The organism is Dryocola boscaweniae (assembly GCF_025215095.1).
GTDB lineage: Bacteria > Pseudomonadota > Gammaproteobacteria > Enterobacterales > Enterobacteriaceae > Dryocola > Dryocola boscaweniae.
In genome coordinates, this window is record NZ_JALHAP010000080.1 from 1 (window position 1) to 348,519 (window position 348,519).

The 348,519-nt window shown below is 53.5% G+C and carries 325 protein-coding genes, 7 tRNA genes, 1 other RNA gene, 1 pseudogene and 1 riboswitch; of the genes and pseudogenes, 192 read left to right on the forward strand and 142 right to left on the reverse strand.

Annotated features, from left to right (window positions below; genetic code table 11):
- The coding region (locus tag MUA00_RS14010; protein WP_271123946.1) for an IS3 family transposase at positions 1–91 on the forward strand (91 nt) is incomplete at its 5' end.
- A gap of 53 nt (positions 92–144) precedes the next feature.
- Here MUA00_RS14010 and panS read toward each other — a convergent pair.
- Complete coding sequence (gene panS / locus MUA00_RS14015; RefSeq protein ID WP_271123653.1) at positions 145–1,092, reverse strand: ketopantoate/pantoate/pantothenate transporter PanS; 948 nt, start codon at positions 1,090–1,092, stop codon at positions 145–147.
- A gap of 95 nt (positions 1,093–1,187) precedes the next feature.
- A complete protein-coding gene (gene lysC, locus MUA00_RS14020; protein WP_271123654.1) occupies positions 1,188–2,537 on the reverse strand; it encodes a lysine-sensitive aspartokinase 3 in 1,350 nt (449 codons plus the stop codon).
- Positions 2,538–2,842: 305 nt separating this feature from the next.
- Between lysC and pgi the strand changes: the two genes are divergently transcribed.
- From pgi to psiE, 6 genes are all read left to right on the forward strand, one after another.
- Positions 2,843–4,492 carry a glucose-6-phosphate isomerase gene (pgi, locus tag MUA00_RS14025; protein ID WP_271123655.1) on the forward strand — a complete coding sequence of 550 codons (1,650 nt, stop codon included), beginning with the start codon at positions 2,843–2,845 and terminating at the stop codon, positions 4,490–4,492.
- Positions 4,493–4,863: 371 nt separating this feature from the next.
- Positions 4,864–5,109 carry an exopolysaccharide production protein YjbE gene (gene yjbE, locus MUA00_RS14030; RefSeq protein WP_121266729.1) on the forward strand — a complete coding sequence of 82 codons (246 nt, stop codon included), beginning with the start codon at positions 4,864–4,866 and terminating at the stop codon, positions 5,107–5,109.
- A 63-nt stretch (positions 5,110–5,172) separates the two neighbouring features.
- Positions 5,173–5,811 (forward strand): YjbF family lipoprotein, encoded by a 639-nt coding sequence (locus MUA00_RS14035; RefSeq protein WP_271123656.1) that lies wholly within the window; start codon positions 5,173–5,175, stop codon positions 5,809–5,811.
- Positions 5,812–5,897: 86 nt separating this feature from the next.
- A complete protein-coding gene (locus MUA00_RS14040; RefSeq protein ID WP_408639714.1) occupies positions 5,898–6,665 on the forward strand; it encodes a capsule biosynthesis GfcC D2 domain-containing protein in 768 nt (255 codons plus the stop codon).
- Positions 6,665–8,761 carry a YjbH domain-containing protein gene (locus tag MUA00_RS14045; protein WP_271123657.1) on the forward strand — a complete coding sequence of 699 codons (2,097 nt, stop codon included), beginning with the start codon at positions 6,665–6,667 and terminating at the stop codon, positions 8,759–8,761. The genes MUA00_RS14040 and MUA00_RS14045 overlap by 1 nt, the downstream gene beginning before the upstream one ends.
- A gap of 132 nt (positions 8,762–8,893) precedes the next feature.
- Complete coding sequence (gene psiE / locus MUA00_RS14050) at positions 8,894–9,301, forward strand: phosphate-starvation-inducible protein PsiE (protein ID WP_271123658.1); 408 nt, start codon at positions 8,894–8,896, stop codon at positions 9,299–9,301.
- Between the two features lie 105 nt (positions 9,302–9,406).
- On the opposite strand, the gene malG is transcribed toward psiE, so the two are convergent.
- The 3 genes from malG to malE form a co-directional block, all read right to left on the reverse strand.
- Positions 9,407–10,297 (reverse strand): maltose ABC transporter permease MalG, encoded by an 891-nt coding sequence (gene malG, locus MUA00_RS14055; RefSeq protein ID WP_271123659.1) that lies wholly within the window; start codon positions 10,295–10,297, stop codon positions 9,407–9,409.
- Positions 10,298–10,309: 12 nt separating this feature from the next.
- Positions 10,310–11,854, reverse strand: coding sequence for a maltose ABC transporter permease MalF (malF, locus tag MUA00_RS14060; RefSeq protein WP_271123660.1), 1,545 nt, complete (start codon positions 11,852–11,854; stop codon positions 10,310–10,312).
- A 110-nt stretch (positions 11,855–11,964) separates the two neighbouring features.
- Entirely contained in the window at positions 11,965–13,155 is a 1,191-nt protein-coding gene (malE, locus tag MUA00_RS14065; RefSeq protein ID WP_271123661.1) for a maltose/maltodextrin ABC transporter substrate-binding protein MalE, read from the reverse strand.
- A gap of 380 nt (positions 13,156–13,535) precedes the next feature.
- Here malE and malK point away from each other — a divergent pair, with 380 nt between their 5' ends.
- The 5 genes from malK to ubiA all read left to right on the forward strand — a co-directional run bounded on the left by malK (position 13,536) and on the right by ubiA (position 18,666).
- A complete protein-coding gene (malK, locus tag MUA00_RS14070; protein WP_167614363.1) occupies positions 13,536–14,645 on the forward strand; it encodes a maltose/maltodextrin ABC transporter ATP-binding protein MalK in 1,110 nt (369 codons plus the stop codon).
- A gap of 24 nt (positions 14,646–14,669) precedes the next feature.
- Positions 14,670–16,007 carry a maltoporin gene (locus MUA00_RS14075; RefSeq protein WP_271123662.1) on the forward strand — a complete coding sequence of 446 codons (1,338 nt, stop codon included), beginning with the start codon at positions 14,670–14,672 and terminating at the stop codon, positions 16,005–16,007.
- Between the two features lie 146 nt (positions 16,008–16,153).
- Positions 16,154–17,122 (forward strand): maltose operon protein MalM, encoded by a 969-nt coding sequence (gene malM, locus MUA00_RS14080; protein WP_271123663.1) that lies wholly within the window; start codon positions 16,154–16,156, stop codon positions 17,120–17,122.
- Positions 17,123–17,284: 162 nt separating this feature from the next.
- The gene (gene ubiC, locus MUA00_RS14085; protein ID WP_271123664.1) at positions 17,285–17,794 is read left to right on the forward strand and encodes a chorismate lyase; all 510 of its coding nucleotides are present in this window, start codon (positions 17,285–17,287) and stop codon (positions 17,792–17,794) included.
- Positions 17,794–18,666, forward strand: coding sequence for a 4-hydroxybenzoate octaprenyltransferase (gene ubiA / locus MUA00_RS14090; RefSeq protein ID WP_271123665.1), 873 nt, complete (start codon positions 17,794–17,796; stop codon positions 18,664–18,666). The genes ubiC and ubiA overlap by 1 nt, the downstream gene beginning before the upstream one ends.
- 83 nt (positions 18,667–18,749) lie before the next feature.
- Here the strand turns inward: ubiA and plsB are convergent, their stop codons facing one another.
- The gene (gene plsB / locus MUA00_RS14095) at positions 18,750–21,182 is read right to left on the reverse strand and encodes a glycerol-3-phosphate 1-O-acyltransferase PlsB (protein ID WP_271123666.1); all 2,433 of its coding nucleotides are present in this window, start codon (positions 21,180–21,182) and stop codon (positions 18,750–18,752) included.
- Positions 21,183–21,366: 184 nt separating this feature from the next.
- Between plsB and MUA00_RS14100 the strand changes: the two genes are divergently transcribed.
- From MUA00_RS14100 to MUA00_RS14115, 4 genes are all read left to right on the forward strand, one after another.
- On the forward strand, positions 21,367–21,735 hold the full coding sequence (locus MUA00_RS14100; protein ID WP_271123667.1) for a diacylglycerol kinase: 369 nt from the start codon (positions 21,367–21,369) through the stop codon (positions 21,733–21,735).
- Between the two features lie 119 nt (positions 21,736–21,854).
- A complete protein-coding gene (lexA, locus tag MUA00_RS14105) occupies positions 21,855–22,463 on the forward strand; it encodes a transcriptional repressor LexA (RefSeq protein ID WP_271123668.1) in 609 nt (202 codons plus the stop codon).
- Between the two features lie 88 nt (positions 22,464–22,551).
- Complete coding sequence (dinF, locus tag MUA00_RS14110) at positions 22,552–23,886, forward strand: MATE family efflux transporter DinF (protein ID WP_271123669.1); 1,335 nt, start codon at positions 22,552–22,554, stop codon at positions 23,884–23,886.
- A 237-nt stretch (positions 23,887–24,123) separates the two neighbouring features.
- Positions 24,124–24,333, forward strand: coding sequence for a CsbD family protein (locus MUA00_RS14115; protein ID WP_271123670.1), 210 nt, complete (start codon positions 24,124–24,126; stop codon positions 24,331–24,333).
- 70 nt (positions 24,334–24,403) lie between these two features.
- Here the strand turns inward: MUA00_RS14115 and zur are convergent, their stop codons facing one another.
- A complete protein-coding gene (gene zur, locus MUA00_RS14120; protein WP_271123671.1) occupies positions 24,404–24,922 on the reverse strand; it encodes a zinc uptake transcriptional repressor Zur in 519 nt (172 codons plus the stop codon).
- Positions 24,923–25,033: 111 nt separating this feature from the next.
- Between zur and MUA00_RS14125 the strand changes: the two genes are divergently transcribed.
- From MUA00_RS14125 to dusA, 3 genes are all read left to right on the forward strand, one after another.
- Positions 25,034–25,537: a cupin domain-containing protein gene (locus MUA00_RS14125; protein ID WP_271123672.1), complete on the forward strand. Its 504-nt coding sequence runs from the start codon at positions 25,034–25,036 to the stop codon at positions 25,535–25,537.
- Positions 25,538–25,709: 172 nt separating this feature from the next.
- Positions 25,710–27,017, forward strand: coding sequence for a conjugal transfer protein TraF (traF, locus tag MUA00_RS14130; protein WP_271123673.1), 1,308 nt, complete (start codon positions 25,710–25,712; stop codon positions 27,015–27,017).
- A 95-nt stretch (positions 27,018–27,112) separates the two neighbouring features.
- Positions 27,113–28,111, forward strand: coding sequence for a tRNA dihydrouridine(20/20a) synthase DusA (dusA, locus tag MUA00_RS14135; RefSeq protein WP_271123674.1), 999 nt, complete (start codon positions 27,113–27,115; stop codon positions 28,109–28,111).
- A gap of 215 nt (positions 28,112–28,326) precedes the next feature.
- Here dusA and MUA00_RS14140 read toward each other — a convergent pair whose 3' ends face one another.
- A complete protein-coding gene (locus MUA00_RS14140) occupies positions 28,327–29,310 on the reverse strand; it encodes a quinone oxidoreductase (protein WP_271123675.1) in 984 nt (327 codons plus the stop codon).
- 83 nt (positions 29,311–29,393) lie between these two features.
- Between MUA00_RS14140 and dnaB the strand changes: the two genes are divergently transcribed.
- The 6 genes from dnaB to MUA00_RS14170 all read left to right on the forward strand — a co-directional run bounded on the left by dnaB (position 29,394) and on the right by MUA00_RS14170 (position 35,206).
- Positions 29,394–30,800, forward strand: a complete 1,407-nt coding sequence (gene dnaB / locus MUA00_RS14145; RefSeq protein WP_271123676.1) for a replicative DNA helicase — start codon at positions 29,394–29,396, stop codon at positions 30,798–30,800.
- A gap of 164 nt (positions 30,801–30,964) precedes the next feature.
- Positions 30,965–32,044: an alanine racemase gene (alr, locus tag MUA00_RS14150; RefSeq protein WP_271123677.1), complete on the forward strand. Its 1,080-nt coding sequence runs from the start codon at positions 30,965–30,967 to the stop codon at positions 32,042–32,044.
- A gap of 177 nt (positions 32,045–32,221) precedes the next feature.
- Entirely contained in the window at positions 32,222–33,415 is a 1,194-nt protein-coding gene (tyrB, locus tag MUA00_RS14155; protein ID WP_271123678.1) for an aromatic amino acid transaminase, read from the forward strand.
- Between the two features lie 169 nt (positions 33,416–33,584).
- On the forward strand, positions 33,585–34,298 hold the full coding sequence (gene aphA / locus MUA00_RS14160; protein ID WP_271123679.1) for an acid phosphatase AphA: 714 nt from the start codon (positions 33,585–33,587) through the stop codon (positions 34,296–34,298).
- A gap of 135 nt (positions 34,299–34,433) precedes the next feature.
- A complete protein-coding gene (locus tag MUA00_RS14165; RefSeq protein WP_271123680.1) occupies positions 34,434–34,850 on the forward strand; it encodes a secondary thiamine-phosphate synthase enzyme YjbQ in 417 nt (138 codons plus the stop codon).
- A gap of 2 nt (positions 34,851–34,852) precedes the next feature.
- Complete coding sequence (locus MUA00_RS14170) at positions 34,853–35,206, forward strand: MmcQ/YjbR family DNA-binding protein (protein ID WP_271123681.1); 354 nt, start codon at positions 34,853–34,855, stop codon at positions 35,204–35,206.
- Here the strand turns inward: MUA00_RS14170 and uvrA are convergent, their stop codons facing one another.
- Positions 35,207–38,032, reverse strand: a complete 2,826-nt coding sequence (gene uvrA / locus MUA00_RS14175; protein ID WP_271123682.1) for an excinuclease ABC subunit UvrA — start codon at positions 38,030–38,032, stop codon at positions 35,207–35,209.
- Positions 38,033–38,257: 225 nt separating this feature from the next.
- Between uvrA and ssb1 the strand changes: the two genes are divergently transcribed.
- Complete coding sequence (ssb1, locus tag MUA00_RS14180) at positions 38,258–38,800, forward strand: single-stranded DNA-binding protein SSB1 (RefSeq protein ID WP_271123683.1); 543 nt, start codon at positions 38,258–38,260, stop codon at positions 38,798–38,800.
- Positions 38,801–38,977: 177 nt separating this feature from the next.
- Here the strand turns inward: ssb1 and MUA00_RS14185 are convergent, their stop codons facing one another.
- Entirely contained in the window at positions 38,978–39,259 is a 282-nt protein-coding gene (locus MUA00_RS14185; RefSeq protein WP_271123684.1) for a YjcB family protein, read from the reverse strand.
- Positions 39,260–39,805: 546 nt separating this feature from the next.
- Between MUA00_RS14185 and MUA00_RS14190 the strand changes: the two genes are divergently transcribed.
- A complete protein-coding gene (locus tag MUA00_RS14190; RefSeq protein WP_271123685.1) occupies positions 39,806–41,395 on the forward strand; it encodes an EAL domain-containing protein in 1,590 nt (529 codons plus the stop codon).
- A gap of 1 nt (position 41,396) precedes the next feature.
- Here the strand turns inward: MUA00_RS14190 and soxS are convergent, their stop codons facing one another.
- Entirely contained in the window at positions 41,397–41,720 is a 324-nt protein-coding gene (gene soxS, locus MUA00_RS14195) for a superoxide response transcriptional regulator SoxS (RefSeq protein ID WP_167614406.1), read from the reverse strand.
- A gap of 86 nt (positions 41,721–41,806) precedes the next feature.
- Between soxS and soxR the strand changes: the two genes are divergently transcribed.
- A complete protein-coding gene (gene soxR, locus MUA00_RS14200; RefSeq protein ID WP_271123686.1) occupies positions 41,807–42,262 on the forward strand; it encodes a redox-sensitive transcriptional activator SoxR in 456 nt (151 codons plus the stop codon).
- Positions 42,263–42,531: 269 nt separating this feature from the next.
- Complete coding sequence (locus MUA00_RS14205; protein ID WP_271123687.1) at positions 42,532–43,200, forward strand: glutathione S-transferase family protein; 669 nt, start codon at positions 42,532–42,534, stop codon at positions 43,198–43,200.
- 110 nt (positions 43,201–43,310) lie between these two features.
- Here the strand turns inward: MUA00_RS14205 and MUA00_RS14210 are convergent, their stop codons facing one another.
- Entirely contained in the window at positions 43,311–43,526 is a 216-nt protein-coding gene (locus tag MUA00_RS14210) for a hypothetical protein (protein ID WP_271123688.1), read from the reverse strand.
- Between the two features lie 24 nt (positions 43,527–43,550).
- Between MUA00_RS14210 and ghxP the strand changes: the two genes are divergently transcribed.
- A complete protein-coding gene (gene ghxP, locus MUA00_RS14215) occupies positions 43,551–44,900 on the forward strand; it encodes a guanine/hypoxanthine transporter GhxP (RefSeq protein ID WP_271123689.1) in 1,350 nt (449 codons plus the stop codon).
- 147 nt (positions 44,901–45,047) lie between these two features.
- On the forward strand, positions 45,048–46,694 hold the full coding sequence (locus tag MUA00_RS14220) for a Na+/H+ antiporter (RefSeq protein ID WP_271123690.1): 1,647 nt from the start codon (positions 45,048–45,050) through the stop codon (positions 46,692–46,694).
- Positions 46,695–46,706: 12 nt separating this feature from the next.
- Here MUA00_RS14220 and MUA00_RS14225 read toward each other — a convergent pair whose 3' ends face one another.
- Complete coding sequence (locus MUA00_RS14225) at positions 46,707–47,600, reverse strand: LysR family transcriptional regulator (RefSeq protein ID WP_271123691.1); 894 nt, start codon at positions 47,598–47,600, stop codon at positions 46,707–46,709.
- Positions 47,601–47,905: 305 nt separating this feature from the next.
- Between MUA00_RS14225 and MUA00_RS14230 the strand changes: the two genes are divergently transcribed.
- Genes MUA00_RS14230 through MUA00_RS14240 form a run of 3 tightly spaced genes read left to right on the forward strand, consistent with a single transcriptional unit; the run spans position 47,906 to position 51,641 of the window.
- The gene (locus tag MUA00_RS14230; RefSeq protein ID WP_271123692.1) at positions 47,906–49,048 is read left to right on the forward strand and encodes a polysaccharide export protein; all 1,143 of its coding nucleotides are present in this window, start codon (positions 47,906–47,908) and stop codon (positions 49,046–49,048) included.
- On the forward strand, positions 49,049–49,483 hold the full coding sequence (locus MUA00_RS14235) for an arsenate reductase/protein-tyrosine-phosphatase family protein (protein WP_271123693.1): 435 nt from the start codon (positions 49,049–49,051) through the stop codon (positions 49,481–49,483).
- A 49-nt stretch (positions 49,484–49,532) separates the two neighbouring features.
- Positions 49,533–51,641 carry a polysaccharide biosynthesis tyrosine autokinase gene (locus MUA00_RS14240; protein ID WP_271123948.1) on the forward strand — a complete coding sequence of 703 codons (2,109 nt, stop codon included), beginning with the start codon at positions 49,533–49,535 and terminating at the stop codon, positions 51,639–51,641.
- A 47-nt stretch (positions 51,642–51,688) separates the two neighbouring features.
- On the opposite strand, the gene actP is transcribed toward MUA00_RS14240, so the two are convergent.
- The 3 genes from actP to acs form a co-directional block, all read right to left on the reverse strand.
- Entirely contained in the window at positions 51,689–53,353 is a 1,665-nt protein-coding gene (gene actP / locus MUA00_RS14245; protein ID WP_271123949.1) for a cation/acetate symporter ActP, read from the reverse strand.
- Positions 53,347–53,661: a DUF485 domain-containing protein gene (locus tag MUA00_RS14250; RefSeq protein WP_271123694.1), complete on the reverse strand. Its 315-nt coding sequence runs from the start codon at positions 53,659–53,661 to the stop codon at positions 53,347–53,349. Before MUA00_RS14250 ends, actP begins: the two co-directional genes overlap by 7 nt.
- 79 nt (positions 53,662–53,740) lie before the next feature.
- Entirely contained in the window at positions 53,741–55,699 is a 1,959-nt protein-coding gene (gene acs / locus MUA00_RS14255; protein WP_271123695.1) for an acetate--CoA ligase, read from the reverse strand.
- A 425-nt stretch (positions 55,700–56,124) separates the two neighbouring features.
- On the opposite strand from acs, the gene gltP reads away from it, so the two are divergent.
- Entirely contained in the window at positions 56,125–57,438 is a 1,314-nt protein-coding gene (gene gltP, locus MUA00_RS14260) for a glutamate/aspartate:proton symporter GltP (protein ID WP_271123696.1), read from the forward strand.
- Between the two features lie 60 nt (positions 57,439–57,498).
- On the opposite strand, the gene MUA00_RS14265 is transcribed toward gltP, so the two are convergent.
- Positions 57,499–58,347 carry a DUF2950 domain-containing protein gene (locus MUA00_RS14265; protein WP_271123950.1) on the reverse strand — a complete coding sequence of 283 codons (849 nt, stop codon included), beginning with the start codon at positions 58,345–58,347 and terminating at the stop codon, positions 57,499–57,501.
- Between the two features lie 14 nt (positions 58,348–58,361).
- Positions 58,362–59,942, reverse strand: a complete 1,581-nt coding sequence (locus MUA00_RS14270; protein ID WP_271123697.1) for a DUF3300 domain-containing protein — start codon at positions 59,940–59,942, stop codon at positions 58,362–58,364.
- 273 nt (positions 59,943–60,215) lie between these two features.
- On the opposite strand from MUA00_RS14270, the gene MUA00_RS14275 reads away from it, so the two are divergent.
- On the forward strand, positions 60,216–60,950 hold the full coding sequence (locus tag MUA00_RS14275; protein ID WP_271123698.1) for a response regulator transcription factor: 735 nt from the start codon (positions 60,216–60,218) through the stop codon (positions 60,948–60,950).
- Between the two features lie 81 nt (positions 60,951–61,031).
- Here the strand turns inward: MUA00_RS14275 and MUA00_RS14280 are convergent, their stop codons facing one another.
- The 7 genes from MUA00_RS14280 to MUA00_RS14310 all read right to left on the reverse strand — a co-directional run bounded on the left by MUA00_RS14280 (position 61,032) and on the right by MUA00_RS14310 (position 67,700).
- On the reverse strand, positions 61,032–61,187 hold the full coding sequence (locus tag MUA00_RS14280) for a Hok/Gef family protein (RefSeq protein WP_271123699.1): 156 nt from the start codon (positions 61,185–61,187) through the stop codon (positions 61,032–61,034).
- A gap of 262 nt (positions 61,188–61,449) precedes the next feature.
- Positions 61,450–62,478: a carbohydrate kinase family protein gene (locus MUA00_RS14285; RefSeq protein ID WP_271123700.1), complete on the reverse strand. Its 1,029-nt coding sequence runs from the start codon at positions 62,476–62,478 to the stop codon at positions 61,450–61,452.
- A gap of 9 nt (positions 62,479–62,487) precedes the next feature.
- Positions 62,488–63,348, reverse strand: a complete 861-nt coding sequence (locus MUA00_RS14290; RefSeq protein WP_271123701.1) for a ketose 1,6-bisphosphate aldolase — start codon at positions 63,346–63,348, stop codon at positions 62,488–62,490.
- Between the two features lie 41 nt (positions 63,349–63,389).
- Complete coding sequence (locus MUA00_RS14295) at positions 63,390–64,073, reverse strand: D-lyxose/D-mannose isomerase (protein WP_271123702.1); 684 nt, start codon at positions 64,071–64,073, stop codon at positions 63,390–63,392.
- Between the two features lie 111 nt (positions 64,074–64,184).
- Entirely contained in the window at positions 64,185–65,129 is a 945-nt protein-coding gene (locus tag MUA00_RS14300) for an ABC transporter substrate-binding protein (RefSeq protein ID WP_271123703.1), read from the reverse strand.
- 29 nt (positions 65,130–65,158) lie between these two features.
- Positions 65,159–66,184 (reverse strand): ABC transporter permease subunit, encoded by a 1,026-nt coding sequence (locus MUA00_RS14305; protein ID WP_271123704.1) that lies wholly within the window; start codon positions 66,182–66,184, stop codon positions 65,159–65,161.
- Entirely contained in the window at positions 66,177–67,700 is a 1,524-nt protein-coding gene (locus tag MUA00_RS14310) for a sugar ABC transporter ATP-binding protein (protein WP_271123705.1), read from the reverse strand. The genes MUA00_RS14305 and MUA00_RS14310 overlap by 8 nt, the downstream gene beginning before the upstream one ends.
- 260 nt (positions 67,701–67,960) lie before the next feature.
- On the opposite strand from MUA00_RS14310, the gene MUA00_RS14315 reads away from it, so the two are divergent.
- The 3 genes from MUA00_RS14315 to MUA00_RS14325 all read left to right on the forward strand — a co-directional run bounded on the left by MUA00_RS14315 (position 67,961) and on the right by MUA00_RS14325 (position 71,846).
- On the forward strand, positions 67,961–70,537 hold the full coding sequence (locus MUA00_RS14315; RefSeq protein ID WP_271123706.1) for an ATP-binding protein: 2,577 nt from the start codon (positions 67,961–67,963) through the stop codon (positions 70,535–70,537).
- 296 nt (positions 70,538–70,833) lie between these two features.
- Positions 70,834–71,178, forward strand: a complete 345-nt coding sequence (gene yjdP / locus MUA00_RS14320; protein ID WP_271123707.1) for a DDRRRQL repeat protein YjdP — start codon at positions 70,834–70,836, stop codon at positions 71,176–71,178.
- Positions 71,179–71,348: 170 nt separating this feature from the next.
- Entirely contained in the window at positions 71,349–71,846 is a 498-nt protein-coding gene (locus MUA00_RS14325) for an REP-associated tyrosine transposase (protein ID WP_271123708.1), read from the forward strand.
- 86 nt (positions 71,847–71,932) lie between these two features.
- Here MUA00_RS14325 and phnP read toward each other — a convergent pair whose 3' ends face one another.
- From phnP to phnC, 14 genes are all read right to left on the reverse strand, one after another.
- Positions 71,933–72,691, reverse strand: a complete 759-nt coding sequence (gene phnP / locus MUA00_RS14330) for a phosphonate metabolism protein PhnP (RefSeq protein WP_271123709.1) — start codon at positions 72,689–72,691, stop codon at positions 71,933–71,935.
- On the reverse strand, positions 72,669–73,136 hold the full coding sequence (gene phnO / locus MUA00_RS14335) for an aminoalkylphosphonate N-acetyltransferase (protein ID WP_271123710.1): 468 nt from the start codon (positions 73,134–73,136) through the stop codon (positions 72,669–72,671). Before phnO ends, phnP begins: the two co-directional genes overlap by 23 nt.
- Positions 73,129–73,716, reverse strand: a complete 588-nt coding sequence (gene phnN / locus MUA00_RS14340; protein ID WP_408639715.1) for a ribose 1,5-bisphosphokinase — start codon at positions 73,714–73,716, stop codon at positions 73,129–73,131. The genes phnO and phnN overlap by 8 nt, the downstream gene beginning before the upstream one ends.
- Entirely contained in the window at positions 73,716–74,852 is a 1,137-nt protein-coding gene (gene phnM, locus MUA00_RS14345) for an alpha-D-ribose 1-methylphosphonate 5-triphosphate diphosphatase (RefSeq protein ID WP_271123711.1), read from the reverse strand. The genes phnN and phnM overlap by 1 nt, the downstream gene beginning before the upstream one ends.
- Positions 74,839–75,543, reverse strand: a complete 705-nt coding sequence (phnL, locus tag MUA00_RS14350) for a phosphonate C-P lyase system protein PhnL (RefSeq protein WP_271123712.1) — start codon at positions 75,541–75,543, stop codon at positions 74,839–74,841. Before phnL ends, phnM begins: the two co-directional genes overlap by 14 nt.
- 127 nt (positions 75,544–75,670) lie before the next feature.
- Positions 75,671–76,429 (reverse strand): phosphonate C-P lyase system protein PhnK, encoded by a 759-nt coding sequence (phnK, locus tag MUA00_RS14355; protein WP_271123713.1) that lies wholly within the window; start codon positions 76,427–76,429, stop codon positions 75,671–75,673.
- Positions 76,426–77,271 carry an alpha-D-ribose 1-methylphosphonate 5-phosphate C-P-lyase PhnJ gene (gene phnJ / locus MUA00_RS14360; RefSeq protein ID WP_271123714.1) on the reverse strand — a complete coding sequence of 282 codons (846 nt, stop codon included), beginning with the start codon at positions 77,269–77,271 and terminating at the stop codon, positions 76,426–76,428. Before phnJ ends, phnK begins: the two co-directional genes overlap by 4 nt.
- Entirely contained in the window at positions 77,264–78,328 is a 1,065-nt protein-coding gene (locus MUA00_RS14365) for a carbon-phosphorus lyase complex subunit PhnI (RefSeq protein ID WP_271123952.1), read from the reverse strand. The genes phnJ and MUA00_RS14365 overlap by 8 nt, the downstream gene beginning before the upstream one ends.
- Positions 78,328–78,912 carry a phosphonate C-P lyase system protein PhnH gene (gene phnH / locus MUA00_RS14370; protein ID WP_271123715.1) on the reverse strand — a complete coding sequence of 195 codons (585 nt, stop codon included), beginning with the start codon at positions 78,910–78,912 and terminating at the stop codon, positions 78,328–78,330. Before phnH ends, MUA00_RS14365 begins: the two co-directional genes overlap by 1 nt.
- Positions 78,909–79,370, reverse strand: a complete 462-nt coding sequence (gene phnG, locus MUA00_RS14375) for a phosphonate C-P lyase system protein PhnG (RefSeq protein ID WP_271123716.1) — start codon at positions 79,368–79,370, stop codon at positions 78,909–78,911. Before phnG ends, phnH begins: the two co-directional genes overlap by 4 nt.
- Positions 79,371–80,096 (reverse strand): phosphonate metabolism transcriptional regulator PhnF, encoded by a 726-nt coding sequence (gene phnF, locus MUA00_RS14380; protein WP_271123717.1) that lies wholly within the window; start codon positions 80,094–80,096, stop codon positions 79,371–79,373.
- An 81-nt stretch (positions 80,097–80,177) separates the two neighbouring features.
- Positions 80,178–80,960 (reverse strand): phosphonate ABC transporter, permease protein PhnE, encoded by a 783-nt coding sequence (gene phnE, locus MUA00_RS14385; RefSeq protein WP_271123718.1) that lies wholly within the window; start codon positions 80,958–80,960, stop codon positions 80,178–80,180.
- A gap of 101 nt (positions 80,961–81,061) precedes the next feature.
- Entirely contained in the window at positions 81,062–82,078 is a 1,017-nt protein-coding gene (gene phnD, locus MUA00_RS14390; protein ID WP_271123719.1) for a phosphonate ABC transporter substrate-binding protein, read from the reverse strand.
- Positions 82,079–82,119: 41 nt separating this feature from the next.
- Positions 82,120–82,902 (reverse strand): phosphonate ABC transporter ATP-binding protein, encoded by a 783-nt coding sequence (gene phnC / locus MUA00_RS14395; protein WP_271123720.1) that lies wholly within the window; start codon positions 82,900–82,902, stop codon positions 82,120–82,122.
- A 198-nt stretch (positions 82,903–83,100) separates the two neighbouring features.
- Here phnC and MUA00_RS14400 point away from each other — a divergent pair, with 198 nt between their 5' ends.
- Positions 83,101–84,315: a phospholipase effector Tle1 domain-containing protein gene (locus tag MUA00_RS14400; protein ID WP_271123721.1), complete on the forward strand. Its 1,215-nt coding sequence runs from the start codon at positions 83,101–83,103 to the stop codon at positions 84,313–84,315.
- Positions 84,316–84,334: 19 nt separating this feature from the next.
- Here MUA00_RS14400 and MUA00_RS14405 read toward each other — a convergent pair.
- The 3 genes and pseudogenes from MUA00_RS14405 to MUA00_RS14415 form a co-directional block, all read right to left on the reverse strand.
- Positions 84,335–84,520: pseudogene (locus tag MUA00_RS14405) on the reverse strand (PAS domain-containing protein); the annotation flags it as partial.
- A gap of 267 nt (positions 84,521–84,787) precedes the next feature.
- The gene (gene yjdN / locus MUA00_RS14410; protein ID WP_271123722.1) at positions 84,788–85,222 is read right to left on the reverse strand and encodes a VOC family metalloprotein YjdN; all 435 of its coding nucleotides are present in this window, start codon (positions 85,220–85,222) and stop codon (positions 84,788–84,790) included.
- A gap of 119 nt (positions 85,223–85,341) precedes the next feature.
- Entirely contained in the window at positions 85,342–85,677 is a 336-nt protein-coding gene (locus MUA00_RS14415) for a zinc ribbon domain-containing protein YjdM (protein WP_271123723.1), read from the reverse strand.
- Positions 85,678–86,059: 382 nt separating this feature from the next.
- On the opposite strand from MUA00_RS14415, the gene MUA00_RS14420 reads away from it, so the two are divergent.
- From MUA00_RS14420 to MUA00_RS14430, 3 genes are all read left to right on the forward strand, one after another.
- Positions 86,060–86,977, forward strand: coding sequence for a helix-turn-helix transcriptional regulator (locus MUA00_RS14420; RefSeq protein WP_271123724.1), 918 nt, complete (start codon positions 86,060–86,062; stop codon positions 86,975–86,977).
- 100 nt (positions 86,978–87,077) lie between these two features.
- Positions 87,078–89,447: a clamp-binding protein CrfC gene (gene crfC, locus MUA00_RS14425; protein ID WP_271123725.1), complete on the forward strand. Its 2,370-nt coding sequence runs from the start codon at positions 87,078–87,080 to the stop codon at positions 89,445–89,447.
- Positions 89,444–90,337, forward strand: a complete 894-nt coding sequence (locus MUA00_RS14430) for a diguanylate cyclase regulator RdcB family protein (protein ID WP_271123726.1) — start codon at positions 89,444–89,446, stop codon at positions 90,335–90,337. Before crfC ends, MUA00_RS14430 begins: the two co-directional genes overlap by 4 nt.
- Positions 90,338–90,574: 237 nt before the next feature.
- Here the strand turns inward: MUA00_RS14430 and MUA00_RS14435 are convergent, their stop codons facing one another.
- Positions 90,575–90,922: a winged helix-turn-helix transcriptional regulator gene (locus tag MUA00_RS14435; RefSeq protein WP_271123727.1), complete on the reverse strand. Its 348-nt coding sequence runs from the start codon at positions 90,920–90,922 to the stop codon at positions 90,575–90,577.
- A gap of 123 nt (positions 90,923–91,045) precedes the next feature.
- Between MUA00_RS14435 and MUA00_RS14440 the strand changes: the two genes are divergently transcribed.
- From MUA00_RS14440 to MUA00_RS14455, 4 genes are all read left to right on the forward strand, one after another.
- Complete coding sequence (locus MUA00_RS14440) at positions 91,046–91,789, forward strand: SDR family oxidoreductase (RefSeq protein ID WP_271123728.1); 744 nt, start codon at positions 91,046–91,048, stop codon at positions 91,787–91,789.
- Positions 91,790–92,013: 224 nt separating this feature from the next.
- Positions 92,014–92,328, forward strand: a complete 315-nt coding sequence (locus MUA00_RS14445; protein ID WP_271123729.1) for a PTS sugar transporter subunit IIB — start codon at positions 92,014–92,016, stop codon at positions 92,326–92,328.
- 9 nt (positions 92,329–92,337) lie between these two features.
- Positions 92,338–93,741: a glycoside hydrolase family 1 protein gene (locus tag MUA00_RS14450; protein WP_271123730.1), complete on the forward strand. Its 1,404-nt coding sequence runs from the start codon at positions 92,338–92,340 to the stop codon at positions 93,739–93,741.
- Positions 93,728–95,050: a PTS sugar transporter subunit IIC gene (locus MUA00_RS14455; RefSeq protein WP_271123731.1), complete on the forward strand. Its 1,323-nt coding sequence runs from the start codon at positions 93,728–93,730 to the stop codon at positions 95,048–95,050. Before MUA00_RS14450 ends, MUA00_RS14455 begins: the two co-directional genes overlap by 14 nt.
- 97 nt (positions 95,051–95,147) lie before the next feature.
- Here MUA00_RS14455 and MUA00_RS14460 read toward each other — a convergent pair whose 3' ends face one another.
- Entirely contained in the window at positions 95,148–96,368 is a 1,221-nt protein-coding gene (locus MUA00_RS14460) for an amino acid deaminase (protein ID WP_271123732.1), read from the reverse strand.
- 202 nt (positions 96,369–96,570) lie between these two features.
- On the opposite strand from MUA00_RS14460, the gene MUA00_RS14465 reads away from it, so the two are divergent.
- The 5 genes from MUA00_RS14465 (at position 96,571) to MUA00_RS14485 (ending at position 101,536) form a co-directional block, all read left to right on the forward strand.
- On the forward strand, positions 96,571–98,001 hold the full coding sequence (locus MUA00_RS14465) for an N-acyl-D-amino-acid deacylase family protein (protein ID WP_271123733.1): 1,431 nt from the start codon (positions 96,571–96,573) through the stop codon (positions 97,999–98,001).
- Positions 98,002–98,067: 66 nt separating this feature from the next.
- Entirely contained in the window at positions 98,068–98,460 is a 393-nt protein-coding gene (locus MUA00_RS14470; RefSeq protein ID WP_271123734.1) for a RidA family protein, read from the forward strand.
- A gap of 145 nt (positions 98,461–98,605) precedes the next feature.
- Positions 98,606–100,096, forward strand: coding sequence for a sodium:solute symporter family protein (locus tag MUA00_RS14475; RefSeq protein ID WP_271123735.1), 1,491 nt, complete (start codon positions 98,606–98,608; stop codon positions 100,094–100,096).
- Positions 100,093–100,947, forward strand: coding sequence for a 2-dehydro-3-deoxygalactonokinase (locus MUA00_RS14480; protein ID WP_271123736.1), 855 nt, complete (start codon positions 100,093–100,095; stop codon positions 100,945–100,947). Before MUA00_RS14475 ends, MUA00_RS14480 begins: the two co-directional genes overlap by 4 nt.
- Positions 100,934–101,536 (forward strand): 2-dehydro-3-deoxy-6-phosphogalactonate aldolase, encoded by a 603-nt coding sequence (locus MUA00_RS14485; protein ID WP_271123737.1) that lies wholly within the window; start codon positions 100,934–100,936, stop codon positions 101,534–101,536. Before MUA00_RS14480 ends, MUA00_RS14485 begins: the two co-directional genes overlap by 14 nt.
- Before the next feature lie 113 nt (positions 101,537–101,649).
- Here MUA00_RS14485 and MUA00_RS14490 read toward each other — a convergent pair whose 3' ends face one another.
- Positions 101,650–102,513: a MurR/RpiR family transcriptional regulator gene (locus MUA00_RS14490; protein WP_271123738.1), complete on the reverse strand. Its 864-nt coding sequence runs from the start codon at positions 102,511–102,513 to the stop codon at positions 101,650–101,652.
- Positions 102,514–102,757: 244 nt separating this feature from the next.
- Between MUA00_RS14490 and MUA00_RS14495 the strand changes: the two genes are divergently transcribed.
- Both MUA00_RS14495 and yghX read left to right on the forward strand, forming a co-directional pair.
- On the forward strand, positions 102,758–103,636 hold the full coding sequence (locus tag MUA00_RS14495) for a DMT family transporter (protein ID WP_408639718.1): 879 nt from the start codon (positions 102,758–102,760) through the stop codon (positions 103,634–103,636).
- A gap of 63 nt (positions 103,637–103,699) precedes the next feature.
- A complete protein-coding gene (yghX, locus tag MUA00_RS14500; RefSeq protein ID WP_271123740.1) occupies positions 103,700–104,587 on the forward strand; it encodes a YghX family hydrolase in 888 nt (295 codons plus the stop codon).
- 131 nt (positions 104,588–104,718) lie between these two features.
- Here the strand turns inward: yghX and MUA00_RS14505 are convergent, their stop codons facing one another.
- The 7 genes from MUA00_RS14505 to yghU form a co-directional block, all read right to left on the reverse strand.
- The gene (locus MUA00_RS14505) at positions 104,719–105,684 is read right to left on the reverse strand and encodes a sensor domain-containing diguanylate cyclase (protein WP_271123741.1); all 966 of its coding nucleotides are present in this window, start codon (positions 105,682–105,684) and stop codon (positions 104,719–104,721) included.
- A 74-nt stretch (positions 105,685–105,758) separates the two neighbouring features.
- Positions 105,759–106,607, reverse strand: a complete 849-nt coding sequence (locus MUA00_RS14510) for a metal ABC transporter permease (RefSeq protein WP_271123742.1) — start codon at positions 106,605–106,607, stop codon at positions 105,759–105,761.
- Positions 106,604–107,461 carry an iron/manganese ABC transporter permease subunit SitC gene (gene sitC / locus MUA00_RS14515; RefSeq protein ID WP_271123743.1) on the reverse strand — a complete coding sequence of 286 codons (858 nt, stop codon included), beginning with the start codon at positions 107,459–107,461 and terminating at the stop codon, positions 106,604–106,606. Before sitC ends, MUA00_RS14510 begins: the two co-directional genes overlap by 4 nt.
- Positions 107,462–107,464: 3 nt before the next feature.
- Positions 107,465–108,283: a manganese/iron ABC transporter ATP-binding protein gene (locus MUA00_RS14520; protein ID WP_271123744.1), complete on the reverse strand. Its 819-nt coding sequence runs from the start codon at positions 108,281–108,283 to the stop codon at positions 107,465–107,467.
- Positions 108,280–109,200 (reverse strand): metal ABC transporter substrate-binding protein, encoded by a 921-nt coding sequence (locus MUA00_RS14525; protein ID WP_271123745.1) that lies wholly within the window; start codon positions 109,198–109,200, stop codon positions 108,280–108,282. Before MUA00_RS14525 ends, MUA00_RS14520 begins: the two co-directional genes overlap by 4 nt.
- Before the next feature lie 113 nt (positions 109,201–109,313).
- Positions 109,314–109,706: a hypothetical protein gene (locus tag MUA00_RS14530; protein ID WP_271123746.1), complete on the reverse strand. Its 393-nt coding sequence runs from the start codon at positions 109,704–109,706 to the stop codon at positions 109,314–109,316.
- Between the two features lie 148 nt (positions 109,707–109,854).
- Positions 109,855–110,721, reverse strand: a complete 867-nt coding sequence (gene yghU, locus MUA00_RS14535) for a glutathione-dependent disulfide-bond oxidoreductase (protein ID WP_271123747.1) — start codon at positions 110,719–110,721, stop codon at positions 109,855–109,857.
- 312 nt (positions 110,722–111,033) lie between these two features.
- On the opposite strand from yghU, the gene MUA00_RS14540 reads away from it, so the two are divergent.
- Positions 111,034–112,002, forward strand: a complete 969-nt coding sequence (locus MUA00_RS14540; RefSeq protein WP_271123748.1) for a glycosyltransferase family 8 protein — start codon at positions 111,034–111,036, stop codon at positions 112,000–112,002.
- Entirely contained in the window at positions 111,999–113,252 is a 1,254-nt protein-coding gene (locus MUA00_RS14545; protein ID WP_271123749.1) for an O-antigen ligase family protein, read from the forward strand. Before MUA00_RS14540 ends, MUA00_RS14545 begins: the two co-directional genes overlap by 4 nt.
- A gap of 156 nt (positions 113,253–113,408) precedes the next feature.
- Here the strand turns inward: MUA00_RS14545 and MUA00_RS14550 are convergent.
- Positions 113,409–113,484, reverse strand: a tRNA-Phe gene (locus MUA00_RS14550).
- A gap of 184 nt (positions 113,485–113,668) precedes the next feature.
- On the opposite strand from MUA00_RS14550, the gene MUA00_RS14555 reads away from it, so the two are divergent.
- Both MUA00_RS14555 and MUA00_RS14560 read left to right on the forward strand, forming a co-directional pair.
- Complete coding sequence (locus MUA00_RS14555; RefSeq protein WP_271123750.1) at positions 113,669–114,508, forward strand: AraC family transcriptional regulator; 840 nt, start codon at positions 113,669–113,671, stop codon at positions 114,506–114,508.
- Positions 114,509–114,556: 48 nt separating this feature from the next.
- Entirely contained in the window at positions 114,557–115,159 is a 603-nt protein-coding gene (locus tag MUA00_RS14560; RefSeq protein ID WP_271123751.1) for a LysE family translocator, read from the forward strand.
- Positions 115,160–115,161: 2 nt separating this feature from the next.
- Here the strand turns inward: MUA00_RS14560 and MUA00_RS14565 are convergent, their stop codons facing one another.
- From MUA00_RS14565 to aspA, 5 genes are all read right to left on the reverse strand, one after another.
- Positions 115,162–115,737, reverse strand: a complete 576-nt coding sequence (locus MUA00_RS14565; RefSeq protein WP_271123752.1) for a transcriptional regulator — start codon at positions 115,735–115,737, stop codon at positions 115,162–115,164.
- Positions 115,738–115,783: 46 nt separating this feature from the next.
- The gene (locus tag MUA00_RS14570) at positions 115,784–117,484 is read right to left on the reverse strand and encodes a protein-disulfide reductase DsbD (protein ID WP_271123753.1); all 1,701 of its coding nucleotides are present in this window, start codon (positions 117,482–117,484) and stop codon (positions 115,784–115,786) included.
- The gene (cutA, locus tag MUA00_RS14575; RefSeq protein ID WP_271123754.1) at positions 117,460–117,783 is read right to left on the reverse strand and encodes a divalent cation tolerance protein CutA; all 324 of its coding nucleotides are present in this window, start codon (positions 117,781–117,783) and stop codon (positions 117,460–117,462) included. The genes MUA00_RS14570 and cutA overlap by 25 nt, the downstream gene beginning before the upstream one ends.
- Positions 117,784–118,028: 245 nt before the next feature.
- Positions 118,029–119,330 (reverse strand): anaerobic C4-dicarboxylate transporter, encoded by a 1,302-nt coding sequence (locus MUA00_RS14580; RefSeq protein ID WP_271123755.1) that lies wholly within the window; start codon positions 119,328–119,330, stop codon positions 118,029–118,031.
- A gap of 119 nt (positions 119,331–119,449) precedes the next feature.
- Positions 119,450–120,886 carry an aspartate ammonia-lyase gene (gene aspA, locus MUA00_RS14585; protein WP_271123756.1) on the reverse strand — a complete coding sequence of 479 codons (1,437 nt, stop codon included), beginning with the start codon at positions 120,884–120,886 and terminating at the stop codon, positions 119,450–119,452.
- Between the two features lie 343 nt (positions 120,887–121,229).
- Between aspA and MUA00_RS14590 the strand changes: the two genes are divergently transcribed.
- The 4 genes from MUA00_RS14590 to MUA00_RS14605 all read left to right on the forward strand — a co-directional run bounded on the left by MUA00_RS14590 (position 121,230) and on the right by MUA00_RS14605 (position 124,328).
- Positions 121,230–121,715, forward strand: coding sequence for an FxsA family protein (locus MUA00_RS14590; protein WP_271123757.1), 486 nt, complete (start codon positions 121,230–121,232; stop codon positions 121,713–121,715).
- Positions 121,716–121,853: 138 nt separating this feature from the next.
- Complete coding sequence (locus MUA00_RS14595) at positions 121,854–122,147, forward strand: co-chaperone GroES (protein WP_043081801.1); 294 nt, start codon at positions 121,854–121,856, stop codon at positions 122,145–122,147.
- Positions 122,148–122,187: 40 nt separating this feature from the next.
- The gene (groL, locus tag MUA00_RS14600; protein ID WP_271123758.1) at positions 122,188–123,834 is read left to right on the forward strand and encodes a chaperonin GroEL; all 1,647 of its coding nucleotides are present in this window, start codon (positions 122,188–122,190) and stop codon (positions 123,832–123,834) included.
- Between the two features lie 140 nt (positions 123,835–123,974).
- Positions 123,975–124,328, forward strand: a complete 354-nt coding sequence (locus MUA00_RS14605; protein ID WP_333780879.1) for a DUF4156 domain-containing protein — start codon at positions 123,975–123,977, stop codon at positions 124,326–124,328.
- Positions 124,329–124,460: 132 nt separating this feature from the next.
- On the opposite strand, the gene epmB is transcribed toward MUA00_RS14605, so the two are convergent.
- Positions 124,461–125,489 (reverse strand): EF-P beta-lysylation protein EpmB, encoded by a 1,029-nt coding sequence (gene epmB, locus MUA00_RS14610; RefSeq protein WP_271123760.1) that lies wholly within the window; start codon positions 125,487–125,489, stop codon positions 124,461–124,463.
- Positions 125,490–125,529: 40 nt separating this feature from the next.
- Here epmB and efp point away from each other — a divergent pair, with 40 nt between their 5' ends.
- The 3 genes from efp (at position 125,530) to ecnB (ending at position 126,541) form a co-directional block, all read left to right on the forward strand.
- A complete protein-coding gene (efp, locus tag MUA00_RS14615) occupies positions 125,530–126,096 on the forward strand; it encodes an elongation factor P (RefSeq protein ID WP_271123761.1) in 567 nt (188 codons plus the stop codon).
- 60 nt (positions 126,097–126,156) lie between these two features.
- Positions 126,157–126,291, forward strand: a complete 135-nt coding sequence (locus MUA00_RS14620) for an entericidin A/B family lipoprotein (protein ID WP_271123762.1) — start codon at positions 126,157–126,159, stop codon at positions 126,289–126,291.
- A 103-nt stretch (positions 126,292–126,394) separates the two neighbouring features.
- A complete protein-coding gene (gene ecnB, locus MUA00_RS14625) occupies positions 126,395–126,541 on the forward strand; it encodes a lipoprotein toxin entericidin B (RefSeq protein ID WP_271123763.1) in 147 nt (48 codons plus the stop codon).
- Positions 126,542–126,581: 40 nt separating this feature from the next.
- On the opposite strand, the gene MUA00_RS14630 is transcribed toward ecnB, so the two are convergent.
- Complete coding sequence (locus MUA00_RS14630) at positions 126,582–127,049, reverse strand: helix-turn-helix domain-containing protein (protein ID WP_271123764.1); 468 nt, start codon at positions 127,047–127,049, stop codon at positions 126,582–126,584.
- A gap of 426 nt (positions 127,050–127,475) precedes the next feature.
- On the opposite strand from MUA00_RS14630, the gene sugE reads away from it, so the two are divergent.
- Positions 127,476–127,793 carry a quaternary ammonium compound efflux SMR transporter SugE gene (gene sugE / locus MUA00_RS14635; protein ID WP_271123765.1) on the forward strand — a complete coding sequence of 106 codons (318 nt, stop codon included), beginning with the start codon at positions 127,476–127,478 and terminating at the stop codon, positions 127,791–127,793.
- On the opposite strand, the gene MUA00_RS14640 is transcribed toward sugE, so the two are convergent.
- The 5 genes from MUA00_RS14640 to frdA all read right to left on the reverse strand — a co-directional run bounded on the left by MUA00_RS14640 (position 127,790) and on the right by frdA (position 131,708).
- Entirely contained in the window at positions 127,790–128,320 is a 531-nt protein-coding gene (locus MUA00_RS14640; RefSeq protein ID WP_271123766.1) for a lipocalin family protein, read from the reverse strand. The genes sugE and MUA00_RS14640 overlap by 4 nt on opposite strands.
- A gap of 91 nt (positions 128,321–128,411) precedes the next feature.
- On the reverse strand, positions 128,412–128,771 hold the full coding sequence (frdD, locus tag MUA00_RS14645; RefSeq protein WP_271123767.1) for a fumarate reductase subunit FrdD: 360 nt from the start codon (positions 128,769–128,771) through the stop codon (positions 128,412–128,414).
- Positions 128,772–128,781: 10 nt separating this feature from the next.
- Complete coding sequence (gene frdC / locus MUA00_RS14650; protein WP_271123768.1) at positions 128,782–129,177, reverse strand: fumarate reductase subunit FrdC; 396 nt, start codon at positions 129,175–129,177, stop codon at positions 128,782–128,784.
- Positions 129,178–129,187: 10 nt separating this feature from the next.
- Positions 129,188–129,925, reverse strand: a complete 738-nt coding sequence (locus tag MUA00_RS14655) for a succinate dehydrogenase/fumarate reductase iron-sulfur subunit (protein ID WP_271123769.1) — start codon at positions 129,923–129,925, stop codon at positions 129,188–129,190.
- Positions 129,918–131,708 carry a fumarate reductase (quinol) flavoprotein subunit gene (frdA, locus tag MUA00_RS14660; RefSeq protein WP_271123770.1) on the reverse strand — a complete coding sequence of 597 codons (1,791 nt, stop codon included), beginning with the start codon at positions 131,706–131,708 and terminating at the stop codon, positions 129,918–129,920. Before frdA ends, MUA00_RS14655 begins: the two co-directional genes overlap by 8 nt.
- A gap of 327 nt (positions 131,709–132,035) precedes the next feature.
- Between frdA and epmA the strand changes: the two genes are divergently transcribed.
- Positions 132,036–133,013: an elongation factor P--(R)-beta-lysine ligase gene (epmA, locus tag MUA00_RS14665; RefSeq protein WP_271123771.1), complete on the forward strand. Its 978-nt coding sequence runs from the start codon at positions 132,036–132,038 to the stop codon at positions 133,011–133,013.
- Positions 133,014–133,105: 92 nt separating this feature from the next.
- Here epmA and mscM read toward each other — a convergent pair whose 3' ends face one another.
- The 3 genes from mscM to rsgA all read right to left on the reverse strand — a co-directional run bounded on the left by mscM (position 133,106) and on the right by rsgA (position 138,606).
- Entirely contained in the window at positions 133,106–136,441 is a 3,336-nt protein-coding gene (mscM, locus tag MUA00_RS14670; RefSeq protein WP_271123953.1) for a miniconductance mechanosensitive channel MscM, read from the reverse strand.
- A 59-nt stretch (positions 136,442–136,500) separates the two neighbouring features.
- Positions 136,501–137,466: an archaetidylserine decarboxylase gene (gene asd, locus MUA00_RS14675; protein ID WP_271123772.1), complete on the reverse strand. Its 966-nt coding sequence runs from the start codon at positions 137,464–137,466 to the stop codon at positions 136,501–136,503.
- 84 nt (positions 137,467–137,550) lie between these two features.
- Positions 137,551–138,606, reverse strand: a complete 1,056-nt coding sequence (gene rsgA, locus MUA00_RS14680; protein ID WP_271123773.1) for a small ribosomal subunit biogenesis GTPase RsgA — start codon at positions 138,604–138,606, stop codon at positions 137,551–137,553.
- Positions 138,607–138,718: 112 nt separating this feature from the next.
- Between rsgA and orn the strand changes: the two genes are divergently transcribed.
- The 4 genes from orn to MUA00_RS14700 all read left to right on the forward strand — a co-directional run bounded on the left by orn (position 138,719) and on the right by MUA00_RS14700 (position 139,739).
- Entirely contained in the window at positions 138,719–139,264 is a 546-nt protein-coding gene (gene orn / locus MUA00_RS14685; protein ID WP_271123774.1) for an oligoribonuclease, read from the forward strand.
- A gap of 174 nt (positions 139,265–139,438) precedes the next feature.
- Positions 139,439–139,514 (forward strand) — tRNA-Gly (locus MUA00_RS14690).
- Between the two features lie 37 nt (positions 139,515–139,551).
- Positions 139,552–139,627, forward strand: a tRNA-Gly gene (locus MUA00_RS14695).
- Between the two features lie 36 nt (positions 139,628–139,663).
- Positions 139,664–139,739: transfer RNA gene (locus tag MUA00_RS14700), tRNA-Gly, on the forward strand.
- Positions 139,740–140,010: 271 nt separating this feature from the next.
- On the opposite strand, the gene queG is transcribed toward MUA00_RS14700, so the two are convergent.
- Positions 140,011–141,150: a tRNA epoxyqueuosine(34) reductase QueG gene (gene queG / locus MUA00_RS14705; RefSeq protein ID WP_271123775.1), complete on the reverse strand. Its 1,140-nt coding sequence runs from the start codon at positions 141,148–141,150 to the stop codon at positions 140,011–140,013.
- On the opposite strand from queG, the gene nnr reads away from it, so the two are divergent.
- The 15 genes from nnr to MUA00_RS14780 all read left to right on the forward strand — a co-directional run bounded on the left by nnr (position 141,149) and on the right by MUA00_RS14780 (position 158,951).
- Positions 141,149–142,675, forward strand: a complete 1,527-nt coding sequence (nnr, locus tag MUA00_RS14710) for a bifunctional ADP-dependent NAD(P)H-hydrate dehydratase/NAD(P)H-hydrate epimerase (protein ID WP_271123776.1) — start codon at positions 141,149–141,151, stop codon at positions 142,673–142,675. The two genes, queG and nnr, sit on opposite strands and share 2 nt — an antisense overlap.
- Complete coding sequence (gene tsaE, locus MUA00_RS14715) at positions 142,668–143,129, forward strand: tRNA (adenosine(37)-N6)-threonylcarbamoyltransferase complex ATPase subunit type 1 TsaE (protein WP_271123777.1); 462 nt, start codon at positions 142,668–142,670, stop codon at positions 143,127–143,129. The genes nnr and tsaE overlap by 8 nt, the downstream gene beginning before the upstream one ends.
- Before the next feature lie 13 nt (positions 143,130–143,142).
- On the forward strand, positions 143,143–144,471 hold the full coding sequence (gene amiB, locus MUA00_RS14720; protein WP_271123778.1) for an N-acetylmuramoyl-L-alanine amidase AmiB: 1,329 nt from the start codon (positions 143,143–143,145) through the stop codon (positions 144,469–144,471).
- A gap of 8 nt (positions 144,472–144,479) precedes the next feature.
- Positions 144,480–146,339, forward strand: a complete 1,860-nt coding sequence (mutL, locus tag MUA00_RS14725; RefSeq protein ID WP_271123779.1) for a DNA mismatch repair endonuclease MutL — start codon at positions 144,480–144,482, stop codon at positions 146,337–146,339.
- Positions 146,332–147,279 carry a tRNA (adenosine(37)-N6)-dimethylallyltransferase MiaA gene (miaA, locus tag MUA00_RS14730; RefSeq protein WP_271123780.1) on the forward strand — a complete coding sequence of 316 codons (948 nt, stop codon included), beginning with the start codon at positions 146,332–146,334 and terminating at the stop codon, positions 147,277–147,279. Before mutL ends, miaA begins: the two co-directional genes overlap by 8 nt.
- A 102-nt stretch (positions 147,280–147,381) precedes the next feature.
- A complete protein-coding gene (gene hfq, locus MUA00_RS14735) occupies positions 147,382–147,690 on the forward strand; it encodes an RNA chaperone Hfq (protein WP_271123781.1) in 309 nt (102 codons plus the stop codon).
- A 74-nt stretch (positions 147,691–147,764) separates the two neighbouring features.
- The gene (hflX, locus tag MUA00_RS14740) at positions 147,765–149,045 is read left to right on the forward strand and encodes a ribosome rescue GTPase HflX (protein ID WP_271123782.1); all 1,281 of its coding nucleotides are present in this window, start codon (positions 147,765–147,767) and stop codon (positions 149,043–149,045) included.
- 73 nt (positions 149,046–149,118) lie between these two features.
- On the forward strand, positions 149,119–150,372 hold the full coding sequence (gene hflK, locus MUA00_RS14745; protein ID WP_271123783.1) for an FtsH protease activity modulator HflK: 1,254 nt from the start codon (positions 149,119–149,121) through the stop codon (positions 150,370–150,372).
- Positions 150,373–150,374: 2 nt separating this feature from the next.
- The gene (hflC, locus tag MUA00_RS14750) at positions 150,375–151,379 is read left to right on the forward strand and encodes a protease modulator HflC (protein ID WP_271123784.1); all 1,005 of its coding nucleotides are present in this window, start codon (positions 150,375–150,377) and stop codon (positions 151,377–151,379) included.
- 66 nt (positions 151,380–151,445) lie between these two features.
- Positions 151,446–151,643, forward strand: a complete 198-nt coding sequence (locus MUA00_RS14755) for a DUF2065 domain-containing protein (protein ID WP_271123785.1) — start codon at positions 151,446–151,448, stop codon at positions 151,641–151,643.
- A gap of 102 nt (positions 151,644–151,745) precedes the next feature.
- A complete protein-coding gene (locus MUA00_RS14760) occupies positions 151,746–153,044 on the forward strand; it encodes an adenylosuccinate synthase (protein WP_271123786.1) in 1,299 nt (432 codons plus the stop codon).
- Positions 153,045–153,319: 275 nt separating this feature from the next.
- A complete protein-coding gene (gene nsrR / locus MUA00_RS14765) occupies positions 153,320–153,745 on the forward strand; it encodes a nitric oxide-sensing transcriptional repressor NsrR (protein WP_271123787.1) in 426 nt (141 codons plus the stop codon).
- Between the two features lie 38 nt (positions 153,746–153,783).
- A complete protein-coding gene (gene rnr, locus MUA00_RS14770; protein ID WP_271123788.1) occupies positions 153,784–156,240 on the forward strand; it encodes a ribonuclease R in 2,457 nt (818 codons plus the stop codon).
- A gap of 86 nt (positions 156,241–156,326) precedes the next feature.
- A complete protein-coding gene (gene rlmB / locus MUA00_RS14775) occupies positions 156,327–157,058 on the forward strand; it encodes a 23S rRNA (guanosine(2251)-2'-O)-methyltransferase RlmB (protein WP_271123789.1) in 732 nt (243 codons plus the stop codon).
- Between the two features lie 258 nt (positions 157,059–157,316).
- Positions 157,317–158,951 (forward strand): isovaleryl-CoA dehydrogenase, encoded by a 1,635-nt coding sequence (locus MUA00_RS14780; protein WP_271123790.1) that lies wholly within the window; start codon positions 157,317–157,319, stop codon positions 158,949–158,951.
- Between the two features lie 7 nt (positions 158,952–158,958).
- Here the strand turns inward: MUA00_RS14780 and MUA00_RS14785 are convergent, their stop codons facing one another.
- From MUA00_RS14785 to bsmA, 3 genes are all read right to left on the reverse strand, one after another.
- Positions 158,959–160,890 carry a methyl-accepting chemotaxis protein gene (locus tag MUA00_RS14785; RefSeq protein WP_271123791.1) on the reverse strand — a complete coding sequence of 644 codons (1,932 nt, stop codon included), beginning with the start codon at positions 160,888–160,890 and terminating at the stop codon, positions 158,959–158,961.
- 181 nt (positions 160,891–161,071) lie between these two features.
- Positions 161,072–161,347: a YdgH/BhsA/McbA family protein gene (locus MUA00_RS14790; protein WP_121266844.1), complete on the reverse strand. Its 276-nt coding sequence runs from the start codon at positions 161,345–161,347 to the stop codon at positions 161,072–161,074.
- 157 nt (positions 161,348–161,504) lie between these two features.
- Entirely contained in the window at positions 161,505–161,834 is a 330-nt protein-coding gene (gene bsmA, locus MUA00_RS14795; protein WP_271123792.1) for a biofilm peroxide resistance protein BsmA, read from the reverse strand.
- Between the two features lie 193 nt (positions 161,835–162,027).
- Between bsmA and yjfP the strand changes: the two genes are divergently transcribed.
- The gene (gene yjfP, locus MUA00_RS14800) at positions 162,028–162,756 is read left to right on the forward strand and encodes an esterase (RefSeq protein ID WP_271123793.1); all 729 of its coding nucleotides are present in this window, start codon (positions 162,028–162,030) and stop codon (positions 162,754–162,756) included.
- A 109-nt stretch (positions 162,757–162,865) separates the two neighbouring features.
- On the opposite strand, the gene yjfY is transcribed toward yjfP, so the two are convergent.
- Positions 162,866–163,141 (reverse strand): DUF1471 family protein YjfY, encoded by a 276-nt coding sequence (gene yjfY, locus MUA00_RS14805; protein ID WP_271123954.1) that lies wholly within the window; start codon positions 163,139–163,141, stop codon positions 162,866–162,868.
- A 353-nt stretch (positions 163,142–163,494) separates the two neighbouring features.
- On the opposite strand from yjfY, the gene rpsF reads away from it, so the two are divergent.
- The 4 genes from rpsF to rplI are packed head-to-tail and all read left to right on the forward strand — an operon-like array spanning position 163,495 to position 164,940.
- Positions 163,495–163,890 carry a 30S ribosomal protein S6 gene (gene rpsF, locus MUA00_RS14810; protein WP_271123794.1) on the forward strand — a complete coding sequence of 132 codons (396 nt, stop codon included), beginning with the start codon at positions 163,495–163,497 and terminating at the stop codon, positions 163,888–163,890.
- 6 nt (positions 163,891–163,896) lie between these two features.
- On the forward strand, positions 163,897–164,214 hold the full coding sequence (gene priB / locus MUA00_RS14815; protein WP_167609871.1) for a primosomal replication protein N: 318 nt from the start codon (positions 163,897–163,899) through the stop codon (positions 164,212–164,214).
- Positions 164,215–164,218: 4 nt separating this feature from the next.
- Entirely contained in the window at positions 164,219–164,446 is a 228-nt protein-coding gene (gene rpsR, locus MUA00_RS14820) for a 30S ribosomal protein S18 (RefSeq protein ID WP_000135199.1), read from the forward strand.
- A gap of 41 nt (positions 164,447–164,487) precedes the next feature.
- Positions 164,488–164,940, forward strand: a complete 453-nt coding sequence (gene rplI, locus MUA00_RS14825) for a 50S ribosomal protein L9 (protein ID WP_271123795.1) — start codon at positions 164,488–164,490, stop codon at positions 164,938–164,940.
- A 69-nt stretch (positions 164,941–165,009) separates the two neighbouring features.
- Here the strand turns inward: rplI and MUA00_RS14830 are convergent, their stop codons facing one another.
- Positions 165,010–165,609: an OapA family protein gene (locus tag MUA00_RS14830; protein WP_271123796.1), complete on the reverse strand. Its 600-nt coding sequence runs from the start codon at positions 165,607–165,609 to the stop codon at positions 165,010–165,012.
- A 237-nt stretch (positions 165,610–165,846) separates the two neighbouring features.
- Here MUA00_RS14830 and fklB point away from each other — a divergent pair, with 237 nt between their 5' ends.
- Together fklB and cycA are read left to right on the forward strand one after the other, a co-directional pair.
- The gene (fklB, locus tag MUA00_RS14835; protein WP_271123797.1) at positions 165,847–166,467 is read left to right on the forward strand and encodes an FKBP-type peptidyl-prolyl cis-trans isomerase; all 621 of its coding nucleotides are present in this window, start codon (positions 165,847–165,849) and stop codon (positions 166,465–166,467) included.
- 291 nt (positions 166,468–166,758) lie between these two features.
- Positions 166,759–168,171 carry a D-serine/D-alanine/glycine transporter gene (gene cycA, locus MUA00_RS14840; protein ID WP_271123798.1) on the forward strand — a complete coding sequence of 471 codons (1,413 nt, stop codon included), beginning with the start codon at positions 166,759–166,761 and terminating at the stop codon, positions 168,169–168,171.
- A 72-nt stretch (positions 168,172–168,243) separates the two neighbouring features.
- Here cycA and ytfE read toward each other — a convergent pair whose 3' ends face one another.
- From ytfE to MUA00_RS14860, 4 genes are all read right to left on the reverse strand, one after another.
- Positions 168,244–168,906: an iron-sulfur cluster repair protein YtfE gene (gene ytfE / locus MUA00_RS14845; protein WP_271123799.1), complete on the reverse strand. Its 663-nt coding sequence runs from the start codon at positions 168,904–168,906 to the stop codon at positions 168,244–168,246.
- Positions 168,907–168,990: 84 nt separating this feature from the next.
- The gene (locus tag MUA00_RS14850; protein WP_271123800.1) at positions 168,991–169,965 is read right to left on the reverse strand and encodes a DMT family transporter; all 975 of its coding nucleotides are present in this window, start codon (positions 169,963–169,965) and stop codon (positions 168,991–168,993) included.
- A 77-nt stretch (positions 169,966–170,042) separates the two neighbouring features.
- The gene (locus tag MUA00_RS14855; RefSeq protein ID WP_271123801.1) at positions 170,043–170,867 is read right to left on the reverse strand and encodes an AraC family transcriptional regulator; all 825 of its coding nucleotides are present in this window, start codon (positions 170,865–170,867) and stop codon (positions 170,043–170,045) included.
- 65 nt (positions 170,868–170,932) lie between these two features.
- The gene (locus MUA00_RS14860; protein WP_271123802.1) at positions 170,933–171,790 is read right to left on the reverse strand and encodes an SDR family oxidoreductase; all 858 of its coding nucleotides are present in this window, start codon (positions 171,788–171,790) and stop codon (positions 170,933–170,935) included.
- A gap of 89 nt (positions 171,791–171,879) precedes the next feature.
- Between MUA00_RS14860 and MUA00_RS14865 the strand changes: the two genes are divergently transcribed.
- Positions 171,880–172,272, forward strand: a complete 393-nt coding sequence (locus MUA00_RS14865; RefSeq protein ID WP_271123803.1) for a winged helix-turn-helix transcriptional regulator — start codon at positions 171,880–171,882, stop codon at positions 172,270–172,272.
- Positions 172,273–172,371: 99 nt separating this feature from the next.
- Here the strand turns inward: MUA00_RS14865 and MUA00_RS14870 are convergent, their stop codons facing one another.
- Complete coding sequence (locus MUA00_RS14870; RefSeq protein WP_271123804.1) at positions 172,372–174,303, reverse strand: bifunctional 2',3'-cyclic-nucleotide 2'-phosphodiesterase/3'-nucleotidase; 1,932 nt, start codon at positions 174,301–174,303, stop codon at positions 172,372–172,374.
- 203 nt (positions 174,304–174,506) lie between these two features.
- Here MUA00_RS14870 and cysQ point away from each other — a divergent pair, with 203 nt between their 5' ends.
- Positions 174,507–175,253 (forward strand): 3'(2'),5'-bisphosphate nucleotidase CysQ, encoded by a 747-nt coding sequence (gene cysQ / locus MUA00_RS14875; RefSeq protein ID WP_271123805.1) that lies wholly within the window; start codon positions 174,507–174,509, stop codon positions 175,251–175,253.
- On the opposite strand, the gene MUA00_RS14880 is transcribed toward cysQ, so the two are convergent.
- On the reverse strand, positions 175,243–175,800 hold the full coding sequence (locus tag MUA00_RS14880) for a YtfJ family protein (RefSeq protein WP_271123806.1): 558 nt from the start codon (positions 175,798–175,800) through the stop codon (positions 175,243–175,245). The genes cysQ and MUA00_RS14880 overlap by 11 nt on opposite strands.
- A 338-nt stretch (positions 175,801–176,138) precedes the next feature.
- Here MUA00_RS14880 and MUA00_RS14885 point away from each other — a divergent pair, with 338 nt between their 5' ends.
- A complete protein-coding gene (locus MUA00_RS14885) occupies positions 176,139–176,345 on the forward strand; it encodes a DUF1107 domain-containing protein (RefSeq protein WP_121266826.1) in 207 nt (68 codons plus the stop codon).
- 72 nt (positions 176,346–176,417) lie between these two features.
- Here the strand turns inward: MUA00_RS14885 and MUA00_RS14890 are convergent, their stop codons facing one another.
- Positions 176,418–177,755, reverse strand: a complete 1,338-nt coding sequence (locus MUA00_RS14890; RefSeq protein ID WP_271123807.1) for a hemolysin family protein — start codon at positions 177,753–177,755, stop codon at positions 176,418–176,420.
- A 271-nt stretch (positions 177,756–178,026) separates the two neighbouring features.
- Complete coding sequence (gene msrA, locus MUA00_RS14895; RefSeq protein ID WP_271123808.1) at positions 178,027–178,665, reverse strand: peptide-methionine (S)-S-oxide reductase MsrA; 639 nt, start codon at positions 178,663–178,665, stop codon at positions 178,027–178,029.
- Between the two features lie 226 nt (positions 178,666–178,891).
- On the opposite strand from msrA, the gene tamA reads away from it, so the two are divergent.
- From tamA to MUA00_RS14910, 3 genes are read left to right on the forward strand one after another with little or no spacing between them, the layout of a single operon-like run.
- A complete protein-coding gene (gene tamA, locus MUA00_RS14900; protein WP_271123809.1) occupies positions 178,892–180,625 on the forward strand; it encodes an autotransporter assembly complex protein TamA in 1,734 nt (577 codons plus the stop codon).
- Complete coding sequence (tamB, locus tag MUA00_RS14905) at positions 180,622–184,398, forward strand: autotransporter assembly complex protein TamB (RefSeq protein WP_271123810.1); 3,777 nt, start codon at positions 180,622–180,624, stop codon at positions 184,396–184,398. Before tamA ends, tamB begins: the two co-directional genes overlap by 4 nt.
- Before the next feature lie 3 nt (positions 184,399–184,401).
- Positions 184,402–184,746: a gamma-glutamylcyclotransferase family protein gene (locus MUA00_RS14910; RefSeq protein ID WP_271123811.1), complete on the forward strand. Its 345-nt coding sequence runs from the start codon at positions 184,402–184,404 to the stop codon at positions 184,744–184,746.
- Between the two features lie 87 nt (positions 184,747–184,833).
- On the opposite strand, the gene ppa is transcribed toward MUA00_RS14910, so the two are convergent.
- Positions 184,834–185,364, reverse strand: coding sequence for an inorganic diphosphatase (gene ppa, locus MUA00_RS14915; RefSeq protein WP_271123812.1), 531 nt, complete (start codon positions 185,362–185,364; stop codon positions 184,834–184,836).
- Positions 185,365–185,765: 401 nt separating this feature from the next.
- Between ppa and ytfQ the strand changes: the two genes are divergently transcribed.
- The 5 genes from ytfQ to MUA00_RS14940 all read left to right on the forward strand — a co-directional run bounded on the left by ytfQ (position 185,766) and on the right by MUA00_RS14940 (position 192,054).
- On the forward strand, positions 185,766–186,722 hold the full coding sequence (gene ytfQ, locus MUA00_RS14920) for a galactofuranose ABC transporter, galactofuranose-binding protein YtfQ (RefSeq protein WP_064515782.1): 957 nt from the start codon (positions 185,766–185,768) through the stop codon (positions 186,720–186,722).
- 151 nt (positions 186,723–186,873) lie between these two features.
- Positions 186,874–188,373: a galactofuranose ABC transporter, ATP-binding protein YtfR gene (ytfR, locus tag MUA00_RS14925; protein ID WP_271123813.1), complete on the forward strand. Its 1,500-nt coding sequence runs from the start codon at positions 186,874–186,876 to the stop codon at positions 188,371–188,373.
- A 13-nt stretch (positions 188,374–188,386) separates the two neighbouring features.
- Positions 188,387–189,415 carry a galactofuranose ABC transporter, ATP-binding protein YtfT gene (gene ytfT, locus MUA00_RS14930; RefSeq protein ID WP_271123814.1) on the forward strand — a complete coding sequence of 343 codons (1,029 nt, stop codon included), beginning with the start codon at positions 188,387–188,389 and terminating at the stop codon, positions 189,413–189,415.
- Positions 189,402–190,403 carry a galactofuranose ABC transporter, permease protein YjfF gene (gene yjfF, locus MUA00_RS14935; protein WP_271123815.1) on the forward strand — a complete coding sequence of 334 codons (1,002 nt, stop codon included), beginning with the start codon at positions 189,402–189,404 and terminating at the stop codon, positions 190,401–190,403. Before ytfT ends, yjfF begins: the two co-directional genes overlap by 14 nt.
- Before the next feature lie 97 nt (positions 190,404–190,500).
- Positions 190,501–192,054 carry a methyl-accepting chemotaxis protein gene (locus tag MUA00_RS14940; RefSeq protein WP_271123816.1) on the forward strand — a complete coding sequence of 518 codons (1,554 nt, stop codon included), beginning with the start codon at positions 190,501–190,503 and terminating at the stop codon, positions 192,052–192,054.
- An 87-nt stretch (positions 192,055–192,141) separates the two neighbouring features.
- Here the strand turns inward: MUA00_RS14940 and fbp are convergent, their stop codons facing one another.
- Positions 192,142–193,140 (reverse strand): class 1 fructose-bisphosphatase, encoded by a 999-nt coding sequence (gene fbp, locus MUA00_RS14945; protein WP_271123817.1) that lies wholly within the window; start codon positions 193,138–193,140, stop codon positions 192,142–192,144.
- A 177-nt stretch (positions 193,141–193,317) separates the two neighbouring features.
- Between fbp and mpl the strand changes: the two genes are divergently transcribed.
- Entirely contained in the window at positions 193,318–194,697 is a 1,380-nt protein-coding gene (gene mpl / locus MUA00_RS14950) for a UDP-N-acetylmuramate:L-alanyl-gamma-D-glutamyl-meso-diaminopimelate ligase (RefSeq protein WP_271123818.1), read from the forward strand.
- Positions 194,698–194,771: 74 nt separating this feature from the next.
- Here the strand turns inward: mpl and yjgA are convergent, their stop codons facing one another.
- The gene (gene yjgA, locus MUA00_RS14955; protein WP_271123819.1) at positions 194,772–195,323 is read right to left on the reverse strand and encodes a ribosome biogenesis factor YjgA; all 552 of its coding nucleotides are present in this window, start codon (positions 195,321–195,323) and stop codon (positions 194,772–194,774) included.
- 98 nt (positions 195,324–195,421) lie between these two features.
- Between yjgA and pmbA the strand changes: the two genes are divergently transcribed.
- The 14 genes from pmbA to mdcH all read left to right on the forward strand — a co-directional run bounded on the left by pmbA (position 195,422) and on the right by mdcH (position 211,172).
- The gene (gene pmbA / locus MUA00_RS14960; protein WP_271123820.1) at positions 195,422–196,774 is read left to right on the forward strand and encodes a metalloprotease PmbA; all 1,353 of its coding nucleotides are present in this window, start codon (positions 195,422–195,424) and stop codon (positions 196,772–196,774) included.
- Positions 196,775–196,829: 55 nt separating this feature from the next.
- Positions 196,830–197,216 carry a cytochrome b562 gene (gene cybC, locus MUA00_RS14965; protein WP_271123821.1) on the forward strand — a complete coding sequence of 129 codons (387 nt, stop codon included), beginning with the start codon at positions 196,830–196,832 and terminating at the stop codon, positions 197,214–197,216.
- A gap of 168 nt (positions 197,217–197,384) precedes the next feature.
- The gene (locus MUA00_RS14970; RefSeq protein WP_271123822.1) at positions 197,385–198,002 is read left to right on the forward strand and encodes a response regulator transcription factor; all 618 of its coding nucleotides are present in this window, start codon (positions 197,385–197,387) and stop codon (positions 198,000–198,002) included.
- Complete coding sequence (locus tag MUA00_RS14975; RefSeq protein ID WP_271123823.1) at positions 197,996–201,160, forward strand: ATP-binding protein; 3,165 nt, start codon at positions 197,996–197,998, stop codon at positions 201,158–201,160. The genes MUA00_RS14970 and MUA00_RS14975 overlap by 7 nt, the downstream gene beginning before the upstream one ends.
- A 72-nt stretch (positions 201,161–201,232) precedes the next feature.
- Positions 201,233–201,655 carry a DUF1090 domain-containing protein gene (locus MUA00_RS14980; RefSeq protein ID WP_271123824.1) on the forward strand — a complete coding sequence of 141 codons (423 nt, stop codon included), beginning with the start codon at positions 201,233–201,235 and terminating at the stop codon, positions 201,653–201,655.
- A 61-nt stretch (positions 201,656–201,716) separates the two neighbouring features.
- On the forward strand, positions 201,717–203,807 hold the full coding sequence (locus MUA00_RS14985; RefSeq protein ID WP_271123825.1) for a fimbria/pilus outer membrane usher protein: 2,091 nt from the start codon (positions 201,717–201,719) through the stop codon (positions 203,805–203,807).
- 180 nt (positions 203,808–203,987) lie between these two features.
- On the forward strand, positions 203,988–205,643 hold the full coding sequence (gene mdcA, locus MUA00_RS14990; RefSeq protein WP_271123826.1) for a malonate decarboxylase subunit alpha: 1,656 nt from the start codon (positions 203,988–203,990) through the stop codon (positions 205,641–205,643).
- The gene (locus MUA00_RS14995; RefSeq protein WP_271123827.1) at positions 205,643–206,527 is read left to right on the forward strand and encodes a triphosphoribosyl-dephospho-CoA synthase; all 885 of its coding nucleotides are present in this window, start codon (positions 205,643–205,645) and stop codon (positions 206,525–206,527) included. The genes mdcA and MUA00_RS14995 overlap by 1 nt, the downstream gene beginning before the upstream one ends.
- 8 nt (positions 206,528–206,535) lie before the next feature.
- Complete coding sequence (gene mdcC, locus MUA00_RS15000; RefSeq protein WP_271123828.1) at positions 206,536–206,835, forward strand: malonate decarboxylase acyl carrier protein; 300 nt, start codon at positions 206,536–206,538, stop codon at positions 206,833–206,835.
- Complete coding sequence (locus tag MUA00_RS15005) at positions 206,828–207,661, forward strand: biotin-independent malonate decarboxylase subunit beta (protein ID WP_271123829.1); 834 nt, start codon at positions 206,828–206,830, stop codon at positions 207,659–207,661. The genes mdcC and MUA00_RS15005 overlap by 8 nt, the downstream gene beginning before the upstream one ends.
- Positions 207,658–208,458 carry a biotin-independent malonate decarboxylase subunit gamma gene (mdcE, locus tag MUA00_RS15010; RefSeq protein ID WP_271123830.1) on the forward strand — a complete coding sequence of 267 codons (801 nt, stop codon included), beginning with the start codon at positions 207,658–207,660 and terminating at the stop codon, positions 208,456–208,458. The genes MUA00_RS15005 and mdcE overlap by 4 nt, the downstream gene beginning before the upstream one ends.
- 222 nt (positions 208,459–208,680) lie before the next feature.
- Complete coding sequence (locus tag MUA00_RS15015) at positions 208,681–209,640, forward strand: AEC family transporter (RefSeq protein WP_271123831.1); 960 nt, start codon at positions 208,681–208,683, stop codon at positions 209,638–209,640.
- A gap of 3 nt (positions 209,641–209,643) precedes the next feature.
- On the forward strand, positions 209,644–210,267 hold the full coding sequence (locus tag MUA00_RS15020) for a malonate decarboxylase holo-ACP synthase (protein WP_271123832.1): 624 nt from the start codon (positions 209,644–209,646) through the stop codon (positions 210,265–210,267).
- Positions 210,264–211,172: a malonate decarboxylase subunit epsilon gene (gene mdcH, locus MUA00_RS15025; RefSeq protein WP_271123833.1), complete on the forward strand. Its 909-nt coding sequence runs from the start codon at positions 210,264–210,266 to the stop codon at positions 211,170–211,172. Before MUA00_RS15020 ends, mdcH begins: the two co-directional genes overlap by 4 nt.
- Here mdcH and MUA00_RS15030 read toward each other — a convergent pair.
- Positions 211,156–212,094 carry a LysR family transcriptional regulator gene (locus MUA00_RS15030; protein ID WP_271123834.1) on the reverse strand — a complete coding sequence of 313 codons (939 nt, stop codon included), beginning with the start codon at positions 212,092–212,094 and terminating at the stop codon, positions 211,156–211,158. The two genes, mdcH and MUA00_RS15030, sit on opposite strands and share 17 nt — an antisense overlap.
- 208 nt (positions 212,095–212,302) lie before the next feature.
- Between MUA00_RS15030 and MUA00_RS15035 the strand changes: the two genes are divergently transcribed.
- The 11 genes from MUA00_RS15035 to MUA00_RS15085 all read left to right on the forward strand — a co-directional run bounded on the left by MUA00_RS15035 (position 212,303) and on the right by MUA00_RS15085 (position 221,908).
- Positions 212,303–212,890 carry a hypothetical protein gene (locus MUA00_RS15035; protein ID WP_271123835.1) on the forward strand — a complete coding sequence of 196 codons (588 nt, stop codon included), beginning with the start codon at positions 212,303–212,305 and terminating at the stop codon, positions 212,888–212,890.
- A gap of 362 nt (positions 212,891–213,252) precedes the next feature.
- A complete protein-coding gene (locus tag MUA00_RS15040; RefSeq protein ID WP_271123955.1) occupies positions 213,253–213,540 on the forward strand; it encodes a glycine dehydrogenase in 288 nt (95 codons plus the stop codon).
- Between the two features lie 17 nt (positions 213,541–213,557).
- Positions 213,558–213,920: an SFCGS family glycine-rich protein gene (locus tag MUA00_RS15045; protein ID WP_121267746.1), complete on the forward strand. Its 363-nt coding sequence runs from the start codon at positions 213,558–213,560 to the stop codon at positions 213,918–213,920.
- A gap of 2 nt (positions 213,921–213,922) precedes the next feature.
- Positions 213,923–214,219: a DUF4312 family protein gene (locus tag MUA00_RS15050; protein ID WP_271123836.1), complete on the forward strand. Its 297-nt coding sequence runs from the start codon at positions 213,923–213,925 to the stop codon at positions 214,217–214,219.
- A 23-nt stretch (positions 214,220–214,242) separates the two neighbouring features.
- On the forward strand, positions 214,243–215,019 hold the full coding sequence (locus tag MUA00_RS15055; protein ID WP_271123837.1) for a DUF4311 domain-containing protein: 777 nt from the start codon (positions 214,243–214,245) through the stop codon (positions 215,017–215,019).
- 11 nt (positions 215,020–215,030) lie between these two features.
- Positions 215,031–215,672, forward strand: coding sequence for a DUF4310 family protein (locus MUA00_RS15060; protein ID WP_271123838.1), 642 nt, complete (start codon positions 215,031–215,033; stop codon positions 215,670–215,672).
- A 97-nt stretch (positions 215,673–215,769) separates the two neighbouring features.
- A complete protein-coding gene (locus MUA00_RS15065) occupies positions 215,770–216,903 on the forward strand; it encodes an amidohydrolase/deacetylase family metallohydrolase (RefSeq protein WP_271123839.1) in 1,134 nt (377 codons plus the stop codon).
- Positions 216,887–218,005 carry a DgaE family pyridoxal phosphate-dependent ammonia lyase gene (locus tag MUA00_RS15070; protein WP_271123840.1) on the forward strand — a complete coding sequence of 373 codons (1,119 nt, stop codon included), beginning with the start codon at positions 216,887–216,889 and terminating at the stop codon, positions 218,003–218,005. The genes MUA00_RS15065 and MUA00_RS15070 overlap by 17 nt, the downstream gene beginning before the upstream one ends.
- Positions 218,002–218,742, forward strand: a complete 741-nt coding sequence (gene dagF, locus MUA00_RS15075) for a 2-dehydro-3-deoxy-phosphogluconate aldolase (RefSeq protein WP_271123841.1) — start codon at positions 218,002–218,004, stop codon at positions 218,740–218,742. The genes MUA00_RS15070 and dagF overlap by 4 nt, the downstream gene beginning before the upstream one ends.
- A gap of 63 nt (positions 218,743–218,805) precedes the next feature.
- Positions 218,806–219,951, forward strand: a complete 1,146-nt coding sequence (locus MUA00_RS15080; RefSeq protein ID WP_271123842.1) for a lactonase family protein — start codon at positions 218,806–218,808, stop codon at positions 219,949–219,951.
- Positions 219,952–219,997: 46 nt separating this feature from the next.
- Positions 219,998–221,908: a BglG family transcription antiterminator gene (locus MUA00_RS15085; protein ID WP_271123843.1), complete on the forward strand. Its 1,911-nt coding sequence runs from the start codon at positions 219,998–220,000 to the stop codon at positions 221,906–221,908.
- Between the two features lie 47 nt (positions 221,909–221,955).
- On the opposite strand, the gene dolP is transcribed toward MUA00_RS15085, so the two are convergent.
- From dolP to MUA00_RS15105, 4 genes are read right to left on the reverse strand one after another with little or no spacing between them, the layout of a single operon-like run.
- Positions 221,956–222,531, reverse strand: a complete 576-nt coding sequence (gene dolP / locus MUA00_RS15090) for a division/outer membrane stress-associated lipid-binding lipoprotein (RefSeq protein ID WP_271123844.1) — start codon at positions 222,529–222,531, stop codon at positions 221,956–221,958.
- Between the two features lie 9 nt (positions 222,532–222,540).
- Positions 222,541–223,131 carry a DnaA initiator-associating protein DiaA gene (diaA, locus tag MUA00_RS15095; RefSeq protein ID WP_034492968.1) on the reverse strand — a complete coding sequence of 197 codons (591 nt, stop codon included), beginning with the start codon at positions 223,129–223,131 and terminating at the stop codon, positions 222,541–222,543.
- 19 nt (positions 223,132–223,150) lie between these two features.
- Positions 223,151–223,546, reverse strand: a complete 396-nt coding sequence (locus tag MUA00_RS15100) for a YraN family protein (RefSeq protein ID WP_271123845.1) — start codon at positions 223,544–223,546, stop codon at positions 223,151–223,153.
- Positions 223,504–225,555, reverse strand: coding sequence for a penicillin-binding protein activator (locus MUA00_RS15105; RefSeq protein ID WP_271123846.1), 2,052 nt, complete (start codon positions 225,553–225,555; stop codon positions 223,504–223,506). Before MUA00_RS15105 ends, MUA00_RS15100 begins: the two co-directional genes overlap by 43 nt.
- Before the next feature lie 62 nt (positions 225,556–225,617).
- Between MUA00_RS15105 and rsmI the strand changes: the two genes are divergently transcribed.
- Entirely contained in the window at positions 225,618–226,496 is an 879-nt protein-coding gene (gene rsmI, locus MUA00_RS15110; RefSeq protein ID WP_271123847.1) for a 16S rRNA (cytidine(1402)-2'-O)-methyltransferase, read from the forward strand.
- Between the two features lie 138 nt (positions 226,497–226,634).
- On the opposite strand, the gene iraM is transcribed toward rsmI, so the two are convergent.
- Positions 226,635–226,991, reverse strand: a complete 357-nt coding sequence (iraM, locus tag MUA00_RS15115; RefSeq protein ID WP_271123848.1) for an anti-adapter protein IraM — start codon at positions 226,989–226,991, stop codon at positions 226,635–226,637.
- 430 nt (positions 226,992–227,421) lie between these two features.
- Here iraM and MUA00_RS15120 point away from each other — a divergent pair, with 430 nt between their 5' ends.
- Positions 227,422–227,676, forward strand: coding sequence for a biofilm development regulator YmgB/AriR family protein (locus MUA00_RS15120; RefSeq protein ID WP_271123849.1), 255 nt, complete (start codon positions 227,422–227,424; stop codon positions 227,674–227,676).
- Positions 227,677–227,748: 72 nt separating this feature from the next.
- Here MUA00_RS15120 and garD read toward each other — a convergent pair whose 3' ends face one another.
- A complete protein-coding gene (garD, locus tag MUA00_RS15125) occupies positions 227,749–229,320 on the reverse strand; it encodes a galactarate dehydratase (RefSeq protein WP_271123850.1) in 1,572 nt (523 codons plus the stop codon).
- 528 nt (positions 229,321–229,848) lie between these two features.
- Between garD and garL the strand changes: the two genes are divergently transcribed.
- The 4 genes from garL to rnpB all read left to right on the forward strand — a co-directional run bounded on the left by garL (position 229,849) and on the right by rnpB (position 233,165).
- Complete coding sequence (garL, locus tag MUA00_RS15130) at positions 229,849–230,619, forward strand: 2-dehydro-3-deoxyglucarate aldolase (protein ID WP_271123851.1); 771 nt, start codon at positions 229,849–229,851, stop codon at positions 230,617–230,619.
- Positions 230,620–230,650: 31 nt separating this feature from the next.
- On the forward strand, positions 230,651–231,544 hold the full coding sequence (gene garR, locus MUA00_RS15135) for a 2-hydroxy-3-oxopropionate reductase (protein WP_271123852.1): 894 nt from the start codon (positions 230,651–230,653) through the stop codon (positions 231,542–231,544).
- Positions 231,545–231,598: 54 nt separating this feature from the next.
- On the forward strand, positions 231,599–232,744 hold the full coding sequence (gene garK, locus MUA00_RS15140; protein WP_271123853.1) for a glycerate 2-kinase: 1,146 nt from the start codon (positions 231,599–231,601) through the stop codon (positions 232,742–232,744).
- Between the two features lie 42 nt (positions 232,745–232,786).
- Positions 232,787–233,165: RNase P RNA component class A (gene rnpB / locus MUA00_RS15145), an RNA gene on the forward strand.
- Positions 233,166–233,343: 178 nt separating this feature from the next.
- Here rnpB and sfsB read toward each other — a convergent pair.
- Positions 233,344–233,607 carry a DNA-binding transcriptional regulator SfsB gene (gene sfsB / locus MUA00_RS15150; protein WP_271123854.1) on the reverse strand — a complete coding sequence of 88 codons (264 nt, stop codon included), beginning with the start codon at positions 233,605–233,607 and terminating at the stop codon, positions 233,344–233,346.
- Positions 233,608–233,838: 231 nt separating this feature from the next.
- On the reverse strand, positions 233,839–234,810 hold the full coding sequence (gene ispB / locus MUA00_RS15155) for an octaprenyl diphosphate synthase (protein WP_271123855.1): 972 nt from the start codon (positions 234,808–234,810) through the stop codon (positions 233,839–233,841).
- Positions 234,811–235,071: 261 nt separating this feature from the next.
- Between ispB and rplU the strand changes: the two genes are divergently transcribed.
- The 4 genes from rplU (at position 235,072) to cgtA (ending at position 237,914) form a co-directional block, all read left to right on the forward strand.
- Entirely contained in the window at positions 235,072–235,383 is a 312-nt protein-coding gene (gene rplU, locus MUA00_RS15160) for a 50S ribosomal protein L21 (RefSeq protein WP_121267729.1), read from the forward strand.
- A gap of 18 nt (positions 235,384–235,401) precedes the next feature.
- Positions 235,402–235,659, forward strand: a complete 258-nt coding sequence (gene rpmA, locus MUA00_RS15165) for a 50S ribosomal protein L27 (protein WP_121267728.1) — start codon at positions 235,402–235,404, stop codon at positions 235,657–235,659.
- Between the two features lie 100 nt (positions 235,660–235,759).
- Positions 235,760–236,725, forward strand: a complete 966-nt coding sequence (locus tag MUA00_RS15170; protein WP_271123856.1) for a DMT family transporter — start codon at positions 235,760–235,762, stop codon at positions 236,723–236,725.
- 16 nt (positions 236,726–236,741) lie between these two features.
- On the forward strand, positions 236,742–237,914 hold the full coding sequence (cgtA, locus tag MUA00_RS15175) for an Obg family GTPase CgtA (protein WP_271123857.1): 1,173 nt from the start codon (positions 236,742–236,744) through the stop codon (positions 237,912–237,914).
- A 74-nt stretch (positions 237,915–237,988) separates the two neighbouring features.
- Here cgtA and dacB read toward each other — a convergent pair whose 3' ends face one another.
- Positions 237,989–239,422, reverse strand: coding sequence for a serine-type D-Ala-D-Ala carboxypeptidase (gene dacB / locus MUA00_RS15180; protein ID WP_271123858.1), 1,434 nt, complete (start codon positions 239,420–239,422; stop codon positions 237,989–237,991).
- Between the two features lie 244 nt (positions 239,423–239,666).
- Between dacB and greA the strand changes: the two genes are divergently transcribed.
- The gene (gene greA, locus MUA00_RS15185; RefSeq protein WP_121267722.1) at positions 239,667–240,143 is read left to right on the forward strand and encodes a transcription elongation factor GreA; all 477 of its coding nucleotides are present in this window, start codon (positions 239,667–239,669) and stop codon (positions 240,141–240,143) included.
- 106 nt (positions 240,144–240,249) lie between these two features.
- Here greA and yhbY read toward each other — a convergent pair whose 3' ends face one another.
- Positions 240,250–240,549, reverse strand: a complete 300-nt coding sequence (gene yhbY, locus MUA00_RS15190; protein WP_271123859.1) for a ribosome assembly RNA-binding protein YhbY — start codon at positions 240,547–240,549, stop codon at positions 240,250–240,252.
- 126 nt (positions 240,550–240,675) lie between these two features.
- Between yhbY and rlmE the strand changes: the two genes are divergently transcribed.
- The 18 genes from rlmE (at position 240,676) to mtr (ending at position 260,038) form a co-directional block, all read left to right on the forward strand.
- Entirely contained in the window at positions 240,676–241,305 is a 630-nt protein-coding gene (gene rlmE / locus MUA00_RS15195; protein ID WP_271123860.1) for a 23S rRNA (uridine(2552)-2'-O)-methyltransferase RlmE, read from the forward strand.
- Positions 241,306–241,361: 56 nt separating this feature from the next.
- Positions 241,362–243,299 carry an ATP-dependent zinc metalloprotease FtsH gene (ftsH, locus tag MUA00_RS15200; protein ID WP_271123861.1) on the forward strand — a complete coding sequence of 646 codons (1,938 nt, stop codon included), beginning with the start codon at positions 241,362–241,364 and terminating at the stop codon, positions 243,297–243,299.
- Between the two features lie 100 nt (positions 243,300–243,399).
- On the forward strand, positions 243,400–244,248 hold the full coding sequence (folP, locus tag MUA00_RS15205) for a dihydropteroate synthase (protein WP_271123862.1): 849 nt from the start codon (positions 243,400–243,402) through the stop codon (positions 244,246–244,248).
- On the forward strand, positions 244,241–245,578 hold the full coding sequence (glmM, locus tag MUA00_RS15210; RefSeq protein WP_271123863.1) for a phosphoglucosamine mutase: 1,338 nt from the start codon (positions 244,241–244,243) through the stop codon (positions 245,576–245,578). The genes folP and glmM overlap by 8 nt, the downstream gene beginning before the upstream one ends.
- A gap of 232 nt (positions 245,579–245,810) precedes the next feature.
- Entirely contained in the window at positions 245,811–246,143 is a 333-nt protein-coding gene (secG, locus tag MUA00_RS15215; protein ID WP_271123864.1) for a preprotein translocase subunit SecG, read from the forward strand.
- 47 nt (positions 246,144–246,190) lie between these two features.
- Positions 246,191–246,277: transfer RNA gene (locus MUA00_RS15220), tRNA-Leu, on the forward strand.
- A gap of 59 nt (positions 246,278–246,336) precedes the next feature.
- A tRNA-Met gene (locus MUA00_RS15225) sits at positions 246,337–246,413 on the forward strand.
- 207 nt (positions 246,414–246,620) lie between these two features.
- The gene (rimP, locus tag MUA00_RS15230) at positions 246,621–247,073 is read left to right on the forward strand and encodes a ribosome maturation factor RimP (protein WP_271123865.1); all 453 of its coding nucleotides are present in this window, start codon (positions 246,621–246,623) and stop codon (positions 247,071–247,073) included.
- A 27-nt stretch (positions 247,074–247,100) separates the two neighbouring features.
- Complete coding sequence (gene nusA / locus MUA00_RS15235; RefSeq protein ID WP_271123866.1) at positions 247,101–248,588, forward strand: transcription termination factor NusA; 1,488 nt, start codon at positions 247,101–247,103, stop codon at positions 248,586–248,588.
- Positions 248,589–248,612: 24 nt separating this feature from the next.
- Positions 248,613–251,300 carry a translation initiation factor IF-2 gene (gene infB / locus MUA00_RS15240; protein WP_271123867.1) on the forward strand — a complete coding sequence of 896 codons (2,688 nt, stop codon included), beginning with the start codon at positions 248,613–248,615 and terminating at the stop codon, positions 251,298–251,300.
- A gap of 69 nt (positions 251,301–251,369) precedes the next feature.
- Positions 251,370–251,771 (forward strand): 30S ribosome-binding factor RbfA, encoded by a 402-nt coding sequence (gene rbfA / locus MUA00_RS15245; protein ID WP_271123868.1) that lies wholly within the window; start codon positions 251,370–251,372, stop codon positions 251,769–251,771.
- On the forward strand, positions 251,771–252,715 hold the full coding sequence (gene truB / locus MUA00_RS15250; protein WP_271123869.1) for a tRNA pseudouridine(55) synthase TruB: 945 nt from the start codon (positions 251,771–251,773) through the stop codon (positions 252,713–252,715). Before rbfA ends, truB begins: the two co-directional genes overlap by 1 nt.
- A 154-nt stretch (positions 252,716–252,869) precedes the next feature.
- Positions 252,870–253,139 carry a 30S ribosomal protein S15 gene (rpsO, locus tag MUA00_RS15255; protein WP_002434239.1) on the forward strand — a complete coding sequence of 90 codons (270 nt, stop codon included), beginning with the start codon at positions 252,870–252,872 and terminating at the stop codon, positions 253,137–253,139.
- A gap of 247 nt (positions 253,140–253,386) precedes the next feature.
- Positions 253,387–255,516: a polyribonucleotide nucleotidyltransferase gene (gene pnp / locus MUA00_RS15260; RefSeq protein ID WP_271123870.1), complete on the forward strand. Its 2,130-nt coding sequence runs from the start codon at positions 253,387–253,389 to the stop codon at positions 255,514–255,516.
- A gap of 119 nt (positions 255,517–255,635) precedes the next feature.
- On the forward strand, positions 255,636–256,520 hold the full coding sequence (nlpI, locus tag MUA00_RS15265; protein ID WP_271123871.1) for a lipoprotein NlpI: 885 nt from the start codon (positions 255,636–255,638) through the stop codon (positions 256,518–256,520).
- 111 nt (positions 256,521–256,631) lie between these two features.
- On the forward strand, positions 256,632–256,709 hold the full coding sequence (gene yrbN / locus MUA00_RS15270) for a protein YrbN (RefSeq protein WP_271123956.1): 78 nt from the start codon (positions 256,632–256,634) through the stop codon (positions 256,707–256,709).
- A complete protein-coding gene (locus MUA00_RS15275; RefSeq protein WP_271123957.1) occupies positions 256,702–258,636 on the forward strand; it encodes a DEAD/DEAH family ATP-dependent RNA helicase in 1,935 nt (644 codons plus the stop codon). The genes yrbN and MUA00_RS15275 overlap by 8 nt, the downstream gene beginning before the upstream one ends.
- Positions 258,637–258,793: 157 nt before the next feature.
- A complete protein-coding gene (mtr, locus tag MUA00_RS15280; RefSeq protein WP_271123872.1) occupies positions 258,794–260,038 on the forward strand; it encodes a tryptophan permease in 1,245 nt (414 codons plus the stop codon).
- Between the two features lie 90 nt (positions 260,039–260,128).
- Here the strand turns inward: mtr and MUA00_RS15285 are convergent, their stop codons facing one another.
- The 3 genes from MUA00_RS15285 to ubiU form a co-directional block, all read right to left on the reverse strand.
- The gene (locus MUA00_RS15285; RefSeq protein ID WP_271123873.1) at positions 260,129–261,133 is read right to left on the reverse strand and encodes a luciferase-like monooxygenase; all 1,005 of its coding nucleotides are present in this window, start codon (positions 261,131–261,133) and stop codon (positions 260,129–260,131) included.
- Between the two features lie 103 nt (positions 261,134–261,236).
- Positions 261,237–262,121, reverse strand: a complete 885-nt coding sequence (locus MUA00_RS15290) for a U32 family peptidase (RefSeq protein WP_271123874.1) — start codon at positions 262,119–262,121, stop codon at positions 261,237–261,239.
- An 8-nt stretch (positions 262,122–262,129) separates the two neighbouring features.
- Positions 262,130–263,125, reverse strand: a complete 996-nt coding sequence (gene ubiU, locus MUA00_RS15295) for a ubiquinone anaerobic biosynthesis protein UbiU (protein WP_271123875.1) — start codon at positions 263,123–263,125, stop codon at positions 262,130–262,132.
- A 245-nt stretch (positions 263,126–263,370) separates the two neighbouring features.
- On the opposite strand from ubiU, the gene ubiT reads away from it, so the two are divergent.
- Complete coding sequence (gene ubiT, locus MUA00_RS15300) at positions 263,371–263,895, forward strand: ubiquinone anaerobic biosynthesis accessory factor UbiT (RefSeq protein ID WP_271123876.1); 525 nt, start codon at positions 263,371–263,373, stop codon at positions 263,893–263,895.
- Positions 263,889–264,395 (forward strand): GNAT family N-acetyltransferase, encoded by a 507-nt coding sequence (locus tag MUA00_RS15305; RefSeq protein ID WP_271123877.1) that lies wholly within the window; start codon positions 263,889–263,891, stop codon positions 264,393–264,395. Before ubiT ends, MUA00_RS15305 begins: the two co-directional genes overlap by 7 nt.
- Positions 264,396–264,397: 2 nt before the next feature.
- Here the strand turns inward: MUA00_RS15305 and MUA00_RS15310 are convergent, their stop codons facing one another.
- On the reverse strand, positions 264,398–264,685 hold the full coding sequence (locus MUA00_RS15310; protein ID WP_271123878.1) for a GIY-YIG nuclease family protein: 288 nt from the start codon (positions 264,683–264,685) through the stop codon (positions 264,398–264,400).
- 53 nt (positions 264,686–264,738) lie between these two features.
- Between MUA00_RS15310 and MUA00_RS15315 the strand changes: the two genes are divergently transcribed.
- A complete protein-coding gene (locus MUA00_RS15315; RefSeq protein ID WP_271123879.1) occupies positions 264,739–265,167 on the forward strand; it encodes a YhbP family protein in 429 nt (142 codons plus the stop codon).
- Here MUA00_RS15315 and MUA00_RS15320 read toward each other — a convergent pair.
- Complete coding sequence (locus MUA00_RS15320) at positions 265,164–265,682, reverse strand: type 1 glutamine amidotransferase domain-containing protein (protein WP_271123880.1); 519 nt, start codon at positions 265,680–265,682, stop codon at positions 265,164–265,166. The two genes, MUA00_RS15315 and MUA00_RS15320, sit on opposite strands and share 4 nt — an antisense overlap.
- 102 nt (positions 265,683–265,784) lie before the next feature.
- Here MUA00_RS15320 and MUA00_RS15325 point away from each other — a divergent pair, with 102 nt between their 5' ends.
- Positions 265,785–266,435, forward strand: a complete 651-nt coding sequence (locus MUA00_RS15325; RefSeq protein ID WP_271123881.1) for an NAD(P)H-binding protein — start codon at positions 265,785–265,787, stop codon at positions 266,433–266,435.
- Between the two features lie 88 nt (positions 266,436–266,523).
- The gene (locus MUA00_RS15330; protein WP_271123882.1) at positions 266,524–267,567 is read left to right on the forward strand and encodes a permease; all 1,044 of its coding nucleotides are present in this window, start codon (positions 266,524–266,526) and stop codon (positions 267,565–267,567) included.
- A gap of 19 nt (positions 267,568–267,586) precedes the next feature.
- On the opposite strand, the gene nrdG is transcribed toward MUA00_RS15330, so the two are convergent.
- The 5 genes from nrdG to treR form a co-directional block, all read right to left on the reverse strand.
- Positions 267,587–268,051 (reverse strand): anaerobic ribonucleoside-triphosphate reductase-activating protein, encoded by a 465-nt coding sequence (nrdG, locus tag MUA00_RS15335; RefSeq protein WP_271123883.1) that lies wholly within the window; start codon positions 268,049–268,051, stop codon positions 267,587–267,589.
- A complete protein-coding gene (gene nrdD, locus MUA00_RS15340; RefSeq protein ID WP_271123884.1) occupies positions 268,052–270,187 on the reverse strand; it encodes an anaerobic ribonucleoside-triphosphate reductase in 2,136 nt (711 codons plus the stop codon). It lies immediately after the preceding gene.
- A gap of 338 nt (positions 270,188–270,525) precedes the next feature.
- Complete coding sequence (gene treC / locus MUA00_RS15345; RefSeq protein ID WP_271123885.1) at positions 270,526–272,184, reverse strand: alpha,alpha-phosphotrehalase; 1,659 nt, start codon at positions 272,182–272,184, stop codon at positions 270,526–270,528.
- A 59-nt stretch (positions 272,185–272,243) separates the two neighbouring features.
- Positions 272,244–273,662: a PTS trehalose transporter subunit IIBC gene (treB, locus tag MUA00_RS15350; RefSeq protein WP_271123886.1), complete on the reverse strand. Its 1,419-nt coding sequence runs from the start codon at positions 273,660–273,662 to the stop codon at positions 272,244–272,246.
- A gap of 120 nt (positions 273,663–273,782) precedes the next feature.
- Positions 273,783–274,730 carry a trehalose operon repressor TreR gene (gene treR, locus MUA00_RS15355; protein ID WP_271123887.1) on the reverse strand — a complete coding sequence of 316 codons (948 nt, stop codon included), beginning with the start codon at positions 274,728–274,730 and terminating at the stop codon, positions 273,783–273,785.
- A gap of 391 nt (positions 274,731–275,121) precedes the next feature.
- Here treR and mgtA point away from each other — a divergent pair, with 391 nt between their 5' ends.
- On the forward strand, positions 275,122–277,839 hold the full coding sequence (gene mgtA, locus MUA00_RS15360; protein WP_408639716.1) for a magnesium-translocating P-type ATPase: 2,718 nt from the start codon (positions 275,122–275,124) through the stop codon (positions 277,837–277,839).
- Positions 277,840–277,978: 139 nt separating this feature from the next.
- The gene (locus MUA00_RS15365; RefSeq protein ID WP_271123888.1) at positions 277,979–280,369 is read left to right on the forward strand and encodes a beta-N-acetylhexosaminidase; all 2,391 of its coding nucleotides are present in this window, start codon (positions 277,979–277,981) and stop codon (positions 280,367–280,369) included.
- Positions 280,370–280,419: 50 nt separating this feature from the next.
- Here MUA00_RS15365 and ridA read toward each other — a convergent pair whose 3' ends face one another.
- The 8 genes from ridA to arcA all read right to left on the reverse strand — a co-directional run bounded on the left by ridA (position 280,420) and on the right by arcA (position 288,084).
- A complete protein-coding gene (gene ridA / locus MUA00_RS15370; protein WP_271123889.1) occupies positions 280,420–280,809 on the reverse strand; it encodes a 2-iminobutanoate/2-iminopropanoate deaminase in 390 nt (129 codons plus the stop codon).
- Positions 280,810–280,961: 152 nt separating this feature from the next.
- Positions 280,962–281,423, reverse strand: a complete 462-nt coding sequence (gene pyrI / locus MUA00_RS15375; RefSeq protein WP_271123890.1) for an aspartate carbamoyltransferase regulatory subunit — start codon at positions 281,421–281,423, stop codon at positions 280,962–280,964.
- A gap of 16 nt (positions 281,424–281,439) precedes the next feature.
- Positions 281,440–282,372 (reverse strand): aspartate carbamoyltransferase, encoded by a 933-nt coding sequence (gene pyrB, locus MUA00_RS15380; RefSeq protein ID WP_271123891.1) that lies wholly within the window; start codon positions 282,370–282,372, stop codon positions 281,440–281,442.
- Positions 282,373–282,631: 259 nt separating this feature from the next.
- The gene (locus MUA00_RS15385; RefSeq protein ID WP_271123892.1) at positions 282,632–283,111 is read right to left on the reverse strand and encodes an arginine repressor; all 480 of its coding nucleotides are present in this window, start codon (positions 283,109–283,111) and stop codon (positions 282,632–282,634) included.
- A 157-nt stretch (positions 283,112–283,268) separates the two neighbouring features.
- Positions 283,269–284,738, reverse strand: coding sequence for an arginine-ornithine antiporter (arcD, locus tag MUA00_RS15390; protein ID WP_271123893.1), 1,470 nt, complete (start codon positions 284,736–284,738; stop codon positions 283,269–283,271).
- A 75-nt stretch (positions 284,739–284,813) separates the two neighbouring features.
- Positions 284,814–285,818, reverse strand: a complete 1,005-nt coding sequence (gene argF, locus MUA00_RS15395; RefSeq protein ID WP_271123894.1) for an ornithine carbamoyltransferase — start codon at positions 285,816–285,818, stop codon at positions 284,814–284,816.
- Positions 285,819–285,936: 118 nt separating this feature from the next.
- Positions 285,937–286,848, reverse strand: coding sequence for a carbamate kinase (locus tag MUA00_RS15400; RefSeq protein ID WP_271123895.1), 912 nt, complete (start codon positions 286,846–286,848; stop codon positions 285,937–285,939).
- 15 nt (positions 286,849–286,863) lie between these two features.
- Entirely contained in the window at positions 286,864–288,084 is a 1,221-nt protein-coding gene (gene arcA, locus MUA00_RS15405) for an arginine deiminase (protein WP_271123896.1), read from the reverse strand.
- A gap of 675 nt (positions 288,085–288,759) precedes the next feature.
- Here arcA and MUA00_RS15410 point away from each other — a divergent pair.
- Entirely contained in the window at positions 288,760–289,212 is a 453-nt protein-coding gene (locus MUA00_RS15410) for a YhcH/YjgK/YiaL family protein (RefSeq protein ID WP_271123897.1), read from the forward strand.
- 58 nt (positions 289,213–289,270) lie between these two features.
- Here the strand turns inward: MUA00_RS15410 and argF (MUA00_RS15415) are convergent, their stop codons facing one another.
- Positions 289,271–290,275 carry an ornithine carbamoyltransferase gene (gene argF / locus MUA00_RS15415; protein ID WP_271123898.1) on the reverse strand — a complete coding sequence of 335 codons (1,005 nt, stop codon included), beginning with the start codon at positions 290,273–290,275 and terminating at the stop codon, positions 289,271–289,273.
- Positions 290,272–290,355 (reverse strand): putative translational regulatory protein ArgL, encoded by an 84-nt coding sequence (argL, locus tag MUA00_RS21340; protein WP_408639719.1) that lies wholly within the window; start codon positions 290,353–290,355, stop codon positions 290,272–290,274. The genes argF (MUA00_RS15415) and argL overlap by 4 nt, the downstream gene beginning before the upstream one ends.
- Before the next feature lie 84 nt (positions 290,356–290,439).
- Here argL and rraB point away from each other — a divergent pair, with 84 nt between their 5' ends.
- From rraB to MUA00_RS15430, 3 genes are read left to right on the forward strand one after another with little or no spacing between them, the layout of a single operon-like run.
- Positions 290,440–290,865, forward strand: a complete 426-nt coding sequence (gene rraB, locus MUA00_RS15420; RefSeq protein WP_271123899.1) for a ribonuclease E inhibitor RraB — start codon at positions 290,440–290,442, stop codon at positions 290,863–290,865.
- A 58-nt stretch (positions 290,866–290,923) separates the two neighbouring features.
- Complete coding sequence (miaE, locus tag MUA00_RS15425; RefSeq protein WP_271123900.1) at positions 290,924–291,688, forward strand: tRNA isopentenyl-2-thiomethyl-A-37 hydroxylase MiaE; 765 nt, start codon at positions 290,924–290,926, stop codon at positions 291,686–291,688.
- A gap of 12 nt (positions 291,689–291,700) precedes the next feature.
- Positions 291,701–292,525 carry a topoisomerase II gene (locus tag MUA00_RS15430; RefSeq protein ID WP_271123901.1) on the forward strand — a complete coding sequence of 275 codons (825 nt, stop codon included), beginning with the start codon at positions 291,701–291,703 and terminating at the stop codon, positions 292,523–292,525.
- Between the two features lie 41 nt (positions 292,526–292,566).
- Here MUA00_RS15430 and MUA00_RS15435 read toward each other — a convergent pair whose 3' ends face one another.
- The 4 genes from MUA00_RS15435 to pepA all read right to left on the reverse strand — a co-directional run bounded on the left by MUA00_RS15435 (position 292,567) and on the right by pepA (position 298,157).
- A complete protein-coding gene (locus tag MUA00_RS15435) occupies positions 292,567–293,073 on the reverse strand; it encodes a GNAT family N-acetyltransferase (protein WP_271123902.1) in 507 nt (168 codons plus the stop codon).
- Between the two features lie 130 nt (positions 293,074–293,203).
- Positions 293,204–296,059: a valine--tRNA ligase gene (locus tag MUA00_RS15440; protein WP_271123903.1), complete on the reverse strand. Its 2,856-nt coding sequence runs from the start codon at positions 296,057–296,059 to the stop codon at positions 293,204–293,206.
- 6 nt (positions 296,060–296,065) lie between these two features.
- Entirely contained in the window at positions 296,066–296,524 is a 459-nt protein-coding gene (locus MUA00_RS15445) for a DNA polymerase III subunit chi (RefSeq protein ID WP_271123904.1), read from the reverse strand.
- 121 nt (positions 296,525–296,645) lie between these two features.
- Positions 296,646–298,157: a leucyl aminopeptidase gene (gene pepA, locus MUA00_RS15450; RefSeq protein ID WP_271123905.1), complete on the reverse strand. Its 1,512-nt coding sequence runs from the start codon at positions 298,155–298,157 to the stop codon at positions 296,646–296,648.
- 278 nt (positions 298,158–298,435) lie between these two features.
- Between pepA and lptF the strand changes: the two genes are divergently transcribed.
- On the forward strand, positions 298,436–299,536 hold the full coding sequence (lptF, locus tag MUA00_RS15455; RefSeq protein WP_271123906.1) for an LPS export ABC transporter permease LptF: 1,101 nt from the start codon (positions 298,436–298,438) through the stop codon (positions 299,534–299,536).
- The gene (gene lptG, locus MUA00_RS15460; RefSeq protein ID WP_271123907.1) at positions 299,537–300,616 is read left to right on the forward strand and encodes an LPS export ABC transporter permease LptG; all 1,080 of its coding nucleotides are present in this window, start codon (positions 299,537–299,539) and stop codon (positions 300,614–300,616) included.
- Between the two features lie 98 nt (positions 300,617–300,714).
- On the opposite strand, the gene lsrK is transcribed toward lptG, so the two are convergent.
- Both lsrK and lsrR read right to left on the reverse strand, forming a co-directional pair.
- Positions 300,715–302,286 carry an autoinducer-2 kinase gene (gene lsrK / locus MUA00_RS15465; RefSeq protein ID WP_271123908.1) on the reverse strand — a complete coding sequence of 524 codons (1,572 nt, stop codon included), beginning with the start codon at positions 302,284–302,286 and terminating at the stop codon, positions 300,715–300,717.
- A gap of 29 nt (positions 302,287–302,315) precedes the next feature.
- Positions 302,316–303,284 carry a transcriptional regulator LsrR gene (gene lsrR / locus MUA00_RS15470; protein WP_271123909.1) on the reverse strand — a complete coding sequence of 323 codons (969 nt, stop codon included), beginning with the start codon at positions 303,282–303,284 and terminating at the stop codon, positions 302,316–302,318.
- Positions 303,285–303,497: 213 nt separating this feature from the next.
- Here lsrR and lsrA point away from each other — a divergent pair, with 213 nt between their 5' ends.
- Genes lsrA through lsrG form a run of 6 tightly spaced genes read left to right on the forward strand, consistent with a single transcriptional unit; the run spans position 303,498 to position 309,250 of the window.
- On the forward strand, positions 303,498–304,997 hold the full coding sequence (gene lsrA, locus MUA00_RS15475; protein WP_271123910.1) for an autoinducer 2 ABC transporter ATP-binding protein LsrA: 1,500 nt from the start codon (positions 303,498–303,500) through the stop codon (positions 304,995–304,997).
- The gene (gene lsrC, locus MUA00_RS15480) at positions 304,994–306,025 is read left to right on the forward strand and encodes an autoinducer 2 ABC transporter permease LsrC (RefSeq protein WP_271123911.1); all 1,032 of its coding nucleotides are present in this window, start codon (positions 304,994–304,996) and stop codon (positions 306,023–306,025) included. Before lsrA ends, lsrC begins: the two co-directional genes overlap by 4 nt.
- The gene (gene lsrD / locus MUA00_RS15485; protein ID WP_271123912.1) at positions 306,026–307,036 is read left to right on the forward strand and encodes an autoinducer 2 ABC transporter permease LsrD; all 1,011 of its coding nucleotides are present in this window, start codon (positions 306,026–306,028) and stop codon (positions 307,034–307,036) included.
- A complete protein-coding gene (lsrB, locus tag MUA00_RS15490) occupies positions 307,033–308,052 on the forward strand; it encodes an autoinducer 2 ABC transporter substrate-binding protein LsrB (RefSeq protein ID WP_271123913.1) in 1,020 nt (339 codons plus the stop codon). Before lsrD ends, lsrB begins: the two co-directional genes overlap by 4 nt.
- A gap of 11 nt (positions 308,053–308,063) precedes the next feature.
- On the forward strand, positions 308,064–308,954 hold the full coding sequence (gene lsrF / locus MUA00_RS15495) for a 3-hydroxy-5-phosphonooxypentane-2,4-dione thiolase (RefSeq protein ID WP_271123914.1): 891 nt from the start codon (positions 308,064–308,066) through the stop codon (positions 308,952–308,954).
- A complete protein-coding gene (lsrG, locus tag MUA00_RS15500; RefSeq protein WP_271123915.1) occupies positions 308,951–309,250 on the forward strand; it encodes a (4S)-4-hydroxy-5-phosphonooxypentane-2,3-dione isomerase in 300 nt (99 codons plus the stop codon). The genes lsrF and lsrG overlap by 4 nt, the downstream gene beginning before the upstream one ends.
- Before the next feature lie 52 nt (positions 309,251–309,302).
- Here lsrG and MUA00_RS15505 read toward each other — a convergent pair whose 3' ends face one another.
- The 8 genes from MUA00_RS15505 to proP form a co-directional block, all read right to left on the reverse strand.
- Positions 309,303–310,274, reverse strand: coding sequence for a hypothetical protein (locus MUA00_RS15505; RefSeq protein ID WP_271123916.1), 972 nt, complete (start codon positions 310,272–310,274; stop codon positions 309,303–309,305).
- 96 nt (positions 310,275–310,370) lie between these two features.
- Positions 310,371–311,774 carry a putrescine aminotransferase gene (gene ygjG / locus MUA00_RS15510; protein WP_271123917.1) on the reverse strand — a complete coding sequence of 468 codons (1,404 nt, stop codon included), beginning with the start codon at positions 311,772–311,774 and terminating at the stop codon, positions 310,371–310,373.
- A gap of 241 nt (positions 311,775–312,015) precedes the next feature.
- Entirely contained in the window at positions 312,016–312,738 is a 723-nt protein-coding gene (locus MUA00_RS15515) for an ABC transporter ATP-binding protein (RefSeq protein ID WP_271123918.1), read from the reverse strand.
- Positions 312,725–313,561: an ABC transporter ATP-binding protein gene (locus MUA00_RS15520; protein WP_271123919.1), complete on the reverse strand. Its 837-nt coding sequence runs from the start codon at positions 313,559–313,561 to the stop codon at positions 312,725–312,727. The genes MUA00_RS15515 and MUA00_RS15520 overlap by 14 nt, the downstream gene beginning before the upstream one ends.
- Positions 313,554–314,387, reverse strand: a complete 834-nt coding sequence (locus MUA00_RS15525) for an ABC transporter permease (protein ID WP_271123920.1) — start codon at positions 314,385–314,387, stop codon at positions 313,554–313,556. The genes MUA00_RS15520 and MUA00_RS15525 overlap by 8 nt, the downstream gene beginning before the upstream one ends.
- Entirely contained in the window at positions 314,387–315,436 is a 1,050-nt protein-coding gene (locus tag MUA00_RS15530) for an ABC transporter permease (protein WP_408639717.1), read from the reverse strand. Before MUA00_RS15530 ends, MUA00_RS15525 begins: the two co-directional genes overlap by 1 nt.
- 206 nt (positions 315,437–315,642) lie before the next feature.
- A complete protein-coding gene (locus MUA00_RS15535) occupies positions 315,643–317,211 on the reverse strand; it encodes an ABC transporter substrate-binding protein (RefSeq protein ID WP_271123921.1) in 1,569 nt (522 codons plus the stop codon).
- Between the two features lie 190 nt (positions 317,212–317,401).
- On the reverse strand, positions 317,402–318,907 hold the full coding sequence (proP, locus tag MUA00_RS15540; RefSeq protein ID WP_271123922.1) for a glycine betaine/L-proline transporter ProP: 1,506 nt from the start codon (positions 318,905–318,907) through the stop codon (positions 317,402–317,404).
- Positions 318,908–319,204: 297 nt separating this feature from the next.
- Here proP and MUA00_RS15545 point away from each other — a divergent pair, with 297 nt between their 5' ends.
- Positions 319,205–320,725, forward strand: a complete 1,521-nt coding sequence (locus tag MUA00_RS15545; RefSeq protein WP_271123923.1) for a methyl-accepting chemotaxis protein — start codon at positions 319,205–319,207, stop codon at positions 320,723–320,725.
- Between the two features lie 122 nt (positions 320,726–320,847).
- The gene (locus tag MUA00_RS15550; protein ID WP_271123924.1) at positions 320,848–321,879 is read left to right on the forward strand and encodes an NADP-dependent oxidoreductase; all 1,032 of its coding nucleotides are present in this window, start codon (positions 320,848–320,850) and stop codon (positions 321,877–321,879) included.
- Between the two features lie 21 nt (positions 321,880–321,900).
- Here MUA00_RS15550 and MUA00_RS15555 read toward each other — a convergent pair whose 3' ends face one another.
- Positions 321,901–322,914: a LacI family DNA-binding transcriptional regulator gene (locus MUA00_RS15555; RefSeq protein ID WP_271123925.1), complete on the reverse strand. Its 1,014-nt coding sequence runs from the start codon at positions 322,912–322,914 to the stop codon at positions 321,901–321,903.
- A 192-nt stretch (positions 322,915–323,106) separates the two neighbouring features.
- Here MUA00_RS15555 and ascF point away from each other — a divergent pair, with 192 nt between their 5' ends.
- Together ascF and MUA00_RS15565 are read left to right on the forward strand one after the other, a co-directional pair.
- On the forward strand, positions 323,107–324,555 hold the full coding sequence (ascF, locus tag MUA00_RS15560) for a PTS cellobiose/arbutin/salicin transporter subunit IIBC (protein ID WP_271123926.1): 1,449 nt from the start codon (positions 323,107–323,109) through the stop codon (positions 324,553–324,555).
- A 21-nt stretch (positions 324,556–324,576) separates the two neighbouring features.
- Complete coding sequence (locus MUA00_RS15565; protein ID WP_271123927.1) at positions 324,577–326,007, forward strand: 6-phospho-beta-glucosidase; 1,431 nt, start codon at positions 324,577–324,579, stop codon at positions 326,005–326,007.
- A gap of 87 nt (positions 326,008–326,094) precedes the next feature.
- Here MUA00_RS15565 and MUA00_RS15570 read toward each other — a convergent pair whose 3' ends face one another.
- The gene (locus MUA00_RS15570) at positions 326,095–326,850 is read right to left on the reverse strand and encodes an SDR family NAD(P)-dependent oxidoreductase (RefSeq protein WP_271123928.1); all 756 of its coding nucleotides are present in this window, start codon (positions 326,848–326,850) and stop codon (positions 326,095–326,097) included.
- A gap of 146 nt (positions 326,851–326,996) precedes the next feature.
- Here MUA00_RS15570 and MUA00_RS15575 point away from each other — a divergent pair, with 146 nt between their 5' ends.
- Positions 326,997–327,596, forward strand: coding sequence for a TetR/AcrR family transcriptional regulator (locus MUA00_RS15575; protein ID WP_271123929.1), 600 nt, complete (start codon positions 326,997–326,999; stop codon positions 327,594–327,596).
- A gap of 41 nt (positions 327,597–327,637) precedes the next feature.
- On the opposite strand, the gene MUA00_RS15580 is transcribed toward MUA00_RS15575, so the two are convergent.
- Positions 327,638–328,504: an aldo/keto reductase family oxidoreductase gene (locus tag MUA00_RS15580; protein WP_271123930.1), complete on the reverse strand. Its 867-nt coding sequence runs from the start codon at positions 328,502–328,504 to the stop codon at positions 327,638–327,640.
- 88 nt (positions 328,505–328,592) lie between these two features.
- On the opposite strand from MUA00_RS15580, the gene MUA00_RS15585 reads away from it, so the two are divergent.
- Complete coding sequence (locus MUA00_RS15585; protein WP_271123931.1) at positions 328,593–329,225, forward strand: TetR/AcrR family transcriptional regulator; 633 nt, start codon at positions 328,593–328,595, stop codon at positions 329,223–329,225.
- Between the two features lie 98 nt (positions 329,226–329,323).
- Here MUA00_RS15585 and MUA00_RS15590 read toward each other — a convergent pair whose 3' ends face one another.
- Positions 329,324–330,418: an adenosylhomocysteinase gene (locus MUA00_RS15590; RefSeq protein ID WP_271123960.1), complete on the reverse strand. Its 1,095-nt coding sequence runs from the start codon at positions 330,416–330,418 to the stop codon at positions 329,324–329,326.
- Between the two features lie 196 nt (positions 330,419–330,614).
- Positions 330,615–330,690, reverse strand: a tRNA-Ile gene (locus MUA00_RS15595).
- 126 nt (positions 330,691–330,816) lie between these two features.
- On the opposite strand from MUA00_RS15595, the gene mug reads away from it, so the two are divergent.
- Entirely contained in the window at positions 330,817–331,323 is a 507-nt protein-coding gene (gene mug, locus MUA00_RS15600) for a G/U mismatch-specific DNA glycosylase (RefSeq protein WP_271123932.1), read from the forward strand.
- A gap of 72 nt (positions 331,324–331,395) precedes the next feature.
- Here mug and rpoD read toward each other — a convergent pair whose 3' ends face one another.
- The 3 genes from rpoD to rpsU all read right to left on the reverse strand — a co-directional run bounded on the left by rpoD (position 331,396) and on the right by rpsU (position 335,514).
- Positions 331,396–333,234, reverse strand: coding sequence for an RNA polymerase sigma factor RpoD (gene rpoD, locus MUA00_RS15605; protein ID WP_271123933.1), 1,839 nt, complete (start codon positions 333,232–333,234; stop codon positions 331,396–331,398).
- Between the two features lie 153 nt (positions 333,235–333,387).
- A complete protein-coding gene (dnaG, locus tag MUA00_RS15610; protein WP_271123934.1) occupies positions 333,388–335,133 on the reverse strand; it encodes a DNA primase in 1,746 nt (581 codons plus the stop codon).
- 165 nt (positions 335,134–335,298) lie between these two features.
- Positions 335,299–335,514, reverse strand: coding sequence for a 30S ribosomal protein S21 (gene rpsU, locus MUA00_RS15615; RefSeq protein WP_001144069.1), 216 nt, complete (start codon positions 335,512–335,514; stop codon positions 335,299–335,301).
- A 448-nt stretch (positions 335,515–335,962) separates the two neighbouring features.
- Here rpsU and tsaD point away from each other — a divergent pair, with 448 nt between their 5' ends.
- Positions 335,963–336,976: a tRNA (adenosine(37)-N6)-threonylcarbamoyltransferase complex transferase subunit TsaD gene (tsaD, locus tag MUA00_RS15620; RefSeq protein ID WP_271123935.1), complete on the forward strand. Its 1,014-nt coding sequence runs from the start codon at positions 335,963–335,965 to the stop codon at positions 336,974–336,976.
- 32 nt (positions 336,977–337,008) lie between these two features.
- On the opposite strand, the gene plsY is transcribed toward tsaD, so the two are convergent.
- On the reverse strand, positions 337,009–337,626 hold the full coding sequence (plsY, locus tag MUA00_RS15625) for a glycerol-3-phosphate 1-O-acyltransferase PlsY (protein WP_271123936.1): 618 nt from the start codon (positions 337,624–337,626) through the stop codon (positions 337,009–337,011).
- A gap of 107 nt (positions 337,627–337,733) precedes the next feature.
- Here plsY and folB point away from each other — a divergent pair, with 107 nt between their 5' ends.
- A complete protein-coding gene (folB, locus tag MUA00_RS15630) occupies positions 337,734–338,102 on the forward strand; it encodes a bifunctional dihydroneopterin aldolase/7,8-dihydroneopterin epimerase (protein WP_271123937.1) in 369 nt (122 codons plus the stop codon).
- A 114-nt stretch (positions 338,103–338,216) separates the two neighbouring features.
- On the forward strand, positions 338,217–339,035 hold the full coding sequence (gene bacA, locus MUA00_RS15635) for an undecaprenyl-diphosphate phosphatase (RefSeq protein ID WP_271123938.1): 819 nt from the start codon (positions 338,217–338,219) through the stop codon (positions 339,033–339,035).
- An 11-nt stretch (positions 339,036–339,046) separates the two neighbouring features.
- Here bacA and MUA00_RS15640 read toward each other — a convergent pair whose 3' ends face one another.
- Together MUA00_RS15640 and MUA00_RS15645 are read right to left on the reverse strand one after the other, a co-directional pair.
- A complete protein-coding gene (locus tag MUA00_RS15640; RefSeq protein WP_271123939.1) occupies positions 339,047–340,288 on the reverse strand; it encodes a multifunctional CCA addition/repair protein in 1,242 nt (413 codons plus the stop codon).
- A gap of 66 nt (positions 340,289–340,354) precedes the next feature.
- Entirely contained in the window at positions 340,355–340,975 is a 621-nt protein-coding gene (locus MUA00_RS15645) for a TIGR04211 family SH3 domain-containing protein (RefSeq protein ID WP_271123940.1), read from the reverse strand.
- A gap of 265 nt (positions 340,976–341,240) precedes the next feature.
- Between MUA00_RS15645 and MUA00_RS15650 the strand changes: the two genes are divergently transcribed.
- The 3 genes from MUA00_RS15650 (at position 341,241) to hldE (ending at position 347,033) form a co-directional block, all read left to right on the forward strand.
- The gene (locus MUA00_RS15650) at positions 341,241–342,539 is read left to right on the forward strand and encodes a CYTH domain-containing protein (protein ID WP_271123941.1); all 1,299 of its coding nucleotides are present in this window, start codon (positions 341,241–341,243) and stop codon (positions 342,537–342,539) included.
- A 17-nt stretch (positions 342,540–342,556) separates the two neighbouring features.
- A complete protein-coding gene (gene glnE / locus MUA00_RS15655; protein WP_271123942.1) occupies positions 342,557–345,415 on the forward strand; it encodes a bifunctional [glutamate--ammonia ligase]-adenylyl-L-tyrosine phosphorylase/[glutamate--ammonia-ligase] adenylyltransferase in 2,859 nt (952 codons plus the stop codon).
- Between the two features lie 187 nt (positions 345,416–345,602).
- Positions 345,603–347,033: a bifunctional D-glycero-beta-D-manno-heptose-7-phosphate kinase/D-glycero-beta-D-manno-heptose 1-phosphate adenylyltransferase HldE gene (gene hldE / locus MUA00_RS15660; protein ID WP_271123943.1), complete on the forward strand. Its 1,431-nt coding sequence runs from the start codon at positions 345,603–345,605 to the stop codon at positions 347,031–347,033.
- A gap of 37 nt (positions 347,034–347,070) precedes the next feature.
- Here hldE and ubiK read toward each other — a convergent pair whose 3' ends face one another.
- Positions 347,071–347,361 (reverse strand): ubiquinone biosynthesis accessory factor UbiK, encoded by a 291-nt coding sequence (gene ubiK / locus MUA00_RS15665; RefSeq protein WP_271123944.1) that lies wholly within the window; start codon positions 347,359–347,361, stop codon positions 347,071–347,073.
- 109 nt (positions 347,362–347,470) lie between these two features.
- A riboswitch (FMN riboswitch) is annotated at positions 347,471–347,621 on the forward strand.
- A 94-nt stretch (positions 347,622–347,715) separates the two neighbouring features.
- Here ubiK and ribB point away from each other — a divergent pair.
- On the forward strand, positions 347,716–348,369 hold the full coding sequence (gene ribB / locus MUA00_RS15670) for a 3,4-dihydroxy-2-butanone-4-phosphate synthase (RefSeq protein WP_271123945.1): 654 nt from the start codon (positions 347,716–347,718) through the stop codon (positions 348,367–348,369).
- Positions 348,370–348,519: the final 150 nt, after the last annotated feature.

Consider the following 348,519-nt stretch of genomic DNA (forward strand, 5'->3'; position numbering starts at 1 on the left):
TATCCATTACTATAACAACGAGCGGATCAGCCTGAAATTAAAAGGCCTGAGTCCGGTAGAATACCGAACCCAGACCCCGATAGCCGCTTAACATGAACTGTCCAACTTTATGGGGTCAGTCCATTTCCCGGGTTTTTTTGACATTCAGGCACGACGTTTTTTTAAGCGATTATCTTTTTTCTCATCAATCGGTTTGCCGGACCAGTAGCCCGCCAGCAGCGAGCCGGAAAGGTTATGCCAGACTGAGAATAGCGCACCTGGCAGGGCGGCCAGCGGAGAGAAATAGATCTTACCGAGCGTGGCGGCAAGACCCGAGTTTTGCATTCCCACTTCGATAGCCAGCGTGCGGCAGGTCGATTCATCGAACCCAAACAGACGTCCGCCCCAGTAACCGCTCAGCAAGCCGATGCCGTTATGCAAAATCACCGCGACGATAACCATCAGGCCCACGGAGGCGATATTGCCCGCGCTGCCTGCGACTACGGCGCTGATAATCGCCAGAATGCAAACCATCGAAAATGCGGGCAGATAAGGCTCCACGCGTTTTACAAGGCGTGGGAAAAGGTGATGTACAATCAAACCAAGCCCAATTGGAATCACCACGATTTGCAGGATGCTGACCAGCATGCCCATTACATCCACTTTGATATCTGCATCGACATACAAACGTGTCAGCAGCGGCGTGGCGAACACGCCGACCAACGTTGAAACGGAAGAGATGGTTACCGAAAGGGCGACATCTCCTTTGGCCAGATAGATCATCACGTTTGAAGCCGTTCCGCTTGCCACGCTGCCCACCAGCACCATCCCGGCTGAAAGATCGGGCGGCATATGGAACAGCTTTGCCAGCACCCAGGCCGCCAGCGGCATAATCAAATAGTGAAGAAATGTCCCTGCCGCCACGGGGGCCGGGCGTGAAAGCACACGTTTGAAATCATCGATACGCAGATGCACGCCCATGCCGAACATAATCAGCATGAGAAGCGTGCTGACCCATGGGCCGATAGGGGTGAACGTGCCGGGAGTATAATAAGCGAGTACGGATAACAGCACTGCCCAGAGCGGGAAGAGCCGGGTTAATGTCGCGAGCATAACGAAATCCTTGCAAGTGTTTGTTGTGTTGTTTCTGGTTATAAAAATGCCGGGATCGAGCCCGGCATCTGGTATTCATCGCATGTACTGACGTTTTATTCAAACAGATTGTGATGCAGTTTCTGCACGACCTGTTCAGCGTCGTCGCCAGGCACCAGGAAGCACAGGTTGTAGCTGGATGCGCCGTAGCAAATCATGCGGATATTGAATGGATCCAGCACGCCAAATACTTCTTTACCCACGCCGCAAGCCTGAGAAAGCTCATTACCAATTATCGCGACCAGCGCGAGGTTTTCTTCCACTTCCACGCGGCACAGAGACGACAGTTCTGTCAGCAGAGCCGTGGTCAACAGGCTGTCGCCAGTCGAGGTAGAACCTGTCGTGTCCAGCGTCAACGCGACGCTCACTTCGGAAGTGGTTATCAGATCGACTGAAATATTATGGCGCGCCAGGATGCTGAATACTTCGGCCAGGAAGCCGCGTGAATGCAGCATATTGAGGCTATGCAGCGTCAGCAGCGTTTGTTTACGACGCAGGGCCAGAGCGCGGAACAGCGGCGGGTTATCCGTTTCATTGCAGACCAGTGTGCCGCCCGCTTTTGGGTCTTTACTTGAGCCAACGAACACCGGGATATCGCAGCGTACCGCTGGCAGCAGCGTGGCCGGGTGCAGAACTTTTGCGCCAAATGTCGCCATCTCGGCGGCTTCTTCAAAACCAATTTTATCGATGCGTTTTGCGGCTGGTACAACGCGTGGGTCGGTGGTGTAAATACCCGGCACGTCCGTCCAGATATCCACCCGGCATGCATGCAGCGCTTCGCCCAGAAGTGCTGCGGTATAATCGCTGCCGCCACGGCCAAGCGTAGTTGTACGGCCTTTCTCTTCACTGCCGATAAAGCCCTGGGTAATGACGATTGACTGTACCAGACGCGGCTGAAGCTGAATTTTCGCCAGCTCCGCCAGCGCTGCGACATCCGGTTCAGCGCGGCCAAAGCGATCGTTGGTACGCATAATTTTGCGGATATCGAACCACTGCGCGTCTACGCCGCGCTCACGCAGAATCTCAACAAACAGCAGCGTGGACATCAGTTCGCCGTGGCTAACCAGTTCGTCAGTCAGCGCGGTCGAAGTGGCAAGCGAGGCTGCTTCTGCAAGCGTGGTGATGTTTTCAAGCAGGCGTTCAATTTCTTCGCGAATAACCTGTGGATTAGCCAGGCGCTCGACGATGTCGTATTGAATCTTGCGAATGGCATCGAGTTTCACGAAACGTTCTGTCGCTTCCAGCCCTTCGGCCAGCGCGACCAGCAAATTGGTAACGCCCGCGGAAGCGGAAAGGACGACCAGGCGAACGTTTTCACCGGAGAGCACAACGTCGATGCTGCGGTTCATGGCGTCGAAATCAGCGACGCTGGTGCCGCCAAATTTGGCTACTACTGTCTGGGACATAACTTTCTCGTGTCGGGGAATAAAAAATAGCGACCTTGGCACAATGACAGAATGAATAACCGGGCCAGACGCAACTACTGCCCCCATAAATAAGAGCTGCGCGAGGTGCTGTCAACGCCGGGATTATGCGGATTTTTCATGCACCGCTGGCGGTCAGTAACAGGACTTATAATCGCGTCTATTTTTACCGTTTTTCCAGCAGATTTGCCTCTCTCCACGACGCAGGCATAAAAATCATCACAAATCGCGTTTTGTGGATATACAATTGACCGCAGTCACAGTTCTCAAATCAAAAGGGTAACGCTATGAAAAATATCAACCCAACGCAGACCGCTGCATGGCAGGCTTTACAGGCGCATTTTGACGAAATGAAAGACGTCACTATCGCCGAGCTTTTCGCACAGGATGCCGACCGCTTTACTAAATTCTCCGCCACGTTCGACGATTTAATGCTGGTGGATTACTCCAAAAACCGCATCACCGAAGAGACCCTGGCTAAGCTGCAGGCGCTGGCAAAAGAGACCGATCTGCAGGGCGCCATCAAATCCATGTTCTCCGGTGAGAAAATCAACCGTACCGAAGACCGCGCCGTGCTGCACGTAGCCCTGCGTAACCGTAGCAATACCCCAATCATTGTTGACGGCAAAGATGTGATGCCGGAAGTAAACGCCGTGCTTGAGAAGATGAAAACCTTCTCAGAAAGCATCATCAGCGGCAGTTGGAAAGGTTATACCGGCAAAGCGATAACTGACGTTGTAAACATCGGTATCGGCGGTTCTGACCTTGGTCCGTTCATGGTGACCGAAGCGCTGCGCCCGTATAAAAACCATCTGAATATGCACTTTGTTTCCAACGTTGACGGCACCCACATTGCGGAAGTGCTGAAAAACGTCGATCCGGAAACCACGCTGTTCCTGGTTGCTTCCAAGACCTTCACCACGCAAGAAACCATGACCAACGCCCACAGCGCGCGTGACTGGTTCCTGGAAACCGCTGGCGACAATAAGCACGTAGCAAAACACTTCGCAGCGCTGTCCACCAACGCGAAAGCGGTTGGTGAGTTCGGTATTGACACCGCGAATATGTTCGAATTCTGGGACTGGGTTGGCGGTCGTTACTCTCTGTGGTCAGCGATCGGCCTGTCCATTATTCTTTCCGTGGGTTATGACAATTTCGTCGAGCTGCTCTCCGGCGCGCACGCGATGGACAAACACTTCGCAAACACGCCTGCAGAGCAAAACCTGCCGGTGCTGCTGGCGCTTATCGGTATCTGGTATAACAATTTCTTCGGCGCCGAAACCGAAGCGATTCTGCCATACGACCAGTACATGCACCGCTTTGCCGCTTACTTCCAGCAGGGCAACATGGAATCCAACGGTAAATACGTTGACCGTAACGGCAACGCGGTGGACTACCAGACTGGCCCAATCATCTGGGGCGAGCCGGGCACCAACGGCCAGCACGCGTTTTACCAGTTAATTCACCAGGGCACCAAAATGGTTCCTTGTGATTTCATCGCGCCTGCTACCACGCACAACCCGCTTTCCGACCACCATCCTAAGCTGTTGTCTAACTTCTTCGCGCAGACTGAAGCGCTGGCGTTCGGTAAATCCCGCGATGTGGTTGAGCAGGAATATGCGGACCAGGGTAAAGATCCAAAAACGCTGGAACACGTTGTGCCGTTTAAAGTATTTGAAGGCAACCGCCCAACCAACTCCATCCTGCTGCGTGAAATCACGCCGTTCAGCCTGGGCGCGTTGATTGCGCTGTATGAGCACAAAATCTTCACCCAGGGCGCAATCCTGAATATCTTCACCTTCGATCAGTGGGGCGTTGAGCTTGGCAAACAGCTAGCAAACCGCATCCTGCCGGAACTGGGCGATGATAAAACAATCAGCAGTCACGACAGCTCTACCAACGGGTTAATTAACCGTTATAAATCCTGGCGTGCGTAATAAGCTAAGTACGTAATGAAATAAGCCGGCCATCGCGCCGGCTTATTTATGAGATTAATCCCCTTGTCGCCTTATATTTGCAATTTCTCCCCGCTGAGGTTAATCCTAAAAATATCTATAGGCGGATAGTTTACCCGGGTTATTTTCAGATTTGTTAGATCATACTTTTTATTTATAGTGTAATTAACATATTGTTTTTTAACTATTTCTATTATCACAAATAACGACTAAATTGTTATTTTTACCTCTTGTCTTAAAGTTTCCTCTCTATTTCCCCATCGCCCTGATTGTCATCTCTTGTTGTGTATACTCGATCCCGCCTGAAACTCATTTTGGGCAAATCTCCATTCATTCAATGAAGGGAAATTGTTATGAAGAAAGTTATTTATGGCGCTTTAGCCATATTCACGCTGGCAGCGGCTGGCGCGGCGAGTGCTGACCCGGTTGCAGTGGGTGAAGCGGCTGGCGCGCAAGCCACGAGTGTGTCCGCAGGAAGTTCTACTGCGACCAGCGCCAGCACTGTCGGGTCAGCGGTGGGAGTAGCGCTAGCTGCAACCGGTGGTGGCGACGGTTCTAATACCGGGACTACCACGACCACGACGACCAGCACCCAGTAACTTCACCGGTGCTTTAACCCTAACCACACTTCGGTGTGGTTATTTAGCCTTCGGGGACACGTCGTGCAGCGACTTTCAATTCTTCTTGTTTGCCTGTTACTTCAGGCTTGCTCCGCCACCACCAAAGGTCTTGGCTCTTCGTTGTGGCACAGCATCGTTGGCAGCGACGGCGTGCAGCTCACTGATGACGACATTCAGAACATGCGCTACGCCAGCCAGTACATGAGTATTAACAACGGCCCGCAACTGTTTGTGGTGCTGGCGTATGACGAAAACGGTCAACAAAAATGGGTGACGCAGGACCGGGCGATGATTAACACCCAGAGCGGACGCGTGGTGAAAACGACGGGGCTTGGCGACAACTTACAGCAGGTAACCAACCTTACCGACGACCCGCTGGTCAAAGTTAACCAGATTATTGACGGCGCAAACTGGACGCGGCAAATGGCCTGGACCGAGCACCAGCAGGTGCGGATGGCGACGGCGCGTTCTACTTTCACCTGGGACGGCACCGACACGCTAAAAGTCGGCAGTAATGTAACGCCGGTTCGTGTACTCGACGAAGAAATCACCGCAGCAGGAAAAACCTGGAATAACCGTTACTGGGTAGATGCCGAAGGGCATATCCGTAAATCGAAACAATACCTTGGCCCGGATTACTGGCCGATTACTACGGTTCTGTTGAAGGCGGCAAGAGAATGAAAATAAAAGCCTCAATTACGCCTGGTGGCAACAAGCGGTGGATAGCGCGTTGCTTATCCACCCTGCGAACAGAGAAATATAGTGTTTTGAGTAGGGCGGGTAAGCGCAGCGCCACCCGCCGGGTTTCATGGCTGGGGGGCTGCCTGCTTACGCTCACCAGCTCTCTTGCTCTCGCCGCAGGAAACGTGACTCTTTATCCCGGCAACCACCAGCCGCCGCAGAAGTTAACCGACGTCGAGCGCCTGGCGGATTTAGTCGCTCAACCTTCCTTAAGCCGTGCCTGGTGGCCGGGCGCTGTTATTAGCGAGCGTCAGGCAACTGCCGCGGCCGAGCAGCAGCACCAGACACTGCTGGCGGCGTTAAGCCGCTTTGCAGCGCAAGAAGAAGGCGATGAGGCGGCGGCCATCAACAGCGTTCGCCAGCAACTGCAGGCCATCAAAGTGACGGGGCGACAGTTTGTTGACCTCGATCCGGACTGGGTGCGCGTGCGCCCTCGCTCCAATGTGCCTTTGCAGGGAGAGTACAGCCTTTGGGCCGGCCCCCAGCCATCGACAATCACCCTGATGGGGCTGGTGAGTTCACCGGGCGTGAAGCCGTTCGTTGCGGGACGCAGCGCGGATGAATATCTGGATGGCATAAACAGGTTGAGCGGTGCCGATCGCAGCTATGCCTGGGTGATTTATCCCGATGGGAAAACTGAAAAAGCGCCGATCGCTTACTGGAATAAGCGCCACGTGGAATTACTGCCGGGCAGCATTCTCTTCGTCGGTTTTTCCGGGCGCCTTTTCGATTCAGATTTTAATGAACTGAACCAGCAAATCCTTACTTCCCTGACCCATCGGATACCGGATTGATGAAAAAAAAATATCTCTACAGCCTGCTGGCGCTGGCCGTGTCATCTGCCTGTCAGGCCGAAACTTTTCCGGCGCCCGTTGGCCCGTCGCAATCTGACTTTGGCGGCGTAGGCCTGATGCAAACGCCGACTGCGCGCATGGCGCGTACCGGAGAGTTTAGCGCGAACTATCGCGATAACGATCAGTACCGTTTTTACTCCGCATCTATTCAGCTTTTCCCGTGGCTGGAAACCACCCTGCGCTATACCGACGTACGTACCAAAAAGTACAGCTCCGTAGATGCGTTTTCGGGCGACCAGACCTACAAAGATAAGGCTTTTGACCTGAAAGTGCGTCTCTGGGAAGAAGGGTATTATCTGCCGCAGGTGGCGGTTGGCGCGCGAGATTTAGGCGGGACCGGCTTGTTCGACGGCGAGTACGTCGTGGCGAGCAAAGCCTGGGGCCCGTTCGATTTCTCTCTCGGCATGGGCTGGGGCTACATGGGAACCAGCGGCAACGTGAAAAACCCGTTCTGCGAAGTCAGCAACAGCTTCTGCTATCGTGACAACAGCTACAATCAGGCCGGTTCGTTCGACTTTGGCGGCATGTTCCACGGCCCGGCTTCCTTGTTCGGCGGTATTGAATACCAGACGCCGTGGCAGCCGCTGCGGCTAAAAGTGGAATACGAAGGCAATAACTACGCGCAAGACTTTGCCGGCAAGCTTGAACAGCGCAGCAACTTTAACGTCGGCGCTATCTATCGCGTCACCGATTGGGCCGACGTTAACGTCAGCTATGAGCGCGGCAATACTTTTATGTTTGGCGTGACTTTGCGTACTAACTTCAACGATCTGCGTCCGGGCTATAACGATAATCGTCGTCCGCAATACCAGCCGAATCCTCAGGACGAAATCCTGCAGCATAACGTTGTCGCCAACCAGCTTACGCTTCTTAAGTACAACGCGGGTCTCGCGAACCCGAATATTCAGGTGAAAGGCGATACGATGTACGTGACCGGTGAACAGGTGAAATACCGCGATTCCCGTGAAGGCATCGAACGTGCGAACCGCATCGTGATGAACGACCTGCCGGAAAATATCCGCACCATTCGCATTACCGAGACCCGCCTGAATATGCCGCAGGTGACGACCGAAACGGATGTTTCCAGCCTGCGCCATCATCTGGAAGGCGAACCGCTGGGGCACGAAACGCAGCTAGCGCAAAAACGCATTGAGCCGGTGGTGCCAGAGAAAACCGAGCAGGGTTATTACATCGACAAATCCCGCGTGAACTTCTCGCTTGACCCGGTGCTCAATCAGTCCATTGGCGGGCCGGAAAGCTTCTACATGTATCAGGTTGGCGTGATGGGAACCGCTGACTGGTGGGTGACTGACCACTTGCTGACCACGGGCAGCGTCTTTGCAAACATCGCTAATAACTACGACAAGTTTAACTACACCAATCCGCCAAACGATTCGACGCTGCCGCGCGTGCGTACCCACGTTCGTGATTATGTAGAAAATGACGTCTATGTGAATAACCTGCAGGCCAACTACTTCCAGTATCTCGGCAACAGTTGGTACGGGCAGGTTTACGGCGGCTATCTTGAAACCATGTACGGCGGGGCAGGGGCAGAAGTGCTTTACCGACCGGTGGATAGCAACTGGGCCATTGGCGCTAACGCAAACTATGTTAAGCAGCGTGACTGGCGCAGCGCGCAGGACATGATGAAATTTACCGATTACAGCGCGCCGACCGGCCACCTGACGGGCTACTGGACGCCGCCGTTTGCCGATGACGTGCTGGTGAAACTGAGCGTGGGTCAGTATCTGGCGAAAGATAAGGGCGGCACGCTGGAGATCTCCAAACGCTTCGACAGCGGCGTTGTTGTGGGCACCTACGCCACTATCACCAACGTGTCAAAACAGGAATACGGGGAAGGGGACTTCACCAAAGGGTTCTACGTGAACGTGCCGCTGGATATCTTCACCTCGTCACCAACCCGCAGCCGCGCGCAGATTGGCTGGACGCCGCTCACCCGAGATGGCGGACAGATGCTGGGGCGCAAGTTTGATTTGTACAGTATGACGAGCGATCGAAGCCTGAACTTCCGGTAAAGACGCACTCTCATCCTGGCCCTCTCCCTTTCAGGGGGTGGGTCAGCCCGCTTATATAAGTAAATAATCTGGATCCAGATCACATTTTCAACGTATAACGGCCTTTCGGGACCCCAACCTGAAGGTGCTGTTATGACGACTATCACCCGCGTTGAGCTGATCTCCACCGTCTTGCAAACGGTACTGAATCTTGGCCTGCTGACGCTTGGCCTGATCCTCATTATCTTTCTCGGTAAAGAAACCCTGCACCTTGCCAACGTGCTGTTTACCCCCAGCGAACAGGCCAGCAAGTACCTGTTTATCGAGGGGCTGGTGGTCTACTTTCTCTACTTCGAATTTATTGCCCTGATCGTCAAATACTTCCAGTCCGGCTATCACTTCCCGCTGCGTTATTTTATTTATATCGGCATTACCGCCATCGTTCGGCTGATCATCATTGACCACAAGCAGCCGCTGGACGTGCTTATCTATTCCGGTGCGATTTTGTTGCTGGTCATCACGCTTTGGCTGTGTAACAGCAGCCGGTTAAAGCGGGAATAAAAAAGGGGCGGCCCGAAGGCCGCCAGAAGTGATACGAGGACAAGTTGAGGGTTGCAGTGGCATGTAAAGCAATTTACGGCAATGACTTACAGGAATACGGTAACCTTAGCCCTTGACGCCGCCTGCCGTCAGGCCGCCTACCAGCCAGCGCTGTGCCAGCAGGAATACTAAGGTAATCGGGATAGCAGACAGTACGGCTGCCGCAGCAAAGTCGCCCCACAGGTAGTTTTGCGGGTTGAGATACTGCTGCATACCTACTGCCAGGGTGTAACTGTTCACATCGCGCAATAACAGCGAAGCCACCGGCACTTCGGTAATCGCGGCAATGAACGACAGAATAAAGACAACCGCCAGAATCGGTACGGAGAGCGGCAACAGCACCAGGCGGAAGGCTTGCCACGGCGTTGCGCCATCCAGCGCTGCCGCTTCTTCAAGGGAGCCGTCGATGGTTTCGAAATAGCCTTTAATCGTCCAGACGTGCAGGGCGATGCCGCCAAGGTAGGCGAAGATCACCCCGCCATGCGTATTTAAACCGATAAACGGAATGTACTGGCCGAGACGGTCAAACAACGCGTACAACGCCACCAGGGACAGTACCGCCGGGAACATCTGGAAAATCAGCATCCCTTTGAGCAGCGTGGCTTTGCCCGGGAAGCGCATCCGGGCAAAGGCATAGGCGCAGGTAGTGGAAAGCGCGACGATGCCAATCGCCGTAATTACCGCGATTTTGATTGAGTTCCACAGCCATAACATGACCGGGAAAGGCGGCGGCGTAACGCGCCCGTCGGCGTGCTCGACGCTAAACCCTAACGCCAGCTTCCAGTGCTCCCAGGAAACCTGGTCCGGAATGATGCTGCCGGTCGCAAAGTTGCCCGGACGCAGCGAAATAGCGATAACCATCAGCAGCGGGAACATAATCGCTGCGATAAATAGCAGTAACAGCAGATGCGTGGTGAATAAACGCAGCTTTTGAGATTTGGGTTGAACCATGGCCATGAGTGTCGCTCCTTAATCAAACTTCATGCGGGTGGCTTTCAGGTTAACAATCGCAAGCGCGCCGACCAGCAGGAAGATAAGCGTCGCGATAGCCGCAGCTAAGCCGAAGTCCTGGCCGCCGCCGCCTTCAAAGGCGATGCGGTAGGTGTAGCTCACCAGCAAATCCGTATAACCGGCAGGCGTTGTGGTGCCAAGTCTGTCCGGGCCGCCGTTGGTTAACAGTTGAATCAGCACGAAGTTGTTAAAGTTAAAGGCAAAGCTGGCAATCATCAGCGGCGTTAGCGGCTTAATCAGCAGCGGCAGCGTGATTTTAAAGAAGTTCTGGAACGGGCCTGCGCCATCCATCGCCGAGGCTTCGTAAAGATCGTCCGGAATTGCTTTGAGCAGACCCATGCACAGGATCATCATGTACGGGTAGCCAAGCCAGGTGTTAACGATGATGATCATCGAACGCGCGGTGGTCGGGTCGCTGAACCACGCCGGTTTAATGCCGAACAACGCGCTCAGCATCATGTTGATTTCACCGAAGCTCTGGTTGAACAAGCCTTTGAAAATCAGGATAGAAATGAACGACGGCACCGCGTAAGGAAGAATCAACAGCACGCGATAAACCGCTTTGCCTTTCAGCGAATCCCATTGCACCAGGCACGCCAACACCATGCCCACCGCTACGGTCAGCACAACCGTTAACAGCGAGAAGATAACCGTCCAGACGAAAATCGCGAGGAACGGTTTCTGAATGCCTTCGTCATGGAAGACGCGCAGGAAGTTTTTCCAGCCGATGGTAACGGTATAGCCAGGACTTAACTGCTCGTTGCCCCAGTTTCCGTCGGCGTTAACGGACTGATAAAAACCGATGTCGTTATTCGGGCGGTACTTCACGCCGCTTTGGTTGTTAGTCAGCTCGCCGTTTTCACCTTGCGTATAGAGCGGGCGGGTGCCGGAGAACTGGCGCAGAGAGCTCATGACCAGCGTGCTGGCGTCCGGCATTTCTGCGGTAATTTGCGTCAGCGCCAGGCGGTTTTGCGTAATTACGCGCAGATTGGCTTTAACACCCGCAGGCAGCGCATCGGCTTCTTTGAGTTTCAGATGCTGCTCGCCGCCAAATTTGAAGTTATCAGAAATGAAATTTTTGCCGCTTTCGCCGTCGGTGAGAGCCAGTTGCCACTCGTCGCCAGCCGGATAGAGACCGAAGTTAAAGGTTTTTCCCGCCTGATACTGGCGGTCCATCAGCACCTGTTGCGCGCGCTCCTGAGTGAGCTGGTTAGTACTGCTGTAGTTGGTAAAAGCGATGGCGATGGTACAAACGAGCGGGAACAGAACAAACAGCCCCATCCCGGCAAGCCCCGGGTAGACATAACGCCAGGCATAAGCCTTGCGGTTCGCATAAATGTATAAGCCGATTGAGCTTAAAATCAGCGTCATAATGGCAAACAGGTACTCCCCCTGGGCGTACATTAAAACAACAAGATAGCCGACCAGCAGGCCTAACAACCCGACCACTGACCATTTCAGCGACTCGTTTTGCCACCAGCGGCCCTTTTTAACTGCATCCATGGGGTCTTCCTCTACTTCTTCTACAACGTCTTAAAGCGGTGGATGGCACGGCGTTTACCCGCCCTACGGGAAACGTAGGGCGGGTAAGCATCGCGCCACCCGCCATTTTTTTACTTGGTGATACGGCCCTGAGCATCTTTCATCGCGGCGTCAACGGTCTGGCGACCGCTTACTGCGTTGATGACGGCAGTCCGCACGGCATACCAGAAGGAAGCCATCTGCGGAACGTTTGGCATGATTTCGCCTTTCTGGGCGTTTTCCATGGTGGAGGCAATACGCGGATCTTTTGCTAACTGATCCTGGAAGGATTTCAGCGCAACGGCGCCCAGCGGCTTATCTTTATTGACTTCAGCCAGGCCCTGATCGGTCATCAGGTAGTTTTCCAGGAACTCTTTAGCCAGCTCTTTGTTCGGGCTGGCGGCGTTGATACCGGCGCTCAGCACGCCAACGAACGGTTTAGACGGCTTGCCTTTGAAGGTTGGCAGCAGCGTAACGCCGTAGTTGATTTTACTCTTATCGATGTTGGACCACGCCCACGGACCGTTAATGGTCATCGCGGTTTCGCCTTTGTTAAAGGCGGCTTCGGCGATGGAGTAATCGGTATCGGCATTCATGTGTTTGTTTTTGATGAGGTCAACCAGGAAAGACAGGCCCGCTTTCGCACCCGCGCTGTCCACGCCCACATCTTTCACGTCGTATTTGCCGTTTTCGAGTTTGAACGCGTAGCCGCCGTCAGCAGCGATAAGCGGCCAGGTAAAGTACGGTTCTTGCAGGTTGAACATCAAAGCGCTCTTGCCTTTCGCCTTCAGCTCTTTATCCAGCGCCGGGATTTCTTCCCAGGTTTTCGGCGGCGTAGGCACCAGGTCTTTGTTGTAAATCAGGGAAAGCGCTTCAACCGCTACCGGATAAGCAATGATTTTGCCGTTATAGCGAACCGCATCCCAGGTAAACGGATAAAGTTTGTCCTGGAAAGCTTTGTCTGGCGTGATTTCGGCCAGCAGGCCCGATTGCGCGTAACCACCAAAACGGTCATGAGCCCAGAAAATAATGTCCGGACCATCGCCCGTTGCCGCAACCTGCGGGAATTTTTCTTCCAGCTTGTCCGGATGCTCGATGGTCACTTTGATCCCGGTATCTTTTTCAAATTTCTTACCGACTTCAGCCAGGCCGTTATAGCCCTTGTCGCCGTTAATCCAGATGACCAGTTTACCTTCTTCAATTTTTGCCAGTGCAGAGGCGGAAAACATCATCGTTGTCAGTGCTGACAGGGCGAGAATGCGGGCGCCGGTTTTAATTTTCATGTGTCCCATCCTGTTGAGTGATAGAGGTAGAACGAATTGACACGGTCAGTCTGCGGAGATGGCAAGCGCTTCTCATCCTCCCTCGGTCTACGCCCCACCCCTGTTATCTGTGATCTGCTTTGCATAACTGCCAGTTATGTGTCCTGGCGCACGTAAAAGGTCGCGGAAATTTGAAACCAGGATCACGAAAATCTCTTGCGGGGCCTGTAACCGGTTGCAGAAAGCCTTCTCTCATCCTCCCGCCTCCTCCCCCATAAAAAACCGCAGGGGTGGAGGATTCACACAATGTATGAATCGTTCATAGTCCGACACATCTTGATTCACCTCTTTGTTGGCAGCAGCACCCGGTTGGCAACATGTAGTAATAAAGGGAGAAGGGCATGGCAAGCGTACAGCTACGGAACGTCACAAAAGCCTGGGGCGATGTGGTGGTATCGAAAGATATCAACCTGGATATCCAGGAAGGTGAGTTCGTGGTCTTTGTTGGGCCGTCAGGCTGCGGCAAATCCACATTACTGCGTATGATTGCCGGCCTCGAAACCGTAACCAGTGGTGATTTGTTTATTGGCGAAAAGCGAATGAATGACGTGCCGCCCGCAGAACGCGGCATCGGGATGGTGTTCCAGTCTTATGCGCTTTACCCGCATCTGTCTGTGGCGGAAAACATGTCCTTTGGCCTGAAGCTCGCCGGCGCCAAAAAAGACGAAATTAATCAACGGGTCAATCAGGTTTCTGAAACCTTACAGCTCGCGCACCTGCTCGACCGCCGTCCTAAAGCGCTTTCAGGCGGACAGCGTCAGCGCGTTGCCATTGGCCGTACGCTGGTGGCTGAGCCGCGAGTGTTTTTACTCGATGAACCTCTTTCTAACCTCGATGCTGCGCTGCGTGTGCAGATGCGTATCGAGATCTCCCGTCTGCACAAGCGCCTGGGGCGCACCATGATTTACGTCACCCACGATCAGGTAGAAGCCATGACGCTCGCCGACAAGATTGTGGTGCTGGACGCGGGTCGTGTGGCGCAGGTGGGGAAACCGCTCGAACTTTATCACTATCCAGCAGATCGTTTCGTCGCGGGCTTTATCGGTTCGCCAAAGATGAACTTCCTGCCGGTAAAAGTGACTGCCACAGCAATCGATCAGGTCCAGGTTGAATTACCAAACCGTCAGCAAGTCTGGCTGCCGGTGGAAAGTAGCCAGGTTCAGGTGGGTGCCAATATGTCCCTTGGCATTCGTCCGGAGCATCTGCTGCCAAGCGATATCGCCGACGTCACCCTTGAAGGTGAAGTGCAGGTGGTAGAGCAGCTAGGTCATGAAACTCAGATTCACATCCAAATCCCCGCCATTCGTCAGAACCTGGTGTACCGCCAGAATGACGTGGTGTTGGTAAAAGAGGGTGCCACATTCGCTATTGGCCTGCCGCCAGAGCGTTGCCATCTGTTCCGTGAGGATGGCACCGCATGTCGTCGGTTGCATCAAGAGCCAGGCGTTTAAGCACTCCCATAAAAAAGAAAAGCAATGATCTCAGGAGATAGAACGATGATTACTCTGCGCAAACTCCCACTGGCGGTTGCCGTAGCAGCAGGCGTTATGTCTGTTCAGGCGCTGGCTGTGGACTTCCACGGTTATGCCCGTTCTGGTATCGGCTGGACCGGTAGCGGCGGCCCACAAGAGTGCTTCCAGGCAACTGGTGCTCAATCTAAATACCGTCTTGGTAACGAATGTGAAACCTATGCGGAAATTAAATTAGGTCAGGAAGTATGGAAAGAAGGCGATAAGAGCTTCTATTTCGATTCCAACATTGCCTATAACTCTCCTCAGTTGAACGACTGGGAAGATACCAATACCCCGGCTATTCGTGAATTTAACGTCGTCGGTAAAAACCTGATTGATTCGCTGCCTGGCGCAAACATGTGGGCTGGTAAGCGTTTCTATCAGCGTCATGACGTGCACATGATCGACTTCTACTACTGGGATATCTCCGGTCCTGGTGCAGGTCTGGAAAACATTGACGTTGGCGCCGGTAAGCTTGCTTTTGCTGCTACCCGTTCCTCTGAATCCGGCGGCTCTTCAGCCTTTGGCGATCGCGATCCGGTAACCGGCGAGCGTACTTATAATAACGACGTACCAAACGACGTATTCGACGTCCGCTGGTCTGGTCTGGAAATCAACCCGGGCGGTACCCTGGAACTGGGCGTTGACTACGGTCACACCAATATTCCTGACGACTACTACCTGCAGCCAGGCGCTTCTAAAGACGGCTGGATGGGTACCATTGAACACACCCAGAGCATGCTGAAAGGCTACAACAAATTCGTAGTTCAGTACGCAACCGATTCTATGACCTCTCAGGGTAAAGGTCAGGCGCAAGGCGGGAGTGTTAACAACGACGGTCACATGATCCGCGTTATCGACCACGGCGCTATTACTCTGGCAGACCGCTGGGACCTGATGTATGTCGGTATGTACCAGAACCTGGATATGGATGATAACCAGGGTACTGAATGGTACACCGTGGGCGTGCGTCCAATGTTCAAATGGACGCCAATCATGAGCACCCTGCTGGAAGTCGGCTACGACAACGTGAAATCCCAGGAAACTGGCGATCGTAACGGCCAGTACAAAATTACCCTGGCACAACAGTGGCAGGCAGGTGACAGCATCTGGTCCCGTCCGGCGCTGCGTGTCTTTGCAACCTACGCCAAGTGGGATGAGAAATGGGGCTATGCCAAAGATGGCGACGGCAACGCTACCCGCTTTGCAATTGCTGACTCTACCGGCAACGGTACCATCTCTAACAGCCGCGGCGACAACGATGAGTTCACCTTCGGCGCCCAGATGGAAATCTGGTGGTAATCAAGCTTTAACCTGACGTTATGAAACGATGGAGGAGGTGCCACTGCCTCCTCCATCGCATTACCCTTGTATGCCTAAATCCGTTTCAGGTGGAACGCGCTATTGCCTGGCTACCGTCCACCGTCTCCAGTTCGAGGTTTATAACAATGAAAATGAAAAAAAGTCTCCTCGCACTCTGCTTATCCGCAGGGTTGCTCGCAAACCTGCCGGGCGTAAGCCTGGCCGATGTAAATATCGTGCCGCAGGATCTCAGCGCTGCGCCAGCTATTCCCGCCTCTACGCTCCAGCAACTTCAGTGGACGCCGGTTAGCCAGAATAAAGCGCACACCACAAACCTTGCGACTGGTGGACAGTCGGTGAATGTCGGCGAAATTATTGGCCCGGTGGCTGCTTATAGCGTTCCGGCTAATATTGGCGAACTGACGATTACTCTCACAAGCCAGGTTGAGAAAAATACGGTCTTTGCGCCAAACGTTTTGGTTCTGGACCAAAACCTCAAGCCGGCCGCGTACTTCCCAAGCAGCTTCTTCACCTACCAGGAGCCCGGCGTCATGTCGGATAATCGTCTGGAAGGGACTTTTAAGTTAACGCCAGCGTTGGGGCAGCAAAAACTCTATTTACTGGTATTTACGACCAGTAACGATACAAAACAAACCACAACGATGGTTGATCCTGCCAAAGCTTATGCCAAAGGAAACGGTAATGCGATCCCTGACATTCCCGATCCGATTGCAACCCATGGCACAACGGGTACGCTAAAATTGCGCGCCAAGACTTCTTCTGGTTCCAGCATCCTGGTCGGCCCACTCTTTGGCTCTTCAGGCCCGGACCCGGTTACGGTCGGTAACACCGCCGCGCCAGCATCAACTTATGCCGCGCCAGCTCCAGCCGCCACTTATACAGCTCCGGTTGGCGCGACAGCCGCGGCTGCTGCACCGGCTGAGAAGAGCGAACCTATTTTGAACGACACGGAAAGCTACTATAACCAGGCCATCAAGCAAGCCGTGGATAAAGGGGATGTCGATAAGGCCCTGAAACTGCTGAACGAAGCCGAGCGTCTGGGTTCCACCTCCGCCCGTAAAACTTTTATCAGCAGTGTAAAAGGCAAGGGGTAAGCATTTCCCCACAGTGCTGATGCTTGTAAGATTGGTGCGCCCTGGTGGCGCACCCTTTTTTTATTCATAACCTGTCATGTTGCGCCTTTGTTGCGCTTTGCCTGCCACGTTCTACCCATTCTGCGTTACAATGACCACAAGTTATGTATCGGAGAATTCCCCATGTCTGAGGCGCTATCGCAACTGCGCGCCCTTAACTTCTTTGCTGAAATCCCTGATGGGTTAAGCGCCGCTTTTCTCGACTGGCTTTTGCTCGAAGACTCAATGACAAAGCGCTTTGAACAACATTGTTCGCGCGTCACGGTAGAAATCGTCCGCGAAGGTTTTGTGACTGCGGACGAGCAGCTACCTGAAGCTGAATTGCTTCCTCCCGCAGGACGCTACTGGTTACGTGAAATAGTATTATGTGGCGATGGCGTACCCTGGCTTGTCGGGCGCACTGTCGTGCCTGAATCCACGCTCGGCGGCCCCGAATTGGCTTTACAAAAGCTCGGCACCACGCCGCTTGGACGCTATCTTTTTAGTTCATCTACTCTGACACGCGATTTTATTCAGATTGGCCGCAGCGCGGAGCTGTGGGGGCGTCGTTCCCGCCTTAGACTGTCCGATAAGCCTTTGTTGCTCACCGAACTGTTTCTGCCTGCGTCACCGCTTTATAAAGAGGAAAAATAATGGAGTGGAGTCTTTCACAAGGAAAGTTCCAGGCGTATATGCGCCTGATGCGGCTGGATAAGCCTATCGGATCGCTTTTACTGCTCTGGCCGACGCTATGGGCCTTGTGGCTTGCGACGCCCGGCGTACCTTCGCTGACGATTTTAGCGATATTCATCGCAGGCGTCTGGATGATGCGCGCCGCCGGTTGTGTGGTGAATGATTATGCCGACCGTAAATTCGACGGCCACGTAAAGCGTACGGCCCATCGCCCTTTGCCAAGCGGAGCGGTAAGCGAAAAAGAAGCCCGTATCCTTTTTGTCTTCCTGGTGTTGCTTTCGTTTGCGCTGGTGTTAACGCTTAATACTATGACGATTTTGCTGTCGGTGGCGGCGCTTGCGCTGGCCTGGGTGTATCCGTTTATGAAGCGCTACACGCATTTGCCGCAGGTGGTGCTGGGCGCCGCGTTTGGCTGGTCAATCCCGATGGCCTTCGCCGCCGTGAGCGAAAGCGTGCCGCTAAGCTGCTGGCTGATGTTCCTGGCAAACATCTGCTGGGCGGTCGCCTATGACACGCAATATGCGATGGTTGATCGCGATGACGATTTGAAAATCGGCATTAAATCCACGGCGATTCTGTTTGGCCGCTTTGATAATCTCATTATTGGCGTGCTGCAAATTGCGGTGATGGCGCTGATGGCGGTGATTGGCTGGCTGAACGGGCTGGGCGGGGAGTATTACTGGGCGATTGCCCTTGCCGGGGCGCTGTTTATTCATCAGCAAAGGCTAACGGCAAAGCGCGAAAGAGACGCCTGCTTCCGGGCATTTCTAAACAATAACTACGTTGGGCTGGTACTGTTTATCGGCCTGGCATTGAGTCTGATGCGCTTCTGAAACACGGCGGATGGCGCTTTTGCTTATCCGCCCTACAGGTTGATTCGTAGTTCGGATAAGCGCAGCGTCATCCGCCGGTTTTCTTATTCAGCCACAGCGACCTGCGACGTTGCGCTTTCAATGGTTAAACGCACGTCCGACGTCACCAGGTCTGCCAGCATCTGGTAAACCTTCATTGTTTGCGTCGGCTCAGCATCGCCGGTATCGCTGATATAACCTTCATCGCGCAGCGTCAGCACCAGCGAGGTGAAGACGGCCTTATCAAAAAATTCCGGCGCGTTGATACCGTGCAGCATCGACAAACGCTGCGCCACGGTACGGCTCTCGCGTTCAAGCGTGCCGCGGTTAATCGATGGGTTGGCGCTCAGCAGCCAGAAAGTGATGGCATAACGCTGCAACGTTTCGCGCACGCCTGCGGCCAGAAGCTGCAAAGTACGGGAGCGAGCCGGGTTAATCTGCACCTCTTCACCGTTCAATGTCACCAGATCCTGACGCGCCATTTCGTTAATCAGCGCGTCGATTTCGGTGGCCAGCGCTTCTTTTTCCCAGCGCAGGAACAGCTCGGACTTCAGCATTGGATAGAGTACTTCTACCTGACGCAGCAGCTCAGCACGACCAATATGACGGTGCTGCGTAACTATTGCGGCCAGCAGCGACGGCAGCACCAGCATATGCATGATGTTGTTGCGGTAGTACGTCATCAGTACGGCCTGCTCGCGCGGCAGAATGATGATGTCGCCGATGGTATCTTTCTCGACTTCAAATTTGTTCATCTGAAGCGCGTGTTCGATAAGACGATCCGCGTTTTGCTCCGGCGCCGTGGCGTCTGGCGAATAGGGCACGTTACGCAACAGACTAAGGTAACAATCAAGCTGCTCGGTCAGTTGCTCGCGAGTCAGTGAACGCTGACGTGAAGCCAGGAGCGCGGTACAGCACAGGTTCATGGCGTTTGCCGCCCCTGCGTTGTTGATACGCACCATCAGCTCGGCGGCAATTTCGTTCACCGTCGGCGTCAGCCACGCCGGTCGCACCGCTTCGATTGGGTCGATAGCATCGCGCCAATCCGGTACACGCTGGTTCAGGAAGGTCATCAGCGGCATAGGTTCGCCGAAGTTAACATAGCCCTGGCCCAGGTTACGCAGCTTGCTTAAGCCCCGTAACATCGACATGAAACCTTCTTTCTCTTTGGTGGCGCCGCGCAGTTCTTTGGCGTAAGTGCCCACTTCCATTACGTGCTCGTAGCCGATGTAAATCGGCACTAACGTAATCGGGCGTGTACCGCCGCGTAACATGGCCTGAATAGTCATCGACAGCGTGCCGGTTTTCGGGTCCAGCAAACGGCCGGTGCGTGAGCGGCCGCCTTCCACAAAATATTCAACCGAATAGCCGCGGCTGAACAGTTCGCCAAGGTATTCACGAAATACGGTGGAATAAAGCTTGCTGCCCTTAAAAGTACGACGAATAAAGAACGCGCCCAGGCGGCGGAAAATCGGGCCTGCCGGCCAGAAATTCAGGTTAATGCCCGCCGCGATATGCGGAGGCACCAGCCCCTGGTGATAAAGCACGTAGGACAGCAGCATGTAATCCATGTGGCTGCGGTGGCAGGGCACATAGACGATTTCATGCCCGTCGTGAGCTAGCTGGCGCACGCGTTCGGCGTTATTGACGTTGATGCCCTGATACAGGCGGTTCCATGTCAGCCCCAGCACGCGGTCTGTCAAACGGATAGCTTCATAGGAGAAGTTCGCCGCAATCTCTTCCATCAACGCAACAGCGTTCTGCTGGGCTTTTTCATGAGAGATTTTCTTGCTGCGCGCTTCGTCTTCTACGGCGCGTGCAATGGCTTTGGATGCCAGAAGCTTGTTAAATAAATCCTGACGAACCGGCAAACGCGGGCCTATTGTGGCTAAACGCTGGCGGGCAAAGTGCATACGAGCCACGCGTGCCAGTTTCTGCGCGATACGCTTGTCGGTACCGTGTTCGGTTGCCATTCTGCGCAGTGAAACGGGCGCGGAAAAACGTACGAAGCTGTCGCGCCCAAGCCAGGAGACCGCGAAGAATTTCTGTATGCCGTTGAGCATACGCAGCGGCGGGTTAATTTCGCCTTTTTCCCGGCCCGGAGAGCGGCCAAACATCACCGACACCGGCACCATCTGTACATCCAGATTTGGGTTGCTGCGGTGCAGATCGAGATAATCGTGGAAGAGCTTAATCGACTCTTCTTTCGGCGTGTAATAAGTAAAGACTCGCGGACCGCTATGAATAAAGACATAGCGCGGCAGAACCGCTCCGTCTATCTCCAGCGGTTCTAGCGGATCGGGTAAATCATGTGCGAGGCATTGCGCGCGTAGCGTCAACAAGTCCGCCTTAGAGTTATAAGGCAGAACGTACATAATAGGGCGTGAGGTATCCAGGCCCAGCTCGGCTTGAGGATCTGCCGGTATGGACTTGCTCTTTACCAGAACGCTTAATGGTAAATTAAGTAATTTGTAGTAAATTCTTGGCCAGCCTGACATAAACGATGTAAAGCCTCAGGTTAATAGTGCAAATTCGCCGCAAGAATATCAGAAACTGCATAAGATTTCTGTGGCGTTGCGATTTTACCCATCAATGCTCAGGTTACCGGATCCCAGGCTGAAACCTGAAGAGCGATGGGTGCTGATAAGCATTGACGCTTTTATTTTAAAAAGGTTTCCCTAAATGGCGAATAACACCACTGGATTTACACGAATTATCAAAGCCGCTGGTTATTCCTGGAAAGGCCTGCGCGCCGCCTGGATTAACGAAGCCGCCTTCCGTCAGGAAGGCGTTGCCGCAATTATCGCCATTGCTATCGCCTGCTGGTTGGACGTTGATCCCATTACCCGTATTTTACTTATCGGCTCCGTGGTGCTGGTCATGATCGTCGAAATTCTTAACAGCGCCATCGAAGCTTTAGTCGACCGTGTCGGCACGGATTATCACGCGCTTTCAGGGCGGGCGAAAGATATGGGATCGGCCGCTGTGCTGATCGCCATTCTCCTCGCAGCGGTCGTCTGGGCCACGCTGCTGTGGCACCATTGGCGATAATTTGCGAGAGCCTTTCCAGATTCTGATAAGCCCCTGGTTTTTTGCTTAATTTCTGGTTTCAAATTCACCTTTGACTGTATATACTCACAGCATAACTGTATAAACACCCAGGGGGCGGAATGAAAGCTTTAACTACCAGGCAGCAAGAGGTGTTTGATCTCATTCGGGATCATATCAGCCAGACCGGCATGCCACCGACGCGTGCCGAAATTGCTCAACGTCTGGGGTTCCGTTCTCCAAACGCTGCGGAAGAGCATCTCAAAGCGCTGGCCCGTAAAGGCGTTATCGAAATTGTGTCTGGTGCTTCGCGGGGTATTCGTCTTCTGGTCGAAGAGGAAACCGGTATTCCGCTGGTAGGCCGTGTCGCTGCCGGCGAGCCGCTATTGGCGCAGCAACATATCGAAGGCCATTATCAGGTCGATCCCTCCTTGTTTAAACCGAACGCAGATTTTCTGTTGCGCGTAAGCGGCATGTCCATGAAAGATATTGGTATTCTTGATGGCGATCTGCTGGCGGTGCATAAAACGCAGGATGTGCGTAACGGCCAGGTCGTTGTGGCGCGCATTGACGATGAAGTTACGGTGAAGCGTTTGAAACAGCAGGGCAATACCGTGCAACTGCTGCCCGAAAACAGCGAATTTGAACCTATCGTTGTCGACCTCCGTGAGCAAAACTTCAGCATTGAAGGTCTGGCTGTAGGCGTAATTCGCAACGGCGACTGGCTTTAATAAGGGTTTAGCTGCCTGTATTTTGTGATGCGCGTTTGCCGCGCATCACCCTCATATTCTCTTCTTTTTACTCGTCCTGGATTCCCGCATGCGTTTCTTCTCGACGACGGATAAAGCACTCTGGCGCCTCGCGTTACCCATGATTTTCTCCAATATCACGGTTCCCCTGCTGGGACTTGTTGATACCGCGGTCATCGGGCATCTGGATAGTCCTGTTTATCTTGGCGGCGTGGCGATTGGCGCAACGGCTACCAGCTTCCTCTTTATGCTGCTTCTGTTTTTACGCATGAGCACAACGGGCTTAACGGCTCAGGCTTTTGGCGCGAATAACCCCGCGGCGCTGGCTCGTGCGCTCGTGCAGCCCTTATTGATGGCCCTTGTCGCTGGCGCTGCCATTATCGTGCTGCGTTATCCCTTGATTACGCTTGCGCTCAATATTGTCGGCGGAAACGAACAGGTGCTTGTACAAGCTCAGCGTTTCCTCGAAATCCGCTGGCTTAGCGCTCCCGCCTCTCTGGCAAATCTCGTGCTGCTTGGCTGGCTGCTTGGCGTACAGTATGCCCGAGCGCCCGTTATTTTGCTGATTGTCGGCAACGTGCTGAATATCGTGCTCGACCTTTGGCTGGTCATGGGGTTGCACATGAATGTGCAGGGGGCCGCGTGGGCAACGGTAATCTCAGAATACGTTACGTTTATCATCGGCTTACTGATGGTGAAAAAGGTTTTGGGTATGCGCGGAATCAACTTCGGAATGCTTAAAACCGCCTGGCGAGGAAATATCCGCCGCCTGCTGGCGCTAAACAGAGACATCATGCTGCGCTCTTTGCTGCTGCAACTCTGCTTTGCCTCGGTGACGATTTTCGGCGCTCGTTTGGGCAGTGAAGTGGTGGCGGTCAACGCCGTATTAATGACGCTGCTGACCTTTACCGCCTACGCGCTGGATGGGTTTGCCTATGCAGTAGAAGCGCATTCTGGTCAGGCGTATGGCGCACGTAACGGCAGCCGGTTATTGGATGTCTGGCAGGCAGCCTGCCGCCAGGCTGGCCTGGTCGCGCTAAGCTTTGCGGTGGTGTATGCCTTATTTGGTGAAAACATCGTTGCTATGTTGACCTCGCTGCCGACATTACAGCAGCAGGCGGACCGCTACCTGCACTGGCAAATTGTTCTGCCGATAGTGGGCGTATGGTGTTATTTGCTTGATGGCATGTTTATTGGCGCTACGCGCGGGGCGGAGATGCGTAACAGCATGGCAATAGCCGCGGCGGGCTTTGGCCTGACGTTGCTGAGCGTGCCTTATTTTGGCAATCACGGTCTGTGGCTTGCGGTAGCTGTGTTCCTTGCCCTGCGTGGGTTATCTTTGGGCTGGATCTGGCGTCGCCACTGGCGTCACAACACCTGGTTCCGGTCTGAAAGTCATAGTTAGTTACAACTGCTGACGCGCTTTTAATCCCTCTTCAGCATGCTGATTTGCCGTCAGATTTTGGCGTAAACCGGCATGCTTATCGCGGCCAGAATGGTTCAATATTCTTAATTACCGCTTCGATGCGAGATTCTTGACTACAATTATTATCACGTCCAGCAGATAGTGAGTGATTGCCGATGGCTTCACCCGGACGGATTAATTTTTAGCGAATATTCACCGAACGATAAGGACAATATTATGAATAAAGACGAAATCGGCGGTAACTGGAAACAGTTCAAAGGTAATGTAAAAGAGAAATGGGGCAAGCTGACGGATGACGACATGACGGTCATCGAAGGTAAACGCGATCAGCTCGTTGGTAAAATCCAGGAACGTTATGGATCAAGCAAAGATGATGCAGAAAAGGAAGTTGTTGACTGGGAAACTCGTAACAACTACCGCTGGTAGCCCGCATAACCCTCAGTTGTGCTAACCCTCAAAGGCTACTCTGCCCGGGTACAAGGATGTACCCCCTGCCTTAACGTACCTTCTTTTTAATCAGCACTGAATGGTCGTGGTTGCTGCAGCCATCTTTATGACGGCAGGCCTCCACTTCAGCACATGCTGCACATAAACCATGCGCTTCAATCACGTTATGACGCAATGCAAAGCCCATTTTCGCGGCGAGCTTGTGCATAATGTCCTCCACGCCCTGGGCCACTTCTTCTTTAACCGCCCCGCATCGCTCGCAGATAAACATGGCTGAAGAGTGTGTCGGCTGGTCAATCAAATTGCACAGTACGTAACTGTTTGCAGACTCCACGCGGTGAACAAAACCTTGCTCCAGCAGGAAATCCAGCGCGCGATAAACGGTTGGCGGTTTGGCCTGGGGTTCGCTTACGCGCAGCAAATCCAGAAGGTCATAAGCGCTGATGGCGCCGGTTTGTAATGTCATCAGACGCAACACTTCCAGACGTTGCGGCGTCAGGCGTACATTGCGCTGCGCGCAAAGCTTTTCGGCCTGCGCTAACACGTGTTGTGAAGTCGTCTTATCCATCAGCATTCCTCGATTAAGTAGCCCCTCACTTTACCATAAAAGCAGCAAAAGCGCCGAATACTGGTCCATACTGGCAGTGATTTACCTTAAACATCGTCCACTGGAGCTGTCATGCAAAAACCAGACTGTATCCGCCACTGGCGCGAGCTAGAAGGCGCGGATGATTCCACTTATTCAGACAGCGATGAGCTGTTTTCTATTGGCGCGCCTCTTGCCCGCAGCCTTGGCTTGAACCGGCTGGGTATTCATCACGAGCGCCTGTTGCCCGGGCGTCGGACTTCCTATCCTCACGCCGAGAGCAGCGAGGAAGAGTTTGTCTATGTGCTGGAAGGTCACCCGCAAGTATGGATCAACGGCAATCTTTATCAGTTGGAACCCGGCGATTGCGTAGGGTTTCCGGCAGAAACGGGGATTTGCCATACCTTTATTAATAACACCGAGCATGAAGCGCGCTTGCTGGTGGTTGGCGAAGCCAATAAAGATGAAAACCGTGTCTATTACCCGATGAATTCCAGCTATGCCGCCACGCGTAATGATCGCTGGATAGACCATCCGCCACAATTTTTTGGTCCTCACGATGGACAACCCTCACGAAAATCGCGGAGTAAACTATAAATAAATCTGCAAGGAAATTAAGAAGCAATAACCCGTATGGATAAAACCGGGAATCCTATGGGTGAAACAGCCCGCCTTTAAGTTCGTTATTCGCAGCAATAGTCCGCCTCTGTTGAGTCTTAACTGGCAGGGGCTAGTTATTACATCGGATTTTCAGACGGGTGAGCGGTAAATGAAAAAAATTAAAACTCTGGTGGCGTTTAGCGCCGCCTCTTTGTTTGTGGCAAATTCGGCCTGGGCTGCTGGTACATGGTCGGAAGCACGCAGTGACGCGATGGGTGGAACCGGGGTTGCTTCTGGCAGTTACGGGAGCGGGGTGTTGATTAACCCGGCTCTGCTGGCAAAGGCGCAAGAGGAAGATACGGTAACGGTCATCTTACCTTCCGTCAGCGCACAGATTACCGATAAAGATAACCTTCAGGATCAGATCGATGATATCAGCGATAAGGTTGATGGCTACGAAGATGTGATTGACGATCTTACCTTCGAAGACATTCTGCTTAATCCCGTCGGGACGCTGAACCAGCTTCAGGGCGCAGCCGGCGATCTGGCGGGAGAACTCGAAAACTTACGCGGTAAAACGGCGCATGCCAAAGCGGCGGCGGGCATTGCGGTCAGTATTCCAAACGATGTGCTGTCGATGGCGTTTGTAACAAAAGCCTATGCGCACGGGCGGGTGAGTTCCTCTATCGATCAGCAGGATATTGATTACCTGCGCGGCATTGAAAACTCTGATGCGGTCGCTGGGGCGGCGGCTATTGACGCTGCTGCAAATGGCTCCGATGCGATAACCCGTAATCTCAACTCCACCGCGTCAGGCCGTGCGGCTATCGTTTCCGACTATGGCGTGGCGCTGGCGAAGCAGTTCAACCTGGGCGAGGTGCCGGTTTCCGTTGGCATCACGCCGAAGCTGCAAAAAACCTGGCTGTATAACTACACCACTTCGATTTATACCTACGACAGCAATGACTGGAACAGCAGTCGCTATCGTAACGATGACACCGGCTTTAACATTGATGCGGGCGTGGCGGCAGATTTTGGCGAGAACTGGACGGTTGGCCTGAGCGGTCAGAACCTGGTATCGCGCGATATTGATACCAAAGATATCCGCATCACGAACGGGCGCACGGGTGAAACCGTCAGCTATAAAGACACTTACCAGATTCGTCCATTAGTCACAGCGGGCGCGGCATGGCATAACGATCTTATTACGCTGAGTGCCGACGGTGACCTGACTGAAACCAAAGGCTTTAAAAGCGAAGAGGACTCACAGTACGTTGGCGTGGGTGCGGAAGTTCGTCCGCTCTCCTGGTTTGCGGTGCGTGCCGGTTATCGCGCCGATGTAAAAGGTAACGACAGCAATGTGTTCACGGGCGGCGTCGGCTTTGCGCCGTTTAATCGTGTTCACGTTGATTTGATGGGCCTGTACGGCGAAGACGAGACCTGGGGGGCGGGCGCGCAGCTTAGCGTCACCTTCTGACAAATATGCGCCGGGACGAGCAGGTGCCCCGGCGCAGCTTTATGCTATAGTGGCGGCCCTTTTTTAACCGTAACCTGCGTAAACGTTCAGTGACTATGTCCTCACAAAGCAATCAGATTCCTTTCCAGCCATACCGTTTCTCCATCGCGCCGATGCTCGACTGGACCGACAGACACTGCCGCTATTTCCTGCGTCAGCTTTCGCGCAATACCCTGCTGTACACCGAAATGGTGACTACCGGGGCGATTATTCACGGTAAAGGAGACTATCTGGCTTACAGCGAGGATGAGCATCCTGTTGCGTTACAGTTGGGCGGTAGCGATCCGCAGGCGCTTGCCCAGTGCGCGAAACTGGCTGAAGCCCGCGGTTACGATGAAATTAACCTGAACGTTGGTTGTCCATCTGACCGCGTACAAAACGGCATGTTCGGCGCATGCCTGATGGCCGACGCGCAGCGTGTTGCAGATTGCATCAAGGCGATGCGTGACGAGGTGTCGATTCCGGTAACGGTTAAAACCCGTATCGGTATTGATGACCAGGACAGCTACGAATTTCTCTGCGACTTTATTGGCACGGTAGCGGGTAAGGGCGAGTGCGAAATGTTTATCATCCACGCGCGTAAAGCCTGGCTTTCTGGCCTCAGCCCGAAGGAAAACCGTGAAATCCCGCCTCTGGATTATTCGCGTGTTTACCAGCTTAAGCGTGATTTCCCGCATCTCACCATGGCGATTAACGGCGGCGTGAAAACGCTTGAAGAGGTCAAAGCTCATCTTGAGCACGTGGACGGCGTAATGGTCGGTCGCGAAGCGTACCAGAACCCAGGGCTGTTAACGGCCGTTGACCGTGAGATCTTCGGGTGCGATACGCCGGAAGTTGATACGGTTGCCGCAGTGCGCGCCATGTACCCGTACATTGAGCGTGAGCTGGCAAATGGCACTTATCTCGGCCATATCACCCGACATATGCTTGGCTTGTTCCAGGGCATTCCGGGAGCGCGTCAGTGGCGTCGTTATCTGAGTGAAAATGCGCATAAAGCAGGGGCAGGCATTGCGGTGGTGGAACACGCTTTATCCCTGGTCGCGGACAAGCGCTAATTTTAGAACGCAATAACCGTACTGGTTGCTAAGGTATTGCGGAGTTGATCACAAGCTTGCATCTTTGTGATTAACTTTCCAGATGCTCCCGTATCTATTGTTTTGTAAATCTGACACTATTGCCGCGTTGCAATAAAAGAATTCATCGTAGCTGTACCCTACAAAACAGCGCGAACTAAAAAAGAATGGGCTTCCCTTGGGAAGCCCAAATTCTTTTATGGAATCAATAAACTGGAACCCTGGGTCGAACGGCTTTCCAGCGTTTGATGCGCGAGCGCTGCGTCTATTAAAGCAAATTTCTGATCCTGCGCCACATCCACTTTTATTACGCCGCTGGCAATCAACGAGAACAATTCGTTGCAGGCTTCATTCAGCTCTTCGCGGGTGGTCACGTAACCATTCAGTGACGGACGCGTAACATAAAGCGAACCTTTCTGATTAAGGATACCGAGATTCACACCGGTGACCGGGCCGGACGAGTTGCCAAAGCTCACCATTAATCCCTGACGTTGCAGGCAATCGAGCGAGGATTCCCAGGTATCTTTCCCCACCGAGTCATAAACCACCGCGACTTTCTTGCCGCCGGTAATTTCTTTTACGCGTTCGACAAGATTTTCTTCACGATAGTTAATTACCTGCCAGGCCCCGGCTTTTTTTGCGCGATCCGCTTTTTCAGCCGAACCTACGGTGCCGATAAGTTTTGCGCCCAGCGCCTTTGCCCACTGGCAGGCAATCAGCCCCACGCCGCCCGCTGCGGCATGGAACAAAAAGACATCGTTTGGTTTCACTTCGTAGGTTTTGCGCAGCAGATAGTAAACCGTCAATCCTTTCAGGAAAGAGGCGGCGGCCTGCTCGAAGGAGATGGCATCGGGGAGCTTAGCCGTTTTATCCGCCGACACGTTGTGCACGCTGCTGTAAGCGCCCAGTCCCGACTGCGCATATACCACCCGGTCACCCACTTTAAGGTGCGTTACATCGCCACCGACCTTGCTCACCACGCCTGCCGCTTCCGTACCAAGCCCGCTTGGCAGCATTGGCGGTGGATACAATCCGCTGCGGATATAGGTATCAATGTAGTTGATACCTATGGCTTTATTTTCAACCTGGACTTCGTTGGCGGCTGGATCGTGCGGAGTGAATTCAACTGCTTTGAGCACTTCTGGGCCACCGTGCTGGCTAAACTCTATACGCGTTGCCATGGAAACTCCTTGTGTCGAAGAGTGGCAAGACCAGGGTATACTTCCCGATCTCTGAAGAACATGAATCTGGTAACTCCCTCACTATGGCAGGAAATAAACCCTTCAACAAACCGAACGAAACCCGCGACCGTCAGATGGAAGGGCTGAAAATGCCGCCACATTCTCTGGAAGCGGAGCAGTCGGTATTGGGCGGTTTAATGCTGGACAACGAACGCTGGGACAACGTCTCCGAGCGCGTCGTCGCCAATGATTTTTTCAGCCGTCCGCACCGCATGATCTTCACCGAAATGCAGCGTTTGCTGGAAATGAGCAAGCCTATCGATCTGATCACGCTATCTGAATCTCTTGAACTTCAAGGGAACCTTGATAGCGTCGGCGGCTTCGCCTATCTGGCCGAGTTATCTAAAAATACGCCAAGTGCTGCGAATATCAGCGCTTATGCGGATATCGTTCGTGAACGCGCCGTTGTGCGTGAAATGATCGCCGTAGCAAATGAAATCGCCGATGCAGGTTACGACCCACAGGGGCGTACCAGCGAAGATTTGCTCGACCTCGCCGAATCACGCGTTTTCCAGATCGCCGAAAACCGCGCTAATAAAGACGAAGGTCCGAAAAGCATCGACCAGATCCTCGAAGCGACGGTGTCGCGTATCGAGTCGCTTTACCAGACTCCGCACGATGGCGTGACGGGCGTGGACACCGGCTATCAGGATCTGAACAAGAAAACCGCCGGGTTGCAGAAATCGGATTTAATTATCGTGGCCGCGCGTCCGTCGATGGGGAAAACCACCTTTGCGATGAACCTGTGCGAAAACGCCGCCATGCTGCAGGAAAAACCGGTTCTTATCTTCAGCCTGGAGATGCCCGGCGAGCAGATTATGATGCGTATGCTGGCGTCTCTTTCCCGCGTGGATCAGACCAAAATTCGTACCGGGCAGTTGGATGACGAAGACTGGGCGCGCATTTCGAGCACCATGGGCATCCTGCTTGAAAAGCGCAATATGTACATCGATGACTCCTCTGGCCTGACGCCGACGGAAGTGCGTTCGCGTGCGCGCCGTATCTATCGCGAGGCGGGCGGTCTGAGCATGATTATGATCGACTACCTCCAGCTAATGCGCGTGCCTTCGCTTTCCGACAACCGTACGCTGGAAATCGCCGAAATTTCCCGCTCGCTCAAGGCATTGGCAAAAGAGCTACAGGTGCCGGTGGTGGCGCTCTCGCAGCTTAACCGCTCCCTGGAACAACGTGCGGATAAACGTCCGGTTAACTCCGACCTGCGTGAATCAGGCTCCATTGAGCAGGATGCCGACTTAATCATGTTTATCTATCGTGATGAAGTTTATAACGACAACAGCGACGAGAAAGGCATCGCGCAGATCATCATCGGTAAGCAACGTAACGGCCCAATCGGCACGGTACGTTTAACCTTTAACGGCCAGTGGTCACGCTTCGATAACTATGCAGGCCCGCAGTACGACGAAGACTAAAATCCTCGCCATCCTTCAAGCCACTCCTGCGTTGGCTGCGCTCACTCACCCGAATTACTTACTTTAGTAAGCTCATCGGGATGAGTTCCCTTGCCGCCTTGCTGTGACTCGAATGATTTAGAGGATTCGCATAATTCAATCCAAATATTGAGCAAGGAAGAAACATGCAAGCGGCAACCGTAAAAATTAACCGCCGCGCTCTGCGACATAACCTGCAACGCCTGCGTGAACTGGCACCCGCCAGCCGCATGGTGGCGGTCGTGAAAGCAAACGCCTATGGCCACGGTCTTCTTAAGACCGCCCAAACTCTCTCCGATGCCGACGCGTTCGGCGTTGCCCGTCTTGAAGAAGCCGTGCGGCTGCGCGAAGGCGGCATTACCCAGCCGATCCTGCTGCTTGAAGGCTTCTTTAATGCCAGCGACCTGCCAGCCATTTCCCGGCTGAACCTCCAGACCGCCGTTCACAGCATCGAACAGCTTGAAGCGCTGGAACAGGCCGATTTAAGCCATCCGATAAGCGTGTGGATGAAGCTCGATACTGGCATGCATCGTTTGGGCGTGCTGCCGAACGAGGCAGAGGCTTTTTATGAGCGCCTCACGCGCTGCAAAAATGTCAGCCAGCCGGTGAATATCGTCAGCCATTTTGCGCGTGCCGATGAGCCAGAGTCCCACGCCACGCCGCGCCAGCTCGATATCTTCAGCACCTTTATCGAAGGCAAGCCGGGGCAGAAATCTATCGCCGCATCCGGCGGGATTTTGCTCTGGCCCCAGTCTCATTTTGACTGGGTGCGCCCGGGCATAATTCTTTACGGCGTTTCTCCCCTTGAACAAAAGCCGTGGGGCGTAGATTTTGGCATGCAGCCGGTTATGTCGCTAACTTCAAGCCTTATCGCCGTGCGCAACCATAAAGCCGGGGAGCCGGTGGGCTACGGCGGCACATGGATTGCCGAACGCGATACCCGGCTGGGCGTCGTCGCAATGGGCTACGGCGACGGTTATCCGCGTAGCGCGCCGTCGGGCACGCCCGTGCTGGTGAATGGCCGCGAAGTGCCGATTGTCGGGCGTGTGGCGATGGACATGATTTGCGTCGATCTCGGCCCGGATGCAAAAGAAAAAGTTGGCGATAGCGTGGTGATGTGGGGCGAAGGTTTGCCCGTCGAGCGCGTTGCGGAAGCGACGAAGGTGAGCGCTTACGAACTTATCACGCGCCTGACTTCAAGGGTCGCGATGGAATACCTGGATTAAGTCTTCTTACTTTGTATTTTTGTAGGTCGGGTAAGCGTTAGCGCTACCCGACATAATTTGGTGGATGGCGCTAATGCTTATCCACCCTACAAATTCCCAGGACAAACCCCTCGATCTCTTCATTGCTTCCGGTTTACATTGGTTGTCCGCCACACTGTAAACCAGGAGAACCTCACCGTGTTTCAAAAAGTTGACGCCTATGCTGGCGACCCGATCCTGTCCTTGATGGAGCGTTTCAAAGTTGACCCGCGCGTCGACAAGGTTAACCTCAGCATTGGCCTCTATTACAACGAAGATGGGGTAATCCCACAGTTACAGGCCGTGGCCGAAGCCGAGGCCCGTCTGAACGCGCAGCCGCACGGCGCTTCCCTTTATTTGCCGATGGAAGGGCTGAACACTTACCGTAGCGCAATCGCTCCTTTGCTGTTCGGCGCTGAACATCCGGCGCTGGTAGAAGGACGTATCGCCTCTATCCAGACGCTTGGCGGCTCCGGCGCGTTGAAAGTGGGCGCAGATTTCCTGAAAACCTGGTTCCCGGATTCGCAGGTTTGGGTCAGCGATCCAACCTGGGAAAACCACGTCGCCATCTTTGCTGGCGCAGGCTTCACCGTAAATACCTATCCGTGGTTTGACGATGAAACCAAAGGTGTGCGTTATGAAGCCCTGCTCGAAAAACTCAACACCTTGCCTGCGCAAAGCGTTGTGCTGCTGCATCCTTGCTGCCATAACCCAACCGGTTCAGATCTGACGGACGCCCAGTGGGATGCCGTTATCGATATCCTCAAAGCGCGCGATCTGGTTCCATTCCTCGATATCGCCTACCAGGGCTTTGGCGCGGGAATGGAAGAAGATGCTTACGCTATTCGCGCTATTGCGAACGCAGGCCTGCCGGCACTGGTCAGCAACTCATTCTCGAAGATTTTCTCGCTGTATGGTGAACGCGTGGGCGGGCTGTCAGTAGTTTGTGAAGACGCCGAAGCCGCAGGCCGTGTGCTTGGACAACTGAAAGCTACCGTGCGGCGTAACTATTCCAGCCCGCCGAATTTTGGCGCGCAGGTTGTGGCCACCGTCTTAAATGACGCGCAGCTTAAAGCCAACTGGCTTGCGGAAGTCGAAACGATGCGTCGTCGCATCCTGGATATGCGCCAGGCGCTGGTTTCCGTGCTGAAGAGCGAAGTGCCGGGGCGTAACTTTGACTATCTGTTGCAACAGCGAGGCATGTTTAGCTATACCGGCCTGAGCGCAGAACAGGTTGACCGTCTGCGGGATGAATTTGGCGTTTACCTCATCGCCAGCGGTCGCATGTGCGTCGCCGGGCTCAACAGCAACAATGTGCGCCGCGTTGCGCAGGCTTTTGCTGCCGTTATGTAAGCACTTACTTACTTTCTTCCGGAAGGCGATGTGTGACCATCGCCTTTTTTTATGGAAAATTCCAGGAAAATCCTTTAACTGTCAGCCGCCTGCGGGTATGGTCAGGTAGTTTTTGACCAGTTGCTCTGATTTATAACAATAAAAACTGATGAAAATTAAAGGGAAAACGATGCGTAAAATTACACTGGCCTTAAGCGCCGTCTGTTTGTTGCTGGGGCTAAATCAGACCGTTTTTGCAAAAGAATCCGTCCCGGCTCCCCTCAATCCCGGCGTCACCGTCGCGCAGCTTGCGCAACAGGCGCCGATTCACTGGGTCTCGGTTGCTCAAATTGAAAATAGCCTGCTTGGCAGAGCGCCGATTGCCGTTGGTTTTGATATTGATGACACCGTGCTTTTCTCAAGCCCCGGGTTTTATCGCGGGCAAAAAGAGTTCTCCCCGGGTAAACAGGATTACCTGAAAAATTCGGCCTTCTGGGAAAAGATGAATAACGGCTGGGATGAATTCAGCATGCCGAAAGAAGTGGCAAAGTCGCTCATCTCGATGCACTTAAAGCGCGGCGACAGCATTTACTTTGTCACCGGGCGCAGCCAGACGAAAACCGAAACCGTCACCAGAACGTTGCAGAATGACTTCCTGATCCCACAGGCCTTTGTTAATCCCGTGATTTTTGCCGGGGATAAAGAAGGCCAAAACACCAAAACGCAGTGGCTGAAAGACAAACAAATCAAAATCTTCTACGGCGACTCGGATAACGATATTACTGCCGCCCAGGAGGTTGGCGCTCGCGGAATTCGCGTATTACGTGCTTCAAACTCCAGCTATCAGCCTTTGCCAAAAGCCGGGGCGTTTGGCGAGGAAGTTATTGTTAACTCTGAATATTGATTACAAAATCCTGTGATATACGGCGATGCGCACAGGCCCATCGCCGTTTTTTTCAGCAAAATTCACCCGTCGGGTTTTACCTTTTGGCGAGTTGCTCGCACACTTAGTTGAGCGCAAATTTATCTGGAGCAACGTATGTGGTTTCAACAGACCCTCACCTTAAAAGCCAAATCCCGCGGTTTTCATCTCGTTACTGATGAAGTCCTCGGACAATTATTCCGGCTATCTGAGGTGCAAACCGGACTGCTGCACCTCCTGCTCCAGCATACTTCCGCCTCCCTGACCCTGAATGAAAATTGTGACCCGACCGTGCGCCAGGATATGGAAAGGTACTTTTTGAAAACCGTGCCGGACAACGTCGCCTACGAACATGATTATGAAGGCCCGGACGATATGCCTTCGCATATCAAATCATCGTTGTTGGGCGTGTCGTTACTGCTGCCCATACATCGAGGGCAGGTACAACTTGGCACCTGGCAGGGTATCTGGCTGGGAGAGCATCGTATTCACGGCGGTTCCCGCAAAATTATTGCGACGCTACAAGGGGAATAAAAATGACCAATTCGGAGCTATTGCAGTACTGCATGAACAAACCGGGCGCCGAGCAGAGCGTACACAGCGACTGGAAGGCCACGCAAATTAAAGTAGCGGATGTGCTTTATGCCATGGTGCATGATGTGGAGAAGCGTCCGGCGGTGTCGTTAAAAGCCAGCCCGGAACTTGCGGATTTGCTGCGTGAAAGCCACAAAGACGTTTTCCCCAGCGCGCATTTAAATAAGGCGCACTGGAGCACGGTTTATCTGGACGGAACGCTGCCGGATTCGCAGATTTATTATCTGGTGGATGCTTCGTATCAGCAGGCGCTATCGCTGCTGCCCGAACAGACCAGGCAGCAGCTTTCAGACTGATTACTTCAGCAATGGCTTGAGGAAGCGCGCGGTATGAGACGCTTCGCAGGTGGCGACCGTTTCCGGCGTGCCGGAGATGAGAATTTCGCCGCCGCCGCTGCCGCCTTCCGGGCCAAGATCGACAATCCAGTCCGCGGTTTTAATCACGTCCAGATTATGTTCGATAACCACAATGGTATTACCCTGATCCCTGAGCTGATGCAGTACTTCCAGCAACTGTTGAATATCCGCAAAGTGCAGACCGGTTGTCGGTTCATCCAGAATATACAGCGTCTGGCCTGTGCCGCGTTTAGAAAGCTCGCGCGCCAGTTTTACACGCTGCGCTTCACCGCCGGACAAGGTCGTAGCCGACTGCCCCAGGCGTATGTAAGACAGGCCCACATCGATTAACGTTTGCAGCTTGCGCGCCAGCGCCGGAACGGCATCAAAGAACGCGCGTGCGTCTTCAATCGTCATGTCCAGCACTTCGTGGATGCTCTTGCCTTTGTATTTAATTTCCAGCGTTTCGCGGTTATAGCGCTTGCCTTTGCACTGATCGCACGGCACGTAGATATCCGGCAGGAAGTGCATTTCAACTTTGATCACGCCGTCGCCCTGGCAGGCCTCACAGCGTCCGCCGCGCACGTTAAAGCTGAAGCGGCCCGGCGTATAGCCACGCGCACGGGATTCCGGCACGCCGGCAAACAGCTCGCGCACCGGCGTGAACACGCCGGTATAAGTCGCGGGGTTGGAACGCGGCGTACGGCCAATCGGGCTTTGGTCGATGTCGATAACTTTATCGAAATGCTCAAGCCCGTGTACATCGCGATAGGCTGACGGTTCCGCAATGGTAGCGCCGTTGAGCTGGCGCTGTGCAATCGGGAACAGCGTATCGTTAATCAACGTTGATTTACCTGAGCCGGAAACCCCGGTGATACAGGTAAACAGGCCTACCGGCAGCGTCAGCGTGACGTCTTTCAGGTTGTTGCCTCTGGCGCCAACCAGCTTCAGCACTTTTTCCGGATTGGCAGGCACACGATTTTTCGGCACGGCAATCTCGCGTTTACCGCTCAGGAATTGCCCGGTCAGCGATTCCGGCACATCCATAATGTCCTGCATGGAGCCTTCGGCAACCACCTGGCCGCCGTGTACGCCAGCGCCCGGACCGATATCGATGATGTGGTCCGCCGCGCGAATTGCGTCTTCATCGTGCTCGACCACAATCACGGTATTACCGAGATTGCGCAGGTGGATTAGCGTTTCGAGCAGGCGTTCGTTATCGCGCTGGTGCAGGCCGATGGAGGGCTCATCCAGCACGTACATCACGCCAACCAGACCGGCGCCAATCTGGCTTGCCAGGCGGATACGCTGGGCTTCGCCGCCGGAGAGCGTTTCTGCGGAGCGGGACAGCGACAGATAATTCAGACCAACGTTAACCAGGAACTTCAGGCGGTCGCCAATCTCCTTCAGCACTTTTTCGGCGATTTGCGCACGCTGGCCGCTGAGCTTCATGTTCTGGAAGAACTCCATCGCATGCCCAATGCTCATATCGGAAATAGTCGGCAACGCGGTGTTTTCAACAAACACATGGCGCGCTTCACGACGCAGACGAGTGCCTTCGCAACTGGCGCACGGACGGTTGCTGATAAACTTCGCCAGCTCTTCGCGCACGGCGGAAGATTCCGTCTCTTTGTAGCGGCGCTCCATGTTGTGCAGCACGCCTTCGAACGGATGACGGCGCACGGAGGTATCGCCACGATCGTTCATGTATTTGAATTCGATAGTTTCTTTACCGGAACCGTGCAGCACGACATTTTTCACGCTCGCGCTCAGTTCGTTCCACGGCGTTTCCACATCGAATTTATAGTGCTCCGCAAGAGAGCGCAGCATCGTAAAATAGTAGAAGTTACGGCGATCCCAGCCGCGGATAGCACCGCCAGCCAGCGAAAGTTCGCCGTTTTGCACAACGCGGTCCGGGTCAAAATACTGCTGAACGCCCAGGCCGTCACAGGTTGGACACGCGCCGGCCGGGTTGTTGAACGAGAACAGGCGCGGTTCTAATTCCCGCATGCTGTAGCCGCAAATTGGGCAGGCGAAGTTTGCGGAGAACAGCAGTTCCTCAGCCTTTTCGTCGTCCATATCTGCAACAACCGCAGATCCGCCGGACAGCTCCAGCGCGGTTTCGAAAGATTCCGCAAGGCGTTGGCCAATGTCTTCACGTACCTTGAAACGGTCTACGACCACTTCAATGGTGTGTTTTTTCTGTAGCTCAAGCTTTGGCGGATCGGAAAGATCGCACACTTCGCCGTCGATACGGGCGCGGATATAGCCCTGGCTTGCAAGGTTTTCCAGCGTTTTGCTGTGCTCGCCTTTACGATCCTTGATGATCGGCGCAAGCAGCATCAGGCGGCGGCCTTCCGGCTGGGCCAGCACGTTATCCACCATCTGGCTGACGGTTTGCGCCGCGAGCGGAACATCGTGATCCGGACAGCGCGGTTCACCCACGCGAGCATACAGCAGGCGCAGGTAGTCGTGAATTTCAGTAATGGTACCGACGGTCGAACGTGGGTTATGCGACGTGGATTTCTGTTCGATAGAAATCGCGGGCGACAACCCTTCGATATGGTCGACATCCGGCTTTTCCATCAACGACAGGAACTGACGCGCATAGGCGGAGAGGGACTCAACGTAACGACGTTGCCCCTCGGCGTATAAGGTGTCGAAAGCCAGTGAGGATTTGCCAGAACCCGAAAGCCCGGTCACGACAATGAGTTTGTCGCGAGGGATGACGAGGTTGATATTCTTGAGATTGTGGGTGCGGGCGCCCCGAACTTCGATCTTATCCATTCACCTTTCCCGGATTAAACGCTTTTGTCCGGCCGCATGATGCCACCGGGGATCACAAACGGCTAATTATGACACAATAAAACCTGAATGGATATCCAGTGCTTTAATGCAATAATGTATAGTGCACAGGGATTCTGGAATCCATCCCGCAGCTATAAACATTGGGGGTGGCATGGTAGAATCGAGGGTTTACACTATTCATAAAACGTTTCAGGAGACACGATCATGGCCAGCAGAGGCGTAAACAAGGTGATTCTCGTCGGGAATCTGGGTCAGGACCCGGAAGTACGCTACATGCCAAATGGTGGCGCAGTTGCCAACATTACCCTGGCCACGTCAGAGTCCTGGCGCGATAAGCAAACCGGCGAAACCAAAGAGAAAACTGAGTGGCACCGCGTTGTGCTGTTCGGCAAACTGGCGGAAGTGGCAGGTGAATACCTGCGTAAAGGCTCCCAGGTTTATATCGAAGGCGCATTGCAGACGCGCAAATGGACCGACCAGGCTGGCGTTGAAAAATACACCACTGAAGTTGTGGTCAACGTTGGCGGCACCATGCAAATGCTGGGCGGTCGTGCGGGCGGCGGTGCAGGCGCACCGGCTGGCGGCGGCAACGGCGGTCAGCAACAGGGCGGTTGGGGTCAGCCTCAACAGCCACAGGGCGGCAACCAGTTCAGCGGCGGCGCGCAGTCTCGTCCGCAGCAGCAGAGCGCTCCGGCTCCGTCTAACAACGAACCACCGATGGACTTTGACGACGACATTCCGTTCTGAGTTCGTTCAGAATAAATTGACCGTCGCTTAAGACAACGAAAAACCCCTGCGGAATAGTCAGCAGGGGTTTTTTGTATATATAGCCATTAAAATACTGGCCGACATTTTTATCCTGTATTTCAAAGGATAAATTTTGTGCTGCCCGCCTGTTGGCGCATCGCAGCGGCTGAGCTTAACTCAGGTCATCACCATCGGCCATTCTGGCGGCGTTTGGCTCATGATTTCCACCATCACCTCTTTAAACGAGGCCCACATGACGGGAAAATCCGCAAGCGTGAGGCCTAACAGCCCGGTAGCAAACCATAATGCGGCGGCTATCCCCAGCCCGCTGCTCACCACGGCCAAAAACGCGTAGTCAGACTTACGAAACTGAATATTTAACGTGCTGGCAAGAAACATCAGAACTGCACTTACTAACGGCCAGCGCATCAGTAACACGCCGGTAGTGATTGTAGCCATGAAAACCCGTCCTCTTGCAAACTTATTAGGCATAACGGCTAAGCACAAAAGCAGACGCGGAAGAAGAGTGCGGTAACCATCAGGGGAATAAGTTTTTGTGAATATGTAATCTAAAGTTTGGTTGCATAAAACGTGTGAAGTCTATCACATTTGTTCTTTTAATCGCCAGATGTACGGTGCATTTTCTGCGCGTTTTACACCGGCGCGGCGACGGCACAAGGCGTGGAGGAAACGTGCATCACATCAAAAGATATGTTTTTTTTAGTCCTGTTGATCCCAGTCATTTATAAGTATTGTGATTTCGCTTAACGAATTATTCTCTGCTCTTTAAATTAAAATAATAAACATAACCCTGTTGCCGGGTTAAACATTGCCCCATTAACGCCTATTTTTTTGCCCTTCATTTCTTATTTTCAACCAGGTTTTTTCTCGAAAGAAAAAAAGACTATTGCTAATGCATGATTATTCATGCAACGTAATCGGCGGCTTGCAAGTTTGTTCCAGTTAAACGACAACGGGTGGTAATAGCAGGGACATGTGACGACTATGACAGAACGGATTTATCTGCGTATTTTGCGTACTTCGGGCTTTATGCTGACGGTATGTTTGCCCGTCATGTTGGCAGTATACTTTGCGCATGTTCGCGCCTCCAGTGAGACGCAGCAGCATCTTCGCTCTTTTGCGCAATTAGTCATCGAAAAAACAGAAATTGTCATCCAGCACGTTGAGGCGGCCCAGGATGAAGCGCAGCAGTATACAGGGCCTGTCTGTAGCCCTGAACACATGCTTAAATTATTGGATATTGCGCGCAGTAAACTGTATGTCGAAGATCTCATCTATGCCCATGGGAATAACTTTCTTTGCTCTACCGTATATAAACCTTCCGTGCCGTATCGGGCTCCCGTAGCTAATTACACTCGTAAGCCTAATATTTCAATATTTTATTATCTGGATACGCCATTTTATGCCGGTCATAAAATGACATATATGCAGCGTGGTGATTTTATCGTTGTGGTAAATCCACGTGCCTATGCCGATGTAATGTCAGACGATCATAGTTTAATATATGGCGCTTATGATACTGTCACAAAAGAATTTTTCTCATTAAGCGACCAGGTTGATACTCAACGCCTGCACAATTTTATTTTAAAAGATGATAAATATTTCACCGATGAAGATCGTGTTTATACGGTGGAAAAATCACAGCAAAGACCCATTGCGGTTATCGTTTCTACTTCCGGCGAACGCTTTAATAAAGAGTGGTATCATCAGCTAACGCTCACCGTGCCGTTAGGGATAATCTGCAGCGTCATTATATTGCTGATGTGGTCGCGTAGCCGCCAGCAGTTTAATTCACCACGGCGTATGCTGCTGCGCGCAATTGAAAACAATCAGCTTAAACTGCATTACCAGCCGATTATTGATATGCAAAGCGGCCAGTGCGTCGGGGCTGAAGCGCTTCTTCGCTGGGTGAATTATAGCGGGCAATGGATTAGCCCCGGCAGTTTCATTCCGCTGGCTGAAGCCGAAGGGCTTATTCAGAAGATCTCTGATTACGTGATTAACGCAGTTTTCAATGATTTTGGAGAGTTTCTGGCGGATCACCCGGATCTTTATATTTCCATTAATTTGTCGCCAACCGATTTTCACTGCCCACGATTAGTGGCAATGCTATCAGAAAAAATAAATAAATACGGCGTTAGCGCCGGACAAATAAAAATTGAAGTAACAGAAAGAGGTTTTATTGATGTGCCGAAAAGCCGCCCTGTTATTCAGGCGTTCCGCCAGGCTGGTTTTGAAATAGCCATTGATGACTTCGGCACCGGTTATGCAAATTTACATAATCTGCAATTCCTGAACGTTGATATTCTTAAAATAGATAAATCCTTTATCGATAATCTCACTACCGACAGAGCCTGTTATCTTATTGCCGAACATATCATTGAAATGGCGCGAAGCCTGAACCTTCAGATCATTGCCGAAGGAGTCGAGACGCAGGAGCAGGTCGCCTGGCTTTTGGCGCGCGGCGTGCAATACTGCCAGGGCTGGTACTTTGCCAAAGCGCTGCCGCCGCAGGAATTTATCGCCTGGCTGTATCGCCCCCGCGGCAGCACCGACGTCGCGCTTGCTGAGTAGTTCAGGCGTGGTGCCGGTAGTCGGTCGGCGTACGGTCAAACTCCCGGCGGAAAACACGAGAAAACGTTTGTTGCGATACGTAGCCATAATCCATCGCGATATCAAAAATAGGACGCCGCGTTGAGCGAAGCTCTTTTGCCGCCAACAACAGCCGGCGCTGACGAATGTATTCGCCCAGCGTCTGCCGCATCACTGTACGAAACATTCTTTGCAGATACCACTTTGAATAACCTGATTTTTTCGCTACCACGTCGATGTTCAGCGGCTGATCGATGTGCTCATCAATCCATTCAGTCAGCGTATAAATGATGTCCTGGTGTGCCATAGGCCGTCCTTAATCAAAGTATTCGATTAGCAGGTTTTGTTGCCGGGGAGTATAATTCCTCAAGTTAACTTGAGGTAAAGAGCATTTTGGAAAAGAATTCACCCCGATTTAAATCCTTACTGTCTCCGGGCGAGGTTGCGAAGCGCAGCGGCGTGGCGGTTTCTGCGTTGCATTTTTATGAAAGTAAGGGGTTAATAAAAAGCACCCGTAACAGCGGCAATCAGCGGCGCTATACGCGTGACGTGCTGCGAACAGTGGCGATAATCAAAATAGCTCAGCGTATCGGCATTCCACTGGCGACCATTGGCGATGCGTTTGGCGTGCTGCCGAATGGCCACTCCATCAATAAAAATGACTGGAAAAAACTTTCGTCCCTCTGGCGTGAAGAACTGGACCGCCGCATTCATACGTTGATGGCATTAAGAGATGAGCTGGATGGCTGTATTGGCTGTGGGTGTTTATCCGGTGCGGAATGCCCGTTGCGTAACCCTGGCGATAAGCTGGGTAAAGAAGGAACCGGTGCGCGGCTGCTGGAAGACTAAAAACTAAAGCGCCCGACTTCGGCGCTTTAGTTTGTTCCCGGTCTTTGTCTTTCGCTCTATCCCGCTTTTCGCAAGGAGGGTTTCCCCCGACATCAGCGTCCCTCAATCACACGTTCTCAGGAGGTTCCGGATTGCGCTGACACTTTAATTGTAGATCCACTTCCCGGGGTTTCAAGGTATGTTTGCGTATTTTTTGAGCGATTTTTTTACCCCCATTCCGCGCTACGTTACCTATAGTTAACCCATCTTCGAAAACAAAAGGTTAGCCCATGATTATCGTCCATCACCTGAACAACTCCCGTTCCCAGCGCGTGCTGTGGATGCTCGAAGAGCTTGAGCTACCGTATCAAATCGTGCGTTACCAGCGTGAACCCACTATGCTTGCGCCTGAAGCGCTGAAAAAAGTGCATCCGTTAGGCAAATCGCCCGTGCTGGAAGACAACGGCAATATTATCGCTGAATCCGGCGCAATCATTGAATATCTGCAGGAAACTTACGATACCGAAAGCCGCTTAAAGCCGTCGAGCGCGCAGGATAAGCTACAGTACCGCTTCTGGCTGCACTATGCCGAAGGTTCGCTTATGCCCTTGCTGATGATGAAGCTGGTATTCAGCCGGATGGGCAAAGCGCCGGTGCCCTGGCTGCTGCGCCCGGTGGGTAACATGTTAGGGCAGGGCATACAGAAAGCGTATCTGAATAAACAAATCTTAACGCACGCGCGATTCATTGAAGAGCACCTTGGCAAAACTCCCTGGTTTGCCGGGCAGACGTTTAGCGCGGCGGATATTCAAATGAGTTTTCCGTTGATTGCGTTGCTTGCACGCGGCGGCATCAACGACTTGCCAAACCTTCAGGCGTGGATGAAAAACGCGCAAATGCGTCCGGCCTGGCAAAGGGCAATCCAACAGGGCGGACCGTTTGACATCCCCGGCGACTAATCCATCCAAAAATCGTATGAGTAAGCAAGATACATTACCGGTATCTTGCTGCATTGTTGCGAAATTGCGCATTAACGATAACGTTTGCGCATGGCGTGATGATTATTTCATCAGCCAGCGTTATTTTCCGCAAAAAGCGACAAAGTTCGGTTGAAAATCCACTCAAGAAGACCGGATAATCGTTTGCCTTCATTTTGACGCACAGTTTTTACACGCGGAGTTAAACGTTTGCTTTTTTGCGACGCCCTTTTTTGTCGCAATCGCAGCACAGGGATAAGACGTTTAATCGGCAGCGGGATGTCCACCGGGTGTAATAACGTAATCATAAAAATCTCAGGGGATTTTTCACTATGTCTACTCCTTCACCGCGTGCAACCGGCGGTCTTGACGCCTGGTTCAAAATATCTGCACGTGGCAGTACCGTCCGTCAGGAAGTCGTGGCTGGTCTCACCACTTTCCTCGCGATGGTTTATTCCGTCATCGTTGTGCCCGGCATGCTGGGTAAAGCGGGTTTCCCGCCGGCGGCGGTCTTTGTGGCGACCTGTCTTGTGGCAGGCGTCGGTTCGCTCGTTATGGGCCTGTGGGCGAATCTGCCTCTGGCTATCGGCTGCGCCATCTCGCTGACCGCCTTTACCGCGTTTAGCCTGGTGCTCGGCCAGCACATCAGCGTTCCTGTTGCTTTAGGCGCGGTATTCCTGATGGGCGTGCTGTTTACCATCATTTCCGCAACCGGCATCCGTAGCTGGATTTTACGCAACCTGCCGATGGGCGTTGCGCACGGCACCGGCATTGGCATCGGCCTGTTTCTGTTGCTGATCGCCGCAAACGGTGTGGGACTTGTGATTAAAAACCCGCTCGATGGCCTGCCGGTTGCGCTCGGTCATTTCGCCAGCTTCCCGGTTATCATGTCGCTGATTGGCCTTGCGGTGATTATCGGTCTGGAAAAACTCAAAGTGCCGGGCGGCATTCTGCTGACCATTATCGGTATTTCTGTTGTAGGTCTGATCTTCGACCCGTCCGTGCATTTCTCCGGCATTTTCGCCATGCCATCTCTGAAAGATGAAGCGGGTAACTCGCTGATTGGCAGCCTGGATATTATGGGCGCGCTTAATCCGGTCGTCTTGCCAAGCGTGCTGGCGCTGGTGATGACGGCGGTGTTCGACGCAACCGGTACTATCCGCGCCGTTGCCGGCCAGGCAAACCTGCTGGATAAAGACGGGCAAATCATCGATGGCGGCAAAGCGCTGACCACCGACTCACTGAGCAGCGTGTTCTCAGGCTTTGTGGGCGCGGCTCCTGCGGCGGTTTATATTGAATCCGCAGCCGGTACTGCTGCAGGGGGCAAAACAGGTCTGACGGCAATCACCGTTGGCGTGCTGTTCCTGTTTATCCTGTTCCTGTCTCCGCTTTCATACCTGGTACCTGCGTATGCAACCGCTCCGGCGCTGATGTATGTTGGTTTGCTGATGCTCAGCAACGTGGCAAAAATCGACTTCGCTGATTTTGTCGATGCCATGGCGGGCCTGATCACTGCCGTCTTTATCGTGCTGACCTGTAACATCGTTACCGGCATCATGATCGGTTTTGCCTCTCTGGTGATTGGCCGCATCGTTTCAGGTGAATGGCGTAAGCTGAATATCGGCACCGTTGTTATCGCTGTCGCTCTGGTTGCGTTTTACGCAGGCGGCTGGGCAATCTAAGCTCCACATTCGGCGGGTCACGCTCGTGGCCCGCTTCTTATTTCTTTTCGAGGCATTTCCTGTTTCATTTCGGTGTAGAAAGTTGTTTTATTATTAGAACAACATCCTGCAAAAAGGGTTTCACAACACACCGCGACTAAGGAAAGCATGGAAATCTTCTTCACCATTCTCATTATGACCCTCGTGGTCTCTTTATCTGGGGTAGCAACACGCATGCTGCCGTTCCAGATACCCCTGCCGTTAATGCAAATCGCAATTGGCGCGATGCTTGCGTGGCCGCACTTTGGCCTGCACGTTGAGTTTGATCCCGAATTATTCCTCGTGCTGTTTATCCCGCCGCTGCTGTTTGCGGACGGCTGGAAGACGCCAACCAATGAATTTTTGAACCACGGCAGGGAAATCATCGGCCTTGCGCTGGTTCTGGTGCTGGTTACCATCGTGGGTATCGGCTTCCTGATTTACTACCTGGTGCCGGGTATCCCGTTGATTCCTGCGTTTGCGCTGGCAGCCGTGCTGTCGCCAACCGATGCCGTGGCGCTTTCCGGTATTGTTGGTGAAGGGCGCATCCCGAAGAAAATTATGGGGATTTTGCAGGGCGAAGCCCTGATGAATGACGCATCCGGCCTGGTATCGTTGAAAATGGCGGTTGCGGTGGCGGTCGGGACGATGGTCTTTACCGTCAGCGGGGCGACAGTCGAATTCCTGAAAGTGGCAATCGGCGGTTTGCTTGCGGGCATCGCGGTGAGCTGGCTGTATGGTAAGTCGCTGCGCCTGATGAGCCGCTGGAGCGGCGATGAACCCGCCACGCAAATTCTGCTACTGTTGCTGTTGCCTTTCGCTTCTTATCTGATCGCTGAGCATATTGGCGTTTCGGGCATCCTGGCGGCCGTTGCTGCGGGGATGACCATCACCCGTTCTGGCGTGCTGCGCAGCGCGCCGCTGGCCATGCGCCTGCGCGCTAACAGCGTCTGGGCCATGCTGGAGTTTGTCTTCAACGGCATGGTTTTCCTGCTGTTGGGTCTGCAACTGCCGGGTATTCTGGAAACCTCAATTACGGCTGCGAATGCCGATCCAAACGTAGAGCTGTGGATGCTCTTCCTGGATATTGTCTTGATTTATGTCGCATTAATCGGCGTACGCTTCCTGTGGCTGTGGTCCATGAAACGCATCAGCCTGCGCTTTATGAAAAAACGTCCGCTGGAGTTTGGTTCCTTCACCACGCGCGAGCTGGCGGTAGCTTCATTCGCCGGGGTACGCGGGGCGATTACCCTCGCCGGTGTGCTATCCATTCCACTGTTTTTGGGGGACGGAACGCCGTTCCCGGCGCGCTATGAACTGATATTTCTCTCCGCTGGCGTGATCCTGTTCTCGCTGTTCGCAGGGGTAATTATGCTGCCCGTGCTGCTGAAGAATGTCGAACTGGCGGATAAATCCGTGGCTCGTCAGGAGGAGCGTCTGGCCCGTTCCGCAACGGCGGAAGTGGCCATTGTCGCGATTCAGAAAATGGAAGAACGTCTGGCGGCGGACACCAAAGAGAATATCGACGATCAGCTACTGACCGAGGTGAGTTCGCGCGTTATCGGCAATCTGCGCCGCCGCGCCGATGGGCGAAACGATGTGGAGAGCAGCGCGCTGGAGGAAAATTTGGAACGCCGCTTCCGTCTTGCCGCGTTACGTTCCGAACGCGCTGAACTGTACCATCTGCGCGCTACGCAAAAAATCAGCAACGAGACGCTGCAAAAGCTGCTGCACGATCTCGACCTGCTGGAAGCGCTGTTGATTGAACAGCACTAGCTTTAACAGGCTTTACTGGCCGGCTAACCCCGGCCAGAACTCTTTGCAGCAGGTAATCCACGCCTGCGCGCTTTGTGAAATATAAACGCCTTCCCGCCAGATCATCCCCAGTTGCCAGGTCAAATCGCTCTCCAGCGGCAGCCACATTAAGGTTGTTTTATCCAGCTTGCGACAGATTGGTTCCGGTAAAATCGCAATGCCGATCCCTGCCTGAACCATGGCGGCCAGAAAATCCCATTGCCCGCTTCGCACGGCGATGCGCGGCGTAAAGCCATGGTCATGGAATAGCTGCATTAACTGGCTGCTAAGAGCGAAATCTTCGTTATAAATAAGCAGCGGGTGAGCCGCAAGTTCGGCTGGAACAATGCTTGTGCGCGTCACCCAGGGGCCTGAGCGAGGCACCAGAACGCACAGCGGGTGGCGGAACAAAGGCTGCGTAAAAAAGGTGTTTTCGGCTTCTACAGGAAGCGCCGTCATGGCTAAATCCAGTTCGCCATTCATTACGGCTTGCTGCACCGTCAGGCTGCCAAATTCAGAAATTTTAAGTTCAACGCCGGGATAACGCTGGCGATACAGGCTGATTGGCCCGGTCATCAGCATGCCCACCATCGGGGGAATACCCAGACGGAGTACGCCTTTGCTTAGATGATTTATATCGCCTAACTCCGCTTCAAGCTGGCGGAATTCAGCCAGAATTGCCAGGCCCCGCTGATAAACGACCTGGCCCGTATCGGTGAGCAACAGCTTACGGCCGTTGCGGATAAGCAGAGTGCAACCCAGTTCATCCTCCAGATTGCGCAACATTTTGCTGATAGTGGGTTGCGTAACAAACATCTTCTCCGCTGCGCGGGTAAAACTTTGCTGGCGGACCACTTCAACAAAATAACGCAGCGTTCGGATATCCATAATTATTCTCATTAGCTATGCATAGACTTATTTTAATTCATAGTTTATATGATTTGTAGATTAATCCTGAAATTTAAATGATGCTTTCTCTTTAACGGGAAGTAGAGGTCGCTCGCAAATATCTTTCATGATCGATGACTTTTACAGCGCTATTTATTTCCCTAAAGATAACAATTTAATATATTCCGCGGCTTTGTATTTATATTATATATATTTGATGATTAAGATAATCTCCCTGAAATAGTGGTTGTTTTAGTCACCTGCCGTTTGTAAAATAAATTCCCGCTTCCTCCTCTGCACTCCTTATGGATAAAACAATATCAATGAAGATAATTAGCCTGTTGCTGTTTATTCTGGTAAGCGGCTGCACCGTTGTCCCTGGCACCCATTTGAACACCGCCAATAAAAATGTTGTTCATCCGCAGGACAGCGACGCAGATATAAATACTATGGTAAACATCTACCCGGTCACGCCAAAACTTGTCGCCTCATTATCAACGACAAAAACTACCGCTCAGGCTAATCCAGCGCTTGAAACCCTTCTGAAGGAATACCATTACCGAATTGGCGTGGGCGATATACTCATGGTAACCGTCTGGGATCACCCTGAATTAACGACACCGGCCGGGCAATATCGCAGCGCCAGCGATACGGGAAACTGGGTCCAGGCTGACGGCACCATTTTTTATCCTTACGCGGGAAAAATCCATGTAGAAGGGAAAACGCTGGAAGACGTGCGCAAAATTTTAACTAAAAAACTTTCTCCCTGGATTGAATCACCTCAGGTTGATGTCAGCGTTGCCGCGTTTCGTTCACAAAAGGCCTATATCACGGGAGAAGTAACAAACTCAGGCCAGCAGGCGATTACCAATGTTCCGCTAACCATTATCGACGCGCTTAACCAGGCGGGCGGTCTGACTGAATTCGCAGACTGGAATCATGCGGTGTTAAGCCGTGGAGGAAATAAAGAACTTATTTCTTTAAAAGCGTTATTGAAAGCAGGAGACCTGACGCAAAACAGATTATTACTTGCCGGGGATATTCTTTATATTCCGCGTAATGACGATCTAAAAGTATTTGTGATGGGCGAAGTCAATAAGCAAACCATGCTTAAAATGGACAGCAGCGGCATGACGCTCACTGAAGCCCTTGGCCGGGCAGAAGGCATCAACCAGCTAACGGCGGACGCCACGGGCATTTTCGTTATCCGTGCCCAACAGAGTAATCCATCTGATAATAAGCTTGCTGACGTATATCAACTGAATGCCTCAGACGCTACGGCTCTGGTTATGGGAACCGCTTTTCAGCTTGAAGCCTTTGACATTGTTTATGTAACTAGCGCACCAGTAGCACGTTGGAATCGCGTGATAAGCCAGTTAATACCAACCATCACAGGAATTAAAGATATCACTGAAACAGCGCGCCTTATTCAACACTGGAATAATTAGATGATTACCTCAATTCTGGTCATCTGTATGGGCAATATTTGCCGTTCACCTGTTGCCGAGCGGTATTTATCTCATTTTTTGCCGGATATCACCGTCCATTCCGCCGGGTTAATTGCGAGGCCTGGCTTACCGGCAGACAGTAAAATGGTACAGATGGCGGGGGAAAATGGTTTATTCCTCGCCGATCATTGTTCGCAAAAGTTTTCTTTGGCGTTAGGGAACGATCACGATCTTATTTTGGCGATGGAAGTCAATCATCTGGATATTTTAAAAAAACAATATCCGCAGCTCAGTGGAAAATGCCGCCTGTTAAGTCACTGGAATGGGCGAAAAGATATTCCCGACCCCTATAAGAAAAGTCATGAATACTACGAAGTTGTTTATCAGCGGCTGGCAGATGCTGCACACGCATGGGTAAACGCCTTACAAGTTTAAATAGCCTGGATTAAAGCCGATGAAAATGGATAAAAATATGGCGGTAAATATGGATCACGCGGAGGAAATCGATCTTTTCCGTTTGCTGCTTATGTTTTACGCTAATAAATATAAAATAATTATTACCACTCTTCTTTTTGCTCTGCTCGCTCTGCTTTTTACCTCATTTATAAAACCGACCTATGTAGCTAGCGTATTAATCCAGTTGGAAAAAAATCCGCAAAACAATTTCATAAGTAAGTTAATGAGTCCGCTGGAAGGCGGGGCCGTTTCTCCGGCAACGGAAATGGGCATCCTGAAATCCAGGCGAGTGCTTAGCCAGACGATTGATGAACTTGGTTTACAGCTCGACGTCAGAGAGAAACGCTTCCCCATCGTGGGTGAATTATTCGCAAGATTTGTGAGCGAACCATTTCCCGGCGTATTTGTGACGAAGTTTAGCGTGCCGCTTGAAAACGAAGATATAGCGTGGGAGCTTACTGTGCTCTCGTCCGATAGCTACCAGCTAAATATTGGCGAATCAGGCGTGCTAAAAGGAAAAATTAATCAAACCCTGAACAAAAACGGCTTCGTTATAAACGTAGCGCAGATTAACGCCCCGGCGGGCACATCCTTTACCGTCACCAGTCGCTCAAAATTTGCCGTCATTCAGGATCTGCTTAAGCAGCTTACCGCCACTGAACTAAATAAAGACAGCGGGCTACTCAGCGTTTCTTTTTCAGGTCAGGATAAAAAAGAGATCGTTCGTGTTTTGGATAATATCAGCCAAAATTTCATCGAAGATAACAGGCTGCGCAAGGCTGAAGAAGCCTCAAAAACCCTGGAATTTGTCAATGGCCAGCTTCCGGGGATTCTTGACAGGCTAAACCAGGCCGACAGACAACTGCATCTTTTCAAAGCGGAAAATGGTTCTGTCGACCTGCCTCTTGAAGCCAAAGCCGTGCTGGACGCCTCCGTTGCTATTCAGGCGCAACAAAATGAACTGCAACTGGCGAAAGTTGAAGTCTCGAAACTCTATACCAAAAGCCACCCGGTTTATCGTTCGCTGCTGGAGAAAGAGGCTTTGCTAAAGAAAGAGAAAGCGGCGCTTTTACAGACCATCGCCGCCATGCCTAAAAAACAGCAGGCTTTCCTTAGCATCAAACGCGACGTGAAATCAGGGCATGAAATCTATATGCAATTGCTGTCAAAACAGCATGAGTTAGGTATAGCGAAAGCCGGTACCGTTGCGAGCATTAGAATTGTTGATGAAGCAGTGAGCGACCCTAAGCCTGTTGGCAGTAAAAAGTCTCTTATTGTCATACTGGCCGCCATGCTCGGATTTATGTTCTCCTGCGGCTATTGCTTAATTTTGCAGGTTTTTCGTGTTCCTCTTGAAGACACAGAAACCATTGAAACTCACGGGCTGGAAGTGCTGGCGTCCATCCCCTTAAGTAAATGCATCCAACGAAAACGGCGCCAAAATTTGAAACTAAAATCCGCCGGTAAAAGAGTCTGGCTTGCGCGGCAATATCCTGAAGACCTGGCGATTGAGGCGTTACGAAGTTTAAGAACCGGCATTTTTATTGCGCTAAGGCAGGCAAATAAAAACAGTTTCCTGGTCTCCAGCGCCACACCCGGTGCCGGGAAAACTTTTATTAGCGGAAACCTGGCCTCCGTAATGGCCGATGCGGGTAAGAGCGTGTTATTGATCGATGCCGATTTAAGACTTGGTTATTTGCACGAGCTGCTTGGGTTAAGAGAAGCGGGCGGGCTAAGTGATATTTTACAAGGCCAGTCGACGTTTATTGAGCATATCCAGAACACTACCTGCACCGGCCTGGATTTTATTTCCCGCGGCGCAGCATCTGCTTTGTCCTCGGAAGTATTAATGAGCGAACGATTAGGGCTATTGCTGCAATGGGCGCAGCAGAAATATGACTATGTCATTGTGGATACCCCGCCGATATTGCCGATAACCGATGCGGCAATTGTCGCCCAGCATGTTGGGCTCTCACTGCTTACCCTGCGTTATAAAACGAACAATGTCAGAGAGCTTAAGATGTCGATAAATCGGTTTAAAAAATGCGGTATTGAACTGGATGGCGTGGTGTTTAACGGCGTGAAAAAAGGCAGCCCTTCAGCTTACGAATATGCTTACTATTCCACGCCGCAATAGAAGAAAGAGTGAAAGAACTCCCCGGCCCAATAGCCGGGGAGCGAAGCTTAGTGAGCGCGGCTGCTCTGCTCAATGCCAATCCCGGTCTGGGAACGGATGAACTGAGCCCGGAACTTCCCACGCTCCAGATTGCCTTCCGGACTGTTATCGGTAATCGAGAACACCCAAATACCCACGAACGCCACCAGAATGGAGAACAGCGCCGGGTACTCATACGGGAAGATAGCCGTGGCGTGGCCCAATACCTGTACCCAGACCGTTGGGCCGAGGATCATCAGTATCACCGCCGTCAGCAGGCCAAGCCAGCCGCCGATCATCGCGCCGCGAGTGGTCAGCTTCGACCAGTACATCGATAGCAGAATAATCGGGAAGTTACAGCTTGCCGCGATGGAGAACGCCAGGCCAACCATGAAGGCGATATTCTGCTTTTCAAACAAAATACCCAACCCGATAGCCACCACGCCCAGAATCAACACGGTGATTTTTGATACGCGGATCTCATCGCGCTCGGAAGCGCCTTTACGGAATACGTTGGCATACAAATCGTGAGAAACCGCAGAAGCTCCCGCCAGCGTCAAGCCTGCAACCACCGCCAGAATCGTGGCGAAAGCTACAGCCGAGATAAAGCCAAGGAACAGGTTGCCGCCCACGGCGTTAGCGAGATGGACCGCCGCCATGTTGTTACCGCCAATCAACGCACCGGCCGCATCTTTAAACGCCGGGTTCGCGCCGACCAGCATGATGGCGCCAAAGCCGATGATAAAGGTCAGAATGTAGAAGTAACCCATAAAACCGGTTGCATAGAGCACGCTCTTACGCGCTTCACGGGCATCGCTGACCGTAAAGAAGCGCATCAGAATGTGCGGCAGGCCCGCGGTACCAAACATCAGACCCAGGCCGAGCGACAGGGCCGATATCGGATCTTTCACCAGTCCGCCAGGGCTCATTATGGCCGCGCCTTTCGGGTGAGCCGCCATGGCTTCGTTGAACAGATTGTTGAAGCTAAAGCCGACGTGCTTCATTACCATAAAGGCCATGAAGCTTGCGCCGAACAGCAGCAGCACGGCTTTGATTATCTGCACCCAGGTGGTGGCGAGCATGCCGCCAAACAGCACATACATCACCATCAACACGCCGACCAGCACCACCGCAACGTGGTAGTTCAGGCCAAACAGCAGTTCGATAAGTTTACCCGCGCCCACCATCTGCGCGATGAGATACAGCGCCACCACTACTAATGAACCGCAGGCGGACAGGATACGAATCGGCCCCTGTTTCAAACGGTAAGAGGCGACGTCTGCAAAGGTATAACGTCCAAGGTTGCGCAGGCGTTCGGCAATCAGGAACAGAATAATCGGCCAGCCGACCAGGAAACCGAGTGAGTAAATCAGACCGTCATACCCGGAGGTGTAGACCAGCGCGGAAATACCCAGGAATGACGCCGCTGACATAAAGTCGCCTGAAATCGCCAGCCCGTTCTGGAAGCCGGTGATATTGCCGCCGGCGGTGTAGTAATCGCTGCGCGAGCGGGTACGTTTCGAAGCCCAGTATGTGATGTATAGCGTCAGGGCAACGAAGATAACGAACATAATGATGGCTTGCCAGTTGGTCGGCTGGCGCTGCACATCGCCGGTAATAGCGTCGGCAGCAAGCACCGTGGCGGGTAAGGCAAGCAGCGGGGCAGCAAGCGCTGTCAGAAAACGTTTCATGATGCGTTCACCTCGCGCAGCATGGCGTGGGTCAGCCGATCGAATTCGCCATTGGCCCGCCAGACGTAAACAGCCGTAAGCACAAAAGAGATGATAATTACGCCAATGCCAATCGGTATGCCGCGCGTAACGCTGGTGCCCGCGTGTAAGGGGGTGCCCAGCCAGCCGGGCGCAAAAGCAATAAGCAGAATAAAGCCAACGTAAATCACCAGCATGATAATCGATAAAATAATGGCAAAACGCTGCCGTTTTTCGACTAGCTCCCTGAAATGCGCGCTGTCTTCTATCCGTTGATAAATGAGGTCATTCATCACAGAGTCTCCAGAGGTGAGGTTGTGGTTTTTATATTTCCCTCTCCGGAAGGAGAGGGATAATCAGGGTCGAGAATGGTTATGAAGGCATCGTAATTGCTTGTTTTTCTTCCAGCAGTTTTTCGACTACGCCCGGATCGGCAAGCGTCGAGGTATCGCCAAAGTTGCTGGTATCCCCGGCGGCGATTTTGCGCAGAATGCGACGCATAATCTTGCCGGAGCGGGTTTTCGGCAGCGAGTCGGTCCAGTGCAGAATATCCGGCGTGGCAAGCGGGCCAATTTCTTTACGCACCCAGTTGCGCACTTCGGCATACAGCTCCGGCGTCGGCTCTTCGCCGTGATTCAGCGTGACGTAAGCATAAATCGCCTGGCCTTTAATATTATGAGGAATGCCCACCACCGCGGCTTCGGCCACTTTCGGATGGGAAACAAGCGCAGATTCAATCTCGGCGGTGCCCAGACGGTGACCGGAGACATTCAGCACGTCATCCACACGGCCCGTTATCCAGAAATAGCCGTCTTCATCGCGACGCGCGCCATCACCGCTGAAATACATATTTTTGAAGGTTGAAAAGTAGGTTTGCTCAAAACGTTCATGATCGCCGAACAGGGTGCGTGCCTGTCCCGGCCAGGAATCGGTAATGACCAAATTTCCGTCGGTTGCGCCCTGTTGCGGGTTACCTTCGTTATCTACCAGCGCGGGCTGCACGCCAAAGAACGGCAGTGAAGCGGAGCCCGCTTTCAACTCGGTGGCTCCCGGCAGCGGGGTGATCATGAAGCCACCGGTTTCAGTCTGCCACCAGGTGTCAATCACCGGGCACTTCTCGTTACCGATTTTCTTCCAGTACCACTCCCAGGCTTCCGGGTTAATCGGCTCGCCGACGGAACCCAGAATGCGTAATGAAGAGCGGTCGGTGCCTTCAGTCGCTTTATCGCCTTCGGCCATCAAAGCGCGAATAGCCGTCGGAGCGGTGTAGAGGATATTCACTTTGTGTTTATCCACTACCTGCGCCATGCGGTTCGGGGCAGGCCAGTTTGGCACGCCTTCGAACATCAAAGTGATGGCGCCGCAGGCCAGCGGACCATACAGCAAATAGCTGTGGCCGGTCACCCAACCCACGTCTGCGGTACACCAGTAGACATCGCCCGGATGATAATCAAAGACGTACTTGAAGGTGGTGGCGGCGTAAACCAGATAGCCGCCCGTTGTATGCACCACGCCCTTCGGCTTACCGGTCGAGCCGGAGGTATAAAGGATGAAAAGCGGGTCTTCGGCGTTCACTTCCACAGGCTGATGATGAGCGCTGGCTTTCTCAACCAGTTCGTTCCACCACAGGTCGCGCTCCTGATGCCACTCAATGTTTGCGCCAGTGCGTTTAAGGACAATGACATGCTCAACGGTTTTCACGTTGGGATTTTTCAACGCGTCATCGACGTTTTTCTTCAGCGGGATAGCGCGTCCGGCACGAATGCCTTCATCGGCGGTGATGACCAGGCGAGAGCTGGAATCAACGATGCGTCCGGCAACGGCTTCCGGTGAAAAACCGCCAAAAATAACGGAATGCACCGCGCCAATACGCGCGCAGGCCAGCATCGCTACGGCAGCTTCCGGCACCATCGGCATATAGATAGCCACCACATCGCCTTTTTTAATGCCCAGCTCGACCAGGGTATTGGCGAAACGGCAGACATCGCGATGCAGCTCGCGATAGGTAATGGTTTTGCTTTGGGTCGCGTCATCGCCTTCCCAGACGATCGCCGTTTGGTCGCCGCGTTCGTTCAGGTGTCTGTCCAGACAGTTGGCCGCCAGATTCAGCGTGCCGTCCTCATACCAGCGGATAGAGATGTTTCCTGGCGCGAAGGAGGTGTTTTTCACCTTCTGGTAGGGTTTGATCCAGTCAAGGATTTTCCCCTGTTCGCCCCAGAATGCGTCTGGATCATGTACCGACTGCTGGTACATGGATTGGTATTGCTCCGGATTTATCAGGCAGTGTTCCGCAATATTTGCGGGAATAGCGTGTTTGTGTAGTTGTGTCATAGCTTTTTTTCTCCTTGAGGATGTTAATAATATGTCAAGCAAACGTTAATTGTAGGGGTATTGACAGCTTTGTTTACTTTTTGGGCGACAGATCACGCATTAATTAAATTGACTGAAAACTAATCAAACGGATTGTGAAGGAGAAATAATTGACCAGCGGCTTTATTTGAAAAAGATATGAATAATTATATTTTATAACAATAGGTTATAGCGGGTGATATAGCTAAAGTTCTGTTTAACTATGCATTCATGGTGAATATCCCTGAATACACAGGGTTGCGCAGCATAGCGCACAAATGGTACTCATACAGCCGCTTGAAAAAGCCCCTCGTAATCCCCGACGTTGGTCATACCCCTTTTACGTTTGTGACGTTCTCATAGGGCTTCAGCCCGGGAACGGCGTTTTATTGAGGAATAAAATCGTTATGAAACAACCAAAGATCAGCCTTGCCTGGCAGATACTGCTGGCGCTGGTGCTGGGTATCGCGCTGGGAAGCGTTCTTCATTATCAAAGCGATGAGCGTGAATGGCTTATCACTAATCTGCTCTCACCGGCAGGTGATATCTTTATTCACCTGATCAAAATGATCGTCGTGCCGATTGTGATTTCTACGCTGGTGGTGGGAATTGCAGGCGTGGGCGATGCCAAACAGCTCGGACGAATCGGTGCGAAAACCATTCTCTATTTCGAAGTGATCACGACAGTTGCCATTATTCTGGGGATTACCCTTGCGAATGTGTTCCAGCCGGGACACGGCATTGATATGTCGCAGCTTGCCAGCGTGGATATTTCGAAATACCAGCACACCGCCGAAGACGTTCAGAGTCACGCCCACGGATTAATGGGCACTATCCTTTCCCTTGTGCCAACTAACATTGTGGCTTCGATGGCGAAGGGCGATATGCTGCCGATTATCTTCTTCTCGGTGCTGTTTGGTCTGGGCTTGTCTTCGCTGCCAGCAACGCATCGCGAACCCCTGGTCACGGTATTCCGCTCTATTTCCGAAACCATGTTTAAAGTGACGCACATGGTAATGCGCTACGCGCCGATTGGTGTCTTTGCGCTGATCTCGGTGACGGTTGCGAACTTCGGCTTTGCCTCGCTCTGGCCGCTGCTCAAACTGGTGCTGCTGGTGTATTTTGCCATTTTGTTCTTTGCGCTGGTGGTGCTGGGGGCGGTAGCCCGGCTGTGCGGGTTGCGCGTGTGGACTTTGATTCGCATCCTCAAAGATGAATTGATTCTGGCTTACTCAACGGCAAGCTCTGAAAGCGTTCTGCCGCGCATTATTGAGAAAATGGAAGCGTATGGCGCACCGGCATCCATTACCAGTTTCGTGGTGCCAACGGGCTATTCCTTTAACCTTGACGGTTCCACGCTGTACCAAAGTATTGCGGCTATTTTTATCGCGCAGCTTTACGGTATTGAGCTGTCAATCGGTCAGGAAATCATTCTGGTGCTGACGCTGATGGTCACCTCCAAGGGTATCGCTGGCGTGCCGGGCGTTTCCTTCGTTGTGCTGCTGGCAACGCTTGGCAGCGTGGGTATTCCGCTGGAAGGTCTGGCGTTTATCGCCGGCGTTGACCGAATCCTTGATATGGCGCGTACCGCTCTGAACGTCGTGGGGAATGCGCTGGCGGTGCTGGTAATTGCCAAATGGGAACACAAGTTCGACCGCAAAAAAGCGGCGGCTTACGAACGGGAAATGCTGGGCAGCTTTACGGATAAAGCGAACAGCTAATCGGTTTTGTGCAGTAAAAAACGGCCCATCAGGGCCGTTTTCTTTAGCGGGTAAGAAAGGCTAAGGCGTAACGGCTTGCCAGCCGTCGCCGGGTTCAAACTCAGTCAGGGATTGTGCTTTTTTGGCCGACTCTTCTCCCAAATCAGCCTGGTAAACCCGATCGTGCTCATCTACGATGAACGTCGCTATGCCTGTCTCGCCGTAGGTTACAGGCCAGGCGACCAGGGCAAAACCGTCGGTCATTTTGCCGTTGTTAAGATACTGCTTTTCACCGCCTTCAGCATCAGCGCCCTGGGCTTTCAGAATACGGAAATGGTAGCCGTGGTATCCCATTCCCGGCTGTGCCGGGCTAAACGCCGGCCCGAGCGGGCTGGGAGCCTCACCTGGTCTTGCAGGCCAGTAAAGGCCATCTTTTTTACCCTCGCTGCTAATAAATTTCTGCGCGTAAGCCTGGTTTAGCTGGAAATAATCTTGCTGCGCCTGGACATAGGCATGAGCTGCTTCAATAGCCGCCAGCTCGTTGCGACCGATGGTGCGCGTGAGGATTTCATCCGCCGCTCCTTGCATATTGAAATGCCAGCCTTTGTCAGTTTTCACCATCGGCAACGGCAACTGCCAGTCTTCTTTGCCGACGTTGAGATGCGCCACGTTGTCTTGCTGTTCAACGTGATGTCTCACGTCCCAGTCGCGCAAGAATCGGGCAACGGCTGCGGGATCTGCGCCTTCTGGCGGCAGAAGGTCTCTCCAGTTATCGCCTAACAGCGAGGTGAGCGCAGCATCATCCTGCCGTTTGATGGCTTCAAACAGGGCCGTTGAAGCCTGCTCGGGGGAAGTAAATATCTGCTGTGCCTGGGCAAAAAAAGGCATCATCAGCAGGGGAATAATGCTCAACGCCATGTATTTTTTCATCATTATCTTCCTTATTAGCGGCGGCGAATTTCGCGGTGTTCTGCAGCGTGCTCGTGCACGGCTGCCCGATGTTGGCCATGTGCAGATGAAAGCTGGCGACTCTGCTGACCACGCTGATGTTGCGCCTGCCAGGAAGGAGAGCGGCTGTCGTTGCCGCTTAATGCGTTACTTCGGAATGAAGCGACATGCTGCTGACGCTGCTGCGGTGTGGCATGACTCACGTGATTTTTTACCGCATCGCGATGCGGCTGTTGCGTGGGATGCTTCACCTGATTGTGGGCGGTTTCCCGGCGCGCCGTATGATTCGAGGAATCGTAACCGCGATAGTTATTGCGCTGCGCTATCTGATTAAGCTGTCTGGAACCCGACTGGCGTTGAACGTCGCGCGAAATGCTGGAAAGGCTTTTTCCTTGAGGATTCATCCCGGTGCTGTGCTGAAGCTGCTGCATCGCAGCCTGGCGCTGACTGTCCCGGTTAGCCGGCGCATGCTGAGCCGCGCTTAAGCCGCCTGCAACATTGGTTTGGTGAAAACGCTGAGCCACCGCTTCATTCTGGTAAGGCACGCCGCCACGGAAAGCCGGGTTATGTTGCCAGACGACCGGCCCGCCATTATCGCTTAAATGACCGCCGGTTATCCTGTTGTAATTATTGACGTTAAGGTTGATGTTATTGCCGCTGTTGTAGTTGTCATCGTGGTGGTGATGGTGGTAATCATCGTCGTCATGCCAGTCGATGCTGCTGAACAGCGCATAGGTCGTAGCCACGCCCAGGCTGTAGCCAAAGCCGCGCACCAGACTGTCGGTAAACTGCTGCCCCGGAGGCGGCGGCAAGTAGACGGGTGGATAGCTCGTATTCGGCCAGGTGCCGTATACCGTCGAAGGATTGTAATTCGGTACATACACCATTTGTGGATTGGTTGGCTCAATGGTTATCACCTGTGGAGCCGGAGCATTGGTCGAGCTGTTTGCCGACGCGCTGTTATTTTTTGGCGCGGCGGTATTCACATTTGTCGTTTGGTTCACCACTACGGGCGTTGTAGAAATTTTCTGCTCTGGCGTCGATTTTAACGCTCCGGTTTGCTGTGCAAGCGCCCGCAGTTTCTGTACCGAATCCATGACATCTTTGGGCTGCGCCAGAAACGCATCGCCCAAATTTTGCACCCACTGCGGATTTTCACCCATCAGCGCCATCAGTTGCGGAAACGCCACCAGCGACTTCACGCTTGCATCCCAGGGCTGATTCGCCGCAGCCTGGATGGCGGCATCACCCTGTAGCGTCGGATTATCCTGCGACCATTGCACCGCCTGAAGCACATTGGCGGGATAGGTTGAGGCCATTAATACCTGAGATAACAACGCGTCGGGATAAAGCGCAATCGGCGCGACCCACTGATCCAGTTGCGCCGTGGTATAAGCTGGCGCGGCTGGCGTTGGCGCCTCATTTGACGCAGGCGTGACGACAGTTTGCGTTGTGTTTACAGGGGCGGGCGTCACGGTTTCGGGAACGCGGCTTTTCACATACAGCAAGCCAGAGGCGGCGAGAAGGCCAGCGCTACAAAGCAAGGTTAAAACTTGTGGCTTGAAAGGCAACTTCATTTTTATTTCTCCCGATCGTGGCCGTGGCAGAGATCAGTAGGCGAACAGCGTTTGGCTGATGGCATAAGTATGGTGGCGAGTGAGTATATGCTGCTGGTTTTTTATTTTTTGACTTAAACAGGGATCGTTATTTGGACAGGGAACGCGCTTTGTAAGAAAGCGCCCTTTGTGACGCCGATTGAAATTTCAGCATGGGCATTTGTCTTTTATGCGGTACTCCATCAACAATCGTTCACACTTACCTGACCTGGACATCCTCCCCGGAGAATAATAATGAAGCCTGCAATATTGGTGGTGGATGACGATCTGGCTATCTGCGATGTGCTGCGCGATACCCTTAATGAGCATGTTTTTGACGTGCTGGTCTGTCATACCGGAAACGAGGCTTTAACCGCCATCGCTGAGCAATCTGCGGTTGCGCTGGTGCTGCTTGATATGATGCTGCCGGATATCAACGGGCTGCAGGTGCTGCAGCAGATCCAACGGCTGCGCCCTGAACTCCCAGTCGTTATGTTGACTGGTCTCGGCAGTGAGTCCGATGTTGTCGTAGGGCTGGAGATGGGAGCGGACGATTACATCGCCAAACCTTTTAATCCACGCGTGGTGGTCGCTCGTGTTAAAGCCGTGCTACGACGCACAGGGGCGCTGGCTGTAGAAATGGTCACCACGAAAACCAGCGGATTACATTTCAACAGTTGGCGGTTAGACACCGATCGTTGTCAGTTATTTAATGCGCAGCATGAGCGGGTCGATCTCACGCAAGGGGAATATGGTCTTCTGCTGGCGCTGATGCAAAACGCTCGCAAAGTCTTATCACGGGAAAGATTACTGGAGCTTACCCACAGTGAAAGCCTGGAAATCTTCGACAGAACGATAGACGTGCTTATTATGCGGCTGCGCAGAAAAATAGAGGTTAACCCACATCAGCCAGTATTAATTCGAACTATTCGTGGCGTGGGCTATGTATTTTCTGCTGATGTGATTCAGGCTGAAAATAATGCAGCCTGAATTATTTAAAAAATAAATGGGTGCTTAAGACTTCCCTTAACGCTTCACAAGTTGGGCGGAGTAAACCCCGCCCGTTGAGCGTTAGCTTACAAGTTCACAGGCTAACTTAGCCGCCACCTCCTGCGTGTCATTCCTTATTTTCACTTCGCAAAGATTACGACGTGTTAATAAGGTTAGCGCTACTAACGTTACGCAAACAATTAATAAACACACGACACCAGATCTTGTAGGCTTCATGCCTTTTACTCCTTGCCTTTCGGCGAGCAAGAGGCTAGTCTCAACTTGTTCGGAGTTGAGGGATAGCCTCGGGTTAACGTAATAGTTGCCCGGGGCTTTCTTGCTCTTAGGCTTAAGAGACTCTCCCTCACTTATGCTCAGGACAGAAAGCCCTAAGCACCCGCTGAGTAGTTTACCGAGGTTTTAAATATTTGGAATAAAATTGGCAATGTAATTCACCCAAGGGAAGTTACATTTATCTGGAATGTGTGCCGCAAATATTTTAAATAGTCGCTTTGCTTATTTCACTATTGTCATTAATAAATATCTTTAATTCTGCCAACGGTTTTGCACCATCAATTGCGTTAGCGCACAATAAATTAGCGTGAGCACAAGCATGGGCTAATTTCAGGCTGTCTACCAGCGACCATTTTTCATGGCATCCATATAAAACGCCGGCGCAAAACGCATCGCCTGCCCCTACGCTTCCGATGATTTCTTCAGGCGCTAAACGAAACGATGGCACCCATATGCCTTCGCCATTCGTTTCTACGCCCCAGGCGCCTTCCGGGCAGTGAATGACCACACGCTGGCGCACGCCAGACTCAAGCAACAGATTCGCAGCCTGAGCAATATTTTCTACATGCGGCGATCCATCCGACAGACGAATATCCAGCCCGCTAAATTCACCGGCCTCCAGTTCGTTAATCACCAGATAATCCAGCCAGCGTAGGGCAGGGAGCACCATCGGGCGATAGCGTGGGTCGCCCTGTCTTGAAACTAAATCGAGCGAGGTTTCGTACCCCTGTTGGGACATCTGCGCCAGCAGCCTTGCGCTGCGCGTACCGTATTCCGCATCTTCCATATCAAGGCTGTCGAGCAGCAGCAAATAACCGAGATGGAAAATTTTAAATGACGCTTCAAGGCGATCAAAAGCGGGCAAATCGAGCAGGCGATTAGCCCCTGGCGAATGGAAGAAAGTGCGCTGTCCGCTGGGATCGGTCATCACCTGCGACATCGACGTGGGCGCAAAGTTGGTGCGGTGAACGTGCTGGCGATTCACATGATACTGATCGAGCATCGCCATAATATAGTCGCCATCGTTATCGTCGCCGACCAGCCCTACCGCCTGTAAGGGCAGGCCGACATGCATTTTCGCAAGCGTCAGCAGCACATTCAGCGGCGCGCCGCCCGTTGAACGTTCGCTGTGTACGATTTCTGCCAGCCACCCGCGCTGCGGCCATTGCACGATTTGATGCACATGGTCGACCAGCATATTTCCGGCGGCAATAATTCCGCTGCGCTCTGTCATAGCAACTCCTTAGGCTTTACCCGAACTGCCAAAAATCCGCATCTGCTCGGCCACAACATCCGTAATAGCTTCTTCAATGCCCAGCAACAGCTCGGCAAACTCGTCATAAATCGCGTGGCGCTGATTCATGCGCTTCTCGACCGCGCCAAGCGCCGCCTGCGACATACCGGTATAGAAATTTATCTTGTGAATGCCGAGCGTTATCGCTTTACGAAAATCCTCATCGCTGATGCCGGAACCGCCATGCAGTACCAGCGGTATACCCGTTTGCTGACGGATGGCGGCCAGACGGTCAAAATCAAGCTTTGGTTCACCTTTGTATTTACCGTGAGCGTTGCCAATGGCGACGGCCAGCGTGTCAATGCCGGTCCTGTCGACAAAATCACGGGCGACGGCAGGATCGGTGAATTTATTGCTATCGGCTTCGCCGTACAGCGCGCCGCCTTCATCGCCGCCAACCGCGCCCAATTCCGCTTCTACGGAAACGCCTACCGCGTGGCACATCTTCACCACTTCGCGGGTCTGACGAATATTCTCTTCATATTCAAGTGTAGAACCATCAAACATTACCGAGCTAAAACCGAGGCGTAAGGCGCGAACTACCGCTTCAAAATGCAGGCCGTGATCGAGATTGAGCACCACCGGAATATCGTGCCGGGCCGCTTCGAATTTGACGGCTTCGACTAATGAATCCAGCGACACATATTTAAAATGTACTTCGGCGATGTTGATGATAAAAGGCGATTTTTCTTGCTTTGCCGCGGCAAATAGCGCGCGCAGAAAATGGCTGTCGAGCACGTTAAAAGCACCCAGCGCGTAGCCGTTTGCGCGTGCGTGGGCCAGTCCGTCTGCAAGTGATATCAAAGCCATAATGATTCCCCCGGTGTTGGGAAAGAAAAGAGATGGGCCAATTAAAAGCGTTGGCGATATTCATTGCACAGCAGCATTCGCGTCGGTTCGTCTTCAATGATGCTGTTAAAACGTTCAAGCGGCTTCAGGAACCGGTTGTCGCGATCATCGTCGTTAACCATCGACACTTCGCCGACCAGCACGTCGCCGTATCCAGGTTCGCCCCAAAAACTGTGATAGACGCCGGGCACCAGACAGATGCTTTCTCCTGGCGACAAGCGTAGCTGGCTACCTGCCGCGTGAGTCTGGCGGCAGCCGTCAATGGTTACCGTCACGTCGCTCTCTTCGGGCTGTTCAAACTGGTCTGAATTCCACAGCTCGACGATCAAATTGCCGCCGCCGCGATTAATAATGTCTTCTTGTTTCCGCCAGTGAAAATGCATCGGCGTGAGCTGCCCTTCGCGAACATGCATGATTTTCTCGGCGTAGCATTTGGAATAAGGCGCGCCGTCCGGCGAACCGTTACGCAAGGTGAACAGCGTCAGTCCCTGGGCAAGAAAATCGTTGCCGCCAAACGCCGTCACGTCCCAGCCCAGCTTTAGATCGAATACTTCCTGCCAGATGTCTTTATCTATTTGTTGCCATTTCGTCAGATCGTAAGAGGCGAAGGGAGGCAGATGAACGTCATGCTGCATAAAAAAATGGCGAGTCTGGGACAGGATTTGGTTCACTTCGGAGCGTTTCATGTTGTCTCCTCATCCATACTCTCTTTTCGTCGGGCGGAAAAGCGAGCGCCTTCCACCTTTATTACAGGTGGCGCGTTGCTTATCCGCCCTACAATTTGCAGAGCGCTTGCGTTATTTCACCGTCCAGCCTTTATAGGTGCCGATATTATTTTTATCGATCATCGTCACCGGAATCAGCACCGGCTCTTTAGGCGCAGGTTTGCCTTGCAGAATGTCGTAACCAATCTCTACCGCTTTCGCCGCCATCACCTGCGGGTCTTGCGCAGGCGTTGCCACGAACAGCGTATTCCCGCCGCGCTTCAGGGCTTCTTCCGCATCCGGGCTGCCATCCACGCCAACGATAAAGAATTCGTTGCGTTGAGCCTGTTTCGCCGCCAAATCGGCGCCGATCGCCGTTGGATCGTTGATGGCGAATACTCCGTCGATCTTAGGATTGGCGGCCAGCAGCGAAGTCATTACTTCCAGGCCGCCTTCACGGCTGCCTTTGGCGTTCTGATTAGAAGAAAGGATCTTGATATCCGGATGCTTTTTAAACTCGGTCAAGCAGCCTTCAACACGGTTCTGCACGGCGGATACCGGCGGTCCGTTGATGATGACCACGTTGCCTTTCTCTTTTAAGCGATCTGAAATGTACTTACAGGCCATTTCGCCTGCCTGGGTGTTGTTTGAGGTGATCGTCGCATCTGCGCCTTCCGCCGCCACGTCCACCGCTACAACCACGATCCCGGCATCTTTAGCGCGTTTCACCGCCGGGCCGATCCCTTTGGAATCCGCGGCGTTAAGAATGATCATATCCACTTTCGCGGCGATAAAGTTATCAATCTGCGAGACCTGCTGGCCCAGATCGTAACCGCTGGACACCAGGGTTACTTTCACGTTGTCACCCGCAAGCTTACGGGCTTCAAGCTCGGCCCCTTTGGTAATCTGCACGAAGAACGGGTTGGCAAGATCGCCCACCGTCACCCCGATGGATTTCAGTTCTTTCGCCTGAGCAAAGGGCGCCCCGGCAATCATGGCTCCCGCGAGCAACGCGGTCACTATTGGCTTCAAACGCATGGAATATCTCCTGTGTAGGGTGTTTTTTGTTATGCACTTTGATGGTGACGGGTACGGTATTTATCTATCAGCACCGCAATGATGATCACCGCCCCTTTGATCACCAGTTGCCAGAAATACGAGACGCCCATTAGCGTCATGCCATTGTTAAGCGTGGCGATAATCAGCGCGCCAACCAGCGTGCCGGTAATGGTGCCGATGCCGCCTACAAAGCTGGTGCCGCCGAGGATGACCGCCGCGATAGCGTCCAGCTCATAGCCCATGCCGAGGTTGCCGTTGGCGCTGTACAGCCTTGAGGCGCTCATCACGCCGCCAAGTCCGGAAAGCAGGCCGCTCATGCCATAAACGAACAGCAGAACCATCCAGACTTTGATGCCCGTCAGACGCGCCGCCTGCATATTGCCGCCAACCGCGTAGATATGGACGCCAAGCGTGGTGCGTCTGAGGATGAACCAGCACACCACTATCACCGCCAGCGCAATCACCACAAGCCAGGGAATCGGGCCCAGATACGAGTTGCCGATCCACTCAAAGTTGATATTGGAGTTAATCACCGTGGTGCCGTCCGCCAGCAGATAAGCCGCGCCGCGCAGGGCGGTATAGGTGCCAAGCGTTACGATAAACGGCGGTAATCCCGCCCAGGCCACCAGCATGCCGTTAAACAGCCCAAGCCCGGTGCCCATCATCAGCGCGGCAGGAATTGACAGCGATTCCCAGCCCGGCATCAGCGAAACGACCATCGCCGTCACCGCCGTGGTGCCAAGAATTGAACCAACGGAAAGGTCGATACCGCCGGTCAAAATAATGAACGTCATTCCGGCTGCGAGAACGATATTGATCGACGACTGGCGAGCAATGTTCAGCAGGTTTGACTCAGTGAAAAAATTAGGCGCGACAAAGCCGAAAACGGCGACGATCAGCACCAGAATCGGCAAAATCCCTACCGTTTGCATTAAATCGCCAAACAGCGCTTTTTTCAGCGAGGCGGATTTTGCAACCTGCTGCGGGGTGTCGGCAACAGGCGCGCCTTTGCGCGGATCAATCGTATTAGCCATGGTTAACCACCTTCTTGTGGGCATCTTCTACGCCGGTTGCCAGCGTCATAATGCTTTCTTGTGTGATGTCCGTACCGTGCAACTCGCCTGCGATGCTGCCTTCACGCATGACATAAACCCGGTCGCTCATGCCGACCACTTCCGGGAGCTCGCTTGAGATCATCAGGATCGCCACGCCCTGTTTCGCCATCTGGCTCATGATCCGGTAGATCTCGCTTTTGGCGCCGACGTCCACGCCGCGGGTGGGTTCATCAAGGATCAAAATACGCGGGCCGATTGCTACCCAGCGTGAGATCAGCAGTTTTTGCTGATTCCCGCCGGATAAACCTCCGGCACGCACCTGCGCATGAGGCACGCGAATATTCAGCAGGCTGATGGCATCGTCGGAAATGGTTTGCGCCTTTTTGCGATCCAGCCAGCCGTAATGTGCGTCGCGTTCCAGCGTCGCCATGGTGATGTTGTCCTGCGCCGCAAGCTCCAGAAACAAACCCTGCTCTTTGCGGTTTTCGGTAAGAAAGCCAATGCCGTAACGAATGGCTTCACGCGGTGAATGGATGTTGACCGGATTCCCATCGATTTCTATCGTCCCGCCTGTCGCTTTGCGCACGCCAAAAATAAGCTGTGCGAGTTCGGAACGCCCCGCGCCGACTAATCCGGCAAGACCGACAATTTCTCCGGAACGTACCTGTAAACTCACCGGTTGCACTTTGCCGCCGTCCGTCAGGTGATGAACGTTCAGCCGCGTATTGCCCAGCGGAATATCACGTTCTTTATTGAACAGATCGCTTAGCGGACGGCCCACCATCATGCGCACCAGCTCATTGGCGTTAAGGTTTTCGCGGGTCAGGCTGCCGACGTACTGCCCGTCGCGCAGCACGCTCACCCGGTCTGATAGTTCATACACTTCCGCCATGCGATGGCTGATGTAGATGATCGCCATGCCTTCGTCGCGCAGGCGCATAATCAGCTCGAACAGACGGTGCGTTTCGCGGGAAGAAAGCGCCGCGGTGGGTTCATCCATGACTAAAATGCGGCTGTTGCGGTGTAGCGCACGGGCAATCTCAACCTGCTGCTGTTCGGCGATGGTCAGCTTCATGACCAGATCGCTGGCCTTAAACTGCGCCCCAAGACGATTAATGACCGTTTGGGCCTGCATCACCATTTCTTTGCGCTGCACAAGGCCCGCGCGTGAAAGCTCGCTGCCGAGGAAAATGTTCTCTGCCACGGTGAGGTTAGGGGCGAGCTGCATCTCCTGGTAAATCAGCGTGATACCGGCGCTTAAAGCATCTTTTGGCCCCTTGATGCTGTAAGGCTGGCCATCAATCAGGATCTCCCCGCTGGTGGCGGTATAGGCGCCTGCGAGGATTTTCATCAGGGTACTTTTCCCGGCGCCGTTTTCCCCCATCAGCGCGTGAATTTCGCCGGGGAACACCGTTAAGTCGACGCCTTTAAGCGCATAAAATTTGCCAAAAGACTTGGCAATATTGCGCATCTCAAGAATAGGCACTTTACTCATGGCGCGGCTCCTGCGGGTGAAAAAGCGAGTGATGCCAGTCAAACACCCGTCGGTAAACACAAAATGTCAGAAGCCGTTCATATTTGTCATATTCGTGAATAGTTAACCGTCGTCACATTACCGTGATGGATTGATTTCCCTGCTGCGGCGATGCAACTAGAAATGTAGTGTGGATAAACAACGCGCCATCCACCGCTCATTCGTCAGAAGACGGATGACGCTTGCGCTTATCCGCCTTACACGCTGGAACTGGAGCCAACATGCCGCAACCCCGCACACCTTTCTTAGCCAGCGCCCGTGGCCGTCTGCTGTTTTTCAACCTGCTGGTGGTGGCGGTGACGTTGATGGTCTGTGGCGTGGCGGTACTGGGGTTTGAACACGCCAGTCGCTTGCAGGAGCAGGTGCAGGGGCAAACGCTCAGCGACATGTCCGGCAGCATGGAGCTGGCACGGGACACGGCGAATGTGGCTACTGCCGCCGTGCGGTTGACGCAGGTTGTCGGCGCGCTTGAGTACCAGAGCGAGGCGGCACGCCTGAAGCAAACGCAACTGGAGCTGCAAAATTCACTGAATCATCTGGCAAACGCTCCGCTTGCAAGCCATGAGCCGCAGTTGGTCAAGCGCATAACCGATCGCAGTAATGAACTGGAAAGCAGCGTCACGCGCATGCTGGAGCTGGGCCACCGTCGCCACCTTGAGCGTAACGAACTGTTAAGCGCGCTCTATCAGAACCAAAGCTATCTGCACCATATCCAGGACATCAATGCCCGCGACGGATTGAACGTTCCGGATAGCGCGCTGCTGGCTGAAATGGACAGGCTTATCCTGATTGCCATCCAAACGCCCTCGCCAAAGGCGACCGTGGTTCAGCTTACCAACGTCATGGCAAAACTGCCGACTCATGCTGACTCGCCGTTGATTGCGGAAATATTGCAGGAATTCAGCGCGCATTTGCGGCAATTGCTGCCGCTTTCTCAGCGGCTTGATAACAGCGATTTGGGCATTGCCTGGTTTATGTATCACATCAAAGCGCTGGTGGCTTTTCTTAATGAGGACATCAACCTTTACGTGCAGAAAGTGGCGCAGGAATCGCTTAATCGCACCGAACAAAGCCACAAAGACCTGCAATCCATCATCTTCTTTATCGGCCTGTTTGCTTTGCTGGCGCTGGTGATAACCGGCTTTGCAGGCTGGTATATCTACAAAAATCTTGGTTCGAATCTGACGGCTATTTCTCAGGCTATGACGCGGCTGGCCAGAGGCGAACGGGATGTTAGCGTGCCCGCGTTGCAAAGAAGGGACGAACTTGGTGAACTGGCGCGCGCATTCAACGTTTTTGCACGCAATACCGCTTCTCTGGAACACACCTCGAAATTGCTGAAAGAAAAAAGCACACAGTTGGAAACCACCTTCCACGCCATGCGCGACGGCTTTGCGCTGTTCGATAATGAGGGATTTTTGGTGGTGTGGAATCCTCAGTATCCGCTGCTGCTGGGTTTAGCGCCGGAAAAGCTGCAGCGCGGGCAACATTACCTTGGCCTGCTCAAACAGGTCACGCCGCTGCAGGAGCATATTCTGGAAAACCTTTCGCGGCTGCGTCCATTGCCGCAAGAGCTGCGGCTTGCGGATAATCGCACCATTGAGCTGCGTTTCAGCCCGGTGCCGGGGCGAGGCATGGTTAACGTGGTGCTTGAGCGCAGCGAACGCAAAGCGCTTGAGGAGGCGCTGGTACATAGCCAGAAGATGAAAGCGGTGGGACAATTAACCGGCGGGCTTGCTCATGATTTTAACAACCTGCTCGCGGTCATCATCGGCAGCCTTGAACTGGTTCCGGCGGATTCGCCGGATGCGACGCGCATCAACCGCTCGCTGAAAGCCGCCGAGCGTGGCGCGCAGCTCACCCAGCGGCTGTTGGCATTTTCGCGCAAACAGTCGCTCCATCCACACGCCGTGGCGATGAAAAGCCTGCTGGATAATCTCGACCCGCTAATCCGCCACTCTTTGCCCGCCACGCTCACGCTTGAGATTGAAGCGCAGCAGCCCGCCTGGCCTGCGTGGATCGATGTCAATCAGCTAGAAAACGCCATTATCAATCTGGTGATGAACGCCCGCGACGCGATGGACGGGCAGACCGGCTGCATAAAAATTCGTACCTGGAACCAGCGGGTGGTCCGCGCCAGCGGAGGCAGACAGGATATGGTCGCGCTGGAAGTGATCGACACTGGACACGGCATGTCGCCGGAAATAAAGGCGCAGGTGTTTGAGCCGTTCTTTACCACCAAACAGACCGGCAGCGGCAGCGGGCTGGGCCTGTCGATGGTGTATGGGTTTGTGCGCCAGTCCGGCGGACGCGTGCAGATTGAAAGCGCGCCGGGACAGGGAACGCTGGTACGCCTGCAGCTTCCCCGCGCTTCGGCGCAGGCGGTGAGCGAACCGCCGCCGCAGTTGCTTGCCGCGAACGACAATGAGGATCGGCTGGTGCTGGTGCTGGAAGATGAACAGGATGTGCGTCAGACCTTATGTGAACAACTGCATCAGTTGGGGTATCTGACGCTGGAAACCAGCGACAGCCAGCAGGCGCTGCAACTGTTGGCCGACGTGCCGGACATCAGCATCGTCGTCAGCGACTTAATGCTGCCGGGAAGCAGGAGCGGGGCGGAAGTGTTGCAGCACGCTCGCGAGCATTATCCTCATCTCACTTTGCTGCTGATTAGCGGCCAGGATTTGCGTCGCAGCGGGCAGCAACTGCCGGAAGTGGAACTGCTTCGTAAGCCGTTTAATCAGGTACAGTTGGCTCATGCATTGCGCCGCGCATGGCAGTCCCGAACGATAGAATAACGCTATTCGTACTCTGAATAACAAAACGAAAAAAGGTCAACGACAAACAATTGACTCGGTGCGAGGAAGTGGACATTAATAGAAAGCCCCTTCCGGTTAACCAGGAGGAAGCGGGTGGGATTTGGAATGCACCTTAAGCCGCCTCATTTATTACTATGCACCTCATTAATTATCCTGTAGCAAGGACTTAGCCCCTCTGCAAAGAGGGGCTGACTTGTGTTTAGTTTGGGAATCCTCCGCTGTCGTCGGTTTCGCGCCTTTCATACGCTACAGCTCGTCCCCCCAGAGACTGGCTTATGAACCGATACTCCACCGCGCTGCTGTTTAGCACGCTTATGATGACAACGCTCGCTCGTGCTGATGCGCTCGATGGTCTGTTTGATAATTCTATCGTCGGCTCAATTTCCCAGGCGATTAACGACGCCTACAACCCAAACGACAGCCGCAATAATGACGATGACGATCGCCGCTGGGACGATGAAGACAGGCAGCAAAGCTCAGACGCGCGGCAGCGCTATGAAGACCGCCGTCGCCAGCTCGAAGACAGACGTCGTCAGCTCGACGAACAGCAGCGTCAACTGGATGAACAGCGTCGCCAGCTCGAAGATGACGAACGTCGTCTGGACGATGAATATCGGTAGTTATTATATTTGCGAGATGTGTTGTGAAGTTTCAATAGCCACCGGGAGCGGTTGATTAATCATGGTATGTTCAGGGCACGCTGGAGGATGGCGCTTGCGCTTATCCACCGTACATTTGTGTAGGTCGGATAAGCGGCAGCGCCATCCGACATTTTGCAAGGAAGCAGAACATGCCGAACTATCGCCGTTCTTACGTTCCGGGTGGAACCTGGTTTTTCACCATTAACCTTTTCGATCGCTATAGCGATTTACTCACTCGTCATCTCACCGAATTGAGATGGGCTATCCAAAAAGTAAAGCTACGCTACCCCTTTGAGATCGACGCATGGGTGATTTTACCCGATCATATGCACTGCATCTGGACGCTTCCGGCAGGGGACAGCAATTATTCCGCCCGCTGGCGGGAAATAAAAAAATCTTTTACTAAATCGCTAACTTATGCGACGCGCCCTGTCTGGCAAAAACGCTTTTGGGAGCACTGTATTAGGGAGGAACAGGATTACGCAGCGCGCATGAATTACGTCTATATCAACCCCCTGAAGCACGGATTAGTCGATAAAGTCAGCGACTGGCCTTTCTCGTCGTTTCATCGGGATGTTAAGCGAGGGCTTTATCCGGCGGATTGGGCAGGGGAGTCAGGAGATTTAAATACGGGCGAACGCAGATGATGTGGTGGATGGCGCTTGCGCTTATCCACCCTACATTTGTGTTTTGTAGGTCGGATAAGCGTTAGCGCCATCCGACAAAACCTGAGCTAATCCACACAAATTTCCAACCCGTCAAACCCGGCTTCAAAACCCGTCGGAAGAGCATTTTCCATCATCCAGCAATCGAACTGGTGGCTGATATGCGTGAGGATTACGCGCGGGCAGCCAATCTGTTGGTTTAACGCCACCACGGTATTTAAATCGCAATGATTGCCCGGCGTTTCAGGGCGCGGTTCGTGGCTACAATCGATAACAATAATCTGCGGCCTGTTGTTCGCCAGAAACTTCAGCGTTTTTTCCGGTAAACCTGCGGTATCGCTCAACCATGCTACCCGGCTGTGCGGCGTTTCGAACAGATAGCCGAAGGTCAGTTTCGAATGATTGAGCGGCAGCGGAGTGACGCGCAGCGCCTGTAAGGTAAACCAGACAAAGGGCTCAAGCGTGTGGCTGAAATCCAGCATGCCGGGATGCTTAAAGAGGTCGTCGCAGCCCTGTTCATCCGGCGGGCCGTAAACGCGAATCTTCTTGCCCACGCCCCAGCGCAAAGGAAACAGGCCCTGTACGTGATCCATATGATAATGCGTCAGTAAAAACTGCTGAAAGTCTTCTGGCTGCCAGTGGTCCATTAAATCCGCAATGCCCGCGTCCAGCAGCGTCACCGCATCGTTAAACTTCACCACCGCGCTGCAAGGTTTACGGCGATATTGGGGATCGTTGCGAGCGCGCTTGCAGGCAGCGCAGCGGCAGCCAAAAGCGGGAACTAACTGCGCGCCGCCGGTGCCGCTAAGGGTTAGCTTCAGGCTCATTCAGCGCCTCCACGGGTTTGGTAAAGCGGAAATGGGTCTGCTGATAGCCCTCGCGTTCATAGAAACGATGGGCATCCAGCCGGCCTTTGCCGGTGGACAGCTCCGTTAGCTCCGCGCCGGCAATGCGCGCCTTGTTTTCTGCCCAGGCCAGCAGCTTGCTTCCTACGCCATATCCGCGCGCCTGCGGCATCACCACCAGCTCCTGAATCTCGCCAATCCAGTTTGCATGATGAAGATGGAACTGCATATGCAAACCGATCATGCCGACAACCGCGCCGTTAACCAGCGCAAGCTGATAGCATAAGTTGTGATCTTCAAGATTCGCCGCAAAACCGACGTTAAACGCCTGCCGGTCAAATTCCGCCTGTTTTAGCTCGCAAATCAGAGCATAGACGGTATCGCTATCGGCAAGCGTGGCGCGACGAAATTCAACGGTATCAGACATGACGGGGCTCCTTTGGCCGGAAGTGGACGACGTTGGCATTGCGCTGGCCGTTCACCAGACGCATAAACGACTCGACAGACTGTAGCAGACTGCCGTCGTTATTGAGTACCAGACAAGGGTCCAAATCCGGGGCTGAGATCGTCGCCCGTTGCAGACGCTGCTCAATCTGATTCGGTGTTTCCCGCCCGCGCTGCTCCAGCCGCTGGCGTAATACTTCCGTTGAAACGTGCAGGCAGATGGGCACAAGAGCATTACCGTAGCGCTCGCGTGCCTGTTTAAGGTGCTGGCGCGAGCCGTTCACCACCACATCAAACCCGGCTTCCAGCCAGATATCCAGCTCCACGCCAATGCCGTAACTTTGATGATGCGCCTGCCAGCTCAGGGCGAACAACCCCTGCTGCTGGCGCTGAGCGAACTCCTTTTCGCTCAGGGAGATGTGATTTTCACAGCCTGCATCTGCAGCGCGCGTAATATAGCGGTGCGCTATCAATAGCTGATTATGTTCCTGCTGGCGCAGCGCCGTCAGCAGGCTGTCTTTCCCGGAGCCGGATGGCCCCATCAACCAGACCATTTTACTCATCAGAACACCCTAATTCCCTGACGCCAGACGTGACCGATGTGGACATGGTTGCCATGCTGATGCGCCAGCACCATGTCCGCGCGTTTGCCCTCCGCCAGCACGCCGCGATCGGCCAGATGCAGCGCTCTGGCAGGGTTACGCGTTACCAGCGCCACGGCCTGCGGCAGCGTAAAGCTGTTGGAATCATCGTGCGCCACGCGGAACGCGGCATCCAGCAGGCTCGCCGGGTAATAGTCAGAAGAGAGAATATCCAGCAGACCAACCTGTGCGAGCTGATGCGCCGCCACGTTCCCGGAATGCGAGCCGCCTCGTACAATGTTCGGCGCGCCCATCAGCACGCTTAAGCCGTGCTTGCGCGAAGCCTGCGCTGCTTCAAGCGTGGTCGGGAACTCAGCGATTACGCTGCCCAGCTCGTGCGATTCCACAACGTGCGCGGCGGTAGCGTCATCATGGCTGGCGAGGGCGATATTGCGTGCACGGCACTCGGCGGCAATCGCCAGACGGTTCGGCTGCGACCAGCGTTCTGCAAGCTGTAACTGATCGGCTTCGTAATGGTTCATTTCCGTATCGCTGAGCTGGTATTTGCCCTGGTAATATTCGCGATACTTAACGAGGTTGGAAAACTGGCGCTGCCCCGGCGAGTGATCCATCAGCGAAACCAGCGATACGCCGCCGCGGTCGATTAACTGCTGGAACAGCGGCAGCGTGGTGTGATGCGGCAGTTCGCAGCGCAGATGCAGACGGTGCTCGGCGCGATTCACGCCGCGCTGCTGACTATCCATTACCGCGTTAATCATCTTTTCTAAGTTTTCCAGCCTGTCGCCGCCGTCGCGCACATCGCCCAGCGCCACCGCATCCAGCACGGTGGTGATGCCGCTTGCAACCATCAGCGCGTCATGGCTGCTCATGGCGGAATGGGCTGGCCAGTCAACCTTCGGGCGAGGGGTGAAAAATTTGTCCAGGTTATCCGTATGCAGCTCAATAAGGCCCGGCAGAAGCCAGCCGCCTTCACCGTCCTGCGCCTGCGGAAGCTGGCTCGGGCTGTCGGCAAAGTTGCGGATCGCGCCGTCGGCCACTTCCAGCGAACCGTTAACCACTTCGTTTTCCAGCACCAGTTTGACGTTATTGATAATCATGTTGTGCCTCCAGCGTCGTCATAGTATGCAGGCGATCCGCCACCTGATTGCGCACCGTTTCATCGTGGAAAATACCGACGACCGCCGCGCCGCGCGCTTTGGCTTCCTGAATTAAAGCCACCACGGCGGCGCTGTTTTTCGCATCCAGCGAGGCGGTTGGCTCATCGAGCAGCAAAATCGGGTAATCGACGATAAAGCCGCGGGCGATATTCACGCGCTGCTGCTCGCCGCCGGAAAATGTAGAGGGCGCAAGGCTCCAGAGCCGTTCCGGCACGTTCAGGCGCGTTAACAAAGCGGAAGCTTTCGCCGCGCATTCCTCACGCGGCACCCCCAAATCCAGCAGCGGCTGCATCACCACTTCCAGGGCGGAAATGCGTGGGATAACGCGCAAAAACTGGCTCACCCAACCGATGGTCTGGCGACGTACCGCCAGTACGTCACGCGCCGGAGCCTGGACAATGTCCAGCCATTCGTCGCGATGTTTGACCCAGATGTGGCCTTCATCCGGCAGATAATTGGCGTACAGCGAGCGCAGCAGGGTGGATTTTCCGCTGCCGGAATGGCCGTGCAGCACCACGCATTCCCCACCTTTAACTTCTAAAGAGGCGTTAGCCAGCACCGGCAGGCGAATGCCGTGCTGATGGTGTAACACAAAGGTTTTGCTCAAGTTTTCTACCCGTAAGCGGGACATATTGATTCCTTGAAATGGTTGCCATAACGTCGGATGGCGGCTTGCGCCTTATCCGACCTACAGGTGCGTCGTTCGCAGGTCGGATAGGACGCGTAAGCGTCGCCATCCGACAAAAGTCAGTCAAAAATCAGTTCTGCAACACCGATGACACCAGCAGTTGGGTGTAAGGATGGTGCGGATCGTCCAGCACGCGGTCCGTCAGCCCGCTTTCCACTACCTGACCCTGCTTCATCACCAGCAGGCGGTCGGCCAGCAGGCGCGCCACGCCCAAATCATGGGTGACAATGACCACCGCCAGATTCAGCTCCCGCACCAGACCGCGCAGCAGGTCGAGCAGGCGCGCCTGAACGGAAACGTCCAGCCCGCCGGTTGGCTCGTCCATAAATACCAGCTTCGGATGCGTGACCAGATTGCGGGCGATTTGCAGGCGCTGCTGCATGCCGCCGGAAAAGGTCGTCGGCAAATCGTCGATGCGCGAGGCAGGAATTTCCACCTCTTCAAGCCAGCGCTGGGCCGTGGCGCGAATATCGCCGTAGTGGCGTGCGCCAGTTGCCATTAAACGCTCGCCGATATTGCCGCCGGCAGAAACGTGGCGGCGCAACCCGTCCATCGCATGTTGATGCACTACGCCCCATTCGGTGCGCAGCAGGCGGCGGCGTTCGCCTTCGCTCATGCCGTACAGCGAGGCGTCGAGATACATCACTTCGCCTTTCTGCGGCGTAAGGCGGGCGGAGATAGACTTCAGCAGCGTGGTTTTTCCTGAACCGGATTCGCCGACGATACCGAGCACTTCGCCGGGATAGAGTTCAAAAGACACGTCGCTGAAACCTTTGCCGGGCGCATACAGGTGGGTCAGGTTATTGACCGAAAGTAACGGTTGATTCATGAGTGCGCGGCCTCGCTGTTCTGGCGGCAAAAATCGGTGTCGGAGCAGACGAACATGCGGCTGCCCGCGTCGTCGAGCACCACTTCATCAAGGTAGCTGTGACGCGAGCCGCAAATGGCGCAGGGTTCATCCCATTCCTGAACGGTGAATGGATGGTCGTCGAAATCGAGGCTTTCCACGCGGGTAAACGGCGGCACCGCATAAATGCGCTTCTCGCGTCCGGCGCCGAACAATTGCAGCGCGGGCATCATGTCCATTTTCGGGTTATCGAATTTTGGAATGGGCGACGGGTCCATTACATAGCGCTCGTTCACCTTCACCGGGTAGGCATAGGTGGTGGCGATGTGGCCGAAACGGGCGATATCTTCGTACAGCTTCACCTGCATCACGCCGTATTCTTCCAGCGCGTGCATGGTGCGGGTTTCCGTTTCGCGCGGTTCGATAAAGCGCAGCGGTTCGGGGATCGGCACCTGATAAATCAGGATCTGATCTTCGGTAAGCGGCGTTTCCGGGATGCGGTGGCGCGTCTGGATAAGCGTTGCGTCTTCCGTACGCTCGGTAGTATTCACGCCGGTTACGCGTTTGAAGAAGTTGCGAATCGAGACGGCGTTGGTGGTGTCGTCAGCGCCCTGGTCGATGACTTTCAGCACGTCGGCTTCGCCAATCACGCTTGCGGTAATCTGGATGCCTCCCGTTCCCCAGCCATAGGGCATAGGCATTTCACGCCCGGCAAACGGCACCTGGTAGCCGGGGATCGCCACGGCTTTGAGGATGGCGCGGCGCAGAGTGCGTTTGGTTTGTTCATCCAGATAAGCGAAGTTATAGCCGCTCAGGTTAGCCATTTGCGCGCTCCTTTATCAGGCGGTTAAGCAGTTCCAGTTCTGCCTGGAAATCCACGTAATGCGGCAGTTTGAGGTGCGAGACGAATCCTGCGGCCTCAACGTTATCCGCGTGCGACAGCACAAACTCTTCGTCCTGCGCCGGGCCCGCTACGGTTTCGTCGTAATCCGGCGCCTGTAAGGCTCGATCGACCAGCGCCATCGCCATCGCTTTGCGTTCGCTCATGCCGAACACCAGCCCGTAACCACGAGTAAAGTGCGGTGGCTCGTCTTCCGGCGCCACAAAGCCGTTAACCATTTCGCACTCCGTCATCAGCAGTTCGCCGACGTTTACCGCAAAACCCAGCTCTTCCGGCGTGATTTCAATATCAACGTAGCCGCTGCGAATTTCCCCGGCGAACGGGTGATTGCGCCCGTAACCGCGCTGGGTGGAGTAGGCGAGGGCAAGTAAATAGCCTTCGTCGCCGCGCACCAGTTGCTGTAAGCGGGAGGAGCGAGAGCACGGATAAACCGGCGGCTGGCGAGTAATATCGTCCGGCTGTTCGCCGTTGTCTTCTTCCGCTTTGGCAAGATCCTGCTTCGCTAACAGGCTGAACACGTGCGGCGCGGGTTCGGCAATATCGTCGCTGGTTTTCAGGGCCGGAGCCTCGCCGTTCGCCAGTAAAGCGAAATCCAACAGGCGATGGGTGTAATCGTAAGTCGGGCCGAGCATTTGCCCGCCGGGAACGTCTTTGTACGTTGCGGAGATACGGCGTTCCAGGCGCATTTTCGCGGTATCTATCGGTTCGCTTACCGCCAGGCGAGGCAGGGTTGTGCGGTAGGCGCGCAGCAGGAAGATGGCTTCCACGATGTCGCCGCTGGCCTGTTTGATGGCAAGCGCCGCCAGTTCGCGGTCGGCGATTCCGCCTTCGGTCATGACGCGGTCTACCGCCAGGCCAAGCTGCTGTTCAATTTGGGCGACGCTCAGTTCGCAATGCGCTGGATCGCCACGGCGATTGTGTTCCTGTAGAGCATGGGCGGCGGCAATCGCCTTCTCGCCCCCTTTCACGGCGACATACATCAGCATACCTCCACGTGAGTTGTGCGCGGGATTGCCAGCAGGCGCTCGCCGCAGGTAAGGATTAAATCAATGCCCAACGGGAATGGGTGCGGACGTTCGGTCAGCTCGTGAATCACGCAGTCCGGCAACTGCGGGGCTATCATGCGTTCTTCACGGATGCCCGCGCCGGTCAGGCGGAGCATGCGCCCGCCGCTCAGGCTCGGCACCTGCAAAATCAGCGTGGCGCTGGTGTCCGGCGCAACGTCGGTTCCCTGTGCCAGGGCATTAAGCTGGGCGCCTGAAATCGTTTCGCAGGCGACGGCGAACTGGGCCTGTTCTGGCGTCGTGGAAATCGGCGCATTGGCATGAAAACGCACGTTTTGCGCGGTGGTTTCGTTAATCAGCGCTTCGCTTATCCATACCGGGGTGTCGTTGTCGGCAAGCGTCAGCAACACGCTGGTAGAGGCGATATTCAGCGGCGCCCAGCCCTGCTGGAGCGAATGCAGCGCGACGATAACGCCCGGCTCGCTCATCGCTTTAAGCAGGCGGCGAAAGCTCTGTTGGGCATCCTGCACGGGCAGGGTAAAAGCGGTCATCAGGGTCATGCGTTATCTCCGCGAACCAGAGTAAAGAAGTCGACGCGGCTGCTGTTTACCTCAGCGCGGCGTTTGGCCAGACGCTGTTCCCGGTTTGCAGCCAGCGGGGCAATTAAGGTTTCTTGTAAAGTCTGAAAATAAGCGTTGTCCTGCATCAGCGCGTCGATAACCGCGCAGCGCTCGGCGTGGGCTTTATCGCGCCCTAATAAGTAGCTGTAGCCATAAATTCCGTTATCGAGCTGTACCACGGCGCGGGTTAGCGTGGCATCGCCCGCAAAAAAGCGTTGGCCGGTTGCGCCCATACGCGCCTGGATCTGCACCAGGCCTGTTTCCGGCTGGCGGATGACCTGATAATTCGGGCTGATTTTCAGCGCTTCCCAGCGGCTTGCCAGTTCTTGCGCCACGCTGTGGGCGAGCACGGCCATCCAGTTCTGGCGCTGTGCGATATTCATTTGCGGTGCGTCCATTTAGTGCTCCATGGTGAATTCGATCATGTCGGCGCGGGTCAGGCTGACGGAATATTCCGCCGGGTTTGCCTCGCCTTCACGATGGTTAAGGGTGCGCACGCACAGCAGCGGCGCCATGTTTGGGATCTCCAGCAGGCGGCTTTCTTTGGCCTGCGCGCGGCGGGCGCTGATGCGGGTTTGCGTACGTTTGAGATGAATATTTAGCTGCCCCTGAAGCACGTCATGCAGCGAGCCGCTGTGAAACTGTTGCAGTGCGGGCCACCAGGACAGGTCGGCGAAGTAGTGGTCGATAAGACATACCGCGATACCGTTCACGCGGCGCAGGGTGCGCAGATGGATAATGTCTTCTCCTTCGGCTACGCCCAGCGCGTCAGCTACGTGGCTGGAGGCCGGGCGCAGCACCGCAAGCAAACGCTCGCTGGTGGGATGGCTGCCCTGGTCGAGTAGATTCTGACTAAAACGAGCCTGGGCGTTGAGCGGATAGTCGAACGGACGCATCAGCACCAGCACGCCCACGCCCTGACGGCGCTGTACCCAGCCTTTTTCGACGAGCTGGTCGATGGCGCGGCGTAGCGTGTGACGGTTGACCTCAAAGCGTGCCGCAAGCTGACTTTCGGCTGGCAGGTAGTCGCCGCAGCGGTAGTTTTTGCGCAGCTCCTGCTCAAGCAGGGCGGCTATCTGCTGGTAGCGTGTTGGATAACTGGTCGGATGTCTGGATAAGTGCATTTCAGTCGATCCTCAGGATAGCTTTTGTCGGGTGGCGCTACGCTTACCCGACCTACGGATGAGCTTTGCCATCGTTATCACCTAGATAAAGTGCTTACGCAGTCGTTGCGACAGGAAATCCAGCAGGCTGACGGTGATGATGATGACAATCATCAGCGCGCAGGTTTGCTGGAACTGGAATCCACGGATAGCTTCCCAGAGCGTGACGCCGATTCCGCCCGCGCCCACCATGCCCACTACCGTTGCCGAACGGACGTTTGATTCAAAGCGGTAGAGCGAATAGGAGATAAGCAGCGGCATTACCTGCGGGAGCACGCCGTAGAGAATTTCTTCAATCTTGTTGGCGCCGGTGGCGCGAATACCTTCTACCGGGCCGGGTTCAATGGCTTCAACCGCTTCGGAAAGCAGCTTGGAGAGCACGCCGGTCGTATGAATAAACAGCGCCAGCACGCCTGCAAAAGGCCCAAGACCAACGGCGACCACGAACAGCATCGCAAACACCATTTCGTTGATGGCGCGGCAGGCGTCCATTAAGCGGCGCATCGGCTGGTAAACCCACCAGGGCACAAGGTTGTCGGCGCACATCAGGCCGCAGGGAATGGAGAGAATGATGGACAGCGCGGTACCCCAGACGGCGATTTGCAGCGTGACGCCCATTTCGCTTAAGTAAACCTGCCACTGGCTGAAATCCGGCGGGAAGAAATCGGCGGCGAAGGTCGCCATATTGCCCGCGTCGCGGAACAGGGTGAGCGGCGCCATTTCCGCGCCCTGCCAGGAGGCTATCAGCACCGCCAGCAAAACAGCCCAGCTCACCAGCGAGAACCAGCTACGCTTCGGGACGCTTACCTGTATCGTTTGTTGCATGGATTGCTCCGTTTATTGGTTCTGGCGGATGGCGCTATCGCTTATCCGCCCTACGATATCGGGCCGTAGGGTGGATAAGCGCAGCGTCATCCACCGAAGAATCACTGCACCGCTTTATTCACGCTGCTCATCGCACTTAGCGCAGCAGTGAGGCGATCCAGATCGTTAAGCTGGTTTTGCAACTCGCTGACCTTGCTGGTCCTTTCTTTATCATCCAGACCTTTGTTGTCCTTCACGCCCTGCATTTGCTTAAACAGCGCGAGCTGGCGAATCGGCACCAGTTGGAGATCGCTTGATGGGCGGAACGGCGCCCAGGTCAGGCCTTTAAGCACCTGTGCCTCTTCCGGGGCTTTGCCGTAGCTCATAAAGAAGTCATAGATTTTGTCTTTGGTTTCTTCGGAGAGATTTTTACGCCACACGATCGGATCGCCGGGGATCAGCGGAGATTTCCAGATGACCTTCAGATCGTTGAATTTTTGCGGGGCGGTGAGCTTTAAACGATCCATGTTTTCGGTGTTGTTGGTGGCGACATCCACCTGCTTGTTCGCAACGGCCAGGGCATTAGTTTCGTGGTTAGCGTTCACCGAGCGTTTGAAGTCGCTCACGGCTACGTTGTTTTTAGCAAATACGTAGTAGCCCGGGACGAGATAACCTGAGGTGGAGTTAGGATCGCCGTTGCCAAAATTCAGATCTTTACGTTTTGCCAGCATGTCGTTCAGATTATTGATTGGGCTGTCTTTGTTAACGATCAGTACGCTCCAGTAGCCTGGCGAGCCGTCTGCCGCTACGGTTTGCGCGAACACCTGCCCGTTGGCGCGGTCCACCGCTTCCATAGCGGAAAGGTTGCCGTACCAGGCGATATCCACTTTATTAAACCGCATGCCCTGAATAATCCCCGCGTAGTCCGGCGCGAAGAAAGCATTCACCTTCATACCCAGCTTTTTCTCCATGTCCTTCAGGAACGGGTCCCACTGCGGTTTGAGGTTTTGCTGCGATTCAGTAGAAATGATGCCGAAGTTCAGGGATTTCTCTTGTTCATCCGCGTGGGCTGCGTTGAACAGGGCGCTGACGCTTAGCAGGCTGGTAAAGGCGAGGGCTTTAACGGCTTTGTAGCTCATGACCATTCCTTAAGGTAGAAAAATTTGAATTGGATAAAATATTAAGCAGCGACCGCGTCAACGCGGGCCATGCTGCGATAGAGATTTCCCAGCCGTTCGCTGTCGAACGCTGAGCTGCTTCCGTCGTAAAAAACGTGTCCCTGGCGCAACGCGACAATGCGTTCGCAGTAGCGCAGGGCGTAGTCCACCTGATGCAGCGTCACCACTACGGTGATGCCATCCAGGCGGTTAATGTCGTGCAGGGTTTCCATCACGATGCGCGCGGATTCCGGGTCAAGCGAGGCAATAGGCTCATCGGCGAGAATGACTTTCGCCTGCTGCATCAGCGCGCGGGCAATCGCCACGCGTTGCTGCTGCCCACCGGACAGGGTGGAGACGCGCTGATAAGCAAACTGCGCCATGCCGACGCGGGTCAGCGCCTGCAACGCACGCTGTTTTTGTTCGCGGGTAAACCAGTTAAAGCAGGTGCGCCAGAACGGCGTGGAACCCAGCGCGCCAATCAGCACGTTTTCCAGTACCGTCAGGCGGTTAACCAGATTGAACTGCTGGAAGATGTAGCCGGCGTGGGCGCGGCTTTTGCGGATATCGCTTGCCAGACGGCCCGCTTTTTGTACCGTGCGGCCGAGTAATTCGACATGGCTTTCCGAGGCCTTATCAGAGGTAATCAAACCGCTCAGGTGACGTAAGAGGGTGGATTTGCCTGAGCCGGACGGCCCCAGCAGAGCGACCATCTCACCTTCATTCACCGCAAGATCCACCGCGCTCAGCGCCTGATGGTGGTTAAACGTTTTGCTCAGTTTGTTGACGCGGATAATCGTTTGCATACGCGGCCTCCTTGAAAAGTTGCCTCATGGTGCCGACGAAATGTGTCATTTTTGTTAAGCCCGGGTTTCGAAAAGATGAAGAGTGCGCTGCGGGCGGTCGGTTCGCGAGAAGTCGCGAGGTTAATCAGCTATTTGTCGTATTGTGACGCGCCTCGTTTTTGCCTTTGCTATAGAGGACTCTCTGGGGAAGCATAAATAATGAGCAAAAATATAATTTTTTGTGCGGATGGCGCATGGACGAATCCTGGTTTTGACGAGCAGACAGGCGAAAGCGCGGTCGTCAGCAACGTCTATCAACTGTTTGTCGATATGAAAGGGCTTGTGGATAAACAAAGCCTGCTGCTGGCGAATGAGCAGGAAAAAAGCTGGGTTGACGGCAGCGGGGATGTGGCACAGGTCGCAAAGTATATTTATGGCGTGGGCGATCCGCATAACAGCTTTGTGAAGCTGCTGGGGGACACGTTCGGCGCCAATATTATTACGCCCGTTGTGCGCGGCTATACCTTTATCAGCCGCCACTGGCAGCCGGGCGATCGTATCTACCTGGTGGGGTTTAGCCAGGGAGCCTGGACGGCGCGCACGCTGGCTAATCTGATAACAGATAAGGGTTTGCTTAACCGGGACAAATTACGTCTCGATGAGCGGCACAAAGAGGAGTCCTGGCGGCTGGCGGCATCCGTCTGGGCGCACTACCACGCGCATGCGTCGGGGGTTAACGGCAATCTGCTCGGCGCAGTGCTAAAGGATTTTCCGGCGTTCTTTTGCGACAGCGTAGACCCCACCTGCATGACAACCAGCGTGCCCGTTGAGGCCGTGGCGGTATGGGAAACGGTTGGCCATCTGGGCATTCCCAGATACTTTAACGACAAGCGGATGAACGTTTTTCGTTTCAGCAATAACGTGCTGCATCCCCGGGTAAAGTACGGGTTGCAGGCCATCGCCATAGACGAGCAGCGTGTCGATTTGGCTCCGGCGGTGTGGGATAACCGGGATCGCATCGTTCAGGTCATGTTTCCCGGTATTCATCACGACGTGGGTGGCGGTTATAACTGCTTTGAAGGGGAATGCGGGCTATCGAACGGCGCGTATTTGTGGATGCATGATGCGCTAGACGATCTGGGCATGAATCTTTTACGCAGCGAGATGATTGCCGATCCTCTTGGGCGTTTGCACTGCGAATGGTTTCCGCCCACGGCCTGGCAGCGGGTCTCTCCCCGATGGTTACCCGCGCCGCTCACCTCTTCAATGATGATCCACCAGTCGGCTATCGATCGTTTGAACGGCGGTTCGCTGCTGCCTTATCAGTCTGCGGACAGCGGGGAATGGCTGACCGGCAGCTACACCCCGCAATCTCTGAGCAGCTATTTCCGTACGCCCTGGCAAGTCCCCAGGGAATGGGCGATATCGCGCTAGCATCAGCAAATACCTGTTTGGGCATATTCGGGTGACGAACTAAATTATGCGGCTGGCCAATTAATTCCTCGCGGGTAAATCCGCTAATATCAACAAAGCTGTCGTTAGTATAAGTAATGTAGCTATTAAAATCGGTAGCGGACATTAATGTGACATTATTCTGCATAATATTTTTTATATCCGTAACCAAAGGACGCTGCTGCATAGCTGTTTACTTTATAAGAAGACGAGTGAATCGACGGGAATATGTCATAATATTTTCGGCGCGGTGTGATTTAGCTTTGGTGAGAAAATGTGATATTGATCGACTTTTCTTAAATAATACTTATTTTAGCCGTAATAATTACCCGTGCATCGCAATTTAAAAGTGAATAAATGAGTAATGCTTTATTTATTGAATTAAAAGAATTTTTTATTTCAGAAGGGCTTAAGGCTCGCTTTAGCAAGCCTTAATGAACGGTAGGTTAATATATTACATCGGCTTTTCTACGTTTATCATCCAGGGTATACCGTATTTATCCGTTAACATACCAAACCCTTTAGCCCAGAATGTTTCTCCCCACGGCATGGTTACATCTCCGCCTGCCGCGAGATTATCAAACCAGCTCTGGCCTTGTGCTAAATCTTTGGTCGCAAGGCTTAATGCATATCCAGTGTGCTTAACTCTGTCCGCACACATATTTCCGTCGCTCATCATCACTTCATTATCACCGATGCGAACGTTGGCATGCATTATTTTATCGTCCGGCCAGTTAAATCCGCTGGCGCAATCTTCTGAGGATTCCTCTTCATTTGGCATTTCGCCAAAGGTCATTTTAAAAAGTAACTGAGCGCCAATCGCCTGCTGATAAAAAGCGATTGCTTCCTCGCAGGTACAGTCAAAAAAAATATAGGGGCTAACAGACATCGGTCATTCCTCTTCTGGATAGAGAGTGCAGAAGAAGTGTAGTTGCCCGGGAAGGGGCAAGCCAGGCGGCTATGGGGCGGTTTTACCCTCTCCTGAGGAGAGGGCAGAAAAGAAAAGACTTAGTTTTTCTTCACAAATTCAGATTTGAGCTTCATCGGGCCAAAACCATCAATTTTGCAATCGATGTTATGGTCGCCTTCGACCAGACGGATGCCTTTTACTTTGGTGCCGATTTTCAGCATGGAAGAGCTGCCTTTTACCTTCAGGTCTTTCACTACCGTTACGTTATCGCCATCTGCCAGCAGGTTGCCGTTGGCATCTTTGACGATTAACTGGTCTGCGTCAGACGCGGGCTCGGCGTCATTCCATTCATGTGCGCACTCCGGGCAGATAAACATCCCATTATCTTCATAGGTGTACTCGGAATTGCATTGTGGGCAATGAGGGAGTTGCATATTGGTAACCTCAAAAAAGAATAAAAATTAGAAATGACTGTAAAACAGGGATTTCAGCGCAAATGGCGGTGAACCGCCAAAAAGTATCAAGATTATACACAAAATCCTTATTTTTGTGGGGATTATAAGAAGCCCGGCGCTGACGGACTTTTCAGGTAAATGGGAAGGCTTACGAAGAACTTTCTTGTCGAACAGCAGAAAGTGAAATTTAGCTTAAAGACCTGACGTTCTCTGCCGTTAATGACAGTATTAATTTAACTTAGTTTAACGTCATTCAGGAGAGCCAGGCCAGAACGCCAGGCGTGCGATAGCTGATTGAAAAAACAAAAAAAGCTTATTGCGCTGACACCTCCTGTCACTTGCCAGGGGTATGGTTGGGCCGATGGATGCATTGCTACAGAGGCAAGAACCGATGAGAATGAAAGGCGCAAAAGTAAAAGTTGCAGACCGACTGGCCGAAATCGTCTTAAGTCTTTATCAGGGAGAAACCTTTTCCGCTGATATTATTCGCCAGCGTTTTGATGTAGATATGCGAACAGCATACCGTGATTTAAACAGGCTCGGTGCTATTCTGGAGGATATCGGCGAGGGGAAAAAACGCCTCTCATCACATTTAAAAGGTCCGTTTAATGTAAATGACCTGCTGCGCTTAACAAAACGCGCAGGACTTGCTGCAGTTTATCCGTGGAACGATATAAAGACCTATAGACAGTTTATTCATCTGAGGTCTATTCCTGATTTATTGGTTTTAGGGTATGAATATGAAAATAGTCCGCAGCTAAATAGCCATTTTTATGAATTAAACAATCTGATAAATTCACGACGCTACTGCCGGTTTATCTATAAAAATGCGCTACGCTGTGTAGCACCATACCGTCTGGCAACCCGCCAGGGTATTTGGTATTTATTGGGTACAGAAGATAATCACGCCGATACCTGGATGTTAAGCCAAATCAATTCATTAGAATCACTTACTGAAACATTCATACCTGATTCAGCGATGCTGACGCGGTTTGATAATGAAGAAGGTCTGGATGACGACCTGGTCAAAACGGAAGTGCTGCTGCAGGTTTCTGCGCAGGCGGCGGTGTACTTTAAGCGACGCAAGCTACTGCCTTTTCAACAAATGATGCAGGAGCTTGATAATGGTTGTCTTATTCTTTCCAGCCATATTGTCTCGCCGGAACAATTATTCCCGCTAGTACAATACTGGATACCCCATGTAACGATTATTTCGCCGCAGGTCTGGCAGCATGATTTAAAAGCCAGAATTGCGGCCTGGTGCGATATTGAACAATAAAATACTTTCCTCACGTAATTATAAAAGCCGGTATTTCATTAGCACAAAAAAATAATGCTCTTATAAAAGCCGGATAATTTGAGTTAAGGAAACATTTTTTATGCACACACAAACAATTTTCGAATTAAGTCAGGAGGCCGAGCGGCTATTACAGCTCGCCTTACAAAATCTGAACGCTTTAAAAACCGTCCCGCTCGCGACGCAAAACGATCAAATATTAAATAATCTGCATGCCGTGGCGTCAGTTGTACCTCTGCAATTTAGCGCCCGCGGTATTAACGCCCAGCAGGCGATGCTACAAAACGAACTGCGTAAAATTACCCAACAGGAAATGGTGCTGGCTATTGTCGGCACTATGAAGGCTGGCAAATCAACGACAATAAACGCCATTATCGGCACCGAAGTCCTGCCAAACCGTAACCGGCCGATGACGGCGTTGCCTACCCTTATTCGCCACACGCCGGGCCAGCGTGAGCCGGTACTGCATTTTCCTCATGTTGTTCCTATTGAAGCGCTGATGGGAGAGCTGCAGCAAAAATTAAAAGGAATCAATCGTGAAGCGCTTACGCAGCAGCTTGAAATTGACCGGGATATGGATGAACTGCTGACGCGCATTGCCAGCGGCGGCACTTTCGAGAAACATTACCTGGGCGCGCAGCCCATTTTCCATTGCCTGAAAAGCCTTAATGACCTGGTGCGTCTGTCAACGGTGCTTGAGGTTTCTTTCCCGTTTAAGGCCTATGCGGCGATTGAGCATGTGCCGGTTATCGAGGTGGAATTTATTCATCTGGTAGGGATGCAGAAAGGCTACGGACAACTCACGTTGCTTGATACGCCGGGGCCAAATGAGGCAGGGCAGCCCCATCTGCAAAAAATGCTGCAGGAGCAGCTTTCGCAGGCTTCAGCCGTGCTGGCGGTAATGGATTACACCCAGTTGAAATCGATTTCCGATGAGGAAGTGCGCCGGGCGATTCTGGGGGCGGGCAAATCGGTGCCGCTTTACGCGCTGGTGAATAAGTTCGATCAAAAAGATCGCAACAGTGACGACGAGGCACAGGTTAAGGCGCTTATCTCCGGCACGCTAATGAAAGGCACTATCGAGACCGATCGTGTGTTCCCGGTCTCTTCCATGTGGGGCTATCTTGCAAACCGGGCGCGCTTCGAGCTTGCAGAACACGGCAAGCTGCCCGATCCGCAGGATCAGCGCTGGGTTCAGGATTTTGCTGAGGCCGCGCTTGGCCGCCGCTGGCGCAGCTCCGATCTCGCCGATATCGACAATCTTCGCCATGCAGCCGATCTGCTGTGGGAAGATTCGATGTTTGCCTCCCCCGTGGACGCTATTTTGCATGCCGCGCACGCCAACGCTTCCATGTATGCGCTCCGCGCGGCGGCGCAGAAGCTGCTTAATTACGCCCAGGGAGCCGAGGAGTATCTTAGTTTTCGCTGCCAGGGGCTGCAGGTGGCAAACGAAAAGCTGCAGAGCAATATTCGCCTGCTGGAAGACGACCTTTCGTTGCTGCAGACCAGCCAGCAGGATATCAGCCGTATTATTCGCACCGATGTCGAAAGAGCGGTTACCGGCATTGCGGAATTCATCTCCCGCTATGAAAAACGCATTAAGGCGGATATTGACGATTATTTTCAGCAGGGGAAGGTGCATGAGGACGTAGCACGGCATTCGTTCCGTCTGTCTACCGCTCGCAGCCGTGATTTCGAGGCGGGCTGCGAATCCATAACCGTTGAGGATGAACAGGCCGCGGGGCTGATGCTTAACAAAATACGCGCTTCAAGCGAAAACATTTTGCTTGTGGCTCAGGAAGCGATGACCGAAGAGCTGGCGCTGCTGCTTAATCAGCTTGAAACCTCGTTGATGGACACGCTACGCCAGACGCTCAAGCCGATTGAGAAACGCGTGACGGAAGGGCTCGCGCTCTCGGGATTCAGGGCGCATATCAGCCTGCCGGCTTTCCAGACCAGCCAGCTTAACTTCAATGCGCAGCACGCTTTTAACGACGTTATCGACCATCAGGAAGTGCCTGTATCGCAGATTCGTCGCCAGAGTGGCATGCGTGGCACTCTGGCGCGCTGGCTGAACAGTGATGATTGGGGCTGGGAAGGGTATACGGCGACCCAGAGCCGCTATGTCATCGCTTTACCGGATTTACAAAGCAGGCTGCACAGACACGTTGCCTCCTTCCTGTTGCAGCTAAATAAAGCGATTGTCGCGCAGGTTGATATCTCCGTAATGGCGGGAATGGCGACCTTCTTTGCCGATTTTGCCCAGGCGCTTGAGGCGATAAAAACCAATCTCCAGCAGAGCCTGGTGGCGCGTTTGCAAAACGAAGAGGCGCTGCAAACGCTGCAAAGCCAGCTCCAGCAGTGCGTAAGAACGACGCGGTATATTCATGAAGATACCCGTTTATTAAGAGATGATATCCAGACGCTTTTTGCGGCGGAGCAGCACCAATGAGCAGTTTATTACTTGCAGGTCCGGTCAGAACCCTGGAATGCATTACGGAAAAATTTGTCGTGGATTACGCCTGCGCTATTGATGTGGCGCGCGATCCCTGGCGTAGCCAGCAGGGCAAAGCGTTTTACCAGCGCCTGAAAGAAGAATTCGCCGGGCAAAACCGCGTGAATTTCTGGGGGCTGGATAGCGCAACGCCTGAGTGTATGGAAGCTTCCCTCACCTGGCTTGGACAACTCACCGGCACGGTGGCTAAAAGTTATCTGGCCGCATCGCTGATACATGAGCGACTCAGCCAGATGGAAACGGCTTCGGCGCGCGTGGCTTATTATTCTGCACAAGGGCGAGCCCAGTTAAATCAGATAAAAAACTTGCTGGAGCAGCGCGTGCATAAGCTCGAACAGCAACTGAGAAGTATCGATCTGTATCGTCAGGGAACGGTGCATTGCGAACAAATTTTCGCTCGCTGGCGTGCCGGGCACTATTTTGCGTTTTCTCCTGCCGGGCGCTGTTATGTTGCGCTCACGGAACTCCTCTGGGGAGCCTTTGGTGATGCGTTGCGCCTTTGCAGCGAAGACCAGGCGGCACAACTGCTTGAGTTTGTCCGCGGTCTGTCGATAAACCGCCTTGCTGAGGACGTTAACGCTTCACCGCGCACGCGTCATTACTATCACGAATGGCTGACCACGCCGTCCGTGCCCGATTTAATGGAGCATAAAGACGCGCTGGTTTGGCTGGGAAACAGCAGCGACAGCGATCGTCATCCGGTGAGTTATTCCGTTACGCAAAGCTGGCAAGGCATCGCGCTGGGGATGCCGCGGATCTGCTCGGCCATGCGTCTGGGCAGCGCCATGGTGGATGAGGTACTGAGCCAGCGCAGGCTCAATATTTAATTATTCGCAGGCTATAGCGAAATAATAATTCAGGCGCTGTATTTGGCCTGGGAATATTATTTTTATCCGATCTTTTTTATTATTCGAAAGCGTGTCAGAAAATTAAATATTAAATTTCTGGCTCGCTTTCATATAAAATGTTGACGGTGATTGTAGGTAGTTATTTGATTTATAAGGTTATTTTTATTGGGTGAACCCTGTGGCTTGCGGTTACTTATTGCGAGCCGCCTCGAAGAATCAATCCCCAAGCCTTCCCTCATTTTCCAGCATCCACTCGGCCAGCGAATCCAGCGTTGGGCGCAGCGATTTTCCTAACGCCGTTATCTGATACTCCACTCTTGGCGGGACTTCCGCGAAAACCTGCCTTGTCACCAGGCCGCGCGATTCAAACTGGCGTAGCTGGCGCGTGAGCTCTTTTTGCGTGATGGGGTGCACCGCGCGCTGTAAATCGCTAAATCTCACCGGCTCATCTATCACAATCATTCTGTAAAGAATGGGGATCGCCCATTTGCCGGATATCAGATTCACAAAACTCACCATCGGGCAGGCAATGCCTGCTGGTATTGTCGAAAAATTTTTTATCATGGCTTTGCCCTGCGATTGGCTAATGCATCCCATTTGGTTCTTTAGTATCCAGATGGTGCCTACTATCCAAAGGATACTATAGCGGAAATAATGTCCTGACCAGTTAAACATGAGGTAATGACGATGGGCAGACTTGAAGGCAAATACGCATTAATCACCGGCGGCACCAGCGGTATCGGCCTGGAAACGGCACGGCAGTTTATTGCGGAAGGGGCAACGGTTGCGATCACCGGCCGAAACAAGCAGGGGCTGCTGGAAGCGAAAGAGGCGCTGGGCAACGTGCATATTATTCACAGCGAGGCCGGTGATATGGGCCAGCAGCGCGAACTGGGCAAACAGATCGCTCAACTGTGGCCCCGGCTGGACGTGCTGTATATCAATGCGGGAGATGTGACCCACCGCGCTTTACAGGACTGGGATGAAAGCGCTTACGACAGGCTGATGAATACCAATCTTAAAGGCCCGTACTTCCTGATTCAGGCTTTGCTGCCGCTATTGGCGAATCCGTCATCGGTGATTGTTTGTGGGTCGGTCAGCGCCCGCATTGGGCTGCCGCAAAGCAGCGTTTATGCCGCCAGCAAAGCGGCTATCCTCTCGCTGGCAAGAACGCTATCCGGGGAGCTGAGCGGCAGAGGCATTCGCGTAAATGGTCTGAGTCCCGGCCCTACCGAAACGCCTGCGCTGGGTAAATTAGGCAATGGCGTAGCCGAAGATGCGCTGCGTGACGACATCCGCGCGCTGGTGCCGATTGGTCGTCTGGGCACCGTACTTGAACTCGCGAAAGGCGCCGTATTCCTCGCTTCTGACGAGTCCGCTTTTATGGTGGGCAGTGACTTACTGATGGACGGCGGCGTGGGTAATTTATAATTTTTTGTAACCAGGCGAGGGAACGCCTTTATTTTCATTATTGTAACAGCACTATCCTGCTGTTAATTATCGATAAAAAATTTATATATCAGTAACTCCCCAAAAAGTACCAGTCTTTAAAATCAATTCTGTGTTGCCCCTCACTTGCCGCTTTTTCCCACACTCCGCAGAATATATTTTGCCGCGTGCTGCGGGCCCTCACGCTTATTTTGCAAGGAGTTAAGATGAAGAAGATCTTTTTATGCTGTGCTGCCGGCATGTCTACCAGCATGTTAGTGGAGAGAATGAAGCAGTCCGCCGCCAGTCGTAATATTGAGGTGGAAATTACCGCCGTGCCGGTGTCCGATTTTGACCAGATTGTCAGCGATGCCGACGTGATTTTGCTTGGTCCGCAGGTAAAGTTCCAGCTACAGAGTTTAGCCAGCGCCGCCGCTCCGCACGGGGTGCCCGTTGCCGCCATCGATATGATGCATTACGGCTCGATGCAGGGCGATAAGGTGCTGGATCACGCCTTGTCTTTGCTTCCTGACGCACAATAAGGACAGGCTATGAACGACCGCTTTCCTGATAATTTCTGGTGGGGCACGGCAACCAGCGCAACGCAATCCGAAGGGCATACGCCCGGCGACGGCAAAGGAGAAAATATCTGGGATTATGCCTCGCGCCATTTTAATCAGCGCTTTTTTAACGGCGTAACCTCGAATAAGACTTCAACCTTTTATCAGCATTATCGGGAGGATATTCAGCTTGCCAAAAATATTGGCCTGAATTCTTTTCGCACCTCAATTTCCTGGTCGCGGCTTATCCCTGATGGCGATGGGGAAATAAATCCGCTGGCGGTCGATTTTTATAACGCGGTAATCGACGAGCTTCACGCCCAGGGCATTGAGCCGTTTATCAACCTGTATCATTTTGATATGCCGATGGCCCTCCAGGAAAAGGGCGGCTTTGAAAACCGTGAAGTGGTCGAGGCTTTCGCCCGCTATGCGCGTATTTGCTATGAGCTTTTTGGCGACCGCGTGCGCTATTGGTTCACCTTTAACGAGCCTTTAATTCCTGCGGAAGCGGGTTATTTGCATCCACGCCATTATCCATACGTCACGGATTTCCGCCGGGCCGCGCAGGTACTGCATCATATCGTGCTTGCACACTGCAAAGCCGTTGCCGAGTGGCGCGATATGAATATTGAAGGGCGGATTGGCATCATTATGGATGTTATTCCTGTTTATCCACGCAGCGATATGCCGGAGGACCTGCGCGCGGCGGAAATGGCGGACCTGTTTTATACTCGCAGCATTAACGAGCCTGTTTTACTGGGGCGCTACCCGGACGAGCTAATCGCCATCTTAAAAGAACATGACCAGTTGCCACGTATTATGCCCGGCGACTGCGAGCTTATTGCGAAGACGAAAATTGATCTGCTGGGCATCAATTATTACCGCCCGCGTCGTGTTAAAGCGCGTGAAACTTTGCTTGAAGAACCACATGGTTTTGTGCCCGAGCGCTTTTTTGAGGAATACATCATGCCGGGACGCAGAATGAATACCTCCCGCGGCATTGAAATCTATCCGGCGGCGCTTTATGACATTGCGATGGTCGTAAAGGAACGTTACGGCAATATTCCCTGGTTCGTCTCGGAAAACGGCATTGGTATTCAGGGCGAAGAGCAGTTTATGGTTAACGGCCAGGTGCAGGACGACTACCGGATTGAGTTTTTAAAAGAGCATCTGCGCTATTTGCATCAGGCCATTGCCGACGGCAGCAACTGTCTGGGCTATCACATGTGGACGTTTATCGACTGCTGGTCCTGGCAAAACGCTTATAAAAATCGCTACGGTTTTTATCACCTGGATTTAGAGACCCAGCAGCGCTCGCTTAAAAAATCGGGGCAATGGTTCCGCTCGGTAATAGAAAATAACGGCTTCGAGGGGGCAGGGGATGTCGTACTTTGAAAGGCTGGCCGAAAAAATGCTGCCGGTGGCAAACGCCATTGGCAACCAGCGCCATATGCAGGCGATCCGCAACGGGTTGATTTCTATTTTACCGCTGACCATCGTCGGGTCGTTTTTCGTTATTTTGCTGAATATTCCCATTAAAGGTTATATGGACTTTATCGCGCCCTGGCGCGATATGCTGGATGTGCCTTTTCGGTTTACCGTCGGGCTGATGTCGCTTTACGCCGCTTTCACAATAGGGTCGTTCCTCGGTAAAAGTTACAAGCTTAATGATATTACCAGCGGGCTATTAGCCATGCTGGCAACGCTCTTGATGATTGTGCCGGTGAATATTAAAGAAGGCGTTACCGTGGCTGGTGAGGCGGTCGCCGGGCGTTATATTCCCATTACGTCGTTAAGCTCCCAGGGATTATTTGGGGCAATTATTTCCTCGCTGATTGCCATTGAGATTTACCGGTTCATCAAAGTCCGCAACATCGAAATTAAGATGCCTGCGGGCGTGCCGCCGGTGGTAGCGAGTTCGTTTTCAGCGCTCTTTCCGACGCTTGCGGTGGTGTTGATCTTCTGGATCCCGCGTCACTTTCTGAATATCGATATTAACGCCATCATCAGCTTTATCATTATGCCGCTCAAAGGATTTATGACCGGCACCAATCTGTTTGGCGGCATCGTCACGCAGTTCTTTATCGATCTGTTCTGGGTGTTTGGGATCCACGGACACGCGGTGATGGGGCCGCTGATCCGCCCGCTGTGGGATCAGGCGATTGTGCAGAATATGGAGCTGTTCCAGGCGGGCACCAGCGCTTACGAACTGCCGAATATCTTCACCGAGCAGTTTTTCCAGTGGTATGCGCAGATGGGCGGCACCGGCTCCACGCTTGCGTTAGTGGTGCTGTTTATCCGCTCTAAAGTTATTTATTTGAAATCGCTGGGCAAGCTGTCGTTTATTCCGGGGCTGTTTAATATCAACGAGCCGATGATTTTCGGCGCGCCAATAGTAATGAACCCAATTCTGGCCGTGCCGTTTATTCTTGCGCCGATGGTGAATACCGTGGTGGTGTATCTCTTTACCATCAGCGGGCTTATTCCGCGCATGATGGTGAAACCGCCGTTCACCATCCCGGCTCCGTTAGGAGCGCTTATCACCACCAACTGGAACCTGATTGCCTGCGGGCTGGTATTTATCTGCTTCTTCATTTCGCTGGCGATCTACTACCCGTTCTTTAAGGTGTACGAGAAGAAGATGCTGGAAACCGAGCAGCAGCAGCGCGAAGAAGAGCAGGCGAAGCAACTGGCGGATGCATGAATATTATGTCGGGTGGCGCTGCGCTTACCCGACCTACGTTTTGTAGGGTGGATAAGCGTAAGCGCCATCCACCTGTTGACCACCCACGGCTCTTACATCAGAAAGCCGTCTCTAACGTTTCCAGCACGTTATATTCCTCGTCCACCAACAGCAGCGCCTTCCACTTGTCGAATGTCAGGCATGGGTGGGAGGTGCTGAACACCAGAATATCGCCGACCTGCACTTCCGCGCCCGGCTTGAGTTTCAGCATCGCGTGCTGGTCCATAATGCCCGTGGTTTCGATGGTTTCTGCCGGTTGCTTCAGTAATTTCCCCTGGCGGTAATGCGCGACGGGCTGCGGTAATCCCGCATCAAAGGCGCTGTCGCGTTTGCCGAAGTTCACAATCGCACGGTCGTTTTCCGGCACCGACTGCACCATAGCGACCAGCTCCAGCGCGGAGACCAAATCCCCGCCCAAATCGCAGGCAACTTTGTCGCGGGCCATCAGCTCATCCTGTGCTTCCTGATAGATCCCTTTATCGTGAGTGATGTAACAACCCGGGCGGATTACCACGCGGCAGTTTGCCGGTTTGTTTGCTTCCAGCCAGATGTTGCACACCACGTCATACCACACCGATCCCGCGCCGGTGAGAATAAACTCGCCTTCAACGTAACGCTCAAGCTGGCAGGCGAGAGCCGCCGCATCACGCAGCAGCGCTTCGACTTCTGGCTGCGGATTTTCACCATGCAGCACGCCTTCATAGAGTTCCAGGCCGCGTAAACGCAGGCCCGGTAAGCCCGAAATCTCTTCTGCCAGCGCAAGAGCCTGCTCCGCAGTACGGCAACCGCAGCGACCGCCCGGCACGCCCAGCTCGATCAGGATATCAAGCCGTTGGTTTTGTGCGCTAAAGAAAGCGGAGAGGGTTTTAGCGTTGGCGACGCTGTCCACGCAGCAAAGATAATCTACGTCCTGATATTCATTTTTTAGCTTTGCAACCAGTTGCATATTCGCTTTGCCGACGAGCTGATTAACCATCAACACCCGCTTCACGCCGCTCACCATGGCAATGCTTGCTTGCCAGGCGCTGCCGACGCCGACGGCCCATGCTCCGGCCTGCTGTTGCTGCTGGAAAATCCACGGCGTCATGGTTGTTTTCCCGTGCGGCGCAAGGGAAACGCCGCGCGCGTCCGCATAGCGCTGCATCCACTGAATATTGTTCTCAAGCGCCGCTTTTTTGATAACGGCCGCTGGCAGGCAAACGTCCTCATTGAGGATATTTGCAGCGGTGCTCATAAGGGCGGACTTGTGCGGGACGAGGTTACTTTCTTGGTATTTCATAACATTATTCCCTTGTGGTTATCTGTTCTTTCAGATTGGGTATCGTCTTTAACTACATGAAAATAAATAATATATGTTTTAAACTTTATTCCTAATGAATAAAAGTATCAGAAAATCCTATGCATTTTGCGTAGTCTTCCACTGTTTTTCTCGCTTGTAAATGGTTAACTTTAGCCCAGAACACCACGGGGGTTAGGAACATATGAAGTTCGACTATCTGTTCAGGAATGTTACGGTCATTGACGGCAGCGGCGGAGCGGAATACCGCGCCGATGTCGCCATTCAGGGCGATCACATCGCTGAGATTTCGCCTGCTATTAGCGGTGAAGCGCTGCAGGAAATCGACGGCGCCGGCCGCGTGCTGGCCCCGGGATTTATCGATGTCCATACCCACGACGATATCAACGTGATCCGCATGCCGGAGTATCTGCCGAAAATCAGCCAGGGGATAACGACCGTTATCGTTGGCAACTGCGGCATCAGCGCGGCAACCGCGACCATGAAGGGCAGTGTGCCGGACCCGATGAATTTACTCGGCGACGTTGAGCATTTTGTCTACCCAACGGTTGCGGCCTATGCCGAAGCGGTTGAAGAGGCAAGGCCGGCCATTAATGTCGGCACGCTTATCGGCCACACCGCGTTGCGTAACAACCATATGGACGACCTGTTCCGCACCGCCACGGAAGAGGAAATCAGCGGTATGCGCAAACAGCTCCGGCAGGCTTTAGAGCAGGGCGCGCTTGGGTTGAGCACCGGTCTGGCCTACGCCTCGGCTTTCCAGTCTTCTACGGAAGAGGTGATGGCGCTGGCGGAAGAATTAGCGGCGCAGAAGGGGATTTACACGACTCATCTGCGTTCGGAATTTGAGCCGATTCTGGAGGCGCTCGACGAAGCGTTTCGTATTGGCCGCCATGGCAAGGTGCCGGTTGTTGTTTCGCACCACAAATGCGCCGGAGCGAAGAACTGGGGCCGCACCGTAGAAACGCTGAAGCTGTTCGACAACGTTCGCCAACAGCAGGACGTGTCCTGCGACTGCTACCCGTATTCCGCAAGCTCCTCTACGCTGGATATAAAGCAAATTACCGACGAGTTCGACATCATCATCACCTGGTCGGAACCGCACCCGGAAGTCGCCGGGCAGTCTTTAAAACAGATTGCGCAAAGCTGGTCGATGACGCTTGTGGAAGCAGGAAAATTACTGATGCCCGCAGGCGCTATCTACTACAACATGGACGAGCAGGACGTGCGCCGGGTATTGAGCTATCCGGTGACCATGGTTGGCTCGGACGGTTTGCCGAACGACCCGATGCCGCATCCACGCTTATGGGGCGCATTCCCTCGCGTGCTCGGACACTATAGCCGTGACGAGAAGCTGTTCCCGCTCACCGTGGCGGTCCATAAAATGACGGGCATGTCGGCGGCACGGTTCCAGCTCCCAAAACGCGGGCTGGTGAAATGCGGCTACTATGCCGATCTGGTAATGTTCGACCCGGAAACCGTGCGCGACGTGGCAAGCTTTAGCGATCCCCAGCAGCCTGCTGCGGGGATTGAAGCAGTCATGGTCAACGGTGTAATGAGCTATGACCGTGATAAACAAGTTATCGGGCGTGCCGGCCGTTTCTTGCGCCGGTAGCATTTTGTCGGATGAGAACGTCAGGGTGGATAAGCAAAGCGCCATCCACCACAAAAAGGAGCAACAATGAGCATTAAACGTTACGGAGTGGGCGGCAGTACGGGCACCGGCGGGCAGCATCTGCCGTTTGCCAAAGCGGTGGAAGCGGGCGGCTGGCTGTACGTGTCCGGGCAAACGCCGATGAAAGACGGCGAAGTGGTAGAAGGCGGCATTATCGAGCAGTCTCGCCTGGCGATTCAGAACTGCGTGGACATTATGGAAAGCGCGGGCTACACCCTGGCGGACGTGGTGCACGTAAAGGTTTTCCTGACCGATGCGCGCTACTTCCAGTCGTTTAACAAAGTCTTCCGTGAGTTCTTCGCCGACCATCCGCCAGCCCGCGTGTGCTGCGTGGCCGATCTGGTAGTGGACTGCAAAGTGGAAGTGGATTTGACCTGTTATAACGCTGAACGCGTTTAATCTTCACAAGGTGAGGGTATAAATACCCTCACCGGTATCACATTAAATAATAAATCAGGCACCTCTTACGAAAGTGCCAACGGGTTTCCTGTATGTTTTTTTCAGGCGGCTAATTTCACCTTAATTATTAATCTGGAAGTGAGTTATGAATAGTCATGTCTTTTTGATCGGATTCATTATTTATGCTCTCGCCATGATCTGGCTTGGTTGGTTTGTTTCTCGTAACCAAAAAAATGGTGATGACTTTCTGCTTGGTGGCCGTTCCCTGCCGATGTTTTTAACCCTGGGCTCCACGGTAGCAACGATGGTGGGAACCGGTTCAAGCATGGGTGCGGTTGGTTTCGGATACAGTAACGGCTGGGCCGGAATGCTGTATGGCCTGGGCGGTGCTGTAGGTATTTTGTTGGTAGCCTGGTGGTTTGCTCCGCTGCGTAAATTACGCTTTATGACCATGAGTGAAGAACTGTCTTATTATACCGGTGCCAGTCATTTAATAAAAAATATTGTCGGCTTACTTATTTTTATTGCCTCTATTGGTTGGTTGGGTGCACATATTCTTGGCGGGAGCATGTATTTATCCTGGGCTACAGGAATAGATATGACGGTGGCGAAAGTTATTATTGCCCTGGCATTTGCTATTTATGTGGTCATCGGTGGTTATTCCGCAGTGGTCTGGACGGATACGATTCAGGCTCTTATTTTATTCTTTGGTTTTATCCTGATGGCGATTTTGGCTGTCGTTCATGTCGGTGGCTGGAATGTTATTGAACACGCAATGGACCCTAAAGCGCTGAGCTTCCTGGCCATTGATAAGCTAGGCGTGATTCCTGCGCTGTCGTTGGCGATGGTCATTGGCGTTGGTGTTTTGGCAACACCTTCTTACCGCCAGCGTATCTATTCCGGTAAAGACGTCTCTTCCGTGCGCCGTTCATTTGTTTACACCGGCGTGCTGTATCTGTTCTTCTCTATTCTGCCTGCCATTATTGGAATGGCTGCGTTTACCATGAATCCGGCGCTTGAAAACAGCAACTATGCATTCCTGTTTGCGACCAGCTTCCTGCCAGCCTCGCTGGGTTTAGTGGTGCTGATAGCCGGTTTGTCCGCCACCATGTCTTCGGCAAGTTCTGATGCCATTGCGGCTGTCGCAATTATGATGCGCGATCTTTACACCATGGTCACCGGCAGAATGCCGCCGGAAAATAAAGCCATCACATTGTCACGCTGGATGTTGGTGTTTGTCATTGGCCTGGCGTTGCTCTTCGCCCTGACGTCTAACGACATTATTAGTTACATCACAAAGATGATTGCCACCTTGATGTCCGGGTTGTTTATCTGCTCGATCCTCGGCCGTTTCTGGTTGCGGTTTAACTGGCAGGGCGCTTTAACTGCGCTGGTCAGTGGTGCCGCAGCTTCTATTGCGGTGCTGCTTAATGAAAGCTGGATGGCTTACTGGGGTAACCCTTGTATTCCGTCCGTACTGGCGAGCCTGGGCTGCGCGGTGGTCGTTACGCTGGTCACTCCGGCAAGCAAAATAAGTCGCGAAGAAGCGCTGGAAATGATTACCCGCGAACGTGAAAACCAGCCGGAAGCCATACCGGTGCCGCTGGGTAAACGCGCTACGGAGAACGCACGATGAGCGAGAACTATATCGCCGTCGACTGGGGTTCAACGCATCTGCGCGCCTGGCTTTATCGCGACGGGCGGTGCGTGGACAGCCTGCAGCTACCTTACGGCGTAAGCCGTCTGGTTGAGCAAAGCGCACGTGAAGTGTTCGACAAGTACATCGAACCCTGGCGCATACGGGAAGCTATGCCGGTAGTGATGGCCGGCATGATTGGCAGCGACGCGGGCTGGCAGCCCGTGCCGTACCTGGCGTGCCCGGCGTCGCTGCATGAGCTGAGCGCGCAGCTTTATGAAGTTGCGCCGCAGGTATGGATAGTTCCGGGTCTGAAGACTTCCCGTAATGTGATGCGCGGTGAAGAAACGCAGCTACTGGGGGCGATGCAGCTTGCTCCTGCCGCCTGCTATGTTTTGCCCGGCACGCACAGCAAACGGGTACAGGTGGCGAACGGCGCGGTGAGCTGTTTTTCTACGGCGATGACGGGCGAGCTGCATCACCTCCTGATGAACCATTCGCTGATTGGCAAAGGGCTGCCGGAGCAGCGCGACGATAACGCGGCGTTTCGGGCAGGTCTGCAACGCGGGCTGGATTCTCCGTCTTTTGTTAACAAGCTTTTTGAAGCGCGTGCGGCACGAGTGCTGGGCGAGCTACCGGCGGAATCCGTCAGCGACTGGCTTTCTGGCCTGCTGATAGGCGCAGAAGTAATGGCAATGGAACCGGCAGAAAGCGTGACTCTGGTTGGAGGCGAAACGCTTTGCCTTCGTTATAAGCAGGCCTTTGAAAAGGCGGGTATTGCAGCCAATGAAATAGCGGGCGATGCCGCTTTCCAGCAAGGGATAAGGAGCATTCTTGATGCAAGACGCTAAGCCGTTGGTCGCGATTTTGCGCGGTATTCATCCCCATGAGGCTGGCTATCATGTGGGTTCACTTATTGAAGAAGGATTTCGCTACATTGAGATCCCGCTGAATTCGCCGGACTGGCAGCAGAGTATTCCGCAGACGATCGGCCGCTACGGCGATAAGGCTTTTATCGGCGCGGGAACGGTGCTGAAAACTGAGCAGGTGGATTTTCTGGCCGAGGCGGGGGCGAAGCTGATAGTTACGCCGAATACCAGTCCAGCGGTAATTCGCCGCGCGGTTGATGCCGGAATGCTGGTTTGTGCCGGTTGCGCTACCGCCAGCGAGGCCTTTAACGCGCTGGAGGCCGGGGCGCAGTGGCTGAAGATTTTCCCTTCGTCAGCTTTTGGCCCGGCTTATATTTCGGCGTTAAAAGCGGTGCTGCCGCCTTCCGTGCCGGTGCTGGCGGTTGGTGGCGTTACGCCGGAAAACTTGGGTGAATATTTACGGGCCGGCTGCGCGGGCGCGGGGCTTGGCAGCGATTTATATCGCGCCGGGCAGAGCGTGGAGACGACTCGTGAAAAGGCCCGGCAGTTTATGGCCGCATTCAAGCGTTAAAAGCGTCGGGTGGATGTCGGATGGCGCTGACGCTTATCCGACCTACAGGTTATGCGAGTCGTACAAGATTATGTGAGTCGTAGGGTGGATAAGCGTCAGCGCCATCCACCTTTCTAATCCCCCAGCGGCTGTCTGTCCACGCCGCCGCGATGGCTGTCCAGCGCTAGTTTGATACGTCGCAACCTGTCCTTAGCCTGACTCTTATTCGCCATCGCCAGTTCCGTCGCCAGCACGTCTACCATCGCCAGCATCGCGTAGCGCGAAGTGCTCGGCTTAAAGATATAGTCGTTTTCCCGCACGATAAGCGGCAGGACGATATCAGCGTTGGCCGCAAGCGGCGTCTCCTCAGGCGTAATAGCAATCACTTTTGCGCCGTACTGCCTTGCCATCGCCGCGCTTTCAATGATCTCCGGCGTATAGCCGCCCAGCGAGAGCGCAAGCACCACGTCGTTTGGCGTCACCGCAGAACACATCATTCTTACCAGCAGGCCATCGCTCTGGCTGACTACCGGCAGGCCGAGGCGAAACAGGCGAAACTGCACTTCCTGAGCGCAAATCGTTGAGCCGCCGCCCATGCCAATCGCCAGGATTTGCCGCGCGTCGCTCAGCCATTCGACGGATTTTTTCAGGGATTCCGGGTCAAGCGCCCGACGATTGATGTCCAGCACATTAATGATAGTTTCGTAGATCCCCTGTACGCCTTCGAGATCCGGCACATCAAGAATAAAGCGCTGCCCGACGGCAAGCGACTGCGCAAGTTTTACCTTCAGCTCCCGCACATCTTTGCAGCCAATGGCTCGCGCAAAACGGGTAATCGACGCCTGGCTGGTTTCGGTAAGCCGCGCCATTTCTGCAATCGGTAAAGTGGCGGCAGATTGTACGTCATCAAGAATAAATTGCGCGATGCGCTTTTCCGTGGCGGTAAGCTCCACAAAGCGGTCGGTAATGCAGGAAATAATGTCGATGGAAAAGGCCATGGCGCGTCCCGAAAATGAAGATAAATAGCCGGTACTTTGTACCATAAATATGTTTCGGCTGGGGAAAAATGGTGGATGCCGCTCACGCTTATCTCTTCTGAAAAGCCAAAAATGGTAGGGTAAATTGCGAGCAATATTTTTCTATTCACGGATAATGTCTGATTCTGAAACGACATTTTATTTTTGTAAGGGATAGCGAGTGGAAAGCAACGTATCGCTGTTTACCCGTAAGAAATTTGCATGGATGTGTGCCGCTTTCTGTTGCCTGCTGTGGGGAAGCGCGTACCCGGCTATTAAAAACGGCTATGAGATTTTTGAGATAGCCGCCGACGATTTGCCTGGCAAAATCGTCTTCGCGGGTTATCGCTTTGTCATCGCCGGGCTTTTGCTGCTGGCATTTGCCGTTATGCAGGGCAAACCCATTGGACGTTTGTCTCACGGGCAGTTTTCCCGGCTTGCGGTTTTAGGCGTGACGCAAACTGCTTTGCAGTACATCTTCTTTTATATCGGCCTTGCTTATACCACCGGCGTAAAAGGGTCGATCATGAACGCCACCGGGACTTTTTTCAGCGTGCTGCTGGCGCATTTTATCTACCAGAATGACCGGCTCAGCATAAATAAAATCGTCGGCTGCGTGTTGGGTTTTGCCGGCGTAATGGTGGTGAACTTTAACAGCCAACTGATGGATTTTAGCTTTAGCTGGATGGGCGACGGTTTCGTGGTGCTGGCGGCGTTTATCCTTTCCGCCGCGTCGCTTTACGGTAAACGCATCTCGCAGACGGTCGATCCCACGATTATGACCGGCTGGCAACTGGCTATAGGCGGCGTGGTGCTTACCCTGGGCGGTTATCTGGCGGGAGGAACGCTTGCGTTTCATGGCTGGGAATCAGTGGCGATTCTGGGCTATCTGGCGCTGCTTTCCTCCGTGGCGTTCGCGCTCTGGAGCATGCTGCTTAAATACAATCGCGTGGGGATGATCGCGCCGTTTAACTTCCTGATCCCCGTTTCCGGTGCCGTGCTGTCGGCTATTTTCCTGCAGGAAAGTATTCTGGAATGGCGCTATGCCCTTGCGCTGGCACTGGTATGTTTTGGCATCTGGCGAGTAAACGTGGCTCGTGGTTAGTTTACAAAATCACCGTTTTCAGGCCATTATCTATCCATCTTTCATGAATAAAAGGGCCTGCAGATGACAAGAATGACAGCGAAAGATTTTCCTCCTGAGCTTCTCGAATACTTCGATTTTTACGTGCACGGTAAAATCAGCAAGCGCGAGTTCCTTGATCTGGCGTCAAAATTCGTCGTCGGCGGGCTTTCTGCCGTGGCGCTTGGAACGTTGCTGACGCCCAACTACGCTTTTGCGCAGCAGGTGGAATTTACCGACCCCGATATTCTGCCGGAATATATTCATTATCCTTCGCCTCAAGGGCACGGCAGCGTAAAGGGTTATTTTGTGAAGCCTGCAAAGGCCGCGGGCAAAGTGCCTGCCGTAGTGGTGGTTCATGAAAACCGTGGCCTGAATCCTTATATCGAAGATGTGGCCCGGCGCGTTGCGAAAGCAGGTTTTATTGCGCTTGCGCCGGACGGATTAAGCTCGGTTGGGGGGTATCCCGGCAACGATGAGAAAGGCCGGGAGCTACAGCAGCAGGTCGATCCCAATAAGTTAATGAACGATTTTTTTGCCGCGATAGAGTTTCTGATGCACCACGAAGCGGCGAACGGAAAGGTCGGTATTACCGGATTTTGCTACGGCGGCGGTGTGGCGAACGCTGCGGCAGTGGCTTATCCGGAACTGGCGGCAGCGGTGCCTTTTTACGGCAGGCAGCCGAAAGTGGAAGACGTGCCGCGCATCAAAGCGCCGCTTTTGCTGCATTATGGCGAACTGGATTCCCGAATTAACGAAGGCTGGCCTGCCTATGAAGCCGCGCTGAAAGCCAATAATAAAATCTACGAGGGATACATTTACCCCGGCGTGAATCACGGTTTCCATAATGATTCGACCCCGCGTTACGACAAAGCGGCGGCGGATTTAGCGTGGAAGCGGACGATTGACTGGTTTAATAAATATCTGGTTTAAATTGTGAGATGTCGGATGGCGCTTCGCTTATCCGACCTACAGATTATGTCTGCCGGGTGGATGGCGCTTCGCTTATCCGACCTGCGATTATGGCTGTAGGGTGGATAAGCGAAGCGCCATCCACCGAAATACTATGTCTGCACCAGAATAACCGCACCCAAAGCGATGCCGTTTTTCCCGGTACGTTTAATGATGTACATCGACTCATCGGCGCGGATCACCGCGTCGGCGAAATTGTCGCTCGTCCAGGACTCATTGACGCCAATTGATGCGCCAACGCTTGCGGAGCCGTTGCCCAGCTCAAACGGAGTCATTGCGGCATCCAGGCAGCGTCTGGTGACGTTGCTAATCTCCGGGTTATCCAGCGTCCAGGGCATCAGCAGGATGAATTCATCGCCGCCGATGCGGCCGATGGTGACTTCTGGCGGACAGGCGTCGTGCAGACGCTGGCTGAGCTGCAGCAGCACTTCGTCCCCACTGCGGTGGCCAAAGGTGTCGTTAACGTTTTTAAAGTCGTCCAGGTCAATAAAAGCCACGCAGAGCGGCCCAGGCTTTTTCATCAGATCGAACTGCGCATGCAGCGCGTGACGGTTGGCTAATCCGGTCAGCGGGTCGTGGTTGGCGAGTTTGGCAAGCTGCTGTTCATACTGCTTTTCTTTGGTCATATCAATGTGGGTGCCGGTGACTTTGAGCGGTTTTCCGTCATCGTCCCATTCGGTCACTCTGCCGCGATCGAGAACCCAGGTAACGGTGCCGTTTTTGGCCTGCATGCGATGCAGGGCTTCGTAAAACGGGGCTTTGCCGTCGAGATGGTTGTAAAACGCCGCCAGCACCATCTCTTTATCTTCAGGATGCAGATGCTCACGCCACACCTCGAAGTGAGCGCTAAGTTCCTTGGGCTGATAGCCCAGCATTGAACCCCATCGGCGATTGAAAATAACCAGCTTGCCGCTTGGCACGTGTAGCTGCCACAGGCACAGACCGGTGCCGTCCAGAGCCGCACTGAGCTTGTTTCGCGCGTCGTGTGCAATTCTCTTGAGCCGGGCATTGTGCCTTTTGAGGTTCTGAATCTGCTGCCTGAGAGCGTCTTCGGACATTGACCGTGATTATGTTCAAATAATATCCATTTTTAACAGTTATTAATGAGATGTAAATAAGGCCTGTGAAAAACTTATGTCGGCAACCGTCCTGCTTCCATTTTTGCCTGCTTACGCGAGGAGTAAATAAACGCCGCGATAAACACAATGGCCGAGAGCACAACGATGGTTGGCGCAGGAGCGCTATCAATGAAGAACGAAAGATAAACGCCAGCAAACGAGACGCTAATCGCCAACGCCTGCGCGACCAGCATCATGGATAAAAACGTGCGGGTCAGCAGGGAGGCGATGGCGCCGGGCGCAATCAGCAAGGAAATCGCCAGGATAATCCCCACCGCTTTCAGCGCGGCGACGATGGTCAATGACACCATGCACAGCAGGCCATAATGCAGGAGTTTGACGTTAAGGCCGGATGCCTGCGCCTGTGTCGGGTCGAAGGCGTGCAGCAGAAAATCTTTCCACTTCACGGCGATAATGCCAGCGGTGAGCGACGCGATAATGCCCGTCTGAATGATGTCGCTCTGGCCGACGCCGAGCATATCGCCAAACAGAATATGGTCGAGGTGGATATCCGGTTTCAGATAGACATACAGCACCAGGCCCGCGCCAAACATGCCGGAGAAAACGATGCCCATCACCGTATCGCGCTTGATGCGGCTGTTGTCCTGCAAAAATCCCGTTGCCAGCGCGCAGAATAAGCCTGCCACAAACGCGCCGATGCCCAGAGGTAATCCGACCATCCAGGCCACCACGACGCCGGGGAAGACCGCGTGGCTCATGGCATCGCCCATCAGCGCCCAGCCTTTCAGCACCAGGAAGCAGGAGAGCAGGGCGCACGGAACGGCGACCAGCGCGGTCATCGTCAGCGCGTTAATCATAAAGCCGAACTGGAAGGGAGAAAGCAGCGTATCAATAAGGCTCATGGGGCGACTCCTTGCGCCAGGCGCGCGCGTTTGCGGTTTGCCAGCAGGCCGTGTTTCGGGGCAAAGATGAAGGCAATCAGGAATAAAACGGTTTGCAGTACGACGATAATCCCGCCCGTTGCGCCGTCGAGAAAATAGCTGATATAAGTGCCGACCGCGCTGGTCACGCTGCCCAGCGCCACGGAAATCATCAGCAGTTTCGGGAAGCGGTCGGTCAGCAGATAAGCGGTTGCGCCCGGCGTGACCACCATACAAATCACCAGAAACGCGCCGACGGTTTGCAGCGCGGCAACGGTGGTGGCCGAAAGCAAAGTGAAAAACAATCCCTTTAGCAGCACAGGATTCAGGCCAATCGAGCGGGCGTGGTTTTCATCGAAAAAGGTCACCATCAGGTCTTTCCATTTCAGCAATAGAATGGCCAGCGAAACAAAACCAATCACCGCAAGCTGGACGATATCGGCTGGCGCGATAGCCAGAATATTGCCCAGCACTATGGTCTGAATATTCACCGAGGTTGGATTAAGCGAAACCATAAACAGCCCGAGGCCGAAGAACGAGGAGAAGATAAGCCCGATGATGGTGTCTTCCCGCAGGCGCGTGCGCTGGTTTAAAAACAACATGGTTGCCGCAGCCAGCCCGCCGGAAAAGAACGCGCCGATGGAAAAGGGCAGGCCAAGCATATATGCGCCCGCAACACCCGGTACGATGGAGTGCGAAAGCGCGTCGCCAATAAGCGACCAACCTTTAAGCATCAGATAACACGACAAAAATGCGCAGACGCCGCCGACCAGCGCCGACACCCAGACGGCGTTAAACATGTAGTTATAGGCAAAAGGTTCCAGCAAAATACCCATCGGCTATTTTCCTTTTATCTGCCCGGCAGCGCGAATAAACGGGCGTTCGTCGTCCGTTACCACGCTGGTTTCCAGGCCGGTGAGCGTGACGTGCCGCAGCACGCCGCTGAAGGCGATTTCGAGATTTTCCTGGGTAAAGGTTTCGCGCGTTGGGCCGTAGGCGAGTACGGTGCCTTTTACCAGCACGGTATGGTCGCAGTAGTCGGTGACCGCGCCAAGATTGTGGGTGGCGACAAGCATCGTACGGCCTTCGTCGCGCAGCTCGCGCAGCAGGCTGATGATTTGCTCTTCGGTTTTGACATCAACGCCGGTGAAGGGCTCATCCAGCAGGATGACCTGGCCGTCCTGGGCGATAGCGCGGGCTAAAAACACACGCTTTTTCTGCCCGCCGGAAAGCTCGCCAATCTGCCGATGGCGGAAATCGCTCATGCCAACGCGCGCGAGCGCATGGTCTACGGCTTCTTTGTCGGCCTTGCCCGCAATACGCAACATGCCCATATGCCCGTAGCGGCCCATCATTACGACGTCTTCCACCAGAACCGGGAAGGACCAGTCCACATCTTCGGACTGGGGCACGTAGGAAACCAGGTTCTGGCGCAGCGCGTTTTTGGTCGGCATGCCGAGAATGGATATGCTGCCTTTCGCCAGATGAACAAAACCCATAATGGCTTTGAAGAGCGTGGATTTGCCGGAGCCGTTAACCCCGACCAGCGCCGCGATGGTACCGGTTGGGATGCGGAACGTGGCCTCGCGCAGGGCGGTGTGTCCGTTGCGGTAGGTTACGCTGGCATCCTGCACGGAGATGCCGAAAATATCCGTCATTTTTGCGCTCCTTCGTTGATGCCTTTAACGATAGTGCTGGTGGTGACGCGCAGCAGATCTAAATAGGTGGGAACCGGACCATTTGCCGCGCTCAGGGAATCGACATACAGCACGCCGCCGTAGCGGGAGCCGGATTCACGCGCTACCTGGCGGGCCGGTTTATCGGAAATGGTGCTTTCGCTGAATATCGCCGGGATGTTGTTTTTACGAATGGTGTCGATGACTTTTCGCACCTGCTGCGGCGTGCCCTGCTGGTCGGCATTGATCGGCCACAGATACAGCTCTTTCAATCCGTAATCGTTGGCGAGGTATGAGAACGCGCCTTCGCTTGTGACCAGCCAGCGCTTGTTTTCAGGAATTTTGTTCAGCTCATCGCGCAGTGGTTCGAGGGTTTGCTGGATTTTTTGCTTATAGGCTTCGGCATTTTTAGCGTAAACGGCGGCGTTTTCCGGATCGTACTTGCCGAGCGCATCGCGAATATTATCGACGTAGATTAACGCGTTTTTCGGCGACATCCAGGCGTGTGGATTCGGTTTGCCGTTATAGGGACCTTCGGTGATGCCGGTCGGCGTGATGCCTTTTGAGACGATGACTTCCGGCACGCCTTCAATATGCTGATAAAACTTCTGGAACCACAGTTCGAGATTAAGGCCGTTGGCTAAAATAAGCTGCGCGCCCTGAGCGCGGCGGATATCGCCGGGCGTTGGCTGATATTCGTGGATCTCAGCCCCGGCTTTGGTTATGGACTCGACGTCTGCCGCGTCACCCGCCACGTTTTTTGCCATGTCCGCGATGACGGTAAAAGTGGTGATGACTTTAAACTTTTCTTTCGCCCAGGTCTGGGATGAGTTGAGCATCAGCGCCGCCATCATGCCCGCTACTAAGATTGTTTTTTTCGCCGCCGCTTTCCCGAACATGTCATCCCCTCTGATTCGTCTGATAAGTAAACAGATATAGCAATTGCTATAAAACATAGCTGTAGCTATGTTTAAATGCAAATAATTATCATTTAATTGCGAGGGGGCAGAACTTAAGTCGTTGTGTTCTGCAGCGGTTTCAGGGCTTCTTCTATCAGCGCTAATCCGTTTTTATTTCTTTGTTTAAGGTAAACATCATTGAGCTGATTGATTTCTTCAAGCTGCGTTAATGCCTGAAAAGCCGGATGTACGTCGCTGTGAGGATCGAGAATATCAGCCGTGCGAACGTCCTGGGTTTTCTCTTCTTTAATTTCGGCGGTAAGACGAATGATTATTTCTTGATTGGCGGAATGCAGGGCCTGTAGCTCCGCCGGATTCGCCTGGCTTGCTGTTTGCGCCGTAGTGGCAGGAAGCGAAATTTTATTGATGGCTTCTACCGTTTTATCGGCGGGCTGCGCGCAGCCGACCAGCAAAAGCGCCAGGAGTAAAATGGATTTTTTAAACATGGAGTTTCCTTGATAACAGAAACGGCGATGCGGAACTTCTGCTCCGGTTTGGGAGGGAAAGTACCCGCAACGGCTATCGGGAAACCACCAAAAAGTTGTTTATTTTTAAATTAAATAAGCCCGCGTTGGCAGGCTTATGAGTCAATCTTCAGCGTGTCAGTTTGTCTTCGGTGCGCAACTCAAAATCAGAGGCATCGTGGCGTTCGTGCAACTGTTCGGATGGCTCGCCCCAGGTGCGATTCACGATACGCCCGCGCTTAACCGCAGGACGATTCGCCACTTCATCGGCCCAGCGCTGGAAGTGTTTGTATGACGCGACGTCGAGGAACTCCGCTGAGTCGTACAATCCCCCTTTTGCCAGAGCGCCATACCACGGCCAAATCGCCATGTCGGCAATGGAATACTCTTCGCCTGCGATAAAGCGATGGTTTGCCAGTTGGCGATCGAGCACGTCGAGCTGGCGCTTGGTTTCCATCGCAAAACGGTTGATAGCGTATTCGATTTTTACCGGCGCGTAGTGATAGAAATGGCCGAAGCCGCCGCCAAGATAGGGTGCCGAGCCCTGCAGCCAGAACAGCCAGTTCAGCGTTTCGGTACGCGTAGCGATGTCCTGCGGCAGGAAATAACCGAACTTATCCGCCAGATAAACCAGAATAGAGCCTGATTCAAAAACACGAATCGGCGGCGTGGCGGAGTTATCGAGCAGCGCCGGAATCTTAGAGTTTGGGTTCACTTCCACAAAGCCGCTGGAGAACTGATCGCCTTCTCCGATACGGATTAAGTGCGCATCGTATTCCGCCCCGCTTACGCCCAGCGCTAAGAGTTCTTCCAGAAGAATCGTCACCTTCTGGCCGTTAGGCGTGCCCAGCGAGTAAAGCTGTAGCGGGTGTTTGCCTGATGGCAGCGTTTTCTCATGCGTCGGCCCGGCAACAGGGCGGTTGATGTTGGAAAACTGGCCTGTCTCGGACTTGTTCCAGGTCCAGACTTTTGGCGGTTGGTAGTTGTTTTCGGACATGTTGTTGGCCTGCCTTCTGTCAGGAAAATTACACGGGGCGGATAAGGTTACGTCATCCGCCGTTATCGGTATGAAACCACAAATCTGGCGAATGGCGCTGTCGCTTATCCGCCCTACAACTGAGCGGAATAATGACCTTGAAGTGTAGCAGGCGGGAAGAGGAAGATTGGGGAAAGGGCAGAAAAGGTAAAAGGTTACGTTGTCAGGCCCGCCCATTCATTGAAGGTGGGTCTTTAAATAGGATAAAGTGTGTTCCGACCAATAAACAATGATGCGCACAGTGTGGCGTTGGATGATGTATTACGGAGCCAAGTGATTACACAAATCAGGCAGTCAATAACATCCGAAATAATCTGCCCGTCTACCGGCGGCAAAGCAATATTTTTCGGAGTGGATGGAAGTTTTATCCGACACGCTATGATTACCATGCAATCGGTAATTAATCATAGTGAGCGTTTCGTATTCCATTTCCATATATTATCTTCGGAGCTGTCAGAAGAGGATTGCAGCGCTTACCGGAATATCGCTGAAACAGGTGGCTGCGGGTTAACGCTACATAAGATTTCTCCAGAACTATTCTCTGATTTACCGACAACCGATTTGTTCAGCAAGGCCACCTATTACCGTTTGCTGGCACCGAAGTTGATCGAAGAAGACCGATTGCTGTATTTGGACGCGGATATAGTATGTCTCGCTCCATGTGATGAGCTATGGTCTCATCCTTTAACAGACGAAGTAGCTTATGTTATTAGTGAGTCACCTGAGCTTGCTCCGGTCCTGGCAGAAAAGGCTGGGCTTAAGGGAAGCAGGTATTTTAACGCAGGGGTTATGTTGATTAATAAACAGCGTTGGAATGAGCTTAATATCAGTGAAGCTGTGTTTGATTTATTACTTAAAAAAGGGAAGAGTTTCAAATACCTTGATCAGGATGCGCTGAATATTATTCTTGAAGGATATATTGATTTTGGGGAGCGACGTTTTAATACCATTTTTATGCTCAAGCATGATGAGCAGGGATATTGTGCTTTGCCGCCAGCAGAAACTGTTTTCCTTCACTATGCCGGAGCAGATAAACCATGGCAACAATGGAATGAACAGGCTGTATGCCGTTTTTATTGGGAAATTTACAATAAATCACATTTAGCAAAGATCCCTTTTGATCTTCCAGAAAAAGATTGGCAAGCGAAAAAATTTTATAAACTTCTTCTAAGAAATAGAAAATTTATTCCAGGCATACGTTGGCTAATTAATTATTACAAGATGCGGTATATTAAATTATGAAATTAAAATCTCTAAAATTTTACGAGCCATTTTTTTTCAATGTTTGTTTCACATTGGCCGTTCTGTCATTGGCTATGGCGCTGTTTTATGATGCTTTTTCAGTAAAGGTTTTTTATTGCTTAAGTTATATCGGGATCGTTTATTTTATCATCGATATGATAAGAAAAAGAGTGGTAGTTAACCGCCCTCTGGCTTTGCTCTGTATTTCTTTGTTTGTTATAGGTTTGACTCGTTTTTTATGGGGTAAATACTTCCACGACTCAAGTTGGGGGGATGTTATATACAACTATACGACGGGAGGGAAGCGTTTTATTCTTGGCGCTTTTCTTGTCTGGTTTTTCTGGTACAGAAGACATTTACTTCATGAAAATACTATTAAACTAGCTGCGGGTATATTGGTGTTAGGGACGCTTGCACTTGTTTATTTTGGCTATCATGAATGGTCTATTATTCACCGTCGTATACAGCTTGGTACTGACTCATCTGGAACAGTTTCCTATCTAATAGTATTTATTTTTATAACTTGCCTGGCCTTTCTTAAAAGGGTAGTAAATAATTCTGCGATTTCGCTTGTGATCTTTATTGCTATATTAGGTTTTAATATGGCCTTATTATTTTTAACTGAAAGTCGGGCCGCCTTGTTGTTCACACCTCAAATTTATTTTGTTTATTTCCTTTTTCATTATCGTTTTATATCATGGAAGTGGAAAGTAGCAACCCTATTGGCTTCAATAGTTATTATAATAGCTCTTGTCCCCGCTAGTGTTTGGGACAGAATGCATAGTATTCAAACTGAAGTTTCAAGCTATGATAATAATAACAGTACGTCAATTGGCGCACGTTTCTCAATCTGGAAGTCTGGTTGGCACAGTACAGAGTTTTCTTTAAGCGGTCAGAACCCTGACGACAGAAATACGAAGGCAAGAAACTGGATTAAGACAGAAGAACGGGGTAATCCGGAAGCTTACAAAAATGTTATTTACCACCTGCATGACGACTTACTTGAAACCCTTTCTTTACAGGGTCTGATGGGACTATTGTCAGTTCTGTTGTTGTATTTTGCTACAGCATGGCATGCGTTGAAAAACAGGAGATATGAACTCTTCTATTTGCTGCTTACGCTTGTCATGTTTGGTTTAACGGATACGGTGTTAATCCAGCGACAGACGGTGATGATACTTTGCTTGTGTATCCTGTTGGTGGGGACGTTGTCATCCAGCAAAAAAGAAGGACACGAAAAAGATGTTTGAAGGGCTAAATCACGATAAAGCGGCAGGTTGTCGCTGACCGATGACACGTCTCATGGATGAGACGAACAATCGTTTTGTGTTTGAAAAACAGTTTGATGAAGAGGCCGTACTCCGGAAAGCAAAAAACCAGCCCGTAGGCTGGTTTTTCTGAATAAGTGGTGCCCGGACTCGGAATCGAACCAAGGACACGGGGATTTTCAATCCCCTGCTCTACCGACTGAGCTATCCGGGCAACGGGGCGCATTAAACCGTAAAGGCCTTTACCCGTCAATAATATTTCAGGAAAAACTGTTCAATCGCTTAAGTTTACGTCAATCTGGCCCACTCTTTGTCTTTGTTGCCGCAATGTTGCACAAATCTTCCAGACTTTTTCTGGACGCGCCGTGTAGGCTTACGGGCTGATTTCAGGAGGTGGTATGGCAGAAGACTGGCTTGAGCTTCATCAACATGGCGAAACGGGCATTGAGACGATTCGGGTCCACTTTGAAGGGCATGCGTACGATCCTCACTGGCACGATAGTTATCTGGTGGGCATTACCCTTGCGGGTACGCAGCAGTTTCACTGCCGTCGCGAACGCCATCACAGCACGCCCGGAGATGTTTTTCTCCTTGAGCCCGGGGAGATTCATGATGGCGACGCCCCGGTTGCTGGCGGGTTTACCTATCTGACCTTCTACCTTGAAGAGCAATGGCTAACGCGTACTCTCCAGGGCCTGTTTGAAACTATCCCTTCCAGCTATTCGCTGCATTTTTCTCGCACCATTGCTCGTGAGCCGCAGCTCGTCCGGGCCATTTCCGGCGCTTTTCATGCTCTGCACAGCGAAGAAATGCGCATTGTGCAGCAAAACACGATGGATAATCTTTTAGGGCAGCTTACAGAACATTGTCAGTGGCGAAAGCGCCTGTCTTCACGGGTGCAAAGCACGGCGATTGCCAATCGGGCCAGGGACTATCTTCACGCGCATATTGGTGAAAATATTGGCTTGTCGGATCTGGCGCGCGAAACAGCAACGGATAGATTTACGCTTTCCCGCTGTTTTAAAAGAGAGTTTCATATGGCGCCCCACGCCTGGCTTATCCAGTTGCGCCTTGTAAGGGCGAGAGCGCTGCTGGCGAAAGGAGAGCTGCCTGCAAATGTCGCGGCTGCGTTGGGATTTGCCGATCAGAGCCATTTAGGACGCTGGTTCCAGCGCGCGTATCGGCTAACGCCGGCTCATTACCGCAGGTTGTGCACAAACCTTCCAGACGCGCCTTAAAAAAAAGTCGAAAGTCGGGGTTCAGACCAATGGAGGAGTTTCTGAACCGTGAGCCAGTTTTATTCATCAGCACCGTTTTTACTTTTCGCTTTTGTCGCCTCAATCACTCCAGGGCCGACCAATATCTTGATTCTGGCTAACAGCCAGCGCTTCGGCGTAAAAGCCACCATGCCTGCGGTGTTGGGGGCTTGTTGTGCCGCCAGTCTTATCGTGTTTATTTCCGGGGCGGGTGCGGGCGAGGCGCTGCGTCAGTTTCCGCTGGTGCGCGAAGCGATGAGCTGGGCAGGAGCGCTGTGGTTAAGCTGGATGAGCTGGCAGCTTTTCGCGGCCCCGGCGACGAATTTAACCGATGAGTCCCGGCGGTCGTTTAGCTGTCGCGCGGCTGCGATATTGCAGCTTATCAATCCTAAAACCTGGATGATGGCGCTGGCGGTGGTCAGCCTGTTTGCGCCACGCGGCGCGCATCCTTTGCAGGATATATCGCTGTTATCCCTTTGGTTTTTGTTAATTTCACTGCTGTGTTTAAGCTGTTGGGCTTTATTGGGAAAAGCGGCCACGCGGCTGTTTCGCACAACGACATCACTCGTTTGGTTTCAACGCGTGATGGCATTGTGCTTATTCGCATCAGCCTGGGCCGGATTTATGGGGTAGCCTCAGGTTAACGCCCCACCCTGGCGGCACTGGGCGAAGCGCAAAATATCCTCCGCCAGACGGCGCGCGGTATCGATATCGGCCTGACTGCGCTTAACCAGCAGCTTGCTCAGACAGCCTTCCAGCACCAGTTCCATTTGATGCGCAACCATCGTCGGGTCGTCCACTTCCAACTGGGTTAGCAGTTCGTGAGTATATTCCCAGGCGGCTTTTTTCTGCTGGTCGGCCAGTTGATGAATCGGATGCGAGGCGTCCGGATAAAAAGTGCAGGCGGCAATAAACAGACAGCCGGGATAGCGCTGATTGCTGACGCATTCCGTCAGCGCCTGGTAGCGTTTTAGGAGTTTCTGCTCAAGCGATAGCTCTTCGTTGAGCATTAGCTGGCGGCGCCAGGCATCAACCTGCTGGCTCAGATAGCGCAGGGCGTCATAGAGCAGAGCTTCACTGTCAGGCCAGAATTGCTTTACTTCCTGCACCGGGTAGTCCGCCTCATGCGCTACCATTTCAAGGGTAGTGCTGGCGATGCCTTCACGTTCAAGGACGTGCAGGGCGTGCTCAAGTACGTCTTCGCGTTGCACGGTTTTCTCCTCCGTCGTTCAACGGTTTATCCCACATTAGTGTTGTTTACTGCGCGTGATTGCGCAAATGCGTGCCAAAAGCGCTCGCATCCATAAAGCCGGTGACGCGCGCCTGTGGCTGTTCTCGCCCTTCGGCATCAAAGAACAAAATTGTCGGTAACCCCAAAACTTTTAAGTGCTTTAACAGCGCCACGTCTTCCGCGTTATTAGCGGTGACATCCACCTGCAACAATACCCTGTTGCTCAGTTGCCGTTGCACCTGCGCGTCGCTAAAGGTGTATTTTTCGAATTCCTTACAGGCTACGCACCAGTCAGCGTAAAGATCCAGCATTACCGGTTTGCCCTTTGCATTCGCCAGCGCCTGGTTGAGCTGCCCGACATTAGCTACGCGCGTGAAGTTCAGGTGCGGCTGGCTTGTGGTTACGCTGGCGCCGAAAGCCCAGTCCTGCAACGGACGTGCGCAAACGAGAGCCGCGGCCAGCAGGATAATCTGCATGATACGCATCCACGATTTGCGGGCTTGCAGGCTGGTGATAAACGCCCAGCTAAAGAACGCTACTCCGAGCAGCGCCCACAGGCGAATGCCCCAGATGTCTCCCAATACGCGTTCCAGCAGAAATACCGGCAGGGCGAGGATCACAAACCCAAACGCGATTTTAACCGTTTCCATCCACGGGCCGCTTTTTGGCAGCAGCTTGTTGCCGAAGACGGTGATGAGGATCAGCGGCAGACCCATGCCCAGCGCATAAAGGTACAGCGTGCCGCCCCCGAGCCACATATTTCCACTTTGGGCGATGTAAAGCAGGATGGCGCTAAGCGGCGCGGTAGTGCATGGCGAGCAAATTAGCCCTGCCAGCGCGCCCATGGCAAAGACGCCGCCAGCCGAACCGCCTTGCTGGCGATTACTCATCAGCGTGAGGCGAGTTTGCAGCGACGAAGGCAGTTGCAACGTGAACAGACCGAACATGGACGCTGCGAGCAGAACAAACAGCGCTGACAGGCCAATCAGCACGTATGGATGCTGCAACGCGGCCTGGAACTGCAATCCCGCTGCGGCAACCACCAGACCCAGAGCGGTATAGGTGAGCGCCATCCCCTGGACATAGATAAAGGTCAACAACAGGGCGCGAGCGGTGGATAAGCGCTGTTTGCCGCCCAGCACGATACCGGAAATCAGCGGGTACATCGGCAACACGCAAGGTGTGAAGGCGATGCCGATGCCGATGAGGAACGCCCAAAGTGCGGAGAAGGGAAGCTGGCTGGCATTAGCGTCTACTGCTTCCCTCATCCCGGCCCTTTCCCCTTCGGGGAGAGGGTCAGGAGAAACCGCGCTTAGCGGCACAACGCGCGTTTCCGGCGGATAACAGAACCCCGCCTCGGCGCAGCCCTGGTATGTCACGCTGAGCGTCGCGCCTTTATCCGCGGATTTTACCGTTACCGGCAGGTTTAGCTGCCCGGTGTAAATCTCGGTTTTGCCGTAAAACTCGTCTTCATGCCAGGCCGCTTCAGGCATCGCCGGCGGTGCTACCTCCGCCAGAGCAGGGTTGAGTTTGATTTGCTGACGATACAGATAGTAGCCGGGCTTAATCTGCCAGTTCAGGTTGAGCTGGCTGCCGGACTGCTGGAAATCAAAGGCAAAGGCCTGATCGACGGGAACGAACTGCGTTTTGCCCTGGTTATCGAACAGACCTGCAAAAGTTTGCGTGCTAAAAAGCAGAAAAATTAGCGTAAGGATGCGTAAAGCCATGAGAGGTATTCACTGTCTCCGTGGGTAACTGGCAGCACCAGTAATTCAGGGGTTTGATAAGGATGATGCGCTTTCAGGCAGGCCAGCAGAGCTTCCTGGTGGGCGATGTCGCTTTTGAGCAGCATCTGCACCTCATACTCCTGTTCCATTTTTCCTTCCCAGTAATAGAGCGACGTAGCGCCTGGCAACAGGGTAACGCAGGCAGCGAGTTTCTCTGCCAGCGCAAGGGCAGCAAGCTCCTGGGCGGTGGCCTCGTCTGGAGCGGTGCAAAGGATGACAACGGCCTGGGTAGTCGACATGGCTTACCTCCTGCGTGGGAAACAGCGGAAGACTATAGCATGGCGGGAGAAGAGAGAGTGTTAAACGGGCCGCTAAGCGACCCGTCAGATTAGTAACAAACACCCGAAAACGTGGTTTTCGGGTGTTTGGGATAAACCAGAAAATATAATTCTTTATTTTTATTAGCACCCGGATCGGCACTGTTAAGCGCACAGGAATTTGTCAGAAGTCTTACGGGCCGCTAAGCGACCCGTTTTTACCAGATTTACAGAACCAGACCGCCGACGATAAAACCGAAGATCACGCACAGCGTTATGGCAATCACGCCAGGAATCAGGAAGGCGTGGTTAAACACGTACTTGCCGATTCGGGTTGAGCCGGTGTCGTCCATTTCTACCGCTGCCAGCAGCGTAGGATAGGTTGGCAGCACGAACAGGGCGGAGACGGCAGCAAAAGAGGCTACGGCGGTGAGCGGGCTGACGCCCAGCATCAGCGCGGCGGGCATTAGCGCTTTGGTGGTAGCCGCCTGGGAGTAAAGCAGGGTTGCGGCAAAGAACAGCACCACCGCCAGTAGCCACGGATAGCTTTGCAGCAGGTCGCCCGCGAAGCCCTGAATATCCTGAATATGGTTTTTGACGAAGGTATCGCCTAGCCACGCCACGCCCAGCACGCAAATACAGGCGCTCATACCGGATTTAAATGTGCTGGCGTTGAGGATTTCGCCGGTGTCGATTTTACAGGTGATGCAGATAAGCGTGGCGATGGTCAGCATGAAGACCACAATCGCTTCGTTACGCGGCAGCACCGGGTTCTGAATCAGGCCAACGGTGTCGCTGATGGCGGTGGCATAAAACATTACCGCGACGATACCGATCAGGAACAGCAGCACCGAGCGTTTGGCGTGCGGTTTCAGCTTGAAGACCTGGCTGCCGCGCAGTTGCACTTCGCCTTTGGCAAGGCGTTCCTGATAAACAGGATCGTCTTTCAGCTCGCAGCCGAGGAAGTTACAGACGACTGCGGTCAGCATGACGGCCACAAGCGTAACCGGAATACAGATAGCCAGCAGGGTCAGATAGCTGACGCCCAGCGGTTCCAGAATTCCGGCAAAGAAAACGACGGCTGCGGAAATCGGCGAGGCCGTAATAGCAATCTGAGAAGCCACTACGGCGACGGAAAGCGGGCGGGAAGGGCGAATGCCCTGCTCTTTTGCCACTTCGGTAATGACCGGCAGCGTGGAGAACGCCGTGTGTCCAGTGCCTGCCAGAATCGTCATAAACCAGGTGACGAGCGGGGCGAGGAAAGTGATGTATTTTGGATGACGGCGCAGCAGACGCTCCGCGAGACTGACCAGATAATCCATACCCCCCGCCACCTGCATAGCGGCAATGGCGGCGATAACCGCCATGATGATTTCGATGACGTCAAAGGGAATGGCCCCGGGTTTAATCTGGAACAGCAGTGTAAGAACTAATACGCCCAGACCGCCGGCAAAACCAATACCTATGCCGCCAAGCCGGGCCCCGAGATAAATCGCCAGCAGGACGATAACGAGTTCAGCGCCAAACATAATGTGCTTCCTTGAAGTTTAATGAGTTGAAAATAAGTTGTTGTATTAATGTAAGCCTGAAATGAAAAAGGCACGTCGCGATGGACGTGCCTTTAGGCTTTGCTAACTAACCGGAATTATCATTGTTCACTTTCATCCGTGTAGCGTTTTGCTTTGTAGACCGGGTGCATCAGGTTATGGATCGAGAATATATCGTCCAACTCGGCTTCTGTCAGCAGGCCGCGCTCCAGAACAACTTCCCGCACGCTCTTCCCGGTTTCCGCACAAATCTTACCGACGATATCGCCGTTGTGGTGGCCGATGAACGGGTTCAGATAGGTGACGATACCAATGGAGTTGTAGACATAGCTTTCGCACACTTCTTTATTTGCGGTAATGCCGTTGATGCATTTTTCCAGCAGGTTATAGCAGGCGTTGGTCAGGATGTGGGTGGACTCAAACATCGCCTGGCCAATGACGGGTTCCATAACGTTCAACTGTAGCTGACCCGCTTCGGAGGCCATGGTCACGGTGGTGTCGTTACCAATAACTTTGAAGCACACCTGGTTTACGACTTCTGGCACAACCGGGTTTACTTTGGCAGGCATAATAGACGAACCGGCCTGCAGTTCCGGCAGGTTGATTTCATTCAGGCCCGAGCGCGGGCCGGAGGAGAGCAGGCGAAGGTCGTTACAGATCTTCGACATTTTCACCGCCAGGCGCTTAAGGGAGCTGTGAACCATAACGTATGCGCCGCAGTCCGACGTCGCTTCAATCAGATCCTCGGCCGGTACGCACGGCAGGTTGCTGACTTCCGCCAGTTTCTGCACCGCCAGTTGCTGGTAACCTTCTGGCGTATTCAGGCGCGTGCCGATTGCCGTTGCGCCAAGGTTAACTTCCAGCAGCAGCTCTGCGGTACGCAGCAGGTTTTTGGTTTCTTCTTTTAACAGGACGTTGAAGGCGTGAAACTCCTGGCCCAGCGTCATCGGCACCGCATCCTGTAGCTGGGTACGGCCCATTTTCAGGATGTTTTCGAATTCGACGGCTTTGCGCTGGAAGCCTTCGCCCAGTTGGTTAATGGCGTCGATCAGCTTGATGATGGAGGCATAAACCGCGATGCGGAAACCGGTTGGGTAGGCATCGTTGGTGGACTGGCATTTGTTAACGTGGTCGTTCGGGTTCAGGTACTGATACTCACCTTTCTGGTGGCCCATCAGCTCCAGCCCAATGTTGGCGAGCACTTCGTTGGTATTCATGTTAACGGAGGTACCGGCGCCGCCCTGGTAAACATCCACCGGGAACTGATCCATGCACTTACCGTTGTTCAGCACTTCGTCACAGGCCTGGATAATGGTGTTGGCAATGCTTTTCGGGATGGTTTGCAGCTCCTTGTTCGCCATCGCTGCCGCTTTTTTCACCATGACCATACCGCGCACAAATTCAGGAATATCGCTGATTTTGTTGTTACTGATGTAGAAGTTTTCAATCGCTCTCAGAGTATGAATACCATAGTAGGCATCCGCTGGCACTTCCCTGGTACCCAACAAGTCTTCTTCGATACGAATGTTATTTAACATGTGAACCTTCTTTTTCAAGCTGCCAATAAATGCACCGTTTTCACGCACACGATGTGTGGTCGTGAGATGAATAGACCGAAGATTATGTCCATATTCGGTCTCCATGCCGTGATGATATGCTGATCATAGCGAAAAGCAGCAATCTGGATCACTTATTAAAACTCTCATCACATAACTATTATTAATATGTGATATCGATCAATGGATGAATATTTCCAGAAAAATAACCTGGTGCTTAGATTGATCTTTGGCTAATGCGCCGCCATCTGTTAGCAATGACTTATCGCTAACCCATTTTTACGAGCGCCAGAAGGGGCTTGTTGTCCAACTACAGGAGAATACGGTGCGCTGGATACCGTTAATTGCTATTTTTCTCTACGTTTACATAGAGATATCTATTTTTATTCAGGTGGCTCACGTGCTGGGTGTCCTGCTGACGCTGCTGCTGGTTATCTTCACTTCGGTAATTGGTATGTCGCTGGTGCGTAACCAGGGCTTTAAAACCTTTATGCAGATGCAGCAGAAAATGGCGGCGGGCGAAAGCCCTGCGGCAGAGATGATTAAAAGCGTTTCTCTGGTGCTGGCAGGCTTCCTGCTGCTGCTGCCGGGCTTCTTTACCGACCTCCTCGGCCTGCTGCTGTTGCTGCCGCCGGTACAAAAGCATCTGACGTTAAAACTGATGCCGCACCTGCGCTTTTCGCGCACCCCGGGCGGCGGCTTTAGCGCAGGCTCCGACCGTGGGCAAACCTTCGATGGCGAATACCAGCGTAAGGACGATGGCCCAAAGCGGCTTGAAGAGCGTGATAACGACAATCGTCACGATCGTTAAAATTTCGAAAATTTTTTTGTTTTCCCCCCTTGAAGGGGGGAGAGCTCATCCCCATCTCTCTCGTCACCAGCCGATAACCCATTTGGGCCGGCGTTACCCAAACAATTGATACTGACTTTCTCAAAGGAGAGCTATCACATGAGTATTCGTCCATTACATGACCGTGTCATCGTCAAGCGTAAAGAAGTTGAGTCCAAATCTGCGGGCGGCATCGTGCTGACCGGGAGTGCTGCAGGTAAATCAACTCGTGGCGAAATCATCGCTGTCGGTAAAGGCCGCATCCTGGAAAACGGTAACGTGCAACCGCTGGACGTGAAAGTCGGCGACATCGTGATTTTCAACGATGGTTACGGTGTGAAGTCTGAGAAGATCGACAACGAAGAAGTGCTGATCATGTCCGAAAGCGACATCCTGGCAATTGTTGAAGCGTAATTACACGCACGAAACTGAACGAATTTGAGGAATATAAGAAATGGCAGCTAAAGACGTAAAATTCGGTAACGACGCTCGTGTGAAAATGCTGCGCGGCGTAAACGTACTGGCAGATGCAGTGAAAGTTACCCTCGGTCCTAAAGGCCGTAACGTGGTTCTGGATAAATCTTTCGGTGCACCGACCATCACTAAAGATGGTGTTTCCGTAGCGCGTGAAATCGAGCTGGAAGACAAATTCGAAAACATGGGCGCGCAGATGGTGAAAGAAGTTGCCTCTAAAGCGAACGACGCTGCAGGCGACGGCACCACCACCGCAACCGTACTGGCTCAGTCCATCATCACCGAAGGCCTGAAAGCCGTTGCTGCGGGCATGAACCCAATGGATCTGAAGCGCGGTATCGATAAAGCCGTTATCGCCGCTGTTGAAGAGCTGAAAGCGCTGTCCGTGCCTTGCTCTGATTCCAAAGCTATCGCTCAGGTGGGCACCATCTCTGCTAACTCCGACGAAACCGTCGGTAAACTCATCGCTGAAGCGATGGAAAAAGTAGGCAAAGAAGGCGTTATCACCGTTGAAGAAGGCACCGGCCTGCAGGACGAGCTGGACGTAGTAGAAGGTATGCAGTTTGACCGCGGCTACCTGTCCCCATACTTCATCAACAAACCAGAAACCGGCTCAATCGAGCTGGACAGCCCGTTCATCCTGCTGGCTGACAAAAAAATCTCCAACATCCGTGAAATGCTGCCGGTACTGGAAGCCGTTGCGAAAGCCGGTAAGCCACTGCTGATCATCGCAGAAGATGTTGAAGGCGAAGCGCTGGCAACTCTGGTTGTGAACACCATGCGCGGTATCGTGAAAGTCGCTGCGGTTAAAGCACCGGGCTTCGGCGACCGTCGTAAAGCAATGCTGCAGGATATTGCTATCCTGACCGGCGGTACCGTTATCTCTGAAGAGATCGGTATGGAGCTGGAAAAAGCAACTCTGGAAGACCTGGGTAGCGCTAAACGTATCGTTATCAACAAAGACACCACCACCATCATCGATGGTACCGGTGAAGAAGCCGCGATCGCTGGCCGCGTAAGCCAGATTCGCCAGCAGATCGAAGAAGCGACTTCTGATTATGACCGTGAAAAACTGCAGGAGCGCGTAGCGAAACTGGCAGGCGGCGTTGCGGTAATCAAAGTCGGTGCGGCTACCGAAGTTGAAATGAAAGAGAAAAAAGCTCGCGTTGAAGATGCCCTGCACGCAACCCGTGCTGCGGTAGAAGAAGGCGTGGTTGCCGGTGGTGGCGTTGCGCTGATTCGCGTAGCTTCTAAACTGGGCGAACTGCGTGGCGTGAACGAAGATCAGAACGTGGGTATCAAAGTTGCGCTGCGTGCAATGGAAGCGCCACTGCGTCAGATCGTTCTGAACTGCGGCGAAGAGCCATCCGTTGTTGCTAACACCGTGAAAGCGGGCGACGGCAACTACGGTTACAACGCGGCAACTGAAGAATACGGCAACATGATCGACATGGGTATCCTGGACCCAACCAAAGTGACCCGTTCTGCTCTGCAGTACGCGGCTTCTGTGGCTGGTCTTATGATCACCACCGAATGCATGGTGACCGACCTGCCAAAAGGCGACGCTCCTGATTTAGGCGCTGCTGGTGGTATGGGCGGCATGGGTGGCATGGGCGGCATGATGTAATTGCCTTAGCACCTTGTGTTAAAGAAACCCTCAGGCAGAAATGTCTGAGGGTTTTTTCTTTTCGGCCGCAGTCTGGTATAAGGTCTTACCGGGCAAGATGGCCCGCAACATTCAATACGGCATTGATTACGGGGAACAACATGCGCATAAAAGTTTCAGCAGGAATGGCTGTGGCAGTGCTGCTGCTGGCAGGGTGCAGTACCAGCAACGAGCTGAGCGCTGCCGGGCAGAGCGTTCGTTTTGTTGAAGAGAAGCCGGCCAGCAACTGCCAACTGTTAGGCAGCGCTACGGGTGAGCAAAGCAATTGGTTATCCGGGCAGCATGGCGATGAAGGCGGCTCTATGCGCGGCGCGGCAAATGCTCTGCGTAATAATGCAGCGGCTATGGGCGGCAACGTGATTTATGGCGTCAGCAGCCCAAGCCAGAACCTGCTGTCAAGCTTTGCGCCGACCGCCAGCAAAATGACCGGCCAGGTTTATAAGTGCCCGAACTGATTTAGTGATTTGCGGCGGGTGGCGCAAAGCTTACCCGCCCTACGTTCGAAACTATGGAGGGGAGCTTTGCTCACCCAACCAACGCTTAAATGTGTAGGGTGGATAAGCACCAGCGCCATCCACCGGTTTTTCTTATGACTGCCGTAGCTGCAAATCCAGCGGCGTTTTACTCGGCTCGCCGCCAATTTCACGGGCAAGTTTCGGCACCATATAGCCGGAAACCAGCGTCAGCAACTCGCGCATAATCTTCCTCGCTTCATCGTCGCTTACCATGAAATGTGCCGCTCCCTGTACTTTGTCCAGCACATGCAGGTAATAAGGCATCACGCCTGCATCAAACAGCGCGTTGCTTAGCTGCGCAAGCGTATGCGCATTGTCATTAACGCCGCGCAGCAGCACGCTCTGGTTGAGCAGCGTAACGCCCGCCTGACGCAGGCTCTTCATGGCCGCTCTGAATTCGTCGCCAATCTCTTGCGCATGATTGATATGGTTAACCAGCAAAACCTGCAAACGCGAGCGCGCTATACGGCCAGCAAGCGTATCGGTGATACGCGCCGGGATAACAATCGGCAGGCGGCTATGAATGCGCAGACGTTTAATATGCGGGATAGCTTCCAGCTCGTTCAGCAGCCAGTCCAGCTCATGGTCTTTCGCCATTAAAGGATCGCCGCCGGAGAAAATAATTTCGTCAAGCTCGGGATGTTCGCTGATATAAGCGAGCGCGGCCTGCCAGTTACGCTTGTTGCCCTGATTATCGGCGTAGGGAAAATGGCGGCGGAAGCAATAGCGGCAGTTTACGGCGCAGCCGCCTTTTACCAGCAGCAGGGCGCGATTGCGGTATTTGTGCAGTAAACCCGGCACCACGCTGTGCTGTTCTTCCAGCGGGTCGGTGCTAAAACCCGGTGCTGCGATGAATTCCTGTCTGGCCGTCAAAACCTGGCGTAACAACGGGTCGTTCGGATTGCCTTTTTCCATGCGGGCAACGAACGCTCGCGGAACGCGCAGGGCAAAAAGTCGGCGCGCATCACGGCCTGCCAACAATTCTTCATCAGCATCTATGTTTAAAATATGCAGCAGTTCGTCGGGATCGGTTATAACATCGGCAAGTTGCGTTAACCAATCTTCTCTGCGGGGGGGATTTAGGGTTACAATGTGTGCCATTTTTTGGCTAAGCTACCAATTAACAATTTCAGAGGGCCTTATGGCGACTTATTCTAGCAACGATTTCCGTGCCGGTCTTAAAATCATGTTCGAAGGCGAGCCTTACGCAGTCGAATCCAGCGAGTTTGTGAAACCAGGTAAAGGCCAGGCCTTTGCTCGCGTTAAAATGCGCCGTTTGCTGACCGGCACCCGCGTTGAAAAAACCTTCAAATCCACCGACTCCGCCGAAGGCGCAGACGTTATCGATATGAACCTGACTTACCTGTACAACGACGGTGAGTTCTACCACTTCATGAATAACGAAACCTTCGAGCAGTTGGCTGCTGACGAAAAAGCGATTGGTGATAACGCTAAATGGCTGCTCGACCAGGCTGAATGTATCGTTACCCTGTGGAACGGTCGTCCAATCCAGGTGACTCCACCGAACTTCGTGGAACTGGAAATTGTTGAAACCGATCCTGGCCTGAAAGGCGATACCGCAGGTACCGGCGGTAAACCCGCTACGCTGTCTACCGGCGCGGTGGTTAAAGTTCCATTGTTCGTACAGATTGGCGAAGTGATCAAAGTTGATACTCGCTCTGGTGAATACGTTTCTCGCGTTAAGTAAAACGCGTGCGATTGCGGCGTAGTCTTTGCACTGCGCCGCCGCTTGTTGAGGGCAGGGAAGATGAATCGACTGGCTAAGCAGCTTCTTTTTGTCGCGTGTCTGGCGACGTTCCTGAGTGGGTGCAATACAACGCGCGGTTTTGGCGAAGATCTACAGCATCTTGGCGGAGCCATCGAGCGTGCAACTAACAAATAGTTACCACAACTCCTAAAAAATCTTCCATCTGCGTCAGCTTTCCATTTTTTGGCTATGCTTAAGTGGCTATACACAACCACATGGGCAAAAAAGGAAAAATGTCATGCTTAAGAAAACTATTGCAGCGTTCTTTTCACTCGTGGTGCTTTCGTCGTTGCTGACGGCTTGTAATACTACGCGTGGCGTTGGTGAAGATATTCAGGATGGCGGCAACGCGATTTCTGGTGCTGCCACTAAAGCACAGAACTAATCTGAACCACGGCGGTACGGTAATCACTGCCGTACCGTTATTACGCCACTTCTAATGGATGCGCCAAAAATAAAGAAAAACGGTTATCAGCCCCTAATTTCATGCGGATATTCCGTTTGTAGGTGTAAACCGTTTTTGGACTGATTCCCATTACCTTAGCAATCATTTCGTTACTTGCCGCTTCCGTCCATAATTTTAAAACTCGCTCCTCACGTAAAGTTAACAGCGAGGCAGTATGCTGTTGCCGGTATCTGAAAGGTGGACGGCTATTTAATGTTTTCTCAATAAGAGAATTAACGTCGTGTAAAGGCAGCGACTTACTGAATATCTCTTGTGTGCCCTGCTTTTGACAATACTCTTCAATTTGCGGATGGTCTCCGCTTTGCATTACCAGCAGGCGGGTCGACTTCCCACAGGCAGAATAAATGGCTGAAAGCTGTTGTACATTATGCAATATGCTTGAAAACCCTGAGAAATCGGCAATAACCATGTTGGGCTGCCACTGCATAATTTTTTCCCGGGCGAGAAGTAAATTATCAGTTTCAGAAATACAGAATGTATTATTTTTGTTGATTAATTGTCTCAGGCCCAGAAGACTAAAGTAACAGCGATCAACCAATAATATTTTATACATTTTTAACGTTCACGACTTTCATTATTACAGCCTTTCCAGGGACGCAAAGAAACGTTTTAATCATATGTATGTTTTAAGCAAATGAATTGGTGATCTACGCAACAATTCTGAGCTATTTCCAGGCTTAGCTTTTTCATGTGAAGGCGCTGGAAAGCGGGGATGCCGCCTGCCAGAGCAAAAATACCCCGGAGGCTGTTTTGTCACTTTCGCAGTGATACACTACTCTCCTTCATATCAGCCTTGCGGGACGGCCTGTAAGCGCTTCTTTTTCAATGGGGACGGCCCTTTTCTGGAGCTAATGTGTCCTGGTTTATTCTTGTTATTGCGGGTCTTCTGGAAGTGGTCTGGGCCGTGGGGCTCAAATATACCCATGGTTTTAGCCGTTTATGGCCAAGCGTGATGACTATCGTGGCGATGGTGGTAAGTGTGGCGCTGCTGTCCTGGGCGATGAAAACTTTGCCAACCGGTACCGCTTATGCGGTCTGGACGGGAATCGGCGCGGTCGGTGCGGCTATAACCGGTATTGTGCTGTTAGGCGAATCCGCAAGCCCGGCCCGTCTGGCGAGCCTGGCTTTAATCGTTATCGGCATTATTGGGCTTAAACTCAGCACCCATTAACCTTTCTGTTTAATCCACAGGAGCTTCTCTACCGGGAAGCCCTGGCGGGTCGCGGTATCCAGCATCTGCTGCTTCACTTCGTTGCTGATGGTCGGCGTGCGGGAGAGTATCCACAGATAATCACGATTCGGCCCGCATACCAGCGCGTGGCGATAATCTTTATCCAGCGCAATGATGTTATAACCGCCATAGAACGGGCCGAAGAACGAGACTTTCAAGGCCGCACGGTCTGAGGAACCGGTGAAATATGCCTTGCCGATGCTTTGCTGCCACATCTGGCGATCGGAATTAAACCCGCGATTCACTACCCGCAGACCTCCGTCATCCATCAGGCTATAGGTTGCCGTGACCTGTTCCAGGCCACGCTCAAAGCTATGGTCGAAACGGGCGATTTCGTACCATTGCCCAAGGTAGCGTTTAGCGTCGAAATTGTTCACCACCGTCACGTTCGGCGGCGGGGTAGGGGAACTACAGGCAACAACCAAAAACGCCACTGTTACAGCGGAAACAATCGGCCAGATGCGCATAGCTTTTTCCTTATCAGCTTTTTGCTAAGTGTAGATTGCGGCAAAAAAAATGCCTGCTCAGCGGCAGGCATTTTTAGACGGAAGCGGGTATTTAAAGGGTGATCACCCCGATAAATGTTACTACAGTCAAAATTGCCGCAAGTCCATAGAATATCCATTTACCGGAAGGCACATGAATTTTCAGGTCGTGCATGGCGTGGTGAATACGGTGCAGGCCACACCACAGCGGCAGTACAATCATCAGAAAGATGAACAGGCGGCCAATCAAGCTGTGGGCGAAGGCATAAACGCGGTCATAGCCCAGCGCGTCGCCGGGGAACAGGCCGAGCGGCAGCATAATACCCACCAGCAGCACGATAACCGGCGCGATAATCGCGCCCCACATGCCGCCTGCGCCGAACAGGCCCCAGAAAACCGGCTCGTCGGAGCGTTTCGGATTGGGATTGATCATAACGTCCTCCTTACCAGAACAGTGCAATAAACAAAATGACGACCGTGGCAACCGCAGTTACCGCCCACAGCCCTTTAATCACCGGCTCTGGTCCCATTTTGTCATCTTTAATAATGATGTTGGCGGCCTTCGGCGCCAGCTCAAACCAGGTTTTGGTGTGCAGCAAAGCGGCAGCCAGGGTGATCGCATTAAGGATCACGACAATCGGGTTGCGCAGGAAACTGACAAAGCTCTCCCAGCTTTCCGGGCCATTTTTCAGGGCAAACAGACCGCAGATCAGCAGGATGCTGAACCAGACGGTCGGCACCGAGGTTCCTTCACGCAGCATATAAAAACGGTAGAAGCCCAGTTTTTGCCACCAGTTAGGCGCCATGGGGCGAACATACGGCTTACGTTTCGTGGTCATTGTGCACTCCTTAGCGTGGTTTCAGGGTGGCTATCAAAAAGTCTTTCGAGCTTTCGACTTTGCCCTGCTGGATGGCGGCTGCCGGATCGACATGCTTCGGACAAACTTCCGAGCAGTAGCCCACAAAGGTACAGGTCCAGACGCCGTTCTGGCCGTTTAGCTGCGCCATTCGCTGCTTTTTGCCGTGGTCGCGGTTATCCAGGTTATAACGGTGCGCAAGCGTGATCGCCGCCGGGCCGATAAACTCCGGGTTAAGCCCGAACTGCGGGCAGGCGGCATAACACAGGCCACAGTTGATGCAGCCGGAAAACTGATGGTATTTGGCCATCTGCGCGGGCGTCTGAACGTTTGGCCCCTGATCCGGCGTACGCGGGTTACCGATGATGTACGGCTTAATCGCTTCCAGGCTTTCGATAAAGTGGGTCATATCGACCACCAGGTCGCGCTCGATTGGGAAGTTCGCCAGCGCTTCGACCTTCATGCCTTGCGTGTATTCACGCAGGAAGGTTTTACAGGCCAGCTTCGGCACGCGGTTGACCATCATGCCGCAGGAGCCGCAAATCGCCATGCGGCATGACCAGCGGTAGCTGAGGTCCGGCGCCAGGTTGTCCTTGATGTAACCCAACGCATCCAGCAGCGAGGTTTGTTCATCATAAGGCACTTCGTAGATTGCGCTGTGCGGCTCGCTGTCCGTTTCCGGGTTATAGCGCACCACTTCAATCTTCAGGGTCTTCATCACATCAGCCATTCGTCGCCTCCTTCTTGTCGGCCGCTTCTGCTTCCGCACCGTAGACGCGTTTTGCCGGTGGCAGGGTGGTGATTTTCACGTCGCTGTAATCCAGACGCGTAGTGCCGTCCGCATCACGGAAGGCAAGGGTATGTTTCAGGAAATTGACGTCATCACGTTCGGTGCAGCCTTCGTCCAGGCGCTGGTGCGCCCCGCGGGACTCTTTACGCGCCATCGCCGAATGCGCCATGCATTCCGCCACGTTCAGCCCGTGACCCAGCTCAATGGTGTAAAGCAGGTCGGTATTGAACACGCTGGAGGTGTCGGTGATGCGCACGCGCTTAAAGCGTTCCTGCAGTTCCGCCAGCTTATCGATAGTCTTCTGCATCAGTTCCGTCGTGCGGTAGATCCCGCAGCCTTCTTCCATGGAAAGGCCCATTTCGTCGCGGATCTTCGACCAGCTTTCGTTACCTTCCTGATTGACTAGCTGCTTAAGGCGGCTTTCTACGTCGGTTGCCTGGGCGCTCAGCGCCGCGTCGTTAGCTGGCCGTGCTTCATTGGCTCTTTGCATTGCCTGCTCGCCCGCCAGGCGGCCAAAGACCACCAGTTCCGCCAGCGAGTTGGAGCCTAAACGGTTAGCGCCGTGCAGCCCCACGGAGGAGCATTCGCCCACCGCGAATAGCCCTTTGATGCGGGTTTCGCATTGGGTGTCGGTTTCGATGCCGCCCATGGTGTAGTGCGCCGTAGGACGCACAGGAATCGGTTCTTTCACCGGATCGACGCCCACGTAGGCTTTGGCAAGCTCACAAATAAACGGCAGTCGTTCGAGGAGTTTTTTCTCGCCAAGATGGCGCAAATCGAGGTAAACCACATCGCCACGCGGCCCGGGAACGGTGCGGCCTGCGCGCCATTCATGCCAGAAAGCCTGGGATACTTTGTCGCGCGGCCCCAGCTCCATATATTTGTTCTTCGGCTCGCCCAGCGGCGTTTCCGGCCCCATGCCGTAATCCTGCAGGTAGCGATAGCCATCTTTGTTCACCAGAATACCGCCTTCACCGCGACAGCCTTCCGTCATCAGAATGCCGGAACCCGGCAGGCCGGTTGGGTGATACTGAACAAATTCCATATCGCGCAGCGGTACGCCGTGGCTTAGCGCCATGCCCATACCGTCGCCGGTAACAATGCCGCCGTTGGTGTTGTAGCGATAAACGCGTCCTGCGCCGCCGGTCGCCATCACGACTGCGTTAGCACGAATTTGCACAAGCGTGCCTTCCATCATGTTCATGGCAACCAGACCGCGGGCCTGGCCGTCGTCCACCAGGATGTCGAGGACAAAATGCTCATCGAAACGCTGAATTTGAGGGAACTGTAATGAGGTCTGGAACAGGGTGTGGAGCATGTGGAAGCCGGTTTTGTCTGCGGCAAACCAGGTGCGCTCGATTTTCATCCCCCCAAAGCGACGCACGTTGACCGAACCGTCCGGGCGACGGCTCCACGGGCAACCCCATTGCTCAAGCTGGGTCATTTCAGTGGGGCAGTGGTGAACGAAGTAATCCACCACATCCTGCTCGCACAGCCAGTCGCCGCCGGCAACGGTATCGTGAAAATGGTATTCAAAACTGTCGTGATCCTGCGCGACGGCAGCGGAACCACCTTCAGCGGCCACGGTGTGGCTACGCATAGGATAGACTTTGGAAATCAGAGCGATTTTAGCCTGTGGATTGGCCTGAGCTGCCGCAATGGCCGCTCGTAAGCCCGCTCCGCCAGCGCCAATGATGGCGAGATCGGCTTGAAATATTTGCACGACATTCCTCCAGTTTTTAGTTATTTCGCAATGCCATTGTTACCAAAGGTAGTCCACTTAAACGCCAGGGGCTATTGCGAAAGGTTTTCCCTGCTCCTTTGTAGGTAGAGGATTATAACCGGAGGGATTTTAAGGAAATTTGACTTGTTCGATTTTTTTGCTGTTCTGTGCAGCAATTAATTACCTGGAGTAATGATTCACGTCACGGAATTACTCTCGTTTATGCGAAAAGTATTAACATTCTCTCCCCTTTTGCTGCGCAAAATTTGTCTCCCTTGGGCGATGCGAGTAGACTTCCTCGCCTTGTTTGACTACGGAGATTAACTCATGAGCGAAACGGCAACCTGGCAGCCGAGCGCATCCATCCCCAACCTGTTGAAACGCGCCGCTATTATGGCGGAAATTCGGCGTTTTTTTGCCGATCGCGGCGTACTGGAGGTGGAAACCCCCTGCATGAGCCAGGCGACGGTAACCGATATTCATCTGTTCCCGTTTGAAACCCGTTTTGTTGGCCCCGGCCATTCTCAGGGCATGAATCTGTACCTGATGACCAGCCCGGAATACCACATGAAGCGCCTGCTGGCGGCGGGCATTGGCCCGGTATTCCAGCTATGCCGCAGTTTCCGTAATGAAGAAATGGGTCGCCATCACAATCCAGAGTTCACCATGCTGGAGTGGTATCGTCCGCATTACGACATGTACCGCCTGATGAATGAAGTGGACGATCTGCTGCAGCAGGTTCTGGAATGCGAGGCTGCGGAGTCGCTTTCTTACCAGCAGGCTTTCCAGCGCCACCTGGAAATCGATCCGCTGTCGGCCGATAAAACGCTGCTGCGTGAAGCGGCGGCAAAACTCGATTTGAGCAACATTGCCGACGAGGAAGAAGACCGGGACACGCTGCTGCAACTGTTGTTTACTCTGGGCGTTGAACCGCATATCGGCAAAGATAAGCCGACCTTTATCTATCACTTCCCGGCAAGCCAGGCGGCGCTTGCGCAAATCAGCACCGAAGATCACCGCGTGGCGGAGCGTTTTGAGGTTTATTTCAAAGGCATTGAGCTGGCGAACGGATTCCATGAGTTGACCGACGCCCGCGAACAGCAGCAACGCTTCGAGCAGGATAATCGCAAGCGTGCGGCGCGCGGTTTAGCGCAGCAGCCGATCGACGTGAATTTACTCGAAGCGTTAAAAGCGGGGCTGCCGGATTGCTCGGGCGTAGCGCTGGGCGTCGATCGTCTGATTATGCTGGCCTTAGGCGCTGAAAGCCTGGCGGACGTGCTGGCATTCCCGGTGGATCGAGCTTAACAGAGGGTGGATGGCGGCTTGCGCTTATCCACCCTACGTTTGTAACGGCTTTGTAGGGCGGGCAAGCGTTTAAGCGTCACCCGCCTTATTTTCTACAAGCCCCCCGCAGTTCTTCCAGATGTCCCCGCTGACTTAATCGTTCTGCTACGTGAACCGCCCATACTTTCCAGACGCATCTGGAACGGCGGGAACGGCAGATCGATATCGTGCTCGCGGAAGCCTTGCAGAATTAGCTGATGAATCTCATGGCGCAGCGGCATACGGTGACCCATTTCTGCGGCGTAAATACGCAGCTCAAAGATCTGAATACCGGCCTGTAAATCCACCAGGAAGGCTTCCGGCTGCGGGTTATCAATAACCAGCGAGCAGCGTTCGGCGGCCTGCAACAGCACTTTCGTCACTTCTTCGCTATTCGCATCCGACGGAGCGGGAACGGTGAGCACCACGCGCGTAACGGAATCCGACAGCGACCAGTTGATAAACTGCTCGGTGATAAATGCTTTGTTCGGCACGATAATTTCTTTGCGGTCCCAGTCGCTGATGGTGGTCGCACGCGTATTAATCTTTGTGACGCTGCCGGTGAGATCGCGAATCGTCACGGTATCGCCAATACGAATCGGTTTTTCGAACAGAATAATCAGGCCAGAGATAAAGTTGGCGAAGATTTCCTGCAAGCCAAAACCAAGCCCGACGCCGAGCGCTGCGACCAGCCATTGCAGCTTCGACCATTCGATACCAATCATTGAGAAGCCGACCAGACCGCCAATCAGCAGCAGCAGATATTTGGTAATGGTGGTGATGGCATAGCCCGTGCCGGGCGTTAAATCCAGATGCTGCAACAGCGCAAGCTCCAGCAACGCCGGCAGGTTGCGCACCAGTTGCATGGTGATAATCAGCACCAGAATAGCTATCAGCACGGCGCCAAGCGTGATTGGCTCAAGGCTTTCGACGCCTTTCACGGTTGAGGTGACATCCCACAGGGTGATGTTCTCAAGGAAGCCAAACGCGGAATGAATCTCCGACCACAGCACAATGACCGACAGCAGAGCAATCAGCATCAGAATCGAGCGAACCAGGCGCAAGGACTGGGTGCTGATGGTATCAAGGTCGATTTCCGCCTCTTCCACTATTTCCGCCGAACCTTCCGTGCTGTGGCTGTGCGTGGGCTCTTCTTCACCGCGTGCACGCTGAGCAAGGATTTCCGCACGGCGATGTTTAGCACGGTCAAAGGCCAGACGGCGACGCTGGATAAGCATCCAACGGCGGATCACGTGATAAATCACCAGCAGCAGGAACCAGATGGCGACCGAGGTTTCCAGTCGTGCCAGCAATGCCTGCGCCGTTGCCAGGTAACCAACGGCGGCAGCCAGAATGGCCGACAGCGGCGCGCAGAGCATCAGGTTCCAGAGGATCTTGTTGACGACGTTATCGCCGTTGCCCTGTTTATCCAGATATAACGGAATGCCCGCTCGCTTCAGGCTAAGCGTGACCAGCGCCAGCGCGCCGCAGATCAGAATGAAGCACAGCCGCCCCAGCGAACCGGAAAACTCGCGATCGTTGAGGTTGTCGAACATGATTAGCGCCATGATGAGCGGCACAATAAAGCCGATACTCATCAGGTAATAGCGCATCGCGCGGGCAACGCGTTCGCGCGGCCAGCCGAAGTGAACGACAAATAAGCCTGTCGGACGAGCAAAAGTGGCGCAAATCATTACCGCCCAAAGCAGCGGTACGGTGGCGGTGACGCCATCCCCGACGGCGACGGCGAGGGGATACGGCCACGCTTCCCGCAGGCCAAATCCCAGCGTAGCCCAAAGAACAGGAAGCGGCGAGGCGACCAGGATTGACCAGAACAGCGTGCGCAACGTTAAGGTGAAATGATCCTGCGTCACTTTGCCCACTTTGGCGCTGGAGCGCTCAAGAAAAGCGGTGAAATGGCGACGAGAACTGATGCTGAAACCGACGAGGATCAGCGCGGCAAACAGCGGCAGCAGCGTGGTCCGGCTGGTCAACATCATGACGGTGGCGCTACCAAGCTGGCTGATGGTATCAAGCGAAACCAGGCGGCGCAGGTCCTGAACGATTTCAACCGGCCAGGAAATCCCCATCGCGCTCACGTCTGAAGTCCAGAACAGGTAGCGGTGCGTGGCCTCATTAACCTCTTTCAGAGCATCTTCGAGTTGGCTGTTTGCCACCTTCAGCTTGGTAAGCTCCAGGATTAGCGTATCGCCGCCCTGCAGCAGGGAGTTAAGAAGTTCACGCTGGGTGCGAAGCTGGGCTTCCAGAATGCGATTTTGTTCGGCGGTCAGCTCGTTGCCGTCGGCCTGACGAAGCTGGCGTAACTGCTGTTGTTTATTCAGCAGGTCTTCGTAATGCAGGCGCTGGACGCGCAGTTGGGCCAGTTCGGTATCGAGTTGCTGGGGTTTTGGCATCTCCGGCAGGCGGGCGACCTGGGCACGCAACGCTTCACCCAGCACGTTGGAGACGCCCAGCCATTGGGATTGCTCGCGCAATGTGTTGAGGGCCTGGCGCACCTGAAGCGTTTGGCTGCTGGCCTGGCGCTGCTGCGAGGCAACCAGGTCCATGCGCTGAGCCTGCTGGTTAAGCGCCTGAGACAGTTCACGGTTATTTTTGAATTGTACGATCAGCGCTGGGGGCAGGTTCGCGCTGTTCTCAGCCAGCAATTCGGTGCTTTCCAGAGCGCGTTCGGCCTCGCGCTGACGCTGGCTGTTTAGCTGGTTGCGTAAGCCCTGGAGATAAGCGTCCAACTGAGCGCTCTGTTTCTGCGCCAGTTCGGCGCGCAGGCGGGAAAGCTCCTGACGGTTACTGGCGGAAAGCTGCGCCAGTTCGAGTTCGTCGACCTGCGCTTTTAATCTTGCTGATTCCGCCTGTAATAACAGGTTTTGAGCCTGAATAAGCGGCGTGCCGGATGTTGGCTGCGTGCCTGCGCGGCGCTCCATTTCATTGAGCTGGCGCCGTGCATCGGTTTGCTGCTGTGGAAGCTGGCTAAGCGAGTCGGTGATTTCCCGCGTGCGCTCCTGCTCCTGCTGCGCCAGGCGGCTTTTATCAAGCAACTGGCTGCTGACCTGGAGGATTTCCTGGTTTAGCGCATCGGTGGACATGCCTTCCGGCACTTTCTGCGGTTCGTCACGCAGATTGGTGAGCTGCTGGCGCAGGGTTTGCGACAGCTTAGGGAAATTATCAATGACCTGCTGGTATTGTTTCGCGCGTTCCAGAGAAGATTTGTGCTCTTCAAGCGCATTGAGGGCGTTGCTGAGCGCTTCCACCGTTTCAGCCTGATTGGGCTGATCCTTCGCGGCTTTGGCTTGCTCAAGTTCCTGGGTTATCTGTTTTGCGTCAGGCAGCGTTGCGGCATACGCGCCCAGGCTGAGGCACCAGGCCATCAGAAAAGTGATTATCAGGCGCACGTCAGTACCTTTTTTTGAACCAGGCCGCCGCAGTGGCGCTGCGGCCTGGGAATAACTCATTAACTTTCGGGTTTGTTTTCCACAAGCGGGCTGGCTTCCAGCTCGGCTTCGATTTCCGCCTGCGGAATAACGCTTACCGGCACTTCTGGCTCAACCATTGGCTCAGTGGAAACCGCCAGCGGCTCACCAATTTTAGTGACCGACAGGCTTTGTAGCTGCTCGGCCAGGTTAACTTTTCCAGGAGCGAACAGGTTGATAACGGTTGAACCCAGCTTAAAGCGACCCATTTCCTGGCCTTTAAGTAGAGCAATGGACCCTTCGCTTTCGCCAGCAGGCCACGTCCAGCGCTTGATTACGCCTTCACGCGGCGGCGTGATGGTGCCCGCCCATACTGTTTCAATACTGCCAACGATGGTTGCGCCCACCAGAATTTGCGCCATTGGGCCAAACTCGGTATCGAACAGGCAAATCACGCGTTCGTTACGGGCAAACAGGTTAGGGACGTTTTGCGCAGTGAGATGGTTTACTGAGAACAAATCGCCCGGCACGTAGATCATCTCGCGCAGAATGCCGTTACACGGCATGTGTACGCGGTGATAATCGCGCGGCGACAGATACGTGGTGACAAAGCTGCCGTTACGGAACAGATCCGCCATCAGGTAATTACCCGCCAGCAGCGCTTCCAGACTGTAGTTATGCCCTTTAGCCTGCAAAATCTTATCTTCTTCAATGCGGCCAAGCTGGCTGATTACGCCGTCGGCTGGCATAACCAGGATATTTGGGTCGGTGTTGACAGGGCGAACTTCGTCACGCAGCGGGCGCACGAAGAAATCGTTGAAGGTGCGATAGCTTGCGGTATCCGGCTTCTGCGCTTCCTTCATGTTGACTTTGTAGTATTTCACGAACAGGTCGATAACCAGTTTAGTCAACCAGCCAGCACGTTTACTTGCGCCCCAGCCCGCGAGGCGGGTCAGCCAGAGTTTCGGCAGAATGTATTGCAGCGAAAGTTTAATGTTGTCTAACAAGATAGCCTCCTGGCTAAGAGCCCGGTATGCCGGGCATCATCAAACAGAAAAAGGGGGCGATTCTAGCGACGCCCAGCTTAATTGTCAGTTATCCGTTTCTGAAAAGTTTTTACGCGTTTTTACCTGCGCCATGCTTTCCAGAATGCGATGGTAGTTTTCGAAGCGGGTTTCGGCAATTTCCCCGCGTTCTACCGCTTCGCGAAGCGCACAGCCCGGATCGTTATCGTGGCGGCAGTCGCGGTATTTGCAACGGCCTAAATAATCATGGAATTCGACAAATCCGTGGGTGATTTGTTCCGGCTCTAAATGCCACAGCCCAAATTCACGTACGCCCGGCGAGTCAATAACATCGCCGCCGCCCGGGAAGTGATACAAACGCGAAGCGGTGGTGGTGTGCTGGCCCAGACCCGAGTTGTCCGAGACATCGTTCACCAGGATCTGCTCGTCTTTAAAACCAAGCAGGTTGTTTAGCAGGCTGGATTTGCCCACGCCCGACTGTCCGGCGAAGATGCTGACCCGACCGACAAGCGCTGCTTCCAGCTCTTTTAAGCCTTCTGCTTTATGGCTGGAAACCATCAGTACGCGATAACCGATTTTGCGGTAGATATCCATTTGCTCATTAACGAATGCCAGGCCTGCTTCGTCCAGCAGGTCGGTTTTGTTGAGCACCAGCAGCGGTTCAACGTCCAGCGTTTCGCAGGCTACTAAATAACGGTCAATAATATTTAAAGAGAGTTCCGGCAGGATCGCGGAAACAATAATGATCTGGTCAATGTTGGCGGCGATAGGTTTTACGCCGTCGTAGAAGTCCGGGCGCGTCAGGACGGAGGTACGTTCATGTACCGCATCGACAATGCCTTTAATCGTGACGCCGGCCGCGGCCTCTTTTGCCGGACGCCAGACGACTTTGTCGCCTGTTACCAGCGAACGGATGGTGCGACGAATATTGCAGCGGTGCACTTCGCCTTCAGGCGATTCGACATCCGCATGCTGACCGAAACGACTGATTACGCGGCCATCGCGAGGTTCGCCAAACTGAGAATCGTCGGGATCGGCTTTCTCCACAGTCTGTTTAAGCCGACGCTGGTGGTTTGCTTTAACCCGGCGTTGCTGTCCTTTGGAGAGTTTATTTTTGCTCAATCGTACTGACTCCTGGTCGCCCCTGGTGGGCAAAACCTCTATGATACACACTATTTTATACGAATTAACTCATCTACCGGATGGGCGACGAGCGAGAAGGGTGGAAAATAGCATGAGTGGAAACGAAAACAATCTGATTTGGATTGATTTAGAAATGACCGGTCTGGATCCCGAGCGGGATCGCATAATTGAAATTGCCACTCTGGTGACCGATGCCAATCTGAATATTCTCGCTGAAGGGCCGACGATTGCGGTGCATCAGTCAGACGAACAGCTTGCTTTGATGGATGACTGGAACGTTCGCACCCATACCGGCAGCGGCCTGGTGGAGCGTGTTAAAGCAAGCAAGCTTGACGACCGTGCGGCAGAGCTGGCAACGATCGAGTTTCTGCGGCAGTGGGTGCCGGCGGGCGTTTCGCCAATCTGCGGCAACAGCATCGGCCAGGATCGTCGCTTTTTGTTTAAATACATGCCGGAACTGGAGGCTTACTTCCATTACCGTTATCTGGATGTCAGCACGCTTAAAGAGTTGGCTAAGCGCTGGAAGCCTGAAATTCTTCTCGATTTCAAAAAGCAGGGCACGCATCAGGCAATGGACGACATCCGCGAGTCGGTAGCGGAGCTGGCTTTTTATCGCGAGAACTTTATTAAGCTTTAACAAGCTGCTAAGAGGAGTTAAACTCCTCTTTCGCCCAGATTTTAGACGATTTGTCGATTAAACCAGCATTCAGACAAAATCCGCGAAAAAAATCGTTTCAGGGGTTGCGGCAAAAACGATTTCTCGTATAATGCGCCTCCCGTACCGATGCAGAATTTGCAGCGTTACACTTAAGCGGGAATAGCTCAGTTGGTAGAGCACGACCTTGCCAAGGTCGGGGTCGCGAGTTCGAGTCTCGTTTCCCGCTCCAAAATTTGATCTGGCTTTCACAGCCAAGCACTACCCAAGCGGGAATAGCTCAGTTGGTAGAGCACGACCTTGCCAAGGTCGGGGTCGCGAGTTCGAGTCTCGTTTCCCGCTCCAAAATTTGATTGGCTTTCACAGCCACGCACCACCCAAGCGGGAATAGCTCAGTTGGTAGAGCACGACCTTGCCAAGGTCGGGGTCGCGAGTTCGAGTCTCGTTTCCCGCTCCAGTTTCTTATCTCCAGTACAAATTATCCACAGCGCCAAAGGGCGGCAGTGGTGGTTTTTTACGTCCTCGTCAAACTCTTGTAAACAGAGTTATCCACAGGCAGCGCAGCTTTCCTTTTCCTGCTAAGAGATTAATAACTATTACAGCTTTATTTTAATTGTTTGATTAACAGGGGAATAATTTTATTCCAAAATGTTAATTTGAGCCCCTGAAGCCTTTCTTACAATTGAATGACAAGGGGTTTTTATTTTTATTCACATCCTGTGGACATGTCATGCATCCCGTTTTAGCCCCTTTTCAATGACGCGAACCAGCCTTTGTTTTTGAGGTAGCTGTACTTCCACTTCGTTCGCGCTTCGTCTGGCTAACTGTTGCTCTATCGCCCAGTCAATATGCTCATCAAGCAGCGGATGCTCGCCTTTGCGCTGCTGTAACGCATTGAGATGTGCTTCATCCCACGGGGCATTTCCCAGCGCCACCGCGATATTACGCAACCAGCGTAAATGGCCGATGCGACGAATGGCGGATCCTTCCGTCACCTTCAGGAAATGGGCTTCGCTCCAGGCGAACAGTTCAACCAATGGGGGAGCATGTAACGCCTTTCGTGGGCTGAAATCGTCTTCGTTGGTTAATTGCGAAAAACGATTCCACGGGCAAATTAGCTGACAGTCATCACAGCCGTAAATACGATTGCCGATAAGCGGCCTGAATTCTTCCGGGATCGCTCCTTCACGTTCTATCGTCAGATAAGAAATGCAGCGGCGCGCATCGACGGTATAGGGTTCCACAATTGCCCCGGTGGGGCAGATGGTCATGCACGCCACGCAGCGCCCACAGTTTTCTTCCACCGGCTGGTCTACCGGTAACGGAATATCAATTAACAGTTCGCCAAGGAAAAAGAACGAGCCCGCGTCGCGGCTGAGGATAAGTGAGTGCTTACCTGTCCAGCCAAGCCCGGCCTTTTCGGCTAACGGGCGCTCAAGAATGGGCGCGGAATCCACAAAAGGTCTAAAATTCAGCGTGGAGCAGTGGGACTGAATCACCTCACCCAGTTTTTTCAGGCGGTTACGCAGCAGTTTGTGATAGTCGCGTCCCAGAGCGTAACGGCTAACATAGCCGAGGCTGGAATTTTTAAGGGTTGAGGCAAACGCGGCATTCGCCGGCAGATAGTTCATCCTCACGCTAATTACTCGCAACGTGCCGGGAAGCAGTTCGTGAGGCCGGGCGCGCATCATGCCGTGACGCGCCATCCACTCCATCTCGCCGTGGTATTGTTTATCCAGCCATGCCTGAAGCTTCGGCTCGCTGGCGGTGAGATCGGTATCGGCAATACCCACCTGCTGGAAGCCGAGTTCGTTGCCCCACTGTTTGATATTTTGCGCTAACTGATTGAGATCGAGGGGTTGAGACATGACGGACCATAACGAGAAATTAACCGCCAAAAGTATACCACATTCCGTCTGGCCGGCGGACTGGCTGCGCAAAGCTGAGAAAGAGGCCGCAGACAGCCTGGGGATAACGCTATATGAGCTCATGCTAAGGGCGGGCGAGGCGGCGTTTAAACTTGCCCGCGAGTATTATCCCGGCACTCAGCACTGGCTGGTAATGTGCGGTCACGGCAATAACGGCGGCGATGGCTATGTTGTCGCACGTCTGGCGCAGGCCGCCGGCATCGCAGTGACCCTGATTGCGCAGGAAAGCGATAAGCCGCTTCCTGAAGAGGCGGAGCAAGCGCGTGATGCCTGGTTAAACGCCGCTGGAATGATCCATGCCCCAGAGGTTACCTGGCCGGCAGACGTTGATTTAATTATTGATGGCTTGCTGGGTACCGGACTTACAAGCGCTCCACGCGAGAATCTTGCGGGACTTATCGAAAAAATTAACCAACATCATGCACCGGTTTTTGCGCTGGATATTCCTTCGGGCTTAGTGGCTGAAACGGGGGCGACCCCGGGTTCGGTGGTGAATGCGAACCACACGCTAACGTTTATCGCCCTCAAGCCGGGATTGCTTACGGGCAAAGCGAGGGATGTCGTTGGGGAGCTGCATTATCACTCGCTTGGTCTGGAAGCCTGGTTGCAGGGCGAAACCGCGCCGATTGCGCGATTTGATAGCGCAGATTTGCCGCGCTGGTTAAAGCCTCGTAAGCCTGCTTCCCACAAAGGAAGCAATGGCAGACTGGTCATTATCGGCGGAGATCACGGTACGGCGGGGGCGATCCGCATGACCGGTGAGGCAGCATTGCGCGCCGGGGCCGGATTGGTTCGCGTCTTGACCCGAACCGAAAATATCGCCCCGTTGATAACGGCTCGTCCGGAATTAATGGTTCATGAACTCACTGCCGCATCCCTTGAAGAAAGCCTGGAATGGGCGGATGTCATTGTTATCGGGCCAGGATTAGGTCAGCAGGAATGGGGTAAAAAAGCCCTGCGAAAAGTTGAGAACAGCCGCAAGCCGATGCTATGGGATGCCGATGCGCTCAACCTGCTGGCAATCAATCCCGATAAACGTCAGAATCGCGTTATTACTCCCCATCCCGGTGAAGCCTCACGCCTGTTAAATTGCGCCGTGTCACAAATCGAGAGTGACCGCTTACTTGCGGCCGACCGTCTGGTAAAACGTTATGGCGGTTGTGTGGTCTTAAAAGGTGCGGGTACGGTTGTGATAAGTCAGGATGGCGAATGCGGGCTGGTTGATGTCGGCAACGCGGGAATGGGCAGCGGTGGAATGGGAGACGTGCTCTCAGGCATAATTGGGGCATTGCTGGCCCAGAAGCTTAACCCGTATGATGCAGCCTGCGCAGGTTGTGTTGCGCACGGCGCCGCAGCCGACGTTCTTGCCGATAAATTTGGCACGCGCGGCATGCTGGCAAGCGATCTTTTTTCGTCGTTGTACCTTTTTGTTAACCCGGATTTGAATACCAGAAACCATGATTAATCGTGTTATCGCATTACCTGATGAAGCCGCAACGCTTGAGCTTGGCGCGCGCGTAGCGGCAGCCTGCGAAGGCGCGACCGTTATTTATCTTTACGGTGACCTTGGCGCGGGGAAAACCACGTTCAGCCGTGGATTCATGCAGGCGCTGGGTCACAAAGGAAACGTGAAAAGCCCGACTTACACGCTGGTTGAGCCCTACAGTCTCGACAATTTGATGGTATACCATTTCGACTTGTATCGTCTGGCGGACCCGGAAGAACTCGAGTTTATGGGGATCCGCGATTATTTTGCTAATGATGCAATCTGCCTGGTAGAGTGGCCGCAGCAGGGGAAAGGCGTTTTGCCGGAACCTGATATCGAACTGCATCTGAGCTACGAGGCGCAAGGGCGTGAGGCACGCATAACAGCAGTTTCCTCATCTGGTGATTCGTTACTGGCGCGGTTAGCCAAATAACAAGGATGACGGGATGATCTATCGCGTTAAGGGTTGGTTGATGGCCGCATGTGCGCTGGTGCTTTGTGCCCAGGCCGGAGCGGCGAGTCTTGCGGATATTCAGGTGTCCAACGGTGATAATCAGGCGCGTATCACTTTTAGTTTTATGGGCGAACCGGAATATTCGTTTTCTCAGGATGGTAAAAAAAGCGTCGCGCTGGACATCAAGCAAACCGGCGTAATTCAGGGCTTACCGCTGCAATTCAGCGGCAATAACCTCGTCAAAAGCATCCGTTCCGGGCAGCCGAAAGATGCCAGCTCTTTACGCCTTGTGGTCGACCTTACCCAGCCGGGTAAAACCCGCGCGGTAAAACAGCAAAACGGCGCGAATTACACCGTTGTGTTCACCATTAATGCGGATGTTCCGCCTCCACCGCCGCCTCCGGTTGTGGCTAAGCGCGTCGAGCCCGCGCCCGTTTCACGCCCATCCGAACCGGCTAAAAACCCGTTCAAATCGCAGCAGGTAACGGGCGTTATCGGCTCTAATACAGTGACCAGGCCTGCCCGCACGCAAAGGGTTAACCAGAATTCAGATACCGTCGTGGTGGCTATCGACGCCGGCCACGGTGGCCAGGATCCCGGCGCAATCGGTCCTGGCGGCACGAAAGAGAAAAACGTCACTATTTCAATTGCCCGTAAATTGCGTGCGCTGCTTAATGACGACCCGATGTTTAAGGGCGTGCTGACCCGCGACGGTGATTACTTTATCTCGGTCATGGGCCGTTCGGACGTGGCTCGTAAGCAGAACGCCAATATTCTGGTTTCGATTCATGCGGATGCCGCACCGAACCGCGATGCGACCGGGGCTTCCGTCTGGGTGCTTTCCAACCGCCGCGCAAACAGTGAAATGGCGGGCTGGCTTGAGCAGCATGAGAAGCAGTCTGAACTCCTGGGCGGCGCGGGCGACGTGCTGGCGAATAGCCAGGCGGACCCGTACCTTAGCCAGGCCGTGCTGGATTTGCAGTTCGGTCATTCCCAGCGTGTCGGGTATGATGTGGCGACCAAAATGCTGTCTCAGCTTGGCCAGATAGGCTCGCTGCACAAACGCCGCCCGGAACATGCAAGCCTCGGCGTGCTGCGTTCTCCGGACATTCCTTCCGTGCTGGTGGAAACCGGGTTTATCAGTAATAACGGCGAAGAGCGTCTGCTGGGCAGCGACGATTATCAGCAGCAAATCGCAAAAGCTATTTATGAAGGGTTGCGCAATTATTTCCTGACGCATCCGTTACAGTCAGCGCCCGCTGCGGGACAAACCGCAAAATCACAAAGCGCGGACGTAGATAAAATCGCTATTACTCAATAAGGATTTCTATGCCGATTCAGGTTCTGCCTCCCCAGCTTGCGAACCAGATTGCCGCAGGCGAAGTGGTTGAACGCCCTGCGTCGGTGGTGAAGGAACTTATCGAAAACAGTCTGGACGCGGGTGCCACGCGCATCGATATCGACATTGAACGCGGCGGCGCGAAGATGATCCGCATCCGCGATAACGGCTGCGGTATCAATAAGGACGAACTGGCGCTGGCGCTGGCTCGTCATGCCACCAGTAAAATTGCTTCACTTGATGACCTTGAGGCCATTATCAGCCTGGGTTTTCGTGGCGAGGCGCTGGCGAGCATCAGTTCGGTCGCCCGTCTCACGCTGACATCCCGCACCGCTGAACAAACCGAAGCCTGGCAGGCTTACGCTGAAGGTCGCGATCAGGATGTGACGGTAAAACCCGCAGCTCACCCGGTTGGCACAACGCTTGAAGTGCTGGATTTGTTCTACAACACGCCAGCTCGCCGCAAATTCATGCGCACCGAGAAAACCGAATTCAACCATATTGATGAGATTGTGCGCCGCATTGCGCTCGCGCGCTTTGATGTGTCCATCAATCTCAATCACAACGGCAAAATGGTGCGTCAGTACCGTGCTGTTCAGGACGGCGCGCCACGCGAACGTCGGCTTGGGTCGATTTGCGGTACGCCGTTTTTGGAGCAGGCGCTGGAAATCGAATGGCAGCATGGCGATCTGGCGCTGCGCGGTTGGGTTGCGGAGCCGTCTGGCACCACCTCGGCGCTGGCGGAAATTCAGTATTGCTATGTGAATGGCCGCATGATGCGCGATCGATTGATCGCTCATGCGATTCGCCAGGCCTGTGAAGATAAGCTGGGGCCCAATCAGCAGCCAGCTTTCGTGCTCTATCTGGAAATCGATCCGCATCAGGTTGATGTAAACGTGCATCCTGCCAAGCATGAAGTCCGTTTTCATCAGTCGCGGCTGGTGCATGATTTTATTTATCAGGGCGTATTGAGCGTCCTGCAGCAGCAAAATGAAAATCACCTGCTGCAGGAAGAAACCTCAGCCGAAACCACGCAGGCACGCTGGCAGCCGGAAAACCGGGTGGCATCGGGCCGTAATCAGTTTTCAACACCGGCTCAGGCACCTTCCGCTCCTCGTGAAGCCGCGCCTCGCGCATCCGCAGGGAACTCTGGAGGGCAACATCAGCCTGCATGGCCAAATGCAAAGCCCGGTTATCAGAAGCAGCAGGGTGCGCTTTACCGTCAATTAATGGATACCCCAACGGTTCCGCCAGCGGCTAATCGAGCTGAGGAGCCAGGCGCGCTTGAAGGCCATTCGCAGAGCTTTGGGCGGGTGCTAACGATAATCTCACCGGAATACGCGCTTCTGGAGCGCGATGATCGCGTGATGCTTTTATCCCTCACCGTGGCGGATCGCTGGCTGAAACAGGCGCAACTGATTCCAGGCAGCGAAGGCGTTCGCGCGCAGCCATTGCTGATTCCCGTCAGGATGAAAGTCTCTAAAGAAGAGCTGGACGTGTTGATGCGTTATCAACCGTTATTGCTGAGCATGGGGATTGAATTTGCCGCAGAGGCGAGGCAGATAACCATTCGCACCGTACCTTTACCTTTACGTAAACAAAATTTACAAATCTTGATTCATGAACTGCCAGGATACCTGGCGCAACAGGCAGAGGTTAGCGCAACACAAATTGCCCACTGGTTTGCTCGTCATTTGACCTGCGAGCACGAACAGTGGACACAGGCACAAGCTATTGCTTTGCTTGCCGATGTTGAGCGCCTTTGCCCGCAACTGGTGAAAAATCCACCTGGCGGTTTGTTACAACCTGTTGATTTAACGTTGGCGATGAACGCCCTGAAACATGACTGAAGTAAGCAAAAACCTGCCGAAGGCAATTTTTTTGATGGGCCCCACGGCCTCAGGTAAGACGGCATTAGCCATTAATTTGCGTAAAACGTTGCCGGTAGAGTTGATAAGCGTGGATTCGGCCCTTATCTATCAAGGGATGGACATCGGAACGGCGAAGCCGACGGCGGAAGAACTCGCCCAGGCGCCGCACCGATTGCTCGATATCCTCGACCCGGCGCAGGCGTATTCAGCAGCGGATTTCCGTCGCGATGCGCTGGCGGAGATGGCTGAAATTACCGCGAGCGGGCGTATTCCCTTGTTAGTTGGGGGAACGATGCTTTACTTCAAGGCATTGTTAGAAGGACTTTCGCCGTTACCAGCGGCAGACGCCGAGGTTCGCGCGAGGATAGAACAACAGGCAGCAGAGCAGGGATGGGATGCGTTGCATCGGCAACTGGTCGAAGTCGATCCGGTTGCGGGGGCACGGATTCATCCAAATGATCCGCAAAGGCTTTCCCGGGCACTGGAAGTTTTTTTCATTTCGGGTAAAACTTTAACGGAACTGACGCAAACGTCAGGAGAAGCTCTGCCTTACCAGGTGCATCAGTTCGCCATCGCCCCGGCGAGCCGTGAACTGCTCCATCAGCGCATTGAGCAGCGTTTTCATCAGATGTTAGCTTCAGGTTTTGAAGCTGAAGTGCGGGCTCTTTTTGCTCGCGGAGATTTGCATACGGAGATGCCTTCCATTCGTTGTGTGGGATACCGGCAGATGTGGTCTTATCTGGCGGGTGAAGTATCACATGAGGAAATGGTTTATCGAGGTATTTGCGCGACGAGACAATTGGCTAAACGCCAGATGACCTGGTTGCGAGGATGGGAAGGGGTTCACTGGTTAGACAGCGAAAACCCTGAACTGGCCCGCAACGAAGTATTACAGGTTGTTAGTGCGAAGCACCAATGAATGTGTACAATTGAGTCGACATCGTGCGCAAATTTTTACGCAGTTTTTCAGAGTCTCCGGGCTCTTGAGTTACAAACAACAAACATATAAGGAAAAGATAGAATGGCTAAGGGGCAATCTTTACAAGATCCGTTCCTGAACGCATTGCGTCGGGAACGTGTTCCAGTTTCTATTTATTTGGTGAACGGTATTAAGCTGCAAGGTCAGATTGAGTCTTTTGATCAGTTCGTGATCCTGTTGAAAAACACGGTCAGCCAGATGGTCTATAAGCACGCGATTTCAACTGTTGTCCCGTCTCGTCCGGTATCTCATCACAGTAATAACACCGGTACTAGCGGTTCTGGCAGCTACCATCACGGTGGAAGCGCGCAGGGTGCTGCGCCACAACAAGACAGCGAAGACGCCGAATAAGGCATTTGTTGTTTTCCAAGCCGGGGGACCAGGAAAACTGTGTTCCCCGCTGGTCTTTTTGAGAGGTTATACGCTTGTTTGACCGTTATGACGCTGGTGAGCAGGCGGTGCTGGTACACATCTATTTTTCGCAAGACAAAGACATGGAAGACCTCGCGGAGTTTGAATCCCTGGTCTCTTCAGCCGGCGTCGAAGCGCTGCAGGTGGTTACCGGTAGCCGCAAAGCGCCGCATCCAAAGTATTTTGTTGGTGAAGGCAAAGCCGTAGAAATCGCGGAAGCAGTTAAAGCCACTGGGGCCTCGGTCGTGCTGTTTGATCATGCGTTGTCCCCGGCACAAGAACGTAACCTTGAAGCCCTGTGCGAATGTCGGGTTATCGACAGGACAGGACTGATCTTAGATATTTTTGCTCAGCGTGCGCGTACCCATGAAGGTAAGCTGCAGGTTGAGCTGGCGCAGTTGCGCCATCTGGCGACGCGTCTGGTCCGCGGCTGGACTCACCTGGAGCGTCAAAAAGGTGGGATTGGTTTACGTGGCCCTGGCGAAACGCAGCTTGAAACCGACCGCCGTTTGTTGCGTAACCGCATCATGCAGATCCTCTCACGCCTGGGACGAGTTGAAAAACAACGTGAGCAAGGTCGAAGAGCGCGAGCCAAAGCTGATGTGCCAACTGTCTCATTGGTGGGCTACACCAACGCCGGTAAATCCACCCTTTTTAACCAAATTACCGCGGCTGAAGTGTATGCCGCAGATCAGCTGTTCGCCACGCTCGATCCTACGCTGCGTCGTATCGACATTGCAGACGTGGGGGAAACCGTGCTGGCAGATACGGTAGGCTTTATTCGACATTTGCCTCATGACCTTGTGGCAGCGTTTAAAGCAACCCTGCAGGAGACTCGTCAGGCCGCGCTGTTATTACACGTGATTGATGCGTCGGACCTCAGGATTCAGGAAAACATCGCTGCAGTCGATACTGTTTTAGAAGAGATCGAGGCCGATGATATTCCCGTCCTGCTGGTTATGAATAAAATCGATGCGCTGGACGAGTTTGAACCACGTATCGACAGGAACGACGAAAATGTGCCGATACGCGTCTGGCTTTCTGCCCAGACAGGCGCTGGCGTTCCACTGCTTTTCCAGGCTTTGACTGAACGTTTATCTGGTGAAATTGCGCAGCATACGTTGTGCTTGCCCCCCCAGGCTGGGCGACTTCGAAGCCGGTTTTATCAGCTTCAGGCAATAGAAAAAGAGTGGATGGAGGATGACGGCAGCGTTGGCTTACAGGTTCGTATGCCCATCGTTGACTGGCGTCGCCTCTGTAAACAAGAACCGGCATTAATGGACTACATTGTTTGACCGGCGCGCGTTTGTCCTGAAGACTTTTTCCCCTACGGGGGATATCACCGCACAATACATATGGAGCATAAACATGGCGTGGAATCAGCCCGGTAATAACGGACAGGACCGCGACCCGTGGGGAAGCAGCAAACCTGGCGGCGACTCTGGGGGTAACAAAGGAGGGCGCGATCAGGGGCCACCTGATCTGGATGATATCTTCCGTAAATTAAGTAAAAAACTTGGCGGTCTGGGCGGCGGCAAAAGCGGCGGTACCGGCGGCGGTTCCCCGACTCCACGTCCACACATTGGTGGTCGTGTGGTGGGTATTGTTGCTGTTGCAGCGGTCATCATTTGGGCTGCAACTGGTTTCTATACCATTAAAGAAGCCGAGCGCGGCGTTGTGACGCGTTTTGGTAAATTCAGCCATCTGGTTGAACCGGGCCTGAACTGGAAACCGACCTTTATTGATAGCGTACAGGCGGTCAACGTTGAGTCCGTTCGTGAACTCGCAGCTTCTGGCGTGATGCTGACTTCAGACGAAAACGTTGTACGCGTTGAAATGAACGTACAGTACCGCGTAACAGACCCGCAGAAATATCTGTTTAGCGTGACCAGCGCGGATGACAGCCTGCGTCAGGCAACTGACAGCGCCCTGCGTGGCGTTATCGGCAAATACACAATGGATAAGATCCTCACCGAAGGTCGTACCATTATCCGTAACGATACCCAACGTGAACTGGAAGAAACTATTCGTCCATACAACATGGGTATTACTCTGCTTGACGTCAACTTCCAGGCAGCTCGTCCGCCGGAAGAGGTAAAAGCAGCGTTTGACGATGCGATTTCCGCGCGTGAAAACGAACAGCAATACATTCGTGAAGCTGAAGCCTATGCCAACGAAGTTCAGCCGCGTGCTAACGGCCAGGCGCAGCGTATTCTTGAAGAAGCTCGAGCCTACAAAACACAGACCGTGCTAGAAGCGCAGGGTGAAGTTGCTCGCTTTGCGAAGCTGTTGCCAGAATATAAAGCCGCACCGGAAATCACCCGTGAGCGTCTGTATATCGAAACCATGGAAAAAGTGCTTAGCCACACCCGTAAAGTGCTGGTCAACGATAAAGGCGGCAACCTGATGGTTCTGCCACTCGATCAGATGCTTAAAGGTGGTGCGCAGTCTGCAACAAAGAGCGATAGCAGCGGCGCAAACAACTTGCTGCGTTTGCCGCCTGCTTCTGGCTCAAACAGCGGTAGCGCCAGCACCCCGTCCTCTTCCAACAGAGGCGATATCATGGATCAGCGCCGTGCTGACGCACAGCGCACTGATAACCAGCGCGTAGGGAGTGAATAACGATGCGTAAGTCAGTCATTGCTTTAATTATCATCGTGCTGGTGGTGCTGTTTACCTCGGTCTTCGTGGTACACGAAGGGGAGCGCGGGATCACATTACGCTTTGGTAAAGTTCTGCGTGATGATGAGAACAAGCCAGTGGTTTACGAGCCGGGCCTGCACTTCAAAGTGCCGTTTATCGAGTCGGTTAAAACGCTTGATGCCCGCATTCAGACCATGGACAACCAGGCCGATCGCTTTGTCACCAAAGAGAAAAAAGACCTGATTGTCGATTCTTACATTAAATGGCGCATTAGCGACTTTAGCCGTTATTACCTTGCTACCGGCGGTGGCGATGTGTCTCAGGCGGAAGTGCTGTTGAAACGTAAGTTCAGTGACCGTCTGCGTTCTGAAATTGGTCGTCTGGATGTGAAAGACATCGTGACCGATTCCCGTGGTCGTTTGACTCTGGATGTACGTGACGCGCTGAACTCCGGTTCTGCGGGCACAGACGATGAAGTGGAAACGCCGGCAGCAGATGATGCTATCGCTTCCGCAGCGGCGCGTATCACCGAAGAAACCAACGGCAAAGTCGCTGTGGTCAACCCGAACAGTATGGCGGCGTTGGGTATTGAAGTCGTGGACGTGCGTATCAAGCAGATCAACCTGCCTGCTGAAGTCTCCGAAGCTATTTACAACCGTATGCGCGCTGAGCGTGAAGCGGTAGCCCGTCGTCACCGTTCACAAGGTCAGGAAGAAGCTGAGAAGCTGCGTGCAACCGCCGATTATGGCGTAACCCGTACTCTGGCGGAAGCCGAGCGTCAGGGACGTATCAGCCGCGGTGAAGGCGATGCTGAAGCGGCCAAACTGTTTGCCGACGCATTCAGTCAGGATCCAGACTTCTATGCCTTTATCCGTAGCCTGCGTGCTTACGAGGCAAGCTTCAAGTCCGGTCAGGACGTAATGGTGCTTAGCCCGGACAGCGATTTCTTCCGCTACATGAAAACACCTGCGAACAGCGCTCGTTAAGTTTACAGGTAACGTCATCAAGAGCCGGTCTGACCGGCTCTTTTTTTATCCGTACCAGGGAATGTTATGAACTCAACAATCTGGATAGCACTGGCGCTCGTTTTGGTGCTCGAAGGTCTGGGACCAATGCTTTACCCACGCATGTGGCGGCGAATGATTGCCGCAATGACCCAACTGCCTGACAATACGCTGCGCCGTTTTGGCGGCGGACTAGTGGTTGCCGGCATCGTTATCTACTACATGTTGAGTCGTGCGGCAGGCTAATTAGGGTTCCGGTAGCTGATTGCCATTTTGTATACTAAAAGGGCTGATCATCGGGGAAACCGATGGTAGAATCCTTTTTTAAGCAAACGGTGATTTTGAAAAATGGGTAACAACGTCGTCGTACTGGGCACCCAATGGGGTGACGAAGGTAAAGGAAAGATCGTCGATCTTCTGACTGAACGGGCTAAATATGTTGTACGCTACCAGGGCGGTCACAACGCAGGCCACACTCTCGTAATCAACGGTGAAAAAACCGTCCTCCATCTTATTCCATCAGGTATTTTGCGCGATAACGTCACCAGCATCATTGGTAACGGCGTTGTGCTGTCTCCTGCCGCGCTGATGAAAGAGATGAAAGGCCTGGAAGACCGCGGTATTCCGGTACGTGAGCGTCTGCTGCTGTCTGAAGCGTGTCCGTTGATCCTCGATTACCATGTGGCTCTGGACGTAGCTCGCGAAAAAGCGCGCGGCGCCAAAGCTATCGGTACCACCGGTCGTGGTATCGGTCCTGCGTATGAAGACAAAGTGGCCCGTCGTGGCCTGCGCGTTGGCGACCTGTTCGACAAAGCCACCTTTGCAACCAAGCTGAAAGAAGTAATGGAATACCATAACTTCCAGTTGGTTAACTTCTATAAAGCCGAAGCGGTTGACTACCAGAAAGTGCTCGACGATGTCATGGCTATTGCCGACATCCTGACCGCCATGGTGGTGGACGTGTCCGATCTGCTGGATCAGGCGCGTAAACGCGGTGACTTCATCATGTTCGAAGGGGCGCAAGGCACCCTGCTGGACATCGACCACGGCACCTATCCGTACGTAACTTCCTCCAATACTACCGCTGGCGGCGTTGCAACCGGCTCTGGCCTCGGCCCGCGTTATGTGGATTACGTTTTGGGTATCATCAAAGCTTACTCCACCCGTGTAGGCGCAGGTCCGTTCCCAACTGAACTGTTTGATGACATCGGCGAGTTCCTGTGCAAGCAAGGTAACGAGTTTGGTGCGACCACCGGTCGTCGTCGTCGTACCGGCTGGCTGGATGCGGTTGCCGTGCGTCGTGCGGTACAGATCAACTCCCTCTCAGGCTTCTGCCTGACCAAGCTGGACGTGCTGGACGGCCTGAAAGAGGTGAAAATCTGTGTAGCTTACCGCATGCCGGATGGCCGCGAAGTCACCACCACCCCAATGGCGGCGGATGACTGGGAAGGTATCGAGCCAATCTATGAAACCATGCCGGGCTGGTCCGAAACCACCTTTGGCGTGAAAGAGCGTAGCGGCCTGCCGCAGGCGGCTCTGAACTACATCAAACGTATTGAAGAATTGACTGATGTACCAGTAGACATCATTTCTACCGGTCCGGACCGTTCTGAAACCATGATTCTGCGCGATCCGTTCGACGCGTAATCTTGATACGGGGTGTGACTATCACACCCCGTTATGCCCATCATTCTTCAAGCCGCAGCGGTGTTGGCTGCACTTACTTACCCGAGTCAAGTTCATCGGGCTTCGCTTTCTTGCCGTCTGACTGCAATTCGAATGCGAATGAGATAAACTTTGTTTTAAGCCGCTTTTTTACCTTCCCCGTACAAATAAATTAGCCGCCAAAGATATGGCTGGTTTATCATCAATATATCGTCACGCTGGCGATGAGCGTTTCCCCTCCCACCCAAGAGGTTGTTGTGCAGTTAACGAGTTTTACTGATTACGGTTTACGTGCTTTGATTTATATGGCGTCTTTGCCAGAAGGTAAAATGACGAGCATTTCTGAGGTGACAGAAGTGTATGGCGTTTCCCGTAATCATATGGTGAAAATCATCAATCAACTCAGCCGTGCTGGCTTCGTGACAGCAGTGCGTGGAAAAAACGGCGGCATTCGTCTCGGCAGACCTGCGCAATTGATTCGCGTGGGCGATGTGGTACGAGAGCTGGAACCGCTTTCCCTGGTGAACTGTAGCAGTGAGTTTTGTCATATTACCCCCGCATGTCGCCTGAAACAGGCACTGGCCCAGGCAGTGCAAAGCTTTTTAGCCGAGCTGGATAAGCACACGCTGGCCGAACTGGTGGACCAAAACCAACCGCTCTACAAATTACTGCTGGTGGAATAATCACTATTCCATCTGTGGATGACTTCGGAGGAACCGCAATGTCAAAAGATCCTTTTCAGGAACGAGAAGCCGAAAAATACGAAAACCCGATCCCAAGCCGGGAGTTTATTCTCGCCCACCTTGCTAAACGTGAAAAACCTGCCAATCGCGATGAACTGGCGGATGAGCTGAATATTAGCGGTGAAGAACAGCTTGAAGCGCTGCGTCGCCGCCTGCGCGCCATGGAGCGCGACGGGCAACTGGTCTTTACCCGTCGCCAGTGTTACGCCTTGCCAGAACGACTTGATTTGCTCAAAGGCAAAGTTATCGGCCATCGTGATGGCTTCGGCTTCCTGCGCGTAGAAGGTCGTAAAGACGATCTCTATCTTTCATCCGAACAGATGAAAATGTGCATGCACGGCGATATCGTGCTGGCGCAGCCGCTGGGCGCGGATCGCAAAGGTCGCCGAGAAGCGCGTATTGTGCGCGTGCTTGAACCAAGAACCGGGCAAATCGTTGGCCGCTACTTTACCGATGCAGGCATTGGTTTCGTGGTGCCGGACGACAGCCGCCTGAGCTTTGATATCCTGATCCCGCCAGAAGAGCTGATGGGCGCGCGCATGGGATTTGTCGTGGTGGTTGAACTAACCCAACGTCCAACTCGTCGCACCAAAGCGGTGGGTAAAATCGTCGAAGTGCTCGGCGATAACATGGGCACCGGCATGGCTGTCGATATGGCGCTGCGCACCCACGAAATTCCTTACGTCTGGCCGCCGGAAGTCGAAGCCCAGGTGTCAACGCTTAAAGAAGAAGTGCCGAACGAGGCCAAAGCGGGCCGTGTGGATTTACGCGATCTGCCGCTCGTCACCATCGATGGTGAAGATGCCCGCGATTTCGATGACGCCGTATTCTGCGAGAAAAAACGCGGTGGCGGCTGGCGCCTGTGGGTTGCGATTGCCGACGTAAGCTATTATGTCCGCCCGCCAACAGCGCTGGACAAAGAAGCTCGTAACCGCGGCACGTCTGTTTACTTCCCTTCGCAGGTTATTCCGATGCTGCCGGAAGTGCTTTCCAACGGTTTGTGCTCGCTCAACCCGCAGGTAGATCGCCTGTGCATGGTCTGCGAAATGACAATTTCCGCAACGGGCCGCCTCACCGGTTCGAAGTTCTACGAAGCGGTAATGAGTTCTCATGCACGTCTGACCTACACCAAAGTGTGGCACATGCTGCAGGGCGACCAGGAGTTACGCGAGCAATATGCGCCGCTGGTTAAACATATTGAAGAGTTGCACAACCTCTACAAAGTGCTGGAAGTTTCCCGCTCGCAGCGCGGCGGCATCTCGTTCGAAAGCGAAGAAGCGAAGTTCATTTTCAACGCCGAGCGCCGCATTGAGCGCGTAGAACAAACCGTACGTAACGATGCGCACAAGCTGATTGAAGAGTGCATGATCCTCGCCAATATCTCGGCTGCGCGCTTTGTTGAAAAACACAGCGAGCCATCGCTGTTCCGCGATCACGACAGGCCGAGCAACGACGCGATCACCGCTTTCCGTACGGTACTGGCGGAACTGGGGCTGGAACTGCCCGGCGGCCAGAAACCAGAACCGCGTGACTACGCGGAGCTGCTGACTTCCATCGCCGATCGCCCCGATCATGAAATGCTGCAAACTATGCTGCTGCGCTCCATGAAGCAGGCGGTTTACGATCCAGAAAACCGCGGTCACTTCGGACTTGCGCTGCAATCCTATGCGCACTTTACCTCGCCGATTCGCCGCTATCCTGACCTGCTGCTGCACCGCGCCATTAAATATCTGTTGGCCAAAGAGCAGGGGCATAAAGGCAACAGCACTGAATCCGGCGGCTGGCACTACGACATGGAAGAAATGCTGCAGCTTGGTCAGCATTGTTCAATGGCAGAACGCCGCGCCGATGAAGCAACACGCGACGTTGCGGACTGGCTGAAGTGCGACTTTATGCAGGATCAGGTAGGCCAGGTGTTCAACGGGATTATCGCAAGCGTAACCGGCTTCGGCTTCTTTGTGCGTCTTGTTGACCTGTTTATCGATGGCCTGGTGCACGTCTCCTCGCTTGATAACGACTACTACCGCTTTGACCAGGTTGGACAGCGCCTGATTGGTGAATCCGGCGGTCAGACATATCGCCTGGGCGACCGAGTAGAGGTCCGCGTGGAAGCCGTGCATATGGACGAGCGTAAAATTGATTTCTCCTTGATTTCAAGCTCCCGCGCGCCGCGTGGCGAAGGCAAGACGGCGAAAGACCGGGCCAAAAAAGGCGGTAACGGTACAGGACCAAAACGTCGCCAGGGTGGTAAACGCGTGAACTTCGAACCGGACAGCGCTTTCCGTAAAGAGAAAGGGCCAGCCAAAGCGAAGAAAGCGAAGGCTGACAAGCCGGCCGAGCCGAAGGCGAAGAAAGCCAAAACGCCTTCCGACAAAACCCGTAAGATAGCCGCCGCGACTAAAGCCAAGCGCGCGGCGAAAAAGCAACCGAGCTGATACAACCCTTACCCTCTTCCGGCAGGACGAGGGTAATCAGTTAAATACAGATACGGGCGTCTAACCGCCTGAAACGAGTGACATCAATGAGTGAAATGATTTACGGCATTCACGCCGTCCAGGCTCTTCTTGAGAATGCCCCGCAGCGTTTTCAGGAAGTCTTTATTCTTAAAGGCCGGGAAGACAAACGTCTGATGCCTTTAATTCATGCACTGGAAGCTCAGGGTGTGCCTGTTCAAATGGCAAACCGTCAGTGGCTGGATGAAAAGTCCGAAGGCGCTGTGCACCAGGGCATAATTGCGCGCGTGAAGCCGGGTCGGCAGTATCAGGAAAACGACTTGCCGGAGCTTATTGCCAGCGTCGATCGGCCGTTTCTGCTGATTCTTGATGGCGTAACCGACCCGCACAACCTGGGCGCCTGCCTGCGAAGCGCTGATGCAGCCGGAGTGCATGCGGTTATCGTTCCGAAAGATCGCTCAGCTATGTTGAACGCAACGGCCAAAAAAGTAGCCTGTGGCGCGGCGGAGAACGTTCCGCTTATCCGTGTTACCAACCTCGCACGCACTATGCGCATGCTGCAGGAAGAGAACATCTGGATTGTCGGCACGGCCGGTGAAGCGGATCACACGCTGTTCCAGAGCAAAATGATCGGTCCAATGGCGCTGGTCATGGGCGCCGAAGGCGAAGGCATGCGCCGCCTGACCCGTGAACATTGCGACGAGCTGATTAGCATCCCAATGGCCGGCTCCGTATCGTCACTAAACGTTTCCGTCGCGACCGGCATTTGTCTGTTCGAAGCGGTTCGTCAACGTAGTTAAACACAGCAAAGCGAGGTGGTTAACACCCCGCTTCAGGCTGCTGACAAACACCAGAAAAGCGTGGTTTTCTGGTGCTTGAGATAAGTCAGAAGACATTATTCTTTGTTTTTATTAATACAGTTTCCTTGTATTTCCACTCCAGCTAACCCTTTAATATTCTGAGCGGGGTAGTTAACACCCCGCTTTGTGATCCCCCTCCAGGCATAAGCGTCATCACCGTCCATACTTAATGGCATTGCCATAACTGGAGGGAACGCGATGCGCTGGCAAACTCATACCGTTTTTAATCAACCCATGCCCCTCAATAACAGCAATCTTTTTCTTTCTGATATCTCGCTTTGCGAGGCCGTTGCCCGTGAAGGTGCCGGCTGGGATGCTGAGCTTCTGGCAAGCATCGGGCAGCAGCTCGGTTCAGCGGAATCGCTGGAGCTGGGACGGCTGGCGAATGCCAACCCGCCTGAATTGCTGCGTTACGATCCCAGCGGTGAACGACTTGACGATGTACGCTTTCATCCCGCCTGGCATCTGTTAATGCAAGGCCTGTGCGCCAATCGCGTCCATAACTTACCGTGGCAGGAAGATGCTCGCCTGGGCTCATTTGTGGCGCGGGCGGCGCGTTTTGTTCAGCATGCGCAGGTTGAAGCCGGCACGTTGTGTCCCGTTACAATGACGTTTGGCGCGATTCCCCTGCTGCAAAAACATCTGCCAAAAGAGTTCCAGACGTGGTTAAAACCGCTGCTAAGCGATCGCTATGACGCGCATCTTTTGCCCGGCAGTCAGAAACGCGGTTTGCTTATCGGCATGGGCATGACCGAGAAGCAGGGCGGTTCAGACGTGCTTAGCAACACCACGCGCGCGGAAGCGATAGACAGGCGCGGGCCGGGAGAGATGTACCGGCTGGTGGGGCACAAATGGTTTTTCTCCGTGCCGCAAAGCGATGCTCATCTGGTTCTTGCGCAGGCAAAGGGCGGGCTGTCCTGCTTCTTCCTGCCACGTTTTTTGCCCGACGGACAGCGTAATCATCTAAGGCTTGAACGTCTCAAAGACAAGCTTGGCAATCGCTCGAATGCCAGCAGCGAGGTGGAGTTTTGCGATGCCATCGGCTGGTTAATCGGCGAAGAAGGCGAGGGCGTGCGATCCATCCTTAAAATGGGCGGCTTTACCCGTTTTGACTGCGCGCTTGGTAGCCACGGCCTGATGCGCCGGGCTTTATCCATCGCTCTTTATCATGCTCATCAGCGGCAGGCATTCGGTAAAAACCTTATCGATCAGCCCATCATGCGCCAGGTGCTTGGACGTATGGCGTTACAGCTTGAAGGGCAAACAGCCTTTTTGTTCCGCCTGGCCCGCGCCTGGGAATCACCGACCGATCCGCTTGAGGTGGCCTATAGCCGCCTGTTCACTCCGGCTGCGAAATTTAGCATCTGCAAAGCGGGAATGCCGTTTGTGGCGGAAGCGATGGAAGTTCTGGGTGGAACAGGGTATTGCGAAGAAAGCGAGCTGCCGCGTCTTTATCGTGAAATGCCCGTCAATAGCATATGGGAAGGTTCGGGTAATATTATGAGTCTTGATGTGCTGCGGGTGATTGCCCGTCAGCCTGGCGTGCTGGACATGCTGCATGCCCAGTTCGATGAAGTGAAAGGGCAGAACCGGCATTTCGATCGAAGCTGGCGACAACTGCAGCAACGCATGCGTAAGCCGCAGGAGGAATGGGGAAGAAATATTACGCGACAACTGGCGAATCTGGCGACCGGGGCGCAGTTGCTACCGCACCTTTCGCCGCCGCTGGCGGAAGCATGGTGTCGAATGATGCTCGACGATCGCGGAGAATCGGTGCTCCCTGAGCAGGTAGTGGTCGATGTACTGCTGCGCGCCACGGGGCGCACAGCATAATTCTCAATCAGGAGTTAAGCCTGAACAGGCTAACCAGCTCGTTCAGATGATGACCTTTGCCACGCAAATCCTGAGCCGTCTGTTCGGTACGCGCAACGCGTTCGGCATTGATATGCGTGGCTTCGCCAATTTGCACCATCGCAATATTGACCTGCCCGATACCTGCCGATTGCTCGTGCGAGGCGCTATGAATTTCGGTGACCAGCAGGTTAATCTGGTCGATGTGCGTGATAATTGACTCCATTGCCAGCCGGGTTTGCTCAGAAAGCTGATGACCTTCAGCGACTTTATCAAGCGTATCAACAATCAGCCCGTCGATTTCTTTGACGGCGTTGGCGCTGCGGGCCGCGAGGGCACGCACTTCCTGCGCGACAACCGCAAAACCTTTCCCGTGTTCGCCTGCGCGCGCGGCTTCAACGGCTGCGTTCAGGGCGAGAATGTTGGTCTGGAAGGCGATGGATTCAATAACGTGCGTGATATCCGCAATGCGCTGCGACGCCGTTTTGATATCGTTCATGGTCGCTACGGCGTGGGTGACGGTGCTACCGCCCTGGTGTACGGCTTCTGCGGTGTTGCTCACCAACTGTTTAGCCTGCGAAATATTCTCGGCATTTTGTTGAACGGTAGCGGCGATCTGCTCCATGCTGGCGGACGTTTCCTCCACGCTGCTGGCCTGCTTGTTGATTTGCGCGCTGATTTCTTCGCTGTCCGCCGCCAGAGCATCGGTCCCCTGGCCGATATCGCCCGCCGCCAGGCGCACCTGCATGACAATTTTCTCGATTCCCTTGCCGATGCCGTTAATGGCCTGCATCAGTTGCCCAACTTCGCCATGGCGATCGGTATGAAGCGTGACCTGTAAATTACCGGCAGCGTAATGTTCCGCAACGTTAATCACTTCACGCAACGGACGGCTCAGCCAGCGGCGAATGATTACCACGAAAAAGATCGCAAAGGCGAGTGCAAGCGCGATGCCCAAAGCTAAAAACTGATTGCGCATCGTGGTCACGGCGTTTAACAGCGTAGGTTTATCCACTTCACCGACAACCGTCCAGTTCCAGCCCGGTAAGCGGCTGAACGCCATGATAGAGATGCTGCCGTCAGCCGTAGTGCGCTCGAACGTACCGTTCCCGGTCGTCAGTAACTGCTTTTGCGTGGCGTCATCCCATGCAGGGCGTTTGCCTTCATCGCTGCCGTGGAAAAGATAGGTACCGTAATTCTTACCCACTGAGCCATCCAGGACGTAGAAATGACCGCTGCTGCCCAGGCGACGACTCAATATTTTCTCACGCATGACCTGCCAGGAAGCGGTGATATCAACCCCGACGAACAGGATGGCTATGGTATTGCCAGCGCTGTCTTTAACGGGCTGATACTGTGTGATGTAGCGTTTACCAAACAGCGTTGCGAGGCCGCGATAAGTTTCTCCATGGCTGACTTTCTGCCAGGCCGGGCTCGCCCTGTCCAGAACCGTACCAATGGCGCGGTTGCCGTCTTCTTTGCGTAACGAAGTGGCAACCCGCACAAAATCTTCGCCGCTTCGTACAAATAGCGTTGAAATGGCTGACGTTCGGGCCAGGAAATCATCCGGTATGGCGTTGTTTTCGTGGAGGGAGCGATCGCCTGCCATTAACAGCGGCACGTTAAGGCCGTTGATTGTCTGGGGCTGACTCTCATCGCGTGAAAGCGGCTGTGGCAGGAAGCTGTTGAACAGACGAGTGTAGTTTTCAACCTCCGCGCTCAGGCTGCTGTCAAGCATTTGCGCCATATCGCTAACGCCGCTGACCTGATTGTGCAAATCTTCGAGCGCCAGAGATTCAAGCTGCTGGCTGGCGCGATGGCTGAGTGCGAGAGTAAAAAGAAGAAAAAGGAGCGCAACGCTAAAACCGGTAAGCAGCGAAAGTTTCGCGCCGAGTCCCGGATGTCTTAATATTTTTATCATAAATACAGCCTGGTGAAGGAATCCGTGATGCACCTTCAACGGCAGACGGGCGCTAACATTTAAACATCAAATGTAACTAAATATTAACCAAAGATTTGACTGGGATCATGGAGTGGTTGTTTTATGATCGATAAAGCCGCGTCGGGCGCGGCTTTAAAGCAGGGAGGAGGCGCAATCAAAGCTATGCGTAAAGAATCGCCTGTGCGCGCCAGCTATCCGCCTGGTGGTTTTCCTGCATCTGAATAATGCGGTAATAAGATGCGCCCTGTTCATCTGCTTTCAGGGCAATCATTTTTTCCACGTCCTGTGCGCTACCGGCAATGCCATTGACGGAAATCAAGCCGATTTCATTCAACCCGGTAACGCGGTCCGCAGCGACATCTTCCGCCGATTGGGCAGCGGTGGTAATCAGCCCCACAGACAACAGTAATGAGGTTAAGGCTAGAGATCGTTTCATTGTCAGCTCCTTTATAAACATTTCCTGGTCAACAACAGGGCATTCCTTCGCTTAACTGAATCCCGTTCCTGTTCCGATGGGGAGATTCATTGTGCATAAGAAACAATAAAACGCCGAAAAGCTGTGTAAATATCAATAAATAAGCAGCATCAGGATCTCATTTTCGATACAAAATTGCCTGCGCGTACCATTGTCCCGGCATGACCGTTTCGTCATTCAGAATGATGAGATAATAATCCGCCTTTGCCGCTGCAGCTTTTGCTTTAATCACGGCTTCCGTATCCATTGGGGAACCGCGCTCCAGAGCTGTAACCGTGCCAATTTTCGTCAGCCCCTGCGTTTGTGAGCGCTGAATTTCCTGCGGATGCTCCGTAACCGGCGGCGCAGGTTGCGGCGTTCCTTGCAGTACGCTACAGGCGCTGAGCGTCGTTGCGAGTAACAGGGCTGATAACAATCGCATGGTGTTTTCTCGTTTCTTAATAGCCATAGTGTAGTTCCGGGTAAAAGCTGTGAAGAGGGAATGTTCCCGTTCTGTTATCTTCACCGCGCTTTTGAATAACTTTCAAATGAAAACCGTAGGCTGGATCTCATCATTACAATAATCCATTCGCGTGATTTTCTTGCTCCTCGCAATCCCTTGTCTTACAACAAGGGTTCACAGCGAATCGGGGGAAAGAGCAATGGTAGAAATTTATACACAACAACTTGCGGGAATCGAGGTTTTACACGCAGTGCCTGCGGGACAGAAACAAAATGCGCTTCCCACCGTTTTGTTCTACCACGGCTTTACCTCATCGAAGCTGGTTTACAGCTATTTTGCTGTTGCTCTGGCGCAGGCGGGAATGCGTGTCGTAATGCCGGATGCACAAGGTCACGGCGCACGTTTCAACGGCGATGAAAATGCACGCCTGCAGCAGTTCTGGCCCATCCTCAAAACAAGTATTGATGAGTTTGCCCAGCTTCGACAGGCGCTAATGGATCAAAAGCTTATAAGAGAAGGGAAGTTTGCCGTGGGGGGCGCGTCAATGGGAGGCATGACGGCGCTGGGCATTATGGCCCGTCACCAGGAGGTGCGCTGCGTTGCCTGCCTGATGGGGTCTGGCTATTTTTCGACGCTTGCTAAAACGCTCTTCCCGCCTCAGGAGCAGCAGTTTGATGAAATCCTCGCCATGATTGCGGAATATGACATCAGCCATCAGCTTGAGCGTATTGGCGATCGCCCGCTTTTGCTGTGGCATGGCGAAGAAGATGACGTGGTGCCAGCCGTTGAAACCTGGCGGCTCCAGCAGGCGCTTATTCAACAGGGCCTGGATAAGCATCTCACCTGCCTGCGGGAAGCCGGCGTGAAACATCGCATCACCCCTCCGGCGCTTGATGCTGCCGCGCAGTTCTTTGCTCAACATTTATAAGCGGGTCTTCAGACCAGGCTTCCAGAAAAAAGCCCCCTTTCGGGGGCAAGTCAAACGTTGGCTTTCTATGTCGTTGTGGCATTCCTGGTGTTAACGCTGTTGAAACTTGTTACCTGTAAATATCTGCGCTGACATGCATATTGCCGTTGCTACCGGGTTCTCTCATTAATAGGGTGCGGTAGTATTTTGCGCCATGCCGGTCCGCATCTTCATTAATAGCCAGCTCAGCCTCCTGCTCGGTTGCAAAATTATGGTTGATGTAAATCACCCCAAGGCTCTGTACATCATCCATATTTCTGGCGACTTTGCTGTCTATCTTGATTGCCGCCGTCGCATTTGCACATAGCAAAAATGCAGCGACAAAGGCGTAAGCGATAGTTTTCATAATGCGCTCCACTACAACAATATTTTCGGTGGTCGTCGCTCCTGTTAACGTTTCGTGGCGGCCTGTTAAATAAGTGTAACCTGTTGTCGTTGAATAAAAAGTGACCATTTCTGTTGGTCTTCTTCAAAATTTTTTAGTAACGCAGGGTAACTTTATAAATTTCACGGTGTTAGCAGGGCGCTTATTTGTTAGCCACCATGCAAAAGAATTAAATTGCTTTCAGCCTTGAGTTTATTGGGCCTCGCTTGTATTATGGCGCGTCAAATTTTCAGCCGCACACAAACACGTTCCTTGCCTCCATGGGCCGCGGTTGACCCTATCAGGAGGCTGAATAATCCGTAAGGAGCAATTCGATGCGTCATTACGAAATCGTTTTTATGGTCCATCCTGACCAGAGCGAACAGGTTCCGGGTATGATCGAACGTTACACTGGTGCAATCACTGCAGCAGAAGGTACGATCCACCGTCTGGAAGACTGGGGCCGCCGTCAGCTGGCTTACCCAATCAACAAACTGCACAAAGCTCACTACGTTCTGCTGAACGTTGAAGCTCCGCAGGAAGTGATTGATGAGCTGGAAACAAACTTCCGCTTCAACGACGCCGTTATCCGTAGCATGGTTATGCGCGTTAAAAACGCGGTTACCGAAGCATCTCCAATGGTTAAAGCGAAAGACGAACGCCGTGAGCGTCGCGATGATTTCGCTTCTGAAACCGCTGATGATGCAGATGCTGGGGATTCTGAAGAGTAATTTCTGATGACGGCAAACCGCCTGGTGTTGTCTGGCACAGTGTGCAAGACGCCCCTTCGCAAGGTCAGCCCGTCAGGAATTCCTCATTGCCAGTTCGTGCTTGAGCATCGTTCTGTGCAAGAGGAAGCCGGTTTTAACCGGCAGGCATGGTGCAGAATGCCAGTTATTATTAGCGGGCACGCACACCAGGCCATTACTCACAGTATAACGGTCGGCACGGTACTTACGGTTCAGGGCTTCATCACTTGCCATCAGGCAAAAAATGGGCTGAACAAAGTGGTATTGCATGCCGAGCAGATTGAATTGATAGATTCTGGAGACTAGCCATATGGCACGTTATTTCCGTCGTCGCAAGTTCTGCCGTTTCACCGCGGAAGGCGTTCAAGAGATTGACTATAAAGACATCGCTACGCTGAAAAACTACATCACCGAAAGCGGTAAGATTGTCCCAAGCCGTATCACCGGTACCCGTGCAAAATACCAGCGCCAGCTGGCTCGCGCTATCAAACGCGCTCGCTACCTGTCCCTGCTGCCGTACACTGATCGTCATCAGTAATCGGGCACGGTCCATTAATACGACTTTGAGAGGATAAGGTAATGCAAGTTATTCTGCTTGATAAAGTAGCAAACCTGGGTAGCCTGGGTGATCAGGTTAACGTTAAAGCGGGCTACGCTCGTAACTTCCTGGTACCACAGGGTAAAGCTGTTCCTGCTACCAAGAAAAACGTTGAATACTTCGAAGCACGCCGTGCAGAACTGGAAGCTAAACTGTCCGACGTTCTGGCAGCTGCTGAAGCTCGCGCTGCGAAGATCAACGCACTGGAAACCGTTACTATCGCGTCTAAAGCAGGCGACGAAGGTAAACTGTTCGGTTCCATCGGTACTCGCGACATCGCTGACGCTGTAACTGCAGCAGGCGTTGACGTGGCTAAGAGCGAAGTTCGTTTACCGAACGGCGTTCTGCGTACCACCGGCGAGCACGAAGTGAACTTCCAGGTTCACAGCGAAGTCTTCGCTAAACTGACTGTAAACGTAGTTGCTGAAGCGTAATTTACGCTGACGTATACGTTAAAACGCCGGCCTCGCGCCGGCGTTTTGCATTTCAGGAATCAGTTAAAATTACTGGGCGCGCAGGAAGCTGCCGTCGGGTTGACGTGTAAATAAAATCTCCCCGCCGCTGCCCGAATCAATCGTTAGCCCCGTCACTACCCCGTTCGCATTCTGACGAATTTTCACCATCTGCCCGGTTTGTAATGTGCTTAGCGGCTTGCCGTCGCCCTCTACCTGCGCCATCGCATAAACGTCCGCCGGTGGGAGATTATGGTCGCGGAAGAGCTGCGCCATAGTCTGGCCTGATTCCACACGATAAGAACGCCATTGCCCCTCAATATCGTTATTGGTATTGGGAACAGGAGCCTGCGTCTGCGGCTGATTTTCAACTTGTGAAGGCGCGACCGGCGTTGCTGGCGCGGCAGTAGTCGGCGGATTTACCAGCTCGGCATGCATCGGCGACTGGGATTCAATCGATAGATGCGCATCCCGTGAGACAGGACGAGTCGTCTCATCAGCGGTTGGCCACAAAAAGCCGGCAACCACCACGAGGGCGGCAATAATAATGCCCCGGCGATGCAGGGGCGGAAGCGGATCCATCAGCCGGAAATGTTCAGGTGCGTGCCAAATCCGCGCCAGCCAAGGTTTAACAGCGAATCGCATCGGCAACCCTCCTCATAGTCACATAATGTGCAATGTACATTTCCCCACTCCATTATAGAACGCTAACTGTTTGATGCCGTGAGCAAACCAGCTTTACGTGACGCTCAACCGCAATTTAACGCTTCGCGATGCCATTGTTCCCGTTTCGTCCGCATTTGTCACCTTTGGGGCTTTTGCATTTTACCCGGCTAGTTGACGCTGCTATGCTGCATGCCTGCTTTTAAACACCTTAAAGGAAAATTCATGACAACCCCTTCTTTTGACAGCGTCGAAGCGCAAGCAAGTTACGGTATTGGTTTACAGGTTGGTCAACAACTGCGTGAATCTGGTCTGCAGGGTCTGCTGCCAGAAGCGCTGGTCGAAGGCCTGCGTGATGCGCTGGAAGGGAATGCCCCGTCAGTTCCGGTTGATGTTGTTCACCGCGCGCTGCGCGAAGTTCACGAGCGTGCCGATGCCGTTCGTCAGGAACGCCAGAAAGAAATGGCCGTTGAAGGCGTGAAATTCCTTGAGGAAAATATCAAGAAAGAAGGCGTGAGCAGCACCGAATCTGGTCTGCAATTCCGCGTTCTGACTCAGGGTAGCGGTCCAATCCCATCCCGTAAAGATCATGTCCGTGTGCATTACACAGGCAAGCTTATCGATGGCACCATTTTCGACAGCTCCGTACAGCGCGGCGAACCGGCTGAGTTCCCGGTAAGCGGCGTTATCGCAGGCTGGATTGAAGCTCTGACCCTGATGCCGGTTGGCTCTAAATGGGAACTGACTATCCCGCAAAACCTGGCCTATGGCGAGCGCGGCGCTGGCGCATCCATCCCGCCGTTCAGCACTCTGGTCTTCGAAGTGGAACTGCTGGAAATTCTGTAAGCAGACCAACAACCCCGCTCAGGCGGGGTTTTCGTTTGGCTGTTAACAAATAAGCGTGATTTTATCTTGCATATGCCCCCGTTCCGGGTATTTCTGTGAGGCTCATCGCGTTTACTGGGTGATATCGCACTCAAATCAAACAAAAAATTAACATGTTGCTTGTCATCAATATCCAACCCGCCGATTCTTACCTGGTATCGATGTGCTTTGTGAAAGCAGCATCACACCAAACATAACGTTTTAAGGGCCAGAAGAGCCCGAACACAACAGACAGGTACAGGAAAATAAGACATGGTAGATCAGATAAAAGTTGCAGACGTAGCTGAGGCTCCGGCTGAACAATCGCTGCGGCGCAATTTAACAAACCGACATATTCAGCTTATCGCCATCGGTGGAGCTATTGGCACCGGCCTGTTCATGGGCTCCGGTAAAACCATCAGCCTCGCCGGCCCGTCGATAATCTTCGTCTATATGATAATCGGCTTTATGCTGTTCTTCGTGATGCGTGCGATGGGCGAGCTGTTGCTTTCCAATCTTGAATACAAGTCATTTAGCGATTTTGCCGCCGATCTGTTAGGCCCGTGGGCCGGCTATTTCACCGGCTGGACGTACTGGTTCTGCTGGGTTGTCACCGGTATGGCGGACGTAGTGGCGATAACCGCTTACGCGCAGTTCTGGTTCCCCGGCCTTTCGGATTGGGTCGCCTCCCTTGCCGTGGTGGTAGTGCTGCTGAGCCTTAACCTGGCTACCGTGAAAATGTTCGGGGAGATGGAGTTCTGGTTTGCGATGATCAAAATCGTCGCTATCGTCGCCCTGATTGTTATCGGCCTGGTGATGGTGCTGACTAGCTTCCATTCGCCGTCCGGCGTTGAGGCCTCTTTCAATAACTTATGGAATGACGGCGGCTGGTTCCCTAAAGGTCTGAGCGGCTTCTTTGCCGGCTTCCAGATAGCGGTATTCGCCTTTGTGGGTATTGAGCTGGTTGGGACAACGGCGGCGGAAACTAAAGACCCGGAAAAATCGCTGCCGCGCGCAATCAACTCGATCCCGGTTCGTATCATTATGTTCTACGTATTCGCGCTGATTGTGATTATGTCGGTCACGCCATGGAGTTCCGTAGTGCCGGACAAGAGCCCGTTCGTTGAGCTGTTCGTGCTGGTGGGGCTGCCTGCCGCCGCAAGCATCATCAACTTCGTGGTGTTAACTTCCGCAGCTTCTTCGGCTAACAGCGGCGTGTTCTCAACCAGCCGCATGTTGTTCGGCCTGGCGCAGGATGGCGTGGCGCCAAAGGCGTTCGCTAAGCTTTCTAAACGTGCCGTTCCGGCAAAGGGCCTGACGTTCTCCTGTATCTGCCTGCTGGGCGGGGTGGTAATGCTTTACGTTAACCCGGATGTGATCGCGGCCTTTACCATGATCACCACCGTGTCGGCGATTCTGTTCATGTTTGTCTGGACGATTATTCTTTGCTCGTATCTGGTGTACCGCAAGCAGCGCCCACAACTGCATCAGAAATCTATTTATAAGATGCCGCTTGGCAAGCTGATGTGTTGGGTTTGCATGGCGTTCTTCGTGTTCGTCATTGTGCTGCTGACGCTGGAAGAAGATACCCGTCAGGCGCTGATCGTCACGCCGCTGTGGTTTGTGGTGTTAGGTTTGGGCTGGATGTTTATCGGCAAGAAACGCGTAGCGGCTATGCGGAAGTAACTGCGACAGGTTTACCGTAACCCTCTCCCCCGGGAGAGGGTTGGGGAGAGGGGCGCTACAGTGGCAGGCTTATTATTCGCCGGCTAAAGCCCGCGGGAACAGCACGTTGTTCTCAAGACTAATGTGATTCATCAAATCATCAATCAGCTCATTAATGCCGTTATACATCGCTTTCCAGGTGGTACAGGCTTCCGGCGGCGGCGTCACGTTGTTGGTGGTGTGTTTGATGACTTCCAGAAGTTCGCCTGCGTCATCATGCTCGCTTTCCATCACGCTAATCGGACCGTTCGCCTGTGAGCCCATGCCGTTTTTAATCATCGGGAACAGAATCTGCTCTTCCTTCATCATATGGCTGCTCAGTTCCTGATGCAGCATGGTGAGATACTTCGCAAGGCCTTTCGGTACGTTTGGTTTATCCGCATGCACGCGTTCAACTTTTGTGGCCTGAAGAATAAGCTCCGGTAGCTGTTCGCGATGCCTGTCGTGGTAGCGCACGATAATGTGATCGATGATTTCGGCAAGAGGCGCGGTGCGCCACTCTTTCTCAACGGGCTCTTCGGCAAGAGCGGCCAGTTCGGCCTCAATGGCATCCAGATCTAATTCTTTGCGGGTCGCTGCGCGTTCAAGCGTTTGTTTGCCGCCACAGCAGAAATCCAGGTCCAGTTTGCGGAACAGCGCAGAAGCACGCGGAATGGTTAAAGCCAGTTCACCTAAGGGTTGGTCGCGGAAGGCCATGAACGTTTACCTCATCATAGAAAATATAAGATGCATATTAAATGCATCTTTAAAGAAAGGCTATGACTCTTTTGAGGTAGCGCGCTATTTATCCAGCGCAATAGCGGCGTCGGATACCTTGTGTTTTCGAGGCCTGGTTAGTACCGCCAGCACAACGCCGATGACCAGACAAAGGATGCCCAGCAGCGTCAAAACCGGCGGCCAGCTTTGACGCAGCATAAAGGTATAGGCAAGCCCGGCCAGGGTTTCAAAGACAATTAATGGACCGACAATAACGGTCGGCAGGCGCTGACAGGCGATGTTCCAGCAGAGATTTCCAAGCCATGAACACAGCAGGGCGATAGCGAGCATCAGCGTAACGAACACTTCCGGCCGCGGCCCAAAAGGCAGCGCGAAGTCAGCATTGCTTCGTGCCATAAAAAAGCAAACGGCGATATATCCCAGCAATGAAAAAGGCAGAGTTGAAAGCCCCTGCGCGGTGGCCCACATCATTGGATTTTTATCTGGATTTTCACGCAGCCAGCGCGCATTTCTTAACGCGTACCACGCCCAGCAGGCAACCGAAACCAAAGCCAGACAGATGCCGCTCGCATAGCGCCACCAGCTAAAGCCGAACTGGCCATTGCGTAATTCAGCGGTATTTACCATTACTAGCCCAATCGCGATGATGACCAGGGCAGGAGCCAGCCGTCGCCACGGTAATTTACCGTCGCGCTTGCTGTAAAGCAGGTTGGCAAAAACGGGGATAACTACCGGCAGCGTGCCGATAATCATTGTCGAAACAGGCGCGCCGGTGCGTTGAATCGCGCTTGCAAGGCAGACGTAATAAATCAGGTTCCCGACGGTTGAAAGCCCGAGCGCTGTAAACCAGTCTTTGCCGCTAAGCTGGCGCAGGCGTTGCCGCCCAAGGTAAGCCAGCGGAATCGCAATTAGCCCAAGCGCCAGATAACGCCCGGTGGACTGTAACGCCGCAGGGTAATCCGGCACGATAATTGGGCCGACGAAAATCAGCCCCCACATCAGCCCCGCCGTCAAAGCATACAGCACGCCAGTTAACATCTTTCACATCCGGTTAGTTCTTTGCGTGAAGTGTAAGGACGGGGAAAAGGCGTGTATTGTACCAGCTTGCGGTTTAGCTAACGGCTGACCTGTTTTTGATAGCGACCGGGCGTGATGCCGTAGCGCCGGGCGAAGGCGCGCGTCAAATGCGCCTGATCTGTTAATCCGCACATCGCCGCCACCTGCGCGGCGGGGGTTCCGTTACTCAGGAACAGCTTGGCATACCACAGGCGGTATGCCATCAGCATCTGATGTGGCGTAACGTGGAAATGGGCTTTGAACTGGCGCTGAAAGTGATATGGACTGAGCGATACAACGACCGCCAGCTCATCAAGCGTCACCGGATGCATGTAGTTTTCGTGTAAATACTCGCGAATTCGTTCAAAGCGATGCGCTGCTCCCTGCGACCCGGCGGGTTGATGGCGCGCGTAGGGCCGAAACGTGTCGATGAGATTGAACAGCAAGCCTTGTTGGGCGAGCGAGTCTTCCGTGCTCCATAAGCCGTTAATCAATTCTGCAATCTGACGTGAACGCAGCGGATCGTGATTTACCGCCTCGCTAAACCACCAGTTGCGCTCGCCGGTAATCGCTTCGAGCATGTCTGGTTCGAGATAAATCATGCGGTACTGCCAGCCGTCGACGGTCGCCGCTTCTCCGGTATGCAGTTCGTCGGGATTCATCATTATCAGCGAACCCGGGGCTGCCACGTGCTGCGCTCCACGGTAGCGGAAACGTTCAGCTCCCCATGTTACGGTGCCGATACCAAAGGCTTCATGCGTATGAGGTTCAAAGGCATAGCGTGAAATATGGGCATGATAAAGCTCCACGCCGGACAGTTGCGACAGGTGCCGGAACTGGGCGCAGTCTTTTTCATCATTGAATTGTTCAGGAACGCCTTGCACGTTAACTCCCCCGTACGGACACCCCATTAGTATAGGGATGCCCGCGTTTAACGGATAGTTAACAATTACAGCGCGGACAGCGCGGCGCGAACGCTCTCTTCAAGCGTGGTGGTCGGACGACCAATCAACTGGCTGAGCTGACGACCGTCATCGAACAGGCCGCCTTTGGACGCACCGATATCAGAGTTCGCAAGCATTGCCGCCAGGCCTCCGGGCAAACCTGCCCCCAGCAAAGCGGCTGTAAAATCGGCTTCCGCCAGATTCTGATACGCCACGGTTTTTCCGCTTTGTTTGCTGACTTCCGCCGCCAGCTCCGCCAGCGTCCAGCCGCGATCTCCCGCCAGTTCGTAAACCTTGCCTGCCTGGTTATCCAGCGTCATCACTTTAGCCGCGGCGGCTGCATAATCCGCACGGGAAGCCGAGGCGATTTTTCCCTCTCCGGCACTACCAATAAATACGCCGTGTTGCAGGGCTGGCGGCACGCTAGCGATATAGTTTTCGGTATACCAGCCGTTGCGCAGCAATACGAATGGAATACCGGAATCCTTTAACATTTTCTCGGTTGCGACATGCTCTCCAGCCAGCCCCAGCGGCGAGCTATCCGCATGCAGCAGGCTGGTATAAGCGATAAGCTTCACGCCCGCCGCTTTAGCCGCTTCAATCACGTTACGATGCTGTACCGCACGCTGGCCGACTTCGCTTGAGGAGATCAACAGCAGTTTTTCCACGCCAGCCAGCGCCTGCTGCATGGCGGCTTGATCATTGTAATCTGAAGCGCGCACCTGCACGCCGCGCTCAGCGAGGTCGCTCACTTTTGACGGCGAACGGACAATCGCCAGCAGATTTTTAGCTTCAACGCTCTGGAGTAAATCTTCCACAACAAGTCGGCCCAGCAGGCCGGACACACCGGTAACAGCAATCATGATTAAACGCCTTAGTGTTTTGGGACAGTTGTGTCACACTAGCACCCTAACTAACTTTAAGTAAGTACGAACAAAAAGGTAAGTATGAAATGAGTGACACCCTGCAAAGCGCGCCGACGTTAACCGAGCAGATGCGCAACGGTAATCTGTTTGCGGAGAAGTGCCCGTCGCGGGATGTGCTAAAACATGTCACCAGCCGCTGGGGAGTGTTGATTCTGGTAGCGCTGCAGGAAGGTACGCATCGCTTTAGCGATCTGCGCCGCAAGATGGGCGGAGTGAGTGAAAAAATGCTCGCGCAAACGCTGCAATGGCTGGAGGCCGACGGTTTTGTGAATCGCAAATCTTACCCCGTCGTCCCGCCGCATGTGGAATACAGCCTGACGCCGTTGGGACATGAGGTTGCTGAGAAAGTCGCCGCGCTTGCCGACTGGATAGAAGAGAATTTGCCGCAGGTGATGGCGTCCCGCGAACGGGACGCCTGATACAGCCAAAGCGATGGATGGCGCTGATGTTTATCCACCTTACAAAACCATAATTCGTATGTCGGATAAGCAACGCGCCATCCGACGTTTGAGATGAAACTATTTACTCAGATCGAGCTGATAAAGGGCAAAGCCAATATCGTCATTGCCGACTTTTTGCATCGGGTACTGCGCTTTTTCTTTAATAAACGCCGCCGCTTTCTCCCCGGGCGAGGTTTCAAAGCGGACGTCCAGCTTTTGCTTGCTGTGAACGGGCGCAAGGCGCCAGTTGTTATCCGCCGCCGGGTGAATCTCTTTCTGAGCGCTTATCCAGTTAGCCAGCACCGAGCGGTTTTCATCCGGTGAAGCAAAGGCTATATGGCTGTCGCCGGTTCCGGCAAACTTGCCGCCGTAGGCGCGATAGTTATTGGTTGCCACAAGGAATGTCGCGTTCGGGTCGACTGGTTTGCCTTTAAACGTCAGCTCTTTAATGCGCTCGGCTTTTGGATTCACCATCTGGCATTCACCGTCGTAACGCGCCGGCTGTGAAACATCAATCTGATAATTCACGCCGTCGATAACATCGAAATTATAGGTACGGAAATCGTCCCAGTTGATGAGTGACTGTGGTTTGCTGCTGTTGACATCAATCTGATTAAACTGCCCGGCTGAGCACTCCAGCCACTCTTTCACCTCTTTACCGCTCGCTTTCACTACCACCAGCGTGTTCGGATAAAGGTATAAATCCGCGGCGTTTCGGAAGGTGAGCTGGCCTTTTTCGACTTCGACAAAGCTTGCCGGATCGTTCTTGCGCCCGCCGACTTTGAAGGGCGCCGCGGCAGACAGCACCGGTAGATTCGCCAGATCCGGGTCGCCCTGAATAAATTTCTCGACGTAGGCTTGCTGTGCATTATTCACTACCTGAACCGTCGGATCGTCCTGTACCAGCGCCAGGTAGCTGTACATATTGTCTGCGGATTTGCCGATGGGTTTGCTGACAAAATTACGCGTGGCGTTGTGATCGTGTTCGAGTACTTTCACCAGCTTTTCGTCTTCCGCAGCCAGCGATTTTTTCGCTACGCTGTCATAGATTGGGCGAGCCTCCGCTTTGCTGCTGACGACTTTCCACTCGCCGCCGTCGTTATTAAGCACTAAATCCACTACACCGAGATGGTCGCCCCACATGCCCGGCATCACTGCGGGGATGCCGTTAAGCGTGCCTTTCTTGATATCCGCGCCTTTGACGTTAGCGAAATCTTTTCCCGGGAAGACGGCGTGCGCATGACCGAACAGAATGGTATCGACGCCCGGCACCTCGCTGAGGTAATAGACGGAGTTTTCTGCCATAGCGTGATACGGGTCGCTCGATAATCCGGAGTGGGCAACCACCACCACTAAATCAGCGCCTTTTTTGCGCATCTCCGGCACGTAGCGTTTCGCCGTTTCGGTGATGTCCTGAACCGTCACCTTGCCGTCCAGATTCGCTTTGTCCCACGTCATAATCTGTGGTGGCACAAAGCCGATATAGCCAATGCGCAATGTTTGCGTCTTGCCGTCTTTATCTTTGACCTCGGTTTCTTTGATTAAGTAAGGCGTAAACAACGGCTTGTTGGTTTTTGCATCGATAATATTGGCGTTAACGTACGGGAATTTTGCGCCCGCCAGCGCCTTATGCAGGTAATCCAGGCCATAGTTGAATTCGTGATTACCCAGATTCCCTACCGCATAATCCAGCGTATTAAGCGCTTTATAGACGGGATGGATCTCACCTTCTTTCAGCCCTTTCGCCGCCATGTAATCGCCAAGAGGACTGCCCTGAATCAGGTCGCCATTATCGACCAGCACGCTGTTGACGGCTTCATTGCGCGCGGCATTGATTAAACTTGCCGTGCGTACCAGTCCAAATTTTTCGGTCGGCGTATCTTTGTAGTAATCGAAATCCATCATGTTGCTGTGCAAGTCGGTGGTTTCGAGAATACGCAGGTCGACCGTTGCCGCGTTCACGCTGGCTGCAGTCAGCGTGGCAAGCAGGGTTACGCTAAACTTGATCATGATTAAGGTCCTTTTTTCGAGGTACGCCACAAAAGGCAATGAATTTACAGTTTGTTGCTTACAAATTTGTGAAGTCTGCCAGAAAACGGGGCGATGAAACCGGAATCGCTTCACAGATAGCGCATCAGGACGCAATGAGATATAACTAAAACAATAAGTTATTCGCGCGGTGCAGCGTACAGCGACACAATATGAGGTGGAGAATGTTAGAGCAAATTTGCCAACTGGCACGAGAGGCGGGAGCCGCCATCATGCAGGTTTATGAAGGGGAAAAACCGCTGGAGGCGACCCAAAAATTGGATAATTCGCCAGTGACCGCCGCGGATATCGCAGCTCACACTATTATCATCAACGGGTTACAGACTTTAACGCCGGATATTCCGGTGCTGTCGGAGGAAGATCCGCAAAGTTGGGAAACCCGTCAGGGATGGAATCGTTACTGGCTGGTGGATCCGCTGGATGGCACTAAAGAGTTTCTTAAACGTAACGGCGAGTTCACCGTCAACATTGCGCTGATTGAGAAAGGCAAAGCCGTGCTGGGCGTGGTTTACGCCCCGGTACTGAATGTTATGTACAGCGCTGCCGAAGGTAAAGCATGGAAAGAAGAATGCGGCGTGCGAAACCAGATTCACGTGCGTGACGCCCGTCCTCCTTTAGTTGTGGTCAGCCGATCGCATGCCAGCAGCAACGGCGAGCTGAAAGAATATCTCCAGCAGATGGGAGAGCATCAGACTACCGCGATTGGCTCTTCCCTGAAGTTCTGCCTGGTGGCGGACGGCCAGGCGCAGCTTTATCCGCGCTTCGGGCCAACCAATATCTGGGATACCGCAGCAGGCCACGCCGTTGCGGTAGCGGCCGGCGCCCACGTCCATGACTGGCAGGGCAAGCCGCTTGACTATACCCCGCGCGAGTCTTTCTTAAACCCAGGCTTCCGGGTTTCTATTTACTGAGTAATTCCTGCAGCAGGTTCATTACCTGCTGCACGTCTGCCTGCGTCAGCGAGCCATCTTTGGCGTACTGAATACGTCCGTTTTTATCCAGCACCACGATTGCCGAGCCTCCGTCTTCCAGTTGCCAGGCTTTTTTCGCCACGCCGTTGCTGTCCACCACAAACTGCGACCATGGATACTGCTTTTTATTGCTCTCAATGCTGCTGCGCACAAACATACCGGTGCCCACGATAGCATCGTCAGTATTAACGACGGTTGTTGTCTGGTAGCGATCGTGCGGGAATTTCGCGGCTTTGATGGCTTCAATCAGGCCGGCATTCTTCTCCTTAGCGCTGGAGCGCCCGGCAATATGCTGCAGCACTCGAACTTTTCCGGTGAGCTGCGCGCTATTCCAGTTTTTATAGCTAAACTTATCGTTACTGAGAACCAGCTCGCCTTTGTCGGCAATACCAACCGGAGCGACGCGTTGGTTTTTCTCAAAATTATGCGCTGAAGCCATCAATGGCAGCAGCAAAGCAGTAAGCGCAAGCGTAGCTCGCAGGGTCATGGTTGACTCCTTGTTTTATACAGGAAATTTTGCAGGTGATCGGACCACTTGGCCCTGACGCTTTAAGCATAAGTGCTATATAGGCATCTGTCCCGCAACTTGAATGCCAGTTTGCGGGCGAACGCACATATCCTCGCTTTTTGAACGCTTAAACTAAATTTTCTTAACATTTGCAAAGAATACTCTGAGAAATTGTCATCAAACGGTAAATAAGGTTATGCAAACTAGGTGTCGGTTTGTATATGGACTATAGTTTTCGGGCACCAAATTTTTCGCCTCGTTTTGTCGGACCAAATGTGGAACCGCAGGGGCGTTAACACTGCAGGAGAGAAAAAAGAATGAAAATTTTCCAACGTTACAACCCGCTTCAGGTGGCGAAGTACGTAAAAATCCTGTTCCGTGGACGGTTGTACATCAAGGACGTTGGCGCTTTTGAATTTGATAAGGGCAAGATTCTTATCCCAAAAGTGAAAGATAAGCAGCATTTATCCGTTATGTCTGAAGTAAACCGCCAGGTTCTGCGTATGCAGGCGGAGATGGCTTAAAGCCACAAAGCGTTACGAAGTAAAACGGCCCCGATGGGGCCGTTGATGTTTCTGGGGTTTGCACAGCGTATTTTATACCGCGTTTTGTTCTTCAGCGTCCGGCAGCTTCGGAGCTAGCGGGTTCGGCTTATTGTCGATACGCGTCACCAGAAGCTGATCGATACGATAATTATCGATATCCACCACTTCAAACTTATAGCCGGAGAACTTCACCGAGTCGGTACGTTTCGGGATTTTGCGCAGCATAAACATCATAAAGCCGCCGATGGTTTCGTAGTTGCCCGACTGCGGGAATTCGTCGATATCCAGCACGCGCATCACATCGTCAATTGGCGTACCGCCTTCAACCAGCCAGGAGTTCTCGTCACGGGCAACGATTTGCTCTTCCATGCCCTGGCCCACCAGGTCGCCCATCAGCGTGGTCATAACGTCGTTTAACGTGATGATGCCGACCACCAGCGCATACTCGTTCATGATTACCGCAAAATCTTCACCCGCCGTTTTGAAGCTTTCAAGCGCTTCGGAGAGCGTCAGCGTATCCGGCACAATCAGCGTATTGCGCAGATGCACGCCGCTGTTCAGCGCCATGCTCTGATTGCCCAGCACGCGGTTCAGCAGCTCTTTGGAGTCCACATAGCCGACGATATGGTCGATATCCCCGTTACAGACCAGGAATTTGGAATGCGGATGTTCGGCGATTTTGTTCTTCAGGCTTTGCTCTTCTTCGTGCAGATCGAACCAGATGATGTTCTCGCGCGAGGTCATGGACGACGGCACGGTACGAGATTCCAGCTCAAACACATTTTCAATCAGCTCGTGCTCCTGTTTGCGCAGTACGCCTGCCAGCGCACCGGCTTCAAACACGGCATAAACGTCATCGGAAGTGATATCGTCGTTGCGGACCATCGGCAGTTTGAAAATGCGGAAAATGACATTTGCCAGGCCGTTGAAGAACCACACCAGCGGACGGAAGATAAACAGGCAGAAGCGCATCGGGTTGATGATTCGCAAAGCAACAGATTCAGGCGAAATCATACCGATGCGTTTCGGGGTGAGGTCAGCAAACAGGATGAACAGACTTGTTACAAGGGTAAAGGAGATAATAAAACTAAGCTGGTCGGCCATTTCCGGTGAGAAGAAGCGCTCCAGAATCATTTTGAAAGCCGGTGAGAACGCCGCGTCACCAACAATACCGCCCAGAATCGCTACGGCATTCAGGCCAATCTGCACCACGGTAAAGAACATGCCGGGACTTTCCTGCATCTTCAGCACGCGTTGCGCGTTAACGTTGCCCTCATCAGCCAGCAGCTTGAGTTTGATTTTGCGGGAAGCGGCCAGGGAGATCTCTGAAATAGAAAAGAACGCACTGACAGAAATAAGAAGAAGTATCACTAAAATACTGTTTAACATAGTTTATCCGGCCTTTGAGACCAGATCCTCGGAAGGGAAAGTTGAAAATCCATGGGGTCATACATAAAAAATGCTGGCCGCTCTCGTGAAGCATGTCAGCAATTTCAACGCGTAGTATAGCTTAAGGGTGGGAGGGGCTGCTACTGGGTAAATTTTGGGCTGTTTTTGAGCGACTTACTGATTCAGCAACGGTATTTGTTAAGTCTGAGGAAAAATTTTCTTTTCCAGCGAGCAGGGCGGATAAGCCTGAGCCATCCGCCACAAAATCAACTCAACCCTCAGGCGGTAAACAAACCCCAATTCCGCCAATGCCGCAATATCCGTACGGATTTTTATGCAGATACTGCTGGTGGTCATCCTCTGCGTAATAGAACGGCCCGGCGTTGGCTATTTCGGTGGTCACCTGACGATTATCGCCTGCCAGCGCCATGGCATCCTGGAAGCGCTGAAGGCTTGCGCGCGCCGCTGCGTCTTGTTCCGGGGTAAGAGGGTAAATACCGGAGCGGTATTGCGTGCCGACGTCGCCGCCCTGGCGCATGCCCTGAGCCGGATCGTGATTTTCCCAAAATACTTGCAGAAGCTGTTCGTAGCTCACGACTTTCGGGTCGTAAACCACGCGTACCGCTTCCGTATGGCCGGTCTGGCCGGTGCAGACTTCTCGATAGGTAGGATTTGGCGTATATCCCCCTGCATAGCCAGCAGCGGTGCTATAGACGCCAGGCACTTGCCAGAACAAACGTTCAACGCCCCAGAAACAACCCATCGCAAAATAAGCGATTTCCATGCCGTCTGGTACATTAGTCATCGAGTGTTCATTTACGGCGTGCAGAGTCGCAACCGGCATCGGGGTGTTACGGCCAGGTAACGCTTCGGACTGCGCAACGGGATGGGTCTTCTCGAATAATTTCATCAGTGTTTGATCTCCCGATATCGGCAAAAGAGGTTACAACCGCTGTACGGTTGTAACGTGGCGTGTAATTGCAGACAATAACCACGCTTTATGAGACTACAGTACTTATAAGAATTATTTGGGTCTTTGAGCAGTTTTCAACCCTGATTGTTGGGGTTTTGTTAAACCGCGGAGCGGTATAAACGTTTCCTTCCAGGGGTGGGAACAAGGATATTCAGGAGAAAACGTGCCAAGAATCCGTAATTTATGTCTGGTGAGTTTATGCCTGGCAAGCACGTGGGCTGGCGCTGCTAACGTGCGTTTACAAGTCGAAGGATTAACGGGGGAGCTGCAGAAAAATGTCCGTGCGCAGCTCTCAACGATTCAAAGTGACGAAGTAACGCCGGACCAGCGTTTTCAGGCCCGCGTGGATGATGCCATCCGCGGCGGTCTAAAAGCGCTCGGCTACTATGAACCTACCATCAGTTATGAACTGCTGCCGCCGCCGCCAAAAGGCCGTCAGGTGCTTAAAGTGATGGTCCAGGCCGGTCCTCCGGTATTAATTGGCGGCACCGATGTCATTCTGCGCGGCGGCGCGCGTGACGATCAGGATTTCCTCAGTTTGCTTCGTGAACGTCCAAAAAACGGCACAATACTGAATCATGGCGATTACGAAAGTTTCAAAAAAAGTCTGACCAGCGTTTCGCTGCGCAAAGGATATTTCGACAGCGAGTTCAAAAAACACCAGCTTGGCGTATCGCTTGAGCGTCGTCAGGCGTTCTGGGATATAGATTACGACAGCGGCCAACGCTATCGTTTTGGCGAAGTCACTTTCGAAGGCTCGCAAATTCGCGAAGAGTACCTGCAAAATCTCGTGCCGTTTAAAGAGGGCGATTATTATCAGTCGCGCGATCTGGCCGAGCTGAACCGCCGTTTATCCGCAACGGGTTGGTTTAATTCCGTAGTTGTGGCCCCAGAATTCGATAAATCTCGCAAAACTAAAATATTACCGCTGCATGGCGTTGTCTCGCCGCGTACCGAAAACACCATCGAAACCGGCGTGGGTTATTCCACGGACGTTGGCCCGCGTGTAAAAGCAACCTGGAAAAAGCCCTGGGTCAACTCTTACGGCCACAGTTTTACTACCAGCACCAGCCTTTCAGCGCCTGAGCAAATCCTTGATTTCAGCTATAAAGTTCCGCTGTTGAAAAACCCGCTGGAACAATATTATTTGATGCAGGGCGGCTTTAAACGTACCGATCTTAACGATACCAAATCAGACTCAAGCACCCTTGCCGTCTCGCGCTACTGGGACTTATCAAGCGGCTGGCAGCACGCGATTAACCTGCGCTGGAGCCTCGACCACTTTACTCAGGCGGACGTCACCAACACCACGATGCTGTTGTATCCGGGCGTGAGCCTGAACCGCACCCGTTCACGCGGCGGCCTGATGCCGACCTGGGGCGATTCGCAGCGTTATTCGATTGACGTTTCTGACACCATGTGGGGCTCGGATGTAGACTTTGGCGTTTTCCAGGCGCAGCAGGTCTGGATCCGCACGCTACAGGACAAACACCGCTTTGTGGTGCGCGGCAACCTGGGCTGGATTGAAACCAACGACTTCGAAAAAGTTCCGCCGGATTTACGCTTCTTCGCCGGGGGCGACCGCAGTATTCGTGGTTATAAATACAAATCTATCTCCCCTGAAAACAGCGACGGCAAGCTGACCGGCGCGTCAAAACTTGCTACCGGCTCGCTGGAATATCAGTACAACGTCAGCGGCAAATGGTGGGGCGCCGCTTTCGTGGATTCGGGCGAAGCGGTGAACGATATCAAACAGAGCAACTTTAAAACCGGCGCAGGTTTAGGCGTGCGCTGGCAGTCGCCGGTGGGGCCAATCAAGCTCGATTTAGCCGTGCCGATAGCCGACAAAGAAGAACACGGTTTGCAGTTTTACATCGGTCTGGGGCCTGAACTATGAGTCGTTGGAAGAAAATAAGCCTCGCGGTGCTGGTTGTTGTCTTGCTGCTGATTGGCGCGGTGGGCTTTCTGGTAGGCACTACTACCGGATTACACGTTTTGTTTAATGCGGCAAATCGCTGGGTGCCTGGGTTGGATATCGGCAGCGTCACGGGCGGCTGGCGCAATCTCACTATAAAAGGGCTGCGCTATGAGCAGCCGGGCGTGAATGTGAATGCTGGCGAAATTAATCTCGCCGTGAAGCCTGGCTGCCTGCGCGACAGCAGCATCTGCGTGAACAATTTCTCGCTCAAAGATATCGATGTGGTGGTAGACACCAAAAAAATGCCGCCTGCCGCGCCTGCTGAAGAAGAAGACAGCGGCCCGCTGAATCTCAGCACGCCCTATCCCATCACGCTTAGCCGGGTGGCGCTCAACAACGTTAATATCAAAATCGACGACACCACCGTGTCGGTAATGGAGTTCACCTCCGGCCTGAACTGGCAGGAACGTAACCTGACGCTGACGCCAACCAACCTCGAAGGCCTGCTGATTGCCCTGCCGAAGGTCGCAAAAGTCGCTCAGGAAGAAGTGGTCGAGCCGAAGATCAATAATCCGCAGCCGGAAGAGCTGCCGCTTGGCGAAACGCTCAGGCAACTGTTTGAAAAGCCGGTGCTGCCGGAAATGACGGAAGTCCACCTGCCTTTAAACCTGAATATTGAAGAGTTTCGCGGCGCTAACTTGCGCCTGACGGGCGACACGGATCTGTTGGTCAGCAGCCTGCTTCTCAAAGTCAGCAGTATCGATGGGAACGTGAAGCTGGACGCGCTGGACGTGGATTCTTCACAAGGTTTGGTTAACGCGACGGGCAGCGCGGTGCTGCGCGACAAATGGCCGGTCGATCTCACCCTTAATACCACGCTGAATATCGACCCCGTTAAAGGCGAGAAGGTGAAAATGAAGATCGGCGGGGAGCTGCGGGACGTGTTGAAAGTTGGCATGAATCTCTCAGGCCCGGTGGACATGGAGCTCACCGCGCAAACTCAGCTTGCCGAAGCGGGTTTACCGCTCAATCTTGAAATCGTCAGCAAACAGCTTTACTGGCCGCTTACCGGCGAAAAAGAGTATCAGGCCGATAATCTGAAACTGAAGTTCAGCGGTAAAATGACGGACTATGCGCTCTCGTTCCACACCGCGGTAAAAGGCGCGCAGATTCCACCCGCCACCATTACGCTTGATGGCAAAGGCAACGAGCAGCAGTTGAATCTCGATAAGCTAAGGATTGCAGCGCTACAGGGCAACACCGACCTGAAAGCGGTGATTGACTGGAGCAAAGCGATTAGCTGGCGCGGCGAGCTGAAACTCGACGGCATCAATACCGCGAAGCAGTTCCCGGACTGGCCTGCGAAGCTTGACGGCTTCGTGAAAACCAGCGGCAGTCTTTACGGCGGCACCTGGCAGGTAGACGTGCCGGAGCTGAAACTCGCCGGGAACGTGAAGCAAAATAAAATCAGCGTTACCGGGAAGTTGAAAGGCAACAGCTATATGCAGTGGAACATTCCGGGACTGCATCTGGAGCTTGGCCGCAACAGCGCCGATGTGAAAGGGGAACTGGGGCCGAAAGAGCTGGCGCTGGATGCCACTATCAACGCGCCGAATCTGGACAACGCGCTGCCCGGCCTTGGCGGTACCGCAACAGGAACGCTTAAAGTCCGCGGCGATGTTAAAGCGCCGCAACTGCTTGCCGATTTCACCGCAAACGGCCTGCGCTGGCAGGAACTTTCCATTGCTCGCGTCCTGTTGAAGGGAGAGGTGAAATCTACCGACCAAATCGGCGGCAACCTGAATTTGCGCGTGGAACGTATCGTCCAGCCGGGGGTGAATATCAGCCTCGCCACGCTTGAAGCGAAAGGTAATGAGAAACAGCATCAGCTCCAGCTACGCATTCAGGGCGAGCCGGTTTCCGGGCAGCTAAATCTCAGCGGTGGTTTCGATCGTGCTGAAGAACGCTGGCGCGGCAACCTCACGAATACGCGCTTTGAAACGCCGGTTGGCCCGTGGAGCCTTAATCGCGCCATTGCGCTGGATTACCGAAACAAAGAACAGAAAATCAGCATTGGGCCGCACTTCTGGAACAACCCGAACGCTGAACTTTGTGTCCCGCAGACCATAGATGCCGGCGCCAAAGGCCGTGCGGTGGTGAATCTCAACCGCTTCGACCTTGCCATGCTGAAACCTTTTATGCCGGAAACCACCCGGGCGAGCGGTACGTTCAGCGGGCGTGCTGACGTAAGCTGGGACAGTGAAGCCGGTGGTTTGCCTCAGGGACAAATAACGCTAAATGGACGCGGCGTGAAGGTGATGCAGGACATCGATCATAATCCGCTGTCGGTCTCGTTCGACACATTGAACCTCAACGCAGAGCTGAAAAATAATCGTGCCCAGCTTGGCTGGCTGATTCGCGTGGCGAACAACGGACAGTTTGACGGACAGGTGCAAATTACCGATCCAGAAGGCCGCCGTAATCTTGCCGGTAACGTCAATATGCGCGGTTTCGATCTCGCTATCGCCAACGCTATTTTCTCTCGCGGTGAAAAGGCTGCCGGTAAACTCAACGCCAACCTGCGTCTGGGCGGTAATCTGGAACGGCCGCAGATTTTCGGGCAACTGCAGCTAAACGGCGTGGATATTGACGCTAACTTTATGCCGTTTGATATGCAGCCAAGCCAGATAGCCATGAACTTTAACGGCATGAATTCGACGTTAGTCGGCACGGTGCGCACCAAACAGGGAGATATTGCCCTGAACGGCGATGCGGACTGGACGCAGCTCGACAACTGGCGAGCGCGTGTTGCGGCGAAAGGCAACAAGGTACGTATTACGGTGCCGCCAATGGTGCGTATGGATGTCTCGCCGGACGTAGAGTTTATTGCCACACCAAGCCTCTTCACGCTGGGTGGACGCGTCGATATTCCATGGGCGCGCATCGTCGTTCACGAAGTGCCGGAAAGCGCGGTGGGCGTCTCCGGCGATGAAGTGATGCTGGATAAAAATCTCAAGCCGGAGGAGCCGCAAACCGCAGGCATTCCGATCAACAGTAACCTGATTATCCATGTCGGCGACAATGTGCGCATGGACGCGTTTGGCCTTAAGGCTCGTCTGAACGGCGACCTGAAAATGGTGCAGGATCGTCAAGGTCTGGGCCTGAATGGTCAGATTAATATCCCGGAAGGGCGCTTCCACGCCTATGGCCAGGATTTAATCGTCCGTAAAGGCGAACTGCTGTTCTCGGGCCCACCGGATCAGCCGTTGCTCAATATCGAAGCGATTCGTAACCCGGATGCTACCGAAGATAACGTTACTGCCGGCGTTCGCGTTACCGGAATGGCCGATGAGCCAAAAGCTGAGATATTTTCGGATCCTGCGATGTCGCAGCAGGAAGCCTTGTCCTACCTGCTTCGCGGGCAAGGTTTGGGCAGTTCTGGCGACGATGCTGACGCCTTAACCTCCGCGCTGGTCGGTCTGGGGGTTGCACAAAGTGGTCAGGTTGTGGGTAAAATCGGCGAGACGTTTGGCGTAAGCAATCTGGCGCTGGATACTGCCGGGGTGGGGGATTCCTCACAGGTGGTGGTCAGTGGCTATGTACTGCCGGGTCTCCAGGTGAAATATGGCGTGGGAATTTTTGACTCGTTGGCGACACTGACTTTGCGTTATCGTCTGATGCCTAAGCTATATCTGGAAGCGGTGTCTGGCATAGATCAGGCACTTGATGTGCTCTATCAGTTTGAGTTTTGAGCTATGCGAATTTTTGTTTACGGCAGTTTACGACGCAAGCAGGGCAACAGCCACTGGATGACGAACGCCCAGTGGCTGGGCGATCACACACAGGAAAACTATGTGCTTTACAGCATTGGCCACTATCCGGGCGCCGTTTCGGGTGAGGGCGCGATTCTTGGTGAGGTCTACCGTATTGATGCCTCCACGCTCGCTGAACTGGATGCCCTGCGCACCAAGGGCGGCGAGTATAAACGCCAGCTCATTCAGACACCTTATGGCAGTGCATGGATGTACGTGTACCAGCGTCCGGTGGATGGATTAACCCGCATCGACAGCGGTAACTGGTTGGATAAAGACCAGTATTGATATTATTGTCTTTCCTGCATAACGGAATTACCCATAAAAAACACCGCCATTTGGCGGTGTTTTCACATTGGTAAGCGGTCGGAAGAATTACTTCTTCGCTGCGCGCTCAAAGGAAGCAACGATTTCGTCTTTAGCCGCTTGCGCGTTGTCCCAGCCTTCCACTTTCACCCATTTGCCTTTTTCGAGCGCTTTATACTGCTCGAAGAAGTGGGAGATCTGCGCTTTCAGCAGTTCTGGCAGGTCGTTCACATCTTTGATGTGATCGTACTCTTTGCTCAGTTTGGTGTGCGGAACCGCAACCAGTTTGGCATCTTCACCGGCTTCGTCGGTCATTTTCAGGACGCCAACCGGACGGCAACGAATCACAGAGCCTGGCTGCAGCGGGTACGGCGTTGGAACCAGCACGTCAACCGGGTCACCGTCTAAAGACAGGGTGTGGTTGATGTAGCCGTAGTTGCATGGATAGAACATTGCGGTAGACATGAAACGGTCAACGAACAGCGCGCCGGTGTCTTTATCAACTTCATATTTGATAGGGTCGGCGTTTGCTGGAATTTCGATAACAACGTAGATGTCTTCTGGCAGATCTTTGCCTGCAGGGACGTTGAGTAAGCTCATGTCTGTTTCCTTTAAACTGGTGTCATTCAAGTGCCCGGTATTATAGCCAACTGGCTTTAAATGTCCTGGACTCTTTTCTTGCTCATTAACCGCCAGGTTCTTTTTCAGAGCACTCCGGCGGTGGGATTATCCATAAAGGCAGCCGCATCCTTTATAAATAAGTGTAAGCGGTTACAAGCTAAGGAAAAGCCCGCCTTCCGGCATAAAAAAATCGCAATCCTTCATCTCAGTTGTAATCGCCGCATCAATAGCCTTCACATGGTGTCAGCCCTGACAGGATGATTAACATTTTCGTTACTTCTTCGAATTGTGATGTAACTCATTCTGTTACATCTCACGTCGGCTATAGTTTCCCGCGAAGGCCAGATTTTAACCAACAATAACCCTACGAGGATGCACCTATGTGGAAGCGCTTACTTTTGGTCTCTGCAGTCTCCGCAGCAATGTCGTCTATGGCCATTGCTGCTCCATTAACCGTTGGCTTTTCGCAGGTGGGTTCTGAATCCGGCTGGCGTGCGGCAGAAACCTCAGTTGCGAAGAGTGAGGCCGAGAAACGTGGCATCACGCTGAAAATCGCTGATGGACAACAAAAACAGGAAAACCAGATTAAAGCCGTGCGTTCGTTTATTGCCCAGGGCGTAGACGCGATCTTTATTGCTCCAATCGTCGCCACGGGTTGGGAGCCGGTGCTGCAGGAAGCGAAAGAAGCCAAAATCCCGGTATTCCTGCTTGACCGTAATATCGATGTTAAAGACAAATCATTGTACATGACCGTCGTCACCGCTAACAACGTGCTGGAAGGCCAGTTGATTGGCGAATGGCTGTTAAAAGAGCTGAACGGCAAGCAGTGTAACGTGGTCGAGCTGCAGGGCACCGTGGGCGCAAGCGTAGCTATCGATCGTAAGAAAGGCTTTGCTGACGCAATTTCTAAAGCATCCAACGTGAAAATCATCCGTTCTCAGTCCGGCGACTTTACCCGCAGTAAAGGTAAAGAAGTTATGGAAAGCTTTATCAAAGCTGAGAACAACGGCAAAAACATCTGCATGGTTTACGCCCATAACGATGACATGGTGATCGGCGCCATTCAGGCAATCAAAGAAGCGGGCCTGAAACCGGGCAAAGATATCCTGACCGGTTCAATTGACGGCGTACCGGATATCTACAAAGCGATGATCGACGGTGAAGCGAATGCCAGCGTGGAATTGACGCCAAACATGGCGGGACCTGCGTTTGACGCCTTAGAAAAATTCAAAAAAGACGGCACCATGCCGGAAAAAGTCACCATCACCAAATCCACCCTTTACCTGCCGGATACAGCTAAAGAAGAGTTAGAGAAGAAGAAATCCATGGGTTATTGATTACCCTGTCCTTCACGCAGGGGGATGTTGTATGTAGGGCGGATAAGCGTAGCGTCATCCGCCGTCCCGGGCTTGCCCGGGACGGATGGCGGCAGATGGATGGCGCTGTTGCTTATCCACCCTACAGTTTTACTTTGGCGGGAGTTGGAAGATGAGCATAAACAATCAGGAAATTTTGCGTACGGAAGGCCTCAGTAAACATTTCCCGGGGGTTAAAGCGCTCGACAAAGTGGACTTTAGCTTACGGCGCGGAGAAATCATGGCGCTGCTTGGCGAAAACGGCGCCGGGAAATCAACGTTAATCAAAGCGTTGACCGGCGTTTATCAGCGCGACAGCGGCAATATTTATCTGGAAGGCGAACTGATTTCGCCAAAAAATACCGCCCACGCCCAGCAGCTCGGCATCGGTACGGTTTATCAGGAAGTGAATTTGCTGCCCAATATGTCGGTGGCAGACAATCTGTTTATCGGTCGCGAACCCCGCCGTTTTGGTCTGCTGCGCCGTAAAGAGATGGAAAAGCGCGCTGCCGCGCTTATGGAATCCTACGGCTTCTCGCTGGATGTAGCCGAACCGCTCAACCGTTACTCCGTGGCGATGCAGCAAATCGTTGCTATTTGCCGCGCCATCGATTTATCAGCCAAAGTGCTGATCCTCGATGAACCAACCGCCAGTCTCGACACCAAAGAAGTCGAAATGCTTTTTACCCTGATGCGCCAGCTCAGCTCCCAGGGCGTCAGCCTAATCTTCGTCACTCACTTTCTCGATCAGGTTTATGAAGTTACCGACAGGATCACCGTGTTGCGTAATGGCGCATTCGTCGGCACGCGCGAGACAAAAGATCTGCCGCAGATCGATCTGGTGAAAATGATGCTGGGCCGCGAGCTGGAAACCAACGCGCTACAGCGCGCCGGGCGTACGTTGCTGAGTGAAAAACCGGTCGCGGCGTTTAAAGATTTTGGTAAGAAAGGCGTTATCAATCCGTTCGATCTCGAAGTGCGGCCAGGCGAAATCGTCGGGCTCGCAGGGTTGCTGGGCTCCGGGCGAACGGAAACTGCGGAAGTGATCTTTGGCATCAGACCCGCCGACCAGGGCTGCGCTACGATCAAAGGCAAGCAGCAAACGCTGCGCTCGCCGCATAAAGCCTCAAGTCTGGGCATTGGTTTTTGTCCCGAAGATCGCAAAACCGACGGGATTATTGCCGCCGCGTCGGTGCGTGAAAACATTATCCTGGCGCTGCAGGCCCAGCGCGGCTGGCTGCGGCCTATTCCTAAGCGCGAGCAGTATCAGATAGCCGAACGGTTTATCCGCCAGCTTGGCATTCGCACGCCAGGCCCCGATCAGCCGATTGAATTTCTCTCCGGCGGTAACCAGCAAAAGGTTTTGCTTTCGCGCTGGCTGCTGACCAAACCACAGTTCCTGATCCTCGATGAGCCAACGCGAGGTATCGACGTAGGCGCGCACGCGGAAATTATCCGCCTGATAGAAACGCTCTGCGCAGATGGCCTGGCGCTGCTGGTTATCTCCTCTGAACTCGAAGAGCTGGTGGGCTACGCGGATCGTGTGGTGATCATGCGCGACAGGCAGCAGGTGGCGGAGATCCCGCTCGAAGAGCTGTCCGTTTCGGCCATTATGAATGCCATTGCGGCATAAGGAGTAACTCGTGATGTCTCGTTCATTGCCGCAAACTGAAGCGCCGAAGCCAAAGCGCAGCTTCCGCTGGCCGCCCGGCATCCCACAGCTTATCGCGCTGGTGCTGGTGTTGCTGGTCGACAGCATGGTCGCCAACCATTTCTTTAATATCGTCGTGCAGGATGGGCGCCTGTTCGGCAGCCCAATCGACATTCTGAACCGTGCGGCCCCGGTGGCTCTGCTGGCAATCGGCATGACGCTTGTAATAGCAACCGGCGGCATCGACCTGTCCGTTGGCGCGGTGATGGCCATCGCCGGAGCAACTGCCGCCACGCTCACGGTTGAAGGCCACAGCCTGACGGTTGTGCTGCTTGCCTCGCTCGGCGTTGGCATTCTGGCAGGATTGTGGAACGGCATTCTGGTCGCGATTCTAAAAATCCAGCCCTTCGTAGCGACTTTGATTCTGATGGTCGCCGGACGCGGCGTGGCGCAACTGATTACTACCGGCCAGATCGTTACCTTTAACTCGCCCAGCCTGTCGTTTCTCGGCAGCGGCTCGCTGTTCTTCTTCCCGACGCCGGTCATTATCGCCATCGCCACGCTGATTGTTTTCTGGTTATTTACCCGCAAAACGGCGCTCGGCCTGTTTATCGAATCCGTAGGGATTAACATTCGCGCCGCTAAAAACGCCGGTGTGAACACGCGTATCGTGGTGATGCTGACCTATGTGCTGAGCGGCGTATGCGCCGCCATCGCCGGGATCATCGTTACGGCGGATATTCGCGGAGCCGATGCCAACAACGCTGGGTTATGGCTGGAGCTGGACGCCATTCTCGCGGTGGTTATCGGCGGCGGTTCGCTGATGGGCGGTCGTTTTAACATCGCGCTGTCCGTTGTTGGCGCGCTGATTATTCAGGGGATGAACACAGGTATTCTGCTTTCCGGCTTCCCGCCGGAACTTAACCAGGTTGTAAAAGCCGTCGTGGTGATGTGCGTGCTGATCGTTCAGTCGCCGCGTTTTATTGCTTTGCTCAAAGGACTCCGCCGTCATGATCAAACGTAACCTCCCGTTGATGATAACCCTGGCGGTATTTGTGCTGGGCTATCTTTATTGCCTGACGCAGTTCCCCGGCTTTGCTTCCACAAGAGTTATCTGCAACATCCTGACCGATAACGCTTTCCTTGGAATCATCGCCGTCGGTATGACCTTTGTGATCCTCTCCGGCGGCATCGATCTGTCGGTTGGGTCGGTGATCGCCTTTACCGGCGTGTTCCTCGCTAAAGCGATTGGCTTCTGGGGACTTTCGCCGCTCGTCGCCTTCCCGCTGGTGCTGGCGATGGGCTGCGCCTTTGGCGCATTTATGGGGCTGCTAATCGACGCGCTAAAAATCCCGGCGTTTATCATTACGCTTGCCGGAATGTTCTTCCTGCGCGGCGTCAGCTATCTGGTTTCGGAGGAGTCGATTCCTATCGACCATCCGATTTATGAAACGCTTTCAAGCCTTGCCTGGCGAATTCCCGGCGGTGGAAGGCTGAGCGCAATGGGTCTGCTGATGCTGGCCGTGGTGGTCATCGGCATTTTCCTCGCTCACCGCACTCGTTTCGGCAACCAGGTTTACGCCATCGGCGGCAGCGCAACTTCTGCTAATCTGATGGGCATCTCAACGCGCAGCACAACTGTGCGCATCTATATGCTTTCTACCGGGCTTGCGACACTCGCGGGCATCGTCTTCTCGCTCTATACCTCCGCAGGCTACGCGCTGGCAGGTATGGGCGTTGAGCTGGACGCCATCGCCTCCGTGGTTATCGGCGGTACGCTGCTGAGCGGCGGCGTGGGTACCGTTCTGGGCACCTTGTTTGGCGTGGCGATTCAGGGGTTAATACAGACCTATATCAATTTCGACGGAACGCTCAGCTCGTGGTGGACAAAAATCGCCATCGGCATTTTATTGTTTATTTTTATCGCGTTACAACGCGGACTGACGGTGCTGTGGGAAAATCGCCAGAGCTCACCTGTTAAACGTATTAGCGTTACGGCAACGCGCTCGTAACATATTGAATTAACAAAAATCGTCTAAACTTTCCCCGGCGGCTGCCGATAACATCTCCATTAGTTATCTAATGACTTAAGTCACCGGGAAGAGAAGCATGCTAAGAAATCTGTCGATTCGTACGGGTCTGCTAACGTTACTGGCAGTGATGACGTTCCTGCTGCTGGTCGTCAGCGGTATTGGTATTTTCGCCTTGCAACAAAGCTCCAGTTCGCTTGAAAAAATAAACCGCCTGCAGGGTGAACAGATGGTGCGTCTGACCGACGGCTATGTGTCCTTACTGCGCGCCCGCAACGAAGCCGGGCAGGCGGTGCGCCAGATGGAAATCGGCATGCTGGAAGATGCAGCGAAATCGACCAACACCGTTACCGGCGAAGCCGCGCATGCTCAGCAGGAAATTAAAGCCTTTATCGACAGCGGCGTGGACGACGAAGAGGGCAGTCAGCTCGTCAAAAACCTGTCTCAGACTTACGCCGATTATCTCGCCAAAGGCATTACGCCGATGCTGGCCGCGCTGAACAAGCAAAGCCCGGATGGCTATTACGATCTGCTGGAAAATGGCCTGATCCCGCTTTCGCAGAAGTTTGATACCGACGTGCAGATTTTCCGTCAGTGGGGCGAGAAGCGTGGCAACGACGAAGTGGCTTCCATCCAGAAGCAAAAGAAAATCGTCCTCACGCTTATCGTTATTGCGGCCCTGCTGACCGCGGGCATTATCGTGCTGGTGTGGCTTGCGCTGCGCCATCTGCTGCTTAAGCCGCTTAATGAATCTATCGAGCAGCTTGAATATGTCGCCGAAGGGGATTTAACGCGTGAGCTGCAGGCTGCGGGTAACAATGAGTTTGGTCGTCTCGCGAGCGCTATTGCCGCGATGCGTAACTCCCTTATGGAGTCGGTGAGCCGCGTTCGTGACGCCAGTTCGCAGATTGATACCGGCAGCCGGGAGCTGGCGGCCGGTAACCTGAATCTCTCCCAGCGTACTGAATCAACCGCCACATCCCTTGAGCAAACTGCCGCCAGCATGGAGCAGATCACCGCAACGGTGAAACAAAACGCCGATAACGCCGAGCAGGCGCACAAGCTTGCGAAAGACGTTTCCGATACCGCCGATCGCGGCAGCGAAATGGTCTGCTACGTCATCGAGAAAATGCGTGATATCGCCAGCAGCTCCGATCGTATAGCCGACATTCTTAGCGTTATCGACGGCATCGCCTTCCAGACCAATATCCTGGCGCTGAATGCCTCGGTAGAAGCTGCGCGTGCCGGCGAACAGGGCCGAGGATTTGCCGTAGTCGCCGGGGAAGTTCGAACGCTTGCAAGCCGCAGCGCCGACGCGGCAAAAGAAATCCGCACCTTAATCTCCGATTCGCAAAACCACGTTGGCGAAGGCCGCGACCTGGCCCAGCAGGCGGGCGAAACCATGGATGAGATTGCCGAAGAAGTCACGCGCATGACCAAACTGATGCGCCAGATTGCCAGCGCCTCTAACGAACAGAGCCACGGTATCGAGCAGGTAAATATTGCGGTAAGCCAGATGGATGAAGCGGCGCAGCAGAATGCGGCGTTAGTGCAGCAGTCAACGGCTGCGACTCGTTCGCTGGAAGAGCAGTCGCAACAGCTTGTCGCGGCTATGGCTTCGTTCAGATGTTAAACGGCGGATGACGTCGCATTTATCCACCCTACAAAATCCGATCTGTAGGGTGGATAAGCAACGCGCCATCCACCGTAATTAAAACAATTAAGCGTCCGGGAACTCGCGAATAAAGCGTTCCACGTCTTCCACCATATGTTCATTGCCGACAAAGAACGGGCGACGCTGGTGCAGGGATTCCGGAATAATATCGAGAATGCGCTCTTTGCCATCGCTGGCTTTACCGCCAGCCTGCTCGGCCAGGAACGCCATTGGGTTACCTTCATACAGCAAACGCAGTTTCCCTTCCGGGTGGCTTGCGGTGCTTGGATACAGGTAAATCCCGCCTTTTAGCAGGTTGCGGTGGAAGTCCGCGACCAGGGAGCCAATGTAGCGCGAGGTGTAAGGGCGTTGCGTTGAGCTGTCTTCTTCCTGACAAAACTTAATGTATTTTTTCACACCGTTCGGGAAGCGAATGTAATTCCCTTCGTTAATGGAATAGGTGTTGCCCTTTTGCGGGAAGCGCATGCGCTCCTGGCACAGGCAGAACACGCCCAGCGAAGGATCGTAAGTAAAGGCGTGAACCCCGCAGCCGGTGGTGTAAACCAGCATGGTGGAGGAGCCGTAAACCACATAACCTGCGGCAACCTGTTTATTACCCGGCTGGAGGAAATCCGCCTCGGTAACGGGGGAACCAACCGGTGTGATGCGGCGGTAGATAGAGAAAATGGTGCCAACAGAAACGTTGACATCAATGTTAGATGAGCCATCAAGCGGGTCCATCAACACGACGTATTTGGCGTGTTCTGCTCCTTCGAAAACGACGATTTCGTCTTCTTCTTCGGAAGCGATACCCGCCACAATCCCTCGGGCCTTCAGTGCTGCTTTCAGTTTTTCATTTGCGAACAGATCGAGTTTTTGCTGCACCTCGCCCTGTATATTTTCAGCGCCGCTGGCACCCAGAATATCGACGAGGCCAGCCTTGTTGATATCACGGTGGATGATCTTAGCGCCCAGCTTTATTGCCGACAGTAAAGCCGTGAGCTCGCCGGTTGCGTGGGAGAACTCGTGCTGCTTCTCGACAATAAATTCACCTAACGTTTTCATAAACACTTTCCCTGCATGTTTCAGTTGGATAAAGCGGTTACAACAATCTTAACAAACTTTCAAATCTTAGCGCACAGGTGAATCGCGCCAGCAAAATACGGAATTTCCTGAATTGCATTTATTCGCCAGAGCAGATGCGGGTAGAATGTGCGCCAAACAGAGAAAGGATAGTTTTGTATGCGCATTCATATTCTAGGGATTTGTGGCACTTTTATGGGCGGTCTGGCTATGCTTGCCCGATCCCTTGGCCACGAAGTAACCGGCTCGGACGCCAACGTCTACCCGCCGATGAGTACTTTGCTTGAAGAGCAAGGTATTTCCCTGATTCAGGGCTACGACGCAAGCCAGCTCGATCCGCAGCCGGACTTAGTGATCGTCGGCAATGCCATGACCCGTGGCAATCCGTGCGTGGAAGCGGTGCTTGAGAAAAGCATTCCATATATGTCCGGCCCGCAGTGGCTGCATGATTTCGTCCTGCGAGACCGCTGGGTTATCGCGGTAGCAGGCACTCACGGTAAAACCACCACTGCCGGAATGGCAACGTGGATCCTTGAAGCCTGCGGCTATAAGCCCGGCTTTGTGATTGGTGGCGTACCGGGAAACTTTGATGTTTCCGCGCGCCTGGGCGATAGCCCGTTCTTCGTGATTGAAGCCGACGAATACGACTGCGCGTTCTTCGACAAGCGTTCCAAATTCGTGCATTACTGCCCGCGCACGCTGATCCTCAACAATCTTGAGTTCGACCATGCGGATATCTTTGACGATCTGAAAGCGATTCAGAAACAGTTCCACCATCTGGTGCGCATCGTGCCGGGACAGGGCAAAATCATCTGGCCTGAAAACGACGCCAACATTAAACAAACCATGACGATGGGCTGCTGGAGCGAACAGGAGCTGGTGGGCGAGCAGGGCCACTGGCAGGCGAAAAAGCTCAGCCCGGATGCGTCAAACTGGGAAGTTTACCTGGATGGCGAGCGCGTCGGGGAAGTGAACTGGCAGCTAGTGGGCGAACACAACATGCATAACGGGCTGATGGCGATAGCCGCGGCGCGTCATGTGGGAGTGGCGCCGGCAGATGCTGCTAAGGCGCTGGATACCTTTATTAACGCGCGTCGCCGCCTGGAACTGCGTGGCGAAGCAAATGGCGTAACGGTATACGATGATTTCGCTCATCACCCAACCGCGATTCTGGCGACCCTTGCGGCGCTGCGCGGCAAAGTGGGCGGCACCGCGCGCATTCTCGCCGTGCTTGAGCCGCGTTCAAATACCATGAAAATGGGCCACAGCAAAGACGATCTCGCCCCGTCTTTAGGTCGTGCGGATGAAGTCTTCCTGCTGCAGCCGCCGCATATTCCGTGGCAGGTTGTGGAAGTGGCGGAAGCCTGCATTCAGCCAGCTCACTGGAGCGCGGAAGTGGATACGCTGGTTGATATGATTGTCAAAACCGCACAGCCGGGCGATCACATTCTGGTGATGAGCAACGGCGGTTTCGGCGGCATTCATCAGAAACTGCTTGATGAGCTGGCGAAAAAGCCGTTCGGTAATCCCGTTAATTGAAAATAGCTTTGCAGGGCGGGTAAACGTCGAGCCACCCGCCAATAATTAAGGCCCGCTTGCGGGCCTTAAGTTTATTACTCCTGGCTTTCGGCCAGCTCACGCAGATAAGTGAAAATCTGACGGTAAGACTTCGGCGGTTTGTTGGCCGCTTTTTCTTTCTGGGCGTTGCGGATCAGCACGCGTAGCTGCTGGCGATCTGCCTGCGGGTAAAGTCTCAGCACTTCGCTCATCGCGTCGTCGCCTTCTTCTACCAGACGGTCGCGCAGCGCTTCGAGCTTATGGAACAGCGCAACCTGCTGGTTGTGGCGGTTTTTCAGCTTGTCCAGCGCCTGGCGAATCGGATCCATGTCTCGGGAACGCATCATTTTACCAATCAACTGCACCTGGCGGCGGCGGCCTTCTTTTTTGATCTTCTGCGCAAGCTCAATGGCTGCGCGTAAATCGTCATCCAGGGGGATTTTGTCGAGCGCGTTTTTACCCAACTCCATCAGCTCCATACCGAGGCGTTTTAACTCTTCGGCATCGCGTTTAATTTCGCTTTTACTGACCCAGATAATCTCATCATCTTCGTCTTCATTTTCATTATCGGGTACGTCATCGAGCCAGTCTTCGGGCTGCTTAGTCATATTAGGCTCCTTAAAAAAAGTGGCTAATTCTACCAGTAAAGCCTGTTCACTGCGAAATTGTTCTGATCCTGTTAGACTTAATTAACTCAGCAGACATTATGGCAGTCGCGATGAAAATAAACACGCAGGTCGAACAGCAACGTAAGATACTTGAACAAGCGGTTTCCCAGGCGCTGGAACTGGCTTCCTCGCAGTCCGACGGCGCAGAAGTCGCCGTCAGCAAAACCACAGGTATCGGCGTCAGCACCCGCTATGGTGAGGTAGAAAACGTTGAATTTAATAGCGATGGCGCCTTAGGCATCACTGTTTATCACCAGAACCGTAAAGGCAGCGCGTCCACCACGGATTTAAGTCCGGACGCCGTCGCGCGCACCGTTCAGGCGGCGCTTGATATCGCCCGTTACACCTCGCCCGATCCGTTTGCGGGCGTAGCAGAAAAAGATCTGCTGGCCTTCGAAGCGCCGGATCTGGACCTTTTCCACCCGGTTGAAATGGATGCGGACCGCGCCATTGAACTGGCCGCGCGTGCGGAAAACGCCTCGCTGAACGTCGATAAACGTATCACCAATACCGAAGGTGGCAGCTTCAACAGCCATTACGGCATCAAAGTTTTCGGCAACAGCCACGGCATGCTGCAAAGCTACTGTTCGACGCGTCACTCGCTTTCAAGCTGCGTTATCGCCGAAGTTAACGGCGAAATGGAGCGTGATTACGCTTACACCATTGGCCGCGCCATTGAAGATCTGGAAACCCCTGAGTGGGTAGGCGCCGAATGCGCGCGTCGTACTTTATCCCGCCTTTCTCCTCGTAAACTCTCCACCATGAAAGCGCCGGTTATTTTTGCTGCGGAAGTGGCTACGGGCCTGTTTGGTCATCTGGTTGGCGCCATTGCCGGCGGCGCGGTATACCGTAAATCCACCTTCCTGCTCGACTATCTCGGCAAACAGGTTCTCCCTGAATGGCTGACCATCGAAGAGCATCCGCATCTGCTCAAAGGGCTCGCTTCCACGCCTTTTGACAGCGAAGGAGTTCGTACGGAACGTCGCGACATCATCAAAGATGGCGTTCTGCAACAGTGGCTGCTGACCAACTATTCCGCCCGCAAACTGGGCCTGAAAAGCACCGGGCATGCAGGCGGGATTCATAACTGGCGCATTGAAGGACGCGGCCTGGACTTTGACGGCATGCTTAAAGAAATGGGCACCGGTCTGGTCGTCACCGAACTGATGGGGCAGGGCGTAAGCGGCATTACCGGCGATTACTCTCGCGGCGCGTCCGGCTTCTGGGTTGAAAACGGAGAAATTCAGTATCCGGTGAGCGAAATCACCATCGCCGGAAACTTAAAGGACATGTGGCGTGAAATTGTCACAGTCGGCAGCGATATTGAAAAACGCAGTAATATCCAGTGTGGTTCAGTGCTGCTGCCGGAGATGAAAATCGCCGGTCAATAAGGCGATTATGGGTGCGTCCTGCCGCGCCCGGTTTAATAAAATAATAAGGTGATTTATGCGTAAGCAATTGATTGCAATGTTGGCAGTATCGTCCGTGTTATTTTCTACCGCAGGCCTCGCGGCCGATGTCGGTGACGATATGGATGTTATCGCTGAGAATTATAAAACCGTATTGAAAACCGATAACCCGGCGGAGTTAAAAACCTCATTAAACAGCATGCGCACCGCGGCGCTTGATGCGCAGAAAGGAGCGCCGCCGAAGCTTGAAGATAACGCGGCGGACAGCGCAGAAATGAAAGATTACCGTCACGGTCTGGATATTCTGATCGGTCAAATCGACGGCGCGCTGAAGCTTGCCAACGAAGGCAAAGTGAAGGAAGCGCAGGCCGCTGCCGAAGAGTTTAAAACCACCCGCAATACCTACCACAAAAAGTATCGTTGACCCCAGCCGATGCCCTCTTTGCTGAAGAGGGTATCCCTTAGCGCATTTGCCTTTGCCATTCGCCGACAGGGATTTTTCCTGGAATTAACGACATAAGTCATTTTCAGTAATGGAAAATGTATAGTACCGCCTCACAGGCAGTGAGCAGCGACGGCGCAAAAGGAGTTTATGGCGGCAATTTTATTGATAGACGATCACCCGGCGATCTGCTTCGCTGTGAAAGTTACCCTTGAGAAAGACATTACTTTTCAAGTGGCTACCTCGGGAGGCGAGCGTTTACTTCAGCATATTCGCCGCGAAAATCCCGACCTTTTAATCCTCGACCTTGAGCTCAACGGCATTGATGGGTTGGACAGTCTGCCGCGCATTAAGCTGCATTATCCCGCGCTCAAAATTCTTATTTACACTAACCAGCCAGCCTCGCTGTATGCCCGAAGAACGCTGCTTGCCGGTGCGGATGGTTTCGTCAATAAAAGCCTGGATCTCGATGCGCTGATGGCCGCGTGTCGGTTAATTCTGGAGGGCTATCACTGTTTTCCTTCAGGGGTAATGGCGATGCTCAGCGAGAGCGAACAGCCTGAGAAAACCCCCGTCGCGCTGCTCTCTGACCGTGAACTTACCGTGCTTCAATATCTCAAGCGTGGAAAAACTAATAAGCAAATCGCCGACAGCCTTCAGTTGAGCAATAAAACCATCAGTACCTACAAAATAAGGATGTTGAAAAAATGCGGCGTTGCGACCCTCGACAAGCTGTATGACCTGCTTGAAGAGGAAAATGAGTGTTAAGAAAGTTTTCTGCTGCTGCGTGTCTTGCCGGGGGGCTAATGATCCAGGCCATCGCCGCGGATAATGAATTACAGTTGCTGTCCCGTAGCCACGTTGTGCTTGAAAACCCCGGCCTGAACGCCGCACAGTGGCGCTGGGTACGCGAGCACCAGCGGCTGCGTCTTGCCGTCTGGCAGCCTATGGCCCCCCCATATGACATCACCACCGGACAAAACGATTACGGCGGCATTAATGCTGATTTTATTGGGTTAATCGCGGATAACCTCAATCTGAAAGTGGTGGTGAAGCGCTACGACAGCTATGACGGAGCGGTGGAAGCGTTAAAAAATGGGCAGGTAGATTTGCTTGCTCAGGCTGGTCAGAACGAGCACAGGGCGGGCCTGATTCTGAGCGTGCCTTACAGTAAAAATAAGCCCGTTGAAGTGATAAATATTGATAACCCGCCGACGCAAAACGTCAAGAATATTGCCTTCTGTGCGGGTTTCGACCAGAAGAAATTGCGGGCAAGCTATCCGGGCGCAAAGGTTAACGGCAATCTCTCCGGGCGGCACGCTTTAGAGGCGCTGGCATTCCGCCATCTCGACCTCTTTATTTGTGATGGCGTCACCACGCAGTACCTTATCAGCCAGTCAAATCTCAGCAATCTATCTACTCGCCCGCTGCGCCAGTCGATTGACAACGCAGGGTTTTCCTTTGCGGCTATCCCGCAGAACGGTCCGTGGATTGAAATTATCGATAAAGTCCTTAAAGCGCTGCCCGTCAGCGTAGATATCGAGATTCACCGCCGCTGGAACGGAGGTATCCCGCTTTCGTTGAGTGAACAGCGTCCGCTCTATACGTCGCTGGAAAAAAAATGGATGGCGGAGCACCGCGACATTCGAGTGGCGGTAGTGGCAGAGAATATGCCGGTCTCCTGGTTTACTCCCGCTGGACAGATGCGGGGCATTATTGCAGATATTCTCACCGCGCTACGGCTGCGGACAGGATTCACTTTTAAAATTCAAAGCTATCCGAACTTTGAAGCCGCATTTAAGGCGGTGGAGGAGGGGCACAATGACGTTATTGCCGGTGCTGTTGAAGAGAGCATTTGGCAGCATCACCTCCTGACGACGCAAACCTGGCTTTATAATTCTTGGGTAATGGTGGGGAAAAAGCACTCACCGTCTCGTCTGGAAGCACCGCGCATTGTGGTACAGGCTACCCTCGCGCCGGGTATGTGGCTGAGCAAGCATGACAAGGAACAGGTGGAAATTGTTGATACCTGGCGCGCTGGACTTGACCGGGTCGGGGAAGGGAAAGGCGACATCATGATCATGCCGCTGATCGTCGCCAACGAATGGCTTTTATCCCCTGATTATTCAAACCTGAAAATACTGGGCAGTGTGGATACGCCGCCGATGCGTTTTTCATTCGGCGCAGCGGACCATTTTTATCCGCTGGTTACTGTGCTGAATAAGGCGTTGATTAACATCCCGCCGGAAGATCTTCATGCGATAACGCGCAACGGCAGCAGCGGCAACGAACTGGCGCTGAGCAACGTTAATCCGCTGCTGGCCTATAAAAAAATGTGGGTGGCGCTGGCCATTTTCCTCGGCATTGGGATCGCAACGGGCATCTGGCGCTTCGCCTTGCTTCGCCGCCGGGTGCAGCAGCTCACTCTGTCAGTCGGGCTGTCGGATAAGTCAAATCAGGGGAAAAGTATTTTTCTGGCGACCATGAGTCACGAAATTCGTACCCATCTAAGCGCGGTAAACGGCATGCTGGAACTGATAACGGCACGCCCGCAGGACACTAAGGCCAATCATCAGCGGGTCATGGTGGCGTTGCAGGGAGCGCAGTCTCTGCTGGCGCTGACCGGTAATATTCTGGACGTGTCGCGCATAGAGGCGGGGAAGCTGGTGCTGTACCCGGAACGGGTTTCACTGCTCGACCTGATTGAGTCCGTTGCCGTGCTGTTTGAAAGCCAGGCGGCTCAAAAGGGGCTTGCGTTTCGTCTTGAACTGGACAGTGAGCTGGAAGGGCAGGTGCTCGTGGACCCGCTGCGGTTAAGGCAGATTGTCTCAAACCTGCTTAACAATGCGATAAAGTTCACCCCGTCAGGTAGCGTGACGCTGCGCGCGAGCAGGGAAAATGCGGCGGTATCTGGCATGGTCAATCTACGACTGGAAATCGAAGATACGGGAAACGGTATCGAACCGGCTGTCCAGCAGCGGCTTTTCCAGCCCTTTTCGCAAGGGCAGGACAGCCAGATGGGGCAGGGCAGCGGCCTGGGGCTTTATATCTGCCGCAAGCTTGCCGAAATGATGGGGGGTGAGATCCTTCTGACTAGCACGCCTTCCCAGGGTACACAGGTCGCGGTTCGTCTTCTTCTGCCGTGCCTTGCCCCGCTCGCGTTCTCTGAGCGTGCAGCGAATAACAGTGCGACAGCGCAGCAAACTCCGCTGACGGTGCTTATCGTAGATGATAACCCGGCGGGCCGCATGCTGCTTGAACACCAGCTCAAGCATCTGGGTCACCACGCCGTGAGTTTTACCTGCGCAGAAGATCTGCTGAACTATCTGGGACTCCATCCTGCCTCTCTTGTGATAACCGATTGCAACATGCCGGATATGGCCGGGGTTGAACTGGCGCGTGTGCTGCGGAGCGATTTTCCAACGCTGGGCGTGTTCGGCCTCACCGCCGACGCACGCGACAGCACCCGTGACGAGGCGCTTGAAGCCGGGATGCATGCTTGTCTCCTCAAGCCGGTCACTCTGGAAAGACTGGCTGAAAACCTCAGGCATTTCTCCCCCCTGCCCGATAAGGGCGTTAAGACTCCCGCTTTTGTTATTCCTCCAGCCCTGCTTGAAGGCGAAAAGGGCAGAACTTTCCTGCGATTGCAGCTATCCGTAATTGAAGAGACGCTGGCCTGGCTGCCCGACCACGCTCACGTATCCGATGCGTTTATTAAATCCGGGCTGCATCGCTTACGCGGGGGCTTGCAGTTACTGGGCGTCGATGAGATCGAGGCGCTTTGTATAAGCCTCGAGCAGTGCGTTCAACCCGAAGGGATGGCCAGTCTGGAGGTTTCCCTAAAGGTGTTGAGGGCGGCACTGGAAGAGAGACTACACGCGCTGTCGAACGTCCTACAGCAGGTTGGAGACGGTGGAATGTCGTAAACGCCATGCCTGAAGCTTATTCTCCTTTATCAGGAAGCCAGCCTGTTGGCGACTAAATAAAGGAGAAGCAAGATGAAAAAAATTATGATGGCTCTGGCCCTTATCGCAGGCGCAGTTACTTCAGTTCAGGCAGCAGAAAGCTGCGCATCTAAGCGTACGGCGCTGGAAAAAGAAATCGCTATCGCTCAGCAGTACGGTAACGCTTACAAAGTAGCTGGCCTGAAGAAAGCGCTGGCCGAGGTAAACGCACACTGCACTAACGAAAGCGTGCTGGCTGATGCGCGTAAAGACGTCAGCAAGCTGGAAAAGAAACTGGCTGAGAAGCGCAGCGACGTTAGCGAAGTGCAGGCAGATCTGGCCGAAGCACAGCGTAAAGGCGATGCGAAGAAAATTGCTAAATACCAGAGCAAGCTTGCTGAGAAACGTGCAGACCTGAATGAAATTCAGCAAAAGTTGAATCAGGCTCGTGCTGAACTCGCACAGCGACAGAAATAAGTAAAAGAGTCTAAGAGAGCGGTGAAATATCGCTCTCTTTTTCTCGTCTGTGTACCCATCGATGCTACTTCGCAGCATATTGCTGGTGCTACTTTCTGGCGTCTTCATTCCCCACGCCCGGGCAGATGACAAGACCTGGATTATCCTCAATAACAACTTTAAGGGCGCTATATCTCTCAATTTTAATCAAGATTATCCCTGCCTGACCCGACCTTTGCTTGAGGAATGGGGCGTACGCCATATGTTATTGGACCAGCTAAAATGGACCAAACAATACTGTCTGACAAAACATTCAGCGGAGCAGTTCAGCTTTAAACTATGGTATCGCCCGGAAGCTGGATTACTTACTTTGCTGTTCCCGGAAGAGGCAATAAATCCTCAGCAAAATGGCGTCGCCACCAGCCGATGGGATGATGGGATCACCGCTTTATTCTCCAATTATCGCCTCGATATTGATCGGCAGCGCGCGCGCTATTCCTGGGAACAGTCCGGCAGCGACGCCACAATTGTGCTTGATAATGGCCTTAACGTCGGCCCGTGGCGGCTACGCTACCAGAATACAATATGGCGCGATCGCAAAGGCAACCACGGTTCGTACACCCGATCCTATTCCCTGTGGCGCAGCATTCGCGCCTTGCGCGCCAGGTTGACCATGGGCGATGGCACCACATCCGGGGCGATGTTTGACAGTTTTTCCTTTCGCGGCGCGGCGCTGGCAAGCGACGAGTCTATGTATCCTGACAGTTGGCGTTCTTTTACGCCGTGGATTAATGGCTACGCCCGCTCCGAGGCGGAAGTCACTATCCATCAGAACGGCGAGCGGGTTTATCGTATACACGTTCCGCCCGGTTCGTTCACCATCAACGACTTTTATCCTCCGGACCCGCAGGGCAATCTGGAATTAACCGTACAGGAAAGCGACGGCTCTGAACGAACGCGTACGCTGCCGTGGTCGGTGATGCCCAATCTGACCGGCGATCGCGTTTTCAATTATGAACTGACGGGCGGACGCTATAAACCCTGGATGGGCAGCGACAAAGATCGTTTCCTGCAGTCGACCTTCGCATGGGGGGTCGGATGGGGAACCACGCTTTTCGCTGGCCTCCAGCAGGGAGAAGACTATGCCAGCCAGGTGGCAGGCATAGGGAAAAACCTCGCCGGGCTGGGCGCGCTTTCGGCTGATATCTCCAGCGCTCGCTATACCCAGCAAGAAAAAACGCTGCGGGGGGAAGTCCTGCGGCTGCGCTATGCAAAAGCCTTTTTCACCACCCGCACGAACGTGACCGCCAGCCTACAATGGTATCCGAAAAACGGCAGTTACCGGACGCTGGAGGAGAAAATTAGCCGTGCGGATATGCTGCGTTACGACTGGGATGACGACAACGGCGCGCGTGCGATACACGGGCAGTCGGAAATTAACCAGAGTTTTAACGAAGACTCGACGCTGAGCCTGACCTGGGACTGGACCCGTTCGCGCAAGCAGCATGCCAGCCGCCAGAGCCTGACGCTTAACCTTAACACCCGCTGGAAAGAGCTGGATATTAGCCTTTACGGCGGTAGAGAACGCTATCAGAGCAACCCTGCTGAGATGGTGCTTGGCCTTAATTTTAGCGTTCCGTTATCGCTCGGTAGCCACACGGTCAATGCAGGATACGTTAGCGAAATCCAGAGCAGAGGCCAGGACAGCCAAGGCATTAACCTCTACGGCTCTGCGCTGAGTGATTACAGTATGCGCTATGACGTTACTGCGCAGCATGTCGCCCATGGCGATGATGAGTTGAAAATGAGTGCGAGATACCAGTACAACTCCGGGGAAGCGAACCTCAGCATGACGCGCGGGGGCAAGCAGCGCGATTACCATCTCGATATTAGCGGCAGCCTGCTCGCACACCGCGGGGGGATTGTTACAGGCCAGCAAATGGGGGACACAATGGCGCTGGTAGATATTCCCGGGACATCGGGCGTGGCCTTCTATAACCAGTTTGGCAGCGTAACCAATGCCAGCGGCGAAATGCTGGTTAGCTATATGACGCCGTGGCGCGTCAACCGCATCACCGTTGACACCTACAACCTGCCCGACGGTGTGAAGCTGGAAAATCAGGAACTGGAAGTCGTGCCTACCAGCGGAGCAGTGGTCAAAGTAGGTTTCTGATCCCGGCGCTAGTATCAATGCCTTGCTGCGCCTTTTACCTCGATCACAAAAACTCCTTTTCATTATTACCTTAAGGCTAATGATTCGTTCCTGACCTTAATTGATACCCTGAATTGCCAGGCGCACAATTTAACCAGACTAAAGCAAGTCAAAATGATGAGCTGAATCAGGAGGTTAATTATGTTGTCTGGGCAAAACCCAGCACGTGTCTGGAACACACGCCGCACCGAGAAACAGCGGCGTATGGCTTCCGCCAACGTGCAGGGCAAGGTGCTTCCAACCGAAGACCTTGTCGATATGCTGGAAAAGCTGATCGCCCCTGGCGACCGCGTGGTACTTGAAGGGAATAACCAAAAACAGGCGGATTTTCTTTCCCGCATGTTGGCCGAGGTCAGCCCGTCGAAAGTACACGACCTGCATATGATCATGCCGAGCGTCGGGCGTAGCGAACACCTTGATATTTTTGAAAAAGGTATCGCCCGTCGGCTCGATTTCTCCTTCTCTGGCACCCAAAGCCTGCGTATTTCGCAGCTATTAGAAGACGGTCAGTTAGAGATTGGGGCTATTCATACTTACATCGAACTTTATTCTCGCCTGTATGTTGACCTTGCGCCAAACGTTGCGCTGATTGCCGGCTTTAAAGCCGATCGCAAAGGCAACCTCTACACTGGCGCAAGCACCGAAGATACGCCTGCGCTGGTTGAGGCCGCAGCTTTCCACGACGGCATCGTTATCGCTCAGGTTAATGAACTGGTAGACGATGAATGCGACCTGCCGCGTGTGGATATTCCCGGTTCGTGGATTGATTATGTCGTTGTCGCCGACAAGCCGTTCTTTATCGAACCGCTTTTTACCCGCGATCCGCGTCTGATCAAACAAGAACACATCCTGATGGCGATGATGGCGATTAAAGGCATCTATGCAGAGCATCAGGTACAGTCGCTCAACCACGGGATCGGCTTTAATACCGCCGCCATCGAACTGCTGCTGCCAACCTACGGCGAACAGCTCGGCCTGAAGGGCAAAATCTGTAAACACTGGACGCTGAACCCGCACCCTACGCTTATTCCTGCCATCGAAAGCGGCTGGGTCGAAAGCGTGCATTGCTTCGGCGGTGAGCTGGGCATGGAAGAGTACATCCGCGCTCGTCCGGACGTATTCTTTACCGGCGCTGATGGCTCAATGCGCTCAAACCGCGCTTTCTGCCAGCTAGCCGGTCAATACGCGGTGGATATGTTCATCGGTTCCACCCTGCAGGTTGATGGTCAGGCTAACTCCTCAACCGTAACGCGCGGTCGCCTTTCCGGCTTCGGCGGCGCGCCAAATATGGGCCACGATCCCCACGGCCGTCGTCATGCCACTCCAGCCTGGCTTGCTATGCAGAACGAACCCGATCTGATGCAGCGTGGCCGCAAACTTGTGGTGCAAATGGTTGAAACTTTCCAGGCAGGCGTGAAGCCGACCTTCGTCGAAAAACTCGATGCGGTAGAAGTAGCGAAAACCTCCGGCATGCCGTTGGCTCCGGTCATGATCTACGGCGATGACGTGACTCATGTGCTGACCGAAGAAGGCATCGCCTATCTCTATCGCGCTGAAAGTCTTGAAGAACGTCGTGCAATGGTGGCCTCCGTTGCTGGCATCACCGACATCGGCCTGGGCGTTGATGCGAAACGTGTCGCTCAACTGCGTCGTAGCGGCAAAGTGGCCTTCCCGGAAGATATGGGCATTCGTCGCAGCGATGCGACCCGTTCGCTGCTGGCAGCCAGCAGCGTAGCTGATCTGGTCGAATGGTCCGACGGTCTTTATAACCCACCTGCGAAATTCCGGAGCTGGTAATGAAATTACAGCCACAGACTGGGGAAGAGGGCGGCGCGCAGTGGCTTGCAAGGGTTGCCACCCACAGCCTGATTGAAGAAGCACGCTTGAGCCCGAAACCCGGTCTGGTGGACAGCCGGGGAAGCGGCGCGCATCACGACCTGACGTTAAGTTTGATGGAGCGCTCGGCGCATAGCCTCTCCCCGACATTTTATGCTCTGGCGTTACAAAGCTGGCAGCGCCCGGCGGATATCGCGCTGCGTCAACTGGTTGGCCGTTTAGGCCGCGAAGGCGAAGCGCAGATGATGGAGGCCACCGGCGGAGTGAATACTCACCGGGGCGCTATCTGGGCGCTGGGTTTGCTGATTTCTGCCGCCGCCATGTGCGCTTTAGAAGGCAGCAGTGAAGAGATTGCGGCAAACGCCGCGAAACTCGCCAGCTTGCCCGACAGCGCCGCACCAAAGATTTTCAGTAAGGGGTTATGCGCTACTCGTCGTTATCGCGTTCCCGGCGCTCGCGAAGAGGCACAGCAGGGATTTCCGCACGTTTTACAACTGGCGCTGCCGCAGTTGCGCCGCAGCCGCCAGTCAGGCGCCACGGAACAGCAGGCTCGTCTTGATGCTCTGATGGCAATCATGACGTCGCTCAGCGATACCTGCGTGCTTTCCCGCGCCGGGCTCGAAGGGCTTGAGGCTATGCAAAGCGGCGCGCGCAGCGTGCTGGCCGCAGGCGGCACGGCGCGGGCTAAAGGCCGGGCGGCGCTGGAACAACTGGATAAGCAAATGCTTGCGCTTAACGCTTCGCCCGGCGGCGCGGCTGACCTGCTTGCCGCCACGTTGCTGATTGACCGCATCGCCTGCGATGACGCTCGCGTCTCCCCATTACCGCAACATTCACACTTATAGAGGGTGTTATGGAACACATTACGTTGTCATTTCCGGCAACCCGCACCGTCAGCGGCAAAGCGCTGGCCGGCGTGGTTGGCTCCGGCGATATGGAAGTTTTGTTCACCGCCGCCGAAGGCGAGACTCTGACCATCGATATCACCACGTCGGTGGATAACAGCGAGCAACGCTGGCAGGCGCTGTTTGGCCGGCTGGCCGCGCTGGGCAGCCTGCCTGCCGGGCAGATGCTGATCCACGATTTCGGCGCAACGCCGGGCGTGGCGCGCATTCGTATCGAACAAGTATTTGAAGAGGTGAGCCATGCGTGACGATCGCAGTTTTATCGAACTCAAAGCGCGTGAACGTGCACGTCTGCTGCTCGACGACGGCAGCTATCGCGAACTGCTGGACCCATTCGAGGGTATTGTTTCACCGTGGTTAGGACCGCAGGGCATCGTGCCGCAGTCCGATGACGGCATGGTTGTCGCAAAAGGCACCCTTAACGGCGGGCCCGCGGTAGTGATTGCTATTGAAGGCTCATTCCAGGGCGGCAGCATGGGCGAAGTGTCCGGCGCGAAAATGGCCGCAGCGCTTGAGCTGGCAGCAGAAGACAACCGCAATGGCATTCCGACTCAGGCCGTGCTTTGTCTGGAAACCGGCGGCGTGCGCCTGCAGGAAGCCAACCTTGGACTTGCGGCAATTGCTGATATCCATGCAGCGATTGTTGACCTGCGCCGCTACACGCCAGTTGTGGGCGTGATTGCCGGCACCGTCGGCTGCTTCGGCGGCATGTCCATTGCCGCAGCGCTTTGCAGCTACCTGATTGTGACCCGGGAAGCGCGTCTTGGTCTGAACGGGCCACAGGTTATCGAACAGGAAGCGGGTATTGATGAATACGATTCTCGCGACCGTCCGTTTATCTGGAGCATGACCGGCGGAGAAGTTCGCTACCAGAGCGGCCTGGTGGATGCGCTGGTCGGCGACGGTGTGAACGCGGTTAAGCAGGCGGTTAACGACGCTATCGCCAGGGGCGTACCGGCGAAACATCGCACCGATAACTACGCGTGGTATCTGGAACGCCTGACTAATTTTGACACCGGCAAGCAGGCCGATGCCGAACAGATTAAACAGCTTTTTGGGGAGAATCGCTCATGAGCCAGAAACTGAATCGCGCCGCCGTATGGCTGGATAAGCTCACCGCAGGCGCACCACGTATGCCGGGGCTTTGTCCGTCAGTTCAGGTGGCAGATGGCGCCGTTGACGGGAAAGCCGCGCGCTTTATCGCCGTTGTGCCGGATGAAAATAACCATTATCCACGCGCCGCAGGTGGTGAAGTCGGGCTGCTTGAAGGCTGGACGCTGGCAAAAGTCGTTAGCGAAACCATTGCTGAAGATGCCGATAAAGCTGAAAAGCGCGCCATCGTGGCGGTTATCGATGTGCCGAGCCAGGCTTATGGCCGTCGTGAAGAGGCCTTTGGCATCCATCAGGCGCTGGCGGGCGCAGCAGGCGCTTACGCGAATGCGCGTCTGGCCGGGCATCCGGTCGTGGGGCTGATTGTTGGTAAGGCGATGTCCGGGGCGTTTCTGGCGCACGGCTATCAGGCTAACCGCCTGATCGCTATCAACGATGCTGGGGTGATGATCCATGCGATGGGTAAAGAGTCGGCGGCGCGCATTACGCTGCGAACCGTAGAAGCGCTGGAAAAGCTGGCTGCAACCATCCCGCCGATGGCCTACGACATCAGTAACTACGAAACCCTGGGCTTGTTATCTGCACTGCTTGATATTGCTAACCCGGAAGCGCCGCAGGGCGATGACCTGGAAAAAGTGAATGCGGCCCTGGTGGCTGCGGTAGATGAAGCTCGCACCGATAACACCTTAAAAAACAGGCTGTACGCTAAAAATCGCCATAGCTCAGCCCTTGTTCGCGAACGTATGCGCGCCGACTGGTAACAGAAAAGACAGACCTGCCAGACGATATATAAGGGCGTTGGCGGCGGAATTTGTAAATCGTAGGGTGGATAAGCGTTGCGCATCCGCCGCTCATACCCCGGCGGGTGGCGCGTTGCTTACCCGCCCTACAAATTCACGTGCCTGACGCCAGAAATAACATCGTCTGAAAAATTATAAACATCGCACCAGTGCTGGAACTCTTTTTCAACTACAGGTGAAGTTATGACTTACGTGATTGTTCATGCTCTTGCTCCGATTTTTGTCATTATGCTGCTGGGCTTTTTCGCGGGCAAAGCGAAAATGGTCGATAACAAAAATGTTTCCCTGCTCAATATCTTCGTCATGGATTTTGCGCTGCCTGCTGCGCTGTTTAGCGCAACGGTTCAAACGCCGTGGGCGGGTATTGTCAAACAGTCGCCGCTGATTGTAGTGCTGGTGCTGGCTATGTGGATCACCTACGCCGCAATTTACTTTATGGCGACCAAAATATTCAAAAAATCACCGCAGGATGCAGCCGTACTAACGCTGACCGTAGCGTTGCCTAACTATGCGGCGCTGGGGCTGCCCATTCTCGGCAGCGTGCTGGGTGAAGGTTCTGCCACGTCGCTTTCCGTTGCGGTGTCTATCGCCTGTGGTTCCGTACTGATGACTCCGTTCTGCCTGCTGATTCTGGAGCGCGAAAAAGCGCGCGCGGCTGGCGAAGCAACGGGTTCTACGCTTGCGATGCTTCCGGTATTGATGTGGCGCTCGGTGAAAAAACCTATCGTCTGGGGACCGCTGCTGGGCGTGGTGTTGTCTGCTATCGGTATCCGCATGCCGGATCTGCTGCTGGCCTCCATCAAACCGCTGGGTCTGTCTGCTACTGCCGCCGCCCTGTTCCTGACCGGTGTGATCCTGTCTGCCCGCAAGCTGCAAATCAATACCATGGTTTGCACCGCTACCCTTACCAAGCTGCTGATTCAGCCGTTTATCGCCTGGGGTATTGTGCTGGCGCTTGGCCTGAGCGGTCCGGTAGCGATAACCGCTATCCTGATGATTGCGCTGTCAGCCGGTTTCTTTGGCGTGGTATTCGGTAACCGATTTGGCGTGCAATCCCCGGATGCAGAAGCCGTATTGCTGCTGAGCTCCGTGCTCTCTATTCTGTCGTTACCGTTATTTATTTCTCTGACTTCAGGAATGTAATTCATGAACACAACACGTCCTCACGATCTGCTCTGGCTTAATGACCGCGCAGCGCTTGAAGAAGTGAGCGAAGAGTGGGTCATCAGCCAGTGGCGCCCCGCGCTGCCGGTAGTGGTGCGACGTGATGTGAGCCATGATAAAGAGCGCATTCCAGTAGGTGTCCGCGGAATGCGCCGTGACCAGCGTGCAGCCGGATGGGTGAACGCTGTAAACATTAAGCGCGTTGTTTCTCCGGAAGCGCTGGCCTCTCATACAGTGCTGGTCGGCTCGCCGTTTGTTTCCATGCCGCCAGTGCAGGGCGCGATCCAGTTGGCGCTACGGGAGTGGCCCTGGGTTTGGGGTATAACCGGCAGCGTGGGCTACGCGCTGGCAACGGAAGTTCCGGTATTGCATGCAGATAGCGATCTCGACCTGCTTATCCGCAGCCCTGAACCCATTACCCGCGAAATGCTGGTGGAATGGCAGCAGGTCATCGGCCAGCTTTTGTGCCGCGCCGATACACAAATCGAAACGCCGCAGGGCGCTTTTGCGCTGAGTGAATGGTTGCGGGAAGATCGCGTGCTGCTCAAAACCAGCAGCGGCCCGCAACTGGTCATCGATCCGTGGGCGTTTAAGGGAGAAGTATGAAAATCCTCTTCACCTTTCCCGGACAGGGAACGCAACGTGCCGGCATGTTGCAGAAGTTACCGCAAGATAGCGACATTATGGCGCGGGTTCGCGCCGTTCTGAATGATGAAACAGATGCCTTAGATACTGCTGAAGCTCTCGAACATACCCGCGCCGTTCAGCTTTGCTTATTGATAGCGGGCGTGGCCTGGGCGCAGGAGCTTGAGCGCAACGGCGTGCAGCCGGATATGGTCAGCGGTTTATCCATTGGCGCTTTCCCGGCTGCAGTGGCGGCAGGGGCGCTAAAATTTGAAGATGCGCTGCGCCTGGTCGCCCTGCGCGGCGATTTGATGGAGCAGGCTTATCCGCACGGTTACGGCCTGACGGCGATTACCGGCTTACAGCCAGGGCAGGTAGAAGCGCTGGTGGAAGGCTCGGGAACTTACATCGCCAATATTAACGCCGAGCAGCAAATTGTTATCGCCGGGCGCGATGAGGATATGGCGAAAGTTGCGCAAAGCGCGCTGGCGAAAGGCGCGCAGAAAGCCAAAAAATTGGCGGTGAGCGTGCCGTCGCACTGTGAATTGCTCCGTGAGCCAGCCCTTAAACTGCTGCGGGCTTTTACAGAGATAACGTTAAGCCGTCCACGCTGCGCTTACCTCAGCGGCAGTACCGCTCGTGTATTGTGGCAGCCGGAGCAAATCGCAGAAGATTTGGCGCTTAACATGTCTCGCACCGTGCGCTGGCGCGACGCAATGGTTGCCGCCAATGAACGCGATGTACGCCTGGCTATCGAAATGCCTCCCGGCAGCGTATTGACGGGTCTGACGCGACAGGCATTCCGCGAAGGCGATATGCTGTGCCGCGAGCAAAATAGCGTGGCGCTGATTCAGCGTCTTGCTCAGCGCACTAAAGCGACGCGTTAGGCGTATCGGTAAACGAGCGGGCGTACATGCGTCCCTCGGCGACCAGCGCCAGTAGATTTGGATCAAGTTCGCGGTTACGGGCAAAGACGATGGCAATTTGCTGTTTCATTTGGTACGGCTCGGCAAGCTTCAGAAGCTGTATCGAATTCTCATAGACTTTCTTCATTCGCCCCGGCATTAACGCCAACCCCACGCCTGCCTGCACCAGGCTTAGCATCGAGAAGATATCGTTTACCCGCGTCACGATCTCCGGTTCAAATCCCGCAATATGAAACGCTTCCTGAAAGCCGTTGTAGGTGGCAAACCCTTCTGCCAGCGAGACGAATTTCCGATCGTGAAAGTCGCGGAGATCGGCCAGTTGGCTGGTATCAAGTGGAGAAGCGGCGGGGGCGGCGAGGAATATATCGTCCTGGAATAGCGGCAGCGCTTCGAGGCTGCTACGGTCGATTTCACCTTCTGAAACGGAGATAAGGATGGCATCCAGCACCCCATCTTCCAGCATATTGAGCAGCATCTGGTTTGAACCCATCGTGAGATCCATTTCCAGCTCCGGGCGGCGCAGTTTCATGCCCATAATCAGGCGCGGCACGGTTTCCAGAGTAAGAGAATAAAGCGTGCCGATGCGCAGCCGTCCTTGCCCGACTCCCGCCGCCTGGCGCGTCTCTTCGATACCGCGTTCCATCAAGGCTACGGCCTCTTTGCTGTGCTCAAGCAAAGTAAAAGCCGATTGGAGCGGGACCAGATTTCGGCCTTTATGAATAAACAGCGGACAGCGTACGCCTTCTTCAAGCGTATGTAAGGCACGATGAACGCTGACGCCGCTGATACCGAGCGCCTCAGCCGTGCGGGCGATGTTTCCCTTCTCCATAAACGCCATAAAAATCTCGAGCTTACGGAAGGTGATTTCTGCGTCTATTTTCATGCGTGACGGGCGGCCTCATTCAGAAATGCATAAGGCGTAAGGTACAGTAAAAAAGCTCTTTAACCCTAACGTTGCCGGGATTCTTAAACTAAAGTCATTCACTGGCTTCCCCCAATGGGCGACGGAGAGGTTGGAAAAATCAGCGTAATGGCCTGCTGATTTATAAAGAAAATATCGTTATTTCTCTCACCTGAAGGACTTTGGCTTTATGAAAGCAATGCAGACATTTATCAAGGGCGCGACCGCGCTTTCGTTACTGGCTCTCACCACCCTGGGCGCTAACGCCGCCACGCTTCCCGTCTCCGGGGATTTTCATGCCGATAAATTTGCGGCGAAAATTGTCTCAGTCGATCAGAAGAATCATGTGGTAGTGCTTGAAGGCGAAGGGGGCGATAAGGTTGCGCTCAATGTTCCTGAATCCTCTTCTGACCTGGCCAAACTCAAAGCCGGCGATGTCGTGGACACGACCGTCATTCGATCGGTGGCGGTAGGGCTGGACACGGACATCGATAAATCTGCGCCTACGGCTTCCACCACCTCCGGAGAAAGCAAGGCGAGCGATGATAACCCGAACGTCGGGCGTGAGGCATTTCGCCAGGTTAACGTGCAGTTGAAAATTAAACATATCGATCTGAAAAAGAATGAGGTGACCTTCGAAGGGCCAAAAGGGCAGCAGAAGGTGATAGCTATTGATAACCCGGATATTCAGGCGCGCCTGAAAGAGTTAAAAGTCGATCAAAGCATCCGCGTTACTTACACCGATGCCATACAGATTAACGTCCGTCCTGCGAAGTAAGCCTGCCTGAATAGCCCCGCCTTTTATGAAGGGAGGGGCTGCCCTCTTCGATAAGTCTTTCCAATAACGCACCCTAAAATCCTTCTGATGTCACAATTTTTGCCAAAAGGTGTTCGCTGCCTGAGGCGTCTTCCGCCTGCCGATCGCGTGACCTGAATCACACAAAACCAGCGAATTATCACAATACAGGCGTTTTATGTGGAACAGATCACTGCCACCGCTGCTATTTCCACTTCGAAGTGGAAAACAACTCGCTACAAACAAATATCCCCCGTCGCTACCTTAACGTCATACCAGTAAATGAGGTGCGTAGTGTGAATAACGGAGCGGTAAAGGTTAATGAAGCCGGGAGTACCGAAGCCATGCAGCTAACGGAAAAGGTGCAGGCGTTTATCAATACGCTGCTGAAGTCCCGCAATATCACGCCGAATGCGGTGCAGGAACAAATGCTGACCTCCCACGTTCGAGCCATGGCGCATCGTTCGTTGACCGGTGAGCCGCTGCCAGAAGTCGAGGAGAGCCTGTTTGAGGAAATCTCTGCTGACTCGCTGGAAATGGCGAAAGCGGTGGTGGAGCAGTTTGGCAACCTGCCGATTGAAGAGGCGTGGTTGCTGTCGGTGCATTTCGAAGTAGCGAAAGACAATCTTTGAACAATCAGGAGATTCAAATGGAACAAATTACCGTAGTTATTGGCGACCGCCTGGGTAAAGGCCAGAAAGTGGCAGCAGGGATCGAAAAAGCGGGTGGCCGCGCAGTGGTCATTCCTGGTGTGGCCGCCGACATGAAGCTGGGCGACGTGATGAAAGCCGAAAATGCCGCGTTTGGCATTTCCTTCTGCGGCAGCGGCGGGGCAGGCGCTATTACCGCGCAGACCAAACACGGCTACAAAGCTAAATACGGGATGCGCTCCGTGGATGAAGGCGTTACTGCAATCAACGAAGGCAATAACGTTTTAGGCTTTGGCTTTATGGATAAAGAAGAGCTGGGCGAGCGCCTGGTGCAGGCCTGGAACAAGAAGTACGGCAGTTAAGTATGAAAGAAAACTTCTCCGACACGGTGAGAGTGAGCGGGCGCGGCGATACCAAAGCCAAAGCCTTCGCCGACGCCCTGAACCACGTTCAGGGTACGGTGCTTAAGTCCTCGCCGCATATATTACTGCGTATTGAGCCACAGGATGTGCAGGTTGTTCAGGCGCGGGTACAGGTGAAGAAAGAGGCATTTTTGTTCTTTTTTCTGCGCCGGGAACGACGGATGTTCAGCGTGGAGCTGGATGTCACCGTCAACGTGACGGCAATCAATCTCGATAAAGTGGATTTCGTCGCGCATTAAAATCACACAGAAAGGACAGACTGATGTTCTTAATAATATTAATAAAATCGCTCATCATCGGGGGGCTCGTCGGCGTAGGTGTTGGCGCCGGAGCTGCACGCATGTTTCACGCGCCAACCACTCAGGGAATGGGCGCTTTTCGTACGCTCGGCGAGCTGAACTCTTGTGAAGGCGACCCGGCTTCTCACTTCTCCTTTGGGCTGGGTTTCTTCTTTAACGCCTGGGCTTCCTCCGTTGCGGCGGGTGCTTTTACTCAGGACGTTGACCACCGCATTATCCCTAACTGGGGAGCCGCCGCGTTGATGGTGAAAAACCGCAACGTCGCTGAGACCCTGCACGATCCGAAAAAAATGGCCATCGCCTGCGGTCTTATCGGCATGGTGGTGGTGGCGTTCCTCAACAGCACCGCCTCCGCCGTACCGGCAGCGCTGCAGGTGACCGCCGTTAAGGTGCTGGTGCCTGCCGCGAACCTGCTGGTGAACACGGTGATGCCGGTTATCTTCTGGCTGGCGGCGATTGACGCCGGTAAGAAATCAGGCTTCTGGGCCACCATTTTTGGCGGCTGCGCGCAGTTGATTATGGGTAACGCCGTACCGGGTCTGGTGCTGGGCATTCTGATTGGTAAAGGCGTGGAAGAGAGCGGCTGGCACCGCGTCACCAAAGTGATGATGACCGCCATCGTCGCGCTGTTCGTGCTGAGCGCCTTCTTCCGCGGTTTCGACATGAAGATGATTGAATCCTTCAATATGACCGTGCCGAACTGGCTGGATCTGATTCATAACTCCCTGAGCGGAAAATAACGGAGCCTGCAATGGAAGAGAATAAAGGATTTTGGTATGCCGACTGGTCGTTCCCGATTTTTGTTGGCCTGCTTTCTTCCGGCGTGTTCGCCGGAACACATATGTATTACCTGTACGGCATCGGGGCGTTTAACGAAGTGGCGTTCGTCTCCATGCTGCGCGCCGGGATTGATACCGGTGTTTATGGCGCGGTAGCGGCATTTGGCGCCAGCTTCCTGTTTGCGCGCATTATCGAAGGTTCGCTGGTGGGGATTCTGGACATCGGCGGTGCGATTCAAACCGGCGTGGGGCTGGGCGTTCCGGCGCTGCTGCTGGGCGCAGGCTTCGTCTTCCCGGTCGCTAACTTTGCCGCCTCTCTGGTGACAGGGCTGATTATCGGCCTGGCGATAGGTTACCTGATTATTCTTGCGCGTAAATTCACCATCAACCAGAGCGATTCCACCTACGGCGCGGACGTGATGATGGGCGCGGGCAACGCTTCAGGTCGTTTCCTTGGGCCGTTGATTATTCTGAGCGCTATGACCGCCTCGATTCCGATTGGCATTGGCTCTTTGATTGGCTCGCTGCTGTTCTATCTCTGGGGCAAGCCAATTACCGGCGGCGCGATTCTGGGCGCGATGATTTTAGGGGCTATTTTCCCGGTCGCTTTGTAAGGCTATGTGGCGGCGGATGGCGCGTTGCTTATCCGCCCGACGAATCGATACGTAGGGTGGGTATGCGAAGCGCCACCCACCAACAAAGGAGAAAATTATGTTCGATCTGATCCTGCGTCAGGCTCGCCTCGTGGACGATACGGTTATCGATATCGCGCTTAAAGACGGCAAAATTGCCGCGCTGGGTGAGGTTACCGGTGAGGCGCATGAGGTGCGGGCGTTAAACGGCGAGTATTACGTCAGCGCAGGCTGGATTGATTCCCACGTTCACTGCTACCAAAAATCCCCGATTTATCACGACGAGCCAGACAGCATCGGCATCAATACCGGCGTGACAACCGTTGTGGATGCTGGAAGCACTGGCGCGGACGATATTGATGAGTTTTATGAGCTAACCCGCAAAGCGGCGACGGATGTTTATGCGTTGCTGAATATTTCCCGCGTAGGGTTAATCGCCCAGAACGAGTTGTCGAATATGGCGAATATCGACAAAGCGGCCGTGCGCGATGCGGTGAAGCGCCATCCCGGATTTATCGTGGGTATTAAAGCGCGCATGAGCAGCAGCGTGGTGGGCGACAACGGCATTAAACCCCTGGAACGCGCGAAAGAAATTCAGCGTGAAAACGGCGAGTTACCCTTGATGGTGCACATTGGCAATAATCCGCCGGATCTGGATGAAATTGCTGGTTTGCTGACCAGCGGCGATATCATCACGCACTGCTATAACGGCAAGCCGAACCGTATCCTCACGCCTGCGGGCGAATTGCGAGCCTCCATTGCCAACGCCATTCAGCGCGGCGTGCGGCTGGACGTGGGCCACGGCACCGCCAGCTTCAGCTTTGAAGTGGCGAAAATCGCCATTAAACAGGGCATCTTCCCGCATACCATCAGCTCCGATATTTACTGCCGTAACCGTATTAACGGGCCGGTTCACAGCCTCGGCGCGGTGATGTCCAAATTCCTTTCTATCGGGCTTTCTCTGCAGCAAGTGATTGATTGCGTTACTTCTAACGCAGCAGACGGCCTGCGTCTGAAGCACAAAGGGCGCTTATCCGTGGGCCTGGATGGCGATCTGACCATCTTTGAATTACGCCGCCAGCCGACGATGTTCACGGATTCTGAACAGCAAACGCTTACTGGCGAACTGTTGCTGTCGCCGCTTGCCGCCGTACGTGCCGGCAAGTGGTTTACTACCGAACAAGGAAAAGCAGAACATGTCTTCGATTTATGAGAAATACAACTTAAAACAGGTGATTAACGCATCAGGCCGTATGACTGCGCTGGGCGTTTCCACCCCGCGACCAGAAGTTGTGGAAGCGGTTACTACCGGCATGAATCACTATTTTGAAATGAAAGATCTGGTCAACAAAACCGGCGAGTACATCGCAAGACTGCTGGATGTGGAAGCGGCGACCGTGGTGTCCTGCGCTTCTGCCGGCATTGCCCAATCTGTGGCGGCGGTGCTGGTTAAAGACAACCAGTGGCTGATTGAAAATCTGCATGCCGCCCCGCTTGAAAACAACGAAATCGTGCTGCCTAAAGGTCATAACGTGAACTTTGGCGCGCCGGTTGGCACCATGGTGAACCTTGGCGGCGGCAAAGTCGTGGAAGCTGGTTATGCCAATGAGTGTTCCGCAGATCAGTTAGCGGCGGCGATTTCTCCGCGCACGGCCGCGATTTTGTACATCAAATCTCACCATTCGGTGCAAAAAAGTATGCTCAGCGTCGAGCAGGCCGTGGTTGTGGCGCGTAAACATAATCTACCGTTGATTGTTGATGCTGCGGCCGAAGAAGATTTGCAGTGCTACTACCGTGCGGGCGCGGACCTGGTGATTTACAGCGGCGCGAAGGCCATTGAAGGGCCTACCAGCGGGTTGGTTATCGGTAAAGAACAGTACGTAGAGTGGGTGAAACTGCAAACCGGCGGCATCGGACGCGCAATGAAAGTGGGCAAAGAGGGCATTCTTGGCCTGACCTGCGCCATTGAGCACTATCTCACCGCGGAGAAAGAAACGGGCGAGCAAATGGTGCAGAAAATGACGCCGTTTATCGACAGTCTGAATACGCTTGATGGCGTCAGCGCCCGCGTAGTGTGGGACGCCGCAGGCCGTGACATCGCCCGTAGCGAAATTAAGTTTGATGAAGCCGCCATCGGCATCAGCACCGGTGAACTGGTAAGCGCGCTTAAGCAGGGCGAATACGCGATTTATTTCCGTGGCTATAAAGCCAACGAAGGGATTATTGAAGCGGACGTGCGCAGCGTTAGCCCACAGCAATTAGACATTATTTATCGCTGCATTAAAGCGAATATCAGCAAGGAGCAGCAGGCATGAAACAGACCCCAAATTTTTATCGCGATCGCGTGTGCCTGAACGTACTGGCAGGTTCGAAAGAGAATGCCAAAGAGATTTACCAGGCGGCGCAGGGCCATGTGCTGGTGGGCGTGCTTTCTAAAAATTATCCGGATGTTGCAACTGCGGTGGCGGATATGCGCGATTATGCGGCGCTTATCGAAAATGCGCTTTCCGTGGGCCTTGGCGCGGGCGATCCGAATCAGTCGGCGATGGTGAGCGAAATCTCCCGTCAGGTACAACCGCAGCATGTAAATCAGGTATTTACCGGCGTGGGAACCTCCCGCGCTCTGCTCGGCCAGAGTGAAACCGTGGTCAACGGTCTGGTTTCCCCGACCGGCACCGTTGGCATGGTAAAAATCTCCACCGGACCGCTTAGCTCAACCGCCCTGGAGGGTATCGTTCCGGTTGAAACGGCCATTAAGTTGCTGAAAGATATGGGCGGCAGCTCAATCAAATATTTCCCGATGGGGGGACTGAAATGCCGCGATGAATTTAAAGCGGTAGCTGAGGCCTGCGCGAAACACGATTTTTGGCTGGAACCGACCGGTGGAATCGATCTGGAGAACTACGAAGAAATTCTGCAGATCGCGCTGGAAGCGGGGGTGAGCAAAGTCATCCCGCATATTTACAGCTCGATAATCGATAAAGCGACCGGCAATACGCGCCCGGAAGACGTGGCTACGCTGCTGGAAATGACGAAGAAGCTGGTTGGGTAGTTTTTTACCCGCATCCCTCTTCCTCCTTAAAGGAAGAGGGCCAAACAACAACGAGGATCTTCAATGCCTGCAACACGTAATCTTCTTATTGCTTCATTAGCCATGATCGCCGGTTCGGCTCAGGCGCAGTTCGCCTGGGTTGGCACTTACAATCCGAACGGCGAAGGGGTTTATCGCTTTCAGGTTGATGCGAAAACCGGCGCGTTGAGTAACAAAACCCTGGTCAGTGAGTTACCTAATGCTGCGCAGTTAACCGCTTCAAAAGACGGGAAAACGTTGTATGTGGCGAGCGAAGCGGAAAAGGGCGTTATTGCGGCGTTGCGTGTTGGGAAAGAGGGCAACCTTACAGAACTAAACCAGGTTTCTTCTGGAGGAGCCGGGCCGGTTTATCTGTCGCTTACGCCAGACGGCCGTCATTTGTTGGTTGCCAACTACATCAGCGGGACCATCGCCGTATTACCGGTGAAAGAAGACGGCAGCCTGAGTGAAGCAAGCGATACCCGACAGGATGAAGGCCAGCCCGGAGCTGCGAAGCCGGAGGCCGCCGTGGACGGCAGCTTTGCGGTAAGCGATCATAATGGTCCGCATGCGCATATGATCGGCGCCGATCCGAGCGGGAAATTCGTTTTTTCCACCGATCTTGGTTTAGATCGCATCTACCAGTACCGTTTTGATAATGAAAGCGGCAAGCTTACGCCAAACGATCCGCCGTTTATCGCCGCTTCATCTAAAGGGGCGGGCCCGCGTCACTTTGTGTTTACGCCAAAGGGCGAGGGTCTGTGGTTGATTAACGAAGAGTCCTCTACGCTGACTTACTATCAACTCGATGCGGCCAAAGGCACCTTAACCGAAGGCAAAACCGTGTCCGCGCTGCCAAAAGGCTACAAAGGAACCAGCTTTGCGGCGGGCCTGGTATTGAGCCATGATGGTAAGCAGCTTTACGTCGCTAACCGTTTGCACAACAGCATCGCGCACTTCACCGTATCGGCAAATGGCACGCTGACGCATCGGGACGATATCTGGACGCGGGGTGATTATCCGCGCACCTTAACGCTCGACAGCAGCGGTAAATACCTTTACGCCATGAATCAGCGTAGCGACAACATTACACGTTTCAGCGTTGCGCCGCAGGACGGCAAGCTGACTTTCGTTGAGGATTACGTGGCGGTAGGAAGCCCATCGCAATTAGTTTTAACGCCTGCGAAATAGCTATGGCGGTCGTGCCCACGCGCCCGCTTAATGAAAGGAAACTGCTGTGAGATTCCCAAATCTTCGTCTGGCCCAGCTTTTTGATATGCTCCAAAACGAGACGCTGCCTCAGGATGAGCTGGCGCGGCGTTTATCGGTTTCTACACGCACCGTGCGCGCAGATATCACCGCGCTGAATGCTTTAATGGCCGGCTATGGCGCACAGTTTATTTTAAATCGCGGCGCGGGTTATCAGCTCAAAATTGATGACGCGGATCGCTATCAGGAGCTTGTTCTCCAGCCGTCTCGCCAGTTGCGAATTCCGCGTACTTCGCCGGAGCGTGTGTATTATCTGGTGGTGCGTTTTCTGACGTCCGCTTTTTCGCTCAAACTCGAAGATCTGGCCGAAGAGTGGTTTGTCAGCCGGGCGACGCTGCAAAGCGACATGGCGGAAGTGCGCGAGTGCTTTAACCGTTATAACCTGACGATAGAAACCCGTCCGCGCCACGGCATGAAACTATTTGGCAGCGAAACGGCGGTGCGGGCATGTTTAACCGATTTGCTCTGGCAGCTCATGCAGGAAGACAGTGAAAACCCGTTGTTGACCGAAGAAGCGCTTAATGCGGGCGTACCGGAACAACTGGCGATGGATCTGCACGATTGTTTTACCCGCTGTCGAATTCGTCTGACGGATGAGGGCGAACAGTTTATCCGCCTGTATTGCGCCGTGGCGGTACGTCGTATCAGCGAAGGCTATCCTCTGGCAGAATTTAACGCCGCCGACGTGGATGATGACGTACGCGAAGCCGCGCGCCAGATTACCGCGCTGCTTCAAAAGCTTGCAGGTAAACCGCTTTCCGAAGCGGAAGAACAATGGCTGCAGGTGCATATCGCCGCACGTCAGGTTCAGGAAGTGGCCCCAAGCGCCATCAGCGCCGACGATGATGAAGCGCTGGTGAATTACATTCTGCGCTATATCAATACGCACTATAATTACAACCTGCTGACCGATACCCAGTTGCATGCCGACCTGCTCACGCACATCAAAACGATGATCACCCGCGTACGCTACCAGATAAATATTCCCAACCCGCTGCTTTCCAACATCAAACAGCACTATCCGATGGCCTATGACATGACGCTGGCGGCGGTATCAAGCTGGGGGAAATACACGCCCTATGTCATCAGCGAAAACGAAATCGGCTTCCTGGTGCTGCATATTGGCGTGGGGCTGGAAAGGCATTACAACATCGGCTATCAGCGCCATCCGCGAGCGTTACTGGTGTGTGATACTGGAAACTCCACGGTGCGGATGATTCAGGCGATGCTGCTGCGTAAGTACCCGCAAATCGAGGTGAAACGTATTATTTCTTTGCGTGACTACGAACAGCTCGAAAGCGTTGACGAGGACTTTGTTATTTCCACCGCGCGTATAAACGAGAAAGAAAAACCTGTCGTGACGATGGCGCCTTTTCCGACGGAATATCAGCTCGAACAGCTTGGAAAGCTGGTGCTGGTAGACAGAACCCGGCCTTATATGCTGGCGAAATACTTTGATGAAAGCCACTTCGTGGTGATTGATGAACCGATGAGTCAGCAGCAACTGTTCAGCACGCTGTGCGAGCAGCTTGAGCGTGAAGGCTATGTCGATGAGGACTTCTATCCGTCAGTTATGGAACGCGAGGCGATTGTCAGCACCATGCTCGGTGAAGGCATCGCGCTACCGCACTCGCTGGGATTGATGGCCAATAAAACCGTTGTTTACACCGTGCTGGCCCCGCAAGGAATAAGCTGGGGTGAGGAAACGGCGCACGTAATTTTCCTGCTGGCGATCAGTAAAAGCGAATATGAAGAAGCGATGGCAATTTACGATTTATTCGTCACTTTCCTGCGCGAAAGAGCGATGCCAAGGCTCAGGGACAGTAAGGATTTCGAGGAGTTTAAAGCGGTGGCGATGGATTGCTTGAGCCGTTTTTAACGCTTAACTACATTGAGAATTGCCCCCGAATTGGGGGCAATAAAGGATTACTTCAGAACGGTAAACGCAGTGGTCACGTGCTTCACACCGCTGACACGACTTGCGATATCCGCAGCCGCTTTGCCTTCTCTTTCAGTCAGCAGGCCCAGCAGGAATACTTCTCCGTTCTCGGTCGTCACCTTCACATTAGAAGATTTGACCTGATCGCTTGCCAGCAACTGCGAGCGAACTTTAGTGGTGATCCACGTATCCGTTGATGCTGTACCCAGACCTACAGGCGCGATGTTACGGATTTCGTTATACACTTCGGTCGCGCCGTCTACGCCCAGCGCGATTTGTTTCGCACGTGAGGCCAGCTCGGTATTTTGCGTTTGTCCGGTAAGCAGAACTTTCCCTTGATAGGCGGTCACGTTAATACGTGCGTCTTTCTTAAGCTGTTCATCTTTGCCCAGCGCACTGTTAACACGCAGCTCCAGCGTACCGTCATCTACCTGGGTGCCTACGGTGCGCGGGTCCGTGGCGGTTTTCGTCGCGACGGCAGCAGTGCCGACAACCGCGGCAGCAACACAGCCTTGTAGCAGTATCGCGGTAATAAGGACTGCAAGTGGCTTAAATGCCTTCATCTGTACTCCTTAATCGTCCTGGTGAGGGAATAACGTGTTATCAATCAAATCACATAAGCAGTTGACCGTCAGCATGTGCATTTCCTGAATGCGCGCGCTGCGATGTGAAGGGATGCGGATTTCCACATCCTGCGGCCCTAACAGCCCGGCTAGTTCACCGCCGTCATAGCCCGTTAGCGCAACAATGGTCATATCGCGTGTGACTGCCGCTTCAACCGCTTTTACGATATCACGGCTGTTGCCACGGGTTGAGATGGCAAGCAGCACATCTCCCGCATGACCTAACGCACGTACTTGTTTGGCATAGACTTCTTCGTGCAAACGGTCGTTTGCGATAGCGGTTAAGACCACATTATCGGCATTAAGTGCAATGGCCGGTAAGCTCGGACGCTCGGTTTCGAAGCGATTGATCATACTGGCAGCAAAATGCTGTGCATTGGCAGCAGATGTGCCGTTACCACAGCACAGTATTTTGTTGCCGTTAAGCAGCGACTGAACCAGCGTCATAGCTGCACGGGAGATGGCATCTGGCAGAGCTTCCGCTGCGGCAATCTGGGTTTGAATACTTTCCGTGAAGCAGACTTTGATTCTTTCGAGCACGTTGTTCTACCTGGTTACTTTAAACATCTGCGGTAAACGCGTTGGTTAACCACTCTATTTCATTGCCGGTGAAGGCTAACACATCGAAACGGCAATCCACAGTATCAAAACTTCCTGATGTGCGGGCAAGCCAATTCCGTGCGGCGCGCAACAGCTTTTGCTGTTTGCTCCGGGTGACGCTTGCCGCAGCGCCTCCAAAGCGAGGGTTGCTGCGGTAGCGCACTTCGACAAATACAATGACGTGATGATGTTTCATGATGAGATCGATTTCGCCGCCGCGCATGCGGATATTGGCGGCGATAAAGCGCAGTCCTTTGCGCTCAAGAAAGCGGCGCGCTTGCTGTTCATAGTACGCGCCTGCTTGTTGACGATTCAGCCGGCCGGGATGATTTGACCCTGAGAGAATTTCAGCCAATTTAACTTCCTGTTAATGACGCAGTCCTGGTTAGCAGAGAGCGTGCCCGTGTTGCCGTTCACCTGATAACCCGGCACCTGACGGATCTGGGAGAAATGATTTGCCAGCGACCATGCGTCAATGCCCATGGCATACAGACGCGCGAGCGAGTAGTCGTTGCGCACCGCGCTTAGCGCCTGTTGTTGGAGCGAAGAATTGCCGCCGGAAAGCATTGGGATCTCGCTGAACTGCAAGCCTTCCATCTCCAGACGGAAGTCCGGGCCGTTCACGCCTTGTGAACTACGGGAACTGGCATAGAGCTGCACGTTGCTACGGCTGCCGGTGCGCATGGCGATCATCGGTTTAATAAGCGCGACTTCGTCCGGCGTGGCTACAATATAGGCCGCATCCACGCCTTCGCTGGAGCCTGCGGTGATTTGTGCATCGGTTGGCGGCGCAGGGATTGTCAGACCGCCGATGGTCACGGCTTCTTGTTGCGGCGCGGATGAGGTTACAGGCGTTCCGGTCAAGGCGATACCGGAGCCGCTATTAATGCCCTGTTTCAGCTCGCCCACGGAACCAAATTTCTGTTGCAGCACAATACCGCCGCCTAATTTCTGCCACTCGGCGCTAAAGGCGCTTGTTACGCGATCGCCCAGAGCGCTGCGCGGAACCAGTAGCAGCGGGGCACGATGGCCTTCCTGCCAGATATGGTTTGCCGCATCACGGGCTTCGTCTTCCGGAGAGAGTGCGAAGTAGCAGATGTTCGGCCGGTTTTGCACATTTTCTGGCTGGTTCAGCGCCAGGATATTGAGCGAAGTGGTGCTATTTGCGAGCCGATCAACATTGTTTTTAAGCAACGGGCCCACGACAAGCGTAGCGCCATCTTGCTGTGCCTGAGCGAGGAGCTGATCCAGCGGCTGCGAACTGGTGTCGTAGATTTTCACTTCGGCAGAAGGATTAGCGGGAGCCGACGCAGCGCTTTGTACCGCTGGTTGAGCTGGCTGCGGAGCGGATTGTGTCGCCGCCTGCTCATTAGTCAGGTCGCTGACAGAAGCATCTGACGGGATGGCCACAGCATTGGCATCCGTTGTTGTTTGCTCTGCCGCTGGCTGCGCGCTGGTATCCGGCATTTGTGCAGAGGGGCTAACCGCTGCGACAGGTGCGGAACCGTTATTCTTAGCCGCTTCAAAACCCTGCTGGATGGCGCGGCCAAAAACGGCAGCCTGGCCGTTCAACGGCAGCAACAGCGCAATCTTGCCGACGGAAGCCTGCTGGTAATTTTGCATGTTGCTTAATTGAGTCGGCAGCGTTTTTGCGCCTGGGTTTTGCGGATAACGTGTTTGCCAGTCTTTGATGCCAGCCTTCAGCATGTTCGGATCGTTGCGATTGTCATTCCAGACGCGTTGCAGGTCCAGCCATCCTTGCAGGGTGTTTTCATCTGCATTGATGACCATGGTATTCATTTGCTCAGGCGTTAGCTGAGTCAGGGCCTGCCAGGTGCCATCGATATTTTTTTGATGCGTGGTACCCTTGAGCATTGGCTCTTGAGCAATATAGGCGCGCAGTAGCGCCAGAGAGGGGCGATTCTGGCTGGCATCAATCACCGCCTGATAATAACGGGCCTGCTGCTTTTTGTTGAAGGCGGAAGGATCAAGACCGGTCAATAGCGCATTTGCGCCAGCATAATCTTTCAGCGCGACTTTAATTTCTGGCGCCAGCAGCGTCTTCTCAAGGCGCCGATCGTTATTCATCTCTTGCGGCAGTTGGTTATAAAGTTCTACCGCCTGTTGAGTTTTACCTTCGCCAAGCAGCGCATGAATGGCGAGTAATTGCCAGGCGGTCTTGCTATCATCTGCGCTTTGCTGCATCTGTTGCAGGTAGTACGCGGAATCCGCAGTCACTTCGCCCTGAATGTGAGCGGCGGACCGGTCTGGCGCTTTTGTGGTACAACCCGCAAAAACCAGGGCTGCAAGCACGACAGGCAGACAACGCCCGGCTTTAGAACGAATAAATTTAGAGGGTAGCATTCTTTATCCAGTGAATTTTTCTTCTCAGTGTTCAATATTAAATCGGCAATACGGATGAAACAATGAAACAACTCGAAACGGCGGCGATTTCTGCCAGCACGCTCTACATCGTTCCGACCCCCATCGGTAACCTCGGCGATATCACACAGCGGGCGTTATCCGTGTTGCAAAGCGTTGACCTGATTGCTGCCGAAGATACTCGTCATACCGGCTTATTGCTGCAGCATTTTGCCATTAATGCGCGATTGTTCGCATTGCACGATCATAATGAACAACAAAAATCAGAATCGTTACTGGCAAAGCTTCAGGAAGGGCAAAGTATCGCGCTGGTTTCAGATGCCGGTACGCCGTTGATTAACGATCCTGGCTATCATCTGGTGCGAACCTGCCGTGAAGCCGGGATCCGCGTGGTGCCGCTACCTGGCCCGTGCGCCGCTATTGCGGCGTTAAGCGCCGCCGGGCTGCCCTCGGATCGCTTCTGTTACGAAGGTTTTCTACCGGCCAAATCCAAAGGTCGACGCGATGCGCTAAAAGCTATTGAGCAAGAGCCGCGCACGCTGATTTTCTATGAATCTACCCATCGTTTACTCGACAGCCTGGATGATATTTGCGCAGTGCTTGGCGAATCTCGCTATGTGGTACTGGCCCGCGAACTGACCAAAACCTGGGAATCTATTCACGGCGCGCCAATTGGCGAGCTTGCGGCATGGGTGAAAGAAGATGAAAACCGTCGCAAAGGCGAGATGGTGCTAATTGTCGAAGGTTTTAAAGCCCAAAGCGAGGATGCGTTGCCGGCCGATGCGTTGCGAACTCTCGCCCTGTTGCAGGCAGAACTGCCGTTGAAAAAAGCCGCAGCACTTGCTGCAGAAATTCACGGCGTGAAGAAAAATGCGCTTTATAAATATGCTTTAGAGCAGCAGGAACCAAGAAAGCTGACCTGATAGTTCAGGCTCAGCCAGAGATCATTTTGTCTTTACACTGCGATGTATAATCTTAAACACGGCGCTACTGGGAAAATAGCGATCTTTTCCCTGGCGCTTAGCCACAGTATGTTTTTTATTGTTTCCAGGATCGATTGCTTAAGGAAATAAACCAGGCAGGTTTTTTTCAAGCCCGAAAGGGCACTTTTTTAAGCGGCATTTGCCGTTAAAATTACACTGGGTTGGCTTTATTTCGGCGTTCCCGGGACATTCGGACTGTGCAAGCATGGTGCGCCAGAGCGAGGCATTAAACGGGATAACGTTGCACATCGTCAGGTAACTTATCTGACCATTAATAAAAACACCTAAATCACTGGTGATAATTTCATCGCCTGGCATCATAAAATCTGATGATTTATACCAGATAATAAGTTTTAATTCCCGATAGGAAATAATACAAGAGAAAGCCGTTCCTGTGCTCGGGCTTATCAATGAATCAATTACAGTCCATTTCATATACTTCTCCAGGATAAAACAATAGCAGTTGTTTAAAACAAGCGATTCCGCGGAATATAGTATTCCGTATTTAATAGATAAAATTTTGACAGGCATTTTAACCTTATAATATATATTGATATTTTATGGGCGCGATCCTTTACTCTAAAAGATAGTAATATATAGAGTAGACCATGCTAGGTTATAAGCCATTGAAAAAGATCATTTTTTGCAATATATTTAATAATATTCTTAATTTTCAAAAAGATATTTATGAATCCTGTTTTTAAAAAGTTAGAAAAATAAACAAAACTTGTTTGAGCCGCGCTTGCAGGTGGGGCTCAGGGGTAATTTTTAAGTTGCGGTTTCCCAAAAAGCTTCTAGTTATTAGCGAATGCTTTTATAACCAGCATTTGCATATAATGAATAATATCAATCCATGAGAGTTATTATGTTGATGAATACTGTCAGAAATGATCAACAGGAAGAGAAAGCTATTCTGGCAGCGGATTTTTCCGCCGCAGATGCCACCTGGCAGTTGGGCAATGTGGTACTTGAGATAGTGACGTCGGGAAAACCTCCCTCGAATAAAGAAGTGATTGCGGCCCTGGTTAAGCGCCTTGAGTTCGAGGACGATGTCCTGACCCTGGATACCTATCGGCAGCTTCTTGAGTACGTTGTTTATCAGACGGCTGGAGAGAGTTGATTAAGGTAAGAAGAAAGGGAGATTTCTGTCCGGCGGGAAATATCGCTACCCGCCAGACGTTTTTTAAAGGGATCAGGTTACCGGCGCAGGGTTAAATACCGCCAGCGCGTTGTGCAAACCCCATTGATCTGAAAATGTTTTTTTGCGGCCGCTCGCAACATCAAGAATAAATCTGAACAGTTCCCAGCCCACATCTTCAATCGTGGCTTCGCCGGTGGCGATAGTGCCTGCGTTAATATCCATTAGGTCATACCAACGGTCCGCCAACGCGGTACGGGTTGCCATTTTAATAACCGGGACTGCCAACAGGCCGTATGGCGTGCCGCGCCCCGTGGTGAATACCTGCAAAGTAATGCCTGACGCTACCTGCTGCGTACCACATACAAAATCGCTCGCTGGAGTAGCCGCGTAGATAAGGCCGCGTTTGGTGGGACGCTGGCCTGGCGAAAGCACTTCTACAATCGCGCTCTGACCTGATTTTGCGATAGAGCCAAGGGCTTTTTCTACCACATTTGCCAGACCGCCTTTTTTATTCCCCGGCGAGGGATTGGCGCTGCGGTCGGTTTTACCCATGTCCAGGTAGTTGTCGTACCATTCCATTTCTTCAAGCAGGCGTTTGCCCACTTCTTTATTGATGGCTCGCGGGGTTAACAAATGTATCGCATCGCGGACTTCGGTGACTTCAGAGAACATCACCGTTGCGCCGCAGCGCACCAGTAGATCGGAGGCATAACCCACGGCCGGATTAGCGGTTACGCCTGAGAAAGCATCGCTGCCGCCGCACTGCATACCGACTACCAGCTCCGAGGCCGGACAGGTTTCGCGCTGGCGCTGATTAAGTTTTTGCAGGTGATGTTCCGCAACGGTAAGAATATCGTCCACCATGGATTTGAAGCCGATGTGATGTTCATCCTGCAGACGTACTATGCTGGCATCGCCAACGGATATAGCCTGCACTTCTTCAGTACCTTCGAGCAGCCGCTCCGGCTGGAGTTTTTCACAGCCGAGGCCAATTACCATAATTTCGCCGCCGAAATTCGGGTTCAGAGCAATGTTATGGATGGTGCGAATAGGGATTGTTGCGGCCGGGGCATTGATCGCCACTCCGCAGCCGTAAAGATGGTTCAGCCCGACCACGCCATCCACGTTCGGGTAGCGAGGCAGTAAATCACGTTCAATAATTTTAATAACGTAATCCACAACGCCTGCGACGCAGTGCACGCTGGTAGTGATGCCGAGCAGATTTTTGGTTCCAACGCTGCCATCCGCGTTGCGGTAACCTTCAAAAGTGTATCCTTCAAGCTTTGGCAACGGCTCAGGTACTTTTGTGGCCAATGGCAGCGTATGTAGCGGCGGCGCTTCAGGCAGCGCTACCAGTGATTCATCGATCCAACTGCCTTGCGGGATGTCACGCACCGCATAACCAATTACTTCGCCATAACGAATAATTTCTCCATGCGCGGGAATGTCCGTCAGCGCGACTTTATGCCCCTGCGGGATATGTTCAATTAATGTCAGGCCATCCGTAAACTGCGTACCTGCCTTCAGACCGTTGTCGTTAACAATAATAGCGACGTTGTCGGTTTCATGAACTTTAATATAAAAGGCCGTCGGCGATTGTTGTCTAATTTCGATGTCTGACATTGTTCACGCTTCTCCAGATATAAAGTTATTTATAAGGTAGCGACATTAATTGCATATTCATGGCCCACTTACTGACATAAATAATGTCAGGTCGATAAATATCAGGATGTGATGCAGTTCACCTAATGTGTTCACGTCAGCTCCGTAGAGGGCAGCAATATAAAAATATGTGCAATATGCCCCACCGATATGTACGGATGCTCAATATAATCATCTCCAAACGGCAATCTATTGTGCAGTTGCCTGATGCCTGGGTTTCCTGCGCTGGCTATACTGGTTGCATGTCATAAGCACCAGTTTAATTAGCATTAGCGAGATATTCAGAATAGATTGTGCAGCACTGGAAACGGGAAGATTATCAAAGAAAATTTTAATATTATTGATTATCTATATTGTGATAATGATTTGTCGTGCCACGTTTTCTATTGCCGTAGCGTATTGCGCTGATAATTATTTTCCTGTTTAGCTCAGATGATATTAACCGTTTGGAATGACAGAAATAAGCCACTAAACTTTAAGGTAAAGCTTATGAATAACAACGTATTCCCGAATAAATTCAAGGCCGCGCTCGCGGCTCGCCAGACGCAAATCGGCTGCTGGTCGGCGTTAGCTAACCCTATCAGCACCGAAGTGCTTGGACTTGCCGGGTTCGACTGGATTGTGCTGGACGGCGAACACGCTCCAAACGATATCACTACGTTTATTCCGCAGCTTATGGCGCTCACCGGCAGCCATAGCGCCCCGGTTGTTCGAGCGCCAACTAACGATCCTGTAGTGATCAAGCGCCTGCTGGATATCGGCTTTTATAACTTCCTGATCCCGTTTGTGGAAACTAGCGAGGAGGCAGCGTTGGCCGTCGCTTCAACCCGTTATCCGCCAGAAGGTATTCGCGGCGTGTCGGTTTCACACCGCAGTAACGGTTATGGCACCGTAGTGGATTACTTCAGGCTGGTGAACCAGAACATCACTGTTCTGGTGCAAATCGAAAGTCAGGAAGGCGTTGATAACCTGGACGCGATTGCGGCAACCGAAGGCGTTGACGGCATTTTTGTTGGCCCTGGAGATTTATCTGCCGCGCTGGGCTATCTCGGAAATCCTTCCCATCCGGAAGTGCAAAGCGTTATCCAGCATATTTTTGCTCGCGCTAAAGCATTCGGTAAGCCAGCAGGAATTCTGGCGCCGGTTGAAGCCGACGCCAGGCGTTATCTGGAATGGGGCGCGACTTTTGTGGCCGTTGGCAGCGACCTTGGCGTTTTTCGCACGGCCACCCAGAAGCTATGCGACCAGTTTAAAAAATAACTTCCACCCGTAAAAACGAGAGAGTAAAGCTATGACGCTGAAAGTTGGGTTTATTGGCCTGGGGATTATGGGCAAACCAATGAGTAAAAACCTCATCAAAGCCGGTTATTCCCTGGTGGTTGCCGACCGTAATGCAGAGGTGATTGCTGAAGTGATTGCCGCTGGCGCAGAAACTGCCGCTACCCCAAAGGATATTGCCGAGCAGTGTGATGTGATAATCACCATGCTGCCGAATTCCCCGCATGTGAAGGAAGTCGCGCTGGGTGAAAACGGTATTATCGACGGGGCAAAACCGGGCACCGTGGTTATCGATATGAGTTCAATCGCGCCGCTGGCGAGCCGTGAAATAAGCGAAGCGTTGAAAGCTAAAGGTATCGATATGCTGGACGCGCCGGTCAGTGGCGGCGAGCCAAAAGCTATCGACGGCACCTTGTCCGTGATGGTCGGCGGCGATAAAGCGATATTTGATAAGTATTACGATTTGCTCAAAGCGATGGCGGGCTCTGTGGTGCATACCGGTGATATCGGTGCGGGCAACGTGACCAAACTGGCAAACCAGGTGATTGTCGCGCTGAATATTGCTGCAATGTCTGAAGCATTAGTGCTGGCAACCAAAGCAGGCGTGAATCCTGAATTAGTGTTCCAGGCGATTCGTGGCGGCCTTGCGGGCAGTACCGTTCTGGAAGCGAAGGCGCCGATGGTGATGGATCGTAATTTCAAGCCTGGTTTCCGTATCGATCTGCATATTAAAGATCTCGCGAATGCGCTGGATACTTCTCATGGCGTGGGCGCTCAACTGCCATTAACCGCAACCGTCATGGAGATGATGCAGGCGCTGCGTGCTGACGGCCACGGTAATGACGATCACAGCGCAATTGCGTGTTATTACGAAAAACTGGCGAAAGTCGAAGTCGCAAAGTTTTGAGATGGGCGCCATGCGCGCCCTGTTTTTCTCAGGCCGAATCAGGCATGGATTATTATGAAAATCGTTATCGCACCTGACTCTTATAAAGAAAGTCTTTCAGCGCTCGACGTGGCGCAGGCTATCGAAAAGGGATTTCGTGAAATTTTTCCTGATGCCCTGTATATATCGGTGCCCGTTGCAGATGGTGGGGAAGGTACCGTCGATGCCATGATCGGCGCAACCCAGGGTTCTAAGATGGCTACGACGGTCACCGGGCCGCTGGGTGAACCCGTGACGGCCTGTTGGGGCATGTCTGGCGATGGCAAAACTGCGTTTATCGAGATGGCGGAAGCCAGCGGACTTGCGCTCGTGCCCAGTGAGAAACGCAATCCGCTGGTTACCACGTCGCACGGCACCGGGGAGCTAATTTTATGTGCTCTGGATAATGGCGCGCGCAATATCATTATTGGCATCGGCGGCAGTGCAACCAACGATGGCGGCGCTGGAATGATGCAGGCGCTGGGCGCAAGACTGGCTGATGCGAATGGCAAGGAAGTCAGCCCGGGCGGCGGCAGCCTTCTGAGCCTGAACAGCATTGATATTTCCGGGCTGGATAAGCGTCTGGAAAGCTGTGTGATTAACGTGGCATGCGATGTAACCAACCCATTGATTGGCGATAACGGCGCATCCCGTATCTTTGGACCGCAGAAAGGCGCCAGCGAAGCCATGATTGTCGAGTTAGACAGGAATCTGGCGCATTTTGCGGACGTGATAAAAAAACATTTGCGCATAGATGTGAGAAACGCGCCGGGTGCGGGTGCAGCAGGCGGCATGGGCGCGGCGTTAATGGCTTTCCTCGGGGCTAACTTACGCAGCGGCGTTGAGATTGTTACCGAAGCCCTGAATCTGGAAGAGCACATACATGACTGCTCGCTGGTGGTGACTGGCGAAGGGCGTATGGACAGCCAAAGCATTCGCGGAAAAGTCCCCATAGGCGTTGCGGCAGTAGCAAAGAAATACCGCAAGCCCGTGATTGGTATTGCCGGCTCGCTGAGCAAAGATGTTGCGGTTGTGCATCAGTACGGTATTGATGCGGTGTTCAGCGTGCTGCATAGCGTTAGCACGCTGGATGAGGCTTTGAAAAACGCTTCTGAAAATATTTACCGCGCTTCGCGCGATATTGCCGCGACGGTTGCTATCGGCATGAGAACTACCGTTTAAGTCAGCGTGACATGGGCGCGCAAACCCTCTATACTTCGCGCCGAAGCTGACCAGGCAGTCGCCGCTTCGTCGTCGTCCTCTTCGGGGGAGACGGGCGGAGGGGAGGAAAGTCCGGGCTCCATAGGGCAGGGTGCCAGGTAACGCCTGGGAGGCGCAAGCCTACGACCAGTGCAACAGAGAGCAAACCGCCGATGGCCCGCGCAAGCGGGATCAGGTAAGGGTGAAAGGGTGCGGTAAGAGCGCACCGCGCGTCTGGTAACAGTTCGCGGCACGGTAAACTCCACCCGGAGCAAGGCCAAATAGGGGTTCATAAGGTACGGCCCGTACTGAACCCGGGTAGGCTGCTTGAGCCAGTGAGCGATTGCTGGCCTAGATGAATGACTGTCCACGACAGAACCCGGCTTAACGGTCAGCTTCAACTTTTCACAGAACCCCGCTCCGGCGGGGTTTTTGCTTATGGCGCCGGTCGGATGAATGACTGTCCACGACACTCTTCATAAAAGAAAGCGGCTTAATGGTCAGCTTCAACTCTTTACAAAACCCCGCTCCGGCGGAGTTTTTGCTTGTAGGACAGGGAAGATGATTGACGATTTTCGAGGCTACTTCTTACGCATCAACAAAGAACGGTCGATAAACGCATTCGTCACTGGATCAAAATAACGTGAGGGCCAGATTTCCCATGGCTGCGTTTCCAGAGCTTTCGCAATAATCTGTTCACCTTTGGGCCAGGGACGAGTCAATGCATTCGCTAAGGTGGCTGAATTTAGCCCCGCTTTGCGCGATTCTGCCGCAAGCGATGTTCCCCGCTTGCGAAGCCCTGCAATGATGTCGGCAGGATGCCAGTCCGTCCGTTTGTTATCCATTTTTCCTCCCTGTGGCAAACTCATTTCCTGTTGTGTTTAAATTTCATTTGGAATTTATAGCACAAAAGTATTCAATAATTTCCAATAAAAATTTAGATTGCTCAAATATGTGTTTTAATACACAAAATTGTTGAAAATGGGTGCGTATTTGTTGCAGAGCAGGAAGGTTTAAGACAGTTAAAGTGATTTTATTGGAATTTTTACGCGCCATTAAATGGCGCGTAACAGAGGTTATCGATCTCGCTGTACAGCCATATGCGCCAAAGCCACTAAAGCTTCTTTATGCTCGCTTTCTGGCAAGACCCCAAGAGCCGCAATGGCTTTATCGGCTTCTTGTTCCGCGCGAAGGCGCGTCCATTCCAGCGAACCGCAGGCAGCCATGGTATCCAGAACCGGCTGCAGCAAATGGCGGCCATTACCTTGCTCGATGGCTTCACGAATCATCCGGGCTTGTTCTGGCGTACCATTGCGCATGGCGTGCAACAAAGGCAGCGTTGGTTTGCCTTCGTTAAGGTCATCTCCCACGTTTTTGCCCAGCGTTTGTCCATCCGCGCTGTAATCCAGTAAATCATCTATTAGCTGGAAGGCAGTGCCAAGGTAGCGACCATAATCCTGTAAGGCTTGCTCTTGCTCATCGGCGGCGTCGGCCAAAATTCCGGAGCACTGCGCCGCCGCTTCGAATAAACGCGCGGTTTTACTGTAAATCACACGCATGTAGCTCTCTTCCGTGATGTCCGGGTCATTACAGTTCATCAACTGCAAAACTTCCCCTTCAGCTATCACGTTGACTGCTTCTGACATCACTTCGAGAACTTTCAGTGAGCCTAGCTGCGTCATCATCTGGAAGGCGCGAGTGTAGATAAAGTCTCCTACCAAAACGCTTGCCGCATTACCAAACGCCGCGTTGGCCGTTGCTTTGCCACGACGCATGTCTGATTCGTCGACCACATCGTCATGGAGCAGCGTGGCGGTGTGAATAAACTCGATCAGCGCAGCAATATTGATATGCGCATTGCCTTTATAGCCGAGGGCTCGTGCGGCAAGTACCGCGATCATCGGGCGTATGCGTTTCCCGCCGCCGCTAACGATGTAATAGCCTAACTGGTTGATCAATTGGACATCCGAATTTAATTGTTCAAGGATGACCGCGTTGACGCCCGCCATATCTTGCGCGGTTAACTCGTTAATTTTTTCTAAATTCATCGCAAAAGTCTGGCTTACAGTCCTGTTTACCACATGTTGTTATGGAATAACGTGGAGGTAGAGAAGTGATAATGTAGTACAGATTGTACTGAAAAAACGAGGCAGATAAACGTTGTGTGTGACGTTGCGTTTTTTTTCTACGCGTATGCATAAACGGGCTTGTCAAATGCTCCGTGTTTGCGTAATATTCGCGCCCTATTGTGAATATTTATAGCGCCACCTGAAACCAATGTAAGGTGTGTGCGGAAAGCGGAGTTTTATATGTACGCGGTTTTCCAAAGTGGTGGTAAACAACACCGAGTAAGCGAAGGTCAGACCGTTCGCCTGGAAAAGCTGGACATCGCAACTGGCGAGTCTGTTGAGTTCGCAGAAGTTCTGATGATCGCTAATGGCGAAGAAATCAAAATCGGCGTTCCTTTCGTTGATGGCGGCGTAATCAAAGCTGAAGTTGTTGCTCATGGTCGTGGCGAGAAAATTAAAATTGTTAAGTTTCGTCGTCGTAAACACTACCGTAAGCAGCAAGGTCATCGTCAGTGGTTCACTGATGTGAAAATCACTGGCATCAGCGCTTAATACAGAGGAGCAGATTAAATGGCACATAAAAAGGCTGGCGGCTCAACTCGTAACGGTCGCGATTCCGAAGCTAAACGTCTGGGCGTAAAACGTTTCGGCGGTGAAGCAGTTCTGGCAGGCAGCATTATCGTTCGTCAACGTGGTACTAAATTCCACGCTGGTAGCAACGTAGGTTGCGGCAAAGATCACACTCTGTTCGCTTTGACTGACGGTAAAGTTAAGTTCGAAGTTAAAGGCCCGAAAAACCGTAAGTTCATCAGCATCGTTGCTGAATAAGTTTTTCGCGTCCCGGTAACGGATTGAAGCCCCGCAACACGTTGCGGGGCTTTTTACATTCTGAGCCCGGCAAATTAATGAAGTACCAGGGAACTTCAGCATGAAACAGCAGGCGGGCATCGGCATTCTTTTGGCATTAACCACGGCTGTTTGCTGGGGAGCTCTGCCAATAGCAATGAAGCAAGTGCTGACGGTCATGGAACCGCCTACCGTGGTTTTTTACCGCTTCCTGATGGCAAGCATTGGGCTGGGTACTATTCTCGCTCTACGCGGCAAGCTGCCGCCGATGCGTATTTTCCGTAAGCCACGCTGGCTGGCGTTGCTGGCGATTGCGACCGGCGGGTTGTTCGGTAACTTCCTGTTGTTTAGTTCTTCCCTGCAATACCTGAGCCCAACGGCTTCTCAGGTTATTGGTCAGCTCTCCCCGGTGGGGATGATGGTGGCGAGCGTGGTCGTGCTGAAAGAGAAAATGCGCGGCACGCAGGTTGTTGGGGCCATTATGCTGCTTTGCGGTCTGGTGATGTTCTTCAACACCAGCCTGATAGAAATTTTTACTCGTCTGACGGATTACACCCTTGGCGTCATTTTTGGTGTTCTGGCGGCGACGGTGTGGGTTACCTATGGCGTGGCGCAGAAGGTGTTATTACGCCGTCTGGCCTCGCAACAGATCCTCTTTTTGCTGTACACTTTGTGTACTATTGCATTGTTGCCTCTGGCGCAGTTGGATATGGTCTTTCAGCTTAGCGGATGGCAACTGGCATGTTTGATTTTCTGCGGCCTGAATACGCTGGTTGGGTATGGGGCGCTGGCAGAAGCAATGGCCCGGTGGCAGGCGGCGCAGGTCAGCGCGATTATTACGTTGACTCCCCTGTTTACCTTGCTGTTTTCAGATTTATTAGCGTTAGCCTGGCCCGATTTCTTCGCCATGCCGTTGCTTAACCTTGTGGGTTATACCGGCGCGTTTGTCGTGGTTGCGGGCGCTATGTATTCCGCCATTGGTCACCGTCTTTGGGGACGCTGGCACAAAACCGAAGCTGTCATTCCAGTACAACGTTCGGGCGAATGATTTACGGAGAAGTGAAATGAAGTTTGTTGATGAAGCAACGATCCTGGTCGTAGCAGGTGATGGCGGTAACGGCTGCGTTAGCTTCCGTCGTGAAAAATATATCCCAAGGGGCGGCCCGGACGGCGGTGACGGCGGTGACGGCGGTGACGTTTGGCTGGAAGCTGATGAAAACCTCAACACCCTAATCGATTACCGTTTTGAAAAATCTTTCCGCGCCGAGCGTGGCCAGAATGGTCAGAGCCGCGATTGCACGGGTAAACGCGGTAAAGACGTATCGGTCAAAGTTCCTGTTGGTACGCGTGTTATCGATGGCGGCACCGGCGAAACCATGGGTGACATGACGCTGCACGGCCAAAGGCTAATGGTCGCCAAAGGCGGCTGGCACGGTCTGGGCAATACCCGTTTTAAATCTTCCGTTAACCGTACCCCGCGTCAAAAAACCATGGGGACGCCGGGTGAGAAACGCGATCTGCAGCTTGAATTGATGCTGCTGGCCGACGTTGGCATGCTGGGGCTGCCTAATGCGGGTAAATCTACCTTTATCCGTTCTGTCTCTGCAGCAAAACCAAAAGTTGCTGATTATCCGTTTACCACTCTGGTGCCAAGCCTTGGCGTCGTGCGTATGGATAATGAAAAAAGCTTTGTGGTTGCCGATATCCCTGGCCTGATTGAAGGCGCTGCGGAAGGCGCGGGTCTGGGGATTCGCTTCCTGAAACACCTTGAGCGTTGTCGCGTATTGCTTCACCTCATTGATATTGCCCCGATCGATGAGTCAGATCCGGTTGAGAATGCCCGTATCATCATCGGTGAACTGGAAAAATACAGCGAGAAGCTGGCTGAGAAGCCACGCTGGCTGGTGTTCAACAAGGTCGACCTGATGAGCCAGGAAGAAGCCGAAGCGCGAGCAAAAGAAATAGCTACGGCAATGGGCTGGGAAGATAAATACTATCTGATTTCCGCAGTTAACCGTGAAGGCGTCAATGCCCTGTGCTGGGATGTGATGGACTTTATCATCGCGAATCCGAAGGTCAGCGAAGTTGTGCCGGTTGCGCCGGAGAAAGTTGAGTTTATGTGGGATGACTATCATCAACAGCAACTCGACGCAGCAGAAGCTGAAGAAGACGAAGACTGGGATGATGACTGGGATGAAGATGACGACGAAGGGGTCGAAATCATTTATCAGAAGTAATCAAAACAGTAAAAAGGGCCGGTATTTCCGGCCCTTTTTTTTGTATGCGGTTGATTAACCATCGGTTTGATGGCTTAGTTATTCTGATAAACATCCTTATAAAGACGGCTTTCAAAGCGTACTAACGGGATGCGGCGATTACGTTGGTCGGCAGGCTCTACGGCATAACCGGATAGATACTGCACAAAGGCCATCCGCTGACCGCTGGCAGTTGTAATGAAACCAGCCAGGTTATATACCCCTTGCAGCGAACCTGTTTTCGCCGACACTTTGCCATCAACGCCAGCCTGGTGAAGACCGGCACGGTATTGCAGTGAGCCGTCATAGCCCGCGAGCGGCAGCATGGAGATAAAGTTTAGCTGGCTGTCGTTTTGCGCAATGTATTGCAGCACCTGCATCATGGTGGCCGGTGAAATCAAGTTATGGCGAGATAGGCCAGAGCCGTCCACCACGATAGTGTTACCTAAATTAACGCCTGCCTTTTGGCTCAAAATTTGACGTACGGCATCTGCGCCAGCGCGCCAGGTGCCCGGTACGCCGAAACGATTATGTCCAATGGTGCGAAAGACGGTATCGGCAATCATGTTGTCCGACTTTTTGAGCATGATTTTTAGCAGGTCGTGCAGTGGGGCTGATTCTTTACTGGCGATAACCGTGCCCGGTGTATTCACCTGTGTCTGGCGCAGTAAAGTGCCGCTATAGGTAATGCCCGCTTCTTTAAGTTCAGCTTTTAGAATGGCGCCGGCGTAGCTTGCGCCGTCCTGAATGGCAAACGCCAGCGGGAGAGGATCTGCGCGCTGCGTCATACAGCCGGTCAAAGTGAAACGATTAAGATCGCCAGGCACAACGTCCAGTTCGCAATATTGCGCATCCGGCGAGCCTTTGGCGAGCGTTCTTACCTGGCTATTCATAAGTACCGGGTAATAGGATGCGATACGAACAAAAGCCAAATCGTCAGGTTTCGGGGCGCTGTAGAGTGAAATGGAGAAGCAATTTCGGTCGACGATGGCTGCCGCAGGCGGTGCGCTGAAGCACTGAGTCATATCATTCCATGGCCAGCCAGGCGCCTTGTCGTGGCTCGCAAAAACGGAAGTATCAATCAATACATTTCCCTGAATTTGCTGGACGCCGGACTTTTTCAGCACCGCTACCATGTTGCGAATATCCTGGCGTTTTAGCGTAGGATCGCCGCCAAATCGCGCCACAAGGTCGCCATTTAGCACACCATTGCTGACTTGCGCATGGCTTTCAAGCGTGGTGGTAAAGCGGAAATCCGGCCCAAGCTGCAGCAGGGCTGCCAGCGCCGTAATCACTTTCTGCGTGCTGGCAGGCAGCGCCATTTGCTGACTGTGATAGTCAATCGACGGGGTTTGAGCACCAACTTTCTGCACCATCAACGCCAGGTTCGCCCCCGCAGGTAACTGGGAAGTGTACTCTTCAACGTTGGCGGCCTGAACATTCAATATCACTGCACTGGTCAATCCAATGACAAATCTAAAAAATCGCATAATCTCGCGGTAACAGCCTGGAAACGTGCAGCCATACTACGGTGCATCGCAGTGCAAAGTAAACGATGACCCTTATGGAACTCCAGGGTAAAATACGTATCAAATTGAAAACCGTTCCTGACCTGGGGCTTTGCTCCGGGTCAGTTTTCTTTTATTTGTTGTCAGGCAAATGCTCTGGCTATGCTCTTAAGTCAGCGCGGCTAAAGGCCGTACTGATCAGGACAGTTTTTAAGAGGTATAACAAATGCAACCTATTCCGATGACACTACGTGGCGCAGAAAGATTACGTGAAGAACTCGATTTCCTGAAGTCGGTTCGTCGCCCGGAAATCATTGCCGCTATTGCCGATGCTCGTGAGCATGGCGATTTGAAAGAAAACGCCGAATACCATGCGGCACGCGAGCAGCAGGGTTTTTGCGAAGGCCGTATTCAGGATATTGAAGCCAAGTTATCTAATGCTCAGGTTATCGATGTCACCAAAATGCCTAACAATGGCCGCGTGATTTTTGGTGCCACGGTGACCGTCCTGAACCTTGAGAATGATGAAGAGCAGACTTATCGCATCGTGGGCGATGATGAGGCTGATTTTAAACAGAATCTGATCTCTGTGAATTCACCTATCGCTCGCGGTCTGGTGGGAAAAGAGCAGGATGATGTTGTGGTGATCCGCACACCCGGCGGCGATGTCGAATTCGAAATCGTGAAGGTGGAGTATTTATAATTTCTGCTACGCTGATTGCCGGCGTGGCGTATTGTAAAGAAAGGAAAAAGGCCGCATAGCGGCCTTTTATCAACTAACAGAGCGTGGCATTTTGCACACTCTGCGTTTATTTCGGCAGAGAAATTTTGCGCTCTTTCTCTTTCGATGGGCGATACAGCACCAGCGTTTTACCGATGACCTGTACATTACAGGCGCCGGTTTCCCGCACGATGGCATCCACGATTAAGGCTTTAGTCTCACGATCTTCCGTTGCGACTTTGACCTTGATTAACTCATGGTGCTCAAGTGCTTGTTCAATCTCGGCCAGTACCCCTTCGGTCAAACCATTATTGCCCAGCATAACTACTGGCTTGAGTGGATGAGCAAGACCTTTCAGGTGCTGTTTTTGTTTAGTACTCAGATTCATCGTATTATTTGCTTACGTTGGGATTGAAAACGGTTCATTCTACCGCCATCTCCAGTGTATCGCCAAATCGGCTGTGCTGATTTTTTAACAGTCTGCCACTCACGATGAACAAAGTTGGAAATTGAGATGACAGGTAAAAAGCGTTCTGCCAGCTCCAGTCGCTGGCTGCAGGAACACTTTAGCGATAAATATGTACTTCAGGCACAGAAAAAGGGGTTGCGTTCCCGTGCCTGGTTTAAACTTGATGAAATACAGCAAAGTGACAAACTTTTTAAGCCAGGAATGACGGTCGTCGATCTTGGCGCTGCTCCCGGAGGCTGGTCACAGTACGTTGTGACAGAGATCGGGAATCAAGGGCGAATCATTGCTTGCGATCTTTTACCAATGGATCCTATCGTTGGTGTGGACTTCCTTCAGGGCGATTTTCGTGATGAATTAGTCGTCAAGGCCCTGCTGGATCGTGTTGGTGACAGTAAAGTTCAGGTTGTCATGTCAGATATGGCGCCAAACATGAGCGGGACACCGGCAGTAGATATTCCTCGCGCTATGTATCTGGTAGAACTGGCACTGGAAATGTGCCGTGATGTTCTGGCGCCGGGCGGAAGTTTTGTAGTGAAAGTGTTTCAAGGCGAAGGTTTCGATGAATACCTGCGAGAAATTCGCTCCCTGTTTACGAAGGTTAAAGTTCGTAAACCGGACTCTTCTCGTGCCCGCTCACGTGAAGTGTACATTGTAGCGACCGGGCGCAAAGTATAGTACCCTGACGCTGTTTGTTAACACAGTTGTAATATGAGGTTAATCCCTTGAGTGACATGGCGAAAAACCTAATACTCTGGCTGGTCATCGCGGTTGTGCTGATGTCTGTGTTCCAGAGCTTTGGGCCCAGCGAGTCAAACGGCCGTAGAGTGGACTACTCCACTTTCCTGTCTGAAGTGAATCAGGACCAGGTTCGCGAAGCGCGTATCAATGGACGTGAAATCAACGTTACCAAGAAAGATAGTAACCGATACACGACTTATATCCCTGTTAACGATCCCAAGCTGCTTGATAATCTGCTGACCAAGAACGTTAAAGTGGTAGGCGAGCCGCCTGAAGAGCCAAGCTTGTTGGCTTCTATCTTTATTTCCTGGTTCCCAATGCTGTTGTTGATTGGGGTCTGGATCTTCTTTATGCGCCAAATGCAGGGCGGCGGTGGCAAAGGCGCCATGTCGTTCGGTAAGAGCAAGGCGCGTATGCTCACCGAAGACCAAATCAAAACCACTTTTGCCGACGTCGCAGGTTGTGACGAAGCAAAAGAAGAGGTTGCTGAGTTGGTTGAGTACCTTCGTGAGCCGAGCCGTTTCCAGAAGCTGGGCGGTAAAATCCCGAAAGGCGTGCTGATGGTTGGCCCTCCGGGTACCGGTAAAACCCTGCTGGCGAAAGCCATCGCGGGTGAAGCGAAAGTACCGTTCTTTACCATTTCCGGTTCTGACTTTGTTGAAATGTTCGTTGGTGTGGGCGCATCTCGTGTGCGTGACATGTTCGAACAAGCGAAGAAAGCAGCCCCTTGCATCATCTTCATCGATGAAATCGACGCCGTTGGCCGCCAGCGTGGCGCAGGCCTTGGCGGCGGTCACGATGAACGTGAGCAGACGCTGAACCAGATGCTGGTTGAAATGGATGGTTTCGAAGGTAACGAAGGTATTATTGTTATCGCCGCGACTAACCGTCCGGATGTTCTGGACCCAGCACTGCTGCGTCCAGGCCGCTTCGACCGTCAGGTTGTTGTAGGTCTGCCAGATGTGCGTGGTCGTGAGCAAATCCTGAAGGTGCATATGCGCCGCGTGCCTCTGGCACCCGATATCGATGCGGCAATCATTGCCCGCGGTACGCCGGGTTTCTCCGGTGCGGATCTTGCGAACCTCGTGAACGAAGCTGCTTTGTTTGCCGCTCGTGGCAACAAACGCGTGGTTTCGATGGTTGAATTCGAAAAAGCGAAAGACAAAATCATGATGGGTGCGGAACGTCGCTCCATGGTGATGACGGAAGCGCAGAAAGAATCCACCGCTTATCACGAAGCAGGGCATGCGATTATTGGCCGTCTGGTACCTGAGCACGATCCGGTACACAAAGTCACCATTATCCCGCGTGGTCGTGCACTGGGTGTGACGTTCTTCCTGCCGGAAGGCGATGCAATCAGCGCCAGCCGCCAGAAATTGGAGAGCCAGATATCTACGCTGTACGGCGGTCGCCTTGCAGAAGAGATAATTTATGGCGCAGAGCATGTTTCTACCGGTGCGTCCAACGACATTAAAGTCGCGACTTCCATCGCACGTAACATGGTGACCCAGTGGGGCTTCTCTGAAAAACTCGGTCCGTTGCTGTATGCGGAAGAAGAGGGTGAAGTGTTCCTGGGCCGCTCTGTAGCAAAAGCAAAACATATGTCCGATGAAACAGCACGTATCATCGATCAGGAAGTTAAGCTGCTTATCGAGCGTAACTATGCTCGAGCGCGCCAGCTTCTAAATGAAAACATGGATATTCTTCACACCATGAAAGACGCATTGATGAAGTATGAAACCATCGATGCGCCACAGATTGACGATCTGATGGCTCGCCGCGACGTGCGTCCGCCAGCGGGTTGGGAAGATTCCAGCAACGGCAACAACAATTCTGACAACAACGGTACACCGAGTGCACCGCGTCCGGTCGATGAACCGCGTACGCCGAATCCGGGTAACACCATGTCAGAGCAGTTGGGCGATAAATAAGCCAGTCTGACCTATGTTTTTGCAGTAAATTATTCAAACCCCGGGCTGGTCCCGGGGTTTTTGTTTTTGTGTTAACCGAAATCTATTCAGGGGAACCTTGATGAAACTCACCGCCCAGGGCACTACGCTCGATCTTTCCCATCCTCACGTCATGGGGATTTTGAATGTCACGCCGGATTCGTTTTCCGATGGCGGAAAACACAACTCACTGGTAGAGGCGGTAAAGCACGCCAATGCGATGATTAATGCCGGGGCGACAATTATTGATATCGGTGGAGAATCTACGCGGCCGGGGGCGAGTGAGGTAAGCATAGAGGATGAGTTATCCCGCGTTATTCCAGTAGTTGAGGCGATTGCTCAGCGATTTGAAGTATGGATTTCTGTTGATACATCGAAAGCCGAAGTGATTCGCGAATCGGCACGTGTTGGCGCGCACATTATCAACGATATTCGTTCGCTAACGGAGCCAGGTGCGCTGGAAGCGGCTGCAGAGACAGGTTTGCCGGTGTGTTTGATGCATATGCAAGGTAATCCCAAAAATATGCAGCAGGCGCCATGCTATGCAGATGTTTTTGAAGATGTTAATCGCTTTTTTATTGACCATATCGCCCGCTGTGAGGCGGCCGGTATCGCAAAAGAAAAATTGTTGCTCGACCCGGGCTTCGGTTTCGGTAAAAATCTCAGCCATAATTACCAACTTCTTGCCCGACTTTCAGAATTCCATCATTTTGGCTTACCGCTTTTAGTTGGAATGTCGCGTAAATCTATGGTTGGTCAACTGCTAAATGTTGGGCCGGATCAGCGCCTCTTTGGCAGCCTTGCTTGTGCTGTTGTTGCGGCTATGCAGGGGGCACATATCATTCGGGTTCACGATGTGAAAGAAACCGTAGAAGCTATGCGCGTGGTTGAAGCCACACTTTCAGCGAAGGAAAACAAACGCTATGAGTAACCGTAAATATTTTGGCACCGATGGAATTCGTGGACGCGTTGGCGATAGCCCAATCACGCCTGATTTCGTTCTTAAGTTGGGCTGGGCGGCAGGTAAAGTTCTGGCCCGTCATGGGTCACGAAAAATCATTATCGGTAAAGACACGCGTATTTCAGGCTATATGCTGGAATCCGCCCTTGAAGCTGGGCTGGCCGCGGCTGGCTTATCCGCATCTTTCACCGGCCCGATGCCAACGCCTGCCGTGGCTTATCTGACACGAGCATTCCGCGCGGAAGCCGGCATCGTTATCTCTGCTTCCCATAATCCTTTTTACGATAACGGGATTAAATTCTTCTCCATCGACGGCACCAAACTGCCTGACGAAGTGGAAGAGGCCATTGAAGCGGAAATGGAAAAAGAAATTACCTGCGTAGATTCCGCCGAACTGGGCAAAGCCAGCCGTATCGTTGATGCTGCCGGGCGCTATATCGAATTCTGCAAAGGGACTTTCCCGAACGAACTTAGCCTGAACGGACTAAAAATCGTTGTGGACTGCGCCAACGGCGCAACCTACCACATCGCGCCAAACGTTTTGCGTGAGCTGGGCGCGAAAGTTATCGCCGTTGGCTGTGAGCCTGACGGCGTGAACATCAACGAAAAATGCGGCGCAACGGATGTTCGAATGTTGCAGGAGCGAGTGCTGGCGGAAAAAGCCGATCTTGGCATCGCATTCGACGGCGACGGCGATCGCGTCATTATGGTTGATAACCTGGGCCTTAAAGTAGACGGCGACCAGATTCTCTACATCATCGCTCGCGAGGGGCTGCGTCAGGGCCAGCTACGCGGTGGTGCGGTGGGCACGCTGATGAGTAATATGGGCCTTGAATTAGCGCTCAAACAGCTTGGCATCCCGTTTGCTCGGGCCAAAGTAGGCGACCGCTACGTGCTGGAAAAATTACAGGAAAAAGGCTGGAGAATTGGCGCGGAAAACTCCGGTCACATCATTCTGCTTGATAAGACGACTACAGGCGACGGTATCGTTGCAGGTTTGCAAGTGCTTACAGCGATGGTCCGCAATCATATGAGCCTGCACGACCTTTGCAGCGGAATGAAATTATTCCCGCAAATCCTGGTAAACGTTCGGTTTAAGGCCGGCAGCGGCGATCCTCTGGAACACGACAGCGTGAAAAAAGTGACCGCTGAAGTGGAGGAGGCGTTAGGCAATCGTGGACGTGTGCTGCTACGCAAATCGGGCACGGAGCCATTAATTCGCGTGATGGTGGAAGGCGAAGATGATGCTCTGGTGACAGAGTATGCAAATCGTATTGCGGATGCGGTAAAAGCAGTTTAATAACAAGCAGTAAAATTGCATAAAAAGGCGGCGTTTGCCGCCTGTTATGTAAGCAAAAATGGGCGTGTTGCTGTTTTTTTCTGCAATCAGTGCAATGTTAATAAATTGCCCTTGCGCACCACCCATGCTTTGGTTAGTATTCTCACCCGCTTCAGTGGGTAAACACAAACTTGCCCGCTTCACTGGTTTGAAGCAATTGGTATGCGGTAATACCGCAAGGAACAGGTTGATTATGTACGAAGCTCTTTTGGTAGTTTTCCTTATTGTAGCGTTGGGCCTTGTAGGTCTTATTATGCTGCAGCAAGGTAAAGGCGCTGATATGGGAGCCTCCTTCGGTGCAGGCGCCTCCGGGACGTTATTCGGTTCAAGTGGTTCTGGTAACTTCATGACCCGCATGACCGCTGTGCTGGCAACGCTGTTCTTCATCATCAGTCTTGTGCTGGGTAATATCAACAGCAACAAAACCAGTAAAGGAAGCGAGTGGGAAAATCTGAGTCAGCCAGCGAAATCTGAGCAGACTACGCCTGCGGCACCTACCAAGCCGACTAGCGATATCCCACAGTAATAAGCAGTAAGCTTCTGTACGGTAGTAAAGATGACCGTACGCAAAGTGCCGAGGTGGTGGAATTGGTAGACACGCTACCTTGAGGTGGTAGTGCCCGATTGGGCTTACGGGTTCAAGTCCCGTCCTCGGTACCAAATCCCAGCAATTCTTGCATTTATTGCAATTCTGGCGTAGTATTTGCCACGTTTTCGGACGCGGGGTGGAGCAGCCTGGTAGCTCGTCGGGCTCATAACCCGAAGGTCGTCGGTTCAAATCCGGCCCCCGCAACCACTTTCCCTGAGAGTTCTTTTTCAAATATACTGTGAGCCATTTGGTGCCTCGCGAAGAATTTAGAAAAAAATTCTCTGGACGGTGTCCGGGCCGCAATTGCGGCATACAGGGTTCAGTTATATAAAGCCCCGATTTATCGGGGTTTTTTGTTATCTGACTTCAGAATAACTGGGCTATATGCCCTTTTTTTATGTCTTGGGGGTGGGCTTGTCCACATTAGAGCAAAAATTAACAGAGATGATTACAGCACCCGTCGAAGCACTGGGCTACGAACTGGTGGGTATCGAATTCGTTCGAGGTCGCCAATCTACGCTGCGCATCTATATTGATAGTGAAGATGGCATCAATGTTGATGATTGCGCTGATGTCAGTCACCAGGTCAGTGCAGTGTTAGACGTCGAAGATCCTATCACTGTGGCCTATAACCTTGAAGTTTCCTCACCTGGCCTCGATCGCCCGATGTTTATTGCAGAACATTACGTTCGCTATACTGGCGAAGAAGTGAGCATTGTGTTGCGTATGGCCGTGCAAAACCGTCGCAAATGGCAGGGTATTATCAAAGCCGTTGAGGGTGAGATGATCACGGTCACGGTCGAAGGCAAAGATGAAGTGTTCGCACTGAGCAACATCCAGAAAGCGAACCTGGTACCCCACTTTTAATAGTTTGGATTGAGGTGAAAACCCAGGATGAACAAAGAAATTTTGGCTGTTGTAGAAGCAGTTTCCAACGAAAAATCCCTCCCACGCGAGAAGATTTTTGAAGCTCTGGAAAGTGCGCTGGCGACAGCGACGAAGAAAAAATACGAGCAAGAGATTGATGTCCGTGTAAGCATCGATCGCAAAAGTGGTGACTTTGACACGTTCCGCCGCTGGGTCATCGTAGAAGAAGTGACGCAGCCAACACGTGAAATCACTCTTGACGCTGCTCAATTCGAAGACCCTGAACTGCAACCAGGCGAATACGTTGAAGACCAGATTGAATCAGTGACCTTCGACCGCATCACCACGCAAACGGCTAAGCAAGTTATCGTACAAAAAGTTCGTGAAGCTGAACGCGCAATGGTTGTGGACCAGTTCCGTGAACACGAAGGTGAGATAATCACCGGCGTGGTGAAAAAAGTTAACCGCGATAATATCTCTTTGGATTTGGGGAGCAACGCTGAAGCCGTCATCATCCGTGAAGACATGCTGCCACGTGAAAACTTCCGTCCGGGCGACCGTATTCGCGGCGTGCTTTATGCCGTACGCCCTGAAGCTCGTGGCGCACAGCTCTTCGTCAGCCGTTCCAAACCGGAAATGCTGATTGAACTGTTCCGCATCGAAGTGCCAGAAATCGGCGAAGAAGTTATTGAAATTAAAGCTGCTGCCCGCGATCCGGGTTCCCGTGCGAAAATCGCCGTGAAGACCAACGACAAACGTATCGATCCGGTTGGTGCTTGCGTCGGTATGCGCGGCGCGCGCGTACAGGCAGTTTCCACTGAACTGGGTGGCGAGCGTATTGATATCGTGCTGTGGGACGACAACCCGGCGCAGTTTGTTATCAACGCTATGGCCCCGGCTGATGTGGCTTCCATTGTGGTTGATGAAGACAAACACACTATGGATATCGCGGTAGAGGCAGGCAATCTGGCGCAGGCGATTGGCCGTAACGGTCAAAACGTGCGTCTGGCTGCACAACTAAGCGGCTGGGAACTCAACGTAATGACCGTTGACGATCTGCAAGCTAAGCATCAGGCTGAAGCACATGCGGCCATTGATACCTTTACCAAGTACCTCGACATTGACGAGGATTTCGCCACCGTGTTGGTTGAAGAAGGTTTCTCAACGCTTGAAGAACTGGCTTACGTGCCAATGAAAGAGCTGTTGGAAGTTGACGGCCTTGATGAAGACACAGTGGAAGCATTACGTGATCGCGCTAAAAACGCCCTCACCACTCTGGCACTTGCTCAGGAAGAGAGCCTTGGCGACAGCAAACCTCAAGAAGATCTGCTGAATCTTGAAGGTATGGATCGCACTCTGGCCTTTAAACTGGCATCGCGTGGTGTGAGCTCGCTGGAAGACCTGGCTGAGCAAGGTGTCGATGACCTGTCAGATATTGAAGGTTTAACCAACGAGAAAGCCGGTGAATTGATTATGGCTGCTCGCAATATTTGTTGGTTTGGCGGCGAAGCGTAATAAACTGTAGCAGGAAGGAACAGCATGACAGATGTAACCGTAAAAGCGCTGGCCGCAGAGATTCAGACCTCCGTGGACCGCCTGGTACAGCAATTTGCTGATGCAGGGATCCCGAAGTCTGCTGATGATTCTGTTTCCGCGCAAGAGAAACAAACCCTGCTGGCGCACCTGAACCGTGAACACGGTTCAGCACCAGACAAGTTGACATTACAGCGCAAAACGCGCAGTACTTTAAACATTCCAGGTACCGGTGGGAAAAGTAAATCGGTACAAATCGAAGTCCGCAAGAAGCGCACCTTTGTGAAACGTGATCCGCAAGAGACTGAACGTCTCGCAGCGGTTGAGCAGGCGCAGCGTGAAGCGGAAGAGCAAGCCCAACGTGAGGCGCAGGAAGCTGCCAATCGTCAGGCGCAAGAAAAAGCTAAACGTGAAGCTGAAGAAAAAGCTAAGCGTGAAGCCGCTGATAAAGCGAAACGTGAAGCTGCGGAAAAAGACAAAGTGAGCAATCAACAATCTGACGATATGACGAAAAGCGCCCAGGCCGATAAAGCCCGCCGCGAAGCAGAAGCTGCTGAGCTTAAGCGCAAAGCGGAAGAAGAAGCCCGTCGCAAACTAGAAGAAGATGCCCGTCGCGTAGCGGAAGAAGCCCGTAAAATGGCTGAAGCTAACGCAGGCGTCTGGACGGAAGAAGAGAAAGTGGAAGACGATAAAACTGATTACCACGTAACCACTTCTCAGCATGCCCGCCAGGCAGAAGACGAAAACGACCGTGAAGTAGAAGGCGGCCGTACTCGTGCTCGTACTACTGCGACTAAAGCTCCGCGCCAGAAGAAAGGCGGCAAGCACGGCGAATCCAAAGCTGACCGCGAAGAAGCGCGTGCAGCGGTTCGTGGCGGCAAAGGCAAGCGTAAACCTAGCACCCTGCAACAGGGCTTCAACAAGCCTGCGCAGGCAGTTAACCGCGACGTTGTAATCGGCGAAACCGTTACCGTTGCTGAACTGGCTAACAAAATGGCCGTTAAAGGTTCTCAGGTCATCAAAGCGATGATGAAACTGGGTGCTATGGCGACCATCAACCAGGTCATCGACCAGGAAACCGCCCAGCTGGTTGCCGAAGAGATGGGCCACAAAGTTATCCTGCGTCGTGAAAACGAGCTGGAAGAAGCGCTGATGAGCGACCGTGACACCGATGCAGTGGCAGAGTCGCGCGCGCCGGTTGTGACCATTATGGGTCACGTTGACCACGGTAAAACCTCTCTGCTTGACTACATTCGTTCTACTAAAGTGGCGTCCGGCGAAGCGGGTGGCATTACCCAGCACATCGGTGCATACCATGTAGAAACCGACAACGGCATGATCACCTTCCTGGATACCCCGGGCCACGCAGCCTTTACTTCTATGCGTGCTCGCGGCGCTCAGGCGACGGATATCGTTGTTCTGGTTGTTGCAGCAGACGATGGCGTGATGCCGCAAACTATCGAAGCTATCCAGCATGCGAAAGCAGCCCAGGTGCCGGTAGTGGTTGCAGTAAACAAAATCGATAAGCCAGAAGCTGATCCAGATCGCGTTAAACAAGAACTGTCCCAGTACGGCATCATGCCGGAAGAGTGGGGCGGCGAAAGCCAGTTCATTCACGTATCTGCGAAAGCCGGTACCGGTATCGACGAACTGCTTGATGCGATCCTGCTGCAGGCCGAAGTACTGGAACTGAAAGCGATGCGTACAGGCATGGCAAGCGGCGTAGTTATCGAATCCTTCCTGGATAAAGGTCGTGGTCCGGTAGCAACCGTTCTGGTTCGCGAAGGTTCTCTGAACAAAGGCGATATCGTCCTTTGTGGCTTCGAATACGGCCGTGTTCGCGCAATGCGTGACGAAATGGGTCGTGAAGTGACTGAAGCCGGTCCTTCTATTCCTGTTGAGATCCTCGGCCTGTCCGGCGTTCCTGCCGCGGGTGACGAAGTTACCGTTGTTCGTGACGAGAAAAAAGCCCGTGAAGTTGCTCTGTATCGTCAGGGTAAATTCCGCGAAGTGAAACTGGCTCGCCAGCAGAAATCCAAACTGGAAAACATGTTCGCCAACATGACCGAAGGCGAAGTGTCAGAAGTGAACATCGTGCTGAAAGCGGATGTTCAGGGTTCTGTGGAAGCGATCAGCGATTCCCTGCTGAAACTGTCTACCGATGAAGTGAAAGTTAAAATCATTGGTTCCGGCGTGGGCGGTATCACTGAGACTGACGCAACGCTTGCTGCGGCTTCTAACGCTATCCTGGTTGGCTTCAACGTTCGTGCCGACGCTTCTGCTCGTCGCGTTATCGAAGCGGAAAGCCTGGATCTGCGTTATTACTCCGTCATCTATCATCTGATCGATGAAGTGAAAGCGGCAATGAGCGGCATGCTCTCTCCGGAACTCAAACAACAGATCCTTGGCCTTGCCGAAGTTCGCGACGTGTTCAAATCACCGAAGTTTGGTGCCATCGCAGGTTGTATGGTTACCGAGGGCGTGGTCAAACGTCACAACCCAATCCGCGTACTGCGTGACAACGTGGTTATCTATGAAGGCGAGCTGGAATCCCTGCGCCGCTTCAAAGATGATGCTAACGAAGTTCGTAACGGCATGGAATGTGGTATCGGCGTTAAGAACTACAACGACGTGCGCGTTGGCGATGTTATCGAAGTCTTCGAAATCATCGAAATCCAGCGTACGATCGCCTGATAGAGTCCGAGTAATCGGTAATATCTTAAGGGGGGCCGAGCGCCCCCCGATTTGTATGGAGAATTTATTATGGCGAAAGAATTTGGTCGCCCGCAGCGCGTATCCCAGGAATTGCAGAAAGAAATTGCAATCATCCTGCAGCGCGAAATTAAAGATCCGCGCCTGGGCATGATGACCACCGTTTCAGGTGTCGAGGTTTCCCGCGATCTGGCCTATGCCAAAGTGTTCGTTACCTTCCTGAACGACAAAGACGAAAATGCCATCAAAGAAGGCATCAAAGTCCTGCAGGATGCTTCCGGCTATATCCGCACGCTGGTGGGTAAAGCGATGCGCCTGCGTATCGTTCCTGAACTGACCTTCTTCTACGATAACTCGCTGGTTGAAGGGATGCGCATGTCCAACCTGGTCTCCAATGTCATCCGTAACGATGACGAGCGTCGCGTGAATACGGACGACAGCAAGGAGGATTGATGAGTCGTCCTCGTCGTCGTGGTCGTGATATCCATGGTGTATTGCTGTTAGATAAGCCGCAGGGGTTGTCTTCAAACGATGCCCTGCAGAAAGTTAAGCGAATTTATAACGCGAACCGTGCCGGCCATACCGGGGCGTTGGATCCGCTGGCTACCGGCATGCTGCCGATCTGCCTGGGAGAAGCGACAAAGTTCTCGCGATATTTGCTTGATTCGGACAAGCGCTACCGTGTGATTGCCCGTCTTGGACAGCGCACGGATACCTCGGATGCCGACGGCGCTGTGGTTCAGGAGCGCCCGGTTAGGTTCAGCGAGCAGGAGCTTGCGGCTGCACTGGAAAGCTTCCGTGGCGAGACTCTGCAGGTGCCTTCAATGTATTCGGCGCTAAAGCATCAGGGTAAGCCGCTATATGAATATGCTCGTCAGGGCATTGAAGTTGAGCGTGAAGCTCGCCCAATTACGGTTTATGAACTGCTGTTTATTCGCCATGAAGGCAACGAGCTTGAACTGGAGATTCACTGTTCAAAAGGGACTTACATCCGGACCATTACTGACGATCTGGGTGAAAAACTGGGCTGTGGCGCGCATGTGACTTTCCTGCGTCGTCTGGCCGTGAGCAAATATCCCGTTGAACGTATGGTGACTCTTGAAAAGCTGAACGAGCTTCTTGAGCAGGCGCAGCAGCAGGAAATTGATCCATCAGTGCTGTTGGATCCGCTTCTGATGCCAATGGACAGTCCTGCATCCGACTTCCCGGTCGTGAATTTATCATCTGTCGTGGCAGGCTATTTCAAAAATGGTCAGCCGGTGCAAGTTGCTGACGTACCTGCCGAAGGGCTGGTTCGCGTCACCGAAGGCGAGGAAGCAAAATTCATCGGCATGGCTGAAATAGATGATGATGGGCGCGTTGCCCCCCGTCGTCTGGTCGTGGAATACCCTATCTGAGAACTGGAGTTACCTTGCGGTAACAGGTTGCTACAGGTAAAATAGCGCGGCTTAGCATCTGGTCAGTTGTTTAACAATTTACCCGGTGTGCACTGGGGTTGCTGAATTAGAGATCGGCACCCTGTTTATTTATCTATAATTTTTGGAGTTGAAAATGTCTCTAAGCGTTGAAGCTAAAGCTAAAATCGTTTCCGAGTTCGGTCGTGGTACTAACGACAGCGGTTCTACCGAAGTTCAGGTTGCGCTGCTGACCGCACAGATTAACCACCTGCAGGGCCACTTTGCAGAGCACAAAAAAGATCACCACAGCCGTCGTGGTCTGCTGCGCATGGTTTCTCAGCGTCGTAAACTGCTCGACTACCTGAAGCGTAAAGATGTAGCACGTTACACCAGCCTGATCGAGCGTCTGGGTCTGCGTCGCTAAGTCTTGCGAGTTTCAGAAAAAGGGGCCTGTTAAGGCCCCTTTTTTCAACCTGACGGCAGCAATTCTATGCAAACTAATGTATTGTTGCTGAGTGTGATCTTTGTTGCAGAGGTTCGCGCGGCTAATGAGAGGCTTTATCCGCATGAGCGGGTCAGGGTTGTCATTAGTCGCGAGGATGCGATAGAGGTCGGGTCATAACGGCGCCGCGTGAAGTCACCGGAAGCCTAAGAATCTAAAGGATATAATCTTGCTAAATCCGATCGTTCGTAAATTTCAGTACGGTCAGCATACGGTCACATTAGAGACCGGTATGATGGCGCGCCAGGCTACCGCAGCAGTAATGGTAAGCATGGACGACACTGCAGTATTCGTGACCGTAGTAGGTCAGAAAAAAGCTAAAGCAGGTCAGGACTTTTTCCCACTGACCGTTAACTATCAGGAGCGTACTTACGCTGCTGGCCGTATCCCAGGCAGTTTCTTCCGTCGTGAAGGCCGTCCAAGCGAAGGCGAAACGCTGATCGCGCGTCTGATTGACCGCCCGGTGCGTCCGCTATTCCCTGAAGGTTTTGTTAACGAAGTGCAGGTTATTGCAACCGTGGTTTCCGTAAACCCACAGGTTCACCCTGATATCGTTGCCATGATCGGCGCTTCTGCCGCGCTGAGCCTGTCTGGTATTCCATTTAATGGTCCAATTGGCGCCGCTCGCGTGGGTTACATCAACGACCAGTACGTGCTGAACCCAACTGCAGACGAACTGAAAACCAGCAAGCTGGATCTGGTTGTTGCCGGTACCGAAGGCGCTGTGCTGATGGTTGAGTCCGAAGCAGAACTGCTGAGCGAAGACCAAATGCTGGGCGCGGTCGTATTCGGCCACGAACAACAGCAGGTTGTTATTGAGAACATCAACTCCCTGGTTGCCGAAGCGGGCAAACCACGTTGGGACTGGCAGCCAGAAGCCGTTAACGAAGCGCTGAACGCGCGCGTTGCAGCGCTTGCTGAAGCCCGTCTGAGCGATGCTTACCGTATTACTGATAAGCAAGAACGTTATGCACAAGTCGACGTCATCAAATCCGACGTTATTGCTGCTTTGTCCGCAGAAGACGAATCCCTTGATGCTGGCGAACTGAGCGATATCCTGCACGCTATCGAGAAAAACGTTGTTCGTAGCCGTATTCTGGCTGGCGAACTGCGTATCGATGGCCGCGAAAAAGACATGATCCGTGGTCTGGACGTGCGTACTGGCGTGCTGCCGCGTACTCACGGTTCTGCACTGTTCACCCGTGGCGAAACTCAGGCGCTGGTTACCGCGACTCTGGGCACCGCCCGTGACGCGCAGAACCTGGACGAGTTGATGGGCGAACGTACCGACAACTTCCTGTTCCACTACAACTTCCCTCCGTACTCTGTAGGTGAAACCGGCATGGTTGGTTCTCCTAAGCGTCGTGAGATTGGCCATGGTCGTCTGGCTAAGCGTGGCGTGCTGGCTGTTATGCCGGAAGCCGATCGCTTCCCATACACCGTGCGTGTAGTGTCAGAAATTACTGAATCCAACGGTTCTTCTTCCATGGCTTCCGTTTGTGGCGCTTCTCTGGCGCTGATGGACGCAGGCGTGCCAATCAAAGCCGCGGTAGCGGGTATTGCAATGGGCCTTGTGAAAGAAGGCGACAACTTTGTTGTTCTGTCTGACATTCTGGGTGACGAAGATCACCTGGGTGATATGGACTTTAAAGTTGCCGGTAGCCGCGAAGGTATTTCTGCTCTGCAGATGGATATCAAAATCGAAGGCATCACCCGCGAAATCATGCAGGTGGCTCTGAATCAGGCTAAAGGCGCGCGTCTGCATATCCTTGGCGTGATGGAACAGGCTATCAATGCTCCGCGCGGCGACATCTCTGAATTCGCTCCACGTATTCACACCATCAAGATCAACCCAGACAAGATCAAAGACGTGATCGGTAAGGGCGGTTCTGTGATTCGTGCGCTGACTGAAGAAACGGGCACCACCATCGAAATCGAAGATGACGGCACCGTGAAGATCGCGGCGACCGATGGCGACAAAGCGAAACACGCTATCCGCCGTATCGAAGAGATCACCGCTGAAATTGAAGTGGGCCGTATCTATAACGGTAAAGTCACTCGTATCGTTGATTTCGGCGCATTCGTTGCCATCGGCGGCGGTAAAGAAGGTCTGGTGCACATCTCTCAAATCGCTGACAAACGCGTAGAGAAAGTGACCGACTATCTGCAGATGGGTCAGGAAGTTCCAGTTAAAGTTCTGGAAGTTGACCGTCAGGGCCGTGTCCGTTTAAGCATCAAAGAAGCAACCGAGCAATCCCCGGCTGAAGATGCAGCGCCAGCTGCCCCGGAAGCTGAGTAATCTTTACCGATTGAGCTCTCCATGGTGACATGGAGAGCTGTTTATTACGGAGCAGGATGCTCCGTTTTAGCAGCCGGCGGACAGGATGTTCATTCAATTGTTGTCTTCGGGAGTGGGAAATGAAGCCTTTTTTGCGCTGGTGTTTCGTTGCGACAGCTCTCACGCTGGCAGGATGCAGCAACTCTGCCTGGCGTAAAAGCGAAGTCCTGGCGGTGCCACTGCAACCGACTTTGCAGCAAGAAGTCATTCTGGCGCGCATGGAACAGATACTTGCCAGTCGGGCTTTAACCGATGATGAACGCGCACAGCTTTTATATGAGCGCGGAGTGTTGTATGATAGCCTCGGCTTGCGGGCTCTGGCGCGAAATGATTTTTCACAAGCGTTGGCAATCCGCCCCGATATGCCTGAAGTATTCAATTACTTAGGTATATATTTAACGCAGGCAGGCAATTTTGATGCTGCCTATGAAGCGTTTGATTCTGTACTTGAGCTTGATCCAACTTACAACTACGCGCACTTAAATCGCGGTATCGCCCTCTATTACGGTGGTCGTTATCGTTTAGCGCAAGATGATCTGCTAGCGTTTTATCAAGACGATCCCAATGATCCGTTCCGCAGTCTGTGGCTCTATATTGCCGAAAACAATATCGACGCTAAACAGGCCAAAGTGGCGTTACAACAGCGCCTCGATAAATCGGATAAAGAGCAATGGGGATGGAACATTGTCGAGTTCTACCTGGGGAACATTAACGAAAAAACGTTAATGGAACGCCTCAAGGCGGACGCAACGGATAACACCTCGCTCGCTGAGCATCTCAGTGAAACCAACTTCTATTTAGGTAAGTACTACCTAAGTCTGGGGGAAAAGGACAGCGCCACGGCACTGTTCAAGTTAGCGGTCGCTAACAACGTACACAACTACGTTGAGCATCGTTATGCATTGTTGGAATTAGCGCTCTTGGGCCAGGAGCAAGATGACCTGGCAGAATCGGACCAGCAATAGCTGACGAACAACGATCAGCCCATAAACTTTAATCATTAAAGTCATCACCTTGACGGGTGAGGGCGTTTTTGTTCGTTAATCAACCAAATTTGAGCCGGTTCACACTTTTCAATGAAAATTGCAGATCAATTTCACGATGAGTTATGTAGACTGGCCGCCATCAACGAGGCACATGTACTACATGACTGATATTATCGAAACCACTTTTTCTGATCTGGGGCTGAACGCCTCCATCCTTCAGGCCCTGAACGATCTGGGCTACGAAAAGCCATCTCCAATCCAGGCAGAGTGTATTCCACATCTGCTGGGTGGCCGCGATGTTCTGGGTATGGCCCAGACGGGTAGCGGCAAAACAGCAGCCTTCTCTTTACCGCTGCTGCACAATCTTTCTCCTGAGCTGAAAGCACCACAAATTCTGGTGCTGGCGCCGACCCGCGAACTGGCGGTTCAGGTTGCCGAAGCCATGACGGATTTCTCTAAACATATGCACGGCGTAAACGTTGTAGCCCTTTACGGCGGCCAGCGTTATGACGTGCAATTACGCGCCCTGCGTCAGGGACCACAAATTGTTGTTGGTACCCCAGGTCGCCTGCTCGATCACTTAAAACGCGGTACGCTGAACCTGTCCAATCTGAAAGGTCTGGTGCTGGACGAAGCGGATGAAATGCTGCGTATGGGCTTCATCGAAGACGTTGAAACCATCATGGCGCAGATCCCGGAAGGTCATCAGACCGCGCTGTTCTCTGCAACAATGCCAGAGGCTATCCGTCGTATTACCCGTCGCTTTATGAAAGAGCCGCAGGAAGTACGCATTCAGTCAAGCGTCACCACGCGTCCGGACATCAGCCAGAGCTACTGGACCGTGCACGGTATGCGTAAAAACGAAGCGCTGGTGCGTTTCCTGGAAGCAGAAGATTTTGATGCGGCGATTATTTTCGTACGTACCAAAAACGCAACCCTGGAAGTGGCTGAAGCGCTGGAGCGCAGCGGTTATAACAGCGCGGCTCTGAACGGTGACATGAACCAGGCTCTGCGTGAGCAGACTCTGGAGCGTCTGAAAGACGGTCGTCTGGACATCCTGATTGCAACCGACGTTGCGGCCCGTGGCCTGGACGTTGAGCGTATCAGCCTGGTTGTTAACTACGACATCCCGATGGACTCTGAATCATACGTTCACCGTATCGGTCGTACCGGCCGTGCGGGTCGTGCTGGCCGTGCGCTGCTGTTCGTTGAGAACCGCGAGCGTCGTCTGCTGCGCAACATCGAACGCACCATGAAGCTGACGATCCCTGAAGTAGAGCTGCCTAACCGCGAACTGCTGAGCGAGCGTCGTCTGGCTAAGTTTGCTGCTAAAGTTCAGCAGCAGCTCGAAAGCAGCGATCTGGATCTGTATCGCGGTCTGCTGGCAAAAATTCAGCCTTCTGCTGAAGAAGAGCTGGATATAGAAACGCTGGCGGCGGCGCTGCTGAAAATGGCACAGGGCGAACGTCCGCTGATCCTGCCACCAGATGCGCCGATGCGTCCACGTCGTGAATTCCGCGAGCGTGATGAGCGTTTTGAACGCGGCGACCGTGCTCCACGCGGCGATCGCGCTCCACGTGGCGACCGTCCACAGCGTGATGGCGATGCGCCAGCTCGTCGCGAACGTCGTGACGTTGGCGATATGGAACTGTACCGCATTGAAGTTGGCCGTGATGATGGCGTCGAAGTTCGTCATATCGTTGGCGCGATTGCTAATGAAGGCGACATCAGCAGCCGTTACATCGGTAACATCAAACTGTTCGGTACTCACTCCACTATCGAGCTGCCAAAAGGCATGCCGGGTGAAATCCTGCAGCACTTTACCCGTACTCGTATTCTGAACAAGCCGATGAATATGCAACTGATGGGTGATGCGCAGCCACGTACTGACCGCGGTGGCGAACGCCGTGGCGGCGGTGCTGGTCGTGGTTTCGGCGGCGGTGAGCGTCGTGAAGGCGGACGCGGTCCACGTCGCGATGGCCCGGCAGGCGCTGGCGCTGGTCGTAGCTTTAGCGGCGAACGTCGCGAAGGCGGTCGTGGCCCACGTCGTGAAGATGGCGCAGCACCTGCTCGTCGTCGTTCAACTGAAGCATAATTGCCAAAGTTTATGCCTGCGTTTACCGCGCAGGCAGTAATAAAAGTCCCGGTTAACCATACCGGGATTTTTTTTATCCAAAATGTACTCGTGTACTGGTACAATATCCCGTAGTTAAGCCGTCACTCTGGCGGCCTGTTTAAGTTCAGGAATTCGTATGGCAACCTTATCGACCACCAAAGCCTCGCCTTCTATTCTCGGCGGCGTGATGATAATTGGTGGCACTATTATTGGCGCGGGCATGTTTTCACTTCCGGTTGTGATGGCGGGTAGCTGGTTCTTCTGGTCACTCGCAGCGCTCGTCTTTACCTGGTTTTGCATGCTCCATTCCGGCCTGATGATTCTGGAAGCCAACCTCAACTACCGTGTCGGCGCAAGTTTTGACACGGTTACAAAAGATCTGCTGGGCAAGGGCTGGAACCTGATCAACGGACTTTCCATCGCTTTCGTGCTCTATATCCTCACCTATGCGTATATCTCGGCGAGCGGCTCGGTTATTCACCACACGTTAAGTGAAATGTCCATCGAGTTTCCCGCGAGATTTGCCGGGCTGATTTTTGCCCTTGTGGTGGCGTTTATCGTCTGGCTTAGCACGCGTGCGGTAAGCCGCATGACGACCATTGTTCTGGGCGCAAAAATTCTCACATTCTTTATGACGTTCGGCGGCCTGATGTGGCATGTCGAACCGGCTACGCTGCTGGACAGCAAATCAGTCAACCCGAGCTATCTGCCGTATCTGTTTATGACGCTGCCGTTCTGCCTCGCCTCTTTTGGCTATCACGGCAACGTGCCTAGTCTGATGAAGTATTACGGCAAAAATCCGCAAACCATCAAGCGCTGCCTTATTTGGGGCACGGGGATGGCACTTGTGCTGTATGTCATCTGGCTGGTGGGCAGCATGGGCAATATTCCACGGGGCGACTTTATTGCCATCGCTGATAAAGGCGGCAATATCGACGTGCTGGTGCAGGCGTTAAGCGGCGTGCTGAACAGCCGCGCGCTGGATTTGCTGCTGATCGTTTTTTCTAATTTTGCCGTTGCCAGTTCATTCCTCGGCGTGACCCTTGGCCTGTTCGATTACCTGGCTGACTTGTTTAAATTTGACGACAGCCCGAAAGACCGCCTGAAAACGGCGCTGGTCACCTTTATCCCGCCAATGCTGGGCGGTGTGATTTGGCCTGACGGTTTTATCTACGCGATTGGCTTTGCGGGGCTGGCCGCCACTGTCTGGGCCGCTATTGTGCCCGCTTTGCTGGCTAAAGCTTCAAGACGTAAGTTCGGCAGCCCGATTTACCGGGTATGGGGCGGAAATAAAATGATTGCGCTGATTGTGCTCTTCGGGGTCGGCAATGCGGTAATTCATATTCTTTCGAGCTTTAATTTATTGCCTGTCTATCAATGAGTTGTAGTTGTAGGTCGGGTAAGCGGCAGCGTCACCCGACAAAAAAAGGTGGATGGCGCTTGCGCTTATCCACCCTACGAGACCTACGAACTACAAACTCTTGTGCACATCCATTGCCAGGTCGAACGAATGTAGTCGCGCCTGGCTATCAAAGATTTGTCCGTTAACCATGATTTCGTCGGCCTGGGTCTCCCGCAGCAGTGAAATCAGCCCGTGGCGCACCTTCGCTTTATCGCCCACCAACGACATGCTCAGCGCCTGCTGCACGCCATACTGTTCCGCCGGGCTCCAGAAATTCTCCATATCCTCAACAGGCGCCGGAAGCTGTCCGCTCTCGCCGCGGCGCAGTTTTACGAAAGCCTGCTGCATTGAGGTAAACAAGAATTCCGCATCGCGATTGCTGTCTGCCGCGATGATATTAATGCAGACCATAGCGTACGGTTTTTCCAGCCGATCGGACGGTTTGAACTGGGCGCGATAAAGCTGCAGCGCCTGGAAAAGCATATCCGGGGCGAAGTGCGAAGCGAAGGCAAACGGTAGCCCAAGCTGTGCGGCCAGTTGCGCGCTGTAAAGGCTGGAACCCAGCAGCCAGACCGGAACCTTCGTGTTATAGCCAGGAACAGGGCGTACGGCCGGATTCGGGTCTGTCGCATCAAACCACGACACCAGTTCGCTTACATCACGGGGGAAATTATCGATATCGCCACTCATATGTCGACGCAGCGCCATCATTGTTCGCTGGTCGCTCCCCGGCGCGCGTCCCAGGCCGAGATCGATTCGTCCCGGATAGAGCGTTTCAAGCGTGCCAAACTGCTCGGCAATCACTAATGGCGAGTGGTTGGGCAGCATCACGCCGCCGGAACCCAGACGCAGCGTTTGGGTATTCGCCGCAAGATAGCCAATCAGGACCGACGTGGCCGCGCTGGCGATGCCGGTCATATTGTGGTGCTCGGCCAGCCAGTAACGATGATAGCCGCGCTTTTCAGCCAGGCGTGCGAGATCCAAAGAACGATGGAACGCGTCTGCAGCCTGCGAACCTTGCGGGATTGGGGACAGGTCGAGTAGCGAAAAAGGAACTTGAGTAGTGTCAGACATAACGGCTCACTTTGTTAGACGAAGTGGGTAACTTCGTTTGCTGATAATTAGCCTCAGTATTGCGCAGAATCTTCAACAATTAAGTAACAAAGTGAGCCTTTTCTCAGGCGTGGTCAATCAGCTCCAGCCCCGCGACCCGTCGCCAGTAGCCGTTGCAATCGCTGTGCGAAGTGAGTTTCAGCGGGGTTGAACCGTTTTCATTGGCGCGGAAAGTTTCCAGCACTTGCAACGTCTCCATGCCCATCGGCGACAGGCGAACCATATCCACCAGGCCCTTCATGGAGGCCAGCTCGTTGCCAAGGTTATAGACGTACCCGCTCATGGTCTGAATGCCGTTAAGCACAAAAACCTGCTGATTTTCCTGGGAAAGCATATTGCGTCCGGTCGGATATTTGATGCAGCAGGTTTCACATTCGTCTTTTGGGCGATCTTCAGAGCGAGCGGTAAAGCAGCGGGCGGAATAAGCGAGCGGCAGATGGCCATAGCTCAGCACCTCCACTTCGAACTGATTGCGAATGCCCAGCTCATCGCACTGATTGAGCAAATTTACCAGCCAGTCGCGTGAAAGCTCAACCGGCATGCACCAGCGCGTCATGCCCTGTTTGAGAAGCAAACGCAGGGTGACCGCGTTATAACAGTTAAGCGCATGGCCTGCGACAAACGGCAGCTTGCGCTCCGCAGCCACGTTCACTGCGCCAATATCGTTGGCTTCAATCAGAAACTCGCCGTTATCGACATAGCGCTTTAGCTCGCTCAGCTCAGAAGGCGCCTGCACTAGCGCGAGCGTGGAGAGAACGACCTGTTTACCCTGGCCCGCCAGCATTTTCGCCATCGCCAGCCAGTCAGCCGTTTTTGTTGCACGGCGCTTGCTGCACACGGCTTCACCGAGGTAAATCACATCGGCGCTGCTTTTAACCGCGGCCTGGTAAAAGCTTTCCAGCGTCTCTTTCGGCCAGTAGTACAGCACCGGCCCTAATGAATATTTCATCTGATTTCCTACTGCCATTTACGGTGATATGCGCCGAGAGTGGTTTGCGTGCCTTCCGCCATCGCGCCGAGCGCGTCCATCCAGGCTGGCTGCGCACGATAGTTTTCCGGGTCGGCCATGCAGCGGTCGATGGCCTGACGCCAGACTTTGGCGACCTGGCTGACATAAGCCGGGCTACGCTGGCGGCCTTCGATTTTCACCGACGCAATATTGGCCGCGTACAGTTCAGGCAGCAGCTCAAGCGTATTCAGGCTGGTGGGCTCTTCAAGAGCGTGATATTTCTGGTCGTCTACCAGATAGCGGCCTTTGCACAGCGTTGGATAACCAGCGTTTTCGCCGTCCTGATACCTGTCGATCAGCACGTCGTTAAGGCGCGACTCCAGCCCCTGGGGCGTTTGCTGCCAGCGTACAAAACGCGCCGGAGAGCAGGCGCCGACGGTATTTGGAGATTCACCGGTCAGATAAGAGGAAAGATAGCAGCGGCCTTCGGCCATAATGCACAGGCTACCGAAGGCAAACACTTCCAGCGGAACGGGCGTCACACGGGCTAACTGCTTAACCTGATGAATGGATAACACGCGTGGCAGCACGACGCGGGCCACGTCAAAATTGCGATGATAGAAGCGAATGGCTTCTTCATTGGTGGCGGAGGCCTGAACCGAGACGTGGCGCTCAATATGCGGATAGCGCTCTGCGGCATACTCAAGCATGGCCAGGTCTGCAAGAATCAGGGCATCGGCGCCCAGTTGTGCTGCCATATCCACAGCGCGCTGCCAGCGAACATAACCGTCAGGATGCGCAAAAGTATTGATGGCGATGTGCAGCTTGCGGCCACGCTGGTGCACATAGCTAACCGCTTCCTGTAGTTTCTTTTCCGTGAAATTCAGTCCAGCAAAATGGCGGGCGTTAGTGTCATCTTTCAGACCGATATAAACCGCGTCGGCACCATTATCGATGGCCGCTTTCAGCGCCGGTAAATTTCCGGCAGGGCAAAGCAACTCCATAATTTATCCTGCATCATTGGGTACCTTATCAGGTAGCCCGCGCAGCCAGGGGAGGGCCGCAAAATTGTTAACGAACTGGGATTTTAGTTAACCTGTCCGCGACAAATTTTGATTTAAGGCAGCTAATGGCGTATTGATGGCATCCATTGGGGGTAGATGAAACCTGAGCAATTGTTGATTTGCCCCGCTACAGAGATCGACGGGTATGGCAAAATAGCGAAAATTTTTCTCAAGGAGTAAAGCTCGTGTTGGATAAACTGCGTTCTCGTCTGGTACAGGTTGGCCCGTCTTTATTGCGAACTCCAGTCAAACTGACGCCCTTTGCTCTGAAGCGTCAAATCCTTGAACAGGTGCTTGGCTGGCAATTCCGTCAGGCGCTTGAGGATGGCGAACTTGAGTTTCTGGAAGAGCGCTGGCTGAGCATCGAAGTACGCGATCTTGGTCTGAGGTGGTTTACCTCGGTGCAGGATAACAAACTGGTCGTTTGCGAAGATGCGCCAGCCGACGTCAGTTTTAGCGCGACAGCCAACGATCTCTTAATGATTGCCGCGCGCAAACAGGACCCGGACACGTTATTCTTCCAGCGTCGCCTGGTCATCGAAGGCGATACCGAACTCGGTCTGTACGTCAAAAACCTGATGGATGCCATTGAGCTGGACGCAATGCCTAAACCTTTGCGCATTGGGCTGCTGCAACTGGCGGATTTCGTCGAAGCGGGGATGCAATACAAACCTGCTCCAGAAAGTAACTCGGTAGGTGAGCCATGTTAATTCGTGTAGAAATACCCATTGATGCCCCAGGTATCGACGCCTTGCTGCGCCGCGCCTTTAACGGTAGCGGCGAAGCGGATCTGGTCAAAGATTTACGAGAAGACGGCCTGTTAACGCTTGGCCTGGTCGCCACGGATGACGAAGGTCAGGTCGTGGGTTATGTCGCGTTCAGCCCGGTTGCGGTGGAAGGTGAAGAGCTGCAGTGGGTGGGGCTTGCGCCTTTAGCGGTAGAAGAAGCTTATCGCGGCCAGGGGCTGGCGAAAAAACTGGTTTACGAAGGCCTGGATTCGCTTAATGAATTCGGATACGCCGCCGTTGTGGCGCTGGGCGAGCCTGACATGTACCGTCGCCTGGGCTTTGTGCCTGCGGCTCAGTATGGCCTGCGCAGCACCTGGCCTGATACCGAAGCCAGCTTCCTGGTCCATCCGCTGGCGACGGATGCGCTAAACGGCGTGAGTGGCTTAGTGGAATATCACGAGCACTTTAACCGCGAGTTTTAAGTTCAGCTCTTTTGAAGATCTGCCAGCAGGTCTTCAAAAGACAAACTGCCGTTCACCAGGCGTTCTTTTTGCGTTTTAGTTAACTGCTTAATGCGGTATTCCAGTCGTAATGCGCACGAACGATCGCCCACCAGGCGGCTAAATGCCAGCTTGAGTTCACCCTTGCCACGCAAAGCTTTCGCCCCTTTCCCGGCCTGATGTTGCCCGAAGCGGCGTTCCACATCTGTCGTGATGCCGGTATATAAACGGTTATCGAGGGTGCGAATTAAGTAAAGATACCAGGGTGACATAGAACAAGCGCATAGTTGAAATTATTTGCAGAGTACCACTGTTCAGGTTGCCCATGGAAACACTTGATGCCATCAGCCGCTGGCTGAATAAACAGCACGTTCTTACCTACTGCGTAGGCGGTAATGAAGATTTATGGTGCGCTAACGCCTTCTATTACTACGATCCTCAGCGCATAGCATTTTATCTGCTGACCGAAGCTCACTCCCGACACGGCGAGTTAATTGGCAAAGGATCGGCCGTAGCGGGCACGGTAAACGGACAGCCAAAAACCGTAGCGCTGATTCGCGGCGTTCAGTTTCGCGGAAAAGTTCATATGCTGGAAGAAAGCGAAGCGGCAAGCGTTCGTAACCTTTATTACAAACGCTTTCCGGTGGCGAGAGTGATGACTGCGCCCGTGTGGGAAATTCAACTCGACGAGTTGAAAATGACAGACAACACTCTCGGTTTTGGTAAAAAACTACACTGGCTGCGTGAAAGCTAGCTCCCTAACAGGCGCAGCGCTTCGCGGTTAAAGGCCGGTAAATCGTCCGGGGTACGGCTGGTAACTAGCTGATCCTTATCGACCACGACTTCTTTATCGTAAAAGTCGGCCCCGGCATTTTTCACATCAATAACGATAGGTTTCACGGCGGTAAGCTTGCGCCCGCGAACAACGTCGGCGCTGATTAAAAGCTGCGGGCCGTGGCAAATAGCAAAAACGGGTTTGCCGCTGTTCACAAAATCGCGCGTAAAAGTGACGAAACGTTCATCGCCGCGCAGGCTGTCAGGGGAATGCCCGCCGGGCAGCAGAAGCGCATCGAAATCAGCCGGTCTCACCTCATCGATGGCCTTATCGATAGTAACCTTTGCCTCACCTTTTTTACCGGTTACCGTTTTACCCGCCTGCTTCTCAATCGTAATCACCTCATGACCGGCTTTACGATAGGCCTCTGCAGGAGAGGTAAACTCAGAATCCTCAAACTCGTCAGTGATCAAGACTGCGATCTTCTTGCTCATAGTTCCTCCGTTTTTTGTCGTTCCAGTGCTTAAGCCTGGCCTACGGGGCAGACTTTGCAAGCGAACGGACTAGACTTAGATTCATCTGATAAAGGAGCTTCCATGAGCCGGGCATTAATTACTGGGGCGACAGGACTGGTCGGCGGGCATTTATTACGCCTGCTCAACGACGAACCGCGGGTCACAAACATTGTGGCTGCTACGCGCCGTCCGCTGCCCCCGATGCGTAAAATGTTTAATCCTCACGATCCGCAGCTTAGCGATGCGCTGGCACAGCTCACCGAGCCGGTGGATCTCGTTTTCTGCTGTCTTGGCACGACGATGCGAGAGGCGGGCAGCAAAGAAGCTTTTGTACTGGCCGATTACACGCTGGTGGTCGATACCGCCCTGACGGGGCAGCGTCTGGGCGCCAGACATATGCTGGTCGTCAGCGCGATTGGCGCAAGCAGCAAATCGCCGTTCTTCTACAACCGCGTAAAAGGAAAAATGGAAGAGGCGTTGATAGCCCAGAACTGGCCAAGACTGACCATCGCTCGACCTTCCATGCTGCTGGGGCATCGTGAATCGCAGCGCTTTAACGAATCCTTCTTTGCGCCGCTATTTAAAATTATGCCGGGCAAATGGAAATCTATTGAGGCCAGAGATGTCGCGCGGGCGATGCTGCATGAGGCTCTTTCACCTTCGCATGGCGGCGTGGCGATCCTCGACTCGGGTCAGCTACGAGAAATTGCGGCGCATACGCCGGTTTATTAACCGCTGCTTTCCAATACCCTTACAAGAAGCGTAGTATTAGCGCCAATAAATAAATCTATAGCGCTTATTACTCGCAGGGTAACTTTTCATGCAAACTCAAATTTCGCAACGGGTGAGTGAGACATCGTTCGCCTGGTGGAAACCAGCGCTGTTTTTCGCGGTTGTGATTGTCGGGCTGTGGATGGTGAAATGGCAGCCGTATTACGGTAAAGCCTTCACCGCCGCCGAAACGCACAGCATCGGCAAATCGATTATTGCGCAGCAGGAAGTGAATCCGCTTAAAGCCGCCTGGGATTACGCGATGGTCTATTTCCTCGCCGTCTGGAAAGCCGCGGTGCTGGGGGTGATTTTAGGCTCTTTGATTCAGGTCTTGATTCCAAAAGACTGGCTGCTGCGCACGCTCGGCCAGCCGCGCTTTAGCGGCACGCTGTTTGGAACGCTCTTTTCGCTGCCGGGCATGATGTGCACCTGCTGTGCGGCGCCCGTCGCTGCCGGAATGCGCCGCCAGTCGGTTTCGATGGGCGGAGCGCTGGCATTCTGGTTAGGCAATCCGCTACTGAACCCGGCCACGCTGGTCTTTATGGGCTTTGTTCTGGGCTGGCATTTTGCCCTGATTCGTCTGGCCGCCAGTATCGTGACGGTGCTGGGCGTGGCAACGCTTGTGCAGCTTTGGGTAAAGGACAAACCTCAAACCACGGACATGCCTTCTCCCACCGAGACGATGCAACCGCAGGGCCCTTTCCTGCAACGCTGGATGAAAGCGCTATGGAGCCTGTTCTGGAGCACTATCCCGGTTTATATCATTGCCGTTCTGGCGCTTGGCGCAGCTCGCGTATGGCTGTTCCCGCACGCCGATGGCGCGGTGGATAACACTTTATTTTGGGTGATTGCGATGGCGATTGCCGGTTGCCTGTTTGTCATCCCAACCGCCGCCGAAATTCCGATTATTCAAACCATGATGCTGGCGGGAATGGGCGCCGCGCCTGCTCTGGCGCTGCTGATAACGCTGCCAGCCGTAAGCCTGCCGTCCCTTATCATGCTGCACAAAGCATTCCCGGCGAAAGCGCTGTGGCTTACCGGTGGACTGGTGATGTTAAGCGGGGTGATTTTTGGGATGCTGGCGCTGATATAAAAAAAGCCCTTCCGGGCTTTTATCGCAGATAGTGAACGACCTGATTGCCGCTGCCGCGCCAGATAAGCGCCGGGTCTTTCAAATCCTGAACAAATTTGCCGTCGACCAGCACATTGATTAACTCAACCACTTCATGCTGTGCGTCGGTTAGCTCATCCAGTTTATAACCTGTCCACATCCAGATGTCCTTGCCGGGACATTCGGCCCGCACGCGCCGTACCAGCTTCAGAATATCCGCTACGTTTTGCGGATGAAGAGGATCGCCGCCGGAAAGCGACAATCCCTGGCGATGTATCCGCGTATCATTCAAATCGCTGATTATTCGATCTTCCATTTCCCGGGTGAAAGCCACGCCTGAGTTTAGCCGCCAGGTGCTTTTGTTGTAGCACCCGGGGCACTCATGCACGCAGCCGGAAACAAACAGCGTGCAGCGGGTACCCGGCCCGTTAACGATATCGACCGGGTAGTACTGATGCATATTCACTTAGTCAATCTGCCCGTTGCCAAGGTGCTTCACGCGGCGTTTCACTTCTTCTTGCTTGCCGGCGTTAAACGGACGCGCATCCGGGCTGCCGAGATAGCCGCACACACGGCGGGTAACAGAAACGCGCGCCGCGTCGTGGTTACCGCATTTCGGGCAGGTAAAGCCTTTGCTGGTGCACTCAAACTCGCCGGTAAAGCCGCATTCGTAGCATTCGTCGATTGGCGTGTTGGTGCCGTAATACGGCACGTGCTGATAGCTGTAATCCCAGACATCTTCCAGCGCGCGCAGGTTGTGCTGAATATTCGGGTATTCGCCGTAGCAAATGAAGCCGCCGTTCGCAAGCTTCGGATAAGGCGCTTCAAAATCAATTTTGTCGTACGGATTGACCTTTTTCTCAACGTCCAGATGGAAGCTGTTGGTGTAATAGCCTTTGTCCGTTACGCCCGGCACCACGCCAAATTCAGCGGTATCAAGGCGGCAGAAGCGGTCACACAGGTTCTCACTTGGCGTGCTGTACAGGCTGAAACCGTAACCTGTTTCATTTTTCCAGGTCTCGGTGGCTTCGCGCAGACGCGCAACAATCGCCAGGGCTTTTTCGCGCAGCGCTTCGCTGTCGTAAACATGTTGATTGCCAAACAGCGCATTCACCGTTTCATGAATGCCGATATAACCAAGCGAAATAGAAGCGCGGCCATTTTTGAAGATTTCAGAAACGTCGTCGTCCGCTTTCAGACGCACGCCGCAAGCGCCTTCCATATATAAAATTGGCGCCACGCGCGCTTTCACGCCTTCCAGACGAGCAATTCGCGTCATCAGCGCTTTGTGCGCCAGCTCCAGGCGGCTATCAAGTAATTCCCAGAAACGCGCTTCGTCGCCTTGCGCTTCGAGCGCGATGCGCGGCAGGTTGAGGCTGATTACGCCGATATTGTTACGGCCATCATGGATTTGCTCGCCGTTTTCTTCATACACGCCGAGGAAGCTGCGGCAGCCCATTGGCGTTTTGAACGAGCCGGTCACTTTCACGACCTGATCGTAATTGAGAATGTCCGGGTACATGCGCTTGCTGGCGCATTCAAGGGCAAGCTGCTTGATATCGTAGTTGGCGTCGCCAAATTTGTGGTTCAGGCCGTCTTTAATAGCGAAAACCAGTTTCGGGAATACCGCGGTTTTGCGGTTTTTGCCGAGGCCCGCAATGCGGTTGCGCAGAATCGATGTTTGAATCAGGCGCGATTCCCAGCTCGTGCCCAACCCGAAACCAAAGGTGACAAACGGCGTCTGGCCGTTGGCGGTATGCAGCGTATTCACTTCATATTCCAGCGACTGGAAAGCGTCGTAGCACTCTTTTTCCGTGCGTGAGCGGGCATAGCCTTCAGCGTCCGGGACCTGCCACTCTTCAGCGGCCTTACGGTGCTTCGTGAAGCTTGCCGACACAAAGGGCGCCAGTATTTCATCGATACGGTTAATGGTGGTCCCGCCGTAAATATGGCTGGCGACCTGAGCAATAATCTGCGCGGTGACGGCGGTCGCGGTAGAGATAGATTTTGGCGGCTCGATTTCCGCGTTACCCATCTTAAAGCCGTGGGTCAGCATGCCTTTGAGATCGATAAGCATGCAGTTAAACATCGGGAAAAACGGAGAATAATCGAGATCGTGGTAATGAATATCGCCACGTTCGTGAGCCTGCACCACGTCGCGCGGCAGAAGATGCTGCTTGGCATAGTGCTTGGCGACAATACCGGCCAGCAAATCGCGCTGGGTTGGGATCACCTTACTGTCTTTGTTGGCGTTTTCATTTAGCAGGGCAGAGTTGGTTTGTTCAACCAGACCACGGATCTCCTGATTCAGACGACCACGCTTTTCACGTTCGATATCGCGATCGTGGCGGTATTCAATATAGGACCGTGCCAGTTGTTTGTAGTTACCTGCCATCAACTGGTTCTCTACCGCAGTCTGGATTTCGCCAATATCCACCTGGCTGCGTCCTTCCATCTGCTGGCTAACGATATCTGCGACGGTGGCGCAATAATCTGCGTCATCGACTCCCGCTGCTTTAGCTGCACGAAGAATAGCTTCTTTTATGCGCTCTGAAGTGAAAGGCACTTTGCACCCGTCTCTTTTCATCACATGCGGTGTCATGATCTCTCCATTTAAAAAAGGTTATCCACAAAGGGATGGATGATTCCGGAAGCGGATTACCACTCGTTTTGCCACGAGGTTCCGGATTTCGGCCCGTTTTATCCACAGATAATCCCCAGAGTTATGCTGTGGGTCTTGTTGCTATAATAGTCGATAAATACAAGATGTAGGGCCGAATGGCATTTTAAAGTCTATATATAGTGTATGCATCAAAGATGTTTGCGGTTTTATTGATTCAGAACAAAGTAAATCGGGCGGTACAGGAAGGGCGGGGGTTAGTGAAGTGAATTATCTCCCTCATGCGAAGGAGATAATCAAATGGCAAGGGCGAGCGCGACTTAATTCTGCAACCAGTAAACCGCCTCATAAGGCCGCAAGCTGATCTCACCGGGTTTACCTGCCGCTTCGGCGTAGTTGCTCATCAGCACTTCCCAGTCGCCTGCGAAAGCTTCCGGCATCCACCACTGATTATTGCGGCTAAGGTTTGCCGCAACGACCAGCGTTTGGCCCTGCCATTCGCGGCGGTAGCACCACAGATAAGGATGCTCCGGCAACAGATCCTGATAGTTGCCCCAGGTAAAGACCGGCTGAGCTTTGCGCAGCTTGATAAGGCGCTGATAGGCATAAAACACGGAGTCAGGATCGTCCACCGCGGCTTTGGCGTTAATCGTTTGATAGTTGTCACACAGGCCTATCCACGGCGTACCTTTGGTAAACCCTGCGTTTTCACCGTTGTCCCACTGCATTGGCGTGCGGCTATTATCGCGGGATTTACTCGCAAGGATCGCCAGCAGGTTATCGCTGTCGCGCCCCTGAGCACGCAGCTCGGCGTACATGTTGTGACTTTCCACATCGCGATAATCAATAATGCGAGTGAAATGCGGGTTGGTCATCCCCAGCTCTTCGCCCTGGTAGATATACGGCGTGCCCTGCATGCCATGCAGCACCATCGCCAGCATTTTCGCCGCCGGTACGCGTAGTTCGCCTTCGTCGCCGAAGCGGGAAACGATGCGCGGCTGATCGTGGTTACACCAGAACAACGCGTTCCATGCCACGTTGTGCATTCCCTGCTGCCAGTGGCTGAAAATCGCCTTCAGCGCCACAAAATCCGGCTCCGCCAGCGTCCATTTATGTCCGCCTGGATAATCCACTTTCAGATGGTGGAAGTTAAAGGTCATCGACAGCTCGTTGCTGTCCAGCGCGGCATACTGCTGGCAGTTGTCGAGGGTAGTGGAGGACATTTCGCCCACCGTCATCAAACCGCGTGGAGTAAACACATCGCGGCTGAACTCCTGCAAATATTCATGAATGCGCGGCCCGTCGGTATAAAAACGGCGTCCATCGCCTCCCTCGATATCGTTCGGGAAATCCTGATCTTTGGAGATAAGGTTGATCACATCCAGACGCAAACCGTCCACGCCGCGATCGGCCCAGAACTCGCAAACTTTTTTCAGCTCGGCGCGCACCTGCGGATTCTCCCAGTTGAGATCCGCCTGCTCCGGGGCAAAGAGGTGCAGATAATACTGACCGCTTTCCGCGTGCCAGCGCCAGGCGTTGCCGCCAAATTTAGAACGCCAGTTGTTAGGTAAAATATCCGGCGTACCGTCGCGCCAGATATAGAACTCCCGGAACGAACTTTCAGGGTTCAGCGACTCATGAAACCAGGCGTGCTGCGTGGAAGTATGGTTAAACACCATATCAAGGATGATGCGGATCCCGCGCTCGTGCGCTTCGGCGACCAGCAAATCGAAATCATCCAGCGTGCCGTAGTTATGGTCGATGGCGCAGTAGTTCGCTACGTCATAACCGTTATCCACCTGAGGCGAAACGTAGAAGGGCGTGAGCCAGATAGCGTCGACGCCCAGCAGTTTGAGATAGTCGAGGCGCTTGATTACGCCGATTAAATCACCGGTTCCGTTGCCGGTCGTATCCTGAAAACTCTTCGGGTAGATCTGATAGATGACACCATGTTGCCACCACGGAGGCGTTGTATTCATAGCGCTTTCCTAAAGCTAAGGGGCCAATAGCTGGCCCCGGTAAAAACTAAATCACCAACCTAAACCACCAACAGGGTGCCCTGACGGTATTTGCGTTTGTACACCGCGGTTGTCAGCATAATCGGTACGACCACTGCAATCACAATGGCAATGGAGTAAACCTCCCAGTAGCGCGGCTGAATCGACAGAATGCCCGGCAGGCCGCCAACGCCGATACCGTTCGCCATCACACCGTTCAGGCCGCACAGCAGGCCTGCAATACCGGAGCCGACCATCGCGCACAGCATCGGGAAGCGGTACTTCAGGTTGATCCCGTACATTGCCGGTTCGGTGACGCCGAGATAGGCCGAGATCGCCGCCGGAACTGAAATCTCACGTTCGTTGTTTTTTCGGCTGCAAATAATAACGCCCACAACCGCTGAAGCCTGAGCGATGTTAGACAGCGCAATCAGCGGCCAGACCGGCGTCCCGCCCATGTTCTGAATCATCTGCATATCTATGGCGAGCGTGGTCTGATGAACGCCGGTTATCACCAGCGGCGCATACAGGAAGCCAAAAAGCGCCGCGCCAATCGGTGCAAAACTGCCGGTCATCAGATGGCGAACCGCGAAGGCTACGCCGTCGCCAATCCAGCGTCCGAACGGCCCGATAAACGCGTGGGCGAGAAACACCGCCAGGATCAGCGAGCACACGGGCACTATTACAAGATAGAGGTAATCCGGCACAATGCGTTTCAGACGCGTCTCAATAAAGCCAAGAGCGAGGCCCGCCAGCAAGGCCGGAATAACCTGCGCCTGGTAGCCCACTTTCGCGATGGTAAACAGGCCGAAGTTCCACACCTCAGGAATTTTAGTCCCCAAATCGTAGGCGTTCATTAGCTGCGGCGAAACAAGCGTTACGCCGAGCACGATACCAAGGATAGGCGTCCCGCCCATTTTGCGCACGGCGGACCAGCAAATCCCTACCGGTAAATAGAAGAAAATCGCCTCGCCGATAAGCCACAGGAAATCATAAATACTTTGCAGCGACGGGTACATCTGCGCCAGCGTCTGGCCGTTGCTCATCGGCAAATCGCCAATCACGTTGCGGAAACCGAGGATCAAACCCCCGCTTATCAGCGCGGGCAGCAGCGGGAAGAAAATCTCTGCGAAATGCGAGATCAAACGCTCGTGCCACTTCATGTTCTGGCGCGCGGCCAGTTTCGCCTGTTCTTTATTTGCAGTGCTGTGGCCGCTGGTAGAGATCAGCGCCTGATAGTAATCGCCGACGTTTGTGCCGATAACCACCTGAAACTGCCCGGCGTTGGTAAAACAGCCTTTTACCATGGGCAGATTTTCGATTTCTTTCGGACTCGCAATCGCCGGATTGTTCAGTACAAAACGCAGCCGGGTAATACAGTGGCTGACGGTGGCGATATTTGCGCGTCCGCCGACCAGCTCTATCAGCCTGTCGATATCCTGTTGTTTTACTTTGCTCATTATGTGGCCCCGAATAAAGAGTAATGCCCTGTCCATAAGGTTATCGATTAATCATCTTGCCGAAAATGGGAACGTTCCCGAAATCAGGCGACGATCACAATAAACCGCCGATCGAGGCGCTTACTGAAGGGTGCCCGGGATAACGAGCTGGCGAATATTGAGCGTTTGCGTTATCTGGCCGATAAGCTGTAAAGCCGCCTGCCGACCAGCCTGCGCATAGCCGGGATCGACGGTGATGATTTCCGGGTGAAGGAACTTCATCAGCGGCGTGTTGCCGACGCTTGCAAGCTGCAGCGTGGTGCGCTGGTGCTCCTGGAGATATTTACTGGCGCCCAGCGCGAGCGTATCGGTTGCGCACAGCAGGGCGGTGGTTTCAGGCAGAAGCACTTCAGCGACGTGCTCGTAGCCTTGTTTCATTGCAAGGCCCGGCAGCGCCACCTTAGGTGTGAGCTTATGTTTTTTGCAGAAAGTCAGATAGGCCTCGTGGCGCCGCAAACCGGTGGTCGCATCGTTGTGGGGAACGCCGAGAAAACTGATATGGCGATGGCCTTGCGCGTAAAGAGCGGACATTAAAAGATTAATCGCCCCTTCGTCGTCATAACACACGGAGGCGAATCCTTTGGCGTCGCGCGCCATTAATACCATCGTGGACTGCCAGGGAAGCAGCATTTTTTCGGTAATGCCGGTAAAACCAAACAGGATAACGCCGTCAATATTACGGCGCTGGAGCATACCCAAATGCTCTTCCACCAGCTTCGGATCGAACTGACTTTCCATCATTATCGGATCGTAGCCCTGCTCATAAAGGCTTGGCAGCATGGTTTGTACCGCCAGATTTTCGGAGAGCGAATCCAGACGCGTCACGATAATCGCCACCACTTTATCGCTTTGCCCACGCATGGCGCGTGCCGAACGAGAAGGGGAGAAGCCTTCCTGCTGCATCACCGCCTCCACCCGTTCACGCGTGCGCGCGCTGACACCGCTTTCATTGTTCAGAACACGAGAGACGGTGGATTTACCCACGCCGCTGAGTCGCGCGATATCTTTGATGGTGAGGCGGTTTGGCATTGTTCTGGTTTTTCCTGATATTCAATTGCTTGTGATGTAAACATTTAAGTAATGCTACCCAACAATCCGCAATGGGCAAAATCTGGTTTACAAAGGGTTTAGTTTTGCAGGTGTAGTATATCCGCACTTTGATCTGCGCCGGGCGGCGTAACAAAGCATTCTTTTTTCTTCAACCGGAGGCGACATGGAACCCGATCCCAGTCCAGACCCTGTGATAACAGGACCCATCCGGTAAGACGCCCTTCTAAGAAGCGACTGCCTTACCGGAATCCGTAAGGCAGCGATGCACAATTTGTCGATCCCTGCTGAATAAAAATATGACCTGCAAGGTGGGCTAAGCCGTGCCTGCAGGACAGCCAGGCGCCGCCTTTTGCGGCGCTAAGGGACTATTATGCTGTTTAAAAACCTGACCCGGCAGTTGTTTTCACAACTTAGCCGTCATTTGCCACGCCGTCTGATCCAGCGCGACCCAATGCCGGATGGCAAAACCGACTCGCTTGCGGCAGAAATTCCTGCATCGCTTAGTGAAGCGTGCCTGAAATACGCTTACGCGAGCGAAGAGCAGCTCTATCGCGAGTTTTCCAGTCATCCTGAGGGCCTGAATATCCGGGAAGTGGAAGACGCGCTGGAAGCGCACGGCCCGAATCAGATCCCCGCTCAGGCGCCGACGCCGTGGTGGAAACATCTGTGGAGCTGCTATCGCAACCCGTTCAATCTGCTGCTGACGCTGCTTGGCATTTTTTCTTATGCCACAGAAGATGACCTGTTCGGCGCGGGCGTTATCGCGCTGATGGTTATCATCTCGACGCTGCTTAACTTTATTCAGGAAGCCCGCTCCACCAAAGCGGCGGATGCGCTTAAAGCGATGGTCAGCAACACGGCCACGGTAATGCGCGTCATCAACGAAAAAGGGAAGAGCAGCTATGTCGAAATTCCCCTCGACCAGCTTGTGCCTGGCGATATCGTAAAACTTTCCGCGGGCGATATGATCCCGGCTGATTTACGCGTGCTCCAGGCTCGCGATCTGTTCGTGGCGCAGGCTTCGTTAACCGGTGAATCGCTGCCGGTAGAAAAAGCGGCGGTAAGCCGTGCAGCGCGGCACAACAACCCGCTCGAATGCGACACGCTGTGCTTTATGGGCACCAACGTGGTGAGCGGTACGGCGCTTGCGATGGTGATAGCGACTGGCGGCAACACCTGGTTTGGTCAGCTAGCCGGGCGCGTAACCCAGCAGGAAAACGAACCCAATGCGTTCCAGAAAGGCATCAGCCGCGTGAGCTGGCTGTTGATCCGCTTTATGCTGGTGATGGTGCCGGTGGTCTTGCTGATCAACGGATTCACCAAAGGCGACTGGTGGGAGGCGGCGCTGTTCTCGCTCTCCGTTGCGGTTGGTCTGACGCCTGAAATGCTGCCGATGATCGTCACCTCAACCCTTGCCCGCGGCGCGGTAAAACTCTCGAAACAGAAAGTGATCGTCAAACATCTGGACGCTATTCAGAACTTCGGCGCAATGGATATTCTGTGTACCGATAAAACCGGCACGCTGACCCAGGATCGCATTATTCTGGAAACGCACACCGATATTCTGGGCGGCGTGAGTGACCGCGTGCTGTATACGGCGTGGCTGAACAGCCATTACCAGACCGGCCTGAAAAATCTGCTGGATGTGGCGGTGCTGGAAGGGGTGGATGCGGAAAATGCCCGCAGGGCCGTGGCCCGCTGGCAGAAAGTGGATGAAATTCCGTTCGATTTTGAACGCCGCCGCATGTCGGTGGTGGTTTCCGAATCGCCTGAAGTTCATCAGCTCATTTGCAAAGGCGCGCTGCAGGAAATCCTGAGCGTTTGTACTCAGGTTCGCCACGGCGATGAGATCGTGCCGCTAAACGACGCGATGCTTAAACGCATTCGCAGAGTGACCGACGATCTTAATCGCCAGGGATTGCGCGTGGTTGCGGTCGCGACCAAATTCCTCCCGGCGCGCCACGAAGACTACAGCCGCGTCGATGAATCCGATCTGATCCTCGAAGGCTATATCGCTTTCCTCGATCCGCCGAAAGAGACGACCGCGCCGGCGCTGAAAGCGCTGAAGGAAAGCGGCATCACCGTCAAAATCCTCACCGGCGACAGCGAGCTGGTCGCAGCGAAAGTATGTCGTGAAGTTGGGCTGGATGTGGATGAGCGGGTTACCGGCTGCGAAATCGAAAATCTCAGGGATGAAGAACTGGCCGCTCTTGCCCTGCGAACCACGCTATTTGCTCGCCTGACGCCGATGCACAAAGAACGCATTGTTCGTCTGTTGCGCGGCGAAGGTCACGTTGTCGGTTTTATGGGGGACGGCATCAACGATGCGCCTGCGCTGCGTGCGGCGGATATTGGTATCTCCGTTGACGGGGCGGTGGATATCGCCCGCGAAGCGGCGGATATCATCCTGCTCGAAAAAAGCCTGATGGTGCTTGAAGAAGGCGTAATCGAAGGGCGTCGTACTTTTGCCAATATGCTGAAATACATCAAAATGACCGCCAGCTCTAACTTCGGCAACGTGTTCAGCGTGCTGGTGGCGAGCGCCTTCCTGCCGTTCCTGCCGATGCTGCCGATTCACTTGCTGATTCAGAACCTGCTGTACGATGTGTCCCAGGTGGCCATCCCGTTTGATAACGTAGACGACGAGCAAATCGCTAAACCGCAGCGCTGGAATCCGGCGGATTTAGGACGCTTTATGGTGTTCTTCGGGCCAATCAGCTCCATCTTCGACATCATGACGTTCTGCGTCATGTGGTGGGTATTCCAGGCTAACGTGCCGGAAGCGCAAACCCTGTTCCAGTCCGGCTGGTTCGTGGTGGGCTTACTGTCGCAAACATTGATTGTGCATATGATTCGTACCCGCCGCATTCCGTTTATTCAAAGCCGTGCCGCATGGCCGCTGATGGTGATGACGCTGATTGTTATGGCGGTGGGCATCGCGCTGCCGTTCTCGCCGCTGGCAAGCTATCTGCATCTTCAGGCGCTGCCGCTTAGCTACTTCCCATGGCTGGTGCTGATTCTTGGGGGGTATATGACCCTGACCCAGGCGGTGAAAGGTTTCTATGCCCGTCGTTACGGCTGGCAGTAATCAAGGGCGGATCACAGCCTAAATTGGCGAGATGTGATCTGCATCTCGCCGCGGCCTTGAGGAATATTTCTCCGCGTGTTACCAGAGTGTTTTGCTTTTTTTGCCCGTCACCTGGTTTGCCACGTCAAAAGGAATATTCATGTTTAAATCAATACGTTTAAGTTTGTTAGCGGGCTGCATTTCCATCGCCTGCCAGGCAAATGCTGCCCCGGCAGGAGACCTGCCGTTGATGCCCTGGCCGCAGCAGGTGACTCGCCCGGCGGCGGAAGGCAGCCTGGTGCTGGATAATGCGGTGGCGATAAAAATCAGCGGCGACAAACTTGAAGGCGCCACAGAACGCTGGCGTGAGCGTATTGCGCAGCAAACCGGCTGGCAGCTTCAACCGGCACAGGCCAATCCTTCAAACCCAACCATTGATATTCACATCAATAAAGCTGTCAGTCCGTTACCCAGGCTTGACAGCGATGAAAGCTACGAGCTGAGCGTGACGGCGGACGGGGTTAAGCTGACCGCCAACACGCGTTTCGGCGCCATGCGCGGCATGGAAACCCTGCTGCAGCTTATCCAGAACGGGCCGCAAAATACCTCTATTCCTTTCGTGGCGATTAAAGACACGCCGCGCTTCCCATGGCGCGGCATGCTGCTGGATTCCGCACGCCATTTTGTACCGATCGAGGATATTCTGCGCCAGTTGGACGGTATGGCGAGCGCCAAATTCAACGTCTTCCACTGGCACCTTACCGACGATCAGGGCTGGCGCTTCTCCTCGACGAAATACCCCAAATTGCAGCAGCTTGCCAGCGACGGGCAGTTCTACACCCAGGCGCAGATGAAAGAAGTGGTGCGTTATGCGACAAAACTAGGGATTCGCGTGGTGCCGGAAATGGATTTGCCAGGCCACGCTTCGGCGATTGCGGTGGCCTATCCGGAATTAATGAGTGCGCCGGGACCGTATCAAATGGAGCGCCACTGGGGCGTACTCAAACCTCTGCTTAATCCGGCTAACGAAGCCACCTACAAATTTGTCGATACCCTGATCGGTGAACTTACGGCCATCTTCCCGGATGCCTATTTGCATATCGGCGGTGATGAAGTTGACGATGCTCACTGGAAAGAATCCGCCTCGATTCAGGCGTTTATGAAACAGCACAACATTGCCGATACCCACGCGCTGCAGACTTATTTTAATCAGCGGCTGGAGAAAATCCTCGAAAAGCATCATCGCCAGATGATGGGCTGGGATGAGATTTATCATCCGGATCTGCCAAAAAGCATTCTGATCCAGTCCTGGCAAGGACAGGACGCTTTGGGCACGGTGGCTGCGAATGGCTATAAAGGGATCTTATCGACTGGCTTTTATCTCGACCAACCCCAGTCAACCGCTTACCACTACCGCAATGAGATCCTGCCGCAGGGCCTGGGCGGGATCGATCAAATCACCCCTGCCGATAGCGCGCAAAGCTGGTTCTTCACGATGCCGCGCCTGAAAGGCAAACCTGTGGAAGGCAGCTTCACGCTGGTAAACAACAAAAACGGCTGGCGAGGATTTATCGACTTCGAAGGCAAATCCCGTCGCGCTGTACGCGATATCGAATGGCTGAATGCTCATCAGGTCACTTTCACGGTGGATACCTGGATGGGTGAGACGCGGCCGGTAGTCACGGTAGACCAGGACAAACTGAGCGGTTATTTCCTGGTGGGCAACGTGCGCTATCCGGCAAGCGGGCAAAAGCTGGATAACGTGCCGGAGGGCGTGCAGCCGGTGGTGCCGACGCCTGAACAGATGGACAATATTCTCGGCGGCGAAGCCGCGCTGTGGGCGGAAAACGTTTCTTCTCCGCTGCTTGATATCAAACTCTGGCCGCGCGCTTTCGCCGTGGCGGAGCGCCTGTGGTCTACGGAGGAGGTGAAAGACATCGATAACATGTATCAGCGCTTACAGGCGATCGATGCCTGGTCGACCATCTCCGTTGGCCTGCGCCAGCATACCGCCGCCGTGCAGCAAATGACCCGTCTTGCGGGAACGCCGGATATTCTGCCGCTGCAGATCCTCGCCCAGGCGGTGGAACCCGCGCAGTATTACACCCGTCAGCATCTGAAGTTCCAGGCCGGAAATTACCATCATTTCGAACCTCTAAACCGTTTTGCAGATGCGCTGGGAGCGGAAAGCATTCAGGTTCGCTCTATGGATAGCTGGGTGGATAAACTTATCGCCGATCCGGAAGATGGCACCAGCGCGGAATCCCTGCGTCACACTTTTGCGCGCTGGCAGAGCAACACGCCGGACGTGCTGGCGCTGATTGACGGTAATTACCAACTGAAAGGGCTAAAACCGGTAGCGGAAAGCGTTGATAAACTGGCGGGAATAGGGCTGCGTTTAACTGATTTGGTGGCCAGGCAGGGAACGTTAAGCGGTGACGAGCGGGAAGGGATTCAAAAACAGCTTGATGATGCGGCGCAAACTCAGGATGAAGTGGTTATCGCCGCCGTTTATCCGCTGCAAAAGCTATTACGCGCAAGCACCAGATAAACCGACAAATAAGGCCGCGAGCGCGGCCTTATTTCTTGTTTTTGCAGAAATTAACGGCGAACAGCAATCGCTTCAATTTCAATTTTTACGTCTTTTGGCAGACGAGCCACTTCCACGCAGGAACGCGCCGGGAAAGTCGCTTTATGCTCGGTGAAAAAGGCTTCGTAGGTGGCATTCACCGTGGCGAAGTCGTTGAGGTCTTTTACGAATACCGTGGTTTTCACGATATCGCCAACCTTCAGGCCTGCTGCTTCAACGATAGCCTGCACGTTTTCCAGAGACTGACGCGCCTGAGCGGCTACATCTTTCGGTACGGTGCCGGTTTTTGGGTCAACCGGGATCTGACCGGAAGTGATGATCATGCTGCCAAGGTCAACGCCCTGAACATAAGGGCCAATGGCTGCCGGTGCGTTTTCGGTGCTGATAGTACGAGAAGACATTTTTATTCCTTATCTAAGTTCGTAGGGCGGGTAAGCTGCACGTCACCCGCCAACAGTTGAGCGGTGGATGACGCTTACGCTTATCCACCCTACAAACAAAACGGCTCCCGCCCATTATAGGGAAGGGAGCAAGGTTGTCATTAGCCGTGGTGCTAATCCGCCAGCACCACATGATGAGCGAACTCTTTCTCACAATATTTGCACTTCAGGCTGATATCTTCGCCACGCTTTTTCACCGCGAACGAGGAGTAAACCGGCTCGCTGCGGCTGATGCAGTTGCTGTTTGGGCAAACCAGCACTTTTTCGATGCGGTCAGGCAAAGCAGGACGACTTTTTCCAACCACTTCATATTCGTCGATGCGGTTAACGGTGGCGTGCGGCGCATACAGCGCCAGTTGGTTTACCTGCTCATCGGTCAGGAAAGTGTTTTCAATCTTGATCAGATCCTTACGGCCCTGTTCGCGAGAGGGCAGGTTCAGGCCGATGGTAATGCGCTGTTCGGTTTCGGTCAGTTGGAATAGCGTCAGCAGCTTAAAGCCTACCTGCGCCGGGATATGGTCGATAACCGTGCCGCGTTTAATAGCTTCAACTTGTAATTTGTTATCGTGCGTCATCTCTTTTTCCTCTCACTTAAGCCAGTTCGCGATTCAAAACCAATGCCAGCAATGCCTGGCGAGCAAAAATGCCGTTGCCTGCCTGCTGGAAATACCAGGCGTGAGGCGTTTTATCCACGTCGGTAGTGATTTCATCCACGCGTGGCAGCGGATGCAGAACCTTCATGTTTTCGCGAGCGCCCGCCAGGTCGGCTGCGCGCAGCACAAACTGGGCTTTCACGTTGGCATATTCAGAAGGATCGAGGCGCTCTTTCTGCACGCGGGTCATGTACAGAATATCCAGCTCGGTCACCACGTCTTCGATAGCTTCGTGGCAGCTCCACTCAATGCCTTTCTCATCGAGCATATCGAGGATGTACTTCGGCATTGCCAGCGCGTTCGGGGCGATAAAGTAGAAGCGGTTGCCGGTAAACTTCGCCAGCGCCTGCGCCAGGGAATGCACGGTACGGCCGTATTTTAAATCGCCGACCATCGCGATATTCAGGTTTTCCAGGCGCCCCTGCGTTTCCTGAATGGTGAACAGGTCGAGCAGCGTTTGGGTTGGGTGCTGGTTCGCGCCGTCACCCGCGTTCAGGATTGGCACATTGCCGGAAAATTCAGTTGCCAGACGCGCCGCGCCTTCCTGCGGGTGGCGCATCACAATGGCGTCGACGTAGGTGCTGATAACCGAGATGGTATCGGCCAGCGTTTCGCCTTTTTTGCCAAGTGACGTATTGCTGCTGTCGGAGAAGCCCACAACGGAAGCGCCCAGGCGGTGAATGGAGGTTTCGAACGAGAGACGAGTGCGCGTGGAGGCTTCAAAAAAGCAACTGGCGATAACCTTATGTTTGAGCAGTTCTGGCTGCGGGTTCGCTTTCAGCTTCGCCGCGGTAGACAGCACCAGTTCAAGCTCTTCACGACTGAGATCGTTTATGGAAATGATATGTTTTTGATACAGCGGATTAGCCATGTTTATCTCCTGTTCTCGGGCGTCGGGCAAAAAAAAGGCCCCTCAACGAGGGGCCTTTGAAATTGATTGATGTAACGGGAAGAAAAACGGCGTCGCGCCGTCTTTCAGACGACGAGGTGCGGCAATTTTTTGAACACGCTGAACCATGCTTCCTCCCGGCAAATTGTGGCGCATTATACGCGTGTGCATTCACACTTCAAGCGGTAAATTCACACTATTCGGCATTTAGCAATCGGTTGCCGGGAATACTTATGTGTTTCTAATGTAAGCCCAGCGTTTGCATAATGCGGCGATGCACCTGCGGCGTTTTTTGCACCTCACGCGGGGCAATCCAAACCACGCTGCTGCCTGCCACAACGCCTAAAATTTCCGGCAGGGCGCGGTAATCAAGGATTTTTGCCACCGCGCGCCCGTAACCTGCTACGGCATGAATCATAATAAATTCCGCATTATGTTCGACGCTGATTACCATTTCCGCCACCGAACGCGCGGCATCCGGTTCCGGCTGTTCCTGTGGGTTTAAGGCGTAAATTTTTTGCCCCTTCGCGTTGCGCATTTTAATCACCCCGAGCAGCTTCAGCAGCCGGGAAACCGTGGACTGGCTGATGGCTTCAAAGCCGTGGCGCTGCAAATCCCGGCGCAGCTCTTCCTGGGAGTGATAGCTTTTATGGACGATAAGCCGTTGGCACAGCGTAAGCTGGCTCTGCTCTTTCTCTGATGACGTGCGGGAGATCCTCATCGTATTCACTATTCCATGATTTCTATAGGTGATTAATTTACGCTGCTTATAGATTTAAACTGTTTGATAGATCTGACTTTTAGATTTTCCTTAACGATAAATGTTGTAAATTCTTTCTATTGCAGAATTTAACGCCCCTTTCGGGGCGTTAAGCCGGTCAGGCAATCTGTATGGCTCCCGCCAGAACCAGTTTTAATGTCCAGGCGGCTACCAGCAGCAAAGCCACCACGATGGCCCATTCGTAGCCTTTCAGAAGCCGTTGCCCCTGCTGCTTTTTCTGCCACAGGAAGACCGCAAGGCCTGGGGTGAACAACAGCGAACTGAGCAGCATGGAGTCTCCGGCGGCATAGCAAAGCCAGAATCCATATACCGTGGCGATAACGCCCAGCACGATACCGCCGGTACGGGATTCGCCGTCTGCGTAGCGTTCACCTGTCCAGGCAAGCTTCAGACCGTAAGCGGCGCTGAACAAATACGGCGGCAGTATTGCGGCGGTAGCGATGGAGAAAAGCGCCTGATAGCCCGCTTCGTAGAACAGGGTGAGGATCAGGAATAGCTGGATTAAGCCGTTAGTAATCCACAGCGAGAAGGAAGGGGAGTGTCTGGCGTTCTCTTTGGCGAAGACTTTTGGGAAGATGCCGTCGTTCGCGGCGACACGAGGCAATTCTGCGGCAAACAGCGTCCAGGCAAGCAGGGCGCCGGCTACCGAAAGAATCACGCCGCCCGCGACGAATTTCGCTCCCCATGGGCCAACCACATTTTCCAGCACGCCAGCCATTGACGGGTTTTTGAGTCCGGCAAGCGAGGCCTGATCCAAAATCCCCATCGACAGCACGCTCACCAGCACATAAATCGCCAGTGCGCCCAGCAGGCCGATGACGGTTGCTTTACCGATATCGCTGCGGTTTGCCGCACGGGCAGAAACCACCGTTGCTCCTTCGATACCGATAAACACCCAGGTGGTGACCAGCATGGTATTTTTCACCTGATCGAACAGCGCCGGTTCCTGGCCGTTAACGATCATCATGCGACCCCAGAAATCTGCGGTGAACACGCCAATTTTAAAGGCGATCAGCACGGCGACGATGAATACCAGCAGGATAACGACCTTCACGACGGTTAAAATGGTGTTGATATAAGCCGCTTCACGCACGCCGCGCAGCACCAGTGCGTGCACCAGCCACAGCACTACGGATGCGCCGATTATTGAAGGCAGGTTGTTTCCTTCGCCGAATACCGGGATGAAAAAGCTCATGGCGCTAAACAGCAGCACCGCATAAGAGACGTTGCCAAGCCAGGCGGAGAACCAGTAGCCCCAGGCGGACTGGAAACCGATAAAATCACCAAACCCTGCGCGAGCGTAGCTGTAGACGCCGCCTTCAAGTTCAGGGCAGCGGGAACTAAGGTTTTGATAAATAAAAGCCAGACACAGCATGCCGACGCCGGTAATCACCCAGCCAATCAGTAACGCGCCGGGTGAGGCGACGGAGCCAAAGTTTTGCGGCAGGCTAAAGACGCCGCCGCCAATCATCGAACCAATAACCAGCGCAACCAGCGCGCTGAGCCCTAATTTTTTTTCTGTTGTTGCGGATGTCGCGCTGACATCCCCGTGGGTAACATCGGCCATTTTCCTTTCCTCCTGCGGCGGGTTTGCCGCACGAATGCACGCCTGGCGGCGAGGCTGCCCCCGCCGCCAGAGGGATTACTCTCCGAGTGTGGCAACCATGACGGCTTTAATGGTGTGCATACGGTTTTCGGCTTCGTCGAAGACGATAGAATGCGGGGATTCGAAGACGTCTTCGGTCACCTCCAGCCCTTTAAGCCCGTATTCCGCTTCAATTTCTTTACCGACTTTGGTGTGTTCGTTGTGGAATGCGGGCAGGCAGTGCATAAATTTCACGTTCGGGTTGCCGGTCGCATCGAGTACGCGCTGATTCACCTGATACGGCTTCATGATGCTCACGCGTTCGGCCCAGGCTTCTTTTGGTTCGCCCATAGATACCCAAACGTCGGTGTAGAGGAAATCAACTCCCGCCACGCCTTCTTCGACGCTGTCGGTCAGCATGATGCGCCCGCCGGTCTCTTTGGCTATCTCGCGGCATTGTTCTACCAGCGCAGGTTCAGGCCAGAAGGCTTTCGGGGCGACCAGGCGAATATCCATGCCCATTTTCGCCGCGCCCACCATCAGAGAATTGCCCATGTTGTTGCGGGCGTCGCCCAGGTAGGCAAAGGCGATTTCCGGCAGCGTTTTGTCCGGCGCGTGCTCAAGCATAGTCATCAGATCCGCGAGAATTTGCGTTGGGTGGAATTCGTTGGTCAGCCCGTTCCACACCGGTACTCCGGCGAACTCGCCCAGCTCTTCGACGATATCCTGGCCGTAGCCGCGATATTCGATGCCGTCATACATGCGGCCAAGCACGCGAGCGGTATCCTTCATGGATTCCTTATGCCCAATCTGGGAGCCGCTTGGCCCGAGGTAAGTGACCAGCGCACCCTGGTCGAAAGCGCCGACTTCAAAGGCGCAGCGAGTTCGGGTGGAGGTTTTTTCAAAAATCAGCGCGATGTTTTTGCCGACCAGGGTTTTCTTCTCGGTGCCGGCTTTTTTTGCCGCTTTCAGATCACGCGCAAGATCGATCAGGTACTGAATTTCCGCTGGTTTAAAGTCCAGCAGTTTCAGGAAATTGCGCTTTTTCAGGTTGATAGTCATTTTAGTTATCCTTTTGAATGCTTCCGCTGGATGGCGCTTTCGCTTATCCACCTTACGGTCTACGGTTCGGGTTCTGTAAGTCGGGTAAGCGCCGCGCCACCCGACAGGATTTCGACGGCTATTCGCGAATTAGCGTGCCTTTTTCACCGGCCAGAATCGCCGGGCCGTCCGCCAGCGCGCCGATCCCGGCGATGCCGTGGCACTGGGCGACAAATTTGCTGCATGCTGCGACTTTCGGCCCCATCGACCCGGCGTCAAACGCCATGCCTTCCAGCTCTTGCGGGGTGATGTGGGTAATCGGGCGTTGCGTCGGCTCCCCCCAGTCGAGGTACACCGCCTCGGCATCGGTGAGGATCAGCAGGGCGTCGGCTTCGATCTGGCGCGCCAGCAACGCGGCAGAGAGATCTTTATCAATCACCGCTTCAATACCGTGGTAGCCATCCACTTTTTCCACCACCGGCACACCGCCGCCGCCGTTACAAATCACCAGATGATCGCGCTGGATAAGCGCCGTAATCGCATCGCTTTCCACGATTCTTTTTGGCTGTGGCGAAGGCACTACGCGGCGGAAATACTGGCCGTCCGCTTTCACCGTCCAGCCTTTTTCGGCAACCAGGCTGTCGGCCTGCGCTTTGTCATACACCGGGCCGATGTACTTGGTTGGATTCTGGAACGCCGGATCTCTGGCATCCACTTCCACCTGTGTGAGCAGCACGCTGACTTCCCTGTCCGGCAGGTGATTTTTAAGCGATTGCTGCAGCATGTAGCCGATCATTCCCTGACTTTCCGCGCCGAGAATATCGAGCGGGTAAGGGGCTACTTTTTGATAGGCGCTGTTTTGCAGCGCCAGCAGCCCAACCTGTGGACCGTTGCCGTGGACCAGCACGACGCGCCAGGCGGCGGTGAGCTGGGCAATGGTTTTGGCCGCAAGATCGATATTTTTACGCTGAACTTCTGCTTCCAGCGGCTCGCCCCTTTTCAGCAGCGCATTTCCACCGAGTGCTACAACCAGCGTGGGTTTGTGTTCCATTTCTCTCTCCTTGCCTTAAATGCCGTCACGTTCAAGCGGGCAGCTCATGCAGCGCGCGCCGCCGCGGCCACGACCCAGTTCGTCGCCCGGAATCGGCAGAACGGTGATGCCTGCCTTATCGTATTTTTCGTTGGTCCAGATGTTGCGTTCGTAACCGATAACCACGCCCGGACGGACGGTCAGCACGTTGTTGGCGTCGTTCCACTGTTCGCGTTCTGCTTCGAAGGCGTCGCCGCCGGTCGTGATTAAGCGCACCTGATCGATACCCAGCGCTTGCTCAATGGCGTGCAGCAAATGAGGTTCCTGATGACGTTTGATGCCGCCGTGGCCGTCCGGGGTGAGCGTCCAGCACTGGGCGTCTTTGCGCACCACTTCCGGGTAGACGGAGAAAGTGTCGATATCGATATGCGTCATGACCGTGTCGAGATGCATGCAGGAGCGATGTTTCGGCAATTCAACGGCAATAACGCGGGTTGCCTGCTGATGTTTGAATAATGATTCAGCAAGGAATTCCACGCCCTGCGGCGTTGTACGTTCGGACATGCCAATTAACACCGCGCCGCGCCCGATAACTAATACGTCGCCACCTTCTAAAGTTGCATGGTCATAATTAATATTGTCGTCGCCGTAATATTTAATAAAGTTTCCATCGGTAAAGGCCGGATGCCAGCGATAAATAGCTCGCAGGTTATTTGTTTCGCGCTGGCGGGCGGCTTTAGCCATTGGGTTAATAGATACGCCGTTATAAATCCAGCACGATGTGTCGCGGGTAAATAAATGGTTTGGCAGCGGCTTCATAATAAAGTCGGTAGCCTGGTGGGTATCCACTACCATATTATGGATATAGGTTGGGATTTCTCCGTAGGTCAGGCCGCCGCTGAGGCGCCGGGCCAGCTCACGGTGTGGCATATCCGCCAGCCAACCGCGAATATCCGAGGCAAACGCAGGCCCCAGACGATAGTCGGAAATCTGCGTATCCAGCAGCCAGGCTTTGGCATCGCTGATATCTAAGGTTTGCGTTAATAAGTCGGTCAGTAATAAAACCTCAACGCCTTCGCCACGTAATGTATTGGCGAAAATATCGTGCTCTTCTCCTGCGCGCTCTACCGATAATACATCATCAAATAAAAGCTCCTGGCAATTTGAAGGGGTCAGTCTTTTCAGGCTGAGATTGGGGCGATGCAGCATGACGCTGCGTAATTGTCCAATTTCGGAACCGACATAATGCTTGTCCATGACTCTTCCTTTACATTAATCAGGAGATGAAAATGCCCGTGATGCAAAATATATTGCACCGCAGATGAAATAGGTTTCTCAAATGTCTTCGTGGCGTATCTTAATTTCCTGAGGGCTATTTAATGTGAGGTTTATCACGTACTCAAGGGACTTTTTAATTCTCAGTTAATTAATTGATAATGGTCAGAGAATGATAAATAAGCCCGGAATGGAGGATGAATAATTAAGCGAAACATATCCTGTTATATTTTATGTTTGTTATGTGAATGTTATTTTATGCAGAAAGGTGATTAGCTTAACCGTTTGAAATTAATTGCTATTTTAAACTCACTTGCATGGTTATGCATAATGAAAAAAAATCCATCTTTACAGCAAGACCACAGCGAAAATAATTATGGTTTAAATTGCCTTAAGTCAGCGAATGTAAAGCGTGACGGGTAATGCGTTTTTTATTATTACTTTTATAAAACAAAAAGTTATATGTGATTTATACGAGTGAAAAACCGAGGTTATGCTCTTTTACTGCATAAAAACTTGTGGGCTGAATCAGAGCGGTAACATCTTTTGCGATAAACATGCGTTAGCACAGGTTTTGGTGAAAAAGCCGTGGCGATGAAAAGCGAAGTCTCGTATAAAAGAATTAATAAAACATCGTTTCAAAATAGGATCAGCATCATGATTATCGGCAACATCCATTCTTTGCAAAACTGGCTTCCTGAAGAGCTGCGCCAGGCCATTGAGCACGTTAAACAGCACATCACTGCGCAAACGCCAATCGGCAAGCATGATATCGACGGCAACCGGCTGTTTATGCTGGTCTCAGAAGACACCACGCAGCCTTTTGCCGAACGCAAAGCCGAATTCCACCAACGCTATCTGGATATTCAAATCGTTTTGCGCGGCCAGGAGGGCATGACCTTTAGCTGCCTGCCTGCGGGTCAACCTGATACCGACTGGCTGGCCGACAAAGACATCGCGTTCCTGCCGGAAGGCGAACAGGAAAAAACCGTCGTCTTAAACGAAGGGGATTTTGTGGTGTTCTATCCAGGAGAAGTGCATAAGCCGCTGTGTGCGGTGGGCAAACCTGAAAACGTGCGCAAGGTAGTAGTGAAAATGCTGGTTGAGTAACCCGCATTACTCTCGCCCTAACCCTCTCCCTTTTGGGAAGAGGGCCGGGGTAGGGGAATTATTTAACCAGCGTCGCTACCATCACCGCCTTAATAGTGTGCATACGGTTTTCAGCCTGATCGAATACCACGCTGTTTGGCGATTCAAATACCTCGTCCGTGACTTCCATCCCGCCCTGCAAACCATACTGTTCCGCCATCTGTTTACCGAGCGTCGTCTGGTCGTCATGGAAAGCCGGCAGGCAATGCAGGAATTTGACCTGCGGGTTGCCTGTAAGACCGAGCATGGCGCTGTTTACCTGATAAGGACGCAGCAGACTGATACGTTCAGCCCATTTTTCTTTGGCTTCGCCCATTGATACCCACACGTCGGTATAAATGAAGTCCGCGCCTTTTACGCCGGCTGCAACGTCTTCGGTGAGAGTGATTTTGCCACCGGTGTGCCCGGCCAGCGACTGACATTCGGCAACCAGCTTTTCATCCGGCCAGCAGGCTTTGGGCGCCACAAGGCGGAGATCCAGCCCGGTCAGCGCGGCGGCCTCCAGCATGGAATTGCCCATGTTATTACGCGCATCTCCGGTATAAACCAGCGTCATTTCGCTCAGGGATTTGCCGGGCAGGTGTTCCTGCATGGTCAGTAAATCGGCCAGCAACTGCGTGGGATGGAATTCGTTTGTCAGGCCATTCCATACCGGCACGCCGGCAAATTCAGCCAGGGTTTCGACAATCTCCTGGCCGTAGCCGCGATACTGAATGCCGTCGTACATGCGGCCCAGCACGCGAGCGGTATCTTTAATTGATTCTTTATGCCCGATTTGGCTGCCGCTTGGGCCGAGATAAGTGACGCGAGCGCCCTGGTCATAAGCGGCAACTTCGAAAGAGCATCGTGTGCGGGTTGAGTCTTTTTCGAAGATGAGCGCAATATTTTTACCAGTAAGCTGCTGAGTTTCGCAGCCTTTTTTCTTATCGGCTTTAAGCTTTGCGGAAAGGGTTAATAAATCGTGGAGCTGTGCCGGAGTAAAATCCAGTAATTTAAGAAAGTGCTTTTGATAAAAGTGACTCATCTTTTCCTCACATGGCTCATGCCACTTATTGAATTAAAATTCAATTTATATGTATGAATATTCATTTGCAACCCCCGCATAGCAAATCTTTCTCGGGAAAGGTGGAGGCAAACCGATGCGTGTGTGAAAATAGAAGTATCTGCCGACACATTGAGGAAAGGGCCATGGCAAATCCAGAACTGCTGGAAGAGCAGCGCGAAGAAACGCGTTTGATTATTGAAGAATTACTGGAAGATGGCAGCGATCCGGACGCGCTGTACACCATCGAACATCACCTTTCTGCAGACGACTTCGAAACCCTGGAAAAAGCAGCGGTTGAAGCGTTCAAAATGGGTTATGAAGTGACCGACCCGGAAGAGCTTGAAGTGGAAGAGGGCGATACCGTCATCTGCTGCGACGTGCTGAGCGAATGCGCCCTGAAAGCTGAGCTGCTGGACGAGCAGGTTGAGCAACTGCTGAACCTCGCTGAGAAATTTGGCGTGGAATACGACGGCTGGGGCACCTATTACGAAGACCCGAACGGCGAAGAAGGTGAAGAAGGCGACGAAGAAGACTTTGTGGACGAAGACGACGACGGCGTGCGTCACTAAGTTCTCCCGTGCAGCGGCTCCCCGCCGCTGCATTTCAAACGGTCACGAATACTTAATCATGAACTACCCCGAGCTACTCTCCCCGGTCCTGAATTTCCTGCACTGCCCGACTCCCAATGCGTGGATCGCCAAAGCTCGCGAGCCTGAAAACCTGCCTTTGTTGCTTACCGATCATATGGTTTGCGAACTCAAAGCCGCGCAAACCGCCATGCTGCTTATCCGTAAATACGTCGCCGATAAGGCCAGCGCCCAGGCGTTGCTGGACTGGCTGAAGCCTTATGAAGACTTTACCTTTCGTGAAGGTGCGGAGCCGGACTTTATCGCGCTGCATAAAGGCCTGAGCAAAAGCGTGATGCCCAAAACGCGCACAATTTGGGGGCAGGTGCTTATCGACAGTATGGTTTTGCTTATCAAAGAAGAGTTGCACCATTTCTGGCAGGTGCGCGAACTAATGATTGACCGTAACATTCCCTACGTAAAAATTACCGCCAGCCGCTACGCTAAAGGTCTGCTGAGCGAAGCGCGTACCCACGAGCCGGTAATGCTTATCGACAAACTCATTTGCGGCGCCTACATTGAAGCCCGGTCGTGCGAGCGTTTTGCGGCTCTGGCTCCGTATCTGGATGGCGAACTGCAGAAGTTTTATTTGTCCCTGCTGCGTTCAGAAGCGCGTCATTATCAGGACTATCTTGCGCTGGCAGAATTTATTGCCGGTGGCGATATCAGCGACCGGGTGCGCTTTTTTGGGGAAGTGGAGGCTGCGTTAATCATATCCCCCGATAACGAGCTTCGTTTCCATAGCGGCATACCCGACTCCATTTAAAAAGGATATTTAATGAACTGGACTCATGTCATTCTTGCAGGCTATATCGGCGCGGTGATTGCCGTCGTGGTGGGCTTTGCCCGTAAAAAAGGCTGGATCGGCAAAGTGGCCGCATTGGTTATCGCGGCTGTTGCGATCGTGGCGTGGAATATTATTGATGTGAAGTATCTCATCCCGCGCGACGGCAAGACCAGCATGCAGGCGCAAGTAAGCCAGATGGACGAAGCTTTCAATAAGATGCCGGTTTATCAGGTGATGAAAGAACATCAGCCCGCGCTCTTTGAGTCTGTTCGCCAGCGGTCGCTGACAATGCACAAAGAAGGAAAAACGGAGCAGGAAATCATCGATGCTATTCAGCCGCAGATCCTTGCGTTCCAGATGAAGCAATTGCAGAACGCAGCCGATGCAAACGTCGTGGCCTATATGCAAATCAACATGCAGCAAACCGCGATGGTGCAAAAAGCCAGCGATGACGAATGTTTCCGCTTCCTGTTCCCGGCGGTGAAGGGCGGCATTAATGCTGTGCGCATTATCCCGCGAGAAGTCACTATGCGTCGTATGGAAGTTGACGCCGACATGCTGCGTTCGGCTTTTGGTCCGGACAAACATACCGTGACGGCCGAAGAACGCGAGCAGGCCCAGCGCGATATTCAGCCGATTGTTCAGCAACTGGTTAAACAATACGGACAGGATATTCAGCTAATGGAAGACCCGCGCCAGGCTATAGGCAAAGAGGCGGTGGCATGTAATCTGGTGCAGGATTTGTGGCGGAATGTCATGCTGTTGCCGCCGCAGAAAGCCGCTGCGATTATTCGTCTGTCGGTTGAGGGTCAATAGTTTGTATCAGGCGGATAGCGTTGCGCTTATCCGCCAGCATGTTAAAGCGTTTTAAGCATTCTGACTTCACAGTCCACATGCCCGGTGCAGCCGAGCGGTTCGGCAATATGCTCAAAACCGAGGCGTTCATACAGCGCGATGGCTTCGGTCAGAAACGCGGTTGTTTCCAGATAGCAGCGGGTAAACCCCTGCTCGCGGGCAAAATCCATTGCCTGTATTGCCAGGCGTTTCGCCAGGCCTTTCCCGCGTACTACCGGCAGGAAATACATCTTCTGCAGTTCGCAAATATCGGGTTCGCTACAGGACAAAGGCGCTACGCCGCCGCCGCCAACCACCTTGCCTTCCAGTTCAACGACCCAATAAGCATGACCTGGTTTGCTGTAGAGCTGATAAAGCTCGTCCAGATTAGGGTCTGCCACCGTGTAGCCTTTATCGGCCGTTAAGCCGTATTCAGCGGACACCTCGCGGATAACCTGGGCGATGGCGGAGTTGTCATGGGCGCAAATCCTGCGCAGGGCAAGATCAACCGGAGCAGCAATATTCATCATTTGACTCTTGATACTTTTGACATATAGGGCGAGTTAATAGCACTCCCTCGAAAAGGGTGCAAGAGAGGATCTTTCAGACATCCATAAAAAAGCCGGGAATATTCCCGGCTTTTTACGCTTAACGGTTCAGTTACAGCGCGGCAATAACAGCCTGCTGTTCAATCAGCTTCGCTTTCGCATCATTGAAGCCAACCAGACGCTCACGCTCTTTTGCAACCACATCTGCCGGCGCACGCGCCACAAAGCCTTCGTTTGACAGCTTGCCTTCGATTTTGCCGATCTCGACTTCGATCTTCGCAACTTCTTTAGCAAGACGCTCAATCTCGGCGGCTTTGTCGACCAGGCCCGCCATTGGGATAAGCAGCTCTGCGCCGTCGATAATTTTGGTCACGGAAACCGGACCTTTATCATCGCCGCTCAGCAGGGTAATGCTTTCCAGACGCGCAAGGTTTTGCAGGAAAGTACGGTTCGCATTCACGCGGCGTTCCGCTTCAGCGCTTACGTTACGCAGCAGCACTTCCAGCGGCTTGCCTGGAGCGATATTCATCTCAGCGCGAATGTTACGCACTGCGGTGATCGCCTGCTTCAGCCACTCGGTGTCGGCAAACGCGGCTTCGTCGTCCTGGGCGCTGTTATAGGCCGGGAACGGCTGCAGCATGATGGTGTCTGCGGTGATGCCTTTCAAGACCTTCACGCGCTGCCAGATGGTTTCGGTGATGAACGGAATGATTGGGTGCGCAAGACGCAGCAGACCTTCCAGCACGTTAATCAGCGTATTGCGGGTGCCGCGCAGTTCCGCCTCGGTTCCGCTGTTCATTACCGGCTTGGTCAGCTCCAGATACCAGTCGCAGAACTGGTTCCAGGTGAATTCATACAGAATGTTGGCAGCGATATCAAAGCGATAGCTGTCCAGCGCTTCACGATACGCCTTCACGGTGCGGTTGAATTCGGCCAGGATCCAGCGGTCCGCCAGGGACAGAACCAGCTCGCCGCTTTCAAAGCCGCAGTCCTGCTCTTCGGTATTCATCAGCACGAAACGGCTGGCGTTCCACAGCTTGTTACAGAAGTTACGGTAACCTTCCAGGCGTTTCATGTCCCAGTTGATATCGCGGCCGGTAGACGCCAGCGCCGCAAGCGTAAAGCGCAGCGCATCGGTGCCGTGCGGCTCAATGCCGTTCGGGAACTGCTTCTCGGTGCGCTTGCGGATTTTCTCCGCTAACTGCGGCTGCATCATGTTGCCGGTGCGTTTTTCGAGCAGATCTTCCAGGGAGATGCCGTCAACCATATCCAGAGGATCGATAACGTTACCCTTGGACTTGGACATTTTCTGTCCTTCGTCGTCGCGGATAAGGCCGGTCATATAGACGGTTTTAAACGGTACCTGCGGCTTGCCATCTTCATCTTTGATGAAGTGCATGGTCAGCATGATCATGCGGGCAATCCAGAAGAAAATGATGTCGAAGCCGCTGACCATCACGCTGGTCGGGTGGAAGGTGCGCAGCGCCTCGGTGTTCTCCGGCCAGCCGAGGGTAGAGAACGTCCACAGACCGGAGGAGAACCAGGTGTCCAGCACGTCTTCGTCCTGGTTTAGCGCTACATCTGCGCCAAGGTTGTTTTCAGCGCGAACTTCCGCTTCGTTACGGCCAACGTACACGTTGCCTTCAGCATCGTACCAGGCCGGGATGCGGTGGCCCCACCAAAGCTGGCGGGAAATACACCAGTCCTGAATATCGCGCATCCAGGAGAAGTACATGTTTTCGTACTGCTTAGGCACGAACTGAATATCGCCTTGTTCAACGGCTTCTACCGCGACTTTCGCCAGCGGAGCGGTGCGCACATACCACTGGTCGGTCAGCATTGGTTCGATAACCACGCCGCCACGGTCGCCGTAAGGCACGGTCAGATCGTGAGGTTTGATTTCATCAAGCAGGCCCAGTTCGTCGAACTTAGCGACGACGGCTTTACGCGCGGCAAAGCGCTCCAGCTTCTGGAACTCGGCTGGGATCTCGCTGCTGTAAACGGTAGATTCTTCGCCGTTGGTATCAAACACTTCAGCCGCTTCGCGGATATCGCCGTCAAAGGTCAGAATGTTGATCATCGGCAGGGCATGACGACGACCCACTTCGTAGTCGTTAAAGTCGTGGGCTGGCGTAATCTTCACGCAGCCGGTGCCTTTTTCCATGTCGGCGTGTTCGTCGCCGACGACCGGAATGCGGCGGTTAACCAGCGGCAGCACCACGAACTTACCGATCAAATCTTTATAACGCGGATCTTCCGGGTTCACGGCCACGCCGGTATCGCCCAGCACGGTTTCCGGACGGGTAGTTGCGACAATCAGGTAATCTTTGCCGTCGGCAGTTTTTGCGCCGTCAGCCAGCGGATAACGCAGGTGCCACATGGAGCCTTTGGACTCGCGGTTTTCTACTTCCAGATCGGAAATAGCGGTGCGCAGTTTCGGGTCCCAGTTTACCAGGCGCTTGCCGCGATAAATCAGATCTTCTTTGTACAGGCGGACGAACACTTCTTTCACCGCGTTGGACAGGCCTTCGTCCATGGTGAAGCGTTCGCGCTCCCAGTCTACCGAGTTGCCAAGACGACGCATCTGACGGGTGATGGTGCCACCAGACTCTGCCTTCCACTGCCAGATTTTATCGATAAAGGCGTCACGGCCGTAATCGTGACGGGTTTTTCCTTCTTCGGCGGCAATTTTGCGCTCGACGACCATCTGGGTCGCGATGCCGGCGTGGTCAGTCCCCGCCTGCCACAGGGTATTTTTACCCTGCATGCGCTGGTAGCGAATCATGGTGTCCATGATCGTCTGCTGGAAGGCGTGACCCATATGCAAGCTGCCGGTGACGTTCGGCGGTGGGATCATGATGCAGAAGCTTTCCTGGCTGGTGTCGCCATTTGGCTTAAAGTAGCCCTGCTGTTCCCAGTGCTCGTAAAGCGGCTGTTCGATATCTTGCGGGTTATATGTCTTTTCCATTGTCTGCTATGTCGTTCCCGGCGCGGTATGAGACGCCGTAGTCAAGTGGAAACCAGCAACGCGGTACGCTTTATAGCGCTCGCGGGCCAGTTGTTTTTGAGTGTCTTCGTAAGGTACGAAGTCTATCACTTCATGGAAAGCGGTGGCAAAATCTGCGAAGTGCGGCAGCAGGCTTATCAACACGTCTCGCGACGAGCTGCCGCGACGCTGCGGCCAGGCGAGTTCGACCGGCGCGCCATAACGCGGTCCTTCGCCGGCGAGATTATGCGGTACAAACGCTTGAGCGTCGCGCTGCCAGAGCGCTTCATCCAGACGGATGGCCTGCTGTTCATCAACACAAGCAATGAGCAGGCGCTTGCCTGCCCGAAAACTTTCTGCCGCAAGTGTACAGACCAACGCTTCAACGGCGCTCAGCTCACCTGAAGCGGTATCGTTGTCGAGAAGGTAGAACGTCGCGTTTTTCATTTTACTCGCATTTTATTGAGTCATTGGCAGCCGTAGAGTGGATAAACGACGCGCCATCCACCGAGTCGTGGCGGATGGCGTGGGCTTATCGCCCGACAAAAGTCCAGAGGGGAAACCTCTGTTACTCTTCGCCGTTAAAACCTGAACGGTTCAACAGGAACTGCGACAGCAGCGCAACCGGACGGCCGGTTGCGCCTTTGGCTTTGCCTGAGCGCCAGGCCGTTCCTGCGATATCCAGGTGTGCCCAGTTATATTTACGTGTAAAGCGAGACAGGAAGCAGGCTGCGGTAATCGCACCGCCCGGACGGCCGCCAATGTTCGCCATATCGGCAAAATTGGAGTCCAGTTGATCCTGATACTCGTCGCTGATTGGCAAACGCCAGGCGCGGTCGCCCGCCTGTTCAGATGCGCTAATCAGTTCATGCGCCAGCGGATTGTGGTTAGACAGCAAGCCGGTGATGTGATGGCCGAGGGCAATCACGCAGGCGCCGGTCAGCGTTGCCACATCGATAACGACTTCCGGCTCGAAACGTTCCACATAGGTCAGCACGTCGCACAGGACCAGACGGCCTTCCGCATCGGTGTTTAACACTTCAACGGTTTGCCCGGACATGGTAGTCAGCACGTCGCCTGGACGATATGCGCGGCCACCCGGCATGTTTTCACAACCGGCCAGCACGCCGATAACGTTAATCGGCAGGTTCAGCTCTGCAACCATGCGCATTACGCCATACACGGATGCTGCGCCGCACATGTCGTATTTCATCTCGTCCATGCCTTCGGCAGGTTTGATGGAGATACCGCCGGAGTCAAACGTCAGGCCTTTGCCAACCAGCACAATCGGACGTGCGTCCGGCGCGTCGTTGCCTTTGTACTCAATGACGGACATCAGCGATTCATTCTGGGAACCGTCACCCACCGCGAGGTAAGAGTGCATGCCCAGCTCTTTCATCTGCTGTTCGCCAATAACGCGGGTTACAACGTTTTTGCTGTAAGAATCGGCCAGTTGACGTGCCTGAGAAGCCAGATAGGCCGCATTACAGATATTTGGCGGCATATTGCCCAGATCTTTTGCCGCTTTGACACCGGCGGCAATGGCCAGACCGTGCTGAATTGCACGTTCGCCGCTGGTTAGCTCACGACGAGTGGGAACATTAAAGACCATTTTACGCAGCGGACGACGCGGCTCGCTTTTGTTGGTTTTTAGCTGGTCAAAGCAGTAGAGCGACTCTTTTGCGGTTTCTACCGCCTGGCGGACTTTCCAGTAAGTATTGCGGCCTTTAACGTGCAGTTCGGTCAGAAAACAGACGGCTTCCATCGAGCCTGTGTCGTTCAGGGTATTAATCGTTTTCTGTATAACCTGCTTATACTGACGCTCATCCAGCTCGCGCTCTTTACCACACCCAATCAGCAGAATACGCTCGGAAAGCACATTCGGAACGTGGTGAAGCAATAAAGTCTGACCTGGTTTCCCCTCAAGCTCACCGCGGCGCAAAAGAGCGCTGATGTAGCCATCGCTGATTTTATCGAGTTGTTCGGCGACCGGGGACAGGCGACGCGGTTCAAAGACTCCCACAACGATGCAGGCACTACGCTGTTTCTCGGGGCTACCGCTTTTTACACTGAACTCCATGCACTACGCTCCTGAATCTTAAAGACAACGGCGGCGGCTACAGGCTAGAATTACAAGCTCTCGTAACTCATATCCGCTGTTGCGATGACTTCGTGTTAATCTTAACGAATGTATTTTTACGGTTTCGGCAACGTCAGTTAAATCACCCTGTAGCATCACTTCGCCGGGTAAGTTTAATCTTAGCGATGTTTTCGACGACTCAAGAGAATAAATGACGTATAAGCGATGAAACAAGCGATTTTCCTGCAAAAAGACTCGTTTTCACAGGCGTACTTAATGTGATTATCATAAGATATCTGGTTCGGGAGACGCTCAAAAGCCAACTTGCGATCCTCTTCATCCTGCTGCTGATCTTCTTTTGTCAGAAGCTGGTCAGGATTCTTGGTGCGGCGGTTGACGGCGACATCCCAACAAATCTCGTTCTTTCTCTGCTGGGATTAGGCGTGCCGGAAATGGCGCAGCTTATCCTGCCTTTAAGCCTGTTTTTAGGGCTGTTAATGACGCTTGGACGGCTGTATACCGAAAGCGAAATCACGGTAATGCATGCCTGTGGTCTGAGTAAAGCAGTCTTGATTAAAGCCGCGATGATCCTCGCACTCTTCACCGGCGTGGTGGCGATGGTCAACGTGATGTGGCTTGGGCCCTGGTCTTCGCGCCATCAGGATGAAGTGCTGGCGGAAGCCAAAGCGAATCCTGGCATGGCGGCGCTTGCGCAAGGGCAATTCCAGCAGGCCACCGACGGCAACTCGGTGCTGTTTATTGAAAGCGTTGAAGGCTCCAGTTTCAAAGATGTATTCCTTGCGCAACTGCGCCCGAAGGGCAATGCGCGTCCGTCCGTGGTGGTTGCTGATTCAGGGCATTTGTCCCAGCGGGCTGACGGCTCGCAGGTCGTTACGCTCAATACCGGCACCCGTTTTGAGGGCACAGCGCTGCTGCGCGACTTCCGCATTACGGATTTCCAGGACTATCAGGCCATTGTCGGCCACCAGTCGGTAGCGCTGGACCCGGACGATGCCAGCCAGATGGACATGCGAACGCTGTGGCAAAGCGACAAACCTAACGCTCGCGCCGAGCTGCACTGGCGTATCACGCTTGTGCTCACCGTCTTTATCATGGCGCTGATGGTTGTCCCGCTCAGCGTGGTGAACCCGCGTCAGGGCCGTGTTCTGTCCATGCTGCCGGCGATGCTGCTCTATCTGGTCTTCTTCCTGCTCCAGACTTCGCTAAAGTCGAATGGGGCAAAAGGCAAAATCGACCCGATGATTTGGATGTGGCTGGTAAACCTTGTCTATTTTGGCATCGCGCTGGTGCTAAACGTGTGGGATACGGTACCGATGCGCCATCTACGCATGCGCTTCAGCAAAAAAGGAGCGGCATAAATGTTTGGCGTACTCGACCGATATATCGGTAAAACCATCTTCACCACCATCATGATGACGCTGTTCATGCTGGTGTCGCTGTCGGGAATCATTAAGTTTGTCGATCAGCTAAAAAAAGCCGGGCAGGGCGAATATTCAGCGCTGGGCGCAGGCGTTTATACCGTTCTGAGCGTACCGAAAGACATCCAGATTTTCTTCCCGATGGCGGCCTTGTTGGGCGCGCTGCTGGGCCTGGGCATGCTGGCCCAGCGCAGTGAGCTGGTCGTTATGCAGGCTTCTGGCTTTACCCGGATGCAAATCGCGCTTTCCGTCATGAAAACCGCCATTCCGCTGGTGCTGTTGACCATGGCGATTGGCGAGTGGGTTGCTCCGCAGGGCGAGCAGATGGCGCGTAACTATCGTGCGCAGCAGATGTACGGCGGTTCGCTGCTTACCACGCAGCAGGGTTTATGGGCGAAAGATGGCCAAAACTTTGTCTATATCGAACGCGTGAAGGGCGATAACCAGCTTGCTGGCATCAGTATTTATGGCTTCACCAAAGATCGTCGCCTGCAATCCGTGCGTTATGCCGCTTCGGCGCAATATGACGCGGACCACAAGGTGTGGCGACTGTCGCAGGTCGATGAATCCAATCTGACCGACCCGAAACAAATTACCGGTTCTCAGATGGTCAGCGGCGAGTGGAAAACAAACCTCACGCCGGACAAACTTGGCGTGGTGGCGTTAGATCCCGATGCGCTGTCGATAAGCGGCCTGCACAACTATGTGAAATACCTCAAGTCGAGCGGGCAGGATGCAGGGCGTTATCAGCTCAACATGTGGAGCAAAATCTTTGCGCCGCTGTCGGTTGCGGTAATGATGCTGATGGCGCTGTCGTTTATCTTCGGGCCGCTGCGTAGCGTGCCGATGGGCGTGCGCGTAGTCACCGGTATCAGCTTTGGCTTCGTGTTCTATGTGCTCGACCAAATCTTTGGGCCGCTAAGCCTTGTGTATAACATTCCGCCCATCCTTGGCGCGCTGTTACCAAGCGCCAGCTTCTTCCTGATCAGCCTCTGGCTGATGATGAAACGTTCTGGTTAAACCGGGTAAATATGTCGGGTGGCGCGGTGCTTACCCGACCTACAGAACCCGAACCGTAGACCGTAGGGTGGATAAGCGAAAGCGCCATCCACCGGCCGTTATCCTCTTACCAACCCCGGCGCCTGCCACATTGAAGTCGTCAGCCCGCTGTCTACAAGCGTTAGCTGATCCGCATACACCTTCATCCATTTACTTTTCATCTCGTCATAAAGCTCGCGATGTGCCTGATTGGGCGTAAATTCGCGCTGCCATTTCACCAGCCTCTCGCCGGTATCGGCCATATTATTAAACAGCCCGGCACCCACGCCTGCAGCAATCGCGCAGCCAAGCGCCGTGGCCTCTTTTACTACCGGCACTCGCACCGGCAAGCCGGTGACATCGCTTAAAATCTGGCTCCATAGCGCGCCTTTCGAACCGCCGCCGGCAAAGACCAGAGATTCAAACTCCACGCCGGAGAAACCGGAAATCTGCTCAAGGTTACACGCCGAGACAATCGCTGCGTTCTCTTCGAGCGCGCGAAACAGCGTCGCTTTATTGCATTTTTCCGGATCGATAGAGAGATTAATAAACGACGGCGCGGCGTGATACCACTGCTTAAAATGCATCGCGTCGGAGAAAATCGGCATCACGCCATGAGAGCCAGCCGGAACCCGCGCAGCCATATCTTCGAGCAGCGCATAAGTGTCCACGCCAAGCCTTTCGGCCAGCAGCTTTTCCTCGGCGCAGAAAGCATCCCGGAACCAGCGCATCGTCAGGCCGGTAAAGAAGCTGATAGATTCCGCCTGCACCATGTTGCTGATGACATGAGGATTGATGCGAATGTTCATCTCCGGATCGGTCTTAATAGCCGGGAGATTCACCACCTGCTGCCAGAACGTTCCGCCCAGTACGGCCGTTTGTCCGGCCCGCACCACGCCAAGCCCAAGGCAGCCCAGTTGCACATCGCCGCCTCCCATTACGACTGGCGTTCCCGCAAGCAGCCCGCTTTGCTGCGCGGCTTCTGGCGTTACGCCGCCTAGCACCGTGCCGGTTTCCCTGACCGGCGAAAGGATATCCGCCCGCAGCCCGGCCATATCCAGCAGCGCAGGCCGCCAGTCTCGGGTTGCCAGATCAAGCATTCCCGTCGTGCCGGCGTTGGAAGGATCAACCGCCAGCTCGCCGCTAAGCTTCGCCGCCAGCCAGTCGCTGATCATCGTGATGGTTGCCGCCTGACGATAAATATCCGGGCGGTGGTGCGCAAGCCACAGCAGGCGCGGCATGGCGCTTAACGCCAGCGTTTGCCCGGAAACGTGGTACACCTCGGACTCAAACTGGAAATCGTGAATTTCTTTTAGCTCGCTAACTTCACGGCTGGCGCGGGCGTCCACGTTGGCGCATGCCCAAATCGGGTCGCCATTACGGTCATAAAGGACGATGCCTTCACGCATCGAACAGCAGGAAATAGCGCTAATTGCGCCCGGCGGCAGATGCGCTTTTTGCAGCGCTTCACGGATGCACTGGCAGGCGAGCTGCCAGTTAGTATTGAGATCAAACTCCATCGAGCCGGGCACGTCGGGCACGCTCAGGTGTTTCCATTCGGCCTGGCCTGCGGCGATCTGGTGGCCCGAAGTGTCGAAGATGACGGCCCGAATGCTTCCTGTTCCGGCGTCCAGCGCTAATAGGTAACTCATTGTTGACCCCGCAATTGTTTTGCGCGGGGTTAATCAGCCAGAGCTAATACCGCCCGCGCGGTCTCTTCTTCCGTCACCAGGCCATTGATACGGCGACCAAGGAGCGCGGCATAAATCGCGTCCGCTTTATCTTGCCCGCCCGCCACGCCGACAATCGTCGGCAGATGCGAGAGATCATCAAGCGTCACGCCCAATAACTCACGGTGGATTTCCAGCCCTTCCACCAGTTCGCCATCCGCTTGCAGGAAATAGCCCAGGATATCGCCCACCGCCCCTTTGCGGGCGTACATCAGTTGCTCACCTTCGCTGATATAGCCGGAGCGCAGAATGGTGGCGTCGCGCTTCTGGTTTATCGCGCCGATGCCGACGACCGCCACATCCGCAGCCATTGCCGCGAGAATGACATCCCGCACGCTCGACTCCATGCGTAAAATTTCCGCCACCTGCGGCGAAGAGACGCGCAGCGGGGCTGGGATCATGCTAACGCTGCAGGCCGCATCAAGCTGCCCAATGCCCGTCATATACGGCCCAACGCCGCCGGAAAGCGTCACCAGGCGAATCTGCTGCGAGCCGATAAATCCGCTCAGATGCTGCAAACAGCTCATGGTGGTTTCGCCGAAACCTACGGCCAGCAGTTGCCCCGGCTCCAGTACGCCCATCAGCGATTGCGCGGCGCCAATGCCTAAACGCGTGCTCATCGATGGCGTGTTCTGCGCAGGCAGCACGCGGGCAATCTTTAGGTTGAACCGCTGCTGCAAGGCCGTTTCCAGCGCCAGGCAACCTTCATAACGCGAATTAATTTGTACGCGTATCACGCCTGACTGACGGCCTTTTTCCAGCAGTCGCGAAATCTTCAGGCGCGGCAGGCCGAGGCGTTCACCAATGTCATTCTGCGTTAATCCGTCGTGGTAGTAAGACCACGCCACTCGCGCCAGCAATTCTTCTTCTGCCATCGGCAGGCTGCCTAATCGCCCTTCTTCAGCTCGTTTGTCGCTCATAGGTGAACTCTTATTCAAATTTAGATCATATGTTCGAAGATGCCGGATGAGAAAATGTGAAGCGTGCGGCAAAAAGATCAATTTGTGATGCACAGGTTTTAGCCGATCTATTTAAAAATTTTGTGATCCCTGCCCGGTTGTAAATATATATCGGCGTCTACGCTTTTGAACATTATTAATGCAATTTCTCTTTTGTTCAATTGTGGAGTGAAGATGCACAACACCAACGCCGTACTGGAAGCCTGCCATATCAGCAAACAGTTCTCGGGCGTGAGCGTCCTCAAAGACATTGATTTTGCTCTCTATGCCGGGCAGGTCCACGCGTTGCTCGGCGGCAACGGGGCAGGGAAGTCGACATTAATGAAGATCATTGCGGGCGTGGAAACCCCGGATCGCGGTGAACTGAAGGTGTATGGCAAAGCGTTTGGACGCCTGACGCCGGGGCAGGCTCATGAGCTGGGCATCTATCTCGTGCCGCAGGAACCGATGCTATTTCCCAATCTCACCGTTCGTGAAAATATCCTCTTTCGCCTCCCCGCAAGCCGGGATGCAGACAGCCGCCTGCAGGAGAAAATGCGCCAGCTTGAGTGCCAAATTCCGTTGACTGCTATCGCCAGCACGCTGGAAGTGGCGGATCAGCAGATGGTTGAGATCCTGCGCGGGTTAATGCGCGAGGCGAAAATCCTCATCCTCGACGAACCAACCGCCTCACTAACGCCGGGCGAAACCGAACGGCTATTTCGCCAGATTCGCGCTTTGCAGGATCTCGATGTCGGCATTGTTTTTATCTCCCACAAGCTGCCGGAGATCCGCAAAATCTCCAGCCACATTTCCGTGATGCGCGACGGTGCCGTTGTGCTGCACGGCGAAACGGCGCAGTTGCTGGATGAACAACTGATTAACGCGATGACGCCGATTAATCGCCAGCATGCGCTGAGCGACACGCAAAAGCTGTGGCTGGCGTTGCCGGGCAACCGTCGCACCGAACCGCAGGATTTTCCGGTGCTGCGCGTGGAAGAACTTACCGGTGAAGGCTTTATCGATCTGAGCTTTGAGCTGTACGCCGGTGAGATCGTGGGACTTGCAGGGCTGGTGGGTTCCGGGCGTACTGAACTTGCAGAAACGCTTTATGGTTTGCGGCCCGTACGCGGCGGCCATATTTATCTGGAAAATCGAGAAATCAGCGGCGATCGCACAAAATCACGCCTCGATCGCGGGCTTATCTACCTGCCCGAAGACCGCCAGGTTTCAGGTCTGTTTCTTGATGCGCCGATCCGCTGGAATACCGTGGCGCTTAACGAACCGAGCCTGTGGCAACAAAGCAAGCGGGAAGCGGCGGTGGTGGAACGCTATCACCGCGCCCTGGGCATCAAACTTAATAATGCCGAGCAAACGGCGCGCACGCTTTCCGGCGGCAATCAGCAAAAAGTTCTGCTGGCGCGCTGTCTGGAGGCTAATCCACTGTTGCTTATCGTCGATGAACCGACGCGCGGCGTGGACGTGGCGGCCCGGGCCGATATCTATCAATTGATCAAAAGCGTGGCGGCACAGAACGTGGCGGTGCTGATGATCTCCAGCGATCTGGATGAGTTTGTTGGTCTGGCGGATCGCGTGCTGGTGATGCATCAGGGAGCGATGAACGGCGAGTTACGTAAGCCTTCAATTAATGTCGATCGCATGATGAACATGGCGTTTGGCGGAGGAAGCGCATGAAAAAACTGCTGAAAAACCGCGAGCTAAGCGCGCTGCTTGCGATTCTCGCGCTGTTTGCGGTGCTGGTCGCCTTGAACCACAGCTACTTCAGCCTGCAAACGCTGAGCATGATCTTCACCAGCGCACAGATCCTGATCCTGCTGGCCGTAGGCGCCACGATGGTAATGCTGACGCGCAACATCGACGTATCGGTTGGCTCAACGGTCGGCCTGTGCGCCATTGCCGTCGGCGTGGCGTTAAACAGCGGTCATAGCCTGCCGGTGGCGATGTTGTTCGCGCTGGTCATTGGCGCGCTGGCTGGGTTCTTCAACGGCGTGCTGGTTGTCTGGCTGCGCATTCCGGCGATTGTCGCTACGCTCGGCACGCTTGGCCTTTATCGCGGCGGCATGCTGCTGTGGACGGGCGGGAAATGGATTGAAGGCCTGCCGGCGAGCCTTAAATCGCTGTCGGAACCCGTCGCGCTGGGTATTTCTCCCCTTGGCATGCTGGTGCTGTGCCTGGTCGCTGTCGCCGCCTGGATGCTGGCCAGAACAGCGTTCGGTCGCGATTTTTACGCGGTGGGCGATAACCTTGCCGCCGCCCGGCAGCTCGGCGTTGCGGTAAACCGCACGCGTCTTTTAGCTTTCACATTCAACGGCATGCTTGCGGCGACAGGCGGGATTATCTTCGCTTCGCAAATTGGTTTTGTGCCAAACCAGACCGGCAGCGGGCTGGAGATGAAAGCCATTGCCGCCTGCGTGCTCGGCGGCATTTCCCTGCTCGGGGGGACGGGCACGGTGATTGGCGCTTTCCTGGGCGCGTTTTTCCTCACGCAAATCGACACCGTTTTGGTGCTCTTCAAGCTTCCGGCCTGGTGGAATGATTTTATTGCAGGGCTGGTTTTGCTCGGCGTGCTGGTGCTGGACGGCCGCCTGCGTCAGGCGTTGGCTCGTCATCAACGGGCGCAAAAATACAGCCGTTTTGTGCCGCCTTTACCCGGCGCAAAGAACGTTCGCGCTTTTCCCCGTAAGAAGAAGGATGTGGCGTAAATGACGAAACTGAAACTTAACTGGGAAGTCGCGCTGCTGCTGATTCTGGTGGCGGAGATCCTGCTGTTTGGCGCGGTGAACCCTCGCATGCTGGACATCAATATGCTGCTGTTCAGCACCAGCGATTTTATCTGCATCGGCATTGTTGCTCTGCCGCTGACGCTGGTGATTATCAGCGGCGGTATCGATATATCGCTCGGTTCCACCATCGGCCTGTGCGCCATCGCGCTGGGCGTGATGTTGCAGGCAGGTTTCCCTATTTCGCTTGCGGTGGTTCTCACGCTCGTGGTCGGCCTGCTGTGCGGCTTGTTCAACGCCGCGCTTATTCATTACACCGGCATCAGCCCGCTGGTTATTACTTTAGGCACGCTTTATCTGTTCGGCGGCGGGGCGCTCCTGCTTTCCGGTATGGCGGGAGCGACGGGGTATGAAGGCATCGGCGGCTTCCCGGACGCGTTTACCAATTTTGCTAACCTCACGCTGCTCGGCCTGCCCATTCCGCTGGTGATGTTCGCGGTTATTACCCTGCTGTTCTGGCTGCTAACGCATCGTGCCCGTTTTGGACGGCACGTTTTCTTGATTGGGCAAAATCCTCGAGCGGCACGCTATGCGGCATTGCCGGTAAACGGCTCGCTGTACGGCGTGTACGGCATGGTGGGACTGGCCTCAGCCATTGCTGCAATCGTGCTGGTTTCCTATTTCGGTTCGGCCCGTTCGGATTTGGGGCGCGACCTGTTAATGCCTGCGCTGACCGCAGCCGTGCTCGGCGGGGCGAATATCTACGGTGGTTCCGGTTCGATTTTAGGAACGGCACTGGCGGCGCTGCTGGTGGGGTACCTGCAACAAGGTTTACAGATGGTTGGCGTGCCTAATCAGGTATCGAGCGCGTTGTCCGGTGCGCTGTTGATTGTGGTGGTCATTGGTCGTTCGGTGAGTTTGCACCGCGATTATCTCCAGGCGGCATGGCGTCGCCTGCGCGGTCACAAGAAAACTAACGGGAGTTTGATATGAAGCAGACAGCAAAACGTGCCCTGCAGCTTAGTGCCTGGGCTTTAGCCTTTGGGGTTGTCGCCGCGCAGGCCGCCGATCGTATTGCCTTTATCCCGAAACTGGTGGGCGTGGGCTTCTTTACCAGCGGCGGCAACGGCGCCATGCAGGCGGGTAAAGATCTCGGCGTGCCGGTCACCTACGACGGGCCAACCGAGCCGAGCGTCTCCGGGCAGGTGCAGCTCATTAATAACTTCGTTAATCAGGGCTATAACGCGATTATCGTCTCAGCGGTTTCGCCAGACGGTCTGTGTCCGGCGCTGAAACGCGCCATGCAGCGCGGCGTAAAAGTGCTGACGTGGGATTCGGACACCAAGCCGGAATGCCGCAGTATTTATATCAACCAGGGCACGCCGCAGCAGCTCGGCGGCATGCTGGTGGATATGGCCGCAAAACAGGTGACTAAACCTGCCGCCAAAGTCGCGTTTTTCTACTCCAGCCCGACCGTGACGGATCAAAACCAGTGGGTGAAAGAGGCAAAAGCGAAGATCGCCAAAGATCATCCGCAGTGGGAAATCGTTACCACGCAGTTTGGCTATAACGATGCCACGAAATCTCTGCAAACCGCCGAGGGGATCTTAAAGGCCTATCCGGATCTGGATGCGATTATCGCGCCGGACGCCAACGCGCTGCCTGCGGCGGCACAGGCGGCTGAAAACCTCAAACGGACTGATGTCGCCATCGTTGGCTTCAGCACGCCGAACGTGATGCGTCCCTATGTGGAGCGCGGCACGGTGAAAGCCTTTGGCCTCTGGGACGTCGTGCAGCAGGGCGAAATTGCGGTAAACGTCGCAAATACGATGCTGAAAAAGGGCGATCTTAACGTCGGCGACAGCATTGATGTGGCTAAAATCGGCACGCTAAAAGTGGAGCCGAACAGCGTTCAGGGATACCAGTATGAAGCGAAAGGCAACGGCATCGTGCTGCTGCCGGAACGTGTGGTGTTCACTAAAGAAAACATCGGTAAATACGACTTCTGAGGGAGGAAATAATGGCAGATCTTGACGATATCAAAGAAGGTAAAGACTTTGGGTTTGGCCGCCCGCAGGAGAACAAAGCGTTTTACCTGAAGGGCAGCGGCGCGCTGGACTGGGGAATGCAGTCCCGGCTGGCGCGCATCTTCAACCCGGACACCGGCCGCACCGTGATGCTGGCTTTCGATCATGGCTATTTTCAGGGGCCGACTACCGGCCTTGAACGTATTGATTTATCCATCGCGCCTTTGTTCGAAGAAACCGACGTGTTGATGTGCACGCGCGGCATCCTGCGCAGCGTTGTTCCACCGGCAACCAATAAACCCGTCGTGCTGCGGGCATCGGGCGGTAACTCTATTCTGAGCGAGCTGTCGCGTGAAAGCGTGGCGGTGACGATGGAAGATGCGTTGCGCCTTAACACCTGCGCGGTGGCGGCGCAGATTTATATTGGCAGCGAGTACGAGCACCAGTCGATTAATAACATCATCAAGCTCGTGGACGAAGGCACGCGCTACGGCATTCCAACGCTTGCCGTAACCGGTGTGGGCAAAGAGATGGCGCGTGATGCGCGCTATTTTTCTCTGGCCTGCCGCATCGCCGCAGAAATCGGCGCGCAGTTTGTGAAAACCTATTTTGTAGAAGAGGGCTTCGAGAAAGTGGCCGCAAGCTGCCCGGTGCCGATTGTTATTGCCGGAGGGAAAAAACTGCCGGAACAGGAGGCGCTGGAGATGTGCTTCCGGGCTATCGATCAGGGTGCATCCGGCGTGGATATGGGACGCAATATCTTCCAGTCCGAGGCGCCGCTCGCCATGCTAAAAGCGGTGAAAAAAGTGGTGCATGAGAATATGTCCGCACGCGTTGCGTATCAGTTCTGGCTGGATGAAAAAAATCAGGGAGGCAGGGCATGAATGTTACGCTGGTAGAAATTAATATTAAGCCTGAACGGGTTGACGAGTTTCTGGACGTGTTTCGCGCCAACCATGAAGGATCAATCAAAGAGCCGGGAAACCTGCGTTTCGACGTGCTGCAGGACCCGGAAGTCGCTACGCGCTTTTTTATCTATGAGGCTTATGAGAACGACGAAGCGGTGCTGGCGCACAAGAAAACGCCACACTATCTGGCCTGCGTTGAGAAGCTTGACGAGATGATGTCGCAGCCGCGTAAGAAACGGAGTTTTGTCGGGCTGTTGCCTCAATCTGAATGATTATAATCTCCATGTGCCTCATATTAAACTGAGGCACTTAGGTTTGATTGTTTCAATTTCTGATATCTTTGATTAAACGATCTATCATTGCGTCAGCTGTATAATTTTTTATAATACCTAAGTCGACTGGCTCGATATCTTTGGCAAGAAAACTACCGATATTTTCAACTGAATCGGTCCCCCAAATAAAAATACGCTCCGGGCAGTAAAATATGTGATTTTTAATTTCTTTATTGTTGGTTATTAATTTTTTATTGAAAAACAATGCTTCCAACGCCCTCAGTGTCAAACCTGTCTGGCCATGTCTGTTTATCTCTATTAATATTTTCGCAGTCTGTACTTTTTTTATATTTTCGCAGTAAGATATCTTCTCGTTTTTACAAAAGTAAGGGGGTGTTATACTGTTGATTGTAGAAACAAGATGGAAGTCAGTTATATAGTTTAATGCTTTTAAGATGGCATGTATTTTTATGAGAATGTCAGCGCGATATTCCGTAAATTCACCTACATATAATGCCATATTTGCAATCGATCTTACCTGATGATTTTGCTTTAAATATTGTGCTGATGTAAAGCTTAAAAACTGATGTAGAAAATTGATACCAAAACTGTGGCAATCATTCTCTTCGAAGCTATAAATTTTATCGAAGTAGGGTTTAACCTTTTCAAGATAATTTTCATTGGGCTGCAGTAATCTTTTATTTCTCATGTTATTATTGAGTTTTTCCAGGGTATCCCTACAAAGTAAAATTTTCTTACATGGTATTAGCTCTATTAACTCAACAATAGCCAGAGCGCTATAGGCGTTGCAGATAATAATATCATCACTTTTTATGCAGCCAAGCTTTACACGGTAATGCATCTTTAAATGGATTTTTTTTAATATGTTTCCAGGTATTTTTTTATTCAAAGACTTAAATCGATAAAGTAAGCGTGAAATTTCATGAATATCATAGTCAGCAGCGAGATTATTAATCATTAGCTTTCCATATTCAGCATTCCACTCAAGAAAAAAGATACGCATTAAACATTCACCTCACTTAAACAGGAGGTAATTATACATATTCCTTATGAAAATACAGGTCACATCATCATTTTATGTGACCTGCAGTGATGGCCGCTATTCCGTAACTACTTTATGCCCAGATTCGGTAAATGTATGTCGATGGAGATGTAGCAGCGCCTTCCTTGCGCAGCCCAGCACGTGCTCACACTGCTCAAGGGTGATAGTCAGCGGCGGCTCGATGCGGATGGTTTTCGCATTGTTGAGCGTTCCGGCGACCAGAATCTGCTGGCGGAACATTTCGCTTGCAAAGTTATAGCCAATTTCGTTGTCGCTAAACTCAATGGCTATCAGCAATCCCTGTCCTCGTGCTTCCACAACCATTTCCGGAAACTCGCGGGCGAGGGCCTGGAAACCATCCACTAAAAGCTGTCCTTTTTGCGCTGCCTGAGCGGGAAGATTTTGCTCGAGCAATACATGGATGGTGGCTAGCGCTGCGGCGCAGGCCAGCGGGTTGCCGCCAAAAGTGGTGGTGTGCAGGAAAGGGTTATCAAACAGCACGGAGAAAACTTCTTCTGTAGCAACCGTCGCGCCAATCGGCATCACGCCGCCACCGAGAGCTTTGGCGAGGCATAAAATATCCGGCTGCACGTTTTCATGTTCACAGGCGAACATTTTGCCGGTGCGGCCCATGCCGGTTTGCACTTCGTCGAAAATCAGCAGCGCGCCGAACTCATCACAAAGCTTGCGAACGGCAGGCAAATAGCCCGCCGGCGGCAGAATTACGCCGCCTTCACCCTGGACAGGTTCCAGGATCACGGCTGCGACATCATCGCCAGTTTTATGGCATTCGCTGAGCATTGTGCGTAACGCGTCGATCTTTCCGAACGGTACGTGACGGAAGCCCGGCAGCAAAGGCATAAACGGTTTACGGAAGGCGGACTTAGCCGTCGCAGACAATGCGCCGAGAGATTTGCCGTGAAACGCGCCGCTTGCGGCAATAAAGGTAAATTTCCCACGCGGTGACTGGTATGCCTTAGCGAGCTTAATCGCCGCTTCGACCGATTCCGTGCCGCTGTTGCTAAAGAAGCTGTACTTCAGTTTACCTGGCGTAAGCGTCGCGAGTGTTTTGGCTAGCATCGCTCGTAGCGGGTCGAGAAGCTCCTGACTGTGCAGGGGTTGTTTTTCGAGCTGATGCTGTACGGCGGAAACCACTGTTGGATTACGGTGCCCCACGTTAAAAATGCCGAACCCGCCCAGGCAATCGAGGTACTCCTTACCCTGGGTGTCGACAAGCGTATTCAGACTGCTCGCTTGCCACTCTACGGCTCCGTAATCCCCGCCGGCGGTCACAGACTTGCGATACTCAAGAAAACCTGGATTAACATGCTGCTGGAAACTTTCGATAACCTCTCGGTTTAGTGCTTTCATCTCCTCATGACTAAGTGACTTCTTTTCGATGATATTCAGTGCATGCGCCGTGCAGGCAAGAGCCGAGGCGCTGGAAGGTAACCTGTTCAAAATATGCTCCTGGGAGTGGCGTATCACGCGATACACATGTTTAGTATTGCAGGGAATACGCCATTTCGCCGTTCAGCGGTGAAATCAGGATAAACGACCTGGCGAAACGTAAGGTGCGCAATAATTAATCACATCCAGAAAGGTTTTGCGTAATTTAATGCTGAGCTTCCGGCACCGGAAAAGGCGCCAGAGGAGGGAGTTGCACTAAAATTGTGCGAAATGCTCTATAGTCGTGCGAATTTTATGCCGCAACCATTCGGTGCTCGCCACGGATCAGAGCTGCGCGATCGTACTCATGCTGAATGCTGCCGCCGGACATGTAAGCCGCGCGATCGGACATATGCGCTATCACGTCCGCATCGTGGCTGACCAGCAGATAAGTCATGCCGAACTGCTGTTTAAGGCGATTAAGAAGATTGAGTATTTCAGCCTGTACGGACATATCCAGCGCCGATGTGGGTTCATCCAGCAGCAGGATTTTTGGCCGCAGCAGCAACGCGCGAGCAATGGCGACGCGCTGGCGCTGGCCGCCGGAGAGCTGGTGCGGGTAACGTTTTGCCGCATCAGTCGGTAATCCAACCTGAACAAGCGCCTCTTCAACGCGAGTGGCAATTTGTGTTTCCCGGTGAATATTCAGCGGTTCCGCCAGCGTGCGATAAAGAGTGTGGTTGGGATGCAACGACGCGTAAGGATCCTGAAACACCATCTGCACGTTACGACGTAAATCCCCCTGAAAACGCACGCCGGGTTTAATGGCGCTGCCCAGAAGATTCACTCCGCCTTGCCATTCACGCTGCAATCCGGCGAGGACACGCAAAATAGTGGATTTGCCGCAGCCGGACGCGCCAATCAGGCTGAACGTCTCGCCTTCGTTAATGGCAAAGCTCGCGTTGCTGACCGCCGTTTTGACCTGACCTTTCGCGGCAAACCGTACGCAAAGATTTTTTACCTCAACGATTGCCATGGGTTTCTCCTTGCAGGTTCTGAGTGCGATCAAGCGTTGGCAGCATTGTGCCGTATGTGGCGGCATGTGGACGGCAGGTCCACAGCGTGCGGGTGTACGGATGGGCTGCGGTGGACAGGGCGTTTGCAGGCATTTCGTCGACTTTTTGCCCCTGGTACATCACCAGCACGCGCTGACAATGTTCTGCTACCAGCGGTAGATCGTGACTAATCAACAGCATCGCCATCTGGCGTTGTTCGCACTGCTCCACCAGCAACTCAAGGATCTGGTTGCGCAGAATCGCATCCAGCGCCGAGGTGGGTTCATCCGCAATCAGCACTTTGGGATTGTTAACCAGCGCGATGGCGATCATTACGCGCTGCCCCATGCCGCCAGAGAGTTCTGCCGGGTAGCGGGCCTGCACGTTATCCTGTAAGCCTACGGCGTTAATTACTTCGCGAATCCTTTCCCGGCGCTGGCCGGAAGAGAGATTTTGATGCAGACGTATAGCCTCATCAATTTGCAGGGCGACGTTTTTCACCGGATTTAACGCGTAGCGCGGGTCCTGTAAAACCATTGCGACGTCATTGCCGCGCAGCTTTTGCCAGTCCCGGTTTTTCATCCTCAGCAAATCGTTGCCCAGAGCGTTAAGCCGTCCGGCGCTGACTTTGCCCGGCTTTCGCACCAGCCCCATCAGCGCACGCGCCGTCATAGATTTACCCGAGCCGGATTCGCCCACCAGGGCCAGGCGTTCGTTGCCAAGCGTAAACGACAGGTCGTTTACCACGCGCGCGCCGGGATAATCGATATTCAAGTTGCGGACTTCAATGCGCTTCTCAGTCATGGCCTGGCTCCAGCACGTCGCGTAATCCATCGCCCAGCAGGTTAAACGCCAGGCTTGCTATCAGAATGGCAGTGCCGGGAACTGCCGCAATCCACCACCGATCGAAAATGACCTGCATGCCGTCGGCTATCATCGCTCCCCATTCCGCCATTGGCGGCCTTGCGCCGAGCCCCAGGAATCCTAGCCCGGCAGCGGCAAGAATAATGCCCGCCAGATCGAGCGCCAGGCGCACAATTGCCGAGGGTAAGCACAGCGGGAGAATATGTCCGGCAAGCAAACGCAGACCGCGAATGCCCATCATTTCCGCCGCAGCAAGATAGTCGCTGTGCCGCAGGCGTTGAATTTCGCTGCGGGCCTGGCGCGCGTAAGCCGGCCAGGTTGTCAGCGCCAGCGCCAGCGCGCCATTCACCAGTCCAGGCCCGAGCATCGCGACAAAAGCGAACGCCAGAATCAGACGCGGCATCGACATAACCACGTCGGTAAAACGCATCAGTACACGCTCCAGCCAGCCGCCGTAATATCCGGAAAGAATGCCGATCAGCAGCCCAACCGGCAAAGTTATCACCGTCACCAGCAGGACCAGGCCGAGCGCGGGGCGCGAGCCGTAGAGCAGGCGCGACAGCAAATCGCGGCCATAGCTGTCGGTTCCGAGCCAGTGCTGCGTGTTTGGCGATTGCAGACGAGCGGCAGCATCCTGCCAGTTAGGATCAAACGGAGCGAGTAGCGGGGCGAACAGGGCAATCAATACCAGCAATGTGATAATGACCAGCCCACAAACTGCCGCAGGCGAGCGCAGCATACGGCGCAAAAAGAGATAAGACGGCATCAGCGCACCCTCGGATCGGTGACACGCACCAGCACGTCAGTCAGATTGTTGATGATGACAAACGACATGCCAATGACCAGCGTGCCGCCCATAATCGCGGTGGTATCTCCGGCAAAAAGCGCAGTCGTTAAATAGCGCCCGATACCCGGCCAGGAAAAGACGGTTTCCGTGAGTACCGCGCCTTCCAGCATGGAGGTATAAGCCAGAGCAATAACCGTAAACAGCGTGCCGCGAATATTGGGTAGCACGTGCCGTACCAGAATGGTCATATCACCCGCCCCTTTGGCCCGGGCGAGGGTAATATACTCTTTGTTCATCTCGCTCAGACAGGCGGTGCGCGTCAGACGCGTAATGCCGGCGAGCGAATAATAGGCCAGCAGCAGAACCGGAAGAACGAGATGGTTGATGGCGTTGAAGAACGCGTCGCGGTCGCCGGAAAGCCAGGTATCAATCAGCACAAAGCCGGTTTTGGCTTCCACGCTGTATTGATAAATATCGTCGAGCCGCCCGGGCCCGGCGCTCCATTGCAGACGCGCGTAGAACAGCGCCAGCATGAGCAGGCCAAGCCAGAAGATCGGCACAGAGTTGCCGAGCAGGGTAAATGTGCGCACCGCCAGATCCCAGGGAGAACCAGCGAATCGCGCGCAGAGCACGCCAAAAATTACGCCCAGCACGCTGCCGATGATCAACGCAAGAGTAGCCAGTTCAAGCGTGGCGGGAAAAGTTGAGAGCAGGTCCTGCAGTACAGGCTGCCCGGTGGCGCTGGCGGTGCCTAAATCGCCATGAGCAAGGTTAGTCAGATAGTGCCAGAACTGCACGGGCAGGGGTCTGTCCAATCCTAGCTGGTGACGCACCTGGTCGTACGTGGCCTGGCTTGCGTGATCGCCAACGATTTGCAGCACACGATCGACCGGCGAAAGCGCCGAAAGAGCAAAGGTGATAAGCAGCAGGCCGACGAGCGTAAGGGCCAGAGTAAACAAGCCCTGCAATAAGGTCATCAGCGGACGACGTAAGCGGCCCGTGGCCTGAGTGGTGGAGATATCGGACATCAATAACTCTTATACGATACGGTGATGAGGCGTTTTGTCGGATGGCGCCTGGCTTATCCGACCTACAGGTCGTAGGGTGATGGCGCTTGCGCGTATCCCATCTACAGGTCGTAGGGTGGATAAGCGTAAGCGCCATCCACCGCACTATTATCAGGCGGGAAGCTTTTAGCTCTTCCGCTTACCCGCCCTAAGCTATACGCGTGGGATCACTTGCTTACGCGATCGTAATACACCATATCCGCATTCAGCCCCTGCTGGTAGCCCTTCACATTTTCACGGACCACTATTTGAGTTTTACCTTGATCGACAAACACATACGGAGAGCTGCGCTGCAGCTCTTCCTGGATTTTCTTATACAGATCCAGGCGCTTAGCCGGATCGGCCTGGGCTACGGCTGCCAGCGTTTGCTTGTTTAATTCCGGGATCTGCCAGCCGTTCAGGCCTGCAACGGTGCTGCCCTTGCCGTCGTTAAAGGCAAAGGCGCTGGCGTTGGAGTGAGCGTCAAAATAGTCCGGGATCCACAGGCGGATCGCGGCCTGATGCTGTTTAGCACGAACGCGCGCATAAACCTGGCTGCCCGCGGCCGGCAGCAGATCGAGTTTCACGCCGCCCTGAGCGAAGCTCGCCTGCATGGACTGGGCAATGGTGATAAACGGCGGTTTGTTTTCCACATCAAGCGTGAAATGCGCGTCTTTAATGCCCGCTTTGGCGAGGATTTCTTTCGCTTTCGCCGGATCGAATTTGAACGGATTGTTATCGAGCGCACCGGCAAAACCGACCGGCAGGAAGCTCTGATGCACGAAATACTGGCCTTTTAACAGGTCTCTGGTAATGCCTTCGTAATCCACCAGATAACGCGCCGCTTCCCACAGGGCCGGGTTTTTCAGCAGCGGATTGGCGTTGTTACCAACGTTGAACACCATATAGTTTTGCTCGGCGGAAGGAATGCTAAGCACTTTAACGCCGGGCTTGCCTTCCAGCGCGCTGGTCTGATCCGCGCCCAGGTCACGGGCGATATCCGCGTCGCCTTGCTGAATCAGCAAGCGGCGAGCCGCAGGATCGGGCACGTTTTTAATAATGATGTTTTTAACTTTTGGCGCATCGCCCGGCGATGTTGGGTTGGCGTCCAGCACGATGGCCTGATGCGGCTGGTAAACGCGCATTTTGAACGGACCGCTGCCTGCTGAGTGCATTTTCAGCCACTCGTTGCCAAAATCTCCGGCTTTGGCGTTTGGCGCCACGGCTTTTTCATCGACGATGGAAGCAATCGGCGTGGAGAGAATGTTCAGCGCAACTGCCGGGCTGACGTCCGCCGTCCAGTGCAGCTCCAGCGTGTGGTCATCCACTTTTTTCAACTGGCCTGCAATGTTGTCCGGCTGCCAGCCAAGCACGTTAAGAATAAAAGCTGGAGATTTGTTCAGCGTTACCGCGCGCGTATAAGAGAAGATCACATCTTCCGGGCGCAGCGGGTTGCCGGAGGCGAATTTGGCATCCGGCCGCAATTTGATCGTTAGTTTTTTATTGGCGGCATCACCCTGCCAGCTTTCTGCCAGCACCGGCACAACCTTTGCCGGGTCTTCACGGTCGGCCTGCACCAGGCGCTGGTAAAGGCTCGGCACGGTTTGAATACTGGAAAGTTCATTAGCTTCAGCCGGATCGAGGCTGACGATATCGTCCAGCCCCTGGGCAACAACTAAAGTATTTGGCGGTGTAGCGGCAAAGCTGCTCGCGGATAAGGTAGCCAGCAACAGTAACGGCAGAACTTTTCTTTGCATGATGCACCCTGCATAAAAGGAAGAATTATTATGGATTGTTATTTTTGACCTGATTACGTTAGGTGACTCGGGGCTATTCACAAAGTCCAAAAATGCCTTTGCATATAAATATACGATATATCCAATAACCTTCTGGAATGCGGAAACAAAAACGCCGGGCGATGGCCCGGCGTTCATAGCGCTCACGAAATTATTCGTTAATGCGCGGGTGTTGCTGCACAAGGTTGCTACGTTTCGCCTGCAGGGCCTCAATTTCACGATCCAGATCTTCGATTTTCTGCTCGATGTTATCGTGGTGTTCCTGCACGATTTCACGCGCTTCTTCAATGTCAGAAGCAGCAGGCGTTGCGCCTTTAAGCGGCTTGTTAGCGGTTTCTTTCATGGTCAGACCGGTCAGCAGGCCGATAACCGCAATAACCATCAGATAGTAAGCGGGCATCATCAGGTTTTCGGTCGATTCCACAAGCCAGGCCGCGAGCGTAGGCGTCAGCCCCGCAACCAGCACGGAAATGTTAAACGCGCTTGCCAGCGCGCTGTAACGGATGTGCGTCGGGAACATTGCAGGCAGGGTTGAAGCCATTACGCCGGTAAAGGAGTTGAGGATCACCGCCAGAATCAGCAAACCGGCAAATATCAACCCCAGCACGTTGCTGTTAATGAGGATAAAGGCAGGAATGGAAAATAACAGCAGCGCTACGCTCCCGAAAACAATAAACGGACGGCGGCCGTAACGATCGCTCAGCAGGCCAATTACCGGCTGTACGAACAGCATCCCAATCATAATGGCGATAATGATCAGCACGCCATGCTCTTCGGAATAGTGAAGATTATGGGAGAGATAGCTCGGCATGTAGGTAAGCAACATGTAATAGGTTACGTTTGTGGAGATAACGATCCCGATACAGGTCAGCAGGCTGCGCCAGTGTTTGGTGGCAATCTCTTTAAAGGAGACTTTAGGGCCTTCGGCGAGGCCTTCTTTATCGCCCTGTTCCAGCTTATCGATGTGCTGCTGGAACGCCGGCGTTTCTTCAAGAGCATGGCGCAGATACAGACCAATAATCCCCAGCGGCAGCGCCAGGAAGAATGGCAGACGCCAGCCCCAGTCAAGGAAGTTCGCTTCTCCTACGATAGCGGTAATCAACACCACAACGCCTGCGCCGCAGACGAAACCGGCGATGGAGCCGAAGTCGAGCCAGCTACCCATAAAGCCGCGTTTACGGTCCGGGGAGTATTCGGCCACAAAGATAGAAGCCCCGGTGTATTCGCCGCCTACCGAGAATCCTTGCGCCATTTTTGCAAGCAACAGCAGGATTGGCGCCCAGATACCGATTGTCGCGTACGACGGAATAAGGCCAATACAGAAGGTGCTCAACGACATAATGATGATGGTTATCGAAAGGATTTTCTGACGACCATATTTATCGCCCAGCATGCCGAAGAATAGACCACCGAGGGGACGAATCAGGAAGGGAACAGAGAAGGTCCCGAGGGCGGCAATCATCTGCACGCTTGGGCTTGCGTCCGGGAAGAAGACCTTACCGAGCGCATAGGCAACGAAGCCATACACGCCAAAATCAAACCATTCCATCGCATTCCCCAGCGAGGCTGCGGTGATGGCTTTTTTCAGGCGGCTATCGTCAATGATGGTAACGTCACTGACCTTGATAGGCCTGACTTTCTTTTTCCTTTTTAACATTCTTATCCTCTTTGTTTTCCTTGCAGGAGCGAAACTGTCCCCCTCACTAAGTGTAGTGGGCCAGCGGCGCTTCGAAGGCTAAAACTGTAGCACGTAATGGCACTACGCAATTTCTATTAATAACACTATGAAATTATTAGCTAATATCGTTCAACGAGGAAGCCATTATAAATGCTGTGGCTAAATTGAAAAGTGTGATCTTCGTCAAGTTTAACCATTAAAGTAAATTCTTGCAGCGCCGAAATAACATTAAGAGAAAAAAATTAACATCTGGATCACCTGCACAACGGAGTTGCTATGCCTGCCCGCGTCCCTGTCACCCAGCACGAATTCTTGCTGGATGACGACACCACCCTCATGTCCACCACGGATTTGCAAAGCTATATGACCCATGCCAACGACACCTTTGTGCACGTCAGCGGCTATCAGTTGCACGAGCTTATCGGCGCCCCGCATAACCTTGTCCGTCATCCGGATATGCCGAAAGCGGCCTTTGCCGACATGTGGTTTACCCTCCAGCAGGGCGAACCCTGGACCGGCATCGTCAAAAACCGTCGTAAAAACGGCGATCATTACTGGGTTCGCGCCAATGCTATCCCGGTGGTTCGTCATGGTAAGACCACCGGCTATATGTCGATTCGTACTAAAGCGACAGCAGAAGAAGTGGCTGCGGTAGAGCCTTTATATAAGGCCTTAAATGAAGGGCGAGCGAATCGACGTTTATTTAAAGGGCTGGTGCTGCGTAAAAGCTGGTTCGGCAAGCTGCCGACGATTTCCCTGCGCTGGCGTATTCGGGCGTTGATGACGGGATTATTCGCCGTATTGATGGTTGCTGCGGGGGCGTCAGGACAAAGCCCGCTGCCGCTACTGGCTAGCGCGCTGGCGACGGCTCTGGTCTGCGGTTTGCTGGAGTGGCAAATTGCTCGTCCGCTGGAAAACGTTGCGCGCCAGGCGCTGGAAGTGGCAACGGGCAATCGTCAGAAAATAGATCACCTTGCGCGTACCGATGAGATTGGCATGACGCTTCGCGCTATCGGCCAGCTTGGTCTGATGTGCCGCTGGCTGATAAACGATGTTAGCCACCAGGTCGAGAGCGTGCGTAACGGTAGCGAAACGATGGCAAAAGGCAACGACGAGCTAAACGAGCGCACGCGTCAGTCGGTGGCCAACGTGCAGCAAACGGTCACCACTATGAGTCAGATGGCAGCCTCGGTGCAGAACAATTCTGAAACCGCGGCGGCGGCGGATAAACTCTCCAGCTCAGCGAGCGACGCGGCGGCGCACGGCGGGCGGGCTATGGAAACCGTCGTCATCACGATGGATGATATTGCCGACAGCACTCAGCGCATCGGCTCCATCACCAGCCTGATTAACGATATCGCTTTCCAGACGAACATTCTGGCGCTCAACGCTGCGGTGGAAGCGGCGCGTGCCGGGGAGCAGGGCAAAGGTTTTGCCGTGGTGGCCGGAGAAGTGAGAAGTCTGGCAAGCCGCAGCGCGGCGGCGGCCAACGATATCCGCAAGCTTATCGATGCCAGCGCCAGTAAAGTGCAGTCCGGCACCGTTCAGGTACACGAGGCGGGGCGCACCATGCAGGATATTGTTTCCCAGGTACAGAACGTTACGCAGCTCCTGGGACAAATCAGCCATGCGACGTCCGAACAGGCGGAAGGGCTGGCGGACTTAACCCACGCGGTGGCAGAGCTGGACGCGATAACGCGGAAAAATGCCGAGCTGGTGGAGGAAGGCGCGCAGGTTTCCGCAATGGTGAAACATCGGGCTGCGCGCCTTGAAGATGCGGTGACGGTACTGCATTAATGGCATCGCTTAATCGGCGGATGGCGCTTACGCTTATCTACCCTACAATCTCTTTAGCAAAGCAGGTCGGGCAGGCGTAGCGCCACCCGACACTTCTCTTTACGCATGTTATGGAGATCGTTATGACGCAGTCATCCCCTATTAATCGCCGTTTTGTGCTGGCGAAACGCCCGCAGGGCATGCCAACCGGTGAAGATATCGTGCTGAAAGAAGAGGAAATCCCGCAGCCTGGGAAAGGCCAGATGCTTTTGCGTACGCTCTATCTTTCCCTCGACCCCTATATGCGCGGGCGTATGGATGACGCGGAATCTTATTCCGCGCCGTTAGCAATTGGCGATGTTATGGTCGGCGGAACCGTCTGTCGGGTGGAGAAATCCGAGCATCCCGATTATCAGCAGGGCGATCTGGTGCTGGCTTACACCGGCTGGCAGGATTATGCGCTCTCTGACGGCGAAGGGCTGCAAAAGCTGGACGCCAATATGCCCCATCCTTCTTATGCGCTTGGTCTGTTGGGTATGCCTGGATTCACCGGTTATATGGGGCTTACCGACATCGGTAATCCGCAAAAAGGTGAAACAGTCGTCGTGGCGGCAGCCAGCGGGGCGGTGGGCTCCGTTGTGGGACAGGTGGCGAAATTACGCGGCGCCAGAATTGTGGGGATTGCCGGCGGCGAAGATAAATGCCGCTATGTTGCTGAAACGCTTAAGTTTGACGCCTGTATAGATCACAAAGCACCGGATTTCGCCGGGCAGCTTAAAAAGGCCTGCCCGCAGGGTATCGACGTTTATTTTGAAAACGTTGGCGGCGCGGTGTTTGATGCGGTGTTGCCTTTGTTAAATACTAAAGCGCGCGTTCCTGTTTGCGGCGTGATAAGCCAGTACAACGGGCAGAACAGCGCTTTTACCGAAGACCGTTTACCGTTGCTGATGGGGACTATCCTCAAAAAGCGCCTGCGCGTGCAGGGCTTTATCATCTTCCAGGACTACGGCGAGCATTATCCTGAATTTTTTAAGCAGATGAGCCAGTGGTTGAGCGAAGGTAAAATTCAGTTCCGCGAAGATATTGTCGATGGCCTGGAGAATGTCGTTGAGGCATTCCGCGGGCTGCTGAGCGGCAAAAACTTCGGCAAGTTAATTGTAAAAGTTGCTGAATAATATGTTCAAACGATGGGCTTTTTATTTAAAAGGCCCATCGCCGACAGAATTACGCAGCCGCAAATCTGAGGTAAAAATATTATCCCTGGAAAGATAGCCGCCATCGAGCATGAAAATTAAACGGTTAATTACTTCGCCCATCATCTCGCTGACCGGGTCTTTTACGCTTGACAGGGAAGGCGTTAAATAGGGTGCGGTTGGAATATCATCAAAGCCAATTACGGATATTTTTTCAGGTATCTGAATACCGGCCTCATTTAGTTTTTTCATTGCGCCAATAGCCATGTCGTCATTGCTGGCAAGAATGGCGCTATAGCTTATCTTCTTGTTAAGCAACGCTTCTACAGCAGAAAAACCGCTGGCGGGCGTCCATTTTCCCGGCACGATAAGCCCATCCTGCAAGGCAATATCAGATGCCCGCAACGCGTCTTTATACCCTGAAAGGCGCTCAATCGCCGTCGGTGAATCCATCGATCCGGTAATAAACGCAATGTCCCGATGGCCGCGTTGAATAAGGTATCTGGCGGCATTAAAACTTGCCCCTTTATGATCGCAACAAATGCAGTGGCTTTGATGTTTTCTGAGTTTGCGATTTACCACCATAATAGGCTGCTTGTGCTGTTCGATAATGTCATCCATTTCGTCCGTGGTTAAAAATCGCGGATAAATAATTATCGCATCACATTGCAAATCCAATAGAAACTGTATGGCTTCTCGTTCTTCCTGGGCGCTGTGCTTGCCGTCCATCAAAATAAGCTGACGGCCCTTATCTTCTAATTTTTTTGCCGCCTGCGTAAGGATTTCGCTGAAGTAATTGCCGTTATAAAGCGTGTTGGTGACAACCAGGCCAATGCACTGGGAAGTGTTGCTTGCGAGGTTTCTCGCCAGCAAATTGGGGCGGTAGCCGGTTTCTTCTATTGCCTGATAAACCTGTCTTTTTGTTTCTTCGCTCACATACCCTTTACCGGACAGCACCCGAGAAACGGTGGCTTTTGATACGCCGGCTTTCTTTGCCACTTCCAGCATTGTCGACATAGGGAATTCCTGGCTCCTTAAAATTATCCTCATTCTACACGCAGCGTTTAACGTGGCAAAACCGGCTTAAACTGGCTACTTATTTCGATCAGCATCACAAAAAAAGAAGAAGAAAAATTTTTAAGTTGATCTGATTATCTAATGTTAACACTCTTATGTGGAACCGGTTACCTACCCTGAGAACTGTTACCTATGTCTAAAAATTATACGGCAGTATCACAGTCGATAGTCGACGCCCTCGGCGGAGCCAGTAACATTGCGGCCGTCACCCACTGCATGACCCGCTTACGCTTTGTACTTAATGATGATTCGGTCGTTGATGCGGCAAAACTTAAAGCCATCAGCGGCGTGCTGGGCGTCGTCAGAAACGAAAACCAGTGCCAGGTGATTATTGGCAACACGGTTTCACAGGCCTACGCGGAAGTGCTGAAGCTGCTGCCGGAAGGCGCGGTTGCCGAAGCGCCGGTGTCAGGGAAAGGCAAGATCACGCTAAGGCGTATTGGCGCGGGCATTCTTGATGCGCTGATCGGCACCATGTCGCCGCTGATCCCGGCGATCATCGGCGGTTCGATGGTCAAGTTGCTCGCCATGATTCTGGACATGACCGGCGTCTTTGAAAAAGGCTCGTCCACGCTGGTTATCCTTAACGTGATCGGCGACGGCGCATTCTTCTTCCTGCCGGTAATGGTTGCGGCGTCCGCTGCGGTTAAATTTAAAACCAATATGTCGCTGGCTATTGCCATCGCAGGCGTGCTGGTTCATCCCAACTTTATCGATTTAATGGCGAAAGCGGCTCAGGGTCAGTCCGTCGAATTTATGGGGCTTTCCGTTACGGCGGTGAAGTACACCTATACGGTCATTCCGGCGCTGGTGATGACCTGGCTGCTTTCGTACATAGAGCGCTGGGTTGATAAAATTACCCCGGCGGTGACGAAAAACTTCCTTAAACCGATGCTGATCGTGCTGATTTCCGCCCCGATCGCCATCATGCTGATCGGCCCGCTGGGGATCTGGATCGGCAGCGGGATCTCCGCGCTGGTTTATACCGTGCACAGCTATTTGGGCTGGCTGTCCGTTGCGATCATGGGCGGGCTGTGGCCGCTGCTGGTGATGACCGGCATGCACCGCGTATTTACCCCAACTATCATTCAGACCATCGCTGAAACCGGCAAAGAGGGCATGGTTATGCCGTCGGAAATTGGCGCCAACCTGTCGCTGGGCGGTTCATCCCTGGCGGTAGCCTGGAAAACTAAAAATCCTGAACTGCGCCAGACCGCCCTTGCTGCGGCGGCGTCAGCCATCGTTGCCGGCATTTCAGAACCCGCGCTGTATGGCGTGGCCGTACGCCTGAAACGTCCGCTTATTGCGGCTCTGATCAGCGGCTTTGTCTGCGGCGGCGTTGCGGGCGTAGCAGGGCTTGCGAGCCATTCCATGGCCTCGCCGGGGCTGTTTACCAGCGTGCAGTTCTTTGACCCATCCAATCCGATGACCATCGCCTGGGTATTCGGCGTGATGGTGCTCGCCGTCGTGCTCTCCTTTATCCTCACGCTGGTGCTTGGATTTGAAGACATTCCGGTAGAAGAAACGGAAAACGAACAGGCAACTGTCGCTGCTGCGCAACGGGCTGTAAAAGTTAACTAATTAAGAAAGAAGAGGTATTTCATGTCTGAATCCATTTTCCCGGCGGATTTTTTATGGGGCGGCGCTATTGCCGCAAACCAGGCCGAAGGCGCTTATCTGGAGGGAGGTAAAGGCCTCACGACGGTAGATATGATACCTCACGGCAAAGATCGCCTGGCGGTGAAGCTGGGCCAGGAAAAGCGCTTTGCGCTGCGTGACGATGAGTTTTACCCCAGCCATCAGGCCACCGATTTTTACCATCGCTATAAAGACGATATCGCCCTGATGGCGGAGATGGGATTTACCGTGTTCCGCACCTCGATTGCCTGGAGCCGCATCTTTCCGAACGGTGATGAACAGCAGCCAAACGCCCAAGGCATTGCTTTCTACCGCGATGTTTTCAACGAGTGCAAAAAATATGGCATTGAACCGCTGGTCACGCTGTGTCACTTCGATGTGCCGATGCATCTGGTTCGTGAATACGGTTCCTGGCGTAACCGCAAAATGGTTGAGTTTTTCACGCATTATGCCCGCACCTGTTTTGAAGCCTTTGATGGTCTGGTGAAATACTGGCTGACCTTTAATGAAATCAATATCCTGCTGCACAGCCCGTTTTCCGGTGCCGGCCTGGTGTTTGAGAAAGATGACAATCAGGAGCAGGTGAAATATCAGGCTGCGCATCACGAACTTGTCGCAAGCGCCCTGGCCACCAAAATCGCCCACGAGGTGAATCCTGAAAACCAGGTTGGCTGCATGCTGGCGGGCGGGAATTTCTATCCGTGGTCGTGCAAGCCGGAAGACGTGTGGGCCGCGCTGGAAAAAGATCGCGAGAATCTGTTCTTTATCGATGTGCAGGCGCGCGGCGCCTATCCGTCCTACACGAAACGCTTATTCAAAGAGAAGGGCATTACGGTTGAGATGGCGCCCGGCGACGACGATATCCTGAAAAACACCGTTGATTTTGTCTCCTTCAGCTACTACGCCTCGCGTTGTGCTTCAGCCGATATGAATGAGCAAAACAGCAGCGCGGCCAATATTGTGAAGTCCCTGAAGAACCCGCATATTAAGGCAAGCGAATGGGGCTGGGGCATCGATCCGCTGGGGCTGCGCATCACGATGAACATGATGTACGACCGCTACCAGAAACCGCTGTTCCTGGTGGAGAACGGCCTTGGCGCGAAGGACGAAATCAACGAGCAGGGCGAAATCGAAGATGATTACCGCATCAGTTATCTGCGCGAGCACATTGCGGCGATGGCCGAGGCGATTGAAGACGGCATTCCGGTGATGGGCTACACCTCCTGGGGCTGCATCGACCTGGTCTCGGCTTCTACCGGCGAGATGAGCAAGCGCTACGGCTTTGTGTATGTCGACCGCGACGATCAGGGCAATGGCACGCAGGCGCGCACCCGTAAGAAATCGTTTTACTGGTATAAAAAAGTTATCGCCAGCAACGGGGCGGATCTGGAGTAAGCCTCAGAGCATAGCTGGCAATAAAAAGCGGCGTTTGCGCTGCTACCACCGCCTGAGCGGAAGGAGCAGGCAAACGCCGCGTAATTATCAGGCCTGATAGCCGCCGCTTATGTCGAGAACGGCGCCCGTGATATATCCGGCATCCGGGCCGACGAGGAAGGCGATGGATGCAGCCACTTCTTCCAGCGTGGCGATACGTGCAATGGACATGGTATCGCTTATGCCAGGCGGAAGAACCTCTCCGGCGGCAGCGGCCATATCGGTAGGCATAATGCCGGGTTGCACCACGTTGACTGTGATATTGCGTGGCCCCAGATCGCGTGAAGCGCCTTTCGCATAGCCGACCAGCGCGGCTTTAGTGGCGGAGTACTCCGTGACGGTAGGCAGCGCCACGCGGCCGCCCAGACCCGATCCGACAAACACAATGCGCCCGCCGTCGGTAATTTTTTGTGCCGCAGCACGCGTCAGAGCCACAACGCCCAATACATTAACCCGCCACTGACGGTCTAGCTCAGCAAAATCCGCATTGGGATCGTCAATGCGATGCCCCTGTACGGCAATGGCGGCGTTGTTGACCAGGATATCCAGCCTGCCGAAATGGTTGATAACGGTATCAACCAGAGATTGTGCCGCAAAAGGATCGCCCTGATCGTTTTGTATCGCCAGCGTCCGCACGCCTTTTTGCTGCAGCGTTTCCGCCACCGCAGCGGCTTTTTCCCCTGATGCGACATAGCTGAATGCCACATCAGCGCCCAGCTCCGCCAGTCTGATAGCGATTGCTGTTCCCAGACCGCGCGATCCGCCCGTAACCAGCGCGACTTTACCTGCCAGAGTTTTGCTCATAAAACCTTCTCCTGCTCGTTGTTGAGTTGCTCATCGTTTGCGTCACGTCTGAAAATATAATAACGATCATTACAGTAATGATCGTTATTGAAATTGACAAGCGCTTTTTTTACACATTTAATAACGGACGTTATCAAAAGGGGGAAATGATGGGACGCCATCGTGAATTTAATATCGACGACGCGCTGGATGCGGCAGTGAAAGTGTTTTGGGAAAAGGGCTATGAAGGCACCTCCTATGACGATCTTACCCGCGCTACGGGCGTGAAACGTCCGGGGCTATATGCCAGCTTTGGCAATAAAGAGGCTTTATTTCAGAAGGTGCTTGAGCGTTACACCCAGAGGTATCTGCGCCATATGACCGACGCGCTTTCTGAACCCACCTCCCGAAAAATGGCGGAGCACGTGCTCTATGGCACGGCCAGGATGGCGACATCTGACCCAATGCATCGCGGCTGCCTGGGCATTAACGGCGCGCTCGCCTGTTCGACGGACGCCGAGCCGATAAGAGAGATGCTTATTCGTTGCCGGGCGCAGGGAGAAGCGGCGTTACGTCAGAGGCTGGAGCAATACCAAAAAGACGGAGATTTGCCGGAGTCCGCGGACTGTGCGGCGCTGGCCGCTTACCTGGTTACGGTGAACTACGGGATTTCGGTGCAGGCAAAAGCAGGCGTTTCCCAACCGCAACTGCTGGCGGTGGTGGAGCAGGCTCTGGCAGGCTGGCCCCTGGCGCCTGATGAAAACTAGCATACGGCAGCTATGCTGCCGTATGGGTTCAGGCAAAAACGTTATTCCCCGATCTTATTTAGCGTATCCAGCGCCTCTTGCGGCAATATAAGTTCAGCCGCCGCCAGGTTCTGGTGAAGATGCGCGACTGAAGAGGTGCCGGGGATCGGCAAAATATTCGGCGATCGGTGCAGCAGCCATGCCAGCGCCACCTGTATAGGCGTGGCTTCCAGCTCATCTGCTACCGCCTGTAGCGCCGATGACTGTAATGGTGAAAAGCCGCCGAGCGGGAAAAACGGCACATAGCCTATGTTCTGCCGGGCAAGGTTATCAATCAATGCGTCATCTTTCCGGTGAACAATGTTGTACATATTTTGTACACAGACGATGGAGACAACTTTTTGCGCTTCGGCAAGCTGCGCCGCCGTGACGTTACTCAGGCCGATATGCCGTATCAGCCCCTGCTGCTGTAATTCTGCAAGCGTGGCGATCTGCTCTTCTATTGACCCTTCCATCGGCTCACTCATACCGAACATGACGCGCAAATTGACGACATCCAGGACGTCCAACTGCAGGTTACGCCGATTATCATGTACCGCCTGCGTCAGTTCCTGAGCGGAAAAAGCGGGCAGCCAGGAAGCGTCATCACCGCGCCTTGTTCCCACTTTGGTGACAATAGTGAGGTCATCCCGGTAAGGATACAGCGCTTCACGAATAAGCTGGTTGGTAATGTGCGGACCGTAAAAATCACTGGTATCAATATGGTTAACGCCTGCTGCTAGCGCTTCGCGCAGCACCGCCAGCGCAGCATTCCTGTCTTTCGGAGGACCGAATACGCCAGGGCCCGCAAGCTGCATAGCGCCATAGCCCAGGCGTTTTACCGTGCGCGACCCTAATGTGAACGTGCCGCTTTTGTCGATAGCTGCCATTCCTGCCTCACTTATTGATTTACCGTTTGCTAAGAAGTACAAGTATATGAAGCATCCTTCAGGTTTAGAATTCGCATTCGGGCGCGCCATGACAGACTCTCTAAAGCCACGAAAAACGCCGGTTCAGGCACGATCTGCCGCAACCGTTGCTGCTTTGCATACCGCAACCATTCAGGTTTTAACCAGGGAAGGGCTGAGCCGCTGCACCACCACCCGGGTTGCCAGCCGGGCCGGAATATCGGTGGGCAGCCTGTATCAGTATTATCCCAACCGGGATGTTTTGCTGGTGGCGGTGCTGGAGCAACATCTGAATGAGGTGGCGTCGGCGGTTGAAGCAGCCTGTCAGAAAGCCTGCAATCAACCCGTTGCGGATATGGCTTCTGTGCTGGTGACGGCGTTCCTGACCGCCAAGCTTCGCGATCCGCAAGAGTCAAAAGCGCTGTATGCGGTAGCGGGCGAACAGGACGGCGCCAGGCTGGTCGCCATGATGCATGAGCGGCTGGTTACCGCAGTGGCAGAGATGCTGGCCAGCGCCACGGATGCTGATTTTGCTAATCCTGGCGTTACCGCCACTATTGCGCTGGGAGCGCTGGTCGGGCCGGTGAGAACGTTATTGGAAGGGCTTGCTGAACCAGGGTTTGAAGCCTGTCTTGCGAAGCAGCTAACATTGTTGTTGCAGGGATATTTGCAGGCGACATCAAGGGTTCTGACGTCCGGGTGAATCAACCTTGCCATAGCGTCCGGCGGCAATAAAAAAGCCGCCTGGTCAGCAGTGGCCTTTTTATCCTTGTCCCGCCGGTATGTTGTTAATGCAGAAGATTACAGCGCCTGTTCCCAGACGGATTGCGGCAGCAAATAGACAGCTTTTTCCGCCTGCTGGCCTGCGGTAACAATGTGTTTGATACCGCTTGCCATCACGGCCAGGGTCACGTCAAAGGCGTTCAGGCTGTCGCCGAATCCGGCGGTCAGGTTCAGCATGGAACCGTTCGCCATCAGGTAGAGCGTTTTGCCATTCAACTGGTAGGCGTTGATAAACGGCATCACTTCTTCATTGGGGAACTGCTTTAAGTATTCGCAGTCGATCTCTTCGGCGACGTGACCCACGTTAAGTACGAACACGCCGTCTTTCGCTTTATCCAGCACGGCTGCGCTAACGACTTTTTTCGCACCGGTTGCGGTGGCGATAACATCCGCAGCGGCGATAACGTCATGAATATCCACTACGTGCCAGCCATCATAGGCAGCCTGCAGGCGGCGAGCAGGATCGAGTTCCGCAACCATCACCTGGCCGCCATAGGCTTTTGCCGCTGCGGCAACGCCCTGGCCTACCAGGCCATAGCCAATCACCAGCACTTTCTTTTCATGCAGCGTCAGGTGGGTGGTCTGGAAGAAGGTTTGCCAGGCGGTCAGCCCCACCATATGGCGATTGTGCAGCCCTTCTTTAACCGGCAAATCATCCCAGTTAAAAATAGGGTAGCCGGGACGCAGATCCGCAAGACGATTCACGCCAGAACCGGTTGCTTCCAGACAGGCGACAACATCCCCGAACTCGCCGCGCTGATGCAGCAGAGTAGTGATATCCGCCCCCATTTCGCACAGATGAGTCGGGCGCCAGGCAATCGCTTTTTCCCATGAATCACGCCAGTCGGCGTCGCTCATATTGCGCCATGCGCAGGCTTCGGCTCCTGCCTCGGCAAGGTATGCGACAACCTCGTCCTGCACGGTAGTCGGGTTACAGGTGGTCAGAAAGACTTTGGCATTCTTCTTCAGTAGGCCTTCTACCAGCGGGATCATTTTCAGATCGAGATGCATGTTGCAGGCCAGCCGCACGTGGCTTAAGTCGGGAAGCGCCTGCACCTGCTTTAGGGTACGAACCATATGGCGGCAAGTCCACGCAATTTCTTTTTTAAACATCTCGCTTTGGGCGTTCACAGGCGTTCCTTATTGATTGTTTTTTAATGTTTTTATAGAAAGTGAAATAGCTTCAAGATACCCGAGAATAGCAAAATGAGCGGAGGCTGTTAACTGACAGAAAGGGGGACATAGATTGCTAAAAACAAAAAAGCCACTCGTGAGAGTGGCATAACTGTATGTATTTACTACTTAAATTTGGTGGCCCCTGCTGGACTTGAACCAGCGACCAAGCGATTATGAGTCGCCTGCTCTAACCACTGAGCTAAGGGGCCGTGGCGCTGGATTATAATGGAACTCGGGACGCCAATCCAGTGATTGCGTGACATATGCTTGTTTTATAAACAATGCTTTATCAATCTCTTATACTTGGCTCAATATCTATAACGATGAGAAATGTCATGATCGGCGATATCTTACAACCAGGGCTGCGGGTTGTGTTCTGCGGTATTAACCCTGGCAAGTCTTCGGCGCACACCGGATTTCATTTTGCCCATCCCGGAAATCGCTTCTGGAAGGTGATTCATCTTGCTGGTTTTACCGAGCGGCAGTTAAAGCCGGAAGAAGAGCGACATCTGCTGGATACGCGCTGCGGCATTACCATGCTGGTTGAGCGACCAACCGTTCAGGCGAGCGAGGTAGGGCTGCACGAGCTGCGTGCAGGCGGTCGTGAGCTAATCACAAAGATGCAGGACTACCAGCCGATGGCGCTGGCCGTGTTGGGCAAGCAGGCTTTTGAGCAGGCGTTTAGCCAGCGTGGGGCGAAGTGGGGCAGACAGAATATTACTATTGGCGATACGGAAGTGTGGATTTTGCCCAATCCCAGCGGTCTGAATCGTGCGACCCTGGACAAGCTTGTCGAGTCTTACCGTGAGCTGGATCAGTCGTTAATGGCGCGTGGCAGGTAACACGGAGGTTGTTTCGGCAGTAGACAGGCAATAAAAAGCCCTCGCGAGGAGGGCTTTAAAAGGGCGATAAAATTAATCGTCCAGGAAGCTACGCAGTACTTCAGAACGGCTTGGGTGGCGCAGTTTGCGCAGAGCTTTCGCTTCAATCTGACGGATACGTTCGCGGGTAACGTCGAACTGTTTACCCACTTCTTCAAGCGTATGGTCGGTGTTCATGTCGATACCGAAACGCATACGCAGGACTTTCGCTTCACGTGCGGTCAGGCCGGCAAGCACGTCGTGCGTTGCAGAGCGCAGGCTTTCAGAGGTCGCAGAATCCAGCGGCAGCTCGAGGGTAGTATCCTCGATGAAATCACCCAGATGCGAATCTTCATCGTCGCCGATTGGCGTTTCCATGGAGATTGGCTCTTTAGCGATTTTCAGCACTTTGCGGATTTTGTCTTCCGGCATCAGCATGCGTTCAGCCAGCTCTTCCGGCGTTGGCTCGCGTCCCATCTCTTGCAGCATCTGGCGTGAAATACGGTTGAGTTTGTTGATGGTCTCAATCATATGCACCGGAATACGGATGGTACGCGCCTGGTCGGCGATGGAACGGGTGATAGCCTGACGGATCCACCAGGTTGCATAAGTTGAGAACTTATACCCACGGCGATATTCAAACTTATCAACGGCTTTCATCAGGCCGATGTTACCTTCCTGAATTAAATCAAGGAATTGCAGACCGCGGTTGGTGTATTTCTTGGCGATAGAAATAACCAGACGTAAGTTTGCTTCCACCATCTCTTTCTTCGCGCGGCGGGCTTTTGCTTCACCGATAGACATGCGACGGTTGATGTCCTTAACCTGCTCGATAGTCAGGCCGGTCTCTTCTTCAATCTGCTGCAGTTTTTGCAGGCTGCGATGCACGTCTTCAGATACGTCACGCAGTTTTTCAGACCACGGCTTGTTCATGGCGATAGCAGCATTGAACCAGGTTTCGCTGGTTTCGTTGCCGGTGAACAGCGTGATGAAGTTTTTCTTCGGCATTTTGCACTGCTCAACACACAGCTTCATGATGATACGTTCTTGGGTACGAACGCGGTCCATCATGACGCGCATGCTGTTTACCAGATAATCGAACTGCTTCGGCACCAGGCGGAACTGCTTGAAGACTTCAGACAGTTGCAGGATCTCTGCGGCAGAGTCGGCGTGAGCACGGCCTTTCGCTTTGATGGTGTCACGAGTCTTTTCATATTGGGTCCGAAGATCGCCAAATTTCTCGCGAGCCAGCTCCGGATCGATGCTGTTGTCATCGTCCGCATCGTCTTCATCTTCTTCCTCATCGTCGTCATCACTGTTTTCTTCGCTGGTTAGCTCAGAGCCAATGTGAGTGGCGGTAGGGGCAAGATCTTCTTCTGCGTTAGGATCAACGAAACCGGTGATCAGATCCGTCAGGCGCACTTCTTCAGCTTCAACGCGATCGTACTGTTCAAGCAGGTAGGTGATGGCTTCCGGATATTCAGCAACGGAGCACTGAACCTGGTTGATACCGTCTTCGATACGCTTAGCAATATCGATTTCACCCTCACGGGTTAACAGTTCAACGGTTCCCATTTCACGCATGTACATGCGCACCGGGTCGGTGGTGCGCCCGATTTCCGATTCTACGCTGGACAGAACCTGAGCGGCAGCTTCTTCCGCATCTTCGTCCGTGTTGTTTGAGTTTTCAGCAAGCAACAGGTCATCGGCATCAGGTGCTTCTTCCATCACCTGAATGCCCATGTCATTGATCATTTGGATGATGTCTTCGATCTGATCGGAGTCGACGATATCTTCCGGCAGATGGTCATTGACCTCAGCATAGGTCAGATAGCCTTGCTCCTTACCACGTTGGACAAGAAGTTTAAGCTGTGACTGCGGGTTTTGCTCCATAAGACGGTATCCACACTTCAGTATTAGGGTTGTGTCGGTAGGCGTTGCCGCCAACAATAACGTAACGAGGGCTGACTTGTTTTAATGCCGCTGCCCATCCGTGCGGCGTTCGGGTTTGACCCGATCAATGTTCGGCAGTTAAGCCGCGAGTATTTATTTTTTCGTGCGTGATTCTGTTATCACGCGGACTTCCTCACGCTCCGCTGGGGTTAATCCCGCGGTTCTGGAGCGTGCCATCAATTCTTCAAAACGCAACTCCAGCACTGAATCAAACATGTGTTCGAGTGCGTCGGTGAACGTTTTTTCTGCAATATCCTTATCTGCTATATCGTCCCAGGCTGACAGTTTTTCAAGGGTAGCGGCTTCATTTGTGCCGCGATACTGCTCTAAAAGCTGCCCCGTGGTCAGTCCTGGCTGGGCAAGACAGGTATTCACTAAATCGATAAATAATTTCAGTCCCGGCAGTTTAGCCTCTTCCAGACCGCTTAACGGCGGAACAGAAGGTGCCAGCTCTGGGTTTTGTACCAGCAGTCCTATCAGTATACGCATGGTTGTGCGTTTTAGCTGAGGCGCCGGGCGCGGCGTACCGCTTTGTGCAAGCCTTGGCATGAGCTTTTCAAGCTGGCTGTCGTCCAGAATGCCGAGTTTATTGCCCAGTTCCTGACGCAGATAAATGCGCAATGTCTCACCAGGTACCTGACTAATCAGGGGTAAGGCCAGCGTGCTCAGTCGCGCACGGCCATCCGGCGAACTCAAATCGACCTGCGGCATCAGGCTGTTAAAAAGAAACGTAGAAAGCGGCTGGGCATGTTCCATCCGTGCCTCAAACGCTTCTTTTCCTTCTTTACGAACCAGCGTATCCGGGTCTTCTCCGTCCGGCAGGAACATAAAGCGTAACTGGCGGCCATCCGTCATATAAGGTAGCGCAGTTTCCAGCGCGCGCCATGCTGCGTCACGTCCGGCGCGATCGCCGTCATAACAGCAGACGACGTTATCGGTGACCCGAAACAGCAACTGGATATGGTCAGCGGTGGTTGAGGTGCCAAGCGATGCGACGGCGTAAGAAATGCCGTACTGCGCCAGGGCCACCACATCCATATAGCCTTCGACCACCAACAGCCGCGCTGGTTCAGGCTGGCTTTGCTGAGCCTCATACAGGCCATACAACTGGCGGCCTTTATGGAAAATATCGGTTTCCGGGGAGTTCAGGTACTTCGGCAGGGCATCGCCCAGCACGCGGCCACCAAAACCTATTACCCGGCCTCGCTTGTCGCGGATGGGGAACATCACCCTTTCACGAAAACGATCGTAACTGCGACCCTGGTCGTTGGTCACCAGCATACCCGCGTCCGTCAGCGCCTGACGATTTTCGGCGTTGCCGCCAAAACGTTTTAAGGCGTTATCCCAACCGGGAGGCGCATAACCTATAGCAAAATGCTTGATGACTTCTGCGCTTAATCCACGACTTGCCAGATACTGACGGGCAGGTTCCGCGCTGTGTTGCGCCAGGGATTGCTGATAAAAGGCGTTCAGGCCATCCATCAACTGATACAGATTCTGTCGCTGATGGCGCTCGATCTGGCTTGGCCCGTTACCCGCTTCGTACGGGACTTCCAGGTTATGCATGGCCGCTAATTCTTCAACGCTTTCGACAAAATCAAGCTTGTCGTAGTTCATTAAAAAATCCAGCGCGTTGCCGTGCGCTCCGCAACCGAAGCAGTGGTAAAACTGTTTATCACCGTTTACGGTGAAAGAAGGGGTTTTTTCGTTATGGAACGGACAACACGCATGGTAGTTTTTGCCTTGCTTTTTGAGCTTAACGCGCGCATCGACAAGATCGATGATGTCGGTACGAGCCAGCAAGTCATTGATGAAAACACGTGGAATTCGTCCAGCCATAGGCCCCGTTTAACCCCGTAAGTTTGTCTGTCGAGCTTATAAAGCCGCATCAGGAACCTGTAGGGCAGGTCAGTTCATAAACGAAAATAAGCCGCGCATTCCTTTCGGAAGCACGGCCTTTACAACTACTACTTGTCTGTTCCGGAGGGGTAAACCCCCAGGCAATTAGTACAGACGAGTGCGGCGTGCGTTTTCGCGAGCCAGTTTCTTCGCGTGACGTTTCACAGCAGAAGCTTTAGCGCGTTTACGTTCGGTAGTCGGTTTTTCATAGAACTCACGACGACGAACTTCCGCCAGAACACCTGCTTTCTCACAAGAACGCTTGAAGCGACGCAGTGCTACGTCGAATGGCTCGTTTTCACGTACTTTAATTACCGGCATTAACTCTCACCTTTGATAAATTCGGTTTGCCGCTGACTGATGCGCCAGCTATTTCAAAATGGTGCGGAATTTTACTGCAACTCTTGCTGCTTTGTAAAGCACCGGACAACCAGAAACCTGGCTTTTAAGGCCGGAATCTTCCAGGGGTGCGGATTATACACCACATGAGCGCGCAAGGTGAGCAAAGTTTTAATACCCGTCATCCTTTGAGCTACAGCGGCGTTGGCGGCACTCCGTTATTCGGCACATCCTGTGGCTCACCCCTGAGGGGCCGTTGCTTGCAACGTTCAAATCTGTTCCCGACAGATTTGTCACCTCAGTCACTTACTTTAGTAAGCTCCTGAGGACTCACTCCCTTGCCGCCTTGCTGTAACTCAAATGCTATAGGGTATACAACGGAGGCCCGGGAGCATAAACTTCGCCGCAAGACTTTGAGGTAGAGAAAGCCATGCGTGTACTGGGTATAGAGACATCCTGTGATGAAACCGGCATCGCCATTTATGACGATGAGAAAGGGCTGTTAGCCAATCAGTTGTATAGTCAGGTGAAATTGCACGCTGACTACGGTGGCGTGGTGCCGGAGCTTGCCTCCCGCGATCACGTGCGTAAAACCGTGCCGTTGATTCAGGCTGCATTGAAAGAGGCTGGTTTAACCGCCCGGGATATCGATGGCGTGGCCTATACCGCCGGTCCGGGGCTGGTCGGCGCGCTTTTAGTGGGGGCAACGGTTGGCCGCGCGCTGGCGTTCGCCTGGGATGTGCCTGCCGTGCCGGTGCATCATATGGAAGGGCATTTGTTAGCGCCAATGCTGGAGGATAATCCTCCGGCGTTCCCGTTTGTCGCGTTACTGGTTTCCGGCGGTCATACGCAGTTGATTAGCGTTACCGGCATTGGCCAGTATGAGCTGCTGGGCGAATCCATTGACGATGCCGCAGGCGAAGCCTTTGATAAGACGGCCAAACTGCTTGGACTGGATTACCCCGGCGGCCCGATGCTGTCGAAAATGGCCGCTCAGGGCACGGAAGGGCGCTTCGTCTTCCCGCGTCCAATGACGGATCGTCCGGGGCTTGATTTCAGCTTCTCCGGCCTGAAAACTTTTGCGGCAAATACCATTCGCGGTAACGAAGCAGACGACCAGACTCGCGCCGATATCGCCCGCGCTTTTGAAGATGCGGTGGTTGATACGCTGGCCATTAAGTGTAAACGCGCGCTCGAACAGACCGGTTTCAAACGGCTGGTTATGGCGGGCGGCGTAAGCGCTAACCGTACTCTGCGGGCGCGTATGGAAGAGTTAATGTCTAAACGTCGTGGCGAAGTGTTTTACGCGCGGCCGGAATTTTGTACCGATAACGGCGCAATGATTGCCTATGCGGGCATGATTCGTCTGAAAGCGGGAACGGCGGGAGAACTAAGCGTGACGGTGCGTCCGCGCTGGCCGCTGGCAGAATTACCTGCGGCGTAAACATAACGAATCAATAAAAAGGGAGTGAGAAATCACTCCTTTTTTTTGTCTTTATTTTTGCGGAGTTTCTTCCAGATTTTGGTTTCCTGGCCGCGCCATAAACGCTGAATATTATCGTGATGACGCATCAGGATCAGGCAGGAGAGCATGGCAACCGGAAAAGTGAACTGCGGTTTGAACCACCAGACGTAAAACGGCGCGATGAGCGCGCTGATAATTGCGCCAAGTGAGGAATAACCGCTGAGCAGCACGCTAAGAAGCCAGGTTCCCGCCATCACGCCGGTTAAGTCGAAACCAATAGGCGCAATGGCGCCGAATGCCGTTGCTACGCCTTTTCCGCCGCGGAATTTAAAGAAAATGGGCCAGATATGTCCCAGGCATGCGGCAATAGCGATCAGCCCGAGCCAGAATGGAGTCACGCCCAGCGCATATGCCGCCCAGACCGGCAGCATGCCTTTTAAGACGTCAAAAATAAGTACCGCTACGGCTGCGCCTTTGCCGCCAATACGTAAGACGTTTGTCGCACCTGGGTTACCTGAACCGTTCTCTCTTGGGTCCGGGAGACCCGCGAGTCGGCAAACCAGAATGGCGCTAGAAATTGAGCCGCAAAGATACGCGAGGAGAATCATGCCAGGCGCGATTGCACTCATAACGCTGTTCCATTTTGAAAGTGTCGTTGTATTCTTCGCATTTGTGGATAATACGCATATTTCGCCGGAAGTGGTATCTGGCGCAACCAAAAAGCAGGCAGGGCGTGATGGACATTGTATTTATAGAGCAACTAACGGTAATCACCACTATCGGTGTGTATGACTGGGAACAAACCATTGATCAGAAGCTGATATTCGATATCGAAATGGCGTGGGATAACCGCACGGCCGCCGGTAGCGATGACGTGAACGATTGTCTGAGCTATGCGGATGTCAGCGAAGCGGTTATCAGCCACGTTTCCGGCGGCCGTTTCGCCCTGGTCGAGCGCGTGGCGGAAGAGGTGGCCCAACTGCTGTTGGCGCGCTTTAATTCACCCTGGGTTCGCCTGAAAGTCAGCAAGCCTGGCGCGGTTGCTCAGGCGGCAAATGTCGGCGTCGTCATCGAGCGTGGCAGTAATCCGAAAGCAAACAAATAAGTTCATAATTATTAAACCAAACGTGTCTAATCTGGTCATAGCCAGTAACCTTTTACGGCGGCCGTATCTCGCTCGCCGTTTTTTTGTGTTTTTCAGGGGTATGAGGGTTTATTAATGAGCGATTTTCACTCGCTGGCGATTGCCGCGATTCTCGGTGTTGTTGAGGGGCTAACGGAGTTTTTGCCTGTCTCGTCTACCGGGCATATGATTATTGTCGGACACCTGCTGGGATTTGAAGGTGACACCGCCGAAACATTTGAAGTGGTTATTCAGCTCGGCTCGATCCTCGCTGTGGTAGTGATGTTCTGGCGCCGCCTGTTCGGTCTGATTGGCATTCATTTTGGCCATCCGCCTCATGAAGGCATGGGCAAAGGTCGTTTGTCGTTAATTCATATTCTGTTGGGCATGGTTCCTGCCGTGGTGCTGGGGCTTATCTTCCACGATACGATTAAATCTTTGTTTAACCCAATAAACGTCATGTACGCGCTGGTGGTCGGCGGCGTATTGCTGATTGCCGCTGAACTGCTAAAACCAAAAGAACCGCGCGCCGTTGGGGTGGACGATATGACTTATCGTCAGGCGTTTGTGATTGGTTGCTTCCAGTGTCTGGCGCTCTGGCCGGGCTTTTCTCGTTCAGGCGCTACAATCTCCGGCGGCATGTTGATGGGCGTGAGCCGCTATGCCGCATCCGAGTTTTCATTCCTGCTGGCCGTGCCAATGATGCTGGGCGCGACGATGCTGGATGTTTATAAGAGCATCGGCTTCCTGACCATGGCCGATCTGCCGATGTTTGCCGTGGGCTTCGTCACCGCGTTTATCGTCGCTCTGATAGCCATCAAAACCTTCCTGCAGATAATCAAACGTATGTCGTTTATTCCGTTTGCCATCTACCGCTTCTTTGTTGCTGCAGCGGTTTATTTCGTCTTTATGTAAGCCTGTTGCCCTCAGCTTTGCGGCTGGGGGCAGTGTTCTTCTTTCCACTTCGCAACGGCTGCGATACGACGTTTAGTCAACTCTTCCCGAATCGCCGGGCCGCTGAAACCTGCATCAATCACTTCTTTATTTGTGACGCTTTGAGCGGCTTCCCAGGCTGCACGCAGCAGTCTACCTTGCGGATAATCGCTGCCTTCAAAACCAGTGCGCCCGCGCGCGTCAGCCTCGCTGGTTAAGGCGATTTGCTCAACACGCTGCGGCTTACGCCAGGCGTCGATAGCATCAAAAAGTTTCACCACTGTTTTCGGCTGCAGGATTGGGAAGGTGTGAATCAGGTCATGGTATTCCGCCACGAGTTTAGCCAGATCGCGAATCTCGTTCGGCACGCGCATTCTCTGGCAGATATTTTCTACCAGCTTAACTCCCGCCGGACCATGGCCATGGTGGCGCGGCCAGAACTCTTTCGGGGTTAATCCCTTGCCAAGGTCGTGGCAAAGCGTTGCGAAACGTACATCCACCTCAGGGCTGAGCTGGGCTGCGATAGAAAGCGTCATCAGCACGTGAATACCGGTGTCGATTTCAGGGTGCCATTTGGCCGGGGCAGGTACGCCAAAGAGCGCGTCGATTTCCGGGAACAACACGGCCAGCGCCCCGCATTTACGCAGCACGTCGAAGTAAACCTGCGGGTTGCGGCTGGTCAGCGCATTTTCAGTTTCTTTCCAGACGCGTTCAGGCGTCAGATGCGCCAGTTCGCCGTCTTCGGCCATGTTTTGCATCAGCGTCATGGTTTCCGGGGCTATCTGGAAATTAAGATGGGCGTAACGTGCGGCAAAACGCGCTACGCGCAGAACACGCAGCGGATCTTCGTTAAATGCCGGGGAGACATGACGCAGCAGGCGTTTTTCAATATCTGCCCGTCCGTTAAAGGGATCGACCAGTTCGCCGTGATCGTCCTGTGCGATGGCATTGATGGTGAGATCGCGGCGCAGTAAATCCTGCTCAAGCGTAACGTCCGGTGCGGCATAACAGGTGAAGCCTGTATAACCTTGCCCGGATTTACGCTCGGTGCGCGCCAGCGCGTACTCTTCGCGAGATTTTGGATGCAGAAATACCGGAAAATCTTTCCCAACCTGTTGGTAACCAGCATCCAGCATTTCTTGCGGGGTTGCGCCAACCACGACCCAATCTTTATCTTTGACCGGTAGTTTTAACAACCCATCACGAACGGCGCCACCGACCAGATAAATCTTCACTCTTCACACCCCTGCGTCTGCTAAAAATTACGAATAATACGTAATTGTAGGATACAGGGTTGCGGATCAATTCATCCAGCGGTCTTTCTTCTTGCGGCTTGGGATCATATGCGGCAGCAGCAGGCCAAACAGCAGGCCGACGCCTAACACGCCGCCGCCATACATAAACCACTGCATGATAATGGCGCGCTGCTTATCATCAAGCTGGACGTTTGCGGCATTTACCTTTTTCTGGGCGACGATTAGCTGGTTTTTAAGCTGTTGATTCTCATCTTTAAGCCCGTTGATAACGCTGTCGCTCTGGGCGACTTTTTGCTGCATTTCCGCGGTGCGCTGATTCCAGGTGGTGTCGATATTGGTGAGCTTATCCGTCAGGTCTTTGACCTGTTGTTCCAGAGCGGGTACGCGAGTACGCAGGCTTGGATTGGTGCTCAACTGAGCCAGTGGGATCCAGGAGGTGCGGCCGTTGCTGTCGCGCACCTGGCCATATTTCGTTTCTTCGTTACTTTGCAGAAGCGTCACTTCTTCGCCCGCGTTTACTGTACCCAGCAGGCGATAATTATCACCCGGGCCGCTTCGAACCCAGGTGTTCAATTCGTCGGAAACATAACGTTTTTCTTCGGCATGAGCCACAACGGTTACGCTAAGAGAAAGCAAAGTAAGGCAAATCAGGCGTAATTTCTGCATTAGTTCGTCATTATTGTCATAAAGTGTGGAACGATAGTAGTGGCATCAGTCTGACGGTGCAATCCGTAAACCTGAATGAGAATCATCCTGGTGTGAATTTCGCCACTTGTACAAGGTGTTAACCCTTTTCCGGTTGAATATCTGCTCGTTAAAGTGCGCGCGATGCGTGGCAATTTACGGCAAAATATTATCTACTGACCAGCAACTAGCTATTTAGTTCGCCGGGATGTCATCCCGTGTGACCGCAACCAAAAGTAAAAAGACGATGCCTCAAGAAATCGAACTCAAATTTATCGTTAATCCAGCGGCGCTGGACGATCTGCGCAATACCCTAAATTCCCTTGAAAGCGAACACAGCGAACCGCGCCAACTGCTTAATATTTATTACGAAACGGCAGATAACACGCTGCGTAGCCACGATATGGGTTTGCGTATCCGCGGAGTAGATGGCCGCTACGAAATGACCATGAAAGTAGCCGGTCGCGTGACTGGCGGACTTCATCAACGTCCTGAATATAACGTCGAGCTCAGCAAGCCAGAACTTGACCTTTCGTTGCTGCCCGCTGAAATCTGGCAGGAAGGCGTAACGCCTGCGGTATTGCAGACAGAATTGCAGCCGCTGTTTAGCACCGATTTCGCTCGTGAAAAGTGGGTGGTTACTCACCGTGGAAGCAAGATTGAGCTTGCTCTGGACCTGGGTGAAGTGAAAGCCGGAGAGTTAAACGAACCGCTGTGCGAGCTGGAGCTGGAACTGCTCGCAGGCGAGACGTCTGCGGTTCTTGAACTGGCGCAGCGGCTGGTGACGCAGCCGGGCCTGCGCCAGGGGAACCTGAGTAAAGCCGCACGCGGTTATCATCTGGCGGCAGGCAATGCGCCTCGTGAAATCAAACCGCTGGGCGTATTGCACGTTGTGCCGAAAGCAACGGTTGAGCAGGGGCTGGAAGGCGCGCTGGAAATGGCGCTTGAACATTGGCAATACCACGAAGAACTGTGGGTGCGCGGCAGCAAACCTGCGAAAAACTCCATGCTTAACGGAGTGGTTCTGGTTCGCCATGCGCTGGCGCTGTTCGGCGGTATTGTGCCCCGTAAGGCGAGTGCTCACTTACGCGAGCTGTTGATGGCTTATGAAGCGCTGCTGGCTCAAAACCTGAAGCCAGAAGAGCTGATTTATGCTCCGGAAAGCAGCCAGGCTAAACTCGCGCTGACCGAATGGCTGGTGAACCGTCAGTGGCAGGAATTTATTGATGAGAAAGGCAGTGCTAAGCTTGCCGGTTCCTTCAAACGTTTTGCGGACACCCATCTTTCCCGTCACGCAGCCGAGCTGCGCAACACCTTCCAGCGCCCGCTTGGCGACAGCTATGGCGATCAACTGCCACGTCTGGCGCGTGAAACCGACTCCATTCGCCTGCTAGCCGGTGTCTATGACGACGCGATAACCCTGCCGTGGCTTGAGAACTGGCAGGGGCTGCGCCATGCCATTACTACTCGTCAGCAGGTTGAAATTGAACATTATCGTAATGAAGCCATCTCGCAGGCGCCATTCTGGTTGCACAGCGGGAAATAATTAAATGATGAGATAATATGATGCCGCACTCGCTCCTTTTACAGCAGCACCTGCAGGCGGTATTGCCGCGTCTGCCACAAGAGATCGATCGTCAGCAGTTAAGCGCCGAAGCGCAGGCCGCACTGACATTCAGTGATTTTGTTTGCGACAGCATGGTGGCTTACCCCGCCTGGCTGCTGGAACTGGAGCAGAGTCCTCCCGAGGCGGATGAGTGGCAACGCTACGCCGCCTGGCTGCAAAGTGAATTGCAGGGCGTACAGGACGAGACGGCATTGATGAAAGCGCTGCGCCTGTTTCGTCGTCGCATTATGGTACGCATTGCCTGGGCGCAAACGCTGCAACAGGTTTCAACGGAAAACTCGCTACAACAGTTGAGCGTGCTGGCGGAAACGCTGATCGTCGCCGCTCGCGACTGGCTTTATGCCGCATGTTGCCGTGAATGGGGAACGCCGTGTAATCAGGATGGCGTTCCGCAACCATTAATGATTCTTGGCATGGGGAAACTTGGCGGCGGCGAACTGAACTTTTCCTCCGACATCGACCTGATTTTTGCCTGGCCGGAAAACGGCTCGACCCAGGGCGGGCGGCGCGAATTAGATAATGCGCAGTTCTTCACTCGTCTGGGACAAAAACTTATCAAAACGCTCGATCAGCCTACGCAGGATGGTTTCGTCTACCGCGTGGATATGCGTCTGCGCCCGTTTGGCGACAGCGGCCCGCTGGTCCTGAGCTTTGCAGCGCTGGAAGATTATTATCAGGAGCAGGGGCGCGACTGGGAACGCTACGCGATGGTCAAGGCGCGCATTATGGGCGATAGAGAAGATAAGTGGAGCCAGGAATTGCGCAATATGCTGCGTCCGTTTGTCTTCCGCCGCTACATTGATTTCAGCGTCATCCAGTCGCTGCGTAACATGAAAGGCATGATTGCCCGCGAAGTGCGCCGCCGTGGCCTGAATGACAATATTAAACTCGGCGCCGGCGGCATTCGCGAAACCGAGTTTATCGTGCAGGTCTTTCAGCTTATTCGCGGTGGACGTGAACCGTCGCTGCAGTCCCGTTCGCTGCTGCCCACGCTTGAGGCCATCCAACAGCTTCATCTGCTGCCGGAAGACGATGCACAGCGGCTGCGCGAAGCCTATCTCTACCTGCGTCGCCTCGAGAATTTGCTCCAAAGCATCAACGATGAACAGACCCAGACGTTGCCCGGCGACGAGCTTAATCGTGCGCGCCTTGCCTGGGGCATGAATGAAGAAAACTGGGATTCATTACAACAAACGTTGCAGGCGCAGATGAATAACGTGCGCCAGGTATTCAACGATTTGATCGGTGATGACGAACCGGAAGCGGGCGAGGATAAAATCGCCGAAGCCTGGCGTGAGCTGTGGCAGGATGCGCTGGATGCCGATGAGGCTACCGCCGTGCTCAGTCATTTAACACCGGAAGCGCGTGGTGAAGTGCTAAAGTTGGTCGCCGAGTTTCGACAGGATACGGATAAACGCACCATTGGTCCGCGTGGCCGTCAGGTTCTGGATCAGCTTATGCCGCGGCTGCTGTGCGAGGCGTGTTCGCGCAATGATGCTCCGCTGCCGCTATCGCGCCTGATTCCGCTGCTGCTGGGCATTGTCACCCGCACAACTTATCTCGAATTGTTGACGGAATATTCGGGCGCGCTCAAGCATCTGATTACGCTTTGTGCCGCGTCGCCAATGATTGCGGGACAACTGGCGCGTTATCCGCTGCTGCTGGACGAACTCCTTGATCCAAACACGCTCTATCAGCCAACGGCGACAGACGCTTATAAAGACGAGTTGCGCCAGTATCTGCTGCGTGTTCCGGACGACGACGAAGAGCAGCAGCTTGAAGCGTTACGCCAGTTTAAACAGGCTCAGCTACTGCGCGTGGCTGCGGCCGATATGACCGGAACGCTACCGGTCATGAAAGTCAGCGATCATCTGACATGGCTTGCTGAAGCTATGATCGACGCAGTAGTTCAGCAAGCGTGGACGCAAATGGTGGCGCGTTTCGGCCAGCCAAAACATCTGCATGACCGGGAAGGGCGCGGGTTTGCGGTTATCGGTTATGGCAAGCTTGGCGGCTGGGAGCTGGGCTACAGTTCCGATCTTGATCTGGTTTTCCTGCACGATTGTCCGGCGGATGTGATGACCGACGGCGAACGCGAAATCGATGGTCGCCAGTTTTATCTTCGCCTGGCGCAGCGAGTGATTCATTTATTCAGTACCCGCACTTCGTCCGGGATTTTATATGAGGTGGATGCCCGCCTTCGTCCATCCGGTGCGGCAGGTATGCTCGTCACAACGGCGGAGGCATTTGCTGATTATCAGCAAAATGAAGCATGGACCTGGGAGCATCAGGCGCTGGTACGCGCCCGCATCGTCTATGGCGACCCGCTGCTGAATCGCGAGTTTGACGCCATTCGCCGTCAGATTTTATGTACCCCGCGTGAAGGTAAAAAACTACAAACTGAAGTGCGTGAAATGCGCGAAAAAATGCGCGCTCACCTGGGCGGTAAACATCGCGATCGCTTTGATATTAAGGCGGATCAGGGTGGGATTACGGATATCGAATTTATCACGCAGTATCTGGTTTTGCGTTATGCGGCACAGGCTCCAAAATTAACGCGCTGGTCTGATAATGTGCGCATTCTGGAATTAATGGCGCAAAACGACATCATGAGTGATGACGAAGCGAAAGCGCTGACGCATGCTTACGTCACGTTGCGCGATGAGCTGCACCATCTGGCCTTGCAGGAGTTGCCGGGCAACGTGGCGCCCGATGCATTTGCCGCCGAGCGCGAACAGGTTGAACGCAGTTGGCAAACGTGGCTGGGCGAGGCGCAAACGCGCGCGGAAGTGTAATTGCGGTATCAGTGCCCGCCATCCCAAAATTGGTTTTCTGGGATGGTGTTTCAAATCAGGAAATCAATGTATTGATTTTCAAAGAAAATGATCCTGACTTGCGTCTGATTTAAGACGAAGAGGTTTGTCAGGAGGTTGATGTGATATTATCTCGCGCAAAATTTTTTCCCTCTCTGGAGAGTCAGGAATGAAAGTAACGCTGCCCGAATACAGCCGTGCAGGCGTCATGGTGGTTGGTGATGTGATGCTGGATCGCTACTGGTATGGCCCAACCAGCCGTATCTCCCCGGAAGCCCCGGTGCCGGTGGTGAAAGTCGATACCATTGAAGAACGCCCTGGCGGCGCTGCCAACGTGGCGATGAACATCGCTTCGCTCGGCGCTAATTCCCGCTTGGTTGGGCTGACGGGAATTGATGACGCTGCTCGTGCGTTAAGCCAGACGCTGGCTGGCGTGAACGTTAAATGCGACTTTGTTTCCGTGCCGACTCATCCCACAATCACCAAGCTGCGCGTGCTTTCCCGCAACCAACAACTGATTCGCCTTGATTTTGAAGAAGGGTTTGAAGGGGTTGATCCCGAGCCGCTGCACGAGCGCATTAGCCAGGCGCTGCCGCACATTGGCGCGCTGGTGCTTTCAGATTACGCCAAAGGCGCGCTGGCAAGCGTGCGCGAGATGATAACCCTTGCTCGCGCTGCGAAAGTACCAGTGCTAATCGACCCGAAAGGCACCGACTTTGAACGTTATCGCGGCGCGACGCTGCTGACCCCAAACCTGTCTGAATTTGAAGCTGTGGTGGGGAAATGCAAAAGCGAAGCTGAACTGGTGGAACGAGGCATGCGGCTGATTGCGGATTACGATCTTTCCGCGCTGCTGGTGACGCGTTCAGAGCAGGGAATGACGCTGTTGCAACCGGGCCTTGAGCCGGTTCATCTGCCGACTCAGGCACAGGAAGTGTATGATGTGACCGGTGCTGGCGATACGGTGATTGGCGTGCTGGCAGCGACGCTTGCCGCGGGCAATTCTCTGGAAGAAGCCTGCTATTTTGCTAATGCTGCGGCGGGTGTGGTAGTCGGCAAACTTGGTACATCTACCGTCTCCCCAATTGAGCTTGAAAATGCGGTGCGTGGCCGTGCTGATACCGGTTTCGGCGTAATGACTGAAGCCGAGCTTAAAGTTGCGGTTGCTGCGGCTCGTAAACGCGGTGAGAAAGTTGTCATGACCAACGGCGTGTTCGATATTCTGCACGCGGGCCATGTTTCCTATCTTGCGAATGCGCGCAAGCTTGGCGATCGCCTGATTGTGGCTGTAAACAGCGATGCATCAACCAAACGCCTGAAAGGGGAAACCCGCCCGGTGAACCCGCAGGATCAGCGCATGATCGTGCTTTCCGCGCTGGAGGCCGTTGACTGGGTTGTATTGTTCGAAGAAGACACCCCGCAGCGCCTGATTGGTGAAATCCTGCCAGATCTGCTGGTAAAAGGCGGCGACTACAAACCTGACGATATCGCCGGTAGCAAAGAAGTGTGGGCGAACGGCGGTGAAGTGATGGTGCTGAACTTTGAAGATGGTTGTTCAACGACGAATATCATCAAGCGTATTCAGAATAACGAAGCCTGACAGAAACAGACTCCCCCAGCATATGGGGGAGTAAGTATTACATCTGCGGGTCGGTTGGTGGAATAACCGCCGGCGCTGGCGTATGAGCTTCACGGTTTTCCAGCTCGTTTAAACGCTGTTCCAACAAAGCCAGTTTTTCGCGAGTACGCAGAAGCACCTGGGTCTGCACATCGAACTCTTCACGACTTACCAGATCCAGACGCGTTAATTGCGCCTGTAAAACCTGGCGAATTTTCTTTTCGACATCATCCCCGAACTCACGAATCCCTTTCGGCATCGACTCATGGACCTGACGGGCAATCTGCTCAATTTTTTTCGGGTCAATCATAGTGGTTTCCATTTAACCTGCGTGAATAACTTAATTGTAATGCCTGATTGCCAGGTGATAAACCGGAAATGCCGTTGCCAGAGAAAATCATCGGCGTTATAGTAAGTCTGCTTATTCTCAGGGCGGGGCGAAACTCCCCACCGGCGGTAAATCAGCGTACGCTGAAAGCCCGCGAGCGCTCCGAAATATTTTTTCGGAGGTCAGCAGATCCGGTGTGATTCCGGGGCCGACGGTTAAAGTCCGGATGGGAGAGAGTAACGACAAAGTCAGGCCCCGGCCTGCCCACGTTATTTTTTATAGCTCCTAAGACTGCCCTGATTCTGGTAACCATAATTTTAATGAGGTTTTTTTACCATGAATCAGACGCTACTTTCTGCATTTGGCACCCCGACTCAGCGCGTTGAACATGCACTTAAAGCATTGCGCGAAGGCCGCGGCGTGATGGTTCTCGATGATGAAAATCGCGAGAACGAAGGTGACATGATTTTCCCTGCCGAAACCATGACCGTTGAGCAAATGGCGCTGACCATTCGCCACGGCAGCGGCATTGTCTGCCTGTGCCTGACCGATGAACGCCGCAAACAGCTCGATCTGCCGATGATGGTTGAGAACAACACCAGCGCTTACGGCACCGGTTTTACTGTCACCATCGAAGCCGCACACGGCGTGACTACCGGTGTTTCGGCGGCGGATCGTTTAACGACCGTGCGCGCAGCTATTGCTGATAACGCTAAACCCAGCGATCTGAATCGTCCGGGACATGTGTTCCCATTGCGTGCTCAGCCAGGCGGGGTGTTAACCCGCGGCGGCCACACTGAGGCGACCATTGACCTGGTTTCCCTGGCAGGTTTTAAACCAGCCGGCGTGCTTTGTGAGTTGACTAACGACGATGGCACCATGGCGCGTGCGCCAGAATGCATCACCTTTGCCCGCCAGCATAATATGGCCGTTGTGACCATCGAAGATCTGGTCGAATATCGTCAGACTCACGAGCGCAAGGCCAGCTAAGAGTTATAAAAAAGCCCGGTTTCTGGACTGCACCCCAAAAGTTGGATACCCAACTGAGTAAGGTGCAGTTTTTTATGGCAAAGCCAAAATATTCCCTCGAAACCAGATTAGCTGTAGTCAATCACTACCTTGCCGGAAAAGATGGAACAC

Excerpts from the sequence above, each read along its gene's own strand:
- MUA00_RS15585 (WP_271123931.1), top strand. The coding sequence starts at position 328,593 with ATGACAGACTCTCTAAAGCCACGAAAAACGCCGGTTCAGGCACGATCT.
- MUA00_RS15040 (WP_271123955.1), top strand. The coding sequence starts at position 213,253 with ATGCAGCTAACGGAAAAGGTGCAGGCGTTTATCAATACGCTGCTGAAG.
- mpl (WP_271123818.1), top strand. The coding sequence starts at position 193,318 with ATGCGCATTCATATTCTAGGGATTTGTGGCACTTTTATGGGCGGTCTG.
- cgtA (WP_271123857.1), top strand. The coding sequence starts at position 236,742 with ATGAAGTTTGTTGATGAAGCAACGATCCTGGTCGTAGCAGGTGATGGC.
- ubiK (WP_271123944.1), bottom strand. The coding sequence starts at position 347,361 with ATGATTGACCCGAAAAAAATTGAGCAGATTGCCCGTCAGGTCCATGAG.
- MUA00_RS14435 (WP_271123727.1), bottom strand. The coding sequence starts at position 90,922 with ATGATAAAAAATTTTTCGACAATACCAGCAGGCATTGCCTGCCCGATG.
- aphA (WP_271123679.1), top strand. The coding sequence starts at position 33,585 with ATGCGTAAAATTACACTGGCCTTAAGCGCCGTCTGTTTGTTGCTGGGG.
- epmA (WP_271123771.1), top strand. The coding sequence starts at position 132,036 with ATGAGCGAAACGGCAACCTGGCAGCCGAGCGCATCCATCCCCAACCTG.
- garL (WP_271123851.1), top strand. The coding sequence starts at position 229,849 with ATGAATAACAACGTATTCCCGAATAAATTCAAGGCCGCGCTCGCGGCT.
- phnE (WP_271123718.1), bottom strand. The coding sequence starts at position 80,960 with ATGCAACAAACGATACAGGTAAGCGTCCCGAAGCGTAGCTGGTTCTCG.
- phnN (WP_408639715.1), bottom strand. The coding sequence starts at position 73,716 with ATGAGTAAAATGGTCTGGTTGATGGGGCCATCCGGCTCCGGGAAAGAC.
- lsrK (WP_271123908.1), bottom strand. The coding sequence starts at position 302,286 with ATGAGTTACCTATTAGCGCTGGACGCCGGAACAGGAAGCATTCGGGCC.
- MUA00_RS14415 (WP_271123723.1), bottom strand. The coding sequence starts at position 85,677 with ATGCAACTCCCTCATTGCCCACAATGCAATTCCGAGTACACCTATGAA.
- MUA00_RS14250 (WP_271123694.1), bottom strand. The coding sequence starts at position 53,661 with ATGAATGACCTCATTTATCAACGGATAGAAGACAGCGCGCATTTCAGG.
- rplI (WP_271123795.1), top strand. The coding sequence starts at position 164,488 with ATGCAAGTTATTCTGCTTGATAAAGTAGCAAACCTGGGTAGCCTGGGT.
- MUA00_RS15385 (WP_271123892.1), bottom strand. The coding sequence starts at position 283,111 with ATGAGGATCTCCCGCACGTCATCAGAGAAAGAGCAGAGCCAGCTTACG.
- malG (WP_271123659.1), bottom strand. The coding sequence starts at position 10,297 with ATGGCCATGGTTCAACCCAAATCTCAAAAGCTGCGTTTATTCACCACG.
- phnC (WP_271123720.1), bottom strand. The coding sequence starts at position 82,902 with ATGCAAACGATTATCCGCGTCAACAAACTGAGCAAAACGTTTAACCAC.
- MUA00_RS14545 (WP_271123749.1), top strand. The coding sequence starts at position 111,999 with ATGAAATTAAAATCTCTAAAATTTTACGAGCCATTTTTTTTCAATGTT.
- MUA00_RS14620 (WP_271123762.1), top strand. The coding sequence starts at position 126,157 with ATGAATCGACTGGCTAAGCAGCTTCTTTTTGTCGCGTGTCTGGCGACG.
- MUA00_RS15435 (WP_271123902.1), bottom strand. The coding sequence starts at position 293,073 with ATGATGAATATTGCTGCTCCGGTTGATCTTGCCCTGCGCAGGATTTGC.
- MUA00_RS14885 (WP_121266826.1), top strand. The coding sequence starts at position 176,139 with ATGAAAATTTTCCAACGTTACAACCCGCTTCAGGTGGCGAAGTACGTA.
- MUA00_RS14470 (WP_271123734.1), top strand. The coding sequence starts at position 98,068 with ATGAGCATTAAACGTTACGGAGTGGGCGGCAGTACGGGCACCGGCGGG.
- pepA (WP_271123905.1), bottom strand. The coding sequence starts at position 298,157 with ATGGAGTTCAGTGTAAAAAGCGGTAGCCCCGAGAAACAGCGTAGTGCC.
- MUA00_RS14890 (WP_271123807.1), bottom strand. The coding sequence starts at position 177,755 with ATGTTAAACAGTATTTTAGTGATACTTCTTCTTATTTCTGTCAGTGCG.
- MUA00_RS15550 (WP_271123924.1), top strand. The coding sequence starts at position 320,848 with ATGACGCAGTCATCCCCTATTAATCGCCGTTTTGTGCTGGCGAAACGC.
- MUA00_RS15310 (WP_271123878.1), bottom strand. The coding sequence starts at position 264,685 with ATGTCACCCTGGTATCTTTACTTAATTCGCACCCTCGATAACCGTTTA.
- rpmA (WP_121267728.1), top strand. The coding sequence starts at position 235,402 with ATGGCACATAAAAAGGCTGGCGGCTCAACTCGTAACGGTCGCGATTCC.
- gltP (WP_271123696.1), top strand. The coding sequence starts at position 56,125 with ATGAAACAACCAAAGATCAGCCTTGCCTGGCAGATACTGCTGGCGCTG.
- dusA (WP_271123674.1), top strand. The coding sequence starts at position 27,113 with ATGTCCTCACAAAGCAATCAGATTCCTTTCCAGCCATACCGTTTCTCC.
- MUA00_RS14465 (WP_271123733.1), top strand. The coding sequence starts at position 96,571 with ATGAAGTTCGACTATCTGTTCAGGAATGTTACGGTCATTGACGGCAGC.
- MUA00_RS15105 (WP_271123846.1), bottom strand. The coding sequence starts at position 225,555 with ATGCTACCCTCTAAATTTATTCGTTCTAAAGCCGGGCGTTGTCTGCCT.
- MUA00_RS14520 (WP_271123744.1), bottom strand. The coding sequence starts at position 108,283 with ATGACGGATATTTTCGGCATCTCCGTGCAGGATGCCAGCGTAACCTAC.
- MUA00_RS14530 (WP_271123746.1), bottom strand. The coding sequence starts at position 109,706 with ATGTTTAAAAAATCCATTTTACTCCTGGCGCTTTTGCTGGTCGGCTGC.
- MUA00_RS14630 (WP_271123764.1), bottom strand. The coding sequence starts at position 127,049 with ATGCAGTGGCAGCCCAACATGGTTATTGCCGATTTCTCAGGGTTTTCA.
- ghxP (WP_271123689.1), top strand. The coding sequence starts at position 43,551 with ATGTCTACTCCTTCACCGCGTGCAACCGGCGGTCTTGACGCCTGGTTC.
- zur (WP_271123671.1), bottom strand. The coding sequence starts at position 24,922 with ATGGATAAGACGACTTCACAACACGTGTTAGCGCAGGCCGAAAAGCTT.
- malE (WP_271123661.1), bottom strand. The coding sequence starts at position 13,155 with ATGAAAATTAAAACCGGCGCCCGCATTCTCGCCCTGTCAGCACTGACA.
- bsmA (WP_271123792.1), bottom strand. The coding sequence starts at position 161,834 with ATGGCTATTAAGAAACGAGAAAACACCATGCGATTGTTATCAGCCCTG.
- rpsR (WP_000135199.1), top strand. The coding sequence starts at position 164,219 with ATGGCACGTTATTTCCGTCGTCGCAAGTTCTGCCGTTTCACCGCGGAA.
- MUA00_RS15020 (WP_271123832.1), top strand. The coding sequence starts at position 209,644 with ATGAACACAACACGTCCTCACGATCTGCTCTGGCTTAATGACCGCGCA.
- folP (WP_271123862.1), top strand. The coding sequence starts at position 243,400 with ATGAAACTCACCGCCCAGGGCACTACGCTCGATCTTTCCCATCCTCAC.
- yjgA (WP_271123819.1), bottom strand. The coding sequence starts at position 195,323 with ATGACTAAGCAGCCCGAAGACTGGCTCGATGACGTACCCGATAATGAA.
- MUA00_RS14455 (WP_271123731.1), top strand. The coding sequence starts at position 93,728 with ATGTCGTACTTTGAAAGGCTGGCCGAAAAAATGCTGCCGGTGGCAAAC.
- MUA00_RS15570 (WP_271123928.1), bottom strand. The coding sequence starts at position 326,850 with ATGAGCAAAACTCTGGCAGGTAAAGTCGCGCTGGTTACGGGCGGATCG.
- phnO (WP_271123710.1), bottom strand. The coding sequence starts at position 73,136 with ATGTCTGATACCGTTGAATTTCGTCGCGCCACGCTTGCCGATAGCGAT.
- MUA00_RS14870 (WP_271123804.1), bottom strand. The coding sequence starts at position 174,303 with ATGATCAAGTTTAGCGTAACCCTGCTTGCCACGCTGACTGCAGCCAGC.
- MUA00_RS14605 (WP_333780879.1), top strand. The coding sequence starts at position 123,975 with ATGCGCATAAAAGTTTCAGCAGGAATGGCTGTGGCAGTGCTGCTGCTG.
- MUA00_RS14595 (WP_043081801.1), top strand. The coding sequence starts at position 121,854 with ATGAGTATTCGTCCATTACATGACCGTGTCATCGTCAAGCGTAAAGAA.
- fbp (WP_271123817.1), bottom strand. The coding sequence starts at position 193,140 with ATGAAAACGTTAGGTGAATTTATTGTCGAGAAGCAGCACGAGTTCTCC.
- MUA00_RS14220 (WP_271123690.1), top strand. The coding sequence starts at position 45,048 with ATGGAAATCTTCTTCACCATTCTCATTATGACCCTCGTGGTCTCTTTA.
- ridA (WP_271123889.1), bottom strand. The coding sequence starts at position 280,809 with ATGTCTTCTCGTACTATCAGCACCGAAAACGCACCGGCAGCCATTGGC.
- lsrG (WP_271123915.1), top strand. The coding sequence starts at position 308,951 with ATGAATGTTACGCTGGTAGAAATTAATATTAAGCCTGAACGGGTTGAC.
- MUA00_RS15645 (WP_271123940.1), bottom strand. The coding sequence starts at position 340,975 with ATGCAGAAATTACGCCTGATTTGCCTTACTTTGCTTTCTCTTAGCGTA.
- MUA00_RS14450 (WP_271123730.1), top strand. The coding sequence starts at position 92,338 with ATGAACGACCGCTTTCCTGATAATTTCTGGTGGGGCACGGCAACCAGC.
- MUA00_RS14570 (WP_271123753.1), bottom strand. The coding sequence starts at position 117,484 with ATGGCTTTACGCATCCTTACGCTAATTTTTCTGCTTTTTAGCACGCAA.
- MUA00_RS14970 (WP_271123822.1), top strand. The coding sequence starts at position 197,385 with ATGGCGGCAATTTTATTGATAGACGATCACCCGGCGATCTGCTTCGCT.
- yjfF (WP_271123815.1), top strand. The coding sequence starts at position 189,402 with ATGATCAAACGTAACCTCCCGTTGATGATAACCCTGGCGGTATTTGTG.
- acs (WP_271123695.1), bottom strand. The coding sequence starts at position 55,699 with ATGACACAACTACACAAACACGCTATTCCCGCAAATATTGCGGAACAC.
- MUA00_RS15440 (WP_271123903.1), bottom strand. The coding sequence starts at position 296,059 with ATGGAAAAGACATATAACCCGCAAGATATCGAACAGCCGCTTTACGAG.
- alr (WP_271123677.1), top strand. The coding sequence starts at position 30,965 with ATGCAAGCGGCAACCGTAAAAATTAACCGCCGCGCTCTGCGACATAAC.
- MUA00_RS14400 (WP_271123721.1), top strand. The coding sequence starts at position 83,101 with ATGAGCAAAAATATAATTTTTTGTGCGGATGGCGCATGGACGAATCCT.
- MUA00_RS14580 (WP_271123755.1), bottom strand. The coding sequence starts at position 119,330 with ATGTTTGGCGCTGAACTCGTTATCGTCCTGCTGGCGATTTATCTCGGG.
- MUA00_RS15430 (WP_271123901.1), top strand. The coding sequence starts at position 291,701 with ATGAACTGGACTCATGTCATTCTTGCAGGCTATATCGGCGCGGTGATT.
- miaE (WP_271123900.1), top strand. The coding sequence starts at position 290,924 with ATGAACTACCCCGAGCTACTCTCCCCGGTCCTGAATTTCCTGCACTGC.
- proP (WP_271123922.1), bottom strand. The coding sequence starts at position 318,907 with ATGTTAAAAAGGAAAAAGAAAGTCAGGCCTATCAAGGTCAGTGACGTT.
- treR (WP_271123887.1), bottom strand. The coding sequence starts at position 274,730 with ATGCCAAACCGCCTCACCATCAAAGATATCGCGCGACTCAGCGGCGTG.
- dacB (WP_271123858.1), bottom strand. The coding sequence starts at position 239,422 with ATGCGATTTTTTAGATTTGTCATTGGATTGACCAGTGCAGTGATATTG.
- priB (WP_167609871.1), top strand. The coding sequence starts at position 163,897 with ATGACGGCAAACCGCCTGGTGTTGTCTGGCACAGTGTGCAAGACGCCC.
- soxS (WP_167614406.1), bottom strand. The coding sequence starts at position 41,720 with ATGGCACACCAGGACATCATTTATACGCTGACTGAATGGATTGATGAG.
- MUA00_RS14460 (WP_271123732.1), bottom strand. The coding sequence starts at position 96,368 with ATGAAATACCAAGAAAGTAACCTCGTCCCGCACAAGTCCGCCCTTATG.
- MUA00_RS14850 (WP_271123800.1), bottom strand. The coding sequence starts at position 169,965 with ATGTTAACTGGCGTGCTGTATGCTTTGACGGCGGGGCTGATGTGGGGG.
- MUA00_RS14480 (WP_271123736.1), top strand. The coding sequence starts at position 100,093 with ATGAGCGAGAACTATATCGCCGTCGACTGGGGTTCAACGCATCTGCGC.
- nlpI (WP_271123871.1), top strand. The coding sequence starts at position 255,636 with ATGAAGCCTTTTTTGCGCTGGTGTTTCGTTGCGACAGCTCTCACGCTG.
- folB (WP_271123937.1), top strand. The coding sequence starts at position 337,734 with ATGGACATTGTATTTATAGAGCAACTAACGGTAATCACCACTATCGGT.
- dnaG (WP_271123934.1), bottom strand. The coding sequence starts at position 335,133 with ATGGCTGGACGAATTCCACGTGTTTTCATCAATGACTTGCTGGCTCGT.
- mtr (WP_271123872.1), top strand. The coding sequence starts at position 258,794 with ATGGCAACCTTATCGACCACCAAAGCCTCGCCTTCTATTCTCGGCGGC.
- MUA00_RS15565 (WP_271123927.1), top strand. The coding sequence starts at position 324,577 with ATGTCTGAATCCATTTTCCCGGCGGATTTTTTATGGGGCGGCGCTATT.
- plsB (WP_271123666.1), bottom strand. The coding sequence starts at position 21,182 with ATGTCAGGCTGGCCAAGAATTTACTACAAATTACTTAATTTACCATTA.
- MUA00_RS15320 (WP_271123880.1), bottom strand. The coding sequence starts at position 265,682 with ATGAGCAAGAAGATCGCAGTCTTGATCACTGACGAGTTTGAGGATTCT.
- panS (WP_271123653.1), bottom strand. The coding sequence starts at position 1,092 with ATGCTCGCGACATTAACCCGGCTCTTCCCGCTCTGGGCAGTGCTGTTA.
- pgi (WP_271123655.1), top strand. The coding sequence starts at position 2,843 with ATGAAAAATATCAACCCAACGCAGACCGCTGCATGGCAGGCTTTACAG.
- ubiC (WP_271123664.1), top strand. The coding sequence starts at position 17,285 with ATGTCTGAGGCGCTATCGCAACTGCGCGCCCTTAACTTCTTTGCTGAA.
- MUA00_RS14525 (WP_271123745.1), bottom strand. The coding sequence starts at position 109,200 with ATGTTCGGGAAAGCGGCGGCGAAAAAAACAATCTTAGTAGCGGGCATG.
- treC (WP_271123885.1), bottom strand. The coding sequence starts at position 272,184 with ATGAATACAACGCCTCCGTGGTGGCAACATGGTGTCATCTATCAGATC.
- MUA00_RS14285 (WP_271123700.1), bottom strand. The coding sequence starts at position 62,478 with ATGACAGAGCGCAGCGGAATTATTGCCGCCGGAAATATGCTGGTCGAC.
- phnD (WP_271123719.1), bottom strand. The coding sequence starts at position 82,078 with ATGAGCTACAAAGCCGTTAAAGCCCTCGCCTTTACCAGCCTGCTAAGC.
- MUA00_RS15050 (WP_271123836.1), top strand. The coding sequence starts at position 213,923 with ATGAAAGAAAACTTCTCCGACACGGTGAGAGTGAGCGGGCGCGGCGAT.
- dolP (WP_271123844.1), bottom strand. The coding sequence starts at position 222,531 with ATGAAGGCATTTAAGCCACTTGCAGTCCTTATTACCGCGATACTGCTA.
- MUA00_RS15070 (WP_271123840.1), top strand. The coding sequence starts at position 216,887 with ATGTCTTCGATTTATGAGAAATACAACTTAAAACAGGTGATTAACGCA.
- garK (WP_271123853.1), top strand. The coding sequence starts at position 231,599 with ATGAAAATCGTTATCGCACCTGACTCTTATAAAGAAAGTCTTTCAGCG.
- phnM (WP_271123711.1), bottom strand. The coding sequence starts at position 74,852 with ATGATTATCAATAACGTCAAACTGGTGCTGGAAAACGAAGTGGTTAAC.
- mdcC (WP_271123828.1), top strand. The coding sequence starts at position 206,536 with ATGGAACACATTACGTTGTCATTTCCGGCAACCCGCACCGTCAGCGGC.
- hfq (WP_271123781.1), top strand. The coding sequence starts at position 147,382 with ATGGCTAAGGGGCAATCTTTACAAGATCCGTTCCTGAACGCATTGCGT.
- MUA00_RS14265 (WP_271123950.1), bottom strand. The coding sequence starts at position 58,347 with ATGAAAAAATACATGGCGTTGAGCATTATTCCCCTGCTGATGATGCCT.
- MUA00_RS14445 (WP_271123729.1), top strand. The coding sequence starts at position 92,014 with ATGAAGAAGATCTTTTTATGCTGTGCTGCCGGCATGTCTACCAGCATG.
- amiB (WP_271123778.1), top strand. The coding sequence starts at position 143,143 with ATGATCTATCGCGTTAAGGGTTGGTTGATGGCCGCATGTGCGCTGGTG.
- lsrF (WP_271123914.1), top strand. The coding sequence starts at position 308,064 with ATGGCAGATCTTGACGATATCAAAGAAGGTAAAGACTTTGGGTTTGGC.
- hflK (WP_271123783.1), top strand. The coding sequence starts at position 149,119 with ATGGCGTGGAATCAGCCCGGTAATAACGGACAGGACCGCGACCCGTGG.
- ubiA (WP_271123665.1), top strand. The coding sequence starts at position 17,794 with ATGGAGTGGAGTCTTTCACAAGGAAAGTTCCAGGCGTATATGCGCCTG.
- lysC (WP_271123654.1), bottom strand. The coding sequence starts at position 2,537 with ATGTCCCAGACAGTAGTAGCCAAATTTGGCGGCACCAGCGTCGCTGAT.
- MUA00_RS15275 (WP_271123957.1), top strand. The coding sequence starts at position 256,702 with ATGACTGATATTATCGAAACCACTTTTTCTGATCTGGGGCTGAACGCC.
- rbfA (WP_271123868.1), top strand. The coding sequence starts at position 251,370 with ATGGCGAAAGAATTTGGTCGCCCGCAGCGCGTATCCCAGGAATTGCAG.
- iraM (WP_271123848.1), bottom strand. The coding sequence starts at position 226,991 with ATGAAATGGACTGTAATTGATTCATTGATAAGCCCGAGCACAGGAACG.
- arcD (WP_271123893.1), bottom strand. The coding sequence starts at position 284,738 with ATGGCCGATGTTACCCACGGGGATGTCAGCGCGACATCCGCAACAACA.
- ppa (WP_271123812.1), bottom strand. The coding sequence starts at position 185,364 with ATGAGCTTACTCAACGTCCCTGCAGGCAAAGATCTGCCAGAAGACATC.
- MUA00_RS14225 (WP_271123691.1), bottom strand. The coding sequence starts at position 47,600 with ATGGATATCCGAACGCTGCGTTATTTTGTTGAAGTGGTCCGCCAGCAA.
- rraB (WP_271123899.1), top strand. The coding sequence starts at position 290,440 with ATGGCAAATCCAGAACTGCTGGAAGAGCAGCGCGAAGAAACGCGTTTG.
- crfC (WP_271123725.1), top strand. The coding sequence starts at position 87,078 with ATGCACACACAAACAATTTTCGAATTAAGTCAGGAGGCCGAGCGGCTA.
- rlmB (WP_271123789.1), top strand. The coding sequence starts at position 156,327 with ATGAGTGAAATGATTTACGGCATTCACGCCGTCCAGGCTCTTCTTGAG.
- MUA00_RS14980 (WP_271123824.1), top strand. The coding sequence starts at position 201,233 with ATGAAAAAAATTATGATGGCTCTGGCCCTTATCGCAGGCGCAGTTACT.
- phnJ (WP_271123714.1), bottom strand. The coding sequence starts at position 77,271 with ATGGCTAACCTGAGCGGCTATAACTTCGCTTATCTGGATGAACAAACC.
- rpsO (WP_002434239.1), top strand. The coding sequence starts at position 252,870 with ATGTCTCTAAGCGTTGAAGCTAAAGCTAAAATCGTTTCCGAGTTCGGT.
- ftsH (WP_271123861.1), top strand. The coding sequence starts at position 241,362 with ATGGCGAAAAACCTAATACTCTGGCTGGTCATCGCGGTTGTGCTGATG.
- garD (WP_271123850.1), bottom strand. The coding sequence starts at position 229,320 with ATGTCAGACATCGAAATTAGACAACAATCGCCGACGGCCTTTTATATT.
- malF (WP_271123660.1), bottom strand. The coding sequence starts at position 11,854 with ATGGATGCAGTTAAAAAGGGCCGCTGGTGGCAAAACGAGTCGCTGAAA.
- miaA (WP_271123780.1), top strand. The coding sequence starts at position 146,332 with ATGACTGAAGTAAGCAAAAACCTGCCGAAGGCAATTTTTTTGATGGGC.
- MUA00_RS14760 (WP_271123786.1), top strand. The coding sequence starts at position 151,746 with ATGGGTAACAACGTCGTCGTACTGGGCACCCAATGGGGTGACGAAGGT.
- uvrA (WP_271123682.1), bottom strand. The coding sequence starts at position 38,032 with ATGGATAAGATCGAAGTTCGGGGCGCCCGCACCCACAATCTCAAGAAT.
- plsY (WP_271123936.1), bottom strand. The coding sequence starts at position 337,626 with ATGAGTGCAATCGCGCCTGGCATGATTCTCCTCGCGTATCTTTGCGGC.
- yjfP (WP_271123793.1), top strand. The coding sequence starts at position 162,028 with ATGGTAGAAATTTATACACAACAACTTGCGGGAATCGAGGTTTTACAC.
- hldE (WP_271123943.1), top strand. The coding sequence starts at position 345,603 with ATGAAAGTAACGCTGCCCGAATACAGCCGTGCAGGCGTCATGGTGGTT.
- ytfR (WP_271123813.1), top strand. The coding sequence starts at position 186,874 with ATGAGCATAAACAATCAGGAAATTTTGCGTACGGAAGGCCTCAGTAAA.
- rnr (WP_271123788.1), top strand. The coding sequence starts at position 153,784 with ATGTCAAAAGATCCTTTTCAGGAACGAGAAGCCGAAAAATACGAAAAC.
- pyrI (WP_271123890.1), bottom strand. The coding sequence starts at position 281,423 with ATGACGCACGATAACAAATTACAAGTTGAAGCTATTAAACGCGGCACG.
- mdcH (WP_271123833.1), top strand. The coding sequence starts at position 210,264 with ATGAAAATCCTCTTCACCTTTCCCGGACAGGGAACGCAACGTGCCGGC.
- argL (WP_408639719.1), bottom strand. The coding sequence starts at position 290,355 with ATGCGGGGGTTGCAAATGAATATTCATACATATAAATTGAATTTTAAT.
- nrdD (WP_271123884.1), bottom strand. The coding sequence starts at position 270,187 with ATGACACCGCATGTGATGAAAAGAGACGGGTGCAAAGTGCCTTTCACT.
- MUA00_RS15015 (WP_271123831.1), top strand. The coding sequence starts at position 208,681 with ATGACTTACGTGATTGTTCATGCTCTTGCTCCGATTTTTGTCATTATG.
- secG (WP_271123864.1), top strand. The coding sequence starts at position 245,811 with ATGTACGAAGCTCTTTTGGTAGTTTTCCTTATTGTAGCGTTGGGCCTT.
- sfsB (WP_271123854.1), bottom strand. The coding sequence starts at position 233,607 with ATGGATAACAAACGGACGGACTGGCATCCTGCCGACATCATTGCAGGG.
- MUA00_RS14100 (WP_271123667.1), top strand. The coding sequence starts at position 21,367 with ATGGCGAATAACACCACTGGATTTACACGAATTATCAAAGCCGCTGGT.
- MUA00_RS15650 (WP_271123941.1), top strand. The coding sequence starts at position 341,241 with ATGCCTCAAGAAATCGAACTCAAATTTATCGTTAATCCAGCGGCGCTG.
- MUA00_RS14510 (WP_271123742.1), bottom strand. The coding sequence starts at position 106,607 with ATGAGCCTTATTGATACGCTGCTTTCTCCCTTCCAGTTCGGCTTTATG.
- yjbE (WP_121266729.1), top strand. The coding sequence starts at position 4,864 with ATGAAGAAAGTTATTTATGGCGCTTTAGCCATATTCACGCTGGCAGCG.
- MUA00_RS15530 (WP_408639717.1), bottom strand. The coding sequence starts at position 315,436 with ATGTCCGATATCTCCACCACTCAGGCCACGGGCCGCTTACGTCGTCCG.
- dnaB (WP_271123676.1), top strand. The coding sequence starts at position 29,394 with ATGGCAGGAAATAAACCCTTCAACAAACCGAACGAAACCCGCGACCGT.
- tsaE (WP_271123777.1), top strand. The coding sequence starts at position 142,668 with ATGATTAATCGTGTTATCGCATTACCTGATGAAGCCGCAACGCTTGAG.
- ssb1 (WP_271123683.1), top strand. The coding sequence starts at position 38,258 with ATGGCCAGCAGAGGCGTAAACAAGGTGATTCTCGTCGGGAATCTGGGT.
- ytfT (WP_271123814.1), top strand. The coding sequence starts at position 188,387 with ATGTCTCGTTCATTGCCGCAAACTGAAGCGCCGAAGCCAAAGCGCAGC.
- rplU (WP_121267729.1), top strand. The coding sequence starts at position 235,072 with ATGTACGCGGTTTTCCAAAGTGGTGGTAAACAACACCGAGTAAGCGAA.
- cysQ (WP_271123805.1), top strand. The coding sequence starts at position 174,507 with ATGTTAGAGCAAATTTGCCAACTGGCACGAGAGGCGGGAGCCGCCATC.
- MUA00_RS14205 (WP_271123687.1), top strand. The coding sequence starts at position 42,532 with ATGATTATCGTCCATCACCTGAACAACTCCCGTTCCCAGCGCGTGCTG.
- MUA00_RS14115 (WP_271123670.1), top strand. The coding sequence starts at position 24,124 with ATGAATAAAGACGAAATCGGCGGTAACTGGAAACAGTTCAAAGGTAAT.
- MUA00_RS15410 (WP_271123897.1), top strand. The coding sequence starts at position 288,760 with ATGATTATCGGCAACATCCATTCTTTGCAAAACTGGCTTCCTGAAGAG.
- psiE (WP_271123658.1), top strand. The coding sequence starts at position 8,894 with ATGACGACTATCACCCGCGTTGAGCTGATCTCCACCGTCTTGCAAACG.
- MUA00_RS15515 (WP_271123918.1), bottom strand. The coding sequence starts at position 312,738 with ATGGCAATCGTTGAGGTAAAAAATCTTTGCGTACGGTTTGCCGCGAAA.
- arcA (WP_271123896.1), bottom strand. The coding sequence starts at position 288,084 with ATGGACAAGCATTATGTCGGTTCCGAAATTGGACAATTACGCAGCGTC.
- MUA00_RS14985 (WP_271123825.1), top strand. The coding sequence starts at position 201,717 with ATGCTACTTCGCAGCATATTGCTGGTGCTACTTTCTGGCGTCTTCATT.
- cutA (WP_271123754.1), bottom strand. The coding sequence starts at position 117,783 with ATGTCGACTACCCAGGCCGTTGTCATCCTTTGCACCGCTCCAGACGAG.
- MUA00_RS14075 (WP_271123662.1), top strand. The coding sequence starts at position 14,670 with ATGATCTCAGGAGATAGAACGATGATTACTCTGCGCAAACTCCCACTG.
- nnr (WP_271123776.1), top strand. The coding sequence starts at position 141,149 with ATGACGGACCATAACGAGAAATTAACCGCCAAAAGTATACCACATTCC.
- MUA00_RS15365 (WP_271123888.1), top strand. The coding sequence starts at position 277,979 with ATGTTTAAATCAATACGTTTAAGTTTGTTAGCGGGCTGCATTTCCATC.
- MUA00_RS15445 (WP_271123904.1), bottom strand. The coding sequence starts at position 296,524 with ATGAAAAACGCGACGTTCTACCTTCTCGACAACGATACCGCTTCAGGT.
- MUA00_RS15325 (WP_271123881.1), top strand. The coding sequence starts at position 265,785 with ATGAGCCGGGCATTAATTACTGGGGCGACAGGACTGGTCGGCGGGCAT.
- MUA00_RS14045 (WP_271123657.1), top strand. The coding sequence starts at position 6,665 with ATGAAAAAAAAATATCTCTACAGCCTGCTGGCGCTGGCCGTGTCATCT.
- MUA00_RS15045 (WP_121267746.1), top strand. The coding sequence starts at position 213,558 with ATGGAACAAATTACCGTAGTTATTGGCGACCGCCTGGGTAAAGGCCAG.
- MUA00_RS15555 (WP_271123925.1), bottom strand. The coding sequence starts at position 322,914 with ATGTCGACAATGCTGGAAGTGGCAAAGAAAGCCGGCGTATCAAAAGCC.
- mutL (WP_271123779.1), top strand. The coding sequence starts at position 144,480 with ATGCCGATTCAGGTTCTGCCTCCCCAGCTTGCGAACCAGATTGCCGCA.
- aspA (WP_271123756.1), bottom strand. The coding sequence starts at position 120,886 with ATGTTAAATAACATTCGTATCGAAGAAGACTTGTTGGGTACCAGGGAA.
- MUA00_RS14270 (WP_271123697.1), bottom strand. The coding sequence starts at position 59,942 with ATGAAGTTGCCTTTCAAGCCACAAGTTTTAACCTTGCTTTGTAGCGCT.
- MUA00_RS15080 (WP_271123842.1), top strand. The coding sequence starts at position 218,806 with ATGCCTGCAACACGTAATCTTCTTATTGCTTCATTAGCCATGATCGCC.
- MUA00_RS14640 (WP_271123766.1), bottom strand. The coding sequence starts at position 128,320 with ATGCGCATCTGGCCGATTGTTTCCGCTGTAACAGTGGCGTTTTTGGTT.
- MUA00_RS14295 (WP_271123702.1), bottom strand. The coding sequence starts at position 64,073 with ATGAAACGCTCCGAAGTGAACCAAATCCTGTCCCAGACTCGCCATTTT.
- pmbA (WP_271123820.1), top strand. The coding sequence starts at position 195,422 with ATGGCAGTCGCGATGAAAATAAACACGCAGGTCGAACAGCAACGTAAG.
- MUA00_RS14940 (WP_271123816.1), top strand. The coding sequence starts at position 190,501 with ATGCTAAGAAATCTGTCGATTCGTACGGGTCTGCTAACGTTACTGGCA.
- MUA00_RS15005 (WP_271123829.1), top strand. The coding sequence starts at position 206,828 with ATGCGTGACGATCGCAGTTTTATCGAACTCAAAGCGCGTGAACGTGCA.
- argF (WP_271123894.1), bottom strand. The coding sequence starts at position 285,818 with ATGACTATCAACCTGAAAAAGCGCAATTTCCTGAAACTGCTGGACTTT.
- MUA00_RS14185 (WP_271123684.1), bottom strand. The coding sequence starts at position 39,259 with ATGGCTACAATCACTACCGGCGTGTTACTGATGCGCTGGCCGTTAGTA.
- MUA00_RS15315 (WP_271123879.1), top strand. The coding sequence starts at position 264,739 with ATGGAAACACTTGATGCCATCAGCCGCTGGCTGAATAAACAGCACGTT.
- yhbY (WP_271123859.1), bottom strand. The coding sequence starts at position 240,549 with ATGAATCTGAGTACTAAACAAAAACAGCACCTGAAAGGTCTTGCTCAT.
- MUA00_RS15545 (WP_271123923.1), top strand. The coding sequence starts at position 319,205 with ATGCCTGCCCGCGTCCCTGTCACCCAGCACGAATTCTTGCTGGATGAC.
- lsrC (WP_271123911.1), top strand. The coding sequence starts at position 304,994 with ATGAAAAAACTGCTGAAAAACCGCGAGCTAAGCGCGCTGCTTGCGATT.
- lexA (WP_271123668.1), top strand. The coding sequence starts at position 21,855 with ATGAAAGCTTTAACTACCAGGCAGCAAGAGGTGTTTGATCTCATTCGG.
- malM (WP_271123663.1), top strand. The coding sequence starts at position 16,154 with ATGAAAATGAAAAAAAGTCTCCTCGCACTCTGCTTATCCGCAGGGTTG.
- MUA00_RS15065 (WP_271123839.1), top strand. The coding sequence starts at position 215,770 with ATGTTCGATCTGATCCTGCGTCAGGCTCGCCTCGTGGACGATACGGTT.
- MUA00_RS15035 (WP_271123835.1), top strand. The coding sequence starts at position 212,303 with ATGAAAGCAATGCAGACATTTATCAAGGGCGCGACCGCGCTTTCGTTA.
- ribB (WP_271123945.1), top strand. The coding sequence starts at position 347,716 with ATGAATCAGACGCTACTTTCTGCATTTGGCACCCCGACTCAGCGCGTT.
- tamB (WP_271123810.1), top strand. The coding sequence starts at position 180,622 with ATGAGTCGTTGGAAGAAAATAAGCCTCGCGGTGCTGGTTGTTGTCTTG.
- orn (WP_271123774.1), top strand. The coding sequence starts at position 138,719 with ATGAGTGGAAACGAAAACAATCTGATTTGGATTGATTTAGAAATGACC.
- MUA00_RS14140 (WP_271123675.1), bottom strand. The coding sequence starts at position 29,310 with ATGGCAACGCGTATAGAGTTTAGCCAGCACGGTGGCCCAGAAGTGCTC.
- dagF (WP_271123841.1), top strand. The coding sequence starts at position 218,002 with ATGAAACAGACCCCAAATTTTTATCGCGATCGCGTGTGCCTGAACGTA.
- treB (WP_271123886.1), bottom strand. The coding sequence starts at position 273,662 with ATGAGCAAAGTAAAACAACAGGATATCGACAGGCTGATAGAGCTGGTC.
- rpsF (WP_271123794.1), top strand. The coding sequence starts at position 163,495 with ATGCGTCATTACGAAATCGTTTTTATGGTCCATCCTGACCAGAGCGAA.
- yghU (WP_271123747.1), bottom strand. The coding sequence starts at position 110,721 with ATGTCCGAAAACAACTACCAACCGCCAAAAGTCTGGACCTGGAACAAG.
- MUA00_RS14230 (WP_271123692.1), top strand. The coding sequence starts at position 47,906 with ATGGATAAAACAATATCAATGAAGATAATTAGCCTGTTGCTGTTTATT.
- MUA00_RS14170 (WP_271123681.1), top strand. The coding sequence starts at position 34,853 with ATGACCAATTCGGAGCTATTGCAGTACTGCATGAACAAACCGGGCGCC.
- MUA00_RS14780 (WP_271123790.1), top strand. The coding sequence starts at position 157,317 with ATGCGCTGGCAAACTCATACCGTTTTTAATCAACCCATGCCCCTCAAT.
- malK (WP_167614363.1), top strand. The coding sequence starts at position 13,536 with ATGGCAAGCGTACAGCTACGGAACGTCACAAAAGCCTGGGGCGATGTG.
- phnF (WP_271123717.1), bottom strand. The coding sequence starts at position 80,096 with ATGCACTTATCCAGACATCCGACCAGTTATCCAACACGCTACCAGCAG.
- glmM (WP_271123863.1), top strand. The coding sequence starts at position 244,241 with ATGAGTAACCGTAAATATTTTGGCACCGATGGAATTCGTGGACGCGTT.
- traF (WP_271123673.1), top strand. The coding sequence starts at position 25,710 with ATGAAAAAAATTAAAACTCTGGTGGCGTTTAGCGCCGCCTCTTTGTTT.
- MUA00_RS14280 (WP_271123699.1), bottom strand. The coding sequence starts at position 61,187 with ATGAAGCCTACAAGATCTGGTGTCGTGTGTTTATTAATTGTTTGCGTA.
- MUA00_RS14325 (WP_271123708.1), top strand. The coding sequence starts at position 71,349 with ATGCCGAACTATCGCCGTTCTTACGTTCCGGGTGGAACCTGGTTTTTC.
- infB (WP_271123867.1), top strand. The coding sequence starts at position 248,613 with ATGACAGATGTAACCGTAAAAGCGCTGGCCGCAGAGATTCAGACCTCC.
- yghX (WP_271123740.1), top strand. The coding sequence starts at position 103,700 with ATGACAAGAATGACAGCGAAAGATTTTCCTCCTGAGCTTCTCGAATAC.
- lsrR (WP_271123909.1), bottom strand. The coding sequence starts at position 303,284 with ATGAGCGACAAACGAGCTGAAGAAGGGCGATTAGGCAGCCTGCCGATG.
- MUA00_RS14365 (WP_271123952.1), bottom strand. The coding sequence starts at position 78,328 with ATGTATGTCGCCGTGAAAGGGGGCGAGAAGGCGATTGCCGCCGCCCAT.
- cycA (WP_271123798.1), top strand. The coding sequence starts at position 166,759 with ATGGTAGATCAGATAAAAGTTGCAGACGTAGCTGAGGCTCCGGCTGAA.
- MUA00_RS14910 (WP_271123811.1), top strand. The coding sequence starts at position 184,402 with ATGCGAATTTTTGTTTACGGCAGTTTACGACGCAAGCAGGGCAACAGC.
- MUA00_RS15120 (WP_271123849.1), top strand. The coding sequence starts at position 227,422 with ATGTTGATGAATACTGTCAGAAATGATCAACAGGAAGAGAAAGCTATT.
- MUA00_RS15170 (WP_271123856.1), top strand. The coding sequence starts at position 235,760 with ATGAAACAGCAGGCGGGCATCGGCATTCTTTTGGCATTAACCACGGCT.
- cybC (WP_271123821.1), top strand. The coding sequence starts at position 196,830 with ATGCGTAAGCAATTGATTGCAATGTTGGCAGTATCGTCCGTGTTATTT.
- MUA00_RS14190 (WP_271123685.1), top strand. The coding sequence starts at position 39,806 with ATGACAGAACGGATTTATCTGCGTATTTTGCGTACTTCGGGCTTTATG.
- MUA00_RS14555 (WP_271123750.1), top strand. The coding sequence starts at position 113,669 with ATGGCAGAAGACTGGCTTGAGCTTCATCAACATGGCGAAACGGGCATT.
- yjfY (WP_271123954.1), bottom strand. The coding sequence starts at position 163,141 with ATGAAAACTATCGCTTACGCCTTTGTCGCTGCATTTTTGCTATGTGCA.
- MUA00_RS14655 (WP_271123769.1), bottom strand. The coding sequence starts at position 129,925 with ATGGCTGATGTGATGAAGACCCTGAAGATTGAAGTGGTGCGCTATAAC.
- mdcA (WP_271123826.1), top strand. The coding sequence starts at position 203,988 with ATGTTGTCTGGGCAAAACCCAGCACGTGTCTGGAACACACGCCGCACC.
- msrA (WP_271123808.1), bottom strand. The coding sequence starts at position 178,665 with ATGAAATTATTCGAGAAGACCCATCCCGTTGCGCAGTCCGAAGCGTTA.
- MUA00_RS15060 (WP_271123838.1), top strand. The coding sequence starts at position 215,031 with ATGGAAGAGAATAAAGGATTTTGGTATGCCGACTGGTCGTTCCCGATT.
- MUA00_RS14995 (WP_271123827.1), top strand. The coding sequence starts at position 205,643 with ATGAAATTACAGCCACAGACTGGGGAAGAGGGCGGCGCGCAGTGGCTT.
- MUA00_RS14785 (WP_271123791.1), bottom strand. The coding sequence starts at position 160,890 with ATGATAAAAATATTAAGACATCCGGGACTCGGCGCGAAACTTTCGCTG.
- MUA00_RS14880 (WP_271123806.1), bottom strand. The coding sequence starts at position 175,800 with ATGACCCTGCGAGCTACGCTTGCGCTTACTGCTTTGCTGCTGCCATTG.
- MUA00_RS15535 (WP_271123921.1), bottom strand. The coding sequence starts at position 317,211 with ATGCAAAGAAAAGTTCTGCCGTTACTGTTGCTGGCTACCTTATCCGCG.
- phnP (WP_271123709.1), bottom strand. The coding sequence starts at position 72,691 with ATGAGCCTGAAGCTAACCCTTAGCGGCACCGGCGGCGCGCAGTTAGTT.
- frdD (WP_271123767.1), bottom strand. The coding sequence starts at position 128,771 with ATGATCAATCCCAATCCGAAACGCTCCGACGAGCCGGTTTTCTGGGGC.
- MUA00_RS14275 (WP_271123698.1), top strand. The coding sequence starts at position 60,216 with ATGAAGCCTGCAATATTGGTGGTGGATGACGATCTGGCTATCTGCGAT.
- argF (WP_271123898.1), bottom strand. The coding sequence starts at position 290,275 with ATGAGTCACTTTTATCAAAAGCACTTTCTTAAATTACTGGATTTTACT.
- MUA00_RS14165 (WP_271123680.1), top strand. The coding sequence starts at position 34,434 with ATGTGGTTTCAACAGACCCTCACCTTAAAAGCCAAATCCCGCGGTTTT.
- MUA00_RS15575 (WP_271123929.1), top strand. The coding sequence starts at position 326,997 with ATGATGGGACGCCATCGTGAATTTAATATCGACGACGCGCTGGATGCG.
- MUA00_RS15590 (WP_271123960.1), bottom strand. The coding sequence starts at position 330,418 with ATGTTTAAAAAAGAAATTGCGTGGACTTGCCGCCATATGGTTCGTACC.
- MUA00_RS15285 (WP_271123873.1), bottom strand. The coding sequence starts at position 261,133 with ATGTCTGACACTACTCAAGTTCCTTTTTCGCTACTCGACCTGTCCCCA.
- ecnB (WP_271123763.1), top strand. The coding sequence starts at position 126,395 with ATGCTTAAGAAAACTATTGCAGCGTTCTTTTCACTCGTGGTGCTTTCG.
- rlmE (WP_271123860.1), top strand. The coding sequence starts at position 240,676 with ATGACAGGTAAAAAGCGTTCTGCCAGCTCCAGTCGCTGGCTGCAGGAA.
- epmB (WP_271123760.1), bottom strand. The coding sequence starts at position 125,489 with ATGGCACACATTGTAACCCTAAATCCCCCCCGCAGAGAAGATTGGTTA.
- MUA00_RS14495 (WP_408639718.1), top strand. The coding sequence starts at position 102,758 with ATGTGTGCCGCTTTCTGTTGCCTGCTGTGGGGAAGCGCGTACCCGGCT.
- phnG (WP_271123716.1), bottom strand. The coding sequence starts at position 79,370 with ATGGACGCACCGCAAATGAATATCGCACAGCGCCAGAACTGGATGGCC.
- MUA00_RS14420 (WP_271123724.1), top strand. The coding sequence starts at position 86,060 with ATGGATGCATTGCTACAGAGGCAAGAACCGATGAGAATGAAAGGCGCA.
- fklB (WP_271123797.1), top strand. The coding sequence starts at position 165,847 with ATGACAACCCCTTCTTTTGACAGCGTCGAAGCGCAAGCAAGTTACGGT.
- MUA00_RS14860 (WP_271123802.1), bottom strand. The coding sequence starts at position 171,790 with ATGATTGCTGTTACCGGTGTGTCCGGCCTGCTGGGCCGACTTGTTGTG.
- MUA00_RS14440 (WP_271123728.1), top strand. The coding sequence starts at position 91,046 with ATGGGCAGACTTGAAGGCAAATACGCATTAATCACCGGCGGCACCAGC.
- mgtA (WP_408639716.1), top strand. The coding sequence starts at position 275,122 with ATGCTGTTTAAAAACCTGACCCGGCAGTTGTTTTCACAACTTAGCCGT.
- lsrD (WP_271123912.1), top strand. The coding sequence starts at position 306,026 with ATGACGAAACTGAAACTTAACTGGGAAGTCGCGCTGCTGCTGATTCTG.
- hflC (WP_271123784.1), top strand. The coding sequence starts at position 150,375 with ATGCGTAAGTCAGTCATTGCTTTAATTATCATCGTGCTGGTGGTGCTG.
- ubiU (WP_271123875.1), bottom strand. The coding sequence starts at position 263,125 with ATGGAGTTGCTTTGCCCTGCCGGAAATTTACCGGCGCTGAAAGCGGCC.
- MUA00_RS14430 (WP_271123726.1), top strand. The coding sequence starts at position 89,444 with ATGAGCAGTTTATTACTTGCAGGTCCGGTCAGAACCCTGGAATGCATT.
- MUA00_RS14475 (WP_271123735.1), top strand. The coding sequence starts at position 98,606 with ATGAATAGTCATGTCTTTTTGATCGGATTCATTATTTATGCTCTCGCC.
- tsaD (WP_271123935.1), top strand. The coding sequence starts at position 335,963 with ATGCGTGTACTGGGTATAGAGACATCCTGTGATGAAACCGGCATCGCC.
- truB (WP_271123869.1), top strand. The coding sequence starts at position 251,771 with ATGAGTCGTCCTCGTCGTCGTGGTCGTGATATCCATGGTGTATTGCTG.
- bacA (WP_271123938.1), top strand. The coding sequence starts at position 338,217 with ATGAGCGATTTTCACTCGCTGGCGATTGCCGCGATTCTCGGTGTTGTT.
- ascF (WP_271123926.1), top strand. The coding sequence starts at position 323,107 with ATGTCTAAAAATTATACGGCAGTATCACAGTCGATAGTCGACGCCCTC.
- mdcE (WP_271123830.1), top strand. The coding sequence starts at position 207,658 with ATGAGCCAGAAACTGAATCGCGCCGCCGTATGGCTGGATAAGCTCACC.
- groL (WP_271123758.1), top strand. The coding sequence starts at position 122,188 with ATGGCAGCTAAAGACGTAAAATTCGGTAACGACGCTCGTGTGAAAATG.
- MUA00_RS14485 (WP_271123737.1), top strand. The coding sequence starts at position 100,934 with ATGCAAGACGCTAAGCCGTTGGTCGCGATTTTGCGCGGTATTCATCCC.
- yjdN (WP_271123722.1), bottom strand. The coding sequence starts at position 85,222 with ATGTCTGTTAGCCCCTATATTTTTTTTGACTGTACCTGCGAGGAAGCA.
- yrbN (WP_271123956.1), top strand. The coding sequence starts at position 256,632 with ATGAAAATTGCAGATCAATTTCACGATGAGTTATGTAGACTGGCCGCC.
- MUA00_RS14865 (WP_271123803.1), top strand. The coding sequence starts at position 171,880 with ATGAGTGACACCCTGCAAAGCGCGCCGACGTTAACCGAGCAGATGCGC.
- mug (WP_271123932.1), top strand. The coding sequence starts at position 330,817 with ATGATCGGCGATATCTTACAACCAGGGCTGCGGGTTGTGTTCTGCGGT.
- MUA00_RS14790 (WP_121266844.1), bottom strand. The coding sequence starts at position 161,347 with ATGAAACGATCTCTAGCCTTAACCTCATTACTGTTGTCTGTGGGGCTG.
- pyrB (WP_271123891.1), bottom strand. The coding sequence starts at position 282,372 with ATGGCTAATCCGCTGTATCAAAAACATATCATTTCCATAAACGATCTC.
- MUA00_RS14490 (WP_271123738.1), bottom strand. The coding sequence starts at position 102,513 with ATGGCCTTTTCCATCGACATTATTTCCTGCATTACCGACCGCTTTGTG.
- MUA00_RS15330 (WP_271123882.1), top strand. The coding sequence starts at position 266,524 with ATGCAAACTCAAATTTCGCAACGGGTGAGTGAGACATCGTTCGCCTGG.
- phnK (WP_271123713.1), bottom strand. The coding sequence starts at position 76,429 with ATGAATCAACCGTTACTTTCGGTCAATAACCTGACCCACCTGTATGCG.
- MUA00_RS15055 (WP_271123837.1), top strand. The coding sequence starts at position 214,243 with ATGTTCTTAATAATATTAATAAAATCGCTCATCATCGGGGGGCTCGTC.
- rpoD (WP_271123933.1), bottom strand. The coding sequence starts at position 333,234 with ATGGAGCAAAACCCGCAGTCACAGCTTAAACTTCTTGTCCAACGTGGT.
- greA (WP_121267722.1), top strand. The coding sequence starts at position 239,667 with ATGCAACCTATTCCGATGACACTACGTGGCGCAGAAAGATTACGTGAA.
- MUA00_RS14505 (WP_271123741.1), bottom strand. The coding sequence starts at position 105,684 with ATGTCCGAAGACGCTCTCAGGCAGCAGATTCAGAACCTCAAAAGGCAC.
- MUA00_RS14210 (WP_271123688.1), bottom strand. The coding sequence starts at position 43,526 with ATGATTACGTTATTACACCCGGTGGACATCCCGCTGCCGATTAAACGT.
- MUA00_RS15030 (WP_271123834.1), bottom strand. The coding sequence starts at position 212,094 with ATGAAAATAGACGCAGAAATCACCTTCCGTAAGCTCGAGATTTTTATG.
- MUA00_RS14235 (WP_271123693.1), top strand. The coding sequence starts at position 49,049 with ATGATTACCTCAATTCTGGTCATCTGTATGGGCAATATTTGCCGTTCA.
- phnH (WP_271123715.1), bottom strand. The coding sequence starts at position 78,912 with ATGACCCTGATGACCGCTTTTACCCTGCCCGTGCAGGATGCCCAACAG.
- phnL (WP_271123712.1), bottom strand. The coding sequence starts at position 75,543 with ATGTCCCGCTTACGGGTAGAAAACTTGAGCAAAACCTTTGTGTTACAC.
- ytfQ (WP_064515782.1), top strand. The coding sequence starts at position 185,766 with ATGTGGAAGCGCTTACTTTTGGTCTCTGCAGTCTCCGCAGCAATGTCG.
- ispB (WP_271123855.1), bottom strand. The coding sequence starts at position 234,810 with ATGAATTTAGAAAAAATTAACGAGTTAACCGCGCAAGATATGGCGGGC.
- MUA00_RS14290 (WP_271123701.1), bottom strand. The coding sequence starts at position 63,348 with ATGGCTTTGATATCACTTGCAGACGGACTGGCCCACGCACGCGCAAAC.
- lsrA (WP_271123910.1), top strand. The coding sequence starts at position 303,498 with ATGCACAACACCAACGCCGTACTGGAAGCCTGCCATATCAGCAAACAG.
- garR (WP_271123852.1), top strand. The coding sequence starts at position 230,651 with ATGACGCTGAAAGTTGGGTTTATTGGCCTGGGGATTATGGGCAAACCA.
- MUA00_RS15520 (WP_271123919.1), bottom strand. The coding sequence starts at position 313,561 with ATGACTGAGAAGCGCATTGAAGTCCGCAACTTGAATATCGATTATCCC.
- frdC (WP_271123768.1), bottom strand. The coding sequence starts at position 129,177 with ATGACCACGAAACGTAAGCCGTATGTTCGCCCCATGGCGCCTAACTGG.
- rpsU (WP_001144069.1), bottom strand. The coding sequence starts at position 335,514 with ATGCCGGTAATTAAAGTACGTGAAAACGAGCCATTCGACGTAGCACTG.
- MUA00_RS15525 (WP_271123920.1), bottom strand. The coding sequence starts at position 314,387 with ATGCCGTCTTATCTCTTTTTGCGCCGTATGCTGCGCTCGCCTGCGGCA.
- MUA00_RS15290 (WP_271123874.1), bottom strand. The coding sequence starts at position 262,121 with ATGAAATATTCATTAGGGCCGGTGCTGTACTACTGGCCGAAAGAGACG.
- dinF (WP_271123669.1), top strand. The coding sequence starts at position 22,552 with ATGCGTTTCTTCTCGACGACGGATAAAGCACTCTGGCGCCTCGCGTTA.
- MUA00_RS15505 (WP_271123916.1), bottom strand. The coding sequence starts at position 310,274 with ATGCGTATCTTTTTTCTTGAGTGGAATGCTGAATATGGAAAGCTAATG.
- rsmI (WP_271123847.1), top strand. The coding sequence starts at position 225,618 with ATGAAACAACTCGAAACGGCGGCGATTTCTGCCAGCACGCTCTACATC.
- MUA00_RS14125 (WP_271123672.1), top strand. The coding sequence starts at position 25,034 with ATGCAAAAACCAGACTGTATCCGCCACTGGCGCGAGCTAGAAGGCGCG.
- ytfE (WP_271123799.1), bottom strand. The coding sequence starts at position 168,906 with ATGGCCTTCCGCGACCAACCCTTAGGTGAACTGGCTTTAACCATTCCG.
- MUA00_RS14240 (WP_271123948.1), top strand. The coding sequence starts at position 49,533 with ATGGATCACGCGGAGGAAATCGATCTTTTCCGTTTGCTGCTTATGTTT.
- MUA00_RS15400 (WP_271123895.1), bottom strand. The coding sequence starts at position 286,848 with ATGGAACACAAACCCACGCTGGTTGTAGCACTCGGTGGAAATGCGCTG.
- queG (WP_271123775.1), bottom strand. The coding sequence starts at position 141,150 with ATGTCTCAACCCCTCGATCTCAATCAGTTAGCGCAAAATATCAAACAG.
- MUA00_RS15305 (WP_271123877.1), top strand. The coding sequence starts at position 263,889 with ATGTTAATTCGTGTAGAAATACCCATTGATGCCCCAGGTATCGACGCC.
- glnE (WP_271123942.1), top strand. The coding sequence starts at position 342,557 with ATGATGCCGCACTCGCTCCTTTTACAGCAGCACCTGCAGGCGGTATTG.
- nusA (WP_271123866.1), top strand. The coding sequence starts at position 247,101 with ATGAACAAAGAAATTTTGGCTGTTGTAGAAGCAGTTTCCAACGAAAAA.
- MUA00_RS14310 (WP_271123705.1), bottom strand. The coding sequence starts at position 67,700 with ATGAGTAAAGTGCCTATTCTTGAGATGCGCAATATTGCCAAGTCTTTT.
- MUA00_RS14315 (WP_271123706.1), top strand. The coding sequence starts at position 67,961 with ATGCCGCAACCCCGCACACCTTTCTTAGCCAGCGCCCGTGGCCGTCTG.
- lptG (WP_271123907.1), top strand. The coding sequence starts at position 299,537 with ATGTTTGGCGTACTCGACCGATATATCGGTAAAACCATCTTCACCACC.
- efp (WP_271123761.1), top strand. The coding sequence starts at position 125,530 with ATGGCGACTTATTCTAGCAACGATTTCCGTGCCGGTCTTAAAATCATG.
- MUA00_RS14300 (WP_271123703.1), bottom strand. The coding sequence starts at position 65,129 with ATGCGTTTGAAGCCAATAGTGACCGCGTTGCTCGCGGGAGCCATGATT.
- MUA00_RS15580 (WP_271123930.1), bottom strand. The coding sequence starts at position 328,504 with ATGGCAGCTATCGACAAAAGCGGCACGTTCACATTAGGGTCGCGCACG.
- lsrB (WP_271123913.1), top strand. The coding sequence starts at position 307,033 with ATGAAGCAGACAGCAAAACGTGCCCTGCAGCTTAGTGCCTGGGCTTTA.
- MUA00_RS14755 (WP_271123785.1), top strand. The coding sequence starts at position 151,446 with ATGAACTCAACAATCTGGATAGCACTGGCGCTCGTTTTGGTGCTCGAA.
- yjdP (WP_271123707.1), top strand. The coding sequence starts at position 70,834 with ATGAACCGATACTCCACCGCGCTGCTGTTTAGCACGCTTATGATGACA.
- MUA00_RS14305 (WP_271123704.1), bottom strand. The coding sequence starts at position 66,184 with ATGGCTAATACGATTGATCCGCGCAAAGGCGCGCCTGTTGCCGACACC.
- sitC (WP_271123743.1), bottom strand. The coding sequence starts at position 107,461 with ATGGGTATTTTGCTGGAACCTTTTGCCTATAACTACATGTTTAACGCC.